This window comes from Streptomyces albiaxialis (assembly GCF_039530985.1).
GTDB classification, from domain to species: Bacteria; Actinomycetota; Actinomycetes; order Streptomycetales; family Streptomycetaceae; genus Streptomyces; species Streptomyces albiaxialis.
This window is the reverse complement of sequence record NZ_BAAAPE010000002.1, coordinates 199,034-652,559: the sequence shown is the minus strand read 5'-3', so window position 1 is coordinate 652,559 and position 453,526 is coordinate 199,034. Positions and strand designations below refer to the sequence as shown.

General features: G+C 72.7%; 412 protein-coding genes, 1 tRNA gene and 11 pseudogenes (2 of these 424 cut by a window edge). 215 read left to right on the top strand and 209 right to left on the bottom strand.

The genetic code is table 11. The features are described 5' to 3' along the window. Positions 1-298 carry the 3' end of an aminomethyl-transferring glycine dehydrogenase gene (gene gcvP / locus ABD343_RS08020; protein WP_344525524.1) on the top strand. 2,600 nt of this gene lie to the left of the window's left edge, so the window shows 298 of its 2,898 coding nt (coding positions 2,601-2,898); its start codon lies off the left edge, out of view; the stop codon is at positions 296-298. Positions 299-406: 108 nt separating this feature from the next. Here the strand turns inward: gcvP and ABD343_RS08015 are convergent, their stop codons facing one another. Both ABD343_RS08015 and ABD343_RS08010 read right to left on the bottom strand, forming a co-directional pair. Then, positions 407-613 carry a DUF5999 family protein gene (locus ABD343_RS08015; protein WP_344525522.1) on the bottom strand — a complete coding sequence of 69 codons (207 nt, stop codon included), beginning with the start codon at positions 611-613 and terminating at the stop codon, positions 407-409. A 285-nt stretch (positions 614-898) separates the two neighbouring features. Next, complete coding sequence (locus tag ABD343_RS08010) at positions 899-1,546, bottom strand: hypothetical protein (protein ID WP_344525520.1); 648 nt, start codon at positions 1,544-1,546, stop codon at positions 899-901. 492 nt (positions 1,547-2,038) lie between these two features. Here ABD343_RS08010 and ABD343_RS08005 point away from each other — a divergent pair, with 492 nt between their 5' ends. Then, positions 2,039-3,535: a glutamate-cysteine ligase family protein gene (locus tag ABD343_RS08005; RefSeq protein ID WP_344525518.1), complete on the top strand. Its 1,497-nt coding sequence runs from the start codon at positions 2,039-2,041 to the stop codon at positions 3,533-3,535. A 21-nt stretch (positions 3,536-3,556) separates the two neighbouring features. On the opposite strand, the gene ABD343_RS08000 is transcribed toward ABD343_RS08005, so the two are convergent. Next, positions 3,557-5,359 carry a substrate-binding domain-containing protein gene (locus ABD343_RS08000; RefSeq protein ID WP_344525516.1) on the bottom strand — a complete coding sequence of 601 codons (1,803 nt, stop codon included), beginning with the start codon at positions 5,357-5,359 and terminating at the stop codon, positions 3,557-3,559. Between the two features lie 279 nt (positions 5,360-5,638). Between ABD343_RS08000 and ABD343_RS07995 the strand changes: the two genes are divergently transcribed. Next, positions 5,639-6,421: a CPBP family intramembrane glutamic endopeptidase gene (locus ABD343_RS07995; protein ID WP_425578123.1), complete on the top strand. Its 783-nt coding sequence runs from the start codon at positions 5,639-5,641 to the stop codon at positions 6,419-6,421. A gap of 21 nt (positions 6,422-6,442) precedes the next feature. Here ABD343_RS07995 and ABD343_RS07990 read toward each other — a convergent pair whose 3' ends face one another. Continuing rightward, complete coding sequence (locus ABD343_RS07990; protein ID WP_344525512.1) at positions 6,443-7,279, bottom strand: PhzF family phenazine biosynthesis protein; 837 nt, start codon at positions 7,277-7,279, stop codon at positions 6,443-6,445. A gap of 175 nt (positions 7,280-7,454) precedes the next feature. Continuing rightward, on the bottom strand, positions 7,455-8,852 hold the full coding sequence (locus ABD343_RS07985) for a pyridoxal phosphate-dependent decarboxylase family protein (RefSeq protein WP_344525510.1): 1,398 nt from the start codon (positions 8,850-8,852) through the stop codon (positions 7,455-7,457). A 226-nt stretch (positions 8,853-9,078) separates the two neighbouring features. Between ABD343_RS07985 and ABD343_RS07980 the strand changes: the two genes are divergently transcribed. Further along, positions 9,079-9,759: a PadR family transcriptional regulator gene (locus tag ABD343_RS07980; protein ID WP_344525508.1), complete on the top strand. Its 681-nt coding sequence runs from the start codon at positions 9,079-9,081 to the stop codon at positions 9,757-9,759. A gap of 98 nt (positions 9,760-9,857) precedes the next feature. On the opposite strand, the gene ABD343_RS07975 is transcribed toward ABD343_RS07980, so the two are convergent. Continuing rightward, positions 9,858-10,559: a DUF4232 domain-containing protein gene (locus tag ABD343_RS07975; RefSeq protein WP_344525506.1), complete on the bottom strand. Its 702-nt coding sequence runs from the start codon at positions 10,557-10,559 to the stop codon at positions 9,858-9,860. 69 nt (positions 10,560-10,628) lie between these two features. Continuing rightward, a complete protein-coding gene (locus tag ABD343_RS07970; RefSeq protein WP_344525504.1) occupies positions 10,629-10,880 on the bottom strand; it encodes a hypothetical protein in 252 nt (83 codons plus the stop codon). Positions 10,881-11,103: 223 nt separating this feature from the next. Here ABD343_RS07970 and ABD343_RS07965 point away from each other — a divergent pair, with 223 nt between their 5' ends. Together ABD343_RS07965 and ABD343_RS07960 are read left to right on the top strand one after the other, a co-directional pair. After that, positions 11,104-11,643, top strand: a complete 540-nt coding sequence (locus tag ABD343_RS07965) for a Clp protease N-terminal domain-containing protein (RefSeq protein ID WP_344525502.1) — start codon at positions 11,104-11,106, stop codon at positions 11,641-11,643. 122 nt (positions 11,644-11,765) lie between these two features. Further along, positions 11,766-12,800 (top strand): EamA family transporter, encoded by a 1,035-nt coding sequence (locus tag ABD343_RS07960; protein ID WP_344525500.1) that lies wholly within the window; start codon positions 11,766-11,768, stop codon positions 12,798-12,800. Here the strand turns inward: ABD343_RS07960 and ABD343_RS07955 are convergent. Further along, a complete protein-coding gene (locus ABD343_RS07955; protein ID WP_344525499.1) occupies positions 12,787-13,482 on the bottom strand; it encodes a pyridoxamine 5'-phosphate oxidase family protein in 696 nt (231 codons plus the stop codon). The genes ABD343_RS07960 and ABD343_RS07955 overlap by 14 nt on opposite strands. Positions 13,483-13,530: 48 nt before the next feature. On the opposite strand from ABD343_RS07955, the gene ABD343_RS07950 reads away from it, so the two are divergent. Further along, positions 13,531-14,862 (top strand): aminotransferase class I/II-fold pyridoxal phosphate-dependent enzyme, encoded by a 1,332-nt coding sequence (locus ABD343_RS07950; RefSeq protein ID WP_344525497.1) that lies wholly within the window; start codon positions 13,531-13,533, stop codon positions 14,860-14,862. A gap of 255 nt (positions 14,863-15,117) precedes the next feature. On the opposite strand, the gene ABD343_RS07945 is transcribed toward ABD343_RS07950, so the two are convergent. Continuing rightward, the gene (locus ABD343_RS07945) at positions 15,118-15,579 is read right to left on the bottom strand and encodes a pyridoxamine 5'-phosphate oxidase family protein (RefSeq protein ID WP_344525496.1); all 462 of its coding nucleotides are present in this window, start codon (positions 15,577-15,579) and stop codon (positions 15,118-15,120) included. Between the two features lie 99 nt (positions 15,580-15,678). On the opposite strand from ABD343_RS07945, the gene ABD343_RS07940 reads away from it, so the two are divergent. Continuing rightward, entirely contained in the window at positions 15,679-16,389 is a 711-nt protein-coding gene (locus ABD343_RS07940; protein WP_344525494.1) for a cysteine hydrolase family protein, read from the top strand. Here the strand turns inward: ABD343_RS07940 and ABD343_RS07935 are convergent. The 5 genes from ABD343_RS07935 to ABD343_RS07915 all read right to left on the bottom strand — a co-directional run bounded on the left by ABD343_RS07935 (position 16,336) and on the right by ABD343_RS07915 (position 20,058). After that, complete coding sequence (locus tag ABD343_RS07935) at positions 16,336-16,851, bottom strand: Rieske (2Fe-2S) protein (RefSeq protein ID WP_344525492.1); 516 nt, start codon at positions 16,849-16,851, stop codon at positions 16,336-16,338. The two genes, ABD343_RS07940 and ABD343_RS07935, sit on opposite strands and share 54 nt — an antisense overlap. 104 nt (positions 16,852-16,955) lie before the next feature. Next, entirely contained in the window at positions 16,956-17,996 is a 1,041-nt protein-coding gene (locus tag ABD343_RS07930; RefSeq protein ID WP_344525491.1) for a hypothetical protein, read from the bottom strand. Beyond that, positions 17,993-18,388 (bottom strand): PadR family transcriptional regulator, encoded by a 396-nt coding sequence (locus ABD343_RS07925; protein ID WP_344525610.1) that lies wholly within the window; start codon positions 18,386-18,388, stop codon positions 17,993-17,995. The genes ABD343_RS07930 and ABD343_RS07925 overlap by 4 nt, the downstream gene beginning before the upstream one ends. Before the next feature lie 88 nt (positions 18,389-18,476). Further along, complete coding sequence (locus ABD343_RS07920; RefSeq protein ID WP_344525489.1) at positions 18,477-19,037, bottom strand: dihydrofolate reductase family protein; 561 nt, start codon at positions 19,035-19,037, stop codon at positions 18,477-18,479. A 145-nt stretch (positions 19,038-19,182) separates the two neighbouring features. Continuing rightward, entirely contained in the window at positions 19,183-20,058 is an 876-nt protein-coding gene (locus ABD343_RS07915; protein ID WP_344525488.1) for a LysR family transcriptional regulator, read from the bottom strand. 107 nt (positions 20,059-20,165) lie between these two features. On the opposite strand from ABD343_RS07915, the gene ABD343_RS07910 reads away from it, so the two are divergent. Both ABD343_RS07910 and ABD343_RS07905 read left to right on the top strand, forming a co-directional pair. Continuing rightward, a complete protein-coding gene (locus tag ABD343_RS07910; protein WP_344525486.1) occupies positions 20,166-20,891 on the top strand; it encodes an SDR family oxidoreductase in 726 nt (241 codons plus the stop codon). A 66-nt stretch (positions 20,892-20,957) separates the two neighbouring features. Continuing rightward, complete coding sequence (locus ABD343_RS07905; protein ID WP_344525484.1) at positions 20,958-21,539, top strand: dihydrofolate reductase family protein; 582 nt, start codon at positions 20,958-20,960, stop codon at positions 21,537-21,539. Here the strand turns inward: ABD343_RS07905 and ABD343_RS07900 are convergent. After that, entirely contained in the window at positions 21,512-22,456 is a 945-nt protein-coding gene (locus ABD343_RS07900) for a glutamate ABC transporter substrate-binding protein (protein WP_344525483.1), read from the bottom strand. The two genes, ABD343_RS07905 and ABD343_RS07900, sit on opposite strands and share 28 nt — an antisense overlap. 321 nt (positions 22,457-22,777) lie before the next feature. Here ABD343_RS07900 and ABD343_RS07895 point away from each other — a divergent pair, with 321 nt between their 5' ends. Then, positions 22,778-24,412 carry a PucR family transcriptional regulator gene (locus ABD343_RS07895; RefSeq protein WP_344525481.1) on the top strand — a complete coding sequence of 545 codons (1,635 nt, stop codon included), beginning with the start codon at positions 22,778-22,780 and terminating at the stop codon, positions 24,410-24,412. A gap of 4 nt (positions 24,413-24,416) precedes the next feature. On the opposite strand, the gene ABD343_RS07890 is transcribed toward ABD343_RS07895, so the two are convergent. Beyond that, on the bottom strand, positions 24,417-25,562 hold the full coding sequence (locus ABD343_RS07890) for a serine hydrolase domain-containing protein (protein ID WP_344525480.1): 1,146 nt from the start codon (positions 25,560-25,562) through the stop codon (positions 24,417-24,419). Between the two features lie 271 nt (positions 25,563-25,833). Here ABD343_RS07890 and ABD343_RS07885 point away from each other — a divergent pair, with 271 nt between their 5' ends. The 4 genes from ABD343_RS07885 (at position 25,834) to menC (ending at position 29,901) form a co-directional block, all read left to right on the top strand. Further along, positions 25,834-26,796, top strand: a complete 963-nt coding sequence (locus ABD343_RS07885; RefSeq protein ID WP_425578122.1) for a dipeptidase — start codon at positions 25,834-25,836, stop codon at positions 26,794-26,796. 80 nt (positions 26,797-26,876) lie between these two features. Then, a complete protein-coding gene (locus tag ABD343_RS07880) occupies positions 26,877-27,995 on the top strand; it encodes a M20 family metallopeptidase (protein ID WP_344525608.1) in 1,119 nt (372 codons plus the stop codon). Then, entirely contained in the window at positions 27,992-28,795 is an 804-nt protein-coding gene (locus tag ABD343_RS07875) for a GNAT family N-acetyltransferase (protein WP_344525476.1), read from the top strand. Before ABD343_RS07880 ends, ABD343_RS07875 begins: the two co-directional genes overlap by 4 nt. Beyond that, entirely contained in the window at positions 28,792-29,901 is a 1,110-nt protein-coding gene (gene menC / locus ABD343_RS07870; RefSeq protein ID WP_344525475.1) for an o-succinylbenzoate synthase, read from the top strand. Before ABD343_RS07875 ends, menC begins: the two co-directional genes overlap by 4 nt. Before the next feature lie 40 nt (positions 29,902-29,941). On the opposite strand, the gene ABD343_RS07865 is transcribed toward menC, so the two are convergent. Together ABD343_RS07865 and ABD343_RS07860 are read right to left on the bottom strand one after the other, a co-directional pair. Continuing rightward, entirely contained in the window at positions 29,942-30,145 is a 204-nt protein-coding gene (locus ABD343_RS07865) for a hypothetical protein (RefSeq protein WP_344525473.1), read from the bottom strand. A 70-nt stretch (positions 30,146-30,215) separates the two neighbouring features. Further along, complete coding sequence (locus ABD343_RS07860) at positions 30,216-31,157, bottom strand: alpha/beta hydrolase fold domain-containing protein (protein ID WP_344525471.1); 942 nt, start codon at positions 31,155-31,157, stop codon at positions 30,216-30,218. 330 nt (positions 31,158-31,487) lie between these two features. On the opposite strand from ABD343_RS07860, the gene ABD343_RS07855 reads away from it, so the two are divergent. From ABD343_RS07855 to ABD343_RS07815, 9 genes are all read left to right on the top strand, one after another. Next, on the top strand, positions 31,488-32,444 hold the full coding sequence (locus ABD343_RS07855; protein WP_344525470.1) for a GlxA family transcriptional regulator: 957 nt from the start codon (positions 31,488-31,490) through the stop codon (positions 32,442-32,444). Positions 32,445-32,585: 141 nt separating this feature from the next. Continuing rightward, positions 32,586-33,584: a type I glyceraldehyde-3-phosphate dehydrogenase gene (gap, locus tag ABD343_RS07850; protein WP_344525468.1), complete on the top strand. Its 999-nt coding sequence runs from the start codon at positions 32,586-32,588 to the stop codon at positions 33,582-33,584. Positions 33,585-33,968: 384 nt separating this feature from the next. Beyond that, positions 33,969-34,787, top strand: a complete 819-nt coding sequence (locus ABD343_RS07845; RefSeq protein ID WP_344525466.1) for a HipA family kinase — start codon at positions 33,969-33,971, stop codon at positions 34,785-34,787. An 11-nt stretch (positions 34,788-34,798) separates the two neighbouring features. Then, entirely contained in the window at positions 34,799-35,200 is a 402-nt protein-coding gene (locus ABD343_RS07840) for a DUF3037 domain-containing protein (RefSeq protein WP_344525465.1), read from the top strand. A gap of 135 nt (positions 35,201-35,335) precedes the next feature. Beyond that, entirely contained in the window at positions 35,336-36,097 is a 762-nt protein-coding gene (fabG, locus tag ABD343_RS07835; RefSeq protein WP_344525463.1) for a 3-oxoacyl-ACP reductase FabG, read from the top strand. 31 nt (positions 36,098-36,128) lie between these two features. After that, on the top strand, positions 36,129-36,896 hold the full coding sequence (locus ABD343_RS07830; RefSeq protein WP_344525461.1) for an SDR family oxidoreductase: 768 nt from the start codon (positions 36,129-36,131) through the stop codon (positions 36,894-36,896). A 445-nt stretch (positions 36,897-37,341) separates the two neighbouring features. After that, positions 37,342-38,928: an ABC transporter substrate-binding protein gene (locus ABD343_RS07825; RefSeq protein WP_344525459.1), complete on the top strand. Its 1,587-nt coding sequence runs from the start codon at positions 37,342-37,344 to the stop codon at positions 38,926-38,928. Between the two features lie 133 nt (positions 38,929-39,061). Further along, on the top strand, positions 39,062-39,730 hold the full coding sequence (locus ABD343_RS07820; RefSeq protein WP_425578121.1) for a uracil-DNA glycosylase: 669 nt from the start codon (positions 39,062-39,064) through the stop codon (positions 39,728-39,730). Positions 39,731-39,848: 118 nt separating this feature from the next. Next, positions 39,849-40,295: a hypothetical protein gene (locus tag ABD343_RS07815; RefSeq protein WP_344525606.1), complete on the top strand. Its 447-nt coding sequence runs from the start codon at positions 39,849-39,851 to the stop codon at positions 40,293-40,295. Here the strand turns inward: ABD343_RS07815 and ABD343_RS07810 are convergent. Both ABD343_RS07810 and ABD343_RS07805 read right to left on the bottom strand, forming a co-directional pair. Beyond that, positions 40,240-40,641, bottom strand: a complete 402-nt coding sequence (locus ABD343_RS07810) for a hypothetical protein (RefSeq protein WP_344525456.1) — start codon at positions 40,639-40,641, stop codon at positions 40,240-40,242. The genes ABD343_RS07815 and ABD343_RS07810 overlap by 56 nt on opposite strands. A 58-nt stretch (positions 40,642-40,699) precedes the next feature. Next, positions 40,700-41,389 carry a TetR/AcrR family transcriptional regulator gene (locus ABD343_RS07805; protein WP_344525454.1) on the bottom strand — a complete coding sequence of 230 codons (690 nt, stop codon included), beginning with the start codon at positions 41,387-41,389 and terminating at the stop codon, positions 40,700-40,702. 75 nt (positions 41,390-41,464) lie between these two features. On the opposite strand from ABD343_RS07805, the gene ABD343_RS07800 reads away from it, so the two are divergent. Beyond that, entirely contained in the window at positions 41,465-42,739 is a 1,275-nt protein-coding gene (locus tag ABD343_RS07800; RefSeq protein ID WP_344525452.1) for an FAD-dependent oxidoreductase, read from the top strand. A gap of 10 nt (positions 42,740-42,749) precedes the next feature. Then, positions 42,750-43,655 (top strand): Gfo/Idh/MocA family protein, encoded by a 906-nt coding sequence (locus tag ABD343_RS07795; protein WP_344525450.1) that lies wholly within the window; start codon positions 42,750-42,752, stop codon positions 43,653-43,655. On the opposite strand, the gene lnt is transcribed toward ABD343_RS07795, so the two are convergent. The 6 genes from lnt to ABD343_RS07765 form a co-directional block, all read right to left on the bottom strand. Beyond that, entirely contained in the window at positions 43,627-45,195 is a 1,569-nt protein-coding gene (gene lnt / locus ABD343_RS07790; RefSeq protein WP_344525448.1) for an apolipoprotein N-acyltransferase, read from the bottom strand. The genes ABD343_RS07795 and lnt overlap by 29 nt on opposite strands. A 165-nt stretch (positions 45,196-45,360) precedes the next feature. Continuing rightward, complete coding sequence (locus ABD343_RS07785; RefSeq protein WP_344525446.1) at positions 45,361-46,533, bottom strand: DMT family transporter; 1,173 nt, start codon at positions 46,531-46,533, stop codon at positions 45,361-45,363. Positions 46,534-46,758: 225 nt separating this feature from the next. Beyond that, positions 46,759-47,025, bottom strand: a complete 267-nt coding sequence (locus ABD343_RS07780) for a hypothetical protein (RefSeq protein ID WP_344525444.1) — start codon at positions 47,023-47,025, stop codon at positions 46,759-46,761. A gap of 28 nt (positions 47,026-47,053) precedes the next feature. Next, positions 47,054-47,446 (bottom strand): YccF domain-containing protein, encoded by a 393-nt coding sequence (locus tag ABD343_RS07775; protein ID WP_344525442.1) that lies wholly within the window; start codon positions 47,444-47,446, stop codon positions 47,054-47,056. A 144-nt stretch (positions 47,447-47,590) separates the two neighbouring features. Further along, positions 47,591-48,463: an undecaprenyl-diphosphate phosphatase gene (locus ABD343_RS07770; protein WP_344525440.1), complete on the bottom strand. Its 873-nt coding sequence runs from the start codon at positions 48,461-48,463 to the stop codon at positions 47,591-47,593. An 85-nt stretch (positions 48,464-48,548) separates the two neighbouring features. Continuing rightward, positions 48,549-49,349, bottom strand: a complete 801-nt coding sequence (locus ABD343_RS07765; protein ID WP_344525438.1) for a TVP38/TMEM64 family protein — start codon at positions 49,347-49,349, stop codon at positions 48,549-48,551. Positions 49,350-49,825: 476 nt separating this feature from the next. Here ABD343_RS07765 and tuf point away from each other — a divergent pair, with 476 nt between their 5' ends. Together tuf and ABD343_RS07755 are read left to right on the top strand one after the other, a co-directional pair. Beyond that, positions 49,826-51,007 carry an elongation factor Tu gene (gene tuf, locus ABD343_RS07760; protein ID WP_344525437.1) on the top strand — a complete coding sequence of 394 codons (1,182 nt, stop codon included), beginning with the start codon at positions 49,826-49,828 and terminating at the stop codon, positions 51,005-51,007. Positions 51,008-51,077: 70 nt separating this feature from the next. Next, positions 51,078-51,953 (top strand): spermidine synthase, encoded by an 876-nt coding sequence (locus ABD343_RS07755; protein WP_344525435.1) that lies wholly within the window; start codon positions 51,078-51,080, stop codon positions 51,951-51,953. 22 nt (positions 51,954-51,975) lie between these two features. Here ABD343_RS07755 and ABD343_RS07750 read toward each other — a convergent pair whose 3' ends face one another. Next, the gene (locus ABD343_RS07750; RefSeq protein ID WP_344525433.1) at positions 51,976-52,929 is read right to left on the bottom strand and encodes a DUF8017 domain-containing protein; all 954 of its coding nucleotides are present in this window, start codon (positions 52,927-52,929) and stop codon (positions 51,976-51,978) included. Positions 52,930-52,960: 31 nt separating this feature from the next. Next, on the bottom strand, positions 52,961-54,034 hold the full coding sequence (locus ABD343_RS07745; protein WP_344525431.1) for a DUF8017 domain-containing protein: 1,074 nt from the start codon (positions 54,032-54,034) through the stop codon (positions 52,961-52,963). A 115-nt stretch (positions 54,035-54,149) separates the two neighbouring features. On the opposite strand from ABD343_RS07745, the gene ABD343_RS07740 reads away from it, so the two are divergent. The 4 genes from ABD343_RS07740 (at position 54,150) to ABD343_RS07725 (ending at position 56,745) form a co-directional block, all read left to right on the top strand. Then, entirely contained in the window at positions 54,150-54,605 is a 456-nt protein-coding gene (locus ABD343_RS07740) for a DUF4442 domain-containing protein (protein ID WP_344525429.1), read from the top strand. 122 nt (positions 54,606-54,727) lie between these two features. Next, the gene (locus ABD343_RS07735; RefSeq protein ID WP_344525427.1) at positions 54,728-55,414 is read left to right on the top strand and encodes a DedA family protein; all 687 of its coding nucleotides are present in this window, start codon (positions 54,728-54,730) and stop codon (positions 55,412-55,414) included. 40 nt (positions 55,415-55,454) lie between these two features. Further along, positions 55,455-55,979, top strand: a complete 525-nt coding sequence (locus ABD343_RS07730; RefSeq protein ID WP_344525425.1) for a gamma carbonic anhydrase family protein — start codon at positions 55,455-55,457, stop codon at positions 55,977-55,979. Between the two features lie 4 nt (positions 55,980-55,983). Next, the gene (locus ABD343_RS07725) at positions 55,984-56,745 is read left to right on the top strand and encodes an acyltransferase (RefSeq protein ID WP_344525423.1); all 762 of its coding nucleotides are present in this window, start codon (positions 55,984-55,986) and stop codon (positions 56,743-56,745) included. A gap of 245 nt (positions 56,746-56,990) precedes the next feature. Here ABD343_RS07725 and ABD343_RS07720 read toward each other — a convergent pair whose 3' ends face one another. Next, positions 56,991-57,863, bottom strand: coding sequence for an EamA family transporter (locus tag ABD343_RS07720; protein WP_344525422.1), 873 nt, complete (start codon positions 57,861-57,863; stop codon positions 56,991-56,993). 116 nt (positions 57,864-57,979) lie between these two features. Between ABD343_RS07720 and ABD343_RS07715 the strand changes: the two genes are divergently transcribed. Both ABD343_RS07715 and ABD343_RS07710 read left to right on the top strand, forming a co-directional pair. After that, the gene (locus ABD343_RS07715) at positions 57,980-58,552 is read left to right on the top strand and encodes a helix-turn-helix domain-containing protein (protein ID WP_344525420.1); all 573 of its coding nucleotides are present in this window, start codon (positions 57,980-57,982) and stop codon (positions 58,550-58,552) included. A gap of 31 nt (positions 58,553-58,583) precedes the next feature. Then, on the top strand, positions 58,584-59,147 hold the full coding sequence (locus tag ABD343_RS07710) for a YbaK/EbsC family protein (protein WP_344525418.1): 564 nt from the start codon (positions 58,584-58,586) through the stop codon (positions 59,145-59,147). A gap of 2 nt (positions 59,148-59,149) precedes the next feature. On the opposite strand, the gene ABD343_RS07705 is transcribed toward ABD343_RS07710, so the two are convergent. Together ABD343_RS07705 and ABD343_RS07700 are read right to left on the bottom strand one after the other, a co-directional pair. Further along, complete coding sequence (locus ABD343_RS07705; RefSeq protein ID WP_344525416.1) at positions 59,150-59,662, bottom strand: GNAT family N-acetyltransferase; 513 nt, start codon at positions 59,660-59,662, stop codon at positions 59,150-59,152. A 25-nt stretch (positions 59,663-59,687) separates the two neighbouring features. After that, a complete protein-coding gene (locus tag ABD343_RS07700) occupies positions 59,688-60,092 on the bottom strand; it encodes a CoA-binding protein (RefSeq protein WP_344525604.1) in 405 nt (134 codons plus the stop codon). 342 nt (positions 60,093-60,434) lie between these two features. On the opposite strand from ABD343_RS07700, the gene ABD343_RS07695 reads away from it, so the two are divergent. Beyond that, the gene (locus tag ABD343_RS07695) at positions 60,435-61,085 is read left to right on the top strand and encodes a YigZ family protein (RefSeq protein WP_344525414.1); all 651 of its coding nucleotides are present in this window, start codon (positions 60,435-60,437) and stop codon (positions 61,083-61,085) included. A 43-nt stretch (positions 61,086-61,128) separates the two neighbouring features. Here ABD343_RS07695 and ABD343_RS07690 read toward each other — a convergent pair whose 3' ends face one another. Continuing rightward, positions 61,129-62,298 carry an epoxide hydrolase family protein gene (locus ABD343_RS07690; RefSeq protein ID WP_344525412.1) on the bottom strand — a complete coding sequence of 390 codons (1,170 nt, stop codon included), beginning with the start codon at positions 62,296-62,298 and terminating at the stop codon, positions 61,129-61,131. 126 nt (positions 62,299-62,424) lie between these two features. Between ABD343_RS07690 and ABD343_RS07685 the strand changes: the two genes are divergently transcribed. The 3 genes and pseudogenes from ABD343_RS07685 to ABD343_RS07675 form a co-directional block, all read left to right on the top strand. Beyond that, positions 62,425-63,615 (top strand): exonuclease SbcCD subunit D, encoded by a 1,191-nt coding sequence (locus ABD343_RS07685; RefSeq protein WP_344525410.1) that lies wholly within the window; start codon positions 62,425-62,427, stop codon positions 63,613-63,615. After that, complete coding sequence (locus ABD343_RS07680; protein WP_344525408.1) at positions 63,612-67,214, top strand: AAA family ATPase; 3,603 nt, start codon at positions 63,612-63,614, stop codon at positions 67,212-67,214. The genes ABD343_RS07685 and ABD343_RS07680 overlap by 4 nt, the downstream gene beginning before the upstream one ends. Positions 67,215-67,228: 14 nt before the next feature. Next, positions 67,229-67,585: pseudogene (locus ABD343_RS07675) on the top strand (SDR family oxidoreductase); the annotation flags it as partial. 342 nt (positions 67,586-67,927) lie between these two features. Here the strand turns inward: ABD343_RS07675 and ABD343_RS07670 are convergent. The 4 genes from ABD343_RS07670 to ABD343_RS07655 all read right to left on the bottom strand — a co-directional run bounded on the left by ABD343_RS07670 (position 67,928) and on the right by ABD343_RS07655 (position 73,308). Next, positions 67,928-69,631 carry a DUF885 domain-containing protein gene (locus ABD343_RS07670; protein ID WP_344525406.1) on the bottom strand — a complete coding sequence of 568 codons (1,704 nt, stop codon included), beginning with the start codon at positions 69,629-69,631 and terminating at the stop codon, positions 67,928-67,930. An 81-nt stretch (positions 69,632-69,712) separates the two neighbouring features. Then, positions 69,713-71,092: a GNAT family N-acetyltransferase gene (locus ABD343_RS07665; protein ID WP_344525404.1), complete on the bottom strand. Its 1,380-nt coding sequence runs from the start codon at positions 71,090-71,092 to the stop codon at positions 69,713-69,715. Between the two features lie 85 nt (positions 71,093-71,177). Beyond that, positions 71,178-71,732: a DUF1990 domain-containing protein gene (locus tag ABD343_RS07660; RefSeq protein ID WP_344525402.1), complete on the bottom strand. Its 555-nt coding sequence runs from the start codon at positions 71,730-71,732 to the stop codon at positions 71,178-71,180. Further along, positions 71,719-73,308 carry an alkaline phosphatase D family protein gene (locus ABD343_RS07655; protein ID WP_344525400.1) on the bottom strand — a complete coding sequence of 530 codons (1,590 nt, stop codon included), beginning with the start codon at positions 73,306-73,308 and terminating at the stop codon, positions 71,719-71,721. The genes ABD343_RS07660 and ABD343_RS07655 overlap by 14 nt, the downstream gene beginning before the upstream one ends. A gap of 164 nt (positions 73,309-73,472) precedes the next feature. Between ABD343_RS07655 and ABD343_RS07650 the strand changes: the two genes are divergently transcribed. Together ABD343_RS07650 and ABD343_RS07645 are read left to right on the top strand one after the other, a co-directional pair. Beyond that, positions 73,473-75,320 carry an HSP90 family protein gene (locus ABD343_RS07650; protein WP_344525398.1) on the top strand — a complete coding sequence of 616 codons (1,848 nt, stop codon included), beginning with the start codon at positions 73,473-73,475 and terminating at the stop codon, positions 75,318-75,320. Further along, complete coding sequence (locus tag ABD343_RS07645; RefSeq protein ID WP_344525396.1) at positions 75,317-78,322, top strand: tetratricopeptide repeat protein; 3,006 nt, start codon at positions 75,317-75,319, stop codon at positions 78,320-78,322. The genes ABD343_RS07650 and ABD343_RS07645 overlap by 4 nt, the downstream gene beginning before the upstream one ends. A gap of 19 nt (positions 78,323-78,341) precedes the next feature. On the opposite strand, the gene ABD343_RS07640 is transcribed toward ABD343_RS07645, so the two are convergent. Next, complete coding sequence (locus tag ABD343_RS07640; protein ID WP_344525394.1) at positions 78,342-79,220, bottom strand: alpha/beta fold hydrolase; 879 nt, start codon at positions 79,218-79,220, stop codon at positions 78,342-78,344. 122 nt (positions 79,221-79,342) lie between these two features. On the opposite strand from ABD343_RS07640, the gene ABD343_RS07635 reads away from it, so the two are divergent. Next, entirely contained in the window at positions 79,343-80,239 is an 897-nt protein-coding gene (locus tag ABD343_RS07635) for an RNA polymerase sigma-70 factor (RefSeq protein ID WP_344525392.1), read from the top strand. Here ABD343_RS07635 and ABD343_RS07630 read toward each other — a convergent pair. Beyond that, positions 80,225-80,995, bottom strand: a complete 771-nt coding sequence (locus ABD343_RS07630) for an SDR family oxidoreductase (RefSeq protein WP_344525390.1) — start codon at positions 80,993-80,995, stop codon at positions 80,225-80,227. The genes ABD343_RS07635 and ABD343_RS07630 overlap by 15 nt on opposite strands. A gap of 192 nt (positions 80,996-81,187) precedes the next feature. On the opposite strand from ABD343_RS07630, the gene ABD343_RS07625 reads away from it, so the two are divergent. Beyond that, positions 81,188-81,952: a GntR family transcriptional regulator gene (locus ABD343_RS07625; protein WP_344525388.1), complete on the top strand. Its 765-nt coding sequence runs from the start codon at positions 81,188-81,190 to the stop codon at positions 81,950-81,952. 192 nt (positions 81,953-82,144) lie between these two features. Here the strand turns inward: ABD343_RS07625 and ABD343_RS07620 are convergent, their stop codons facing one another. Next, positions 82,145-83,314, bottom strand: a complete 1,170-nt coding sequence (locus ABD343_RS07620) for an ROK family transcriptional regulator (RefSeq protein WP_344525386.1) — start codon at positions 83,312-83,314, stop codon at positions 82,145-82,147. Positions 83,315-83,460: 146 nt separating this feature from the next. On the opposite strand from ABD343_RS07620, the gene ABD343_RS07615 reads away from it, so the two are divergent. Then, positions 83,461-83,901 carry a hypothetical protein gene (locus ABD343_RS07615; RefSeq protein WP_344525384.1) on the top strand — a complete coding sequence of 147 codons (441 nt, stop codon included), beginning with the start codon at positions 83,461-83,463 and terminating at the stop codon, positions 83,899-83,901. On the opposite strand, the gene ABD343_RS07610 is transcribed toward ABD343_RS07615, so the two are convergent. Further along, positions 83,858-84,691 carry an alpha/beta fold hydrolase gene (locus ABD343_RS07610; RefSeq protein WP_344525382.1) on the bottom strand — a complete coding sequence of 278 codons (834 nt, stop codon included), beginning with the start codon at positions 84,689-84,691 and terminating at the stop codon, positions 83,858-83,860. The genes ABD343_RS07615 and ABD343_RS07610 overlap by 44 nt on opposite strands. A gap of 77 nt (positions 84,692-84,768) precedes the next feature. Between ABD343_RS07610 and ABD343_RS07605 the strand changes: the two genes are divergently transcribed. Beyond that, positions 84,769-85,656 (top strand): helix-turn-helix domain-containing protein, encoded by an 888-nt coding sequence (locus tag ABD343_RS07605; RefSeq protein ID WP_344525380.1) that lies wholly within the window; start codon positions 84,769-84,771, stop codon positions 85,654-85,656. Positions 85,657-85,944: 288 nt separating this feature from the next. On the opposite strand, the gene mug is transcribed toward ABD343_RS07605, so the two are convergent. The 9 genes from mug to ABD343_RS07560 all read right to left on the bottom strand — a co-directional run bounded on the left by mug (position 85,945) and on the right by ABD343_RS07560 (position 96,558). Continuing rightward, a complete protein-coding gene (mug, locus tag ABD343_RS07600) occupies positions 85,945-86,454 on the bottom strand; it encodes a G/U mismatch-specific DNA glycosylase (protein ID WP_344525378.1) in 510 nt (169 codons plus the stop codon). A 59-nt stretch (positions 86,455-86,513) separates the two neighbouring features. Next, positions 86,514-87,944, bottom strand: a complete 1,431-nt coding sequence (gene purB, locus ABD343_RS07595) for an adenylosuccinate lyase (protein ID WP_344525376.1) — start codon at positions 87,942-87,944, stop codon at positions 86,514-86,516. A 36-nt stretch (positions 87,945-87,980) separates the two neighbouring features. Continuing rightward, on the bottom strand, positions 87,981-88,703 hold the full coding sequence (locus ABD343_RS07590) for an SGNH/GDSL hydrolase family protein (RefSeq protein WP_344525602.1): 723 nt from the start codon (positions 88,701-88,703) through the stop codon (positions 87,981-87,983). A gap of 212 nt (positions 88,704-88,915) precedes the next feature. After that, on the bottom strand, positions 88,916-89,929 hold the full coding sequence (locus tag ABD343_RS07585; protein WP_344525374.1) for a hemolysin family protein: 1,014 nt from the start codon (positions 89,927-89,929) through the stop codon (positions 88,916-88,918). Further along, positions 89,926-91,275: a hemolysin family protein gene (locus ABD343_RS07580; RefSeq protein ID WP_344525372.1), complete on the bottom strand. Its 1,350-nt coding sequence runs from the start codon at positions 91,273-91,275 to the stop codon at positions 89,926-89,928. Before ABD343_RS07580 ends, ABD343_RS07585 begins: the two co-directional genes overlap by 4 nt. A 215-nt stretch (positions 91,276-91,490) precedes the next feature. Further along, positions 91,491-91,982 carry a GNAT family N-acetyltransferase gene (locus tag ABD343_RS07575; protein WP_344525600.1) on the bottom strand — a complete coding sequence of 164 codons (492 nt, stop codon included), beginning with the start codon at positions 91,980-91,982 and terminating at the stop codon, positions 91,491-91,493. A 1-nt stretch (position 91,983) separates the two neighbouring features. Further along, positions 91,984-92,871 (bottom strand): LLM class F420-dependent oxidoreductase, encoded by an 888-nt coding sequence (locus tag ABD343_RS07570; RefSeq protein ID WP_344525370.1) that lies wholly within the window; start codon positions 92,869-92,871, stop codon positions 91,984-91,986. A gap of 358 nt (positions 92,872-93,229) precedes the next feature. After that, a complete protein-coding gene (locus tag ABD343_RS07565; protein ID WP_344525368.1) occupies positions 93,230-95,803 on the bottom strand; it encodes an ABC transporter permease in 2,574 nt (857 codons plus the stop codon). A 17-nt stretch (positions 95,804-95,820) separates the two neighbouring features. Then, a complete protein-coding gene (locus tag ABD343_RS07560) occupies positions 95,821-96,558 on the bottom strand; it encodes an ABC transporter ATP-binding protein (protein WP_344525598.1) in 738 nt (245 codons plus the stop codon). 262 nt (positions 96,559-96,820) lie between these two features. On the opposite strand from ABD343_RS07560, the gene ABD343_RS07555 reads away from it, so the two are divergent. Genes ABD343_RS07555 through ABD343_RS07545 form a run of 3 tightly spaced genes read left to right on the top strand, consistent with a single transcriptional unit; the run spans position 96,821 to position 98,630 of the window. Beyond that, positions 96,821-97,993 (top strand): NAD(P)-binding protein, encoded by a 1,173-nt coding sequence (locus tag ABD343_RS07555; RefSeq protein ID WP_344525366.1) that lies wholly within the window; start codon positions 96,821-96,823, stop codon positions 97,991-97,993. Positions 97,994-98,016: 23 nt separating this feature from the next. Then, positions 98,017-98,262, top strand: coding sequence for a toxin-antitoxin system HicB family antitoxin (locus tag ABD343_RS07550; protein ID WP_344525364.1), 246 nt, complete (start codon positions 98,017-98,019; stop codon positions 98,260-98,262). Further along, positions 98,259-98,630 (top strand): fic family toxin-antitoxin system, toxin component, encoded by a 372-nt coding sequence (locus tag ABD343_RS07545; protein WP_344525362.1) that lies wholly within the window; start codon positions 98,259-98,261, stop codon positions 98,628-98,630. The genes ABD343_RS07550 and ABD343_RS07545 overlap by 4 nt, the downstream gene beginning before the upstream one ends. Before the next feature lie 51 nt (positions 98,631-98,681). On the opposite strand, the gene ABD343_RS07540 is transcribed toward ABD343_RS07545, so the two are convergent. From ABD343_RS07540 to bioB, 4 genes are all read right to left on the bottom strand, one after another. After that, on the bottom strand, positions 98,682-99,350 hold the full coding sequence (locus tag ABD343_RS07540) for a class I SAM-dependent methyltransferase (protein ID WP_344525360.1): 669 nt from the start codon (positions 99,348-99,350) through the stop codon (positions 98,682-98,684). 120 nt (positions 99,351-99,470) lie between these two features. Beyond that, the gene (bioD, locus tag ABD343_RS07535; protein ID WP_344525358.1) at positions 99,471-100,190 is read right to left on the bottom strand and encodes a dethiobiotin synthase; all 720 of its coding nucleotides are present in this window, start codon (positions 100,188-100,190) and stop codon (positions 99,471-99,473) included. After that, positions 100,187-101,497 (bottom strand): adenosylmethionine--8-amino-7-oxononanoate transaminase, encoded by a 1,311-nt coding sequence (locus ABD343_RS07530; RefSeq protein ID WP_344525356.1) that lies wholly within the window; start codon positions 101,495-101,497, stop codon positions 100,187-100,189. Before ABD343_RS07530 ends, bioD begins: the two co-directional genes overlap by 4 nt. Further along, positions 101,490-102,563 carry a biotin synthase BioB gene (bioB, locus tag ABD343_RS07525; RefSeq protein ID WP_344525354.1) on the bottom strand — a complete coding sequence of 358 codons (1,074 nt, stop codon included), beginning with the start codon at positions 102,561-102,563 and terminating at the stop codon, positions 101,490-101,492. The genes ABD343_RS07530 and bioB overlap by 8 nt, the downstream gene beginning before the upstream one ends. A 209-nt stretch (positions 102,564-102,772) precedes the next feature. Here bioB and ABD343_RS07520 point away from each other — a divergent pair, with 209 nt between their 5' ends. After that, complete coding sequence (locus ABD343_RS07520) at positions 102,773-103,936, top strand: 8-amino-7-oxononanoate synthase (protein WP_344525352.1); 1,164 nt, start codon at positions 102,773-102,775, stop codon at positions 103,934-103,936. Between the two features lie 44 nt (positions 103,937-103,980). Here ABD343_RS07520 and ABD343_RS07515 read toward each other — a convergent pair whose 3' ends face one another. Continuing rightward, positions 103,981-104,214, bottom strand: a complete 234-nt coding sequence (locus ABD343_RS07515) for a DUF397 domain-containing protein (RefSeq protein WP_344525350.1) — start codon at positions 104,212-104,214, stop codon at positions 103,981-103,983. A 12-nt stretch (positions 104,215-104,226) separates the two neighbouring features. Beyond that, the gene (locus ABD343_RS07510) at positions 104,227-105,201 is read right to left on the bottom strand and encodes a helix-turn-helix domain-containing protein (RefSeq protein ID WP_344525348.1); all 975 of its coding nucleotides are present in this window, start codon (positions 105,199-105,201) and stop codon (positions 104,227-104,229) included. Between the two features lie 282 nt (positions 105,202-105,483). On the opposite strand from ABD343_RS07510, the gene ABD343_RS07505 reads away from it, so the two are divergent. Beyond that, on the top strand, positions 105,484-105,912 hold the full coding sequence (locus tag ABD343_RS07505) for an ATP-binding protein (RefSeq protein ID WP_344525347.1): 429 nt from the start codon (positions 105,484-105,486) through the stop codon (positions 105,910-105,912). Positions 105,913-105,962: 50 nt separating this feature from the next. On the opposite strand, the gene ABD343_RS07500 is transcribed toward ABD343_RS07505, so the two are convergent. The 4 genes from ABD343_RS07500 to ABD343_RS07485 are packed head-to-tail and all read right to left on the bottom strand — an operon-like array spanning position 105,963 to position 108,224. Next, positions 105,963-106,535 (bottom strand): DUF6328 family protein, encoded by a 573-nt coding sequence (locus ABD343_RS07500; protein ID WP_344525345.1) that lies wholly within the window; start codon positions 106,533-106,535, stop codon positions 105,963-105,965. Between the two features lie 29 nt (positions 106,536-106,564). Next, complete coding sequence (locus ABD343_RS07495; protein WP_344525343.1) at positions 106,565-107,209, bottom strand: GNAT family N-acetyltransferase; 645 nt, start codon at positions 107,207-107,209, stop codon at positions 106,565-106,567. A 53-nt stretch (positions 107,210-107,262) separates the two neighbouring features. Further along, positions 107,263-107,577 carry a hypothetical protein gene (locus ABD343_RS07490; protein ID WP_344525341.1) on the bottom strand — a complete coding sequence of 105 codons (315 nt, stop codon included), beginning with the start codon at positions 107,575-107,577 and terminating at the stop codon, positions 107,263-107,265. A 5-nt stretch (positions 107,578-107,582) separates the two neighbouring features. After that, entirely contained in the window at positions 107,583-108,224 is a 642-nt protein-coding gene (locus tag ABD343_RS07485) for an ATP-dependent Clp protease proteolytic subunit (protein ID WP_344525339.1), read from the bottom strand. A gap of 85 nt (positions 108,225-108,309) precedes the next feature. Between ABD343_RS07485 and ABD343_RS07480 the strand changes: the two genes are divergently transcribed. Then, on the top strand, positions 108,310-108,645 hold the full coding sequence (locus ABD343_RS07480) for a type II toxin-antitoxin system Phd/YefM family antitoxin (protein ID WP_344525337.1): 336 nt from the start codon (positions 108,310-108,312) through the stop codon (positions 108,643-108,645). A gap of 17 nt (positions 108,646-108,662) precedes the next feature. Here the strand turns inward: ABD343_RS07480 and ABD343_RS07475 are convergent, their stop codons facing one another. Further along, a complete protein-coding gene (locus ABD343_RS07475) occupies positions 108,663-109,658 on the bottom strand; it encodes a M28 family metallopeptidase (protein WP_344525335.1) in 996 nt (331 codons plus the stop codon). A gap of 237 nt (positions 109,659-109,895) precedes the next feature. Then, complete coding sequence (locus tag ABD343_RS07470) at positions 109,896-110,912, bottom strand: ABC transporter permease (protein ID WP_344525333.1); 1,017 nt, start codon at positions 110,910-110,912, stop codon at positions 109,896-109,898. 121 nt (positions 110,913-111,033) lie between these two features. On the opposite strand from ABD343_RS07470, the gene ABD343_RS07465 reads away from it, so the two are divergent. Continuing rightward, the gene (locus ABD343_RS07465) at positions 111,034-111,678 is read left to right on the top strand and encodes a TetR/AcrR family transcriptional regulator (RefSeq protein WP_344525331.1); all 645 of its coding nucleotides are present in this window, start codon (positions 111,034-111,036) and stop codon (positions 111,676-111,678) included. 47 nt (positions 111,679-111,725) lie between these two features. Further along, on the top strand, positions 111,726-113,279 hold the full coding sequence (locus ABD343_RS07460) for an alpha/beta hydrolase (protein WP_344525329.1): 1,554 nt from the start codon (positions 111,726-111,728) through the stop codon (positions 113,277-113,279). An 18-nt stretch (positions 113,280-113,297) separates the two neighbouring features. On the opposite strand, the gene ABD343_RS07455 is transcribed toward ABD343_RS07460, so the two are convergent. After that, positions 113,298-113,630, bottom strand: a complete 333-nt coding sequence (locus ABD343_RS07455) for a DoxX family protein (protein WP_425578120.1) — start codon at positions 113,628-113,630, stop codon at positions 113,298-113,300. On the opposite strand from ABD343_RS07455, the gene ABD343_RS40945 reads away from it, so the two are divergent. Next, positions 113,544-113,756 (top strand): DUF4265 domain-containing protein, encoded by a 213-nt coding sequence (locus ABD343_RS40945; RefSeq protein ID WP_425578114.1) that lies wholly within the window; start codon positions 113,544-113,546, stop codon positions 113,754-113,756. The genes ABD343_RS07455 and ABD343_RS40945 overlap by 87 nt on opposite strands. Before the next feature lie 153 nt (positions 113,757-113,909). Beyond that, a complete protein-coding gene (locus tag ABD343_RS07450) occupies positions 113,910-114,341 on the top strand; it encodes a DUF4259 domain-containing protein (RefSeq protein WP_344525594.1) in 432 nt (143 codons plus the stop codon). Here ABD343_RS07450 and ABD343_RS07445 read toward each other — a convergent pair. Continuing rightward, positions 114,331-114,533, bottom strand: a pseudogene (locus tag ABD343_RS07445) (site-specific integrase); the annotation flags it as partial. The gene ABD343_RS07450 and the pseudogene ABD343_RS07445 overlap by 11 nt on opposite strands. A gap of 294 nt (positions 114,534-114,827) precedes the next feature. Between ABD343_RS07445 and ABD343_RS07440 the strand changes: the two are divergent. Then, on the top strand, positions 114,828-115,190 hold the full coding sequence (locus tag ABD343_RS07440) for a hypothetical protein (RefSeq protein ID WP_344525328.1): 363 nt from the start codon (positions 114,828-114,830) through the stop codon (positions 115,188-115,190). A gap of 44 nt (positions 115,191-115,234) precedes the next feature. On the opposite strand, the pseudogene ABD343_RS07435 reads toward ABD343_RS07440, so the two are convergent. Further along, positions 115,235-116,035 (bottom strand): annotated as a pseudogene (locus ABD343_RS07435) (sugar nucleotide-binding protein). Between the two features lie 208 nt (positions 116,036-116,243). On the opposite strand from ABD343_RS07435, the gene ABD343_RS07430 reads away from it, so the two are divergent. The 7 genes from ABD343_RS07430 (at position 116,244) to ABD343_RS07400 (ending at position 122,567) form a co-directional block, all read left to right on the top strand. After that, a complete protein-coding gene (locus tag ABD343_RS07430) occupies positions 116,244-116,546 on the top strand; it encodes an urease subunit gamma (RefSeq protein ID WP_344525326.1) in 303 nt (100 codons plus the stop codon). A 17-nt stretch (positions 116,547-116,563) separates the two neighbouring features. Next, entirely contained in the window at positions 116,564-116,875 is a 312-nt protein-coding gene (locus ABD343_RS07425) for an urease subunit beta (protein ID WP_344525324.1), read from the top strand. Next, a complete protein-coding gene (locus ABD343_RS07420) occupies positions 116,868-118,589 on the top strand; it encodes an urease subunit alpha (protein WP_344525322.1) in 1,722 nt (573 codons plus the stop codon). The genes ABD343_RS07425 and ABD343_RS07420 overlap by 8 nt, the downstream gene beginning before the upstream one ends. After that, on the top strand, positions 118,589-119,257 hold the full coding sequence (locus ABD343_RS07415) for an urease accessory protein UreF (protein WP_344525320.1): 669 nt from the start codon (positions 118,589-118,591) through the stop codon (positions 119,255-119,257). Before ABD343_RS07420 ends, ABD343_RS07415 begins: the two co-directional genes overlap by 1 nt. 26 nt (positions 119,258-119,283) lie before the next feature. Then, positions 119,284-120,015: an urease accessory protein UreG gene (gene ureG / locus ABD343_RS07410; protein ID WP_344525318.1), complete on the top strand. Its 732-nt coding sequence runs from the start codon at positions 119,284-119,286 to the stop codon at positions 120,013-120,015. Then, entirely contained in the window at positions 120,012-120,809 is a 798-nt protein-coding gene (locus ABD343_RS07405) for an urease accessory protein UreD (protein ID WP_344525316.1), read from the top strand. Before ureG ends, ABD343_RS07405 begins: the two co-directional genes overlap by 4 nt. A gap of 84 nt (positions 120,810-120,893) precedes the next feature. Then, a complete protein-coding gene (locus tag ABD343_RS07400) occupies positions 120,894-122,567 on the top strand; it encodes an alpha/beta hydrolase (RefSeq protein ID WP_344525314.1) in 1,674 nt (557 codons plus the stop codon). A gap of 122 nt (positions 122,568-122,689) precedes the next feature. Here ABD343_RS07400 and ABD343_RS07395 read toward each other — a convergent pair whose 3' ends face one another. From ABD343_RS07395 to ABD343_RS07385, 3 genes are all read right to left on the bottom strand, one after another. After that, complete coding sequence (locus ABD343_RS07395) at positions 122,690-123,736, bottom strand: NAD-dependent epimerase/dehydratase family protein (RefSeq protein WP_344525312.1); 1,047 nt, start codon at positions 123,734-123,736, stop codon at positions 122,690-122,692. An 87-nt stretch (positions 123,737-123,823) separates the two neighbouring features. Beyond that, a complete protein-coding gene (locus ABD343_RS07390) occupies positions 123,824-124,567 on the bottom strand; it encodes a lysophospholipid acyltransferase family protein (RefSeq protein ID WP_344525311.1) in 744 nt (247 codons plus the stop codon). A gap of 293 nt (positions 124,568-124,860) precedes the next feature. Next, positions 124,861-125,802, bottom strand: a complete 942-nt coding sequence (locus tag ABD343_RS07385; RefSeq protein ID WP_344525309.1) for a D-alanyl-D-alanine carboxypeptidase family protein — start codon at positions 125,800-125,802, stop codon at positions 124,861-124,863. Positions 125,803-125,971: 169 nt separating this feature from the next. Here ABD343_RS07385 and ABD343_RS07380 point away from each other — a divergent pair, with 169 nt between their 5' ends. Continuing rightward, entirely contained in the window at positions 125,972-127,471 is a 1,500-nt protein-coding gene (locus ABD343_RS07380; RefSeq protein ID WP_344525307.1) for a sulfatase-like hydrolase/transferase, read from the top strand. Here the strand turns inward: ABD343_RS07380 and ABD343_RS07375 are convergent. From ABD343_RS07375 to ABD343_RS07345, 7 genes are all read right to left on the bottom strand, one after another. Then, on the bottom strand, positions 127,383-127,877 hold the full coding sequence (locus ABD343_RS07375; RefSeq protein ID WP_344525305.1) for a hypothetical protein: 495 nt from the start codon (positions 127,875-127,877) through the stop codon (positions 127,383-127,385). The two genes, ABD343_RS07380 and ABD343_RS07375, sit on opposite strands and share 89 nt — an antisense overlap. Further along, complete coding sequence (locus ABD343_RS07370) at positions 127,874-128,191, bottom strand: PadR family transcriptional regulator (RefSeq protein ID WP_344525303.1); 318 nt, start codon at positions 128,189-128,191, stop codon at positions 127,874-127,876. The genes ABD343_RS07375 and ABD343_RS07370 overlap by 4 nt, the downstream gene beginning before the upstream one ends. A 62-nt stretch (positions 128,192-128,253) precedes the next feature. Further along, positions 128,254-128,571 carry a DUF6343 family protein gene (locus tag ABD343_RS07365; RefSeq protein WP_344525301.1) on the bottom strand — a complete coding sequence of 106 codons (318 nt, stop codon included), beginning with the start codon at positions 128,569-128,571 and terminating at the stop codon, positions 128,254-128,256. A 76-nt stretch (positions 128,572-128,647) separates the two neighbouring features. After that, positions 128,648-128,821: a hypothetical protein gene (locus tag ABD343_RS07360; RefSeq protein WP_344525299.1), complete on the bottom strand. Its 174-nt coding sequence runs from the start codon at positions 128,819-128,821 to the stop codon at positions 128,648-128,650. A 126-nt stretch (positions 128,822-128,947) separates the two neighbouring features. Continuing rightward, positions 128,948-129,901 carry a cytochrome c oxidase assembly protein gene (locus tag ABD343_RS07355; RefSeq protein ID WP_344525297.1) on the bottom strand — a complete coding sequence of 318 codons (954 nt, stop codon included), beginning with the start codon at positions 129,899-129,901 and terminating at the stop codon, positions 128,948-128,950. Between the two features lie 130 nt (positions 129,902-130,031). Then, on the bottom strand, positions 130,032-130,760 hold the full coding sequence (locus tag ABD343_RS07350; protein ID WP_344525295.1) for a type 1 glutamine amidotransferase: 729 nt from the start codon (positions 130,758-130,760) through the stop codon (positions 130,032-130,034). 57 nt (positions 130,761-130,817) lie between these two features. After that, positions 130,818-132,056, bottom strand: coding sequence for a MurT ligase domain-containing protein (locus tag ABD343_RS07345; RefSeq protein ID WP_344525293.1), 1,239 nt, complete (start codon positions 132,054-132,056; stop codon positions 130,818-130,820). Positions 132,057-132,175: 119 nt separating this feature from the next. Here ABD343_RS07345 and def point away from each other — a divergent pair, with 119 nt between their 5' ends. Then, a complete protein-coding gene (def, locus tag ABD343_RS07340; RefSeq protein WP_344525291.1) occupies positions 132,176-132,709 on the top strand; it encodes a peptide deformylase in 534 nt (177 codons plus the stop codon). A 105-nt stretch (positions 132,710-132,814) separates the two neighbouring features. On the opposite strand, the gene ABD343_RS07335 is transcribed toward def, so the two are convergent. Then, the gene (locus ABD343_RS07335; protein WP_344525289.1) at positions 132,815-133,459 is read right to left on the bottom strand and encodes a TetR/AcrR family transcriptional regulator; all 645 of its coding nucleotides are present in this window, start codon (positions 133,457-133,459) and stop codon (positions 132,815-132,817) included. A gap of 193 nt (positions 133,460-133,652) precedes the next feature. On the opposite strand from ABD343_RS07335, the gene ABD343_RS07330 reads away from it, so the two are divergent. The 3 genes from ABD343_RS07330 (at position 133,653) to ABD343_RS07320 (ending at position 136,345) form a co-directional block, all read left to right on the top strand. Then, positions 133,653-134,885, top strand: coding sequence for an acyl-CoA dehydrogenase family protein (locus ABD343_RS07330; RefSeq protein ID WP_344525287.1), 1,233 nt, complete (start codon positions 133,653-133,655; stop codon positions 134,883-134,885). A gap of 124 nt (positions 134,886-135,009) precedes the next feature. Further along, positions 135,010-135,351 (top strand): nuclear transport factor 2 family protein, encoded by a 342-nt coding sequence (locus ABD343_RS07325; RefSeq protein ID WP_344525285.1) that lies wholly within the window; start codon positions 135,010-135,012, stop codon positions 135,349-135,351. A gap of 43 nt (positions 135,352-135,394) precedes the next feature. Beyond that, positions 135,395-136,345 (top strand): alpha/beta hydrolase family protein, encoded by a 951-nt coding sequence (locus ABD343_RS07320; protein WP_344525283.1) that lies wholly within the window; start codon positions 135,395-135,397, stop codon positions 136,343-136,345. Here ABD343_RS07320 and ABD343_RS07315 read toward each other — a convergent pair. Continuing rightward, positions 136,282-137,304: a LysR family transcriptional regulator gene (locus tag ABD343_RS07315; protein ID WP_344525281.1), complete on the bottom strand. Its 1,023-nt coding sequence runs from the start codon at positions 137,302-137,304 to the stop codon at positions 136,282-136,284. The genes ABD343_RS07320 and ABD343_RS07315 overlap by 64 nt on opposite strands. Positions 137,305-137,425: 121 nt before the next feature. Between ABD343_RS07315 and ABD343_RS07310 the strand changes: the two genes are divergently transcribed. The 9 genes from ABD343_RS07310 to ABD343_RS07270 all read left to right on the top strand — a co-directional run bounded on the left by ABD343_RS07310 (position 137,426) and on the right by ABD343_RS07270 (position 145,741). Next, positions 137,426-137,821, top strand: coding sequence for a VOC family protein (locus ABD343_RS07310; protein ID WP_344525279.1), 396 nt, complete (start codon positions 137,426-137,428; stop codon positions 137,819-137,821). A gap of 109 nt (positions 137,822-137,930) precedes the next feature. Next, a complete protein-coding gene (locus tag ABD343_RS07305; RefSeq protein WP_344525277.1) occupies positions 137,931-138,461 on the top strand; it encodes an RNA polymerase sigma factor in 531 nt (176 codons plus the stop codon). Then, positions 138,458-139,399: a zf-HC2 domain-containing protein gene (locus tag ABD343_RS07300; RefSeq protein WP_344525275.1), complete on the top strand. Its 942-nt coding sequence runs from the start codon at positions 138,458-138,460 to the stop codon at positions 139,397-139,399. The genes ABD343_RS07305 and ABD343_RS07300 overlap by 4 nt, the downstream gene beginning before the upstream one ends. Beyond that, a complete protein-coding gene (locus ABD343_RS07295) occupies positions 139,396-140,265 on the top strand; it encodes an ABC transporter ATP-binding protein (RefSeq protein ID WP_344525273.1) in 870 nt (289 codons plus the stop codon). Before ABD343_RS07300 ends, ABD343_RS07295 begins: the two co-directional genes overlap by 4 nt. Beyond that, on the top strand, positions 140,262-141,641 hold the full coding sequence (locus ABD343_RS07290) for a hypothetical protein (RefSeq protein ID WP_344525271.1): 1,380 nt from the start codon (positions 140,262-140,264) through the stop codon (positions 141,639-141,641). The genes ABD343_RS07295 and ABD343_RS07290 overlap by 4 nt, the downstream gene beginning before the upstream one ends. Next, positions 141,638-142,210 (top strand): hypothetical protein, encoded by a 573-nt coding sequence (locus ABD343_RS07285; protein WP_344525269.1) that lies wholly within the window; start codon positions 141,638-141,640, stop codon positions 142,208-142,210. The genes ABD343_RS07290 and ABD343_RS07285 overlap by 4 nt, the downstream gene beginning before the upstream one ends. A 121-nt stretch (positions 142,211-142,331) precedes the next feature. After that, positions 142,332-143,054 carry a TetR/AcrR family transcriptional regulator gene (locus ABD343_RS07280; protein WP_344525267.1) on the top strand — a complete coding sequence of 241 codons (723 nt, stop codon included), beginning with the start codon at positions 142,332-142,334 and terminating at the stop codon, positions 143,052-143,054. A gap of 44 nt (positions 143,055-143,098) precedes the next feature. After that, the gene (locus ABD343_RS07275; RefSeq protein WP_344525265.1) at positions 143,099-145,030 is read left to right on the top strand and encodes a S9 family peptidase; all 1,932 of its coding nucleotides are present in this window, start codon (positions 143,099-143,101) and stop codon (positions 145,028-145,030) included. A 57-nt stretch (positions 145,031-145,087) separates the two neighbouring features. After that, positions 145,088-145,741 carry a GOLPH3/VPS74 family protein gene (locus ABD343_RS07270; RefSeq protein WP_344525263.1) on the top strand — a complete coding sequence of 218 codons (654 nt, stop codon included), beginning with the start codon at positions 145,088-145,090 and terminating at the stop codon, positions 145,739-145,741. 8 nt (positions 145,742-145,749) lie between these two features. On the opposite strand, the gene ABD343_RS07265 is transcribed toward ABD343_RS07270, so the two are convergent. Then, positions 145,750-146,640 carry an NAD(P)-dependent oxidoreductase gene (locus tag ABD343_RS07265; protein WP_344525261.1) on the bottom strand — a complete coding sequence of 297 codons (891 nt, stop codon included), beginning with the start codon at positions 146,638-146,640 and terminating at the stop codon, positions 145,750-145,752. A gap of 116 nt (positions 146,641-146,756) precedes the next feature. Here ABD343_RS07265 and ABD343_RS07260 point away from each other — a divergent pair, with 116 nt between their 5' ends. The 6 genes from ABD343_RS07260 (at position 146,757) to ABD343_RS07235 (ending at position 153,279) form a co-directional block, all read left to right on the top strand. Next, complete coding sequence (locus ABD343_RS07260) at positions 146,757-147,086, top strand: winged helix-turn-helix transcriptional regulator (protein WP_344525259.1); 330 nt, start codon at positions 146,757-146,759, stop codon at positions 147,084-147,086. Between the two features lie 337 nt (positions 147,087-147,423). Continuing rightward, on the top strand, positions 147,424-148,962 hold the full coding sequence (locus ABD343_RS07255; protein WP_344525257.1) for an ABC transporter substrate-binding protein: 1,539 nt from the start codon (positions 147,424-147,426) through the stop codon (positions 148,960-148,962). Beyond that, a complete protein-coding gene (locus ABD343_RS07250; protein ID WP_344525255.1) occupies positions 148,963-149,910 on the top strand; it encodes an ABC transporter permease in 948 nt (315 codons plus the stop codon). Continuing rightward, entirely contained in the window at positions 149,907-150,779 is an 873-nt protein-coding gene (locus tag ABD343_RS07245) for an ABC transporter permease (RefSeq protein ID WP_344525253.1), read from the top strand. The genes ABD343_RS07250 and ABD343_RS07245 overlap by 4 nt, the downstream gene beginning before the upstream one ends. Beyond that, positions 150,776-152,458 (top strand): ABC transporter ATP-binding protein, encoded by a 1,683-nt coding sequence (locus ABD343_RS07240; RefSeq protein ID WP_344525252.1) that lies wholly within the window; start codon positions 150,776-150,778, stop codon positions 152,456-152,458. Before ABD343_RS07245 ends, ABD343_RS07240 begins: the two co-directional genes overlap by 4 nt. Continuing rightward, positions 152,455-153,279, top strand: a complete 825-nt coding sequence (locus ABD343_RS07235; RefSeq protein ID WP_344525250.1) for a class I SAM-dependent methyltransferase — start codon at positions 152,455-152,457, stop codon at positions 153,277-153,279. The genes ABD343_RS07240 and ABD343_RS07235 overlap by 4 nt, the downstream gene beginning before the upstream one ends. Before the next feature lie 108 nt (positions 153,280-153,387). Here the strand turns inward: ABD343_RS07235 and ABD343_RS07230 are convergent, their stop codons facing one another. Continuing rightward, on the bottom strand, positions 153,388-153,732 hold the full coding sequence (locus tag ABD343_RS07230) for a hypothetical protein (RefSeq protein ID WP_344525248.1): 345 nt from the start codon (positions 153,730-153,732) through the stop codon (positions 153,388-153,390). A 190-nt stretch (positions 153,733-153,922) separates the two neighbouring features. Continuing rightward, positions 153,923-154,969, bottom strand: a complete 1,047-nt coding sequence (locus ABD343_RS07225; RefSeq protein ID WP_344525246.1) for a flavin-containing monooxygenase — start codon at positions 154,967-154,969, stop codon at positions 153,923-153,925. A 95-nt stretch (positions 154,970-155,064) separates the two neighbouring features. On the opposite strand from ABD343_RS07225, the gene ABD343_RS07220 reads away from it, so the two are divergent. Further along, on the top strand, positions 155,065-155,391 hold the full coding sequence (locus ABD343_RS07220; RefSeq protein WP_344525244.1) for an ArsR/SmtB family transcription factor: 327 nt from the start codon (positions 155,065-155,067) through the stop codon (positions 155,389-155,391). 163 nt (positions 155,392-155,554) lie between these two features. Here ABD343_RS07220 and ABD343_RS07215 read toward each other — a convergent pair whose 3' ends face one another. Further along, the gene (locus tag ABD343_RS07215) at positions 155,555-156,220 is read right to left on the bottom strand and encodes a TetR/AcrR family transcriptional regulator (protein WP_344525242.1); all 666 of its coding nucleotides are present in this window, start codon (positions 156,218-156,220) and stop codon (positions 155,555-155,557) included. A 56-nt stretch (positions 156,221-156,276) separates the two neighbouring features. Here ABD343_RS07215 and ABD343_RS07210 point away from each other — a divergent pair, with 56 nt between their 5' ends. Genes ABD343_RS07210 through ABD343_RS07190 form a run of 5 tightly spaced genes read left to right on the top strand, consistent with a single transcriptional unit; the run spans position 156,277 to position 160,145 of the window. After that, the gene (locus ABD343_RS07210) at positions 156,277-157,776 is read left to right on the top strand and encodes a monooxygenase (RefSeq protein ID WP_344525240.1); all 1,500 of its coding nucleotides are present in this window, start codon (positions 156,277-156,279) and stop codon (positions 157,774-157,776) included. Between the two features lie 12 nt (positions 157,777-157,788). Next, positions 157,789-158,574, top strand: coding sequence for a Rid family hydrolase (locus tag ABD343_RS07205; protein ID WP_344525238.1), 786 nt, complete (start codon positions 157,789-157,791; stop codon positions 158,572-158,574). After that, complete coding sequence (locus ABD343_RS07200; RefSeq protein WP_344525236.1) at positions 158,564-158,920, top strand: hypothetical protein; 357 nt, start codon at positions 158,564-158,566, stop codon at positions 158,918-158,920. The genes ABD343_RS07205 and ABD343_RS07200 overlap by 11 nt, the downstream gene beginning before the upstream one ends. After that, positions 158,920-159,636 carry an alpha/beta fold hydrolase gene (locus ABD343_RS07195; protein WP_344525234.1) on the top strand — a complete coding sequence of 239 codons (717 nt, stop codon included), beginning with the start codon at positions 158,920-158,922 and terminating at the stop codon, positions 159,634-159,636. The genes ABD343_RS07200 and ABD343_RS07195 overlap by 1 nt, the downstream gene beginning before the upstream one ends. Further along, entirely contained in the window at positions 159,633-160,145 is a 513-nt protein-coding gene (locus ABD343_RS07190; RefSeq protein WP_344525232.1) for an SDR family NAD(P)-dependent oxidoreductase, read from the top strand. Before ABD343_RS07195 ends, ABD343_RS07190 begins: the two co-directional genes overlap by 4 nt. 49 nt (positions 160,146-160,194) lie before the next feature. On the opposite strand, the gene ABD343_RS07185 is transcribed toward ABD343_RS07190, so the two are convergent. The 3 genes from ABD343_RS07185 to ABD343_RS07175 form a co-directional block, all read right to left on the bottom strand. Continuing rightward, positions 160,195-161,580, bottom strand: a complete 1,386-nt coding sequence (locus tag ABD343_RS07185; protein ID WP_344525230.1) for a class-II fumarase/aspartase family protein — start codon at positions 161,578-161,580, stop codon at positions 160,195-160,197. Next, on the bottom strand, positions 161,577-163,112 hold the full coding sequence (locus ABD343_RS07180; protein WP_344525228.1) for an NAD-dependent succinate-semialdehyde dehydrogenase: 1,536 nt from the start codon (positions 163,110-163,112) through the stop codon (positions 161,577-161,579). Before ABD343_RS07180 ends, ABD343_RS07185 begins: the two co-directional genes overlap by 4 nt. A gap of 98 nt (positions 163,113-163,210) precedes the next feature. Beyond that, positions 163,211-163,939 (bottom strand): type 1 glutamine amidotransferase domain-containing protein, encoded by a 729-nt coding sequence (locus ABD343_RS07175; protein ID WP_344525226.1) that lies wholly within the window; start codon positions 163,937-163,939, stop codon positions 163,211-163,213. A 230-nt stretch (positions 163,940-164,169) separates the two neighbouring features. Between ABD343_RS07175 and ABD343_RS07170 the strand changes: the two genes are divergently transcribed. Together ABD343_RS07170 and ABD343_RS07165 are read left to right on the top strand one after the other, a co-directional pair. After that, complete coding sequence (locus tag ABD343_RS07170) at positions 164,170-165,054, top strand: helix-turn-helix transcriptional regulator (RefSeq protein WP_344525224.1); 885 nt, start codon at positions 164,170-164,172, stop codon at positions 165,052-165,054. A 43-nt stretch (positions 165,055-165,097) separates the two neighbouring features. Next, entirely contained in the window at positions 165,098-166,537 is a 1,440-nt protein-coding gene (locus tag ABD343_RS07165; RefSeq protein ID WP_344525222.1) for an amidase, read from the top strand. A 74-nt stretch (positions 166,538-166,611) separates the two neighbouring features. On the opposite strand, the gene ABD343_RS07160 is transcribed toward ABD343_RS07165, so the two are convergent. Beyond that, the gene (locus ABD343_RS07160) at positions 166,612-167,256 is read right to left on the bottom strand and encodes an FMN-dependent NADH-azoreductase (RefSeq protein WP_344525220.1); all 645 of its coding nucleotides are present in this window, start codon (positions 167,254-167,256) and stop codon (positions 166,612-166,614) included. Positions 167,257-167,413: 157 nt separating this feature from the next. Here ABD343_RS07160 and ABD343_RS07155 point away from each other — a divergent pair, with 157 nt between their 5' ends. Next, on the top strand, positions 167,414-167,824 hold the full coding sequence (locus tag ABD343_RS07155; RefSeq protein ID WP_344525218.1) for a winged helix-turn-helix transcriptional regulator: 411 nt from the start codon (positions 167,414-167,416) through the stop codon (positions 167,822-167,824). Positions 167,825-167,904: 80 nt separating this feature from the next. Here the strand turns inward: ABD343_RS07155 and ABD343_RS07150 are convergent, their stop codons facing one another. Next, on the bottom strand, positions 167,905-168,372 hold the full coding sequence (locus ABD343_RS07150) for a phospholipase A2 (RefSeq protein WP_344525216.1): 468 nt from the start codon (positions 168,370-168,372) through the stop codon (positions 167,905-167,907). 252 nt (positions 168,373-168,624) lie between these two features. On the opposite strand from ABD343_RS07150, the gene ABD343_RS07145 reads away from it, so the two are divergent. Both ABD343_RS07145 and ABD343_RS07140 read left to right on the top strand, forming a co-directional pair. Beyond that, positions 168,625-169,833: an NAD(P)/FAD-dependent oxidoreductase gene (locus ABD343_RS07145; RefSeq protein ID WP_344525214.1), complete on the top strand. Its 1,209-nt coding sequence runs from the start codon at positions 168,625-168,627 to the stop codon at positions 169,831-169,833. 86 nt (positions 169,834-169,919) lie between these two features. Continuing rightward, positions 169,920-170,840, top strand: coding sequence for an RNA polymerase sigma-70 factor (locus ABD343_RS07140; protein ID WP_344525212.1), 921 nt, complete (start codon positions 169,920-169,922; stop codon positions 170,838-170,840). Between the two features lie 12 nt (positions 170,841-170,852). Here ABD343_RS07140 and ABD343_RS07135 read toward each other — a convergent pair whose 3' ends face one another. The 5 genes from ABD343_RS07135 to ABD343_RS07115 form a co-directional block, all read right to left on the bottom strand. Next, positions 170,853-171,587 (bottom strand): potassium channel family protein, encoded by a 735-nt coding sequence (locus tag ABD343_RS07135; RefSeq protein WP_344525210.1) that lies wholly within the window; start codon positions 171,585-171,587, stop codon positions 170,853-170,855. 20 nt (positions 171,588-171,607) lie between these two features. Continuing rightward, entirely contained in the window at positions 171,608-172,969 is a 1,362-nt protein-coding gene (locus tag ABD343_RS07130) for a TrkH family potassium uptake protein (protein ID WP_344525208.1), read from the bottom strand. 110 nt (positions 172,970-173,079) lie between these two features. Further along, a complete protein-coding gene (locus ABD343_RS07125; RefSeq protein ID WP_344525206.1) occupies positions 173,080-173,814 on the bottom strand; it encodes a response regulator in 735 nt (244 codons plus the stop codon). After that, positions 173,811-175,091, bottom strand: a complete 1,281-nt coding sequence (locus tag ABD343_RS07120) for a cation:proton antiporter (protein ID WP_344525204.1) — start codon at positions 175,089-175,091, stop codon at positions 173,811-173,813. The genes ABD343_RS07125 and ABD343_RS07120 overlap by 4 nt, the downstream gene beginning before the upstream one ends. Before the next feature lie 989 nt (positions 175,092-176,080). Next, positions 176,081-176,671 carry a TetR/AcrR family transcriptional regulator gene (locus ABD343_RS07115; protein WP_344525202.1) on the bottom strand — a complete coding sequence of 197 codons (591 nt, stop codon included), beginning with the start codon at positions 176,669-176,671 and terminating at the stop codon, positions 176,081-176,083. Between the two features lie 173 nt (positions 176,672-176,844). Between ABD343_RS07115 and ABD343_RS07110 the strand changes: the two genes are divergently transcribed. Next, entirely contained in the window at positions 176,845-177,576 is a 732-nt protein-coding gene (locus tag ABD343_RS07110; RefSeq protein WP_344525200.1) for an SDR family oxidoreductase, read from the top strand. A gap of 199 nt (positions 177,577-177,775) precedes the next feature. On the opposite strand, the pseudogene ABD343_RS07105 reads toward ABD343_RS07110, so the two are convergent. After that, positions 177,776-177,997: pseudogene (locus ABD343_RS07105) on the bottom strand (phosphotransferase); the annotation flags it as partial. Positions 177,998-178,139: 142 nt separating this feature from the next. Continuing rightward, positions 178,140-178,712, bottom strand: a complete 573-nt coding sequence (locus tag ABD343_RS07100) for a TetR/AcrR family transcriptional regulator (protein ID WP_425578113.1) — start codon at positions 178,710-178,712, stop codon at positions 178,140-178,142. A 63-nt stretch (positions 178,713-178,775) separates the two neighbouring features. Between ABD343_RS07100 and ABD343_RS07095 the strand changes: the two genes are divergently transcribed. After that, positions 178,776-179,747, top strand: a complete 972-nt coding sequence (locus ABD343_RS07095; protein WP_344525198.1) for an SDR family NAD(P)-dependent oxidoreductase — start codon at positions 178,776-178,778, stop codon at positions 179,745-179,747. Positions 179,748-180,006: 259 nt separating this feature from the next. Here the strand turns inward: ABD343_RS07095 and ppk2 are convergent, their stop codons facing one another. Next, a complete protein-coding gene (gene ppk2, locus ABD343_RS07090) occupies positions 180,007-180,828 on the bottom strand; it encodes a polyphosphate kinase 2 (protein WP_344525196.1) in 822 nt (273 codons plus the stop codon). A 96-nt stretch (positions 180,829-180,924) separates the two neighbouring features. On the opposite strand from ppk2, the gene ABD343_RS07085 reads away from it, so the two are divergent. After that, on the top strand, positions 180,925-182,682 hold the full coding sequence (locus tag ABD343_RS07085; RefSeq protein WP_344525194.1) for a GAF domain-containing sensor histidine kinase: 1,758 nt from the start codon (positions 180,925-180,927) through the stop codon (positions 182,680-182,682). A gap of 11 nt (positions 182,683-182,693) precedes the next feature. Here the strand turns inward: ABD343_RS07085 and ABD343_RS07080 are convergent, their stop codons facing one another. From ABD343_RS07080 to ABD343_RS07065, 4 genes are all read right to left on the bottom strand, one after another. Beyond that, complete coding sequence (locus ABD343_RS07080; protein ID WP_344525192.1) at positions 182,694-183,428, bottom strand: response regulator; 735 nt, start codon at positions 183,426-183,428, stop codon at positions 182,694-182,696. Positions 183,429-183,903: 475 nt separating this feature from the next. Beyond that, positions 183,904-184,542 carry a CBS domain-containing protein gene (locus ABD343_RS07075; protein ID WP_344525190.1) on the bottom strand — a complete coding sequence of 213 codons (639 nt, stop codon included), beginning with the start codon at positions 184,540-184,542 and terminating at the stop codon, positions 183,904-183,906. Between the two features lie 42 nt (positions 184,543-184,584). Further along, positions 184,585-185,067: a Crp/Fnr family transcriptional regulator gene (locus tag ABD343_RS07070; RefSeq protein WP_425578112.1), complete on the bottom strand. Its 483-nt coding sequence runs from the start codon at positions 185,065-185,067 to the stop codon at positions 184,585-184,587. 19 nt (positions 185,068-185,086) lie between these two features. Then, on the bottom strand, positions 185,087-185,839 hold the full coding sequence (locus ABD343_RS07065; protein ID WP_344525188.1) for a CBS domain-containing protein: 753 nt from the start codon (positions 185,837-185,839) through the stop codon (positions 185,087-185,089). Positions 185,840-186,067: 228 nt separating this feature from the next. Between ABD343_RS07065 and ABD343_RS07060 the strand changes: the two genes are divergently transcribed. The 4 genes from ABD343_RS07060 to ABD343_RS07045 all read left to right on the top strand — a co-directional run bounded on the left by ABD343_RS07060 (position 186,068) and on the right by ABD343_RS07045 (position 192,546). After that, a complete protein-coding gene (locus tag ABD343_RS07060; protein ID WP_344525186.1) occupies positions 186,068-186,907 on the top strand; it encodes a universal stress protein in 840 nt (279 codons plus the stop codon). Positions 186,908-186,979: 72 nt separating this feature from the next. Beyond that, positions 186,980-189,352 (top strand): phosphoketolase family protein, encoded by a 2,373-nt coding sequence (locus tag ABD343_RS07055; RefSeq protein WP_344525184.1) that lies wholly within the window; start codon positions 186,980-186,982, stop codon positions 189,350-189,352. After that, positions 189,340-190,143, top strand: coding sequence for an HAD family hydrolase (locus ABD343_RS07050; protein ID WP_425578119.1), 804 nt, complete (start codon positions 189,340-189,342; stop codon positions 190,141-190,143). Before ABD343_RS07055 ends, ABD343_RS07050 begins: the two co-directional genes overlap by 13 nt. Positions 190,144-190,146: 3 nt before the next feature. Next, complete coding sequence (locus ABD343_RS07045; RefSeq protein ID WP_344525180.1) at positions 190,147-192,546, top strand: glycoside hydrolase family 65 protein; 2,400 nt, start codon at positions 190,147-190,149, stop codon at positions 192,544-192,546. Here the strand turns inward: ABD343_RS07045 and ABD343_RS07040 are convergent. The 4 genes from ABD343_RS07040 to ABD343_RS07025 form a co-directional block, all read right to left on the bottom strand. Continuing rightward, positions 192,500-192,784, bottom strand: coding sequence for a universal stress protein (locus ABD343_RS07040; protein WP_344525178.1), 285 nt, complete (start codon positions 192,782-192,784; stop codon positions 192,500-192,502). The two genes, ABD343_RS07045 and ABD343_RS07040, sit on opposite strands and share 47 nt — an antisense overlap. A gap of 42 nt (positions 192,785-192,826) precedes the next feature. Beyond that, positions 192,827-193,438, bottom strand: coding sequence for a universal stress protein (locus ABD343_RS07035; RefSeq protein ID WP_344525176.1), 612 nt, complete (start codon positions 193,436-193,438; stop codon positions 192,827-192,829). A 114-nt stretch (positions 193,439-193,552) separates the two neighbouring features. Further along, positions 193,553-193,825 (bottom strand): cyclic nucleotide-binding domain-containing protein, encoded by a 273-nt coding sequence (locus ABD343_RS07030; protein ID WP_344525174.1) that lies wholly within the window; start codon positions 193,823-193,825, stop codon positions 193,553-193,555. 40 nt (positions 193,826-193,865) lie between these two features. After that, positions 193,866-194,447: an Rv1733c family protein gene (locus tag ABD343_RS07025; protein WP_425578111.1), complete on the bottom strand. Its 582-nt coding sequence runs from the start codon at positions 194,445-194,447 to the stop codon at positions 193,866-193,868. An 869-nt stretch (positions 194,448-195,316) separates the two neighbouring features. Between ABD343_RS07025 and ABD343_RS07020 the strand changes: the two are divergent. Continuing rightward, a pseudogene (locus ABD343_RS07020) lies at positions 195,317-195,516 on the top strand (IS5 family transposase); the annotation flags it as partial. Between the two features lie 18 nt (positions 195,517-195,534). On the opposite strand, the gene ABD343_RS07015 reads toward ABD343_RS07020, so the two are convergent. From ABD343_RS07015 to ABD343_RS06990, 6 genes and pseudogenes are all read right to left on the bottom strand, one after another. After that, on the bottom strand, positions 195,535-196,245 hold the full coding sequence (locus tag ABD343_RS07015; RefSeq protein ID WP_344525170.1) for an MOSC domain-containing protein: 711 nt from the start codon (positions 196,243-196,245) through the stop codon (positions 195,535-195,537). A 587-nt stretch (positions 196,246-196,832) separates the two neighbouring features. Then, a pseudogene (locus ABD343_RS07010) lies at positions 196,833-196,949 on the bottom strand (IS630 family transposase); the annotation flags it as partial. A gap of 1,030 nt (positions 196,950-197,979) precedes the next feature. Further along, positions 197,980-198,213: a hypothetical protein gene (locus ABD343_RS07005; RefSeq protein ID WP_344525168.1), complete on the bottom strand. Its 234-nt coding sequence runs from the start codon at positions 198,211-198,213 to the stop codon at positions 197,980-197,982. Positions 198,214-198,843: 630 nt separating this feature from the next. Then, positions 198,844-199,734, bottom strand: a complete 891-nt coding sequence (locus ABD343_RS07000; RefSeq protein WP_344525166.1) for a hypothetical protein — start codon at positions 199,732-199,734, stop codon at positions 198,844-198,846. 137 nt (positions 199,735-199,871) lie between these two features. Further along, a complete protein-coding gene (locus tag ABD343_RS06995) occupies positions 199,872-200,099 on the bottom strand; it encodes a trypsin-like serine protease (RefSeq protein ID WP_344525163.1) in 228 nt (75 codons plus the stop codon). Positions 200,100-200,412: 313 nt separating this feature from the next. Next, positions 200,413-201,393, bottom strand: coding sequence for a pirin family protein (locus ABD343_RS06990; RefSeq protein ID WP_344525161.1), 981 nt, complete (start codon positions 201,391-201,393; stop codon positions 200,413-200,415). Positions 201,394-201,522: 129 nt separating this feature from the next. On the opposite strand from ABD343_RS06990, the gene ABD343_RS06985 reads away from it, so the two are divergent. From ABD343_RS06985 to ABD343_RS06975, 3 genes are all read left to right on the top strand, one after another. Further along, complete coding sequence (locus ABD343_RS06985; protein WP_344525159.1) at positions 201,523-202,167, top strand: C39 family peptidase; 645 nt, start codon at positions 201,523-201,525, stop codon at positions 202,165-202,167. Positions 202,168-202,177: 10 nt separating this feature from the next. Continuing rightward, positions 202,178-202,708, top strand: coding sequence for an aminoacyl-tRNA deacylase (locus ABD343_RS06980; protein ID WP_344525157.1), 531 nt, complete (start codon positions 202,178-202,180; stop codon positions 202,706-202,708). 202 nt (positions 202,709-202,910) lie between these two features. Next, positions 202,911-203,705, top strand: coding sequence for an SDR family NAD(P)-dependent oxidoreductase (locus ABD343_RS06975; RefSeq protein ID WP_344525155.1), 795 nt, complete (start codon positions 202,911-202,913; stop codon positions 203,703-203,705). 12 nt (positions 203,706-203,717) lie between these two features. Here ABD343_RS06975 and ABD343_RS06970 read toward each other — a convergent pair whose 3' ends face one another. After that, positions 203,718-204,959 carry a helix-turn-helix domain-containing protein gene (locus tag ABD343_RS06970; protein WP_344525153.1) on the bottom strand — a complete coding sequence of 414 codons (1,242 nt, stop codon included), beginning with the start codon at positions 204,957-204,959 and terminating at the stop codon, positions 203,718-203,720. Between the two features lie 286 nt (positions 204,960-205,245). Here ABD343_RS06970 and ABD343_RS06965 point away from each other — a divergent pair, with 286 nt between their 5' ends. Continuing rightward, positions 205,246-206,115, top strand: coding sequence for a DUF4394 domain-containing protein (locus tag ABD343_RS06965; RefSeq protein ID WP_344525588.1), 870 nt, complete (start codon positions 205,246-205,248; stop codon positions 206,113-206,115). A gap of 43 nt (positions 206,116-206,158) precedes the next feature. Here the strand turns inward: ABD343_RS06965 and ABD343_RS06960 are convergent, their stop codons facing one another. Together ABD343_RS06960 and ABD343_RS06955 are read right to left on the bottom strand one after the other, a co-directional pair. Then, on the bottom strand, positions 206,159-206,617 hold the full coding sequence (locus ABD343_RS06960; RefSeq protein WP_344525151.1) for a DUF5707 domain-containing protein: 459 nt from the start codon (positions 206,615-206,617) through the stop codon (positions 206,159-206,161). Between the two features lie 227 nt (positions 206,618-206,844). Beyond that, on the bottom strand, positions 206,845-207,822 hold the full coding sequence (locus ABD343_RS06955; protein ID WP_344525149.1) for a DUF3048 domain-containing protein: 978 nt from the start codon (positions 207,820-207,822) through the stop codon (positions 206,845-206,847). Positions 207,823-207,974: 152 nt separating this feature from the next. On the opposite strand from ABD343_RS06955, the gene ABD343_RS06950 reads away from it, so the two are divergent. Further along, positions 207,975-208,928, top strand: coding sequence for a formylglycine-generating enzyme family protein (locus ABD343_RS06950; protein WP_344525147.1), 954 nt, complete (start codon positions 207,975-207,977; stop codon positions 208,926-208,928). 1 nt (position 208,929) lies between these two features. On the opposite strand, the gene ABD343_RS06945 is transcribed toward ABD343_RS06950, so the two are convergent. Continuing rightward, positions 208,930-211,110 carry a DUF6351 family protein gene (locus ABD343_RS06945; RefSeq protein ID WP_344525146.1) on the bottom strand — a complete coding sequence of 727 codons (2,181 nt, stop codon included), beginning with the start codon at positions 211,108-211,110 and terminating at the stop codon, positions 208,930-208,932. Between the two features lie 310 nt (positions 211,111-211,420). Here ABD343_RS06945 and ABD343_RS06940 point away from each other — a divergent pair, with 310 nt between their 5' ends. The 8 genes and pseudogenes from ABD343_RS06940 to ABD343_RS06900 all read left to right on the top strand — a co-directional run bounded on the left by ABD343_RS06940 (position 211,421) and on the right by ABD343_RS06900 (position 216,352). After that, entirely contained in the window at positions 211,421-211,618 is a 198-nt protein-coding gene (locus tag ABD343_RS06940; protein ID WP_344525144.1) for a hypothetical protein, read from the top strand. Next, positions 211,591-211,920: pseudogene (locus ABD343_RS06935) on the top strand (MMPL family transporter); the annotation flags it as partial. The gene ABD343_RS06940 and the pseudogene ABD343_RS06935, both read left to right, overlap by 28 nt. Before the next feature lie 91 nt (positions 211,921-212,011). Next, positions 212,012-212,284: pseudogene (locus ABD343_RS06930) on the top strand (winged helix-turn-helix domain-containing protein); the annotation flags it as partial. Positions 212,285-212,422: 138 nt separating this feature from the next. Continuing rightward, positions 212,423-212,932 carry a sensor histidine kinase gene (locus ABD343_RS06925; RefSeq protein WP_344525142.1) on the top strand — a complete coding sequence of 170 codons (510 nt, stop codon included), beginning with the start codon at positions 212,423-212,425 and terminating at the stop codon, positions 212,930-212,932. Between the two features lie 71 nt (positions 212,933-213,003). Beyond that, complete coding sequence (locus ABD343_RS06920; RefSeq protein WP_344525140.1) at positions 213,004-214,164, top strand: aromatic ring-hydroxylating oxygenase subunit alpha; 1,161 nt, start codon at positions 213,004-213,006, stop codon at positions 214,162-214,164. A gap of 22 nt (positions 214,165-214,186) precedes the next feature. After that, complete coding sequence (locus ABD343_RS06915; protein WP_344525138.1) at positions 214,187-214,345, top strand: 3-keto-5-aminohexanoate cleavage protein; 159 nt, start codon at positions 214,187-214,189, stop codon at positions 214,343-214,345. Next, on the top strand, positions 214,342-215,217 hold the full coding sequence (locus tag ABD343_RS06905) for a TetR/AcrR family transcriptional regulator (RefSeq protein WP_425578110.1): 876 nt from the start codon (positions 214,342-214,344) through the stop codon (positions 215,215-215,217). Before ABD343_RS06915 ends, ABD343_RS06905 begins: the two co-directional genes overlap by 4 nt. Positions 215,218-215,338: 121 nt before the next feature. Next, entirely contained in the window at positions 215,339-216,352 is a 1,014-nt protein-coding gene (locus ABD343_RS06900) for a LacI family DNA-binding transcriptional regulator (RefSeq protein ID WP_344525136.1), read from the top strand. Positions 216,353-216,360: 8 nt separating this feature from the next. Here the strand turns inward: ABD343_RS06900 and ABD343_RS06895 are convergent, their stop codons facing one another. Next, positions 216,361-218,274 (bottom strand): heparinase II/III domain-containing protein, encoded by a 1,914-nt coding sequence (locus tag ABD343_RS06895; protein ID WP_344525134.1) that lies wholly within the window; start codon positions 218,272-218,274, stop codon positions 216,361-216,363. A 41-nt stretch (positions 218,275-218,315) separates the two neighbouring features. Further along, a complete protein-coding gene (locus ABD343_RS06890) occupies positions 218,316-219,350 on the bottom strand; it encodes a hydroxyacid dehydrogenase (protein WP_344525132.1) in 1,035 nt (344 codons plus the stop codon). 202 nt (positions 219,351-219,552) lie between these two features. Between ABD343_RS06890 and ABD343_RS06885 the strand changes: the two genes are divergently transcribed. The 8 genes from ABD343_RS06885 (at position 219,553) to ABD343_RS06850 (ending at position 234,519) form a co-directional block, all read left to right on the top strand. Next, complete coding sequence (locus tag ABD343_RS06885; RefSeq protein ID WP_344525130.1) at positions 219,553-220,509, top strand: carbohydrate ABC transporter permease; 957 nt, start codon at positions 219,553-219,555, stop codon at positions 220,507-220,509. Continuing rightward, a complete protein-coding gene (locus tag ABD343_RS06880) occupies positions 220,493-221,446 on the top strand; it encodes a carbohydrate ABC transporter permease (RefSeq protein WP_344525128.1) in 954 nt (317 codons plus the stop codon). Before ABD343_RS06885 ends, ABD343_RS06880 begins: the two co-directional genes overlap by 17 nt. 77 nt (positions 221,447-221,523) lie before the next feature. Beyond that, the gene (locus tag ABD343_RS06875; protein WP_344525126.1) at positions 221,524-223,005 is read left to right on the top strand and encodes an ABC transporter substrate-binding protein; all 1,482 of its coding nucleotides are present in this window, start codon (positions 221,524-221,526) and stop codon (positions 223,003-223,005) included. 12 nt (positions 223,006-223,017) lie between these two features. Then, a complete protein-coding gene (locus ABD343_RS06870) occupies positions 223,018-226,317 on the top strand; it encodes a right-handed parallel beta-helix repeat-containing protein (RefSeq protein ID WP_344525124.1) in 3,300 nt (1,099 codons plus the stop codon). Continuing rightward, a complete protein-coding gene (locus ABD343_RS06865; protein WP_344525122.1) occupies positions 226,314-228,020 on the top strand; it encodes a right-handed parallel beta-helix repeat-containing protein in 1,707 nt (568 codons plus the stop codon). The genes ABD343_RS06870 and ABD343_RS06865 overlap by 4 nt, the downstream gene beginning before the upstream one ends. 20 nt (positions 228,021-228,040) lie before the next feature. Then, on the top strand, positions 228,041-230,338 hold the full coding sequence (locus ABD343_RS06860; protein ID WP_344525120.1) for a beta-galactosidase: 2,298 nt from the start codon (positions 228,041-228,043) through the stop codon (positions 230,336-230,338). A gap of 30 nt (positions 230,339-230,368) precedes the next feature. Then, positions 230,369-231,376 carry an acetylxylan esterase gene (locus tag ABD343_RS06855; RefSeq protein WP_344525118.1) on the top strand — a complete coding sequence of 336 codons (1,008 nt, stop codon included), beginning with the start codon at positions 230,369-230,371 and terminating at the stop codon, positions 231,374-231,376. 5 nt (positions 231,377-231,381) lie between these two features. After that, positions 231,382-234,519 carry an alpha-L-rhamnosidase gene (locus ABD343_RS06850; protein WP_425578109.1) on the top strand — a complete coding sequence of 1,046 codons (3,138 nt, stop codon included), beginning with the start codon at positions 231,382-231,384 and terminating at the stop codon, positions 234,517-234,519. A gap of 459 nt (positions 234,520-234,978) precedes the next feature. Here ABD343_RS06850 and ABD343_RS06845 read toward each other — a convergent pair whose 3' ends face one another. After that, positions 234,979-236,466, bottom strand: a complete 1,488-nt coding sequence (locus tag ABD343_RS06845) for an MFS transporter (RefSeq protein WP_344525115.1) — start codon at positions 236,464-236,466, stop codon at positions 234,979-234,981. A 527-nt stretch (positions 236,467-236,993) separates the two neighbouring features. Between ABD343_RS06845 and ABD343_RS06840 the strand changes: the two genes are divergently transcribed. Beyond that, positions 236,994-237,275, top strand: coding sequence for a tyrosine-type recombinase/integrase (locus tag ABD343_RS06840; RefSeq protein ID WP_344525113.1), 282 nt, complete (start codon positions 236,994-236,996; stop codon positions 237,273-237,275). Positions 237,276-237,352: 77 nt separating this feature from the next. On the opposite strand, the gene ABD343_RS06835 is transcribed toward ABD343_RS06840, so the two are convergent. Next, positions 237,353-237,426, bottom strand: a tRNA-Pro gene (locus ABD343_RS06835). Positions 237,427-237,648: 222 nt separating this feature from the next. Between ABD343_RS06835 and ABD343_RS06830 the strand changes: the two genes are divergently transcribed. Both ABD343_RS06830 and ABD343_RS06825 read left to right on the top strand, forming a co-directional pair. Then, a complete protein-coding gene (locus tag ABD343_RS06830) occupies positions 237,649-239,001 on the top strand; it encodes an NAD(P)/FAD-dependent oxidoreductase (RefSeq protein WP_344525111.1) in 1,353 nt (450 codons plus the stop codon). Positions 239,002-239,305: 304 nt separating this feature from the next. Further along, positions 239,306-240,475 (top strand): glycosyltransferase family 2 protein, encoded by a 1,170-nt coding sequence (locus tag ABD343_RS06825; RefSeq protein WP_344525109.1) that lies wholly within the window; start codon positions 239,306-239,308, stop codon positions 240,473-240,475. Between the two features lie 6 nt (positions 240,476-240,481). On the opposite strand, the gene ABD343_RS06820 is transcribed toward ABD343_RS06825, so the two are convergent. Genes ABD343_RS06820 through ABD343_RS06805 form a run of 4 tightly spaced genes read right to left on the bottom strand, consistent with a single transcriptional unit; the run spans position 240,482 to position 242,746 of the window. Then, positions 240,482-240,853, bottom strand: coding sequence for a YybH family protein (locus tag ABD343_RS06820; RefSeq protein ID WP_344525107.1), 372 nt, complete (start codon positions 240,851-240,853; stop codon positions 240,482-240,484). Further along, positions 240,843-241,100: a hypothetical protein gene (locus ABD343_RS06815; protein WP_344525105.1), complete on the bottom strand. Its 258-nt coding sequence runs from the start codon at positions 241,098-241,100 to the stop codon at positions 240,843-240,845. The genes ABD343_RS06820 and ABD343_RS06815 overlap by 11 nt, the downstream gene beginning before the upstream one ends. 24 nt (positions 241,101-241,124) lie before the next feature. Continuing rightward, positions 241,125-241,262 (bottom strand): hypothetical protein, encoded by a 138-nt coding sequence (locus ABD343_RS06810; RefSeq protein ID WP_344525103.1) that lies wholly within the window; start codon positions 241,260-241,262, stop codon positions 241,125-241,127. 5 nt (positions 241,263-241,267) lie between these two features. Next, complete coding sequence (locus tag ABD343_RS06805) at positions 241,268-242,746, bottom strand: lipase maturation factor family protein (RefSeq protein WP_344525101.1); 1,479 nt, start codon at positions 242,744-242,746, stop codon at positions 241,268-241,270. Positions 242,747-242,822: 76 nt separating this feature from the next. On the opposite strand from ABD343_RS06805, the gene ABD343_RS06800 reads away from it, so the two are divergent. From ABD343_RS06800 to ABD343_RS06785, 4 genes are all read left to right on the top strand, one after another. After that, complete coding sequence (locus tag ABD343_RS06800) at positions 242,823-245,429, top strand: excinuclease ABC subunit UvrA (protein ID WP_344525099.1); 2,607 nt, start codon at positions 242,823-242,825, stop codon at positions 245,427-245,429. A 129-nt stretch (positions 245,430-245,558) separates the two neighbouring features. Then, a complete protein-coding gene (locus ABD343_RS06795) occupies positions 245,559-246,803 on the top strand; it encodes an FAD-dependent monooxygenase (RefSeq protein ID WP_344525097.1) in 1,245 nt (414 codons plus the stop codon). 14 nt (positions 246,804-246,817) lie between these two features. Beyond that, the gene (locus ABD343_RS06790) at positions 246,818-247,513 is read left to right on the top strand and encodes a response regulator (RefSeq protein ID WP_344525095.1); all 696 of its coding nucleotides are present in this window, start codon (positions 246,818-246,820) and stop codon (positions 247,511-247,513) included. 24 nt (positions 247,514-247,537) lie between these two features. Beyond that, positions 247,538-248,626: an MsnO8 family LLM class oxidoreductase gene (locus ABD343_RS06785; protein WP_344525093.1), complete on the top strand. Its 1,089-nt coding sequence runs from the start codon at positions 247,538-247,540 to the stop codon at positions 248,624-248,626. Between the two features lie 45 nt (positions 248,627-248,671). On the opposite strand, the gene ABD343_RS06780 is transcribed toward ABD343_RS06785, so the two are convergent. Both ABD343_RS06780 and ABD343_RS06775 read right to left on the bottom strand, forming a co-directional pair. Next, the gene (locus ABD343_RS06780; protein WP_344525091.1) at positions 248,672-249,889 is read right to left on the bottom strand and encodes a lactonase family protein; all 1,218 of its coding nucleotides are present in this window, start codon (positions 249,887-249,889) and stop codon (positions 248,672-248,674) included. A 146-nt stretch (positions 249,890-250,035) separates the two neighbouring features. After that, positions 250,036-251,499, bottom strand: coding sequence for an acyl-CoA synthetase (locus tag ABD343_RS06775; RefSeq protein WP_344525089.1), 1,464 nt, complete (start codon positions 251,497-251,499; stop codon positions 250,036-250,038). A gap of 217 nt (positions 251,500-251,716) precedes the next feature. Between ABD343_RS06775 and ABD343_RS06770 the strand changes: the two genes are divergently transcribed. Together ABD343_RS06770 and ABD343_RS06765 are read left to right on the top strand one after the other, a co-directional pair. Next, positions 251,717-252,565 carry a heparin lyase I family protein gene (locus ABD343_RS06770; RefSeq protein WP_344525087.1) on the top strand — a complete coding sequence of 283 codons (849 nt, stop codon included), beginning with the start codon at positions 251,717-251,719 and terminating at the stop codon, positions 252,563-252,565. Positions 252,566-252,673: 108 nt separating this feature from the next. Then, positions 252,674-253,762, top strand: coding sequence for a glycoside hydrolase family 5 protein (locus ABD343_RS06765; RefSeq protein WP_344525085.1), 1,089 nt, complete (start codon positions 252,674-252,676; stop codon positions 253,760-253,762). Between the two features lie 108 nt (positions 253,763-253,870). Here ABD343_RS06765 and ABD343_RS06760 read toward each other — a convergent pair whose 3' ends face one another. The 7 genes from ABD343_RS06760 to ABD343_RS06730 all read right to left on the bottom strand — a co-directional run bounded on the left by ABD343_RS06760 (position 253,871) and on the right by ABD343_RS06730 (position 264,850). After that, entirely contained in the window at positions 253,871-255,721 is a 1,851-nt protein-coding gene (locus ABD343_RS06760; RefSeq protein WP_344525083.1) for an alpha-L-fucosidase, read from the bottom strand. 100 nt (positions 255,722-255,821) lie between these two features. Beyond that, complete coding sequence (locus ABD343_RS06755; RefSeq protein WP_344525081.1) at positions 255,822-258,170, bottom strand: glycosyl hydrolase family 95 catalytic domain-containing protein; 2,349 nt, start codon at positions 258,168-258,170, stop codon at positions 255,822-255,824. Then, entirely contained in the window at positions 258,167-260,005 is a 1,839-nt protein-coding gene (locus ABD343_RS06750) for a hypothetical protein (protein ID WP_344525079.1), read from the bottom strand. Before ABD343_RS06750 ends, ABD343_RS06755 begins: the two co-directional genes overlap by 4 nt. Continuing rightward, on the bottom strand, positions 260,002-262,368 hold the full coding sequence (locus ABD343_RS06745) for a glycosyl hydrolase family 95 catalytic domain-containing protein (RefSeq protein WP_344525077.1): 2,367 nt from the start codon (positions 262,366-262,368) through the stop codon (positions 260,002-260,004). Before ABD343_RS06745 ends, ABD343_RS06750 begins: the two co-directional genes overlap by 4 nt. 201 nt (positions 262,369-262,569) lie before the next feature. Continuing rightward, complete coding sequence (locus ABD343_RS06740) at positions 262,570-263,334, bottom strand: bestrophin-like domain (protein ID WP_344525076.1); 765 nt, start codon at positions 263,332-263,334, stop codon at positions 262,570-262,572. A gap of 226 nt (positions 263,335-263,560) precedes the next feature. Next, positions 263,561-263,896, bottom strand: coding sequence for a deoxyxylulose-5-phosphate synthase (locus tag ABD343_RS06735; protein ID WP_344525074.1), 336 nt, complete (start codon positions 263,894-263,896; stop codon positions 263,561-263,563). A 9-nt stretch (positions 263,897-263,905) separates the two neighbouring features. Then, positions 263,906-264,850: a LysR family transcriptional regulator gene (locus ABD343_RS06730; RefSeq protein ID WP_344525072.1), complete on the bottom strand. Its 945-nt coding sequence runs from the start codon at positions 264,848-264,850 to the stop codon at positions 263,906-263,908. Positions 264,851-265,029: 179 nt separating this feature from the next. Between ABD343_RS06730 and ABD343_RS06725 the strand changes: the two genes are divergently transcribed. Then, positions 265,030-265,635 (top strand): DUF6817 domain-containing protein, encoded by a 606-nt coding sequence (locus ABD343_RS06725; protein ID WP_344525070.1) that lies wholly within the window; start codon positions 265,030-265,032, stop codon positions 265,633-265,635. Between the two features lie 194 nt (positions 265,636-265,829). Here ABD343_RS06725 and ABD343_RS06720 read toward each other — a convergent pair whose 3' ends face one another. Continuing rightward, a complete protein-coding gene (locus ABD343_RS06720; protein ID WP_344525068.1) occupies positions 265,830-266,597 on the bottom strand; it encodes a class I SAM-dependent methyltransferase in 768 nt (255 codons plus the stop codon). 177 nt (positions 266,598-266,774) lie between these two features. Between ABD343_RS06720 and ABD343_RS06715 the strand changes: the two genes are divergently transcribed. Next, positions 266,775-267,173: a hypothetical protein gene (locus tag ABD343_RS06715; RefSeq protein WP_344525066.1), complete on the top strand. Its 399-nt coding sequence runs from the start codon at positions 266,775-266,777 to the stop codon at positions 267,171-267,173. Positions 267,174-267,719: 546 nt separating this feature from the next. Here ABD343_RS06715 and ABD343_RS06710 read toward each other — a convergent pair. The 6 genes from ABD343_RS06710 to ABD343_RS06685 all read right to left on the bottom strand — a co-directional run bounded on the left by ABD343_RS06710 (position 267,720) and on the right by ABD343_RS06685 (position 273,132). Beyond that, the gene (locus ABD343_RS06710) at positions 267,720-268,400 is read right to left on the bottom strand and encodes an N-acetylmuramoyl-L-alanine amidase (protein WP_344525064.1); all 681 of its coding nucleotides are present in this window, start codon (positions 268,398-268,400) and stop codon (positions 267,720-267,722) included. A gap of 382 nt (positions 268,401-268,782) precedes the next feature. Then, positions 268,783-269,823, bottom strand: a complete 1,041-nt coding sequence (locus ABD343_RS06705) for a sigma-70 family RNA polymerase sigma factor (RefSeq protein ID WP_344525062.1) — start codon at positions 269,821-269,823, stop codon at positions 268,783-268,785. Positions 269,824-270,115: 292 nt separating this feature from the next. Further along, positions 270,116-270,904, bottom strand: a complete 789-nt coding sequence (locus ABD343_RS06700; RefSeq protein ID WP_344525584.1) for an amino acid ABC transporter ATP-binding protein — start codon at positions 270,902-270,904, stop codon at positions 270,116-270,118. 17 nt (positions 270,905-270,921) lie between these two features. Next, positions 270,922-271,701, bottom strand: coding sequence for an amino acid ABC transporter permease (locus tag ABD343_RS06695; RefSeq protein ID WP_344525060.1), 780 nt, complete (start codon positions 271,699-271,701; stop codon positions 270,922-270,924). Further along, on the bottom strand, positions 271,698-272,507 hold the full coding sequence (locus tag ABD343_RS06690; RefSeq protein WP_344525058.1) for a basic amino acid ABC transporter substrate-binding protein: 810 nt from the start codon (positions 272,505-272,507) through the stop codon (positions 271,698-271,700). Before ABD343_RS06690 ends, ABD343_RS06695 begins: the two co-directional genes overlap by 4 nt. A gap of 121 nt (positions 272,508-272,628) precedes the next feature. Then, positions 272,629-273,132 (bottom strand): ATP-binding protein, encoded by a 504-nt coding sequence (locus ABD343_RS06685; protein WP_344525056.1) that lies wholly within the window; start codon positions 273,130-273,132, stop codon positions 272,629-272,631. A 138-nt stretch (positions 273,133-273,270) separates the two neighbouring features. Between ABD343_RS06685 and ABD343_RS06680 the strand changes: the two genes are divergently transcribed. Both ABD343_RS06680 and ABD343_RS06675 read left to right on the top strand, forming a co-directional pair. Then, positions 273,271-274,146, top strand: coding sequence for a helix-turn-helix domain-containing protein (locus ABD343_RS06680; RefSeq protein WP_344525054.1), 876 nt, complete (start codon positions 273,271-273,273; stop codon positions 274,144-274,146). Between the two features lie 3 nt (positions 274,147-274,149). After that, positions 274,150-274,386: a DUF397 domain-containing protein gene (locus tag ABD343_RS06675; protein ID WP_344525052.1), complete on the top strand. Its 237-nt coding sequence runs from the start codon at positions 274,150-274,152 to the stop codon at positions 274,384-274,386. A gap of 87 nt (positions 274,387-274,473) precedes the next feature. On the opposite strand, the gene ABD343_RS06670 is transcribed toward ABD343_RS06675, so the two are convergent. After that, positions 274,474-277,449: a glycoside hydrolase family 2 TIM barrel-domain containing protein gene (locus ABD343_RS06670; RefSeq protein ID WP_344525050.1), complete on the bottom strand. Its 2,976-nt coding sequence runs from the start codon at positions 277,447-277,449 to the stop codon at positions 274,474-274,476. 334 nt (positions 277,450-277,783) lie between these two features. On the opposite strand from ABD343_RS06670, the gene ABD343_RS06665 reads away from it, so the two are divergent. Both ABD343_RS06665 and ABD343_RS06660 read left to right on the top strand, forming a co-directional pair. Further along, entirely contained in the window at positions 277,784-278,404 is a 621-nt protein-coding gene (locus tag ABD343_RS06665; protein ID WP_344525048.1) for a hypothetical protein, read from the top strand. A 254-nt stretch (positions 278,405-278,658) separates the two neighbouring features. Further along, a complete protein-coding gene (locus ABD343_RS06660; RefSeq protein ID WP_344525046.1) occupies positions 278,659-279,453 on the top strand; it encodes an SGNH/GDSL hydrolase family protein in 795 nt (264 codons plus the stop codon). 227 nt (positions 279,454-279,680) lie between these two features. On the opposite strand, the gene ABD343_RS06655 is transcribed toward ABD343_RS06660, so the two are convergent. Next, positions 279,681-281,012 (bottom strand): SWIM zinc finger family protein, encoded by a 1,332-nt coding sequence (locus tag ABD343_RS06655; RefSeq protein ID WP_344525044.1) that lies wholly within the window; start codon positions 281,010-281,012, stop codon positions 279,681-279,683. After that, positions 281,009-283,936 (bottom strand): DEAD/DEAH box helicase, encoded by a 2,928-nt coding sequence (locus ABD343_RS06650; RefSeq protein ID WP_344525042.1) that lies wholly within the window; start codon positions 283,934-283,936, stop codon positions 281,009-281,011. The genes ABD343_RS06655 and ABD343_RS06650 overlap by 4 nt, the downstream gene beginning before the upstream one ends. 156 nt (positions 283,937-284,092) lie before the next feature. On the opposite strand from ABD343_RS06650, the gene ABD343_RS06645 reads away from it, so the two are divergent. Further along, positions 284,093-284,275 (top strand): hypothetical protein, encoded by a 183-nt coding sequence (locus ABD343_RS06645; protein WP_344525040.1) that lies wholly within the window; start codon positions 284,093-284,095, stop codon positions 284,273-284,275. Between the two features lie 84 nt (positions 284,276-284,359). On the opposite strand, the gene ABD343_RS06640 is transcribed toward ABD343_RS06645, so the two are convergent. Then, positions 284,360-285,169, bottom strand: a complete 810-nt coding sequence (locus ABD343_RS06640; protein ID WP_344525038.1) for a hypothetical protein — start codon at positions 285,167-285,169, stop codon at positions 284,360-284,362. Between the two features lie 93 nt (positions 285,170-285,262). On the opposite strand from ABD343_RS06640, the gene ABD343_RS06635 reads away from it, so the two are divergent. Further along, on the top strand, positions 285,263-286,228 hold the full coding sequence (locus ABD343_RS06635) for an oxygenase MpaB family protein (RefSeq protein ID WP_344525036.1): 966 nt from the start codon (positions 285,263-285,265) through the stop codon (positions 286,226-286,228). Here ABD343_RS06635 and ABD343_RS06630 read toward each other — a convergent pair. Then, positions 286,225-286,848 carry a class I SAM-dependent methyltransferase gene (locus tag ABD343_RS06630; RefSeq protein WP_344525034.1) on the bottom strand — a complete coding sequence of 208 codons (624 nt, stop codon included), beginning with the start codon at positions 286,846-286,848 and terminating at the stop codon, positions 286,225-286,227. The genes ABD343_RS06635 and ABD343_RS06630 overlap by 4 nt on opposite strands. A 132-nt stretch (positions 286,849-286,980) precedes the next feature. Here ABD343_RS06630 and ABD343_RS06625 point away from each other — a divergent pair, with 132 nt between their 5' ends. The 4 genes from ABD343_RS06625 (at position 286,981) to ABD343_RS06610 (ending at position 289,647) form a co-directional block, all read left to right on the top strand. Continuing rightward, on the top strand, positions 286,981-287,349 hold the full coding sequence (locus ABD343_RS06625; protein WP_344525032.1) for a DUF742 domain-containing protein: 369 nt from the start codon (positions 286,981-286,983) through the stop codon (positions 287,347-287,349). 19 nt (positions 287,350-287,368) lie between these two features. Beyond that, entirely contained in the window at positions 287,369-288,049 is a 681-nt protein-coding gene (locus ABD343_RS06620) for a GTP-binding protein (protein ID WP_344525030.1), read from the top strand. Between the two features lie 79 nt (positions 288,050-288,128). Beyond that, on the top strand, positions 288,129-288,521 hold the full coding sequence (locus ABD343_RS06615; RefSeq protein WP_344525029.1) for a roadblock/LC7 domain-containing protein: 393 nt from the start codon (positions 288,129-288,131) through the stop codon (positions 288,519-288,521). A gap of 100 nt (positions 288,522-288,621) precedes the next feature. Beyond that, positions 288,622-289,647, top strand: a complete 1,026-nt coding sequence (locus ABD343_RS06610) for a DUF6397 family protein (RefSeq protein ID WP_425578108.1) — start codon at positions 288,622-288,624, stop codon at positions 289,645-289,647. On the opposite strand, the gene tesB is transcribed toward ABD343_RS06610, so the two are convergent. After that, complete coding sequence (gene tesB / locus ABD343_RS06605) at positions 289,628-290,500, bottom strand: acyl-CoA thioesterase II (RefSeq protein WP_344525025.1); 873 nt, start codon at positions 290,498-290,500, stop codon at positions 289,628-289,630. The two genes, ABD343_RS06610 and tesB, sit on opposite strands and share 20 nt — an antisense overlap. A gap of 49 nt (positions 290,501-290,549) precedes the next feature. Beyond that, entirely contained in the window at positions 290,550-293,078 is a 2,529-nt protein-coding gene (locus ABD343_RS06600; RefSeq protein ID WP_344525023.1) for a DEAD/DEAH box helicase, read from the bottom strand. A gap of 160 nt (positions 293,079-293,238) precedes the next feature. On the opposite strand from ABD343_RS06600, the gene ABD343_RS06595 reads away from it, so the two are divergent. After that, entirely contained in the window at positions 293,239-294,036 is a 798-nt protein-coding gene (locus tag ABD343_RS06595; RefSeq protein ID WP_344525021.1) for a metal-dependent hydrolase, read from the top strand. A gap of 179 nt (positions 294,037-294,215) precedes the next feature. Here the strand turns inward: ABD343_RS06595 and ABD343_RS06590 are convergent, their stop codons facing one another. Further along, positions 294,216-296,006: an ABC transporter ATP-binding protein gene (locus ABD343_RS06590; protein WP_344525019.1), complete on the bottom strand. Its 1,791-nt coding sequence runs from the start codon at positions 296,004-296,006 to the stop codon at positions 294,216-294,218. After that, positions 296,003-297,982 (bottom strand): ABC transporter transmembrane domain-containing protein, encoded by a 1,980-nt coding sequence (locus ABD343_RS06585; RefSeq protein WP_344525017.1) that lies wholly within the window; start codon positions 297,980-297,982, stop codon positions 296,003-296,005. The genes ABD343_RS06590 and ABD343_RS06585 overlap by 4 nt, the downstream gene beginning before the upstream one ends. Positions 297,983-298,107: 125 nt before the next feature. On the opposite strand from ABD343_RS06585, the gene ABD343_RS06580 reads away from it, so the two are divergent. Further along, on the top strand, positions 298,108-298,866 hold the full coding sequence (locus ABD343_RS06580) for a L,D-transpeptidase family protein (RefSeq protein WP_425578107.1): 759 nt from the start codon (positions 298,108-298,110) through the stop codon (positions 298,864-298,866). A 141-nt stretch (positions 298,867-299,007) separates the two neighbouring features. On the opposite strand, the gene ABD343_RS06575 is transcribed toward ABD343_RS06580, so the two are convergent. Beyond that, positions 299,008-300,420 (bottom strand): Gfo/Idh/MocA family protein, encoded by a 1,413-nt coding sequence (locus ABD343_RS06575; RefSeq protein WP_344525015.1) that lies wholly within the window; start codon positions 300,418-300,420, stop codon positions 299,008-299,010. Between the two features lie 328 nt (positions 300,421-300,748). On the opposite strand from ABD343_RS06575, the gene ABD343_RS06570 reads away from it, so the two are divergent. Continuing rightward, positions 300,749-302,116, top strand: a complete 1,368-nt coding sequence (locus tag ABD343_RS06570; RefSeq protein WP_344525013.1) for an alpha-amylase — start codon at positions 300,749-300,751, stop codon at positions 302,114-302,116. Positions 302,117-302,226: 110 nt separating this feature from the next. Here the strand turns inward: ABD343_RS06570 and ABD343_RS06565 are convergent, their stop codons facing one another. Both ABD343_RS06565 and ABD343_RS06560 read right to left on the bottom strand, forming a co-directional pair. After that, on the bottom strand, positions 302,227-305,199 hold the full coding sequence (locus ABD343_RS06565; RefSeq protein ID WP_344525011.1) for an FAD-binding and (Fe-S)-binding domain-containing protein: 2,973 nt from the start codon (positions 305,197-305,199) through the stop codon (positions 302,227-302,229). Positions 305,200-305,346: 147 nt separating this feature from the next. After that, positions 305,347-305,829: a MarR family winged helix-turn-helix transcriptional regulator gene (locus tag ABD343_RS06560; protein WP_344525009.1), complete on the bottom strand. Its 483-nt coding sequence runs from the start codon at positions 305,827-305,829 to the stop codon at positions 305,347-305,349. Positions 305,830-305,925: 96 nt separating this feature from the next. Between ABD343_RS06560 and ABD343_RS06555 the strand changes: the two genes are divergently transcribed. Next, positions 305,926-307,779: an ABC transporter ATP-binding protein gene (locus tag ABD343_RS06555; RefSeq protein ID WP_344525007.1), complete on the top strand. Its 1,854-nt coding sequence runs from the start codon at positions 305,926-305,928 to the stop codon at positions 307,777-307,779. Positions 307,780-307,820: 41 nt separating this feature from the next. After that, the gene (locus ABD343_RS06550) at positions 307,821-308,510 is read left to right on the top strand and encodes a nuclease-related domain-containing protein (protein WP_344525005.1); all 690 of its coding nucleotides are present in this window, start codon (positions 307,821-307,823) and stop codon (positions 308,508-308,510) included. A 61-nt stretch (positions 308,511-308,571) separates the two neighbouring features. Here ABD343_RS06550 and ABD343_RS06545 read toward each other — a convergent pair whose 3' ends face one another. Both ABD343_RS06545 and ABD343_RS06540 read right to left on the bottom strand, forming a co-directional pair. After that, the gene (locus ABD343_RS06545; RefSeq protein ID WP_344525003.1) at positions 308,572-308,946 is read right to left on the bottom strand and encodes a VOC family protein; all 375 of its coding nucleotides are present in this window, start codon (positions 308,944-308,946) and stop codon (positions 308,572-308,574) included. A gap of 39 nt (positions 308,947-308,985) precedes the next feature. After that, positions 308,986-310,278, bottom strand: a complete 1,293-nt coding sequence (locus ABD343_RS06540; RefSeq protein WP_344525001.1) for an exo-beta-N-acetylmuramidase NamZ family protein — start codon at positions 310,276-310,278, stop codon at positions 308,986-308,988. A 125-nt stretch (positions 310,279-310,403) separates the two neighbouring features. On the opposite strand from ABD343_RS06540, the gene ABD343_RS06535 reads away from it, so the two are divergent. After that, entirely contained in the window at positions 310,404-310,916 is a 513-nt protein-coding gene (locus ABD343_RS06535; RefSeq protein ID WP_344524999.1) for an O-acetyl-ADP-ribose deacetylase, read from the top strand. 40 nt (positions 310,917-310,956) lie between these two features. Here ABD343_RS06535 and ABD343_RS06530 read toward each other — a convergent pair whose 3' ends face one another. The 3 genes from ABD343_RS06530 to ABD343_RS06520 all read right to left on the bottom strand — a co-directional run bounded on the left by ABD343_RS06530 (position 310,957) and on the right by ABD343_RS06520 (position 313,789). Then, entirely contained in the window at positions 310,957-312,021 is a 1,065-nt protein-coding gene (locus tag ABD343_RS06530; protein WP_344524997.1) for a questin oxidase family protein, read from the bottom strand. A 164-nt stretch (positions 312,022-312,185) separates the two neighbouring features. Next, positions 312,186-312,992 carry an ABC transporter ATP-binding protein gene (locus ABD343_RS06525; protein WP_344524995.1) on the bottom strand — a complete coding sequence of 269 codons (807 nt, stop codon included), beginning with the start codon at positions 312,990-312,992 and terminating at the stop codon, positions 312,186-312,188. Positions 312,993-313,294: 302 nt separating this feature from the next. Continuing rightward, on the bottom strand, positions 313,295-313,789 hold the full coding sequence (locus ABD343_RS06520) for a hypothetical protein (RefSeq protein ID WP_344524993.1): 495 nt from the start codon (positions 313,787-313,789) through the stop codon (positions 313,295-313,297). A 258-nt stretch (positions 313,790-314,047) separates the two neighbouring features. Between ABD343_RS06520 and ABD343_RS06515 the strand changes: the two genes are divergently transcribed. After that, the gene (locus tag ABD343_RS06515) at positions 314,048-315,163 is read left to right on the top strand and encodes a LysR family transcriptional regulator (protein WP_344524991.1); all 1,116 of its coding nucleotides are present in this window, start codon (positions 314,048-314,050) and stop codon (positions 315,161-315,163) included. Between the two features lie 28 nt (positions 315,164-315,191). On the opposite strand, the gene ABD343_RS06510 is transcribed toward ABD343_RS06515, so the two are convergent. The 7 genes from ABD343_RS06510 to ABD343_RS06480 form a co-directional block, all read right to left on the bottom strand. Further along, a complete protein-coding gene (locus ABD343_RS06510) occupies positions 315,192-315,869 on the bottom strand; it encodes a LutC/YkgG family protein (RefSeq protein ID WP_344524989.1) in 678 nt (225 codons plus the stop codon). Further along, positions 315,866-317,353 carry a LutB/LldF family L-lactate oxidation iron-sulfur protein gene (locus ABD343_RS06505; protein WP_344525580.1) on the bottom strand — a complete coding sequence of 496 codons (1,488 nt, stop codon included), beginning with the start codon at positions 317,351-317,353 and terminating at the stop codon, positions 315,866-315,868. The genes ABD343_RS06510 and ABD343_RS06505 overlap by 4 nt, the downstream gene beginning before the upstream one ends. A 35-nt stretch (positions 317,354-317,388) precedes the next feature. Beyond that, a complete protein-coding gene (locus tag ABD343_RS06500) occupies positions 317,389-318,141 on the bottom strand; it encodes a (Fe-S)-binding protein (protein WP_344524987.1) in 753 nt (250 codons plus the stop codon). Continuing rightward, complete coding sequence (locus tag ABD343_RS06495; protein WP_344524985.1) at positions 318,132-319,628, bottom strand: rhamnulokinase; 1,497 nt, start codon at positions 319,626-319,628, stop codon at positions 318,132-318,134. Before ABD343_RS06495 ends, ABD343_RS06500 begins: the two co-directional genes overlap by 10 nt. A 173-nt stretch (positions 319,629-319,801) precedes the next feature. After that, complete coding sequence (locus ABD343_RS06490; protein WP_344524983.1) at positions 319,802-321,880, bottom strand: bifunctional aldolase/short-chain dehydrogenase; 2,079 nt, start codon at positions 321,878-321,880, stop codon at positions 319,802-319,804. Between the two features lie 2 nt (positions 321,881-321,882). Beyond that, a complete protein-coding gene (gene rhaI, locus ABD343_RS06485) occupies positions 321,883-323,055 on the bottom strand; it encodes an L-rhamnose isomerase (protein ID WP_344524981.1) in 1,173 nt (390 codons plus the stop codon). A gap of 218 nt (positions 323,056-323,273) precedes the next feature. Further along, on the bottom strand, positions 323,274-326,540 hold the full coding sequence (locus ABD343_RS06480) for a family 78 glycoside hydrolase catalytic domain (RefSeq protein WP_344524979.1): 3,267 nt from the start codon (positions 326,538-326,540) through the stop codon (positions 323,274-323,276). Between the two features lie 227 nt (positions 326,541-326,767). Here ABD343_RS06480 and ABD343_RS06475 point away from each other — a divergent pair, with 227 nt between their 5' ends. From ABD343_RS06475 to ABD343_RS06455, 5 genes are all read left to right on the top strand, one after another. Further along, positions 326,768-328,303, top strand: a complete 1,536-nt coding sequence (locus tag ABD343_RS06475; RefSeq protein ID WP_344524977.1) for a sugar ABC transporter ATP-binding protein — start codon at positions 326,768-326,770, stop codon at positions 328,301-328,303. Then, a complete protein-coding gene (locus ABD343_RS06470; protein ID WP_425578106.1) occupies positions 328,300-329,349 on the top strand; it encodes an ABC transporter permease in 1,050 nt (349 codons plus the stop codon). Before ABD343_RS06475 ends, ABD343_RS06470 begins: the two co-directional genes overlap by 4 nt. Further along, entirely contained in the window at positions 329,346-330,362 is a 1,017-nt protein-coding gene (locus tag ABD343_RS06465) for an ABC transporter permease (protein WP_344524975.1), read from the top strand. Before ABD343_RS06470 ends, ABD343_RS06465 begins: the two co-directional genes overlap by 4 nt. Before the next feature lie 123 nt (positions 330,363-330,485). Further along, the gene (rhaS, locus tag ABD343_RS06460) at positions 330,486-331,565 is read left to right on the top strand and encodes a rhamnose ABC transporter substrate-binding protein (RefSeq protein ID WP_344524973.1); all 1,080 of its coding nucleotides are present in this window, start codon (positions 330,486-330,488) and stop codon (positions 331,563-331,565) included. A 39-nt stretch (positions 331,566-331,604) separates the two neighbouring features. Then, positions 331,605-332,642, top strand: a complete 1,038-nt coding sequence (locus ABD343_RS06455; protein WP_344524971.1) for a LacI family DNA-binding transcriptional regulator — start codon at positions 331,605-331,607, stop codon at positions 332,640-332,642. A gap of 68 nt (positions 332,643-332,710) precedes the next feature. Here the strand turns inward: ABD343_RS06455 and ABD343_RS06450 are convergent, their stop codons facing one another. Further along, on the bottom strand, positions 332,711-333,889 hold the full coding sequence (locus tag ABD343_RS06450) for an NAD(P)-binding domain-containing protein (RefSeq protein WP_344524969.1): 1,179 nt from the start codon (positions 333,887-333,889) through the stop codon (positions 332,711-332,713). A 73-nt stretch (positions 333,890-333,962) separates the two neighbouring features. Here ABD343_RS06450 and ABD343_RS06445 point away from each other — a divergent pair, with 73 nt between their 5' ends. After that, positions 333,963-334,385: a YjbQ family protein gene (locus ABD343_RS06445; protein ID WP_344524967.1), complete on the top strand. Its 423-nt coding sequence runs from the start codon at positions 333,963-333,965 to the stop codon at positions 334,383-334,385. A gap of 458 nt (positions 334,386-334,843) precedes the next feature. Here ABD343_RS06445 and ABD343_RS06440 read toward each other — a convergent pair whose 3' ends face one another. Both ABD343_RS06440 and ABD343_RS06435 read right to left on the bottom strand, forming a co-directional pair. Next, positions 334,844-335,500, bottom strand: coding sequence for a DUF6221 family protein (locus ABD343_RS06440; RefSeq protein ID WP_344524965.1), 657 nt, complete (start codon positions 335,498-335,500; stop codon positions 334,844-334,846). A 114-nt stretch (positions 335,501-335,614) separates the two neighbouring features. Next, positions 335,615-336,433 (bottom strand): AraC family transcriptional regulator, encoded by an 819-nt coding sequence (locus tag ABD343_RS06435; protein WP_344524963.1) that lies wholly within the window; start codon positions 336,431-336,433, stop codon positions 335,615-335,617. A gap of 125 nt (positions 336,434-336,558) precedes the next feature. On the opposite strand from ABD343_RS06435, the gene ABD343_RS06430 reads away from it, so the two are divergent. Beyond that, complete coding sequence (locus tag ABD343_RS06430) at positions 336,559-336,921, top strand: VOC family protein (RefSeq protein WP_344524961.1); 363 nt, start codon at positions 336,559-336,561, stop codon at positions 336,919-336,921. A 30-nt stretch (positions 336,922-336,951) separates the two neighbouring features. Further along, positions 336,952-337,377 (top strand): SRPBCC family protein, encoded by a 426-nt coding sequence (locus tag ABD343_RS06425; RefSeq protein ID WP_344524960.1) that lies wholly within the window; start codon positions 336,952-336,954, stop codon positions 337,375-337,377. A gap of 252 nt (positions 337,378-337,629) precedes the next feature. Here the strand turns inward: ABD343_RS06425 and ABD343_RS06420 are convergent. From ABD343_RS06420 to ABD343_RS06410, 3 genes and pseudogenes are all read right to left on the bottom strand, one after another. Beyond that, positions 337,630-338,667, bottom strand: a pseudogene (locus ABD343_RS06420) (SCO6880 family protein); the annotation flags it as partial. 700 nt (positions 338,668-339,367) lie between these two features. Next, positions 339,368-340,246 (bottom strand): alpha/beta fold hydrolase, encoded by an 879-nt coding sequence (locus ABD343_RS06415; RefSeq protein ID WP_344524958.1) that lies wholly within the window; start codon positions 340,244-340,246, stop codon positions 339,368-339,370. 77 nt (positions 340,247-340,323) lie between these two features. Beyond that, positions 340,324-340,902, bottom strand: a complete 579-nt coding sequence (locus ABD343_RS06410; RefSeq protein ID WP_344524956.1) for a TetR/AcrR family transcriptional regulator — start codon at positions 340,900-340,902, stop codon at positions 340,324-340,326. 113 nt (positions 340,903-341,015) lie between these two features. On the opposite strand from ABD343_RS06410, the gene ABD343_RS06405 reads away from it, so the two are divergent. Both ABD343_RS06405 and ABD343_RS06400 read left to right on the top strand, forming a co-directional pair. Continuing rightward, positions 341,016-343,784, top strand: coding sequence for an AfsR/SARP family transcriptional regulator (locus tag ABD343_RS06405; RefSeq protein ID WP_344524954.1), 2,769 nt, complete (start codon positions 341,016-341,018; stop codon positions 343,782-343,784). A gap of 67 nt (positions 343,785-343,851) precedes the next feature. Further along, complete coding sequence (locus ABD343_RS06400) at positions 343,852-344,862, top strand: methyltransferase (RefSeq protein ID WP_344524952.1); 1,011 nt, start codon at positions 343,852-343,854, stop codon at positions 344,860-344,862. Between the two features lie 241 nt (positions 344,863-345,103). Here the strand turns inward: ABD343_RS06400 and ABD343_RS06395 are convergent, their stop codons facing one another. The 3 genes from ABD343_RS06395 to ABD343_RS06385 form a co-directional block, all read right to left on the bottom strand. Next, entirely contained in the window at positions 345,104-346,102 is a 999-nt protein-coding gene (locus ABD343_RS06395; protein WP_344524950.1) for a substrate-binding domain-containing protein, read from the bottom strand. Positions 346,103-346,220: 118 nt separating this feature from the next. Beyond that, positions 346,221-347,000, bottom strand: coding sequence for an SDR family NAD(P)-dependent oxidoreductase (locus ABD343_RS06390; RefSeq protein WP_344524948.1), 780 nt, complete (start codon positions 346,998-347,000; stop codon positions 346,221-346,223). Positions 347,001-347,137: 137 nt separating this feature from the next. Next, positions 347,138-348,205, bottom strand: a complete 1,068-nt coding sequence (locus ABD343_RS06385) for an SMP-30/gluconolactonase/LRE family protein (RefSeq protein ID WP_344524946.1) — start codon at positions 348,203-348,205, stop codon at positions 347,138-347,140. A 298-nt stretch (positions 348,206-348,503) separates the two neighbouring features. Here ABD343_RS06385 and ABD343_RS06380 point away from each other — a divergent pair, with 298 nt between their 5' ends. Next, a complete protein-coding gene (locus tag ABD343_RS06380; RefSeq protein WP_344524944.1) occupies positions 348,504-349,145 on the top strand; it encodes a TetR/AcrR family transcriptional regulator in 642 nt (213 codons plus the stop codon). Between the two features lie 765 nt (positions 349,146-349,910). On the opposite strand, the gene ABD343_RS06375 is transcribed toward ABD343_RS06380, so the two are convergent. The 7 genes from ABD343_RS06375 to ABD343_RS06345 all read right to left on the bottom strand — a co-directional run bounded on the left by ABD343_RS06375 (position 349,911) and on the right by ABD343_RS06345 (position 356,961). Further along, positions 349,911-351,644 (bottom strand): multicopper oxidase family protein, encoded by a 1,734-nt coding sequence (locus ABD343_RS06375; RefSeq protein ID WP_344524942.1) that lies wholly within the window; start codon positions 351,642-351,644, stop codon positions 349,911-349,913. 196 nt (positions 351,645-351,840) lie between these two features. Beyond that, on the bottom strand, positions 351,841-352,059 hold the full coding sequence (locus ABD343_RS06370) for an EF-hand domain-containing protein (protein WP_344524940.1): 219 nt from the start codon (positions 352,057-352,059) through the stop codon (positions 351,841-351,843). A gap of 119 nt (positions 352,060-352,178) precedes the next feature. Continuing rightward, the gene (locus tag ABD343_RS06365) at positions 352,179-353,789 is read right to left on the bottom strand and encodes a GMC family oxidoreductase (RefSeq protein ID WP_344524938.1); all 1,611 of its coding nucleotides are present in this window, start codon (positions 353,787-353,789) and stop codon (positions 352,179-352,181) included. A gap of 185 nt (positions 353,790-353,974) precedes the next feature. Beyond that, a complete protein-coding gene (locus tag ABD343_RS06360; RefSeq protein ID WP_344524937.1) occupies positions 353,975-354,673 on the bottom strand; it encodes a type 1 glutamine amidotransferase domain-containing protein in 699 nt (232 codons plus the stop codon). A gap of 127 nt (positions 354,674-354,800) precedes the next feature. Next, positions 354,801-355,388: a TetR/AcrR family transcriptional regulator gene (locus ABD343_RS06355; protein WP_344524935.1), complete on the bottom strand. Its 588-nt coding sequence runs from the start codon at positions 355,386-355,388 to the stop codon at positions 354,801-354,803. Positions 355,389-355,462: 74 nt separating this feature from the next. Beyond that, the gene (locus tag ABD343_RS06350; protein WP_344524933.1) at positions 355,463-356,299 is read right to left on the bottom strand and encodes an alpha/beta fold hydrolase; all 837 of its coding nucleotides are present in this window, start codon (positions 356,297-356,299) and stop codon (positions 355,463-355,465) included. A gap of 113 nt (positions 356,300-356,412) precedes the next feature. Then, on the bottom strand, positions 356,413-356,961 hold the full coding sequence (locus ABD343_RS06345; protein WP_344524931.1) for a TetR/AcrR family transcriptional regulator: 549 nt from the start codon (positions 356,959-356,961) through the stop codon (positions 356,413-356,415). Positions 356,962-357,063: 102 nt separating this feature from the next. On the opposite strand from ABD343_RS06345, the gene ABD343_RS06340 reads away from it, so the two are divergent. Further along, positions 357,064-357,924, top strand: coding sequence for an enoyl-CoA hydratase/isomerase family protein (locus ABD343_RS06340; protein WP_344524929.1), 861 nt, complete (start codon positions 357,064-357,066; stop codon positions 357,922-357,924). A 410-nt stretch (positions 357,925-358,334) separates the two neighbouring features. On the opposite strand, the pseudogene ABD343_RS06335 reads toward ABD343_RS06340, so the two are convergent. Then, positions 358,335-359,229: pseudogene (locus tag ABD343_RS06335) on the bottom strand (RNA polymerase sigma-70 factor). 176 nt (positions 359,230-359,405) lie between these two features. Between ABD343_RS06335 and ABD343_RS06330 the strand changes: the two are divergent. The 23 genes from ABD343_RS06330 to ABD343_RS06220 all read left to right on the top strand — a co-directional run bounded on the left by ABD343_RS06330 (position 359,406) and on the right by ABD343_RS06220 (position 388,020). Beyond that, positions 359,406-359,699 carry an MBL fold metallo-hydrolase gene (locus tag ABD343_RS06330; RefSeq protein WP_344524927.1) on the top strand — a complete coding sequence of 98 codons (294 nt, stop codon included), beginning with the start codon at positions 359,406-359,408 and terminating at the stop codon, positions 359,697-359,699. Positions 359,700-359,716: 17 nt separating this feature from the next. Continuing rightward, the gene (locus tag ABD343_RS06325) at positions 359,717-359,926 is read left to right on the top strand and encodes a hypothetical protein (RefSeq protein ID WP_344524925.1); all 210 of its coding nucleotides are present in this window, start codon (positions 359,717-359,719) and stop codon (positions 359,924-359,926) included. 558 nt (positions 359,927-360,484) lie between these two features. Continuing rightward, the gene (locus tag ABD343_RS06320; protein ID WP_344524923.1) at positions 360,485-361,963 is read left to right on the top strand and encodes a sugar transferase; all 1,479 of its coding nucleotides are present in this window, start codon (positions 360,485-360,487) and stop codon (positions 361,961-361,963) included. Between the two features lie 73 nt (positions 361,964-362,036). Beyond that, on the top strand, positions 362,037-363,359 hold the full coding sequence (locus ABD343_RS06315; RefSeq protein WP_344524921.1) for a nucleotide sugar dehydrogenase: 1,323 nt from the start codon (positions 362,037-362,039) through the stop codon (positions 363,357-363,359). Then, positions 363,352-364,614 (top strand): glycosyltransferase family 4 protein, encoded by a 1,263-nt coding sequence (locus ABD343_RS06310; protein ID WP_344524919.1) that lies wholly within the window; start codon positions 363,352-363,354, stop codon positions 364,612-364,614. The genes ABD343_RS06315 and ABD343_RS06310 overlap by 8 nt, the downstream gene beginning before the upstream one ends. Next, positions 364,611-366,008: a Wzz/FepE/Etk N-terminal domain-containing protein gene (locus tag ABD343_RS06305; protein ID WP_344524917.1), complete on the top strand. Its 1,398-nt coding sequence runs from the start codon at positions 364,611-364,613 to the stop codon at positions 366,006-366,008. The genes ABD343_RS06310 and ABD343_RS06305 overlap by 4 nt, the downstream gene beginning before the upstream one ends. Continuing rightward, positions 366,005-367,528, top strand: a complete 1,524-nt coding sequence (locus tag ABD343_RS06300) for a Wzz/FepE/Etk N-terminal domain-containing protein (protein WP_344524915.1) — start codon at positions 366,005-366,007, stop codon at positions 367,526-367,528. Before ABD343_RS06305 ends, ABD343_RS06300 begins: the two co-directional genes overlap by 4 nt. Positions 367,529-367,531: 3 nt before the next feature. Further along, a complete protein-coding gene (asnB, locus tag ABD343_RS06295) occupies positions 367,532-369,448 on the top strand; it encodes an asparagine synthase (glutamine-hydrolyzing) (protein ID WP_344524913.1) in 1,917 nt (638 codons plus the stop codon). Further along, on the top strand, positions 369,445-371,661 hold the full coding sequence (locus ABD343_RS06290) for a bi-domain-containing oxidoreductase (RefSeq protein ID WP_344524911.1): 2,217 nt from the start codon (positions 369,445-369,447) through the stop codon (positions 371,659-371,661). Before asnB ends, ABD343_RS06290 begins: the two co-directional genes overlap by 4 nt. Continuing rightward, positions 371,658-373,631, top strand: a complete 1,974-nt coding sequence (locus tag ABD343_RS06285; RefSeq protein WP_344524909.1) for a heparinase II/III family protein — start codon at positions 371,658-371,660, stop codon at positions 373,629-373,631. Before ABD343_RS06290 ends, ABD343_RS06285 begins: the two co-directional genes overlap by 4 nt. 8 nt (positions 373,632-373,639) lie before the next feature. Further along, the gene (locus ABD343_RS06280; RefSeq protein ID WP_344524907.1) at positions 373,640-375,172 is read left to right on the top strand and encodes a right-handed parallel beta-helix repeat-containing protein; all 1,533 of its coding nucleotides are present in this window, start codon (positions 373,640-373,642) and stop codon (positions 375,170-375,172) included. After that, the gene (locus tag ABD343_RS06275) at positions 375,165-376,481 is read left to right on the top strand and encodes an O-antigen ligase domain-containing protein (RefSeq protein WP_425578105.1); all 1,317 of its coding nucleotides are present in this window, start codon (positions 375,165-375,167) and stop codon (positions 376,479-376,481) included. Before ABD343_RS06280 ends, ABD343_RS06275 begins: the two co-directional genes overlap by 8 nt. A gap of 17 nt (positions 376,482-376,498) precedes the next feature. Then, the gene (locus ABD343_RS06270) at positions 376,499-377,710 is read left to right on the top strand and encodes a glycosyltransferase (protein ID WP_344525576.1); all 1,212 of its coding nucleotides are present in this window, start codon (positions 376,499-376,501) and stop codon (positions 377,708-377,710) included. Next, entirely contained in the window at positions 377,707-378,942 is a 1,236-nt protein-coding gene (locus tag ABD343_RS06265) for a class I SAM-dependent methyltransferase (RefSeq protein WP_344524904.1), read from the top strand. The genes ABD343_RS06270 and ABD343_RS06265 overlap by 4 nt, the downstream gene beginning before the upstream one ends. Next, positions 378,939-379,733, top strand: coding sequence for a sugar phosphate nucleotidyltransferase (locus ABD343_RS06260; RefSeq protein WP_344524902.1), 795 nt, complete (start codon positions 378,939-378,941; stop codon positions 379,731-379,733). The genes ABD343_RS06265 and ABD343_RS06260 overlap by 4 nt, the downstream gene beginning before the upstream one ends. Continuing rightward, on the top strand, positions 379,730-380,377 hold the full coding sequence (locus ABD343_RS06255) for a PIG-L deacetylase family protein (RefSeq protein ID WP_344524900.1): 648 nt from the start codon (positions 379,730-379,732) through the stop codon (positions 380,375-380,377). The genes ABD343_RS06260 and ABD343_RS06255 overlap by 4 nt, the downstream gene beginning before the upstream one ends. Positions 380,378-380,380: 3 nt before the next feature. Next, positions 380,381-381,406, top strand: a complete 1,026-nt coding sequence (locus tag ABD343_RS06250; RefSeq protein ID WP_344524898.1) for an NAD-dependent epimerase/dehydratase family protein — start codon at positions 380,381-380,383, stop codon at positions 381,404-381,406. Continuing rightward, positions 381,394-382,677, top strand: coding sequence for a DUF4910 domain-containing protein (locus ABD343_RS06245; protein WP_344524896.1), 1,284 nt, complete (start codon positions 381,394-381,396; stop codon positions 382,675-382,677). The genes ABD343_RS06250 and ABD343_RS06245 overlap by 13 nt, the downstream gene beginning before the upstream one ends. Continuing rightward, positions 382,674-383,981: an MATE family efflux transporter gene (locus ABD343_RS06240; RefSeq protein WP_344524894.1), complete on the top strand. Its 1,308-nt coding sequence runs from the start codon at positions 382,674-382,676 to the stop codon at positions 383,979-383,981. The genes ABD343_RS06245 and ABD343_RS06240 overlap by 4 nt, the downstream gene beginning before the upstream one ends. After that, on the top strand, positions 383,978-384,925 hold the full coding sequence (locus ABD343_RS06235; protein ID WP_344524892.1) for a glycosyltransferase family 2 protein: 948 nt from the start codon (positions 383,978-383,980) through the stop codon (positions 384,923-384,925). Before ABD343_RS06240 ends, ABD343_RS06235 begins: the two co-directional genes overlap by 4 nt. Beyond that, a complete protein-coding gene (locus ABD343_RS06230; RefSeq protein ID WP_344524890.1) occupies positions 384,922-386,121 on the top strand; it encodes a polysaccharide pyruvyl transferase family protein in 1,200 nt (399 codons plus the stop codon). Before ABD343_RS06235 ends, ABD343_RS06230 begins: the two co-directional genes overlap by 4 nt. Beyond that, the gene (gene rfbC / locus ABD343_RS06225) at positions 386,118-386,669 is read left to right on the top strand and encodes a dTDP-4-dehydrorhamnose 3,5-epimerase (RefSeq protein WP_344524888.1); all 552 of its coding nucleotides are present in this window, start codon (positions 386,118-386,120) and stop codon (positions 386,667-386,669) included. The genes ABD343_RS06230 and rfbC overlap by 4 nt, the downstream gene beginning before the upstream one ends. Before the next feature lie 7 nt (positions 386,670-386,676). Then, positions 386,677-388,020, top strand: a complete 1,344-nt coding sequence (locus ABD343_RS06220) for a glutamate-1-semialdehyde 2,1-aminomutase (protein ID WP_344524886.1) — start codon at positions 386,677-386,679, stop codon at positions 388,018-388,020. Positions 388,021-388,080: 60 nt separating this feature from the next. Here ABD343_RS06220 and ABD343_RS06215 read toward each other — a convergent pair whose 3' ends face one another. Further along, positions 388,081-388,767: a phosphatase PAP2 family protein gene (locus ABD343_RS06215; protein ID WP_344524884.1), complete on the bottom strand. Its 687-nt coding sequence runs from the start codon at positions 388,765-388,767 to the stop codon at positions 388,081-388,083. Positions 388,768-389,061: 294 nt separating this feature from the next. On the opposite strand from ABD343_RS06215, the gene ABD343_RS06210 reads away from it, so the two are divergent. The 3 genes from ABD343_RS06210 to ABD343_RS06200 all read left to right on the top strand — a co-directional run bounded on the left by ABD343_RS06210 (position 389,062) and on the right by ABD343_RS06200 (position 392,537). After that, positions 389,062-390,351 carry a glycoside hydrolase family 18 protein gene (locus ABD343_RS06210; RefSeq protein WP_344524882.1) on the top strand — a complete coding sequence of 430 codons (1,290 nt, stop codon included), beginning with the start codon at positions 389,062-389,064 and terminating at the stop codon, positions 390,349-390,351. 171 nt (positions 390,352-390,522) lie between these two features. Beyond that, a complete protein-coding gene (locus tag ABD343_RS06205; protein ID WP_344524880.1) occupies positions 390,523-392,133 on the top strand; it encodes an FG-GAP repeat protein in 1,611 nt (536 codons plus the stop codon). Positions 392,134-392,135: 2 nt separating this feature from the next. Beyond that, positions 392,136-392,537, top strand: coding sequence for a dihydrofolate reductase family protein (locus ABD343_RS06200; RefSeq protein ID WP_344524878.1), 402 nt, complete (start codon positions 392,136-392,138; stop codon positions 392,535-392,537). Here the strand turns inward: ABD343_RS06200 and ABD343_RS06195 are convergent. Then, on the bottom strand, positions 392,488-393,513 hold the full coding sequence (locus ABD343_RS06195) for an AfsR/SARP family transcriptional regulator (RefSeq protein ID WP_344524876.1): 1,026 nt from the start codon (positions 393,511-393,513) through the stop codon (positions 392,488-392,490). The genes ABD343_RS06200 and ABD343_RS06195 overlap by 50 nt on opposite strands. Before the next feature lie 199 nt (positions 393,514-393,712). Between ABD343_RS06195 and ABD343_RS06190 the strand changes: the two genes are divergently transcribed. The 7 genes and pseudogenes from ABD343_RS06190 (at position 393,713) to ABD343_RS06160 (ending at position 401,720) form a co-directional block, all read left to right on the top strand. Then, positions 393,713-395,149, top strand: a complete 1,437-nt coding sequence (locus ABD343_RS06190; protein ID WP_344524874.1) for an RICIN domain-containing protein — start codon at positions 393,713-393,715, stop codon at positions 395,147-395,149. 280 nt (positions 395,150-395,429) lie between these two features. Further along, positions 395,430-396,011, top strand: coding sequence for an alpha/beta hydrolase family protein (locus ABD343_RS06185; RefSeq protein WP_344525574.1), 582 nt, complete (start codon positions 395,430-395,432; stop codon positions 396,009-396,011). Positions 396,012-396,064: 53 nt separating this feature from the next. Continuing rightward, positions 396,065-397,690: a glycosyl hydrolase gene (locus ABD343_RS06180; protein WP_344524872.1), complete on the top strand. Its 1,626-nt coding sequence runs from the start codon at positions 396,065-396,067 to the stop codon at positions 397,688-397,690. Between the two features lie 37 nt (positions 397,691-397,727). Next, positions 397,728-398,582 (top strand): annotated as a pseudogene (locus ABD343_RS06175) (AfsR/SARP family transcriptional regulator); the annotation flags it as partial. 189 nt (positions 398,583-398,771) lie between these two features. After that, entirely contained in the window at positions 398,772-400,001 is a 1,230-nt protein-coding gene (locus ABD343_RS06170; RefSeq protein ID WP_344525572.1) for an NB-ARC domain-containing protein, read from the top strand. Positions 400,002-400,055: 54 nt separating this feature from the next. Beyond that, complete coding sequence (locus ABD343_RS06165; RefSeq protein WP_344524870.1) at positions 400,056-400,484, top strand: hypothetical protein; 429 nt, start codon at positions 400,056-400,058, stop codon at positions 400,482-400,484. Between the two features lie 18 nt (positions 400,485-400,502). Next, positions 400,503-401,720, top strand: coding sequence for a hypothetical protein (locus ABD343_RS06160; RefSeq protein WP_344524868.1), 1,218 nt, complete (start codon positions 400,503-400,505; stop codon positions 401,718-401,720). Between the two features lie 100 nt (positions 401,721-401,820). On the opposite strand, the gene ABD343_RS06155 is transcribed toward ABD343_RS06160, so the two are convergent. From ABD343_RS06155 to ABD343_RS06130, 6 genes are read right to left on the bottom strand one after another with little or no spacing between them, the layout of a single operon-like run. Beyond that, entirely contained in the window at positions 401,821-403,299 is a 1,479-nt protein-coding gene (locus ABD343_RS06155; RefSeq protein ID WP_344524866.1) for an ATP/GTP-binding protein, read from the bottom strand. Between the two features lie 31 nt (positions 403,300-403,330). Further along, complete coding sequence (locus ABD343_RS06150; RefSeq protein ID WP_344524864.1) at positions 403,331-404,827, bottom strand: SCO6880 family protein; 1,497 nt, start codon at positions 404,825-404,827, stop codon at positions 403,331-403,333. Further along, positions 404,817-406,247, bottom strand: coding sequence for a hypothetical protein (locus tag ABD343_RS06145; RefSeq protein ID WP_344524862.1), 1,431 nt, complete (start codon positions 406,245-406,247; stop codon positions 404,817-404,819). The genes ABD343_RS06150 and ABD343_RS06145 overlap by 11 nt, the downstream gene beginning before the upstream one ends. Further along, the gene (locus ABD343_RS06140; RefSeq protein WP_344524860.1) at positions 406,247-407,029 is read right to left on the bottom strand and encodes a DUF8175 domain-containg protein; all 783 of its coding nucleotides are present in this window, start codon (positions 407,027-407,029) and stop codon (positions 406,247-406,249) included. The genes ABD343_RS06145 and ABD343_RS06140 overlap by 1 nt, the downstream gene beginning before the upstream one ends. 11 nt (positions 407,030-407,040) lie before the next feature. Beyond that, entirely contained in the window at positions 407,041-407,397 is a 357-nt protein-coding gene (locus ABD343_RS06135) for a hypothetical protein (protein WP_344524856.1), read from the bottom strand. Positions 407,398-407,409: 12 nt separating this feature from the next. Beyond that, a complete protein-coding gene (locus ABD343_RS06130) occupies positions 407,410-407,853 on the bottom strand; it encodes a DUF6668 family protein (RefSeq protein ID WP_344524854.1) in 444 nt (147 codons plus the stop codon). A gap of 309 nt (positions 407,854-408,162) precedes the next feature. Here ABD343_RS06130 and ABD343_RS06125 point away from each other — a divergent pair, with 309 nt between their 5' ends. The 3 genes from ABD343_RS06125 to ABD343_RS06115 are packed head-to-tail and all read left to right on the top strand — an operon-like array spanning position 408,163 to position 410,928. Beyond that, a complete protein-coding gene (locus ABD343_RS06125; RefSeq protein ID WP_344524852.1) occupies positions 408,163-409,218 on the top strand; it encodes a C40 family peptidase in 1,056 nt (351 codons plus the stop codon). After that, positions 409,215-409,916 carry a hypothetical protein gene (locus tag ABD343_RS06120; RefSeq protein WP_344524850.1) on the top strand — a complete coding sequence of 234 codons (702 nt, stop codon included), beginning with the start codon at positions 409,215-409,217 and terminating at the stop codon, positions 409,914-409,916. Before ABD343_RS06125 ends, ABD343_RS06120 begins: the two co-directional genes overlap by 4 nt. A gap of 13 nt (positions 409,917-409,929) precedes the next feature. Then, positions 409,930-410,928: a hypothetical protein gene (locus ABD343_RS06115; protein WP_344524849.1), complete on the top strand. Its 999-nt coding sequence runs from the start codon at positions 409,930-409,932 to the stop codon at positions 410,926-410,928. Between the two features lie 160 nt (positions 410,929-411,088). Here the strand turns inward: ABD343_RS06115 and ABD343_RS06110 are convergent, their stop codons facing one another. From ABD343_RS06110 to ABD343_RS06100, 3 genes are all read right to left on the bottom strand, one after another. Further along, complete coding sequence (locus tag ABD343_RS06110; protein WP_344524847.1) at positions 411,089-411,679, bottom strand: sigma-70 family RNA polymerase sigma factor; 591 nt, start codon at positions 411,677-411,679, stop codon at positions 411,089-411,091. 201 nt (positions 411,680-411,880) lie between these two features. Further along, complete coding sequence (locus ABD343_RS06105; protein WP_344524845.1) at positions 411,881-412,936, bottom strand: hypothetical protein; 1,056 nt, start codon at positions 412,934-412,936, stop codon at positions 411,881-411,883. Between the two features lie 31 nt (positions 412,937-412,967). Then, a complete protein-coding gene (locus ABD343_RS06100) occupies positions 412,968-413,795 on the bottom strand; it encodes a transglycosylase SLT domain-containing protein (RefSeq protein ID WP_344524843.1) in 828 nt (275 codons plus the stop codon). 207 nt (positions 413,796-414,002) lie between these two features. Between ABD343_RS06100 and ABD343_RS06095 the strand changes: the two genes are divergently transcribed. The 8 genes from ABD343_RS06095 to ABD343_RS06060 all read left to right on the top strand — a co-directional run bounded on the left by ABD343_RS06095 (position 414,003) and on the right by ABD343_RS06060 (position 422,639). Continuing rightward, positions 414,003-414,734, top strand: coding sequence for a DUF6668 family protein (locus ABD343_RS06095; RefSeq protein ID WP_344524841.1), 732 nt, complete (start codon positions 414,003-414,005; stop codon positions 414,732-414,734). Next, positions 414,731-415,021 carry a hypothetical protein gene (locus ABD343_RS06090; RefSeq protein ID WP_344524839.1) on the top strand — a complete coding sequence of 97 codons (291 nt, stop codon included), beginning with the start codon at positions 414,731-414,733 and terminating at the stop codon, positions 415,019-415,021. Before ABD343_RS06095 ends, ABD343_RS06090 begins: the two co-directional genes overlap by 4 nt. Positions 415,022-415,033: 12 nt before the next feature. Continuing rightward, entirely contained in the window at positions 415,034-415,330 is a 297-nt protein-coding gene (locus tag ABD343_RS06085) for a hypothetical protein (protein ID WP_344524837.1), read from the top strand. Positions 415,331-415,354: 24 nt separating this feature from the next. Then, complete coding sequence (locus ABD343_RS06080; protein WP_344524835.1) at positions 415,355-416,125, top strand: DUF8175 domain-containg protein; 771 nt, start codon at positions 415,355-415,357, stop codon at positions 416,123-416,125. Beyond that, positions 416,118-417,563 carry a hypothetical protein gene (locus ABD343_RS06075; RefSeq protein WP_344524833.1) on the top strand — a complete coding sequence of 482 codons (1,446 nt, stop codon included), beginning with the start codon at positions 416,118-416,120 and terminating at the stop codon, positions 417,561-417,563. Before ABD343_RS06080 ends, ABD343_RS06075 begins: the two co-directional genes overlap by 8 nt. Positions 417,564-417,643: 80 nt before the next feature. After that, on the top strand, positions 417,644-419,140 hold the full coding sequence (locus tag ABD343_RS06070; RefSeq protein WP_344524831.1) for an SCO6880 family protein: 1,497 nt from the start codon (positions 417,644-417,646) through the stop codon (positions 419,138-419,140). Between the two features lie 113 nt (positions 419,141-419,253). After that, positions 419,254-420,714: an ATP/GTP-binding protein gene (locus ABD343_RS06065; RefSeq protein ID WP_344525570.1), complete on the top strand. Its 1,461-nt coding sequence runs from the start codon at positions 419,254-419,256 to the stop codon at positions 420,712-420,714. Then, on the top strand, positions 420,711-422,639 hold the full coding sequence (locus ABD343_RS06060; RefSeq protein WP_344524829.1) for a type IV secretory system conjugative DNA transfer family protein: 1,929 nt from the start codon (positions 420,711-420,713) through the stop codon (positions 422,637-422,639). Before ABD343_RS06065 ends, ABD343_RS06060 begins: the two co-directional genes overlap by 4 nt. 39 nt (positions 422,640-422,678) lie before the next feature. On the opposite strand, the gene ABD343_RS06055 is transcribed toward ABD343_RS06060, so the two are convergent. After that, entirely contained in the window at positions 422,679-423,842 is a 1,164-nt protein-coding gene (locus tag ABD343_RS06055; protein ID WP_344524827.1) for a DUF418 domain-containing protein, read from the bottom strand. 180 nt (positions 423,843-424,022) lie between these two features. Between ABD343_RS06055 and ABD343_RS06050 the strand changes: the two genes are divergently transcribed. Continuing rightward, entirely contained in the window at positions 424,023-424,529 is a 507-nt protein-coding gene (locus ABD343_RS06050; protein WP_344524825.1) for a DUF4913 domain-containing protein, read from the top strand. A gap of 20 nt (positions 424,530-424,549) precedes the next feature. Here ABD343_RS06050 and ABD343_RS06045 read toward each other — a convergent pair whose 3' ends face one another. The 10 genes from ABD343_RS06045 to pcaH form a co-directional block, all read right to left on the bottom strand. Then, on the bottom strand, positions 424,550-425,149 hold the full coding sequence (locus ABD343_RS06045; protein ID WP_344524823.1) for a SigE family RNA polymerase sigma factor: 600 nt from the start codon (positions 425,147-425,149) through the stop codon (positions 424,550-424,552). Positions 425,150-425,180: 31 nt separating this feature from the next. Further along, positions 425,181-426,590 carry an LCP family protein gene (locus tag ABD343_RS06040; protein WP_486387846.1) on the bottom strand — a complete coding sequence of 470 codons (1,410 nt, stop codon included), beginning with the start codon at positions 426,588-426,590 and terminating at the stop codon, positions 425,181-425,183. Continuing rightward, positions 426,583-427,629, bottom strand: coding sequence for a hypothetical protein (locus ABD343_RS06035; protein WP_344524821.1), 1,047 nt, complete (start codon positions 427,627-427,629; stop codon positions 426,583-426,585). The genes ABD343_RS06040 and ABD343_RS06035 overlap by 8 nt, the downstream gene beginning before the upstream one ends. Next, the gene (locus ABD343_RS06030; RefSeq protein WP_344524819.1) at positions 427,626-428,879 is read right to left on the bottom strand and encodes a glycosyltransferase family 4 protein; all 1,254 of its coding nucleotides are present in this window, start codon (positions 428,877-428,879) and stop codon (positions 427,626-427,628) included. The genes ABD343_RS06035 and ABD343_RS06030 overlap by 4 nt, the downstream gene beginning before the upstream one ends. Before the next feature lie 328 nt (positions 428,880-429,207). Next, positions 429,208-430,464 carry an oxygenase MpaB family protein gene (locus ABD343_RS06025; RefSeq protein ID WP_344524817.1) on the bottom strand — a complete coding sequence of 419 codons (1,257 nt, stop codon included), beginning with the start codon at positions 430,462-430,464 and terminating at the stop codon, positions 429,208-429,210. Between the two features lie 136 nt (positions 430,465-430,600). Next, positions 430,601-431,788: a 4-hydroxybenzoate 3-monooxygenase gene (locus ABD343_RS06020; RefSeq protein ID WP_344524815.1), complete on the bottom strand. Its 1,188-nt coding sequence runs from the start codon at positions 431,786-431,788 to the stop codon at positions 430,601-430,603. Next, positions 431,785-432,570 (bottom strand): 3-oxoadipate enol-lactonase, encoded by a 786-nt coding sequence (gene pcaD, locus ABD343_RS06015; protein WP_344524813.1) that lies wholly within the window; start codon positions 432,568-432,570, stop codon positions 431,785-431,787. Before pcaD ends, ABD343_RS06020 begins: the two co-directional genes overlap by 4 nt. Then, positions 432,570-434,003, bottom strand: a complete 1,434-nt coding sequence (pcaB, locus tag ABD343_RS06010) for a 3-carboxy-cis,cis-muconate cycloisomerase (RefSeq protein WP_425578104.1) — start codon at positions 434,001-434,003, stop codon at positions 432,570-432,572. The genes pcaD and pcaB overlap by 1 nt, the downstream gene beginning before the upstream one ends. Then, on the bottom strand, positions 433,990-434,559 hold the full coding sequence (gene pcaG / locus ABD343_RS06005; RefSeq protein ID WP_344524811.1) for a protocatechuate 3,4-dioxygenase subunit alpha: 570 nt from the start codon (positions 434,557-434,559) through the stop codon (positions 433,990-433,992). The genes pcaB and pcaG overlap by 14 nt, the downstream gene beginning before the upstream one ends. Continuing rightward, positions 434,556-435,287, bottom strand: coding sequence for a protocatechuate 3,4-dioxygenase subunit beta (gene pcaH / locus ABD343_RS06000; protein WP_425578118.1), 732 nt, complete (start codon positions 435,285-435,287; stop codon positions 434,556-434,558). The genes pcaG and pcaH overlap by 4 nt, the downstream gene beginning before the upstream one ends. 302 nt (positions 435,288-435,589) lie before the next feature. Here pcaH and ABD343_RS05995 point away from each other — a divergent pair, with 302 nt between their 5' ends. The 4 genes from ABD343_RS05995 to ABD343_RS05980 all read left to right on the top strand — a co-directional run bounded on the left by ABD343_RS05995 (position 435,590) and on the right by ABD343_RS05980 (position 440,177). Next, on the top strand, positions 435,590-436,102 hold the full coding sequence (locus ABD343_RS05995; RefSeq protein WP_344525563.1) for a DedA family protein: 513 nt from the start codon (positions 435,590-435,592) through the stop codon (positions 436,100-436,102). Between the two features lie 80 nt (positions 436,103-436,182). Continuing rightward, positions 436,183-436,740 carry a PadR family transcriptional regulator gene (locus ABD343_RS05990; protein WP_344524807.1) on the top strand — a complete coding sequence of 186 codons (558 nt, stop codon included), beginning with the start codon at positions 436,183-436,185 and terminating at the stop codon, positions 436,738-436,740. A 34-nt stretch (positions 436,741-436,774) separates the two neighbouring features. After that, positions 436,775-438,535, top strand: coding sequence for an acyl-CoA dehydrogenase family protein (locus tag ABD343_RS05985; protein ID WP_344524805.1), 1,761 nt, complete (start codon positions 436,775-436,777; stop codon positions 438,533-438,535). 58 nt (positions 438,536-438,593) lie between these two features. Continuing rightward, on the top strand, positions 438,594-440,177 hold the full coding sequence (locus tag ABD343_RS05980) for an acyl-CoA synthetase (protein WP_344524803.1): 1,584 nt from the start codon (positions 438,594-438,596) through the stop codon (positions 440,175-440,177). 3 nt (positions 440,178-440,180) lie between these two features. Here ABD343_RS05980 and ABD343_RS05975 read toward each other — a convergent pair whose 3' ends face one another. From ABD343_RS05975 to ABD343_RS05965, 3 genes are all read right to left on the bottom strand, one after another. Continuing rightward, positions 440,181-441,263: a metallophosphoesterase gene (locus tag ABD343_RS05975; RefSeq protein ID WP_344524801.1), complete on the bottom strand. Its 1,083-nt coding sequence runs from the start codon at positions 441,261-441,263 to the stop codon at positions 440,181-440,183. 166 nt (positions 441,264-441,429) lie between these two features. Beyond that, positions 441,430-442,326 carry a geranyl diphosphate 2-C-methyltransferase gene (locus ABD343_RS05970; RefSeq protein WP_344524799.1) on the bottom strand — a complete coding sequence of 299 codons (897 nt, stop codon included), beginning with the start codon at positions 442,324-442,326 and terminating at the stop codon, positions 441,430-441,432. 3 nt (positions 442,327-442,329) lie between these two features. Continuing rightward, a complete protein-coding gene (locus ABD343_RS05965; RefSeq protein WP_344525561.1) occupies positions 442,330-443,586 on the bottom strand; it encodes a family 2 encapsulin nanocompartment cargo protein terpene cyclase in 1,257 nt (418 codons plus the stop codon). Between the two features lie 621 nt (positions 443,587-444,207). On the opposite strand from ABD343_RS05965, the gene ABD343_RS05960 reads away from it, so the two are divergent. Continuing rightward, the gene (locus tag ABD343_RS05960) at positions 444,208-445,050 is read left to right on the top strand and encodes a DUF8017 domain-containing protein (protein WP_344524797.1); all 843 of its coding nucleotides are present in this window, start codon (positions 444,208-444,210) and stop codon (positions 445,048-445,050) included. Between the two features lie 77 nt (positions 445,051-445,127). Here ABD343_RS05960 and ABD343_RS05955 read toward each other — a convergent pair whose 3' ends face one another. After that, positions 445,128-445,517 (bottom strand): DUF5997 family protein, encoded by a 390-nt coding sequence (locus ABD343_RS05955; protein WP_344524796.1) that lies wholly within the window; start codon positions 445,515-445,517, stop codon positions 445,128-445,130. A 57-nt stretch (positions 445,518-445,574) separates the two neighbouring features. Here ABD343_RS05955 and ABD343_RS05950 point away from each other — a divergent pair, with 57 nt between their 5' ends. Genes ABD343_RS05950 through ABD343_RS05940 form a run of 3 tightly spaced genes read left to right on the top strand, consistent with a single transcriptional unit; the run spans position 445,575 to position 448,169 of the window. Continuing rightward, positions 445,575-446,360: a LysR family substrate-binding domain-containing protein gene (locus tag ABD343_RS05950; protein ID WP_344524794.1), complete on the top strand. Its 786-nt coding sequence runs from the start codon at positions 445,575-445,577 to the stop codon at positions 446,358-446,360. 20 nt (positions 446,361-446,380) lie between these two features. After that, a complete protein-coding gene (locus ABD343_RS05945; protein WP_344524792.1) occupies positions 446,381-447,190 on the top strand; it encodes an SDR family NAD(P)-dependent oxidoreductase in 810 nt (269 codons plus the stop codon). A 40-nt stretch (positions 447,191-447,230) separates the two neighbouring features. Beyond that, positions 447,231-448,169 carry a LysR substrate-binding domain-containing protein gene (locus tag ABD343_RS05940; RefSeq protein WP_344524790.1) on the top strand — a complete coding sequence of 313 codons (939 nt, stop codon included), beginning with the start codon at positions 447,231-447,233 and terminating at the stop codon, positions 448,167-448,169. Here ABD343_RS05940 and ABD343_RS05935 read toward each other — a convergent pair. The 7 genes in view from ABD343_RS05935 to ABD343_RS05905 are tightly spaced (at most 2 nt apart) and all read right to left on the bottom strand, a layout consistent with a single transcriptional unit that may run on beyond the window. Further along, positions 448,160-449,176 carry an amidohydrolase family protein gene (locus tag ABD343_RS05935; RefSeq protein WP_344524788.1) on the bottom strand — a complete coding sequence of 339 codons (1,017 nt, stop codon included), beginning with the start codon at positions 449,174-449,176 and terminating at the stop codon, positions 448,160-448,162. The two genes, ABD343_RS05940 and ABD343_RS05935, sit on opposite strands and share 10 nt — an antisense overlap. 2 nt (positions 449,177-449,178) lie before the next feature. Beyond that, entirely contained in the window at positions 449,179-449,700 is a 522-nt protein-coding gene (locus tag ABD343_RS05930; protein ID WP_344524786.1) for a 3-hydroxyanthranilate 3,4-dioxygenase, read from the bottom strand. Further along, on the bottom strand, positions 449,697-450,155 hold the full coding sequence (locus ABD343_RS05925) for a RidA family protein (RefSeq protein ID WP_344524785.1): 459 nt from the start codon (positions 450,153-450,155) through the stop codon (positions 449,697-449,699). Before ABD343_RS05925 ends, ABD343_RS05930 begins: the two co-directional genes overlap by 4 nt. Further along, a complete protein-coding gene (locus ABD343_RS05920; protein ID WP_344524783.1) occupies positions 450,152-450,946 on the bottom strand; it encodes a 2-keto-4-pentenoate hydratase in 795 nt (264 codons plus the stop codon). Before ABD343_RS05920 ends, ABD343_RS05925 begins: the two co-directional genes overlap by 4 nt. Then, positions 450,943-451,962, bottom strand: a complete 1,020-nt coding sequence (gene dmpG / locus ABD343_RS05915) for a 4-hydroxy-2-oxovalerate aldolase (protein WP_344524781.1) — start codon at positions 451,960-451,962, stop codon at positions 450,943-450,945. The genes ABD343_RS05920 and dmpG overlap by 4 nt, the downstream gene beginning before the upstream one ends. After that, on the bottom strand, positions 451,959-452,918 hold the full coding sequence (locus ABD343_RS05910; RefSeq protein WP_344524779.1) for an acetaldehyde dehydrogenase (acetylating): 960 nt from the start codon (positions 452,916-452,918) through the stop codon (positions 451,959-451,961). Before ABD343_RS05910 ends, dmpG begins: the two co-directional genes overlap by 4 nt. Beyond that, positions 452,915-453,526: the 3' portion of a 2-keto-4-pentenoate hydratase gene (locus ABD343_RS05905; RefSeq protein WP_344524777.1), read on the bottom strand. It continues 216 nt past the right edge of the window; 612 of the gene's 828 nt are visible here — the last part of the coding sequence; its start codon lies off the right edge, out of view; the stop codon is at positions 452,915-452,917. Before ABD343_RS05905 ends, ABD343_RS05910 begins: the two co-directional genes overlap by 4 nt.

Genomic DNA, 453,526 nt, shown 5'->3' with positions numbered 1-453,526 from the left:
CGAGGACCTGGCGGAGCTCGACCGGTTCTGCGAGGCGATGATCGCGATCCGCGCGGAGGTCGACCGGGTCGGCTCGGGGGAGTGGGGCGCGGAGGACAACCCGCTGCGCAACGCGCCGCACACCGCCGCCCTGCTCGGCCGCGACTGGGACCACGCGTACAGCCGCGAGGAGGCCGTCTTCCCGGCCGGTGTCGAGGCCGCCGACAAGTACTGGCCGCCGGTGCGCCGGATCGACGGCGCCTACGGCGACCGCAACCTCGTGTGCTCCTGCCCGCCGGTGGCGGAGTACGAGGGCTGACGCGGGCGTACGAGGGCTGACGCGGCGGAAGGCCGCGCACACGTCAGGGCCGGTTCGGCGGGAGCGCCGGGCCGGCCCTGGCTCTTGCTGTGTTGTCAGGCCGCCGCGTCAGGCGGCGGTGGCGATGTGGTGCGTGCCGAGCGGCTTGTGCGGAGCGATGATCTGGCCGTCCGGCAGCAGCTCACCGGTGTCCTCGAAGAGCAGAACTCCATTGCACAGCAGGCTCCAGCCCTGTTCCGGGAAGTGGGCCACGGGTTGGGCGGCCTCCCGGTCGGCGGAGTCTGCTGTCGGGCACGGTGGCTGATGCTTGCACATTGTCGGTGTCGTCTTCCGTCGTGGTGTGGCTTCTGTCCTGCGGCTCGTGGTGTCCATGGCCGTTCCCCCGTATGTTTTCCGGTCCATCCCCAGTGTTCCGCCGCTGGCCCGAATCCGCAGGGATTTCGCGTCAGCACATCTCCAACTGGTCAGACGCGTCACCCTGTTGGGCGGTTGCGTCCAACCAGACGGTCCCTTTGGGTGGTTCGGCGTCCGTAAAGGACTAGTCCATACGGAGGGTGACAGGCGGGCCGGGCGCCACGGGCCCGGACGTGCGCACCACGGTCAGACAGGCGTACGCATCAGCGGCGCCGTCACCAGGCGGCGGGTCAGCATCGGCAGCAGCGCGTCCACCCGGTGCGGCTGGTGCGCGGGGATGCCGGGCGGGGCGGGGGCCAGGGGGATCAGCAGGTCGGACGGCTCGGGGGAGCCGGAGCCCGCGTCGGCCGAGAGGTCGCCGTGCAGCCAGAGCGTGAGCATGTACAGCTCGGGGACGGAGAGCAGCCGGGGCTGGTACGGCGTGGGCAGGAGCTGGGCCTGACGGAGGGCCCGCACGGTGGAGAGGACGTAGGGCCCCTCGCAGAACTGCCCGAAGGTCCAGCCGTCGGCGGTCAGCACGGCCTCGGCGACGCCCGAGTACGCGCCGCCCTCGATGCCCCTGCCCTGGACGCCGCGGGCACCCTTGGCGCCCCTGTCGTCGAGCAGGAAGCGCCAGCCCGTGAGCCGGGTGCGCGGCACGGCGCGGGACGCGGCGGAGGCGTGGGCGAAGCCGTCCATCTCGTGGACGGGGAGGGGGAGTTCGGGGCGCACCGGGCCCTGCGCGGCGCGCAGGGCGGCGGGCGTGCGGGTGCCACGGACCGCGGTGGGCGAACCGAGCGCGGTCAGGACACTGCGCAGGGCTGGGGCGGGGGCCGGGGGAACGTGCAGCGGCATGGTGGGTCGCCTCTCTTCGGAGACATGAGCGCGTCTGGGCTCGGCGGGGGCGCGGACGGCTGTGTCGGCGCGGGGGAACTGGCCGCGGGGGCGGCGGGGCGTCGACGCGGGGGCCGGGGGGCGCCAAGTCTCTGCCTCGTTCGCGGAGTTTATACGAGATGCGTTCGACCGGCGTTTCCACTAACCGGCGCCGGTGTTTCCGGACAGGGGAATTCTGGTCAAATGCGCAGCCCATTGAGCTGCGTTGCGCGGAAAATCATGCGCATGACCTCGGATTCCGCTGGATGCGCGGTCGGCCGGATCCGCTCGTGTGGTGCGGAACACGTGCGTCGAGGCCCGAAGGTGCCGTATGCCGAAGGAATGTGCCGTCCAACGGGCGTCAGCCTAGCCGCTGTTCTCCGCGCGGTCAGCCCCCGTAGGCGTTATCCGTCGTGCTCCCGGGCATCATCGGTGCACGCTCGGGCGGACGAGAAGAAGGCGAGGGAGCCTCCGATGGGAGAGAAGGTCGTGGCCGACAGGTTCGACCTGTCCGATCGGCAACGGTACCGGCAGAAGCTGCGCAAGTGCCTCCAGGGGCTCGCGCAGTTGCTGGAGGAGAAGAGGTTCGACCGGCCCCGGAATCTGATGGGGCTGGAGATCGAGCTGAATCTCGCCGATGCTGCCGGGCAGCCCTTGATGATGAATGCGGAGGTTCTTGAGCACATTGCGAGCCGTGATTTCCAGACGGAGCTGGGACAGTTCAATCTGGAAGTGAATATAGTGCCGCACGCGCTGGAAGGGCGGGTATTCGACCAGCTCGACGAGGAACTTCGCACGGGCCTCGCGTACGCGGACAGACAGGCCCAGGAAGTCGCCGGGCGCATTGTCATGATCGGAATTCTGCCGACGCTCTCGGCGGGCGATCTCACGCTCGCCAATCTGACGGCCGTGGACCGCTACACGCTGCTCAACGACCAGATCATGGCCTCGCGCGGCGAGGAGGTCGTCCTCGACATCGACGGCGTCGAGCATCTGACCCGCACCTCGGCCTCCATAGCCCCGGAGGCGGCCTGCACCTCCGTGCAGCTCCACCTCCAGGTGACCCCGGCGCGCTTCGCGGACGTGTGGAACGCGGCGCAGCTCGCCTGCGGCCCGCAGATCGCGATGGGCGCCAACTCGCCCTTTCTCTTCGGGCACGAGCTGTGGCGCGAGTCCCGCGCCCCGCTCTTCCTCCAGGCCACCGACACCCGGCCGCCGGAGCTGAGCGCCCAGGGCGTACGGCCCCGCACCTGGTTCGGGGAGCGGTGGATCGCCTCGGCATACGAACTGTTCGAGGAGAACCTGCGCTACTTCCCCTCCCTGCTGCCCATCTGCGACGACGAGGACCCTCAGCGCGTGCTCGACGCCGGGGGAACCCCGGCGCTGCCCGAACTGGTGCTGCACAACGGGACCATCTACCGCTGGAACCGCCCCGTCTACGGCGTCGTCGACGGCGTGCCGCATCTGCGCGTCGAGAACCGGGTGCTGCCCGCCGGGCCCACCGTGACCGACGTGCTGGCCAACACCGCGTTCTACTACGGCCTGGTGCGCGCCCTCGCCGACGAGCAGCGCCCCGCGTGGACGCGGATCCCGTTCGCCGACGCGGCACGGAACTTCGACGCGGCCTGCCGGTACGGGATCGACGCCGAGCTGTGGTGGCCCCGGGGCGGGCGTACGCCCGGGCTCGCGCGCGTACCGGCGACGCGGCTCGTGCAGGACCAGCTCCTGCCGCTCGCCGCGGCGGGGCTCGACGCGTGGGGAGTGGAGGCGGCCGACCGCGACCGGTATCTGTCGGTCATCGAGGAGCGGTGCCGCTGGCGGGTCAACGGCGCGTCGTGGCAGGCGACGGCGTACCGGCGCGCCGTGGACTCGGGGCTGGACCGGGAGAAGGCGCTGGCCGCCGTCACCCGCCGCTACTGCGAACTCGTCGCGACGGGCGAGCCGGTGCACACCTGGCCGCACGGCCCGTGACGGCCGCGACCGCTGTGGCGCTCAGCCCCTGCTGCCCGCCGCCATGATGGCCTTGAGGATGACCGAGTGGATCTGCGCCGGGTCGTCGACCTGGTGCGAGGAGCCGTGGGTCGCCTTGGCGATCTCCTTGGCGGCCTTCTCGTCCGCGTCGGGCCCGACGGCCACGGCGATGACCGGCAGCAGGGGCTTGCCCTCGGCCAGCTCGTCCAGCTCGGCGGTGAGTTCGTTGCGGTTGATGCTGCCCTCGTCCTCGTTGGCGCCGTCGGTGAGGAGGACCAGGGCGTTGAACTTGCCCTGCGCGTAGCCGTCGCGGGCCTTCTTGTACGCCGCGAGCGTGGTGTCGTAGAGGCCCGTGGCGCCCTCCGGGATCGGGGCCATCTTGCCGAAGGCGCCGGTGAGCCGGTCGCGCTGCGTCTCGTTGCCGCTCGTACGGCTGCCGAGGCGCTTGGTGGGCACCAGCTCGCGGTAGTCGCGCTTGCCGTCGAGCCGGGTGGAGAACTCCCAGAGCCCGACCTCGTCGTCGGGCGTGAACTGGGAGAGGCCCTGGATCAGCGAGGCCTTGGTGACGTCCATCCGGGACTGGCCGCGCCCGGGCACCTCCTGCGCCATCGACGCCGACGCGTCCACGACGATCATGAAGCGGGCGCTCTGCACGGTGATCGTCCACATGCCCAGGGCGGCGCTGACGTTCTTGGCCTCCGGCGGGTCGCCGGGTATCCCGTCGAAGGGCTGCGGCTCGCGCCCGCCCGCCGCGCGCGCGACGGCCGCGTCGGCCTTGCCGTTGACGGGCCGGAAGCCCGCGCGGGCGAGCACCTGGCGGCCCCGCGCGTCCCCGAGCAGGGTCTGGAAGCGGAGCGCTGCCCGGCCCTTCTCGGTGCTGATCTTCTGGTCGTCGACGAGGGTGTACGGGTAGTCGAGCACCGTGGCCTCGTCCTCGGGATAGAAGAGGCGCAGGTCGGTGGCGTCGCCCTCGCGCTTGTTGTGGGCGTAGGCGGCCTGCTCGGAGAGGATGAGCGCGTGATTGCGCTGCGGATTGCCCAGCTCGGCGTCCGAGGCGTCGTGCGGGAGGGTGGCCAGCACCTGGGAGTCGCCGGGGGCGGTGTGCTCGGCGAGCTGCTTGGCGGCGGCCGCGGTCTTCGTCTCGGCCTTCTTCCCCTCCTCCTTGACCGCCGACGCCTGCATCTGCGTGAGCGCGAGCAGGCCGGTGGCGCTGCGGGCCGGGTCGGCCGTGCCGAGGCGCATCTCGTCGTCGGCGGTCACCGAGGACGCCATCTTCGCCCAGGAGAGCTTCTTCTCCGGCCAGCCCAGCTTCTTGGCGGCCGACGGCACGGCCGCGAGCGTGAGCGGGGTGCTGGCGACATTGCCGAGCGTCTCCAGCGAGGGCGCGCCCGCCGCCGACGAGGCGCGGTCCACCCAGACCTTGGAGTCGGGCACCCACACGTCGCTGTCCAGGTCGTCGCCGCCGCGCGTCAGGGTGTCGGCCACCTCGGTGCCCGTACGCTCGCTGACCCGGACGTCCAGGCAGCGGCCGTCGGACTTGGCCTCGTTCTTCTTCGCCTCGTCCGCGACGGTGCGGAGGGCGGGGGCGATGTCGGGGGAGGCGGCGATGCGGAGTTCCACCGCGTCGCCCTCGCACGAGCCGCCGAAGGGGAGCACGCCCGTCTGCGCGGCCACGGCCCCGCCGGCGGCGATGGCGACGACGACGGCCGTCGCGAGCATCACGGTGCGGCGGCGCTTGCCCGCTCTCCGGGGCGGTTCGAGGGCGGCACGGGCACCCCTCCCGCCGCGGGAACCGGAGTTGTCGGGCAAGCTGTGACGTGGCATGACGTAGGCGCCTCTCCTGAAAGCCGCTCGGGCGGCGACCGGGGAGAGGAGCGGCACACCGTGACGGAGTCCGTCCCCGGGCGGTCGCGCGCGATCTTCGTACCTGCATTCGAGACCCTAGCGTGGCCACGGTGGGGATGAGGCTCGAATGCCGAACTGGTACCGGCAGCGGCGGACGAGGCGGACGGGCGGGACGTGACGGGAGAGAACGGGCGGAATGAGCGCCCTTCGGAACGGGAGGTTTGTGTGCGGTCGCGGGTTCCTGATGAGCCGTCGCCGGTGGTGGCGCTCCCCGAGGACGGCCCTGACCGGCGGACGCTCCGTACGGAGCTGCTGCTCGTGCTCGCCCTCTCGCTCGGGGCGAGCGGGGTCTCCTCGCTGATCCGGTTCATCGGGGCGCTGACCCGGCCGGGCGGCCTGGCCGACCAGTCCGCGCAGCTCAACACCTCGCAGGCGCCCGGGCGTCCGTGGCTCGACCTGGCCTGGCAGCTCTTCGGTATCGCGACGGCGCTGGTGCCCGTCGCGCTGGTCGCGCACTTCCTGGTGCGCGAGGGCGCGGGCGGGCTGCGGGCGCTGGGCTTCGACCGGCTCAGGCCCGCGTTCGACCTGAGCCGAGGCGCGGCCGTCGCCGCGGGCATCGGCGGCTGCGGCATCGCCTTCTACCTCGTCGCCCAGGCGAGCGGCTTCAACCTCACCGTGGAGCCCGAGTCCCTGCCGCCGGTCTGGTGGAAGTACCCGGTGCTGGTCCTCTCCGCCGTGCAGAACTCGGTGCTGGAGGAGGTCATCGTCCTCGGCTATCTGGTGCGCAGGCTGGACCAGTTGGGCTGGGGGCCGATGGCCGTGCTCGCCGGCAGCTCGGTGCTGCGCGGCTCGTACCACCTCTACCAGGGCATCGGCGGCTTCCTCGGCAACATGGCGATGGGCGCCGTCTTCGTGCTGCTCTACCGGCGGTGGGGGCGCGTCGGACCGCTGGTCGCGGCCCACGCGCTGATCGACATCGTGGCCTTCGCCGGATACGCGCTGCTCGCGGGCAAGGTGGGCTGGCTGCCCACGCCCGACTGACGCCCGCGCGTACCCGGGGCCTCACAGTTCCGTGCGCAGCTCCGCGTCGAGGACGGTGAACGCCGTGCCGGTCAGCAGCGTCCGTTCGCCGCGCAGCTCGGTGCGCACATACCCCGAACGGGCCGACGCCTGGAGCCCCGTCAGGCTGTCGCTGCCCAGCCGCGCCGACCACAGCGGGGCGAGGGCGGTGTGCGCGCTGCCCGTGACCGGGTCCTCCGGGATGCCGTGGCGCGGGGCGAACATCCGCGACACGAAGTCGTACGCGCCTCCGTCCGCGGTACGGGCGCCCGCCGCGGGTGCCGTCACGATGACCGCGGGCCAGTCGAGCGCGGCCACGGCGGCCAAGTCCGGGCGCAGCGCGCGCACGGTCGCCTCGTCCGCGACGTCCACCAGCAGATAGTCCAGCGGCGCGGTGTCGTACGCGGCGGTCACCTCGGCGCCGAGCGCCGCCGCGACGCCCTCGGGGATCCCGACGGGCGCGGGTGTGCTGGTGGGGAAGTCGAGCGCGATGTCGCCGCAGGCGCGCGCCGTGGCGCCGAGCACGCCGCTGCGGGTGCGGAACCGGACGGTCTCGCCGGGCTTGGCGTGGCCGTCCTCGGCGAGCAGGTGCGCGGTGGCCACGGTCGCGTGGCCGCACATATCGACCTCGGCGACGGGCGTGAACCAGCGCAGCGCCCAGTCGGCCTCGGGGTCGTCCGGGAGCGGGTGCGCGTACGCGGTCTCGGCGAGGTTCATCTCGGCGGCCAGCGTCTGGAGGCGGCCGTCCTCGGGGAACGGGCCGCTGTCGAAGAGCACGACGGCGGCGGGGTTGCCGGTGTAGGGGCGGTCGGCGAAGGCGTCGACGGTACGGATCCTCATGCTCGCGGAGCGTAGAGAGCCATATCGTCGCTGGATACGGCCAATCCCACGGAAGTGGCTTGATCCGTCGCAACGGATCTGCCCGGAGGCCGGCCGACGCCGTGGCCGCGCCGTGCACCCCGGACCGGCGTGTGGCGGTGGGCGTCGGTCCCGGGGTGCGGGGCGCGGGGCCGGCTCACAACGTGGGCAGTGCGCGCAGTGCGGTGTGCAATGCCGCAGCCACCCGCCGGGCGTCGGCCTCGGTGGTTCGCCAGTTGCTGAAGGCCGCCCGCAGCGCGGGCACGCCGTCGAGGACGGTGGGGGTGAGGAAGGCTTCGGCGGCCAACTGCCCGGCGAGTGCGGCGAGCCGTTCGGTGGTGGGGTTCTCGGCAAGGGTGAAGCAAACGACGTTGAGGCGGACCGGTGCCAGGAGCCGCAGGCCGGGTGCGTTCTCGACGGCGTCGCCCAACGCACGGGCGCAGTCGACGCACCTTTCGGTGATCTCGCGATGGCCGTCCCGGCCGTAGGCCCGCAGGGTGAACCATGCCGCGAGAGCGCGCAGGCGGCGGGAATTCTCCGGGGTGAGGTGGGCCATGTCGGGGGTGTCCCCGAGCGGACCGAGGTAGGCCGCCGCGTTCTGGAAGACGCGCGTCTGCAGGTCGGGGCGGCGAGTGAACTGCACGGCGCTGTCATAGGGAACGTTCAGCCACTTGTGCAGGTCGACGCAGATCGAGTCGGCGAGGTCGAGGCCGTCCACCAAGTGGGCGTGCTCGGGGGACAGGGCGGCGAAGGCGCCGAAGGCCGCGTCCACGTGCAGCCAGAACGAGTAACGCTCGCGCAGCGCGGCGATGGCACGCAGATCGTCGAAGTCGACGGTGTTGACCGTACCTGCGTTGGCCACCACGACGCACCGTCCGTCGCTCTCCCCTTCGGCGAGCGCGTGCTCCAGTTCCGCCAGGTCGACCGCTTCCCGCCCGGGGAGGGTGGGCACGCGCACGAGGGACTTCCGTCCCAGACCGAGCATCGACAACCCCTTGGGCACGCTGGAGTGCGCGGCCCCTGACAGCACCCGTACGGAACCGAGCGCGCCCGCACCATGCTCAGCCGGTGAGATGCCCCGCTGTTCCCCGAGCCATTCGCGGGCGACGGCGAGGCCGACGGTGTTGGACATGGTGGCGCCGCTGACAAAGGTCCCGTGGTGCTCTTCGGAGAGGCCGAACAGGGTCCGCAGCCAGCCGATCGTCTCCCGCTCCAGGTGCTGTCCGGCCCCGTCCAGGGAAGACATCGCGTTCTGGTCCCAGGTCGCGGTCAGCCAGTCGCCGGCCAGCGCGGCGGGCGTCGCGCCCCCGGTGACGAATCCCAGATAGCGCGGTCCGGCGCTCGCCGAGAGGGCCGGCTCCCATCGGGCGGCGAAATCGTCCACCGCTGCCTGGAGCCCTGCCCCCTGTGCGGGCAGAGGGTCCGGATCCGGCAGCGGCGCTGAGGGGACGACCTCTCGTTCGGGGATTTCCTTGAGCAGGCCGACAGCGTGTTGACGAACGGTCTCCAACAGGAGCGGCAGTCCGTCGCGGTCGGCGGCAAGTCGCGGGTGCACGGGATGTCTCCTTCGTCGTGTGGCCACGACTGTATGGAGCCCACCGCTCCGACTACCGGTCCAATCGCGGACAACTGGCCTTGGGCCTACCAGGCGGACCCCGACGTCACCGGCTCGCTCACACCACATGGCTCGCGGGTGCTTGCCATCCGAACAGTCTCGATATATCGTTGAGGCATCGCGACTGATCAAAGATGGATCAGTCATCGACGACAAGGAGAGAACCATGCACCCCTACGAACACATCCACGGTGCGGAACACGGACACGGCGAAGGCCGCGGACGCGGGCGTGGTCCCGGCGGTCCCGGGCGGGGCTGGGGCCGCGGTGAGCGCGGGCGCTCCGCCTTCGGGCCCTTCGGCCCCCCGTTCGGCGACGGCCCGGCCTTCGGCGGCAGGGGCCGCGGAAGGGGCGGCGGTCCCGGGCCGCGCGGCGGCAGGGCCCGGCGCGGTGACGTACGCGCCTCGATCCTGGCGCTGCTCAAGGACCGCCCGATGCACGGGTACGAGATGATCCAGGAGATCGCCGAGCGCAGTGGCGGCGCCTGGAAGCCGAGCCCCGGATCGGTCTATCCCACCCTCCAGCTCCTGGAGGACGAGGGCCTGATCACCAGCGAGAGCGAGGGCGGCAAGAAGCTCTTCGCGCTCACCGAGTCGGGCAGGACCGAGGCCGAGGCGGGCGCCGAGGCCCCCTGGGAGGAGGCCGGGCGCGGCGTCGACTGGGAGGCCGCCCGCGAGATGCGCAACGCGGCGGGCGGCCTGGCCGGGGCGTTCCACCAGGTGTGGACCACCGGCACGCCCGAGCAGCGCGACAAGGCGCTGACCGTGGTCAACGACGCGAAGAAGAAGCTCTATCTCATCCTCGCCGAGGCCGAGGACACGGCCGAGGAAACGGCCGAGGAGAAGTGAGGGCGTGACGGCGCCCGTGCGCCGTCACGATCACGAGCGAGCGTGTGAGCGTGTGACGCGGCCGGGTCCCCTCGGGGCCCGGCCGCGTCCTTTCGGTCTCAGTGCGCCGGGCCCGAGCCCAGGCGCAGGGCGGTGGCGTCGAGTTCGCCCTCGCCGCAGACGGTGCCCAGCTTCCACTCCGTCTGCAGTGCGCGGCGCTGGTCGGGCGGGATGACGCGCAGCGTGCGCGGCTCCGGGCAGGTGCCGTCCGCCGGGTCGCCGGTGCCGGGGACGACGGTCCAGTGCAGCCTGCTCCAGGCGCGGTCGCCGGGCCGCATCGTGAACTGCTCCGAGGCGTTCGACCGGTCCCGTTCGGTGGTCGTCGGGATCTTCACGCCGTCGTCCTTCGCGAGCTGGAGACCGGGCCAGCCGCGCGTACGGCAGGGCGCGTCCGAGGAGTTCGTCAGCACGAGCGCGGCGTAGCGCTGGCCCGCGCCGGACTCCAGCGAGCGGAGGGAGACCTTCAGCCGCTCCGTACCGCACCAGGGAGTGCCCCGGGGTGACGCCGCCTGCTTCTTGGCCGCGGTGTCCTCCGTACGCGCCGCGCCCTCGGCCTCTTTCACGGCGGCGGGCGCCGAGGACTGCGCGGACTGCGGGGAATTCGCGGATTTCGACGGCTTCGCGGACTGCGAGGACTTCGGGGCCTCCGACGAGGAGGCGGGGGAGGAGGAGTGTGCCGTGCAGCCCGCGGCGATCAGCGCGGTGGTCGCGGCGAGGGCGGCGAGTGCCGGACGTGCGTACGGAGCATGGTGTGGGGCCATGGTCTCTCCCGTTGCTGCCGGAGCGGGTGTCGCGGGCTTGGACTGACCTCTCGCTGTGCAGGTTCCCCGTTACCGCGCGCTCATCCCTCGCGAACCGTCCGGCCGGGCGGGAGTGTTGAGCCGCCAGATCTCCGCGGCGTCGAAGGAGTCGTACGCGCGCGGGAGACGGGCGTCGTCCTCATGGCAATGGAACGCGGACCAGAACAGATCGCCGGGCAGCGCGTCGCGCGGGGCGTACACCCGGTACACGTACTGTTTTCCGTCCGTTCCCGGCAGCGCCACCATCCAGCAGCCCGGTACGGGCTCGGCGAGTGCGGCCATAGGGCTCCTGGGCCGGGTGGGGGTGACGGGCGGGAACATGAGGTGAGGTGCGGTGTGACGGCGTAGGTGCCAGGGTCGCGGGTGGGGGACGGGTCGGGGTGGTGTGCGGCACCATATCCTCCCCAGGGAGGAGACGTCGGACGTCTGTGCCCAACCTCTGGGGGATGTGCATATGCCACGGGGTGCCGATGTCCGCTCCGGGTGCGTGTGATGTGGTGTTCGTGTGCAGAGCCCTACACCGTCCAGCGAACCAGCCGACACAGGAGTCGAGGAGCAGGTCAGTGCTGCGCTGGCGGCGATGGTGGTGACCGCGCGGCGGCGCGCGGCGCGGGACGGGGACCGGCAGATCGACACCGCGCACCTGCTGCACAGCCTCCTGGAGTCCGACCGCGAGGTCTGGGAACTGCTCGACGGGGACGAGCCCGGGCCCCAGGTCGGCAAGCTCCTCGGCTATCTCGTGCAGCGCAGCATCGGCTACGGGCTGCGGTGGCAGGGCAGCGTCGAGGACTCGGGCGCCGTGCCCGCGGTCTCCGACCAGCCCGGCGGCGTGCCCGGCTGGTCGCCGAGCGCCGCGGCGGCCCTGGAACTGGCGCGCGAGAGGGCGCGCGAGCGCGGCGCGGAGTACGCGGAGGGGGTCGATCTCTTCGCGGGCGTCGTCGCCGACGAGGAGTGCCGCGGCGTCGAGGTGCTGCGGCGGGCCGGCGTGGACACCGACAAGCTGGCCGCACGCCTGGGGACGACGGGCCGCGGCCCCCGGGGCTGACGGCCACCCAAGCTGACGACCGCCCAACGGCCCGGCACGGGCCCGGCGGCACTGCCCGGCCCAGCAGCGGTGACAGGGCCAACGGGGGTGACACTCCTGTCGCGCGCTGCGATGATTCTCCGATGCGCGACACCTCTCCCGTACCGGGTGCCCCGCGGGCCCGTACGTCCGCCCTCGCCCTGGCCCTGCTCTCGGCCTTCGCCTTCGGCGGCTCGGGCGTCGCGGCCAAACCGCTCATCGAGGCGGGGCTCGAACCGCTCCATGTGACCTGGCTGCGCGTCGCGGGTGCCGCGCTCGTGCTGCTGCCGCTGGCCTGGCGCCACCGGAACCTGCTGCGCGAACGCCCCGGGCTGCTCCTCGGCTTCGGCCTGCTCGCGGTCGCGGGCGTGCAGGCGTTCTACTTCGCGGCGCTCTCCCGTATCCCCGTCGGTGTCGCGCTGCTCATCGAGTATCTGGCGCCCGCGCTCGTCCTGGTCTGGGTGCGGTTCGTGCAGCGGCGGCCCGTGACCCGCGCCGCCGCCGTGGGCGTGGTGCTCGCGGTGGGCGGGCTCGGCTGCGTGGTCGAGGTCTGGTCCGGGCTGCGCTTCGACGCGCTCGGACTGCTGCTGGCGCTCGGCGCGGCCTGCTGCCAGGTCGGGTACTTCGTCCTGTCCGACCACGGCAGCGAGGAGACCGACGGCCGCCCCGCCGCCGATCCGCTCGGCGTCATCGCCTACGGGCTGCTGATCGGCGCCGTCGTGCTCACCGTCGTCGCCCGCCCCTGGGGCATGGACTGGGATGTGCTCGGCGGTACGGCCGAGATGGACGGCACGCCCGTACGCGCGCTCGTGCTGCTCGGCTGGATCGTCCTGGTCGCGACGGTGACCGCGTACCTCACGGGCGTGATCTCCGTGCGGATGCTGTCGCCGCAGGTCGCGGGCGTGGTGGCCTGCCTGGAGGCCGTCATCGCGACCGTACTGGCGTGGGTGCTGCTCGGTGAGCACCTCAGCGCCGTACAGCTCGCGGGCGGCGCGATCGTGCTGCTCGGCGCGTTCATCGCCCAGCGCTCGACGCCCAAGGCGCCGCCCGCGCGGGACGAGGAGGGGCGGGCGGTCGCCGTGGCCTCGGGCGAGCCGCACGGCGACGGCGACCGCCCGTCCGGCGTCAGCGCGCGGTGAGGTAGTCCGGGACCGGGATGCCGGGGGCGAGGTCCTCGGACGGGACCGGCGTGCCGTACGCGGGCGCGACCGGGAGGACGCCGCTCCAGTAGGGGAGGCCGAGGTCCTCGGGCTCGTCGTTGGGCCCGCCCGTGCGGGACTTGGCCGAGACCTCCTCCAGGTCGAGGCGGAGCACGGCGGTGGCCGCCAGCTCCTTCGCGTTGCCCCGGCGCGAGTCGTCGGCGCGGCCGGGGACCACCGAGTCGGTCAGCGCGTCGAGGGCGGTGAGCCGCTCGCCGGGATCGGTCACCTGGCGGGCGAGGCCGTGGACGACCACCGAGCGGTAGTTGATCGAGTGGTGGAAGCCGGAGCGGGCGAGGACGATCCCGTCGACATGGGTGACCGTCAGGCAGACCGGCATGCCGGGGTCGGTCTCGCTCGCCTCGCGCAGCGCCCAGGCGCCCGTCGAGCCGTGCACGTACAGCCGCTCGTCCACGCGCGCGTAGAGCGTGGGCAGGACGACGGGGGCGCCGTCGCGGACGAAGCCGAGATGGCAGAGGTACCCCTCGTCGAGTATCCCGTGCACGAACTCCTTGTCGTACGAGGCGCGTTCGCGGGAGCGGGTGGGGGTGGTGCGGTCGGTTCTCGCGTAGGCCGAAGGGGCGGGGGTGTCGGTTGCGGTGGCGGCGGTATCGGTGGACACGAGGCACTCCCCTTGCGTCGTCATTTGTACTAGTGCACAATTGTCTTTGTGCTAGGAGAATACAGGATCGAGGGGCGCCGCGCAGCGGAGATCGCCGCCAGCGTGGAGCGCGGCGTGGGTGCAGGGGACCTCAGGCCGGGCCAAGTCCTGCCGCCCCTGCGCGAGTTGGCGACGGAGCTGGGCGTGAATCCGAACACGGTGGCGGCGGCGTACCGCACGCTCCGCGAGCGCGGCGTCGTCGAGACCGCCGGGCGGCGCGGCACCCGCGTGCGCTCGCGCCCGGCGAGCACGCCCCGCGAGTCCCTCGGCGTCGAGGCCCCCGAGGGCGCCGTCGACATCTCGGACGGCAATCCGGACCCGGCCCTGCTCCCCTCCCTCACCGAGGCGCTCGCCGTCGCCGCCGACCGCGCGTCCCACGCCCCGGTGCTCTACGGGGGCCCGGCCGTCGACCCCGAACTGGCCTCCCACGCCCGCGCCGAGCTGGCGGCCGACGGCATCCCGGCGGACCACCTCGCCGTGACCTCCGGGTCCCTCGACGCGATCGAGCGGGTGCTCGCCGCCCACCTCCGCCCCGGCGACGCCGTCGCCGTCGAGGACCCGGGCTGGGGCAGCCTCCTCGACCTCGTCCCCGGACTCGGGCTGCGCGCCGTCCCGGTCGCCGTCGACGACGAGGGCCCGCTGGCGGACGCGCTGGAGCGCGCGCTGGGGGAGGGGGCGCGGGCCGTCGTCGTCACCTGCCGCGCGCAGAACCCGACGGGCGCCGCCGTCTCCGCCGCGCGCGCCCGCGAGCTGCGCGCCGTGCTCGCGGCCCGCCCCGGGACGCTGCTCATCGAGGACGACCACGGCCACGGCATCGTCGACCTCCCCCCGCACACCCTCGCGGGCACCACCGAGCACTGGGCCCTGGCCCGCTCGACCGCGAAGGCGTACGGACCGGATCTCCGCCTCGCCGTCCTCGCCGGTGACGCCCTCACCGTCGACCGCGTCCGGGGCCGCCAGCGCCTCGGCCCCGGCTGGGTCAGCCATGTGCTGCAGCACGCTGTCGCGCACCTGTGGGCCTCGGGCTCCGTCGACCCCGCGCACGTGGCCCGCTCGTACGCCGGGCGGCGCGACGCGCTGATCGCCGCGCTCGCCGACCGCGACATCACCGCGTACGGGCGCACGGGCATGAACGTATGGCTGCACGCCCCCGACGAGACCGGGGCCGTCGCCCGCCTCCTCCACGCGGGCTGGGCCGCCGCCCCCGGTGCCCGCTTCCGCCTCGCCTCCCCGCCGGGCCTCCGCCTCACGGTCTCCCGCCTCGCGCCGCGCGAGATCCCCCTCCTCGCCGCGGACCTGGCCTCGGCGATCAGCCCGGGTGAGGCCCGCCGGTACGGGTGAGGGCCGGCGGTACGGGTGAGGGCCGGTGCCCTCGGTGCCGGATGGAAGGATGCCGTGCCATGACCGCACCGATCAGTGAGTCGTGGACGCGCATGGAGACGTGGCTGACCGAGCACGCCCCGGCGACGCACGCCGCGCTGGCGCCGCCCGCGGACCCGGCGGACATCGCCGAGGTCGAACGGGTCATCCCCGCAGCGGTCGTGACCGGGCCCCGCAACGGTCGTGACGGGCGGGGCCCTTGCGCGAGTCCGGGGGTCAGATCTTGTGGAAGTCCCAGGAGACGATGCGGTCCGGGGTGAGGCGGAGCCAGGCGTGGCGGCCGTCGTGGGGCATCTCGTCCAAGCCGAAGTACTTGGCCGCGAAGATCCGTTCCGGCGCTTCCAGTTCGGAGCAGGGCTCGCCCGTGCGGGGGGATTCGCCGACGAAGACGGCGCGGCCGGACAGCTCCACGCCGCGCAGCTCCGCGTACTCGTGGCCGTCGTCGACGACCACCGCGAGGCGGGGGTCGTGCCGGAGCTGGGCCCAGCGCCTGCTGCGCGTCACGGAATACAGCCACAGGGATTCCTCGTGCCAGCAGAACCACAGGGCTCCCACATGCGGGGTGCCGTCGGCGCCCACCGTGGCGACGCGACAGGTGCGTTGCTCCACGAGGAAGGCGTCCCGCTCCTCCGGCGTCATCATGATCCGGCGGCCCCGCCGCTGCTCGGTGACGGTCATGCGTTCCGCGCCTCCCTGCTGACGTCGCGTCAGATTTTTCGGCCCCGACATCATCCGCTGTCTTCCGGGCTCGCGCAATGCCTCCTATCGTGCCGCGGCATGGCTACGGACGAAGCGTATGGCAACGATCGCCGGCTCACCGCCCTGCTGGACCCCGCCACCACCGCGCTGCTCACCGTCGAGTGCCAGCGCGGCGTCGTCGGGGACGACAGCGCGCTGCCCGAACTCGCGGACGCGGCACGCGCGTCCGGGGCACTCGAACGGGTCGCGCGGCTGACGGCGGCGGCCCATGCGGCGGGCGTGCAGGTGGTGCACGCCGTCGCCGAGCGGCGCCCCGACGGGCGGGGCGCCAACCGCAACGCGCGCCTCTTCCGGGCTGCCGAACGGCTGCCCGTCCAGCAGCTCACCGGGTCCGACGCCGTCCGCGTCGCCGACCCCATCGCGGTCGCCGACGCGGATCTCGTCGTCCGCCGCCTGCACGGCCTCTCGCCGCTCGCGGGCACGGACGTCGATCCGCTGCTGCGCAACATGGGCGTACGGACGCTGATCGTCACCGGCGTCTCGGCGAACGTGGCGATACCGAACGCTGTGTTCGACGCGGTGAACCTGGGGTACACCGCCGTGGTGCCGGCCGACGCCATCGCCGGGGTGCCCGCGGACTACACCCCCGCGATAGTCCGGCACACCCTGGCGCTGGTCGCGACCGTCACCACGGCGGATGCCGTCATCGGCTGCTGGAGGACACCGTCGTCGCCGTCAGGCGAGCCGGACGGTGCCGTCCTTCACCGAGACACGCTTCCCGGGCAGTGAGCGGCGGGCGGGGCCCGCCTTCACGCTGCCGTCGGAGATGTCGTACTTGCTGCCGTGGCACGGGCAGTTGATGGTGCCCCCCGACACCTCGTTCACCAGGCAGCCCTTGTGCTGGCAGGTCGCCGAGAACGCCTTGAACTCGCCCGCGCTCGGCTGTGTGACGACCACCTTCCGGTCCTCGAAGACCTTGCCGCCGCCCTCCGGGATCTCCGCGACCCGGCCGAGCGCGCCCCCGCCGTCCCCGTCCCCGCCGTTCCCGGGGTCCCCGCCCTCCTCGTCGTCCGCTTCCCCATCCGACTCCTTCTCGTCGTCCGCGCCGCCCCCGTCTCCGTATCCCCCGCCTTCGCCGTCACCGTCGTCGGAGCCGTCGCCGGAGTCCCCGCAGGAGACGAGCGTGGCGGCGAGACCGGCCATGCCCGCGGCGGCGAGAACGGACCGGCGGGAGGTGAGCTGGTGGTTCATGGTGGCGTTCCTGTCCGTGCGTCCGGCGGTGCTTTCCGCCGTGCAGTACGGAGCGCGGCCGTGCCCCGTTCAAGGGAACGCGGAGGAATTCCCGGAACCTCCTCTCACCGCCCGGCCAGGCGGCGCCGCCCGGCCGCCCCGCGGAAGCCGACCGCGGTCAGGGCGGCGGTCATCAGGGCCAGGGCCACGGCTTGGGCGAGGACGCTGCCGAGGGTGAGGGAGGGCAGCGGCACGGCGAGCCAGAAGTCCAGCATGGACAGCCGCAGAGCCAGCAGCACCAGGCCGAGCGCGGCCAGTGCGAGGGCGGTTCCCCCGTCCTCCTCCGCGTGCCGGTCGGGGCGGCGGGCGCGCAGGAGCAGCCAGCCGAGCGATCCGAGGACGAAGACCGAGGCCGGTGCCCAGACCCCGTCGGCCGCCTCCGGCAGCGTCGTCACCGCCGCGCCCATCGCCACGCAGCACGCCGCGAACACCAGTCCGGGACGGCCGGCCGGGAGCGCCGAGGGGAGCGTCGCCGACGGCGCGTCGTGGTGGTAGGCGGCGCAGAGCGCGAGCGCCGTGAGCCAGGCGAAGAGTGCCGTGGTCCACGTGTACGCCGAGGCGTCCGGCGCCCACGCGTCCCCGAGCGGGGCGAGCAGCGGCCAGAGCGTCGGCAGCGCGGCGAGCAGCACGCACGTACGGGCGAGCCGCCTGCGGTCCCGTACGAGCGCGGCGTACCCCGCGGTCCACAGCAGCGGCAGCACCCACTCGGCGACGGCGGCGGCCGTGCGGACCGGACCCTGGCCGGTGAAGCCGGTGAGGAACATCTGGCGCTCCGCGTGCCCGCCGCCGGTGGCCCAGGTCACCGAGAGCACCCGGTCGGCGAGCGAGGAGGCGGCCAGGAGCAGCAGGGCGAAGAGCGCGAAGTGCCGGGCGGCGCGCCCGAGCACCGCGTACGGCCGCTCCGCGTCGGGCGCGCCCAGCCGCACGCGCACCGCGAGCGCCGCGATGCTGGCGACCTCGCCGACCGTGGGCCGGGCCTGCTCCTGCGCGCCGGTGTCCAGCTCGCCCAGGTAGGTGTCGACCATCTCCTCCTCGCGGACCCGGCGGTAGGAGGCGGGGAGCAGCCGCAGCACCGCGCGGTAACGCGCTTCCAGCAGCGTCGTCATGCGAGACCTCCCGCGAGCCCGGGCCCCGGCCGGGGGCCGGGGGGAGTTTCCGGGGTGCCCTTGTCGGGTTCGCCCCGCTCGTCCCCGCGTCCCGCCGCTATGCGCCGCTGCGCCGCGCTGGCCCCGGCCGCCATCCGCCGGGCCTCGGCGTCCAGCGCCTCGACGCCTTCGTCGGTGAGGCGGTAATAGCGCCGGAGTCTGCCCTGCTGCACCTCCTCGCGGTCGAGCGTGATCAGCCCGTCCGCGGTGAGCCGGTCGAGCACCCCGTAGAGCGTCCCGACCCGGAGCTGCACCTCCTCGCCGGACATCTCCTCGACCTCGCGCAGGATCCCGTACCCGTGCCGTGGCTGGTCCGCCAGGGCGGTCAGCACGAAGAAGGCGGTCCGCGTCATGCTCCTCGATGCCATGACGCCAGGATATTATGGAATCCAGGATATTCAAGCGCGTTGAGAGGGCGTGGCCGACCGGGACCGGGCGAGGTCAGGCCCGGGTGTAGCGGAGCAGGACGACCTTGCCGTCGTACGTCTTGGCCTCGACGAGGTCGAGGTCGAAGCGCGCGGGGTCGAGGAACGTGGGGCGTCCGCCGCCGAGGACGACGGGGTGGACGGAGATCTGGTACTCGTCGATGAGCCCGTGCTCGGTGAGGTGGGCGGCCAGCGTGGAGCCGCCGAAGAGCACGAGGTTGGTGCCCGACTCCTTGAGCCGGGTGATCTGGCCCGCGACGTCGTCCTTGATGATCCGGGTGTTCCAGTCGGCCTTCTCCAGCGTGCGGGAGACGACGTACTTGGGGATCTCCCGCCAGAAGGGGGCGAACCGCAGGTCGTGCGGGTCGTCCGACAGCTCCTCGGCCCGGGGCCAGAAGCCGGACATCATGTCCCACACCTTGCGCCCGTAGAGGAAGGCGTCCGCGAACTTGTTGAGCTCCTGCCCGTGGTCGGACAGCTCGGACTCCATCACCGGCCAGTCGAACTCCCCCTCAGGGCCCTCGATGTAGCCGTCGACGGTCTGGGCGACGAAGTGGATCAGCTTGCCAGTGGCCATGGGGATTCCTCGCGTCGAGCGGTGTATGTGACTGCGGGGCGCCGTGGTCCGGGGATCCGGAGGGCGTCCCGCCGCACAGCATGCTTCCGAGGCGGAACGGCGGGATCAACGCCTGTTCCCGCATGGATGCGATCACCGTGGATTATCAGTCGTGCCGGCCGGTGACCGGAGGCCGCAGGCAGGAGGCCGCGCGGACGAGTGAGGCGAGCGCGGGGGAGTGGCTCTTCGGCGGCCAGGCGAGGACCGTGGTGACGTCCGGCGCGTCCACGACGGGGACCGCGACATGGCCGGGCCACTGCCAGGCCCGGCTGGAGGCGGGGATGACCAGCAGTGTCCTGCCGAGCGCCACGAGCTGGGCGAGCTGTGACTGCGTGTGCACCTCGGGGCCGGGCCCGTCCGGGTAGGTGCCGTCGAGCCGCGGCCACCGGGCGATCGGCAGGTCCGGCACGTCGCTGACCTCCGCGAGCGTGAGCCGCTCGCGGGACGCGAGGGGATGCCCCGCCGGGAGCAGCGCGATCTGGCCCTCGACGTACAGGTCCTCGGTGTCGAACCCGGCGAGGTCGTCGTAGGGGCGGTGCATGAGCGCCACGTCGGCGCGCCCGTCGCGCAGCAGCCCGGCCTGCTCGCCGACCTCGCACAGCAGGACCTCGACCGGCGCCGCGCCGGGCTCTTCCGCGAGCGCGCCGAGCAGCCCCCGCAGCAGCTCGTGCGAGGCCCCGGCCTTCGTCACGAGCACCAGCGGCCGCTTCGGGTCCCCGGCCCGCCGCGTGCGGCGTGCGGCGGCCGCTACCGCGTCGAGCGCGGCACGCGCCTCCCGGAGCAGCACCCCGCCCGCTTCGGTGAGCGCGACCCCGCGCCGGTCCCGGTCGAGGAGCCGGACCCCGAGCCGCCGCTCCAACTGCCGGACGGCGCGGGAGAGGGGCGGCTGCGCGATCCCGAGCCGTTCGGCGGCGCGTCCGAAGTGCAGCTCCTCGGCGACGGCGACGAAGTACCGGAGTTCGCGGGTCTCAAGCTCGTGCACGCACGGAGCCTACGCTCACGGGCTCCGCGGCCCCGCCGTCCTGATACCCGGCGGGTATCACAACGTACCGAGCCGATCTTGGACATCGCGCACCCGGCCCGCCGAGCATGGGACGCGTGAACGGGACAAGGACCGCGCTGGTCACCGGCGCCAACAAGGGAATCGGCCTCGCCGTCGCACGGGGCCTCGGAGCGCTCGGCTTCACCGTCGCGGTGGGAGCGCGCGACGGGGTGAGGCGCGAGAAGGCCGTACGGGAACTCCGCGACGCGGGCCTCGACGCGTTCGGCGTCGCCCTCGACGTCACGTCCGAGCGGAGCGCCGAGGACGCCGCGGCGGCCGTCGAGCGGCGGACGGGCCGCCTCGACGTCCTCGTCAACAACGCGGGCATCTCCGGCCGGACCGACGGCGGCGCCCAGGACCCCACGACGCTCGACCTCGACGTCTTCCGCACCGTCCTGGACACCAACGTCCTCGGGGTCGTCCGGGTGACGAACGCGATGCTGCCGCTGCTCCACCGTGCCGACTCGCCGCGCATCGTCAACATGTCCAGCAACATGGGCTCGCTGACCCTGCGGACCGGGCCCATCATGGCCGCCTACGCCCCGTCGAAGACGCTGCTCAACAGCCTCACGACCCAGTACGCCCGCCGCCTCGCCGATACGCCCGTCATCGTGAACGCCGCGTGCCCCGGCTACGTCGCCACCGACTTCACCGGCTTCGACGGCCCCCGCACCCCCGGGGAGGGCGCCGCCGTCGTCCTCCGCCTCGCCACCCTCCCCGACGACGGCCCCCGCGGCGCCTTCTTCGACGAGGCGGGGCCCGTGGCCTGGTGAGCGATGAGTTCCGGGGGGCACCGAGGTCATATACGCGAGGACGCAGGCCGCACCCGGAGGAGACCCGTGGGAAAGCTCATCTACTCGATGATCACCTCGCTCGACGGCTACGCCGAGGCCGCCGAGGGCGACCTCGGCACCGGCGCCGAGGACCAGGAGGTGCACACGTACATCGGCGACCTCTTCCGCCCCGTCGGCACGTACCTCTACGGCCGGAGGATGTACGAGACGATGGTCTACTGGGAGACCGCGCACACCGAGCCCGGCCTGCCGCCGCACATCCTGGAGTACGCCCGCGACTGGCAGGCCGCCGAGAAGATCGTGTACTCGACGACGCTGGAGTCGGTCTCCAGCACGAGGACCAGGATCGAGCGGACCTTCGACCCGGAGGCCGTACGCGCGCTCAAGGCCGCCTCGGACCACGACCTCACCGTCGACGGTCCGAACCTCGCGGCCCAGGCCATCGCGGCCGGTCTGGTGGACGAGTACCACCTGTTCATCACCACGAGCGTGGTCGGCGGCGGCAAGCGGTTCTTCCCCGACGGCGTGCGCCTCGATCTCGAACTCGTCGGGCAGCGGGCCTTCGCCAGTGGTCTGATCCACGCCCACTACCGGCCCCGTCAGGTGCAGGGGTCGAGGGTCGGGTAACCGACGGCCCCCGAGGTCTTCCAGAGCGTCTTGTTCAGCGCGGCGGTCCACGTGCCGTCGCGGAACGAGCGGGTGAGCGACTGGTTGATGAAGTCGCACATCTCCGAGTCGCCCTTGCGGTAGCCCACGGCGTACCGCTCGCTGCTGATCTGCTCGCCGATCACCTTCAGCTCGTCCGGCCGCTGCGCCGCGTAGCCCAGGAGCATCGCGCCGTCGGTGGTCACGGCGTCGACGGAGCCGCCCAGGAGCTGCCGGACGCACTGGGCGTATGTGTCGCGGGCCACCGGCTGCGCCCGGTACTCCTTGCGGATCCGCGGGATCGAGGTCGCGCCCTTGGCCGAGCACACCTGCTTGCCCGCGATGTCCTTCGGGGTCTTCACGTTCTTGTCGCCCTTGCGCACGAGGAGCTGCTGGCCCGTCTCGTAGTACGGGCCCGCCATGCCGACGAGCTCGCGGCGTTCGGACGTGATCGAGTACGAGGCGAGGACGAGGTCCACGGTCTTGTCGCGCAGGTACTTCTCGCGGTTCTGGGACTGGGTCTCCACCCACTTGATCTTCTCGGGCCTGATGCCGAGCTGGCCCGCGATGATCCGGGCCATCTCGATGTCGAAGCCCTCCGGGGCGTCGGCCCCGGACTCGCGGTAGCCGATGCCGGGCTGGTCGTACTTCACGCCGATCCGGATCGTGCCCGCGTCGTGCAGCTTCTCCATCGTGCTGCCCTGGGGGAAGTCGGTGTCGGAGGCCACCTTCACCGGCTCCGCGTCCTCCTTCTCCTCCTCGCCGAAGAGCCCGCACCCGGTCAGGGCGGGGACGAGGGCCGCGCAGCACAGCAGGGCGCCGAGCGAGGAGCGCCGCGAGGGGCGCCGCCAGGGATGTCGCGAGGAATGCTGCCAGGAACGCTGTTTCGGAACAGCCATGAGCTCTCTCCACCGGGTGAGCGAAGGACGTACCCGCGGGCGCGGAAGCGTCACCCTGCGCCTGATCCGCCCAGCACCGTTCGCGCGCCGCCCGTGACTCCGAGCGAGGCGTTGCGCGGTATCTCAACAGACGCCGGGCGCTTCCGCCAGTGTTCTGGACCACACGCGCCACGATCGTTGTGGAGCGGGACAAGCGGGACGTACGTTCCTGAGGGGATCGGCCAAGCACCCCGGGGCCCGTGGGGTGCAGCCTGGGCGCGGGGCGGCGCCGGGGCGTCCCGGCCCGGCCGGAACCGGGGCCCGACGTGGTGAGGAGTGCCCGTGGACGCCTGGACGCTCGGCGATCTGATGGACGTCATCGGCGGCACGGCCCTGCGCCTGCACACCGCGCCCGCCGGACCGGGCGTTCCGGTCACCGAGGCGCTGCTGTACGACGCGGACGTCCCCCTGCCGTACGCACCCGGCGCCCTGCTGCTCGCCGTCGGCGTACGGGCGGCGGCTGCCGGGCCGCTCGTACGGGCGGCGGCGGGGGCCGGGATGACCGGCGTCGTGGTGCGGGGCACGGACGGGCCGGTCGGCGAGGCCGAGGCCTGCGGCGTGGCGCTGCTGGCGGTCGACGAGGACACGGCCTGGCACCATGTGCACCTCATGCTGGCCTCGGCGATCGGCGCCAGGCCCGAACACGGCGGCGGGCTGGGGGACCTGTTCGCGCTGGCCGACGCGGTCGCGGCGGCGACCGGCGGCGCCACGGCCGTGGAGGACCCGCGCCAGCGGATCCTGGCCTACTCCACCGTGCCCGGCCAGCCGGTCGACGAGGACCGGCGGCAGGGCATCCTCGGCCTCCAGGTGCCGGGCAGCGTGGAGAACTCGGAGCAGGTCCGGCGGGTCTTCGCCGCCGACGGGCCCGTGCGCCTGCCCGCGCTCGGCGAGGGCGTCCTGCCGCGTCTGGCCGTCGCGGTGCGGGCGGGCGGCGAGACGCTCGGCGCGGTCTGGGTCGTCGACAGCGGCACGCTCGCCCCGGACGCCGAGGAGACGCTGGCCCAGGGCGCGTCCACGGCCGCGCTGCTCCTGCTGCGCGCCCGCGCGGCGCAGGAACTGGCCCGCCATCAGAACACCGACCTCGTACGCCGGTTGCTCGACGGCTCAGCCGACGCCTCCACCGCGGCGCACCGACTGGGCTGGAACGCGGTTCGCGTCGCCGCGTTCGTCCTGGACGCGGCGGCGAGCGTGCCCGACGCCGAACGGACCTCGCTGCGGCTGCTGGATGTCGTGCGCCTCCAGTGCGAGGCGCGCTACGGACGGCACGCGTGCGTGCTGCTGGACGGGGTGGTGTACGCGCTGCTGCCCGCGCCCGGCCAGAGCGTGCCCGGCCAGAGCGTGCCCGGCGCGAATGGCGCGCCGCGCGGGCCCGGCCGGGAGCGGGCCGCGGAACCCGACAGGGCCAAGGCCGACGAGCGGCACCGGCGGCTCGCGGAAGACATCGTGCGCCGCGCCGGCCAGTCGCTGCGCGCCCCCGTACGGGCGGCGCTCGGCGAGATCGTCCCGTACCTCGGCGGGGTGGCGGACTCCCGCGCGGACGCGGACCTGGTGCTGCGCCTGCTGGACGGCGAACGGCCCGTGGCCACGGTCGACGACGTGCGCCCCCGGGTGACGCTGCTGCTGCTCTCCGAACTGATGCGGGAGCGGCGGCCGTTGCGCGCCGGGGCCTGGCGCCGGGTGCTGGCGGCGGACGCCGAGCACGGCACCGCCTACGCCCGCACCCTGGTCGCCTGGTTCGACGCGGGCTGCGACGTGGGACGGGCCGCGAAGACGCTGTCCGTGCACCCCAACACGTGCCGCTACCGGCTGCGGCAGGCGGGCCGCCAGCTCGGCATCGACCTCGACGACCCGGACGAACGCCTCGTCCTCTGGCTCCAGTTGCGGACGTTGCCGGAGCAGCCTCCGCGCGGTGGGTGACGCCTCAGCGCAGCTCGCGGACGAGCGTGCCGACGACGGCGTCCACCTTGTCCTCGTCGAACGACTCCGAGCCGATGAGCAGGGTGACGGCCCGCCGTCCGTCCTCGGTGACGGCGTTCCTGACCTTGTGGCCGGTCTCCATGTAGCCGCTGTGCCCCCAGGTGACGAAGCCGGGCGCGGTCTCGTAGCGCTCGACGCCCAGGCCGTAGCGCCCGCCCTCGCCGTCGCCGACGGTCCTCCGCATCTCGGCGAGCTGCGCCGGGGCCAGCAGCCTCCCGCTCCACAGCGCGGTCCAGAAGGCGGTCGTGTCGGCGGCGGTCGAGACCAGGGCGCCCGAGGCGTCGGCGGCGGAGGTGTTCCACTCCGTCTTGTCCACCAGCTTCCCCTTCCGCTCCACGTAACCGCGCAGGTCGGGCCGGGGGAGCGCGACGCGGTCGCCGGGCCAGGACGTGTGGCGCAGCCCGAGGGGCCGGATGATCCGCCGTTCGATCTCGGTGCCGATGGCGCGGCCGGTGACCTCGGAGACGATCAGTCCGGCGAGGTTGTAGTTGGTGTTGGAGTAGGAGAAGCCGGACGGCGCCCGCTCGGGCGGGGGCAGGGTGAGGGCCTGCTCGACCGTCCGCAGCGGCTCGAAGTGGTCCCAGCGGCGGGCCTCCAGGTCCTCCCAGTAGGGCGCCTCCAGATAGTCGGGCAGGCCGCTGGTGTGCTGGAGGAGCTGACGGACCGTGATCTCACGGCCGTCGTAGTGCCGGGTGCGGATGAGGCCCGGCAGGTGGTCCTCGACGGTGTCGTCGAGCCCGAGCCGTCCCTCGCCGACGAGCTGGAGGACGACCGTGGCCGTCCAGGTCTTGGTGTTGCTGGCGAGGCGGCTGTGTTCGTCGCCCACCGCCGGACGGCCCGTACGGATGTCGGCGAGGCCGACCCCGCCGGTGCGCAGGCCGCGACGCGGGCTCTTCACCGCCGCGCTGATCCCCGAGGCACCGGCGTCGGCCAGCTCCCTGAGCGCCTTCTCGAAGGGGCCGGTGTCGTGCCGGGGGGCCGCCGCCGGCGCCGCCCCCGGTGCCGTCGCCGGTGCCGCCGCCGCGGCGGGCGCGGTCACCAGGGAAGCCGTGAACGCCAGCCCTCCGAGCACAGTCGTCCTCCGTCGCATGCTCTCTCCTTTTCCGCGGGTCCTGTGAGGCGAGGTCCTCGCCAGCCTCGGGTCCGCGACGCGGCGCGCGCATGGGACGCCCGGCCAGAGATCTCCCGGACGTTTTGTCCGTATGGCCAACGGGCCGGGGGAGCGCGGTGCCTACGTTGAGGCCATGTCCCCAGCCGCCCGTCCCCCAGCCGCCCGTCCCCCAGCCGCCCGTCCCTCAGCCGCCCGTTCCTCGGCCCCGCACGGCCGCGCCGTCGTCGCCGACGCCCACAACGACCTGCTCATGGCCGTCGCCGCCCGCCCGCCGGAGCGCTGGGGCGCGTTCTTCCGGGAACGGTGGCTGCCGCAACTGCGCGACGGCGGCATCGGCATCCAGGTCCTGCCGGTCTTCATCGACGACCAGTACCGGCCCGAGGGCGCGCTCCGGCAGACCCTGCGCATGATCGAGTGCGCCCACGTTCTCGCCGAGGCCAACGAGGACCATGTCGCCCTGTGCACGGACGGCACGGACATCGAACGGGCCCTCGCCGCCGACCGGATCGCGCTCGTCCTCGCGCTGGAGAGCGCGCCGGGCGTCGACGCGTCCGTCGAGCTGTTCTCCACCCTGTTCCGGCTCGGCGTCCGTATCGCCTCGATCGCCCACTGGGGCCGCACCCCGCTCGCCGACGGCAGCCGGGAGGACGCCACCGGCAGCAGGCTGACCACCTCCGGCGTGCGGGCGCTGCGCGAGATGGAACGCCTGCGCATGCTCTTCGACATCTCCCACCTGGGCGCGAGCGGCGTCGCCCACGTCCTGGAACTCGCCACCCGCCCCCTGATCGCCACCCACTCCTGCGCCCGTGCCCTGCGCGACCACCACCGCAACCTCACCGACGAGCAGATCCGCGGCGTCGCGGCCACCGGCGGCGTGGTCTGCGTGAACTTCGTCCCGGACTTCCTCACGGACGACGAGACGAAGGTCGGCGTCGACCGCGTCGTCGACCACATCGAGCACGTCGCCGCCGTCGCCGGGACCGATCACGTCGGCATCGGCGCCGACTTCCTCCGCGAGGTCGTGGCGGACGTGACCCCGCCCTGCTGCGAGAACGACGCCGAGGACCCGGGCTTCGCCTTCCCCGGCCTGGAGGGCCCGGCCGACATGCCCCGGGTAGTCGAGGCGCTGCGCCGCCGGGGCCTGCCCGAGGAGGACGTCCACAAGATCCTCGGCGGCAACGTACGCCGCCTCATGACCGCGCACCTGGGCTGACGCCCCGTCAATCCCTTTTCCCCGGAGGCCCCCTCGTGCCGTACGACGACGAAACGCACCGTACTCTGTCCCTGGACGCCATGCTCGCGGACCTCGAAGCGCTCGTGACGTGCGAGTCCTTCAGCGACGACCACGCCGCCGTGGCCCGCTGCGCGCAGGTGGTCGCCGACCGGGGCCGCCGCCTGCTCGGCGCCCCGCCACAGACGCTCGTCGTCGCGGGCGTCACGCATCTGCGCTGGACGTTCGGCACGCCGCGCGTCCTGCTGCTCGGCCACCACGACACCGTCTGGCCCACCGGCTCGCTCGCCACGCACCCCTGGTCGGTCGAGGACGGCATCGCCCGGGGCCCCGGCGTCTTCGACATGAAGGCCGGACTGGTCCAGATGTTCCACGCCCTCGCCACGCTGCCGTCCCTCGACGGCCTCTGCGTCCTCGTCACCGGCGACGAGGAGACCGGCTCGGCCACCTCGCGCGCGCTCGTCGAGGACCTCGCGCGCCGCTGTACGGCCACCCTCGTGCTGGAGCCGTCGGCACCCGGGGGAGCGCTGAAGACCGGCCGCAAGGGCGTCTCCCGCTACGACATCACCGCACACGGCCGCGCCGCCCACTCCGGCCTGGACCCCGAGAAGGGCATCGACGCGGCCACCGAGATCGCCCACCAGATCCTCGCCCTGCGCGGCGTCGCCGACGCCGTCACCGCCTCCGCCGGGCCCGGAACGACCGTGACGCCCACGGTCGTACGGGCCGGGACGACGGGCAACACCGTTCCCGCGCGCGCCACGCTGCGCGTGGACGTGCGCGTGCCGGACGCCGCCGCGCAGGAGGAGACGGACCGCCTCGTCAGAGCCCTGGAACCGAGGGTCCCCGGCGCCCGGCTGGAGATCGACGGCGGCCCCGACCGGCCGCCCCTCGACCCCGCAGCCTCCCGCGAACTGTTCGGCCTGGCCGCCGCCGAGGCCGCACGGCTCGGCCTCGCCCCGCCGCGCGGCGCGGCCGTCGGCGGCGCGTCCGACGGCAACTACGCCGCCGGGACCGGATGTCCCACCCTCGACGGCCTCGGCGCGGTCGGCGACGGCGCGCACGCCGACCACGAACACGTCGTCACCGCCGCCATGCCCGGCCGCGCCCGGCTCCTGGCCCGCCTGGCCGAGACCCTGCGCGGGCCACGGGCGCCCCGCGTACCGGGAGCGCCGCGATGAGCCGGACGACGCTCGGCACCACCGTCCGCGAGCTGCGCCGCATGACCGACCTCGACGCCGTCGAACGCCTCCACGCCCGCATCTGGGGCTCCGCGCCCGGCAGTTCGCCCCTCACCGCCGAGGTGATGAGGGCCCTGGCCCACTCCGGGAACTACGTGGCAGGTGCGTACGAGGACGAGCGGCTGGTCGGCGCCTCCGTCGCGTTCTTCGCCGAACCCGTGGGCACCAGCCTCCACTCGCACATCACCGGCGCCGTCATGGGACGGGGCGTCGGCCTCGCCCTCAAGACCCACCAGCGGCGCTGGGCGCTCGACCGCCGCCTCACCCGCATCACCTGGACGTACGACCCGCTCATCCGCCGCAACGCCCACTTCAACCTGGCGAAACTGGGCGCCCGTCCCGAGGCGTATCTGACCCGCTTCTACGGCGCCATGGACGACGCCGTCAACGGCGGCGACGAGTCCGACCGCGTCCTCGCCGTCTGGGACCTCGCCGCGCCCGTCCCGGCCCCGGCCGTGGACGTGCCCGCCGACGCCGCGTACGTCCTGCGTGACCGTGAAGGCCGCCCGCAGTCCGCCGCCACCGACGCGGACACCGTGCTCATCGACCTCCCGGACGACATCGAGGCCCTGCGCCGCACGGACCCCGGCGCCGCCCGGGCCTGGCGGCTGGCCGTACGGGAGACCCTCGGCGGGCTGCTCGCCGAGGGCGCCCGCGTCGTCGGCTTCCACGAACGCCGCCGCTACGTCGTCCGGCGCGCCACCGACCCGTCCCTTCCCAGAAGGAGCCCCCGGCCATGAAGACGAAGATCTCCGGCGTCGAGCTGCGCCGGATCGCGATGCCGCTCGTCGCCCCGTTCCGCACCTCGTTCGGCGTGGAGACCAGCCGCGACGTGCTGCTGGTCCGCGTCGTCGCCGACGGTCACGAGGGGTGGGCCGAGTGCGGGGCCATGGCGGAGCCGCGCTACTGCTCGGAGTACGCGGACGGCGCCCAGGACGTGCTGCGCCGCTTCCTCGTCCCCGCCCTGCCGAAGGACGGCGTGGACGCGCAGGACGTGGCCCGGATCCTGCGGCCCTTCACCGGCCACCGCATGGCGAAGTCCGCGCTGGAGACTGCGGTGCTGGACGCCCGGCTGCGGGCCGCCGGCGAGTCGTTCGGCTCGTACCTGGGCGCGGCCCGCGACCGGGTGCCCTGCGGCGTCTCGGTCGGGATCATGGACTCCGTGCCCGAACTGCTCGACGCCGTGGACGGCTATCTCGCCCAGGGGTACGTCCGTATCAAGCTGAAGATCGAGCCCGGCTGGGATGTCGCGCCCGTACGCGCCGTACGGGAACGCTTCGGCGACGAGCTGCTCCTCCAGGTCGACGCGAACGCCGCCTACACCCTGGCGGACGCCCAGCACCTCGCCGAACTGGACCACTTCGGCCTGCTGATGATCGAACAGCCCCTGGCCAACGACGACATGGTCCAGCACGCCGCGCTCGCCGGGCGGCTGCGCACCCCCGTCTGCCTGGACGAGTCCATCGAGTCCGCCGCCGACGCCGCCGCGGCCCTCTCCCTCGGCGCCTGCTCCGTCATCAACATCAAGCCCGGCCGGGTCGGCGGCTACCTCGAAGCCCGCCGTATCCACGACCTCGCCCGCGCCCACGGCGTCCCCGTCTGGTGCGGCGGCATGCTGGAGACCGGCGTCGGCCGCGCCGCCAACGTCGCCCTCGCCGCCCTGCCGGGATTCACCCTCCCCGGCGACACCTCCGGCTCCGACCGCTACTTCGCCACCGACCTCACGGACCCCTTCACCCTGGCCGACGGCCACCTCGCCGTCCCCTCCGCGCCCGGCCTCGGCGTCACTCCTCTCCCGGACGTCCTCGACGCGGTGACGACCTCCAGCGAATGGCTCGCGCTCTGACCCCGGTTGTGCTGCCTGGTCCTCTCCGACGAACGCTTCGTCAAGGACCCGGCGTACTACGGACGCCGGGGAGGCGGCGGCCACGCATGCCGCACTGCGGGACGCGCTCGCCGAACTGACCGAGAGCGGACGGGCCGAGCCGCGCGACGATCTCACCAGCACCCTGGTGCGGTACCGCGACGAGGACGGGCTCGCCGACTCCGAACTCGTGGACACGCTGCTGCTGATGCTCGTCGCCGGGCACGAGACGACGGTCGGCCTGCTGGTCAACGCCGTCCGCGCCCTCCTCGTACACTCCGCCGAACTGGCGCTGTTCAGGCGGTCGCCCGGCGGACGTGGGCGGCGATGCTGCCGTACACCCTCCGGGTCAGGTCCGGGTCTTTGCCGTGCAGGTCGTAGCCGTGGTCGGCGCCCCGCAGATCGAGGTGACCGGCCAGCGCACCGGCCTCGGCGAGCCTGTCCGCGTAGGCCACCCCTTCCGCGCGGAGCCGGTCGTACTCCGCCGTGATCACGAGTGCCGGTGCGATGCCGGTGAGGCCGTCGCCGTTGGTCCCCCACGCCGGGGAGACCAGGGGATTGCCGCGCTGGGCCGGGTCGGGGACGTAGGCCTTGTCGAACACGGCGGACATCCATGGCCGGAGCATGGGGGTGCGGCCGGTGGGCGCCTCCTTCCTGTACCCGGGAGTGACCAGGTCGAGCGGCGGATACTGCAGCACCTGCAGGGCGACCGCTGGGCCGCCCGCGTCCAGGGCCCGGCGGCACGCGGCGGCCGCGAGCCCGCCCCCGGCGCTCTGCCCGCCGACGCACACCGCGCCGCCCGACCAGGGGCGCTCCGGCGACGAGGCCCAGACCAGCGCGTCGTAGGCCTGGTGGGCGGCGACGGGGAACCGCGCGTGAGGGGCGCGCCGGTAGTCGATGCTCACCACGTGCACCCCCGCCTCGTGGGCGAGGAAACGGCACAGCGCGTCGTCCATCTCCGGCGTGCCCGTGGCGTAGCCGCCGCCGTGGATGTCGATATAGACACCGGTACCCGCGTCGTCGGCGGGCCGGTGGTGGAGGGCTCGCATGTCGCCGTGCCGGGTCGGCAGGGTGATCTCGCCGACACGCCCCGGGATCTCGGGGAACAGCGGGGTGACCCGCATACGAGCCACGAGCACCGCGCACAGGCGGGCGAGCGTATCGGCGACGAAGCCGTTGCCGAGCAGGGACAGGAACGGGGACGGAGTCAGGGGGAAGTGGGGTCGATTCGTCGACATCAGGGTGATCTCTCCGGTCTGCGGGTCTGACGGGATCAGCTCCGTGCCGTCGTGACGGGAGTGACGGGAGCTGCCGAACAGGGGGCGCTCGTGCGGCGAACGTGCCGGAGAGACGCACGCGGCGCTGTCCACGCCCAGGACGGGCGGACCTTCGCGTGCGGTTCAGTCAGGAAGAGATCGTCGTCCACCGGTGCGGGGAGAGCCCGCACGAGTGAACGCCACCGGCAGTTCGGTGGCTATGCCCTGTCCACTTCGATCAGTCCCATGCGGCGAGCCTAACAGCGCCGGTGCCGTCGTCCTCGGGCTTCGGGCAGGCCGTAATCTCTTCCCGTGCCAGCCTCCCGCCTGCATCGCGCCGCCGTCCTCGTGCTCGACGGCGCGAAGCCGCTCGACGTCGGAATCCCCGCGCAGGTGTTCACGACCCGCGCGAGCATGCCGTACGAGGTGCGGGTGTGCGGGGCGGCGCCCGGACTCGTGGCCGGCGGCGACGGTCTCGCGTACGCCGTCACGCACGGCCTCGACGCGCTCGCGTGGGCGGACATCGTCTTCGTCCCCGGCTACCGGTTCCCCGACCGCGACGATCCGCCCCGCGCCGTCGTCGACGCGCTGACCGCCGCTCACGACCGGGGCGCGCGGCTCGCCGCCATCTCGACGGGCGCCTTCGCGCTGGCCGCCACGGGGCTGCTCGACGGCAGGCGCGCGACGACGCACTGGCACTACACGCGGGCACTCGCCGCCCGCCATCCGCGCGTCCAGGTCGACGAGAACGTGCTCTTCGTCGACGAGGGCAGCGTGCTCACCTCGGCCGGCGCCGCCTCCGGCATCGACCTGTGCCTGCACATCCTGCGCGGCGACCTCGGCGTGGCCGCGTCCAACCACGCGGCCCGGCGGCTGGTCGCCGCCCCCTACCGCAGCGGCGGCCAGGCCCAGTATGTGCCGCGCAGCGTCCCCGAGCCGCTCGGCGAACGGTTCGCCGCCACCCGCGAGTGGGCGCTGCACCGGCTCGACGAACCCCTCACCCTGGACACCCTGGCGAGGCACGCCGAGGTCTCGCCGCGCACGTTCTCCCGGCGCTTCGTCGAGGAGACCGGCTGCACGCCGATGCAGTGGGTGATGCGTGCCCGCGTCGACCTCGCCCGCGAGCTGCTCGAACGTTCGCAGCGCGGCGTCGAGCAGATCGCCGCCGACGTCGGGCTCGGCACCGGCGCGAACCTGCGCCTGCACTTCCAACGCATCCTCGGCACGACGCCGGGGGAGTACCGGCGCACATTCACCCGGGGCGAATGACGCGCACGGCATCCCGTCGGCTCCTGCCTCTGGCGTGCTCTGGCGTGCTCTGGCGCGATGCTTTTGAAGCATGGCGATCACGCCACTGTCAGCGGCGCGGGCGGCGGGCGAGCCTGGTGGCGAGAGGAAGGGAGATCACTCATGACCCGCATCGCCATCAACGGATTCGGCCGTATCGGACGGAACGCGCTGCGCGCACTGCTGGAGCGCGACAGCGCCCTGGACGTCGTCGCCGTCAACGACCTCACGGAGCCCGCCGCGCTCGCCCGGCTGCTCGCCTACGACAGCACCGCCGGACGGCTCGGGCGCCCGGTGACCGTCGACGGGGACGCGCTCGTGGTCGACGGCCGCCGGATCACGGTGCTGGCCGAGCGCGAACCGGCGCGACTGCCGTGGGCCGAACTCGGCGTCGACATCGTGCTGGAGGCCACCGGCCGCTTCACCTCGGCCGCGGCGGCGCGTGCCCACCTCGACGCGGGCGCGAGGCGCGTGCTCGTCAGCGCGCCCTCGGACGGCGCCGACGTCACGCTCGCGTACGGGGTCAACACCGACGCCTACGACCCGGCCGCGCACACGATCGTCTCGAACGCCTCCTGCACCACCAACGCGCTCGCGCCGCTGGCCGCCGTCCTCGACGAACTCGCCGGTGTCGAGCACGGATTCATGACGACGGTGCACGCCTACACACAGGAGCAGAACCTCCAGGACGGCCCGCACCGTGACGCCCGGCGCGCCCGTGCCGCGGGCGTCAACATCGTGCCGACCACGACCGGCGCCGCCAAGGCCATCGGCCTGGTCCTGCCCGCCCTCGACGGCAGGCTGTCGGGCGACTCGATCCGCGTACCGGTGCCCGTGGGCTCGCTCGTCGAACTCAACACGACCGTCGCGCGCGACGTGACCCGCGACGACGTGCTGGCGGCGTACCGCGCGGCGGCGGAGGGCCCGCTCGCCGGGATCCTGGAGTACTCGGAGGACCCGCTCGTGTCCTCCGACATCACCGGCAACCCCGCCTCCGCGATCTTCGACTCGGCCCTCACCCGCGTCGAGGGCCGCCACATCAAGGTGGTCGCGTGGTACGACAACGAGTGGGGCTTCTCGAACCGCGTGCTCGACACCCTGGAACTCCTCGCCGCCCGCTGAGCCGGGCGACGGGCCGCAGCCGCGACGACTCACGTCAGCACGGGTCCAGAGGGAAGTTGGAGTGGTCGCGGCCCACGTAGACCTCGCCGCCTTCTCCGCGCTGGGGCAGTCGGAGTGGCCGGTCTGTGACCACCAGGTGTAGCGGAGGCGGTTTTTGAGGTGGAAGCCGGTGGTGGCGCTGTTGCGGCTGACGAGGCCGTCGGATCCCGAGCCCATGGCGGTCCAGTCGGTTCCGCCGATGACGTCCTTCTTCTTCCACCCCGAGTCCCACAGGTCCCGCTCGGCGTCGCCCCACGTCTCGGCGCGGTCGGTGCTGGCCCCGGTGTAGAAGGTGGGGTCGATGCCGTGGATCACAGGGGTGGAGGCGCCGGATAACCTGGGGGAATGCTCCCCGAAGTGATCGCGACCCGCTATGTCACGCCCTTGCGCGAGGGCGGATCGCTCCCCGGGATCGTCGAGGCCGACGATCTGGGGACGTACGTCATGAAGTTCACCGGCGCCGGGCAGGGCCGTAAGACGCTCGTCGCGGAGGTCGTCTGCGGCCAGCTCGCGCGGCGGCTCGGGCTGCGTGTGCCGGAGCTGGTCCGGATGTGGCTCGACCCGGTGATCGGCCGGGGCGAGCCGGACGAGGAGGTCCAGGAGCTGCTCAAGGCCAGCGGCGGGCTGAACCTCGGCATGGACTATCTGCCGGGCTCCCTCGGCTTCGATCCGCTCGCGTACCGGGTGGACGCGGCGGAGGCCGGGCGCGTGGTGTGGTTCGACGCGCTCGTGAGCAACGTCGACCGCTCGTGGCGCAACCCGAACATGCTGGTCTGGCACGGCGACCTGTGGCTCATCGACCACGGCGCCACCCTCATCTGGCACCACAACTGGCGTTCGGCCGCCGCCGCGGCCGAGAAGCCGTACGACGCCTCCGACCACGCCCTGGCCCCCTTCGGCCCCGACCTGGCCACGGCCGCGGCCGAGCTGGCGCCGCAGGTCACCGAGAAGCTGGTCGCCGACTGCGTGGCCGACGTCCCCGACGAGTGGCTGGAGGGCGAGCCGGGCTTCGAGGGCCCGGACGAGGTGCGCGCCGCGTACACGGAGGTGCTCGCGGCCCGGGCCCGTACGGTCCACGAGCTGATCACCATCGGCACGCCCAGCGCCGACCGGCCCTCGCAGGCACCGGGCTGGCTCACGGGGAAGGACGGGGATGCCCAGTGAAGCGGAGTCATATGACGCGCCGGACCACGCACGACGCCCTGGACGTCTTCGAGTACGCGCTGCTGCGCGTCGTCCCGCACGTCGAGCGGGGCGAACTGATGAACGCGGGCGTGATCGTCTACTGCCGCGCCCGTTCCTTCCTCGCCGCCCGCACGCACCTGGACGAGAACCGGCTCTTCGCGCTCGACCCGACGGCCGACGTGACGGGCGTACGGGCGGCGCTCACCGCCATCGAGGGCGTGTGCACCGGGGGCTCGCGGGCCGGGCAGGCGGCGGGCGACGAGGCGGGGCGCAGGTTCCGCTGGCTGGTCGCGCCGCGCAGCACCGTCGTCCAGCCGGGCCCGGTGCACACGGGGCTGACCGCCGACCCCGCGGCGGAGACGGAGCGGCTGCTGGACCTGCTCGTGCGGTGACGGGCGGGGCGACGCGCGGGGTGACGGGCGGGTGACGATTCGTACGTTGACAGGGAGTTGCCCACCTCATAGCGTCACGACTGCCGAAGGTACTAAGCGGTTGCTCACCTATCCCCGGGCCGAGGAGAGACCAGCATGTCCACCACCGAGCAGCGTGTCGCGATCGTGACGGGAGCGGCCCGCGGCATCGGCGCCGCCACCGCCGTCCGCCTGGCGGAGGAGGGCCACGCCGTCGCCGTCCTGGACCTCGACGAGGCGGCCTGCGCCGAGACCGTCGAGAAGATCACGGCCAAGGGCGGCACCGCGCTCGCCGTGGGCGCCGACGTCTCCGACTCCGGCCAGGTCGAGCGCGCCGTGGCCCGCGTCGCCGAGGAGCTGGGCGCTCCCGTCGTCCTCGTGAACAACGCCGGGGTGCTCCGCGACAACCTGCTCTTCAAGATGAGCGACGCGGACTGGGACACGGTGATGAACGTGCATCTGCGCGGCGCCTTCCTGATGTCCCGCGCCTGCCAGAAGCACATGGTCGACGCGGGCTACGGCCGTATCGTGAACCTCTCCTCGTCCTCCGCGCTCGGCAACCGCGGCCAGGTCAACTACGCCGCCGCCAAGGCCGGGATGCAGGGCTTCACCAAGACCCTCGCCAAGGAACTGGGCAAGTTCGGCATCACTGCGAACTCCGTGGCACCGGGCTTCATCGCCACCGACATGACGGCCGCCACCGCGGAGCGCGTCGGCATGGGCTTCGAGGACTTCAAGGCCGCCGCCGCGACCCAGATCCCGGTCCAGCGGGTGGGTGAGCCGGACGACATCGCCAACGCCGTCGCCTTCTTCGCGGGCGAGCGCTCCGGCTTCGTCTCGGGCCAGGTGCTGTACGTCGCCGGCGGACCGCTCAACTGACCTGCGACGGGGCGAGAGAGGAGATGTCGGGATGACGGACAAGGAGACGGGGCGCGGGGACACCGGCCATGTCGCGCTGATCACGGGCGGCAGCCGGGGCATCGGCTACGGCGTCGCGGAGGCCCTCGTGGCGCGCGGCGACCGGGTGTGCGTCACGGGGCGCAACGAGGACGCGCTCAAGGAGGCCGTCGACAAGCTCGGCGCCGACCGTGCCATGGGCGTCGCGGGCAAGGCCCACGACCTGGAGCATCAGGCGGTGGTCGTCGAGCGCGTCATGGAGGCGTACGGCCGGATCGACCACCTGGTCAACAACGCCGGGACGAACCCGGTGTTCGGCCCGATGGCCGACCTCGACCTCGGGGTCGTCCGGAAGATCTACGAGACGAACGTGATCTCGGCGCTGGGCTTCGCGCAGCGCACCTGGGCCGCCTGGCAGAAGGAGAACGGCGGCAGCATCCTCAACATCGCCTCGATCGCGGGCGTCTCGGCCTCACCGTTCGTCGGGGCCTACGGGATGAGCAAGGCCGCGATGATCAACCTCACCCAGCAGCTCGCGCACGAGTTCGCCCCCGGGGTGCGGGTCAACGCGCTGGCACCGGCCGTGGTGAAGACCAAGTTCGCCGCCGCGCTGTACGAGGGGCGCGAGGAGGAGGCCACCGCGCGCTACCCGATGGGGCGGCTCGGCGCTCCGGAGGACATCGGCGGCGCCGCCGCGTTCCTCACCTCCGACGAGGCGCGCTGGATCACGGGCCAGACTCTCGTGGTGGACGGCGGCCTCTTCCTCAACGCGGGCGTCTGACGGCTCTCACGCATCTCTCCGCGCGGGCGGCGGTCCCTCCTCGGGGCCGCCGCCCGTTCTGTGAGAGGGGCAGCTTCCGCTTGCGGGGTCCGTCGGGGGTTCGTTCACTGGACCGTAGCCAGCCATGTACGCTGCGCGAACGCCTGTGACGGGTGGGGCAGTTGAGCGTCAAGGGAGTTGATCTGTCCATGTTCTGCACGCGCTTGCTGGGGTAGTGTCGGGCCCGCCGCGCGGGCAGAGTTCCGCGTGCGGCACTGGTGTGCGGGGGCCGGCGGGAGCGTGCGTACGCGGATCCGGTCCGCGATACCCCTTCCGAGATCCGAAGCCGAAGCCGAAGCCCCAAGCCCAAGCCCAAAGCGAAGCCCTAAGCCGAAGCCCGAAGCCCGTCGCTCTCTCCTCTCCCGCACCCCGCACCGACGGGCACCGCCGACTGAGGAGCGCGTACGTGTCCGATCGGAACGGCCCCCTGCGGATCGCGGCCGCGGTCCTCCCGCTGGCGCTCGTCGCCGCGTGCAGCTCGCTGTCGGGCGACGACGAGGAGGACGAGCGCTCCCTCGTGGTCGGCACCACCAGCGCGCCCACGTCACTGGACCCCGCCGCGGCCTGGGACGGCTCCTGGGAGCTGTACCGGAACGTGTTCCAGACGCTCCTGACCATCCCGAAGACCGGCAGCATGCCCCAGCCCGACGCGGCCAGGAAGTGTGCCTTCACCGACACCAGGAGCCAGGTCTACCGCTGCACGCTCCGGGAGGGGCTGAAGTTCTCCAGCGGCAACGAGCTGGACGCCGAGGCCGTCAAGCACGCGTTCGACCGCACCCGCACGCTCAACGCCAAGTCCGGCCCCTCGTCGCTGCTCTCCTCCCTCGACAAGGTCGAGACGCGGGGCAAGAGGACGGTCGTCTTCCATCTGCGGAAGTCCGACGCCACCTTCCCGTTCGTCCTCTCCACCCCCGCCGCCTCGCTGGTCGATCCCGAGGCGTACCCGGCCGCGCGGCTGCGGACCGAGGGGAGCGTCGTCGGCTCCGGCCCGTACGTCCTGGAGAGCTACGACGAGGGGGAGCGCGCCGTCCTCAACAAGAACGAGGACTACAGGGGCGCCGCCGAACTCAAGAACGACTCCGTCACCATCCGCTACTTCGAGCGGTCCTCGAAGATGGTCGGGGAGTTGAAGGCGGGCCGCGTGGACATCACGTACCGCGGGCTGACGCCCAAGCAGATCACGTCGTTCCAGGACGCCGAGACGGAGGCCGAGAACGACATCGAGCTGAGCGAGATGGCGGGCAGCGAGATCCACTACCTCGTCTTCAACCCCCGGGACCCGCAGGCGCGCAACCCCGCCGTGCGCGAGGCGATCGCGCGGCTCATCGACCGCAAGGCGCTGGTCCGCGCGGTGTACGACCGTACGGCCGACCCCCTCTACTCGATGGTGCCGACCGGGATCGCGGGCCACACCAACGCCTTCTTCAACATGTACGGCGAGCCCGACAAGCGCAAGGCCCGCGCCGTCCTCGCCCGCGCGGGCATCAGGGAGAAGGTGAAGCTCACCCTCTGGTACACCACCGACCGCTACGGGGAGGCCACCGCGCGGGAGTTCGCGGAGATCAAGCGGCAGCTCAACGCGTCCGGACTCTTCGACATCACCGTCAAGGGGCGGAGCTGGGGCACGTTCCAGGAGGGCTATCTCGACGGCGACTACCCGGTCTTCGGGCGCGGCTGGTCCGCCGACTTCCCCGACGCGGACAACTACATCGCGCCGTTCGTCGGCCGGAACAACGCGGTCGGCACGCCCTATGTGAACCCCACGCTGACCGAGCGGCTGCTGCCGCGCTCGCGCAAGCAGAGCGACCGGGCCGTGGCGGGCCGCTCGTTCGCCAGCGCGCAGCGGATCATCGCCGACGACGTACGGCTGCTGCCCCTGTGGCAGGGCCGGGTCTACATCGCCTCCCACAAGGAGATCGCCGGGGTCGAATGGGCGCTGGACCCGTCGGTGATCATGCGAGTGTGGGAGCTGCACAAGAAGTCGAGCTGGTAGCGGGGGCGTTGGGCGGCCCCGGCGCGGACGGACCGGCCGGACGGATCGGCCGGACCCGGGGACCCGTTGTCGGTGCGGGACGGTACGTTCGGGGGAACGCACGAACGCACCGGAGGTAAAGCGCGTGAAAGAGATGCTGCCCGAATCCTGGCAGGGCGTCCTCGGCGAGGAGGCCGAGAAGCCCTACTTCAAGGAGCTGACGAGCTTCGTGGAGGAGGAGCGGGAGCGCGGGCCCGTGTACCCGCCGCGCGAGGAGGTCTTCGCCGCCCTGGACGCGACGCCGTACGAGCGGGTGAAGGTGCTCGTCCTCGGCCAGGACCCGTACCACGGAGAGGGGCAGGGCCACGGACTGTGCTTCTCGGTGCGGCCGGGCGTCAAGACGCCCCCGTCGCTGCGGAACATCTACAAGGAGATGCGCGAGGACCTGGGCCACCCCGTCCCGGACAACGGGTATCTGATGCCCTGGGCCGAGCAGGGCGTCCTGTTGCTCAACGCGGTGCTGACGGTCCGCGCGGGCGAGGCGAACTCGCACAAGGGCAAGGGCTGGGAGAAGTTCACCGACGCGGTGATCCGCGCGGTCGCGGACCGCCCGGACCCGGCCGTCTTCGTCCTGTGGGGGAATTACGCGAAGAAGAAGCTCCCCCTGATCGACACCGGGCGGCACGCCGTGGTCGAGGGCGCGCACCCCTCGCCGCTCTCCGCGAAGAAGTTCTTCGGCTCGCGCCCGTTCTCGCAGATCGACGAGGCGGTGCGCGCGCAGGGCCACACCCCGATCGACTGGCGGATCCCCGACCTCGGCTGAGGCGCGGATGTCAGTGCCTCCCGCTAGCGTCGGAACCGTGTCGGCACACGACGAACGGGAGGAGCCGGCCGTGGCGGAACCTCAGCAGGAAGCGCCCCGGGGAGCCGGGGACGGGACGATGGTCAGGATCGGCCAGGCGATCATGCTGCACCGGGGCGGTGACCGGGAGGAAGCCCGGAACCGGTTCGGGCTGCTGTGGAAGGAGACCGAGCAGACCGGGCACCTCTTCCACCGCTGCGCCATCGCGCACTACATGGCGGAGGCCCAGGACGATCCGGTCGACGGCCTGGAGTGGGACCTGCGCGCGCTCGCCGCGGCCGACGCGCTGACGGAGGAATGGACGCGTTGGGGGGAGCACGCCCGCGCGGTGCGCTCCCTCTATCCCTCGCTCTATCTGAGCCTCGCGTCCGACCACGCCAGGCTCGGCGACAGGACCGCGGCCCGGCACGAGCTGGGCCGGGCCCGCGGCCTCCTCGGCGAGCTGGGGGACGACGCGTACAGCGGCAGGATCAGAGCGGCGGTCGCACGTCTGGAGGAGCGTCTCCAGGACGGGCGGCCCGCCTGAGCGCCTCCCGCGCGGGCGACTCGACGCGGCGCGGAGCCGCGTCCTCGTCCGCGGGCCGGGGCGCCTCCAGCACCACGGGCGCCGGAGCCCCCGGATCCGCGGGAGCCTCCGGATCCGCGTGCCCCGGCGTGCCCAGGGACGGGGCGGCGTGCGGCGGCGCGGGCGCGCCGGCGTGCGGAGGCACCGAGGGGGACGCGAGCGAGGCGGGCGCGGGAGGACGGTTCGGCGAGGGCGCGGCGCCCCGGCCGTCCCCGGCGGTGAGCTGCCCGGTGTCGCACCCGGTCAGGGCCGACGCCGCCGAGAGCGCGACGCCGAGCGCCGCCAGTCCGCGTGTCCTGTATGACATTCCGCAAACCCTGCTCACCGGAGCCCGCCCCGGGAAGCCCCCGCACGGGTGACGTGCGTCAACGGCTCCTCTGTGCGGGCCGGTTCCCCCGCGCGGGCCCGCCGAGCATCCCCGCGAGCAACTCCTCCACGCCCGCGCGCAGTTCGCCCTCGTCCGGCGTCGTCCCCTGGTGCGTCCCCGCCGTGTACGTGAACATCACGCCGTCGCACCAGGACATCATCGAGCGCGCGTGCCGCTCCGGATCCGGCGAACCGGCCGCCGTCAGCATCGCCCGGAGGGGCTCCGCGAACGCGTTGAGCCCGGTCCTGTCGTAGCACTCCCGCAGCTCCGGGCGCCGGGTCGCCTCCAGCGCCAGCTCGTAGCGGGCCACCAGCAGCGCCCTGTGGTCCGTCAGATGGCGGTGCATCGCGCGCGCGACGGCCTCCGCCAGCCCGCCGGGCTCGCTGCCGTCGGGCATCTCCGCCGGGGTGAGCACCCGCCCCTCGCGGACGGCCAGCCGCCGGATCGCCGCCTCCAGCAGGGCCGCACGGGTGCGCGCGTAGTTCGACGTCGAGCCCTGCGGGAGCCCCGCTGCCTCGTCCACGGCGCGGTGGGTGAGACCGCGCATCCCCCGCTCGGCGAGCAGGCCGATCGCCGCGTCCGCGACGCGCTCGTGCCGGGACGCGGGCCCCTCGCCGGAGGGCGCGTCGCCGGACGCGGGCGCGTCGTCGGAGGAGGGCGGGGGAGCGGCGGCGTCGCGAGTGGTCATGACCGCAATCCTCTCGCACTACAGGTGTAGTAAGGTGAGGGGAGTCGGAAAGACGACACGTCCTGGAGGACTGCCATGCGTACACCCCGAGCCCTCGTCATCGGCGCCGGAATCGGCGGGCTCACCGCGGCCGTCGCGCTGGAGCGCCGCGGCTGGGACGTGACCGTGCTGGAGCGGGCCGCCACCCTCGAACCGGTGGGCGCGGGCATCTCCGTGTCCCCCAACGCGCAGCGCGCGCTCGATGTCATAGGCCTCGGCGACGCCGTCCGCGACCTCCGCGCCTGGGACGAGGTCGGCGGGCTGCGCACTCCCTCGGGCCGCTGGCTCGTCCGCACCACCAACGATGTCGCGGCCGAGCGCTTCGGCGGCCCCCTCGTCCTGCTGCACCGCGCCACCCTCGTCGAGCTGCTGCGCGGCGCCCTCGCCGAGCCCGGCCGGGTGCGGACGGGCACCACCGCGGCGCTCGTCGACCCCGGCGGCACCGAGACCCCCGCCGTCGTCCGGGAGCGCACCGCGGGCGGTGCGGAGCGGCGGCACGAGGCGGAGCTAGTCGTCGCCGCCGACGGCATCCACTCGGCCGTCCGCCGCGCCCTCTTCCCGTCCCACGCCGGCCCGCGTTACGCCCGCTTCACCACCTGGCGCACGGTGGTCGACGGCCTGGACGCGCCCTTCGCCGCGCACGAGACCTGGGGCCGGGGCACCTTCTGGGGCACCCAGCCGCTCCCCGACGGCCGGGTCTACGCGTACGCGGCGGCGACCCTCCCCGCCGGTCTCCGCGCGCCCGACGACGAACTGGCCGAGCTGGTCCGCCGCTTCGGCGCCTGGCACGACCCGATCCCGCGCGTCCTGGAGGCCACCACCCCCGACCGCGTGCTGCGCAACGATGTGTACGAGATGGCGGACCCCCTCCCCGCCTACCACCACGGCAGGGTCGCCGTCCTCGGCGACGCCGCCCACGCCATGTCGCCCCGCCTCGGCCAGGGCGGCAACCAGGCCATCGAGGACGCGATCGTCCTCGCCCACCACGCCGACCCGGCCGCGAGGATGGACGTCGCCCTCGCCGCGTACACCCGCGAGCGGCTGCCCCGTGCCACCGCCGTCGGCCGCCGCGCCGCGCGGATGACCCGCGCGACCACCCTCACCAGCGCCCCCGCCTGCGCCCTGCGCGACTGCGCGTTCGGCGCGCTGAGCGCCCTCGTGCCCAAGGTCTCCTCCCTGCTCGCGCTGCGCGCGCTGGACGGGGTGGCCGACTGGAAGCCGCCGGTGGCGACGTATGCTTCCGACTCCCGCGGCACCCGGGGCGCCCGGCGCCGGCCGGAGCAGGAGCCGCACGTGGACCGCACAGAGTAGGGAGACCCCCGTGAAGATCGGCGTGATCGGGCTCGGCGACATCGCGCACAAGGCGTATCTGCCGGTGCTCACCGCGCAGCCCGGCGTGGAGCCGCACCTGGTCACCCGGACCCCGGCGACCCTGGAGCGGTTCGGCGCGGCCCACCGCGTCCCCGAGGCCCACCGGCACGCCGATCTCGACGCGCTCCTCGCCGCCCGCCCCGACGCCGCCTTCGTGCACGCGCCCACCGCCGCGCACCCCGAGATCGTCGGACGGCTCCTGGCGGCCGGGGTCCCCACGTACGTCGACAAGCCGCTGGCCTACGACCTCGCGGAGTCCCGGCGCCTCGTCGAGCTGGCGGAGGAGCGCGGCACCGCGCTCGCCGTGGGCTTCAACCGCCGTCACGCGCCGGGGTACGCCCAGTGCCTGGAGCACCCGCGCGACCTGATCGTGATGCAGAAGCACCGGGTGGGCCTGCCCGAGGAGCCGCGCACGATGGTCTTCGACGACTTCATCCACGTCGTGGACACGCTGCGGTTCCTCGTGCCCGGCACCGTCGACCACATCGACGTCCGGGCACGCGTCCGCGACGGGCTGCTGCACCACGTCGTCCTCCAGCTCTCCGGCGACGGGTTCACCGCGCTCGGCGCCATGAACCGGCTCTCGGGCTCCGCCGAGGAGGTCCTGGAGGTCTCGGGCCAGGACTCCAAGCGCGAGGTCCGCAATCTCGCCGAGATCGTCGACCACAAGGGCCAGCCCAGCCTCCGCCGCCGCGGCGACTGGGTCCCCGTCGCCCGTCAGCGCGGCATCGAGCAGGCCGTGCTCACCTTCCTCGACGCCGTCCGCGAGGGCAGGGTCGTCTCCGCACGCGACGCGCTGCTCACCCACGAGCTGTGCGAACGGGTCGTCACCTGCGCGCGGGAGCAGGCAGCGTGACCGCCTCGCGCGCCCGCCGGGCCCGCAGCGCCCGCGCCCCCTCCAGCGCGCCGAACGCCACCAGGACCGTGAGCGCCGTGCGTACGGGCCAGTCGCCGAACCGCACATAGAGAGTCGTCCCGGAGGCCAGGGGCACGTCCGCGACGGTGGCCGCGCTCGCGTCCGTCCCGAGCCGCTTGCCCACGGGCTCGCCCTCCGCGTCGTGCACCGCGCTCACCCCGGTGAGCGTCGCGTGCACCATCGGACGGCCCGACTCGGCCGCCCGCAGCGCCGCCAGCGAGGCGTGCTGCTGGGGCGCCCAGCTCTCCTGGAAGCTCGACGTCGCCGACTGCGCCACCAGCAGCCGCGCCCCCTCGGACGCCAGATGCCTGCTCATGTCCGGGAACGCCGTCTCGAAGCAGATCAGCGGCCCGAACCGGACGCCGTCGGCCCGCATCATCACCGGCTCCGTCCCGCGCCGCCGGTCCTCGCCCGCCGCGCGCCCCACCGAGGTGGCCCAGCCGAGCATCGAACGCGCCGGGATGTACTCGCCGAAGGGGACCAGCCGCATCTTGTCGTAACGCTGCCCGACGGGTCCGTGCGGCCCCACGAGCACCGAACTCTTGTAGATCCCGGGCGCGTCCGCGCGCCGCGAGTCGACGTTGACCAGTATCGAGGCGCCCGTACGGGAGGCGAGCGCGCTGAGCCTCTTCACCAGGTCGGGCCGGGCCCCCAGGTCGTAGCCGACGCTGCTCTCGCCCCACACCACGAGGTCCGGGTCCTGCCCGGCCAGTTCCCGCGTCAGCCTCTCGCCCCGGTCGAACCGCTCGCTCGGCGAGTCCGTCAGCCCGATCTGCACGAGGGCGACCCGCGTCCCGCCCGTACGCTCCGGGCGCGGCGCCCAGGCGGAGACCGCCGCCGTGCCCACGGTCGTCGCGCCGAGCACCACGGCGGCCGCCGCGCAGGCGGCGGCGCGGGCGCGCGGCGCACGGGCCGCGCCCGCGGCCCCCAGCCCGCCGGCCACGGCGACGACGAGCGCGGTGTTCACCGCGACGAGCAGGAAGCTGACCAGCCACACCCCGCCCACCGAGGCGAGCCGCAGGGCCGGGCCCACCTGCCACTGCGTGGCGCCGTACAGCCCCCAGGGTCCGCCCAGGTACTCCCAGGAGCGGATCAGTTCGACCAGGAGCCAGCCCGACGGCACCACGGCCACGGCCCCGGCGATCCGCCCCGGGCCGGGAGTCCCGCGCAGCATCCGGCGTACGAGCCAGCCCCACGGGGCCCACAGCAGTCCGATCAGCGCGGCGATCAGCAGGATGAACACATGCAGGCTCGGCACCAGCCAGTGGTGCAGCGCCAGCATGAATCCCGTGCCGCCCAGCCAGCCCATGACCGCCGCCTCACGGCCCGACCGGGCCGAACGGGCCAGCAGCATCCACGGCACGAGCGCCCCGTACGCCAGCCACCAGAGCGAGGGCGCGGGGAACGCCAGTGCGGGAACCGAGCCCGCCAGGACCGCGAGCCCCCTCCGCCCCCACCGGGATGCCAGGGCCTTCCGCATGCCGCGCCTCCTGACGTCCGTACGCGTTCCCGGATCATCAGTGTGCGTCAGCCCTCCGCCCCAGGCGAGACCACGTCCCGCACGCGAGTGCCCGGGGCTCCGCCGATTGCGCGCCGTCGGGGGCACCTCGCCGCCCGGCGCCCGGCGCGGGGCACCCGGAACTCACTAGCGGGGGCAGCCCCGATGCCGCGCTTCCGGCGGCGCGAGCGCCGCGAGCAGCGCCTTCGCGTGCCGGGAAGAGGACCCGGCGGGAGCGGGGGCGGGCGGCGCGGGCGCGGCGGTCGACTTGGGGCTCCCCGTGGAGAACGGCGCCGACGGAGGCGCCGGAATCACCACGGGCGAGGACGCCCCGGCCCCGCTGTCCGGCCCCACGGCAGACCGTACGGCTGTGGCCGTGGCCGTGGCCGGGCCCGGGCCCGGGGTCGGAACCGCGGTCGCGGGCGCGGGGACAGGCGCGGGCGTGGCCGGAGGCGCGGACGGCGCACGCCGCTGCCGCGCGCTGTCCGTGGCCAGCAGCACCAGCCCCCAGGCGGCCAGCGCCCCCGCGCCGAGCGCGGCCAGCGCGCCCGTCGTCCCGTACCGGAAGCCCTCTCCCAGCAGCGCGATCCCCGCGGCGGCGGCAACGACCGGGTTCGCCACGGTCGTCGTCGCCAGCGGGGCGGCGAGGCCGCCGCCCCGGTAGGAGGCCTGCGAGGTCGCGAGCCCGGCGGCCGCCAGCACGCCGATCAGCGCGAGCAGCGGAACGGCGGCGAGCAGTGTGGACGCGTCCCACTCCTCGGCGGCCGTCTTCACGAAGACCGAGGCCGCGCCGTACGCGATACCGGCGGCCAGCGCCAGCGAGACGCTCCGCAGCGCCGGGCCCCGCCCGCCGCCGCGCCGCATGCCGAGGACCGCGCGTCCGGCGACGGCGAGCACGCCGACGACGGCCAGCACGGTCGCGCCGAGCGCGAACTGCTGCTCGCTGTCCAGCGAGCCGGAGCCGTCGGAGCCCGTGAGCAGCAGGATCCCGGCCAGCCCGGCCGAGACGAGCGCGATGCCGCGCCAGCTCGCGGCGGAGACGGGCCGCTTGACGAGCAGCGCGGCCATCGGCGCCGCGAGGACCAGCGTCAGTACGCCCAGGGGCTGGACGACGGTGAGAGGGCCGAGGCCGAGCGCGACGACGTGCAGCAGCGCGCCCGCGCCCTGGAGGACGACCGCGAGCCACCAGCGGCCGGACCGGAGCAGCCCCAGCTTGCTCGGCGCCGTCGTGGCGGCGATGCGCTCCTGGACGATGGCCGCGGAGGCGTAGCAGAGCGCCGACACCAGCGAGAGCAGGACCGAGAGGGACAGGGGACTCATGATCCGTCCGTCCCGTTCGTCCGGTGCGGGCAGGGCTTCCCGTTCATGTGTCCACGATGCGCCCGCGACCCCCGCGCTGTCGTCCACTGGCGGGGCCGTCTTGCCGTACCGCGCCCGGAGTACGCGGGCGTGCTCCGTACACCTGGGAGGTGATGCGTCACCGTCACGGAAGTACGAAAGGGCACCGCACTCGGGCCGCGCTCGGGCCGCCCGGGCGGCTCGGGGTCAGGACGGCGCGGGCCCCTCGCCGGAGACCTCGACGGGCCCGAAGCCGCTGCCGAGGACCGTGATCCGCCCCTCCCGCCCGTCGGAGAGCCGCAGGTGCGCGGTGTCGCCCTCCAGCTCCGCCCACAGGGGCTCGGGGCCCTCCGGCCGCATCGTCCCCGACCAGGGGCGCCCGGCCCCGGTGGGCTCGGTGAAGAGCGCGACGTCGACGGGGATCTCGGCCCCGCCGGTCAGCAGCGTCGCCGGACCTCGGTAGAAGTGATCCATAGGCCCAGTGTGTGCGCGTACGGACGGCTCAGCGAGCGGCGAAGGGCTGGTCGGTGGGCACGATCTCGCGGCCCAGCGGCATCAGGGAGATGGGGATCATCTTGAAGTTCGCGATGCCGAACGGGATGCCGATGATGGTCACGCACAGCGCGAGGCCGGTGAAGATGTGCCCGAGGGCGAGCCACCAGCCGGCGAAGATGATCCAGACGACGTTGCCGATGGCCGACCCGGCCCCGGCGTCGCGCCGCTCGACGGTCGTACGTCCGAAGGGCCACAGGGCGTAGCCCGCGATCCTGAACGAGGCGATGCCGAACGGAATGGTGACGATCAGGACGCAGCAGATGAGGCCGGCCAGGACGTAGGCCAGGGCGAGCCAGAGGCCGCTCAGGACCAGCCAGAGCAGGTTGAGGATGAGCTTCATGATCGTCAGCCTTCCATACGTCGGAAGCGGGCAGGCGGTACTGCCCGGGAGGACGCCTCCGCAGGTGAGAAGCGTTCCGCCGAAGCCGGAAGCCGGAAGCCGGAAGCCGGAAGCCGGGCGCCGGAAGCCGAAGCGCCGGGTCCGTCAGCCCGCCGCTTCGCCCGCGTGCGGGCTGAGGGCGCCGGTGGCGACGAGGACGAAGAGCAGGATGCCGAGCGCGATGCGGTAGATCACGAAGGGCATGAAGCTGCGGGTGGAGATCCACTTCATGAACCACGAGATGATCGCGTACGCGACGACGAACGCGAGGACCGTCGCGAAGGCGGTCGGCCCCCAGGAGACATGGCCCTCGCCGATGTCCTTCAGCTCGAAGAGGCCCGAGGCCAGGACGGCGGGGATGGCCAGCAGGAACGAGTAGCGTGCCGCGGCCTCGCGGCGGTAGCCCATGAAGAGCCCGCCGCTGATCGTGGCGCCCGAGCGGGAGACGCCGGGGATGAGCGCGAGGGCCTGGGCGCAGCCGAAGAGCAGGCCGTCCCTGACGTTGAGCTGCTCCAGGGACTTGCGCTCGCGGCGGGCGCGGTGACGGCCGCCCTTGTCGTCGCGGGCGGCGAGGCGGTCGGCGATGCCGAGGACGATGCCGAGGGCGATGAGGGTCGTGGCGATGAGCCGCAGATCGCGGAACGGGCCCTCGATCTGGTCCTTGAACGCCAGGCCCAGCACGCCGATCGGGATCGAGCCGACGATGACCAGCCAGCCCATCTGCGCGTCGTGGTCCCGGCGGGCCTCCTTGTCGAAGAGCGACCGCCACCAGGCCGCCAGGATGCGCCCGATGTCCTTGCGGAAGTAGATCAGCACGGCCGCCTCGGTGCCGATCTGGGTGACGGCCGTGAAGGCGGCACCCGGGTCCTCCCAGCCCGCGAAGGCCGCGGTCAGCCGCAGGTGGGCGCTGGAGGAGATCGGAAGGAACTCGGTCAGTCCCTGGACGAGCCCGAGAACGAAGGATTCAAACCAAGACATGTGCGGCTGCGCTCGTCCCTGTGATGGAGTCGGGGCCCGGTGTGACGGACCGGTCGGTCGATCGGGTGCTGCGGTGCGTCAGATGCTAGAGCCGACGGTCGCCGGCCCCGACGAGAGGGGGGTCCTCCACGGCGGGCTGCCGGCCGCCCCGCGCCCGGTCCGCGGTGGCCTGGTCCTCGGCGGGCGGCGCGCCCCGCAGATGGCGGCGCTTGCACCAGGCGACGACCCCGCCCGCGACGGCCGAGACCGCGATGAAGCCGGAGGAGGCGAGGAAGACCGGCGAGGTGGGGGAGGCCGCGGTGCTGCCCGCGATCACGTACGCCGCCGTGTTGGGCACCGAGCCCAGCGCCGTCGCCGCCAGGAAGGCGAGCCAGCCCATCCGGGAGACGGCCGCACCGTAGTTCGAGGCCGCGAAGGGGATGCCCGGCATCAGCCGGATCACCAGCATCGAGCGGAAGCCGTGCCTGCTCAGCATCTTGTCCGCGGCCGTCAGCACGCGGGCCCGCAGCAGCGGACGCAGCGCGTCCTGCCCGAGCACGCGGCCCAGCCCGAAGGCGATACCGGCCCCGATCACCGTGCCGGCCGTCGCCGAGACCGTGCCCGCCGTGGCGCCGAAGAGGGCGCCCGCCGCGAGGTTGAGGACCGGCCGGGGCACGAAGGCCGCCGTGCACGCCCCGTACGCCACGGCGAACAGGACGACGGCGGCGCCGCCGGAGACCTGGGGCGGCCAGCCGTGCGCGAGCAGCCGCTGCGGCTCGTAGAGCAGCATCGCGGTGGCCGCACCGCTCAACAGGACGAGCAGCAGGGCGAAACGGGACCAGGGCGAAAGGAGCGTCTGCGCGAGACGGCCGGGGAGTCCGTCTGGCTGCGTGGCGGGGACGGGCACGTGGGGGAGCGTAACCGACGAATGTGTCCTTCCGCCGTGCCGGGCCGGACGAAGTGGGCTGCGCTCGCCCTCCGTACGTGCCCCGGACACCGGCCCGTAGCCGTGCGTTCGCCGCCCGGTCGCGCCGCCCGCGCGCGGCGCGTGGGACCGATGGGGCCGCTGTGCGCTGGGCGTACGCCCGGGCGGGTGGCGAAAACCGTTCGACGCGGGGCAGTTGAACGCGAGATCATCGCAGCATGTTCCGGCAGACCTTCCTTCTCACGCCGACCGCCGTCGCGGTCGTGCTGAAGGCTGCCGATGTTCCGTGCTGCTGCGGGGCCGATGGCCCCGGCGGCATGCCCAGCGGCGTTCACACCACGCGAAGCTGACCCTTCCCGGACAGGCCGGAGGACCCCGCAGGGGGAGGGTCGGTCAGGCCTTGGGGTCCCGCTCACTTCGAGCCACCCATCCGTTCCGGGAAGGAACAGGCACAGATCATGGCCAAGCAGGCATACGTGCGCACCAAGCCGCACCTCAACATCGGCACCATGGGCCACGTCGACCACGGCAAGACCACCCTCACCGCCGCCATCACCAAGGTCCTCGCCGACCGCGGCTCCGGCACGTACGTGCCTTTCGACCGCATCGACAAGGCGCCGGAGGAGGCGGCGCGCGGCATCACCATCAGCCTCGCGCACGTCGAGTACGAGACGGACACCCGGCACTACGCGCACGTGGACATGCCCGGGCACGCCGACTTCATCAAGAACATGGTCACCGGCGCGGCCCAGCTCGACGGCGCGATCCTCGTCGTCTCCGCGCTCGACGGCGTGATGCCGCAGACCGCCGAACACGTGCTGCTCGCCCGGCAGGTGGGCGTCGAGCACATCGTCGTCGCGCTCACCAAGGCCGACGCGAGCGAGGAGGAGCTGACCGAACTCGTGGAGCTGGAGGTCCGCGAGCTGCTGACCCGGCACGGGTACGCGGGCGACACCGTCCCCGTCGTCCGCGTCTCCGGACCCGGGGCGCTGGCGGGCGACCCACGCTGGACCGGTGCCGTCGAGGCCTTGCTGGACGCCGTCGACACCTACGTCCCGCTGCCCGAGCGGTACGTCGACGCGCCGTTCCTGCTCCCGGTGGAGAGCGTGCTCACCATCACGGGGCGCGGCACCGTCGTCACCGGCGCCGTCGAGCGCGGCACCGTCCGCGTCGGCGACCGGGTCCGGGTGCACGCGCCGGGCGGGGGCACCGAGACGGTCGTCACGGGCGTCGAGACGTTCGGGAAGCCGATGGAGGAGGCGCAGGCGGGCGACAACGTCGCGCTGCTGCTGCGCGGCGTCCCCCGCGACGCCGTGCGCCGCGGACACATCGTGGCCGCTCCGGGCAGCCTCACGCCCAGTCACCGGTTCACCGCGGACGTCCATCTGCTGCCCACCGGCGAGGGCGGCCGCCGCACGCCGGTGCACAGCGGCTACCGCCCGCAGTTCTACATCCGCACCGCGGACGTCGCGGGCGAGATCACGCTCCCCGGCGGCGGCGTGGCCTTCCCCGGCGACACGGTCACCGCGGCCGTCGCGCTCGACGCCGCCGTGCCGCTGGAGACCGGGCTCGGCTTCGCGGTCCGGGAGGGCGGCAGGACGGTCGCGGCGGGCAGGGTCACCCTGCTCGCCGCCGCCTGAGAACACGGCCCCGGAGGCCCGGCCGTACGCGCCCCTACGCGTACGGCCGGGCCACCCGCACAATGGGACGGTGCATCAGGGAGACGAGCGGAACGCCGACGACGAGCCGATACCCGTGATCCGGGACGTGGGCGGCGGCACGGCCAGGCTGCTGCCCGACATCGACCGGGAGCGGGCCTGGCTGCTGACCGTGGACGGGGCGCCGCAGTCCTACGTCGATCTCGACGACCCCACGCACCTGGAGTTCGAGTACGCCCGCCGCGTCGGCCACGTCCTGGACACGCTGGCCGAGCCCCGGCGCCCGCTGGACGTGCTGCACCTCGGCGGCGGCGCGCTCACCCTGCCCCGCTACGTCGCCGCCACCCGCCCCGGCTCCCGCCAGCACGTGGCGGACGCCGACGGGGCGCTGCTCGCCCTCGTCGAGGAGTTCCTGCCGCTGCTCCGCGGGGCCGAGGGGGTCACTGTCGAGGCGGCCGACGGGCGCGCGGCCCTGGAGGCCGCCCCGCCCGGCGCGTACGACGCGCTGCTCGCCGACGTCTACGGCGGCTCGCGCGTCCCCGCGCACCTGACCACGCTGCCCTACGCGCGTGAGGCGTCCCGCGTGCTGCGCCCCGGCGGGATCTATGTGGCGAACCTCGCGGACGCTGCGCCGTTCCGCTTCCTCGGCTCGCAGCTCGCGACCTTCGGCGCGGTCTTCGACCACCTGGCGCTGCTGGCCGAGCCCGCCGTGCTGCGCGGCAGGCGCTTCGGGAACATCGTGCTGCTCGCCTCGCACGTCCCGGGCCCGCTGCCGGAGCTGGCCCGCCGCTGCGCCGCCGACCCCTTCCCGGCCCGGGTCAGCTACGGGCCCGAGCTGGAGCGGTTCAGCGCGGGAGCGGTCCCGGTCGGGGACGGCGAAGCGGTGCCGTCCCCGGAGCCGCCGGACGGCGCGTTCAGCGTGGGCTGACCGCGCCCCGGCGGAGTGCCGCTCAGCCGCGCGGCTCTTCCTCGCCCTGCGGAGCCTCGTACGGGCGCAGGCTGGAGGCCATCTTCCGGATCACCTTGTCGGGGATCGCGGGCTCCTTCGCCCCCGTGTCGGAGACGGCGGTCCAGGTCGCGATGTCGCCCTGGCCGTTGATCCAGGCGACGGTGACGACCTTGCCGCCGGTCGAGGGGCACGTGGCGCCCTTGTCCTCGGGCACGCCGGTGACGGTCGCGCGGGCGATGTGGCCGCGGACGCCGTGGGCGCTACGGAAGGGCTTGGCGCGGGTCGCCTCGGTGGTGCCCTTGCCCTCGGGATCGTAGTTGTACTTCGCCCACTTCGCCGTCTTCTGGCGGGCGGCCTGCTCGGTGCCGGAGGCGTCCTTCGCCCCGCTGGTCCCGGCGCTCCCGAGCCAGTTGTCCTTGCAGTACTCCTCCTTGTAGTGGGCGGGGGCGTTGAGACCGACGACGGGGTTGCCGTCGGAGTCCTCGACGAAGTCGATCCAGCTCCGCTCCTGGGGCTTCCAGTCCTTGCTCTTCGGCACGTCGAACGCGGCGTACTGCTTGGGGCTCACCACGGTCCGCCAGCCGCGGACGACCGGCTTGGCGGGGTCCTTCGCGGGCCGGGGGTCCCGCTTCTCGCGTGACGCGCCGGGGGAGGGGCCGGCGGAGGCGTCGGCCTTCGTCTCGCGGTCCCCGTCCTTCGCGCTGTCCTTCCCGTCGTCCCCGAGGACGAGGTACCCGGCGACCGAGGCGGCAGCGACCGCCACCACGGCCATCCCGACGGCCACGGCGACGGGCACGCGGCGCCTGCGGGGCGGACCGGGCGGGCCCGGGGGACCGGGCGGGCCGGAGGGGAGGGTCGGGGCTCCGTGCGGCGGACCGTACGCGTCAGAGGGCCCGCCGGGTGCTCCGGCGGACCCCCACTGCCCGTTCGCGGGCTGCTGCTGTTCTGGCCACATGCGGTGACCCTAGGACGCGTGGTCGGACGCGTTAACCGCGGGGCTCGTCACCGCCGTTCGGCGCCTCGTAGTTGCGCAGGCTGCCGACCATCTTCTTGATCTGCGAGGCCGGGACCTCGTCCTTGACGTCCGCGTCGCTGTAGAGGACCCAGATCGCCAGGTCGCCGTTGGTGTTGATCCAGGAGACCGCCGTCGCCTTGCCGCTGGACGTGGCGCACTTGTCTTCCTTGGGGGCGTTGGTGACCTTCGCGGAGGCGATGTGCCCCTTGATGCCGTTCTTGTTCTTGAACGGCTTGGGGGCAGTCTCCTTGAGGGTGCCCTTCTGCTTCTGGTCGTACCCGGCGAGGACGAAGTTGGACGCCGCGATCTTGACGGCCTCCTTGGTGTTCTTCGAGCCCTGCGCGCCCTTGGTGCCGACGGCCGCGCGCGAGCTGTCCTTGCACCAGTCGTCCTTGTAGTACGCGGGCGCCGACATGGCGACGAGGACCTTGCCCTTGTCGTCCTCGAAGCCGGTGATCACGCTGGAGCTCTCGACCGACCAGTCCTTGGTCTGCGGCACGTCGAAGGCCGAGTACCACTTCGGGTTCACGACCGTCTGCCAGCCGGGGATCTGCGGCTTCGACGGGTCCTTGGCGTCGCCGCCCCCGCCGCCCCCGCCGCCCGGGTCGGTCTCCTTCTTCTCCTTCTTGCCGGAGGTGGGCTCGGCGGTCGGCGACTTCTTGTCCTTCGCCTCGTCCTTCTTGTCGTCGTCACCGCCCCCGAGCACGAGGAAACCGGCCACCGCCGCGCCGATGACCGCGACCGCGGCGACGATCGAGATGGCGACGGTCTTGTTGTTGCCGCCTCCTCCGCCCTTCGGTGACTGGGGTGCCTGCGGGCCGCCGGGCACGCTGGCGGGGCCCCACTGCCCCGACTGCCCCGGCTGCTGGTACCCCTGCTGCGGAGCCTGTCCGGGCTGGCCGAAACCGGGCTGCCCGTAGCCGGGCTGCTGCTGGCCCTGGGCGGGCTGCTGGTACGGGTTCGGCTGCTGGTAACCCGGCTGCTGGTACGGATTGGGCTGCTGCGGGTTCTGCTCGCCCCCGGGCTGCTGCTGTCCTGGCCACATGGCGGGTAAGCCTATGGTGCGCGGCGCCCGAGGACCACGCCCGCCCACCGTTCGGTATCGAGCCGGTACATGACAGGGATGCCCCGGCCGGGTTACTCGGTGGTAACGTGCGGGCATGTCAGCACAGTCGACGCCGACCATCGGCGACATGATGACGGCCAGCGTCCCGATGGTCCGCACCCTCAACCTCGAATTCACCGAGGCCACCGCCGAGCGCGCCGTCGTCGTGATGCCCGACCAGGGCGCGTTCCACAACCACGTCGGCGGTCCGCACGCGGGGGCGATGTTCACGCTCGCCGAGTCCGCCAGCGGCGCGATCGTCATGACCGCCTTCGGCGATCAGCTCTCGCGCGCGGTGCCGCTCGCGGTGCGCGCCGAGATCGGCTACAAGAAGCTCGCGATGGGCCCCGTCACCGCCACCGCCGAGCTGGGCCGCCCGGTCGCCGATGTCGTCGCCGAACTGGACGCGGGGGAGCGCCCCGAGTTCCCCGTGCACGTCGCGATCAGCCGCGAAGACGGCGCCGTGACCGGCGAGATGACCATCGTGTGGACCCTGCGCCCCAACGGCTGAGAGGCCCCCGAGCGCGGCCGGAGTGATCGAGTAGGCTGCCCGGACGCGTGCTCGCGGCAGAGGCGCGCGTCCGGGCGCGCGGGGCGCCCGGACCGTACGGGACTGGTGAGGGGAACCGGGCGTTGCACATCCAGGAGTGGCTCGAAAGCGTGCCCGCCGTGAGCGTCTACCTCCTGGTGGGGGCGGTCATCGGGCTGGAGAGCCTGGGCATCCCGCTGCCCGGCGAGATCGTCCTCGTCAGCTCCGCGCTGCTCGCCTCCCAGCACCACGAGATCGACCCTGTGATCCTCGGCACGTGCGCCACGGTGGGCGCGGTCGTCGGCGACTCGATCGGCTACGCGATCGGGCGCAGGGGCGGCCAGCCGCTGCTGACCTGGCTCGGCGGGAAGTTCCCGAAACACTTCGGCCCGCGCCATGTGGCGACCGCCGAGCGCTCGTTCCAGAAGTGGGGCATGTGGGCCGTCTTCTTCGGCCGGTTCATCGCCCTGCTGCGGATCTTCGCCGGGCCGCTCGCGGGCGTACTGAAGATGCCGTACTGGAAGTTCCTCACGGCGAACGTGCTCGGCGGGATCGTCTGGGCGGGCGGCACCACCGCCGTCATCTACTACCTGGGCATCGTCGCCGAGGCGTGGCTCAAGCGCTTCTCCTGGCTGGGCCTGGTCCTCGCGGTGCTGCTGGGACTCACCTCGATGCTGATCGTCCGGCGCCGCGCCGCGAAGGCCGAGGCGGAGTACGAGGCGGAGGAGGCGGCCGCCGGGCGGGGCCCCGCACCGGTGCGGGAGAGGGCTTCCGCGGCCGCCGCGGACTGAGAGACCGAGTACCGAGCGAGTGCCGAGGAGCAGAGGACCGATGGAACAACGTGCGTTGATCGCGGCCGTGGCCGGACACGAGCCCCGGGTGGCCCCCGGCGCCTTCGTCGCGCCCACCGCGGTGGTGGTCGGCGAGGTCAGCCTGGCCGACGGCGCGAGCCTCTGGTACGGCGCCGTGCTGCGCGGCGACGGCGGGCCCATCGCGCTCGGCGCGGGCAGCAACATCCAGGACAACTGCACCGTCCACACCGACGTCGGCTTCCCCGTCACCGTCGGCACCGGCGTCTCCGTCGGCCACAACGCGGTGCTCCACGGCTGCACCGTCGAGGACGACGTCCTGATCGGCATGGGCGCCACCGTCCTCAACGGCGCGCGGATCGGCTCCGGTTCGCTGATCGCCGCGCAGACGCTCGTCCCGCAGGGCATGGAGGTGCCGCCCGGCTCGCTCGTCGCGGGCGTGCCCGGCAAGGTCAAGCGCGAGCTGACGGACGAGGAGCGCGAGGGCATCAAGCTCAACGCCGCCGCCTACGCCGACCTGGCCGAGCGGCACCGGGCGGTACGGTGAGCGCGTGCGCTCCCTCAGGAACACGTTCTCGTCTCTGGCGTCCCGCGCCGTGCACCGCGCCTGGCGCGCGGCGCAGCGCGCGGGCGCGCTGACGGCCGAGCACCCCGGGCCGCACGCCTTCCGCCGTATCGGCACCGGCACCCGGCTCGCCTTCCCGCAGGGCACGATCTTCGGCGCCCCCTGGATCGAGCTGGGCGACCACTGCGTCATCGGCCAGGACGTCACGCTGACCGCCGGGATGATGCCCGACCTCGACCTCGGGCCCGACCCGGTGCTCACGCTCGGGAACGGGGTCGTCCTCGGCCGGGGCAGCCATGTGATCGCCGACACCGATGTGCGCGTGGGCGACGACGTGTTCTGCGGCCCGTACGTCTACATCACCTCGACCAACCACTCCTACGACGACCCCGAGCTTCCCGTCGGCAAGCAGTGGCCGCGCACCGCGCCCGTCTCGATAGGGCGCGGGAGCTGGCTCGGCGCGGGCGCCGTCGTGCTGCCCGGCGCCCGGCTGGGCCGCAATGTCGTGGTCGCCGCCGGCGCGGTCGTCCGGGGAGAGGTGCCGGACCACGCGGTGGTGGCCGGGGCGCCCGCGCGCGTCGTACGCCGCCTCGACCCGGAGGAGGGCTGGCAGCCCCCGCTGCGCACCCCGCCGCCCGTGCCGGTCCCGGAGGGCGTCACCCCCGAGCAACTGCTGGCGCTGGCCGAACTGCCGCATCCGCACGACGGCTCGGGGCCGGGCACACTGGACCCAGCGGCCGACCGCTGACCGACGGACGGAGGTGCGCCGCCGTGAGCAACCGCACCCTGCGCATTCTTCTCGCGCTCGCCGTCGCCATCCAGGGCCTCGCCCTGCTGCTGTACTGGTGGCGGCAGATGTAATGGGCCGGGTTCCGCTGCTGACCAGGGGCCGCCCCTCCAGGGGCGCGGGGAACCGCGCGTGCGGCCACGGCGAAAGCCGCAGCCCGCGACGCACGGGCAGGGGCTGCTTCTGTCCAGCAGCAGAAGCGGTGGCTAGCCGGAGGCCAACAGCACCGTGCCCAGCAGCGCCAGGCCCGCGCCCGCCGTCTGGAGGGCGCGCAGCCGCTCCTGGAGGAGGCCGCGCGCGGCGAGCGCGGTGACGACGGGGTAGAGCGAGGCGAGCACGGCGGCGACGGTGACCGGGCCGTTCTGCGCGGCGACCGCGTACGTCCCGTTCGCCGCGACGTCCGCGAGGCCGATGAACGCGAGCGCGGGCAGCGCCGCCCACACCGCGCGCATCCCGCCCTCGGGCAGCGCGGGGGTGCCGCGCCGCACGGAGACCCACAGGGCGCCGCCGCCGACCACGACGTTGACCACGCGCTGCACGAAGAGGGTCAGGAAGAGCCCCGTCACCGTCGTCGACGCCTCGGCGACCAGGCTGATCGTCGCGCCGAAGCCGACGGCGGCGACGACCGTGAGCAGGATCGTCTGCCGCCGCACCGGCCCGCCCTTGCCCTGGATCCCGCCCGCGAGCACCACGCCCGTGACGGCGACGAGGGTGCCGACGCCCTGCACGACGCCGGGCCGCTCCCCGTGCAGCACCATGCCGACGCCGATCGGCACGGCGACGGTGCCCAGGGTGGCGATGGGGGAGACGACGCCCATGGGGCCCGCGGCCAGCGCGCGGTAGAACGCCAGCATGGCGACCGGGCCGATGGCGCCCGCCGCCGCGGCGCACCAGAACAGCCGCGCGTCGAACGCGTCCCAGGCGCCGGAGGCCACCACGATCACCCCGAGCACGAGCGCCGCCGCGCTCTGCGAGACGACCACGACGGTCAGCTCGCGCATACGTTTGCTGAGCAGCCCGCCGCCGAAGTCGGCCAGCCCCCACATGAGGCTGGTGAGCAGGGCGAAGGCTGCGGTCATGAGGAAGACACCTCGCAGTACAGTGTGGTGAACGGTCGGGTGCAGCACACCGTAGTTCACCGTGCTGCACGATGTCATCCAATATATTCGACGGCTCGGAAGGCTCGGGAACGCCAGTGACGGACCTCGATCACCTCACGCAGGCCCTCGCGCGCAACCTCAGGCACTGGCGCGCGGAACGGGGCTTCACGCTGGACGCGCTCGCCGCGCGGGCCGGGGTCAGCAGGGGGATGCTCATCCAGATCGAGCAGGCCCGCACCAACCCCAGCGTCGGCACCGTCGTCAAGATCGGGGACGCCCTCGGCGTCAGCGTCACCACGCTGCTCGACTTCGACCGGGCGCCCCAGGTCCGCGTCGTCCCCGCCGAGCAGGCCGTGCGGCTGTGGTCCACCGAGCGCGGCAGCCACAGCACGCTCCTCGCCGGAACCGAGGCGCCGGGCCCGCTGGAGCTGTGGAAATGGACGCTGATGCCCGGCGACGGCAGCGAGTCCGACCCGCACCCCCAGGGCACCACCGAACTCGTCCACGTCACCGCGGGCGAGCTGACCCTCACCCTCGACGGCACCGACCACGCCGTACCGGCCGGGGCGTCCGCCTCCTTCGAGTCCCACGTCCCGCACGGGTACCGCAACGACGGCGCGGAGCCCGTCGAGATGACGATGGCGGTCTCGGTTCCCCCGCCGCGCTGAGTGCGGCCGCGGGCGCCGTAAAGTGCCTCATATGCGCGCTCCTGTAGGGAACTTCGACTCCGCCACCCCCGCACCCGAGGTGCTCGACCGGCTCGTCGGACCCGTCGCCGAGGCCGTACGCGACTGGGCCGGGCCGGTCCCCGCCGACCAACTCCTCTACGTCGAGACCGACCCGGAGAAGGCCGACACCGCCGTCTTCGTCGAGACGTACGGCGACGACCTGCGCGACGCCTCGGCCAACTGCGTCGTGGTCGCCGCCAAGCAGGGCGGCGAACGGCGCCTCGCCGCCTGCCTCGTCCTGCCCACCACGCGGGCCGACGTCAACGGCGTCGTCCGCCGCCATCTCGGCGCCCGCAAGGTCTCCTTCGCGCCGATGGACACCGCCGTCAGCGAGACGGGCATGGAGTACGGCGGCATCACCCCGCTCGGCCTCCCGGCGTCCTGGCCCGTCCTGGTGGACGCCGCCGTCGCGGCGCGCCCCTGGGTGCTGATCGGCAGCGGCGCGCGCCGCGGCAAGCTCATCGTCCCCGGCAAGGCCCTCGCCGGACTGCCGGGCGCCGCGGTCCTGGAGGGCCTGGGCGTCCCGCTGGGCTGAGGTCAGGCGCGCTCGGACACGTCCAGCGACAGCGCGATCGAGTGCTCGCGGAAGCCGAGCGACCGGTACAGGTGCTCGGCCTCCTCCGTCGCGTGCAGATCGACGCGGGTGACGCCCTCGGCCGCGAACCAGTCGAGCAGCGCCTCGGTCGTCGCCCGCGCGAGGCCCCGGCCCCGGTAGCGGGCGTCGGTGCAGACGTTGAAGACGAAGCCGAACCGCCCCGCCGGGGCGACCGGCGCCGCGAGCCGCTCCTCCACCCGGCCCACCGCGCAGGCCGCCAGGTGCCCTGCCCCTGCCCCTTCCTCGGTGCCGTCCGCGCCGCCGCCCCCGTCGCCGTCCACCACGAAGGCGCCCAGCCCCGAGCCCGGGTCGGCGAGCTGCGCCTCGGCCTGCCGCACCGCGTCCCGCTCCCAGGGCCCGGACGCGTCCCCGCCCCGCATGGCGGCGAACATGATCCGCCTCAGCCGTACGATCTCCGCCGCGTCCCCGGGCACCGCCCGCCGTATCCCGCTCATGACCACGGACGCTAGCGCGGGACGCTCACCCCAGGCGCGGGATTTCGATCGCCGGACAGCGGTCCATCACCATCGCGAGCCCCGCCGCGCGCGTGCGCGCGAACGCGTCCTCGTCGACCACCCCGAGCTGGAACCAGACGGCCTTCGCGCCGATCCGCACCGCCTCGTCGGCGACGTCACCGGCCAGCGAGGAGTTCACGAAGACGTCCACGACGTCCACCGGGAAGGGGATCTCCGACAGGCTCGCGTACCCGCGCTCGCCGTGCACCGCCTCGGCCTTGGGATGGACGGGCACGATCCGCTTCCCGAAGCGCTGGAGCACCTCGGCGACGCCGTACGCCGCCCGCCCCCGGTTGCCGGACAGCCCGACCACGGCCCAGGTGTCCCCGAGCCCGGTCAGGATGCGCCGGACCTCGGCGTCTGCAGCCATTTCACTCATGCGGCGAGTCTAGAGGGGCGCCCCCTGCGTCCGGGCTGCCCCTTGCTGTCGCGTGGCAGCCCGCGGGTCGGCCGTGGCCGCTCGCGCAGTTCCCCGCGCCCCTGACGGGCACGTCCTGCCCCTGTGCCGCCGTTGCCGGGCGCCGGTCCGCTGTGCTCGCTCGCGCAGTTCCCCGCGCCCCCGGCGGGGCGCTCTCCGAAGCGCCCCGTGAAGCGCCCCGAAGGGGCTGCTTCAGGGGCGCGGGGAACTGCGCGGCGAGCCACCGCGAGAGCCGCGGGCTGCGAGGCACAGGCGGGGCACCCCCTCACCAGTACCACCGCATACGCTGGCGGAATGGCAGAGGAACAGGAACGGCGCACCGCCGGTGAGTACGTCACGGTCGCGGCGGAGGGCACGCACGAGACCGAGATCAACCGCTCCCGCTTCCTGTGCCACCTCGCGCCCGCCGCGACCGAGGCCGAGGCGCAGGCGTTCATCGCGCGGATCCGCGCCGAGCACCCGACCGCCACGCACAACTGCACCGCGTACGTCATCGGCGCCGACGCGGGCGTGCAGAAGGCCAACGACGACGGGGAGCCCGGCGGCACCGCCGGAGTGCCCATGCTCCAGATGCTGCTGCGCCGCGACATCCGCTACGCCGTCGCCGTCGTCACCCGGTACTTCGGCGGCACCAAGCTCGGCGCGGGCGGCCTCATCCGCGCCTACGGGGGCGCCGTCGGCGAGGCCCTCGACGCCCTCGGGACCGTACGGCGCCGCCCGTTCCGGCTCGTCACCGTCACCGTCGGGCACGAGCGCGCGGGCAGGCTGGAGAACGACCTGCGCGCCACGGGCCGTGACGTCCGTGACGTCCGCTACGGCGCCGAGGTCGCCCTCGAACTCGGCCTGCCCGAGGCCGAGCTGGACGCCTTCCGCGGCTGGCTCGCCGACGCGACGGCGGGAACCGCGCGCCTCGAACTGGGCGGCGAGGCGTTCGGCACGGTCTGAGGGCGCCGCACCGACGTAACCGATGTAACCGACGTAACCGCCCTCACCGCAGCGTGCGCGCGAAGTCCCGCAGGTCGGCGGTGAAGAGGGCCGGCTGCTCGAACGCGGCGAAGTGACCGCCGCGCGGCTGCTCCGCCCAGTGCGTCAGGTTCCACTGCCGCTCGCTCCACCGGCGCGGGGCCCGCGTCTTCTCCCGGGGGTAGAGCGCGATGCCCGTGGGCACCTCGACCCTGCGGCCCCACACGCCCGGATCGGAGCCGTACGCCCCGGACTCCGCGTACAGCCGCGCGGCGGAGGTGGCGGTGCCGGTGAGCCAGTAGAGCATCGTGTTGTCCAGCAGCCGGTCGAGCGTGAACGGCAGGCCGTCGCGGGTGTCGGACCACGTGTGGAACTTCTCCAGCAGCCAGGCCGCCAGCCCCGCCGGGGAGTCCTCCAGGGCGGGGCCGAGGCTGTACGGGCGGGTGGCCTGCTGGAGGTAGTAGCCGTTGTCGGCGCCGTAGACCCGCTCGTTGCGCTCCAGCGTCTCGCGCTCCTCCGGCGTCGCCTCGGACAGCGGGTCGGCGAGGCCGGGCGGGGCCACCGCCCAGGGGAAGTTGAGGTGCGCGCCCAGCAGCCGCCCGGGGTGCTCCAGGCCCAGATGCCGGACGACGAAGGCGCCCCAGTCGCCGCCCTGGGCCAGGAAGCGCGGGTGGCCCAGCTCCGTCATGAGCGCGGCGAAGGCCTCGCCGACGGCGGGCACCCCGGCGCCCCGCACCGGGGCCGGTCCCGACAGCCCGAAGCCCGGCATCGAGGGCAGCACCACATGGAAGGCGTCCTCGGCGCGTCCCCCATGGGCCACCGGGTCGGTCAGCGCGGGCAGGCAGTCGAGGAACTCGACCACCGAGCCGGGCCAGCCGTGGCACAGCAGCAGCGGGACGGCGTCCTCGTGCCGGGAGCGGACCACGAAGGCGTGCGTGCGCAGCCCCGCGAACTCGCCGACGACCTGCGGCAGGGCGTTGAGTTCGGCCTCGGTGCGGCGCCAGTCGTAGCGGTGCAGCCAGTGCGCGACGAGCCGCCGCAGCCAGGGCTGCGGCGTGCCCAGCGACCAGTCGTCGCCGTCCGCGCCGTCCTCGCCGGGCCGCTCCTCGCGGAAGCGGGTGCGTGACAGCCGGTCCCGGAGGTCGGCCAGCTCCGCCTCGGGCGTGGAGATCGTGAACGTTCGCATCGGGGCCATCGGGGCATTCTCACCCGTCCGGCGCCCTGTCAGAAACGCCCGCCGCCTGCGGTTACAGTGTCCCCAGCGAACGGGGGACCAGCGAGCGACGACAGAGCACCGGGAGGTGCGGGTGGGGGCCGGGCAGTGAGATTCCTGCACACCTCGGACTGGCACCTGGGCCGCGGCTTCCACCGGGTCAGCCTGCTCGACGCGCAGCGCGCGTTCCTCGACCACCTCGTCGCCACCGTCCGCGACCGCCAGGCCGACGCGGTGCTCGTCGCCGGTGACATCTACGACCGTGCCGTGCCGCCGCTGTCCGCCGTCGAGCTGTTCGACGACGCGCTGCACCGGCTCGCCGAGCTGTCCGTGCCCACCGTGATGATCTCCGGCAACCATGACTCGGCCCGCCGTCTCGGCGTCGGCTCGGGCCTCATGGAGAGCGCCGGGATCCATCTGCGCACCGACCCCGCCACGTGCGGCACGCCCGTCGTACTCAAGGACGAGCACGGCCCCGTCGCCTGCTACGGGCTGCCGTACCTGGAGCCCACACTCACCCGGCACACGCTCGGCGCCGAGGGCGGCGGGCACACCGCCGTGCTGCGCGCCGCCATGGACCGCGTCCGCGCCGACCTCGCCGAACGCCCCGAGGGAACCCGGTCCGTCGTCCTCGCGCACGCGTTCGTCACCGGCGGCGAGCCCTCCGACAGCGAGCGGGACATCACCGTCGGCGGCGTCGCCTCGGTGCCCGCCTCCGTCTTCGACGGTGTGGACTACGCGGCGCTCGGCCACCTCCACGGCTCCCAGCGCCTCACCGACCGCGTCCGCTACTCGGGCTCGCCGCTGGCCTACTCCTTCTCCGAGGCCGACCACCGCAAGTCCATGTGGCTCATCGACCTCGGCGCCGACGGCGCCGTCCACGGCGAGCGGATCGACTGCCCCGTGCCCCGCCCCCTCGCGCGGCTGCGCGGCACCCTCGACGAACTGCTGGAGGACGAGCGGTACGAGCGCCACACCGGCTCCTGGGTCGAGGCCACCCTCACCGACCCGGCCCGCCCCGCCGAGCCGATGGCGCGGCTGGAGAAGCGCTTCCCGCACACCGTCAGCCTCGTCTTCGACCCGCGCCGCGAGGAGGAGGACGGCGCCGTCTCGTACGCCCGCAGGCTGCGCGACCGTACGGACCGGGAGATCGCCGAGGACTTCGTCGGGCACGTACGCCCGGGGCGCGGGGCCGACGCGGAGGAGCGCGCCATGCTCGGCCGCGCCCTCGACGCGGTCCGCGCCTCCGGACAGAGCGAGGGCGAGGAGGCCACGGCCGAGGGGACGGTGACCGGGTGAGGCTCCACCGGCTCACGCTCACCGCGTTCGGCCCCTTCGGCGGCACCCACGAGGTCGACTTCGACACGCTCTCCTCCGCCGGGCTGTTCCTGCTGCACGGCGCGACGGGCGCGGGCAAGACGTCCGTCCTCGACGCCGTCTGCTACGCGCTGTACGGCGGCGTCCCCGGCGCCCGCCAGCAGCCCGGCGGCACCCTGCGCAGCGACCACGCCGAGCCCCGCGTCCTCACCGGCGTCACCCTCGAACTCACCGTCGCGGGCCGCAGGCTGGAGATCAGCCGCAGCCCCGAACAGATGCGCCCCAAGGCCCGCGGCACGGGCCTGACCCGCGAGCGCGCCCACTCCGAGCTGCGCGAGTACGACCCGGGCACGGGGGAGTGGAAGGGGCTCAGCCGCTCCCACCAGGAGATCGGCGAGGAGATCGGGCAGCTCCTCGGCATGAGCCGCGACCAGTTCTGCCAGGTCGTCCTGCTGCCCCAGGGCGACTTCGCGCGGTTCCTGCGCTCCGGGGCCGAGGACCGCGCCCGGCTCCTGGGCCGCCTCTTCGACACGGGCCGCTTCGCGGCCGTCGAGGACGAGCTGACCCGGATGCGCAAGGAGGCCCAGCGCGACGTCGCCGCAGGCGACGAGAAGCTGCTCGCCCTCGCCCACCGGATGCGTCAGGCCGCGGGCGCCGACCCGGAACTCGGCGAGGGCCCCGGGACGGCGCCCGTGTCCGCGCCCGGCCCCCACGGTTCCGCACGCGCACCCGGCTCCCGCGACTCCGGGCCGGGCGCCCGGGGCTCCGCGTCGGGCGCGCGCGATTCCGTGCCGGGTGCGCGGGGCTCCGCGTCCGCGCCCGGCGCTGTGTCCGGGTCCCGCGATTCCGTGCCCGTGTCCGGCTCCCGTGACTCGGCGTCGGGTGCCCGCGACTTGCCCGCGCCCGGCCCCGGGTCCGCGCCCGGCCCCGCGTCCGAGTCTCGCGACTCCGTGTCGGGAGCCCGCGACACCGCGCTCGGCTCCCGTGGCCCCGGGTCCGCGCTCGGCGCCGCGTCCGGGCCTCGCGACTCCGTGTCGGGAGCCCGCGACACCGCGCCCGGCTCACGTGGCTCCGGGCCCGCGCTCGGCGCCGCGTCCGAGTCTCGCGACTCCGTGTCGGGAGCCCGCGACACCGCGCCCGGCTCACGTGGCTCCGCGCCCGGGTCCCGCGATTCCGTGCCCGCGCCCCGTGGCACCGGCACCGGGGGCGGACAGCGCGGTTCCGGTGCCGGACAGCGCGGCACCGGGGCCCGGCAGCGGTCCGGCGAGGGCGCCCTCGTTCCCGGTGACCCCGGGCTCGCCGATGCCGTGCTGGAGTGGGCGGCCCTCGCCCGTACGTCCGCCCGGGAGCGGCTCGACATCGCCGCGCTCGCCGCGGAGGAGGCCGAGCGCGGCAACGCCGCTGCCGCGCACGCCCTCGACGAGGCCCGTGAACTCGCCCGTCGCCAGCACCGGTACGCCGAGGCGCGGCAGCGTGCCGACGCGCTCGCCGAGCGGGCGCCCGAACGCGAGGCCGCCGGTCGGCGGCTCGAACGGGCCCGCGCCGCCGACGCCGTCACCCCCGCCCTCTCCCTGCGCGACGCGGCCCGCACCGAGCACCGGGACGCCGCCGGCGCCGAGCAGCGCAGCCGCGCGGAGCTGCCCCCGGAGCTGGCCGACGCCCCGCCCGCGCGCCTCGCCGAGGTCGAGGGCGCGATGCGCCAGGAGCTGGGCTCCCTCGCCGCCGCACGCGAGGCCGAGCGGCGCCGCGCCGCGCTCGACACCGAACTCGCCGCCCTCGACGGCGAGTCCCGCGAGGACGAGGCACTGCTGCGCGAGGCCGCCGATTGGCTCGACGGCTGGGAGGCCCGGCACGCCGCGCACCGCGCCCGCGTCGACGCCGCACAGGACGCCGCCACCCGCGCCGAGCGCCTCGCCGGACAGCTCCCGCCCGCCCGCGACCGGCTGGAGGCCGCCCGCCGACGCGACCGGCTCGCCGGGCAGCTCGGCGAGGCCGAGCGGCGGCTGCTGGACGCGCGCGAGGCCGCCACCGAGGCCCACGAGAAGTGGCTCGCCCTCAAGGAGGCCCGGCTGCGCGGCATCGCCGCCGAACTCGCCACGCACCTCACCGACGGCGAGCCCTGCGCCGTCTGCGGCTCCACCGCCCACCCCGACCCCGCGCGCCCGGACGCCGGACACATCGACCGGGCCACCGAGGACGCGGCCTTCGCCGCCTCCCAGGAGGCGGGCACGGCCCGCGAGACCGCCGAACGGGACCTCGCCGCGCTGCGCGACAGCCACACCGCCGCCGAGACCGACGCCGGGGGCGAGCCCGCCGACCGGCTCGCCCCCGCCCTCGCCGCGCTGGAGGACGAGCACCGTACGGCGCACGCCGAGGCCGCCCGCGCGCACGAGGCCCGCGAGGCACTGGCCGCCGCCGAGCGCGAGCACGGCGAGCGCCTGGCCCAGCGGCAGGAGGCCGAGCGCCGCGCGGCCGCGCGCACCTCGACCCGCGAGACCCTCCAGCGTGAACGTGCCGCGCTCACCGAGCAGCTCGACCAGGCGCGCGGCGAGGCCGACAGCGTCGCCGCGCGCGCCGCGCTCCTGGAGCGCCGCGTCGCCCTCCTCGCGGCCGCCGCCGAGGACGCCCGCACCGCGCACTCGGCCGCGCGGCGCCTGGAGGACGCCGGGGAACGCCTCGCCGACGCCGCCCGCCGTGCCGGGTTCGGCACCCCCGAGGAGGGCGCCGACGCGGTTCTCGCCGGGCCCGAGCAGCGGGAGCTGTCCGCGTGGCTGGAGCACCGGCAGGCGGAGGAGAGCGCCCTCGCCGCCGAGTTGGACGACCCCGGACTGACCGAGGCCGCCGCGCTGCCGCCCGCGCCCGTCGAGGCGTGCGAGGCGCGCGCGGCGGAGGCCGCGCGGCGGCTGCGCGCCGCCTCCTCCGCGCTCGACGCGGCCCGTACCCGCTGCGCGGACCTCGCCTCGCTCGGCCGGAGCGCCGCCGAGGAGGCCCGCCGCCTCGCCCCGCTGCGCGGCGGGTACGAGCGCGTCGCGCGCCTCGCCGGGCTCGCCGCGGGCACCTCGGCGGAGAACGAGCGCCGCATGCGCCTGGAGTCCTACGTCCTCGCCGCCCGGCTCGAACAGGTCGCCGACGCCGCGAGCGCGCGCCTCGCGCGGATGTCCGGCGGCCGCTACACGCTCGTCCACTCCGACGAACGGGCGGGCGGACGCGGCCGTTCCGGGCTCGGCCTGCACGTGGTGGACGCGTGGACGGGCGCCGAACGCGACACGGCGACGCTCTCGGGCGGCGAGACCTTCTTCGCCTCGCTCGCGCTCGCGCTGGGCCTCGCCGACGTGGTGACGGAGGAGGCGGGCGGCACCCGCCTGGAGACCCTCTTCATCGACGAGGGCTTCGGCAGCCTGGACGAGCAGACGCTCGACGAGGTCCTCGACGTCCTGGACGGGCTGCGGGAACGGGACCGCTGCGTCGGCATCGTCAGTCACGTCGCGGACCTGCGGCAGCGCATCCCGGCCCAGTTGGAGGTCGCCAAGTCCCGTACGGGCTCGACGGTGCGGCTGCGTTCGGCCCTCCCGGCGAGCTGACCCGGCCGCCCGTCGGGTCGGGCCAGGACGTACGGGGAGGCATGCCGGACGAGGTCGCCTACGCGCTGGCGAAGGGCGCCCTCGCGTCGGCCACCCGCACCCTCGCGACGGCGCTCGGCCCGCGCCGGATCACCGTGAACGCGGTCAATCCGGGGCCGGTGGACACGGGATACCTCACCGGGGAGGACCATGGCGCGGTCGCCGCGATGTTCGACGGCGGACGGTGGGCGGAGCCCGACGATCCTGCCCGCCTCATCACGTGGCTCACCACGGACGAGGCGGGCTGGATCACCGGCGAGGTCATCAACTCCGAAGGCGGCTTCGCCCGCTGGCCCCACCCGGCCCACACGTCCGACCCCCCGACCACCTAGCGCCCCGCCAGGGGCGCGGGGAACTGCGCGCCAAGCCACAGCGCTCCCGCACTCCGCGAATCGGGGTGCGGGGCACCCCGCCCCCGGCTCCTGTTCGCGCGCACCCGGCGAAGAGGGCTGCGCTTGCCAGCCCTGCGCCTTCGCGCAGACCTCCCAAGCGCAGCAGGGAGGAGCAGACGTGCCCCGCCAGGGGCGCGGGGAACTGCGCGCCAAGCCACAGCGCTCCCGCACCCCGCGAAGCACGGCACGGGGCACCCCGAACCCGGCTCTTGAACGAGCGCACTCGGCGCAGGCTGCCCGAGCTTTGCGGAGGAGCCGGGGCGGGGAAGGGCCAGCCCCTGGTCACAGGGCCGAGAGCTCCGCTTCCAGGTCGTCGAGGCCCAGGGAGCCCTGCGAAAGCGCGGCCATGTGCCACTTCTTCGCGTCGAACGCGTCACCGTGCGCACGGCGGGCCGCGTCGCGCCCGCGCAGCCACGCCCGCTCGCCCAGCTTGTAGCCGATCGCCTGGCCCGGCATGCCCAGGTAGCGGACCAGTTCGCTCTCCACGAAGTCCGCCGGACGGCCGCTGTGCAGGCCGAAGAACTCCTGCGCCAGCTCCGGCGTCCAGCGCTCGCCGGGGTGGAAGGGCGAGTCGTCCGGGATCGTCAGCTCCAGGTGCATGCCGATGTCGACGATGATCCGGGTGGAGCGCATCATCTGCGCGTCGAGATAGCCCAGCCGCCGCTCGGCGGTCGTCAGATAGCCCAGCTCGTCCATGAGCCGCTCCGCGTAGAGGGCCCAGCCCTCCGCGTTGGCGCTGACCATGCCGATCGTCGTCTGGTACTTCGAGAGCTGGTCCGCGACGTACGTCCACTGCGCGAGCTGGAGGTGATGGCCCGGCACGCCCTCGTGGTACCAGGTGCTGACCAGGTCGTACACGGGGAACCGTGTCTCGCCCATCGTCGGCAGCCAGGTGCGGCCCGGGCGGGAGAAGTCCAGCGAGGGCTGGGTGTAGTACGGCGCGGCGGCGCTGCCCGGCGGGGCGATGCGGGACTCGACGCGCCGCACCTCCTCGGCCAGCTCGAAGTGGGTGCCGTCCAGCTCGTCGATGGCCTGGTCCATCAGGCTCTGGAGCCAGGCGCGGACCTCGTCGACGCCCTCGACGGCCTCGCCGTGCGTGTCGAGGTGGGCCAGCGCCTCCCAGGGGGTCTTCGCGCCGGGCAGGATCTTCTCCGCCTCGACGCGCATCTCGGCCAGCAGCCGGTGGTACTCCGACCAGCCGTACGCGTAGGCCTCCTCCAGGTCCAGGTCGGTGCCGTTCCAGTAGCGGGACCAGAGCGCGTACCGCTCGCGGCCCACGATCTCGGGGGCGCCCGCGACGGCCGGCGCGTACACGTCGCGCAGCCAGTCGCGCAGCTCGGCGACGGCGCGCGTGGCCTCGGCCGCCGCGGCCGTCAGCTCCGCGCGCATGGGCTCGGGCCCGGGGTCCACGAACCCGGCGTACCAGCTCCGCCCGGTGTCGGGCCCCTCCTCGCCGATCCACTCGGTGAGCTGTCCGAGCATCGTGGACACCTGGCGCGGCCCGCCCAGCAGGTTCTTCGCCAGGCCCTCCGCGAGCGAGGCGCGGTAGCCCTCCAGGGCCACGGGCATCGCCCGCAGCCGCCGCGCGACCGCCGCCCAGTCCTCCTCGGTCTCGGTCGGCGTGAGGGTGAAGATCTGGTGGGCCGCGTGGACGGGGGTGTGCATGTTGCTGACGGCACGCAGGCCCTCGTCGGCCTCGTGCACGGCGAGCTCGGCGGTCAGCCGCTCCCGCAGCAGCCGGGCACAGCGGCGCTCCTCGTCGCTGTCGCCCCCGGGCCGGGTCTCGGCCTCGTCGAGGGCCTTGAGCGTGGTGCGCTGCAGCACCGCGAACGCCTCCTGCCCGGCGGGGGAGAAGTCGGGCAGCTTGCCGTGGCTTTCGGGCACCCCGAGGTACGTGCCGGTGATCGGGTCGAGCTCCACGAGTGCGTCGACATAGCCATCGGCGATCTGGCGCGGCAACGGTGCCGCGTTCATTGCATCGGACATGCGCCCATCCTGGTACGGATGGGCGCCGTCGTCATCAGCATTGACGCAGCACCGTCAGCGGTGCCGTCAGCGGTGCCGCCGTCAGCTCCGGCGCGGCGTCGCCTCCGCGTGCGCTGCCGAGGGCGCGTCCTCGGGCACGGGCGCCAGCGTGGCGGTGACCACGAGGGTGCCCTCCTCGACCTGGTAGTCCAGCGGCAGCCCGAGGCCGCGCATCGCGGCGACCATGCCGGTGTTGGAGGCCTGGGTGACCGCGTACACGTTCTCGCACCGGGCCTCGCGGGCCATCGCGGTCAGGCGGCGCAGCAGTTCCGAGCCGATGCCGCGGCGCTGCCACGCGTCCTCGACCAGCAGCGCGGCCTCGGACTCGTCGCCGTCCCACAGCAGGTGGCCCAGCGCGACCAGCTCGCCCGCGTCGCTCTCGACGGCGAGCGTACGGCCGAAGCGGGGCGACAGGAGGTGGTCGAGATAGCGGTCGGCGTCCCGGACGGGGCCGTGGTAGCGCAGCGAGAGGGTGCGCCGCGAGCAGCGCGCGTGCATGGCCCGCGCCGCCTCCAGGTCCCCGGCGTCGGCGCGCCGCACGGTCAGCTTCCGGTCGCCGCCGGGCAGCCGCAGCTCGTCCCGGCCGCGCGGCATCCGCTGCCGGCCGAGCCGCGCGTCCAGCTCGACGAGGGCGCGGGCGCGCGCGAACTCGGTGGGTGTGAACGGGAGCTGGGGCCGCTCCACCACGATCTCACCTCCCGCCGGGTCGGGCAGCCGTAGTACGTGATCCTCCATGATGCCGTCCGACGGTGCGTCACCGGGTACCGAGCGGATGGTGCAGCGGCCCAGCAACTGGCGCAGCGCGAGCGGCAGTTCCGCCGTGTCCAGGGCCGTACGGGTGGCGAGGCCGAGGACGCGCGCGGGCGTGTCCACCAGGTCGTGCGCGTCGGCGCGCTCGGTCCAGGTGTCACGGCCGCCCGCCCCGTCGACCGTTCGGGCCAGCTCGCGGGCGTCCAGCGCGGCGGGCGCGCGCAGCAGGAACTCGTCCACCGTCGCGTCGCCCAGCGGGTGGGTCTGGAGGGTGAGGATGTCCACCCGGGCCCGGGCCAGCGCCGCGCACACCCGCGCGAGGGACCCGGGCTCCTCGCGTACGGTCGTGCGCATCCGCCACAGCGAGGTCTCGCCGCCGTCCGAGGTCCGGCTCTCGCCGCCGTCCGCGGTCCCGGTCGTGGCGCCCGTATCCGGCGGGGGAGCGGGCGGGGCGTGCGTGTGGCGCCGTGCCCACCAGGTGTGGAATCCGGCCGTGGCCGCGAGGGCCACGGCGCACACGCCGAGCGTGACGGGCCCGTCCGGGGCGTTCACGACCGTCTTGGCGACCGTGTCGGCCACGGTGACGGCGGTGAAGAGCGCCGCCAGCTCGACGAGATCGCGGCGCCAGTGGTGCTTGGCGGGTGAGGAATTCCGTACGGAGTGCTCAGTCATGGAACCAGCCTCGCGGACAGGCGTTGCGTGATCACGAACGATGTGTGTCCGGTGAGTTAAGAGCGCATCTGACCGCTACTGAGCACTACTGACCGTTTTGGCCCGCCTCGCTGACGAGGCGTCGCAGCACCCGGCCGCAGCGGCGCGCGTACGCCCGCTGGAACACCGGCACGAGCGGGCCCGCGGCGCGCGTCCACCACGCCGCCGGAACGCTGTACGCGCGCACCGTCAGCCACACGTCCCCGCCCGGGTCCCGGCCCACGAGGAACGCCTCCTCGCCGCGCACCGGATGCCCCGGCAGCGTGCCGTACGCCCAGCCCGCCTCGTCCGGCCCCTCCGCCGTCCACACCACCCGGCAGGGGCCGCCGACCCGCAGCGGCCCCACGCCGAGCGCGACCCCGACCCGTACGCCCTCGGCGGCACGCGGCGCGACCGGCGCGAGCCGTACGCCGCCCATCCGGTGGTGCAGCCGCCACGTCATCAGGGCCCGCGACGCCGTCCGGAAGGCGGCGTCGCCGGAGCCCAGCCGGGTGCGCACGCACAGCCCGTTGAACCCGGGCGGTACCTCGCCGCGCGCGGTCGCGCCGACCGGGCCGTACGTCAGGGGCGGCGACGCCGACGGGGGCTCACTGCCCGACACGGCCCGGCTGCAGGGTCTTCGTGAAGTGGACCTCGCCGCCCTCCTCGCGCAGCCGCACCGTCAGTTCGCCGCTCTCGCCGTCGATGTCGACCTGGCCGAAGTACTGGCCGCCCTCGGTCGGCGGCGTGTTCGCCTTCGTCGGCGCCTTCACGAACGGCTGCTCGGGGCCGAAGGTGCCGTCGAGCTTGAGGGCGCCGAAGCCGCCCGCGTTGAGCGGCCCCGAGACGAACTCCCAGAACGGCGCGAAGTCCTTGAACGCCGCGCGCTCCGGGACGTACCGCTGCGCGCTCGTGTAGTGCACGTCGGTCGTGAACCACACCGTGCCCGTGACCTTGTCCCGCTTGATGTGCCGCAGCAGCTCGGCGATCTGCAGCTCGCGCCCCAGCGGCGCGCCCGGGTCGCCCTGCGCGACGGCCTCGAAGTCCGTCTTGCCGTCCGGGACGACGAGGCCCAGCGGCATGTCCGAGGCGATCACCTTCCACACGGCGCGCGAGCGGGACAGCTCCCGCTTGAGCCACCTGAGCTGGCGCTCGCCGAGGATGCCCTGCTCGTCGTCGGGCTGCTTGCCGGGCGAGTTCTTGTTCCGGAACGAGCGCATGTCCAGCACGAACACGTCGAGCAGCGGCCCGTGGTGGACGACGCGGTAGACGCGCCCGTCCTCGTCCTTCGGGGGCAGGGTGCTCACCGGGAAGTACTCGCTGAAGGCGCGCAGCGAGCGGGCGGCGAGGGTGTTCACGTCCTTCACCGTGTACCGGTCGTCGTCCAGGATCTCGCCCGGGTACCAGTTGTTGAGCACCTCGTGGTCGTCCCACTGGACGATCCACGGCACCTGCGCGTTGAACCGGCGGAGCTTCTCGTCCAGCAGGTTGTAGCGGAAATTGCCGCGGAACTCGCCGAGGGTCTCGGCGACCTTCGACTTCTCCTCCGTCGTGACGTTCCGCCAGACCTTGCCGTCCGGCAGCTCGACCTTCTCGGTGATGGGATTGTCCGCGTAGATCGTGTCGCCGCTGCACAGGAAGAAGTCCGGGTGCAGCCGCCGCATCTCCTCGAAGATCGGATAGCCGCCCCGGTCCGGGTTGATGCCCCAGCCCTGCCCCGCCAGGTCGCCCGACCACAGGAAGCGCACGCTCTCCCGGCGCCGCGCGGGCGCCGTGCGGAACGAGCCGTGCACGGCCTCGCCCGTGCGGCGCGGGTCGTCCGGGTCGGCCAGCGTCACACGGTAGTGCACCGTCTCGCCCGGGGGCAGGCCGCGCAGCGGCGTCCGGCCGGTGAAGTCCGTGTCCGGGCCGACCACCGGGCCGTGCCAGCGTCTCGCGTTCCGGAACGACTCCGTGGCCGAGGTCTCCACGAGCATCCGGGCCCTGCGGTCCGAGCGCACCCACACCAGCCCCGAGGACGACGTCACGTCGCCCGCCTGGACTCCCCACTTGGCGGACGGCCGTCCGCGCAGCGCCTGCGCCGGCGCGGAGCCCGCGCCGAGCAGCGGCACGGAGAGCGCGGCCGACGCGGCCAGCGAGCCGCGCAGCACCGCGCGCCGGGCGGGGGACGGGCCGTTCTGCCGGGAGCTGTCTGCCATGGAGGTGCCTCCTCGAAAGCGTTCAGGGACGTGCGGGAGAAGCTGTATCCCGCCGGCGTGCCGTGCACACGAACCCACAGTGAACACCGACGCCACATCGGACAGAAGGGTTCCGCGACAACCGCGTGGTGCGCTGTCGTACCCCGCCCCTAGGATTCCGCGCGATGACTGCCGAACGCATACCGCACACCTTCCAGGTCGACCTCCGCGGCCTCGTGGACCTCCTCTCCCACCACCTCTACTCCAGCCCGAAGGTTTTCCTGCGCGAGCTGCTCCAGAACGGCGTGGACGCCGTCACGGCCCGTGCGGCCGCCGAGCCCGGAGCGACCGCCACCGTGCGGCTGCTGACCGGGGACAGCACGCTGCGCGTCGAGGACAGCGGCATCGGGCTCACCGAGCCGGAGGTGCACGCGCTGCTCGCCACCATCGGGCGCAGCTCCAAGCGCGACAGCCTGGAGGCGGCCCGCGCCGAGTACCTCGGGCAGTTCGGCATCGGGCTCCTCGCCTGCTTCGTCGTCGCCGAGGAGCTGCGCGTCGTGAGCCGCTCCGCGCGGGACCCGGAGGCCCCGCCCGTCGAATGGCTCGCCCGCGACGACGGCTCGTACACCGTACGGACGCTGCCCCGCGACGCCCGGGAGGAGCCCGGCACCACCGTGCACCTCACCGCCCGGCCCGGCGCCCGCGAGTGGCTGGAGCCCGCGCGCGTCACCGAACTGGCCCGGCACTTCGGCTTCCTGCTGCCCTACGACGTCACGGTGGACGGCGAGTCCGTCACCGAGCGGCCCCCGGTCTGGGAGCGGACCCACCCGGGCCCCGGGGCCCGCGCGGTCGCGCTCGCCGCGCACTGCCAGGAGACCTTCGGCTTCGCGCCGCTGGACTCGATCGAGCTGGACGTGCCGCTGGCGGGCCTGCGCGGCGTGGCGTACGTGCTGCCGACGGCCGTCAGCCCGGCCCAGCGCGGCGCGCACCGCGTCCACCTCAAGGGCATGCTGCTCACCGAGCGCGCCGATGAACTCCTGCCCGACTGGGCGTTCTTCGTCCGCTGCGTCCTCGACACCGACAGCCTCCGCCCCACCGCCTCCCGCGAGAACCTGTACGCGGACGAGACCCTCGCGGCCGTGCGCGAGGCGCTCGGCGACGCGATCAGGGGCTGGCTCGCCGAGCTGGCGGCGGGCGACAGGGAGCGGCTCGGCCAGTTCCTCGCCGTGCACCACCTGGGCGTCAAGTCCCTCGCCCGGCACGACAGGGAGATGCTGAAGCTGATGCTGCCCTGGCTGCCGTTCGAGACCACCGAGGGGCAGCTCTCCCTGGAGGAGTTCGCGCGCCGCCACCCCGTCGTGCACTTCACGCGCGGCGTCGAGGAGTACCGCCAGGTCGCCGCCATCGCCGCGGCCCAGGGCATCGGCGTCGTCAACGGGGGCTACACGTACGACAGCGAGCTGATCGAGCTGCTGCCCCTCGCCCGCCCCGGCACCACCGTCGCCGAGCTGGACACCGACACCGTCACCGCGCACCTCGACCCCGTCGAGCCCGACGAGGAGCTGGCGCTCGCGCCGTTCCTCGCCACGGCACGCGCCACCCTCGAACCCCTCGGCTGCGACGCCGTCCTGCGCGCGTACCACCCGGTGACCGTCCCCGCGCTCCACCTCGACGACCGCGGCACCCGGCACGAGCGGGCCCGCGCCGAGGAGGAGGACGCCGCGAGCGACCTGTGGTCCGGCATCCTCGGCTCGCTGCGCGGCACCGCGCCCCGCGCCCGCCTGGTGCTCAACCACCTCAACCCGCTGATCCGCAGGATGGCCGGGGTCGCCGACCAGAAGCTCGCCGCCACCGCCGTCGAGGCCCTCTACGGGCAGGCGCTGCTGATGGCCCAGCGGCCCCTGCGCCCCGCCGACTCCGCGCTGCTCAACCGCACGTTCCTCGGCCTCCTCGACTGGGCCGTCCATCCCCCGTCCGCCGCCGACGGGCAGCCCGGACGGCAGGCCGACCAGCAGACCGAGGAGGGCCGATGAGCCGCACCCCCGAGGAGATCCGCCGGGCCCTGTGGGAGAACGACGAGGAGCTGGAGAGCCGCGCCCGCAACGCCCGCGCCGAGAGCCTCGTCGCCGAGGCCGAGGAGACGGGCGACGCGCCGCTGCTGATCCAGGCGCTGTTCAACCTCGTGTCCGCGTACACGTTCAGCGTCGAGCGCGACAAGGCGTTCGTGCCCTTCGCGCGGCTGCTGCGGATGTGGGACGAGCGGGCCGAGGACTTCGACGCGTACGCCACCCACCGCTTCCACTGGATGTTCAAGTGGGTCTCCAGCGGCATGCTCGACCAGCCGCACATCCCGCTCGCCTCCATCGAGAAGTGGCAGGCCGAGATGGAGCACCGCTACCGCCTCGCCGGGTACTCCCCGAGGGCCGTGCGCTCCGGCGAGTTCAGCATCGCCTCGCACCTCGGCGACCTGGAGCGCGCCGTCCGCGCCCACGACGCCTGGCTTGCCGCCGACCGCGACGACATGACCGACTGCCGCGCCTGCGAGCTGCGCCAGGAGGGCGCCTGGCAGGTGCGCCTCGGGGACGACGCGGAGGCGCTGCGCCTGTGGCGGCCCGTCCTCGAAGGCGTCCACACCTGCCTCCAGCAGCCGCACGGCGTCCTCGCCGAGTCGCTCCTCCCGCTGGTCCGCCTCGGGCGTACGGACGAGGCGCGCCGCTCCCACCTGCGGGGGTACCGCATGGCGCGGGACATGGAGAGCATGCGGCACGCCGTCGCCGCCCACATCGAGTTCTGCGCCCTGACGGGGAACGAGGCCCGGGGCCTGGAGCTCCTCGCCGAGCAGACCCGCCACTGGGAGCCGGGCGGCGACCCCGACACCTATCTGAGCTGGACCGCGTGCGCCGCCGTGCTGCTGCGCCGGCTGACCGAGCTGGGCCACGGCGACCAGCCCGTGCCGGGCCCGCCGGGGCGCGAGTGGACGGCCAGGGAGCTGTCCGCGCACGCCACCGCCGAGGCCCACGCCACCGCGGGCCGCTTCGACGCGCGCAACGGCACCGGAGCCGTCGGCGACCGGGCCCGCGAGCGCATGGCCCGCGAACCCCTCCTGGACCGGCTCCCCCTGGGCCTGCGCGTCCCCGCCCGGGGCCCGGGCGCCCCCGGAGCACCGGCGGCCCCCGCGCGTACGCCCGCGCCCCGGCCCGGTGGGGAGGACGGGGCAGCGGCCCCCCGCGCGGACGCCCCGCCCCGCGAACTGCTCGACGAGGCCCGGCGCCTCAGCGCCCACGGCCACCCCACGGCGCTCGCCGCCTGGGCCCGGCTCGGCGAGGCCGTCGAGCGGACCGGCGCCCGCCTCGCCGACGACGAGCGCGCCGAACTCCTCGACCACTGCGCCATGGAGCTGGCCCGCACCGACCCCGCGGCGGGGGCCGAGCGGTTCACGGCCGCCGCCGAGCTGTACGCCGGAGCAGGGCGGCCCGGCGAGGAGGCCGCCTGCCGGGCGCGCGCCGTGCTCGCGTCCGCCTTCGCGGGCCGCCCGCACGCCGAGGCGCTGGAGGCCATCGAGCCGCTGTGCGCCCGTGCCTCCGCGCTGCACGCCGAGGGCGCCGCCAGCACGCGGCACGCCACCGCCGTGCTGCTCACCCGCGCCCGGATACGCGCCGGGCTCCTCGCCGAGGCCGCCACCGGCGAGGAGGCCGCCCGGACCGCCGACACGCTCGACGCCGAGCTGGCCGCCCTCGTCGCCTTCGCCGCGCCCGACCGCGACGTGCCCGCCGTGTGCGCCCGTATCGCCGAGGCCACCGAGTCCCGGGGACGGCTCGCCGCGCAGCGCGGCGACGGGGAGCGGGCCGTCGAACTGCTCACCGAGGCGGCCGCCCTGTGCCACGCGGCGGGCAGACCCTGGGACGCCACCGGCGCCGAACTGGCCCTGGCCCGCGTCCTGACCGGCACCGGCGACCCCGCCCGCGCCGCCGCCGTGCTCACCGCCGCGCTGGAGGACCCGGAGCGCGCCCCCGTCGTCGCCGCCGCCGACCAGGCCCGGCTGCACCTCGCGCTGGCCGACGCCCGCGCCGCCGAGGGCCGCGCCGAGGACGAGTCGGCCGCGCTGCTGCACGCCGCGCACTGGGCCGACCAGGCGGGCGAGGGCGACGGTATCGGCGCCTTCGCCCGTCTCCGCCTCGGCGGGAGCCTCCTCGCCCTGGGCCGCTGGGACGAGGCGGCGACCGTGCTGGAGTCCGTACTGCCCGACCTGCGCGAGGGACACGACGAGTCCGACGTCGTCCAGGCCCGCTCCTGGCTCGGCCAGGTCTACTCCCGCCTGGACGAGCACCGCGCCGCTGCCGAGCAGTTCCTGGAGGCCGCCTCGACGGCCCAGGAGTGGGAGAACCAGTACGATCACGCGCTGCTCGCCCACCTCGCCGCCGACGCGCTGAAGAACGCGGGAACGTACGAGCAGTCCCGCCGGGCCTACGCCCGCGCGGAGGAGCTGTGGCGCTCCCTCGGCGACCGCCACGGCACCCTGCGCACCCTCCGCTCCCGCGCCTGGCTGGCCAGCGCCGAGGGCGCGGACACCGACGCGTGCGTGGAGTTCATGCAGGCCGCGCTGCGCGAGATCGAGGAGGGCCTGGGCGAGACCGGCGACGACCCGGAGGAGCGCACCCGCCTCCTGCTGGAGACCGGCCACACCCACCGCCAGATCGCCGAGCTGGCCCTGGCGCCCACCGACGGCCCGCCGGACGAGGAGTACGACGACCCCGAGCAGTACGCGCTCAACACCGGCGGCTACGCCCGCGCACTCCGGCACACCGCCCTCGCCGCTACCTCGTACCTCGACTGCGGCGAACCCGGCCTCCACCTGGCGACCGCCGACCATCTGCGCGCGGCCGCCCTGGAACTGGACCTCGCCCACCACGATGCGGCCCGCTCCTGGCTCGCGCGGGTCCGCGACGCCTACCCGGACGGCACCACCGACCCGGACGGCACCGTCGCCGAACGCCTCAAGGCGGCGGCGGACCTGGAGCAGCGCCTCGCCCGCTGACCTCGCGTACGGTGGCGCGTCACCCCACCGTCGTACGGACCGTGTCCACGACGACCCGGGTGACCGTCGCCGGGTCGTCGTTCATGGGGACGTGGCCGCAGCCGCGCAGGCGGACCAGGCGGGCCGAGGGGATCGCGCGCTTGGCGCGGACGCCCTGACGGCGCAGCAGGATCATGTCCCGGTCGCCCCAGGCCACCGTGACCGGGATCCCGGCGAGCGCGCGGGAGCCCGCGGACTCCAGGTGCTGCTCCTCGGCGAGCACCCGCTCGAAGGCGGCGGCCTCGCGCAGCGCGCGCGTCTCGGCGATCACCGCCTCGGGTGAGCGGCGTCCGGGCCGGGTGTAGATCGTGCTGGTCAGCATCCACCGCCCGGCGGCCGACCGCGCCACCCGCCGCAGCGCGCCGTCCGGCAGGCCCCGGGCGCCCGCGCGCATCCCGCGCAGCAGGGAGACGGCCCACAGCCGCTCGGGCCCGTTCCAGAACCCGCCGGGGGAGAGCGCCGTGACCGAACGCGCGTACCCGTACCGCCCCATCTCCAGCGCCAGCAGGCCGCCCAGCGAGTTGCCCACGACGTGCGGCCGTTCCACGCCCAGCGCCGCGCACACGTCCGCGAGCAGCGGCACCATCGTCTCCAGCCCGTACGGAACGCCGACGGGCAGCGGCGGCGAGGCGCCGAAGCCCGGCAGATCCAGGGCGATCACGTCGTACGAGGCCGACAGCGCGGTCAGCACCGGCTCCCACGCCTGCCAGTGGTGCCCGATCCCGTGCAGCAGCACCACCGGCTCGCCGCTCCCGCGCCGCTCGTACGCCACGTCGAACGGCGGCTTCCCGGCGGGGGAGACCCGCACGACACGGCTGGAGGTGCGGACGGGCGTGTGCGGGGTGTAGACGGTGCGCATGATCCCCTCCTGCGGCGGCTCGGGCAGTGGTTGACAGCCTGTCAGCAAGAGGCCCCGCGGGGAAGTGCGAGGACGGCGGACCTGCACGGAAGCGCTCACCGGGGGATGGCATCATGAACGGCGTGGGAGCAGACGTGACCGAGGTGTTCGAGCAGCACAGGCCGATCCTGGACGGGGTGGCCTACCGGATGCTCGGCCGGGTGGCCGACGCGGAGGACGTGGTCCAGGAGGCGTGGCTGCGCTGGTCCGCCGCCGACCGGGACGAGGTCCGCGAGCCCCGCGCCTTCCTGGTGCGCGTCACGACCCGCCTCGCCATCGACCGGCTGCGCCAGGTCCAGGCCCGCCGCGAGGCGTACGTCGGCCCGTGGCTGCCCGAGCCGCTGGCCACCGACGTGCGGTCCGAGCCCGCGCCGGAGGGCGCCGACCGCGCGATGCTCGCCGAGTCCGTCTCGCTGGCCGTGCTGGTGGTGCTGGAGTCGCTCTCGCCGCTGGAGCGCGCGGTGTTCGTGCTGCGCGAGGCCTTCGGCTTCCCGTACGCCGAGATCGCCACGGCCCTCGACCGCGGCGAGGCCGCCGTGCGCCAGCTCGCCGGGCGCGCCCGGCGGCACGTCGAGGAGCGCAAGCCCCGCTTCGAGGTCGATCCCCGGCAGCAGCGCGTCCTGACCGAGCGCTTCCTGGAGGCGGCCGTCGGCGGCGACCTCGGCGGGCTGCTGAAGGTCCTCGCGCCCGACGTGCGGCTCGTCTCCGACAGCGGCGGCAAGGCGAAGGCGCCCCTGCGCGTCGTCACGAGCGCGGACAAGGTCGGCCGCTTCCTCGCCGCGGTCGGCCCGGAGGCCGGGGAGCGCAGCATGAGCTTCACGTTCCTGGAGGTCAACGGCGGCCTGGGCCTGCTGGCCATGGTCGACGGGCGCCCCTTCGCCGCGTTCGCGGCCGATATCGCGGACGGCCTGATCCGGACCCTCTACCTCATCAACAACCCCGACAAGCTCGCCACGCTCGCCGCCTCACAGTCCTCCTGAGATCCGCAGCACGGCCCCGGAGGCGTACGAGGCCTCGTCGGAGAGCAGCCAGGCCACCGCGTCCGCGATCTCCTCGGGCTCGCCGGGCCGCCGCGCGGGCGTGATCTCCGCCTTCTTCCAGGCCCGGTCCGGGTCGCCCATCGCCGCGTGCATGTCGGTGAGCACGGAGCCGGGCTGCACGGAGTTGATCCGCACGCCCTCGGGCCCGAACTCCTTGGCCAGGCCGACGGTCATCGCGTCCACGGCCGCCTTCGACGCCGCGTAGTGCACGTACTCGCCGGGGGAACCGAGGGTCGCGGCGCACGAGGAGATGTTCACGATCGCGCCGCCCCTGCCGCCGTACGCCGTGGACATCTCGCGCAGGGCCCGCCGGGCGCACAGCAGCGCGCCCGTCACGTTGACGTCCACCACGCGGCGCATCACCTCGGTCGAGGTCTCCGTGAACCGGCCCAGCGGGCCGCTCACCGCCGCGTTGTTCACCAGCCCCGTGACCGGTCCGAGCCGGTCGCGCACGGTGTCGAAGAGCGCGTCGACCTCCGCGTCCACGCTGGTGTCCATCCGGACGGCCACCGCCTCGGAGCCCGCCTCCCGCACGGCCTCGACGGTGCGGGCGGCGGCCTCCTCGTCCCGCGCGTACCCGATGCCGACGCGGTGCCCGGCGCGGGCCAGCCGCACCGCCGTCGCGGCCCCGATGCCGCGGCTGCCGCCGGTGACGACGGTGACGTGCTGCTGGTCGGTGGTGCGCGGACGGGACATGAAGCCTCCTGAGATTCTGATCGATGATCGATCATTACAAGCGGATGAATCCCCGACAACCCCTTGCGACAGGTCGCCTGATTGGTCTTGACCAAGGGTTAAGGCAGCCTTATGGTTCGGGCATACGCAAGGACCTTTAAAAAACAAGCACACATAAACACCGCTGGAATTACGGGGATTGCGGAGGCAAGGGTGGGGACCACGACGCTGGAGACGGTGCCGGAGCCGAAGTACTGGCACCTCAAGACCGTGCTGTCGGACGCACTGGACTCGGAGTTCGCGGTGGGGGAGATCCTGCCGAACGAGCGCGAGCTGGCCGCCCGCTTCGGCGTGGCCCGCGCCACGCTGCGCCAGGCCCTCGAACAGCTCGAACTGGAGGGCAGGCTCCAGCGCCGCAGGGGCGTCGGCACCACCGTCGCGCCGCCCCGCGTCGGCGTGGACGTCGGCCCCGCGCAGGGCGGAGCCCAGGGCTGGCCCGGCAGCGCCGCCGACGTCTGGCACACCGAGGGCCACGAGGACACCGCGCCGCCCGCCGCCGTGGCCCGCCTCCTGGAGACCGCCGAGGACACCCCCGTGCACGCGGTGCGCCGCAGCCGTACGAGCGGGGGGCAGCCCGTCGCCACGGAGGTGCTGTACGTGCCGGGGGCCTCCGTGCCCGGCCTCCCCGCGGACTCCGGCGAGGACACGGAGACGTCCGGCGTCGCCCGCGCCCGCGCCGTCCTGCGCGAGCTGCACCGGCTCGCACTCGACGGGCAGGACCGCAGCGTCGAGCTGGGCTCCGCCCGCGCGGACGACGCCCGCCGCCTCGACCGGCTGCCCGGAGCGCCGGTCCTCGTCGTCACGACGCGTTACGTGGTGGACCGGCGGACGGCGGCGGTCGGTGTCGCCACGTTCCGCGCCGACACCTGCCGGCTGAACTTCGCCGACACAGGAGCCGACCCGGTACTCGCGGGCTGACGCCTCCTCCCTTGCCGCTTGCCCGATTCGCCCCGCCAGGGGCGCGGGGAACTGCGCGAGCGGCCACAGTGTGCGCGCGGGTGGTCTGCGGCGGACAGGGGCTGCCCCTGTCCGCGCATCGCGGGCCGCGGCCGCGTCGTGGCTGGGCGCGCAGTTCCCCGCGCCCCTAAGGGGTCAGGTCCGATGGGGCGGTCAGGCCGAACCGGCGCCCTCTACCGTGAAGAGTTCGCCCTCCACATGGTCCAAGGCCAAACGCAGGGCGCCCGTGGCGACCGCGGCCTCGCCCAGGCGGGAGAGGGCGACGCGCGGCGGCCGCAGACAGTAGCGCTCCAGTTCGGCGCGGAGCGGGTCGAGGACGCCGTCGAGCCCCGAGGCCCAGCCGCCGACCACCAGCAGTTCGGGGTCGAGCGCGAGCACCAGCGCCGCCGCGTCGTGCACGAGCCGCTGGATGAAGCGGTCCATCGCGCGCCCGGCGCGCTCGTCCCCGCTGCGCGCGAGCGCGAACACCTGGGCGACGGCGGACTCGTCGAGCGGATGCAGCGGCTCGTCCGTCGTGGACAGCAGCCGTTCCGGCAGCACCTCGCGGCCCAGCAGGTGCAGCGCGCCGATCTCGCCCGCCGCGCCCCCGTACCCCCGGTGCAGCCGCCCGCCGATGAGCGAGCCCGCGCCGGGGCTGAGCCCGGCCAGCATCATGACCACGTCGTCGCAGCCGCGCGCCGCGCCCTTCCAGTGCTCCGCGAGGACGCCGAGGTTGGCGTCGTTCTCCACCAGCACCGGGCAGCGGAACGAACGCCGCAGCCGCTCGCCCAGCGGCAGTCCCGTCCAGCCCGGCAGCGCCGTGCCGAGCCGTACCGTGCCGTCGGCCTCCACGATGCCCGGCGAGCCGACGCCCACCGCGCGCAGCGTGCCCCGCGAGATGTCGGTCCTGCGCAGCAGTTCGGCGACGGTGCTGCGGGCGCGCTCCAGCCGTTCGTCGGCCGGCGCGGTCTCCGTGACCTCGCGCGCCAGGGTGCCCGCGATGTGTCCCGTCAGGTCGGAGACCACGGCCGCGACCCGGTGCGGGCCGATCTCCAGGCCCAGCAGATGGCCCGCCTCGGCGCGGAACCGGAAGCGGCGGGCCGGGCGGCCCCGGCGCGCGGAACCGCGCCCCTCGCCCGGGTCCTCGGCGGCCTCCTGCACGAGCCCCGCCTCGGTCAGCCCCTCGACGACGCCCTCGACGGTGGGCCGCGACAGGCCGGTGGCGTGGACCAGCTCGGTCAGGGTGAGGGCGTGCGGACCGTCCGGGCCGCGCAGCGCCCGCAGCACGACCGTCGAGTTGATCCGTCGCAGCAATGACGGATCCCGCCCGGTGAGCCTCCCCAACGTCCGCCTCCCTGCTGGCTGTGCGCGTGAGGCGGATCGTAACGGGTCACGGCGATCACGGCGAGTGGCGGTACGGCGGGCTCCGCTCCTCGTCGAGCGCTGGGCCGCCCTGAGCCGCTGTCAGTGGGGGACGGTTGACTGGTCCCATGTCTTCCGTATCCCTTCCCGCCGCCGTCGAGCGGCTGTTGGCGCGCCCGGGCGCGCGCGTCGAGGACTTACGGACGGCGAGCCCGCCGCCGGAGGACCCGGACGCGGCCGACGCGCGCGCGGACGAGGAGGAGATGTACGCGGAGTGCGAGGCGCTGGTCGCCGCGCTCGCCCGCGCGTGGGGCGAGCCGGGGATCCTCGACCTCGCGCCGTTCCTGGAGCGCACGGTGAGCGGGGAGCCGGTGCCGGAGCCGCTCACCGGCCTGTGCGGCCATGTCGCGGAGCTGGCCGTCTGGCCGGTCGGCGGGCGCTGGTTCGGCCTCGGCGTGGTGCCGTACGGGGACATGTTCCCGGCCCGCCTCGTCGCGGTCCTGGGGGCGGAGGGCCCGCCTCCGCTCAGTCCTCCCGACGCTCCTGGCGGGGCGCGTGACGGGCGCTGAAGGCCAGCAGCGGCTCGGCCGTACGCGCGGGGTCCTCCATCATCGGGGAGTGCCCGAGACCGGGCAGCAGCTCCACGCGCGCGCCCGGCACCGCGCGGTAGTCCTCGGCGGAGGCGGAGGACCACCGCCGGTCGTCCGCGCCGAAGAGCACCAGCAGGGGCAGTCCGAGCTCCGCGAGCCGGTCGGGGAGGGGCCGCCGCTCCAGGTAGGCGCTCGACGCCCGCAGGGTCGAGACGAAGGAGTGGTACGTCATCCCGCGTACGTCGTCCACGAGGCCCTGCGGGATCCGGAAGCCCGGCCGGCTGAACGCGGCGGCCATGGCTCCCAGGATCTGTTCGTCGGTCAGGTCCGGCCACTGCTCGGGCGTGAGGGGGACCACGTCGCCGCGGATGAACGCGTCCAGGCGCGGCCCGGAGTTGAGGAGCGCGAGCGCGGTCACCAGGCCGGGCCGCTGCTCGGCGAGGGAGGTCGCGACCGAGCCTCCGGTGGAGTGGCCGACCACGAGGGCGCGCCGGACGCCCAGCCGGTCGAGCACCGCGCCCGCCCTGCGTGCCTGGTCGGGGATCTCGTAGCCCGGCCCGTCCGGCTTGGCCGAGCGGCCGTGCCCGAGCAGATCGAGACGGACGACGTGATGGGCCCGGGCCAGGAACGGGACCAGCGGGTCCCACGTACGGGCCGAGGCGGCGGAGCCGTGGATGAGCAGGAGTGCGGGGGCGTCGCGGGGGCCGTCCTGGCACACATGGACGGCGCCGTCGTCGGTCCCGTCCCTCGCTTCGTCGGAAACAGTCATGGGGCCACTGTCGGTGCCGGTCCGCGGCGGGGGATTGCACAAATGTTCCCGGCCGGGGGCGCTCGTAGCATGGGGACATGCGCTCCCCCGCCCCGGAACGAGAGGGCGACGACACGCTCGTCTGGAACGTCGCGTGCCCGACGCGGCCCAGCAGCGTGCCCGGCGTCGCCATGGCGGGCTTCAGCGACCGGGGCCGCCTCCCCGAGGGCCAGCGGCTCATCCCGCACCCGGCCGTGACGCTCGTCCTCGACTTCGGTCCCGCCCCGCCCGTCGTGGACGCCGCCGACGGGCGGCGGCACCGGGGGAGCCTCGTCGCCGGGCTCGGCCTCGGCGGCGCGCTCTGGGCCCGGGGCGACGACCTCGCGTGTGTCCAGGTACGGCTCTCCCCGGTGACCGCGGGCGCGGCGCTGGGCGTACGGCCGGACGAACTGGAGGGCGCGGTGGTGCCCCTGGACGCGCTGTGGGGCCGGGACGCGGCGCGGATCGGCGAACGGCTCGGCGAGGCCGCCTCCTGGGAGGAGCGCTTCGCGCTCACGGACGCGCTGCTCGCCCGGCGTTGCGCGGCGGCCACCCCGGCGAACGCGGTGGACCCGGAGGTGAACCGGGCCTGGGACCGGCTCGTCGCCAGCCGCGGCCGTGCCCGGGTCGAGCGGCTGGCGGACGAGGTCGGCTGGAGCCGCAAGCGGCTCTGGTCCCGGTTCCGCGCCCAGGTCGGCATGGGCCCCAAGCGCGCCGCGAAGCTCGTCCGCTTCGACCACGCGGCGCACCGCCTGGCGGCGGGCCACGACACGGCCCGCGTCGCCGCTGAGGGCGGCTACACCGACCAGTCCCATCTGCACCGCGACGTCGTCGCGTTCACCGGAGTGACGCCGACGGGCGTCGCCCGCGCGTCGTTCCTCACGGTGGACGAGACGGCATGGCCGACCTTGCCACTGGGCGGCGTGAACGCCGGCAAGACCGTGTAAAGGGTGTCGCTCGTTTCTCCCCCCCCCACTGCGCTTGGGAGGTCTGCACATGGGGGCACTCCCTGCTCGAAGAGCTTGGGGGAGCAGGGCCGGCAAGCGCAGCCCCCTGCGCCGGGTGCGCGCGTACGAGGGCCGGGTTCGGGCTGCTCCGTGCCGTGCTTCGCGGGCCGCGCCCGCGTCGTGGCCGGGTGCGCAGTTCCCCGCACCCCCTGAAGCGCTCCTTCGGAGCCGCTTCAGGGGGTGCGGCGCCCGCTGCCGACGGCACAGGGGCCGCCGGGCACGTCGGACCTAGCCGGCGTCCGGTCGCCACGCCGCCTCGCGGAGGCGGGCGAACTCGGCCGCGAGCGACTTCGGCGTCCAGTGGGCGTTGAGCCCGCTCGGGCTCGGGAGGACCCAGATACGGGTGGGGCCCAGCATGGACTCCTGCGGGCCCACCCGCGCGGCACGGTCGTCGAACGCGGTGCGGTAGGCGCCGATGCCGAGGACCGCGAGCCAGGCCGGACGCAACCGCCCGACCTTGGCGCGCAGGGCCTCGCCGCCCAGGCGGTACTCCTCGTCGTCCAGCTCGTCGGCGCGGGCCGTGGCACGCTCCACGACGTTCGTGATGCCCAGGCCGTACGACGGCAGCTCGCTCTCCTCGTCCGGGCGGAGCTGCCGGGGCGTGAAGCCCGAGGCGTGCAGCGCGGGCCAGAAGCGGTTGCCGGGGCGCGCGAAGTGGTGGCCCGTCGCCGCCGACATCAGGCCCGGGTTGATCCCGCAGAACAGCACGTGAAGCCCCTCGGCCACCACGTCCGGCACGAGCAGGCCGCGCGCGGCCTCCAGCTCCTCCCGGGACAGCCGAGGGGACCAGCCGGTCGTCAGAGGATCGCCCCCGGCGCGTACGCGGCGGCCTCCGGGTGGAGCTTGGTGACCTCCTCGACGCGGGCCACGACCTCGGCGACCTGGCCCTCCGCCGCGCCGGTGAAGGAGAGGCGGTCGGCCATCAGGGCGTCGAGCCGCTCGCGGGTGAGGGGGATGCGGGAGTCGGCGGCGAGCCGGTCCAGCAGCTCGTTGCGCTCCGCGCCCTCGCGCATCGCGAGCGCCGAGGCGACCGCGTGTTCCTTGATGGCCTCGTGCGCGGCCTCGCGGCCCACGCCCTCCCGTACGGCCGCCATCAGCACCTTCGTGGTGGCCAGGAACGGCAGGTAGCGGTCCAGTTCGCGGGAGACCACGGCGGGGAAGACGCCGAACTCGTCCAGCACCGTCAGGAACGTCTCCAGCATCCCGTCGAACGCGAAGAACGCGTCCGGCAGCGCCACGCGGCGCACCACGGAGCAGGAGACGTCGCCCTCGTTCCACTGGTCGCCCGCCAGCTCGCCGGCCATCGAGGCGTAGCCGCGCAGGATGACCATGAGGCCGTTGACGCGCTCGCAGGAGCGGGTGTTCATCTTGTGCGGCATCGCGGAGGAGCCGACCTGGCCCTCCTTGAAGCCCTCGGTCACCAGCTCCTGGCCCGCCATCAGCCGGATCGTCTTGGCGAGCGAGGAGGGGGCGCCGCCCAACTGGACGAGCGCGGAGACCACTTCGTAGTCGAGCGAACGCGGGTAGACCTGGCCGACCGAGGTGAGGGCCTGCTTGAAGCCCAGGTGCTCGGCGACCCGGCGCTCCAGGTCGGCGAGCTTCTCCTGGTCGCCGCCGAGCAGGTCGAGCATGTCCTGCGCGGTGCCGACGGGGCCCTTCACGCCGCGCAGCGGATAGCGGCCCAGCAGGTCCTCCAGCCGCCCGAACGCGGCCAGCAGCTCGTCGGCGCCCGTCGCGAACCGCTTGCCGAGCGTGGTGGCCTGCGCCGCGACGTTGTGCGAACGGCCCGCCATCACCAGCGCCGCGTGCTCGCCCGCGAGCTTCCCGAGCCGCGCCAGCAGCGCCACCGTACGGTCCCGGACCAGCTCCAGGGAGAGGCGGATCTGGAGCTGCTCGACGTTCTCCGTCAGATCCCGCGAGGTCATGCCCTTGTGGATCTGCTCGTGGCCCGCCAGCGCGTTGAACTCCTCGATGCGGGCCTTCACATCGTGCCGCGTCACCTTCTCGCGCGCGGCGATCGAGGCGAGGTCGACGTCCTCCAGCACCCGCTCGTAGTCCGCGACGGCCTCCTCGGGCACCGCGATGCCCAGGTCCCGCTGCGCCTTCAGCACGGCGAGCCACAGCCGCCGCTCCAGGACGATCTTGGCTTCGGGGGACCAGAGGCGGACCAGCTCGGGGGAGGCGTAGCGGGACGCGAGGACGTTCGGGATGCGCGGCTTGTCAGTCACGTCTACGCAGTCTACGGGCAGGTCTACGCGGTCCCGTCAGTGCCCGTCGGCGCAGGCCACGGGCGCCAGCTCGGGGCGCTTGGGCGGTCTGCCGTCGCCCGAGGAGCGGCCCGTCAGGCGGCGGCCCACCCACGGCAGCAGGTGGACGCGGGTGAAGTGCGCGTCCGCGCGGCGGCGTGCCGCCCACGGCACCGGCGCGGGCGGCGGCAGCGGCGCGTTCCAGTCCGACTCGGCGGGGAATCCGAGCCGCTGCCACACGGCCTCGGCGACCCGGCCGTGTCCCTCGTCGTTGAGGTGCAGCCGGTCCTCGGCCCACATCCGGGGGTCGCCGACGGCCTCCGAGGAGTACACGTCGACGACCGTGGCGCCGTGCCGCGCGGCGACCTCGTCGATGAAGTCGAAGAAGCGCTCGACGCGCGGGCGGTACCGGTCCAGCGTGGGGCCGCGGCGGGCCGGGCTGCGGAAGAGCAGCAGCGTGCCGCAGCTCGGCGCCAGCCGCGCCACCGCGTCCTCGAAGGTGGCGCAGACGCGGTCGATGTCGCAGCGGGGGCGCAGGATGTCGTTCGGGCCGCCGACGAGGCTGACCAGGTCGGCCTCCATGGCCACGGCCCGGTCGATCTGCTCGGCCGCGATCTGCCCGATGAGCTTGCCGCGGACGGCGAGGTTCGCGTAACGGAAGCCGTCCTGCCGGGCGGCGAGGCGGGCGGCCAGCAGGTCCGCCCAGCCCCGGTACGTGCCGTCCGGCAGGAGATCCGACATGCCCTCGGTGAACGAGTCGCCGAGGGCCACGAAGCTGCCGATTCCGCCGGTCGGTGAGGCGGTCGGCGAGCCGGTCGGGGAGCCAGCCGGTGAGCCGGTCGGGGAGGGAGAGTCGTCACGAGTCACGAGCACCGATGATATCCCCGTGCCCACTGCACCGATCAGGGGCTCCGCCCGTACGGACCGGGGCCCGGCCCGTACGGACCGGGGGCTCAGTCGGGCGTGCCGACCAGCTCCCGGAGCACGTCCTCCATGGTCACCACGCCCACCGCGCGCCCGTCCTCGCCGGTGACGGCGGCCAGGTGGGTGCCGCTGGAGCGCATCGCGCCGAGCACGTCGTCCAGCGGCATCGAGGAGCGCACGCGCGCGATCGGCCGCATCGCCGTCACGGGGAACGGCTCCTCGCGCGGGGAGGCGTCCAGCGCGTCCTTGACGTGCAGATAGCCCAGCACCCGGCCGTCCTCGTCGACGACGGGGAAGCGCGAGTACCCGGACTCGGCCGACAGCGCCTCCAGGCCCTCCGGGCTGATGCCCCAGCGGGCCGTGACCATCCGGGACAGCGTGCGGGCGACGTCGCCGACCGGGCGGCGGCCCAGCTCCAGCGCGTCCCGCAGCCGCTCCGTCGAACGGTCGTCGAGCAGGCCCGCCTCACTGGAGTCGGCGACCATCTGCGCGAGGTCGTCGTCGGAGAACGCCGACTCGACCTCGTCCTTCGGCTCCACCCGCAGGAGCTTCAGCAGCGAGTTCGCGAACGCGTTCACCGTGAAGATCACCGGGCGCAGCGCCCGCGCCAGCGCCACCAGCGGCGGGCCCAGCGCCAGCGCGGCCCGCTCGGGCTCGGCCAGCGCGATGTTCTTCGGGACCATCTCGCCCAGCAGCATGTGCAGGTACGTCGCCAGTGTCAGCGCGATCACGAACGAGATCACATGCGCGACCCCGTCCGGCACGCCCACCACGTGGAAGACCGGCTCCAGCAGGTGCGCGATGGCGGGCTCGGCGACGACGCCCAGCACCAGGGTGCACAGGGTGATCCCGAGCTGCGCCGCCGCCAGGAGCTGAGAGACGTGCTCCAGGCCCCACAGGACCTTCCGCGCCCGCTTGTCGCCGTTCTCCGCGTGCGGCTCGATCTGCGCGCGGCGCACCGAGATCAGCGCGAACTCGGCGCCGACGAAGAAGGCGTTGACCACCAGCGTCAGCAGTCCGATGAAGAGCTGCACCGCCGTCATCGCCGTACCTCCTCGTCCTCGTCGGCCGCCAGCTCGGCGGGGGTCGGCCCGGTGAGCCGTACGCGCGCCGCGCGGCGGCCCGCCGCGTCGGCGACCTCCAGGCGCCAGCCCGCGACCTCGACCGTGTCGCCCCGCTCGGGGATGCGGCCCAGCTCGGTCGCTACCAGTCCGGCCAGCGTCTCGTACGGGCCCTCCGGGGCGCGCAGCCCGATCGCCTCCAGTTGGTCGGTGCGCGCGGCGCCGTCCGCGTCGAACAGGCGGCGGCCCTCCTCGTCCTCACCGGCCGGGGCCAGGTCGGGCGTCTCCAGCGGGTCGTGCTCGTCGCGGACCTCGCCCACGACCTCCTCGATGATGTCCTCCAGCGTCACGACGCCGGCCGTGCCGCCGTACTCGTCGATGACGACCGCGATCGAGCGGTCCCCGCCCGAGAGCTGGTCCAGAAGCCGGTCCACGGTCAGCGACTCGGGTACGAGCAGCGGCTCGCGCATCAGGTCCGTCACGGGGCGCAGCCGCCGCTCGTCGGCCGGGACCGCCAGCACGTCCTTGATCCGCACGATGCCGACGACCGTGTCGAGGCCGCCCCGGTAGACGGGGAAGCGGGACAGGCCGGTGGCGCGCGTCGCGTTGGCGACGTCCTCGGCGGTGGCCTGCACCTCCAGGGACGTGACCTGCACGCGCGGCGTCATCACGTTCTCCGCGGTCAGCTCCGCCAGGTGCAGCGTCCGTACGAACAGGTCCGCCGTGTCCTCCTCCAGCGCGCCCTCCTTCGCGGAGTGCCGCGCCAGCGCCACCAGTTCCTGCGGCGAACGGGCCGAGGCCAGCTCCTCCGTGGGCTCCAGGCCCATGCGCAGCAGGATGCGGTTGGCGGTGTTGTTCAGATGCCGGATCAGCGGCCGGAACGCGGCGGAGAAGACCCGCTGCGGGGTCGCCACGCGCCGGGCCACCGGCAGCGGCTTGGAGATCGCCCAGTTCTTGGGCACCAGCTCGCCGATCACCATCAGCACGACCGTGGACAGCGCGGTGCCCAGCACCAGCGCCACGGACGAGGAGGCCGAGCGGGGGATGCCCAGCGATTCGAGCGGGCCCGAGATCAGCGCGGCGATGGACGGCTCGGCGAGCATGCCGACGACGAGGTTCGTGACGGTGATGCCGAGCTGGGCGCCGGAGAGCTGGAAGGTCAGCGAGCGCACGGCCTCCAGCGCGCTGCGCGCGCCGCGGTCCCCGCGCTGCTCGGCGCGCTCCAGCTCGCTGCGCTCGACGGTCGTGAGCGAGAACTCCGCCGCGACGAAGGCGCCGCACGCGAGGGCCAGCAGCAGTGCCACCAGCAGCAGAAGCACCTCGGTCATCGAGCCGTCACCTCCCTCCCATGGTCGGGCAGGGCGCGCCGGGGCGCTCGGTGTCCTTCTCCTGAACGGGGTCTGTGACTACTACTGGGAGGGTCGCCCATGGGCGGACGCTCACACCTTTCGATCGCGATGAGGCGCGGTCCGTACCCGTACGGACCGGCGCGGGAGCTGTTCATCGTAAACGGAGCGGTCCCGCACCGGGTTCCCGGAGCACGTCAGCGGCTTGCGGCGGGTGCCGGGCCGCCGCTCAGGGGCTTCACCCAGCGGCTCCACTGAGGCTGCGGAGCGTAACCGGCGGCGGTCCACGCGTGGTGCGCGCGCTCGTTGTCGTCCAGCACCATCGCGTCACCGCGCCGCCCGCCGAGCGCCGCGAAGCGCTCCTCGGCGGCGGCCAGCAGCGCCCGCGAGACGCCGCGGCGGCGCGCGGAGGGGTGGACGGCGAGCCGGTAGAGCGAGCAGCGCCAGCCGTCCCATCCGGCGATGACGGTGCCGACCAGGCGCCCGCCCGCTTCCGCGAGGATCAGCGCCTCGGGGTCGCGGTCGAGGAGCCGCGCCACCCCGTCCCGGTCGTCGCTCACGCTGGTGCCCTCGGCGGCCTCCGCCCAGAAGGCCAGCACGCCGTCGATGTCGGCCGCGTCCGCGGCCCGTATCCGAAGCTCGTCCATGACGGCATCCCAGCACCGGGCCCGGCGCGCGGGCCAGCGGATTTCACCCCCTGAGCTCCTCGATCACCGGCGCGAACGCCTCCATGTACGGGTCGAGGACCGTCCAGTACGAGAAGCCGAAGCGGTCCCGGTGCGCCCTGAGCTGCTCCGCGATCTCCTTGACGGAGCCCAGCAGCAGCGCGGGGTGGCCGAGCATCTGTTCCTCGGTCATCTCGGGCCCGTACGGCGGCAGCCCGCGGAGTTCCGCGCGCCGGTCGGAGGTGAGGGCGACGTACTGGACCAGGTAGTTCAGCTCGTACGGCTCGGTGCGGGCCGCCGCGAAGCCGCGGAACGCGGCGACCCGGTCCTCCAGCTCGTCCGGCGGGGCCAGCCGCAGCGTGCCCAGCGGCTCGCCGCGCACCTGCCGCGCGCCGGTGAACGCCACGACCGACGCCTTGCGCGCCGCCAGCCGCAGCACCCGGTCGCCGTTGCCCCCGATGAGCAGCGGCACCGTCTCCTGGCGGGGCTGCGGCACGTGCTCGGGGTCCGCCAGCAGCCGCGCCAGCTCGGCGACGGTGTGCTCCAGGTGCCCGACCCGTCGGCCGGGCGAGCCCCACGGCAGCCCCGCGCGGTCGTGCTCGGCCTTGACGTACCCGGCGCCGAGGCCCAGCTCCAGCCGCCCGTCCGTGAGCTGGTCGCAGGTGGCCACCTCGCGGGCCAGCAGCGCCGGGTTCCACAGTCCGGCGTTGAGCACGAAGGTGCCGAGCCGCGGCCGCTCGGTGACCGCCGCCGCGGTCGCCAGCGCGCTGAACGGCGCGCACATCCCCAGGTGGTCGGGCACCTGGACGACGTCGTACGCCAGCTCCTCCGCCCGACGGCAGCGCTCCCGGAACGCCTCGCCGGTGTCGAAGGTGATCATATTGACCCCGAACCGGAACGGCCGCACGCCCATGCCGAACTCCTCACTCTCGCCGGTGAGTTGACCGCTGCGCATCCTACGGGTGCGCTGCCCCGCGCCGGAGACGTACGCCCGCGAGCCCCGGCCCGTGGCCGGACCCCGCGCCGAGCGGGCGGCGGCCCGCGGCACCGGCCAGGCCCGTGGCGGGGCTTCGCGCCGGGGAGACACCGGCTACGAGTGACCGGGGAGCGGGAGCGTATGCCTCGCGTACGGGATGCCCCGGCCGCCGGAGGCGGCGGCTGGCCGGGTCGGGCAGGCGCGCCCCCTCCGGCGCGTGGATCCGGTGGGCGACGTACCGGCGGTGGTCGTTCGCGGTGGGTGGGAGCGGGTGTTCGGCCGTGGCAGGTGGCGTTCACTCGTGGGCGATGGCCGCCAGGACGTTCATGCGTGAGGCGCGCAGGGCCGGGAGGAGGGCGGCGATCAGGCCTACCACCGCCGAGCCCACCACGACGGCGACGACCGTCCACCACGGGATGCCGAGCGCCTTCATGCCCTCCAGCGCCAGCACCTCCCGCGCGGCCAGGCCCCACACCAGGCCCAGGCCGAGGCCGAGGACCGCGCCGAAGACCGCGATGACGACCGACTCCAGGCGGATCATCCGGCGGAGCTGCCGTCTCGCCAGGCCGATCGCGCGCAGCAGGCCGATCTCGCGGGTGCGTTCGATGACGGACAGGGCCAGGGTGTTGACCACGCCGAGCACCGCGATCACGATCGCGAGGCCCACCAGCGCGAACAGCAGATAGAGCAGCACCGCGATCTGCTCCCGTACCAGGTCCTTGTAGTCGGCCCGGTCCCGCACCTTGACCTGCGGGTACGGATCCAGGACGCGCTCCAGCTCCCGGCGCAGCTCGCCGGTGTCCTTGCCGGGGCCCGCCGCGACCAGCAGTGCCGCGTCCTGTCCGCCGGGCTGGGCCCTGTTCAGGGTCGGCATGCCGATGACGATGTCGCCGACGCCGCCGCCCCCGCCGGTGTCCTCCGCGGTGATGCCCGCGACGGTGAGGGTCTCGCGGGCGCCGTTGGAGAAGCGGGCCCGCATCCGGTCGCCGACCTCCAGCTCGTGCCGCGCGGCGAACTTCCGCGCCACGCTGGCCCGTCCGGGGCGCAGCGAGGCCTCGATGCCGCCCGCCACGTAGTCGGACGACGTCACCTTCTCCAGCCCCCTGTCGGCGGCCACCGCGACCTTCTCGGCCGTGTCCCCGCCGGGCAGCGTGAGCCGCATCTGCACGAACCGCTGCCGTACGAGCGTTCCTACGCCCCGCGCCGAGCGGACCTTCTCGGTGATCTCCTGGGGGAACGGCAGGAAGCTGTCGTTCTGCACCACGAAGTCCGCGCCGAGCGACTTGTCGATCTGCTCGTCGAAGGACTTGGTGATCGAGGCCGCCGCCACCGACATCCCCACGACCAGCGCGAGGCCCACCATCAGCGCCGAGGCCGTCGCGCCCGTACGGCGCGGGTTGCGCAGCGCGTTGCGCTGGCTCATCCGGCCGACCGCCCCGAAGAACCGGGGGAAGGCCCCGCCCAGCACCCGGATCACCGGGCGTACGAGCAGGGGCCCGGCGACGACCGTCGCGATCAGCGTGCACACGATGCCGACGGCCAGCAGCCCGGCCGCGTCGCCGGTGTCCGTGCTGCGCGCGCAGCCCGCGAGCGCCGCCGCGCCCAGTGCCGCCACCACCAGGCCCACCACGGCCCGTACGCGCAGCGGCCGTCCGACGCCCGCGACCTCCACGTCGGCGAGCGCCGCCATGGGGGAGACCCGCGCCGCGCGGCGCGCGGGCAGATAGGCGGCCACGAAGGTCACTCCGAGGCCCACCGCGTACGCCGCCACCGGGGTCGGCCAGGTGAAGGCGATCTGCGCCGCGTCCAGGTTCATCCCGAACGCGCTCATCAGCCCGATCAGGCCGAGCGCGAGGCCGATCCCGGCGCCCAGCCCCAGCGTCGAGCCGACCAGGCCCAGCAGCAACGCCTCGGTCAGCACCGAGCGCCGCACCTGCCGCCGGTCGGCGCCCAGGGCGCGCAGCAGGCCCAGTTCGCGGGTGCGCTGCGCGATCAGCATCGAGAAGGTGTTGACGATCAGGAAGATCCCGACCAGCACCGCCACCCCGGCGAAGCCGACCATCACATAGGTGAGGATGTCGAGGAACTCGCCGATGTCCGCCGCCTGCGACTCGGCCTGCTCACCGGCGGTCTCCAGCTCGAACGCGCCCGGGTCGTCCAGCGCCGCCGCGATCCGCCGCTTGAGCCGGTCGTCCGACACGCCGGGCTCCGCCTCGGCCGAGACGCCCGTGGCCACGCCGGGCTTCCCCAGCAGCTCGCGCTGCGCCGTGCCGGTCTCCAGGAACACCAGCGTCGCGCCCGGATTGGTGGTGGTGAAGGTCGCGATGCCCACGATCCGCACCGTGAAGCTGCCGGGGGCCGCCATGACCGTGAGCCGGTCGCCGATCTCCAGGTCCCTGCGGTCGGCCGTGTCGGCGTCGAGCAGGGCCTCTCCGGCGCCGCGGGGCGCGTGGCCGCTGGTGAGCTTCACCGGACTGCGGTCGGACACGTACCAGTTGACGGCGAGGGTGGGCGCGCCGGTGGTCGAGCCGATCGCCTCGTTCTTCCGGTCGACGACCGTGAGGTTCTCGGCCGACACGTCGATCCGGCTCCTGGCGACGCCCTCGACCCGTGCGACCTTCTCGCGGGTGGACTCGGGCAGCGTCTCGATCCGGCCCGAGGGGAACTGGCTCTCCTCGTCGAACTCGGACTTCGGCGTGACCGTCACGTCTGCCGCCGTCGACTTGAACAGCTCGTCGAACGTACGGCTCACGGTGCCGGAGAAGATCAGGCTGCCGGAGACGAAGGCCACGGACAGCAGCACGGCCAGACAGGAGAGCAGCATCCGGCCCTTGTGGGCGAGGAAGCTCCGCAGCGTCGCGCGCAGCACGGCGGCGTCCCCCGGCCTCAGCCGTGCCTGATCACATCGAACTGCTTCATGCGCTCCAGGACCGTCTCGGCCGTGGGGTTCTCCATCCGGTCCACGATCTTGCCGTCACCGAGGAAGAGCACGAGGTCCGAGTGGGCCGCGGCGCCCGGGTCGTGCGTGACCATGACGACCGTCTGGCCGAGCTGGTCGACGGCCTCGCGCAGGAAGTCGAGCACCTCGGTGCCGGAGCGCGAGTCGAGGTTGCCCGTCGGCTCGTCGGCGAAGATCAGCTCGGGCCGGGAGGCCAGCGCCCGCGCGCACGCCACGCGCTGCTGCTGCCCGCCGGAGAGCTGCGCGGGGCGGTGCCGCAGCCGGTCGCGCAGGCCGAGCGTCTCGATCACGGTGTCCACCCACGCGCGGTCCGGGGCGCGGCCCGCGATGTCCATGGGCAGCGTGATGTTCTCGGCGGCCGAGAGCGTGGGCAGCAGGTTGAAGGACTGGAACATGAAGCCGACCCGGTCCCGGCGGAGCTGGGTGAGCTGCTTGTCGCCGAGCCCCGTGATCTCCGTGTCGCCCAGCCAGACCCGGCCGCCGGAGACCGTGTCGAGCCCGGCGAGGCAGTGCATCAGCGTCGACTTCCCGGACCCCGAGGGGCCCATCACCGCCGTGAACCGCCCCCGTGCGATGTCCACGTCGACCGCGTCCAGCGCCACGACGGCCGTCGGCCCCGTGCCGTAGGTCTTGGTGAGCTGCTCGGCGCGCGCGGCGAGCGGCATTCCGTCGGTCCGGTCCTGTCGTGCGGCTGGCGATGGTGTGGACACCGTGCCTCCCCCGGGTCCCAACTCCCTTGGAGGGCCCGAGAGTACGGGCACGGGAGCCCCGTGGCCATCCGTCGCGCGGACCGGCCTCGGCCCGCGGGCTCGTACCTGGGGAGGAGCCCGCCCCGGCGCGTGTCACACAGGAGCCCCTCCCGTCCGTCGTGTCACTGGGGGCCCGCAGGCACCGGTTCGGGGAGGGGACCGAGGAAGGGAGAGACCCATGGACAGCCCCACGGCCGCGGAGGTGACCGTGATCGGCGGAGGCCTCGCGGGCCTCGTGGCGGCGAACGCCGTCGCCGAGCGCGGACTGCCCGTCCGGCTGTACGAGGCGCACGGCACGCTCGGCGGACGGGGCCGCGCCGCACCGCCGCCGTACGTCGCGCACGAGGGTGCGCACGTCTTCTACGCCGGGATGCCCTACTGGCCCTGGCTGACGGCACGGGGTCTGGTCCCGCCGCTGTGCCGCCCGCCGCTGGCCGAGTCCCGCCCCGGCTTCGTCCGCGACGGGCGGCTGCGCCTCGCGCCCCCGCCTGGCCTGGTCCGCATGATGCTGCCGGACCGTCCCCGTACGGCCCCCGTCGACCAGGACTTCCGCACCTGGGCCACGCGGCGCTACGGCGTGGCGGCTGCGCGCCATGCCGCCCGTGCCCTGGGCGTCGTCACCTACGACGCGGACACCGGGCGGCTCTCCGCCGCCTTCTGCTGGGAGCTGTTCCGCCGGATCTTCACCTTCCGGCGGCCCGCCGTGCGCTGGGTGCGCGGCGGCTGGCAGGCCGTCATCGGCCGGCTGGAGGCCCGCGCCCGCCGCCTGGGCGTACGGATCGAGCTGAACGCCCGGCTCACCGCGCCGCCCGGCGGCGGACCCGTGATCGTCGCCACCGAACTCGCCTCCGCGCGCGCCCTGCTGGGCGACGCCACGCTGCGCGGCACCAGCGGCCACGCCGCGCTGCTCGACCTCGCCGTACGCCGCGCCCCCGGCGACCGCTTCCTCGCCTTCGACCTCGACGCCGGGGGCTTCCACGAGTCGTACTCGGCCCAGGACCCGACCGTGGCCCCGCCCGGCGAGTCGCTGTACCAGCTCACGATGCCGGTCCGCGCGGACGAGACCCCCGCGCGGGCGCGCGAGCGCCTGGAGGCGCTGGCCGGGCTCACCGTCCCCGGCTGGCGCGAACGCGTCACCTGGCGCCGCGCGGGTACCGCCAAGGGCCGCACCGGCGCCCTCGACCTGCCGGGCCGCACCTGGCGCGACCGGCCCGCGGTCGACCGGGGCGACGGCGTCCTCCTCGCCGGGGACATGGTCGCGGCGCCCGGCATGCGCGGCGAGATCGCCGCCCACAGCGCGCTGTGCGCGGCGGACCTCGCTGTGGCGGCTTCCCGCCCTGGCCGCTGCTAGCGCAATAGTGCTAGCTTGACGGTGTGGCCAAGACCCAGATGAACGTACGCGTGGACGAGGAAACCGCACGGGCGGCCCGGGAGCGGGCCCTCGCGCAGGGGGTGAGCGTGAACCGTTACATCGAAGAGCTGGTCCAGCGGGACGCCGCCGAGGTCGGCCGCTCCTTCGTGGACGCGGCGGCCGACTTCATGAAGAGCTACGAGACGGTCTTCGCCGAGGAACTCGGCGGCGCCGACGCCGGGAGGACCACCGGCGGGCCCCAGGCGTGAGCGTCCGCGTCGACCTCGCCTGGCTGCTCATCCTCGCCGAGGAGAAGACCCCCGGCGATCCCCGCGTCACCGACTACGGCGCGCTCGTCGCCGCCGTCAGCCGACACGAGGCGGCCATATTCGGCCGTCCCGTCTACGCCGAGCCGCACGACCGCGCCGCGGCCCTCCTCCAGCTCCTCCTCCACGTCCCGGCCCTGGAGCGCTCGAACGCCCTCTTCGCCTCCGCCGTGGCCTACGGCTATCTCGTCGCCAGCGGCCTCAAGGTCACCACGTCCCCCGAACAGATCCGCGACCTCGCCCGCCTCATCAAGAGCGGCACCGCCGACCTCCGCACGATCGCCGACGAACTCCGCACCTGGACGCTGTGAACGGGTCCCGAGTCCTGGGTCCCAGGTCCCGCGCCCCGCGCCACGCCCGGCTCACGGGCGCCGGGCGCTGCCCAGGACGTGGAAGGAGTGGGGCATCGCGGGGCCGTCCGGGGGGACGCGGAGGCGTTCGTACGTCAGGTCGGTGAAGCCCGCCGCCCCGATCGCGGCGACCGGGTTGCGGGCGGTGTGGCAGCCGCCGAAGAGCAGGGGCCACACCGTGTGGTCCAGGGCGCGCTGGACGCCCGTCATGCCGGGGCGGCCCTCGGCGATCCCGTGCTCGTAGAAGCGGAGTTCGCCCTCGGGGCGCAGGACGCGGTGGATCTCCGCCAGGGCGCGGGGCACGTGCCGCAGCGAGCACAGCACCAGGGAGACCACCGCCGCGTCGAACGACTCGCTCTTGACCGGCAGCGCCTCCGCCGTCCCCGGCACCACGTCCACCGGCACGTCCGCGCGCAGCGCCGACTCCGCGGCGAGCTGCCGCAGACGGCGCTCGGGCTCGATCGCGACGACCTCGGAGACGGTGTCCGGATAGCGCGCGAAGTTCAGGCCGTTCCCGGCGCCGACCTCGATCACCCGGCCCGAGAGCCCCGCCACCAGCGTCTCCCGGTGCGCGCCGATGCCGAGGCGGTCGTCGGCGGTCACGCTCATGCGTGCGTAGAAGCGTGCGAAGAGCGGATGCCGTACGGCGTCGCGCGGCGGCTTGTTGCTTCTCGCGGGCATCGCGGCTCCTCCCCGTCGTGGTAACGCCAGCGTGCCACGCCTGTGCCGGGGTGTCCGGAGATGAGGCGCGACGGGACGCGATGAGGCGCCCGCCTTTCGCCGCCGCCGCGCCGCGGGGGCCTACCCTCCGGGATCCGCCAGCCGCCACACGCCGCCCAGCTCCGGGGCCAGCCACTCCGGGGCCGACGCCCGGAAGCGGGCGGGGGGAAGGGCGGCCGCGCGTTCGGGGAGCGCTCCGGCGAGGGGCAGGCCGGTGGCCTCCTGCCATTCCGCGAGGTTGCAGCGGGTGGCGAGGTCCGGCGTCGCGGGGAGGCTGCCGACGACCGCGCCCGCGCACGTCAGCCCGCGCGCGCCGAGCGCCTCGGCGGTGAGCGCCGTGGCGTTGAGGGTGCCCAGGCCCGGCGCCGCGACGACCACGACGGGGGCCGCGAGCGCCCGCGCGGCGTCCGCCACGGTGCCGCCCGCCGCGTCGAAGCGGACCAGGAGCCCGCCCGCGCCCTCGACGAGGACGAGGTCGTGCGCCGCGGCCAGCTTCTCCGCCGCCTCCGCGATGTCCGCAGGCCCCACGTACGGCAGTCCCGCCCGCCGGGCCGCAGTCGCGGGGGCCAGCGGCTCGGGATAGCGGGCGATCTCGGCCACCGTCACCCGGGGACCGGCCAGCCGGGCGACCTCCGCGGCGTCGCCGGGCTCGCCCTGTGCGACGCCCGTCTGGACGGCCTTGAGCACCGCCACGGAGCGTCCGTCCCGCACCGCACACGCGGCGAGCGCCGCGGTGGCCACCGTCTTGCCGATCTCCGTCCCGGTGCCCGAGACCACGAGCACGCCTTCCGTCCCGCTCATGCCGCCTCCGCCACGGCGCGCATCGCGGCGCAGATCCGCGCGAGGTCCTCGTCGTCCGTGACGTACGGCGGCATCGCGTACACCATGTCGCGGAACGGCCGGAGCCAGACGCCCGCGCTCACGGCCGTACGGGTCGCCGCCGCCATGTCCACGTCGTGGTCGAGCTGGAGCACGCCGATCGCGCCCAGGACGCGTACGTCCCGCACCCCGGGCAGTGCCGCCGCCGGGGCCAGCCCCGTGCGCAGCGCCGACTCGACGCGGCGGACCTCGCCCGCCCAGTCCTGTCCGAGGAGCAGGTCGAGCGAGGCGCACGCGACCGCGGCCGCCAGCGGATTGCCCATGAACGTCGGGCCGTGCGCCAGCACCGGCACCTCGCCGCGCGAGATCCCGTCGGCCACGCGCGGGGTGCACAGCGTCGCGGCCATCGTCAGATAGCCGCCGGTCAGCGCCTTGCCCAGGCACAGCACATCGGGGGTGATCCCCGCGTGGTCCGCCGCGAAGAGCGCGCCCGTGCGCCCGAATCCGGTGGCGATCTCGTCGAGGACGAGCAGCACGTCGTACTCGTCGCACAGTGCGCGCAGCTCCCGCACGTACGCGGGGGAGTGGAACCGCATGCCGCCCGCGCCCTGCACCACCGGCTCGACCACGACGGCCGCCAGCTCGTCCGCGTGGCGCGCGACCAGCTCGCGCAGCGAGGCGAGATAGGCCTCGTCCGGCTCCGCGCCGAAGCCGGGCGGCGGCGTCTCCGCGAAGACCTGGCGGGGGAGGACGCCCGACCAGAGCTGGTGCATGCCGCCCTCGGGGTCGCACACCGACATGGGATGCCAGGTGTCGCCGTGGTAGCCGCCGCGCCATGTCATGAGCCGCCGCTTCTCGGGCCTGCCGAGCGAACGCCAGTACTGCAGGCACATCTTGGCCGCGACCTCGACGGACACCGAGCCCGAGTCGGCGAGGAAGACGTGCTCCAGGCCCTCGGGCGTGATGTCGACAAGTCGCCTCGCCAGCCGTACGGCGGGCTCGTGCGTGAGGCCGCCGAACATGACGTGGCTCATCCGGCCGAGCTGGTCGGTCGCCGCCGCGTTGAGCACGGGGTGGTTGTAGCCGTGGACGGCGGACCACCACGAGGCCATGCCGTCGACCAGCTCCCGCTGCCCGTACGCCGGTTCGGCCAGCCGCAGCCGTACGCCCGAGGCCGACTCGACGGCGAGCGGTGCCACGGTGCCGGGCATCGGGCCGTACGGGTGCCAGACGTGCTGCCGGTCCAGGGCCAGCAGTTCGTCCGGCCGGAGGGGCTTGTGCTCAGGCATTGGGCGGCAGCTCCGTCCCCGCGCCGCGGCGGCGCACGCCGACCTGTCCGCGCTCCTGCTCGCGCCGGTGCCCCGGCAGGGTGGTGGTGTCCGTGCCCTCCACCTCGAAGCCCGCGTCCGCGATCATGTCGAGGTCGGCCTGGCCCGCCTGCCCCTCGCTCGTGAGGTAGTCGCCGAGGAAGATCGAGTTGACCAGGTGCAGCGCGAGCGGCTGCATCGAGCGCAGATGGACCTCGCGCCCGCCCGCGAGCCGCACCTCGGAGTCGGGGCAGACGAAGCGCGTCATCGCGAGGATCCGCAGGGCCCGCTGCGGGTTGAGGTTCCACTCGCCGGCCAGCGGCGTCCCCTCCATCGGGATGAGGAAGTTGACCGGCACCGAGTCCGGGTCCAGCTCGCGCAGCGCGAACACGACGTCCACCAGGTCCTCGTCCGTCTCGCCCATGCCCGCGATGAGCCCCGAGCACGCGGACAGGCCCGCCGACTGCGCGTGCCGTACGGTCTCCACCCGGTCGGAGAAGTCATGGGTGCTGCAGATGTCGCCGTACGTCGCCTCGGACGTGTTGAGGTTGTGGTTGTAGGCGTCGGCCCCCGCCTCGCGCAGCCGCGCGGCCTGCCCGTCCTTCAGCAGGCCGAGGCAGGCGCAGATCTCGACGTCCTCGTTCTGCTCCTTGATGGCCGCGATCGTCTCGGACACCCGGTCCACGTCGCGGTCGGTGGGCCCGCGCCCGCTCGCGACCAGGCAGACGCGCTTGGCGCCGCCCTTGACCCCGGCCCCGGCGGCCTGCGCGGCCTCGTCGGGCTTGAGCCAGGTGTACTTGAGGATCTCGGCGCTGGAGCCGAGCCGCTGCGAGCAGTACGTGCAGTCCTCGGGGCACAGGCCGGACTTGAGGTTCACCAGGTAGTTGAGTTTCACGCGGCGGCCGAACCACTGGCGCCGCACCTTCCCGGCCGCGGCCACCACGTCGAGCAGTTCGTCGTCGGAGGTCCTCAGTACGGCCAGGGCCTCGTCGCGCGTCGGCAGCTCGCGCCGCAGGCCCTTGTCCACGAGTGTCGTCAGCAGATCCATGGCACAGATCCTGCTCGATATCGCCCCCGGGGGAAATGGAGAACCCCTACAAGACCGCTCGACTCCACTGTGGGCAGAACGACATTCTGACCAGGAGCCCGGCGGGATACGTTCTATGCACTGTCTACAAAGCACCCCCGGGCAGTACCCACGAGTAGCCGTCAGTGTCCGCCAACGGCGACGCCAGTGCCCCGACGAGGAGACCGCGCATGTCCCCGTACCCCCAGGACCCGTTCGCGTGGACCGGCGCCGCGCTGGAGGACCGGCGCGACGCCGGGCTGCTGCGCACCCTGCGCCCGCGCCCGGCCGACTCCCCGCTGCTCGACCTCGCGGGCAACGACTACCTCGGCCTCTCCCGCCACCCCGAGGTCACCGGCGCCGCCGCCGAGGCGGCCCGGCGCTGGGGCGCGGGCTCCGGGGGCTCGCGCCTGGTGACCGGCTCGACGGAGCTGCACGCCGAACTGGAGGCCGAACTCGCCGCGTTCTGCGGCTTCGAGGCGGCCCTGGTCTTCTCCTCCGGCTACGCCGCCAACCTCGCCGCCGTCACCGCGCTCTCCGGGCACGACGGGCTGATCGTCTCCGACGCGGGCAACCACGCCTCCCTCATCGACGGCTGCCGCCTGTCCCGCGCCCGTACGGCCGTCGCCGCGCACGCCGATCCGGAGGCCGTGCGCAAGGAGCTGGCGGCGCGTACGGGGGAGGGGCCCGCGCTCGCCGTGACGGACTCCGTCTTCTCGGTCGACGGCGACGCCGCGCCGCTCGCCGCACTGGCCGCCGCCTGCCGCGCGACGGGCGCGGGCCTGCTGATCGACGACGCGCACGGCCTCGGCGTCCTCGGCGACGGCGGCCGGGGCGCCCCGCACGCGGCCGGGCTCGCCGGGGACCGGGGCACGGTCGTGACCGTCACCCTCTCCAAGGCGCTGGGCTCCCAGGGCGGCGCGGTCCTCGGCCCGGCGCCGGTGATCGCCCATCTGCTCAACACCGCGCGGACGTTCATCTTCGACACCGGCCTCGCCCCGGCCGCCGTGGGCGGCGCGCTCGCCGCGCTGCGGCTGCTGCGCCGCGAGCCGGAGCGCCCGGCGCGCGTGCGCGCGGTCGCCACGGGGCTGTACGAACGGCTCACGGCGGCGGGCCTGGAGGCGGCCCGGCCGGACGCCGCCGTCGTCTCCGTCCGCGCGCCGTCCCCCGAGGCGGCGGTGGGGTGGGCCGCCGACTGCCGCGCGTCCGGCGTCGTCGCCGGGTGCTTCCGTCCGCCGTCGGTCCCGGACGGGATCTCGCGGCTGCGGCTGACCGCGCGGGCCGACCTGACGGAGGACCAGCTCACGAAGGCGGCCGGCACGGTGATCGCCACCGCACCGGCCGCCAGGCCCTGACCGGACCCGTTCCGCTCAGGTCCGTCCGTTCAGGCCCGTTCCGCTCAGGTCACGCCGGACACCTCCCGGCCCCCGTTGCCCGTGCCCGTCGTCTCGCGTAGTGCCGAGACGAAGGACGTCCACGCGTCGCCCGCGAAGAGCAGCACGTGGCCGTCGCCGTCCCTCGTCCTCTTGCTGTCCCGCACGGCGAGCCGCCCGTCGTCGCTCCGAGCGGTCTCCACGCAGTTGTTCGCCCCCGTGCTGTAGCTGCTGCGCCTCCAGCGGAGGTGGTCACACATGGCGAAATCCCCTCAAGTGCCCTCTGCTGCCCCGGCGATGAACGCCAGGGAATCCTCGTAGGACAGGGCGTGCGCCCGCAGCGTGTCGAACGCCGCGGTGTACGCCCGTAGTTCGCTGTGCTCCTCCAGATAGAGGCTACTCGTCAAATGGTCGAGAACAACCACGTCCAGATCAGCAATGTTCGAAAAAGAGAAAATAACGAAAGGACCTGTGATCCCAATGTGCACTCCGCTGGCAAAAGGCAACACTTGGAGGCGAACATGCGGAAGCCGGGCGGCCTGCGCCAGGGTCCGGAGCTGCTCGCGCATCACTCCGCGCCCGCCGATCTCCCGCCGCAGCACCGCCTCGTCCAGCACCGCGTCCAGCCGCAGCGGCGGCCCGCGCCGCAGCACGGCCTGCCGCGCGGCGCGGACCTCGACCAGTGACTCGATACGGCTCTGCGGCGCGTCCGGACCCAGCGCCGCGCGCGTCACCTCCCGCGCGTACGCCTCGGTCTGGAGCAGCCCCGGCACCACCGTCGTCTCCAGCGTCCGCTCCCGCACGGCCTCCGACTCCAGCGAGATGAAGTCCCGGTAGGCGGGCGGCAGCAGGTCCCGGTACGAGTGCCACCAGCCGCGCCGCGCGCCGCCCCGCGACCCGCCGGACGTGCCCGGCCTGCCGTGCGGCGCGGGGACCCGGCCGCCGCCCGCCGCTGCTCCCGGCGGCGCGCCGCCCGGGGGAGCCGTCTCCGGCCCGTCGAACCCGTCGGCCCCGGCCAGCGCGGCGAGCAGCGCCCGCAGATCCGGGTCCTCCACCCGGTACGCGTCCAGCAGCCGCGTCAGATCGGCGGGCTTGATCCCGCTGCGCCCGGTCTCGATCCGGCTCACCTTCGACTGGTGCCAGCCCACCAGCAGCGCCGCGTCGCGGCTCGTCACCCCCGCCTTGTCCCGCAGCCGCCGCAGTTCGGCACCCAGCTTCCGGCGCCGTACGGCAGGCGCGTGTCGCATGGTCCGCTCCCTCCGCCCCTCTGCCTGCCCCGGAATCGTTACCACCCGGGCACCCCGCTCCGGAACCGATACGCCGGGCCGTGGTCCAAATACGTTCTGCCGTCGCAGAGTTCACCGCTTCGAGCGACAGATATATGCACATCCTGGGGGATCAGCCGCATCGCGGGGCCCCGTGATGGCACTCTGGCGCGAAGCAGTTGTCCAAGGGCCGCTCCGTCTCCATCCGCGGCGGCCCCCTCGCGTCACCGCGCACGGACCCGGCGGGAAAGGGACGGCCTCGCCATGGCAGACCTCCAGGAATCGACCATCACCCTGCCGAGCGCCCCTGCCTCGGTCACCGCGGCCCGCAGATACGTCACCACGGTCCTCGCCGAGTGGGGCATGCCGCAGGGCGACGCGGTCGACGCGATCCGCCTCATCGTCTCCGAGCTGGCCACCAACGCCGTCCAGCACACCCGGGGCCAGTCCCCGACCTTCACCGTCGAGGTCCGCCTCGAAGAGGCCGAGCGGCTCCGCGTCGGCGTCACCGACAGTCATCCCCGCAGGCCCAAGCGGCTCCCGGCGGCCGTCCAGCAGGACAACGGCAGGGGTCTGGTCATCATCCGTACGCTCACGGCCGAGTCGGGCGGCGATCTGACCATCACCCCCACGCCGGACGGCGGCAAGACGGTGTGGGTCACCCTGCCGTGGCTCCCCGTCCCCGCGCCCTGACGCGCGCTTCCCGCACTCCGCGTCCGCTGCCCGCCGTCCCCGTCCGGGGCTCAGCCCCTCCCCGTCGTCCCGGGCGTCTCCGTCGTCCCCGCCGGTCCCGTCGTTCCCGTGGGCGTCCGGCCGGGGCCCTGCCTTCCCCCGCACAGCACCCGCCGCAGCCACCACGGCATCGCCGCCCACAGCCCCGCGCACCCCGCGAGCACGCCGACGCCGGTCGCGATCCCGGCCGTACGGCCGAGCACCACGTCGGAGATCAGCAGCACGGACCCGGTGAGCGCCAGCGCGAGGACCGCCATGCCGATCCCGGCCAGCCGCGACGAGACGTCGACGATCGTCCGCTTCACCCCGCGCCGGAAGAGCACCCGGTGCAGCGCCGCCGGGGCCGTGAACAGCATGGCCGCCGACACGGCGAGCAGCAGCGTCACCACGTAGATCCCCCGCTGCGCGGCGTCCAGCGAGGGGAAGCGGGGCGTGAAGGCCAGCGTCAGCAGGAACGCGAAGAGGATCTGAACTCCGGTCTGGAGCACGCGCAGTTCCTGGAGCAGCTCGGCGAAGTTGCGGTCGTCGCGCTCCAGCGGAGTCTCGTTCCTGAGGGGCGCCTCGGCGGGCAGTGACGCGGCCATACGGTGCCGGGTTTCCCGAACGGCGCCGCTCAGTCCCGTTCGTGGCTGAGCAGCACCTCGGCGGCGACGGGGACGAACCCGGCGGCGAGGAAGGCCCGCAGGCTCGCCGCGTTGCCCGGCGCCACCTGCGCCCACAGCGTCTCGTCCGCCGGGACCAGCCCCCGCGCCGCCGCCGCGAGCGCCCGTCCGAGGCCCGCGCCGCGCGCCTCCCCGTCGACCTCCACCGCCGTCTCCCACCGCCCGGCGACGCCCCGCCCCACCAGCACGGTCCCGCCGGGCACGGTCCATACCCGTACGTCGTCGCGGTACAGCAGCGCCCGCGCGACCCGCGGATGCGCACGGTCGGTCGTCTCCGTCAGCCCGGTGGCGGGCGCCACGCGGGGTGCCCGGCCCGGCCGCAGGGCGAGCAGCGCGTCCTGGCTGCCCGCCCTCCTGCCCGTACGGGCGCACAGCGCGGAGAGGAACGGCGGGCCCAGCGGGGCGCCGAGGTCTCCGGGCGGGAGCAGGCCCCGTATCCACTCGGGGTCCGCGTCGGCGAAGACCACCGCGTGCGCGGTGAACGCGAGCACCCCGGCGGCCCGCGGCGACGGCTGCGGCAGCACGGTCAACGAGCCGTCGGCGGCCGGGAATTCACCGTGTGCGGCGGCATCGAGCAACTTGGCGAGATCGTCCATCCCCGCACCCTACGGCTGCGCCGCACCCCGCCGTTCCGCCCCTCAAGGGCCCCTCAGGGCCCGCCCGGTTCCTCCGGCGGGAGGCCCACCAGGCGGGACCTGCGGTCGCCGTCGAGGACGCGCATCGCGCGGGTCAGCGTGACGGCGTGGACCTCGCTCTCGCCCCGGTCGTGCATCAGGGTGAGCGCGTCCCGCAGTGCGGTGGCCCGCCCCACCAGGCTCTGCGCGGCGCGCAGGCCCCGGTAGGTGTCCCCGCCGCGCGCCGGGTTGATCCGGCCGAGCAGGTCGAGGACCTCCAGATACGTGTCGACCAGCTCGCACTCCGCGCGCGTCAGCGCGGGCAGCGGCGGCAGCTCGGGCGGGAGCACCCCGCTCACCTCCCGGCGCGCTGCGCCGCCGACTGCTTGCGGCTGGCCGTGACCCGGTCGATCAGCCCGTACGCGATGGCCTCCTCCGCGCCGAAGACCTTGTCGCGCTCGATGTCCGCGCTGACCCGCTCCGGGGGCTGGCCCGTGTGCTTCACGTACAGCTCCTCCAGCATCTCGCGGGTGCGCTGCATCTCCCTGGCGTGGATCTCCAGGTCCGTCGTCTGCCCCTGCATCGGCTCCTCGACGCGGGGCTGGTGGATGAGGATCCGCGCGCCCGGCAGCGCCATCCGCTTGCCCGGCGCACCGGCCGCCAGCAGCACGGACGCGGCGGAGGCGGCCTGGCCGAGGCAGACGGTCATGAGGTCGCAGGTGACGAACTGCATCGTGTCGTAGATGGCCGTCATCGCGGTGAACGAGCCGCCGGGCGAGTTGATGTAGAGCTGGATGTCCTGGTCGGGGTCGGCGTGCTCCAGGTGCATGAGCTGCGCCATCACATCGTTCGCCGAGATGTCGTCGATCTGGGTGCCGAGGAAGATGATCCGCTCGTCGAGCAGCTTCGAATACGGATCCAGATGGCGGTACCCGTTGCTCGTGCGCTCGGTGAACTCCGGCAGTACGTAGCGTGCTTCGGGTCGCGTCGGCGTCATCGCTCCACACCTCTCGTCATGTTCTCGAATGCGCTCTCGCGTCCGTAAAAAATGTACAGGACGTACAGAACGTATGCTGGGGAGCATGGCTTACGAGATTCCGGTGACGCAAGCCCGCGCAGAGCTCGCCGACCTCATCAATCGCGTCGTGTACGGCGGGGAGCGCGTCGTGGTCACGCGGCACGGAAAGCCCCTCGTGGGGCTCGTATCGGCCGCTGACCTGGAACGACTTGAGGAAGAGAGCGCCGCGGAGCAGGAGGAGGTCATCAGCACCGTCTCCGCCGTGCGGCAGTTCGGCTCCGCTGCGGGCGAACGCGAGGGACGGCGTTTCGGCATCGCCGCCGAGCACCGCGGCCCGGGGGCCGCCGCCGAACACAGGAGCCCGGCCGCCGAACACCGGCGGCCGGGCGAGAGCAGGTGAGACCTCTCAGTTCCTGATCAGGCGCTGAGGGTCCACAGGGCGTGCGCGATGGCGTCGGTGTTGAGGTCCAGCGCCCGCTCGTTGATGTTCGCGGTGGTGTCGCAGGACGCGTGGTAGCAGCGGTCGAACGCCTGGCCCGCCGTGCCGCCCCACTTGCGGGCCTGCGCCGAGGACTTGATCCCCTCGGCGCCGGAGAACGTGCCGCCCACCGTGACGCCCCGGTTGGCGAACGAGGCGTGGTCGCTGCGCCCGCCGACGGAGGTGTACTCGGTCTCGATGCCCTTCGAGCGGTACCAGTCGACGAAGACGCGGGAGATCGACGGGTCGTCCTGGTAGACGAAGTAGCCCGGGTTGGGCGAGCCGATCATGTCGAAGTTGACGTACGCGCTGATCCTGCTCAGCTCGGACTGCGGGAGGCTCGCGACATAGCGCTGCGAGCCGATGAGGCCCAGCTCCTCCGCGTCCCACCAGCCGAACCGCAGATGGTCGGCGGGCTGGAGATCGGCCTTCGCGACGGCGAGGGCCACCTCCAGTATCCCGGCGGAGCCCGAGCCGTTGTCGTTGATGCCGGGGCCGCGGCTGACGGAGTCGAGGTGCGAGCCCGCCATCAGGGTCTGGCCGGAGGAGCCGCCCTTGGGCCAGTCGGCGATCAGGTTGTAGCCGGTCCGGCCGCCGTAGCTGAACTGATGGATCCGTGTCTGGAATCCGGCCTGGTCGAGCCGCCCCTTGATGTAGTTGAGCGAGGCGCGGTAGCCGGTGCGGCCGAAGGCCCGGTTGCCGCCGTTCGCGTTCGCCGCGGCCTGGAGCTCCTTGAGGTGCTGCTGCACGTTGGCCACGGGGATGTCGGGCGCCGCGAGGCGGGCCCGTTCGGCCGTGGCGTCGCTGGCCTGGGCGCCCGCCGTGCCCAGCAGCGTCACGGCGAGCGCCGTGCTGGCCAGGGCCGCGACGACGGCCCGGCGTAAGGATCTGCGGCCGTGGGCGGGTCTGTGTCCGCGGAGGTTTCTGGGTATCACGGTGGGGCTCCGATGCTCGGGAGTGGGGAGTCGCACGCGTCGCGCGGGACACGCGACGGGGATGCACGCGTGAGGGGTGGCCGGCGCGGCTTGAGAGTCCTGCTGTTGCGGAAACCCGTCAAGAGCGCATACCGGACATCCCCCACCGCTCCCCGGTCGCCCCTCCCGGTGCGTTCCCCGGTCGCCCCCAGGGGGCCCCGGAACGCCCCCGGGCCCCACCGTGGCCCATGGGGCGGCTCAGCCCGCGGCGCTCACGGGCGTCGCCGGGACCCGCCGGGGCTCGGGAGTCTCCTCCGCCGGGTTCGCGCGCTCCCTGCGGATGCCGCCGACCGTCACCGCGACCAGGCCCAGGACCGCCCAGACGGTGAGGACGAGGACGGGGGTGTCGGCGGCCCTGCCGTCGAAGAAGGAGACCGAGCGGAGCAGCGAGCCGCCAGCCCCCGGCGGGAGCAACTGGCCGAGCGTGCCCAGCGGTTCGGGCAGCATCTCCGGTGCCGAGGTCATGCCCGAGGTCGGGTTGCCGAGGAGGACGGCGATCAGGGCGCCGAGCCCGATCCCCGCGGTGCCCAGCAGCGCCTCCAGGCCCGCGACCGTCGCGCTGACGGCGAGCGCGGTCAGGCCGATCGCGGCGGCCTCCGCCCACCAGTTGCCGGTGAGCACCCCGAGCCAGGAGTGGGCGATGCCCGCGCCCACGGCGCCCACGAGCGCCGCAGTGCCGAGCAGCACGCCGACCCCGCGCGTCCCGCGCAGCCGCATCAGCGCCACGAGCGCGCCGCCCGCGACCCCGGCGATGGCCATCGGCAGCACGCTCGCGCTCAGCACGGCGCCGCGCGGGTCCTCCGGCGGCGCGGCCACCACGTCGTCCGTACGGACGGCACCGCCGCCGGGCGCCATGTGCGCGGCGGCCTGCTCCAGGGTCTGCGCGACCACGGGCCCGGCCGCGCTCGCGGTCAGCAGCTTCGGGCCCGAGGGCGTCACGGCGACCGCCCCGTAGATCTCGCGGTCCTCGATCGCGTCGCGGGCCTGTGCCTCGTTCGTGTATTCATGCAGCTCGAAGGCGCCCTCGCGCTGCTGCAGCCCCTCGCGCACCTGCTCGGTCGCGGCGGGCGGACCCGCGACGCCGAGCGGCAGATCGCGGGGCTCCGTACGCGCGGCGGGCCAGGCGAACGCCCAGAGCGCGAAGGCGACGATGAGGGGCACGAGGACAAGGGGCGCGAGCAGCGAGCGGCTGTCACGGCTTACGGCGGGGGACACGGCGGGCCTCCTGGGAAGGGACGAAATCTAAAAAGAAGGATCGTTCGTTTTTGAGGATGTGCCCACCGTCCCGCCGTGCGGCCCGCTTGTCAAGAAGGAATGTTCGTTTTACGTTGACGGCATGGCTCGCGTATCCCAGGCACACCTCGACGCACGGCGTCGGCAGATCCTCGACGGCGCCCGCCGCGCCTTCCTCCGGAACGGCTTCCATGCCTCCTCCATGCAGGACGTGCTCAAGGAGACGGGCCTGTCCGCCGGGGCGGTCTACCGGTACTTCGGCAGCAAGGAGGAGATCGTCGCCGCCGTCGCGAGCGAGGCCCTCCAGACCGCCCTCACCTCCTTCGACTTCGTCGGCGCCGCCGACGCGCCGCTCGCCCCCGACGAGCTGTTCGCGGAGGTCTTCGGGCGGCTGGAGAAGGCCATCGGCGCGGGGGAGGACCCCAGGGAGCTGCCCCGGATGCTGGTCCAGGTGTGGGCCGAGGCCCTGCGCAATCCCGAGCTGGCCGAGGTCGTCGCCCAGGCGTACGGGCACCTGAAGGCCCAGTGGTGCAGCCTCGTCGACTCGTACAAGGCGCACGGCTGGGTCGATCCCGAGGTCGACACCGAGCACGTGGCCCGCACCCTGATCGGCGCCGTGCAGGGCTATTTCGTGCAGCAGGCCCTGTTCGGGGGCATGACCAAGGACGACTTCCGGGAGGGTCTGCGGGGCCTGGTCTCCATGGCGCTCCCGCGCGAAGGGGTGGAGGTAAGCCCCCGCGAACAGTGACCAGTTGGTGGATGTGGCGCCCCTCGCGCACCGGCGAGGCTCACCCCATGACGAAGATCAAGCGCCACGCCGCGTTGTGCGTCGCCTCCACCACGGCGGCCGTCTTCACCGGCCTGACCGGTCTCACTCCCGCACCGGCCGCAGCCCAGGCCTCCGCGCGGACGCCTGCGCTGGCCTCCGCGTGGACCGCCGCGCAGGCCCCGGTCGCTCCTCGGGGAACCCTCCGCTGGACCGCGTGCGAGGGCGAGGACGTCGACCCCCGTCAGCAGTGCGCGACCGTCGAGGTGCCCCGCGACCACGCCGACCCCGACGGCCCCACCCTCTCCCTCGCCGTCTCCCGTATCCCGAGCGAGAAGCCCTCGGTACGCAGGGGTGCCCTGCTGCTCATACCGGGCGGGCCCGGCGAGCCCGGGATCGACAACCCCTCCGGCAAGGGGCAGAAACTGCCCCAGAAGGTCCGCGACGCCTACGACCTCATCGGCCTCGACCCCCGGGGCATGGGCCGTTCGACTCCGGTGGACTGCGGCTTCGAGCGCCGCGATATCGCCCCCTCCGCGCTGCGCCCCTGGCCGGGAACCGACGGCTCCGTCACCGGCAACCTCGCCGCGGCGCGGCGGATGTCGGACGCCTGCGCCCGCAACGGCGGCCCGCTGCTGCGGCACCTCACCACCGCCAACATCGCCCGCGACCTCGACCGCGTCCGCGCCGCCCTCGGCGAACCGAGGGTCTCCGCATGGGCCACCTCGTACGGCACCTACGTCGGCGCCGTGTACGCCCAGCTCTTCCCCTCCCGCACCGACCGCGTCGTGCTGGACAGCAACGACGACCCGGACCCCGCGCGCGTCGGCCGCAACTGGATCGCCGCGCACGAACGGGGCGTCGAGGACGCCTTCCCCGACTTCGCCGAGTGGGCCTCGCGGCCCGGCAATCCGGACCGGCTCGCGAGGACCGCGGACGAGGTCCGCCCGCTCTTTCTGCGCCTCGCCGCCCGCCTCGACCGCGAGCCGGTGCCCTGGCCGGGCGCCGACCCCGCGGAGCTGAACGGCAACGTGCTCCGCCACACCCTCCTCACCACGCTCTACGAGCCCGACGGATACCCCGCCCTCGCCCGCCTGATCCGCGCCGCCCGCGAGGGCGCGCCGCTCCCGCCCGCGCCTTGGGCCCCGCCCGAGAAGGCCCTCCAGAACTCCGTCGCCGTCGGCACGGCCACCCTCTGCAACGATGTCGCCTGGCCCCGCTCGGCCGACACCTACCGCAAGGAAGTCGCCGCCAGCCGCGCCGCGTTCCCGCTGACCGCGGGCATGCCGCGCAATGCGATGCCGTGCGCCGCCTGGCCGTACGAGCCCCGCGAGGCCCCCGTACGCGTCACCGGCCGCGGCCCCTCGAACATCCTCCTCATCCAGAACGAACGCGACCCCGCCTCCCCCTTGGCCGGGGCCCGTAGACTCCGCGCGGCCCTCGGCGACCGCGCCCGCATGGTCACCGTGGACGCGACCGGCCACGAGTCCTACCTCGCCAACGGCAACGCCTGCGGCGACCGCACGGTCACCCGCTTCCTGACGACGGGAAAGCGGCCGGCGGGTGATGTGCGCTGCGACTGAGCGCGGCACCGGTCCCGTTTATTCGAGAGCCCGCAGTATCAATGTGCTGACCGCCAGCAGCAGGAACGGGTACTGCGGGCCGAACGTGAAGTCGCGTACGCGCACGTGGGTCACGACGGCGGCGGTGAAGAACAGAACGAGCCCGACCGCCGCGGCCACCGCGAGCGCCGGTACCCAGAATCCGGCCAGGAGACCGATAGCCGCCGCGGTCTTCGGAACGCCCAGCCAGGGCATCCACGAGCGGGGCACGCAGGGCTCTGTCGCTTGGGCAGCATTCCGTTCTACGCGGTCGGAGTGAGCCTGGGGGACGAGATCGGAGTCTCCCTCGAAGAGGGCAGGATCATCTTCAATGGAGTGGTCCGTGACAAGGGGCATGCAAGGGTTCGCGTCATCGTATTCGACCCGAGTGAAAGCGCGACCGTGATTCGCGAGATCGAGGAAGCGGGTGGGCGTTGCGAAGTTGGAGCAGAGGATTGACATCGAAGAATCCAAGATGCGGGGCAATTAATTGACCCGAGAGGTCCGGTTCGAGGCCCTGCCCGGGAGACCCCAGGGCAGGGCCTCCTGAGGTGAGGTGTGGAACTCTCCAAGCGGCGGATACCTGCCGTAAGCCTCTGTCTGGAGTTTGTGATGGGAACATGGGGTTCAGGGCCGTTCGACAGCGACACGGCTGAGGACTTCCTCGACGCACTGGAAGAACAGTCCGCTCATCAGCGGCTAGCGATTGTGGAGCGGACGTTCCGTTCCGCTGTTGAGGGGCACGGGAGTTCGTCCTCCTCGGTGCTGCCAGAGGAGGTGATGACTGCTGCTGCTGCTGTGGTTGCGGCACATGTTCCTGCTGGGCATTCTCTGACTTGGAACGAGGAATACCCGGGAATCACGGAATGGCTGGCGAAACCAATCGCGCCTGCCTTGGCTTCATCTGCTGTCCAAGCGCTGGAAGTGGCATTGCCCTCAGACGGCTGGTTCTGGCGAAGTTGGGTGGATGCCGAGGAGAGGTCTGAAGCTCAGAATGCGATTGACCGCTTGCGGTTTGTGTTGCGTCCCGTGGAGGTGAATTGAGGGCGCCGCCCAGGGTGTCGATGGCTTGACGTTGGAGGCGGAACCGTACGCGGGCATGGGCGGTGGCGGTGACGCCGATGTGGGCGTGGCCGCGGAGTTCCTTGATGACGACGAGTTCGACGCGCTGTTCCAGGAGCAGGGTGGCAGTCGAATGGTGTAGGTCGGGCAGCGGGTGCGGCGGAGGCCGGTCTTGCGGGCGGGCGTGACGATGGCCCGCAAGGTGACGCGGTGCGCCGTCACGGAAAATGACAAGCGCTTCAACGAGTTGCCGGTAGGCAGCCACCGAAGACGGCATCGAGGAACTCAGGGCCACCCATGAACACCCCTTCTGGTCCCACTCGGAGGACGAGCGGGTCGAGGCCCGCTCTCTCAAGCCCGGCATGACCCTCCGCACCCGACGGCGACACCGTCATCGTTACGGCGAACGACGCCTACACGCGTCATGCGCGCACGTATGGGCAGTACGTCACTGGCTTCATCGTCAAAGTGACCTCCCGCAATCGATTACCGCTCGACTACTCGGTCAAGAGCCTGCCCATCGTCGACTTCGTCGTAGAGGGACTGCGTAAGAGCGGCCGTTCTCGTGCGGACGTCGAGCCGACGCTGTTCGGGTTCGGTACCTACGTCGGTGAGGTGCTGGTGCGGCGTGCCGGTGCTGTGTGGATCGACTTCCACGCCGACCAGCGGGCGTACTTCGGTCAGGGCATCGGCATGCGGATGCCCGACGGGCGGGTGTGGAGTCCCCTGGGGAGGGTCGTCAACCGCTTCGAGGGTGGGGGAGTGGAGTCCCTGGAGAGGTTCTGTCTCACCCTGCCGGGGCGGGGACGGCGGAGCGTGGAGGCCGACTAGGGATACGGACGGCTGCCGCTGCTGGCCGTAGCCCGTAGCCCCCGTCACCGGAGGAATTCCCGTGCTCCGCGCAGGCGGGTGCGCAGGAGGGGTTGGGTTGCCCCGGCGTCGAGGCGGACGTCGAGGGCGCCGGGGATTCGGGCGTCGGCCCGGTGGGCCGTGGGGAGGCGGGTGGGGTCCAGGTCGTCGCGGTGGGCGACGAGGGTGCCGAGTTCGTGACGGCTGACCGCGTCCGTTCCCGCGAGGTGGAACACGCCCGCGTGGTCGGACGCCGCGAGTTCGAGCAGGGCGGAGGCCAGGTCCCCGACGTGGACCGGGCAGCGGATGTCGTCCGTGAAGTGGACGTCCGCCGCGTGGGCCCGGCGTTCGTGCACGGAGTCGCCGTTGCCGACGATCAGCGATGTACGGGCGACCGCCGCCGCCGGGGACAGGTGGCGCACGGCGGTCTCGGCGGCGGCCTTCGCCGCGCCGTAGGGGGTGACGGGGTCCGGGAGGCATCGCTCGTCGTAGTGAATCCGCGCCCCCGAGAACACGGCGTCGCTGGAGACGTGCACCAGGCGGCACCCCCGGCGCGTCGCGGCGAGCGCGAGGCGGATCGCGCCGTCGGCGGTGACGGACCAATCGGCCATGCCGCTCGTCGCGTTGATGACGGCGTCGGGCGCGGTCGCGGTGAGCACCTGGTCGATACGGGCGGGGGAGCGGAGGTCGAGCCGGTGCCACGGGGTCCCCGGGGCTCCGCCCCGGCGGGAGCGGTACGTCGCGGACGTCTCTCAGCCCCCGGCCCTCGCCCGGCGCACGAGTTCCGTACCGAGGTAGCCGCTGCCTCCGACGATCAGCACTCTCATGCGCCCCACCGTAGGCCCGGTCCGCCCCCCGTCGCGGCGTTAACTGCCGCGAAACACAAGGGAAGTAATCCCGGAGTAATGCCTGGGTAATGTCCCGGGTCCAGCCCGGACCCCCGTTTCGCTTGTGTGATACATCTACCTTTGAGTGCGTCGCCCCAAGTGACCGGGTCGCTCCAGGCCCCGGCGCGACGACTGTGAGGTGGAGACCATGCAACTGACCCCGCACGAGCAGGAACGGCTGCTCATCCACGTGGCGGCCGACGTCGCCGAGCGGCGCAAGGCCCGTGGGTTGAGGCTCAATCATCCCGAGGCCGTCGCGCTGATCACCTCGCACGTGCTGGAGGGCGCCCGCGACGGACGTACGGTCTCCGAGCTGATGGACTCCGGTCGTTCCGTGCTCGGGCGGGACGACGTGATGGACGGCGTTCCCGAGATGATCCACGACGTGCAGGTCGAGGCGACCTTCCCCGACGGGACCAAGCTCGTCACCGTTCACGAGCCCATCGCCTGACGGGAAGGGACCTGTTCATGATTCCCGGAGAGATCCTCTACGCCGCGACGCCCGTGACCGTCAACGAGGGCGCCGAGGAGACGCGGCTGACCGTGCTCAACACCGCCGACCGGCCCGTCCAGGTCGGCTCCCACTACCACTTCGCCGAGGCGAATCCCGGGCTCGACTTCGACCGGGAGGCGGCACGCGGCAAGCGGCTGAACGTCGCCGCCGGCACGGCCGTCCGTTTCGAGCCCGGCATCCCCGTCGACATCACCCTCGTCCCTCTCCGCGGCAAGCGCGTCGTCGCCGGTCTCCGCGGCACCATCGGAGGCCCCCTCGATGCCTGAGCTCTCCCGTCCCGCCTACGCCGATCTCTTCGGCCCGACCACCGGCGACCGGATACGGCTGGCCGACACCGGGCTGGTCGTCGAGATCGAGGAGGACCGCTCCGGCGGTCCAGGACGCTCCGGCGACGAGGCCGTGTTCGGGGGCGGGAAGGTCATCCGCGAGTCGATGGGCCAGGCCCGTACCACCCGCGCCGAGGGCGCCCCCGACACCGTGATCACCGGCGCGCTCGTCCTCGACCACTGGGGCGTCGTCAAGGCCGACATCGGGATTCGCGACGGCCGTATCGTCGCGCTGGGCAAGGCCGGGAACCCCGATACGATGGACGGGGTCCACCCCGACCTCGTCATCGGCCCCGAGACCGAGATCATCGCGGGCAACGGCAAGATCCTCACCGCCGGGGCCATCGACGCGCACGTCCACTTCATCTGCCCCCAACTGATCGACGAGGCCCTCGCCTCCGGCATCACCACGCTCGTCGGCGGCGGCACCGGGCCCGCCGAGGGCTCCAAGGCCACCACCATCACCCCCGGCGCCTGGCACCTCGCCCGCACCCTGGAGGGCATGGACGGGCTGCCCGTCAACGTCGGCCTGCTCGGCAAGGGCAACACCGTCTCCCGCGACGCGATGCTCGCTCAACTGCGCGGCGGCGCCGTCGGGTTCAAGATCCACGAGGACTGGGGCGCGACCCCCGCGACCATCGACGCCTGCCTGAGCGTCTGCGGCGATACCGGGGCCCAGCTCGCCATCCACACGGACACCCTCAACGAGGCCGGGTTCGTCGGCGACACCCTCGCCGCCATCGCCGGACGCGGCATCCACGCGTACCACACCGAGGGCGCGGGCGGTGGGCACGCGCCGGACATCATCACCGTCGTCGGCGAGCCCAACGTGCTGCCGTCCTCGACCAATCCGACCCGGCCGCACACCGTCAACACCGTCGAGGAGCACCTCGACATGCTGATGGTCTGCCACCACCTCAACCCCGCCGTGCCCGAGGACCTCGCCTTCGCCGAGTCCCGCATCCGGCCCAGCACGATCGCCGCCGAGGACACCCTGCACGACCTCGGCGCCATCTCGATCATCTCCTCCGACTCCCAGGCCATGGGCCGTATCGGCGAGGTCGTGCTGCGCACCTGGCAGACCGCGCACGTGATGAAGAAGCGGTACGGGGCCCTCCCCGGGGACGGCGAGGCCGACAACCGCAGGGCCCGGCGCTACGTCGCCAAGTACACGATCAACCCCGCCGTCGCGCAGGGCATGGACGCCGAGATCGGCTCCGTCGAGCCCGGCAAGCTCGCCGATCTGGTGCTGTGGGACCCGGCGTTCTTCGGGGTCAAGCCGCAGACCGTGATCAAGGGCGGGCAGATCGCCTACGCGCAGGTCGGCGACGCCAACGCGTCCATCCCGACCCCGCAACCGGTGCTGCCCCGCCGGATGTTCGGCGCCACGGGCCGGGCGCCCGGCTCCAACTCCGTCAACTTCGTGACGGAGACGGCCCTCGACGACGGGCTCGCCGAACGCCTCGAACTCGGGAAGCGGTTCGTCGCCATCAGCGACACCCGCCCCGTCACCAAGGCCGACATGCGTGAGAACGACGCCCGCCCGGACGTCAAGGTCAGCCCCGACACCTTCACCGTCACCATCGACGGCACCCCGGTCACGCCCGACCCGGCGCCCGAACTGCCCATGGCCCAACGCTACTTCCTCTTCTGATGTCCCGAGCCGCACTCCTCGTCCTGGCCGACGGCCGCTTCCCGGCGGGCGGCCACGCCCACTCGGGCGGCGCGGAAGCAGCCGTGAAGGCGGGCCGCCTCACGGACGTGCCGTCGCTCGCGGCGTTCTGCCGCGGGCGGCTGCACACCGCCGGGCTGACGGCCGCCGGCCTGGCGGCCGCCGCGGCGAGCGGCGCGTTCGACCCCCTCGTCCTGGACGAGGAGGCCGACGCCCGTACGCCCTCGCCCGCGCTGCGCCGCACCGCCCGCAAGCTGGGCCGGCAGATGATGCGCGCGGCCCGCGCCGCCTGGCCGGGCCCCGAGCTGGACGCGCTCGCCGCGGCCCGGCCCAAGGGCGCGCACCAGCCCGTCGTGCTCGGGCTCGCGGCGCGCTCGGCGGGGCTCGGCCCGCTGGACGCCGCGTACGCCGCCGCGTACGAGAACGCCGGCGGCCCGGCCACCGCCGCCGTACGCCTGCTCAGCCTCGACCCCTTCGACGCGACGGCCGTGCTCGCGCGGCTCGCGCCCGAGATCGACGCGGTGGCGCGGGAGGCCGCCGACGCCGCCGCGACCGGCGACCCCGGCGCGCTGCCCGCCGCCTCGGGACCGCTGCTGGACATCACCGCCGAGGCCCACGCGACCTGGCCCGTACGGCTGTTCGCGTCCTGAGCCCCCCTCGAAAGGAACGTTCACCCATGCACCTCGATCACGAACTCGACGAGATGTTCCCCGAGCGCCACACCCACGGCGCCGCCCACCCCACCCGCGCCGACGGCACGCGCCGCGCGCTGCGCGTCGGGCTCGGCGGGCCCGTGGGCTCCGGCAAGACCGCCACCGTCGCCGCACTCTGCCGCGCCCTGCGCGACACGCTCTCCCTCGCCGTCGTCACCAACGACATCTACACCTGCGAGGACGCCGCCTTCCTGCTGCGCGAGGCCGTGCTGCCGCCCGAGCGGATCACCGCCGTGGAGACCGGCGCCTGCCCGCACACCGCGATCCGCGACGACATCTCCGCCAACCTGGAGGCGGTGGAGGACCTGGAGACAGCATTTTCTTCCGAGGGGGTCGGGCCGCTCGACCTGATCCTCGTCGAGTCCGGCGGCGACAACCTCACCGCGACCTTCTCCAAGGGCCTCATCGACGCGCAGATCTTCGTGATCGACGTCGCGGGCGGCGACGACATCCCCCGCAAGGGCGGGCCCGGCGTCACCACCGCCGACCTGCTCGTCGTCAACAAGACCGACCTCGCGCCCTACGTCGGCTCCGACCTGGAGGGCATGGCGCGCGACGCCAAGGCCCAGCGCGGCGAGCTTCCCGTCATCTTCCAGTCGCTGCGGGGCGAGAGCGGCGTCGGGCCCGTCGCCGACTGGGTCCGCGCTCAGCTCGACGCCTGGCGCGCGGCCTCTCCCGTCTCCTCGGCCGCATGACGACCGCCCTCCCGCCCTCGGGCGTCCGCGCGACCGCCCGTATCGCCGCCGTCGTGGACGCCCGGGGCCGTACCGCGCTGCCCGTGCTCAGCGGCGAGGGCCCCTTCGCGCTGCGGCGTACGCGGTCGGCCGACCCGGCGCGGGCCCGGGTCACGCTCGTCGGGGCGATGAGCGCGCCGCTGACCGGCGACCGGCTCGCCGTCGAGGCCGAGGTGGGGGAGGGCGCGGCGCTGCGTGTGGACGGCAGCGCGGCCACCATCGCGCTGCCGGGCCTCCCGGGCCGTACGGGGGAGGCGCAGGAGCCCGCCCGCTACGACGTACGCCTCGATGTCGCCGACGGCGCCACCGCGCACTGGCTCCCGGAGCCCCTCATCTCGGCGGCGGGCAGCGATCTGCGCCAGCACCTCCGCGTGGACCTGGCCCCTTCCGCGCGGCTCGTGCTCCGCGACGAGCAGGTGCTGGGCCGTACGGGGGAGGGGCCGGGGCGGCTCGGCACCCGGCTCACCGTGCGCCGCGGGGGACGTCCGCTGCTGGACCAGCGGCTCGATCTCGGCCCCGGAGCACCCGGATGGGCGAGCGGCGCGGTGATCGGCCGGGAGCACCGGGCCGTGGGCCAACTCCTCGTCGTGGACCCGGACTTCGGGGCGGAACCGCCCGGTCCGCGGGTCCTGGGGGAGACCGCCGTGGTCACTCCGCTCGCCGCCGGACCGGCGATCCTGGTGACAGCCGTCGCGCCGGACGCGCTCCAGCTCCGACGGCTGCTCGACCGGTCGCACATATTCACGTCTTGGTAAAGATCACAGGTGCGGCCTGTCACTTACCGCCGGTGAGGGAGAAAGATCCTCCTGACACACCACCCACCAGGGGGAGGCAGACACGTGAAGAGACGCAAGGCGGCGATAGCCGCAGCGGGAACCCTCGCCGCGGGAGCGCTGACCGCGGGGCTCATATCCGTTCCGTCCGCCTTCGCGGACGGCACCGCGGACCGGGCCCAGAAGGCCCAGCAGGCAGGGCAGCAGTCCCAGGCCGAGGCCAGGGGCGTGAAGCTGGCCGCCGCGCGCGCCGCCAAGACCGGCATCGACTGGAAGGACTGCCCGAAGGACTGGGGGCTGAAGGCCCCCATCCAGTGCGGGTGGGTCACGGTTCCCGTCGACTACGCCAAGCCGAACGGCAAGAAGATCAAGATCGCCGTCGACCGTGCCGTGAGCACCGGCAGCAAGAAGGAGCGCCAGGGTTCGCTCGTCTACAACCCCGGCGGTCCCGGCGGCTCGGGCCTGCGCTTCCCGGCCCGTATCCCGGACAAGAACCCGCTGTGGGCCAAGGCCGCCACCGCCTACGACTTCGTGGGCTTCGACCCGCGCGGCGTCGGCCACTCGGCGCCGATCTCCTGCGCGGACCCGCAGGAGTGGGTCAAGGCCCCCAAGCCGGACGCCATCCCGCAGGACGAGGCGGACAAGCGGGCCCACCGCAAGACCGCCAAGGAGTACGCGGACGGCTGCGCGGAGCGCAACGACAAGGACCTCGTCGCCTCGCTCACCACGCCCAACGCGGCCCGTGACCTCGACGTCCTCCGCGCGGCGCTCGGCGACAAGAAGCTCAACTTCCTCGGCGTCTCCTACGGCACCTACATGGGCGCCGTCTACGCCGAGCTCTTCCCGAACCACATCCGGCGCATGGTCACGGACAGCATCGTGAACCCGTCGCCGAAGAAGATCTGGTACGACGTCAACCTGGACCAGGACGTCGCGTTCCAGACGCGCTGGGAGGACTGGAAGGAGTGGGCGGCCGAGCACAACGACGTCTACGGGCTGGGCGCCACTCCCGAGAAGATCGAGAAGCGCTGGAACGACCTGCGCGCCACCGCCAAGAAGGACCCCATCGGCGGCGTCGTGGGCACCGAGGAGCTGACCGGCTTCTTCCAGAGCGCGCCCTACTACGACTCCGCCTGGGCCGAGGTCGCCTCGACCTGGTCGGCGTACGTCAAGGGTGACGAGAAGCCGCTGATCGAGGCCGCGGGCCCCGACATGTCGGACGTCGCGGGCAACAAGGCCAGCGAGAACGGCAACGCCGTCTACACCGCCGTCGAGTGCAACGACGCGCAGTGGCCGCGCGACTGGAAGACCTGGGACCGGGACAACACCCGGCTCCACGAGAAGTACCCCTTCCTCACCTGGTCCAACGCGTGGATGAACTACCCCTGCGCGGTCTGGCCGCTCAAGCAGCACAAGGCGCTGGACATCAAGGCCAAGACCTCGCACCCGGTCCTGATGATCCAGGCCACCCGTGACGCGGCCACCCCGTACCCGGGCGGCGTCGAGCTGCACAAGCGGCTCAAGGGCTCCCGCCTGATCACCGAGAAGGACGCGGGCTCGCACGGCATCACCAACCTGAAGAACGAGTGCATCAACAAGCGCGTCGACGCCTACCTGCTCAAGGGCACCGTCGACGCCAAGGACGTGACGTGCGGCCCGCACGCCACGCCCCAGCCGGAGCAGTCCGCGAAGAAGGCGGCGGCCAAGGCCGCTTCCGTCGCGGTCCCGGCCGTGAAGTAACAGCGGGCGTACGGGCGAGGGGCGGCCGGATCACCACCGGCCGCCCCTCGGCATGTCCGCATCCCGGGCCAGGTCCGCTGCCCCGGCGCGTCCGCCGCTCGTCGGCTCGTCGGCTCCTCGGCTCAGCGGCGGTGCTCCGCGAGCCAGCGGTCCTCGGCCTCGTAGTCGAACATCTCGCTCCCCGCCGCCAGGTGCGGGAAGGCCTCGCGCCAGTCGCCCTCCCGCATCCGCGCCGTCAGCCACTCCACCGTCTCCGGCAGCGCCGCCTCGTACGTGGTCACCGCGCGGTAGCCCAGCTCCCGTTCCGCCGCCGTCATGTCGAACACGACCGGCTCCGGGAGCGACCAGGGCGTCGCGCCCACCGTCGGCGCGTCCTCGGGCGGGGCGCCCTGCAGCAGCACCGTCTCGACCTCGGTACCGAGGACGGCGTCCATCAGCTCGGCGATCCGCGCGACCGACGGGGCGTCCGGGTCCGCCGCGTTGAGCACCCGCGGGCCCGGACGGCGGGCCGCCAGGCGCACCAGCTCGGCGACGTTGTCCACGTGGGAGGGGTGGAAGCGGCTGCGGCCCCCGTACGCGAGGATCCGCACCCGCCTGCCGTCCAGCCACCGCTTGACGAACCACAGCTCGCGCGGCATCCGGCTGTGCGTCCCGTGCACCGCGCCCGCGCGCAGCAGCGTCACCGGCATCCGCTCGCCGAGCGCGAGCAGCTCCTGCTCCATCAGCGCCTTGTACGAGCCGTAGTCCTGGTCGCCGGGCGGCACGGTGGGCTGCGTCTCGGGGATCGGGACCGGATAGTGCGGGAAGCCGTCCGGCTCGTCCTGCGTCATGAAGCTGCGGCCCCGCTCGTCCGCGTACACGGCGCCCGTGGAGATCACCACGGCGGAGCCCACCCGGCCCGCCAGCTCCGTCAACTGACGGGTGTGCGCGGGCGCCATCGTCCAGGTGTCCACCAGCAGCGCGTGGTCCTCGCCGACGGCCGCCGCCAGCGCCCCCTCCTCGTCCCGGTCGAGGGCGACCGGGCGCACCCCGTCCGGCCACGAACCGTCCCGCTCCGCTCCGCGCGCGGCGGCGGTCACCTCCCAGCCGTCGGCGACGAGCGCCCGTACGGCCGCCCGTCCTATCTGCCCCGTCGCGCCGAGCACGAAGGCCCGTGATCCCTGAGTCATGTCCGCAGGCTAGGTCTGTACGGAGGGGCCCTTGCGGGGAGTTCGCCGAGCGCGGAAAAAGTTGGTGCCGCGAACCAACCGGGGGGGTCAGGCCGCGCCCCGGCCCCTTCCGCGCAGCGAACGGCCTCGCGCCGCCTTCGCCTTCTCGCGCTCGGCGGCCAGCGCGGCCTTCGCGTCGGGCGCGTACATGTCCACGTACTCCTGGCCGGAGAGCTGCATGATGCCCTGGATGATCTCGTCGGTGATGGCCCGCAGCGCCACCCGCTCGTTCTCCATCCCCGCGAACCGGGAGAAGTCCAGCGGCTCCCCGAAGCGGATCGTCACGCGCCCGATCTTCGGCAGCTTCCGTCCCGGGGGCTGGAGTTCGAACGTCCCGACCATCGCGCAGGGGATCACCTTCACGCCCGCGCCGAGCGCCATCGCGGCCACCCCGACCCGCCCCTTGTAGAGCCGGCCGTCGTGCGAGCGCGTCCCCTCCGGGTAGATGCCGAGCAACTCGCCCTTGCGCAGCACCCCGAGGCCCTCGTCGATCGCCGCCTGCCCGGCGCCCTTGCCCGAGCGGTCCACCGGGATCTGCCCCGCGCTGCGGAAGAACGCCGCCGTCAGCCGTCCCTTGAGGCCCGGACCCGTGAAGTACTCGGCCTTCGCCAGGAACGTGATGCGGCGCCGCAGGATCGCGGGCATCAGGAAATGGTCGGAGAACGACAGATGGTTGCCCGCCACGATCGCCGCGCCCTCGTCGGGCACATGCTCCAGACCCTCGATCCGCGGCCGGAACACCAGCCGCAGTATCGGCCCCAGTACCACATACTTCAGCACGTAGTAGAACACGGGACGTCTCCCTCTCCGCCGCTTCGGCTCACCGGGGCTCTTCCTGAGCCGGCTGACAGCACCTCGGGCCCGCCGTCCACCGTCACCATGAGCGGCGCGGGACGCGGGCCGTGGCGCCCGATCGTATCCGCGCCGCTCGCGGGGCAAGAGCACATACCGCACTATCGCCCGCCGCGCCGGTCCGGTCACTACGTCGAACTACGTCGAACGTCACCGGACGCCGGAGACGTCCCGTTCCGGGGCCCGAGGCCCCGGGATCGCGCGCCCCGGGGCCCCGGGCTCGTGGCGGGTCCTCAGTCCTGCCGTTCCTCCGAGGCGGGCTCGGGGAGCTTCACGTCCTTCGCGTCGTCGGCCCCGAATCCGTGGTCCAGCAGCTTGGCCGCGTCCATGAAACGGTCCTTGCTGTTCAGGACGGTGCCGACGAGGGTCTTGCCGTCGCGCTCGGCGGCGAAGACCAGGCACTCGCCCGCCTTGCTGTTCGTGCCGGTCTTGATACCCACGACCCCGTCGTACTCGCCGAGCAGCAGGTTGGTGCTGTTCCAGGTGTAGTAGCGGGTACGGCCGTTGGCCGCCGGTGCCTCCTCCTTGACCTTCTTGCGCTTCACGATCGCACCGAAGGTCTCGTTCTTCATGGCGTGCCGGGCCAGCCGGGCCAGCTCGGCCGGGGTGCTGACCGCCTTCCTGCTGCCGTCGAAGGTGCCGAACCTCGTCTTCTCGAGGCCGAGTTCGCGGGCCTTGCCGTTCATCTTCCCGATGAACGACCTGACCCGCTCCGCGCGGCTCTCCCCGTGGCCGAAGGTGTCGGCGAGGGCGTACGCGGCGTCCGCGCCGGACGGCAGCAGCGTCGCGTACAGGAGCTGGCGGACCGTCATCTTGTCGCCGGTCTGGAGGTCGGCGGTGCTGGAGTGGTTCTTGGTGACGTAGTCGCGGTACGCCTGGCGGACCGGGACCTGCCGGTTCATGTCGAGATGCGGGGTGTCCAGGACCACGGTCGCGGTCATGATCTTCGCGGTGCTGGCCATCGGGCGAGCGGTGTCGGCGCCCTTGTCGAACAGCTCGTCGCCGCTCTCGGCGTCCAGCAGCACGGCGCCCTTGGCGGCGACCTCGGGCGGCGGGTCCTCGTGCGAGGCGACGGCCCAGCCGACCAAGGGGGTGGCGGTGAGCAGCACGGCGCCGCCGGCGAAGGCGATGACGCCGTTGCGCAGCGTGAGTTTCCTGACAATTCTGGCGTTCATGAGGAAGCGGTGCTCCGTATCGTTGGAACTGCGGCTTGCCTCCTCCGCTACGTGACAGACACCGGAAGGGTTCGCTCCGCTCCGCCCGGCCGCCACGGCCCTGGCAGGTTGCGGCGACCGGTGCTGCACTGTCCCGCGTCCGCACACCGCCGAGCGGAAGGGACATCCCATGAACCCGAGCCCCGGGCGCACCCGCCCCGACATCCTGCTCCTCGTCTCCGACCAGGAGCGCCAGCGCGACTGGCTGCCCGAGGGGTTACGGCTGCCCTGGCGCGAACGGCTCCTCGCGGAGGGGCTGGAGTTCACCGACCACTGGACGCACTCCTCCCCGTGCTCCCCGTCCCGCGCCACGATGATGACGGGCCAGTACGTCCCGCAGCACCACGTCGCCGAGAACATCATCTTTCCCTGGCAGCCCGAACTCCCCGCCGCCGTCCCCACGATCGGCTCCGTCCTGCGCGACGCCGGGTACCGGAGCGCGTACCTCGGCAAATGGCACCTCTCCACCGGCGCCCATCCCGACATGGCCGCCTACGGGTACGCCGACTGGGACGGCAACGACCACCACTGGATGGGCATGGCCGGGACCGGCGTCCACTTCGACCCCGTCATCGCCGAGTCCGCCGCGCGCTGGATCACGCGGAACGCCGAGAGCGGGCCGGAGCCCTGGTTCCTGACGGTCGCGCTCGTCAACCCGCACGACGTCATGTGGTATCCCCTCGACCAGCCGGACTACCAGCGCGCCCACCCCGAACAGCTCGCCATGGTCCGCCGGTTCCTCGGCACGGGGGAGTGGGGCAGGGGCGAGGCCGTGCCCGCGTACGACGAGCCCTACGACGAACTGTTCGACCGGCTCCCCGCCAACTTCGACGACGACCTGCACTCCAAGCCCGCCGTCCAGCGCCAGTGGCGGTACGACCAGCAGCACAGCCTCTGGGGCCACATCGACCCGGGCGACACCAAGGCCTGGCTGCGCCACCTCGACTACTACGCCCGGCTCCACCAGCTCGCCGACGAGAGCCTCGGCACCGTCCTGACCGCCCTGGAGGCCGCCGGGCGCTGGGACGACACCGTCGTCCTCTTCACCTCCGACCACGGCGACATGTGCGGCTCGCACGGCCTGCGCTCCAAGGGGCCGTTCGTCTACAACGAGATCATGAAGGTGCCCTTCTACGCGAAGGTCCCCGGACTCACCCGCCCCGGCACCGTCACGAGCGCGCTCTCCTCCCACGTCGACCTGGCGACCACGGTCTGCGCCCTCGCGGGCGTCACCCCCGACCCCGCGTTCCGCGGCACGGACCTCACCCCGGTGTTCGCCGACCCGTCCGCGTCCGTGCGCGAGCACGTCCTGTTCGCGCAGGAGGCCGTCCACACCCGCCGCGTCCAGCAGAACCGGTACGCGATCCGCGGGGTCTTCGACGGCCGCCACAAGTACGCCCGCTACTACGGCGTGGGCGGCGGCCTCGTCGCCGACCAGCCCACTGTCCCCCCGGCCACCCCCATGCTCTTCGGCCCCGACGCCGCCTTCGACGACAACGACCACGAGCTGTACGACCTCCGCGAGGACCCGCACGAGCGGATCAACCTCGCCCACGACCCGGCCCGCCGCACCGAACTCCGCGACCGCTTCGCCCGGCTGCGCGAGATCGAGCGGGCCGAATTCGCCTGAGAGGGCAGAGGCCGAGGGCCGAGGGGGTCTCGCCGTCCTCGCCCGCCAGGACGGCGGCCCACTCCTCGCGCAGGTGGGGCCTGCCCCGCCCGGCGATGAGGGAGGCCAGGCCCAGCGAGTGCCTGCCCGGCTCCGGGGCCCGGTGCGCCCGGGATGCCCGGTAGGCGGTGACGAACAGGAAACCGAACGCCATCGCGACGGCCGCCACGGTGGTGGCCGAGAAGAACCAGCCCGCGGCGACCAGGTGGTCCGCCATCCGCGGCTCCTGGGGAATCAGCCGGAGGGCGAATCCCGTGACGAGGAAGATGACGGCGGCGACACCGGCGAGGACCGGTGCGAGAACGGCCACGACGGCCGCGGCGTCCGGGCCGTCGGCCTCCCGCCGGTCCGGTCCGGTGGCCGTCATGCCGCGCCTCCCTCGGACGTGGTCCGCAGGCCGAAGAACCGGGGCTTGCGGGTCCGGGCCTCCCGCGTGGCGCGCAGTCCCAGGGCCGTCAGCTCGTAGTAGCGCCGCGCCGGTCGCCCGGGGTGGGGCTCGGTCTCTCTCCGGCTGGTGACCCAGCCGTGCTCGGCGAGCCGGTCGAGGATCGGATACACGGTCCCGGAGCCGAGGTCCGCCTCCTCGCAGATCTTCAGTCCCCAGGCGGGATCGTCCTCGGTCGCCGCCAGGAGCACCTTGAGAACCTCAAGTGTCGGACGGGTAAGGCGAATCGAAGCCATGGCACCCAGGGTTCCACGCTCCCGAGCGTATATCGAGAACGAAGTATGCCTACGGTCCCGCGTCAGCCGCCCCGCTCCCTGCGCTGCCGGGCCCTGACCACGCAGACGTCCACCAGGGCCAGCAGCCCCAGCAGCGCGCATGCCGCGGCGATCCCCCACAGCGGGCCGCTGCCCGGGGAGGTGCCGGGGTCCGAGGCGTCCGCCCAGAGGCCGAAGCCCACGGCGGCGGCCAGGAAGACCGGCGCGAAGCCCGCCGAGAGCAGGAGCCTCAGGCGGAGGGAGCTGCGCGCCGTGGTGGGTTCGGTCCCTGTCCGTTCATGACGGCGCCCGTAGACCCCCGACCGCGACCGGGGAACGGGCTCCCGTGGCCTGTCGTCCATGCCTCCTCCTGGCGCGAGTGCTGCCAGCCCCCCGACCCCCCTCACCTCCCACGGTCCCTCGCGAACCCCCGTACCGCTAGTTACGCGCGGTCACCACGCCCAGCGTGATCAGGCCCAGCACCACCCACAGGAACCAGAGCCAGCCGCTGCTGCCCAGCGCCACCGTGTACGCGGTCACCACCACGAGCCCCACGACGGTGAACACCGTCATCGTCTTCACCGAGCCGGGCATCCCTGTCATCCCAGGCATCACCGCACCTCCTCCCGGCGGCCCCGGGGAGCACGGGTCGCGCACGCACAAGGGCCGCGGCCAGGTTCCATCGTCACCCGGTCGCGGCCCCGCGCGCTACTGGCGCGTCTGTCTACCGCCTCACGTCTACCGCCCCTGGAGCGAGGCGAGGTACGCGTTGTACGCCGCCAGCTCCTTGTCCCCGTCCCGGTCGGCCCGGCGGTCGCGGCGACGGGCCTGGCGCTGCTCGGAGACGTACCACTGGAAGACCAGCGCGATGAGCACGATCACCGACGGGATCTCGCTGAACGCCCAGGCGATGCCGCCCGCCGCCTGCTGGTCCGAGAGCGCGCTGACGCCGAGCGACTCCGGAGGGTGCGCGTACGTGCCGATCATCGGCTCCGTGGCCATCATCAGCGCGATGCCGAAGAACGCGTGGAACGGCATCCCCGCGAACAGCTCCAGCATCCGCATCACGTAACCGGGCCGGTGCGGCCCCGGGTCCACGCCCATGATCGGCCAGAAGAAGACGAGGCCCACGGCGAGGAAGTGCACCATCATCGCGATGTGCCCGGCCTTGGACTCCATGAGGAAGTCGAAGAGCGGGGTGAAGTAGAGCGCGTAGAGGCTCGCGATGAACAGCGGGATCGTGAAGACCGGGTGCGTGATCACCCGCATGTAGCGGCTGTGCAGCAGCGCCACCAGCAGCTCGCGCGGCCCCCTGCGGGCCCCCTGGCTGCGGTTCGCCGAGGGCAGCGCGCGCAGCGTCAGCGTCACCGGGGCGCCCAGGAGCAGCAGGATCGGCGAGAGCATGCTGATCACCATGTGCTGCACCATGTGCACGCTGAAGAGCACCATCCCGTACTCGTTCAGCGCCGTGCACATCACCAGCGCCACCGTCAGCACGCCGACGACGAAGGCGACCGTGCGCCCCACCGGCCACGCGTCTCCGCGTCGCCGCAGCCGCGCCACGCCCCACCCGTACAGGGCCAGCGCCAGCAGGCACCCCACCAGGAAGAACGGCTCGCCGGTGAACTCCAGCCCCCGCGCGAGCGTGAAGGGCGGCAGGTCCATCATCATGCCGTGGCCGCCGTGATCCATCCCTCTCCTGCTTTCTCCAGTTTCGCCCCGTCCGCACCAGACTAGAACCGCCCGTCCGGCCCGTCCCCGGCGGGGTCGGGCCGGACGGGCGGTTCCGGGCGGGGGCCGGCGGTCCGGTCGGGCGGTCCGGTCAGGCGGGCTGTGTCGCCGCCGCGATCCGCTCGTCGCGCAGCGCCTCGTACCAGCGGTCGTCGACCGGCGGCAGCGCGTTCACATCGAGGGACAGCTTGATCAGCAGGTCCGCGATCTGCGGATTGCGCGCGAGGACCGGGCCGTGCATGTACGTCCCGAAGACCGTGTCGTTCCACGCGCCCTCGGTGCCGTCCCCCGTCCCGTTCCCCTTCCCGAGCCGCACCCGCGCCAGCGGGCGCGCGCCCGGGCCCAGGTGCGTGATGCCCTGGTGGTTCTCGAAGCCGGTGAGCTGCGGCAGCCGCAGGTGCTCGTCGATGTCGCCGAGGACGTCGCCCACGCACCGCTCGGCCTCGCCGCGCGTGCTCGTCACGTCGAGAAGCCCCAGACCGGGCGAACGCTCGCCCAGGTCGTTGACGAACTCGTGGCCCATGATCTGGTAGCCCGCGCAGACGGAGAAGATGATCGCGCCGTTCTCCGCGGCGCGGTTCAGCCCGCCGTCGCGCAGCAGCCGCTCGGCCGCCAGCCGCTGCGGCCGGTCCTCGCCGCCGCCGATCAGATAGATGTCCCCGGACGTCGGGATCGGCTGGTCCGAGCGCACGTCCAGCCGCTGCACGTCGAGCCCGCGCTGCCGCGCGCGCCGCTCCACCACCAGCGCGTTCCCCTGGTCGCCGTACGTGCTCAGCAGGTCCGGGTAGACCCACACCAGCCGCAGACTCGCGTTACTCATGCCGCCAGCTCCTTCAGCGGTTCGAAGGGTTCGAAGAGGTCCGGGAGGGCCACGCCGTCAGTTGCCGACGACACGGCGCAGGTCCTGGAACGCGGTGTAGTTCGCGATGGCCTCGATACGGCCCGGAGGGCACCGGTGCACCGCGTCCTGCGCGCTCTCGCACACCTGGAAGTCGACGCCCGCCACCTCCAGCCGCACCGCCAGGTCCAGCTTACGGTCACCGATCACACAGATCGGGTGGCCCGCCAGGCGGCCGTAGTCCACGTCCCACAGCCAGGAGGTGTCCGTGCCGTCCGCGCCGCGCGCGTTCACCGACAGGATCACCGGCGCCGGCGGCCCGTCGATCAGCGAGAACGTCTCCAGCCACCCGGCCGGGTTCTTCGCGAGCAGCAGCCGGATGTCCCGGCCCTCGTACTGCACCACGTCGTAACGGCCCGCGACGGCCTGCACCGTGTACATCCGCTCCAGTGCCGTCTGCGGCGGCACGCCGAAGGCGGCGGCGACGGCGGCGGACGTGGTCGCGTTCGCCTTGTTCGCGCGGCCCGGGAGCTGGAGGTGGATCGGCCAGGCCGAGCCGTGCGGGTCGAGGACGTGGTCGCCCGAGAGGGCCCAGCTCGGCGTGGGGCGGCGGAAGCCGCACTCCGCGCAGAACCAGTCGTCGCCGGGGCGCTGCATCACGCCGCCGCACGCCGGGCACGACCAGGCGTCGTCCTTCCACTCCTGGCCCGCGGCCACCCACACCACGTTCGGCGAGGAGGAGGCCGCCCAGACCACGAGCGGGTCGTCCGCGTTCGCGATGATCACGGCCTTCTGGCCCGAGAGACCCTCGCGCCAGCGCTCGGCCAGCATCCGCGTCTCCGCGGCGCGGTCGAGCTGGTCGCGCGACAGGTTCAGCAGCGCGATGGCCTTGGGCGTCACGTCGCGCGCGACACCCGCGAGATACTTCTCGTCGACCTCGATCACGCCGTACCGCGCGTTCGACCCGCCCGCGAGGGCCGAGGTGATCCCGGCAGGCATGTTGGCGCCCAGCGCGTTCGACACCACCTCGCCGTTGGCGCGCAGGGCCTCGGCGATCAGTCGCGTCGTCGTCGTCTTCCCGTTCGTCGCGGACACCAGGACCACGTCCAGGTGCGTGGCGAGCCGCTGGAGGAGGTCGGGATCGAGCCTGAGCGCGACCTTCCCGCCGATCACCGATCCGCTGCCGCGGCCCGCAGCCCGCGACACCGCCGCCGCGGCCCTGCCCGCCGTCACGGCCAGCCGCGACCGCGCCGACAGCGGCTCCGTGTTGCCTGCCATCGTGTCTGAACCTCCTTGCCCCTCGCGTAGAAGAGAAGCCTACCGAGATCCGGTGGACCCCCTGACCGCGCCACCCCTTCGAAGATCAACTCGGTGGCGTTCCGCGTACGCTGGCACCCATGCGACGTGGCAGCATCCCCGGCGGCTCCGGCACCGTACGCCCCCTGCGGACGTACGGCGACCCCGTGCTGCGTAGCGCGGCACGCGCGGTGACCGTCGAGGACCGGCCCCTGGCCCGGTTGATCGAGGACATGTACGCCACGATGTACGCGGCGCGGGGCGTGGGTCTTGCCGCGTGCCAGGTCGGATTGCCGCTGCGGATCTTCGTCTACGACTGCCCCGACGACGAGGACCGACGCCACCGGGGTCACGTCCTGAACCCCCGGCTCGTGTCGACCGGCGGCGTCACGGTGCGGGGGCCGGAGGGGTGCCTCTCCCTGCCGGGGCTGGAGTACGGGACGCCGCGTGCCGATGAGGCCGTCGTCGAGGGTGAGGATCTGGAGGGGCGTCCTGTGCGTATCGAGGGCACGGGCTTTTTCGCGCGGTGCCTTCAGCATGAGTACGACCACCTGGACGGGGGGCTGTTCGTCGACCGTCTCGCCGGGCTGCGTCGCGCTCGTGCGCTGCGGGCGGCTCGTCAATTCCTCGACTGAGCGATTCCGGGCGGGCGGATCCGGGGGTGTGCCCCTGGGCGTGCTTCGCCGACTGCGGGTGTGCTGTGGCTGGTCGCGCAGTTCCCCGCGCCCCTTCGGGGGCGCTCAGAAGCCCGGGCCGCCCACCCTGTCGCCCGCTGCCGCCAGGCGGCCCCAGAGGAGGTCCGCTAGGTGGCGGACCAGTGTCGCGCGGTCGCAGGGGCGGTCGCGGAGCCACCAGTCGCCCGCCGCGTGCATCATGCCGACGATGCCGTGGCCCCAGACGCGGGCCAGCTCCTCGCTCTCCGGGCCCAGATCGACCCGTTCGGCGATGACCTTGGCCAGCTCCTCGCCGAGCCGGCGCAGCAGCGGGGCCGAGTGCTGGCCGACGTCGAAGCCCCGCTCGCTGGCGGGGGAGTCCTCCGCCGGGTGCATCAGGAAGCGGTAGACCTGCGGGCGCGCCTCGATCGCGGCGAGGTAGGTGTCGAGCGTGGCCTCCACCCGTTCGCGGCGGTCGCGGGGCGCGTCGAGCGCGGCGCGCAGCGCGTCCAGCAGCGCGTCGGTGTGCCGGACGGCGAGGGCGCGGTAGAGCCCGCCCTTGTCGCCGAAGTGCCGGTAGAGGATGGGCTTGGTGATGCCCGCCTCGGCGGCGATCGCGTTCATCGAGGCGCCGGGGCCGTCCCTGAGCACCACCTTGTCGGCGGCCTCCAGCAGTTCCTGCCGCCGCCGCTCGGCGGCGCTCGCCTGCTCGTCCTGCCGCGTGGTCCCCATGCGTGCCTCCCCGCCCCTCCGGTCGCTTGCTCCCCCGCGCAACGTACTGCATTTCCTCCGGGGCCCCTCCGGGCCCCTTCCGGGACCGCGGCCGGGCCGGGGAGTTGACATGCCTTACTGGCGGGTAACAGACTGACCGCCACTCCTATTACTCATGGTAACTACCGGACGAGAACGGCGGAGGGTGACGGCGATGGCCGATTCCCAGTTTGCGCTTGACCTGAACGACGACCAGAAGGAAGTCCGCGACTGGCTCCACGGGTTCGCCGCCGACGTGATCCGCCCCGCCGCCGCCGAGTGGGACGAGCGCGAGGAGACGCCCTGGCCGATCATCCAGGAGGCCGCCAAGATCGGCCTGTACTCCCTCGACTTCTACGCCCAGCAGTTCTTCGACCCGACCGGGCTCGGCATCCCCATGGCCATGGAGGAACTGTTCTGGGGCGACGCGGGGATCGCCCTCTCCATCGTCGGCACCGGCCTGGCGGCGATCGGCGTCGTCGCCAACGGCACCGAGGAGCAGATCGGCACCTGGATACCCCAGATGTACGGCGACGCCAGCGACGTGAAGGTCGCCGCCTTCTGCTCCTCGGAACCCGACGCGGGCTCCGACGTCTCGGCCATGCGCACCCGCGCCGTCTACGACGAGGCCAAGGACGAGTGGACCCTCAACGGCACCAAGACCTGGGCGACGAACGGCGGCATCGCCAACGTCCACGTCGTCGTCGCCGTGGTCGACCCCGAGCTGGGCTCCAAGGGCCACGCCTCCTTCATCATCCCGCCGGACACCCCGGGCCTCTCGCAGGGCCAGAAGTTCAAGAAGCACGGCATCCGCGCCTCGCACACCGCCGAGGTCGTCCTGGAGGACGTCAAGGTGCCCGGGCACTGCCTGCTCGGCGGCAAGGAGAAGCTGGACGAGCGCCTCGCGCGGGCGCGGGAGCGGGCCAAGAAGGGCGGCGAGCGGGTGAAGAACGCGGCGATGGCCACGTTCGAGGCCTCCCGCCCCGCCGTCGGCGCGCAGGCCGTCGGCATCGCCCGCGCCGCGTACGAGGTCGCGCTCGACTACGCCAAGACCCGCGTCCAGTTCGGCCGCCCCATCATCGACAACCAGGGCATCGCCTTCCAGTTGGCCGACATGCGCACCCGCATCGACGCCGCCCGCCTCCTGGTCTGGCGCGCCTCCTGGATGGCCGCCGCGGGCCGCAAGTTCGAGGCGGCCGAGGGTTCGATGTCGAAGCTCTTCGCGGGCGAGACCGCGAAGACGGTCACCGCCCAGGCCATGCAGATCCTCGGGGGCAACGGCTTCACCCGCGAATACCCGGTCGAGCGCATGCACCGCGACGCCGCGATCTACTCCATCTTCGAGGGCACGAGCGAGATCCAGCGCCTCGTCATCGCCCGCACGATCTCGGGTGTCCCGATCCGCTAGAACCCCGCCGCCCGTCCCTCGGCCGCACCGGAATCCCTTCCCTCGCGCTTCCGCCGAGGGGAGCCGGTGTTCGCCGGTGGCGATGTTCCGTGCCGTGCGGCACGGGAGGCGTCAGCATGGGGTCATGGCAGACGAACAGCGGTTCCGGGCGCTCTACGACGCCTTCAACTCCCGTGACACCGACGCGCTCCTGGCCGAGATGACGCCCGACGTGGACTGGCCCAACGGCTGGGAGGGCGGCCGGGTGCAGGGGCGGGACGCGGTGCGGACGTACTGGCGGCGGCAGTGGGCCGAGGCGGACTCGCGGGTCGAGCCGCTGGAGGTCACGACGGAGGCCGACGGGCGCGTGACCGTCGAGGTGCATCAGCGGGCCACCGGCCCGGCGGGCGAGGTGCTGTGGGACGGCCAGGTGCGGCACGTCTACGAGCTGCGCGAGGGGCTGATCGCCCGGATGGAGATCGTCTGACGGGGCGTTGCCCCGCCCGGCGGACTCACAGAAGGGGCATCCGATGTCGTGGACAGGGAGCGAGGCCGCCTTCGCCGGTGGCGCCGGGCGCCTCGCGGGCACCTTGGCGCTGCCCCGCAGGGAGAGCGGGGACGTGCCCGGCGTGGTCCTGATCGGCGGGTCCGGGGACTCGGACCGGGACAACGGCACGTACTTCCCGCTGCTGCGCGCGAGGCTGGCGGAGGCGGGCTTCGCCGTGCTCTCGTACGACAAGAGAGGCGTGGGCGCCTCCTCGGGTGACTGGCGCGCGGGCACTCTGGAGGACCTGGCCGCCGACGCGTCCGCCGCGCGTGAACACCTGTGCAGCACGCCCGGGGTGGACGCGGCACGGGTCGGCTTCTTCGGCCACAGCGAGGGCGGCTGGGCGGCCCTGCTGGCGGCAACCGGCCGGGACGACGTCCCCTGGACCGTCACCAGCGGCTGCCCGGCGGTGACCCCCGCGGAGCAGGGGCGGTACGAGCTGTCGAACCTCGTACGGGACTCCGGGACGGCGCGCGCCGAATCCTCCTCCCCGGCCCTCCGCCTCTACGACAGCCTGATCGAGGCGGGGCGGCGCGGCGCGGACTTCGGCGAGGTCCGAAGGCTCGTCGCCGAGGCCGGGAGCCCGCCGTGGGTGGCGGGGCTGTGGGGTGAACCGGACGCGGGCCTCTGGGCGTTCCTCGCCCGCAAGCAGGACCACGACCCGCTGCCCGGGGTGCGCGCGCTGCGCTGTCCGTATCTGGCCGTCTTCGGCGCCGCCGACCCGCTGGTCCCCGTCGCCGAGAGCGTCCGCCTGCTCGCCGCCGCGCACGGCGAGGCCGGTCGCGATCCGCGCGCGACGCTGACCGTGGAGCTGTTCCCCGACGGCGACCACCGCGTCCAGGTGGACGGCGGGACGCGGTTCGCCCCCGGCTACCCCGACGCGGCGGTCCGCTGGCTGCGCGAGCGCGCGGGCGAACGCCGAGGGGGCGGCTGAGCGTCGGCAGCGGCAGCGGCAGCGGCGTCGGCAGCGGTGGCGTTCGGGAGGGAGGCCGCCGCGTCGTCCGCGGCCCGTACGAACGCGCGTATCCGTTCCGTCGTGTTGCCCTCGGGCCAGATCAGGCCCCGTTCGATCGGCGGCGCGTCGTGCAGCGGCACGTAGACGATGTCCGGCCGGGGGAAGTAGTGCCGGGACTGCTCGCCGACGGGGAGGACGCCCTCGCCCATCGCGACGAGCGTGAGCATCTCCGAATACGACCCGCCGGCGGGCCCCTTCGGCACCGGCCTGCCCGAGGGTGTGCGGTCGGGCGTACGGTCCCGTTTGAACGCCGCCGAGGTCACGCGCGGGTACTGCACCACAGGGTGCTCCGCGAGCACTTCGAGGGACACCGAGTCCTCGTCGGCCAGCGGGTGCCCGGCCGGTACGGCGAGCACGCGACGCTCCGTCAGCAGCGCGGGCCCGCAGGCCATGCCGTCGAACGGGAAGGAGGCGAGCAGCAGGTCCACCGAGCCGTCCAGCAGGCTCGCCCGGGAGTCGGCGAGCTGGACCTCGCGCACCTGGACCCGGCAGTCGGGGTGCCGCTCGCTGAACAGGCTGACCGCCCGGAGCAGCACCGGCGCCGTCCAGACGCCGAGGAACGCGACTCGCAGCTCGCCCGTGACCCCGCGGCTGGCGTCCGACGCCCTGCGCAGCGCCGCGTCCATCGCGGCGACGAGAGGCGTCAGGTCGTCGGCGAGCTGCCGCCCGACGGGGGTCAGGCGGACGGTGCGGCTGGTGCGCTCGAAGAGCTGCCCGCCCACCCGGCGTTCCAGCTTCTTGACGAGCTGGCTGACCCGGCCCGTCGTGACCCTCAGCCGTTCGGCCGTCCGCCCGAAGTGCAGTTCTTCGGCGAGCGTCAGGAAGGTCTCGGTCTCCAACCGGTCCAGCACGGCGGCTCCAGTGTCGGCGTTCCTCACGGGCGATCGTTGAGTCCTGCTCAACGGTCGTCCCGCGATTCTGCCTTGATGAGGCACGCGCCGCGGCCGATCGTAGGAGTCGCTCCCGTGCGGGAGCCGCCGTGACCACTCAGGAGACGACATGACCACTGTGCGCGTGAAGGCGTTCGACCACCTCGTCCTCAACGTCGGGGACGTCGAACGTTCGCTGGAGTTCTACGCCGGGACCCTCGGCCTGGAGCCCGTGCGGGTCGAGGAGTGGCGCGCGGGCAAGGTGCCCTTCCCGTCCGTGCGGGTCACCCCGGAGACCATCATCGACCTGTTCAGCCGTGACCGGGGCGAGTCCAACGTCGACCATCTCTGCCTGACCGTGGACCCGGTGGACTGGGAAGAGGTCATCGAGTCGGGGACGTTCGACGTCGTCGAGGGGCCCGTGGACCGCTTCGGCGCCCGCGGCACGGCCACCTCGCTCTACGTCCGGGACCCGGACGGCAACACGGTGGAGCTGCGCTGGTACCCGCAGGACGCCGAGGGGTGACCGTGCGGCGGGTGTGACGGGAGTCACCCCGAGGGGAAAACCTGCCGCCCGGTGCGGGCGTCTGGCAGGTGTGAGATCAGTCAGGAAGGGATCGGGCGAGGTGGGCACGGTGGACGAGGAACGCCTCGTCCGCCTGGTCGCCAGGGGCGACCGCGCCGCGTTCGAGGAGCTGTACCGCCGCACCGCCCCGTGGATGGCCGTGCGGCTGCGCCGCCGCTGCGCGGACGAGCAGATCGTCGCCGAGGTGATGCAGGAGACGTATCTGGCGGTGTGGCGCGCGGCGGGCGCCTTCGCGGGATCGTCGGTGGGCGGGACCGCCGTCGGCTGGCTGTGGACGATCGCGGCGCGCCGCCTCGTCGACGCCTTCAGGCGCCGGGCCCACCACGCCGAGCCGCCGGCCGCCGCCGCGCCCCCGGACGCGGCCCCCGCCGCCGAGGAGGAGGCGCTCGCGGGGACCGTCGGCGGCGACGTCGGGGACGCCCTGCGGGACCTCGCCCCGGAACTCAGGCACGTACTGCAGGCCCTGGTCCTCGACGGACTGTCCGTCCGGGAGACCGCGGTCCTGCTCGGGCTGCCCGAGGGCACGGTCAAGACGCGCGCCCGCCGGGCGCGGATCGCGATGCGGAAGGCGCTGGCATGAGCGGCACGAGGAGCAGTACGGGCGGGGACCACGCGTCGGCGCGGCTCATCGACGCCTACGCGCGCGGCGGTGACGGTGCCGCGCGTGGCGGTAGTGGTGCCGGGCCGGGCGGCGCGGGCCTCGCGGCCGACGAGGTGTGGGCGCTGGAGTCCCATCTGGAGGCGTGCGCGGAGTGCAGGGAGCGGCTGTCCGCCGCCGTCATGGCACACGCGCCCGGCACGGCCGCGCTCGTCGGCACCGTGTGGTCGGAGCTGGAGCCCCGGGTGGCGGCCGAGGCCGCCGCGGCGGCCGGGAGCCGGTCGCGGACGCGCGCCGCCGCGCGGCTGCCCGGGCGGCTCTCGGGGCGACTCCCGGGGCGGCTTTCGGGGCGGCTTTCGGGATGGCTGACCCCCGCGATGGTGCCGTGGCTCGCCATGGTCGTGAGCGTGACCGTGGCCGCGCTCCTGCTCGACCTGACCGGTGCCGGACTCGGCGAGGCGTCGACGGTGCTGCTCGTCGCGCCGGTCCTGCCCGTGTTCGGCGTCGCGGCGTCGTGGTCGCGCGGCCTGGACCCGGCGTACGAGCTGACGGCCGCGGCGCCCAGGGCCGGGCTCGACCTGGTGCTGCGGCGTACCGCTTCGGTGCTCGCCGTGGTCGTGCCCGCGCTGCTGGCGGGCGGCTGGGCGACGGGCGTGATGGTGGCCCAATGGCTGCTGCCCTGCCTCGCGTTCACCTCGGCGACGCTGGCACTCGGCGGCGTCATCGGGGTCACCCGCGCGGCCGTCGCGCTGGTCGCGGCGTGGGCGGCGCTGATCGCCGCGCCGACCCTGGCCGCGGGCCGCACCGCCCTCGCCCTGAGCCCCGCAGGGCTGCCCGTCTGGGGACTGGTTCTTGCGCTCGGCACCGGCGTCGTCCTCGCCCGCGGGGGCGCGTACGCCGTGCTGGGAGCCCATCGATGACCCACGGAAAGGACCCCCACATGACGCCCGCGGTGACCGCGGCCGACCTCGCCCCGACGACGTACGCCTGGCAGATCCGGGCCACCGGGCTGAAGGTCAGAGCAGGCAGGAGACGGATGGCCGTCGACGGGCTCGATCTGTCGCTGGGCACGGGCGTGCACGGGCTCCTCGGGCCCAACGGCGCGGGCAAGACGACCCTCATCCGCGCGCTGGCCACCGTGGTGCGCCCGGCCGGGGGCGGCCTGGAACTGCTGGGCACGCCGGTGGGCGGCACGGGCGGCACGGGCCGTACGGGTGGCGCGGCCCGTACGGGCGACCAGCGGGCGCTGCGGCGCCGGATCGGCTATCTGCCGCAGGAGTTCGGCTACTACAAGCGCTTCACGGTGCGCGAGTTCGTCGAGTACATGGCCTGGCTCAAGGAGGTGCCCAAGGCGGAGGTGCCCGGCGCCGTGCAGCGGGCCGTGGAGCGCGTCGGGCTCGCCGACCGCGCCGACGCGCGGATGAAGACGCTCTCGGGCGGCATGGTACGGCGCGTCGGCATCGCCCAGGCCCTCGTCAACGACCCCGCCGTCCTGCTCCTGGACGAGCCGACCGTCGGCCTGGACCCCGCGCAGCGGCTGCGCTTCCGCGAACTGCTCCAGGAACTGGGCCTGGACACCTGCGTGGTCGTCTCGACCCACCTGGTCGAGGATGTCGCGGCGGCCTGCACCGACGTGGTGCTCTTCGCCGAGGGCCGCCTCGTCTTCCAGGGCACCCCGGACGAACTCGCGGCGGCGGGCGGCCCCGAGGACGTCGGCGACAGCCCGCTGGAGCGCGGCTACTCGGCGCTCCTCGCCGACGGCGGCCGGGAGAGGGGCACCTGGTGAACGGCCGTGTCCTGCGCATCGAACTGCGGCGTTCCGTCGCCCCGTGGGCAGGCGCCCTGCTCCTCGCCTGCGCGCTCGCGTTCCTGTATCTGATCCCCGGGCCGTGGAGCAGGGGCACCGTGCGGTGGACGGCCCAGTGGACGTCCGTGGCCCTGTGGACCCGGACCCTGCTCATCTATCTGTGGCCGCTGGCCGTGGGGCTCGGCGCGCTCCAGGGGCTGCGCGATCACCGGGCGAGGACGGGCGAGCTGCTGACGAGCACGCCCCGGCCCGCCTGGCACCGCGCGGCCGCGCTCACGGGCACGACGGCGCTCGCCCTCGTCTCGTCCTTCGCGCTGCTCGTTCTCACGGGCGGGGTGCGGGTCCTCGCCGGTTCCGCGTACCCGCACCTGGGCTGGGTTCCGGTCTCGCTGGTGGGCGCGCTCTCCCTCGTCGCGGGCGCCGTCCTGGGCATGGGGCTGGCCCGGGCGCTGCCCTCGGCGCTGACCCCGCCCGCGCTGACGGTGGGCGCCCTCGTGTTCACCACCCTCCTGCGGGTGTCGGCGGAGTCGGCCGTCCCCTCGGCCGCCGTGCCCAACCGGCTCTCGCTGCTGTCCCCGGCGGCCCCCGAGGTGCGCGAGGTGCTGCTCACCCTCTCCGCCTCCGTGCACCTCGGGCAGACGCTCTGGCTGCTCGGCATGGCCGCGACGGGCTTCGCGCTGCTGGCCGCCGCGACCCCGCGCGGCCGGGTCCTCGCCCTCGCGCCCGTACTGGCGGGTGCGGTCCTCGCCCTGCTCGTCCTGCCCGCCGAGCCGCGCCGGACGTACGTCGTGGACAAGGCCGCCGCGGCCCTCGTGTGCGACGGCCCGGTGTGCGTGACGAAGACGCACGAGACGCGCCTCGACGACCTCGCGGGCCCGGGCCGGAAGGCGCTGCGCCTGCTGCGCGGCGCACTCGGCGACGAGGCACCGGAGAGGATCCGCGAGAGCACCGCCCTGCGGGGGCTCGGCGACACGCCGGAACGCTCCCGCGACACCGTGCTCGTCGACTTCGACGACGGGATGATCGCCGCCGCGAAGGGCGGGGAGCTGACCCGTGCGCTGCTCGCCCAGGGCCTTGCCCCGGCCTGCATGCCGCGCAGCCAGAGCGAGAGCGGCACGCTCGGGGACCTCGCCGCGCAGAGCGTCGCGGCGGGCTGGGTCCTCGGCGACCTCAAGCCGTTCCGGGGCACCGCGCACCGGGTCGGCGACCAGAACGAGACCGCCCGTCCCGTCTGGCGCGCGTTCCGGGCGCTGCCCCGAGCCGAACAGCGTGCGCGGATCGAGGACCTGCGCGCCGCCGCCCTCTCCTGCGAGGACGACCCCCTCGCCACGCTGCCGGGCGGTGCCCCCCGATGAGGTGGCTGACGCTCTACGCGCGCTCGCGCCAGGTGCCCGCGGCGCTCGCCGCGATGCTCGTCTGCGCCGTCGCGGTGTGGGCCCTCGGACGGGGCGGCGGGGGCACGGGCGATCCCCAACTGGCCGCGCTCGCCCTCGCCGCGGGCGTCTCGGCGGCCTCGGCCGGTCTCGGCGGCCAGGACCGCGCGCTCGACCGTACGGCCGCGATCCGCTGGGCGCCCCGCAGGGCGGCGCACGTGCTCCTCGCGGGCGCCGCCGCGGGCGCGGCGCTGCTGCTGGCGCAGACGATGGGCGAGGACCTCGGCACCACCGCCTTCGTCGTCCGCGACGGCGCGGGCCTGATGGGCCTCGCGGCGCTCGGCGCGGCCCTGTGCGGCGCCCCGTACGCCTGGACGCCGCCCCTCGCCTGGCTCTCCTGCGCGCTCTTCGCCCCGCCCCCGGACAACGCGCCGGCCCGGATCGCCACCTGGATGCTCCTGCCCCCGGACTCGCCCCAGGGCACCTGGACGGCCCTCGCCCTGCTGCTGCTCGGCACGGGCACGTACGCCCTCGCGGGTCCCCGCCGCTAGGCCGCTTCCCCCGGGGCGGCGGAAGGGGGACCGGCCCCTCTCGCGCCGTGCGTCACTTAATGACATACTGTCGCTTGGCGACGCGCGAAGGTGACGCGAAGGAGAAGGGCGGCGAGGCGGCATGGCGAGTGGCGGGCGCGGTGGGGGAGGGACGGCGGAGCAGCGGCGTGCGCGGGTGCGGCTGGAGATCTCCCGTGAGGCGGCACGGCTGTTCTGGGCGCAGGGGGTGGCCGCCACGAGCGGCGCTCAGATCGCCGGGGCCGCGGGCGTGTCCACGCGCACCGTCTGGCGTCACTTCCGCAGCAAGGAGAGCTGCGCGGAGCCGGTCGTCACACAGGGCGCCCTCGCCCTCGTACGGGTGCTGCGCCGCTGGCCCCGGCACAGCTCCCTCGAAGAGCACCTGGTCACGGAACTCTCGGCGGTCCGCGGCACGTTGCCGCCCGCGGGGCTCGCCGACGAGCTGCTCGGCATGCGGATGATCGTGCTCGCCGGGACCGAACCGGCGCTGCGCACGGCCTGGCTGATGGCCTGCGACCAGACGGAGCGGGAGCTGGGCGTGATCATCGGCGAACGCCTCGGCCGCCCGGTCGGCGACCTGGAGGTACGGACGCACGCCGCTGCCGCCGCCGCGGTCGTACGGGTGCTGGACGAGCACATCGGCGCGGCCGTCCTCGCGGACGCCGACCTCACCGGGTACCGGGACGTGCCGTCCCTCTCCCGGCACTTCGCCCATGCCATCCACACGGCCACCCGCGGCATCGTCGGCGAACCGGTCGGTCCGGTCGGGCCGGTCGGTCCGGGCGGGCCCGGTGAACCCGATGAGCCCGGTGAACCCGCCGCGTGAGCTTCCCGTACGTACCGGGACGACGACCCAGAAGGAGCGCCCGCATGCCCGTCCCCCCGCCCGAGGTTCCGCGGATCGCCGTCGAGGACTTCTTCGGCTCGCCCGTACGCACCAAGGCGACGATCTCGCCGGACGGCGCCAGGATCGCGTATCTGGCGCCGTGGCGGGACCGGTTGAACGTCTGGGTGGAGGCTGTCGAGGACCGGGGAGAGCGCGGCGCGCGCTGCGTCACCGCCGACGGCAACCGCAGCGTGCACACGTACCACTGGACCGACGACCCGCGCTGGCTCCTCTACGAGCAGGACGGCGACGGCGACGAGGGCTGGCATCTGTACCGGGTGGACCTCGACGACCCGGACGCCGGGGCTGTCGACCTCACCCCGTTCCCCGGCGTCACGGCCAAGGGCTTCGAGGCAGCCGTCACCGGACCCGGCACGGCGCTGGTGCGACTGAACCGCAGGAATCCCGCTGAGTTCGACCTCTACGAACTCGACATCGCCACCGGCGGACTGACCGTGCTCGCGCGGAACCCCGGCGAGGTCGGCGGCTGGCTGCGCACCCCCGGCGGGGACCTGTACGTCCAGACGCTCACCGACGCGGGGGACATCGAACTGGCGCAGTGGGACGCGAAGACGGGCGCGCGGCGCCGGGTCACCACGTTCCACGGCGCCGACCACCCGCTGGGCGTCCATCCGTTCCAGCTCACGCCGGACGGCACCGGCGTGTGGATCGGCTCCTACCGCGACACCGACCGCAGCCGGCTCGTCCGGCTCGATCTCGCCGACGGCGAGGAGACCCTGGTCGACAGCCACCCGGAATTCGACCTCGACACCCGGTCGTCGGTCTTCCCCGCGCTGCCCTCGCCCCTGATCCGCGACCGCCGTACCGGCGAGCTGACCGGTGTCCGCTACCTCGGCGAGCGACAGGTGATCCACGCGCTGGACCCGCACTTCGCCGCCGTCCTGGAGAACCTGGAGAAACTGTCCGACGGCGACCTGGCCGCGGTGTCGTCCGACGAGAGCGGACAGCGCTGGGTCGTCAGCTTCACCCACGCCCGCGATCCCGGCGTCACCTGGTTCTACGACCACGCCACCGGGCGCGGCAGGCGGCTGTTCCGCCCGTACCCGCACCTGGACCCCGAGGCGCTCGCCCCGATGACGCCGGTGACGGTCACCGCGCGCGACGGCCTGGAGCTGCCCTCGTACCTCACCCTGCCGCTCGGTGCCGGAACGCCGGGTGCCGAGCCCGGCGGGCTCCCACTGGTGCTGCTGGTGCACGGCGGCCCCTGGTCCCGCGACAGTTGGGGCTATCACCCCGTCGTCCAGATGCTCGCCAACCGGGGCCACGCGGTGCTCCAGGTCAACTTCCGCGGCTCGGCCGGCTTCGGCAAGGCCTTCCTCAAGGCCGGGATCGGCGAGCTGGCCGGGAAGATGCACGACGACCTCGTGGACGCCGTCGACTGGGCCGTGAAGGAGGGGTACGCGGACCGCGGCCGCGTCGCGGTCTTCGGCGGCTCGTACGGCGGCTACGCCGCGCTGGTCGGCGTCGCCTTCACGCCCGGCGTGTTCGCCGCCGCCGTCGACTTCTGCGGGGTCTCGGACCTCGTCGGCTTCCTGCGCACGGTGCCCGATTTCGCCCGCCCCCACCTGGCCAACAACTGGCACCTGTACGCGGGCGATCCGGACGACCCCGAGCAGGCGGAGGAGCTGCGCGCCCGCTCGCCGATCAGCCGGGTCGACGCGATCCGCACGCCGCTGATGGTGGTCCAGGGCGGCAACGACGTCCGCGTCGTCCGGGCCGAGTCCGACCGGATCGTCGACGCGGTGCGCGCCCGCGGCGTCGAGGTCGAATACCTGGTGAAGGAGAACGAGGGCCACGGCTTCGTGAACCCGGAGAACAACATCGACGTGTACCGGGCCGCCGACCGCTTCCTCGCCCGCCACCTGGGCGCACCGCGCCCCGCCGGACCGGCCTGACCGGACGAGGAAGAAGCGAGAAACAAGAGCGAGAAAGAAGAGAAGGAAAGAAGAGAGATGCGCCCGACACTGCCCCAACGCCTCTTCCTGCTCTGCTACACCGTGCGGAAGGAGAAGTTCGAACTCACCAATCTCCAGGGGCGCGGCCAGTTGCTGCGCGCCGCCGCGCTCGCCGAACTGGCCCTCGACGGACGGATCGGCGCCGAGGGCGGGAAGGGCCGCCGTACGGCCACCGAGCCGCCGGAGGACACGTTCCTCGCGGAGGTGTGGCACGAGGTGCCCGCCGACAAACCCAAGAGCTGGCTCTCCCTCGTCCACGGCAAGGCCCATGCGTCCGAGAAGCCCGTCCGCCTCCAGCTCGCCGCCACCGGCGCGGTCACCGTCCAGCACGACAAGTGGATGAAGATGCTCGCCGTCGACCGGGTGACGGTCATGGACCCGGAGGGCGTGCGCGCCGAGCAGGAGACGGTGCGCGAGGCCGTGCTCGGCGGCGCGGACCCGGCGGCGGTCCCGATGGACGCGCTGACGATGGCCGTCCTCGCGGCCGAGACCGAGGTGACCAGCGTGTTCTCCGGCAAGGAGCGCGCCGGGCACAAGGAGGCCCTCAAGGCCCTCGCCGCCCGCTTCGACGCGGCGGTCCCGGGCCTGCGCAAGGCGCTGCGCGACTCGTACCTGTCGAGCCGGGCCGTCGGGGGCGGCTGGGGTACCTGAGCCTGCGGCTATGCCGCCGGTGACGGCTTCTTGAGCACCTCCGTCAGCGCGGAGACGCTGTGCTCGCCGTACCCGGCCGCGACGGCGCGCTCCAGCAGTTCGTGGAGGGGCCTGTGCCAGGCGATGTCGAGACCGGCCTCCTCGCCGAGTTCGGCGTCGTGGGCGGCTCCGGCGAGGAAGAGGTTCACGGACGAGGCGGGGTCGCCGTACTCGCCCCGGTCGATCTCGCGGGCGAAGACCGGCAGCAGCGAGATGATCATCTCGAACCACTTCTCGCTGTACCGCACCAGGGACTCCGCCGTGAGGCCGCGCGCCTGTACCGCCGCCGCGCCCTGGAAGAAGCCGACGAGCGCGGGCAGCAGGGTGCCGCCCACCGCCATCTCGTAGAGGGCCGCGAGATCGGGGTCGTCGCCGAGATGGACGGTGTCGCCGCCCAGCACCCGCAGTACCGGGGCGAATTCGTCGAAGACGGCACGGTCGCCGCCGTAGTACAGCAGGGTGTCCTCGGCGCCCACGGCGGACGGGACGTTCTTGACCGCCCCGTCCAGATGGCGCACGCCGTGCTCCCGTGCCCACGCGGTCATCGCGCGCGCCCCGGACGGCGCGCCGCTGTTGAGCGTCACGAGGGCCCGCCCCCGCAGCGCGGCGGCAGCCGGTGCGAGGGCCGCAAGCGTGTCCTCGTACGTGGTGAGGCAGGCGACCGTCAACGGGCTCGCCCCGACCGCCTCTTCGGCCGTCGGCGCGTGAACGGCCCCCTGGGCCACGAGCGGTGCGGCCTTCGACGCCGTCCTGTTCCATACGGTCGTCCGGTGTCCCGCGGTGAGGAAGGCGGCGGCCAGGGCGCTGCCCATCGACCCCAGGCCGACGACGGTCACGGGAATGCGGTGCTGCCTGGTCATACGTGTCTCCTGATTGCTCTCGGCGGGGAGGAGGCTCCATGCTGCGGCGGGCACCGACAATTCGACAAGTACCTACAATTCTGTTCGGTACTGACATTTCTGTGAGGGGGATTCCGGTGCGGAATCGGAAATACACCTGCGGACTGGACGCCGCCATCGACGTGATGGGCGGGAAATGGAAAGGGCTGATTCTCTTCTGGCTCGACGAGAAGCCGCTGCGCTTCGGGGAGTTGCGGCGGACAGTGGAGGGCATCAGCGAGCGGATGCTGATCCTGCACCTGCGGGAGCTGGAGGCGGGCGGTCTGGTGCACCGCGAGGCCCATCCGGAGGTGCCGCCGAGGGTGGAGTACTCGCTGACCGATTTCGGCCGGTCGCTCGTCGCCGCTCTCGCGCCCCTCGGTCAGTGGGGCGAGGACCACATGGAGCGGCTGGAGGCGATTCCATGAGCGCGGGGCCGGGCCCGGCGGAGAAGTCCGCCGATCCCGGCCCCGGCCGCTTGTCCCGCCCCTGCCGTCAGGACTGGGGGCGGCTGCCGTGGTTCGCGTTGTTCTTGCGGCGAGCCTTCTTCTTGCGGCGGCGCTTGGAGGACATGGCTCTCCCCTTTCGCTCGGTTCTATCGGCCACTTTGCACCCTTTCACAGGGGTATGCGAGGTGGTCAAACCGGCGCCGGATGTCCAGTCGGCAGGGTAGTGGGGACACCTTGCCCCGTCCGGCGGACGGGTGGAATGATCTCGCTTGGCACCTGCACATGATGTGCAACAAGGGAGCGGGCGGGAGGAGCCGTGGCTGCGGACCGGACGCGCCGGGACGTCCTCGGGCTGGCGGCCGGAGGCGGCGCGGCGACGCTGCTCGCGGGGTGCGAGGGGGACGCGCGGCGGGGCACGGGACGGCCGCGGCGCGGCGGGGTCCTGCGCGCGGCGTTCCCGGGAGCGGGCGCCAAGGAGACGCTCGACCCGCACAAGCAGCGGCAGTTCGTGGACATCGCGCGCCACAAGGCGGTCTTCGACAAGCTCGTCGAACTCGGACCCACGCTGCGCCCCGTGCCCCGGCTCGCCGAGAGCTGGGAGTCCGACGCGGACTCCACGGTCTGGCGCTTCCGGCTGCGCGAAGCCGTCTTCCACGACGGGCACCGCCTGGAGGCCGAGGACGTCCTCTACAGCCTGCGCCGCATCCTCGACCCCCGGGCCGCCGACCACCTCGGCGCCAACTCGCTCTCCTCCCTCGACCTCGACCGCTCCCGTGCACTCGGCCGGAACACCGTCGAGCTGCGGCTGAAGCGGCCCGGCGCCGAGTTCCCCTCGCTCCTCGCGGGCACCGGCGTCGTCATCGTCCGAAGCGGCTACCGGAACGCGGACAAGCCGGTCGGCACCGGCCCCTTCCGCTTCGGCTCCTTCCGCGCCGGGCGTTCCTTCACCGCGCACCGCTTCGACGACCACTGGGGCGGCGCCCCGTACCTGGACGAGCTGCGCATCCTCTCGGCGGAGACGGAGGCGCGCGGCAGCGCCGTACAGGCGGGGGAGATCGACTACGCGCACGAGATGAGCCCCACCTTCGCCCGCCTGGCCGAGGGCAACTCCCGGGTGACGCTCGTCGCCACACCGCTCAGCGGCGTCAACGGCTTCGCCCTCAAGACCGACCGGCCGCCCTTCGACGACCCCGACGCCACCATGGCCGTCAAACTGCTCGTGGACCGGCGCAGGCTCGTCGAGGTCGTGGACGGCAACCGCGGACGCGTGGGCAACGACCTGTACGGCAAGGGCTACCGGTACTACCCCGAGGGCCTGCCCCAGCGCGAGCGCGACGTCGCCGAGGCCCGCGCGCTCGCCCGGCGCAGCGGACTGCGCGGGCGGCGGCTCACCTTCTACACGTCCACCGCCGCCGACGGCTTCGTCAACGCGGCGCAGCTCTTCGCCGACATGGCCGACGAGGCGGGCATCGGCGTCGAGGTCGTCTCCGGCCCGCCCGAGACGTACTTCACCGACCAGCTCAGGACCGGCGACATCGGCAACCACCGCTGCGGGGCCATGCCCATACCCACCTACGTCTCCCAGCGGCTCCTCGACGGCTCCCCGCAGAACGCCAGCGCCTGGCGGCGCCCCGCCTTCGACAAGGAGTTCGTACGGGCCGAGGGCGTCAAGGACGAGGAGCGCCGCACCCACGCGTACGACGCGCTCCAGCGGACCGTGCGGGACGAGGGCGGGCTCGTGCTGTGGAGCCATCCCGAGTGGCTCAACGCCGTCTCCACCTCCGTCCACGGGGTGAGGCCCGCAGCGCCCAACACCGTGGACTGGGCGCGCTTCGACACCGTGTGGATCGACTGAATGGCACGCCACGCGCTGCGGAGGACCGGACTGGCCGTGTGCCAGCTCGCGCTGCTGTCCGTCCTGGTCTTCCTGCTGACGGCGCTGCTGCCGGGCGACGCGGCGGACGTGCTGTTCAACGAGAAGGCGGGAACCGCGCAGATCGCCCGGCTGCGCGCGGAGATGGGCCTCGACGAACCGCCGGTGGAACGGTTCCTCGACTGGGCCGGCGGCCTGCTCACCGGCGACCTCGGCACCTCGTTCACCGGCGGCGGGCCCGTCTCCCGGATCGTCGCGGACTCCGTCGGCGCCACCGCCGTCCTCGCGGGGGCCACCGTCCTGATCGCCGTACCGCTGGCGCTCGTCCTCGGGCTGCTGGCCGGCTGCCGCCCCGGCGGACGCTTCGACCGTACGGTCACCGCCGTCACCCTCGCGCTCGACGCGGTACCCGACTTCGTGCTGTCGCTCGCGCTCGTCGCCGTGTTCGCGCTGAAGCTGGGCTGGCTGCCCTCCACCTGGATCGGCGCCACCACCGGCGACCTCGTCGCGCGCCCCGGCCTGCTGGTGCTGCCCGTCGCGGTGCTGCTCGCCCGCACCGTCTGCCAGCTCGCCCGGCAGGTGCGGGCCGGGACCCTGGGGGCGCTGCGCTCCGCATACGCGGTGCAGGCCCGGCGCCTGGGCGTGCCCCGCACCCGGCTCGTGCTGCGCCACGTGCTGCCCAACGCGGCCGTCCCGGCCGTCCAGCAACTGGCCCGCACCGGCGACACGCTGCTCGGCGGCGTCCTCGTCGTCGAGGCCGTCTTCGCCGTCCCCGGCACCGCGACCGCCCTCATCGACGCGGTGCAGAGCCGCGACATCCCCACCGTCCAGGCGCTGACGCTGCTCCTCGCCGCCGTCGCGCTCCTCCTGAACCTCGCCGCCGACCTCGTCTCGCACCGGCTGTCCCCGAAGGCGGAGGTGCTCAGATGACGGCGGAACCGGCCAGGACCCCGGCGCGGAAGCGCGCACGGGGCGCCGTGACCACGGTCCTCGCGGCCGTGCTCTTCGCCGTGCCCGTGGCGCTCGCGGTGTGCGGGCCGCTCCTCGCACCGTGGGCCGAGGAGTCGGGCCCCGGCGCGCCCTACGCGCTGGACGGCCGCCACCCCCTCGGCACCGACGGCCTGGGCCGGGACGTGCTCGCCCTGCTGCTGCGGGGCGGCGCCAGCGCGCTCGGCTCGGCGGCCGGCGCGGTCGCCGTCGCGTACGTCATCGGCGGCGCGCTCGGGCTCGCCGCCGCCGTCAGCCGCCACCGCTGGCTGGACGAGCTGCTGATGCGGCCCGTCGAGGTGCTCCTCCCCGTCCCCTCGCTGCTCGTGATCAGCGTCGTCGGCGTCGGCCACCAGGGCCAGGCCCTGGCCATCGGCGCGGCCGTCGCGCTCGTGAACGTCCCCGCCGCCGCGCGTCTCGTACGGGCCGCCGCGCTCCGCGCCGCGAGCAGCCCCGTGGCGGAGGCGATGCGGCTCCAGGGCGAGTCCCGGGCGCGCGTCCAGCTCGGGTACGTCGGCGGATCGGTGCTGCCTGTCGTCGCCGCCGACATCGGCACCCGCGTCACCGGCGCCGTCTTCACCGTCGCCGCCGCGAACTTCCTCGGCCTGGGCCTCCAGCCGACCTCGCCCGACTGGGGCGTCACGATCGCCGCGAGCCGGGAGGCGCTGCTCGTCCAGCCGTGGTCGGTGTGCGCGCCCGCCGCGATGCTCGTGATGTTCACCGTCGGACTCAACCTGCTCGCCGACCGCTTCCTGACGTACGGCGACACCCGCATCCGCACCCGCCGCCCCCGGAAGGAGGCCCCGGCATGACGGCCCGCCCGCTGATCGAGGCCCGGGGCCTCACCGCCCGTACCGCCGACGGCACGGTGCTCGTGGACGGGGTCGGACTCGCCCTGCTGCCCGGGCGCGTCACCGCGCTCGTCGGCCCCTCGGGCAGCGGCAAGACGACGACGGCCCTCGCGCTGCTGGGCGAGGCGGGGGAGGGCGTACGGCTCTCGGGCCGGGTCCGCGTGGACGGCACCGAGGTCGTGGGCGCCGACGGCGCGACCACCGGCGCCCACCGCGTACGCGGTGGCACCGTCGCCTATCTGCCGCAGGCCCCCGGCAGCGCCCTCAACCCCGCCCGCCGCACCGGCTCCGTCCTCGCCGAACTCGCCGCGCTGCACGCCCTGTCGGCCGACGGGCGGTCCGGACAGCCCGGGCAGTCCGGACCGTCCGGACCGCCCGCGCGGTCCTGGCGGCGGCGCCGCGCCGCTGCCCGCGAGCGCGCGCGGGAGGCCCTGCTCCAGGCCCAACTGCCCGGCGACCGGGCGACGCTGCGGCGCTTCCCGCACCAGTTCTCCGGAGGACAGCAGCAGCGCGTCGCGCTCGCCCAGGCGCTCGCCTGCGGGCCGCGCGCCCTGGTCCTCGACGAGCCGGGCACGGGCCTGGACACCGTGACGAAGGCGGCGCTGACCCGCGAACTGGCCCGGCTCGCCGGTACGGGCCTCGCGCTCCTGCTGCTCAGCCACGACCACGCGATGGTCCGCGCGCTCGCCGACGAGGCGGTGCTCCTGGAGGGCGGACGCGTCACCGCGCGGGGCACGCCCGACGCCGTACTGCCGCCCCTGCCCACGCCCCGCCGACCCGCGAGGCCGGACCCCGCCGAGGGCGAGAGCCCCTCCCGTACGCCGCTGTTCGAGGCGCGCGGCCTCACCGCCTGGCTGCGCAGGCGCGGTCACGACGACGTGCTGCACGACGTCTCGCTCCACCTGCGCCCCGGCGAGTGCCTCGGTGTGGCGGGCCGTTCGGGGAGCGGCAAGACGACCCTCGCCCGGTGCCTCGCCGGGCTCCACGAGCGCCGCCACGGCGACGTCCTCCTCGACGGCGAGCCGCTGCCGGTGCTGCGCCGCCGCGACGCCACGGGCAAGCGGCGGGTGCAGTACGTGTGGCAGGAGGTCCACGGCTCGTTCGACCCCCGCCGCCCCGTCCTCGACCAGGTCGCCCGTACGGCCGTACGGCTGCGCGGCCTCGCGCCCGGACCGGCGCGCGAACGGGCGGCGGCCCTGCTCGGCGAGCTGGGGGTGCAGGAGACGACCGCCGGGCGGCTGCCGGACGGGCTGTCCGGGGGCGAACTGCAGCGCGCCGCCTTCGCGCGTGCCGCGCTCGCCGGGCCCGACGTCCTGGTGTGCGACGAGATCACCAGCGCGCTCGACGCGGAGGTGGCCGAGCGCATCCTGGCGCGGGTGGAGCGGATGCGCCGCGAACAGGGCACGGCCGTCCTGTGGATCGGCCACGACCTGCGGCTGCTGCGCCGGGCGGCGGACCGGATCCTCGTGCTCGACGAGGGCCGGGTCGTCGAGACGGGGGAGTGCGCCGAGGTGCTGGCACGCCCGGACGCGGAGGCGACCCGGCGCCTGCTCGAAGCGGAACGGCCGGGCGGCGAACCGCTCCGAGCGCCCCGCGACGACCGCCCCACCACCGGCACAGCGAGGAGAGGAACGACATGACCGAGACGGAGACGGACACCGGGACGGAGACCGGGACGCCCGTGCAGCACGACTGGCAGGCGTGGCAGCGGAGCTGGGACCGCCAGCAGGAGTGGTACATGCCCGACCGCGAGGAACGGTTCCGGGTGATGCTCGACGTCGTCGAGGCCGTGGCCGGACCCGAGCCCGTCGTGCTCGACCTCGCCTGCGGCACCGGCAGCATCACCGCGCGGCTGCGCGAACGGCTGCCCGGCGCCCGCAGCACGGCCCTCGACCTGGACCCGGTGCTGCTGTCCATCGCGCGCGGCACGTTCGAGGGCGACGAGCGGGTCGAGTTCGTCACCGCCGACCTCACCGACCCCGACTGGCCCGCGGCCCTCCCGCGCCGCCCGTACGACGCGGTGGTCACGGCGACGGCCCTGCACTGGCTCTCGGCCGACGCCCTGCGGACCGTCTACGGCCAGATCGCGGGAGTGCTGCGGGACGGCGGCGTCTTCCTCAACGCCGACCACATGCGCGACGACGAGGCGCCCCGCCTCAACGCCGCCATGGAGTCCTTCCACGCCGCCCGCAAGGAGCGCGACCGCGCCGCCGGGGCCCAGGACTGGCGTGACTGGTGGACCCGGGTCGCCGACGACCCGGTGCTCGCCGGGGCCGCCCGGCGCCGGTTCGAGCTGTTCGACGACCCCCGCCTGCCCAAGCCCGGCGGCGACGCCGGAATCCGCGAGGGCCGCCCCGTCACCACGGCCTGGCACCTGGACGCCCTCACCGGCACGGGCTTCGCCGAGGTCCGCCGCATGTGGTGCTCCTCGACGGACGCGGTCCTGGCCGCGCTGCGCTGAGCGGCCCTCCCGCGAACGGGACGCGGCACGCGGCACGGCCGAGGGCCGGGACGCGTGTCCCGGCCCTCGACGCGGCTCCTGAGGTCCCCGACTACTCCGGGGCGGGGCTCAGCAGGTGACCACCTTGCCGTAGGAACCCAGACGCCAGTGCCAGCTCCACGCCTGCCCGTGCTGGTAGGTCAGGCACCGGGAGTCGGGCCCGTGGTCGATGACGACCTTGAGGTGCATGGTCCGGCCGCAGTCGTTCCCGACGGTCACCTTCTTCTCGTGCTTGATGACGTCCCGGCGGACGCACGAGGGCGCGGTGCCCTTGACGGCCGCCTTCGACGCGACAGCCGCCCCACCGGGCGCGGCCGGTGCCGCCGCGGCGGGCCCCGCCGTCAGGGCGGCACCTCCACCGAGGAGCGTCGCGGCGGCGGCGAGCGCGAGAGAGACGCGCGAGGGCTTCTTCATGGACCGGGGTTCCTCTCCGACGACGACACGGACACACCCGGTACTCCGCCTCCGGACGGGGCGTACCGGGCGAACCAGCCTTACCCGCCGCCGAGTCCGCGCACGCCGCGTTCACCCGCCTTGTGGACCTGCGGGAATGACGTACGAATACGCGGGGGCCCAGGGCCCGGCGTCTGAGGCCCGGACGGCGTCACCGCCGCAGTTTCCTCACCACGTACGCCGCGTCCCGCCCCACCCCGCGTACCGAGGCCGAGGCGTTGTTGCGCTGGTACTCCAGTCCGACGAAGCCGAGACCGGGCACGGTCGTGGAGACGCCGCCCCGCTGCAGCGGCACGCCGCTCGCGTCCAGCGCGCCGGTCCCCTCCAGGTACGCCATGTCGGGCCGGTAGCCGGTGGCCAGGACGAGTGCGTCGATACGCTCGCGCGTCCCGTCCGGCCACTCGACCCCGTCCTCGTGCAGCCGGGAGAAGAGCCGGCGGTGGTCCGGATTGCCCGAGGCGAGTGCCGCGCGGTACCGCCCGTCGTCGATGATCGGCATCGACTTCCCGCCCAGCCACCGTCCGATGGGCGCGCTGTCGATCCCCGTACGCGTCAGCCACCAGTGCAGGTCCCTGCCCGCGATCCGCTGCGCCTGCCACCGCAACGGCGCCCGGCTGGCCAGGCTCACCCGCGCGACCCCCGCGAGGTCGGCGGCGATCTGCATCGCGGAGTTACCGCCCCCGACGACCACCACGCGCTGCCTCTCGAACGCGTCCGGCGCGCGGTACTCGGACGAGTGGAGCACCGTACCCGCGAACTCCGCGAGCCCCGGCAGCTCGGGCAGGTGCGGGCGGCCGAAGTACCCGCTGGCGGCGATCACGGCGGACGCCTCGCGCTCCGTCCCGCCCGCCGTGCGGATCGTGAAGCCGCCGCCGGGCGCGGCCTTCACGGCCTCCACCCGCTGCCCGTAGCGCATCTCTTCCTCGAACCGCCGGGCGTACGCCCGCAGATAGCCCGCCACCTCGTCCCGCCGCGGATACCGCTCCCCGTCCCCGGGGAGCCGGGCGCCCGGCAGCGTGGAGAACCGTGCCGGTGAGAACAGCGCCAGGCTGTCGTAGTAGTACGGCCAGGAGCCGACCGCCTCGTCGGAGGCCTCCAGTACGCGGAACGGCAGACGGGCCGCGCGGAGCGCGTGTGCCGCCGCCAGGCCGGACTGACCACCGCCGATGACGATCACAGGATGCGTTGTGTACGGCATGACCTCAGTGTATTGACGTATCTCAAAATAGCAATACGAGGCGGCGGCTAGGCTCTGACCTGGGAAGACGGCGATGGGGGAGCGGGAGGCGGGCGATGGCCACACGGGATGTGCCGGCGGACTCCGGCGACCGGGCCCCGGAACTGCGCCCGGCCACCCACGACTTCCTCAAGGCGCTCGCCCACCCGACCCGCCAGAAGGTGATGCTCCTCTTCGCCCGGGGCGCCGAACTCTCCGTCGGCGAGGTCGCCGAGCAGGCGGGGATCGGCCAGCCCACCGCGTCCCAGCAGCTCGCCCTCCTCCGCCGGGGCGGCATCCTCACGTCCCGCCGCGAGGGCAAGACTGTCCTCTACCGCAGCGACAAGGAGGGTGTCACGACGGCGCTCGCCGACCTCCAGGCGTACCTGCGCGTCTGCTGCTGACCGAGCGGCACGGCATCGGGCCTGTCCGGTCCTGGCGGGCCGCTCGTCGCGGATGTGCTGGAAGCGGCGCCCGGCATCGGCCCCGCGGACCCGCGGGGGCGGCTGCGCCCTTGTCCGTCTTCGCGGACGTCTCCGCGGTCGTCCCTCCGTCCGGGGCTCGTGCTCACTGCCGTGTGGCGCGCAGCCCGTCCAGGAGCAGGCGTAGGCCGAATTCGAAGTGCGCCGCGAAGTCCGTGCTGGTGAGCACCGGCAGGGTGGCGGCGAGGTGGGGGTAGGCCCCGGCCGTCACCGCCTCGTGCAGGCCCCCCGGGTCGGCGGGCGATTCGTTCTCCGGCTGGAGGGCGGCCTGTTCCTCCAGTGTGTGGCCGACGGTGAAGTTGGCCACCGCGTAGAGCGCCCGCGCCGCTTCGCTGTCGCTGAAGCCCGCCTCCCGCAGTACGCCGACGAGGCTCTCGGAGAAGCCCAGGGTGTTCGGGCCGGTCGCGTGCGTACCGGCGAAGACGCGGGCGCCGTCGCGGTGGGCGAGCAGGGCCGTGCGCAGCGCGCGGGCCAGGCGTGCCACCCCCTCGCTCCAGTCGCCGTCCCCCGTCGGCCCGGCGGCGGTCCCGACGCCTTCGACCATGCGCTCGGCCATCGCGGTGAGCAGGTCCTGTTTGGTCGCGAAGTAGCGGTACAGCGCGCTCGCCCGGGCGCCCACCGCGTCGGCGAGGCGGCGCATGGTCAGCGCGTCGAGACCGGACTCGTTCAGCAGGTCGAGCGCGGTCTGGAGGGTGCGGGTCTGGTCGAGCCGCGGGGGACGGCCTCTGGCCGGGCTTGACGGAGAGTTCATGGGGCTGAGTATAGTAATTAGTGAACGCTGTTCATTAATCAAGGGAGACCACTCCGATGGACACCGATGTGATCGTCGTGGGGGCGGGCCCGACCGGGCTGATGCTCGCCTGCGAGCTGGCACTGGCGGGCGTACGGACCCGGGTTCTGGAGCGCCGCACCGAACCGCAGCGCGACTCACGGGCGCTGAGCCTGCACCCGCGCAGCGTGGAACTCATGGACCAGCGGGGGCTGCTCGACCGGTTCCTCCCGCTCGGCCGCCCCGTGCCGGGCTGGCACTTCGCGGGGCTGCCCACGCAGTTGGACTTCAGCGGCCTCGACTCGCGGCACGGCTACACCCTCTTCCTGGCCCAGGCCCGCACCGAGGCGATCCTCGCGGAGCGGGCGCACGAACTGGGCGTGCCGATCATGCGGGGGCACGAGACCCTCGCCGTGAGCCAGGACGCCGACGGGGTCGGGGTGGAGGTGCGCGGCCCCGACGGCGGCACCGGGACCCTGCGCGCCCGGTACGCGGTCGGCTGCGACGGCGGGCGCAGCGTGGTGCGCCGGGACGCGGGGATCGACTTCCCCGGCACCGACGAGACCATGACGGGCGTGCTCGGGGACTTCGCGGTCGTCGACGCGGAGCCGGGCGCCCTCGACGCGGCGCGGGCAGGCGGCACGATCGTCGCGCCGCTGGAAGGAGGTCTCATCCGGTTCGCCTTCATGGATCCGGAGCGGATGCGGGTGCCGGCCCGCGAGCCGGTGACCCTGGAGGAGTTCCGGGAGTCGCTCATCCGCGTCTGCGGCTCCGACTTCGGGGTCGCCGAGCCCCGCTGGCTGTCGCGCTTCGGCAACGCCACCCGGCTCGCGGAGAGCTACCGTTCGGGACGCGTCCTGCTGGCGGGCGACGCCGCGCACATCCACTTCCCCGCGGGCGGGCAGGGGCTCAACACCGGGCTCCAGGACGCCATGAACCTGGGCTGGAAGCTGGCCGCCGAGGTCAACGGCTGGGCCCCGCCCGGGCTGCTGGACAGCTACGACGGGGAGCGCCGTCCGGTCGGCCGGTCCGTCACCGAGAACACCGAGGTCCAGACCCTGCTGGCGGAACTCACGCTCGTCGGGCAGTACCGGCGCCCGGCCGCCGCCCTGCGCAAGCTCCTCGACGAACTGCTGGGCATGCCCGAGGTCAACCGCCGCCTCGCCGGTCAGGTCTCCGCGCTCGGCACGGCCTATCCGCCCACGACTCCGGACGCCGATCCGCTGGTGGGGCGGCGCATGCCCGACGTCGGGCTGACCGTCGCGGGCTCGGAGGCGACGCGGGTGTACGAACTGCTCCACCAGGGGCGCTTCGTACTCCTCGGCCTGGCCGGGGACGCCGTCGACGCGCACCGGGCCCCGTGGGTCACGGGCGTCACCGTCACCAAGCACGACGAACACGCGGACCTCGACGGGGTGACCGAGGTTCTCGTACGCCCCGACGGCCACGTCGCGTGGGCCACGCGTACCACCGACGGCGGCACGCGCACCGACGACCGGGCCCGGGCGCTGACCGCCTGGGCGGGTACGGCTTCCTGAAAGGAGCGGACCATGTCCGTGAACCGCGTCAATCCACCGTCCGTGCACAATCCCTCCGACCAGATCACCCAGGTCGTCACCGTCGACGGAAGACGTCTCGCGCATCTCTCCGGGCAGGTCGCCCAGGACGCGGAGGGACGGCTCGTGGGGCCCGGCGACCACGAGGCCCAGGCGGAACGGATCGCCCGCAACCTCGACGCCTCACTCGCCGCGCTCGGCGCCACCCGGAACGACATCGTCAAAGAGACCGTCTACGTCGTCGGCTACACCCCGGAGCTGCTGCCCGCGATCTTCGGGCCGCTGCGGGCCGGTGTCAGGGAAGCGCCCGCCAGCACGCTCGTCGGCGTGACCTCGCTCTTCGCCCCGGAATACCTCCTCGAGGTCGAGGTGACCGCCGCGCTCCCCGTGGAAGGACGCGGGACACCCGCCTGGAGGGAGGAACAGGATCTCGAAGCGGCGCTCACCCGCCGCGCCTGGGAGGACCCGGACTTCGCCGAGCGACTGGAGCGCGAGCCCGCGAAGGCCCTGGCGTCGATGGGAGTGCACCTGGCCCCGGGGGTCAACGTGCAGGTCAGGCTGCAGAAACGCGACACGCTGTACTACGTCGTCCCGCCCGCGAAGCGGCCGGACGAACCCGACCGGCGTGAGCCCGTGAACCTGATGGACCTGTGGCGCAGCGGGGACAACTTCGTCTGGATGCTGCCCGAACGGCTCAAGACCCAACTGCTGGCCATGCGCCGGAGCTTCCACGAGGCCCGGACCGGCACCACCGCGACGCGGAGCGACCATGAGGCATGACGCAGGCACCGTCCACACACTCCGGCTCGTCAACGACAGCGCCTACCGGGAACGGCTCGTCGCCGACCCGAAAGCGGTGCTGTGCGAGGAGTCGGGCCACAGCCCGAGCGAGGACTTCGCCGTCGAGGCACCGGAACAGCGGGACGACACCCTCGTCATCCTTCTCCCCGCGAAGCCGGAGGACGACGAGGACTTCGGTGAGCGCCTCACCGAGGTGTCCCAGCGCGTGTACGACGTGCTGTTCTCGTCCGGAGTCGGCGGGTTCCTGATCCCCGATGACCGTCTGAAGTGGGTCCTGCGGGACATCCGCTCCTCCTGGGCGGCCAAGGCCGAGTCGGAGGCGTGATGGCCACCTTCGTTCTCGTGCACGGTTCGTGGCTCGGAGGCTGGGCGTGGGAGCGGGTCGCCCCCCGGCTGCGGGCGTCCGGCCACACCGTCCTGTGCCCCTCACTCGCCCTGGCCGGGCCCGGCGTCGGACTGCACACGCATATCGCCGCGGTCGTCGCGCTGATCGACAGACACCGGCTCGCCGACGTGATCCTCGCGGGCCACAGCTACGGAGGCATGGTCATCGCCGGTGCCGGATACGAGCGACCACGGCGCATCCGGCAACTCGTATATCTGGACGCGTTCTTTCCCACCCCCGGCCGGTCCGCCTTCGACCTCCAGCCCGTCCTGCGCGACGCGTGCGACGCCGCTGCCGCCGCCGCTCCGTGGGAGGAGCGGGAGGCATGGCTGATGCCACCCTTCGGCTTCGAGACGATGGGGCTCGCGGCCGCGGACCTGGAGTGGGTGGCCTCCCGGGCACGGCCCATGAACCGCGCCACCCATGAGGAGCCCCTGCCGGACCCCGCGAGCCCAGGCCCTCACCCGCCGGAGACGTACATACGGTTCGAGGCCTCACCCTTCTTCGCCGACGCGGCGGAGACAGCGCTGCGGCGCGGGGCCCGGCACCTGACAGTCCAGGACGCCGGACATATGGCGCCCGTCACCGGCCCCGAACGCCTGTGCGCGGCGCTCGGCCGGACCGTCCATTTCTCCGATCGAGGTGAATCGGCATGACAGACAGAGAAGTCGCGGTGGTCACGGGGACGTCGAGCGGGATCGGCCTGCACACCGCACTCGGCCTGGCACACAAGGGACTGCGCGTCGTGGCGACGATGCGGGACACCGGCCGGTCCGACGCGCTGCGGGCCGAGGCCGCACGTCAGGGCGTGGACCTGACGGTGCGGGCCCTGGACGTCACGGACCTCGACGGGGCCCGCGTCTGCCTGGACGAGGTGACGGCCGAGTTCGGGCCGATCGACGTCCTGGTCAACAACGCAGGCAGCGCCACCTTCGGCACGCTTGAGCAACTGAGCGACGCCGCCCTGCAGAAGCAGCTCGACGTCAACTTCCTGGGCGTCGCCGCGCTCACGCGGCACGTGCTGCCGACGATGCGCGCGTCCGGCGCCGGGCGGGTCGTCACCGTCACGAGCAACGGAGGGGTCGTCCGGGAGCCGTTCCTGGACGCGTACTGCGACCTGGACGGCAGCAAGGTGCTCGGCGCCATGTCCCCCTTGCTCGGTTGAGCCGACAGGGCGCGGCCGTCCAGGTCCGCGAACGCTCAAGCGAGTCCGCTCACGGCGCCGGTTCCGCCGTGTCCGCCGGGCCGGGGCGGTCGGAGGGGCCGATGACGGACCGCGTCATGGCCCTCGCGCTGCCGAGGTAGGCGGCGGGGTCGCAGAGCTGCCGTATCCGCTGTTCACCGAGGACCGCGACGATGTCCAGGTCCTCCGACAGCGCATCGGCGAGGGGCGCCGAGTCCTCCGCGGCCCGGGCGCATAGCGCGGAGACGAGGTGATGGGCGCGCTGTCGGCCGAGGTGGGGCGCGAGGGCCATCATGACGGCCTCGGCCATGATGAGCCCTCCCGTCAGATCGACGTTGGCGCGCATGCGCGCGGTGTCGATCCGCAGCCCGGACACGGCGTGCGAGGCCTGAGCGAGAGACGAGGACAGGAGGAGGAACGCCTCGGGGACGACGGCCCATTCGATGTGCCAGGGGCCCGTGGCGCGCTCGAAGTCCTGAAGCGCCGCGTCCAGCATGGCGGAGGACTTGTCCCGCAGCAGCCGGGCGGCGGCGATCATCAGCTCGCTGGAGATGGGATTGCGTTTCTGCGGCATGGTGGAGCTCGCACCCCGCCCGGGGGCATAGGGCTCCGCCACCTCCGCGAACTCCGTCGAGCACATGAGGGCGAGGTCCGTGCCGATCTTGCCGACGGACGCGCCGACGGCGGCCAGGAGCCCGACGATCGAGGTGAGGCCGTCGCGTGCGACGTGCCAGGTGATCTCCGGGTCCCGCAGGCCCAGTTCCGCGGCGAGCTCCGCCCGTACGCGCAACGCCTCGGGGCCGGGCCCGAGGGAGGCCAGGGTGCCCGCGGCGCCGCCGAACTGCACCATGAGGTCGCGCCGTCGCACCTCGGCGAGGCGTTCCGCGTGCCGGTCCAGCGCGGAGAGCCAGACCGCCGCCCGGTAGCCGAAGGTGAGGGGCAGGGCGTGCTGGAGGTGGGTCCGCCCGGCGGTGACGGTGTCGATGTGCGCGGCGGCCAGGTGGCGCAGCCGTGCGCGGAGTTCGTCGAGCGCGGCGCCGATCAGGGACAGGCCGTCGGCGCATTGCATCATGGTCGCCGTGTCCATGATGTCCTGGGTGGTGGCGCCCCAGTGCAGGTGTCCACCGTCGTCGCCGCACTGTTCGGAGAGCTGGGAGACGAGGGGAAGGACCGGGTAGCCGACGTTGCCGGTCTCGCGGCGCAGCCGTTCACGGTCGAGCCGCCGCGGGTCGCACGCCGCGGCGATGCCGTCCGCGGCGCTCCGGGGGATGACGCCGACACGGGCCTGTGCCCGCGCCAGGGCGACCTCGACGCGGGTCAGCGTCTCCAGGTACGTGTCGTCGCTGAAGACGGTGCGCATCCCGGGCGTTCCGAACATGTCGCGGAACAGCGCGGAGTCGAAGACGGTGCTGCTCATCGGCCCTGCTCCGGTTCCGCGCGGACCTCGGCGACGACGCCGGTCCCGCGCGGGGCGGGCGTGGTGGGCGTCATGTCGACGGCGAGGTACTTCTGCTCCAGGTACTCGTCGATGCCGGTGCTGCCGCCCTCCCGGCCGATGCCGGACTGCTTCATGCCGCCGAAGGGCGCGCTGGGGTCGGACACGTAGCCACGGTTGAGGCCGACCATGCCGGTCTCCAGCCGTTCGCCCATGCGCAGGGCGCGGTGCACGTCCTGGGTGTAGAGGTAGCTGACGAGACCGAACTCGGTGTCGTTGGCCGCGCGGAGCGCCTCGTCCTCGGTGGTGAAGGTCCGGATCGCCGCGACCGGGCCGAAGATCTCCTCGCGGGTGATCCGCGCACCGGCGGGGACCCCGGTGAGGACGGTGGGGGGATAGAAGTAGCCGGGGCCGTCCGGCAGCACCGCGCCCGTCCGTACGCGGGCGCCCGCGGCGACCGTCTCGTCGACCAGGTCGGCGACGCGGCGACGCTGGCGCTCGTCGATCAGCGGTCCGAGGTCGGTGGCCGGGTCGGTGCCGGGACCGAGGGTGAGCGCCTCCATGCGCGCGGTCAGTCGCTCGGTGAACTCCTCGGCGACACCGGCGTGGACGTGGAAGCGGTTGGCGGCGACGCACGCCTCTCCGATGTTGCGCAGCTTGGCGGTCATCGCGCCGTCGACGGCGGCATCGAGGTCGGCGTCCTCGCACACGACGAACGGCGCGTTGCCGCCGAGTTCCATCGAGGTGCGCAGCACGGTCCCGGCGGCCCGGGCGAGGAGGAGACGCCCGACGGGCGTGGATCCGGTGAAGGACAGTTTGCGCAGCCTGCCGTCCCGGAGGAGGGGCTCGGTGACCTCGGCGGCCCGGGTGGTGGGGACGACGTTGAGCACCCCGTCGGGCAGCCCGGCCTCGGCGAGCACCCCGGCGAGCGCCGCCGTCGTGAGCGGTGTCTGCGGCGCCGGCTTGACGACCATGGTGCACCCGGCGGCCACGGCCGGTCCTATCTTGCGGGCGGGCATCGCCAGCGGCGCGTTCCACGGGGTGATCAGCAGACAGGGGCCCACCGGCTGACGGGTGACCAGGACGCGCGCGGTGCCGTCCTCGCTGACCTTCCAGGTGCCGTCGATCCGCACCGCTTCCTCACCGAACCAGCGCAGGTAGTCGGCGGCGTAGCGGACCTCGGCCCGGGACTCGGCCAGTGACTTGCCCATCTCCGCGGTGATCAGTGGCGCGAACTCCTCGACGCGCTCCAGCAGCAGGTCGTGGGCGCGGCGCAGGATCCCGGCCCGGCGGCGGGGCGGAACCGCGGCCCAGCCGGCCTGGGCCGCGTACGCGGCGTCGAGGGCCGCCGCACCGTCCTCCGGCGCGGCGTCGGCGACCTCGCACAGCGCCCGGCCCATGGCCGGGTCGTACACCGCGAACGCGGCGTCCGCCGTCGCGGGCCGCCACCGGCCGGCGATGAACAGCCCCTTCTCCACACGGCCGATGACCTCGTCCGGCGTGATCGTTTCCATGGAACCCTTCTCTCTGGGGTGTGCCGTACGGGCTGGTCCACCGGTGGCGCACGAAGGGCGGAGGGGGAGGGTCCGCCCTTCGTGCGCCGGGTGGTTCGTCAGCGCAGCGCGGCGATCATGTCCTCGGCCAGCCTGGCGCTGGAGGCGGGGTTCTGGCCGGTGAAGAGGTTGCCGTCGATGATGTTGTGCTGCTGGTACGCCGCCCCTTCGACGTGGACCCCGCCCCGCTCCCGCAGCCGGGAGGCGAGCAGCCACGGAGCGCCCTCGGCCGTACCGAAGAGCCGCTCCTCCTCGTCGGTGAACGCCGTCATCCTGCGCCCGGCGAAGAGCCAGTTGCCGTCCTCGTCCTCGGCGCTCAGCAGCGCGGCCGGACCGTGGCAGACCGCGCCGATGGGCTTGCCGTCCTTGTCCGCCTCCGCCAGCAGACGACCCAAGTCGGCGTCCTGGAAGAGGTCGACGACCGGGCCGTGGCCGCCGGGCAGCACCACCGCGACGTAGTCGTCCGTGTCGATCTCGTCGAGCTTTAGCAGCGGGCCGAACTCCTTGAGCGCCTGCTGGGCGTGTGCCACGTGGCGAGCGCACTCCTCGCCCGCGACCGCCGGGTCGGCGCTGTGCTCGTCCAGCGGCTGGAGCACCCCGCCCGGAGAAGCGAAGTCGACCGTGTAACCGGCCTTCACGAACGCCGCGTGCGGGGCGGCCAGCTCCTCCGCCCAGTAACCCGTCGGGTACTTCGATCCGTCGGTGCGCTCCCACACGTCGGCAGCCGACATGACGATGAGAACCCTGTCCTGGTCCTTGTCCTTGCTCGTGTCCTTGCCCTGGCTCATGAGAATTCCTTTTCCGTGGAAAGGCGTGAAGGTGTGATCGCGAAAAGCGTGAAGTCGGCAGAGGGAATGAATGTGTCCCCTGTCCCTCGCCCCGATGAGGACCTGCATTCAGCATGGCCCGCCGCAGGTCGCCGCGGACGCCCATAGCAGGCCCTGCGCGACAGCGGACCCGGAAGACTAGGACTGAGAGAGCCACGCGGGAATCAGCCGCGTCCGCGATACTGGTTGGTATGGCCAACAACAACCGTGAGCTGGGAAACTTCCTGCGGAAGGCCCGCGGTCAAGTGGACCCCGAGCAGGCCGGTCTTCCGCCGGACAGCCGTCCGCGGCGCGTTCCGGGCCTGCGCCGGGAAGAGGTCGCCCGCCTGGCCGGCGTATCGACCGACTACTACACCCGGCTCGAACAGGGGCGTCCGATCTCCCCTTCGCCCGGTGTCGTGGACGCACTCTGCCGCGCCCTGGGCCTCGACCAGGCGGGACGCACCTACCTGCACACGCTCATCGGGGTCACGGACACGCCGTCACGGCGCCGCGGCCGGAGCGTCCAACGGCTCCGCCCAGGCCTCCGCCAGCTCATCGACGCGTTCGACGGCGAACCGGTGCTGGTCCTCGGCCGCCGCAGCGACGTCCTGGGGGCCAACCGGTTGGCCAAGGCGCTGTTCACCGACTTCGACCGGTTGCCCGCCCGGCACCGCAATTACGCGCGCTGGATGTTCCTCAGCGAGGAATCCCGGTCCTTGTTCGTCGACTGGGAGGACCAGGCACGGGCCGCGGTGGAAAACCTGCGTCTGGAGGCGGGGCGGGACCCGGACGACCAGGCGACGAACGATCTCATCGCGGAGCTGCGCGGAAAGAGCGCGGAATTCGACAACTGGTGGGAAAAGCACCGGGTCCACCAGCGCACCCACGGCTCCAAACGGCTCCACCATGCTTTGGTCGGTGAGCTGACGGTGGAGTACGAGACGCTGATCCCGCCGGGAGACGCCGACACCACCCTCTTCATCTACACCGCGGAACCCGGCTCGTCGTCCAGACAGGCCCTCGACCTCCTGGCCATGTGGACCCTCACCGGCGCCGGAACGCCCGCGCCCGGTTCGGCACCCGAACGCGACTGACACACCGACGGCCGACCCACGACCGGAAGGGGCCCTGGAACCGATGGAGCCGAGGGAGCCGATGGAGCCGAGGGAGCGGACGGAGCCGAAGGAGCCGATGGAGCCGAAGGAGCCGAGCGATCTCGTATGGCAGGACGCCGTCGGCCTCGCGAAGCTGATCTCGGCGGGCACGGTGAGCGCCGTCGAGGTGGTGACCGCCCATCTCGACCGAATCGAGGCGGTCGCGGACCGGGTGAACGCCTTTGTGACCGTGCTCGGTGAGCAGGCTCTGCACGCCGCGGCGCGACCGGCCGACGGCCCGCTCGGCGGAGTCCCCTTCACGGTCAAGGACTCTTTCGACACCGCGGGGGTCCCCACCACCCGGGGATCGAGGCTCTTCGCCGACCGGGTGCCCGGCACCGACGCCACCCCGGTGGCCCGTCTCCGGCAGGCCGGGGGCATCCTGCTGGCCAAGACGAACCTGCCGGAGATGTCCTACTGGACCGAGACGGACAACCGCCTCACCGGCAGATCCCTGAACCCCTACGACCCGCGGCGCACTCCCGGAGGCTCCAGCGGCGGCGAGTCCGCGGCCATCGCGAGCGGGCTCTCGCCGCTCGGCATCGGGAGCGACGTCGCCATCTCCGTACGCGGGCCCGCCGCCGACACCGGGATCGCCGCCATCAAGCCCACCCACGGCAGGGTGCCGATGACCGGCCACTTTCCCGCCGTGCCGCGCCGCTGGTGGCACGCGGGACCCATGGCCCGCAGCGTGCGCGACCTGCGCCTGGCGCTCTCCCTCATGGAGGGGCCCGACGGCCACGACCCCTACGCCGTGGCGCGGCCCTCCGCGGACCGCACCCGCGGCGGGGACCGGCTGCGCATCGGCTGGACCACCGCGGCGTTCGGCACGGTCGACCGGCAGGTCGCCGCCACGGTCGCCGCGGCGGCGACGGCGCTGGCCGAGTTGGGGCACGACGTCCGGGAGAGCGAGCTGCCGTGGCTCGCCGAGCGGGACTGCACCCTGCTCTCGGCGACGCTGTTCCCGCCGGAGGTACGGCCCGCCCTGCGCGCGGTCGCCTCCGGCCGCGAGACGGAGGTGCACCCCGTCATCGCGGCCACGCTGGAGTCCGCCGAGGTTCCGCCGGCCGATTACCTCGCCGCCGAACACGAGGTGGAGCGACTCCGCGCGCGATTCGCCGCGTGGTTCGCCGATCACGACGTCCTGCTCTGCCCCGTAACGCCCTTTCCCGCGCCGCCTCATGGCCGCGGCCGACTCGACGTGGACGGGGTCTCCCTGCCGGCACGCGCGGTGATGCGGGCGACCGTACCGTTCAATCTGACCGGCCTGCCCGCCGTCGCGCTCCCCTTCGGCGTCACGGACGACGGCCTGCCGCTCGGGGTCCAGTTGGTCAGCCGGTGGTGGGCCGACGCCCTCCTCCTCGACGTCGCGGAGGGCCTGGAGAAGGTCAGCCCCGTCCACGGCCGCCGACCCGCCTTCTGAGGGGGCGTCCCCTCCCTGTCCGTAGACCACGGAGCGGGCCGGCGGTCGGTCGTCAGGCAGTTGTCCGGCGATCGTCAGGCGGCAGCCCGTGCGGCGAAGGCCGGGCCGAGAGTGCGGGCGTGGTCATGGGCGGCCGTCATGGATGCCTCGTGCAGGGGGAGGAGCGAGGCGAGGGCCGGGGCGTGGGGAGCCATGGTCAGCTCGGGGGTCACGGTGGTGACGTCCAGGCCGAGGAGATCCTCGTGGCCCAGGACGGTCTCCAGCGTGGGCACCAGGTAGTCCAGGCCCTCTCTCGGAGCGCCGGGGGCATAACTGCCGCCCCGGGCGGACACCAGCAGGGCCGGGCGGCCCGCGGCGGGGGAGGCGCCTTCGTGGCTGAAGGTGCGGTCCCTGACGACGATCTGGTCCAGCCACGCCTTGAACACCGACGGCATGGACAGGTTGTACATCGGTACCGAGAACAGGTACGCGCCCGCGCCGAGGAACTCCTCGATCAGCTCGTCCTGCAGTGCCCGGGCCTTGGCCTGCTCGGGGGTGTGCCGGTCCGGGTCGGTGTCGCGGGCGGTGATGCCCGCCGCCGTCAGGTGCGGCACCGGTGAGGCGGCCAGGTCGCGGTGGACGACCGGGCCCTGCCACCGGCCGCGGAAGGACTGGGCGACCCGGCGGGATACGGAGTCCTCGCCGAGCGAGGAGGAGTCGATGTGCAGCAGGTACGACATGGCGTTGCCTTCCTGGGAGATGAGGGCGCGGGGTCAGGAGCGGCACACCCGTCGGGGCCGGGCCTGACCTCCAATTCCTACGAATTGTTCGTAGCGCCATGATGCGCCAGTATGGAAGCCCGTACAAAAGGCACACGGATGTGCGCGACGGAGAGGAATGGGCGCCATGCAGGACAGCACCGATACGGAGATGGCGGCCGCGGCCGGGCCGTGCGCGAGCATCCCCGCCGAGCACATGGCCTTCATCCGGCAGGTGCTGGACCGGGTCGGCGACAAGTGGAGCATGCTGATCATCGCCGTCCTGGAGAACGGCCCCTTGCGCTACACCGACCTCCAGCGCCGCATCCCCGGCATCTCCCAGCGCATGCTCACGCACACGCTGCGCCAGCTCGTCGAGGACGGCTTGATCACGCGCACCGCCTACGCCGAGGTCCCTCCGCGCGTGGAGTACGCCCTCGCCCCGCTCGGCCGCGGCCTGCACGAGATCGCCATGCGGCTCATCGGCTGGGCCGCGGACCACCACGGAGAGATCCTCGCCCACCGCTCCCGGGCGGCCGAGCGCGACTGACCGGCCCGGAGCGGGAGTTCGCCGTGGGGACCACGGACACCGGCGTGTTCCCCACGACGTGGTCCCCGGCGGTTCTTCGGCTAGGCGTAGAAGGAGCTGTCACCGCCGAGGCGGACAGCGTCGTAGTAGGTCTGGGCGGCCCCGTAGCAGGCGGTGTGCCGGATCGGATCGGGCCTCTTCTTGTCGCACGTACGCTGCATCTCCTCCAGGAACCTGGTGTCGATCGCCTTCTTGCGGCCGGGGGTCGGGTCGAGGCTCAGACCGCGCGCGTGGCTGCCGTAGTTCCGGTAGCCGAAGTCGTGCAGCGCGCACGCCGGGGTGAAGAGCTTCATGTACGGGGCCATTCCGCCCGGCACCGAGCAGCCGTCCGTGGTCCAGTCGAAGGGCGGCGTGTGCTCCGTCGTCGCGAACTCCTCGGCCGGGAGCGCCATGATCCGGTCGGCTTTCCGGACCAGTTCGGGGCTGCTCTCCGCGGTGGCGACCCCCGCTCCGCCGAGGAGCGTGGTCAGGGACAGGGCGGCGGTCGCGAGAGCGAGGCGTGCGCGCATGGGCGGTCCTTCCTGGCGCCGGCCCGGACGTTCCGGGCCGCCAGAAAGTTGTCCGCGCCCCTCGTCGACCAGTCGCGATGCCCTACCCGTTCCCCCGGACGAAGGACGCGCCCCTCTCACGACCTGACCGAGGGATGGGCCCTGAGTGATCCGCCTTGAGTGATCTGCCTTGAGTGATCTGCCTCACGTCCTGTCACAGCCTCCGATGACGCGGTGACGTATGGCCGAACACCCGTGATCGGAGGAGGCACCATGGCGGGGAACACGCAGGTGGTTGTGATCGGTGGCGGATACGCGGGCGTGATGGCCGCGAACCGGCTGACGGGGCGCGACGACGTGACCGTGACGCTGGTCAATCCGCGTCCGGAACTGGTCCACCGGGTCCGCCTGCACCAGTTGGTGGGCGGGACCGACGACGCGGTCGTCGCCTTCCAGGACGTCCTGGCCGGAGGCGTCCGGCTGGTGGTCGACACCGCCACCCGGATCGACGCGGCCGGGCGCGGCGTGACGCTCGCGTCCGGCGGCACGCTCGCCTACGACTACCTGATCTACGCGGCGGGCAGCGTCAGCGCCGCACCGAGCGTGCCCGGGGCGGCCGAGTTCGCCTACCCGGCGGCCACCCTGGAGGAGGCGCGGCGGCTGCGTACGGCCCTCGGCGCCGTGCCCGCGACGGCCGCGGTGACGGTCGTGGGCGCGGGCCCCGCCGGGATCGAGACCGCCGCCGAACTGGCGGAGGAGGGACGCCGGGTGACCCTGGTCTGCGGCGGCGTCCTCGGCCCGTATCTGCACACCCGGGGCAGGCGCTCGGTCGCCAAGTGGCTCGCCCGGCTCGGGGTGACGGTCGTCGACGGCCCGGACACGACGGTGACGGCGGTGTCCCGCGATGCCGTGCGGCTCGCCGACGGCCGCGAGGTGCCGGGCGAGGTGACCGTCTGGACCGCCGGTTTCGGCGTCCCGGACCTGGCCGCGCGCAGCGGACTGAGCGTCGACGCCGCGGGCCGCCTGCTCACGGACGAGACACTGACGAGCGTGGACGACCCGCGTGTCCTCGCGGCCGGGGACTCGGCGGCCCCGTCCGGCGTGCCGCTGCGGATGAGCTGCCTGAACGCGACCCCGCTGGGCGCGCGGGCCGCCGACACGGTGCTCAGCCGGCTCGCCGGTGAGGAGCCGGACCACCTCCACCAGGGCCTCTACGCCCAGTGCGTCAGCGTGGGGCGCGGGGCGGGTATCTACCAGTTCGCCAACCGGTCCGACGTCGCGGTGTGGCTGCACATCGGAGACGGCCTGGGTGCCAGGATCAAGGAACTGGTGTGCGAGGGCATCCCCAAGCACCTCTCCGGAGAGGCACGCAAGCCCGGTTCGTACCGCCTGCACCGGACGCCGGGCGGTATCGCGAAGCGGCGGCAGTCACTGCGCGCCCACCGCGACGAGGCCCCGGCCGCCGCCGACCGGACGGCCTGAGCGCCACCGGCACCGGCACCGGCACCGGCACCGGCTCCGCGCGCGGTGAAGAGGAGAAGGAACGAGAGTTGGGCAGGGGACGAGAAGTGAGCGAGGAACGAGAGTTGAGCAACGACGGCGCCACCGAACCGGCGACCACCGAGGCGTTCCTCGCCCACCGCAACCTCCTCTTCACCGTCGCCTACGAGGTGCTCGGCTCGGCGGCCGACGCCGAGGACGTCCTCCAGGAGAGCTGGCTGCAATGGGTCAAGGCCGATCGGGGGCAGGTGCGCGACCAGCGTGCCTTCCTCGTCCGGATCACCACCCGCCAGGCCCTCAACCGGCTGCGCGCCCTCAAGCGCCACCGCGAGGCCTACGTCGGCCCCTGGCTGCCCGAGCCCCTGCTCACCGCACCCGACGTGGCCGAGGACGTCGAACTCGCCGAGAGCGTGTCGATGGCGCTCATGCTCGTCCTGGAGACGTTGTCACCGACCGAACGAGCCGTCTTCGTGCTGCGCGAGGCCTTCGACGTCGGCTACGACGAGATCGCCGAGGCCGTCGGCAAGAGCCCCGCGGCCGTACGCCAGATCGCCCACCGCGCCCGCCGCCACGTCGACGCCCGCCGCCCGCGCCGGGAGGTCTCCTCGGACGAGGGCCGGGCGGTCCTGGAGTCGTTCCGGCGCGCCGTGGACACCGGGGACCCGCAGATCCTCCTCGACGTGCTCGCCCCCCAGGTCGTCCTGATGGGCGACGGCGGCGGCATCCGGCACGCCACGCTGCGGCCGGTCACGGGCGCCGAACGGGTGGCGCGGATGTTCACCGGCGGCCTCGGCAAGGTCCAGGGCACCCTCACCACCGAACCGACCATGGTCAACGGCCATCCGGCACTCCTCGTCCGCCTCGACGGCGAGATCGACGGCGTCATGGCGATCAGCGTCGAGGACGCCCGCGTCACCGGTCTCTACTACGTCCGCAACCCCGAGAAGCTGTCCCGCATCACCGCCACGACCCCGCTCACCCTGCGCTGACCTCCGTCGCTGTCACGCGAGATTGGCGAAGGCCTCCACGTCCCCTGTGCGGCCGGTCACCACGATCACGTCGCCTTTCTCCACGACGGTGTCGGCCGTCGCGTAGGTGAAGCCCTGGCCGGGCCGCTTGATGCCGACCACGGTCACCCCGTGCTCGGACCGCACCCGGGATTCGCCCAGGGGCAGGCCGGTGGCGACCTCGGGGGCGACGGTCTTGACGAGGGCGTAGTCGTCGTCGAACTGGATGAAGTCCAGCATCCGCCCGGTGACCAGGTGGGCGACCCGCTCGCCCATCTCGTGTTCGGGCAGTACGACGTGGTGGGCGCCGAGGCGTTCGAGGATCTGGCCGTGCTGGCGGCTGATGGCCTTGGCCCAGATGTTGGGGACCTCGGCGTCCAGCAGATTGGAGGTCACCAGGATGCTCGCCTCGATGTCGGTGCCGATGCCGACGACGGCGCTGGAGAACTCGTGGACGCCGAGCTGGCGCAGCGCTTCCATGTCGGTGCAGTCCGCCACGGCGGTGTGGGTGAGGGCGTCGGCCAGTCTCTGCACCAGTTGGGGGCTCTCGTCCAGGCCCAGTACGTCCCAGCCGCGCCGCATCAGCTCCACGGCCACCGAGCTGCCGAACCGGCCGAGCCCGATCACGGCGATCCGCTGATCGGCCGCCTTGCGCCGCCCGCGCCCTCCCGCGGGCGGGGACTGCTGCTTGCGCCGTCGGCGGCTGAGGGAGTGGCGTTGATGGCTCATGCGGTCACCCATGGTCGTGGTCAGCCAATGATCGGTCGTTCTTCGGGAAGCTGATAGCGGCGCGTCCGCTCGCGCAGCGCGAGCGCGGACACCAGGGTCACGGGTCCCAGCCTGCCCACGAACATCAGCAGGATCACGATCAGCTCCCCGCCCGTTCCCAGGTCGGAGGTGATGCCCGCGGAGAGTCCCACGGTGCCGAACGCCGAGACCGCCTCGAACAGTACGTACTCGAACGGTGCCTTGACGACGGTCAGCAGCGCCAGGGTCGCGCTCGTCACCAGCCCGACCCCGAGCAGCACCACGGTCAGCGCCTGCCGCAGCACGTGCGGGGCGAGCTTGCGGCCCAGCACGCCGGAGGTGGGCTCGCCGCGCACCTCCGCCAGGATCGCCACGGCCAGCACCGCGAACGTCGTCACCTTGATGCCGCCCGCCGTGCCCGCGCTGCCGCCGCCGATGAACATCAGCACGCAGGTGCTCAGCAGGGTCGCCGGTTCCATCTTCCCGATGTCCAGCGCGTTGAAGCCGGCCGTGCGGCTCATCGTGGAGTGGAAGAAGCCGTTGAGGAGCTTGTGCCCGGTGTCCAGGGCGCCCAGCGTCGCCGGGTTCCGCCACTCCAGCAGGCACGTCAGCAGCGTGCCCGTGGCCAGCAGCCCCGCCGTGGTGATCAGCGTGAGCTTGGTGTGCAGCGACCAGCGGCGCGGGCCGCGCGAGCGCGAACGGTGGCGCAGCAGCTCCAGCAGCACGGGGAAGCCCAGGCCGCCCAGGATCACGGCCGCCGAGATCGGAAGCTGCACCCACGGATCGGTCACGTACCGCATCAGGTTGTCGGGACGGAGACCGAAACCGGCGTTGTTGAACGCGGAGACGGCGTGGAACACCGCGTGGTGGACGGCTTCGCCGAAGGACATCGCGTACCCGTAGCGGAAGCGCAGCGCGAGCGCGGCGGCCACGGACAGCTCCACGATCAGTGTGGTGCCCGCCACACCGAGCAGCACCCGGCGCACCTGCCCTATGTCCAGCGTCTTGGTCTCCGCCTGCGCCGTGAGCTGCATCCGCAGCCGCAGCCGCCCCGAGACCAGCAGCGCGAGCAGCGAGGCCAGCGTCATGATCCCGAAGCCACCGATCTGGATCAGGGTGAGGATGACGCCCTCGCCGAACCCGGACCAGTACGTGCCGGTGTCCACCGTCACCAGCCCCGTCACGCAGACGGCCGAGACGGCGGTGAACAGCGCGGTCACGAAGCCCGTCGACGTCCCGTCGGCCCGCGCCACCGGCAGCGTCAGCAGGGCCGCGCCGGCCAGTGCGGCGAACGCGAAGGCCAGCACCGTCACCCGGGCGGGATGCGCGCGCAGCAGCGAGAACCGCGCCAGAGGTCCAGCCATCCGCCTGCCGCTTCCCTTACGCCGCCCTGTCGAAGATCCGACGCCACCTTAACCGGACATCTGTTCTCCGCCCCTCCAGTGCGTTCCCCCGCCGGACAGCGCGCCGCGCGTCACGTCTGCTCGAAGCGGTATCCCCTGCGGGGCTCGTTGAGCAGATGACGGGGGTGCCGCGGATCCTGTTCGAGCTTGCGCCGCAGATACGTGATGTGGACCCGCAGGCAGTCGGTCCGGGTGCGGTGGCCGGGCCCCCACACCTCCTGGAGGAGCCGCTCGTACGGCACGGCCCGGCCGGAGCTGCGGATGAGGGTCTCCAGCAGGCGCCACTCGGTGGGGGAGAGCCGGACGGGACGGCCTTCGCGCCGGGCCTTCTTGGCCACCAGGTCGATGGTGACGTCGCCGGCGACGACGAGAGCCGAGGCGCCGGCGACTTCCCAGGCGGCCGCTCCCGGCGTCCGCCTGGCGTCCGCGCGGCGGGCTGCGGCACGGCGGGCCGCGGCGCGCAGCCGGGCGAGCAGCTCGTCCATGCCGAAGGGCTTGGTGACGTAGTCGTCGGCCCCCGCGTCGAGGACCCTGACCTTCTCCTCCGATTCCCGGCGCGCGGAGATCACCAGGACCTCGACCCGGATGCTTCCGGTCCACTCCCGCAGGGCCCTGATCACCTCGACGCCGTCCATGTCGGGCAGCCCTGAGTCGAGCAGGACGACGTCCGGGCGCCGCACGGCCGCCAGCCGCACGGCGCTCGCACCGTCGGGAGCGGCGTCCACTTCGTACTCCCGGTTCCTCAGCGCGAGCACGAGGTCGCGTACGAGCTGCGGTTCCTCCTCCACGACCAGGACCCGGGTCATCGGTTGAGGTCACCCGACCGGTTCTCGAAGGCTTCCGAGGAACCTTGGCGCGGCACTTCGTCCCCGTCGCCGTCCTTGCCGTTGTCGTCGTCGGTGGTCTCGTCGGTGGCCTCGTCGATGTGGAAGATCCGTGCGATCGGTACGTCGGTGCTGCTGTGCGCGACGATGGAGAAGGCGATGCACACCGCGATGAGGGTGAACGCCTCCTCGCCGTGCGGGATCCCGGCCTGGAGGACCAGCAGCCCGTAGACGACCGAGGCGAAGCCCTTGGGCCCGAACCAGGCGGCGACCAGCTTCTCCTTGCGCGGGAAGCGGGTGCCCAGCAGCGAGACCAGCAGCGAGGCCGGGCGGATCAGCACGATGGCCAGGACCACCACGACGTACCCGCCCACCGACAGGTCCGAGAACAGGCCCGGGGTCAGCAGCGCGCCGAAGACCAGCAGCGCGGCGAACTTCGCCAGCTCCGCCAGCGCCTCTCCCAGCGGCCGGAAGGCCTTCTCGGCCTCGGGCGAGCGCGCGGTCAGCACGGCCCCGGCCGAGAACGCGGCGAGGTAGGGGTTGGCGTGGGTCAAGTGGCAGACGGCGTACAGGATGACGCCGATCGCCAGCGGCAGCAGCGGCTGCAACTTCGGCTCGGCGCCCAGCAGCCGGAAGCGCACCAGGCCGATGACCAGCAGTGGCAGCGCGATGCCGAACGCCAGGCCCAGCACCAGCTCCAGCCCGATCATCGCGAGCGAGGACTCGGCGTGCCCGGCCGTCGGCCCGGCCGCGGCGATGAAGATCAGCACGATGGGCAGCGCGAGCCCGTCGTTGATTCCGCTTTCGACGTTGAGGAGCTGGCGCAGCTTCGCCGGAACTTCCTTACGGCCCACGATCGCCGAGGCGAAGACCGGGTCCGTGGGCGCGAGAACGGCTCCCACCAGGAAGGAGGTCGTCCAGTCCAGGCCCACCAGGTAGTGGGTGATCAGGGCCATGCCGACGAACGCCAGCGGCATCCCGAGCCCCAGCGCCCGCGCGGGGTTCTTCCAGTTGGCGCGCAGCGTGGGGAAGGAGACGTGCATCCCGTCCGTGAACAGCACCGCGAACAGCGCCAGATCCGCCGTCGTGGCCACGATCGCGCTGTCCGGCGTGATGTGGATCAGCCCCAGGAACCCGTCACTGACCAGCGCCCCACCCACGAGGAACAGCAGCGACGTCGACAGCACCGTACGGGCCGCGACCCCGGACAACAGCACCGCGACCAGCAACGCCGCCCCGAAAACAGCCACCAGCACCATGAAGGATCCCCCCGATCGGCAGACATACCAGCCCTGACCGCCGACCAGACTTCCCGGCACACCGCGAGGAACCTTACACACCCTTGACGCAACATTGGCAGGTGCATAGCACGAACTTGGGCACAGCCCCAGATTGCCGGAACCCGGCAACAGTACGGAGCGCGCCTCGATGGACGGGCGCCTCAACCGTCGCCTTCCCGGCAACATGAGGCGGAGGGGTCAGCGTTGACCCAACCGAAAGAACCGGAACTTCGGCCTACCCGAAGCTCAGCAGCACCGCCGCGAACATGACCAGTGCGCACGCGGTGGGGCACAGGGTCATCTCCGGGAGGCCGAGTTCGGCGGCCCGGACGGCGAGCGCGTTCCGGCGACGGCTGGGCGGGTCACCACAGCGTGTCCTCTGTCGTGGACGGTGGTGCGATGGAGGGGTGGCCGGGCATGCCCGGTGGGACGGCGGCGGCAGTGAGTGCGGCCCAGGTCGGGTAGTGCTCCGCCAGGTGGAGGAGGAGCAGGGCCGTGGCGCGGGCGTCGAAGGGTGCTCGGTGGCGTTGTCCGGCGACGCGGCTCAGGTCGGGACCGGTGCGGTCGAGCAGCCGGTCGAGGCCGTAGCCCTGTCGGCCGGGGTCCGCGTGTTCGGCCAGGCGCAGGGTGTCGATGACTCCGGCGGGCTGCCATCCGGGCAGGTGCCGCGTGAGGGCCCGGTATTCGACGCTCGCGTTGTGGGCGGCGATCCAGGCGCCCTCCAGCGGCTCGCGTACGTCGTCGGCGATCCGTTGGGCCCGGTAGCCGCAGGTGTACCGCGTGAAGGTGCGCGGTGGTTCGTCCAGGTCCTCGACCGGGATGGTCCGGTCGGTGACTTCAACGGGGGCGGCCCCACCCAGGGCACGCGCGGTGGCCTCCGCCTCAGTCCGGTCGGGTGCCTGACGGGCCGAGGCGTACCGCCCGACTGGGGTGGCGGGCCCGGGCGTCGGGGCGTCCGCCGTCAGTTCTCAGGGTTCAGGGGGCCGCGGCGGCGCGGGTTTCAGGCCGTCCAGGGTGAGGTCGAGGAGGCGTTCGGCCTGCCCTCGCTGCGCGGGCTCGGCCGAGGTGAGGGCGATGCCGGCCAGGGCGGCGAACATGTCGGTCGGGCTGATGTCCGAACGGATCGTTCCGGCAGCGGTATTGGCGTCCATGAGGGAGGAGAGGGCGGCCTGAATCATCTCGTGGCTTTCGGCGTACGGGTTGGTTCCCGAGGCGACGACGGCGCGCAGGGCGTCGGCCATGCCGAGTTTGGCGGTGGCGTAGTCGATGAAGCGCCGGGTCCAGGCCCGCAGCGCTTCAGGCGGTGACATCGACGCGAGGAGGCCGGGGACGGCGTCGCACAGCCGGGCCACTTCGTTCCGGTACGCCGCCTCGATCAGAGCCTCCCGGGTCGGGAAGTTGCGGTAGAGGGTGCCGCTCCCCACGCCCGCTTCCTTGGCGATGCGTTCGAAGTGCGCATCCAGTCCCTCCTCGGTGAACACGTGCACCGCGGCGGCCAGGATCTTCTCCCGGTTCCGCTGTGCGTCAGCCCTCAGTGGGCGTCCTGCGTCCCGGGCCATCAGTGGCTCTCCCTTGTTCCCACGTGTCTCCGCCTGTCTCTGCCTGTCCACGCCCGTCTCCGTTTGCTAAGTGGGGGCGCCGCCACTTAGTGTGCGTTAAGTGGCGGCGCCCCCACTTTCACTGTAGGGCACGGCCGCCGCCCCCCACTCCTCCGCTGGAAGGACCGCCCCTCATGTCGGGAATCGAAGGCAAAGTCGTGATGATCACGGGCGCGGGCAGCGGCATCGGCGAGGCGACCGCGCTCCTGCTCGCGGAGCGCGGCGCGAAGATCGTCCTCGGGGCCCGTCGTCCGGAGCGTCTTGAGGCTCTGGCCGCCCGCATCGAGGAGGCGGGCGGTGAAGCCGTCTGGGCCCGCACGGACGTGACGCGACGCGAGGACGTCTCCGGCCTCGTCGAGCTGGCACGCGAGCGTTACGGCAAGCTCGACGTCCTCGTCAGCAACGCCGGGGTCGGTCTGCTCTCCCGTCTGGACGACCTGCGCGTCGAGGACTGGGAGGAGATGATCGACGTCAACCTCAAAGGGGTCCTGTACGGGATCGCCGAGGCCCTTCCCGTCTTCCGGGAGCAGGGCTTCGGGCACTTCGTCAACACCGTCTCCACCGCCGGACTGCGCATCGTGCCGCTCCAGGCGGTGTACGCCGGCACGAAGAACGCTGTGCGCACCATCTCCGAGGGCCTGCGCCAGGAGGCCGGTGACAGCCTGCGCGTGACCGTCGTCTCGCCCGGCGCCGTCCGTACGGACTTCGCGGAGCGCATGGACCCGGCGGTGAAACCCCGGATCGACAAGATGATGGAGACCGGCCTTACGCCGGACGCGGTGGCCCGCGCCATCGCCTTCGCCATCGAGCAGCCGGACGGTGTCGATGTAGGCGACATCGTGGTTCGCCCCACCGCCCAGGGATAGTCCGCGAAACCGGGCGGCCTCAGTCCATCCCGCGCCTGCTGAACAGGCGTCAGCTCCACTGAACCCTCGGGCCGTCGGGAGGCGGGGGAAGGCGGGGCGGCCGCCCGTCTGGTGTGGTCGCGGCGGCGGGCCGCCGCGCTTCGCCCCCGTCGACCATCGCGAGCGGCACGGCCCCGGCGCACAGCGGCATGGCTCGGTCTTCGTCCAGCACCGCCCGGATCACATGCCGGGCGTTGTGTGCCATCGCGGGGTTCGTCCTGCGGTAGGTCGGCAGCGCGATCAGTGCTTGCGAGAGTGTCCGCCCCCGGCCGCGGATCCAGGTCGCGTCGTCCACGGCGAGCGCCTCGCGGAAGACTTCCCTCGCGTCGGCCGGGAGCAGATTCCACGCCGGGAACATGTCGCACGCCGGGTCTCCCACCCCCCGCGCAGTCGAAATCGATCGCCACTTGCGCAACAGGCCTTGGGGCAGGCCCTCATGGCCCGGATCGCCCACGGGCGGCGGCGGGCGGACCCGGCTGCCCGGCCGGGCGCCGGGCCCCCTCCCGGGGCGTCGGCAGGCGTATTCAGCGCACTAGGAGATCGATGGCGACCTCCAGTCGTTCGAGGTAGAAGTCCCGTGATGCGGCCTGGTGCTTGAGACCGATGGACGTGCTGATCATCGTCTGGGCGACTCGGACGGCCGCCGCGTGTCCCGTCTCGACGGCGATCGCGTCCGTGATCAGTTGCTCGAAACGCTGCGGCGTGGTCTCGACGATCTCCCCCAGGAGGCCGGGGTTGTCCTCGATGACCACCGCCACATCGCGCGCCAGCGGGCCGATGTACCGGCCCGCCCACTGGTCGAAGGCGTCGAGGAGGCGCTCCGCGAGGGGGCGGCCGGTGTCGGCCAGGACGTGCTCGACCGCCGTGATGTCGCGCTCCAACGCCTGGGTGACGGCGGCGCGGAACAGGCTGTCCTTCGAGGAGAAGAGGAAGTAGAGCCCGGGCCGGGAGATGTCGGCCGCCCGGGCCACCTCCTCCATCGAGGTCTTCCGGTAACCGAAGCGCGCGAACGTGACCATGGCGGAGTCCAGAACCATGGTCCGGCGGTCGGTGTCGGCGACTCTCGACGGGGGGTGGCCGGCATCGGGACTGCTCATGGGCGGAGCATACGAGCAGGGGTCTTACTATACAAATCAAGGCTAGCGCGTATAGTCGCCGCCATGGCTGCTCGCGAACCCATCTCCACACCCTTCACCGCCTCCAGCACCGCGGACGAGGTGCTGCGGGGCGTCGACCTCACCGGCGTCCGCGCGATGGTGACGGGCGCTTCCTCCGGGATCGGGGCCGAGACGGCTCGCGCGTTGACCGCTGCCGGAGCGGAGGTGACGCTCGCTGTCCGGAACGCGACGGCGGGGAACGCCGTCGCGGAGACGATCGAGAAAACGACGGGCGGGATACGGCCCCGAGTCGTCCGGCTCGACCTTGCCGACAAGGCCACCGTCACGCGATGCGTCGACGCGTGGGACGGCCCGCTTCACCTGCTGATCAACAACGCGGGCGTGGTCACCGGTGGCCTCGAACGCACACATGAGGGCTGGGAGTTGCAATTCGCGACGAACCACCTCGGCCACTTCGCCCTCGCCACCGGCCTTCATGACGCCCTGGCCCTGGGGGCGGCCGACCGCGACGGAGCACGGATCGTCTCGGTCAGTTCGACGGCGCACATGCGTGCCGGTATCGACTTCGACGACCTCCACTTCGAGCGTCGCGGCTACGACCCGCAGATCGCCTACGCCCAGTCGAAGACGGCGAACTCCCTCTTCGCCGTCGAGGCGACCCGCCGCTGGGCATCCGACGGCATCATTGCCAACGCGGTGAACCCCGGAGGTGTCGCGACGGGACTGCAGCGGAACTTCACCGCGCGACAGAAAGAGTCGCTCGACGCGGCCGAAGCCGCCGGAGTGTTCACGTACAAGACGGTCGAACAGGGCGCCGCTACCGGCATCGTCGCGGCCGTCGCCCCGGAGTTCGCGCGCTCCGGAGGCCACTACCTCGACGATTCACAAGAGGCCTACACCGTGCCGAACCACGCCGACCTCGCGCAGCACCCGCACGGCGTCAAGGAATGGGCACTCGACCCCGCCACCGCCGAGCGCCTCTGGACAGTCTCGACCGCCCTGCTGCGCGTCTGACCTTGGACGAGGCATGGCAGTGTTCAAGGTCTACCGGCATCTGATGCCGGGCTCGATCGGCAAGGCCGCGAAGATGCTGGACGTGGCGCTTGCTGCCTGAACGGTACGTGTGGGCGCCCGGCCGTTCCCGATCGCTCTGTGGGGGCCGAGAGGCCGTCCTTGCAGGTTCGGCAATCGGTGTCAATTCCGTCGCCCACGTTGCGGTTCCTCTATCCGCGGTCTGAGACGGAGATCAATTCACTTCGGTCCGTTCCGAGGGTCACTGGCTGTCGAGCGGTGACGAATGGTCGGGCACGTGTCGTTGTCGGTCCCACGGGGGCCTGGCGTAGCCGGTAGCGGCTGGGCGCGGTGGGAGGCTGAGCACCGGGGGCTCGACCGCGCGGTAGGGGACGGTGGAGAGGAGGTGGGCGATCATGTTGAGGCGGGCCCGGCGTTTGTCGTCGCTGTCAACGACGTACCAGGGTGACTCGTCGGCGTCCGTGTGAGCGAACATCTCGTCCTTCGCGCGGGAGTAGGACTCCCACCGCGTGATCGCCTCCAGGTCCATGGGCGACAGTTTCCAGCGGCGGGTGGGGTCTTCGAGTCTGCTGCGGAAGCGCTGTTGCTGGACGGCGTCGCTCACGGAGAACCAGTACTTGCGCAGCAGGATGCCGTCCTCGATGAGGAGGTGCTCGAAGACGGGGCACTGGCGCAGGAAGCGGCGGTACTCCTCGTCCGTGCAGAAGCCCATGACCCGCTCGACCCCGGCGCGGTTGTACCAGCTCCGGTCGAACAGCACGATCTCGCCCTCCGTGGGGAGGTGCGCGGTGTAGCGCTGGAAGTACCACTGGCCGCGTTCGCGTTCGCTGGGCGCGGGGAGCGCGGCGACACGGGCGAAGCGGGGGTTGAGGTGCTCCGTCACCCGCTTGATGGCGCCTCCCTTGCCCGCTGCGTCACGGCCCTCGAAGACGACCACGAGGCGGGCGCCCTCGACGCGCACCCACTCCTGGAGCTTCACCAGCTCCGTCTGGAGGCGGAAGAGCTCCTTCTCGTAGACCTTTCTGCGCAGTCGGCCGCGCCTCGCGGTGGTGCCATCGTTCATCCCGGTCCCCTTCCGTAGCTGCCTATGCCTCGGCAGCATGGCGTGTATCCGGGGGACTCGGGAATTCGGCTGCCTGGACAGGGGTGGGACGGCACGATGAACGGTGATTCTGCGGATGCCGGGGCAGGGGTGCCGCGGCTGCGGCTCGATGAGCTGCTGGAGGAGCTGGAGCGGCGCATCGGCGAGGTGCGGGGGACGCAGGACCGGCTGCACGGGCTGTTGGAAGCGGTGCTGTCGATCGGGCGGGGGCTGGACGTCGCGCAGGTGCTCAAGCAGATCGTGGAGGCGGCGGTCGTGCTCGTCGACGCGGAGTACGGCGCGCTCGGGGTGGTCGCGAAGGCCGGGGAGGACCGTGGGCTGTCGCAGTTCCTGACGGTTGGGCTGAGCCCCGACCAGGTGGCGGATATCGGTGAGTTGCCGAGCGGACACGGCATCCTGGGCGAGCTGATCCGGCATCCGGAGCCGCTGCGGCTGGAGGAGCTGTCGCAGCACCCGGCGTCGTACGGGTTCCCGCCCGGGCATCCGCCGATGCACTCGTTCCTGGGCGTGCCGGTACGGGTGCGGGAAGAGGTGTTCGGGAACTTCTACCTGACCGAGAAGCGCTCGGCGAAGGAGTTCGACGCGGAGGACGAGGCGGTGCTCTCCACGCTCGCGGCCGCCGCCGGCGTGGCGATCGAGAACGCGCAACTGTATGAGGAGGCGCGGCGCCGCGAGCAGTGGTCGGCGGCCGGGGCCGAGGTCATCGGGACGCTGCTGTCCGGTGCCCCCCGCGGGGAGGTCCTGGAGCTGATCGTGCGGCGCGCGAAGGACGTGGTCGCCGCCGACCTGGCTGCTGTGGTGCTGCCGGTCGAGGGCAGCGAGGGGCTGCGCACGGGACTGGCGGAAGGGCTGGGCGCCGAGGCGTTCCGTGGGGCGTCCGTGCAGCGGCACGACGGCTTCGTGGAGGAGGCGTTCGGCGCCGAGGCGCCGGTGGCGAGTGTGGACGTCCGGCGCGATCCGCGGGTGGGGGAGTCCGGTGCCGCGTGGTCCGGGCTCGGCCCCGCCGTGGCCGTGCCGATGGGCGCGGGCGAGGAGGCGCGGGGCGTGCTCGTGCTGGCACGCGCGGAGCGCGGAGTGCCGTTCGCCGAGGCCGAGATCGCCCCGGCACTCGGGTTCGCGAGCCAGGTCGCGTTGGCGATGGAGGTGGCCGAGCGGCGCCGGGACGCGGAGGCGGTGGCGCTGCTGGAGGAGCGTGACCGTATCGCCAAGGACCTGCACGACCTCGCGATCCAACGGCTGTTCGCCACGGGGATGACGCTGCAGAGCGCGCAGCGGCTCGCCGACCGGCCGGAGATGCGCGAGCGGCTGACGCGGGCGGTACGGGATCTGGACAGCACCATCAAGATCATTCGCTCGACCATCTTCGGCTTGCAGGCACCGGAGACGGACGGCGAACGGGAACGGGCCGGGCTGCGCGCACGGACGGCCGAGACCGTGGAGGACGCGGCGCGGATGCTGGGCTTCACCCCGGCGCTGCGCGTGGAGGGGCTGGTGGACACGTCCGTGCCGCTGCCGTTCGCCGATCAGGTGGTGGCCGTGCTGAAGGAGGCGCTGAGCAACGTCGCCCGGCACGCGGGAGCGAGCGCGGTGGACGTCCATCTGACCGCCGGGGAGGGACGGCTGGCCCTGACCGTCACCGACAACGGGCGCGGCCTGCCCGAACAGTCCCGCCGCAGCGGCCTGCGCAACCTCGCCCAGCGCGCCGAACGGCTCGGCGGCGCCCTGGAGCTGGGGCAGGCCGACGGGGGCGGTGCCCGGCTGTGCTGGCGGGTGCCGCTGCCGGGGCACCCGGCCCCGTCCGGCGCGGGGGCCTGAGCGCCAGCCGCTTACGGCCTCCGGCTGCCCGAGGACCGGGGGCCGGTGGGGTCGTCGTCCTCGGTCGGAGGCTCGAGGCCGCTGGCGAGGACCGCCGCCTGGACCCGGCGCTGGACACCGAGCTTGCCGAGGAGTCGTGAGATGTTGTTCTTGACGGTCTTCTCCGAGAGGTAGAGCCGCTTGCCGATCTCCCGGTTGGTGAGCCCCTCGCCGATCAGCCGGAGGATGTCCTGCTCGCGAGGGGTCAGTCCGGCCACTCGGGAATCCTGCCGGGGCTCCGGCGGTTCGGCCGGGTCGGCGCGCAGAGAGCGCATCAGGACGCCGACGGCCGAGGGGTCGAGCATGGACTTGCCGGAGGCGACGGTGCGGACCGCGTCGACGAGGTCGGCGCCCTCGATCTGCTTGAGGACGTACCCCGAGGCCCCGGCCATGATCGAGTCGAGCAGGGCGTCCTCCTCATCGAAGGAGGTCAGCATCAGACAGGCGATCTGGGGGAGTTGGTCGCGCAGCTCGCGGCAGACCGTGATGCCGTCGCTCTCGGGCAGCCGTACGTCGAGCACCGCGACGTGCGGGCGCAGCGCGGGGACCCGGGTGAGAGCCTGGTCGGCCCTGGCCGCCTCGCCGACGACCTCGATGTCCTCCTCGACTCCCAGCAGGTCGGCGAGCCCGCGCCGCACCACCTCGTGGTCGTCGAGCAGGAAGACGCGGATCGGATTGTTCCGTGAGAATTCCCGTGTGTCGGTCATAGGGCTCCCCTCCCAGTCGCCGTCGCACCAGTGTTCAGCCCGACGAGTCGAACGGTCCACACCCCGCTTCGCCGTGTCTGAGATTGTTCTTCAACCTGAGCGCAGTCGGGCGCGCAGGACTGCCGCACCGTCCCCCTCCATGTCCTCGCAGGCGACTGTGCGGCCTGCCGCAAGCCCGCGATCGCGGTTTTGCTCGCGACGGTGAAATCGCGGCCGGCGAAGAACCGGGCCACGGCAGTCGTTGTGGCCACTGGAGGTGTCCGCTCAAGCCCCAATGGCCGGCGGATGTCCTCGCTGCCAACCGTTCGGCATGGATCGCCTGTTCCAGGGCTCTCCGGGTTTCCGGCACGTGTGGTTCAGCCATGGGGCGGCCTCCAGAGATCGGGTGTCCTCCATCAGACTCCCGCCGCCGCCCGAACTCATCGAGACCGCCCCCTCTCGCCCTGCAACGGCTGAAAGGTCAGGGAGCGGGCTCTCAGCCGAGGAGTCGGCAGTCGACGCCGACGACGCCTTCCACGCCCCGGACGAGGTGGGTGGCCAGCGGCGCGAGCGCGGGGTCACGGACCGTGCCGGTGACCGTGACGACGCCATCGGACGCGGTGACGTGCAGGGGTTCGAGGGGTACGGGGAAGAGCTCGGCGAGCTTGCGGCGTACTTCCTCGGCCAGCTCCTCGTCCGGGCGGAGAAAAACCTTGAGCAGGTCACTGCGGCTCACGACGCCCTCCAGCATGCCGTCCGGGCCGGTCACGGGCAGCCGCTTGACGTGCCTGCGTGCCATGATGCGGGCGGCCTCGGCGAGGGACGCGTCGGCGTGGACGGTGACCGCAGGGGCGCTCATCAGCTCCTCGGCGGTACGGGCCCCGGCCTTGGCCAGCTCCGCGACGCGGCGTACCCGGCCCGCGGGGGCGGGTACGGCGTCGCGGAACTCTTCCTTGGGCAGCAGGTCGGCCTCGGAGACCACGCCGATGACGCGGCCCTCGCCCTCCAGCACGGGAAGGGCGCTGACCTTCCACTGCTCCATGATCTTGATGATCTCCTTGAATCCGGCGTGACGGCCGACGGCGACGACCGTATGAGTCATCACGTCGCTCACGGTGTGCGGTGCGTGGTCCATCTTGTTCTCCTGTGGGGATGCGCGTGGCGCGGTTGGCGTGGTCTAGAGGTCGGCGGCGGCTCGTTCGTCGCGGTCCTCGGCCTTCTCGTGGGACAGCGGCGGGTCCAGGAGCCGGGTGCGGGCGGCCTGGAGTCTGCGGGCGATGATCCGTGCGACGAAGGCGGTGACAGCGCTGCCGAGCACGAGGTCGCGCGCGCACAGTTCCCGTACGGCGGCTGCGTCGAACTCGTAGGCGTGCACCCGTGTCACGGCCCGTGCGCCCAGGTGCCACTGGTAGGGCGCGAACATCCAGGACCAGCCGAGCAGTTCGCCGTTGCTCAAGGTCTCCAGAACCTGAGCGCGGCGGCCCGGGACGTGTGCTTCGAGCGCCACGGTGCCGCTGCGCAGCACCCAGAAGCGGTCGGCGGTGTCGCCCTCCTGGAAGAGCCGGGTGCCGGGCGGGAAAGAGACCTCCCGCGACAGGCGCAGCAGCTCCTCGCCATGGCCGTCGGGGAGCGTGGCCAACAGCCGGGTCTTCGTGATCACGACATGGTCCCTTCCGGTCTCACAGCTTGCGCATCCAGGTGTCGTCCACGTCCCGTAGCCCGGGGCCGGTGGGCGGCAGGTCGGAGTCGTCGATGTGGTACGTGAGTTTGTCGATCACCGAGACCACACCGTCCACGTGCTCGGTCATGCGCAGGGCGATGGGGATCTCGCTGCGGCGTTCGAGCTGCCCTTCGAGGGTCACCACACCGTCCTCGACGGTGATGTCGAGGGCGTTCCGGGCCAGCCACAACGTGCGGACGAGTACCTCGTTGGCGACCTCGGCAGCGATCTCCGGGTCCCGGCGGAGGAAGACACGCAGCAGGTCGTGCCGGGTGACGATCCCGGTCAGCCGCCCGTCCTCGCCGACGACCGGCAGCCGCTTCACGCCGTGCCGTGCCATCGTGCGCGCGGCCTCGGTGACCGTGTCGCCGGGCCGTACGGTCACCGCCGGCGCCGACATCAGCTCGCCCGCGGTCATCGCGCGGGCCTTGACCGCCTCCCGGCGTCCCGCACGGCCCCGGGCCAGTCGGCGCAGCCACGCGGGGGCGCCGTGGCGCCGTATGTCGGCCCGGTGCCGGTCTTCCTGGTCGGCCTGCCGGGCGAGGAGGTCGGCCTCGGAGACCACACCGAGGACGTGCCCCGCCGCGTCCGTGACCGGCAGGCCGCTGATGCGGTACTCGGCGAGCAGCCGCGCCACGCGCTTGAACGAGGCCCACCTCTGCACGTGGACGACCTCGTGTGTCATCACGTTCTCGATCCTGCGGTGCTTCACGGGACTCACCTCACGGGCGTGGGCCGACACGGCGGGGAGCGGTTCTCCCATGTCGAGCGTCCGTCCGCGGGGGGTGCGCGCTCCAGGGCTGGACGGTGCCGTGCGGGGGGCCGACCGGCTCTCGAAGGGAGGCCGAATCGCCCCTCCAGCCCGCCTCCCCGGAGGTGCGACGGTGCCGGAGGAAGGCATGAACGGCGGAGCGCGGCCTGTGGAGAGGTGGTGAGCGCGATGGAGGGACCCAACCGGCTTCCCCTGGTCGTGGGGGTGGACGGCGCCGAACCGAGTCTGCAGGCGCTGGACTGGGCGGCGCACGAGGCGCTGCGCCGGGGCACCACGCTGCGCGTGGTCCACGCGGCGGAGACCGCCGACCGGGAAGAGGCGGAGTCCGTTCTCGCCTCGGCGGCCGAACGCGCCCGTCAGGGGCGCGTCGCGCTCGGCCTGGACACCGTCACCGTCGCCGCTGAACCGGTCGCGGCGCTGCTCGACGAGGCCCGCAACGCCTGCGCCGTGGTGACCGGCTCCCGGGGGCGCGGCGAGATCCGTGGGCTGCTGCTGGGCTCGGTCAGCCTGGAGCTGGCCTCGCGCGCCGACTGCCCGGTGGTCGTGGTGCGCGGCGACGCGCCCCACCGCCAGGGCACCTTCCGCCGGGTCACGCTCGGCGTCGGCGAGGACCGGGACGCGGGGGCCGTGAGGTTCGCCTTCCGCGAGGCCGAGGAACGCGCCTGCGAGTTACGCGCCCTGCGTGCCTGGCGCTGTCCCACGCACGAGCTGGGAGACGTGCCGCTCGTCGCCGCGCATCCCGCCCTCGCCCACCGGGACCAGGCATGGAGCGTGCTGGACACCGCGCTGCGCGCATGGGCGGGCAAACACCCCGCCGTCACGGTCCGGCAGGACGTGGTCGAGGGAACGGCACGCAAGGTGCTGCTCGACGCCGCCGAGGACTCCGACCTCGTGATTGTCGGAGCGCACCGTCGCCAGGGCCACTTCGGGCGCCAGCTCGGCATGGTGGCCCACACCCTGCTCCACCACGCCGCGTGCCCGGTCGCCGTCGTGCCCGAACACATCTGAGTCTTCTTCTCTGACCTTTCGTGGAGGAACCCTGTGCAGGAGACGCCCGGTACGAGCCAAGGCGGTGCTCTCGTGGCCGCCGAGCCCGCCGACGTGAGCGAGGACGAGCTGCGGGCGCTGGACGCGCACTGGCGCGCGGCCAACTACCTGTCGGTCGGCCAGATCTACCTGTTGTCCAATCCGCTGCTGACCGAGCCGCTGCGCCCCGAGCACGTCAAGCCCCGGCTGCTGGGCCACTGGGGCACCTCGCCCGGTCTCAACCTGGTCCACACCCACCTCAACCGCGTCGTCCGCGCCCGCGCGCGGAAAGCTCTGTGCGTATGGGGCCCCGGGCACGGCGGACCGGCGGTGCTGGCCAACTCGTGGCTGGAGGGGACGTACAGCGAGACGTACCCGGACGTGGGCCGGGACGCGGCCGGGATGGAGCGGCTCTTCCGGCAGTTCTCCTTCCCCGGCGGGGTGCCCAGCCATGTGGCGCCCGAGACGCCCGGCTCGATCCACGAGGGCGGTGAACTGGGCTATTCCCTGGCGCACGCCTACGGCGCGGCGTTCGACAACCCGGAGCTGGTGGTGGCCTGCGTCGTCGGCGACGGTGAGGCGGAGACGGGGCCGCTGGCGACGTCCTGGCACTCCACGAAGTTCCTGGACCCGGTGCACGACGGGGCCGTCCTGCCGATCCTCCATCTCAACGGCTACAAGATCGCCAACCCGGCCGTCCTCGCCCGCCTCCCGGAGTCCGAGCTCGACGCGCTGTTGCGCGGATACGGTCACGAGCCCCTGCATGTCACGGGTGACAACCCGCGCGAGGTGCACCGGGCGATGGCCCGCACGATGGACCTGGCGTTCGACCGGATCGCCGCGATCCAGCGCGCGGCCCGCGAGGAGGGGCGCACGGAGCGTGCGGCGTGGCCCGTGATCGTGCTGCGTACGCCCAAGGGCTGGACGGGGCCGGCCGAGGTGGGCGGGGTGCCCGTCGAGGGCACCTGGCGTGCGCACCAGGTGCCGCTCGGGCAGGTCAGGGAGGACCCCGGGCACCTGCGCGAGCTGGAAAGGTGGCTGCGCTCGTACCGCCCGGAGGAGCTGTTCGACACGGACGGCGCGCCCCGGGGCGAGGTCCTCGCGTGCGTCCCCGGCGGCGAACTGCGGCTCGGGGCGAGCCCGCACGCCAACGGTGGGCTGCTCACCCGAGCCCTGCCCGTACCACCGCTGGAACGGTACGCGGTCACCGTGGACAAGCCCGGTGGCACGATGCACGAACCCATGCGGGTGCTCGGCGCGATGCTCGAACAGGTCATGCGGGACACGGCCGAGCGCCGTGACTTCCGTGTCGTGGGCCCGGACGAGACGGCCTCCAACCGCCTTCAGGATCTCTACCGCGCCACCGGCAAGGCGTGGCAGGCCGGGACGCTGCCCGTGGACGAACACCTCGCCCGCGACGGCCGCGTCATGGAGATTCTCTCCGAACACGTATGCCAGGGCTGGCTGGAGGGATATCTGCTCACCGGCCGCCACGGGGTGTTCTCCTGCTACGAGGCGTTCATCCACATCGTCGACTCGATGGTCAACCAGCACATCAAGTGGCTGAAGATCTCCCGGTCCCTCTCCTGGCGACGGCCCGTCCCCTCGCTCAACTACCTGCTGACCTCGCACGTGTGGCGCCAGGACCACAACGGCTTCTCCCATCAGGACCCCGGCTTCCCCGACCACGTCCTCAACAAGAGCCCGGACGTCGTCCGCGTCTACTTCCCGCCGGACGCCAACACCCTCCTCTCGGTGGCCGACCACGCCCTGCGCAGCCGCGACTACGTCAACGTGATCGTCGCGGGCAAGCAGCCGTGCTTCGACTGGTTGACGATGGACGAGGCCCGTGCCCACTGCGCGCGCGGCGCGGGCATCTGGGAGTGGGCGGGCACCGTCGAGGAGGGCCGCGAGCCCGACGTGGTGCTGGCCGCCGCGGGCGACGTACCCACCCAGGAGACACTCGCCGCTGCCCAACTGCTGCGCGAACACCTTCCGGGGCTCGGCGTGCGCGTCGTCAACGTCGTGGACATCGCCCGCCTCCAACCGCGCGAGGAGCACCCGCACGGGATGACGGAGCCGGAATTCGACGCGCTGTTCACCCGCGACAAGCCGGTGATCTTCGCCTATCACGGCTACCCTTGGCTCATCCACCGCCTCGCCTACCGCCGCACCTCCCACCCGCACCTGCACGTGCGCGGCTACAAGGAGTCGGGCACGACCACCACGCCCTTCGACATGGTGGTGCGCAACGACCTGGACCGCTACCGCCTCGTCATGGACGTCATCGACCGTGTCCCCGGCCTGGCCGTACGGGCCGCGGGCGTACGGCAGACGATGGAGGACACCCGCACCCGGCACCAGGCATGGATCCGCGAGCACGGCACCGACCTGCCCGAGGTCGCCGACTGGACCTGGACCCCGTGAAGGGGCCGCTGAGCGAGGCGCGCGCCGTGGTGTTCGACACCGACGGCGTCCTGCTGGACTCGGCGCGGGTGCACGCCGCCGCGTGGAAGGAGGCGTTCGACGCCTTCCTCCGCGTGGCCGCCCGGCAGCCCGGCGACGCCGATTCCGCGAGGCGCTTCAGGCCGTTCGACGCGGAGGACTACCGCCTCCACGTCGACGGCAAGTCGCGCCTCGACGGCGCGGCGGCCTTCCTCGCGTCCCGGAGGATCGCGCTGCCGCCCGGGAAGCCCGACGACCCGCCGGGCGACACGACCGTCGCGGCCCTCGCCGCGCGCAAGGAATCCCTCTTCGTCGAGCGCCTGCACACCCAAGGCGTCGCGACGTGGCCCGGCACCCTGCGGCTGCTGCGCGCTCTGGCCGGGGCGGGAGTGCCGTGCGCGGCGGTCTCCGCCTCCCGCCACGCCCGCGAACTGATCGACCGCGGCGGGCTGACGGACCTGCTGCGCACGGTCGTCGACGGCGGGGAGGCGGCGCGGCTCCGGCTCCCCGGCAAGCCCGATCCCGCACTGTTCCTGGAGGGCGCGGCGCGGCTGGGCGTGGCCCCGGAGCGGGCCGCCGTGGTCGAGGACGCCCTGGCGGGCGTGGCGGCCGGGCGGCGCGGCGGCTTCGGGCTGGTCGTCGGCGTGGACCGGTCGGCCGGCCCCACCAGCGGCGCCGACCTGCGCTCCCACGGCGCCGACCTCGTCGTACGCGATCTCGCCGAGCTGCTCGACAACGCGCGGGAACTCGACGACGCGCAGGAAGAGGAGTGAACGGTGACCGACTGGACCTGGGAGTACGAGGGCTACGACCCCGCCGAGGAGCCCCTGCGCGAGGCACTGTGCACCCTCGGCAACGGCTACTTCGCCACCCGCGGCGCCGCCCCCGAGACCGGCGCGGGACCGCCCCACTACCCGGGCACTTACGCGGCGGGTTGCTACAACCGGCTCGTCTCCACCGTCGCGGGCCGCGAGGTGGAGAACGAGGACATGGTCAATCTGCCCGACTGGCTGCCGCTGCGCTTCCGCGCGCTGCCGCCGGACGACGGACCACCCGGCCCCTGGTGGACGCCGGACGCGCACCCGCCCCTCGAACACCACCAGGTGCTGGACCTCCGGGCCGGCACCCTGACGCGGCGGCTGCGGCTGGACACCCCGCAGGGACCGCTGGCCGTCGAGCAGTGCCGCCTGGTGCACATGGGAGATCCGCACCTGGCGGCGCTGCGCACCACGTTCACCGCCGAAAGCGGCCCGATGCGGCTGGAGGCCGAATCCGCCCTCGACGGCACGGTCGTCAATGCCGGAGTCGCCCGCTACCGGGATCTGGAAGGACGCCACCTGACGGACGTCCGTACGGGCGAGGACTCCGCCGACCCCGGAACCGTCTGGCTGACCTGCCGCACCTCCGCCTCCGGCATCGGCGTGGCGCTCGCGGCGCGCACCCGCGCCGACGCGCCCGGCGGGGCGGCGCGCACCGACCTGTCCGGTGGGCGGGCCGCGCGGCGCCTGTCCTTCGCGCTACGCCCCGGCGTGCCGGTCACCGTGGAGAAGACCGTGGCGCTCTTCACCTCCCGCGACCCGGCGATCGGCGACCCGTGCGGTGCCGCCTGCCAGCGGGCGGGAACGGCCGCCGGATTCGAGGACCTCCTCGCCTCCCACGGCCGGGCCTGGAGGCACCTGTGGGACCGCGCCGAACTCGACGTGCCGGGGAAGGCGGGCCGCATCCTGCGGCTGCACCTCTTCCACGTCCTCCAGACGCTCTCCCCGCACACTGCCGAGCTCGACGCGGGCGTCCCGGCCCGCGGGCTGCACGGCGAGGCGTACCGGGGTCACGTCTTCTGGGACGAGCTGTTCGTCCTGCCCTATCTGAACCTGCACTTTCCGGAGATCTCGCGGGCCCTGCTGACCTACCGGCACCGCCGCCTGCCCGCCGCATGCCGTGCCGCGCGCGAGGCCGGGCGGAAGGGCGCCATGTACCCCTGGCAGAGCGGCAGCGACGGGCGCGAGGAGACCCAGACCCTGCACCTCAACCCGCGCTCCGGGCGCTGGCTCCCCGACAGCTCATGCCTCCAGCGGCACGTCGGCTCGGCCGTCGCCTACAACGTGTGGCGCTACGCGCAGGCCACCGGCGACCTGGGCTTCCTGCACACCAAGGGCGCGGAGACGCTGCTGAACATCGCCCGCTTCTGGGCGGACAGCGCGGAGTACGACCCGGGCGAGGAGCGGTACCGGATCCGGGGCGTGGTGGGCCCCGACGAGTACCACGAGGCGTACCCGGACGCCGCGGCGCCGGGCCTCGACGACAACGCGTACACCAACGTCACCGCCGCCTGGGTGCTGGCCCGCGCCGTGGAGCTGAGCCGCACGCTCCCCGCCCCGCGCAAGGCGCATCTGTTCGAGGACCTGGCCCTGGAGGAGGCGGAGCTGGAGCGGTGGGAGGACGTCTCCCGGCGCCTGCGGGTGCCGTTCCACGACGGCGTCATCAGCCAGTTCGAGGGCTACGGAGCGCTGGCCGAGCTGGACTGGGAGGGCTACCGCGCCCGGTACGGCGACATCCGCCGCCTCGACCGGATCCTGGAGGCCGAGGGGGACACCGTCAACCGCTACCAGGCGTCCAAGCAGGCCGACGTCCTGATGCTCGGTTTCCTCTTCCCGCCCCGCGAACTCGCCGCCCTCTTCGCGCGGTTGGGATACCGGCTCGATGACGGCCTGTGGCGCCGTACCGTCGACCACTACCTGCCGCGCACCAGCCACGGCTCCACCCTCAGCGGCCTGGTCCACGGCTGGCTGCTCGCCCGCGAGCGCCGCCCCGAGGCGTGGACGCACGTCGAGGAGGCCCTCACCGGCGATGTCGCCGACGTGCAGGGCGGCACGACACCCGAGGGCATCCACCTGGGGGCGATGGCGGGCACTCTCGACCTCGTCCAGCGCGGCCTGACCGGGCTGGAGTTCAGGGACGGCACCCTGCACCTGGACCCGGCACCACTGCCGCAGTTGTGCGAGTACGGGTTCTCCGTGCGCTTCCGGGAGTTCTGGGGCATCGGCGTGCGGGTCACGGCCGGCGCGCTCGACGTGTCGTTGCCGTCCACGGCGAACGCGCCGCTGCGTGTCGGTCTCCACGACCGCACGGTCACCGTGGCGCCCGGGGAGACGGCCCGTCTCGCCCTGCCCCGCTGATCGGCCGATGGGCGGACGCGGACGGGACGAAGACGACGGGGCAGCGGGCGTGGTGCGCGAGCGCGTCGACCACCGGGCCCCACGCCGCCTCCCTGCCGAAGCCGGCCACCAGCAGGTCGGCGCGCCGCGACGCCCACACCAGCGCCCTCGCCGGGCTCAGCCGCCGGACGTCCGGAACGACCGTCACCCCGGGGAACTTCTCCCGCCACGGCCGCAGCACCGCGCTCAACGCGCCCATCTCCTCCGCCTCCCAGCAACCGCGGTCCCTCTCGGCGGGTCCCTAGGGCTGCCACGGGTCGTGCCGGGGGACGAGGTCCCAGACGTGGACGACGTGCAGCGGCAGTCCGTGCAGGGCCGCCTCGCCGAAGGCGTACGCGAGCGCCTCGTGGTCCGGTTCGCGTGCGTCGAGCCCCAGCGCGACCTCCGGTCCCAGGGGCCCGCACGACAGCGGCGGCTCCTCGGCCGTCACCTGTGGGACGAGCGCGACGGGGCACGGTGCCCGGCGCAGCACGCCAAGGGCGGTGGAGCCCAGCAGCAGACCGTCGAACCCGCCCTCGCCGCGCGTGCCGAGCACGAGCAGCTCCGCCCAGGCGGCGGCGGACGCCAGACCGCCGGCCACGTCGTCGTCCCTGATGACGTCCCCGGCCGTGTGCAGTCCGGGGTGCTCGGCGTCCAGGCGGGCGCGGACCTCCCGCACCATCCGCTCGCGCGCGGCGTGCCACGGGGGCGGGCCCGCCCCCTCGTCGCCACCCCGCGACCCGCTCGCCGACGGGGGCGCCACATGCGTCACCCGTAACGGGAGCCCGTGGGCGTACGCCGCCCCGGCCGCCCACCGCACCGCCGCCAGGCTCGGTGCGGAACCGTCCGTACCGACAACAACCGTCCGTGTCATGTCAGGTCACCTCCGTACCACGCGTCATCTCGTCATCCCGTCGAACTCGGGCAGCGGCGGCGGCCCGGTCCCGTGCACGTACGGGGACCGGGCCGTCGCCGTATCGCCCGCGCGTCACAGCAGCCAGCGGTGTCGGCGGACGAACGACCAGCCGAGCAGTTCGCCGGGCCCCAGGATCTCCACGGCCCCCGGCCCGAGGCCGGGTACCTGGACATCGAGCGTGACCGAGCCGGTCCGGACGACCCAGAAGCGGTCGGCCGGGGCGCTCTCCTCGAAGAGCGTGGCGTCGGCCGGGAACGAGGTCTCCTTGGCGTACTCCATGAGCAGCGCCCGGTGGGCGGGGGCGAGACAGCCGAGGAATCCTCGCCGGACGAATGTCGTGGTCATCGCTGAAGCCTTTCGTGAGATGTGCGGCCGGGCGCGGGCGTCAGAGCCGTCCGCTGCTCCATCGCGGACCGATCAGTTCCCACTCGTACGCCCACGCCGCCAGCCGGGCCTCGTCCAGCCGGGACCGGAGCCGCCAGCGGACGCCCACCACGAGCGCGGCGGCGAGGGCCGAACCGACCAGGCCGGTGACGAGGGCTGCGCTCCACACCTCGCTCCAGGGCTTGGGCGGGGGAGCGGGCCGGTCCTGCGGGGTGAGCCAGATGCGCACGCGGTCCCCCTTCGACCGGTCCGAGGCCACGCGAGCGGTCCCGGTGTGCGTCCGGCCGTCCGTCGTGCGCCAGCGCGCCCGCGCGGGCACGTTGCCGTAGTCGTCGGCGGTCCGCGACAGAGGGCCGAGGGTGTCCTCCAGGAGGGTCGCGGGCACCGGGTGGCGCGTGGCCAACTGCTCCTGCCGGGCCGCCGACTCCACGCCGTAGACCGCGACCCCGGCCGCCAGTCCCGCCGCCGGAACGAGCAGCACCAGGGCGAGCCCGCAGAACAACCCCAACCAGGCGTCCCTGACGTCCCAGGGCCGGCACAGCGTCCCCCGGTTCCAACGCCAACGCCATCCAGTGGCACGCATGGCTTCCCCTCCTCTCGTCTCCCTGAACCGTGCGTCCCGGGGGCCGGTACGGACAGCGACCGAACGGGCCAACACCGCAGGGCACTTCGGCATCCGATCCGGGCCACTCGGCCCTGCGTCCTGAGCAGCACGGACGGAAGCTCAGCGCTCCTCGGCGTCGAGCCCGTAGCCCTGGAGGATCTCTCCCGGCCACTCCCGGGAGACCGTCACCAGGTCGATGGTCGGTGCCGTCGGCGTCGAGGGCCGTGACGCGAGGGTCGCGCCCGTTCACGTCGAGCGGCCTCGGGACCGCGATGTGCTCGGACACGCGCATCGCCTCTATCTGTCCGATCGAGCTGCTGTATGACGATGTCGAGCGGCATGTCGAGGCGATCCGGTCTCGGCTGGAGCTGGCGGTCACCTCCCGTAAGGCGTTCTCGTACCTGGCGGCGAACAACGTGTACCGGACGGCGTACTACGGGAAGGCGCAAGCGCGGGTGACGGTACGCCGCGGAGGGTGCTGCCGGAGGAGTTGTGGGTGATGGTGCCGCCGGAGCGGGAGAAGTGGGCGCGGTTGCAGCTCGGGCCGGACGTGGACGGGGCAGACCTGGAGCGGCGGTTCCTCCGGCCGTGACAGGTGCGCGCGGTCGCATTTGAGGTCCTGGGCGAGCGGCGGGCAAAGCTGCCCGGCGATCCGCTGAAGGTCACCGTCGGCGGGGTGGTGACGACCGACTGCGCTCAGCACGCCGCCGACGCTCTCGACCAGTCCAACGCGCTCGCGGCGACAGCCGGTCACCACAAGTCCGGTCAGGGCGGGCCGCAGCGCATCGACCGCGCCTACACCGGCGGCGGACTGCATGAGGCGATCGAATCGGTGGATATATCCCCTCCAGACGCGGGGGCGCCAGAAGCTCGGCTCCGCGGTGGCCGACCTCCACATTTCGACCTGGTCGATTGCCGCGAGCGTCATGCGGTCGAGTGCGGGATCAACCGCCTCGAACGCCACCGAGCCGTCGCCACTCGATACGACAAACTCGCGGTCCGTTATGAAGCAGCCGTCCCTGTCGCAGCCATCGACGAGTGGCTATGACGACCTCTCAGAACGCCGCTAGACGAGCGCGACAGCGTCTCCCACCTGCACCGGCCCAGGAGACGCGACCGTAGCCAGCGCGTCCAGCCGGGTCTCGTGCGCATCGGCAATGACTCGCAGCACCGACGACGAGTGAGGCAGATCCTGCTGAGCCTCATTGGTCATCACACATCGCTCGCTCGACCGCACGAACTCCACGCAGAGCACGTTGCCGATCCGCGCCTTGTTCCCGAACCATTCGTCCTCCACGAAAGGAGGGGTGCCGGGCGGGGTGCGGACCAAGAGGTTCGGCCGAAAACGCCGCTCATCGACGGGAACACCCGGCACCGCTGAGCGCACCCAATCGAGGGTGGCAGTGGTCAGAACACTCAGAGGAAGCTGGTCGAAGTGCGAGACGGAGCTCTCACGGGCCACTTCGACGTCGTCACGGCCAAGATAACGACGGACATAGGCAGTCGGATCCACGACGGCCACGCCGTGTGGATCCAGCAGTTCCGGTTCGCCGACGCCGTCCACATATCGGGAGCGCAGTTGCAACAGGCCCGGCATTCTGCGGAAGCGGCGGGTGTTCTTCCCCGAGCCGAACTTTCCCCCGCCATCACGCACCGCGAAGAGACGATCGCCGAGTAGCCCCCTGACGTCGACATCCACCCGCGACAACCGCTCGCCGCCAGTCGACTTGATCGGATAACGCCAGATCCGTTCGACCACGCCCGCCACATCCGTCATCCGGGCAAACTACAGCAGGCCAGGGCTCAGGCGTACGTACTTTCGAAACGCGCTCTGGTAGTGGTGCCCGAGGCGCTCACGCCGCTGGTGTGCGGATGCCGCTCGTCCAGCGCGGTGACGATCGTGCGGATCACGGGCAGCCCGGGACCTCGCCGGGGCTGGCGCGGCAGGTGTCCAGCAGGGCGTGGGCGGTCTGCTCGGGGCGGTTCCAGGCCCACCGGGCCCGTGCTCGGTCCCCATGCGAGCCTCGCGCTCGGCCGTAGGGAACTGCTCCGCCCGCAGCCCCTTCCCGGCTTTCAGCGCGGCGCAGTCCGGTCGCCTCCACGTCGGTGGCTGCCGAGGCCATGACGTGCCGGGCCTCGGCGTGCTGGTCCAGGTGGGGCAGCGCGAGCTCACTCCCGGGCGGCATCGGCTGCTACGAGGGGGAGCCGGGGACCTCTCCGAGCAGGTCGTGAGGTCCGAGGGAGCGTATGGCCCGCTCAAGCACCGGAAGACGGGGGAGTATCGGGACGCCTGGGCCTGCCGGAATTCCCTGGTAAGGGAGGGCCAGTCTCACCCCGATCGCTCTGTGGGGGCCGAGAGGCCGTCCTTGTAGGTTCGGCCTCGTAGTCGGGATCGCGCGACGTCTTCCAGGCCCTCAGTTGCTGAAAGGAGACGCCTTCCTCTCGGAGCGGGATGCGCAGGCACTCGTGGCTGATGTCGTCTCGACTACGACCACGCGCACGACCTCAACGCCGACGATCCCCGCATCGACAACCTCGCCCGCCGGATCGCCAAGGCGGTCCGGGACCGCTACGGACCCAACGAACTGCCTGAGCTGGTGGACGCCGCGTCCGCGATCCCCGCCCTTATCCAGGACACGGTGAACGCCTCGTCGCCGGCATGGCAGCGACTCGACGCGCTCATTCGTGCGCAACTGGGCGCGTGACTTGACGGGTACGGGCACACAGTCCGGCGCTTCGTAGAACACTCAACGCGCGCCGTGATCTCCAGCGCGAACGTCGCCTGACGCGGCACCAGCCAGTCATGCGCTAGTCCGAGAAGCGCATCAAGTTCTCTCACTCGATCCCTGGCCGTCGCCCTCGGCCTTCGCGGTGTCACATCCGGCCGTGCTGTCTCGTCGGAGGGGTGTGGACCAAGGCGTGGCGTCTGCCGCACGGCGCCGCAGCGGGGCCTCGAACACGAGCGAGTCCCAAGCCCCGCCGCCAGGGAGCCACTTCGCGTTCGCCCGGCCATCTGAAGGAGTGGCGTATGAGGAACGCTCGAAGATTACTGGTCCTCGCCCCTGCCCTGGCAGCGGCGCTGACATTTCCCATGACACCCGCTCATGCGGGCGAGTGGGCGCATAGTACCGCTGCGGACAACAGCGATTGCGCTGATCCGGCGGACGGCAGGTTCTGGCCGGTGGGTGAGAAGTTCACTGCTCGCGACCGCTGTATCGACGGCGATTCCGGTGTGCTGCTCGTCGATATCTACCCGTGGGAGAACGGCAACTCCCACGACCGGAAGGTATGGGCTCACCGGGGATCCGGGGATTCGGAGACGTGGAATGCGAGCATTCCGGAAGGACGGCCCGTAGCCATCCTGGCCTGCACAGGGCAGTACTCGTCGAAGTCGTGGGGTGGCTGCGACTCTACGTGGCGGTTCGGCAAAGCGTGACCGGAATCCTGGGCTAAGCGCAACGAGGTCGGGTCTTTCTCCCAGCCGGGAGAACCCGGCCTCGTAGTCTGGGAGCTATTGGTCGGGGTGGGAATTCACGCACAGTCCGTACCGACAGGAGTCCGCCGAGCGGCAGGGCGCGCTTGGCGAGCCGCCCGCGGAGCAGCCCGTGGGAGATCTGGCCTCGACGAGCCAGTAGGCGGCGACGAGCAGCCCGGCGTGCTCGGCGACCTGGCCTGGGGCGAGGGCGCAGGACGCGGCGGTCTTGTCCTGATCGAGGCCGTGGCCGGCCTGGCCCCGGGGCAGCACCGCTCCACCGGCGCCCTCCCCTGCGGTGCCTCGCCGGCGGCCTGTGCGGTCGTCGCGGCGGGCTGGACGGTGCGCTTCTCGGGCATCTCGCGGGTGGTCCGCGCGGCCTTCTCGGCCCGCTCGGCGTCCGGTACGCGCGGTCGGTCAGCGAGTGCCACCATCCGGCGTGGGCGCCGGGGCGGGGCTGGCCGAGACGGTGGACGGTGCGGGGGAGGGCGAGGCCGAGCCCAACGGGCCGGGGCGAACCCGTCGGCGCCCAGGTCCTGCGGTGTGAGCTGGGTGCCGTGGGGCGGTCCGGCGTCGGCCAGTCGGAGGGCGCGTAGTCCTCGGTGCGGAGCACAGGTCTCGACGGCGATCCAGATCGCCGGGAACCACTCCGGAGGACTCGACTCGACCTCCGAGGTCACCCGAACTCCCATAGGCCCCGGACTCCTTCTTCGCCCGGGCCCCGGACGGAGGCTGCGAGCGGCGCGAAAGTACAGGGGGTGGTGGGCTTCCTGTGGCACCGGGCCCGCGTGGACCCGGCGAAGCGCGCGGAGGCGAGGGCGGCCACCGAGGTGCTGGAGGGCCGGGTTCACTTCGCCTGACGACCAAGCGTGGGCTTGCTACCGGTAGCGGCGGTGTCGCGGTTCAGCTCCAGCTCGGCGAGGGCCTGTGCGGTGACTTGTAGGGGACCGGTTTGCCGGTGACGGCGTCCAGGAGCACGCGGTCGCCCACGGGCCGGTCCAGCGTCACCGTCACCTTCTGCAACTTCGCCTGCTTGGTGCAGGGCCCCGTCCTCTGACCCTTGACGGAGGGCGAGAGGACCACGCTGCCGGAGGTCTCCCGTACGTGCACAGCGGCGCCGTCGTCGCAGGCGCCGTGGAGAGCGACCACGCTCACCGCGCGTCCGTCGGGGGAGACGCGGACGAGGCGGTGGAGCGGGAGTCCGGGGACGTCTCCGTCGCGCCCGATGGGGGGCCGGGGGAGTTGCGAGGGGCGGACGGCGGCTCGTTTCAAGGGGGAGTCGTAGCCGTCGAGGCTGAACAGCCAGGCCGGGATCGTCGCGGTTCCGCGGCTGGTGGCCACGCGCATCGTGCCGAGCTTCACCTCGGTCACCGTCAGGGAGGGCTCGGCCTTCTTCCGGGTGTCGGCCAGGGAGTTGTAGGCCTTCTTGGCTCCCTCCAGGGGCCGGGTGAGCGAGCCGCCCCGCTCCCAGGCCACCCGGCCCTCGGCCGGACCCGCGCTGGGCAACTTCGCCCGCAGGGCGAAGCGGTGGTCCCTGAATGCCCGGCGGTCGGCGGCGTCCCGCAGTCCTCCTCGCGGGAGTTGGACCACCTCGTCGATGGGGTGGTAGCCGGAGCGCCACGCGGCGGCTGCCGCCGATCCGTCCCAGGCGGCGGCGACCTGCCGGGCACGGTGCGCCTGGGCCTTTGTGGAGGCGGCGTTGGTGGCGGTGCCGACGTCCCGTGCACCGTCCCCGGGTTCCTGCTGGCTGCCGCAACCGGAGAGGGCTCCCAGGCCGGCGGATAAGGCAACCACGACAAGCAGACTGAGGGGGCGAGAGACCCTTGCCCGCATGTGACCTCCCGGAAGAATGGTGTGGCCGACCGCCCTGTCGCTATGACGGGGCCGGCCGAGGATGTGTTCCATCGGTTGCGGCAGAGCAGACGCGTCTGTCAGTAGACGCGGAGACCGCGTTGCTCCAACACCCTCTGCACCGGCGTGAAGTAGTTCCGGTACGTGCCGCTGGAGGAGGAGGTGCCCTTCGTCTCGTCGCTACCGCCGGAGAGGAGACCCAGGGCCGTCGTTCCGCGGAGTGCCGGTCCTCCGCTGTCGCCCCCGAGTGCGCAGACGTCCGACTCGAACATGTTCTTCAGCTTGGCGCCGTCGATATCGACGGTCACGACCTCTTTGGGGGCCGGTAGAAGTCGGCCGTCGGTCCGCCTCAGCACCTAGGGCGCCGCCGGGCGCGAACCAGCCTGCTCCCCGCAGTTGTCCGGCTGGAGCGAGCGGACCTTGGCCCGCGTGAGCGTGGTGCGTCTGAGCACTTGAGCTCGGATGAGCCGGACCGTGGGTGGGATCGGCTGAGTGACAGGGTGCGGCTCCACCGTAGCCACAGCGCCAGATGGCCAAGCTCGGCGGCCTGGACGAGCTTTTCGGGGGGCCACTCCTTCGTACCCCGATCCACCGAGGCTCTGCTGGCGAAGAAATGCCTGGTCAGCTTGGCCGACTCCGGGGTTTCAGGGTGGCGTTCGGGAGTGGGGGAGCGGGGAGTGGGGCGCCGTCGTAGCCCGTGACCTCGCCGAATCTGCGTCCGGCCATCCAGTCTTCTCGCGCTTGCACGATGTCCTCGTGCGAACCGCCGACGAAGTTCCACCACATGATGATGTCCTCCTCGAACGGTTCGCCGCCGAGGAGGATCACGCGGGCCGGGGCGTCGTCCGTGTTGGTGAGGTGGAGGCGGTCGCGGCCCGGGGGTGTGAAGCCGAGTTCGGCGGGGGCGAGGGCCGTGCCCTCCAGGCCGAGGGTGCCGCTGTCGACGAGGACGCCGTGCTCGAACGCCGGGTCGACGTCGAGGCTCAGCTCGGCCCGTGCGGGGAGGAGGAGTTCGGCGCCGAGCAGCGGGGTGAAGGTCTCCACCGGCGAGGTCTGTCCGCAGAGGCTGCCGAGGAGGACGCGGACCGTCGCGCCCGCGTGCTCGACGGGGGCCGGAACATGGTGCTGGAAGGCGCGGGGCGCGTCGCGGTGGTCGCCGGGGAGGGCGACCCAGAGCTGTACGCCGTGCAGCAGGGCCGTCCGCTCGGTGGAGACCTCGGAGTGGCAGATGCCGTGGCCGCCGGTCATGAGGTTCAGCTCGCCCGGGCGTACGAACGCGTGGGTGCCGAGGCTGTCGCGGTGCTCGATCTCGCCGCTGAAGAGCCAGCTCACCGTCTGGAGGCCGATGTGCGGATGCGGCGGTACGTCCATGCCCGCGCCAGCCCGTACGTCCGTCGGGCCGTAGTGGTCGGCGAAGCACCACGCACCGATCAGCGAGCGGGCGCGCTGGGGGAGGGTGCGGCGCACGGCCATGGCGCGTACGCCGCCGAGGGGGACGTCGCGGGGTTCGAGGATCTGCACGGGCGGATGGCCGTGGGCGTCGTCCGGGGCGGTGCCGCCGGTGCAGCGCACTTCCTGGGGCCGTGCCTCCGTGTTGCTCATCGTGCGCACGCTCGCCTTCTCGAACCGGATACCGGGACAGGTGGCGTCATGCTCGCACAAGACGCCCCTGACCGGCGGGTTCATGCCCCGAGCGGGCGGTGCCGCGCGGGCGTGCGGAAGACTGGGGCCATGCCCGAGACCCCGCACGTCACGTCCGTCCCGTACTACGCCCAATGGGAGTCGCCCGAACTGGTGGGCGAGATCGTGTCCGGGCGGCTCCCGGCGCAGGAGGACCCCCTCTGGCAGAAGTCCGGCGCGGAGACCCCCGACGACTACGCGTACTGGTCGTGGCGGCTGTGCGGCATGGCCTGTCTGCGCATGGCCCTCGACCACTGGCGCGGCACCGCCCCACCGCCGGTCTCCCTCGCCCGCGAGTGCCAGGAGGCCGGGGCGTACGTCCGGCACGAGGACGGGCGTCTGGACGGGCTGATCTACGCGCCGTTCGCCGTCCACGCCCGCGCCCGCTGGGGCCTCGGCGCCGTCTCCCGCCCCGGGCTGAGCCCGCGCGAGGTCCGCGCGCACCTGGACTCCGGAGGGCTCGCGATGCTCTCCGTGCACCCCTCCCTCCGTACGCTCGACCCGGCACCGCCGCACAAGGGCGGCCACCTCGTGCTCGCCGTCGCCGCCGACGAGGAACACCTGTACGTGCACAACCCGTCCGGCTTCCCCGGCGAGTCCCAGCGCGCGTTCGCCGTCCCCTGGCCCGAGCTGGACCGCTTCTTCGCAGGTCGCGGGGTGCTCCTGGCGGACCGGCCGGACGGCCGCACGCTGTAGCCTCGCCCGTATGACAGAGGACGCGTCAACGGCCGCCCCCGCGGAGGTCCTTGAGGCCCGGGGAGCCGTCTTCAAGCTGCACGAGCACCCGGACCGTACGGAGCTGGGCGAGGTATGCGCGGCGCTGGGGATCGGCGTGGAGCGGACCGTGAAGACCCTGGCGTTCGTGACGGGCGACGACCGGCTGCTGCTCGCCGCCGTGCCCGGGCACGCGCGGCTGAGGTACGGGGCGCTGGCCCGGGCCGCCGGGGCGCGGCGCGCGGAGCTGAGGCCCGCGGGGGCCGGGCGGCTGGCGGCCCTCGGGATGGAGCCGGGCGGCGTCTGCCCCGTCTCCGCCGATTCCTCGGCCACGGTCGTCTACGACGGAACGATCGCCACGGCCGGGCACGCCCAGGTCTTCTGCGGCAGCGGCCACCGCGACAGCACGATCGAGATCGCGGCGGCGGACCTCCTCGCGGCCGTCCCGGGCGCGAGGACCGCGGACATCGCCGATATCCCCGATGTCCGCGACAGTCCCGGCACCCCCGGACAGCAGCGCTAGGGGGTGTCCGACGCCGCCGCGAGCTGCGGGCACGCCGGTCCACCGTGCCCGCCCGGCGCTGTCGCAGACTGGGCCTGGGCCCCGGCGCGCTCCTCGGCGCGCCGGGCCCGCCCAGCGCACTCGCCCAGCGCACGCAACGCACCCGGCCACGTCCCGGCGACCTCCCGGCGACGTCGCGACCACGTAAGGAGCACGGCCCAGCATGCGGATCTCCCTCGAAGGCAAGACGGCTCTGGTCACCGGTTCGACCCAGGGCATCGGCGCGGCCATCGCCGCCGGGCTCGCCAGGGCCGGGGCGCGCGTCGCCGTGAACGGGCGCGACCCGGGCCGGACCCAGGCGGCCGTGGACCGGCTGTGCGACGAGGTCGAGGACGCGCGGGCCCTCGCTGTCCCCGGCGATCTCGCCACCGACGAGGGCTGCGCCGAGGTCCTCGAACGGCTGCCGGAGACCGACATCCTCGTCAACAACCTCGGCGTCTTCGGCGCCCGTCCGGCCCTGGAGATCGACGACGCGGAGTGGCGCCGCTACTTCGAGGTCAACGTCCTCACCGCAGTCAAGCTCATCCGCGCCTATCTGCCGGGCATGACGGGCAGGGGCTGGGGGCGGATGCTCAATATCGCCAGCGACTCGGCGGTGGTCGTCCCGGCCGAGATGATCCACTACGGGATGACCAAGACGGCCCTCCTCTCCGTGACACGGGGCTTCGCGAAGGAGGCCGCGGGGACCGGGGTGACCGTCAACTCCGTGATCGCCGGCCCCACGCACACCGGCGGCGTCGAGGACTTCGTCTACGAGCTGGTCGACAAGGACCTGCCCTGGGACCAGGCCCAGCGCGCGTTCATGCGGGAGCACCGGCCGCAGTCGCTGCTCCAGCGCCTCATCGAGCCCGAGGAGATCGCCCACATGGTCGTCTACCTCAGCTCGCCCTTCGCCTCGGCGACCACGGGCGGCGCGCTGCGCGTCGACGGCGGTTACGTGGACTCGATCCTGCCCTGATGACGGGACGGCTCACGCGAGGGCGCGGGCGACGACCGTGCTCAGGACCCGTACGCCGTGCGTCGAGCCCGGGTGCAGGCCGGTGAGGTCCCGGACGCGGCGGAGCCGGTAGTCGAGGGTGCGCGGGTGGACGTTGAGGGCGTCCGCCGCCGCGACGCGGTTCATGTCGTGGCGGTAGTACGCGTCGAGGGTGAGGAGCAGATCGGGGCCGCGGGTGAGGAGCCCGGCCACCGTGCGCAGCCAGGCGTCGACCGACGGGGCGTCCGCGACGGCGAGTTCGACGAAGACGTCCGCCAGCGTGTACGGCCCGGGGTGCCCGGAGTTCCCGGGGCGCAGGGAGTGCCCGGAGCGGCCGGAGGCGGCGGGCCGCGGCGGGGCCGCCGCGCTGATCCGCCGGGCCAGGGCGAGCGCGTCGGCCAGCTCGGGCAGCGGCGCCGTGGCCGTCCCGGCGGCGCAGGGGCGGCCGAGGGCCTGCACGGCGTCCCGTACGAGCGCGGGAGCGGGGTCGGGGACGGCGTGCAGCCGCACGGCCTCGGCGGTGCCGGGGCCGACGGCGATCAGCTCGCCGCCTCCGCCGCCGGTCTCGTCGGGGCACCACACAACCGGGACGCGGTGCGTCCGCGCCAGGGACTCGACGAGGCCCTCCAGCACGGGCCCCGGCGGCGCCGGCGGCAGGCCGGGGACGCGGATCACGGTCACCGCGCCGTGGTCGGGCAGCTCCATGCCCAGCGCGGGAGCCAGTTCCGCCGCGAGGGGGTCGTGGGTGAGCAGCGAGCGGGCCAGCAGGGCGACCCGCTCGGCGTAGGGCAGCCTGCGGCACAGGACCGTGGCGAAGCCCTGGCTGTAGGCGCCGATGCCGCGCTCGCCCTGCGGGGCGAACCAGCCCATCATCCGCATGAGTTCGTCCACCCCGCCGTCGCGCTGGGCCTCCGTGGCCTCGTTGATCTCGCGCAGCATGAGCGCGGTGTGCAGGCGCAGCACCCGCTGCCGGGCGGCCGGTGACATGCCCGCCTCGGCGCGCGCCGCGCCCATCGACGCGATGTGCGCGAGATCGTCCGCGCCGAGCGCGCTGTTGCCCGGGGAGAGGACGAGCGTGCGGCGCCTGAGCCACACGGCGTGCTCCAGCGCCTCGGCCCTGGCCCGGGGATCGCCGTCGAGGAACGCGAACTCCGGGATCTCCCGGACGTACGCCTCGACCTCCCGGCGGGCGTGGTCCGCCACCCGGCGGGCCAGTTCGGCGAAGAGGCTTCCCATGGCGGCGAGCATGCTGATTCCGGGGAAGGTTGGACAGGTGAAAACCGGACGATGTTTATCACTTCGCGTGAACCGCTGAAGCCGCGTCATCGCCGTTCTTTGTCACCGTGCGCACAATTCCACGCGCCCGGCATTCTTCCCGTCCGCCGCGCTTGTCGGGTCCCGGGGGCGAGGGCTTAATGGGGGCCCTGGAATCGGCCTCTTCGTCCGAACGGGAGGGAAAACCCCGATGAAAACCCCGATGAGAACTCGCACCAGAAAGAGAACCGCGGCCGTGTTCGCGGCCATGTCCGCCTCCGCCGCGCTCGTGATGGGCGCGCCGGGCACCGGATCGGCCGCGCCCGCCCCCGCGCCGCCCGGCGCCGCACCGTCCGCCGCGTCCTCCGCCGCCCCCGCCCTGCGCGCGTTCGGCATCACCGGCGACGGCACACTGATGGCCACGTTCACCACCGACCGGCCGACCGTGCTCGACTGGGTCAGGGAGGTCGTCGGCCTCGACGGCGACCAGAAGCTCGTCGGGATCGACCAGCGGGCGCAGGACGGCCTGATGTACGGCGTCGGCGACCAGGGCGGCATCTACACGATCAAGACCCCGCCGGTCACCACCGATGTCGTCGTCACCAAGGTCTCCCAGCTCCAGGTGGCGCTGTACGGAACGAACTTCGGCGTCGACTTCAACCCGGCGGCGGACCGGCTCCGCGTGATCAGCGACAACGGCCAGAACCTGCGGCACAACCTGAACGACCACTCCACGGTCGAGGACACCGTGCTGACCACCCCGCCCGCCACCGGGCCCTCGCGGGGCGTCACCGCCGCCGCGTACACCAACAACGACCTCAACGGGGCGACGGCGACCACGCTCTTCGACATCGACACCAAGAACGACCAGGCAGTCATCCAGGCCCCGGCCAACAACGGCACGCTCTCCGCGACCGGTTCCCTCGGCTTCGACGCCGGGGCCAACGCCGGCCTGGACATCTTCAGCAAGCTGTCGAGCGGGAAGACGGTCACGAACACCGCCTTCGCCGCCCTGACCCCGCCGGGCGCGAGCACCCCGACGCTCTACACCGTCGATCTCCTCACCGGCACGCCCACCGCCGTCGGCAAGTTCCCCCTGAACATCACCGACCTGGCCGTCTCCCTCACCGGGAGCTGAGCCCGGCGCGGGGCCGCGGGGACGTGCCCGTGTCCCCGCCGGTTCAGCGCGTGACCTCGAAGTCGGCGGCCTCCGGCACGAAGCGCGTGCCGCCGTCCTCGGCCTTCGCCAGGACGGAGACGTGCCAGGTGCCCTTCTCCAGGCCGGCGGCCTCCTCCGCGGTGGCCTTCAGGGTGTACGTGCACGTGGACGTCGTGTCCGAGGACGCCTCGCAGGTGGCGCTCTCGGCGTCCGCCATCTCCGCGGCCTTCGGCTTCAGGCCCGAACTCTTCGGCCAGGCGAGGACCTTGAGGTCCGAGATCCCCGAGTCGTGGGGCACCTTCGCGGTGAAGGTGACCGACCCCTCGGTGCCGGACGAGGGCGCGACGTAACGGGCCTCGCTCTCCTCCAACGTCGGCTCGGTGGGGCCGGAGGCCGACGCGCTGCCGAGGGCTACCCCTCCGGCGACGACCCCGCCGACGGCGACGGTGATGAACGACCGGATGACGATGCGCTTGTTCATGAAGAATTCTCCTCGGAACGGAAACCACGCGGACCGGCGTCCGCGAATTCTCAATCACCGCGTGGAACACTCCGCCGGGAATTCCCCGGAGTTCTCCGTGTTCCGCGATGTGATCGAGAATAGGCTCGCCGGTCGGCACGGGGCCTCGGGCCGAAGGATGAACGCATTCTCCAACCAGAGGTAGAGCGTTCGGGGCGTTCGGCCCGCCCTACCGTGCCGGGCGGGCCTCAGTTCTCCTCGTAGGCCAGCCAGACCTGGCCCCGGTCGAACGGCATCCGCTTGCCGTCCGGGAGGGTGAAGGTGGTGTCGCCCGTCGCGCTCCCGCGCTTCCACGTCGTCGTGAAGGCCTTGCCGTCGCGCAGTACGGTCGCCTCGCCGCTGCCGACGGTCTTGATGTACGGCGTCTCGCCGCTGGAGTCCGGCGGCATGTCGGTCTTCTGGACGATCACCGTCTTGCCGCCGAGCCGCTCGCCCGAGGTGCCCTTGGCGGGCTCGCCGTCGAAGGAGGCCAGCCAGCGGCCCTCCTCGGCGGACCAGGTGAAGGTCGTCGTGGACGCGCCGTAGTCCACGGTCAGTTCGTCCGTCGGCTTGCCGCCGTCCGGCTCGTCGCCGAACCGGAAGCCGATGTCGTCGGCCTTGCTCGCCTCCGGCGCCTCGGCGAGGAGCTTGTCGGGGTGGCCGTAGAGGTTGTGCGGGGGCTCGTTGTCGCCGCCGCGCTCGTACGCGCCCGGGTGGTCGTCGTGCGAGACGCCGTACAGCGGCGACTTGTTTATCTTGTCCACGACCGCCTCGCGCGCGCCCGAGTAGGCGAGCGCGGGGCGCTGGAACATGCGCATCTGCTCGACGTTGTACTCCCGGGCGCTGCGCACCGGGCCCAGGGAGTCGGGGTACTTGCTGGAGTAGACCGCGAACAGCCTGCCGAGGCCGCCCTCGACCTTCTCCACGCCGACGATGTCCGCGTCCTCCAGCGCGGTCTGCGGGCGCGCGTCCTTGTGGTTGTCTATCTTCACCGCGAGAACGGGGTTCTGCTTCGCGGGGAGCCCGGTGAACGGCGAGGTGTACGCGGCCTTCCGCCGCTCCGGCGCGGGCGGGGCGTCCTCGGGCGCGGCGAACGACGGCGTGGTCGCGACGACGGCGGTGAGCCCGCCGACGACGGCGAGCGCGGCCACCAGGCGGGTACGGCGTGAGCTGTCTTGCGTGGACAACGGGCCTCCTGTGGGGGGAAGTTGGGGGGAGAGATCGTCGGGGAAAGATCGTGGGGGACATCCGGCTGGGGAAGCCACCCCACCGCCGCCGTCCTCCCACGTCAATACCCCGCCGCAGTCGGGGCAGTTGTCCCGTCCCCTACGCTCGGCGCATGCCCGAGGAGTCCGTGCCCGCCGTCAGCGCCTGCTGCGCCCCCGCGCGCCCCGGGACCGGGACCGGGCCCGAGTCCACGTCCGCCCCGTCGCGTACGGCGGCCGTGCGCGGAGCGCCGGACGACGCGGCCGCGGCGTACCGGACACGCGTCCAACTGCCCGGCGGGACCTACCGGATGGGCGGCGAGGACCGGGACGCGAACCCCGGCGACGGGGAGGGGCCGGTGCGCGAGGTGACCGTGTCCGCGTTCGCGGTGGACGCGTACGCCGTGACCAACGCCCGCTTCGCCGCCTTCGTCGAGGCCACGGGCCACCGCACGGAAGCCGAACGCTTCGGCTGGAGCTACGTCTTCGCGCGCTTCCTGCCCGGCAGGCTGCGCAAGATCTCCCCGCGCCCGGACGCCACCCCCTGGTGGTGCGGGGTGGAAGGCGCGCGCTGGGACGCCCCCGAGGGCCCCGGCAGCGGCCTGGAAGGCCGCTGGGACCACCCGGTCTGCCACGTGGGCTGGACGGACGCCCGCGCCTTCTGCGACTGGGACGGCGGACGGCTGCCGACCGAGGAGGAGTGGGAGTACGCGGCGCGCGGCGGCCTCGACCAGGCCCGCTATCCGTGGGGCGACGAGCTGACGCCGGGCGGCGAGCACCGCTGCAACATATGGCAGGGCTCCTTCCCGACGAGGAACACCGCCGAGGACGGCTGGGCCGGCACCGCCCCGGTGCACGCCTATCCGCCCAACGGCTTCGGCCTGTTCAACGTCTCCGGCAACGTCTGGGAGTGGACCGCCGGCACCTGGGGCCCCGAGACGCCGGGTCTCCGGGCGATGCGCGGGGGCTCGTACCTGTGCCACGCCTCGTACTGCGACCGCTATCGCGTCTCCGCACGCACAGCCAACACCCCGGACAGCACCTCGGGGAACGTCGGCTTCCGCGTCGTCCGGGCCCCTGGAAGGTGAGTCAGCGGGGGCCGAACGACTGCCACGTACCGGCGAGGCCGCGCTGTCCGGCGCCGGGCCTCGACCAGTCGCAGACGCCGTCGCGGAAGACGCGGCGCAGCCTGTCGAACTGCCTGTCCGTGAACTCCACCGCGTAGTCGGCGCGGTTCACCGGGCGCTTGCGGCAGACGACGACGTCGTTCGCCACGCCCGCGCCCGCGACCATGCGGGGCGAGGGCCACACCGGGTACAGGGTGTTGCAGGCCGTCGTGCCGACGCCCGCGATCTGCGGCTCGGCGATCTTCCGTGGCTTCTCGCCGCGCGTCCAGCACGCGTCCGTCAGCTTCTCCGGCCGGTGGCGGACGATCTTCTCGATCGGCGGGTCGCCGCTCTCGTCGCCCTTGATACCGGTCAGCCACCGGTCCATGCCGGTGACGAGCCGGGCGAGGGAGAAGCCCCTGCCTCGTTCGCGGACGAGCATGACCTGGTTGGCGTGCGTGCCGTTCGCCTTGTCCAGGCGTGCCCGCGTCGAGAACGAGTGGAAGCGCATGTGGAGGTCGCCGCGGGGCGCGTCGTCCGTGTACTCCCGGTAGTCGATGACCGGTACGTCCGCGAGCCCACCGCCCCCGTTGAGCATCCGCCCCGTCCGGTAGGCCCGCCTGGTCGCCTCCGGGTCGGCGGCCGTACGGCGCGCCGTGTGCCGCGCGTCGGCGTCGAACCCGCCGACGCGCGCATTGAGGTCGAGGAAGCGGTCGACGTCGATGGTGCCCTTGTTGAGCGCCCGCAGACCGTACTGGACGCCGGTGTTGTCCAGCGGCCTGCGGACGGTGCCGGTCGCCGGGTCGCGGCCGTAGACGTTCACGGCGTGGCTGAACACGTCGCAGCGGGTGCCGTCGGGATTGCCCTTCCGGGCGTAGCGCTGGGCGCGGGGCAGCCGTGCGGGGCAGAAGGCCGTGGGGTCGATACGGCGGCCCTCCCCGGCGAGGCGCGCGATGCTCCGCCACTCGCCGAACCCGGCGACGGCCCGCTGCTGCTCCCTGCTGAACCGCAGCCTCTTGGGCGCGCGTTTCCCGAAGTAGCGGTCGAGGAGGAGCGCGTCGCTGACCGTGCCGACCGTCCCGAAGCCGACGTCGGGGAAGCTGCATCCGGAGAGGATGCCGTCGAGCAGCCCCGGGTAGTTGTCGGCGATCTGATGGGTCTGGTACGAGCCTCCGGAGCAGCCGCTGCCGATGGTGAACGCGGGCGGCCCGTAGGTCTCGACGAAACGCTCTTTGACCATGCTGACGGTCTCGGCGGCCAGCAGGTCGTCGCAGTTGTTGCCGAACACGTTGAGCGAGGACGAGGCGACGGCGTAGCCCTTCCGCAGCAGGTCGTCCTTCATGACACCGTCCGTGCGGCGCCCCTGGACGTACCAGCCCTCCGCGCAGCCGCCGCCGAACCCGTAGACGAGGCGCCCGTTCCAGCCGGGCCCGCGCCGCCGGGGGTCGGGCGCCCCGGACCGAGGGTCGTGGAGCACCGCCGTCTCGTACACGCCGCGATTGCGGGTGCCGGTCTCGACGCGGACGATGTACGGCACCTTCTCGCCCGTACTCGTGGTGGTCGTCGCCAGGTCGCCGGGCCGCGCGTCGCCGCGGGGGAGCGGGACGAACTCTCCGCCGGTCGTGCGGTAGAGGTGGTCGACGCGGGTCCGCACCGAGCAGTCCTTGTCGAGCGGACGGCCCAGCCGTTCCCCGGTCACCGTCCGGAAGGCGGCGGTGTCGCAGACGAACGGCCGCTGGTGCGGTCCCGAGAAGACGGGGCCCGTGGCGGGATGGCCGGTCAGCGCGAGCCTCCCGCCGCGCGCGTCCGGGGCCGAGGCGGTCAGCGTGTTGGCCCCGCGCCTCACCTTCCGTACGAGGCCCAGCAGATCGCCCCCGTCGCCGTACGGGCGGAAACGGGCGGTCACCTCGCGCCCGTTCAGCTCGACCCGTACGTCCCCGGGCGTGACGTACGGCGGCACGTCCACCCGTACGAGCGCGTCGTCCCCGGAGACGACGCCGGGCCGCGAGGACACGGCCGTCACCTTCAGGCGTCCCTTGCCCTCGCCCTTGGCGGGCGGCGCCGACGGGCCCGCGAACAGGCCGGCGACCACGGCGGCGAACAGCGCGCCGACCAGCCACCGCACGGCCGGCCGTGCCGGGCGCGGGCCTCCTGGTGAGACCACCGTGGAACTCTCCTCGCTTCCTGGGCCTGTTCCTGAACCTGGAGCCCTGCCTCGCTGCCCACTGGTCGGGACCGCGCGCCTCAGCGTACGGGCCCCGCAGGGACGCCCTCGCGGGAACTCCCGCTCCTGGGAGTTCCCTGTGAACGCGCGCGCGACCGCCCCGCGACGCGGCCGGAACCCGCCCCGGCCGTGCGGAAATCCCCGGCCGCGCTCTCAGGAACCTCCGAGGAACTCTCCGGGAACGATCAGGTCCGGGTGCCAGTCTCGGCGTTCCCCCGAACCCTGATCCGATCGACCTGGAGCCCTCTCCGTGGCCACTCTTCTCTGCTCGCTGGGCCGGTTCTCCTTCCGGTGGCGTCGGCACGTCCTGGTGCTGTGGGCCGGACTGCTGGCGCTGGCCGCCGTGTTCGCGGCCCGGGCTCCGGCGCCGCTGCCGGACGACTTCTCCATGCCCGGCACCGAGGCGCAGCGTGCTACGACGTGCTCGACGCCCGCTTCCCCGGCCTGAACGCCGACGGCGCCACCGCCCGCGTCGTCTTCCGCGCCGAGCACGGCACGGTGCACGACCCCGGCGTGCGCGCGGCCATCGGGGAGACCGTCGGCGAGCTGGGCCGCGGGCCGCAGGCCGAGCGGGCCACCGACCCGTTCGCCACCCGCACGGTGAGCGAGGACGGCACCACCGCCTACTCCCAGGTCTCCTTCGAGACGCCCGCCGCCGAGCTGGCCGACTCCTCGCGCGGCGCGCTGCGCGAGACCGTGGACCACGCCCGTTCCGCCGGACTCTCCGTCGAGGCCGGGGGCAACGCCGTCGCCGCGAAGCCGACCGGCGGGCACTCCTCGGAGGCCCTCGGGCTCGCGGTCGCGGCAGTGGTCCTGGGTCATCACCTTCGGCTCGCTCGTCACGGAGTTCCGGCTGCTGCACTTCCTGATGGCCAACGCGGGACGGACCATGTCCAAGGCGCAGATCCTGCAGAGCGTGCGGGAGTACGACTTCGGGGGCGACCCGAGCATCGTCGACACATGCATCAGCTATCTGCGCCGCAAGGCCGACCGGCGGGAACCCAAGCTCATCCACACCGTGCGCGGCCTCGGGTACGTCATCCGCGAGCCCCGTGAACCCCGCGAGCCCCGTGAACCCCGCGAGCCCCGTGAACCCCGTGAGTTCCGCCCGTGAGGCGCCCGCGCCTCCGCGAGTACTGCGGCGCACGCCCCTCCGTACGCGCCTGCTGTGTCTGTCCATGGCCCTGGTCGCCGTCGGGCTCCTCGCCGCGGGGACGGTCGCCTCGACCAGCACGGTTATCTGCTGGACCGGGTGGACGACCGGCTCGCCCTCAAGGGGCGGATCGCCGCGCGGGTCTCGCCCCCCGGCCAGGACGACACCCGGCAGCATGTGCGCGCCCTCGACCCGGCGTGCCCCGCCACCCTCACCGGACCGGGCGGCGGGAAGCCCGCCTCGGCCCCGGCGCTCGCGGACGAGGCCCGCCTGTGCCAGGTCGTCACCATCCTCGTCGGCACCGCCGTCACCCACACCCCGCCCGGCACCCCCCTCCGTATCGGCGTGGGTGCCGAGGACGGGTACGCCGTCCTCGAAGTCGCCGACGAGGGCCCGGGCCTGTCGCCCGAGGAGCAGGGACGTGTCTTCGACCGCTTCCACCGGGCGGACACCTCACGCACCCGGACGAAGGGCGCGGGCGCCGGTCTCGGCCTCGCCATCGCCCACTCCCTGACCACGGCGCAGGGCGGCCGTATCACCCTCGACTCGGCCCCGGGCGAGGGCTGCACCTTCCGGCTCCTGCTGCCCCTGCACCGGGGCCCGGCGTGACGGGCCCCGGTCTGGACGACCGTTCACCAAGGGATTGAACGGTCGTCCAAACCGGGTCTATGGTCGGCGCCATGACTCCTGTCACGGCAGACGAGATCGAGGCCGTAGCCGCCGGGTACGACCCGGATCCCGGACGCTCCCTGTCCCTGAACGCCGAGGCGTACACCGAGCAGAAGTGGCACGGCGCGGACCTCCAGGCGATCTTCGCCCGCACCTGGCAGTGGGTCTGCCACACCGAGAAGCTGGCGCGGCCGGGCAGTTACGTCGCGACGACGGTGGCCGGGATGCCGGTGGTCGTCGTCCGTGACCGGACGGAACGGCTCCGCGCGTTCTACAACGTCTGCAAGCACCGGGCGCACGAGCTGCTGCGCGGCTCGGGGACGACGCGCAGCATCGTGTGCCCGTACCACGCGTGGACGTACGACCTGACCGGCGCGCTGATCGGCGCGCGCAAGACGGACCGGATGGAGACCTTCGACAAGTCGGCGGTGTGCCTCGACCGGATCCAGGCCGAGGAGTTCTGCGGCTTTGTCTACGTCAACCTCGACCCGCAGGCGCGGCCCCTCGCGGAGCAGGCCCCCGGCCTCGCCGCCGAGATCGGCCGCCACGCACCGGACATCGGGAAGCTCACGCACGCCAAGAGGCTGCACTACGACATCAGGACCAACTGGAAGAACGTCGTCGACAACTTCCTGGAGTGCTACCACTGCCACGTCGCGCACAAGGAGTTCGTCTCGCTCGTCGACATGAACACCTACGACGTGAAGACGCACGGCATCTGGTCGAGCCACTTCGCCGACGCGGGCACGTCCGAGAACACGGCCTACGACGTGTCCGGCGCGAGTGTCACCGAGCACGCGGTGTGGTGGCTCTGGCCCAACACCTGCCTGCTGCGCTATCCCGGACGCGGCAATTTCATGGTCCTCCAGATCCTCCCGGCCGGACCCGAACGCACGCTGGAGACCTGGGACTTCTTCCTGGAGAGCACGGAGCTGAACCAGGCGGAGGAGGAGTCGGTGCGCTACATCGACGAGGTGCTCCAGGTGCAGGACATCGACCTGGTCGAGAGCGTCCAGCGAGGAATGGGCACGCCCGCCTTCACGCAGGGCCGGATCGTCCATGACCCCGAACGGGCCCCCGGACTCTCCGAGCACGGCGTCCACCACTTCCACGGCCTGGTCCTCGACGCGTACCGCGCGCTGGTGAACGAACGTACGACGTCCCTGTCCTGACGACCGGTGAGGTGAGCCACCCATGCCCGAGCCGGCCATCGTCCATCTGCACGCCCGCGACCCACGGACGGCCGGGCCCGATCCCCGGCCGGAGATCTTCCAGCGGTTCCAGCCGCGGATCGCCGCCGAGACCGACGCCGTCGTCTCGGCTCCGGCGAACTCGCCCCGGTCGGCAAGGTGACGATCGGGGTCGGGCGCGAGGTGCCGGGCCATGTCGCCAACCGCCTCCAGGCGGCGCTGTGGCGCGAGGCCCTCCACCTCGTCAACGAGGGAGTGGCGAGCGTCGAGGACGTGGACACCGCCGTCTCCGCCGGGCCCGGACTGCGCTGGGCGACGATGGGACCGACCCAGCTCTTCCGCCTGGGGCTCACCGGAGTGATCGCCCTCGCCAGGGAGCACCCCGCGCCGTGCGGGACGACCGCGCCGTGCGGAGCGACCCGCGCGCTGACTAGCATCGGCCATGTGAGCGAGACGGTTGCGGAAACGGCTGAGGCCGAGAAGAAGGCAGGCAAGCAGGAGCGGATCCTCGACGCCGTTCTCGCGCTCCTGTCGCGGCACGGCATCTCGGGCGTCAGCATGCGTGCCGTCGCCCGGGAGGCCGGGGTCGCCCTGGGCCTGGTCAACTACTACTACGCCGACAAGGTCAGCCTCATCTGCGCGGCCCTGCGCCGCATCGAGGAGCAGGACGTCGCCCTCGTCGCGCCGGACCCGGACAGGAGCCCCGGGGACAACCTCCACAGGGCGCTGCGCCGTATCGCCGACTCCGAGTTCCTCACCACGGAGTACCTCTCCCACCGCCTCCAGCTCTGGGCCCTCGCGCAGGCCCACCCGGACTTCGAGGCGATCAACACGGCGGCCCAGAAGCGGTACCGGAAGGGCCTCGCCGCACTCATCCGCGCGGCCCGTCCGGACCTCACGAGGGGCGAGGCGGACCGCCGGGCCACCGACATCGACATCGTCCAGAACGGGCTCTGGCTCACCGCCCTCCTCGGCATCGACCGCGCCTCGGTCCGGCGGGGCGTCAGACGGTGCGAGGAGATCGCCTTCGCGTGAACGCCCCCCGGCGTTGACGGACCCGCGTCGATGAAACGTATCATCGGGCGCATCCGCCGGCCCGGGACCGCGGGGGCGTCCTCAGGGGGCGCAGGCACATCCGTCGAGGAGGCGCGCGGCGTTGGTCAGCATCAGGGAGGTCGCCGAGCGGGCCGGGGTTTCCGTGGGCACGGTCTCGAAGCACCTGAACACCCCGCACCGGGTCGCCCCGGACACCGCCGAGCGGATCCGCCGCGCGATCGAGGACCTCGGGTACGTGCGCAACGAGGCGGCCCGGCAGCTCAGGGCGGGACAGAGCAACACGCTGGCGTTCGTCGCGCTCGAACTCAGAAACCCGTTCTTCGGCGAGGTGGCACACGCGGTGGAGCGGCGCGCGGCCGAGAGCGGGCTGTTCCTGGTGCTCGCGAGCAGCGACGGCGACCCGGTGCGGGAGTCCCAGTACATCGACATGTTCGTGCAGCAGCGCGTGCGCGGCCTCATCCTGGCCTCCGGGACGACACGGGACGCGGATCTCGAACTGCTCGCCGCGCGCGACATCCCCACGGTGCTCGTCGACGCGTACGGCGCGTCGGACCTCTTCTCGTCCGTCTCCGTCGACGACGTGGTGGGCACCCGGCGTGCCGTGACGCACCTGATCGAACAGGGATGCCGCTCCATCGCGTTCGTGGGCGGCCCGGACACGGTCCGGCAGATCGCCGAGCGGATCGAGGGGGCCAGGCAGGCGGTCGAGGCCCACCCCGGGGTGCGGCTGGAGGTGCTGCCGACCGAGGAGCGGACTGTCGCGGCCGGACACCACGCCGGCGACGTCATCGTGGCCCGCCGGGCGCGCGAACGGCCCGACGGGATCGTCGCGGCGAACGACTCGGTGGCCGTCGGCCTCGTGCAGTCCTTCGGGGACCGGCCCGGCCTGCGCATCCCCTCCGACATCGCGCTGGTCGGCTACGACGACATGGAGTTCGCGGCGACCACCCTGGTGCCGCTGACGACGGTACGGCGCCCGCGCGACATGTTCGGACGGACCGCGGTGGACCTGGTCAGGGACCAGGCCGAGGCGGAGGGCAGGCTGCCGGTCCGCTCCATCGTGATCCAGCCGGAGCTGGTGGTGCGTGCCAGCTCGCTGCGCCGCCGCGGCTGACGCAGGGCTCACCCGCCGCGTACGGGCCCCGGCTCCGGATCCGGTCCCGGTCCCGGCCTCGCCCCCGGCTCCGGTTCCGGCTCCGCGCGCAGCTCGAACTCGCCCTCGGCGCAGGTGCGGAGCAGATCCAGGCTGTGGACGGTCGCGGTCGTGCCGTCATGGCGTACGTGTGCGTGCTGGAGGACGCGGGCCTCCCAGGCGTACGCGTCGTAGGACAGGCGCAGGGCGGACCGGCGGCCCCGGAGCAGGACGCGGCCCGGCGCCTCCAGGACGAAGGGCTCGAAGGACATGAACCGTTCGGTGATCTCGACGGGGGCGCGGGCGGTGACGCGGTCGCGCAGGACGAGCCGTCCCCGGGAGAAGGCGAACTCGCGGACGAGGGAGGACAGCGCGGGCACGGCATAGGCGCGCGCGAGATCGAGCCGGAACAGGGCGCTCGCCGGTGTGTGTTCGACCGCGAGGACCTCGGCGGCGGCCTCCCGCGAGGCCCGTTGCGGCGTGCCGTCGATCAGGGGAACGCTGTGGCCCTGGGAGCCGGTGCACAGGACGGTGTAGCGGTCGGGGCCGAAGTACCGGCCCGAGTAGAAGCCCCGGCCCAGCTCGGCCAGGAGGGGCTCGCCGTCGACGGCCAGGACGAAGCTGCCGACATCGTTGTGATTGTGCAGCTCGTCGTTGTGGCCGCCCTTCGCGGCGAACGCCACATGCCGCTCGCCGGAGCGGGTACGGGAGATCATCCACTGCACGTCCGGCAGATATCCGCCGGGGCCGTCGAGGGACGGTGACGTGGTGGACGTAGTGGCGGACTCGTGCGCCCAGACCAGGGAGCGCAGGGCCGTGGCCCATGAGCCCATGGAGTTGACGGGCTCCGTCTCCAGACGCTCCGGAGGGGGCGGGGCGATGCCGGGGAAGCGCCGTCCCAGGCGGGCCGCCAGTCCGGGGTCGAGGGTGCTGTGCGGGGGAGTATCGGAGAAGGCGGCGGTGGCCGTACCGGAGAGGAAGACCCGTTCCGGGAACCGGGCGACGCGCTCCAGCTTGCCCGCGGGGTCGTCGAGGTCTTCGAAGAGATCGATACGTCCGGCTGTACGGCGGTGCAGCGCGTCCGCGTAGACGGTGAAGAAGCCGAACCCGTAGCTCCAGTAGGCGAGCCCTTCGGGGCATGCGCCGTCGTCGCCGTACCCGGCGAGGAAGCAGCGCATGGCCTCGGTCATCCGGGAGGTGACCTGCGCGAGCGCGTCGGCGTCCGGACCGTCGCCGCCGCCGTCGCTGTCGCCGTCGCCGTCCAGGAGATGGAGCGCGGCCATGCCCACCGAACAGCCGCACACAGCGGACCAGTTGGTGCGTGCGCTCTCCCACCAGGGCGCGGGGTGCTCCAGGAGGGGGCGCAGGACCCGGCGGAGCACCTCGTCGCGGACGCGCTCGGCGACGAGGGGGCTCAGCCGGTCCGCGAAGAGGTGGCGCAGCTCGGCCAGTGTGAAGGCGGTCTCGGCGGCGAACAGGTCGATCTGTTCGGCGTGCGGACGCGGCGGGTGCGGGTCCGTCAGGCCGTCGAGATGGGCCGGGAGGGCCCAGGCGTACTCGTCGCAGACGGCCCAGACGAGGTCTTCGAGCGGCGCCAGGTCCTCGTCCGGCCGCCAGAGCGCGGTGAGGGCGAGATCGGTGAGCCTGTTGCGCCGGGCGCGGAAGTAGACGTCCTGGAACGGGGCCCGCGCGCCGTCCTCCGCGTAGCGCCGGTAGAGGGAGAACGGCAAGGGTTCGATGGCGGTGCCCGCCCAGGTCGCGGCCCGTGCGGCGATCGCGTCGAGCGCGGGGCCGCCGAGGGGCGAGGCCCGTACGCGCTGCCAGAGGGCGGGGGAGCGGTACCCGGCGATCAGGTCCTCGCGCCGCCCGGCACGCAGGGCCTCCGTGACCGTGACCTCGTGCATCGGTGTTGCTCCTCCTGTCGGACGTCGGTGGTGTGCGGGCCCTATGCCGTACGGGCGAGGTACTCGCGGGTGACCGGGTGGGCGAGCGGTTCGCCGTGCGCGAGGCGCTCGATCTCGCGGACGGCACTGTCGCCGAGGCGGCGCACCTCGTTTCCGGCGGAGCCCGCGGTGTGCGGGGTCAGCACCAGGTTCGGCAGCGTCCACAGCGGTGAGCCGGGTTCCGGGACCTCCGGGTCCGTGACGTCGAGGACGGCGTGGATCCGGCCCGTGGCCAACTCCGCGACGAGCGCGTCCTGGTCGACGAGCGCGCCGCGGGCGGTGTTGACGAACGTGGCCCCGTCGGGCAGCAGGCGCAGCAGCGCGGCCGTGATCATCCCTCGGGTGGCGTCGAGCAGCGGGGCGTGCAGGGACACGACCCGGCAGCTCGCCATCAGCTCGTCCAGCGCGACGGGACGGGCGCCGAGCCGCGCCGCCTCCGGGGCGCTCGTGTACGGGTCGTGGAGCAGTACCTCCACGTCGAAGGGGCGGAGCAGTTCGCACACCCGGCGGCCGGTCCGGGAGGCCCCGATGATGCCGACGCGCAGTCCGTACGTGCCGCGTGCGGCGGGCAGTCCGGACGCTTCCGGCGCGGCGCTGGCGGCGCTGGCGGTGCGGGCCGTGCGGTAGGCGTGCTGAGCGGCGAAGACCGCCTTGCCGCTCAGCAGGATCATCGCCAGCGCGTACTCGGCCACGGGCAGCGCGTTGTTGTCGGCCTGCGAGGAGACGGCGACGCCGGAGGCGAGGACCGCGTCGTCCACCAGGGTGCGGACGCTGCCCGCCGTGTGCACGAGCGCGCCGAGGCGGGGCGCGAGCGCGCGCAGCCCGCGTCCCCGCGTACTGGTGCCCCAGCCGGAGACGAGGACGTCCGCCTCGCGCAGCATCGCCGCGGCGCGTGGGTCCGCGAGCGCGCCACCGGCCGGATTGATGCGTATGTCGGCGCACCTGTGGAGCCGATCCCAGCTCCGTCGGCCGAACAGACGGTCGCGCAGACCGTCCTCGACAGCGACCACGACGGTCCGGCGAGTGAATCGATTCATCCATGTGACGCTAGAGCGGGTGAGAAGGGTCGTCAAGAAGTAGGGAGGAAAGAGGAGTTGGCCGAAGATTTCTCGGCCTCTTTTGTTGACGGCGGCTTCATGTGAGAGCTAGCTTCCGGGAAACCTGAGTGAAACCTTTCACCCTCATGGTGCGGCCGGCCCTCGCGGCCCTGAGCCGCGCCGTGAAGGAAGGAATCGAGCCATGGCGAGTCCCGTCGCGGAGCGGAACGCACCCGCCCCGACGCCGCAGACGAAGGGGGAGGCACGGCGCAGGCGCCGCTTCCCCTGGTTCGTCTATCTCGGCCTGCTGCCCCTGTTCGCACTGCTGGGGCTGCTGGCCTATTATCCGGCGGCCAGCGGCGTCTACCACTCGTTCTTCGACTGGCGGCCCGGCTTCGACTCGCCGTTCGTGGGTCTGGACAACTACCGCACGATGTTCGCGGACGACCTGTGGTGGGACTCGTTCAAGAACCTGGGATACATCTTCCTCGTCAGCGTCACGGTGATGTGGTTCTTCCCGCTGCTCGCCGCCGAGCTGGTGATCAGCCTGAAGAGCGAGCGGCTCCAGTTCGTGTTCCGGACCGTGCTGATCTTCCCGCTCGCCTTCCCCGGCGTGGTCACGGTCCTGGTGTGGTCGTTCATCTTCGATCCCAACGACGGCATGCTCAATCAGGCCCTGCGCGGGATCGGTCTCGACGCGCTCGCGCACAACTGGGTCGGCGACCCCGCCACGGCCCTCCCGTCCCTGCTCGTCATCGGCTTCCCGTGGGTGGCCAGCCTGCCGTTCCTGGTCTTCCTCACCGCGCTGCAGAACATCCCCAAGGAGGTCTACGAGGCGGCCTCCCTCGACGGCTGCGGACGGCTGCGCCGGGTGCTGAGCATCGATCTCCCGCTGATGGCCGCCCAGATGAAGCTGCTGTTCTTCCTCGCGACCATCTCCGTCCTGCAGTTCGGGTTCGCCGCCTATCTGGTGACCGGCGGAGGGCCCGACAACGCGACCCAGGTGCCGGTCCTCCGCATGATCAGCATCGCTTTCGAGGGCAGCGACTGGGGATACGCCGCCACCCTCTCCTCCACCCTCTTCGCCATCACCGCACTGCTCAGCGGCGCTCTCACGCTGATCCGCCGGAAGGAGAACCCCGATGTCCGAGCGCTCTGACGTGCTGACGACGACGGCGACGGCGACGACGTCCCGGGTGTCGGCGCGGGAGTCCCGCACCCCGCGCGGCGAACTCCCGCGCGGCGGCGGGGACGGGCGCCGTTCCCGGTCCCGCGGGAGCAGGGCGGGGCAGGGCGCCGTGATCCTGGTGCTCGGCGCGATCGCCGTGGTGGCGCTGTTCCCGTACCTGTTCATGTTCATGACGTCGTTCAAGACCAACCAGCAGTTCAACGAGAGCTACTGGATGCCGACCTGGCCGCTGCGGCTGGAGAACTACAGCGCGGCGTGGCAGCAGATCCAGCCGTACTTCATTACGTCGATCCTGGTGGCGTTCGCCTCGATCATCGGGACCGTGGCCCTCGCCTCGGTCGCCGGATTCCTCTTCGCCCGCTACGAGTTCGTGGGCCGCAGGGTGCTGTACGGGATGGTCGTGATGCTGATGATGGTGCCGCCGGTGGCGAGCCTCATCCCGATGTTCGTGCTCATGCGCGACCTGGGGCTGCTCAACTCGATGACCGTCCTCATCCTCCCGCACATCGCGAGCAGCGTGGTCCTGGCGACGATCCTGATGAGGACGTTCGTCGGGCAGATTCCCCAGGAGCTGTTCGACGCCGCGCGGATCGACGGGGCGAGCGGCCCCCGGATGTTCCGCTCCCTCGTGCTGCCGCTGTCCCTTCCCGTGATCGGTACGGTCTCGCTCCTCACGGTCATCAACGTCTGGAACGACTTCTTCTGGCCGCTGCTCGTCATCACCGAGGACAAACTACGCACCATTCCGGTCGGCCTCGCCTTCTTCAAGGGACAGAACGCGACCGAATGGGGACCGCTGTTCGCCGGTTACACCCTGGCGAGCCTGCCGCTGCTGCTGCTCTTCACGTTCCTCTCCAAGTACTTCCTCGCCGGGGTGCAGGGCGGGCTGCCCGGCACCGGCAAGTGACCGGATTCCTCCCGCAGATCCCCTCCTCCTTCACCTCCTTCACCTCCTTCACCGTCACGTTCACGGAAGGCACCGTCATGCGCTCAAGACTCCGCCGTACGAGCCGTACGAGCCGTACGAGCCGTACGAAAGGCGTGGCCTCGTGCCTCGCGCTCGGGCTCACCGCCGTGCTCGCGCTCTCCGGCTGTTCCAGCTCCGACAACGGCGTGGGCCCCGACGGCAAGGTGGAGATCACCATCGCCGGGCCCAATCAGTGGAACGACCAGTCCGGCAGCTTCGGCAAGCCCTGGGAAAAGCTCATCGCCGAGTTCGAGAAGGCTGAGCCGAAGATCAAGGTGAAGACGAACGTGCTGCCGCTGGCCGACTACTCCAAGACCCTCGGCACCCAGCTCTCCGCCGGTACGGCCCCTGAGCTCGTCTTCTATTCGGCCCCGCACCAGCCGCACATGGTCCACACCCTGGACGACGAGCTGAAGAAGCCGAACCCCTACGTCGCCGGCAACAAGAAGTGGGCGGACCTCTTCGACCCCAAGTACTACGGCCCCGGGAAGGGCACCAACGCCGAGGGCAAGAAGGAGTACCTTCCCTTCAACGTCGTCTCGACCGGCATCTATTACAACCGGGCCGCCTTCGACAAGGCCGACGTCGAGGCACCGGTGAAGACGTTCTCCGGCCTGATGACCGCGTGCGGAAAGCTCAAGAAGGCCGGATACTCCCCGCTCGCCATGGACAGCTCGCCGAGCGGCGTGGGATGGACGATCAAGACGATCTCCAACATGCTGCTCGACAAGTACTACGACAAGCTCAACGTGTTCGCGCCCGACGGCTCCAAGGGCAAGAGCCCCACCGTCAGCGACAAGGCACGCTACCGGGCGATCCTCAGCGGTGACCTCGACGCCACGAAGACCCCCGAGGTCGCCGAGTCGGTGAAGCTGCTCAAGCGGGTGTTCGACAAGTGCGCCACCAAGAACTGGTCCGGCATCGCCCCGTCCTCGTCCTCCGTCGTGAACGGCCGCGACTTCAGCTCCGGCAAGGCCGCCATGGCCTGGGGCACCCCCTTCGGCTACGGGGCGCTCTCCGAGGTCGAGGGCAAGGTCTCCAGCATGCCCTTCCCGACCGTCACCGAGGACACCAGCGCGCTGTCCACCGGCGCTCCCGCGCAGTTCGGCGCCGACGCGGGCGGCACCAGCTACATGATCCCTTCGCCGGTCGAGGGCCCGAAGTACGACGCCGCGCTGAAGTTCCTCCAGTGGATGAGCGTGCCCGAGCACACCCAGGACTGGCTGGACGCCACCGGCGCGCTGCCCGTCCTCAAGGGCTCCGAGGCCCCCAAGGCCACCAAATCGATGTCCCAGGGCGTGTGGAGCGAGAAGATGCGCATCGGCGGCCAGCCGGACGCCCCCAAGGGCGTCACCGTGGTGAGTCTCTACGACGGCTATCTGCTGGGCTCGAAGTCCCTGGACACGACGCTCAAGGACCTTCAGGCCGCCTGGCGGAAGCTCGCCCAGGAACAGGTCAGGGACCACGGCTGGGACGACGAGCCCTGGGCGAAGGGCTGAGGGGGCGCCGTCATGGGAATGCCTCGCGCCCTCGGGCCCCGCGCACGCAGGACCACCGCCCTCGTCGTCGGCACGCTGCTGCCGCTGGCCGTACTGCAGCCCCAGTCCGCCGGAGCGGCGGAGGGACGCACGTACTACGTGGACAACACACCGGGAAGCGGCTGCGACGACAAGCACCCCGGCACCAGCCCCGAAGCGCCCTGGTGCGGCTTCACCCCCGCCAACGAACGGACGTTCGTCCCCGGCGACCGGCTGCTCCTCGCCCGCGGCGCCGTCTTCGACGAGGGCCTCTCGGTCAAGGGGGCAGGCAGCGCCGAAGCGCCGGTCACGGTCGACGCGTACGGGAAGGGCCCGCGCCCGCGCCTCGTGAAGAACAGCCGCGACACAGGGGTGTTCCTGCACAACCCGTCCTACTGGACCGTCCGCAACCTGGACGTCGGCTCCTCCACCGACGGCAAGGGCGACATGCGGTACGGCATCCGGGCCAACTTCACCTCGCCCGGCCACAAGGGGCTGGTCTTCGAGGGCGTCAAGGTCCACGACTCCCGCGTCGCGGGCCTGCACCTCGTCAACAACGGCCCGTACACCCTCACCGAACCCGTGCTGCGGGGGCTGCGGATCAGCCGGGTCGAGAGCACCCGCAACGCGCACGGCATCGTCACCAGCACCAACAAGAGCGCCACCGACCTGCCGCCCGAACGCGTGCCCGGGAAGAGCGGGGAGAACGCGTTCACCGACGTCGTCGTCGACCGGGTGCACCTGCACGGCGACGACAACAACAACGGCGACCCGTCGAAGGTGCCCTCCCAGATCGACGCGGGCTGCCCGGACGGCCTCGCCCTCGGCAACGTCACGGACGCCGTCGTCACCAACTCCGTACTCCGCGAGGAGGCCGGGTGCCGTACGACGTTCGGCACGGCGGCGGTCTACCTCGGCTCGGCCAGGAACGTCCTGATCGCCAACAACATCGTCACCGACACCCCCAACACCGCGAACCCGGACATGGTCGCCATCGACCACGAGTCCAGGACCAGCGAGGTCACCATCCGGGGGAACTACTTCGCCGACAACTTCGGCGGCGGCATCGAATACCTGGCCATCCATGGCGCGGACGACTTCCACGAGGGCAACAAGGTCGTGGACAACGTCTTCGCCGACAACGGCGTCCGGTCGAACATCCCCTACCCGCCGGACGGCGCCGTCGCCCAGCTCGGCGACGACATCCCCGTCGCGGCCGAACTGACCGGCAATCTCTATCACGAGCCCTTCGGCTTCCTGACCGCCAAGTCCGGCGGCGACGTCTCCCGTTTCACGCGCCGCGACAACGTCCCCGTCGCCGGGCGCGGCGACCTCGACCACGCGGCGGAGGACTTCGGCCCGCCCGGCGACCGAGGGCCCTGGAGCTACGCGGCGGGCGGCGGCGGGAAGTGGGAGCGGCTTCCGTGGGACGCGAAGCGGCGCGCGTACACGTCGCCCGCCGGAACCGTCGACCGGTTCACCTCCTCCGCCGGTACGGCCCGCACCTGGACCGCGCCGCGCGGCGGCACCGTCAACGTCCGCGGCTTCGCCCTGCCCACGGACCCCGAGGGCACGGCGGCCGTCTCCGTCACCCGCAACGGCCGCCCGCTCGCGGGCCCCTGGCGCGGCATCGGCACCAACGGCCGGGCCACCAACGCCGACGACGTACGGGTACGTGCCGGGGACGTCCTCCGCTTCGAGACCGCGCCCGGCAGTACGCCCGTGAGCTGGGCCCCCGCCGTCGGCTACTCGGCGAAGAGCCGGGCCGACGACGCCCCCGGCACCTGGTCGTTCGACGTGAACGGCGACACGCAGGGGTGGACCGGCGACAGGCCGCTCGCGGCGCGGCGCGGCAGGCTCGAAGTGCGGGCCGGCGGTGAGGAGACCGAGCTGCGGACGCGGGGCGACCTCAAGCTCGCGCCGAAGGGCCGCTCCGCGCTCCGTATGCGGCTCGACAACGACACCCGCGCGAAGAGCGGCGAGGTCGCCTTCACCACCGCGCGCGGGCGCACCGGCACGGTTCCCTTCCACCTCAACCCGGAGGAGCCCAAGGGCCTGGCCGCCGCCGATCGCGACGTCCTCGTCCCGCTCGGCGGACACAAGGCGTGGGACGGCACCGTACGGCGGCTGTCCGTGCGCTTCACCGGGGCCGACGGGCGGATCTCCGTGGACCGCGTCGCCTTCGACGACCCGCCCGCGAAGTCCTGGGAGTTCACCGGCGGCGCCGATGGATGGACCTTCGATCCCGATGTGAGCAAGCCCTCCGCGGGCACCCCCGCGACCGGCGTGGTCGCCGACACCGACAACTCCCGAGGCACCTTCACCCGCCACGCCGACGTCGCCTGGACGCACAGCCGGATGCAGACCTTCCGGGCCACCAGGGGCAGCCTCGCCCGGCTCGACCTGTGGGCGTACCGCAAGGGCGAGCCGACCGGGGCGCTGTTCCTGCGCGTCGTCCGGCTCAGGAAGGGCGGCACCGCCACGGCCGACACGCTCTTCACCGGGTCCGTGGCCCCGGACCGGGTCTCCACCGAGGGCGGAATGGTCAGCGTCCATCCGGGCCTCGAGGACCTGGACCCGGACGCGACGTACGCGGTGCAGATCTCCGCTCCGTACCAGGCCCCCGGCGGCGGGACGTACGGCATCGGCTACAACGACGCCGGGCTCCACCCCGATGGGCGTGAGTACTACTCCGTGGACGCCGGCGGCTCCTGGCACGGGCCCGAGGGAGGCGGCAAGCGCAGCCTGCGGTTCCGCACGTTCGCCCTCGCCGAAGGCGCCACCGCCCCGCCGCCCCCGGACGGTTACGGGCCCGCGCCGACGGCCGACGGCGAGCTGACCGGCAAGAGCGGCTACGAGCCCGCGGCGCTCTCGCCGGGCGGCCTGGGCCTCGACGCGGCCGAGCACCGCTACGTCCGTATCCGTATGAGCAACCCCGACAACCGGCTCACCGGCTATCTGCTGTTCACCACCGAGGACGAACCGGAGTTCGACATCCCCAACGGCGGCTATCCGCCCACCAACGAGGCCGGGCTCAAGGGCATCGCCTTCTCCCTCGTCCCCGGGGCCGAACACACCGAGTACGTCCTGGACATGGCGACCGTCCCCGGCTGGAAGGGCACCATCAGCCGGCTCAAGGTGCAGCCCTTCAACCGCTGGAACTACTACTTGGGCAAGCCCACCAGCACCTGGACCGGAGGAATCGACTCCGTCCGCGTCGACCGCACCGAGGCCCGTACCGGGCGCCGTACCGAGGAGCCCACCGAGCACCGCACCGAGGAAGGTCGCCGATGATGACCCGCTCCCCGCGCACCCCCCTCCTGCTCGCCACCGCCCTGGCCGCGCTGATGCCCGCCCTGGTCCTCTCCGGACCGGCCCGGGCGGCGAGCACCACGTACCACGTCGACAACCGCTCCGGCTCCGGCTGCACCGACTCCGGGCCCGGCTCCGCACAGCGGCCGTGGTGCACCTTCGCCCCCGTCAACGCCCGTACGTACGCCGCGGGAGACCGGATCCTGCTCGCGCGCGGCGCGGCGTGGAAGGAGGGCATGAAGCTGCGTGGCTCCGGCACCGCCGCGGCCCCCGTCGAGGTCTCCGCGTACGGCAGCGGGGCCAGACCGCGCATCCTCAAGGGCGCGTCCGACTACGGCGTCAGCCTCTACAACCCCTCGCACTGGGCGGTACGGAACCTGGAGATCGACGGGCGCGGCGCCAAGAAGCTGACCTACGGCGTCGTCGCCTCCTACAAGGGCCCCGAGGGCATCGGCCATGAGGGCCTGACCTTCTCCGACCTCTACGTCCACCACACCCACATGGGCGTCCGCGTCGGCGGCGACGCGGTCCCGGCCACGGACCAGTGGGCGGTCAAGGGCGTACGGATGCGCGGCATCACCGGCAAGCACAACGGGGTGTCGATCGCCTTCGGCGACAGCAAGGGACGTAAGCACTTCATCCAGGACACCGTCCTCACCGACCTCGACCTGAACAACGACGACGGCGCCCCCGCTCCCCTCCCCGAGGAGTGCCCGAACGCCCTCACCCTGCAGTCCATGACCCGGGTGACCGTGATGGACTCGGTCGTCAGCCACGCCGGAGGCTGCCCCGTCCGGACCGGCACCACCGGCATCTACCTCGGCCATGTCGCCGACGTCGACCTCACCAACAACATCGTCGCCTTCACCCAGCAGACCGGCTCGCCCGATCAGAGCGGCGTCAACTACGAGGGCTGGACCGACGACGTGGCCGTCCGCGGCAGTCTCCTCACCGGCAACGTCCGCTGGGGCGTCGGGCTGCAGGGCATCCACGCCGACGGGCCGAACACCAGGGTCACCGTCGAGTCCAACGCGATCGTCGACAACGGCCGGCCCCCGGTCGCCTCGCTCGGCGACGACTCGCGGACCGACGGGGTGATCCGCGGCAACCTGTGGAAGGGTGACAGCCTCACCGACACGGTCTCGGGCGGCAGCTTCGACAAGATCGCCGTCTCCGGCAACGCGGGTCCTACCGGCGAGGGCCGGGTCTGGTACGCGGCCCGCGACTTCGCCACCGGGCAGGGCCTCAACCAGTGGCGCTACCAGCACTCGCCCGACGGCGGCGCCACCTGGAAGGACCTGACCTACCAGAACGGCGACGGCTCCTGGCGGCCCTCCGCCGGAGCGCTGCCCGTGCTCTCCAAGTGGCGCTGGCACCCGGTCGGCGGCAAGGGCCTGGTGGCCCGGACCTGGACCGCGCCGCGCGACGGCACCGTGGCGATCCGGGGCCAGGCCGCCAAGGCCGACCTGGGCGGCGACGGCGTACGCGTCCAGATCCGGCACGGCGACCGCCAGGTGCTCACCCCGCACGGCCTGAGCGGTGGCAACCGGGTGGGGATCGGGACCTCCGTCGACGCGCTGCCCGTCAAGGCGGGCGACACCCTCCGCTTCATCGTCGATCCGGGCGCCGCCGGGGACACCGCGCACGACACCACGAGCTGGGCCCCCGTGGTCGGCTACCTCTGACCGAAGGACACCACCGCAGCATGACGACGCACGACATCGTCCACGACGCGCGCGACGCCGCGCTCACCCTCCGCCGCGAGCACCTCGCGCACTGGGGCGGCACGGACCCCGGGGGGCGGCGGCTCACCGCGAACAACTACCACTTCGAGCTCGACGGAGAGCCGCTGCCCCTGGTGGCGGGGGAGCTGCAGCTCCAGCGCTACCCCGCCGACGAGTGGGAGGCGGGCGTGCTCGCGCTGAAGAGCGCGGGCTGCACCATGGTCTCCTCGTACGTCTTCTGGAACCTGGTCGAACCGCGTCCGGGGGAGTTCGACTTCTCCGGCGGCAACGACGTGCGGCGCTTCGCCGAGCTGTGCCACCGGCACGGCATGCTCTTCTCTCCGCGCATCGGCCCGTACAACAACGCGGAGTTCTCCGTCGGCGGGCTGCCGCCCTGGCTGTACGGCATGCCGCTCACCGAGCGCTCCAACGACCCGCGCTATCTGCGGCTCGTCGCGCGCTACTACGGCAGGCTCGGGCAGGAGCTGTCCGGCCTGTACTGGCAGGACGGCGGCCCTGTCCTCCTCGTCCAACTGGAGAACGAGCTGACCCACGCCCCCAACGACTGGCGCACCCTCTTCGGCTACACGGCCAGCGACCACCGGGGCCCTACGGGCGAGGAGTTCACCGCCCACATGGAGCACCTGCGGCGGCTCGCGCTGGAGGCCGGGATCGCCCCGCCGGTCTTCTCGATGACCGGCTGGGGCACGGGCGGCGGGGAGCCGCCCGCCGACGCCTTCCTGGTGAGCTACGGCGGGTACATGGATCTGCACCCCAGGCCGCGCAACAGCGGACTGACCGTCTTCGGCAGCCAGTCGTACCCGTACCGGGGCCATCTCCCGGTGGCCTTCTGCGAGCTGGGCGGCGGCTCCCCGACGCGCGCCGCCTACCGGCCCGTGACCGCGCCGGACGACGTCCTCGTCGGCGCCCTGACCCGGCTCGGCACCGTGGAGACGATCACGCTCGGCTACTACATGATGCACGGCGGCACCAACCCGGTCCGCGGCGATTTCGGCTGGATGACCAAGGAGCCGGAGTTCTCCCCGCTCTCCTACGACTTCGGCGCCCCGGTCAGCGAGTACGGCGAGCGCCGCGCGCCCTTCTACCGCACGGCGCCCCTCAACCGCTTCGTCACCGAGTTCGGCCCCGAACTCGCCCGGATGCGCGCCGTGCAGGCCGCCGAGCCGGTCACCGACCCCGAGGAGGACCGGCTGCGCACGGCCGTACGCTCGGACGGCACCTCCGCGTTCGTCCTGCTGGCCAACTACGGCAACCGCACGCCCCTCACCGCGCGGGACGACGTGTCGCTCGTCGTCTCCCTCGACAGCGGGGACGTCCGCATACCGCGCCGTACGAAACTGTCCGTCGCGTCCGGAGGATCGGCGATCCTGCCCGTCGAGCTGGGCCTGGGCGACGGGATGACCCTCGTCTCGGCGACCGCCCAGCCGCTGGCCCGGCTGCGCGGCAGCACGGTGTTCTTCCGCCCGGACGAGGGCGACGTCGAGTACACGCTGCGGGGCGTCGAGGACACCCGCGTCAGCGGCGACGAGTCGGTCCTCGGCGAGCCCGGCGGCGTCACCGTCGTCACCCGGGAGGGCTCCTTCACGGTCAACGAGACGCTCGGCATCGTGACCCTGAGCCGCGAGCAGGCCGAGCACGCCCAGGTCGCCGAGGTGGCGGGGGAGCGGCGGCTCGTCACCAGCCCCGACGACCTCACCCTCGACGGCGACACCGTGACCGTCACCCGCCGCGTCCCCCTCGGCACCGACCCCGCGCCGTTCACCTGGTCCGTGCTCCCCGCACCGGCCGGGGTGCGCGCGTACGGCGAGGCCGTGCGCGCGGAGCCGGACGGCCCGCTGTTCCGGTACACGGCGGAGGCGCCGCGCCCCGCGCCCGGCCCTGACGTGATCGAGGTGGAGACGCTCTCGCCGTCCCGCTGGCTGCTGCGCGCCCCGGAGGCGAACCCGGAGGAGCTGGCCGGGCTGTGGGCGGACATCGACTACGCGGGTGACCTGTGCCGGCTGTTCGACGCGGGCACCGGCGCCCTGATCGGCGACGACTTCCACCACGGCGTCCCCTGGCGGGTGAAGCTCGGCCGCTTCCGGCAGGCCCTCGCCGGGGCAGGCCTCCAGCTCCGCGTGGAGCCCCGGGCGACGGCCGAGCGGACCGCCGACGCGGAGGGGATCCTCCTGGACAGCCGGGAGGAGATCGAGGGCCCAGCCGAGATCCACGCGGTACGGCTGTCGGCCGAGATCGGCCGCCGGTTCGTCTGCCGCTGAGATCCCTTTCCGAGAGATGAGAGAGGCTTCATGCCCCAGTTCGACCTGCCGCTCGACCAACTGCGCGACTACCGGCCGGAGATATCCGTGCCCGACGACTTCGACGTGTTCTGGGAGAAGACCCTCGCCGAGACCCGGGCGTACGGACTGGGCGCCACGTTCGACCCGGTGGAGACCGGCCTGACGGGCGCCCGCGTATGGGACGTGACGTTCGCCGGGTTCGGGGGCCACCCGGTCAAGGGCTGGTTCACCGTCCCGGCGCGGGCCGAGGGCCCCCTGCCCCTGGTGGTGCAGTTCCAGGGCTACAACGGCGGCCGGGGCCTGCCGCACTGCTGGTGCCTGTGGCCGCTGGCCGGATACGCGCACTTTGTGATGGACATACGCGGCCAGGGCGGCGGCACCCAGGGCGCGGGCGGCAACGTCGGGGACACCCCGGACCCGGTCGGCTCCGGACCTGCCCACGCCGGGTTCATGACACGAGGCATCGAGGCCCCGGAGACGTACTACTACCGCCGCGTCCTCGCCGACGCGGTCCGGGCCGTCGAGGCCGCACGGGCCCACCCGCTGGCCGACCCGTCCCGCACGGTCGCGCTCGGCGCCAGCCAGGGCGGCGGCATCGCGCTCGCCGTGGCCGGACTCGTCCCCGATCTCGCGGCCGTCTGTGTGGACGTGCCGTTCCTCTGCCACTTCGCCCGCGCCGTCACCCTCACCGACGCACGCCCGTACGGCGAGATCGCGGGCTATCTGCGCATGCACCGGGGCAAGGAGGAGCAGGCGCTGCGCACCCTCTCCTACGTCGACGGGGTGACGTTCGCCGCGCGCGGCCGGGCACCCGCGCTGTTCTCCGTCGGCCTGATGGACCAGGTCTGCCCGCCGTCCACGGTCTTCGCCGCCCACAACGCGTACGGCGGCCCCAGGCAGATCGAGGTGTACCCCTTCAACGGCCACGAGGGCGGCGCCATGTTCCAGCAGGAGGCCCAATTCGACTGGCTCGGACGGCACGTACGGCACGGACGGCACCACCCGGCCGCCGCCTGAAGCCGATGACAGGGCCCGAGAGAAGAGGACACCCCGCCATGCCCGCCACCCCCGCCGTCTCCCCGCTCCGCGTGGTCCGGCCGAGCGTCGAGCACGCCCAGCGCCCGCTCGGCCTCGACGTCCGCCGCCCCCGCCTGAGCTGGCGCCTGGAGTCCCAGGAGCCCGGCAGGCACGGACAGGCCCAGAGCGCCTACCGGATCCGCGTCGCCACCAGCCCCGCGCTCCTCACGGCCCCCGACGTCTGGGACAGCGGCACCGTCGCCTCGGACACCTCCGTACTGGTGCCCTACGCCGGTCCCGGACTCCTGCCCCGCACCCGCTACTACTGGACCGTACGTGTGTGGGACGAGGTGGGCCGTGCCTCCGCGTGGGGCGAGCCCTCCTGGTGGGAGACGGGCCTCCTCGACGCCTCGCGCTGGACCGCCCGGTGGATCGGCGCGCCTCCCGGGCTGCTCGCGGCGCCGCGGCTCGACCACGCGCACTGGATCTGGTCCCCGGACGGCACGCCCGGAGGGACCCGCTGGTTCCGCACCGTCGTCGAGGTGCCGCAGCGCCTGGTCCGCGCCCGTCTTGTCCTGACCACGGGCGGCGGCTGCACGGCGTACGTCAACGGCGCCGGGGTCGATCACACCGACCCCGCGGCCCCCGTGGTCGAGAGCAGGCCCCCGTATGTCACCGACGTCACCGACCGCCTGCGGCCCGGCCGCAATGTCCTCGGGGTCACCGCCGCCACCCCCGGCACCGGCCCCGCGGGCCTTCTGGCGGCCCTGGAACTGACCGCCGCCGACGGCGAGGTGTGCCTGCCCACCGGACCCGGCTGGATGTCCACGGCGCTGGAGCCGCGCGGCGACTGGCACGCGCCCGAGTACGACGACGGGGCGTGGAGCGCGGCCGAGGTGCTGGCACCGTACGGACAGGACGGGCGGCCGGTGACCCCTCCCGCGTACGCGCCCGTGACCCAGATGCGGCACGCGTTCCGTCCGGCCCCCGGGAAGACGGTCGCACGCGCGCGCCTCTATGTGACGGCCCTGGGGCTGTACGAGGCGCACCTCAACGGCCGTCCCGTCGGCGACGACCGGATGGCCCCCGGCTGGACCGACTACCACCGGCGCGTCCAGTACCGGACCCACGACGTCACCGCCCTCCTGCGCGACGGCGACAACGTGCTGGCGGCCGACCTCGCCGCGGGCTGGTACGCGGGCAGCATCGGCTGGGCCGGCCCCCACCAGTACGGCGAACGCCCCGCTCTGCTCGCCCAGTTGGAGCTCACCTACGCCGACGGCACGACCGACCGCGTGGAGTCCGGCCCCGACTGGCGCGCGGCTCCCGGCCCCCGTACGACCGCCGACCTCCTGGCCGGTGAGGAGTACGACGCCCGTCTGGAGACCGGAGGATGGACGGAGCCCGGCTTCGACGACACGGGCTGGGTCCGCGCGGCCGCCCTGGAGGGAGTGACCGCCGAACCGGTGGCCCAGCTCGACGCCCCCGTACGGGTGACACAGGAGCTGACCCCGAGGGAGGTGACAGAGCCCGCCCCCGGCGTCCGGGTGTTCGACCTGGGCCAGAACATGGTCGGCACCGTCCGTCTCACCGTCTCCGGACCGGCCGGTACGCGGATACGGCTGCGCTACGCCGAGGTCCTGAACCCCGACGGGACGCCCTGCACGGCGAACCTCCGGTCGGCGCGCGCCACGGACACGTACACCCTCAAGGGCGTCGGCACCGAGACCTTCGAACCGCGCTTCACCTTCCACGGCTTCCGCTACGTCGAGGTCACCGGCCACCCCGGCGTCCCGGACCGGGAGAACCTCACCGGACTCGTTCTGCACACCGACGCGCCCCTCACGCTCGCGTTCAGCACCGACGCCCCGATGCTCAACCGGCTGCACAGCAACATCACCTGGGGCCTGCGCGGCAATTTCCTCTCCGTCCCGACCGACACCCCGGCACGCGACGAACGCCTCGGCTGGACGGGCGACATCAACGTCTTCGCGCCGACGGCCGCGTACGTCATGGAGTCGGCCCGCTTCCTCACCAAATGGCTCCAGGACCTGCGCGACGCCCAGACCGAGGACGGCGCCTTCCCCGACGTCGCCCCGCACGTACGCCCGCTGGGCAAGGGCGTGGCGGGATGGGGCGACGCGGGAGTCACCGTTCCCTGGGCCCTCTACCAGGCCTACGGCGACACCCGGATCCTGGAGGAGAGCTGGCCGTCCATGGTCCGGTGGCTGGAGTACCTCCGCGAGCACAGCAGCGGCCTCCTGCGCCCCGCCGAGGGCTACGGGGACTGGCTCAACATCGACGAGGAGACGCCCAAGGACGTCATCGGCACCGCCTGCTTCGCCCACAGCGCCGACCTCGTCGCCCGTACCGCGCGAGCCCTCGGCAGGGACCCGGAGCCGTACAGGAGCCTCTTCGAGGACGTCCGCGAGGCGTTCCGCGCGGCCTATGTCTCCGCCGGAGGCCGGGTGAAGGGCGACACCCAGACCGCCTACGTCCTGGCTCTGTCCATGGACCTGTTGACGCGGGACGAGCGCGGCCCGGCCGCCGACCGCCTCGTCGAACTCCTCCGCGCCCGCGACTGGCACCTGTCCACGGGCTTCCTCGGCACGCCCCGGCTCCTCCCGGCACTCACGACGGCGGGCCGTACGGACGTGGCCTACCGCCTGCTGCGGCAGCGGACCTTCCCCTCCTGGGGCTACCAGATCGACAAGGGCGCCACCACGATGTGGGAACGCTGGGACTCCATCCGCCCGGACGGCAGCTTCCAGGACGCCGGAATGAACTCCTTCAACCACTACGCCTACGGCTCGGTCGGCGCCTGGATGTACGCCCACGTGGCCGGCCTCGCCCCGGCCGAACCCGGCTACCGCCGCATCCTCATCCGCCCCCGCCCGGGAGGCGGCCTCCAGGAGGCCAGGGCCCGCCTCGACTCCCCGTACGGCCCGATCACCACCCACTGGACGCTGAGCGACGCTTTCCGCCTCACCGTCTCCCTGCCGGTCAACACCACGGCGGAGATCTGGATCCCCGCACGGAAGGACACAGAAGTCACCCACGACACCTCGGAGTTCCTCCGCACGGAGGACGACTGCACCGTCTTCACGGCGGGCTCCGGCACACACATCTTCACCACCGCCTGAGGAGCCACCCACGGGGCCCGCACAGCAGCGAGGGCCGGTCTCCCTGATCGGAAGACCGGCCCTCGTCCGCTTCACCGGTCGGGACGGCGAGATGTGAACCCACGACCCTTTGCCCCCCCAGCCTGCGTCCTGGTGGCCAACTGGTCAGCAGGTATGCCATGTTGACTGGTCAGAGCGTCGGTATGCATCGTTCTGAGTGAGTGGGGGAGAGTGTGTGAAACAAGATCATCTCCCAGGATTCTCCCAGAGACGGCGCGCTTCCCCGCGTCCCAAGGATCTTCTGCGGACCCCGACGAGGGGCCTGCTGCGCATGAGCCTGCCCGAGTCCGGGATGCTGCGAGGTGAGCCAACAGTGCATCCCCGGACCCTGAAGAGTGGGTGCGGGAGCGAGCGCCGCGACGCGCCGCACCTCCGGATCATCGGTCCCGGAGCGAACCAGCCACCTCGGAGGTCATTTCGTTAGGGTTTCTCGGGCGTCTTGGCCATGGCCGCGACCAATGCCGCAAGGAGCAGGACGCCCGCCGACCACCAGGCCGCGACGGTGAAGCCGTGCACCATGCCCTCCAGCGGGCCCTGGCTCCGGGAGGGGTGGGCGTCGATATAGCGGGTGGCGGCGGCCGACGCGATCGTGTTCAACAGGACGGTGCCCAGGGAGCCGCCGATCTGCTGGAAGGTGGAGACGGTCGCGGACGTCACCCCGGCGTCCTTCGGGGCGACCCCGGCGGTCGCCGTCGCGTACACCGGCATGAACGTCAGTCCCATGCCCAGGCCGAGCAGCACCAGCGCGGGCAACACACCGGTGGTGTAGCCGGAGTTCACGCTCAGGCGGGTCAGGAGCAGCATGCCGACGGCCGCGAGGAGCATGCCGGGGGCCATCAGGTTGCGGGGGGCGGTGCGGGGCAGGAGCCGGGCGGCGATCTGCGTCGCGCCGATGACGATCGTGACGGACATCGGCAGGAACGCCAGTCCGGTCCGTACGGGTGAGTAGTCGAGGACGGCCTGGAGGTAGTAGGTCAGGAACAGGAAGGCGCCGAACATGGCGACGGTGGCCAGGCCCATCGTCGCGAACGCCGCCGCACGGGTGCGGTCCCTGACGATGTGCAGCGGCAGCATCGGATGCTCGGCGCGGGACTGCCACCACACGAAGACGGCGAGCAGGACCACACCGGCCGCGAACAGGGTCAGGACCAACGGGTCGGCCCAGCCTGCGGATTCGGCGTCGCTGGAGCCGTACACGACCGCCACGAGCCCGCCGGAGGCGAGCAGCGCGCCGGGAACGTCGAGGCGCACCCCTCGCTGGCGCGGGCTGTCCTTGAGGAGGGCCAGCGCGCCGCCGAGTGCGGCCAGCGCGATGGGAACGTTGACGTACAGGCACCAGCGCCAGGTCGCGTACTCGGTGAGCAGGCCGCCCACCAGCAGCCCGATGGCGCTGCCGCCCCCGGCGAGCGCGCCGTAGATACCGAACGCTCTGCCGCGCTCGGCGGGGTCGGTGAACGTCGTCGTCAGCAGCGACAGCGCGGAGGGGGCCAGGACGGCCGCGCAGGCCCCTTGCAGGGCCCGCGCCGCGAACAGCGTTCCGGGGCCGTCGGCCGCGCCGCCGAGCGCGGAGGCGGCGGCGAAGCCGACCAGGCCGATCATGAAGGTGCGTTTGCGGCCGACCAGGTCGGCGATCCGGCCGCCGAGGAGCAGCAGGCCGCCGAAGGCCAGGGAGTAGGCGGTGATCACCCATTGCCGGTTCGCATCCGACATGCCCAGTCCGTCCTGGACGGAGGGCAGGGCGATGTTCACGATCGTGCCGTCGAGAATCACCATGAGCTGGGCGCCCGCGATGACGGCGAGGGCCCACCATCGCTTCGGATCGGGCAGCTCGGCCGCGTTCGCGGTGGTGTCGGGGACCGGCGTGGGCGCGGTGTCCCCGGGGGAGGACTGCTTGGTCAAGGCGATCATTTTCTGTGTCGGAGGTGTAGGAGCAGACGCGCGGTCCTACACCCCGGGACGCGACACAAGGGATCGCGAGAGCAGCGGACACCACCATGAGGTGCCGCAAAGGGGGGCGGAGAGTCCTACCGCGCGCCGAACGGGGGCACACGGCCGGGGGCAACTATGGCCGCAACACTCGTTGTCCTGTCCATGTTTCCCACCTCCTCCCGGCCGGGCACGCGGTACGCATCGACGCCGAGCGCGCCGAATGGTGCGGCAGGAGTTTGCCGCACATGACCTCCGACAGGGTAGGTCAACCGGCTGGGGACGCAAACGGATTTACCCGGGCCTGGGTACGGGCTCCCCGCACTTCGACAAGGCCAAGTTCACGCCCCGTCCAGCCGGTGAGGCTGCGGCCACCGTCTGTACCCACCGGCTGCCCATCAACGTCCGGGCGATCGACGTGCTCAGGATCCAGTGGGAGCGCCAGGGGCTGGCAGCGGCTCGCCGCAGGTGACCGGTGGCAGGGCTCAGGTCCTGCCTTCACGTCGGCCGTGGGCACGGGACTGGACGCGGCCAACGTCCGGCGCGCCTTGCGCCAGGCACTCGCCCGAGTGGACGGCATCACGCCCGCCGAGTGGACCCCGAGGGAGCTGCGACACAGCTTCGTCTCGCTGCTCTCGGACCGAGGGCTGAGCACAGAAGAGATCTCAAAGCTGGTCGGTCACTCCAGCACGAGCGTCACGGAGGAGGTCTACCGGAAGCAGATCCGGCCGGTCGTCCAGACCGGAGCGGTCGCGATGGACGCCATCTTCAAGGCCAATCCAGAGGCATAGTCACACAGTTAGACACGCACACGCAGCAGAGGCGGAATCCCCTATCGGGACTCCGCCTCTGACCTGCTCTTGCACCGTCGGGACGGCGGGATTTGAACCCACGACCCCTTGACCCCCAGTCAAGTGCGCTACCAAACTGCGCCACGTCCCGGTGCCCGTTCGGCTTCGGGGCTTTCCCCTCGCCGCTCGCGCACAAAGAACAATACAGCACTTCAGGGGGTGCTCGCGCCCCCCTTCCCCCTCGCGGGGTGATCACGGACGCGGGCGGGGTTTGGCGTACCGGGATCGGGAAACTTCGGGTGGTCCTGTCCTGTATGGGGTGACTCCCGGGGCTCCTGACGCGCCCCCGGGCTTCCGAGAGGGGGAGTCGACCGTGAGCCGGTCCCGCATCGTGATCGTCGGAGCAGGGTTCGCCGGGTACCAGGCGGCCCGTACGCTGTCGCGCCGCTTCCGCGGGGCGGCGGAGATCGTGCTGGTGAACCCCCACGACTACTTCCTGTATCTGCCCCTGCTCCCCGAGGTCGCCGCGGGCGTCCTGGAGCCCCGGCGGGTGTCCGTCTCCCTCGCGGGGACGCTGCCGCGCGTACGGCTGGTGCTCGGGGAGGTGAGCGAGGTCGACCTGGAGAGGCGGCAGCTCCGCTACCGGGACCCGGAGGGGCGCGACGGGGAGCTGCGGTACGACAGGCTGCTGCTCACCGTCGGGAGCGTGAACAAGCTGCTGCCCATCCCCGGCGTCGCCGAGCACGCACACGGCTTCCGGGGCATGCCGGAGGCGCTGTATCTGCGTGATCACGTCACCCGGCAGATCGCGATGGCCGCCACCACGGACGACCCCGCCGAGAGCGCGGCACGGTGCACGTTCGTCGTGGTCGGAGCGGGCTACACGGGCACGGAGGTCGCGGCGCACGGCGCCCTCTTCACGGACGCGCTGGCCAAGCAGCACAGCAGGCCGGGCGGCACCCTCGGCGACGGCGCGAAGGACGGAGGGCTGCGGGGGGACCGGCGCCCGAAGTGGATGCTGCTCGACATCGCGCCCCGCGTGCTGCCCGAGCTGGACCAGCGGCTCTCGAAGACGGCCCACCGGGTGCTCGCGCGACGCGGCGTGGACGTCCGTACGGAAACGTCCGTGAAGGAGGCGACGGCGGACGGGGTGCTGCTGGACGACGGGGAGTTCGTCCGTACGCACTCGCTGATCTGGTGCGTCGGCGTACGGCCGGATCCGCTCGTCGAGCAGATGGGGCTGCCGACGGAGCGCGGGCGGCTCGTGGTGGACGAGTACCTGCGGGTGCCCGGGCAGCCGGACGTGCTCGCGTGCGGGGACGCGGCGGCGGTGCCCGACCTGACGCGGGAGGGCGAGTTCACCCCGATGACGGCGCAGCACGCGGTGCGGCAGGGGAAGGTCGCCGCACACAACCTGGCGGCGTCCTACGGATACGGCGCGGCGCGCCCGTACAAGCACCATGACCTGGGGTTCACGGTCGACCTCGGCGGCCTTCAGGGTGCGGCGAACCCGCTGCACGTGCCGCTCTCCGGGCCGTTCGCCAACGCGGTCACGCGCGGCTACCACCTGGCCGCGATGCCGGGGAACCGCGTCCGGGTCCTCGCGGACTGGATGCTGGACGCGGTGCTGCCCAGGCAGGCCGTGCAACTCGGGCTCGTACGGTCGTGGTCGGTGCCGCTGGAGTCGTCGTCGCCGGAGGTCGCCCGGCTGCCGGAGGGTGCGTGAGTCACGTGTCCCAGGAGGCGCGAGTCGCTCGCGCGGGTGACGGACTTTTCCACAGTCGCCGCTTCATCCACAGAACGTGAGCGGTCGGAACGGGGAGTGAGGGCCCCGGCTACCTTCTGAAGCGCCGCGGCGGAGAGCGCCGGGGGCCGGACGGAAGGTGAAGGGGGACCGGGATGCATGGGGGACTGCCCGTCATCGGGTTCAGCCTGCTCGTGTACGGAGCGGTGGGCGTGGTGGTGCTGGTCAGGGACGGAGTGGGCACCTGGCGCGACAGGCGCCGGGGCCGACGGGGGAGTGGTGGGGCATGCGTGCCGACGGTGAGCTGAGCGCCGGGAACGGAGCGGGTGAGCTGCGCGCCGCGAGCGGGGTGACGGAGCGGAGCGCGGCGAGCGGAGTGACGGTGATCATTCCCGCTCACAACGAGGAAGAGGGCCTGCCCGCCACCCTGGAGTCGCTGCGGGCCCAGACGCTCCCGCCGGACCGCGTGATCGTGGTGGACGACGCCTCCGGCGACCGTACGGGCGAGGTGGCCCGGCGGCACGGGGCGGAGGTGATGCGCCCTCCCGCCAATCTGGGCAGCAAGGCGAAGGCCCAGAACCACGCGCTGCCGCACTGCACGACCGATCTCGTCCTGGCCGTCGATGCGGACACCGTCCTCGCGCCGGACTACATCGAGCGGCTCGTTCCCGCCTTCGCCGACCCGGAGGTGGTGGTCGCGGCGGGGAACGTGCAGACGAGGTTCACGCGGACCGTCTGGGAGCGGGGCCGGTCGGTGGAGTATTTGTTCGGTTTCCACTGGCACCGCCCCATCCAGGCGCGTGCGAACAGCCCGATGGTCTGCTCGGGATGCTGCTCGATGTTCCGGCGGTCGGCGCTGGGCGGGGAGGGCTTTCCGACCAGGACCATCGTGGAGGACATGGACTTCAGTTGGACGTGCCAGGTCGAAGGGCTGCGGGCGCGCTATGTCGGCGAGGCCGTGGCCTGGGCGGCCGATCCGGAGAGCCTGCTCTATCTCCGCAAGCAGGTGTGGCGGTGGATGGCCGGGTTCTGCCAGAACGTCCGCATCCACACGGGCGCCCTGGTCCGGCGGAAGCCGATGCTGGCCCTGTGGGTGGTGGTCGCGATGCTGGAGATCCTGACCGCGCCGCTGTGGTGGGGTGCCCCGCTGGTCCTCACGCTCGGCCTGGACCGGCCGGTGCTGCCCACCGTGGGGTGGTGGCTCGGCGCCGAGACCCTCTTCACCCTGCCCCCGCTGGTCTACGCGGCACGCAGACGAGGGCTGCCCCTGAGGAAGGTGCTGTGGAACGTGCCCTGCGTCTACCCCACCAAGATCGTCAACCTCTGGTACGCGTGGAAGGCCGTGCTGGTCGAGCTGGTCCTCGTCCCGCTGAGGCTGTCGCGGGGACTGACCGTCTACGAGAAGGGGAGGGCGCCGACGGCGGCGGCCGTGGCGGGCACGCCCAGCACGGCCTAGCTCGGTCTAGCCCACCGAGAAGCTCGGGTGGTCGAGGACCCAGAGCCAGGTGCCGTCCGGCTGACGGCGGGCCACCTCGACGGTGGTGGCGCCGCCGGCCAGGCGGGTGGAGGTCAGCGCGAGTTCGTCGGTGCGCAGGGTGGGCTGCTGTTCACCGGGGGAGAAGGCGGGACGGGCGGCCACGATCTGCTCGTACGCCCGCCGGATCTCCGCGCTGCCGGTGGCGACCCGGCCGTCGGGCAGCGCCAGCACGGCATCAGGCTCGTACAGCGCGACCAGCCCGTCGACGTCCCCCGCGTTGAGCCGGTCCAGCACGAAGCGGCTCAAGTCCTCAGGGGCCATGGCCCGCTCGTGCTGCCGTTCGCCGTCAGCACCCATGGTCGTCCTCATCTCCCCTCGGGCCGGGACGGGTTCCCGGCGCGGTCATCCTGGCACGGAGGACTGACGCCGCCGCCGAGCCCGGGGGCGGAGGGGCGGAGGGCGCCGAGGTGGGCTGGTCGGGGTGGAGTCCGAGCCGCCGCAGTGCCTCCGGGTGGATCCGGATGTCGCACCAGCCGTGCCAGTGGCCGTCGGCGCCGATGCCGCAGGCGAGGTCGTAGCGGACCTCGTCCCCGGCGAAGGGCATCCAGTCGATGCCGCGCTCGCGCAGTCAAGCGTGGACGGCGGCAGCGGGACGCGGGGAGCCCGGCAGGTTCTCGTAGGCCACGACGGTGACCCAGGCCGAGGAAGGACCGGAAGCCGAGGAGGAACCGGAGGCCGAGGAAGGACCGGAGGGAGAGGTGTTCATGCCGCTCATGGTGCCTGGCCGTCGCCGGGCGTGTCACGGGAAGAGGGCGGCGCGGGAGCCGCCGCGTGCACGGGAGGGAGGAATTCGCGGATCAGCGTGCGGTGCCACCAGTCGCCGGTCTCCCGGCGCTCGGCGGGGGTGGTGAAGCGGTAGCGGTAGAGCAGGGCGCGTACGTGCCTGGGCGGCGCCTCGGGGAAGGGGTTGGTGCGCAGCAGCCGGACGGTCGGCGGGTCGTTCTCCAGGAGCCGCGTGACGAAGGGCTCGAACCAGCCGCGCGTGTACGCGGGGGAGAGCGCGGCGAACCACATCAGCCAGTCGAGACGGAGGTGGTACGGGGCGAACTGGCGCGGCAGCCGCCGCACGTCGCCGGGCTTGCCGCGGAACTCGTACGCGCGCCACACGGTGTCGGGCGTCACGCGCTCCTCGTCGGTCCCCTCCAGGACGATCTCGCGGCGGACGCGCGTGATGCTGCCGAAGGCGCCGTAGGTGTTGACCAGGTGCAGGGGGTTGAAAGAGCGGTTCATCTGCTGGCGGCGGCTGAGCAGATTGCGCGCGGGCCAGTAACTGAGCACGACGACCAGGGCCGTCACGCAGCACACCAGGACGGCGAACCAGAGCGGAGTGCCGCCGTACGAGGGGGTGCCGGTCAGCGGCGAAGGGTCCACGGCCGAGAGGGCGATGACGATCGTGAGCCAGTTCAGCCAGGAGAAGTTGCCCGACAGCACCAGCCAGAGCTGGGTGACGATCACGAGGCCCGCGGCGACGGTGGCGAAGGGCTGAGGGAGGAACAGGCCGAAGGGAACGACGAGTTGCGCCACGTGGTTGGCCGCGACCTCGACACGGTGCAGGGGCTTCGGGAGGTGATGGAAGTACCAGCTCAGCGGGCCGGGCATCGGCTGGGTCTCGTGGTGGTAGTAGAGGCACGTCAGGTCGCGCCAGCAGGTGTCCCCGCGCCACTTGATCAGGCCCGCGCCGAACTCCACGCGGAAGAGCAGCCAGCGCAGCAGGAACAGCACCAGGACGGGCGGCGCGATGTCGCCGTTGCCCAGGAAGACGGCCAGGAAGCCCGTCTCCAGGAGCAGTGACTCCCAGCCGAAGGAGTACCACGCCTGGCCGACGTTCACGATCGACAGATAGAGGAGCCACAGCAGTGCCCACATCGCCATCGAGACACCCAGCGGCACCGCGTCCGCCGCCCCGGCGGCGACGGCTGCCGACAGTGCGGCACCCGCCCAGGCGCAGCCCGCGAAGAGCCGGTCCGTGCAGCGCCACTGGAAGAGGCTCGGCGCCGCCCTGAACGGCACGCGCCGGACGAAGGCCCGGGCCGGAAGCAGCCCGCGCTCACCCAGCAGCGCGCGGAACTGGAGCGCCGCGGACACGAAGCCGACCAGGTACAGGCAGGCCAGCGCGCGCTGGAGCACCAGCCTGCTGAGCCCGTGCCCGGGAGCCGAGAACCACGGCGTGAACCAGTCCATCGCGGCCATGGGTACCACCCTCGGGCGCCCCTCACGCCCCGGGGGGCGCAGCGCGGTCCGCCCGGGGGTGGCCGATCATGGACGGATGAGCGATGAGGGTTACGTACGGGTGCGGGGCGCCCGCGAGCACAATCTGCGGGGCGCCGATGTGGACATTCCACGGGACGCGCTCGTCGTCTTCACGGGGGTCTCGGGTTCCGGGAAGTCCTCGCTCGCCTTCGGGACGCTGTACGCGGAGGCACAGCGCCGTTACTTCGAGTCGGTGGCCCCCTACGCGCGACGCCTGATCCACCAGGTGGGCGCGCCGAGGGTGGAGGAGGTCACCGGGCTGCCGCCCGCCGTGGCCCTGGAGCAGCGCCGCTCGGCGCCCACGGGACGTTCCTCGGTGGGGACGGTCACCACGCTGTCCAATTCCCTGCGGATGCTCTTCTCCCGCGCCGGGAGCTATCCGGAGGGAGCGGAGAGGCTCGACTCGGACGCGTTCTCGCCGAACACGGCCGCCGGGGCCTGCCGCGAGTGCCACGGGCTGGGCACCGTGCACCGGGTGACCGAGGAGTCGCTCGTCCCCGACCCGTCGCTCACGATCAGGGAGGGCGCCATCGCGGCCTGGCCGGGCGCGTGGCTGGGCAAGAACCTCCGGGACATCACCGCCACGCTCGGCTACGACATCGACAGGCCGTGGCGCGAGCTGCCCCAGGACGCCAGGGACTGGCTGCTCTTCACGGACGAGCAGCCCGTGGTCACCGTGCACCCCGTACGGGAGGCCGGGCGCATCCAGCGGCCGTACCAGGGCACGTACCAGAGCGCGAAGCGCTACGTCCTGCACACGTTCGCGGACACCAAGAGCGCGACCATGCGGCAGCGGGTGCAGCGGTACCTGGTGAGTGCCGACTGCCCGGTGTGCGGCGGGCGGAGGCTGCGCCCCGAGGCGCTGGCGGTGACGTTCGAGGGGCAGGACATCGCCGCGCTGGCGGCCCTGCCCCTCGAACGGCTGGCCGAGCTACTGCGGCCCAGCGCGGAGGCGGGGGACGCCGCCGATGCCGCCGACGCTTCCGCGGGGTCCGCGGGCGCGGCCGGGGAGCGCAGCGTCGAGGAGAACGTGGCCGCGACGCTCGCCCGCGACCTCGTCTCCCGTATCGAGGTGCTCACCGAGCTGGGACTCGGCTATCTGAGCGCCGACCGGCCCACGCCCACGCTCTCGGCGGGCGAGCTGCAGCGGCTGCGCCTGGCGACCCAGCTCAGGTCGGGGCTCTTCGGCGTCGTGTACGTGCTGGACGAGCCCTCCGCCGGGCTGCACCCGGCGGACACCGAGGCGCTCCTGACCGTGCTCGACCGGCTGAAGGCGGCCGGGAACTCGCTCTTCGTCGTCGAGCACGACATGGCGCTGGTCCGGCGGGCCGACTGGATCGTGGACGTCGGCCCCGGCGCCGGGGAGCACGGGGGAGAGGTCCTCTACAGCGGCCCGGTGCCGGGGCTGGCGGGAACGGAGGCCTCCGCGACGCGGCGCTACCTGTTCGACGGGGCCGAGAACGACGGGGCCGGCGACGACGAGGGCGGGGCCGGGGATGGCTCGGCGACGCGGGCGGCGGCGCGCGGCGTCCGGGAGCCCGCGCGCTGGCTCTCCCTGTCCGGCGTGACGCGGCACAACTTGCGAGGCCTGGACGTGGACGTTCCCCTCGGCGTCTTCACGGCCGTCACCGGGGTCTCGGGATCCGGTAAGTCGACGCTGGTCAGCAAGGTGCTCGCCGAGATCGTCGCGGACCGTACCGGCGGAGCGGTCGAGCAGCCCGGGGGCGGGGCCGGTGACGCGGTCGGGAGCGAGGACGGGACCGAGGAAGACGACGCGCAGCGGACGGAGCGGACCGACCCCGAGGCGGGCGTCGCCGTCGCCAAGGGGCTGGAGGCGATCGACCGCCTCGTGCGTGTCGACCAGAAGCCGATCGGGCGGACGCCACGGTCCAATCTGGCGACGTACACGGGACTGTTCGACGCCGTGCGGAAGGTGTTCGCGGCCACCGACGAGGCCAGGGCCCGGGGCTACAACGCCGGGCGGTTCTCCTTCAACGTCACCAGCGGTCGCTGCCCCACGTGCCAGGGAGAGGGATACATCGCCGTCGAGCTGCTCTTCCTGCCCGGCACCTACGCACCTTGCACCGACTGCCACGGAGCCCGCTACAACCCGGAGACGCTGGAGATCACCTACCGGGGCGCCACCATCGCGGACGTCCTGGAGATGACCGTCGACGGTGCCGCCGAGTTCCTGGCCGACGTGCCCGCCGCCGCGCGCGGCCTGGGCGCCCTTCGGCGCGTCGGACTCGGCTATCTGAGGCTGGGCCAGCCGGCGACCGAGCTGTCCGGCGGCGAGGCCCAGCGCATCAAGCTCGCCAGCGAGCTGCAGCGCGTCCGGCGCGGGCACACCCTCTACCTCCTCGACGAACCCACCACAGGGCTGCACCCCGCCGACACCGACGTCCTGATGCGTGAGCTGCACGGACTGGTCGACGCCGGGCACAGCGTCGTCGTGGTCGAGCACGACATGGCCGTGGTGGCGGGCGCCGACTGGGTCGTCGACCTCGGCCCCGGCGGAGGCGAGCGCGGCGGGCGGATCGTCGCCTCGGGCACCCCCGCCGACGTGGCGTACGCGGCGACCGGCGCCACGGCCCCGTACCTGCGCGCGGCCCTGGAAGACTGATCCCCGGTCCGTGCGGAGAAGACTGATCCCCGGTCCGTGCGGACAGGACGACAGGGACGACGGGGACAACAGGACGACGGGGACGGCAGCCGGGGCCGGGGGCGGCCGCATGGCCAGGGGAGGACGCGTATGACCCACGCTCTGATCATCGGAGGCGGCATCGCCGGGGCCGTCACGGCGATGGCGCTGCACAAGGCGGGGATCGGCTCCACCGTGTACGAGGCGTATCCCGCCGAGGCCGAGGACGTCGGCGCATTCCTCGTGCTGTTCCCCAACGGACTGGAGGCGCTGCGCACCATCGACGCCCATGGGCCCGTGCTCGACGCGTCGTTCCCCGCGTCCCGCATCGAGATGCTGTCGGCCTCGGGCGAGCGGATGGGGGCGCGTCCCGCGTCCACGGGCGCTCCGGCGGACGGCGGGGAGGGCGGGGAGGGCGGGGAGCCCCTGGGCACGCGCACGCTCAAGCGCGCGGCCCTGTGGCGCGCGCTGCGCGACGAAGCCGTGCGCCGGGGCGTCGCCGTCGAGTACGGCAAACGGTTCGTGGCGGCGGAGACCGCGCGGGACGGCACGGTGACGGCCCGTTTCGCGGACGGCACCACCGCGCGCGGGGACGTACTGATCGGGGCCGACGGGCTGCACTCGCTCACGCGCCGCCTGATCGACCCCGACGCCCCCGAACCCCGGCACACGGGACAGACCACCGTCTGTGGCTACGCCAGGGACGTGCCCTCCGAGCTGGCCCCCGCGCGGGGCACATACCGGATGATCCGTGGCTCCCGCGCCTTCCTGGGCTGCACCCTCGCACCCGACGGGACGGTCTGGTGGTTCGCCAACACCCCCGGCGAGGAGCTGCCCCGCGAGCGGTTGTCGACCGCGACGCCGGACCGGGCGGAGCGCTGGCGGGAGCACGTCGCCGGGCTCTTCGCCGACGACGCCTCCCCGGCCGCCGCGATCGTCCGTGCCACCGGCGGCGAGATCGTCGCGACCAACGCCTACGACATCGCGCGCACGCCCCACTGGTCGCGCGGCCCCCTGGTCGTCCTGGGCGACGCCGCGCACACGGCCGCACCGAACGCCGCCCAGGGCGCGTCCATGGCCATCGAGGACGGCGTCGTCCTGGCCCGCTGTCTGCGTGACCTTCCGGACGCCGGTGACGCGTTCGCCGCGTACGAACGGCTGCGCCGGGAACGGGTGGAGACCGTCGTCGAGCAGAGCGCACGGATGAACCAGCGGACCGTCCGGAACGGTTCCACCGACCAGGAGCACGCCGAACCGGCCCGTCGTACCCCCGAGGGCGTCGAATGGCTCACCCATTACCGCATCGACTGGAACGAGACCGTACGGGCCGCGGAGCCCGACCGCCGGACCGGGTGACTACGGTGGACCCCATGACCATCCGGGTGCTCCTTGTCGATGACGACGCGCTGGTCCGTGCGGGGCTGCGGCTGATGCTGGACGGGCTGGAGGACGTCGCCGTCGTCGGCGAGGCCGCCGACGGCGACCGCGTTCTCCCGCTCGTGGACGAGCACAGGCCGCACGTCGTGCTCATGGACATCCGGATGCCCGCCATGGACGGCCTGACCGCCACGGAGGCGCTGCGGGCCCGTCCCGACGCACCCGAGGTCGTCGTGCTGACCACCTTCCACGCGGACGCCCAGGTGCTGCGCGCGCTGCGCGCGGGAGCGGCGGGATTCCTCCTCAAGGACACCCCGCCCGCCGAGATCCTGGCGGCCGTACGGAAGGTGGCCTCGGGCGAGCCCGTCCTCTCGCCCGCCGTGACCCGCCAGCTCATCCATCACGTACGGCCCGCTGGTGAGGACAGCCGCAGGTCCCGCGCCCGCGAGGCGCTCGACGGGCTGGGCGAGCGGGAGCGCGAGGTGGCCGTCGCGGTCGGCAAGGGCATGTCGAACGCGGAGATCGCCCGTTCCCTCTACATGAGCATCCCCACGGTCAAGACGCACGTCTCCAGGGTGCTGACCAAACTGGACCTGAACAACCGCGTGCAGATCGCGCTGCTCGCCCATGACGCGGGCCTGCTGGAGGACGCGGGGGAGCACCACGGAGGGCCGGCCGGGGAATCCTGAGCGCCCCACGGTGTTGACAGTGGTGTGACTTCTGCATCGACCGGACCCGAGGCGGCCGTCCCGGCGCGCCTGTCCATCCTCGACCGCTCCCTCGCGCGCGAGGGCGAGCATCCCGGTGCCGCGCTGCGCGACACGGTGAGCTTCGCGCGGCAGGCCGAGGCGCTCGGCTATCACCGCTTCTGGGTGTCCGAGCACCACGGGGTCCCCGGCATCGCCGGTTCGGCACCGACCGTTCTCGCCTCCGCGGTCGCCTCGGCCACGAGCCGCATCCGCGTGGGCACGGGCGGCGTGATGCTGCCCAACCATCAGCCCCTGGTGGTGGCCGAGCAGTTCGGCGTGCTGGAGTCGCTCTTCCCCGGCCGGATCGACATGGGCCTGGGCCGTTCGGTCGGCTTCACGGACGGCATACGCAAGGCTCTGCGCGTCGGCAAGGACGCGGCCGACGGCTTCAGCGAGCAGATCACCGAGCTGCTCGCCTATTTCGACGGCACGGGTCCCGTGCATGCCCGTCCGGCCGACGGGCTGCGCGTGCCCGCGTTCCTCCTCGCGGTCGGCTCCGGCGCGGAGATCGCCGCCGAGCACGGCCTTCCGCTGGTCATCGGAGCGGCACGGGACGAGCAGCGGATGCTGGACGCCATCGAGACCTACCGCGCGACGTTCCGCCCCGGCGGCCAGGCGCCCGCCCCGTACGTGATGGTCGCGGTCAACGTCGCCGTGGCGGGCAGCGCGGAGGAGGCCGCGCGGCTCCAGGTTCCCGAGGCATGGTCCACGGCCGTCTCGCGCACCCAGGGCGCCTTCACGCCACTGGCGGCGCCCGAGGACGTGCTCGCCCGGACGATGACCGCGCGCGAGCGTGCCGCCTATGACGCCGCTCGCGCCTCGCAACTGCACGGCACCGAGGACGAGATGGCGGCGGCGCTCGCCGCGCTGACGGCCCGTACGGGCGCCGGCGAGCTGTTGCTGACCCTCAACACCCACGACCCGGCCGACCGGCTGGACTCCTACCGGCGACTGGCCCACGCGACCGGCCTCGTTCCCGGCGGCGACACCGCCCCGGAGGACTCCTCCGCTCCGCGGGCCTTCGACCCTCCCGCCGTCTCAGCGCCGCGCTGACGGGCGCGGAGAGGCGGGAAGGGGTCCCGGGCCACTCGCGCTCCGTCAGGTCGGCAGAACGCAGCCCAGGGACGGTGTCGAGACAGGTGACCCGGAGGGCGTGAGCGCCCCGGTCTCCTTGTCCACCGTGAAGGCTCCGACGGTGTTCCCGTACTGGTTCCCGGCGAACAGCAGCGAGCCCGACGGCGACAGGCTGATGTGGCGTGGCCAGGAGCCTCCGCTCGGCACCGTGTCCACCAGGCGCAGAGCGGCCCCGCCGTCCTCGACGGCGAACCAGGCGACGCTCTCGTGGCCCCGGTTGGAGAGGTAGACGAAGCGCCCGTCGGCGGAGATCGTCACCTCCGACGGGTAGTTGCGCGTCCCGGGGTCCTCGCCGTCCGGCAGCGTCGGCCAGCTCGTGCCGCGGGTGAGCCTGCCGGTCGCCGGGTCGAGGGCGCAGGCGGTGATGGTGCTGTCCAGCTCGTTCGCCACGTAGGCGTACGGGGCGGTCGGGTGGAAGACCATGTGCCGGGGGCCTGCGCCCGGTACGGACGCCACTTCGGAGACCGCCCGGAGCGCCCCGCTGTCCGCGTCGAGCCCGTAGGTGTAGACCCGGTCCGTGCCCAGGTCCACGGCGAAGACGAACGCGCCGTCCGGGTCGGTGAGGATCTGGTGGGCGTGCGGTCCTTCCTGGCGGTCCGGGTCCGGCCCCGAGCCCGTGTGCTGCGCGAGGGCCGTACGTTCGCCCACGCTTCCGTCCGCGCCGAGGGCGTGTACGGCGACGCTGCCCGCCCCGTAGTTGGCGCTCAGGAGGTGCCGGCCCGAGGGGTGGACCGACAGATGCGTGACGTTGGCGCCTCCCGTGGAACGGGTCTCGCCGAGCGGGGTGAGCGCACCGCCGTCGCCGATGGTGAAGGCCCGTACGCGCCCTTCCGGCGCGCCGTTGTCGAGGGCGTAGAGCACTTCGCCCGAGGGCGCGAGCGCGAGGAAGGAGGGGTCCGTGATGCCGGGGAAGGCGCCGGTACGGGTGAGGGCGCCGGTCGCCGTGTCGTAGGAGCAGGAGACGATACCGCTGCCATAGGTGCCGAGGTACGCGGTGCGCAGCGCGGCGCCCTTGCCGTGCGGCCGTCGGTGGGAGGGGGGCGCGGAGGCCGCCCGTGCGGAGGGCACGGAAGCGACGGCGGCGGCGGTGCCGAGGGCGCCCGCGCCCAGCACGCCGAGGAACGACCGGCGTGCGGGGCCTGCGCCGGATCCGGACAGGGAACCGGGTGAACGCGATGCCATGGGGACGCACCTTTCGGGAGAGGTGGGGGATGAGGCGCGTGGCACGTATCGCCCCCACAGCATGCCGAAGGAACCCCTTCAGGTCCAGACCAATTACCGCCCGGTGGCGGGCACTTCGACCAGTCCGGCTCGGCTAGCCCCGAGGTTCATTGCCCGCCGGACAGCTCCCGCTTCAGCACCTTGCCCATGTCGTTGCGCGGCAGCGCGTCCAGGAACCGGACCACGCGCGGCCGCTTGTGCGGCGCGAGCTGCTCGGCCACGAGCGCCGACAGCGCGTCCCCGTCCGGCGGGCTCTGCGGATCGGCGGGGACGATCCAGGCGACGACGCGCTCCCCGAGGTCCTCGTCGGGCTCGCCGGTGACGGCGGCCTCGGCGACGCCGGAGTGGCTCAGCAGGACGTTCTCGATCTCCCCGGCGCCGATCTTGTAGCCGCCGCTCTTGATGAGGTCGGTGGCCTTGCGTCCGACGAGGCGGATGTAGCCGTCGGGGTCCCGGGTCGCCATGTCGCCCGTACGGAACCAGCCGCCGTCGAAGGCCTCCGTCGTCGCGTCCGGACGGTTGAGGTATTCGGTGAACAGGTTCGGGCCGCGCACCTGGAGTTCGCCCACGCTCTCGGAGTCCCCCTCGGGGACCCGTTCACCGCTCTCGTCCACCAGCCGTACGTCCACGTCCCGCAGGGGCACTCCGACGGTGCCGGGGCGGGGCTCGCCGTCCGCGCGGACGCTGGTGTTCATCAGGGTCTCCGTCATGCCGTACCGCTCGATGACGCGCTGGCCCGTCGCTCTGGTGAGGCGCTCGTGATCGGGCAGCGGCAGCGCGGCGGAACCGGAGACGAGAAGGCGCGCCCCCCTGAGCGCTTCGGCCAGCTCCGGGGCGGTCTCGCAGGCGGCGGCCAGCCGGTGGTACATCGTCGGCACGCCGAACAGCATCGTGCCGCCGCCGGCCAGCTCCCGTGTCACTCCCTCGGGTGTGAAATGGCCCAGATGCCGCAGGGTGCCGCCCCTGCGCAGCGGGCCGAGGACGCCCAGGATGAGCCCGTGCACATGGAACAGCGGCAGGCCGTGCACCAGCACGTCGTCGGCCGTCCACTCCCAGGCGTCCTCCAGTGCGTCCAGATTGCTCGCGATGGCGCGACGGGAGAGCACGACGCCCTTCGGGGGGCCGGTCGTTCCGGAGGTGTACACGATGAGCGCGGCGGAGCCCGGGCTCGGCTCGGGCGGCAGCCCCCAGGAGGCCGTCGCCTCGTCCGAGAGCAGCTCGTCGAGATCGACGCCCGTACGGGGCAGCCCCGACAGCGGTTCGGGGAGATCGGCGTCCGGTCCGGCCAGCACCTGCGCCGGCGTGCTGTCTCCGATGATGTGCGTCAGCTCGCGCTCGCCGCTCTTCGGGTTCACGGGGACGACGGGCACGCCCGCGACCAGCCCGGCGATCACACCAACGGCCGTCTCCAGGGTGGGCGTTGCCCAGACGGCCACGCGCGCGGAGTGATCGAGGCGCGCCGCGAGCCCGCTCGCCGCGCGGGCGAGCTCGTGATAGCTGAGCGCGCGGTCCCCGAAGCGCAGAGCGGTCTGCGAGGACGCCTCCTGGAGGGCGGGGAAGAGCAGGGACACCCGGGGTCTCCTTCGTGATCGCGTCTGGGGCGGCCAGCATCTCACCTGGCGGCCTCCGGGCGGGCCGGTGGGACGCGGCGGTGGGCGAGTGACGCCGAGGATAAAGGTAAGGAAACTTTCCTGTTGCCCTTGACGGCAATAGGAAACAACCCTAACTTTCCCGCCACCCCCACCTCTTCGTGAGGTGTCATGTCCCCCACAAATACGGAGATCCGCCATGCGAATGGCCCGGAGCAGCACCCACCGCGCGCGCCGCCGTCGCGGCAGGCCCGCCCTGGTCGGCGCCGCCGCGGCGGCCACGGCCCTCGCGCTCCTCGGTGCCTGGAACGCCACCGCGACACCCGGAACGGACGCCACGCGCGCTAACGGAGGGCCCGGCGCCGACGCGGTCCGCTGGGAGGCCGATCCCGCGCAGGGCACCAAGGTCTTCGAGGGCGTAGAGAAGAAGCCCGGCGAGATAGGTGTCGTCGACGACCCCACGGGCCGGCACGGCAAGACGTACCGGCTCCACACCTCGGGGGAGAAGACCGACCCCGACGAGCGCGTACGGGTCGAGACCCGCGGCCACAGGACACCGGACGGCGAACGGCTGCGCTTCCAGGAGGGCGACAAGGTCTACATCGGCTGGCGCTCCCTGTGGGACCCGCTGCCCACGGCCGAGAAGAACTGGGTCGCCCTCTGGCAGCTCAAGGACTACGGCAGCGGAGCCGCGACGCCCCCGCTCTCCCTGCGCGCCCGGGGCAACGGCGCCGTCGACCTCGAATACTGCGACCCGGACCTCAAGACCACCGAGCTGTGGCACGCCGACCTCAAGACCGGACAGTGGTACGACTTCGTGGTCGGCCTGACCGTCTCGGACGACCCCGCCAAGGGCAAGGTCGAGTTCTGGGCCAACGGCGAGAAGCAGCAACTCAAGGGCGAGGACGTCTTCAAGGGCGCCACCCTGCGTGCCGACTGGGTCACCGACAAGTGGGGCGTGTACCGCTCCGACGGAGTGAAGGGCCCGGCCACCGCGTACCTCAACAGCGCCAAGGTGGGCACGAGCTACGAAGACGTCGCTCCCTGACGCTGCTTTCGCGCCCCCCCGCTTTGGCCCCCACTTTAGCTTTCCCCCCACCAGATCCGCCCCCCACATCCCCCCACCCGGAAAGACTGAGACAGGAGGCACACCTCCATGGCCCAGCACTCCCTCACGCGAAGGCGGCTCCCCTGGGTCGCCCTCGCCGTGGCGCTCGCGAGCGCGCTTCTGCTCGTCCTCACCCCGCAGTTCAGCGCCAACGCGGGGGAGGGGCAGCAGAGCGGCCCCTCCCGTACGGAAACCAAGGCCGCTTCCTCCGCACCCGCCGGATCCGCCGTCGCGCGGAACGGGCAGCTCAAGGTGTGCGGCGAGAAGCTGTGCAACAAGAACGGCAAGGCCGTCCAGCTCAAGGGCATGAGTTCGCACGGCACCCAGTGGTACGCGCAGTGCCTCACGGACGGCTCCCTGGACGCGCTCGCCGACGACTGGGGCGCGGACGTCCTGCGGGTCTCCACGTACGTCCAGGAGGGCGGCTACGCCTCCGACCCGGAGAAGTTCACCAAGCTCGCCCAGCGCGTGGTCGACCAGGCCATCGCGCGCGGCATGTACGCCGTCATCGACTGGCACCAGCTCGACCCCGGCGACCCGAACGAGAACACCGACCTGGCCAAGAAGTTCTTCACCGACATGGCGAAGAAGTACGCGGACCAGCCGAACGTCTTCTACGAGATCGCCAACGAGCCCAGTGGCGTCTCCTGGGCGGACATCAAGTCCTACGCCGAAGAGGTCATCCCGGTGATCCGGGAGCACGATCCGGACGGTGTCGCCCTGGTCGGCACCCGCGCCTGGTCCTCCCTGGGCGTCTCCGAGGGCGGTGACGAGAAGGAGGTCATCGACAACCCGGTCGACGCCGAGAACATCATGTACACCTTCCACTTCTACGCCGCCGACCACGACGACGAGTACCTCCAGACGCTCTCCAGGGCGGCGGACAAGCTCCCCATGTTCGTCACCGAGTTCGGCACCCAGAACGCGGCGGGCGAGGGCGGCAACGACTTCGGCATGTCCCAGAAGTACATCGACCTGATGGAGGAGAAGGGCATCTCCTGGACCAACTGGAACTACTCCGACGACGACCGTTCGGGCGCGGTGTTCAAGCCGGGCACCTGCGACGGCGACCAGTGGGAGGGCACAGGGGTCCTCAAGGAAGCCGGTGTCTGGATCCGGGAGCGCATCAAGAGCTGAGCGGACGGACGACCGTACGGTCGCCAGGAATCCGGCCCAGGGGGTACGCGCGTGGGGCGCACACCCTGGGCCGGGTGCCGTTCCTTCAGCGAACGGTCTCTCCGCCGGTCAGTCCTTGTAGAGCTGCGAGCCGGGTACGACCTCTTGCTGTTGCTGCGGGCTCGACCACAGGAGCTTCATATGGGCCTCGCCGCCCTGCTCCCGGTGCTCGACCTTGATGTCGTACTTCTCGCCCGCCTTGAGCTTCACCGTGCCCTTGTCGACCCGGGGGTCGTGCGGCACGCCCGCGTCGATGACGAGCTTGCCGTCGATCCAGACCTTCGCGGTGTCGTCGGAGACGGTGCTGAAGGTGTACGTGTCGGTGTAGCGCGGCTGGATCGAACCGGACCAGCGGGTGCTGAAGTTGTCGGCCGGTACGGACGCGTCCGGAGACCCGTCGAACCGCCAGGCGTAGTTGATGCCCCCGTCGGTACGGGTCACCTTGGGCGTGCCCTCGAAGGAGTCGTTGTCCCAGATCTCCGCCTTCAGGCCCTCGCCCTTGCCGCGTACGCCGCCCGGCGACTTCACCGCCAGTTCGATGACCGTGGCGGTGTCGGCGACGGCGTCTCCGGAGGGCGTGATGTCGAAGCCGTCGCCCGACTTCTTCACCGTGACCTTCTGGCCGCTGCCCAGAACGCGCGCTCCTGTGATGTCGAACGGCACCCTGGCCTTCAGATGGAGCGGCCTTCCCTTCCCGGGCCACTCCGTGACGGCCGCGTGCAGCTTCTTGCTGCCCTCGCGCGAGACCTCGCCCCAGGAGGGCTTCTCGACGAGCCCGCTGTACCCGGCGCCGTACACCGCACGGCCCTGGCCGTTCGCGCGCAGCCAGTCGCCCATCGCGCGCAGCCGCCGCACCGACTCGTCCGGGACGCGCCCCTTCTTGTCCGGGCCGATGTTCAGCAGATAGTTGCCGCTTCTGCTGGCCGTCGACAGAAGATTGCGCGTCAGCTCCGCCGCCGACTTCCACTCGTGGTCGTAACGGGCGAAGCCCCAGTGCCCGTTGAGCGTCATACAGCTCTCCCAGGGCTGGCCGTCCACGGGCTGCCCCGGGATCTCCTGCTCCGGAGTGCCGAAGTCGCCGTCGGCCACGCGCCGCTTGCCGACCCGGTTGTTGACCAGCAGGCTCGGCTTGAGCCCCTTGACGTACCGCTCCAGCTCGGCGCCGTCCTTGGGGGACCAGCGGTTGGTCGGGTTCTCCGCGTCCCATTCGCCGTCGAACCACAGGAGCGCGGGGTCGTACTCGCCGACCAGCTCCTTGAGCTGTGCGTACATCCGCTTCTTGTACTTGGGGAACGTGGCCGGGTCGGCGAAGTCCGGGTCGTGCCAGTCCCAGATGGAGTAGTAGAAGCCCAGTTTGATGCCTGCCTTGTCGGCCTCCTTCTTGAGCTCGCGCATGATGTCGCGCCTCTTGTCGAACGAGGAGTGGTCACGCAGATTCCACTTGTTGACCTTCGTGGGCCACATCGCGTAGCCGTCGTGGTGCTTGGACGTGATGACGATGTACCGCTGTCCCGCGTCCTTGGCGGCCTTCACGACCTTCTTTGCGTCGAACCCGGACGGATCGAACGTGGCCGCCTGCTTCTCGTACGCGTCCTTGGGGATGTCGCACTGCCGCATGATCCATTCGGCGTCCTGGCAGACCGTTCCGTCCTGTCTCGTGTACTCGCCCTCCAGGTTGGAGTAGGCGCCGAAATGGATGAACATTCCGAAGCGGTCCTGCCGCCACCATTCGGTGCGGTCGGAGGTGAACGGATCGTCCACCGCGTAGTTCGTGCCGGGCCCGTCCGTCACCCTCGGGGCCTTCGGGGACGGCTGGGCGGGTTCGGCGGCGCCGGAGACGGACGGCAGGGCGGAGGCCAGCAGCCCGGCCCCCAGCAGCACGCCCAGGGTCCGAGCGGGACGTCGTGCCGGATGACGCATCGGAGACTCCTTTGTCCGGGAAAGGAAGGGAGGAAAGGAAGACGAGGGAACGTTCGAGGTCTCCCCGGGCGGGGCTCCCGGGGCGGTGTCCGGGCAGTGGTCACCCGGGGAGGCCCCAGGGCGCGGACGGGCCCAGGGCCGGTACGTCCCGCGGCCCGGCGTCCGGCCCGTGGGCGGGACGGGAGCCGCGCGGGGTGACGACGACGGTGCCGCCGCGGGGCAGATCGAGGGCGATACGGCCGCGGCCGGCCTGCCGCCAGTGAAGTGCCCGGCCCGACGCGTCGCGCACCTCGACCTCTCCGGGCACACCGTGCTCCAGGACGAGCGGCTCCCCGGCCTCGCTGCGGACCCGTACCCACCGCGTACGGCCGTTCGCGCGGTCCGCGTCCACGAGGAAGCCGCCCTGGGCGCGCAGCGAGGCGACGGACGCGTCGGGCCAGCGGCGGGAGACGGACGGGAAGACCTTCACCACCCCGCCGTGGCTCTGCGTCACCATGTCGAGCATCGACTGCGCGCCCGCGAGCGGGCTCTCCAGGGCGAGATTCCTGCCCTCGCGGTACATGGTGTTGACCGTCATCTGGCAGTCGTCCACCACGTTCAAGTCGGTGAAGAACGTCAGGAAGTCGAGGGCCTTCTCCGGTTCGTCCATGACGGAGTACATGGAGGAGCCGACAGCGAAGCTGTAGCCGTGCCATCGCTCGCGCATGCTGACCCAGTGCGCCATGGAACGCCGCATCACCTCCCGGTCGGACGGGCGGTCCCACACCCTCTCGCGCAGGGGATGCAGCCAGAGCAGATGGGAGTGATGCCGGTGGGACCCGGCCAAGGGCACGTCCTTGCCGACCATCACGCCCTGCTCCGGGTGGTGCGCGTACGGGGTCAGCCTGCGCGCGATGTCGCGCCAGCGCTTCTCCTCCGGGTCCTCAAGACGGAGGACGCGCGCGCATTCCAGCAGCGTGGTGGCGCCCCAGCGCAGGAGCGACAGGTCGTAAGTGCAGTCCTCGGCGTCCGCGTACTCGGGCGACCGGGTCCTGGGCAGATGCAGCTTGCCGTCCCGTCCCTCGTGCAGGAACAGGGCGTAGAAATGCACGGCCTTCGCCAGTACGGGCGTCAGAACGTCCCGCAGCACCCGGCTTTCCATGGTGTGCCGGTAGCGCAGCCACACATGGTGCATGGCCCACAGAAGGTTGCCGAAATTGTCGGTGATCCGGTCGCTCCCGGGCACGCCGACGTCATGGGCGCCCGCGCGCAACTGCCAGTCGGAGGGATGGCCGAGGGCATAGCTCGCCCCGTCGCGGTGCTCCTCCGGCACGGACAGCGGAAGGTTCTTCTCGAAGCGGCGGAACGCCTCCGTGACCGAGTCCAGTTCGGCGTGGCCGGAGCCGTGGACCGGGGCCATGCCGATCTGCACGTTCAGGTTCCACCACAGCGCGGGCCAGTTGTTGCCCACCTCGGGGAACCACGCGCCCCACTCCGAAATGGTCGGCCCTTCGGCCCTGGTGGCCGACGCCAGCTTGTAGAGCTGGATCAGATAGAACCGCTGGAGCCGCTTGTCCGGGACCGACAGGAAGCTCTTGAGGTGGAACGCGTGCCACCACTCCCGGTGGTCCTTCACCAGCGCGTCGGGCGGACCCGCCAGGGTGCGCTCCACGGCACGAACGGCCGCGCGCGTGGCCTCCGCCACCTCGCCGGGCCAGCGGTACACGAGATGGGCGGCCAGCAGCCTTCGCGTGCCCTCCCCGCACTCGCGCCAGGCGGTGGCCCAGCCGCCGCCCGCGAGCAGCGGCTGCTCGCAGTAGCCGGTGCCGTCGGCGTCGCCCGTCCTGGGCGGGTCGTTGGGCACGTACTCCGGGGGCTTGCCGCTGGTCCGGGTGGTGCCTGCCTCCAGCCAGGTGAAAGACCACGCGGCCGACTCCTCGCCCCGGCTGGGCTCGGTGGACACCAGGAGCGCGCCGCTGCCGTTGTGCACCAGGGCCCGCAGCGCGACGCTGCCGCGCGTGGTCGTGACGGTGCCGCGCAGTTCGGCGTCCCACAGGTCGAGCGTCCAGTCGAGCCCCGTCACCTCGCCCGCCAGGGTGAGCGTGAAGTACCCGATGGGAAGCCGCGAATAGCCGATACCGGCCCGCCACTGGCCGCGCTGGTCCTGGACGCGCGTGTGGCTGAGCATCACCTTCAGCGTGTCGGCCCGCTCGCCCGCGTACACCTGGCACCCGAGCGAACCGTTCCCCAGGAACGGCGCCTCCTGCCAGCCCCGGGGCATCCGGCGCCAGCGCGGAGACGCGTCCCGTACGTACTCCTCGTGCACCCGCCGGGGCCCACGGGACGGCGCGTCGGCCGGGCCCGCCCAGGCGGTACGGGAGCCCGCCTCCCACAGGGCGCCGGCGCCCACGGTGACCGCAGTCGCCGTCGCCGCTCCGAGCGCCGTACGGCGCGTGAAGGGACGCGTCATCGTGACCGCACCCCCAGCAGCTTCCGGTAGTGGTCCACGGAGGGGCCGATGCCGTGGTCCGGGTCGGCCTCGTACACGCCGTCGGCGTCCTTCTTGCCGAAGCTGTATGGCTGGTAGAGCGTGGCGCACGACTCGTGCCGTTCGGCCAGCCGCGCCCAGGCGCGCCAGGCCGCGTCGTAGGCCCGGACGTGACGGGACATGGTGTCCCGTTCGTACGAACCGGAGCGGTCACCGGCGACTCCGCGCAGCATGACCTGCCAGCCGTGGCCGATGACCGAGTAGAGGCAGTGGCCGTAGCGCGCGGAGACGCGCAGGTAGGCGCGGTCGTCAGGGTCGCGCAGCCGGATCCCGTCGGACAGCTCCACGACCCGCCGCCAGATCCGGGCGGCCCTCGCCTTCTCGGCGAGCACCGGCTCCACCACCCCGTCGTCGACGAACGCGGCGAAGTCCCGGGCGAGGTCCTTGTCGGAGCCGCCGAGGAACTGGTCCCGCGTCCAGGTCAGCGCCCGTACGGGATGCGCGGCCCCGTAGTGCCCCCTCAGGGTGCCTGCGGCGGACAGCAGGGCCAGCTCGCGGAAGCGGGCCGTACCTTCGCCCCGCAGGCCCGCGCGGCGGGCGTACGCGGCGAAGGCGCCCTTCTCGCCGAGGCCCGTGCCGCGGGCCCAGCGGGCGGTCACCCACATGTTCAGGTCGCACCACAGCTCGTTGGAGATGTACGGCCCCCGCCAGCCTCCGCCGCGCGACCAGGTCCACACTCCGGCGAACAGGGGATTGTCCGCGAGGTCCGCGAGGCCCCGGGGCGTGCCGTCCGCGTCGCCGTACTCCTCGAAGCCGTTGATGACGCCGTCGGCGACGTAGTCCGGGCAGGCGCCCTTCGCCTCGTACTCGCGCTGGCACTGCACCTCGACGATCTGGCGGTGGCTGCCGATACCGAGCGTCGGGTTGAACGGGATGGTGCGCCAGAAGTCGGAGGCGGTGTGCTTGATGGAGAACAGCAGCTTCGGGTGCGGCTCGATACGTCCCGTCACCTCGCGGTAGTAGGCCGGATTGTCACGCAGCCCGCCGTCGCCACCGGTGTTCCAGGTGCGGTAGAAGAGCTGTTTGCCCGCCCTGACGCACACCTCGTCGCGCAGCAGCCCGATGAGCAGCTCGTGACTGGCCTTGTCCTCGGTGATGGGGTTGTTGCCCGTGTGGAACGGGACGTTCTGGAGGTAGGTCTCACCGGTGCGGATGACCAGGCCGTCGATTCCGGGGAAGCGCGCGAACAGCTCGCGCAGCATCAGCCGGTGGATCTCCTGCGTACGGGGCTTGTGCAGCGTGATGTCGCCCTTGGGGTCCAGGACCTCGTCGCCGTACAGCTCCACGAGCCGTTTGGGCAGCACGATGATGTCCGTGAAGAAGTAGCAGGCGATTCCCGCCGCGTGCGCCTTCGTGATATGGGCGTCGACGCGCCGTGCGTTGTCCTCGACCCATGCGCGCCCCTCCGAACCGGCCGGGAAGATCCTTTTGTCGACCGTTTCGAAGGCGAGCGCCGTATGGGGCGGGCGGAACTCGTTGATGACCTGCCCGTCGTAGTCGTAGGAGGCCAGCACACGCGGGTCGTTGTAGCGGCTGTCCGTCATGGGCTCACCGGGGTTCGCGTGCACCATGTCGAGCAGGAACGGCAGCCGCCGTCCCGACCGCTCTCCACGCGCCTGTGTGTCCCGTGCGTACGCGGAGCTGGTGGAGGAGGCGGCCCCCATGGCGAACAGGGTGCCCGTTCCCGCGGCGGCTCCCAGGACGGCCCGTCGGGAGGCGTGCGGGGCGGCCGGTATGCCGGTGCGGTCGCCGGTCATGCGGGCAGCCCCCATTTCGGCGCCTCGTCGTTCGGCTCGACGGGCCGTACGGTCATGTCGGGCCGTTCGCCCCGTACGGTCAGCACGGCCTCGCCTCCGGCCTTGAGCTCGATACGGACGGCGCCTTCGCCCTCATTCCGGTGCGGCAGAGGGCGCCCGTGTCGGTCCCGCACCTCCACCGGGCCGGGAAGGGAGTGCCGCACGACGCAGGGGGCACCCGCCTCGCTGCGCAGCCGTACCCAGCGCGTACGGCCGTCCGTCCGGGTGGCGCTCAGCAGGAACGCTCCCTGGGTGCGGAAGTCGTGCACGGTCACGTCCCGCCATGCGTCCGGAACGGCGGGGAAGACCCGGATGGTGTCGCCCCAGCTCTGGCACACCATGTCGTGCAGGGACTGTGCGGCCGACAGGGGCGTCTCGATGACGGGGCCGGACTCCTTGTACATGGTGTTCGGCTGGATGAACCGTTCCATGAGCTGGCCGAGATATTCGAGGGCCTTGTCGCCCCGTCCCATCTGGGCCGACATCGAGGCCGCCCCGGTGAAGGTGTAGCCCTGGAGCGCGCCTTCGAAGCCCACCCAGTGGTCGAGGGAGGTCTCGATGACCTCGCGGTGCTCGGGCTGCTCCCAGGTGACCTCGTACAGGGGATAGACGGCCAGGAGATGCGAGTAGTGGCGGTGGGACTGGGCGAACGGCACCCCGTCGGCGATCATGAACCCGTTCTTGTCCCGCGGATACGGCGTCAGCTTCGCCAGCACCTCGCGCCAGCGCGGTGCCAGCTCGTCGTCGATGTCCAGGGTCCGGGCGGCGTCGAGCAGCGTCCGGCAGCCCCAGCGCAACAGCATCAGGTCGTAGTTGCAGTCCGGGCCCGACTCCGGGTACTCGGGCGAGTACGTCAGCGGCAGGTGCAGCTTGCCGTCCGGTCCGCCCTCCAGGAAGTGCAGGTAGTAGGAGACCGCCCTGCGCAGCAGGGGGAAGAGCACGTCGCGCAGGATCCGCTCGTCCATGGTGTGCCGGTAGCTCAGCCAGACGTTGTGCAGCGCCCAGGTCAGATTGCCCACCTCGGGCGTGGGCTCCTTCTGGCCGGGGATCCCGACGCCGTAGCCGCCGTTCTGCGCGTCCGCGCCGTTCCGCAGCCGCGTGTCGGTCGTGCGGGGGATGCCTGCCGAGTCCTTGCGGTACGGCGGGGGGAGTGCGGCGGAGAGCTGCTCGCGGTGCTCGCCCAGGGCGCGGGTGACGGCGTCGAGTTCGAGATGGTTCGAGCCCTGGATGAGCCAGTACTCAAGCTGGACGTTGAGGTTCCACCAGGTCGCGGGCCAGGGCGTCGGCTCCAGCCATGGCCCGCAGGTGGCCATGACGGGCGCGTCCGCGCGTGCGGCCGACGCGGCCTTGTAGAGCTGGATCCAGTAGAAGCGCTGGAGCTTGGCGTCGGGGAACGACAGGAAGCTCTTGCGATAGTAGCCGTGCCACCAGTCGCGGTGCGAGGCGGAAAGTGCCGCATAGGGCCGTGCGGAGGCGGAGCGCAGGGCTTTGAGCGACCGCTCAACGGCCGTACGTGAAGGGTGCGAGTGCGCGACGGTCGCGTAGAGCGTACGGGCGCTGTCCCCGCGCTTCGTCTCGCGCCAGGCGGTCACATGCTGCCCGCCCGCGTGCAGGGGCTGCACCGTGGCGTGTATGCCCCCCGGGTGATCCTCGGTGCGCGGAGCGGGGTTGGCGGTGTAACCCTCCGGCGGCTCTTTGAAGGCGACGCGAGGGCTGACCGCCTCGGCGGGATGGAACGCCCAGGAGAAGTTCCGCTCGCCCGCGCTGGGACGGACGTCCACGACGAGTACGGAGCGGGAGTTGTGCACCAGGGCGCGCAGAGTCAGCTTGCCGCGCGTCGTCGTGAGCGTTCCCGTCAGCTCCGCGTCGTACAGGCCGAGCCGCCAGTCGAGCCCGGTGATCTCCCCCTCCGGCTCCAGCGTGAAATGGCCGAGGGGAAGCCGGGCGAGTCCGAAGAGAGAGCCGAACTCGGGCCGATGGTCCTGCACTTCGCTGTGCTGAACGGTGAGGCGGACGGCTCGCTTCTCGGCCTTCGGCTCGGCGTAGAGCGTGGCGCCCAGGCGCGCGTTGCCGAGGAACGGCCCCTCGTACCAGGCGGCGGGCATCCGCTGCCAGACGGGATCGGCGTCCCGCAGCACCTGCTCCCACAGCGCGTGCCCGGGACGGGGGGCGGCCGCCGCGGACGGGCGGCCGTCGGCGAGGGCGGGGGAGGGGAGGAGTCCCGCGGCCCCTGCCGCGCCGGTGACGCCGGCCGCCGACGCGGTGGCAACGGCCGTGCCGAGCACGGTTCTTCGGGACGGGGCTCTGTGCGGATGGCTGGGCATGCGACCTCCAGTCACGTACGCGCCGGTGGTTCCTGTCCGTGAACCCACCCCGCATAGTGCAGCCGCCTCAGCCGGAGCGGAAGACCTCGCGCACCACAAACATCGGACGTCAATACGAGGCCGACCCCCGGAAGTCAGACTTCCGGGGGTCGGACGTGCGTATACCTCGGATCTAAGAGGGTGCTCGTTCGGGTCCTCGAATCACCCTGCCGCCTTGGGGAACAAGGAAGTGAACGCCCCGGTCGCATCCGAGAGCCCGCGCGCGAACGGCGAGTCGAAGTGCCAGACGAGGAACAGCAGGAACGCGATCAGCGCGCTGAACAGCCCGGCGAGCACCAGCTCCCGCCCCGAGCGCTGGATCTGGAGCGCGAACAGCATGCCGATCACCACCATGGCCCCGATGATCAGGCCGAACCACACAACCCCCGGCATCGTCGGCTCGGCGCCGGACGCGCGCTGGCTGCGCGCGGCGTCCACCTCCGCGACCTGATCGACCGCCGCCTGGTAGGACTGCGCCTGCTGCGTGGTGGGCGGCTCGTACGCCATCACGTCCTTGCGCAGCTCCCCGAGGAGCCTGGCGCCCTTGTCCGTGAGCTCCCCCGTCTCCTTCATGTGCGGCCACTCGGTCCGCACCGTGTAGCGCACGTACGCCGTCACGTCGTCCCGGACCCGCTCCCGTTCCTCAGCCGGGTACACCTGCACCCGTTCACTCACCTCGTGGAGCGCCTGGGCCTCATCGGTGACGGCCTCGTCGGCCGCGTTCCTGGCCTCCCAGACCCCCGCGATGGCCAGACCGAGGACGATCGCGTAGACCACCCCGACCATCATCGTCATGTACTCGATCACGTCCGGCGTCTCGGACGGATCGTCGTCCTCGCCCGCACGGCGCTGTCTCAGGACGACGACCACCACGACGACCACGCAGGCGGCGAGCATGCCGAGGGCCAGCACGAGCCATTCGGACATAGGGATACCCCAGGTGAATTCAGCGGAAGAGAAGATCTGGGGCACATTCTTGGGAGTTCCGGCCCAAGAGCGAGATCTCTGACAATGCTCTGCCGGAACGGGTGAAAACCTGGGCGCCAAGGTGTCGCCGACTGCCGAGTGGGCAGCACGCGTCACCCATCTGAAAGGTGAACTCGCCCACGCCGTAAGGGATATGGGTCCGCGAAGTGTGCGAGGTTGCGGGCCGTCAGGACCAGGGGTCGGGGTTGGTCAGAAGCTCCGTCAGCGGCCGCCCGGTCCGCTCGGCCAGGGCCACCCGGTCCCGGACCTCGCGCATCGTGCGTGGCCGGTATCCCGGGCCGTCGGCCTCACATCCCACGGCGGGGAAGCGCACACCGGCGGAGAGCACGGCGGCAAGTGCCCGCCACCCGTCCGTGTCGCGCCGGGACGGCACCGCGAGCTGCGGGCCCGCGTCGATCATGTCGCCCCCGCAGCGCACGCACCGGGCGCCCGTCCCGCTGGGCCGCTTGAACGCGGAGCGGCACGGCGGGCAGACGACGTGAGTGTTGAGGATGCCGGGCATGAACGCAGCTTACGCGCGCCCCCGCGTGCGCTGCTCCGCCTTTTTCCCCGCCCTTTTCTCCGCCTTTTCCGCGCAACTGTCGGCGACGGTCTCGGCGAAGACCCGCGCCAACGGCGAGAGGGCGTCCCAGCGCCGCACGGCCCAGCCGACGGGCAGCGGGGGCAGGGCCGGGACCGGAACGAGCCGGAGAGGCCCGTCGTCGCCCGGCACGGGCCATCCCGGCAGCGCGGGCACGACGGCGTGGCCGAGGCCGAGTTCGGCCAGGAGCAGCGCGGTGTCCCAGTCCGCGACGCTGGTGGCCGTCTCGGGGCGGACGCCCAGCTCGGCGAAGGCGGCGTCCAGCCGCGTGCCGGACGTGGAGTCCTGCGGCAGCCGGATGAGCGGCACATCGGCGAGCTCGGCCACCTCGACGCGCGTCCGCGCCGCGAGGGGATCGTCGGCGTGGACGGCCAGCACCCACGGCAGCTCGACCACCGGCCGCTGCTCGATGCCGCCCACAGGGCCGCCGATCGTGACCCAGGCGAGGTCGAGACCGCTCTCGACGAGCGCGTCGAAGCATCCGCTGCTGGAATTCCCGGTACGGAACTCCAGGTTCACCTTGGGGTAGCGGCGGCGGAACGTGACCACGGCCTCGGCCATGAAATGCCGCAGGGTGACCCCGCCCGTCGTGATCCGTACGGAGCCGCTCTCCCCGTTCGCGAGGTCGCCGAGCCGCCGCAGAGCGAGGTCCAGTCCCGAGATCCCCTGGTCGGCGGCGGCCCGCAGGATGTGCCCCGCGGCGGTGGGGGCGACGCCGCGAGGCTGCCGCTCCAGCAGGCTCACCCCGGTCTCCCGTTCCAGCCGCTTCACATGCTGGCTCACCGCGGACTGTGTACAGCCCAGGTCCCGCGCCACCGCGCTGAGGCTTCCGGCCCGGCACACGGCGACGAACACACGCAGGTCATCAAGAGTCACAACCCCAAGCTACAGCTAGGAGACCGCGAGGAATCCCCAGGATTGACTGGGGTTCACAGGCTGCACGAGGATCGCAGCAGGGCCCAGGCGGCAACCCGCCCGGCGACTCCGCGGTGTCCGGACCACAGGCGGAGGCGGCGGCGGGTGCCGACCCTCCGAGGACGGAAAGGACACGCCCCGTGCCAGCTCCTCCTGCCGCTGCCGAACAAGCCCTCGCGTTCCTGCGCCGGTCCGGTGCCGAGAGCATCGCCCATCCGGGAGGAACGCTCCTCGCCCACCTCCAGCGCGTACGGGAACAGCTCTCCGTATGGGGCGCCCGCCCGGCACTCCAACTCGCCGGACTCTGCCACGCGTTCTACGGCACGGACGGCTTCTCCACGGCCCTCCTCGCCCTCGACCGGCGCACCGACCTGGCGGCGGTCATCGGTACCGAGGCCGAGGCGATCGTGTACCTCTACGCGAGCTGCGACAGGAAGGCCACGTACCCCGTCCTCACCCAGAGGGGCAGCGCCTTCCACGACCGCTTCACCGGTCTGCGGCAGATGCCCCAGCCGCGGCACCGGCGGGACTTCGCGGAGCTGACCGTGGCCAACGAGCTCGACCTCGCCCGCGCGGACCCCGTCTTCCGCGAACGCCACGGCCCGGAACTCCTCGCGCTCTTCACCCGGTTCCGCCCCCTGCTGACGCCGGCCGCGTGGCGCGACTGCGGTGAAGTCCTCGCCACGCCCTCTTCCCCGCCTCCGTCCGCGTCGGGGAACTCTCCGGCGGCCGGACCGGCCCACTGAAAAACGGCGTGCGCCCCACCATCTGCCCGTCCTACGGTGGGGCACAGCCCAGGTGCGAAGGCAACGGTTACTTCGATTCGGGATCGGGTTGTTGCGAGTTCAAGTCTCGCCATCGGCTTCGGCCGGTGTAGCTCAATTGGGTAGAGCGCCACGTACCGTCGCCGATTTGGATCTCTGGGCTCCCCGCGACCGCGTCACGCGTCGCGGGGTTTCGTGGTCACCAGGAGGTCGACCACATAGGTCTCTTCCACCATTCCGTCCGGAAAGAGCCCGCGCAGAATGGGGCGCTCCTCGTCGATGAACCGCCGGGTGACGGACCGGTCGAGCACGAGGAACGTCGAACTGCTCGTGACGTTCGCGAGATGCGTGTCCAGAGGGACGCTGCGGCTCCACCGCATCCGACGACGCTCGACGCGCAGGCCGGACAGTCCCGCGAGGGCGATGGCGCGGCTGTCGTCCGGGCGGGCCCCGTGCGGCCTGCTCCCGCAATGGCGCGCGACGCGCTCCTGCTGGGCGGTGATCCACGGCACGTCGGGAGGAGTCGTGTTCCACCACAGGGCGAGGGCGCCGCCGGGACGCAGTACCCGCAGTGCCTCGGGCACCGACCGTTCCGTGTCGGTCCAGTGCCAGGACTGCGCGTAGGTCACCAGGTCGCAGGAAGAGCCGGCCAAGGGCAGCGCGTTCCCGTCGCCCCGGACCACAGGGACGTCCGGCAACGCCTGACGCAACCGTGCGGCCATCCCGTCCCCCGGCTCGACGGCGAGGACATCGGCCCCGCGCTCCCGCAGGAGGGCCGTGGCGATGCCCGTACCGGCGCCCACATCGGCGACACGAGCGCCGGACAGCGGCCTTCCGGCCAGCTCCTCGACGGCGTCGAAGAGGACCGTCGGATACGAGGGGCGGTTCGCGGCATAGAGGTCCGCGGCGGAGTTGAACGACAGAGCGCGCGAGTCCGTAACCATCGGCCCATCCTCGCGCACCGGGCCGTGCGGTTCACAGGGCGAGAGCGGGAGGCCTCAACGGTGCCTCACCCGCCGTTCGAGGTCCCTCCGCCATTCGACCCGCCGCCCCCGCCCCGCGTCTGTCCCGAACCGCCCGTGCGGGGCCGCAGCGCGGCCGCGGCGAGGACCGCGGGCGAGATGAGCAGCAGGGTGCGGGTCACCATCGACATGCTGCCGTCCGGCTGCTGTCGGCTCGTCGCGGCACGCGGCGGCAGCACGACGGGCTCGCTGCGGGACGGCGAGGGCTTCCGGGACGGAGGCTTCCGGGCGGGCTCGGGGGGCCTGGTGGGCGGCGCGGACGTACGAGCGGGCGCGGGGGCCGCGCGCACGGCCCTGGCCGGGGTGGGCGAAGGGCGAGGTGGCGTGGGGCTCGGCGCGGCGGTCCGGGACGCCGGTGGCGACGGCACGGGCGTCCGCCGGGGAGCCGGGGAAGCGGGAGGCGTGGGCGGTGGGGGAGGAGCCCCGGCCGGGGTGGGCGGACGAGGGGGCGGGGCGCACGGTTCGCCCCCGGCCCGGGCCGTCACCGAGGTCCCCTGACCGCTCCGGATGGCCGCCTCGGCGCGTGGCCCCCCGCAGCCGCCCTGATCGGCCTGCGCGTCGACGCGGACCTTGCCCGTACGGATGGAGACCCCGGCGCCGGCGTGAGGGCCTGGCCGGGTGCTCACCGAGACGTTCGGAGGCCAGGTCACGGCGCGGACGGAGCGTCGCTCGGCCGCGTCCGCGTCCGCCTCCGCCGGAAGGCCGGGCCGAACGGGCTGAACGGGCTGACTGAGCGGGCCGGACTGACCGGGCGGCCCGGGCTGGTCGGGCCGACTGGGCTGGCCCGGTTGAACCCTGGCGGCCACTGCCGCCGGATACGGGTTCGGGGCGGGCTCGTCGACGAGTGCCTGCGCGGTGGCGGCGGAGCCCAGCGCGAGCGCTGTGCACGCCACCACCGCGGCTGTTCGCGGATGCCTTCGGAAGCGTCCCTTCACACGGCAGAGGATGTGTCCGTGCGGGTGGCCCGCAGAAGGCTTCCGGTCGGTAGTCACACGATGTGCTGAAGTCCCGGTGCGCGGCCCGGGGGGAGGCGGGCCGCGCCGCTCAGCTCGACTTGACCAGCTTGATGTAGCGGTCCCAGTCCCAGTGCGGTCCGGGGTCGGTGTGGTCCGCTCCGGGCACCTCGTTGTGCCCGATGATGTGCTCGCGGTCCTTGGGGATGGCGTGGTCGTCGCAGATATTGGCCGTCAGGGCCGCCGACGCCGCGTACATCTCGTCGGTGAACCACTTGTCGGGCTCGTCGATCCAGCCCTCGTGCTCGATGCCGATGCTGCGGGTGTTGTAGTCCCAGTTGCCCGCGTGCCAGGCGACGTCCTTCTCCCGCACCAGTTGGGCGACGTGACCGTCCGCGGAACGGACGAGGTAGTGCGAGGAGACGTCCTTGGCGGGGTTCTGGAAGATCGCGACCGTGTCCTTGTACGTCTCCTGCGTGACGTGGATGACGACGAACTCGACCGGGTACTCCGAGGGCCGGTCGGCGGCGGTGTAGTTGGAGGCGTCGGCCGGGATCCACTCGGCCTTCGGGTAGTCCACGCCGCGTGGTCTCCTGCCGCCCCGGGGCTGGGCGTGTGCCGTTGGGCCGGAGGTGAGGAGGGAGGCGGCCGACGCGCCCATGGCGAGGGCGAGTCCGGCGCCGCCGCGCAGCATGGCGCGGCGTGTGGGGCGGGGGAGGTGGAGGGAGGCCGGGGACTGCTCCGGCGAGTGGTGGGGGCGTGCTGGATCCATCGTGTCTCCCGTGGGGGGAATGAGAGAGGTGGGGGCACGTGCATGACAAAGTTGACGCGCGTCGATAGTGACATCCCTGCTCAGAGCTGCCAAGGGCGGCACAAAGGCGCCATTGGATGGACCAATGGGCGCACGGTGCACAAGAGGAGCCCGGCTCTCCGGTGACCAGAGTGCCGGCCTCCCCGCGTGGTTCAGCCGCCCCGGCTCACCGATGCGAGCCGGGGCGCCCGGCAGATCCGGTGCAGTGTCGCTCGCCACCGAAACTGTCGCGCCCGGAGCTGTCGCGTCCGCAATCGTCGCGCCCGGAACAGACCGGGAACCGACCCGGAACCGACCGGGAGCCGTGCGGGACGCCGCTGGGGCGTCCCGCGTTCGGTACCGGTCAATGCCGTTCTGCGAGACGCTCCGGCACCTCGTCCGGACGGACGATCTCGGGTAGGCCGAAGGCGCTGAACAGGGCGTCGCCGAAGAACGCGCTGACGTGTGCGACCTGACCCTTCTGCAGGGTGAGCACCTGGATGTGGAACGGGTGGTAGCTGCCGTCCTCCTGGAGGTTGTAGAGCCCGAAGGCGGGCTGGCCGTTGGCCGACGTGGGGAGCATGAGGCCCTGGTCGGGACCGATGGGGCACTGGGTGCTGACGAGCCGCACGATGTCCTCGCGTCCGCGGAACCACTGCGGGAACGGGGGCATCTCCCAGACGGCGTCTTCCTTGAACAGGTCGACGATGGCCGTGACGTCGGACTTCTCGAACGCCGACGCGTACCGGTCCAGCAGCTCCCGCATCGCCGGGTCGGTGGGCTCCGTGAGCTCCTCCTCCACCGGCGACGCCTGTTCGAGCTGGGCGCGGGCGCGCTGGAGGGCGCTGTTGACGCTCGCCGTTGTCGAGTCCAGCAGCTCGGCCACCTCGGCGGCGCGCCACTTCAGCACGTCGCGCAGCAGGAGCACGGCCCGCTGCCGGGGCGGCAGATGCTGGAGCGCTGCCACGAGCGCGAGGCGCATGCTCGACTTCGACACGACGACGGAAGCCGGGTCGGAGGGCTGGTCGCCGCTGAACATGCTGTCCGGTATCGGCTCCAGCCAGGGCACCTCCGGCGACTCCGTGACGGGACGCTCGGGGTCGCTGGGCGCGCCGATGCCCGAGGGCATGGGGCGGCGGCCGCGCTGCTCGATCGCGGTCAGGCACGCGTTCGTCGCGATGCGGTACAGCCAGGTGCGGAGCGAGGAGCGTCCCTCGAAGCGGTCACTGGCGCGCCAGGCACGCAGATACGTGTCCTGTACCAGGTCCTCGGCGTCGTGGACCGACCCGAGCATGCGGTAGCAGTGTGCCAGCAGCTCGTTGCGGTAAGGGCGTGCCCGCTCCAGCAGGTCGTCGGCTGTGGAGCCGCCTGGGGAGACGGAATCGGTGGGTGGCGTCTCTGCCATCGTCCTTGCCTTTCGTCCTTCTCGTCCTTCGCCGCTGAGCGATGACCGCCCCGGATTGTTCGATGCTCGGAATATAGAAGAAGGGACTGACAACGCCGGTCCGCTGCGGACCGGGGCGGGCGGCGCGACAGGGCCCGCCGACGGTCGCGGGCCCTGATCCGCCCGTATCGGCGCAGCCCAGTCTGCTCTGTCATCGGCGGCGGAGGGGGCGGTTCCACCACGAGACCCGGCGGTTGCGCTCCGTCGCGCCCCGGCGCGCGAGGTTTACGGACGGCGCCCGTTTGTCACCACGCTACTCGGAGCCCTCCTCCAGCACCTCCGCAGCGGCCGGGTCGAGGACCCGCGCGAGGAAGGAGCGGGTACGCGCGTGCCGTGGCTCGCCCACCACCTGCTCCGGCGGGCCCTCCTCGACGACGGCCCCCGCGTCCATGAAGATCACGCGGTCCGCGACCTCCCGCGCGAAGCTCATCTCGTGGGTGACGACGAGCATCGTCACCTCGTCCGCGAGCCTGCGCATGACAGCCAGCACGTCGCCGACCAGCTCGGGGTCGAGGGCCGAGGTCGGCTCGTCGAAGAGCATCAGCTCAGGTCCCATGGACAGCGCACGCGCGATGGCGACCCTCTGCTGCTGGCCGCCCGAGAGCTGCGCCGGGTAGACGTGCTCCTTCTCGGTCAGGCCGACGCGTCGCAGGTTGCGCCGCGCGACCTCCTCCGCCTCCGCTTTGCCGCGTCCCAGTACGCGACGCTGGGCGATCGTGAGGTTGCCCAGAGCGGTCAGATGGGGGAACAGGTTGAAGGCCTGGAAAACCATGCCGATGCGCCGCCGGACGCCGTCGATGTCCACGTCCGGGTCGGTCACCTCGACGCCCGCGACCCTCACGACACCGGACGTCGGCTCCTCCAGCAGGTTCACGCAGCGCAGCAACGTGGACTTGCCCGAGCCCGAGGGGCCGATCACGCACACCACCTCGCCGCGCCGCACCGTGATGTCGATGCCCTTGAGGACCTCCAGATCGCCGAAGGACTTGTGCAGCCCGGTCACCTCGATCGCCGCCCCGGTGGTGTCCGGCGGCGTGCCCATGAACTTCTCCAAACCGGTCACCGCGCCTTCGCCGTACGGGCTTCGAGCCGCCGCACCAGGTGGCCGAGGGGCAGCGTGATCGCCAGGTAGAAGAGTCCGGCGATCAGAATGGGCGTCAGGCTACGGTGCTGGTTGAGCGCGTCGCGCCCGTACTTGGCGAGCTCGTACTGGCCCATCGACAGGCCCAGCAGGTAGACCAGGGAGGAGTCCTTGGTGAGCAGGATCAGCTCGTTGGCCAGCGGGGGCAGCACGATGCGGAAGGCCTGCGGGATCACGATGGAGACCATCGCGCGGGACTGCGACATCCCCAGGGACCGCGCGGCCTCCGTCTGGCCCCTGGGCACCGCCTGGATGCCCGCGCGGATGGTCTCCGCCATATAGGCCGCGCCGACCAGGCCGAGCGCGAGCATCACCGTCACGTACTGGTTGATGGACACCTGGAACGCCAGGGGCACACCGAAGCCCAGGGAGATGAAGACCAGCAGGGCGGGCACGCCCCGGAAGAACTCGATGTAGCCGATCGCCAGCCACCGGTACGGCGGCACTTCCGAGAGGCGCATCAGGGCCAGCAGCAGCCCCAGCGCCAGCCCGAAGCTGAAACCGAGCACCGTATAGACGACGGTGTTGACCAGAGCCGTGGTGACGACCTCGGGGAACTGTGCCTTCGCGACGTCGAGGTCGAAGAACGCGCGCCGCAGCTCGCCCCAGTCGGCGGCCAGCGCGAAGACGAGCACGACGAGGGCGAGGAGCGAGTACTGGCCGGTGCGTATGAGTCGGGTGCGCCGGCGGCGCTTCACCGCGTCGGCTCCTTGCCGAACCACTTCTTGTAGATCTTGTCGTAACGGCCGTCGGCCTTGGCCTTCTTGAGGCTCTTGTTGATCTGCTTGCGCAGCGCGTCGTTGCCGGTGCGGACGCCGATTCCGTACTTCTCGCCGGTGTCGAACTCGGCGGTGACCTCGGTGTCCGGGTTCTTCTTGACGTAGTCGTACAGCACGCCGTTGTCGTTGATGCCGGCGTCTACCTGGCCCGTCTTCACGGCCGTGAGCAGCAGGCCGAGATCCTCGAACTGGACGGTCTCGGCGCCCTTGGCGTGCTTCTTGGCGTACACCTCGCCCGTCGTCGACTGCTGGACGCCGAGCTTCTTGCCCTTGAGGTCGCCCAGCGTGTCGTACCCCTTGCCCTTCTTGACCAGCAGGGCCTGCGTGGCCTCGAAGTACGAGAAGTCCAGGTTCTTGTCGCGCACGGGGGTGATCGTCATCCCCGCCGCGGCGAGGTCGCACTTGCTCGCGTTGAGGTCCTCGCCGGACTGGATGCCCTCGAAGGGCGTATCGACGATCTCCTGCGAGACGTCGAGGTCCTTGGCGACGAGATCGACCAGATCGACGTCGAAGCCGACGATCTCCTTGCCCTTCTTGAACTGGAAGGGCGCGTACGGGAGGTGGGTGCAGGTCTTGAGCTTTCCGGAGGAGACCAGCTCCACGTCGGTGCCGCCTCCGCCCGAGGACTCGGTGCTGGAACAGGCGGCGAGAGAGGTCACCAGGGCGGCGGACGCGACTGCCGCGGAGAGCGGCTTCCAGGGCTTACGCGCGGATCGTACGGACACAGCGCCTCCAGGAGTGGGTGTGCCACCAGGGAGTCCGAACAGACCGGTAAGTGCCGTGCATCCTGCCACCGGATCCGCGCGGGCGGATCCGCCGCGTACATTGCGAGGAGGTAACGGCCCGTCAGTCGAACGTCCTGTCACACTCCAGCTCTGCCCACACCGCGTGCCCTGTCACTCCTTGGCCGTTCTGACCGGCCGGATGACCCGGGCGTATCCCCCAGTCGTCGGCGAGGACGCTGACGAGGAGGAGTCCGCGTCCGCTCTCGCCGTCACCGTCGCCCTCCGGGGTGCCGTCGGCGCAGTCCGGGCATATGTGCTCGCAGCCGCCACCCTCGTCCGTCACCTCCAGACGCAGGCGCACGCCTATGACCCACAGCTCGCAACTTATCTTGTTGCTGTCCGTGTGCTGGACGGCGTTGGTGAACAGCTCGGACATGAGCAACTGGGCATCGGCACACGACTCCTCGTCCACGTGCCATTCGCGCAGCCGGTCGAGCACGCGGGAACGGGCCTCGGACACGGAGCTGTCACGGGCAGGGAGATAGAAGGCATCCCGGTGAGGACGGGCGATGAGGGCACCGTCAGACCGGTGGTCTAAAGGCAGGGCGTCATGGGGGGCAGCCACAGCTCTACTATGCGGTTCGTCACTCGCGTATGGCAAGGATCAGTCTGTGAATTGCAGAACGGTTCCGCACAGGGTGTCTTTGGAGTTGGTCGCCGTGCCAAACTGCCTCCGTAAGAAGACAGTTGGAAGGGAGCGGTAGTGCCGGACTCGCGGACGGGTGGCGGCGGTGGTGCACCCACCGTGCTGCGCATCGTGCTGGGCAAGAGGCTGCAGCAACTGCGCGACAAGGCGGGTCTGTCCTACGAGCAGGCGGCGAGGGCCCTGGATGTCACCCATGCCACCGTGCGGAGGATGGAGAAGGCCGAGGTCGGCCTGAAGGTTCCGTACGTCGAGAAGCTGCTGCGCACGTACGGCGTGAGCGACCCCGCGGAGATCGAGGGGTTCGTCTCGCTGGCCCGGGAGGCGAACCAGCCCGGTTGGTGGCACCGCTACCGGGACGTGCTGCCCGAGTGGTTCAGCGTGTTCGTCAGCCTGGAGACCGAGTCCCACGAGATACGCGCCTATGAGCCGCACTACGTCCCCGGGCTGGTCCAGACGGAGAACTACGCGCGTGCGGTCCTGCGCGCCGGTATGCCGCACGCTCCCGAGGGAGAGATCAAACGGCAGGTGGCCCTGCGCCTGGAACGGCAGGCCCTCCTGAGCCGCGGGAACCCGCCCATGCTGTGGGTGGTCATGGACGAGACGGTGCTGCGCCGCCCGATCGGCGGGGCCGAGGTGATGCGCGAGCAGATCGACCACCTCATCGAGGTGTCCGAGCAGACGCACATCCAGCTCCAGCTCATGCCGTACAGCGCGGGACCGCATCCCGCCATGTACGGGCCCTTCCATCTGTTCCGGTTCCCCCAGGAGGAACTTCCCGACGTCGCCTGCGTGGAGAGCCTGGTGGGTGCGGTCTATTTCGACCAGCTCGATGACGTCTCGGGGTTCCGTGAGGCGCTCGACCGGATGTGCGCCCAGGCCGTGCCTCTGTCGCGGACCCGGGCGACCCTCACTGCACTGCGCAAGGAGATCTGAACCATGGGTCGTATCTACAACGGAATGCCCGCCAAACACCTGGGCAGCGAGGGCTGGCACAAGCCATGGAGCGGCGGCAACGGCGGGAGCTGCGTCGAGGCGCTCATGCTGGCCGACGGCCGCGTCGCGCTGCGCCAGTCCACCGACCCGGACGGCCCCGCGCTGATCTGCAGCCGCAACGACATCACGACCTTCATCCTGGGCGCCAAGGCGGGCAAGGCGGACTTCCTCGTCGGGTGAGGCCCCGATTCATCCCTGCCGCCCTCTTGCGCGGCGCACTCCGGGCGGGCCGTTCCGACGGCCCGCCCGAAGTGCTTTCCCGCTCCCTTACGCCCCGGCCGTTCCCGGGGCGAGCGTCGAGAAGACGAAGGAGAACTCCGCCGGGACGACGTCCAGCCGGTACTCCGGCAGCACGCCCGGGCCGCACGACTGCGAGCCGATGCCCTGCATGCCGTGGTCCAGGTTGACCCAGACGGTGTCACCCGCGACCAGGTCGGTGGTGTGCCGCGCGGCGTCCAGGTACTCGCTCGTCCACCGGCGCGCGGTGAACCAGAACGGTGCCGGGTCCGCCTCCACGCGGAGTCCCTCTCCACCCGGCCGGTCGGTGAGCTCCGCCCAGCGGACATCCATGCGGGCCCCGTTCTCCTGGGGGCGCACGTAATCGGTCTGCATGGCGTCCACCGTGCTGTGCCAGCGGCCGGTCATCGACGCGGCGCATGTGTCCGGATACGCTTCGCCGGGTCCGCCGCCGAACCACCTGGCGTGCCCGTACGCGGCGGGCAGCCCCAGGCGCACGCCGAGGCGTGGCAGCGGGAAGTCCCAGTCGCCCTCCGGCTCCACGGACACCCGCAGGCGCAGCACTCCGGAGGTGGCGGTCCACCGGTACACGGCGCGCAGGGCCAGCGGGCTGGCAGCCGCGGCGACCCGCGTACGGACGACGAGCGCGTCCCCGTCGGCCTCCACGGCGTCGGTGCGGTGCGTCATCCGGTGCAGTCCGTGCGAGCGCCACAGCGGCCCGTAGCGGGTGTCCGGCTGCCAGGGCGCCCCGTCGTCGTTGTCGGTGGTCGCGCGCCAGACGTCGAGCCGCGGGCCCGTCAGCCGGAGGCCGTCGAGACGGCGCAGGACGCCGCTGTCCGGCGCGAAGACGCCCGGACCGAGCCGGAGCACGCCCTCGTCCCGCCGGGGCGCCATGAGGGCGCCTCGCGGCCCCGTGGAGCCCCCGCTCCCGGCCCGGGGGCCGGACACCTGGCCCCAGGCCACCGTGTGGCCCCGCTCGGCCCAGGAGGTGTCCTGGGCGAGCTCGGCGCGGACCGTCCAGCCCGTCTCCCCGGCCCGGTCGGTCGCGGGAGGCGCGGGGAGGGCGACGTCGACCGACTCGCCGGGAGCGAGAGCCGGATCGGGAAGCTCCAGACGTCCGGTCGCGAGGGCCTCGCCGTCGACCTGCCAGGACCAGGTGAACGCGAGGCCGGAGAGGTCTGCGAAGTCGTGCCCATTGGCGATCGTCACGGTGCCGGGTTCGGTGCCCGGTGTGATCCTGACGGGCTCGATGACCTTCTTGAACTCGACCAGGCCGGGGGAGGGCGTGCGGTCGGGCAGGAGGATCCCGTCGCAGACGAAGTTGCCGTCGTGCGGGTCCTCCCCGAAGTCACCCCCGTACGCGAAATACGGCTGCCCGTCCGCCGTGCGCCGGGGCAGACCGTGGTCGATCCACTCCCAGACGAACCCGCCCTGGCAGCGTTCGTAGGTCTCGAACAGCCGCTGGTAGTCCGCGAGTCCGCCCGGCCCGTTGCCCATGGCGTGCGCGTACTCGCACAGGATGAACGGCAGGGCCCGCCGCCGCTCGTCCTGCTCCGGCTTGCCCATCGGCGGCTCCTCGCGCCGGCCGATCAGCTCGACCTCCTCGTGGGGGAGGTACATGCGCGAGTAGAAGTCGCTGTCCGGATAGACGTAGTCGTTCTCGTAGTGCAGCGGCCGTGAGGGGTCGCGTTCGCGGATCCAGCGGGCCATCGCGGAGATGCCGCGGCCTCCGCCGGACTCGTTGCCCAGCGACCAGATGACGACGGACGGATGGTTCTTGTCCCGCTCGACCATCCTGGCGGCACGGTCGAGCAGCGCCGGTGTCCACTCGTCGGTGTCGACCGGATTCGTCACGCCCTTCAGCGCGAGGAAACCGTGCGTCTCCAGGTCGCACTCGTCGACGACCCACAGACCGAGTTCGTCGCACAGGTCGAGGAAGGCGGGATGCGGCGGGTAGTGGCTGGTGCGTACGGCGTTCACGTTGTGCCGCTTCATCAGTTCCAGGTCGTGCCGCATGGTCGCCTCGTCCACGGCGCGGCCCGTGTCCGGATGGAACTCGTGCCGGTTGACGCCCCGGAGCAGGACACGCCTGCCGTTCACCTTGAACAGGCCGTCCTCGACGACCGCCGTACGGAAGCCGACGCGCAGCGGCACCCGCTCACCCGCGGTGGTCAGTTCTCCCTCGTACAGGCGGGGCGTCTCGGCCGTCCAGGGCTCGACCGGGACGTCTGCCGTCTCGCCCGTCGCCAGGTCGAGTCCCAGCTCGGGGATGCTGACCCGGCCCTCCGGCTCGCAGTCGACCCGGAGGGTGCCGCGCCCGGTGGTGTGGTCGTAGCCCGCATGCACATGGAAGTCCGTGACGGCGCCGGGCGGCCGGTGCAGCAGGGTGACGTCCCGGAAGATGCCGGGCAGCCACCACATGTCCTGGTCTTCCAGGTAGCTGCCCGCCGACCACTGGTGGACGCGGACGGCGACGACGTTGCCGCGCGGTCGCAGGAGCGGGCCGACGGCGAACTCGTGGGGCAGCCGGGAGCCCTGGAAGGTGCCCAGTTCCTGCCCGTTCAGCCAGACGCGTGCGCAGGACTCGATCCCGTCGAAACGGAGCAGGGTCTCTCCCTCGGCCCGCGGACCGGCCGGCCAGCCGTCGGGCAGGTCGAAGACGCGGCGGTGGTCGCCCGTCGGGTTCTCGTCCGGAACGCGCGGCGGGTCGACGGGGAAGGGATACGGGACGTTGGTGTAAGCGGGCGAGCCGTGGCCGTGCAGTACCCAGTGGGACGGTACGGGCAGTGCGTCCCACGCGGAGTCGTCGAAGCCGTCCTGGGCGAACGCGTCGTCCTGGCCGTCGGCCGACGGGGACAGACGGAACCGCCAGTCCGACCCGTTCAGGCTCAGGTCTCGCGCGTCCGTACGCGCTGTCCAGGCGCGCGCGGGAAGGCTTCCGGTGCCGGGAGAGACATCCTCGTAGTAGGGGGTCTGACGCTGCCCGGACGGGCGGGAGGTGGTCATACGTCTCCTCGGTGGTTCTCGGTCACCTCTGGATCATCGGTTCCGCACCACCGCCCTGTCACCGGTGCCTCGACGCCGGACACTTCCCCTTCCTCTTCCGTTTCCCTCCCCGTCTCTCGTACCGGCCGGATCCACATCGCCCTCTGTAGGGGGGCCATGACACAGTGACGGGATGACGATGCCGCCGTCGGGTCAGCCGCCGTCGAGCACCTGGCCGCCGGGCTCTCCTCCGCCCGGCGGGTTCGGACCGCCTGGTTCGGGCAGCTTCGGCCCGCCCGGGCAGGGCGGTTGGCCTCCGCCCGCGTCCGGCGACGGGCCGCGCAAGGGGCGGATCGTGGCGGGTGCCGTGGTCTTCGCGGTGCTCGCGCTGTCCCTGGTGACCGCGGGGGCCCTGTTCCTCGCCGGGGGCGACGGCGAGGGGCGCACGGCCAACGAAGGGCCCGCGGTCGGAGGTTCGTCGGCGGAGTCGGCACCGGACGGCCGTGAACCGGACAGTCCCGCACCGGGCGTTCCCGCACCGGACGGTTCCGCGCCGGGGCCAAAGGAGAGTCCTGCCCCGGACGGGACGCCCACCGGCACGCCCGTACCGGATGGCGACGGAGTGAGCGGCATCGTGCTGCCTTCGTTCCTCTTGAGGACGGGCGACTGCTACGACCGTTCGGACAAGGGCGAGGGGCAGGTGGAGACGCGCGACTGCGCGACCGCGCACGACGCCGAAGTGGTCGCGCGGAAGAGGATCAGGGGCAGCTTCGACAAGGACGCCGAGGTGGCCGAGAAGGCCGAAGCCCTCTGCCGTTCCGTGCTGCGGACCAAGGCCGGGCGGCAGCCCGGCGGAACGGTGGGCGGGTCCCTCGTCTCCTATCCCAAGGCCAAGGGTGTGAACGCGGGGCTGGACCGTGTGACCTGCAGCCTGACGGCGGGCAAGGGCAAGAAGCTGCACAAGCCGCTGCGGTGACTCCAGGGACGGCAGGTGGGGTGACTCCCGGGACGGCAGGGCACGTCAGGGGAGGGCGTGTAGGGCGTGTAGGGATCTTCCCGTGGCGGAAGCACCCTTTAGGGCACGTCTGTCCCCATCCCCCTTTGCCATAGGGGACGTTGAGTCCGCCGAGTCCGCTCGTGGGGTTGGCATGGACACGGCTCAACGCGGGTAGATAGGCGTGGCCGGTGTGACAGATGTTCCCTCCATGCCCCACCCATGTGAGAGGTTCCATGAAGCTGCGCAGATGGGCGCCCACGGCCACAGCCGTGATCGCCTTCCTCGGACTGTCCCTGACCGGGGCCGCTCCCGCCAACGCGGAGGAAGCCGCCCCCTCGTACGTCGCTCTGGGCGACTCCTACTCCTCCGGCGTGGGCGCCGGAGACTACGAATCCGGTGACTGCAAACGGAGCGCCAACGCGTACCCGAAGCTCTGGAGCGCCGCCAACTCGCCCGCATCCTTCGACTTCACCGCCTGCTCGGGGGCCCGCACCTCCGACGTGCTGGCGAACCAGCTCGGCCCGTTGAACGACGCGACCGGCCTGGTCAGCATCAGCATCGGCGGCAACGACGCGGGCTTCGCCGACGCCATGCAGACCTGCGTGCTCCAGGGCGAGAGCGCCTGCCTGACGCGGATACAGGAAGCGCGCGACTACATCGCCAACACGCTGCCGGGCAAGCTCGACGAGGTGTACGACGCCATTCGTGCGAAGGCCCCCAACGCGAAGGTGGCCGTGCTCGGTTACCCCCACATCTACAAGCTCCAGGGGGACTGCAGCGTCGGCATCAGCGAGAAGTCCCGCGAGGCCGTGAACGCGGCCTCGGACGACCTCAACGACGTCACCGCCAAGCGCGCCGCGGATCACGGCTTCAGCTTCGGCGACGTCCGTTCGACGTTCGCCGGGCACGAGATCTGCTCGGGCGACGAGTGGCTGCACAGCGTCACCATCCCGGTGGACGAGTCGTACCACCCCACGGCAGCGGGCCAGTCCGGCGGCTACCTGCCCGTGCTGGACGGCATCGCCTGACCCGTACCGCGCTCGACCGGTACCGCCCCTGGCCGGTACCACGCTCGAACCGCCACCTCACCTGCGCACCGCCCCGATCCACACCGGCGAGGGCCGCGCGGTCGAGGTGACCGGCCGTACGGTCCGCATGGACCATGCGGACCGTATGCCTGGCCGCCCCTGCGCCGAACGCAGGGGCGGCCAGGTGCTGTTACGGCCGTCCTGAGCGGTTCATCCCCCTGACGCGCTCAGCCCGACGACTCGGGGCCCTCCAGTACGACGGCGAGGGCCGACGCGGGGCCGTGCTCGGCGTTCCCGGCGGGCCACCAGCGGCCCCGCTCCTTCCGGTACGGCCACCACCGTCCGTCCCGGCCGCACCGTAGCTGCGCGTCCGCACCCACGACGGTCCACCGGCTGCCGGAAGTCCGGAAACGGGGGCGTGCGTCGTCGTCGGCCCACGCGGAGTCCACCTGCGCCCGCGCTCGCGCGAGCACCGCCTCCTCCGGCGAATCGGACGACCAGTCCGTCTCCAGGACCTCCAGTGCCGCCGCTCCTCCGAACTCCCAGGCGCGTACGGCCGGTCCGAGGTCCCGTTCCGGACGGTCGCACCCTTCGGCGAGCCGCGCGGTGACGCTCCGGCCCGGTCGGGACGAGGCCAGCCGTACCGCGTCCTGCCACTGCGACAGGGGCGCGGGGACGGGACGGTGCGCGTGGTCGGGGGACAGTGCCTCCGCGAGCATGCGGCGGGCACGCTCGGCGGTGTCCGCGGCGAGCAGCTCCAGGGCTCCCACGTCCACGCCGGGAGCTTCCGTGCCGCCGTCGTAGACGGCGACGCGGGCATCGTCCGTCACGGGCGGCAACGGCTCCGGCAGGGGCGGCAGAACCGCCCCCAGGGCGTACGCCTCCTGTGCCGGGACGCCCTCCGGCTCGTCGCTCCCTTCCCGCTCCGCCCGGTCCTGTCCCGCAGCCGCCTGTGCCGCCTTCGCCGTGCTGCGCGCCTGGAGGTCGTCCAGCACCTCGCGCTCGCCCCGGCCGCGCATCAGGAGCAGGACGAACGGGTCCTCGTCGAGGAGACGGGCCACCTGATAGCTGAGCGCCGCCGTGTGGTGGCAGTGGTCCCAGGCGTCGCACCCGCACTCCGGCTCCAGGTCGCCGATGCCCGGAAGGAGCTCGATTCCGGCACCGGCCGCGTCCTCCACGAGGGTGGGCGGCATGTCACGGTCCAGGAGGGCCGCGATGTGCCCCGCCTCGTCCGCGATCATCTCCAGAAGCCGGTCCCACTCGTCCTCGTCCAGCTCGCGCAGGAGCACGTCCGCACGGTACGGAACGCGGTCGTTTCCGCGGACCATCGCGGTGATGCGGCCCGGACGCACGGAGACCGCGCCCACCGCTCCCTCGCGGGCGTACTTACGGCCCTGCTTCAACTGCCGACCGTCCAGCGCCGTGTCCTCCAGCGCCTTGAGCCAGGTCTGGCCCCACCACGTACGGGCGAAGCCGCGTCCCCGCGCGGGCGGCATCGCCTCGAAGATCCGCTCCAGCTCCGGAGCGGCGTCCCCGGACATGTGGTCGTACTCGCTCATCGCTCGTCCCTCCGCAGCTCGACGAGCTCGGCCAGCTCGGCGTCGGACAGTTCGGTCAGTGCGCCCTCGCCCGATCCGAGCACCGCGTCGGCCAGGGCCTGCTTACGCCGCAGCATTCCGGCGATACGGTCCTCGATCGTCCCCTCCGTGATGAGCCGGTGCACCTGCACGGGCCGGGTCTGCCCGATGCGGTACGCGCGGTCGGTGGCCTGTGCCTCGACGGCCGGGTTCCACCAGCGGTCGAAATGGATGACGTGTTCGGCCTTGGTCAGATTGAGTCCTGTCCCGGCGGCCTTGAGCGACAGGAGGAACACAGGGACGCTCCCTTCCTGGAAGCGCCGCACCATGTCCTCGCGTTCGGCCACGGGTGTCCCTCCGTGCAGGAACTGCGTCGGGACGCCCCGTGTCGCGAGATGCCGCTCCAGGAGGCGCGCCATCTGGACGTACTGGGTGAACACCAGGACGCCCGCGTCCTCGGCGAGGATCGTGTCCAGGAGTTCGTCCAGCAGCTCCAGCTTCCCCGAGCGGCCGGGCAGACGGGGCCGGTCCTCCTCCTTGAGGTACTGCGCCGGGTGGTTGCAGATCTGCTTGAGCGAGGTGAGCAGCCGGACGACCAGGCCGCGCCGGGTGAAACCTTCCGTCCCCGACAGCTCCGCGAGGGACTCACGGACCACCGCCTCGTACAGTCCGGCCTGTTCGGCGGTGAGGGACACCGCGCGGTCCGTCTCCGTCTTGGGCGGCAGTTCCGGAGCGATGCCCGGGTCCGTCTTGTGCCTCCGCAGCAGGAAGGGACGTACGAGCCGTGCCAGGCGCTCCGTGGCCGCCGGGTCGGCCCCGCCCTCGGCCGCGTCGGCATAGCGCCTGCGGAACGTGCCCAGTCGCCCCAGGAGCGAGGGGGTCGTCCAGTCGAGGATGGACCACAGCTCGGAGAGGTTGTTCTCCACAGGGGTACCGGTGAGGGCGACCCGGGCCCGCGCGGGGATGGTCCGCAGCGCCTTGGCGGTCGCGGAGAGGGAGTTCTTCACGTGCTGGGCCTCGTCCGCCACGACCATGCCCCAGGGGGCCTCAGGAGACGGCGTCCTCAGCCGTTCCGCGTCCAGCCGCATCGTTCCGTAGGTCGTGAGGACGAACTCGCCGTCCGCCAGCGCCTCCAGGCTGCGGGAGGCCCCGTGGTAGCGCCGTACGGGCGTGCCCGGGGCGAACCGTTCGATCTCGCGCTGCCAGTTGCCCATGAGGGAGGTCGGGCAGACGACGAGAGTCGGCCCTGCCGTCCCGGTCCGTTCCTGCCGCTTGAGGTGCAGGGAGATCAGGGTGATGGTCTTGCCCAGCCCCATGTCGTCGGCGAGACAGGCACCCAGGCCGAGCGAGGTCATCCGGTGCAGCCAGTCCAGCCCGCGGAGCTGGTAGTCGCGCAGGGTCGCCTGGAGCGCCGCCGGCGGGGAGACCGGGTCCCGGTCCTGGCCCTCGGGGTCGGCGAGCCGTGCGCGCAGCTCCTCCAGCCAGCCGGTCGCCTGGACCTCGACCTGTTCGCCGTCCTGTTCGGTCGCGCCGGTGAGGACGGAGCCGAGCGCGTCGAGCACGGCGACCTTCTGGTCCTGCCGCTTGTGCGCCTTGCGGACGGCGTCCGGATCCACCAGGACCCATCGGTCGCGCAGCCGTACGACGGGACGCCCGGCCTCGGCGATCTGCTCCAGCTCGGCACGGCTGACCTCCTGGTCGCCGATGGCGAAGCGCCAGTTGAAGCTGAGCAGCGCCTCGGGGGAGAGGAGCGAGGGCGGCCCGGAACCGTCCCCGCCCGCGCCGAACGGGCCGTGAGCCTCTCCATCTGCGTCTTCGGGACTGATCACCGCCCGGGAGGTGAGGCTCTTCGCCAGCTCGCGCGGCCAGAGCACCTGGACACCCGTGGCGGCGAGGGCGGAGGCGACCGAGGAGCCCAGCAGCTCGGCGATCTCCTCATCGGCCAGCTCCAGCGCGTCGGGCACGGCGGCGGACAGCAGCGGGCCGAGCGCCCCCCAGACGCCGGCCGCGCGGCGCAGGGTCAGCAGCGCGTCCGTACGGACACGGGGACCGAAGCGGTCACTGACGGGGGAGGAGCCGGCCCAGACCTCGGCCGCGTCGGCGACCACGGTGGTGTCGGTGAGGCTGTGCACCTGGAGCACTCCCCGGAACCGGGGAGCGGCGTCCCCGCCGCCCTCGGTGAGCCCTTCGACCTCGATCCGGAGCGACAGCCGTACGCCCGCGTCATGGCCCGCCGCGACACCCTCGGCCCAACGGCGCAGCTCCGGCGCGGGACGGGTCTCCCGTTCAGCGAAGGCCGCACCGCCCACCGCCAGGGGCGCGGCGGGAGTACGCGGCAGCGTGTCCGCGACGGCGTCCAGGAACGCCCGGAGCCGCGCTTGCGGAGTGGGCAGCCGCAGGGGCTCACCGTCCGTACGGGAGGGCAGCGGGACGGCGTGTGCGTACGGGGGCATCGCGGCGGCGAGTCCGGCGAGGGTCTCCGTGTCCTCGGAGTCGAGCGGGCCGAGGCGCCAGGCGTCGTGGTCCTCGGGGCTGAGCCCCGGCAGCAGCCTTCCCTGGGCCGTCAACCGCAGGGCGAACAGCGCGACGGCGCCCCAGAACTCCGCCGCCGTACCGGTGCGTGCCGCGCGCGCCCTGGTCAGCACGGGCAGGGCCTCGTCCATGGTCAGCAGGAGGGCGGGCACGGTGACCGCTCCGACCGTGCCGTCCTCACCCGGGAGCGCGACGGCCAGCTCTCCCGCGGCACCGGGCGGGGCCGGTTCCGACGGGACGGGGGCGACGGGGGGACTGCCGTCCGGTCGCCAGAAGGCGAGCTGGGAACGGCGCGGAGGGTCGGCCGTGAGGAGCACGGCCTCGCAGTGCGTGAGCTGGGAAGTCGGGTCGGGCGATGACACGGTCTCTGCCACGGTACTGACGTATTCCTCAAATTTGACTAGTGAAACAGGGCGGCCGAGAGTACCCCAGGTGTGAGCGTCACCGGTAGCGAGGATGGAACCCTTCAGCCCGAAAAGGCGTTCAATGGAATGAGCGGCAGGTGCCGCTGTGCGGGAGGAGGGATCGAGATGACCAACCGGGGAAAGATCGCTGTCGGCGGAGTGGCCGTGGGGCTGCTCCTGTGGTGGCTGACCTCGTTCTGGATCGCGGTGCTGGTGATCGTCGGTGTGCCCACCGTCGCCTACCTGACACTGGATCCCTCGCAGCGGAAGAGGCTCCGCCGGGTCAGCCGCAAGGAGCTGGGCCGCTGAGCGTCCCGCCGGGATCTCGGGCGGGCCCGTGACCGCTGCTCGCAGCCACCCCTCGCGGCCCGCGCCTGTGCCGCCCGGCGCCGTCTACACCGCGGGGCGGGGCGCGAGGGCGTCGAGCGCCTGGAGCAGCCCCGGCAGCTCTGGGCCGCGCCCGACCGGGAGAACCTCGCCGGGCGCCTCGTCCATCAGCACGAACGCGATGTCGTCCGTGCGGGCCACCACGCTCCACCCGGGGCCGTCCGCGCGGAGCGTCCGTGCGTCGCCGGAGGCGAAGGCGGAGCGGATCCGCCCGGGCGGCGGAGGACTCTCCACATAGCCGCGCACCTCGTCGAGCACCCGGCGCACCCCGCTCGGCGGGCCCTCGCCGGGCTCGGTGAACTCGACCTCCGCCTCGACCTGCTCCCGCCACTCCGCCCACTGGAGCGCGATCTCGTCCGCGCCGAGCCGCCGTTGGGCCGGACCCCAGCTCCCGGTGTCGGGCGGAGCGAGGACCGCGGCGACCTCGCCGACGCCGTCCTCGGCGTCGGGTTCGGGATCGTGCGGTGCGGGCACCCCCGGCGCCGCCACCGCCAAGGCGAGCGGCCACCCGGGCAGCACCGCGGCCACCGTCCGGTCGTCGGGGGAGAGGTCGTAGTCCATCCCGCAGTCCCAAGCGGCGACGGCGCAGGCGACCAGCGTCACGTCCTCCGTCGCCACGGTCCAGCGGGCCCCGCGCCCGTCCTGGCCGAGCACGAGCCCGTAGCCCTCGGCGTACGGCTCAAGGCCGAGCGCCGCGCACGCCTCCGGGTAGTCGTCGCCCAGCACGCTCGGGAACTGAGCGGGAGTCAGCAGCACGGCGGTGAGCACGTAGAGCGCGTCCTCGTCCGGCCTCTCCGCAGCCTTCTCGGCACCCACCACGCCTCCTGTCCGGACCCCATTTCCGGGGCACCATAGCTCCTAGAGTGGGACGGACAACAGATGCGGGAACACCGACAGAGGGGGCCCGACGTGCGGCGTTACGACCGGCTCAAGGAGATCCTGAGCCTCGATCCGGAGCGAGACTGGCTGGAGATCTACCGGCTGACGGCGTACTGCGAGTTCCCCTGGGACTTCACCCGCGCCCTGGAGTTCGCCCTCTACCGCACCTATGCCGTCCCCAGCATCGGACGGCTCCTCGCCGAGACGGCGGAACTGACGGACCGCACGCAGAAGCGGTACGACGACACCTCGCTGCTCCTGGACGCGGTCACCGAGCACGGCTTCGAGAACGAGACCGGGCTGACCGCCATCCGCCGGATCAACCAGATGCACCGTTCGTACGACATCTCCAACGACGACATGCGCTACGTGCTGTGCACGTTCGTCGTGATGCCGGAGCGCTGGATCAAACGGTTCGGATGGCGCGCCCTGACCGGACACGAACTCCGCGCCAGCGCGGCCTACTACCGCACGCTCGGCCGGCACATGGGCATCCGGGACATCCCGGAGACGTTCGCCGACTTCGAACGGTGCCTCGACGCGTACGAGGACGCCCATTTCGACTGGGACGAGGGAGGCCGCCGGGTCTCCGACGCCACGATCGACCTGGTCGCCTCCTGGTACCCGCGTCCCCTCGCGCCTCTGGTGCGCGATGCGACCGTCGCGCTGCTGGACGACTCCTTGCTGCGGGCCTTCCGTTACGACGCGCCCCGCCCCGCTGTGCGGAGCCTGGTGCGAAGGGCCGTACGGCTGCGCGGCAGGGCCGTGCGGCTGATGCCGCCGCGCCGCAAGCCGCACTACGGGCGGCAGAACTGGGAGATCCGCAGCTACCCCGGCTACCCGGACGGGTACCACGTCGCCGACCTCGGAACGTTTCCCGGGGCGTCCCGCTCGGAGGGCACGTCTTCGACGGCCCGGCGCGGCGGCCTCTCCGCCTGCCCGGTGCCGCACGCGGCCCCTTCCGAACCGCGCGCGGAGAGGCCGGAGCGCCCCTAGGGCCTCGTCTGCGCCGTGCGCACCGCCAGCGCGAGATAGCGGTCGTCCGCGTCCGTGTACGACACCAGCCGCCACCCCGTCGAGGCGAGCAGGGGACGGAGATTGGCCTCCGCGCGGACATCGTCAGCGGTGAGCTGCTTGCCCTTACGCGCGGCGAGCGCGGCCCTGCCGACGGGGTGGAAGAGGGCCAGCGTGCCCTTCGGCCGTACGACGCGGGCGAGTTCGCGCAGGCCCGTGTCCGGCCCAGGGAGATGAGAGATCAGCCCGGCGCCGAACACCGCGTCCAGACACGCGTCCTTGAGCGGCAGACGGATGACGTCGGCGAGGACGAGCCCGGCGGAGGCGTCGCGGCCCTTGCTGACGGCCTCCTCCAGCATGGCTGGGGTGAGATCGGCGCCGAGCACGGTTCCGGCCGGGCCGACGGCGGTGCGCAGAGCGGGCAGCGCACGGCCGGTGCCACAGCCCGCGTCGAGGACCGCGCCGCCACGGGGGAGCGCCATTTCGGCGACTGCCGCGTCGTAGGCGGGGCCGTCGTCAGGGAAACGTGATTCCCAGGTGGTCGCCCTGGAGGCGAAGAACTCCTGGACGGCGGCCGGATCGTAGGAGGTGTCGTGGGTCATGTGCCCATCATCGCGCGGCATGTGGTCCCCTCCGGCCTCATTCCGGTCGATGTCGATCGCGCCGGTGTCAACTAGGGGAGGCTTCCGGAACATGCCCGAGGCGCATGTCCGCCCGAATTAGCGTCCGGAATCATGGGACGACACCTGATTCACGCACCTTCCCGCACCGAGGGCGCCCCCTCGCGCGCCGCTGACGCGACCGGCGGCGCCCTCGACCTGGCCGCCCTGGTCTCGGTGATGAGCGGCACCGAGGGCCTGGAGCCGGGGGCGGGGCCATGGGTAGGCCCCCGTCACACCACCCTGCTGGACGCGTGCCGCGGCGCCCCGCTCCCCCTCGCGGAACTCGCCGTCATCACCGGCCTCTCCGTGACAGCCGTGCGCGCGCTGATAGGCGACCTCCTCCGGCGGGGCTGCGTCACCGTCGACCCGCCAGGGCCACCGACGGGACGGGACGGAGCGTGTGCGCTGAGCGAGGTGGTCGATGCGCTCCGCGCGCTCTGAGCTGGTCCTGGCAGCTCCTGTGACCGATCAGGACGCGCGAGGGAGCGGGACGCGGAGTTCCGGCGGCAGGGACCGCAGCTCGCAGTCCCTGAAGGTGCCCGTCGCGGGAGGGCCGGGAGCGGGGAAGACGACGCTGATCGGCGCCGTCAGCGAGATCAGCCCCCTGCGCACCGGGAAGAAACGGTCCGGTGCGCAGGAACGATCGAAAGGGGCCGCGGCACGGTCCGGTGCGCCGGAGGGGGAGGCCCGGGAGGCGGTGGGGCCCACCACGGTGGAGTTCGGCCGGATAGCCGTCCGCCCGGGGCTGTCGCTCTGCCTCTTCGGAATGCCCGCGACGGATGCCGACCGCTCCACGTGGAACGAGCTGACGCGAGGCGCCTTGGGAGCCGTCGTCCTCGCGGACGCCGACCGGCTGGAGGACTGCTTCCCTGCCGTGAACTACTTCGAGCGCAACCAGGTGCCGTTCGTCGTCGCCGTCAACTGCTTCCCCGGCGAGAGCCCGTACGTCGCGTACGAGATCGCGCGCGCCCTCGACCTGGACGCGAGGACGCCCGTGATGCTGTGCGACGCGCGGGACCGCGATTCGGCGAAGGAGGTGCTGATCCGTTTGCTCGACCACGCCGGCCGACGGCAGCTCACGGGGCATTTCCCGGGGACAGAAGTGACATCTGTGGCAGAGGAGGGGCTGGAACGGGACTAAGCGTGCGTAGTGGTTGCTGACCGTGCTCTCGTGGGTAAGGGTGGCTCGGCAGATGCCGAGAATAAAAGGGGGCAGCGGAGTGGCACTGAACACGGGACTCGACTGGCTGCTGGACGATCTGACCAAGCGGATCTCCTCCGTCCGGCACGCGCTGGTGCTCTCCAACGACGGACTGGTGACGGGGAGCAGCCAGGAACTCGCGAGGGAGGACGCCGAGCACCTCGCCGCTGTCGCTTCCGGACTGCACAGCTTGGCGAAGGGCTCGGGGCAGCACTTCAAGGCCGGGCGGGTTCGGCAGACGATGATCGAATTCGACGAGGGGGTGCTCTTCGTGACCGCGGCGGGCGACGGCAGTTGCCTGTGTGTGCTGGCGGGAGCCGAAGCCGACATCGGCCAAGTCGCCTACGAGATGACCCTGCTGGTGAACCGGGTGGGGGAACATCTCGGAGTCGCGGTGCGAAACGGGCAGTGACCTGCGGTTTTCTGAGTTGTCCACAGGCCGGGCGAGATGCTGGCGGGCGCGCTACCGTTTTTGACGCACGGTAGTTGAGCGACTGCGGGGGATGAGTGTCATGCCAGTGAAGTCCGCTTGTGGAGACCACGGTTCCGAGCCCGGGACCACGAAGGCCGGACAGGAGAGCACCGCGCCGATGCCGGTGCGTGTGGCGGCGAGGCAGTTGGGGCTGAGGCCCAGGGAGCTCGATCTCGCCATTCAGTTGGACGTGGTGCGCACCGTTCCGGGGGCCAGGGGAGGCCCACGCAGGGTGGCGCACGAGGAGTTGAAGCGCGTCAAGGGAGCCGAAGGGTTCCCGGAGCGGCTGAGGGAGCGGCTGCGTGTGGTGGGGGCGGAGGAGGGGGCCCGGCTGCTGGGCATCAACCCCTCCCGCTTCGCCCGGCTCGCGAGGGCGGGATCCTTCCGCCCCGTCCGGTTCTATGTGAATCGCTATCGCGCCGTGGTGTGGCTCTATCTCGCGGAAGAGCTGCGCGGATTCGCGGATCGCAGCCCCGAGTTGCTCACCGGCAGGCTCCCCGCGTCGGTGCGGGCAATCCTCGCGGAGGGCACCGACCGGCGGGCCCGGCTCTGGCGGCACCGGCGAGTGGGCCAGCTCGCCCGGCAGGCGGGCACCGCCTGGGAGCGCGCGGCAGCGCGGGCAGCCGTCCTTGATGACGATGTGCTGGCCGAAGCCGTCCCCGACCTTGAGGAGCGAGCCCTGCTGCGCGCGCTCCGGCCCCGCCTGGCCGAGATGCCCAGCGGGACACCGGCCACACAGGAGACGGTGGCCGAGCTCTGCCTCGCGGAGGGCGACGAGGAGATCCTCTGGCACCGGGTCACGCTCTCCGCCGAGTTGGAGGAGGCCCGCGAGTCAGCGGCGCACGAGGAGAAGCAGGCCGCCGCCTCCTCGACACGGGCGGCTTCCTCTCCGGCGGGCGCGGCGCGTCCGGCGGACGACGCGGGCCCGCCCGGGACCGAGGGGCGCAGTCCGGAGCTCGTCCCCCGGGAGAGCATCGCCCGGGCGCGGGAGGAGGCCGCCCGCGAGAAGAAGCGCTGGCGCCCCTGGCCGCGCCGGGGGAAGCTCGTCAGCCGCCCAGCTTTCTGAACAGGCCTTCCTGCATCACGGACACGATCAACTTGCCCTCGCGGTCGTAGATCTGGCCGCGGGCGAGTCCACGGGCGCCGGTGGCGATGGGTGACTCCTGCTCGTAGAGGAACCACTCATCGGCACGGAACGGCCGGTGGAACCACATCGCGTGGTCCAGGGAGGCGGTGTCGAACCCCCGCGGGCCCCACAGCGGCTCGACGGGGATGCGCACGGCGTCGAGGAGCGTCATGTCGCTCGCGTACGTCACGGCGCAGGTATGCACGAGCGGGTCGTCCCCGAGTGACCCGATCGCGCGCATCCACACGGCACTGCGCGGTTCCACGTCACGCAGCTCCTCGGGCGTCCAGCGCAGGCGCTGGACATAGCGGATGTCGAAGGCCTGTCGGCGGGCCATCCGCTCCAACGGTTCGGGCAGCGTGCCGAGGTGCTCGCGGATCTCGTCCGCGAGCTTCGGCAGGCTCTCCGGCGCCGGCACGTCGGGCATGGGGACCTGGTGCTCGAACCCGGGCTCCGGCTGGTGGAAGGAGGCGGTGAGATTGAAGATGGTCCGGCCCCGCTGGACGGCGACCACGCGACGGGTGGTGAAGGACCGCCCGTCCCTGACCCGCTCGACCTGGTACACGATGGGCACGCCGGGGATCCCCGGCCGCAGGAAGTACGCGTGCAGGGAGTGCACCGGGCGGTGCTCGTCGAGGGTGCGCCCGGCCGCGACGAGAGCCTGCCCGGCGACCTGCCCGCCGAAGACACGCTGGAGGGACTCGTGGGGACTGCGGCCCCGGAAGATGTTGAGCTCGATCTCTTCCAGGTTCAGCAGGTCGACAAGACGTTCGGCGGGACTGGGGCCGGTCATGTCGTCGGTTCCTCTCTCGTGTTCTTCTGTGCGGGGGAGGCGGGAGCCCTCAGAGCGGCCCCACACCGGTCACCTTGACCACCGCGCGGCCTTCCTCGTCGGAGGCGACGAGATCGACCTCGGCCGAGATGCCCCAGTCATGATCCCCGTTCGGATCGGCGAATGTCTGGCGGACGCGCCAGAGACGGTCCTCCGGGACCTCCTCGATGCGCAGCAGCCGCGGCCCTCGGGCGTCGGGACCGGTGCCCAGGTCGTCGTACTCCTCCCAGTACGCGTCCATGGCCTCGGCCCAGGCGTCCTCGTCCCAGCCCGCCTCGCCGTCCATCTCGCCCAGCTCCGCGACATCGTCCCGGGCGGCCAGCTCCACCCGGCGGAACATCGCGTTGCGGACGAGCACCCGGAAGGCACGGGGATTCGCGGTGACCGGCTTGACCTGGTCGGCGCGCTCCTGAGCCTCCTCGGCGGTCTCGTCCTCCGGGTTGGCGAGCTGCTCCCACTCGTCGAGCAGGCTGGAGTCGACCTGACGGACCATCTCGCCGAGCCACTCGATGATGTCCTGGAAGTCCTCCGACTTCCGGTCGTCCGGGACGGTGTGCTCCAGCGCCTTGAACGCGCTCGCGAGGTACCGGAGCACGATGCCCTCGGTGCGGGCCAGCTCGTAGAACGAGACGAACTCGCTGAAGGTCATCGCCCGCTCGTACATGTCGCGGATGACGGACTTCGGGGAGAGCGGGTGGTCGCCGACCCAGGGGTGGGACTTGCGGTAGAGCCCGTAGGCGTGGAAGAGCAGTTCTTCGAGGGGCTGCGGGTAGCTGATGTCCATCAGCCGCTCCATCCGCTCCTCGTACTCGATGCCGTCGGCCTTCATCTGGGCCACGGCCTCGCCCTTGGCCTTGTTCATCTGGGCGGCCAGGATCTGCCGGGGGTCGTCCAGCGTCGATTCGACCACCGAGACCATGTCCAGGGCGTACGACGGGGATTCGGGATCCAGCAGCTCGAAGGCCGCGAGGGCGAAGGTGGAGAGCGGCTGGTTGAGGGCGAAGTCCTGCTGGAGGTCGACGGTCAGCCGGATCGTGCGGCCCTCGGCGTCCGGCTCGGCCATCCGCTCGACGATGCCGCCGTCCAGCAGGGAGCGGTAGATCGCGATGGCGCGGCGGATGTGCCGGAGCTGGGAGCGCCGGTCCTCGTGGTTGTCCTCCAGGAGATGCCGCATCTGCGCGAAGGCGTCGCCGGGCCGGGCGATGACCGACAGCAGCATCGCGTGGGTGACGCGGAAGCGGGAGGAGAGCGGCTCGGGATCGGAGGCGATCAGCTTCTCGAAGGTCTGCTGGCTCCAGTTGACGAAGCCCTCCGGCGCCTTCTTGCGGACGACCTTGCGGCGCTTCTTGGGGTCGTCGCCAGCCTTGGCGAGCGCCTTCTCGTTCTCGACCACGTGCTCGGGAGCCTGGGCGACAACGAAGCCCGAGGTGTCGAATCCCGCACGCCCGGCTCGGCCCGCGATCTGGTGGAACTCCCGCGCGCGCAGCGTCCGCACACGCGAGCCGTCGTACTTGGTGAGGGCGGTGAACAGGACCGTGCGGATCGGCACGTTGACGCCGACGCCGAGAGTGTCCGTGCCGCAGATGACCTTCAACAGACCCGCCTGGGCGAGCCGTTCCACCAGCCGCCGGTACTTGGGAAGCATCCCGGCGTGGTGCACCCCGATCCCGTGCCGTACGTAACGGGAGAGGTTCTTGCCGAACTTGGTGGTGAAGCGGAAATTGCCGATGACCTTGGCGATCTCGTCCTTCTCGGCACGGGTCGACATGTTGATGCTCATCAGCGCCTGCGCGCGCTCGACGGCCTGTGCCTGGGTGAAGTGGACGATGTAGACCGGGGCCTGGTGGGTGTCCAGCAGCTCGGTCAGCGTCTCCGTGAGGGTGGTGGTGCGGTACTCGTAGGAGAGCGGCACCGGGCGTGTCGCGGAGCGGACGACGGCCGTGGGCTTGCCAGTCCGGCGCGTCAGGTCCTTCTCGAAGCGGGTGACGTCGCCCAGGGTCGCCGACATCAGGATGAACTGGGCCTGGGGGAGTTCCAGCAGCGGGATCTGCCAGGCCCATCCCCGGTCCGGCTCGGCGTAGAAGTGGAACTCGTCCATCACGACCTGGCCGATGTCCGCGTCGGCGCCGTCCCGCAGCGCGATCGAGGCCAGGACCTCGGCAGTGCAGCAGATGACGGGGGCGTCCGCGTTCACGGAGGCGTCGCCGGTGAGCATGCCGACGTTCTCGGTGCCGAAGAGCTTGCACAGGTCGAAGAACTTCTCGGAGACCAGCGCCTTGATCGGCGCCGTGTAGAACGTGACCTTGTCCTGCGCCAGCGCAGTGTAGTGCGCGCCGGCGGCGACGAGGCTCTTGCCGGAGCCGGTGGGGGTGGACAGGATCACGTTCGCCCCGGAGACCACCTCGATCAGCGCCTCTTCCTGGGCGGGATAGAGCGAGATGCCCCGCTCTTCGGCCCAGGTCGAGAAGGACTCGAAGAGGGCATCCGGGTCGGCGTCGCTCGGCATCTGATCGATAAGGGTGGCTGTCACGCCCCCCATACTGCCTGCTGCCGTGACGGATACGGGAACCGGTGGGTCCGTGGTGATCATCTGACGCTACGCTGTGTCGCCGACGGGGCGTCAGTCGGCAAGGGCGGGACACGGCCAAGTCGCGCACGGCGAGCGCAGCGAGCACCACGAGATCGGGGCGGGGATACGCATGATGGGACCGGCGCACTCACTGTCGGGGGCCGCCGCATGGCTCGGGGTGGGCGCCGCGGCCGCGGCGCTGGACCACCCGATGCCCTGGCCCGTGGTGGTGGTCGGCGCGCTGATCTGCGCCGGGGCCGCCCTCGCGCCCGACCTGGACCAGAAGTCCGCGACGATCTCCCGCGCCTTCGGGCCGCTCTCCCACGCGCTGTGCGGAGTGATAGACAAGCTCTCCACCGCTGTCTACAACGGCACGAGGTCCCGGGGCGAGCGACGCCGCTCCGGCGGTCACCGCACGCTCACCCACACCTGGCCCTGGGCGATCTTCATCGGCGTCGGATTCTCGACCGCCGCGGTCGTCTGGGACCGGTGGGCGGTGCTCGTGATCCTCTTCATCCACATGGTGCTCGCTGTCGAAGGCCTGCTGTGGCGGATGGCCCGGGTCTCCAGCGACGTGCTGGTCTGGCTGCTCGGCGCGGCCAGCGCGTGGATCCTCGCGGGAGTCCTGGACAAGCCGGGGAACGGCTCGGACTGGCTGTTCACCGGGGACGGCCAGGAGTACATGTGGCTGGGGCTGCCCATCGTGCTCGGCGCGATGGTGCACAACATCGGCGACGCGCTCACCGTCTCCGGCTGCCCGGTCCTATGGCCCATCCCCATCGCGGGCAAGCGGTGGTACCCGCTGGGGACCCCCCGCTTCATGCGCTTCCGGGCGGGAGCCTGGGTGGAGAACAACGTGCTGATGCCCGCCTTCATGCTGCTCGGCGGCGCGGGGAGCCTGGTGGCGCTCGGCTTCATAGGAGGCTGATGCCCGGCGCACGCCACCCGGCCCGGGACGGCCCCGCGTCGGCTGTGATCACGGCACCCGGGCCGAGGGCGCGACCCGTCGGTGGGACGCTGCCGGACGTACCGGCGTCGATCGTTGGAACGCCGACAGTTGCCACGTCGGCCGTTCCGGCACCGGGTGTCCCGCCGCCTCCGCTCCGGTCACCCGTGCCAGGAGCGCCAGAGCGCCGCGTACGGGCCGTCGGCGGCCACGAGGGCGTCGTGGCTGCCGAGTTCGCTGATCCGCCCGTCCTCCACGACGGCTATGACATCGGCGTCGTGCGCGGTGTGGAGGCGGTGCGCGATGGCGACGACGGTGCGCCCCTCCAGCACCTGGGCGAGCGAGCGTTCCAAGTGCCGGGCCGCCCGCGGGTCGAGCAGCGAGGTCGCCTCGTCCAGCACCAGCGTGTGCGGGTCGGCGAGCACCAGCCGGGCCAGCGCGATCTGCTGGGCCTGCGCGGGGGTGACCACGAGCCCGCCCGAGCCGATCTCGCTGTCGAGCCCGGTGGACAGCTCGCGGGCCCAGGTGTCCGCGTCGACCCCGCCCAGCGCCGCCCACAGCTCGGCGTCCGTGGCGTCCGTACGGGCGAGGAGGAGGTTGTCGCGGAGGGTGCCGACGAAGACGTGGTGCTCCTGGTTGACCAGCGCGACGTGGCGGCGGACCTCCTCCGCGGGCATGGCGGCCAGGGCGGTGCCTCCCAGGGTGACCTCGCCCTTGCGCGGGCCGTAGATCCCGGCGAGGAGCCGTCCGAGGGTGGACTTGCCCGCGCCCGAGGGGCCGACCAGCGCCACGCGGGTGCCGGGCGGGACCTGGAGCGTGACGCCGTGGAGCACGTCGACGTCAGGGTGGTAGCCGAAGCGGACCCGGGCGGCGCGTACGTCACGGCCGTCGGGCGACAGCTCGCCGTCACCGGCGTCCGGCTCGATCTCGCGGACGCCCACCAGGCGGGCGAGGGAGACCTGCGCGACCTGCAGCTCGTCGTACCAGCGCAGGATCAGGCCGATGGGGTCGATCAGCATCTGGGCCAGGAGCGCGCCCGTGGTCAGCTCGCCCACGCCGATCCAGCCCTGGAGGACGAAGACGCCGCCGAGCAGGACGACGGAGCCGAGGACCAGGAGGTTGGTGATGTTGATCGTCGGGAAGATGATCGTCCGCAACCAGAGCGTGTAGCGCTCCCAGGCGGTCCACTCGGAGATACGGCGTTCCGACAGCGCCACGCGCCGGTCCCCGAGCCGGTGGGCCTCGACGGTCCCGCCCGCATCCACGGTCTCGGCGAGGGCGGCCGCGACAGCCGCGTATCCGGCGGCCTCCGCGCGGTAGGCGTGGGGCGCCCGGCGGAAGTACCAGCGGCAGCCGATGAGCAGCACGGGCAGGGCGATGAGCACGGAGAGCGCCAGCGGGGGCGCGGTGACGGCCATCGCGCTCAGGAGCAGGCCCGCCCAGACGACGCCGATCGAGAGCTGTGGCACCGCCTGGCGCATGGCCTCGGCCAAGCGGTCGATGTCGGTGGTGATCCGGGAGAGCAGGTCGCCCGTCCCGGCCCGCTCCAGCACGCTCGGGGGCAGGCCGACGGAGCGGACGAGGAAGTCTTCGCGGAGGTCGGCGAGCATGCGTTCGCCGAGCATCGAGCCGCGCAGCCGCACCTGCCAGACGAAGACGGACTGGATCGCCAGCGCCACGGCGAAGAGGGCCACGGCGCGTCCCAGGTGGAGGTCGCGTTCGCCTTCCGACAGGTCGTTGACGAGCGTGCCGAGGATCTGGGGGCCGGCCATGGAGGCGATGACCGCGACGGCGTTGACCGCCATCAGGACGGCGAAGGCCTTGCGGTGCCTGCGCAGCAGTTCGCGCACGTAGGAGCGGACGGTGGCCGGGGAGCCCACCGGCAGGGTGGTGACGTTCTCCGGGGCGGAGGGGTCGTACGCGGGAGGGGCTACGCCAAGTCTCTGCTTCACGCTGACTCAGCTCCTTCCGTCTGCCCGGCGAGGGCGGCGCGCAGCGGCGGGGCCACCGGTTCGGGCTCCCGGGTGACGACGGCTCGGTACGCCGTGTCGTGGCGGATCAGGTCGCGGTGGGCGCCTGTCGCCACCGCGCTGCCGTCATGGACGAAGACCACGCGGTCGGCGCGGTCCAGGAGCAGTGGGCTGGAGGTGAACACGACAGTGGTGCGTGTCTCGCGGAGCTGTTTGAGGCCGCGGGCGATACGGGCCTCGGTGTGGGAGTCGACGGCCGAGGTCGGCTCGTCCAGGACCAGCACCTCGGGGTCGGTGACCAGCGAGCGTGCCAGGGCGAGGCGCTGGCGCTGGCCGCCGGAGAGGGAGCGCCCTCGTTCCGTGACGCGGGCGCACAGCGGGTCGCCCTCTGCGTCGGGGCTGCCCTGCGCGAGGGCGGTGAGCACATCGGCGCACTGCGCGGACTCCAGAGCGCGCTCGACGGTGACGTTCCCGGACGAGGGCACGTCCATGAGCTCGGCGAGGGTGCCCGACAGCAGGACCGGGTCCTTGTCCTGGACGAGAACCAGGGTGCGGGCTTCATCGAGGGGGAGACCGTCGAGGGCCACCCCGTTGAGAAGAACGGAGCCGGAGCCGTCGGGCGCGGCGGGGTGCCCGCCCAGGCGTGCGGCGAGGCGGCCGGCGGCGTCGGGGTCGCCGCACACCACGGCGGTCAGCTCGCCTTCGCGGGCGCGCAGGCCGGTCACGGGGTCGTGCAGGCCGTCGCCGTGCGGAGCACCGTCGCGCTCGCCTCCGGCCCCGTTTCTGCTCTCCGGGGTCCCCACTGTGTCCGAGGCCTTCACCGTCTCCGAGGTCCCCACCGCCTTCGAGGCCTCTACCGTCCCCTGGGCCTCTACGGTCCCCTGGGCCTTCACCGTCTTCCGGGCCTTCACCTTCTCCGGGGCCTCCACCGACTCCGGCGGCTCCGCTTCCCCGGCGGCGTGCTCGCGGCGGAGGGCGAGGACGCGGGCCGCGCGGGCGGCGGAGGGGCGGGAGAAGGAGTACGCCATGGCGAACTCCTGGAAGAGGCGGAGCGGGAAGAGGAGGAACATCACCGCGCCGTAGACCGTGACCAGCTCACCCACGGCGATGCGGCCGTCGAGAGCCATGTTCGCGCCGAACCACACCACGCAGAGGAGGAGCAGTCCCGGCAGCGCGACCTGCACGGCCTCGATCAGAGCCCACATCCGGGCCGTCCGTACGGCGGCGTGGCGCACTTCCTGGGACACGCGGCGGTAGCGGCCGAGGAACAGCTCCTCGCCACCTATACCGCGCAGTACGCGGAGGCCTGCGACGGTGTCGGCGGCCAGCTCGGTGGCGCGGCCCGCCTTCTCGCGCTGGAAGTCCGCGCGCCCCGTGGCCTTCGGCAGCAGCGGCAGCACGGCCAGCGCCAGGACCACCATGCCGAGTCCGACCAGCAGACCGAGGGCGGGTTGGTAGATCATCAGGCCGCCGCAGACCGCCAGGGTAGTCAGCAGCCCCGCGCTGAAGCGGGAGGCCGACTCGACGCACCAGCCGATCTTCTCGATGTCGCCCGTGGAGACGGCGACGACCTCACCGGCCGCGACCCGGCGGGTCAGGGTGGCGCCCAGTTCGGAAGCGCGGCGGGCGAGGAGCTGCTGGACGCGCGCGGCGGCGGTGATCCAGTTGGTGACCGCCACCCTGTGCAGCATCGTGTCACCGACGGTCACGGTGATCGCGAGCAGTGCCATTACGCCGCCCGCCGCCGCCAGCTTCCCGCCCGATTCGGCCACCACCGCGTCGACGGCGAGACCGGTGACGACGGGGAGTGACGCGGCGGACACCAGATGCAGCAATCCCCAGCCGAGGGACTTTGCCTGGCCGCCGAGCTGGCTGCGGCCGAGCCACAGGAGCAGTCGGAGGCCCGAGCGTGTGTCAGGGACACCCGGATCGGGATACGGAAGATCGCGAATCTGCATGACGTCCCAGGTCAGTTCTGTATTCGGGCGGAGTGGCGCTGTGAAAGGCTGCTGCCAGGGATACCGAAAAAGCAACCGGTTTCCCGCGCGGCGTGGGACATCTGGTCAATGCGACCATGGAGGGCATGCGCATACCTGGGACTGAGCGGACGCGGGGCAGGGCAGGGGTGGCGGCCATGGCGGCGGGCGCGACGGCGCTCGCCGTACTTCTGGCGGGCTGCGGCGGTGACGGTGACTCCGCCGGGCAGCGGGCCGAGGCGCGCGCCAAGCCGTCGGAGAAGCGGACGTCCCCATCCCAGGATCCGACGCGCGTGCCCGGCGTGGGGGACCGCCTCCAGGCGAAGATCCCCGGGAACAGCACTCAGGTCGTGACCGTGCGGGGCGAGGGCGTGAACTCGGCGGACGCGACGGTCCGGCTCTACGAGAAGCACGGCAAGACCTGGTCCCAGACGGCGAGCTGGCGCGCGCACAACGGCAAGAAGGGGTGGACGAAGAACCACAGGGAGGGCGACAAGCGCAGCCCCGTGGGCGTGTTCATGCTGACCGACGCGGGAGGGGTGCTGGCCGACCCGGGGGCCAAGCTGCCGTACACCCACAGCGCGGCCTTCACTCCGCCCACGTATTGGCCGAAAAAGACGCGCCATGACTTCGACTACGTGATCGCGGTCGACTACAACCGCGTCAAGGGCACCTCGCCGCTCGACCCCACCCGGCCCCAGGGCAAGTCCAAGGGCGGCAGCATCTGGCTGCACAGGGACCACGGCAGCGGCACCTCGGGCTGCGTCAGCGTCTCCAAGGCCGGGATGGAGAAGCTGCTGCGCACCCTCGACCCGAAGAAGCACCCCGTCGTGGCGATGGGGGACAGGGCGGCGCTGGAGGGCTGACCTCAGCGCCCGCCCTGCCCCCGTCCCGCCCTGTCCCCTCCCCTCCGCCCCCGCTCTCCTCCGCCCCCGGCTTCCGCCCTCGGCTTCCGGTGGACGTGAGGCCTTGCGGGGCTCCGGCGGCCCCCTCGCGTCGGTCTCGCGTCAGTCCTTCGGCTTCTCCGAGTCCACGCCGCCGCGCTCCTTCTTCCACAGGCCGCGGGTGAAGTCCGGGATCTCCTGTGGCATGCCGTTCGCCTTGATCGAGGCGTGGCTCAGCGGTACGGGCGCCGTCCAGGTCGCCGCGTCGTAGACGTCGAAGTCCGGGACGAGGCCCAGCCGCATGCACTGCATCAGCCGGAACAGCATGATGTAGTCCATGCCGCCGTGCCCGCCGGGCGGGTTGGCGTGCTCCTTCCAGAGCCAGTGGTCGAAGTCCTTGTACTTGTCGAAGTCGCCCCACTCGTGGCCGGACATCTCCGGCTCCAGGTAGATGCGCGGCGGGTAGTCCTCGAAGACGCCCTTGGTGCCCGCGAGGATGTTGAGCCGGTCGTACGGATGCGGGTTGGAGACGTTGTGCTCCAGCCGGATCACGCGGCCCTTGGCGGTCTGCACGAGACTTATCGACATGTCGCTCTCGATGTACGTCTCCTTCCAGCTCTCGTGGCCGGGCGGCATGTGCTCCTTGCGGTAGGCGGCGAGACCGAGTGCGGGAGAGCCGAACGTGGATATCCGTACGGCGCGGTCGCCCCGGTTGACGTCCATGTAGTTCGAGGCGGGCCCGAAGCCGTGGTTGGGGTAGAGGTCGCCCTTGAGGCGGGTGTGCCACTTACGGCGCCACGGGCCCTCGTAGTAGTCGGGGTCGAACATCAGCTCGCGCAGGTCGTGGATGTAGGCCCCCGCGCTGTGCAGCAGATCGCCGAAGAGGCCCTCGTGGGCCATGCGCAGGACGCGCATCTCGTTCTGTCCGTACGCGCAGTTCTCCAACTGCATGCAGTGCTTGCGGTGCCGCTCGGACAGGTCCACCAGTTCCCAGAGCTGCTTGAGCTCCAGTGCGAGCGGGCACTCGACGCCGACGTGCTTGCCGCCCTTCAGCGCGGCCTTGGCCATGGCGTAGTGCCAGTCCCATGGCGTGGCGACGTAGACGAAGTCGAGGTCGCCACGGGTGCAGAGCTTCTCGAAGTCGTGGTCGCCCTTGGCGTAGAGGGTGGGGGCGGGCTGGCCCGCGTCGGTGACCTTCTTCGCGGCCTTCTCCGCCTTCTCGCGCACCGGGTCGCAGAGCGCGACCACGCGCACACCCTTGAGGGCGAGGAAGAGGTCGATCATGCTCCCGCCGCGCTGCCCCAGCCCGATGATGCCGACCCGGACGGTGCTCCGTCCCTCGAAGGGCACGCCGATCATCGTCTCGCCCTGACGCGGGGGAGCGGCGGGTGACTTGTCGTCCGCCGCCAGGGCCGCGGCGGCGTCCTGTCCGGCCGCCGCACCCGTGCCCGTGCCGAGGGCCCCGATGCCCAGTCCCGCGCCTGCCGCGCCCGCAGTTCGAAGGACGGAACGGCGGCTGAATCCTTGGTCGTTCATGGGGCCTCCCGCGGCTCGATGTGAGATTCCTGCATGTCTTATGTCGGAAGTCGTTCGTCTGCGCGCCAGATACGTCAACTCCGTGCAGGACCCTCGTGGTTGAGGCCAGTGGTGCGCAAGAGGGCGGACTTGGACTCTTCGTCGGGAGACTTGGACTCTTGCGTCCGCAAAATCTTGCAGCAAGGCACTGGAAACCATTGCTTCATCTCTTGACGTGTCCACGCGTGCGCGGCAGGCTCGCAGCCGTATCCCCCCACGGCGGCCCAGGCGCGTGGCTGCCTTCCCCCGGGCATCTCCCTGTGCCCGTAAGACGAAGGAGCCGCACACCATGAGAAAGCGCCTGCTCGCGGCGAGCACCGCCGGAGTGCTGGCGGCCGGAGCCCTGACGGCCGTCGCTCCCTGGCAGTCCCAGGCCGCGCCGCCCGGCGAGAAGTCCGTCACCGCCACGCTCTTCGAGAGGCCGTTCGCCTCGGTGGCCAAGGAGTGCACCGATACGCTCGGCCCCGCCGGTTACGGCTACGTCGAGGTCTCCCCGGCCACCGAGCACATCCAGGGCGACCAGTGGTGGACCTCGTACCAGCCCGTCAGCTACAAGATCGACGGCCGGCTGGGCAGCCGGGCCGACTTCGAGAGCATGGTCAAGACCTGCGACGAGGCCGGGGTCAAGGTCGTCGCCGACGCGGTCATCAACCACATGAGTTCCGGGTCGGGCACGGGAACCGGTGGAACCGCGTACTCCAAGTACGACTACCCGGGCACCTACCAGGACAGCGACTTCCACGGCTGCCGCAAGGACATCTCGGACTACGGAAACCGTGAGAACGTCCAGACCTGCGAACTCGTCGGTCTCGCCGACCTGGACACGGGCAGCGAGACGGTCCAGTCGAAGATCGCCAAATACCTCGACGACCTGCGCTCCATGGGCGTCGCGGGCTTCCGTATCGACGCGGCCAAGCACATGGCGGCCAAGGACATCGAGGGCATCAAGTCCAAGATGACCCAGGACCCCGGATTCTGGGTCAGCGAGGTGATCTACGGCGCGGGCGAGGCCGTCCAGCCCGACGAGTACACGGGCATCGGGGACGTCGACGAGTTCCGCTACGGCCACCACGTGAAGAGCGCGTTCCAGGGCGGGGACCTGGGCGGCCTCCAGAACATCGGCGACGGCAAGCTGGGCAGCGGTTCGGCCCGTGCGTTCGTCGACAACTGGGACACCGAGCGGAACGGTTCGACGCTCACCTACAAGGACGGCGCCACCTACACCCTGGCCAACGTCTTCCTGCTGGCCCACCCGTACGGATCGCCCAACGTGTACTCGGGCTACGAGTTCAGCTCCAACGACGCCGGGCCGCCGAGTGGTGACACGGGCTGGACCAACACCCACGCCAAGCCGCAGATCACCGGCATGGTCGGCTTCCGCAACGCCGTCGGCGACGCCGAGCTGGGCGACTGGTGGTCGGAGGGCGCGGCGGTCGCGTTCAGCAGGGGAGACAAGGGCTTCGTCGCCGTCAACAACGGGGAGGGCGAACTCGCGAAGTCCTTCAAGACCTCGCTCCCCGCGGGCTCGTACTGCAACGTCGCGTCCGGTGAGTCCGGCGACTGCGCGGAGAAGGTCGAGGTGTCCGGGGACGGCACGGCCGAGCTGAAGGTGCCCGGGAAGGGCGCTGTGGCGCTCCACGTGGGCGCGAAGGCCTGACGGGCGGGCTCAGGGACCCCCGGGCCCCCGGGGGTCCCTGAGCCGCCTCAGGGCGCTTGCGCGTCCGCGCGCTGCCGCCCGTCCCCGCGTGCGCTACGCGCGGCCGGCGGCTAGCGGGGCCGGGTGGCCCGCTCCAGCTCCAGGACGACCGAACGGTATCCGGGTCCGCCCGTCGCGAAGTCCATGCCGATCTCGCAGGTGCGGTTGGCCGAGAGATACGCGTCGTACGGGCGGGCGTTCACCTCCTCGGCCTCTCTGGCCGTGGCCGAGAGGGTCAGCTCCTTGTGCAGCATCCCCCGGTCACCGGCGAAGGCGCAGCATCCGGCGTCGAGCGGCACCACGACCTCCTCGGCGCAGGCTTCCGCGACCCGCCGCAGATGGTCCTCGTCGCCCAGGTGCCGCATGGAGCACGTGGGGTGGAGCACCGCGGAGTCGATCCGGTGCTCGACGGTCAGACGGGGCAGCAGCTCGTCCGCCGCCCAGACCAGTGAGTCGACCACCGTCAGACGGTCGTGCAGTTTGGCGTTGGCCGGTGTCAGATAGGGCACCACTTCGTGGGCGATGCCGAGCGTGCAGGACGAGGCGTCCACGACGAGGGGCAGCTCCCCGCCGTCCGTCCAGCGCCAGGCGGCCTCCACGATCCTGTTGGCCATCAAGGCGTTGCCCGAGTCGTAGCCCTTGGAGTGCCAGATGGTCGCGCAGCAGGTGCCTGTGACGTCCTCCGGGATCCATACGGGCCGGCCCGCGCGGGCGGAGACGATGACCATGGCCTCCGGGAGCGAGGGGCCCTCGTGGCCGTCCGGGTCGCCGAAGATGCGGTTGACGCAAGCCGGGTAGTAGACGGCCGCCGCGCTCGCCCTGTCCGTCGCGGGCAGCCGTTTGGCGGCCGCCCCGGGGATCTCGGGCAGCCACTCCGGCACGAGGTCCGGCCGCACGGCCCTGCGTACGCCCGCGGTGGCCTTCTCGAGCAGACGGTCGCCCAGGTCGCCGTTCCTGCCGCGCAGCCGCTTGCGCACCTGGTCGGCCGCGGCGACGGCGAGACGCGCGGAACGTTCGACCGCGGCGAAGTTCTTCGCCGCGCGCGCCGCCGCGCGCTCCTCGCGGCCCGAGTGCCGGGCGTGACGGAAGTCCTTCATCATCGCGCCCGTGTCGATGCCGACGGGACAGGCGATCTTGCAGGTGGAGTCGCCCGCGCAGGTGTCGACCGCGTCGTAGCCGTACGAGTCCAGCAGGCTGTCGTTGACCGGGGAGGTGGGAGCCTGGCGCATCATCTCGCGGCGCAGCACGATGCGCTGGCGCGGCGTGGTGGTCAGGTCCTCGCTGGGGCAGGTCGGTTCGCAGAAGCCGCACTCGATGCACGGGTCGGCTACCGCCTCGACCTGGGGGATGGACTTGAGGCCGCGCAGGTGCGCCTTGGGGTCGCGGTCGAGGACCACGCGGGGCGCGAGCACCCCCTCCGGGTCGAACAGCCGCTTGACCCGCCACATCAGTTCGGTGGCCCGCTCGCCCCATTCCAGTTCCAGGAAGGGCGCGATGTTCCGTCCCGTGGCGTGCTCCGCCTTGAGCGAGCCGTCGAATCGCTCGACGGTCAGACGGCAGAACTCGTCCATGAAGGCGGCGTACCGCTCGACGTCCTCGGGCAGGGCCGCGTCGAACGCCAACAGGAAGTGCAGGTTGCCGTGTGCCGCGTGGCCTGCCACGGCCGCGTCGAAGCCGTGCCTCTCCTGGAGTTCGAGCAGCGCCTCGCAGGCCTCTGCCAGCCGGGAGGGCGGCACGGCGAAGTCCTCCGTGATGAGGGTCGTCCCCGACGGACGGGAGCCGCCCACGGCTGTCACGAACGCCTTGCGCGCCTTCCAGTACGAGGCGATGGTCCCGGCGTCCCGGGTGAACTCGTTGGTCACGGAGGGAACGGGCGCTACCAGGTCCAGCCCGGAGACGACCTCGCGGGCGGCGCGTTCGCTCTCCTCACGCGCCTTCTCGTCGGGGGAGCGGAATTCGACCAGGAGGGCCGTCGTCTCCTTGGGCAGCTCCGCCCAGTCCTGCGGGACCCCCTGCACGCTGACGGAGGCGCGCAGCGTATTGCCGTCCATCAGCTCGACGGAGAGCGCGCCCGCCTCGTTGAACAGGGGCACCGCCGCGGCCGCCGCCGAGAGGGTGGGGAAGAAGAGCAGCCCCGTGGAGGTGAGGCGGTTCAGCGGGAGGGTGTCGAAGACGACCTCGGAGAGGAAGCCCAGCGTGCCCTCGGAGCCCACCATGAGGCCCCGCAGGATGCTCACCGGGGAGTCGCCGTCGAGGAACGCGTCCAGCCGGTAGCCGTTGGTGTTCTTCAGCTCGTACTTGGCACGGATACGGGCGACCAGGTCCGGGTCGGACTCGATCTCCTCCTTGAGCGCCATCAGGCCCTCGCAGAGCGCCGGTTCCGCGTGGGCCAGTGTCTCGTCGGCGTCCGGTTCGGCCGTGTCCACCACGGTGCCGCTCGGCAGGACGGCGGTGAGCGAGGCGACCGTACGGTACGAGTTGCGCGTGGTGCCCGCCGTCATGCCGGACGCGTTGTTCGCGACCACGCCGCCGACGGTGCACGCGATGGCGCTGGCCGGGTCGGGGCCGAGCAGCCGTCCGTACGGGGCGAGCGCGGCGTTGGCCCGGAAGACGGTGGTCCCGGGCAGGATGCGCATCCGCTTGCCCTCGTCGTCCAGCACCTCCGTGCCCACCCAGTGCTGCCGGACGTCCACGAGGATGTCCTCGCCCTGGGCCTGCCCGTTGAGCGAGGTGCCCGCCGCGCGGAAGACGACATCGCGTCCGTTCCCGCGCGCGTAGGAGAGCACCGCCGACACGTCGTCGAGGTCCTCGGCCAGGACCACGACCTGGGGCACGAAGCGGTAGGGGCTGGCGTCGGACGCATAGCGCACCAGGTCGGAGACCTTCCAGAGCACCTTCCCGGGGCCGAGGAGCCGCTCCAGGTCGCCGCGGAGGGGCTGCGGCGTGCCGTCGGCGCGGGAGTCCGGGACGCGGTCTCCTGAGGGGGCGTGGCCCGCCGACGGATGGGGACGCAGGGCGCCAGGCTGAGGTTCGAGCAGGGGCATGGCATCTCCTGGGCGCGCGGGAGGCGGGAGTTGATGTGCGCCACATGCTAGTTCCGCACGTGAGGGGGCGCTCTGCCAGGTCCGGGGCCTGAAGTCCGGGACTTCAGGCCCGGATGCTCCAGGTCCGGCGCTTCAGGCCCGGGTGCTTCAGGTCCGGGGCTTCCCGTCGGTGCCGCAACCCTGCCGCTCGCCGTGCCCGCCGGAGTCGAGGAGCGCCAGCAGGGTGCTCAGCTCGCCCCGCTGGTCGTGGGTGAGGGGCGCCAGCAGGTCCTCGGCGGCGGACCGGCGGGCCTGTCGCAGCTCCTGGAGCGCCTTTCTGCCGCCCTCCGTCAGCTCGATCCGGGTCACCCGGCGATTGGCCGTGTCCGGGACGCGGCGCACCAGGGAGCGCTCCTCCAGTGCGTCGACCAGGCTCGTCACCTGCCGGGGCACGACGCCGAGCCGCTCGGCGAGGTCCGCCATGCGCGGGGGCTCCGGGCTGTGTCCCGTGACGCGCAGCAGGCGGGCCTGCGCGGGCGTGACGCCGACGGGGGCGAAGCTCTGCCGGTGCGCGTGGTTGAGCCGCTTGGTGAGCCGCAGGAGCTGGTCAGCGAGGTCTCCGGCCGACTCGCCGGAGGGGCGGTGCGTCATGGCCGAAGGGTACCAGGACCTAGTTCATTGTGAGTATAGGTAACAATGAACTATGCTCTCGATACCGTGAACCCACCCGAACTCCCGAGGAGCCCCTTGCGCCCTGAATCGCCCGGCTGGAAGCCGTCTCCCAAGGACCCGCTGGCTCCCGAGCAGCCCGTGTCGATCCGCCGTATCCTCCGCCTCTTCCGGCCGTACCGTGGCCGGCTCGCCACCGTCGGCCTCCTGGTCGCCGCGTCCTCGCTCGTCTCGGTCGCCTCGCCGTTCCTGCTGCGCGAGATCCTCGACGTCGCCATCCCGAGGCAGCGGACCGGGCTCCTCGGCCTGCTCGCGCTCGGCATGATCGCGACGGCGGTCATGACCAGCGTCTTCGGCGTCCTCCAGACGCTCATCAGCACGACCGTGGGCCAGCGCGTCATGCACGACCTGCGCACCGGCGTCTACGGGAAGCTCCAGCGGATGCCGCTCGCGTTCTTCACCCGTACGCGCACCGGCGAGGTCCAGTCGCGGATCGCCAACGACATCGGGGGCATGCAGGCCACCGTCACCTCCACCGCGACCTCCCTGGTCTCCAACCTCACCAGCGTGATCGCGACCATCGTCGCCATGCTCGCGCTCGACTGGCGGCTCACGATCGCCTCGCTGCTCCTGCTGCCCTTCTTCGTGTGGGTGAGCCGCCGCGTAGGGCGCGAGCGCAAGAGGATCACCACGGAGCGCCAGAAACAGATGGCCTCCATGTCGGCGACCGTCACCGAGTCGCTGTCGGTCAGCGGCATCCTGCTCGGCCGCACCATGGGCCGTGCCGACTCGCTCACCAGGAGCTTCGCCGACGAGTCGGACCGCCTGGCCGACCTGGAGATCCGCTCCAGCATGGCGGGGCGCTGGCGCATGTCGACCATCGGCATCGTGATGGCCGCGATCCCGGCGCTCCTGTACTGGACGGCGGGCATGCTCGTCCATTTCGGCGGCCCCGCCTTCTCCATCGGCACCCTGGTCGCGTTCGTCACCCTCCAGCAGGGGCTGCTGCGTCCGACCGTCTCGCTGCTGAGCACCGGCGTGGAGATGCAGACGTCCCTCGCGCTCTTCCAGCGCATCTTCGAATACCTCGACCTGCCGGTGGACATCACCGAACCCGAGCACCCCGTCACCCTCCCGAAAGCCAAGGGCGAGGTCCGCTTCGAGAAGGTGGACTTCTCCTACGACGGCGACGACCCCCGCGCCACCCTGCGCGACATCGACCTGACCGTCCCTGCGGGCACCAGCCTGGCCGTCGTCGGCGCGACCGGATCGGGCAAGAGCACCCTCAGCTATCTGGTGCCACGGCTGTACGACGTCACCGGAGGACGTGTGACCCTCGACGGCGTGGATGTGCGGGACCTGGATTTCGCGTCACTCGCCCGCGCGGTCGGCGTGGTGTCCCAGGAGACCTACCTCTTCCACGCGACCGTCGCCGACAACCTGCGCTTCGCCAAGCCCGACGCGACCGACGAGGAGCTGCGCGAGGCCGCGCGGGCCGCCCAGATCCACGACCAGATCGCGGCCCTGCCCGACGGCTACGACACCCTCGTCGGCGAACGCGGCTACCGCTTCTCCGGCGGCGAGAAGCAGCGCCTCGCGCTCGCGCGCACCATCCTGCGCGACCCGCCGGTGCTCATCCTCGACGAGGCCACCAGCGCGCTCGACACCCGCACCGAACGGGCCGTGCAGCAGGCCGTGGATGCGCTCTCGGCCGGACGGACCACCCTGACCATCGCGCACCGCCTGTCCACCATCCGCGACGCGGACCAGATCGTCGTCCTCGACAAGGGGCGCGTCGTCGAACGCGGCACCCATGACGAACTGCTCGCCGCCGACGGGCGGTACGCCGCACTCGTCCGCAGGGACGCGCAGACCACAGAAGCCCCCGCCGTCCCAGTCCGCGCCCTCGGCTCGACCTCGTCACCGCTCTGACGGATCCTGGAGGAAGGGACGAGGTTCCAGGGGGTGGCGTCATGGACAAGTACGACAGTGCTCATGAATGGCCGCACGGCGAAGGCCCGTTGTGGCTCCATCCGGACGACGATCTGGCGCCGAACCGTCCCGGCGAGCACCTGCACGCCCGGCTCGCGTCCCACGAGGCGCACGGCGGGCCCCTGGCGGCCCCGCGAGCCCTGGCCGCGCGGCTGGCCGGCCGCACCGATCAGGCCGCCGTATGGCGCGGACAGCTCGCCGGGCACCAGGAGGTGGGCGACGCGCTGGAGTCGAAGACCGCGGGCGGCTGGCGGGTCCTGCACGCGATCCCGCTCCCCTCGCACACGGTCATCTCCCACCTCCTGATCGGACCGGGCGGGGTGTTCACCCTCCGCACGGAGCACCACAGGCGCGCACATGTGCGGGTGGGCCACGACTCGGTACGCGTCGGACGGCGTCGTTACGAGCCGTACGTACGGCTCGCGCGGCGCGAGGCCCGGGCCGCGTCGCTGGCCCTCAGCCGGGGCTGCGACGTCGTGGTGGAGGCACAGCCGGTGCTGGTCCTCGCCGCCGCTTCCCGGATCACCGTCGGACCCGAGGCGGGCAGCGTCCAGGTGATGCGGGAACGTGAGGTGACCCGGCTGGGCGAAGGCATGGCCGTCTGGAAGCCGCCGGAGATCGAGGCGGTCTACGCCGTGGCGCGCGACCGGCGCACCTGGACCGGCCTGTGAGAGGCGGGAGCGCCCGGTCCGGAGGAGATCCGTCAGGAGCCGCCTATCCGTCAGGAGCCGCCTAGCGGTGGACGCTCCGCGGCTTCGGATCGAAGACGCAGAACTCGTTCCCTTCCGGGTCGGACATGATGTCCCAGCCGATCTGGCCGTCCCGTCTGCGCACCAACGTCGCTCCCAGGGCGAGCAGTTCGTCGGTGTTGCCGAAGACGTCCAGGTGCATGCGGTTCTTGACCGTCTTCGGCTCGGTCACCGGGGTGAACCAGATGAGCGGCCCGGCCCCGGCGGGATCGTAGATGGGCACGGGCCACTCCCGGGGCTGTTCGGAGTAGCCCGCCGGGGGCTGGCGCCGTTCGTAGCCCAGCGCGGTGCACCACCAGTCGGCCAGCGACTGGTGGTCGACGGCGTCCATGACGAGGTCCTTGAATCGTGCGGCCATAGCCGGAGCCTAGCCCGGGCGGGCCGTCACGGCCGTACCTCAGCCGTACAGCAGGTAAGGGCGTCGCTTCCGGGTGAACGCGCGCACCTCGGACCGCCACGCGGCCGTGACGGCGGCCGTGTCCTTGCCGTCGTCGATCATCTCCCGCAGCCGGGGGGAGCCCGAGAGCTTGTCGATCCAGTACGGCCGCGGATCCTGGTCCTTGCGCCAGGCGAACCCGTCGTACTTGCGGGCCTCCACCAGCATGGCGACGGCCGTAGGGACCGCCTCGTACCGGGCCGGGTCGGTCACCAGGAGCTGTACGCCCGCACAGGTCTTGCCCGTGTACTTGCTGAACGTCGGGACGAAGTAGCCCTCCCGGAAGCGCACGCCCGGCAGCTTCAGCGCGTTGAGCCGGTCGCTGTAGTGGTAGTCCAGATAGGGGGCGCCGATGAACTGGAACGGCTGGGTGGTGCCGCGTCCCTCGGACAGGTTGGTCCCTTCGAAGTAGCCCGTGCCCGCGTAGGCGGTGGCCGTGTCCGGCGTTGGCATGTTGGGCGAGGGCGGCACCCACGGCAGGCCGGTGCGCTGCGCCGTCGTGGACGGGTCCCAGCCGCGCACCCGGACGACCTCCAGCTCGGCCTTCCCGCCGTCCCCTTCCCGCGGCAGAAGTTCACCGTTGAAGTACCGCGCCAGTTCGCCGACGGTCATGCCGTGCTGCTGGATGATCGGCTTGAGCCCGACGCCCGAGGAGAACTCCGGCGTCAGCAGAGGACCGTCCGCTCTGCGGCCGATGGGGTTCGGTCTGTCCAGCACGAGGAACCGGGCACCCGTGTCCCGCGCGGCGACCATCGCGTGGAACATCGTCCAGATGTACGTGTAGAACCGCACGCCCACGTCCTGGATGTCGAAGACGATGGTGTCGGCCCCCGCCTTGCGGAACAGGGCGGCCATCTTCTTCGCGTCGGCGCCGTACGCGTCGTACACGGTCAGACCCGTGCGCGGGTCCTCGAACTTCGGTTCCGACTCGCCTGCCTGGGCGCTGCCCCGGAAGCCGTGCTCCGGGCCGAAGACCCCGACGATGTTCAGCTCGTCCCGCGCGGCCATCGAGTCGACCACATGGCTCGCGTCGCGCAGGATGCCGGTCGGATTGCTGACGACGCCGACCTTGCGGCCCCGCAGCATGCTCCACCCCCGCGCGGCCGCGACATCGGCCCCGGGGACGACGGAGTGCGCCGATCCGCCCCCTCCCGGCGGTGCCGCACCGGCGGCGCCGGCGGTGAGCAGCGGGGCGGCGAGGGCGGCGGCGGTGCCGCCTGCCACGAGGGAACGGCGGGAGGGAGCGCTGGCCATGACGGACCGTCCTTCCGGAAGAGGGCGGGCTGGGCAAGCTAACCCGAAGGTGACAGTGGCGACCAGGGTGCGTGCACGAGCCAATGCGCATGCGCACCGACACGCGCCGCTGACAGGATGGCCGCATGCCGAATCCGAACATCACCCTGGTCCAGGGCGACATCACCGAGCAGGACGTCGACGCCGTGGTGAACGCGGCCAATTCCTCCCTGCTGGGCGGCGGCGGAGTGGACGGCGCGATCCACCGCAAGGGCGGTTCGGAGATCCTGGCCGAGTGCCGCAGCCTGCGTGCCTCGCGCTACGGCGGCGGACTCCCGGTGGGGCACGCGGCGCCGACGACCGGCGGCAAACTGCTCGCGCGCTGGGTCATCCACACGGTCGGCCCCGTCTGGCAGCCCGACGAGGACCGCTCGGCGCTCCTCGCCTCCTGCCACCGCGAGTCCCTGCGCGTGGCCCGGGAGCTGGGCGCCCGTACCGTCGCGTTCCCCGCCATCTCCACGGGCGTCTTCCGCTGGCCCGTCGAGGACGCCGCCCGGATCGCGGTCGGCACGCTGCGAGAGGAGGGCGAGGGCTTCGAGGAGCTGCGGTTCGTTCTCTTCGACAAGCGCGCCTACGACGCCTTCGCCGCCGCGCTCTGAGCGCTCCGCCGCTCGCAGCCGGACATGGCCCGCCGGGCCGTCAGAACATCGGCTCCGTCAGCTCGACCGCGCGCAGGGCCGCCGCCAGGGCCGTGCCGCGGCTCTCCTCGTCGCCGTCCCGGCCGCTCCGCTCGGCGACGTCCAGCGCGGTGTCCGCCAGCTTGATGACGTGCTCGTCGCCGTGGGCGACAGCGCGCGCGAAAACATCCTCCGGCGTGGCACGCCCCGGGTCCGGGGCCGGAGCGGGCTCAGAGGGGCCGTAGACGGCCGTGACGGCGGCGCTGACGGTCCAGGCTGCGTCCAGGCTCGGCCCCCACAGCCCGGGCGGCAGAGCGGGCAGCGTGCGCAGCACGGCGTTCGGCGCGGTGGCCGCGTGGACGAGCATGACGGGGGAGCCGTGCGCGTGGGTCGCGTACCGGAGCGTCGCCGCGCGCACGACCCCGGCGATCTCGGCCTCGGCGGCGGCCGCGTCGAGGTCCTGCGGGCCGGGGCGTGCGGGCAGCCCGGCGATCCGTTCGAGTCTCGCCACGATGCCGCCGCTCTGGTCCTCGACCAGCGGGACGGCGTCCAGCCCGGCCGCCGCCGAGCGCGGGGCGGGGAGTTCCCGGACGCCGGAGAGCGTGAGGTGCCGTGCGGCCCAGTAGCCGAGCGCGTGGCCCAGCTCGGCCCTGCGGGGCCGGGTCGTGGCCCCGCTCCGTGCCTCCTCCTCGCTCAAGAGGGTCCGCACGGCGTGACCCGTACGGATGACCGGGTGGGTGGCGGCGCCGGAGATGCCCGGCAGCAGACGGGGCCACCATTCGGCGAGCACGTCGCGCCAGGGCCGCTCCTCGACCTGCCGCGTGAAGAACAGCGCCCAGTCCGCCAGTCTGCGGGGGTCGCCCAGGTGCTCCCGCCAGTTGGCCTCGGTGACGGGGCCGGTGGGTGCGGGCATGTCCTCCAGCTTGTCCCGGTAACGGTCGAGCCAGCGGTGCACGGTCCCGGCCTGCCCGTGCCGCACCAGCGCCTCGACGGCCATGGGGGCGTGGTTGGTGAGCCAGCCCTCCCGCTCGGGGCCGGTACGGTGCAGTCGTTCCAGCGCTTCGTCGAGTGTCCCTGTCGTGTCCATGGGCGGCACGCTAGGCGCGGGTGAAGGACGGCCGGAACGGTCCACGGCCCGAGGCGCGCCGGGTCTTCGTGGCCTAGGACCCGCGGCCCAGGAGACCTAGGACCGACCCCTCGCGGGTCTGTCCGTCCGCCCGTTCGGGCTCGCGGGTCTGTCTGTCCGCCCGTTCAGGCCCGGCGGCCGGAACGGGCGAGCCAGCGGCCGTCCTGGTGCGTCACCTCGATGGGACGGCCGAAGCACTGGGTCATGCGCTCTCCGGTCAGCACCTCGCGCACCGGGCCGTGTGCCTGCACCCTGCCCTCTCGCAGCAGCAGGGCGTGGGTGGTGCTCGGCGGGAGCTCCTCCAGATGGTGGGTCACCGTGACCGTCGCCAGTTCCGGACGGTCCACCGCGAGTCTGCGCAGCGCGTCGATGAGGTCCTCGCGCGAGGGCAGGTCCAGGGCGTTGAACGGCTCGTCGAGCAGGAGCAGCGACGGGGAGGGCATCAGGGCGCGGGCGATGAGGACCCGGGCCCGCTGGCCGCCCGAGCAGACGCCGAAGGGGCGGTCGGCCAGCTCCTTGCAGTCGAGTTCGGCCAGCAGCTCGTGGGCCAGCTCGCGCGTCGCGGCGTCGTACTTCTTCCAGAGCGGCTGCACCGTTCCGGTCGCGCCCGTCAGGACGACCGTGTGTGCCGTGGCGTCCTGCGGGACCCGCTGGGAGGTGGAGACATGGCCCAGGACGGCGCGCAGCTCGCGCACATCGACCCGGCCGAGCCGCTTGCCGAGCACCTCGACCGTGCCGGTCGTGGGGTGCATGGTCGCGCCGATGAGGCGCAGGAGGGTGGTCTTGCCCGCGCCGTTCGCCCCCAGGAGCGCCCAGTGCTCACCGGCGCGTACGGACCAGTCGACGTCGTCGAGGATGACCTGGTCGGTCGTGGTCCGGCGGACGCCGACGCCCTCCAGGGCGGTCACGTAGCGGGGCGAAGGGTCTTGCATGCGGTGCCTCCCGGCGCGTCCTGGTGCGGCACGGCCACCGGCGCCCGGGGCGATGTCCCGACGCGGCGGGCCGCTTGGACGGTCAGGCTAGCTGTATGGTGCACCGTCCTGCTGGAGTGTCCGGAACGTGAACGTGCCCCTGCCAGGGGGACCGCAGGGGCACGTTCGTGGAGAAGGAGAGCGCGGGCCGTCCGACCCCCGTGATCAGACGGAGGCGCGGCTCTCCTTGCGGTACCGGTTGACCGGCGGCAGCCAGCACATGACCAGGGCGACGAGCCCGAGGAGGACGGCTGCCGTACTGGTCACCCTGAGGCTGGTGGGGGGCGCGTCGCTGAGGACGAGCAGGTGGGGGAAGGCGGCCGACAGGAACGCCACGATGGTGACATCACGCGGGCCCAGACGGCGGCCTTGCGTACGAACAGGGCGAACAGCAGCAGCCCGACGCCGAACACCATGGCGATGAGGGCGCGGGCCTCCATCGTGCTCTGCCACTCGGTGACGACCGAGTCCCAGAGGGGACCGCCGGCGAGCTCCTTGATGTCGGCCGAGGTCACACCGGCCTGGAGGCCGACGGCCTCGGGGTTGGAGTCGACGGCGTTGCGCACGTTCTCGTCGGCGATGTCCTTGCCGCCCGAGAACACCAGGAAGGAGCCGATCGCGCCCGACAGAGCGGCCAGTGCGGTCACGATCGGCAGGGCGGCCAGAACCCCGGGTTTTCTGATCCGGGACGCCGCCCGGCCCGGCTGGGGGACCGGGTGCGGGGCGCCCTGCATGGGGGCAGCCTGTGGGTAGCTCACGTGCAGGGTCTCCTGGGCGGAAAGCGAGGGGGAGGTGTGGTGGGCATGACCCTTCCACGGGTATTGCGGCGCGAACTACCGTTTCCTGGAAGAAATCTGTAGAACATTCCCAGTGAACGCGCGGACAGCGTACGGGAGTTAGGCTGCGGGGCCCCGGCACACCAAGGAGACAGAGAGTGAGATGGGCCTATGCCCGTGCCCCGCACGATTCAGGAACCCGTAGGTGCCCTATACCCCGCGGGACTGCTTGACACCACCATGGACCAGTTGCGCACACTGCTCGCCGTGCACGAGGAGGGAACGGCGCTCGCCGCCGCTCGTCTTCTCGGACGCGAACAGTCCAGTGTGCAGAAGCAACTGGACACGATGAACCGTAATCTGGGAGAGCACTGCGGCGAGCCGCTCCTGCACAAGCGGGGGAGAGGCGAGCGCGTGATGTTCACGGCCACGGGCGAGGCGCTCGCCCGGCTCGCCCGGAACACGCTCGGCGAGTGGCGTGCCGAACTGGACGCCGCGCGGCTGCGCAGCGGCCGTACGCTCGCCGTCGGCTCCACGCGCTACACGCTGGGCTATCTGCTGGACGCGGTGGAACAGGTCAGGGACCGTTTAACGCAGGAGAGCGTGCAGCTCCGCATGGAACACGTCCGCACCAGAAGCCTGCTGAGCAAGCTCAGATCGCGTGAACTCGATCTGGTCTGCGGAAGCGTGCTCACCTCGGCAGTCGCGGGGGCTGCCGGGGACGCGCGCTTCGAGGGCGTCGAGGTGATGGAGTGGCGCCGCAGTGGATTGGCCCTGGTGACCAACGCCGCCGAGAGCGAGCTGCCCGACATGCCGGTCAGCGTGCGCGCGCTGGCGTCGATGCCGCTGGTCGTCTCGGCCGACGGCATCATCCCGGACGCGCTGCGGGGCTGGTTCGGCCCCGACTTCCGGCGGCGGATGTGGCTCGCGGCCGAGATCGACACGGCGCACTACGGGTTCGAGCTGCTGGCCTCCGGGGTGCTCCGCGCGAGCATGCTGGTGACCCAGGGGCTCGGCGAAGCCGTCGCCGAAGGGCTCCTGCCGGAGGCGAGAGGGCTTCGCACGCTCCGGCTGCTGGAGGACCTCGGGCCGCCGCAGCGCGTCCTCGTAGGGGCCTTCAGGCGCCGTGGCGAGCCCGAGACGCGGGACCCCGGCCACCCGGCCAGCATGCTGTGGAACGCGCTCGCGCGGCGGAATGCCGAGTCGCGCGACGAACGTCCGCACGGCCCGGCCAGGGACGGCCGGGGGAGCGGCGGACGCCCGGACGGCGCGACGGGCACGCTCGCGCCCGCCGCCGGGCGGCGTATCACCAGGACGGCATCCCCCGCGCGGGCGGCGAGTTTCGCCCCCCGCTAGCCGTCGTCAGCCGCCGGTCCAGCCGTCGTCAGTCGTCGGACGGCACGCCGGGTCCGGCCGCCACGGCCGGCCCGGCGAGGACGACGTCGAGGGCGCGCGGACCGTGCACGCCCTCGACGCGGTCGAGTTCGATGTCGCTCGTCGCGGACGGGCCCGAGATCCAGGTCTGGGGCCTGCCCGGGTCGAGCCGTTCGAGCGCCTCCGGGACGGACGCGACCACCTGGTCGGGCACCCGCACCACGCACACATGGTGGTCGGGCACAAGCGTGATACGGCGCCGTCCCTGGTCCGGCGACGCGTCGAGGACGAGGGTGCCGGTCTCCGCGACGGCGACCGCGCACCCCGTCACCACGCTGTCCACCGCGTCCAGATCACGCGCGGTCAGACCGGGGTCGTCCTCGATGCGGTCGATCCCCTCCGGCAGCCAGCCGCCGGGCAGCCCGGGCGGCGCGACCACGCTCCGGGCTCCGCGCGCGGACAGCAGCTCCGCGACCTTCGCGGCCACGCCGTCACCGTCGCAGTGGTGCACCCGGGCCCGGTAGTCCGCCAGATGGACGGCAAGGAGCCGTACCGTCTCCTCGGGCGTACGGGCACCGTGTACTCGCAGATAGTCCCGCGCGACCGGCACCTCGTCGGGACGCTCCTCGCGCGGTACGTCCGCCAGGGCGCGCCGGACGCGCCCGAGGACGAGGTCCCGCTGGCTCATCTTCCGCCTCCCTCAAGGCCGTCACGGCCGTCACGGCCCTCGGTTCCGCCACGCGTACGGCGCCACCAGTCCCGGAACGGCTCCGGCGGCAGCTCCGGGATGTCCCTGGTCTCCGTCCACGCGCTGCCGGGGCCGGGCAGCCGCCGGGGCACGAGACGGCGCGCGCGTGAGGCCAGCCGCTCGCCCGTACGGAGCGCCGCGGGATGGCCGAAGGTCCAGGAAGCGGCGCGTACGGCCGCGCGTTCGGCCGCGTGGCCCCGTGCGGGTCTCAGCACGACCCGTTCGCCCCGTACGGTCGCGGGCCCGCCCTCCACGACCCGTTCGCGCAGGCGCACCAGGATTTCCGGAATGTCGATGGCCACGGGGCACACCTCGTAGCAGGCGCCGCACAGGGACGACGCGTAGGGCAGTGAGGCGTCCAGCTCGCTCGCCATCCCGTCGAGCTGCGGCGTGAGGATGGCACCGATCGGTCCCGGATAGGGCGAGCCGTAGGCGTGCCCGCCCGCGCGCTCGTAGACGGGACAGACGTTCAGGCAGGCGGAGCAGCGGATGCAGCGCAGTGCCTGGCGGCCGACCTGGTCGGCGAGCGTGTCCGTACGGCCGTTGTCGAGCAGCACCAGGTGGAAGTGGCGCGGCCCGTCCTCGTCCGTTGTGCCCGTCCAGGTGGAGGTGTACGGGTTCATCCGCTCGGCCGTGGAGGAACGGGGCAGCAGTTGGAGGAAGACTTCCAGGTCCTGCCAGGAGGGCACGACCTTCTCGATGCCGACGACCGAGATCAGCGTCTCCGGAAGAGTGAGGCACATCCGGCCGTTGCCCTCGGACTCGACCACCACCAGGGTGCCCGTCTCGGCGACCATGAAGTTCGCGCCGGAGACGCCGACCTTGGCACGCAGGAACTTCTCGCGCAGATGCAGCCGCGCCGCCTCCGCCAGCTCCGCCGGACTGTCCGACAGATTGTCAGGGGCCGGACGCCCCCAGCGGCCCATCCGCTCGCGGAAGATCTCGCGGATCTGCTCCCTGTTGCGGTGGATGGCCGGAACGAGGATGTGCGAGGGATGGTCGTCCCCGAGCTGCACGATCAGCTCGGCCAGATCGGTCTCGTAGGCGGAGATCCCGGCGCTCTCCAGCGCCTCGTTGAGCCCGATCTCCTGCGTCGCCATCGACTTGACCTTGACGACCTCCGTCTCGCCGGTCTCGCGCACGAGGGCCGTGACGATACGGTTCGCCTCCGCCGCGTCGGCCGCCCAGTGCACCGTGCCGCCCGCCGCGGTGACGGCCTCCTCCACCTGCTCCAGGTAGTGGTCGAGATGGCGCAGAGTACGGTCCTTGATCTGCGCGCCCGCCGCGCGCAGTGCCGCCCAGTCGCCCAGTTCGGCGACGGCGGCGGCGCGCTTGTCCCGGATGGTGTGGGTGGCGTGCCGCAGGTTCCGGCGCAACTGGCCGTCCTGGGTGGACACCTCGGCCGCCTGCGGGAAGGGCGGCATCCCCAGATAGGTCACTCCGCCCCGAGCGTCACCGGTCACAGGGGCGCCTCCTCCGTGCTCGCCAGGATCTCCGCCAGGTGCACCGGCTCCACGCGGGAGCCCTGACGGGACAGCGTGCCCCCGATGTGCATCAGACAGGAGTTGTCGACCGTGCAGACCGCGTCCGCGCCGGACTCCTCGATGTGCCGCGCCTTGTCGGCGCCCATGGCGGCCGAGACCGCCGCGTTCTTGAGGGCGAAGGTGCCGCCGAATCCGCAGCACTCCTCGGCCCCCTCCAGCTCCCGCAGCTCCAGCCCTTTGACGTGCTCCAGCAGCTTCCGGGGACGGTCGCCCAGGCCGAGCATCCGCAGCCCGTGGCACGTCGGGTGGTAGGTCACCGTGTGCGGGTAGTAGGCGCCGACGTCGGTCACGCCGAGGACGTCCACGAGGAACTCGGACAGCTCGTACGTACGGGGCACGGTCTCCTCCGCCGCCCGGGCGAGCGTGCCGCCCCTGCCCTCCGCCTCGGCACGCGCGCCGATCCGGGGGTAGTTGTCCCGCACCATCGCGGCGCACGAGCCGGAGGGGACCACGATGTGGTCGTAGCCCCGGAACGCCTCCGCGTAGCGGTGCACCAGCGGCTCCGTGGCGTGCCGGTAGCCGGTGTTGAACTGGGGCTGCCCGCAGCACGTCTGGGCCTGCGGGAAGTCCACCTCCACACCCAGCCGCTCCAGCAGCGCCACCACGGCACGGCCCGTGCGGGGATAGAGCGAGTCGTTGACGCAGGTGACGAAGAGCGCTACGCGCACGCCGCCTCCTTCCCGTGCTCGTGGACGCGCGCGGCGGCCCGCGCCCAGGATGCTTGATCACCCGTCGGCTCATAGTGCCGCAGCTCCAGACTGTCGCGCAGCAGGGCACGCAGCTCGGGGAGCCCGCCGGAGACGGCGCCCGCCGTACGGGCCTGCACCAGCACGTTGCCGTACGCCGCGGCCTCCGCCGGCCCCGCGACCACCGGGAGCCCGCAGGCGTCCGCCGTGAGCCGGCACAGCAGCGCGTTGCGCGCCCCGCCGCCCACGACATGCACGGTGTGCACCTCCCGGCCCGACAGCCGCGCCGCGTCCGCGAGGACCGAGCGGTGGGCCAGTGCCAGGGAGTCCAGGACGCAGCGGGTGGTCTCCGCCGGGTCCCGCGGCTCGGGCTGCCCGGTGCGGCGGCAGGCGGCGGCGATACGGTCCGGCATCCCGCCCGGCGCGAGGAACTCCGGGGCGCCCGCGTCCACCACCGAGCGCAGCCCCGGGAGCTTCCCCGCGCGCTCCAGGAGCGGTCCGAGCTCCTGGGGGTCGCCCTGGGCCTCCCAGGCCCGCAGGCACTCCTGGAGCAGCCACAGGCCCATGAGATTGCGCAGATAGCGCACCGTGCCGTCCACGCCCAGCTCGTTGGTGAAGTTGGCCAGCCGGCTCTCCTCGCTCAGCACGGGCGCGTCCAGCTCCACGCCCGCCAGCGACCAGGTGCCGGTACAGATGTACGCGAAGCCCTCGCGCCCGGCGGGGACCCCCGCGACCGCCGAGGCCGTGTCGTGCGCGCCCACGGCCGTCACGGGGACGGGGCCGTCCAGCCCGGTCTCCTCCAGCACCTCGGGCAGCAGGGTGCCCGCCGGGTCCCCGGGCCGCCGCATCGGCGCGAAGAGCGACATGTCGATTCCCAGCGCCTCCGCGACGGGACGCGACCAGGTGCCGTCGCGCGGGTCGACGAGCTGGGTGGTGGACGCGATCGTCAGCTCGGTTCCCTCCACCCCGGTCAGCCAGTACGAGATCAGGTCGGGCGTCAGCAGCAGCCTGCGGGCCGTCTCCAACTGGTGCGTCCCCCGGGCGGCGGTCAACTGGTAGAGCGTGTTGATGGCGATCCTCTGGAGCCCGGTCAGCCCGTACAGCTCCCGTGCCGGGAGGGCCCTCTCGATCTCGGCGTCCATCCCGTCCGTACGGGAGTCCCGGTAGTGCACCGGGTTGCCGAGCAGCACGCCGTCCGCGTCGAGCAGACCGTAGTCCACGCCCCAGGAGTCGATGCCCACGGAGGTGAGGGGCCCCGCCTTCGCGCCCGCCGCGCGCAGCCCGTCCAGGACGCCCCGGTAGAGGCCGAGGATGTCCCAGTGCAGCGTTCCGCGCGTCCGTACGGGGCGGTTGGCGAAACGGTGGGCCTCCTCCAGGACGATCCGCCCGTCGACGGGACGGCCCGCGATGACCCGACCACTGGACGCACCCAGATCGACGGCGGCGAAGACGGAGGAGGAGCGGGACACGGACGGAGGGCCGGACGGGCGGGCGGACGAAGGGGACGACGGGGAGGACGGGGGAGACGGCACGGAGGACCTCACGCTCGGACAGGACGTACGGATGGACCGGTGGCGGGCGCGCCCCCACGGCTCGGCCCGCCACCGGAGACGGTGGGACGGTGCGTCGGCGGTGTGCCGGTTCAGCGGAGGAAGGCCGCCGCGACGCCCGCGTCCACGGGGATGTGCAGCCCCGTCGTATGGCTGAGGTCGCCGCCGGTCAGCGCGAAGACCGCATTGGCCACATGCTCCGGCAGTACCTCGCGCTTGAGAAGGGTCCGTTGCGCGTAGAACTCGCCGAGTTTCTCTTCCGGCACCCCGTACACCGCGGCGCGCCGGGCGCCCCAGCCACCCGCGAAGATGCCCGAACCGCGCACCACGCCGTCGGGGTTGACCCCGTTGACGCGGATGCCGTGCTCGCCGAGTTCGGCCGCCAGGAGACGCACCTGGTGGGCCTGGTCGGCCTTCGCGGCGCCGTAGGCGATGTTGTTGGGGCCCGCGAAGACGCCGTTCTTGGAGGAGATGTAGACCAGGTCGCCGCCCATGCCCTGCGCGGTCATCACCCGGGCCGCCTCCCGGGAGACCAGGAACGAGCCGCGGGCCATGATGGAGTGCTGCCTGTCCCAGTCCTCCGCGGTGGTCTCCGCGAGGGGCTTGGAGACCGAGATGCCCGCGTTGTTGACGACCAGGTCGATGCCGCCGAAGGCCCGTACGGCCTCGTCGAAGGCGGCGGCGATCTGGCCCTCAGCGGTGACGTCCACGGTGACCGGAACGGCCGTGTCCGGGCCGCCCAGCTCGTCGGCGACCTTCCGCGCGCCGTCCGCGTCGCGGTCGGCCACCACCACGCAGGCGCCCTCCGCCGCCAGGCGGTGCGCGATGGCCCGTCCGATGCCGGAGCCCGCGCCGGTCACCAGCGCGACCCGGGAGGCCAGCGGCCTGGGCGGGGGCATCCGCCGCAGCTTGGCCTCCTCCAGCGCCCAGTATTCGATGCGGAACTTCTCGGACTCCTCGATGGGCGCGTACGAGGAGACGGCCTCGGCGCCCCGCATCACGTTGAGCGCGTTGCGGTAGAACTCGCCCGCCACGCGCGCGGTCTGCTTGTCCTTGCCGAAGCTGAACATGCCGACACCGGGGACGAGCACGATCGCCGGATCGGCACCGCGCAGGGGTGGCGAGTCCGGGGTGGCGTGCCGCTCGTAGTAGGCCCGGTACTCCGCGCGGTACTCCTCGTGCAGTTCCCGCAGCCGGACGGTCATCTCCTCCAGGGACGCCGTCGCGGGCAGATCGAGCACCAGGGGACGCACCTTGGTGCGCAGGAAGTGGTCCGGGCAGGACGTGCCGAGCGCCGCCAGCCTGCGGTGCTCCGTGCGGGAGAGGAAGTCGAGGACCGCCTCGCCGTCGTCGTAGTGCCCCACCTGTGCCCTGTCGCGGGAGGCGAGCCCCCGCACGACGGGGGCGAGCGCCGCGGCGCGAGCCCGGCGCTCCTCCTCCGGCAGCGCCTCGTACCCGTCTAGGACGGTACCGAACGGTTCCGTTCTGCCGCGCTCTTCGAGGAAGCGCTCAGCGGTGCGGATGATGTGCAGCGAGTTCTCTTCGCACTCCTCGCTCGTACGGCCCCACGCGGTGATGCCGTGGCCGCCCAGCACGCAGCCGATGGCCTCGGGGTGCGCCTCGTGGAGCGCGGCGATGTCCAGGCCGAGCTGGAAGCCGGGCCGCCGCCAGGGCACCCACAGCACGGTCCCGCCGAAGCACTCGCGGGTCAGGTCCTCGCCGTCCGCCGCGCAGGCCAGCGCGATGCCCGAGTCCGGGTGCAGATGGTCCACGTGCGGGGCGTCCACCAGGCCGTGCATGGCCGTGTCGATGGACGGGGCCGCGCCGCCCTTGCCGTGCAGGCAGTAGTCGAACGCGGCGACCATCTCGTCCTCCCGCTCCACGCCCGGATAGACGCCCGTGAGGGCGCGCAGCCGGTCGAGGCGGAGGGCGGCGAGTCCGCCCGCCGTGAGCGTGCCCAGATCACCGCCCGAACCCTTCACCCACATCAGCTCGACGTCGCCGGCCGTGACGGGATCGGTGGCCGTGCCCTTCGCCGAGGCGTTGCCCCCGGCGTAGTTGGTGTTGCGCGGGTCGGCCCCCAGCCGGTGCGAGCGCGCCAGCAGCGCCTCGACCTCGGGGCGTGCCGCCGTCTCCCCGGGCGTGGCCCCGGAGCGCTGTTCCGCCGCCATCGTCACGCCCCCCAGCCCGCCTGCTCGCCGCCGACGCGCTCGGCGGCGATCCGCTCCGCCCAGCCGGACGCCGCGTAGGCCGCCAGCGGATCGCGGTCGGCGCCCAGCTCCTCCCGTACGTCCGCGACGAGCGGCCGTACGTCCGTCTGGAAGGCGTCCATGAGGATGCCGTTGGCGCCCAGGACGTCGCCCGCGCGCTGCGCGGCCGCCAGGGCCTCGCGGTCGACGAGGAGCGCCTTGGCGGTGGCCTCCTGGACGTTCATGACCGACCGGATCACCGCCGGGACCTTGGGCTCGATGTTGTGGCACTGGTCGAGCATGAACGCGATGCCCGCGTCCGGCTCCAGACCGCCGCCCGCCCGGACCTCGTACATGATCCGGAAGAGCTGGAACGGGTCGGCGGCGCCTGCCATCAGGTCGTCGTCCGCGTAGAAGCGCGAGTTGAGGTCGAAGGCGCCGAGCTTCCCCTCGCGCAGCAGGAACGCCACGATGAACTCGATGTTCGTGCCCGGCGCGTGGTGCCCCGTGTCGACGCACACCTTCGCCCGCTCGCCGAGCTTGAGACAGTGCGCGTACGAGGTGCCCCAGTCCGGCACGTCCGTGGCGTAGAAGGCGGGCTCGAACAGCTTGTACTCCAGGATCAGCCGCTGGTCGTCGCCCAGCCGCTCGTACACCGCCGACAGGGCCTCCTCCAGACGGTCCTGGCGGGCCCGGATGTCGTCCTGCCCGGGGTAGTTGGTGCCGTCGGAGAACCAGAGCTTCAGATCGCGCGAGCCCGTGGCGCCCATGATGGCGACGCACTCCATGAGGTGGTCCAGCGCCTTGCGCCGCACCGCGGGGTCGGGGTGGGTGACGGAGCCGAGCTTGTAGTCGTCCTCCTGGAAGACGTTGGCGTTCACGGCGCCCAGGGTCAGACCGCGCTCCCCGGCGTACGCCGCCAGCGCGGCGTAGTCGTCGACCCGGTCCCAGGGGATGTGCAGGGCGACGACGGGTGCCACACCCGTGTGCGCGTGCACCCGCGCGGCGTCGTCCAGCTTCTCCCAGGGGGCGCGCGGGACCCCCGGCTGCGCGAACACCTTGAAGCGCGTACCCGAGTTCGCGTACGCCCAGGACGGGGTCTCTATCCGCTGGGACGTGAGCGCGGACTTCACCGCCGCGAGTGCCTGCTCCGACATGCGTCTCCTCTGTGCTTTTTCCCTGCTGGGTGGTACGACCAATGGCAGAGGGTGAAACGATTCAACGAGCTGTCCGACGACGCTACGTGCGGCGTGATCGCACGTCAAGAGGAGCCCTCGGGAGCGCAGTTGGGGCGGCCGGGAGGCGGGTGGAACCAGCCACTCCGTGCGGCCGGTCCCTTCCCCGCTCCTTCCCGACCCGTCCCGCACCCGGTCCCTCACCCGCCGGTCGTGAAGCGGCGCCTTCCCGACCCGACGGAGAACACCGCGCACCCGTCCTCCATCCGCCGGAAGCCCGCCCCCGGCGCGTCCTTCAGGGACACGTCCGAGGCGCGCTCCGCCGGGACCCAGACCTCCGCCGTGGTGTTCACCGGGACGGTGACGTCCAGCGTGAAGCGCTCGCCGCCGCTGCCGCCCTCCAGCGACCATCCGGTGGCGACCGTCCCGTAGGGCGTCCGGTGGCGGCCGCTCGCGCGGCGCACACCGCCGCCGGGGCGCGGCCGTACGACGGTCTCGCGGAAGCCGGGACCGCCGGGCGCGATGCCCGCGATGTTCTCGTACATCCAGGAGCCGACCGATCCGTAGGCGTAGTGGTTGAACGAGTTCATGCCGACGTCCTGGAAGCTCCCGTCCGGCTTGATCGAGTCCCAGCGCTCCCACATCGTGGTCGCGCCCTTGTCGATCTGATAGCCCCAGGAGGGGAACGTCCGCTGACGCAGCAGCCGGTACGCCACGTCCGTATGACCCGCCGCCGTGAGTGCCGGAAGGAGCCGGGGCGTGCCGAGGAAGCCCGTCGACAGGTGCCAGTCCTTCGCCTTGACGAGCGCCACCAGCCGGTCGGCCGCGGCGCGGCGGAGCGCCGCAGTGGGCAGCAGGTCCATCGAGAGCGCCAGGACGTACGCGGTCTGTGTGTCGCCCTTGACCCGCCCGTCGCCGCTGACATAGGCCGTCTGGAACGCCTTCTTCACGCGCTCCAGCAGCTCCTCGTAGGGAGCGGCGTTCTCGCCGATCAGCCGCGCGGTGTCCGCGACCAGGTCCGTGGCGTGCGCGAAATACGCGGTGCCGATGACGTCCTTGGGCGTCTCGTCCTCGATGTTGAGCCAGTCCCCGTAGCCCTCGGCGGGGCGGAGCAGGCCGTCGCTGTGCTTCTCCAGATAGGCGATCCAGGCGCGCATGGCGTCCCAGTTCTCCTCCAGTACCCGTTCGTCCCCGTAGGCCCTGTGCAGGCTCCAGGGCACGGTCACTCCGGCGTCGCCCCAGCCGGCGACGCCCTTGCCGACGGGTCCGATGTACGGAGCCACGTCCGGGAACGCGCCCTCGTCGTTCCCCTCGTCCGGCTGCCCGTCGCGCAGGTCCTGGAGCCATTTGGTGAGGAAGCGGGCCGACTCCATGACGTATGCGGCCGTCGGGGCGAAGACGTTGATGTCGCCCGTCCAGCCGAGGCGTTCGTCGCGTGCGGGGGTGTCGGTCGGGACGGAGAGGAAGTTGCCGCGCTGACCCCAGGTGATGTTGCTGTGCAACTGGTTGAGCATCGGCACGTCCGTGGAGAACTCCATCGTGAACGGTGCGGCCGTATGCAGCACCCGCCCCGTGACCGCGTCCTTCTGCGGCCGTCCCGGATAGCCGCTCACCTCGACGTACCGGAAGCCGTGGAAGGTGAAGCGCGGCGTGTACGTCTCGGTGCCGCGCCCTCCGTGCAGGGTGTACGTGTCCACGGGCCGCGCCGTGCGCAGGTTGTCCACATAGAGCGCGCCGTCCTTGTCGAGCACCTCTCCGTGCCGGAGGGTGACGCGCTGTCCCTTCCTGCCGCCGGAAACCTTCAGCCGTACGGTGCCGACCATGTTCTGGCCCAGGTCGAAAAGGTGGGTCCCCGGCCGCACTTCGCGGACGGACACCGGTTCGAGCTCCTTCATCACGCGGGTCGGCGCGTCCGTCATGGCGACGATCTCCGGCATGTCGCCGGAGGGCGCCTCCACGGGCCGCCAGGAGCCGTCGTCGTACCCGGGAGCGTCCCAGCCGGGCGTCTCGGCGCGCGCGTCGTGGTCCTCGCCCATCATCAGGTCGGCGGCCATGAGCGGGCCCCTGGCCGCGCGCCAGCCCTCGTCGCTGACGACGCGTTCGGTACGGCCGTCCTCGTAGGTGACCTCCAACTGGGCCAGCAGGGCGGGGTGCTTCCCGTAGTGGTGCTGACCGAACCAGCCGATGTTCCCCGCGTACCAGCCGGGCGCCAGGGTCACCGCGAGCGCGTTGGCGCCACCCCTCACCGCGCGGGTCACGTCGTACGCCTGGTACGCCACACGGTGGGCGTAGTCCGTCCAGCCGGGCGTCAGCAGGTCCTCGCCGACCCGTTGGCCGTTCAGCCGCGCTTCGTACAGCCCGAGCGCGGTCGCGTACAGCCGGGCGCGGGCCACACGGCCGCGGGGGAGGCGGAACGAGCGGCGCATCTGGGACGGCGTCTGCTGGGCGAGCACCTTGCCCCACGGGCCGTCGCCCCACGCGGCGACCGCGCGGGCCTGCTGCCAGCCGCTGTCGTCGTAGGCCGGGGCGCGCCAGGCGTCCCCCGGGGGCTCGCTGTCGGCGCAGCGCCAGCCGTCGTCGGCCGTCGTGAAGCGGGACGTGCCCCGCGCGGTCGTGACCTCCAGGACGGCGAGCAGTCCCGCCGCGCCCTGTTCGGCGTTGGAGGCCGCGACGGCGAGGACGTTGCCGCCCTCGCGCAGGTGCTCCGTGACGTCCAGGTGGACCGGGTGGCTCCAGGACTTCTGGATGGCCAGCCCCTCGCGTACGGCCACCTCCGCGCCGTTCACGTACGCCGTGAAGCCGTCGTCCGCGGCGAGCACCAGCCGGGCCCCGCGCACCCCGGTATCGGCCGTGAACGTGCCCCGGAACCAGCGCGTGGCGGCCGGGAGCTGCCCGGGGGAGCCCTCGGGGAACCAGACCCAGGAGGCGCCCTCCAGAGGCGGCGGGTCGACCAGCGCGGCGGGCGGCGCGATCCAGCGGGCCTTCCACTCGCCGTCCCCGGCGCTCCCGCCTTTCCCGGCGACGGTCAGTCCGGTCTCCCACCAGGTCGGTTCGCTCCACTCCGAGGCGTGTCCCTCGCCGTCCCAGACGCGGACGGACCAGTGGTAGCGCGTACGGGGACGGAGCGCGGGCCCTCCGTACGGGACGAGGACGGAACGGCCGGACTCCTTGCGGCCGCTGTCCCACACGTCGGGGGAGCCGAGGCGGTCCGGCGAGGTCGCGACCCGTATCCGGTAGGCCGTCTGCTTCCTGTCGTGACCGTCGGCGCCGAGCACCCAGCTCAGCCGGGGACGTGCCGCGTCCAGGCCGAGCGGGCGGTCGGCGTACTCGGTGGTGGTGCTCTCCACGCGCAGCCCGGCGGGGGCGGCGGAGGCCGCCGTACCCGGGAGCGAGGAGACTGCCGTGGCGGTCGTGGCCGCTGCGGCTGTCGTGGTGGCGGTGGCGAGTAAGTGGCGTCTGCTGATCACGTGCGCCTCCCGGACCGAGGTTGGAAAGAAATTGAAAACGATTCAGTTCGTGGGTCCAGGAAAGTAGAGGCGGTGGTTCCGCAGGGTCAAGAGGTCGGTAGAAAACGCCGGTTACCTGCGACGGACCCCCTTGACTGACCTCCGACATGTGACTAGCTTCCCGTCAACTATGTTGAAACATTTCATTTCTGAGCCACGGTCAGCCGCGTGACCAGGGGAGGAGCACGATGACCAGGCCCTCAACGGGCGATGGTTCCCCGCCGGTTCTCGCGCTGGAGGGGGTGAGCAAGTCCTTCGGCAGCGTCCGCGCCCTCCAGGGGGTGTCCCTGGAGCTGCACGCCGGGGAGGCGCACGCCTTGGCGGGGGAGAACGGTGCGGGCAAGTCCACCCTGATCAAGACCCTCGCCGGCGTCCACCGGCCGGACGCGGGCACCGTCCTGCTCGACGGCAGACCCGCGGTCTTCCACGGTCCGGCGGACGCGCGGGACGCGGGCATCGCCGTGATCTACCAGGAGCCCACCCTCTTCTCCGACCTCTCCATCGCCGAGAACATCTTCATGGGCCGCCAGCCCCGCCGCACCCTCGGCCGCATCGACCACGCGGCCGTGCACGAGGCGACGGCGAAGCTGATGGGCCGCCTCGGCGTCGACCTCGACCCGTCGCGCCCCGCCCGGGGGCTCTCCATCGCCGACCAGCAGATCGTCGAGATCGCCAAGGCGCTCTCCTTCGACGCGCGGGTGCTCATCATGGACGAGCCCACCGCCGCGCTCACCGGCAGCGAGACCGCGCGGCTCTTCTCCGTCGTGGAGGCACTGCGCGCCGAGGGCGCCGCCGTGCTCTTCATCTCCCACCGGCTCGCCGAGATCTTCGAGCTGTGCCAGCGCGTCACCACCCTGCGCGACGGCAAGCTCGTCGCCTCCGAGACGCTGGACGGGCTCACCGAGGACGACCTCGTCCGCCGCATGGTCGGCCGCGACCTGGGCGAGCTGTACCCCAAGCAGGACGCGCGTACGGGGGAGAAGGCCCTCACCGTGCGCCGCCTCACCCGCGAGGGTGTCTTCCGCGACGTGTCCTTCGAGGTGCGCAGGGGCGAGATCGTCGCCCTGGCCGGACTCGTCGGCGCCGGGCGCAGCGAGGTCGTCCAGGCGGTCTTCGGCGTGGACAGGCCCGACGCGGGCGAGGTCGAGGTCGACGGGAAGCCGCTGCGCCGCGGCTCGCCCACGGCCGCGATGGACGCCGGGCTCGCGCTCGTCCCCGAGGACCGGCGGCAGCGCGGCCTCGTCATGGAGGCGTCCATCGAGCGCAACATCGGCCTCACCGGGCTCGGGAAGCTCGGGCGCGGCGGCATGGTGCGGCGCACCCTGGAGCGCGCCCGCGCCTCCGACTGGTCCCTGAAGCTCCAGCTCAAGTACGACCGGCTCTCCGACACCGTCGGCGTCCTGTCGGGCGGCAACCAGCAGAAGGTCGTCCTCGCCAAATGGCTGGCCACCGAGCCCGCCGTGCTCATCGTCGACGAGCCCACACGCGGCATCGACGTCGGTACCAAGGCCGAGGTGCACCGGCTGCTCTCCTCCCTGGCCGCCGACGGGCTCGCGGTACTGATGGTCTCCTCCGACCTGCCCGAGGTCCTCGGCATGGCCGACCGCGTCCTCGTGATGCACGAGGGACGCCTCGTCGCCGAAATACCCCGGGACGAGGCTACTGAGGAGAGCGTGATGGCCGCGGCCACCGGACGGGGCCGCGGAGAGGGGGAGGCCGCGTGAGCGCCACCCTCGAACCACTGGACCAGCGGCCCGGGACGCAGAGCGAGGACAAGGGACGCGGCGGACGTTCGCTCGCCGAAACCGTCTCCCGCGTCCGCGAGTTCAGCATCGGCGGCGCGCTCGTCCTGCTGATCCTCGCGACCTGGCTGACCAACCCGTCCTTCCTCGACGACCAGGGCATCAAGGACCTCCTGCTCAACTCGTCCATCCTCGTTCTGCTCGCCACCGGACAGTCCGTCGTCGTCCTCACCCGGAACATCGACCTGTCCGTCGGCTCCGTCGTCGGCCTCACCGCCTTCGCCTGCGGCAGCTTCGCCTCGGGCAGCGACCACAGCGCGTTCACCGTCGTTCTGATCGGCATCGCGCTCGGCGCCTGCTGCGGCCTGGTCAGCGGCGCTCTGGTCAGCTTCGGCCGGGTGCCCGCGCTCGTGGTCACCCTCGGCATGCTCTACGTCATCCAGGGCGTCGACCACGCCTGGGCGCACGGCGACCAGATCAACGCCACCAACGTGCCCGACGGTGTCCTCGACCTCGGCTCCGGCGCGATCCTGGGCATCCCGTACCTGCCGATCATCTCGGCCGTCGTGCTCGCCGGGACCGCGTACTTCCTGCGGACGTACCGCAGCGGCCGCGAGCTGTACGCCATCGGCTCCAACCCCGAGGCCGCGCGCCTCGCGGGCATCCCTATCCGGCGCCGGGTGCTCGCCGCGTACGCCTTCTCCGGCGGCGTCGCGGGCTTCGCCGGGGCGCTGTGGCTCGCCCGCTTCGGCACGGTCGTCGCGGACGCGGCCAACGGCTGGGAACTGACCGTCGTCAGCGCCGTCGTCGTCGGCGGCATCGCCATCACCGGCGGCGTCGGGACCGTCTGGGGCGCGGCGCTCGGCGCGCTGCTGCTCACCACGATGGGCAGCGCCCTCGTCGTCCTCAAGGTCAACCCCTTCTGGGAGCAGGCCATCACGGGCGCGCTGCTGCTCGTCGCCATCAGCACCGACCGCGTCGTGCGCAGCCGCACCACCCAGGCGCTCAGGAAGAGGAGAAGAGAGTGACCGCACCAGCCACCCCCGAACTCAAGGCGGAGCGGCCCGGCTTCGGCCGGTTCCTGCGCTGGGACACGGTGGTCGGCGTGCTCCTCGTCGCCGCCTTCCTCGCCGGTACGGGCACGACCGAGGGCTTCTCCGACTCCGCGAACCTCTCGGCCGCGCTCAACGACACCGCCGAGATCGCCCTGCTCGCCCTCCCGATGACGCTCCTCGTCGTCGCGGGCCAGGTCGACCTCTCCGTCGCCTCCATGCTCGGCCTCTCCAGCGCCCTCGCGGGCTCGCTGTGGGACGCGGGCTGGACGTTCGAGATGATCCTGCCCGTCTGCCTGGTCGTAGGCGTCCTCGGCGGGCTGCTGAACGGCTGGCTCGTCACCCGTGTCGGGCTGCCCTCCCTGGCCGTCACCATCGGCACGCTCACCCTCTACCGGGGCCTCGCCTCCGTCGTCCTCGGCAACAAGGCCGTCGCCGACTTCCCCGAGACCTACGCGCAGTGGGCGGGCAACACCGAGACGGTGCCGGGCACCTTCGTGCCGTACCCGATCGCGCTGTTCGGCGTCCTCGCCGTCGCCGCGGCGGTCGTGCTGCACTGCACCGGTTTCGGACGGTCCCTCTTCGCGATCGGCGCGCAGGAGGACGCCGCGTACTTCGCGGGCGTACGGGTCAAGCGGATCAAGCTGATCCTCTTCGCCTTCAGCGGCTTCATGGCGTCGTTCGCCGGGATCGTCTACACCCTGCGCTACGGCAGCGCCCGCGCCGACAACGGGCTCGGGCTCGAACTGACCGTCGTCGCCTCGGTGCTGCTCGGCGGCGTCGACTTCGACGGCGGCAAGGGCACGCTGGGCGGCGCCGTCGCGGGCGTCCTGCTCATCGGCGTCCTGAACAACCTGCTCACCCTCAACGACGTGTCCCACGAGATCCAGGTCATCGTCACCGGGGTGCTGCTCATCGTCTCCGTGCTCACCCCCCGGGTGATCGCCCTGGTCACGGCCCGCAGACAACGGCGGCTGGCCGCGACCTGACGGACTCCGCACACGCGCAGACGTACGGCCTGCGCACACGCGCAGACGTACGGGCTCCGCACACGCGCGGACGTGCGCCGCACGTCTGCCCCCATCCCCTGTCCACCCTCGAAAGGCAATTCCATGCGAGCGCACCACCGTTCCCGTCTCCTCGCCGCCACAGCCGCGGTCTGCGCGCTGTCCGTCGCACTGGCGGGCTGCTCGGGGACGACCAAGAAGGACTCGAAGGACGACGCGAAGGAGAAGGCCCAGAACGCGAAGGCCGACCCCGACGCGCCCCTCAAGAAGGGGCTCAAGATCGCCTTCCTGCCGAAGCAGATCAACAACCCCTACTTCACGGTCGTCGACAAGGCCGGGATCAAGGGCATCAAGGAGTTCGGCGGCAAGGGCAAGGAGGTCGGCCCCTCGGACCCCAAGGCGTCCTCCCAGGTCAGCTACATCAACACGCTGACCCAGCAGCGCCAGAACGCGATCCTGCTGGCCGCCAACGACCCCAACGCCGTCTGCGGGCCCCTCAAGCAGGCCATGAAGCAGGACGTCAAGGTCGTCTCGTTCGACTCCGACGCGGGCAAGGACTGCCGCCACGTCTTCGTCAACCAGGCGGGTTCCGACCGGCTCGCGCGCCAGATGGTCCAGGACCTCTCCCGGCAGATCGACGACAAGGGCGAGATCGCGATCCTCTCGGCGACGCAGAACGCGACGAACCAGAACACCTGGATCAAGATCATGAAGGACGAGCTGAAGAAGCCGCGTTACAAGGACGTGAAGCTCGTCAAGACCGCCTACGGGGACGACGACGACCAGAAGTCGTTCCAGGAGACCCAGGGTCTGCTCAAGGCGTACCCGAAGCTCAAGGGCATCATCTCGCCCACGACGGTCGGCGGGGCCGCGGCCGCCCGCTATGTCAGTGGCTCCAAGTACAAAGGAAAGGTCGTCCTCGGCGGGCTGGGCACGCCCAACCAGATGCGCAAGTTCGTCAAGGACGGAACGGTGAAGGAGTTCCTGCTCTGGGACGCCCAGCACCTCGGCTATCTTGCGGCGTACGCGGGCGCGGCACTGGCCTCGGGGCAGATCACCGGAAAGCAGGGTGAAACGTTCAAGGCGGGCAAGCTCGGGAAGTACAAGGTCGGCAAGGACGGCGAGGTCGTCCTCGGTCCGCCCACGGTCTTCACGAAGAAGAACATCGACAAGTACGACTTCTGATAACCGCTGGTCGAGCGGCGGAGGCGGAAGGGGCGGGGCGTGAGCCGGACGAGCCGGGCGGGCGGAACCGTGGGCATCAAGGAGGTCGCCCGCGCTGCCGGCGTCTCGGTCGGCACGGTCTCCAACGCCATCAACCGCCCCGAGATGGTGGCCGAGGAGACCCGCGTCCGCGTCCTCGCCGCCATCGACCAGCTCGGCTATGTGCGCAGCGAGTCCGCGCGCCATCTGCGCGCGGGCCGCAGCCGCATCATCGCGCTGCTCGTGATGGACATGGCCAACCCGTTCTTCGTGGACGTGGCCTCCGGCGCGGAGCGCGCCGCGCGGGACGCCGGGCTGGGCGTGATGCTCTGCAACAGCGCCCAGAGCACGGCGGAGGAGGCCGAGTACCTGTCCCTCTTCGCCGAGCAGCGGGTACGCGGCGTGCTGATCACCCCCGCCGACACCACGGGCCGCAACCTCGCGGCGTTCGAACGGCACGGCATCCCGTTCGTCTCCGTCGACCGGGTCGTGCCCAGCGCCCAGGGCTGCTCCGTCTCCGTCGACGACTACGAGGGCGCGGGCCTGGCCGTACGCCACCTGCTCGACAGGGGGCACCGCGACCTCGCCTACGTCAGCGGGCCGCTGCGGCTCAGCCAGTGCCAGGACCGGTACGACGGCGCGAGGGCCGTGCTGCGCGACTCCGGCTCGGACGCGCGGATGCGGCACGTCGAAGCCGAACGGATGGACGTGGCGGCCGGGCGCGACGCGGGCGCCCGGCTGCTGGGCATGTCGCCCCGGCCCACGGCCGTCTTCTGCGCGAACGACCTGATGGCCCTCGGCGTCCTCCAGGCCCTCTACGGCGCCGGGATCCGGGTCCCGGAGGAGGTCGCCCTTGTCGGCTACGACGACATCGAGTTCGCCGCGGCGGCCGCGGTGCCCCTCACCTCCGTACGGCAGCCCGCGTTCCGCATGGGCCATGCCGCCGCCGACCTGCTCATCGAGGAGACGGGCGACGAGGCGACGGCCCACGTCCACCAGCGGATCGTCCTCCAGCCGGAGCTGGTCGTCCGGGCGTCGAGCATGACGGGCCGGGCGTGAGGGGACTGTCCGGCGCCTGAGGGGCCGCCTGTCCGGCGTCCGGGGGGAGCCTCGTCTGCCCGGCGAGGTCAGGCGGCGGCGACCGCCGCGCGTACGCGATCTGCGGACGCGTCGTCCGCGGACACGCCGTCTGCGGGCGCCTGGTCCGCGCGCACGGTCTCCGCCGCCGGGCCCGGGGCGTGGTCCCCGAGCAGCCTGCGGATGTCCCGTACGGCCGCGCGGCCCGCCCGGTTCGCGCCGATCGTGCTGGCCGAAGGCCCGTACCCCACCAGGTGGACGCGCGGGTCCTTGATCGCGTGCGTGCCCTCGACCCGGATGCCGCCGCCCGGCTCGCGCAGCCGCAGCGGCGCTAGGTGGTCGATGGCGGGGCGGAAGCCGGTGGCCCACAGGATCGTGTCCGCCGGGACGCGGCTGCCGTCGGCCCATTCGACGCCGTCCGGCACGATCCGGGCGAACATCGGATGCCGCTCCAGCACCCCGCGCTCCCGGGCCCGGCGCATCGCCTCCGTCATCGGCAGGCCCGTCACCGAGACGACGCTGCGCGGCGGCAGCCCCGCCCGTACGCGCTCCTCCACCATCGCGACGGCGGCCCGGCCCTGGTCCTCGTCGAAGGGCCCCTCCCGGAACACGGGCGGGCGCCTGGTCACCCAGGTCGTGTCCGCCGCGACGTCGGCGATCTCCATCAGATGCTGCACGGCCGAGGTCCCGCCGCCGACCACGACCACGCGCTTCCCGGCGAACGCGTCGGACTCCGGGCCGGGGTACTGGGCGGTGTGGAGCTGCCGCCCCCGGAAGGTCTCCTGCCCGGCGACACGGGGCCAGAAGGGCCGGTCCCAGGTCCCCGTCGCGTTGATCACGGCGCGCGCTGCCCAGACGCCGTCCGAGGTCACGACGAGCAGCCGCCCGCCGTCGCCCTCGGTGCCCTCCCGGACCTCGCGCACGTCCACCGGGCGCCGTACGGGAAGGCCGAAAGCGTGCTCGTAACCGGCGAAGTATTCCCCGATCACCTCGGAGGAGGGCCGCTCCGGATCGGCGCCGGTCAGCTCCTTCCCGGGCAGCGCGTGCATGCCGTGCACCTTGCCGTAGGTGAGGGTCGGCCAGCGGTACTGCCAGGCACCGCCGGGGTGCGGGGAGTGGTCGAGCACGACGAAGTCCCGCCATGGCACGAAGCCCGTACGCCGCAGGTGATACGCGCTGGAGAGCCCGGCCTGCCCGGCCCCGATGACCACGACCTCCACATAGTTCATGCTTCTACGAACCACGGGGCGGCCCGGAGTCTTCCCGCCCGCGCGATCCCGCCGCCACGGGGAGAATGAGGGCATGACCGACGCACTCCAGACCCATGTCCTCCACGTCACGACCGGCTCGTCGGAGACCGTCGCCGACCTCACCCGCGACTGCGAGGAGTTCCTCGCCGGGGCGGCCGGGGGCCGCGACGGGCTGCTCAACATCTTCGTGCCGCACGCGACCGCCGGGATCGCGATCCTCGAAACGGGCGCTGGCAGCGACGAGGACCTCCTCGCGGCCCTCCGCGACCTGCTCCCCGCCGACGACCGCTGGCGCCACCGCCACGGCACCCCCGGCCACGGCCGTGACCACGTCCTCCCCGCCCTGGTCCCGCCGCACGCGACGCTCCCGGTCATCGGCGGCACCCTCGAACTCGGCACGTGGCAGTCGGTCTGCCTGGTCGACACGAACGTCGACAATCCGCGACGTCAGGTCCGTCTGTCGTTCCTCGGGTAGGGCTGCGTCTGCCGTCACCGTAGGAGTGATGTCCGGCCGCACCAAGTGAGGAAGCCCCGGCCTCTGGGTGGGGCCGGGCGAGCGGTGCTGCGCGGCAACGTATGCCTGAGAGGATGTCACCCGCGAGGAACTCGCTGTCAGGCCCGTAGTGCCGGACGGGCACGACGGCACTGGGGAGTGTTCGTCTGTCACTGAAGCTGGCCTTTGCCGCCGGCATCCAGTGGCCCTCCGGTTCGCCTGAGCCGCTGGCGACCTCGAACACGGGCAGCGGCTGGAGCTCACCTGCACGGCAGAGGAACTTGCCCTTCACCTCGCCCTCCGCAGTGCGGGAGCGCTTGACGAGACCTGGCCGAACGCGCCGCTCCGCTGAGGAGCGCCGACCGAGGGCGCCAGGAGAATGTAGGCCCGCTACCGGCTGAAGCAATGACGGGGCTCGATCTCTCTGTGAGTCCTGCGACCTATGCTCGGCCGGAGCGACCGAGCCTCGGGTCCGGCTCGACTTCCTCCTCGTTCCACTCCCACTCAGGCCGGAAGTCGGGGTGTGCGGCGTATGCCGCAACAAGGTGACGGAGTGGGTATGCAGTCGCAGAGAGCGCAACCATGGCGGGACCGTGAACCATGAAGTCGTCGTGTTCTGCGTCCTGCTGCATCCGCTCCACGAAGCGCAGGACACCTCGTTTGGCGGCGACGTCGGCGAGAACCCGGGCCTTCAACCCTGCGGTGTCCTCCGCCGTACCGGGCTTCACGGCCTCTGCTGCAGCTTCGTCCTCGTCAATACGAGCCCGGAGGAAGTTCATCAGGTCCGCGACTTCATCATTTCTCATCGATGGTGCCCCTCGGTGCGTAGCTGAAGGGAGCATCATGCCGGACAGGTCTGACAGGGCTGCTTCTGCAACACCCTTTATGAGCTGTTGCAGGGCGCGGACGAAGGGTTCATAACACTCGGCAGCGGTGGTCATGGCTAGCACAGCCGTCAATCCGGCCCCGTAGGGGAACGTCTCCAGTGTGCTTCGCATAGCATTCAGCCCTTTGCGGGTCTGCGTAAGCTCCGCGCGGATCCCCAGCCTTTCCACGGCGTCGTCGAGTGCTGCCCAATCCGCCGTGCTGGCCTTCACGTTGATCCGTCGCCGCCAGCGTCGGGGGCGGGCCAGGTGAACCAGGACGCGGCGTCGATGGCTTGCGCGTCACGTAATTCCCCACGCGGAAGCGTTGTCGAGCAAGGGAGATCGTCAAGGCGTCCGAGGGGTGAGGAGGCGTCGGAGTGCTGTTGGGGTACGGCCCAGGTACTGGCGCATGGTCCTGCTCAGGTGTGCCTGGTCGGCGAAGCCGAGATCTGCGGCGAGGATGCCGAGGCTGGTCTCGCCCTCCTCCAACCGGTCCAGGGCGCGGCCGACGCGGATGCGATTGCGGTAGCGGGTCACTGACACCCCCAGTTCGCGGGTGAAGGACCGGCTCAAGCGGTACGGCGAGACCTCGAGCAGCTCTGCGAGCGGAAGCAGTCCGTCCGAGGCCGGGTGGCCATCGTTGATGGCCTGGCGGGCTGCCGCGACGAGAGCCGATTCGCTTCTGGGGGGTTGTGTGCCGAGCGGCGTGGGCCCGGAGACGAGCTGGCCGACGGCCGTGGCGAGCAGGTCGAGCAGCTCTTCCGTCAGCGCGTAGTCGATGTCCCCCGTCCGGGCGGTCGCGAGGATCCGGCGATGGGTGAGGTCGAGGCGGGCATCGACGTACACGCACTGCGTGGCCAGTCGCGTGACATCGCCGGCCATGTCCTGCCACAGCGCCGGCGTCAGGCTGATCGATGTGCAGTCGTCGCCTCCGGCGGGATGGGCGAAGTGCTCTTCCTCGCCCGGCACGCCGACGTAGGCCATCGTCGGGTCGATGTCGGCGTGGGTGCCGGCCGCGTGCCTGCGGAACCGGCCACGGCGCACGAGTACCACCCGAAAGTCGTCTCGTATCTCGGCCTCCGACCAGCGTGTGTGGTCGTCCTGGCAGGTCACAGCGGTGACGCTGAAGTCGGGCCGCGTGGCGAGGACGGTGGCTGAGAGCACCCGTGAACGCTACGCCGAGGGTCTGACAGTCACCCCGCAAGGATCTTCAAGACCGGGGTGGGGCGTGGCGGGCAAGCTCAGCAGCGTCGTACTTGACCCCGTACCGCGCTCAAGGAGTCGCCGCCATGTCCGCTCTTGCGAAGATCAGCACCATTGTCATCGACTGTGGTGACCCGGTCCGGCTCGCTGAGTTCTACAGCAAGGTCACCGGTTGGGAGATCACCCATAGCGATGAGGATTACGCCTCTCTGGGCAGCGGGGAACATCCCGGCCTGGCCCTCGTGCGCATCGAGGGCTACCGGGCCCCCGGCTGGCCGGACGACGGCAAGCACGCCCACCTCGACTTCACGGTCACCGACCTGGAGGAGGCCGCCGGCCGGATCCTCGCTCTGGGGGCGTCGAGGCCCGAGTTCCAGCCCGGCGAGGACGAGTGGGTCGTGCTCGCCGATCCCGAGGGGCACCCGTTCTGTCTCATCACCGGCGACTGACCAACCAGCAGAACAGACAGGAGTGACGGAATGGCTCACATCCACAGGGAATTCCTGATCGAAAACGCCCCCGACCACGTCTGGGCGGCAGTCCGCGACTTCACCGCGGTGCACCACCGCCTGGCACCCGGGTTCGTCACCGGCACACGTCTTGAGGCAGAGACAGCGGATACCAGGGTCGTGACCTTCGCCAACGGCGCTGTCGTGCACGAGCTGCTGGTCGACATCGACGACGAAGCCCGCAGGATCGCCTATGCGGTGGTCGGCGGGGCACTGGACCCCAAACACCACCATGCGTCCATGCAGGTCCTCGCCGACGGCACGGAGTACAGCCGGTTCGTCTGGATCACCGATGTGACGCCCGACGACCTCGCGGGCCCCATCGCCGACATGGTCGACCAGGGAGCACGTGTGATCAAGCAGACGCTGGAAACCCGGGCCACGGTGGACAACTGACAGGACGCCTTGGAAGCCCGGCGCGGCTCCGGCAGGGCCCCAGGATCCGACGGAGCCGCGTCCGGAATCTCCATGGGGAAGCTCGTGAACTTCTCCCTGGGGAATATCGCGACCGTTCACATGCCTACCCCAGCGACGTCCACCGCCAGGGCCGACGGCACGAAGTCCGAAGCCGGGGCAGGCAGAGGATCGGTCGGCATAGGGGAGGGACCTTCAGTCGGACGCGGAAGGAGGGGCGCAGCGCGGTGCCTGTCAGGCGGCGAGAGCGAGGGGGAGGGCGGCGGTGGTGAAGGCTTCGGCCTGCTGCCAGGTCAGGCGCCGCAGGTCGGTCATGGAGGCCACGGCGGCGGTCTCGATCGCGGCGCAGGCGGAGTTGAGGTCGTCTGTGGATTCGGCGCTGACGGTCAGCAGTCCGGTGACGGCGACGTCCGCGTGCCCGGCGATGAGTTGGCGCTCGCGTTCCTTGACGTCGGCGTACTCGACGGCGTCCTCCTCGGAGTCGACCTGTCCCTTGCGCTGGCGTTCGGCGGCGTCCGCGATGACGGATGCCTTCTTGCGCTGCGCGTCCTTGAGCGCGGAATCCAGGCCCTTGGGCGTGTAGGTGAGCGAGAGGGTGCGGCGCACGCCTGAGGCGAACAGGAGCTGGTGCAGGAAGCCGGGGGAGGTTTCGGTCCGGGGCCAGTTCTCGATCCAGTACGTGGCGTGGTGCGCGGTGTCGGTCTGGACGTGGTCGCTCTTCTCGACCAGGACCACGGGGCCTGCGGCTGCCGGGTCGGCCTGCGGGCGCCCGCTGGGGGACCACTGGTCGAGCGCGGCGGAGGAGGCGGGGTCGTAGGCGGTACGGATCACGGCTGCGACCTCGTGGGCGGACAGCCAGCCGCCGGGGGTGAGTCCGGCGTGGCGGGCGGCCTGGTCGAAGGTGGAGGTGAGCTGGGTCAGTATGGCGAAGGCGCCGGTGAGCCCGCCCCCGCCCTGGTTGATCAGCCGTCGGGCGGCCTTCATGTCGAGGGCGAGCGCGACGTACGCCTCGTGCGGTGCGGCGGCCGGTCCGGCGGCCTGAAGCAGGTCACGGTAGACGGCCCCGGCGAGCGGGGTCTGTTCGTCGCCGTGCTCGCTCCAGTACCGGTAGAGCGCGTCTCCGGAGTCGGGGACGGTGCGCTCCAGGACCTGGACGCGGGCGACGTGTCCGGTGCGGGCGAGCGCGGCCAGGGTGCGGCCCCAGCCGGTGACGTTCGCGGACTGGGTGGCCGGATCCAGCAGCGCGAACGCGCGGGCGGAGAGCTGGTCCACCGGGCGGGGGAACGGCGACTGCCGGTGAAGGACATCCGGATTGGGTGTGGCTCTTCCTGAGCGAGATCGCGATCAGGAAGAGCCACACCCAATCCGGATTCGGCCCGGCCATTTGGCCCTGCTCCCGGATTCCAGATTCCTGCTGGTCAGCGGTCGTACGTTCCGGACAGAAGCTGAGGGCCTCTGGAGGCCCGATGCAGTGCTGTTCTCCCTCCGTTACTCCTGAAGCGGAGTTCTGCGTGGGCGAGGACATCCCGTCCTGGTCACCGACATCCACGGTGGCATCTGGACGGCTTACGGGGACGAGGGCATCTACGGCGGGCACCCCGAGTGCGGGGCCGGCCTCGCAGGCTGGGACGCCCGGGGCCACGCCGTCCGGGCTCCGGGGGACGCCTGCCCGGCCGCTCGCTGGAGGGACGCACCGCAGCGGGCGAGAACGAACAGGTAGGGCTCGTCCGGTACGACGCTGTCAGCCGTTCGGCACGTACCTGGCGTGGATCACTCCGGCCACCGGCAAGGTGACCAGCCGCCGTCGCCTCCGGGCGCCGGGCCGAGTCAGCCCCGGTGTCCTGTCCCCGACCCACCGTGCAAAGCAGCCGTCGGCCCTCTGACATCCCTCGTTGCTTCGGTATGTCACGGGGGTTTCCCAGGTCGATGAGGCTGTGTGCGGTCACCGTTCCGGCGGCCGGAGGGTCGGCGGCTACCGGTGCGCGGCCAGGAACGGCAGGACGACGGTGGCCATCTCGTCAGGTACTTCCTCGGCGAGGTCGTGGCCCGCGTGGAAGACGTGTCCGGTGACGTTGTGGGCCACGAACCGTGCCTGCTCCGCGTTGCGCTCGCCGATGAAGGCGGAGCCGCCGAGCGCAAGGACGGGGATGTCGAGCTTCTTCCGGGCGGCCTCCCGGTTCTGCTCGGCGTCGGTGAGCATCGCCCGGTAGACGGCGAGCATGGCGCGGATGCCGCCGGGCAGGGAGTAGCAGCGCACGTACTCCTCGATGGCGTCGGGGGTGGCGGTGTCGGGGTGGCTGCGCTCGTTCTTGATCATGTAGGTGATCAGTTCGCGTTCGTGCCCGGAGATCAGCATCTCGGGTATGTCGGGCTGGAAGTAGAAGCCCAGGTGCCACAGGTGCATGCCGGAGACGTTCTCGGGAGTGAGTGCGGTGTGGTCCTCGAAGCCGAAGCCGGGGAAGAGGGCCTCGGCGAAGACGAGGGAGGTGACGTGGTCGCGGTGGCGGGCGGCGAGCTGGTAGCCGATCACCGCGCCCCAGTCCTCGCCGACCACGGCGTAGGTCTCGTGCCCGAGGCGGGCCATCAGCTCGGCGATGTCGTCGCTCATCGTCGCGGAGTCGTAGCCGTCCGCGGGGCGGGCGGAGTCGCCGAGACCGCGCAGGTCGGGCACCACGACGGTGTGGTGGGGCGCCAGCTTCGGGACCAGGTGGCGCCAGTGGTAGCCGGTCTTCGGCACGCCGTGCAGCAGCACCACCGCGGGGCCGGACCCGGCGGTCCGGTAGTGCAGGCTCGTTCCGTTGACGGCGGCACGGCCGGTGCGCAGGGGCGCTCCGTCATGGTCGTACATCATGGGACATCCACTTTCTTGATCGTATGTTACAGAATGAGGCATAGGAAACCGAGCGTCCGACGGGGGTCGGAGGACCGTCAGTCGAGAGTGGTCAGCGCGACGTCGATGAGGGGTTCGAGGGCCCGTGCGTCCGGGGTGATCTTTGAGGAGACCAGCAGGCCGTTGAGGAAGGTGACGAAGAAGGCGGCGACCGCGTGCGGGTCGTGCCGCTCCGCGATCTCGCCCCGCTCCCTCGCCGCCCGCAATACCTCGGCCAGTGCCTCCCGGCTCGCCTCCTGCATGTCGCGCACGGTGCGCCGGGTCGCCGCGTCCGGCGGCAGCCGCTCGCAGACGGCGTTGACGGCCAGGCAGCCCCGGCCGCCGTCACCGACGGCGATGCGGATCCGCTCCGTCAGCAGCGTACGGATCGCCGCACGGGCGTCCGTCTCCTCCTCCAGACTGCGCAGGGCGGCTGCCGCGAGGGTGGTGCGGTAGTGCTCCAGCGCGGCCCGGTACAGGCCATCCTTGTCACCGAACGCGGCGTACAACGATCCCTGCCCGACCCCCAGGTGCTGGGTCAGATCGCGCACCGAGGTCGCCTCGTAGCCACGCGCCCAGAACAGCTCCATGGCGCGGCTCACCGCCGCCTCGGTGTCGAACTCCCGGGTCCTTGCCATGACCCCAACCTATCTGGATCGCTCGCTCAAGAAAAGAGGCTACCGGGCACCGGCGCTCACTCCGTCCTGCAGCCGCGCACACCGACCATCCGGTGGCGAGGGAGAATGTGGCCATGCCGCAGGCCGAGGGAGGTGGCCGGATGATCCGGGTGGTGGTGCTCGGCCCGTTCGCCGTGCGGCGGGACGGGGTCGAGGTGCCGCTCGGGCCACCGCAACAGCGTGCGCTGCTCGCCGCCCTGGTGCTCGCAGAGGGGGTACCCCTGTCGGCGGCGGCGCTGGCCGCCGAGATCTGGGAGGGCGAGGCACCGGCCAGCGCCGTACCGGTCATCCGCAAGTACGTGCACCATCTGCGCCGCCTGCTCGGCGACGAGCTGACCGTCGAATCGTCCCGGCGCGGGGACGCGCTCGCGCTCGCACCGGGCACGCTCGACGCGGACACGTTCGCCGACGCCGTCCGCGCGGCGGAACGGGCGCGCGCCGGGGGTGATCCCGACACCGCCGGGGACCGGCTGCGCGAGGCGCTGGCGCTGTGGCGCGGGCCCGCGCTGAGCGGGGTCACAGGGCCCGGCGTCGACCGGCACCGGACGGTACTGGACGGGCGGCACCTGGCGGCGCGGCGCAGCCTGCTGGAGGTCGACCTCGAACTGGGGCGCGAGCAGCGGATCCTGCCGGAACTGCGGTCGTTCGTGGACACCCATCCGCTGGACGAGCACCTGCGGCTGCTGCTGATGACGGCGCTGTACCGAGATGGCCGCCAGGCGGACGCGATCGCCGCCTACCAGGAGTGCCGGAAGCTGCTCCGCGACGAACTCGGGGTGGATCCGGGCCCCCGGTTGCGGGAGCTGTACGGCCGGATCCTGCACGCCGACGAGACGCTGCTGGCTGCCCCGGCCGCCTCCTCGGTACCGGCGCAACTGCCGGCGCCCAGCGCGGCGTTCGTCGGCCGGGAGGAGGAGCTGCGCCGGATGGACGCGCTGTCGGCCGGCGGCGTCGTGGTGATCTCCGGCATGGCCGGGGTCGGCAAGACCACTCTCGCGCTGCACGGGGCACACCGGATGACCGACCGGTTCGGCGACGGTCACCTCTACGCGGACCTGCACGGATTCGCCCCCGGCGGGGAGCCGACGCCGCCCGGGGAGATCCTCGACGGGTTCCTCCAGGCGCTCGGGGTCGCGCCCGCCGACGTGCCCGGCGATCTCGCGGTGCGCGCCGGACTGTTCCGCACGCTGACCACCGGGCGCAGGCTGCTGATCCTGCTGGACAACGCCGCGGGGGCCGATCAGGTGCGCGACCTGCTCCCCGGCGCCGGCCCCGGCCTGACCGTCATCACCAGCAGGGGGACGCTTCCGACGCTGCTCGCCCGCGTCGGTGCCCGGCCGCTGGTGCTGCGACCGCCGGACGACGAGGAGGCGCTGGCGCTGCTCGTGGCGCGGGTCGGCACGGACCGGACACGCGCCGAGCCGGTCGCGGCGCGCGAGATCGTCGCCCGTACCGGCGGCCTCCCGCTGGCGCTGGCCGTGGTCGCGGCGCGGGCCATGGCGCAGGAGCACCTGCCGCTGTCCGCGATCGCCGCCGAACTGCGCGAGGCGCACGGCACGCTGGACGCCTTCGCGGGCGCCGACGACGAGGTGCGCGCGGTCCTTTCCTGGTCGTACCGCGCGCTCGAACCGGAAGCCGCCCGCGCCCTGCGCGTCCTGGGCGCACACCCCGGCCCGGACGTGAGCGTCGCCGCTGCGGCGAGCATGCTGGCGCTGCCGGAGCCGCACACCCGCACGCTGCTGCGGGCGCTGGTCGCGGCGGCGCTGCTGGTCGAGCACCGGCCGGGCCGGTTCGCCGCGCACGACCTGGTGCGCGCGTTCGCCGCCGGGCTGCCGTGGTCCGGCGACCAGGAGCGCCGGGAGGCCGTGCACCGGCTGCTCGACCACTGTCTGCACACCGCGTGCGAGGCGGTCATGGCCGTCTTCACGGCCCGGCCCAGGATCCCGCTCCCGCCCGCGCTGCCGGGCGTGGTGGTTTCGGCACCGTCGCCGGACGCCGCCACGTGGTTCGCGGACGAGTACCCGGTACTGCTCGCCGCGCACGATCTCGCCCACCGGGACGGGTTCGACGGGCACTCGTGGCGGCTGGCCTGGGCGCTGCGCGACTTCTTGAGCAGGCAGGGCCTCTGGCACCACCTCCAGACGTCGCAGCAGCTCGGACTGGCGGCGGCGCAACGCCTGGGGGACCGGCTCGCCGAGGCACACTCCCGGCGCGGTCTGGCGCTCGTGGAGGCGAACCTGGGCCGGTACTCCGCGGCCCGCGAGCAGCTACGGCAGGCGGCCGAGGGCTTCGAGGCCGCGGGGGCGCGGGAGTTCCTGGCCGAGACGCACCGCTTCGAAATCTGGGTCCTGGACTGCGCCGGTGACCACGAGCCGCAACTTGAGCTGGCCGAACGCCTGCTGGAGATGTGTACGCGCGGCGCCGCGGCGAGCTACCGTGCCTCGGCGCTCAACACGGTGAGCTGGTCGGAGATCCGGCTCGGCCGGTTCGGCCCCGCACTCGCGCACGCGCGGGCGGCGCTCGCGTCCGGCGAAGGGCTCGGGCCCTACTCGCTGGCCGACACCTGGCACACACTCGGCAGCGCGCAGGCCGGGCTCGGCGACCACGAGGCGGCGGAGCTGAGCTTCACCCGCTCCGCGGAGGTCTACCTCCGGGTCGGCGCGCACGCCCACGCGGCGGTCGCGCTGCGCACGCTCGGCGACGTGCACCGCGACGCGGGCCGGCACGACCAGGCCGACGCGGCCTACCGGCGGGCCCTGGTGGCGGCGGGCGGGTCCGACGACCCGAGGGCGGCGGCGATGGCGGCGGCGATCATCGCGGAACTGGCCGTCTATCTCACGTGAACGGCACGGGAACCGGCCGTTTTTAGGGTCGTGCGGAACCGTCCCACTCGGAAAGGACCGACCACCCATGTCCGCACCCACCCCACCGCCCGGCATCGCGATGACGCAGTTGCTCGGCGGCTTCCAGGTCTCGCAGGCGCTCTACGTCGCCGCGAAGCTGGACGTCTGCACCATGCTGGACGACGGTCCGCGTACCGTCGCCGACCTCGCCGAGCGCAGCGGCACGCCGGCGGACCCGCTCGGCCGGTTGATCCGCACGCTGACCATGGTCGGCGTCTTCCGCAGCGAGGGCGACCTGGTGGCCACCACGCCGCTGGGCGCGCTGCTGTCTCGCAACCATCCGGGGTCGCTGGCGGGCATGGCCGAGCTGTGGATGGAGACGCACTACGCGCCGTTCGAGGGTCTGCTGGAGACGGTCCGGACCGGGGTTCCGGGCGCGACGCGGCACTTCGGCAAGCCGTTCTTCGAGTGGCTTGCCGAAGACCCGGCGCGAGCGGAGCTCATGACCCGCGCGATGGCCAACATGACCGGTGCTCGGGAGGGCATGTTCGACGGGTACGAGCTTCCACCCGGCCGGGTCGTGGCGGACATAGGCGGCGCGGACGGTTCGGTGCTGGCGCAACTGCTCGCGGACCGGCCGGAGCGTAAGGGCGTCATCCTTGATCTCCCCGCCGTCGAACCGGCGGCCACCTCGAACCTCGCGGAACAGGGCCTGAGCGACCGGATCACGTTCACGGCCGGCGACTTCTTCGAGTCGGTGCCCGCGGCCGACATCTACGCGCTCGGCTTCGTCCTGCACGACTGGGACGACGACTCCTGTCTGCGCATCCTGGAGTCGATCCGCAAGGCCGCGAACCCGGGCGCCCGCGTGCTGGTGCTGGAGGGCGTGATCCCGCCCGACGACACGCCCCACATGATGAAGATGATCGACCTGACCATGCTCGGCATGCTGCCGGGCCGGGAGCGCACCGAGCCGGAGTTCCGCACCCTGCTGGAACGGGCCGGGCTCACCCTCGACCGCGTGGTGCCCACCCCGACTCCTTTCTCGATCGTCGAAGCGTCCGTGAACGGGAGCTGACCACGGGCCGTGCCCGGCTCCCCACGGATACGCGACGCGGCTGAGGCCGACCGGAGGCAGAGGGGGTGACGACGGGCGGGGGCTCGACAGCGCCCGCCCGTCGGCGAGCAGATGGAGACGCTGCGGGCCCGGAATGGCGGGACTGTGCAGGGTGACGTTGAGGCCGTCGAACGTCACGGTGCCGTCGGACAGGGCCCGCGTGTTGTCGGGCCGGTTACGGCTGTGCCGAGATGCGGCGTGGTCATGTGTCCAGCAATTCCGGGGCGACGATCTCCTCGACGGTCCAGCGGCGCGCGGAGAGCCCCTGCTCGTAGTGGTAGCGCAGGAAAGTGTCGAGCGTGTGCAGGTTCGCCTTCACCCCGTAGGGCCACCAGTCGTGCCCGAACAACTCGTCGTTCCGTTCCATGAGCGCGTTGGCCCAGGGCAGCATCACCGGGGTCTGGTAGAGAGGACGGAACCGCCGGTAGCGATCGGCACCGGCTTCTTTCGCGTCGTAGAAGGCGTTGTAGACGGCGCGGGCGAGTCCGGGGTGGGCGTCCAGCAGCCCGCGGCGGGCCACGACGGCGTGCATGATCGGGAAGTTCCGGGTCCGGCGGTAGTAATCTCGCTCGATCGGCTCGTAGTCCGGGAACAGCCGGGTGATGTTCGGCGAGCCGTCCAGGAACGGCTGTGGTGCGTTGGCGGTGAACAGCGCGTCGATCTCGCCGGTGTCGAGCATGGTGGACAGCGACTTGCCCTCGGGCGTGGTGGTGATGTCGACACCGTCGGGGCGCGGGTGGGTGGTGAACTCGAACGGCGGCGCGGGATGGTTCAGCCCGCCGATCACCCATCGGTTGTCCTCGGGCCGGAATCCGTAGTCCTCGGCGAGGATGCCCTTGATCCAGACGCCGGGGTCCTGGCCGTAGACACCGAACTCGCCGATGTTCTTGCCGACCAGGTCGGTGGGCCCTGTGATGCCGCTGTGGGCGTTCACGAACACGGCCGAGTGCCGGAACATCCGCACGGGGAAAGCCGGGATGACGGCGTACGGGACGCCTTGGTCAAGGGCTCGCAGCAGGAACGTGAGTCCGAACTCTGACACGTCGACGTTCCCTTGCACGAGGTAATCGAAGACCCCGGGCAGGGTTGCCGCGGTCGAGATCGTGGTGCTCCGTACTCCGGCTACTGCTACCGTCCCGTTGAACAGCGCCTCGGTGTTGTCGTACCGGAAACTCCCGATACGCAGGTCCAGATCGGTCATGTGCCGCTCCCGCATCTCTGGTAGTGCTCTGGCTCTCGGCGGCTATGCCTCAGGGGCTCGAATCGGCTGCCCGTGACATGGGCCGGCATGCTGCTCTGTTTCGCAGCCTCTTGCTTCGTCAGTCGGTCTGATAGCGGCTGGCCACGTCCGGGCCTTGGCCGTCGAACGCTGCGAGGTCGGCGGTGAAGACGTCCGTGAGCAGTTGATAGTCCTCGACTCCGGGCGCGATGACGACCTCGCCGAGCTCCAGGCCGCGCAGCGTGCCGGTCACGAGGCCGTCGGCGCTCATGCGGGGCATGGCGCTGAGGTCCATGCCCTGTGAGGAGTGGAACTCGGTGGCCACCACGCCGGGACATACGACGTGGACGTGGACGCCGGTGCCCTCCAACTCGGCGCTGAGGGTCTGGGACATGGCCACGAGGTGCGCGAGGGTGCCTGCGTAGACAGCGCGGCGCGGCATGACGGACTTGTCGGCGGGTCCGCTGAAGGCGATCATGCCGGCCACGTTGATGATCGTGCCCGCGCCGCGGTGCTGCATGCCGCCGACGGCAGCGCGCATGAGCTGGGTAGGAGCGAGGACCTTGACGTAGACCAGTTCGCGGGCCTTGTCGGCGGGCAAGTCGGCCAGTGGCATGTAGTGGGACACACCGGCGTTATTGACCAGTATGTCCAGGGGTTCGTCGGCACAGTACGCGGCGACGGTGTCTATGCCCTCCTCGGTCGACAGGTCTGCGGTGACCGCGCGCACCCTGACGTCGGGGTGATCGGAGACGAACCGATCGAGGCGGTCCCGGCGGCGGCCGACGATGATCAGGTCGTGGCCGTCGGCGGCGAAACGCTCGGCGAAAGCCTTGCCGATACCGGACGTCGCGCCGGTGACGAGTGCGAGCTTATTCATAAGGGAACGTCCTCAGGTACGAGCCGATGTCGAGGCGTTGGATGCTGACAGCGGCGCAGGTGGCAGTGGTGCCCGTGCTGGTCTTCACAGGTGCCGTTCGGCGAACCTGGCCAGGCTCGCTGAACGGCCTTGGCGGGTCAGCTCACCGGCAGGCTTGCGAGGGTGAATACCGATCTGGTCAGCGGATCGTGGTAAAGGAAGGTGTCCATCTGGGAGTTGGTCACCACCAGCCGGTTCCGGACCACGGCGATGCCGGTGGCGGTGTCCGCTCCCGGATAGGTGCGTTCGGAGACGACGGTGCCGCGGGTGCCGTCACCGGACAGGCGCACTGTGGCGATCGTGTTGTCGACCGAGCGGGCGATGTACAGGGTGTTTCCCCGCCGCGCGATGCCGTCCGCGCTGTGCAGGGGCGGTGCGTCGATCTTGCGGATCTCGCCGGTGGCGAGGGTGAGCCGGTAGAGCGCGCCGCTGTACCAATAGCCGATGATCAGCGACTTGCCGTCGGGGCTGGTGACGATGCCGTTGCCGTTGGACTGGTCGGGCACGTAGTCCGGCAGGTGATAGGCGACTTGGAGGGTCCGGTGGGCGCCGGTGGCGGGGGCGTGCACTTCGGCCGCCGGGATCCGGTAGACCACGGCGCGGAAGGAGTCTGTGATGTAGACGTCTCCGTCGGGAGCGACCGCCGCGTCGTTGACGAGGCTCTTCTCGTCCGTGTCCGGCACGGTGTAGGAGGAGACGAGCTTCCCGGTCTTGGTGTAGACGAAGAAGTTCCCTTTGAAGGCGCCCGCCACCAGCAGGCGGTCGCCGGTGGTCTTGATCCCGGTGGCCTGGGCGCGGCCGTCCTGACCACCGGGAAGGAACGGCTCAAGTGTCTTCGCCCCGATCCTCCCGCGGTAGACGGTGCCGTTGCTGATGTTGCCGGTGTAGAGGTAGCCGTTGTCGGCCGCGACGCTTTCGGGGTAGGCGCACGTGTCGTCGACCGTGATCGTGTGGGCGTCGGTGTGCGCGGCGGTCGCAACGGTGTGCGTCACGGCGGTGTGTGCAGCGTCGTCGAGATAGGGGCACTGGTCGACAGCGGTCGCTGCGGCGGCGACAGTCGTGGCGCCGGCGGGGAACGTGAACGCGGCCAGAGCGGCGGACATCGTGGTGAGGGTGACCAGCGCGCGTCGCCGGATCGCGCGCCGTGAGGTGGTGCGAGTGGACATCTTGTCGGAGGACCTTTCCGGATCGTCACGTCAGGGGTGCGTGGGTCTGGGGCGGCGCAGCGCGGCAGCGACCGCGTCGGTGACCAAGGTGGTGGGGCGTCAGGTGATGCGGCCCCAAGTCGCCCGTCGGCATGCGACTCGGCGTACTCGTACCGGCGCATGCCCGCCTTGAACTGCGGAGCAGCCGGGACAGGCCCCTCCCGTTATCAGTGAATGAGCTTTCACTTTTATTCTGGCGATGCCGGATGCTACTGTCAAGATGAATGATCGTTCACTGATGGAAGAGAGTGTGTGGCCGATGCCCCGCATCACCGCCGAACGCCGGGCGGCCAACCGCTCGCGGATCGTGGCGGCGGCCCGTCGCCGCTTCTCGCGCGACGGCTTCGACCAGACCTCGATGCCCGACATCGCCGCCGAAGCAGGCGTGTCGGTCGGCGCCCCCTACCGCTACTTCGCCGGCAAGGAAGAGATCATCCTCGAAATCGCCGGCGACGCGTTCCGGATGATGTTCGCGCCCGTCGAGCGCCTCGCCGACACAGCCGCCGCCGTGACGGTAGCCGACCTGGTCGCGGCGTCGATCGACTCGGTGAGCGGTGAGGACGCCGTCGACGCGGCGGGTCAGGCCGTCACCGTCGAGGAACTGCTGCGCTGCGCCGTCCAGGCCTGGGGACTCCTGCTGCGGCACGAAGCGCTGCAACAGCAGGCCCGAGCGGGCTTCGAGGACGTACGCGGACGCATCGCGGAGGCGCTCCGCAACGGTCAGCGAGCGGGCAGCGTGCCGGCCACACTGGACCCCGACCGAGGCGCACGAGTGGTGATGGCGCTGCTGCACGGTTTCGTCCTCCAGCACACAGCATTCGGACTCGACGACATCACCGCATTCACCCGCGACGTCCGCATCGCACTCAACGACACCGGGCTGCTCCGCGAGGATCACTGAACACGCCCTCCGCCGGGCTGGGTCCGGTGTCCACCGGCCACCGGTCCTGTGCCGACCGGCGATTCGGATCGGTGATGCTCGCTCGACGTCGGCACGGTCGGCGATCTCGCTCATCCAGCCGGCGGAGTCCTACCGCGCTGCGGCGCCGGCTCGGAACTACGATGCCACTGAGTCTTTTCCAACTTGCTCTCGCGTTGGGCGCGTTGGGGTGACAGATGGGCGAAGCCCCTGGTAGACGGGTTTTCGACAGCCCGCGCCGCTTCGCGGAAGGCGTTTAGCCGAAGCCGATGGACGCCACAGAGGCGCGCTCGCCCGCCTGCGGAGTGCCGAGGTCACCGCTCTACCGCCAACCGGTTCCGATGCTTCCCAGGGCCAAGATGCGGCCCCGTACGCGAGCAGACGGGACCCGAGGCGGGGTTCCCTGCAGCGGGAAGCCGGGACCAGACCAAGGCGCCGACCGGATCATGAGGGACACCCCCAGGGGATTTTTCAGGGAGTTTCAGCTCTGTCACAGGGACTTCTGAGGGACATCTCGCCGTACAGAAGGGCAAGCCCGTGACAGAGCTGAAAGAAGCGAATCACCTGGTCAGAGGTGCTGCGCTCAGCACTCGATGGCGTTCACCGCGAGCCCGCCACGGGCCGTCTCCTTGTATTTGACCTTCATGTCCTCGGACCTGCCGCGGGGCGGCTGCCGCCGGTACCGTAACGGTTGTCCTAACCGACAGGAGCGCAGTCCGGCTGTACCGATGGCCCCCGGGGATGCCGTCAGGCGACCACCCGGAAGCGGGCCATCATGCATTCGTCCTCGTGGTCGATGAGATGGCAGTGCCAGACGTAGCCCCGCAGGTCATGGCCCATGGCGCTGGTGAAGACCGTGTCGGGGTCGAAGCCGAGTTCCTCGGCGGTGGGCCAGCGGATCATCACGCGCGTCACGGTGTTGACGGGGCACCGGACGGTGTCCTTGGGCCCGCTCTCCCATGCCGCGGGGCGCTGGGGCCGGCCGATCAGGAAGCGGTCGGGGGCGGGCGCCCAGCGGGTGCCGCGCGCAGGCTTCGGGTTGGCACGGACGTAGGCGTCCGCATCGAGTGCCTGCCGGTTGATGAGGCGCATGTCCACCAGGTGCAGATGCATGGGGTGGTCGTCTTCGGAGGTGTTGACGAACTCCCACATCTCGGTCGTGCCCTGGCGGGGCATCTCGATCGGCTCGTCGTGGAAGCAGAGGTTGTTCAGCGTCATCCCGGTCTGCATCCCGCCCTTCGGCGCGTTCGGACGGTCGTCCATGTTCAGTGTCACGACGCGCCTGCGCCGTGGCGTGCGGACCGGCGGGAGCAACGGGGGCTGCCGCCGCCCGCCACGTAGCTGATCGGGCACCCTGCCGGCCCGGCGCGCGATGCTTCCCACGGTGAACCGCATGACCTGCGGCAGCACCGTTGCCCCGGTCAAGCCCTTGATGATCTCGGACGGATGCTCGTCGTTGGACAGCTCGACGCTGTCGCCCGCGTCCAGGTCGGAGAAGTCCACCAGGATGTCGCAGCGCTCGGCCGGCATCAGTCTGACCGACGAGGTGCGTACGGGTGCGTTCAGGAGTCCGGCGTCGTTGCCGATCACCCAGAACGGCATCCTGCCGCTGAAGAACAGGCGGTAGGTGCGGAAGTTGGAGCCGTTCAGGACCCGGAAGCGGTAGAGCCCCCGCGTCACCGCCAGATGGGGTGTGACCTTGCCGTTGACGGTCGTGGTGTCCCCGATCATCACCCCCTCCCACTGGCCGTCGGGAATCTGCCGCTGGCACCGGTAGTTCAGCGACCCGTCCTCGTGGAAGCGCCGGTCGGCGATCACCAGCGGGATCTCGAACTCTCCGCTCGGCAGTCCCAGGGGGTTGGCGGCCGACCCGGTGTCGTAGTTGTCGCGCAGCCAGTACGAGGCCGCCAGCCCCGCCGCCACATTCAGCCGCGTGATGCCCATGGTGTGGTCGTGGTACCACATACCGGCGGCCGAGATGTGGTGGGCGAACGTGTATGTCTTGGACCGGCCGGGGCGGAAGGTGTCCTCCGGGTGCCCGTCGAACTGCGGCGGGGCCAGCGCGCCGTGCACATGGACATTCGCGCGCGGCCTGCTCCGGTCCTCTTCGGTCGACCCTTCCATGGCCATGTCGACGTACTTGGCGAACAGGTGGCGGCCGAGCCTGTTCTCGAAGGTCAGGCTGATCGGCTGACCGGCGTGCACCTGGAGGGTCGGCCCCAGGACCTCGGCTCCTCCGTAGGACCAAGTGGGCGCCACGTCCAGCTCGCGGTGGAAACGGTGCTCCGATTGTCCGATCGCCATGGTCCGGTCGCCTTCGAGCACCTCGGGGATCGGCAGCTCGTCCACGAACGGTTCGAGGTCCGGCGACGGGGCACCTCCCCTGGGCCCGGGGGCGGCACCCGCCACCCCGCTCTTGGCCGCCGCCAGCGTCGCCAGGCCGGCTCCTACGAAGGTCCGGCGCGACAGGTTCGGTCGCATCACCACTCCTTGCTCCGTTGGTTACGGAAAGTAGTGACACGTTACCCATAGTGAAGTTATTGGGGAGGTGGACACGAGCGTCGACAATCCGCGACGTCAGATGCGGCTGAGCTTCCTGGGCCGATCAGGACCGCGAGCTCGAAACGGAGTGACCTGGAACCGGGTCCGGCACATTCAGGTGCCGGACCCGGTGGTGTCAGCCATTCATGGCCGCCCAGAACTCCTCGAAGGACATCTTGCGGTCGCCGTCGGCGTCGAGGGAGTCGATCAGCCCCTGAGCCTGCGACTCGGTGATCTCCGTGCCCTCCAGCTCCGCGACGACCTTCCGGTACTCCTCCGCGGTGACCTGGCCGTCCCCGTCGATGTCGTAGCGCTCGAAGACCTTCCGCGCCGCCGTCTCCACGATGTCTGCCATGTGTTCCGCCCTTCTGTGATCTTTGCCGACGGCCCCAGATTATCCGCCGGCCGGATGCGACGGAGATGCGCCCACCATGGGGGTGAGGGCCCGTTAGGCGACGGCTGAGCGGGCCTGGTTCAGGCCGTGAGGATCTCGGCTGCCCGCTCGCCGACCACCATGGAAGGGGCCATGGTGTTGGCGACCGTCACATGGGGCAGCACCGAGGCGTCGGCGACGCGGAGCCCCTCGACGCCGTGCACCTTGAGCCGCGCGTCCACAACGGATCCCTCGTCACGTCCCATCCGGCACGTACCGCTCTGGTGCCAGAAGGTCTCGACGGCGTTCCGGACGAACTTTTCCACCGCTTCCGCCGCACCGGACGCCGGGGACACCTCCCGCTCGACGAACGGGCGGAGCGCCGCGGAGTTGCCGATCTCCCGGGCCATGGCGACGGCGGACAGGGCCGAGCGCATGTCGTCCGGGTCGGCGAGGAAGTTCGTCTCGATGAGCGGGCCGGTCAGCGGGTCCGTGCTCGCCAGGCGGACCCGGCCGCGACTGCCGTCACGCAGGCGCATGGCAGGCATCAGGGTGAAGCACCGCTCCGGCGGCGGGTACTGTGCCGCGCTCTCGGGCGAGACGGACGGCGCCGGGGACAGGTACATGACGAACTCCGGTGCGCCCGGCCGTGTTTCGTCCCCCCAGAAGCAGACGGCCTGGCTGCGGGTGGGAACCGGCAGCGGCACGTCCGTCGCCTCCCACATGCAGGGCAGCCGTATGTGGTCGTCGAGGTTGCGGCCGACACCGGGCAGGTGCTGGACCACCGGGATGCCCAGGTTCCGCAGCTCGCCCTCGCCTCCGATCCCGGAGCGCATGAGCGCGGCCGGGGTGCCGAGCGCGCCCAGCGACAGCACCACTTCCTGCGACGCGTTGACGCGCAGGAGCCTGCCGTCGCGTACGAGCTCGACGCCGTGGGCCCGGCCCGCGGAGAGCAGGACACGGGAGACCGTCGTGAGCGGGAGCACCGTGAGGTTCGGCTGCCCCGCACGATCGGCGACGTAGCGGCGGAAGGGCGTCTGGCGCACGCCGTTGTGGATGTTCTCGTCCCGCACGGCGCAACCGGAGTCCGTCTCCATCAGGGCGCCGTTGGCGCTGTCGAAACGGTCGATGCCCGTGGCCTCGGCCCCGTCGAGGAAGGCGGTGAAGAGCGGGTGCACGTCCTGCGACGGGCGTATCAGCATCGGCCCGCCGGTACCCCGGCGACCGGGGTCGGGCGCGCCCTGCCAGTCCTCGATGCCGCGGTAGTGCTCCAGTACGTGTGCGTAGCCCCATGCGGGATCGCCCGTGGCCTCGGCGTAGGAGTCCCAGTCGCTCCGGTGGCCACGGGCCCACACACCCGCGTTGACGGAGCCTCCTCCGCCCAGCCCGCGACCCGTCGCGTACGCGAGCCGACGCCCGTTCAGATGCGGGGTCGCCTCCGTGACGTGGTCCCAGGCCCGCTCGCTGCCGAGGTTGGCCGGCCACAGGTCCGGATCGCGCACACGCTCGTCCTCGTCGTCGCCGCCGCTCTCGACGAGCAGCACCGTGACGGCCGGATCGGCCGCGAGCCTGCCGGCGAGAACGGAACCGGACGAACCGGCGCCGCACACGATGTAGTCGAACGTGGCGCCGTCGTCGATGCGGTGGGCGAGTGCGAGCCGATGCCAGGCCGTGGCCGCTGCGGCACCGGTCTGCCCGGGGTGGGTACTCACGTTCAGCGTCTCCTGTCGCGTCAGCGGTAGTCAGCGGTAGTCAGTGGTGGAGATCAGTCTGGCCGTTGGACGTGGTCAGGTCACCGTGGGCGGGCATTCAAGCGGTGCTACGGACTCACACACCCACCGAGTACGCCCGGCAGAACCCTTGGCCAGGGGTTCTGCCGGGCTGGTCGTGGTGCGGGTTATGCGCGGGACTCGTTGACTTCGGCGAGGAGCGTGAGGAGGGCGTCGGCGGCGGGTCCGGAGGAGGCCGGGCTCTGGCCGGTGACGAGCAGACCGTCGGTGAGGACGTAGGGCTGCCAGTTGCCGGTCTTGGAGTAGTCGGCGCCGAGGCGCTTCAGCTCGTCCTCGACGAGGAAGGGGACGATGTCGGTCAGGCCGACGGCGGCCTCCTCTCCGTTGGTGAAGCCGGTGACCTTCCGCCCGCGGACGAGGGGTGTGCCGTCGGGGTTGGTGGCGTGGCGCATCACGCCGGGGGCATGGCAGACCAGGGCGAGCGGTTTGCCCGCGCGCAGGGTGGTCTCGATGAGCCGTACGGAGACGGGGTCTTCGGCCAGGTCCCATAGAGGGCCGTGTCCGCCGGGGTAGAAGACGGTGTCGAAGTCGTCGGCGGAGACGGAGTCGAGACGGGCGGTGTGGGCGAGGGCGGCCATGGCTTCCGGGTCGGCCTCGAAGCGGCGGGTCTCGTCGGTCTGGAAGCCGGGTTCGTTGCTCTTGGGGTCCAGCGGGGGCCTGCCGCCTTTGGGGGAGGCGAGGACGACTTCGGCGCCGGCGTCCTTGAAGCGGTAGTAGGGGGCGGCGAGTTCCTCCAGCCAGAAGCCGGTCTCGCGGCCGGTGTCGCCGAGCTCGCCGTGAGAGGTGAGAACGATCAGGATCTTCACGGGGTGAACTTCTCCTTCGAGTAGACCGGTCGTCTCGAATCGGGTGCAAGGATCGGATACGAGACACGGTCGGGGTTCGGGGGTTCGGGTGGCGGGCGGCCCCTGGGGGCCGCCCTGTGATCGGGTTCTACAGGTGCAGGAGCTGACGGGTGACCGTCGTCGTGGTGTCCAGTGGGCCGATGTCGCGGTGGATCTTGGCCATGACGCTCGCTCCGAGCCACATGTCGTACAGGACCTGCGCGGTGTCGCGGGGGGCGCCGTCGATGGCTATCGACCCGTCCTTCAGGCCCGCGGTGATCGTCCGTTCCAGGCGGTCGATGATGGCGGTGGTGCCTTCCTTCAGGGCGAGCCGCATGGCCTCCGACAGGTCGGAGACCTCCGCGCCGAGCTTGACGGCCAGGCACTTGCCCTGGCATTCGTCGGTGCTCTGTGTCTCGCGCCAGTTCTGCCAGTAGTTCATCAGCCGTTCTGCCGAGGTCAGGCCCGGCTCGGCGAGGGCCCGGTCCATGTCCGCCAGGTAGTCGGTGAAGTAGGCCCGCATCATGGCCTCGCCGAAGGCGTCCTTGGAGCCGAAGAAGTGATAGAAGGACCCCTTCGGCACCCCGGCTTCGGAGAGGACTTCGCTGATACCCACCGCGGAGAACCCCTTGCGGGACATGATGCGCTGGGCGGCGTCGAGAATGCTGCGGCGGGTATCGCCCTTGATGGCTGGCATGCTCCCCATCCTACGCCCATTAGACCAGTCGTCTAGTCGATCGGTGCGTCGGCCGCGCGGCCGTCACGTGCACGTCACCGGCCGAGGAAGTCCAGGAGGACCTCGTTGACCTCGGTGGTGTGGGTGGTGAGCAGCCCGTGCGGCGCCCCGTCGATCTCGACGTACTTGGCGGTGGGCAGGGCCTTGGCGAAGCGACGCCCGGTGGCGTCGACGGGCAGGGTCCGGTCGCCCGTGCCGTGCACGATCAGGGCGGGCACGTCGATCCGCGGGATGTCGGCCCGGAAGTCGGTGGGCCAGGTCAGCGGGGCGGCGGCCGAGGCGATCGGGCCCGCGCCTGCTGCCACGTTCCACGCGTTGCGCACCGCTTCCTCGCTCACCCGGGTGCCCAGGTTCTCGTCGAGGTTGAAGAAGTCGGCGTAGAAACCCGTGAAGAAGGCGTAGCGGTCCTTCTTCACCGCTTCGGAGACGCCCTCGAAGAAGGAGGGCGGGGCGGCGCCGTCGGGGTTGTCGTCGGTGATGGCCAGGTACGGCTCCAGTGACGCGAGGAACACGGCCTTGGCGACCCGGCCGGAGCCGTAGACGGACAGGTAGCGGGCGACCTCGCCGGTGCCCATCGAGAAGCCGACCAGGACCGCGTCGCGCAGGTCGAGGGTTTCCATGACGGTGTTGAGGTCGGCGGCGAACGTGTCGTAGTCGTAACCGGTGGAGGGCTGGCTGGACTTGCCGAAACCGCGCCGGTCGTAGGTGATGACGCGGTGGCCCGCGGTCAGCAGGGCGGGGACCTGCCCCTCCCAGGAGTTGCCGTCCAGCGGATAGCCGTGGATGAGGACGACCGGCTGTCCCGACCCCTTGTCCTCGTAGTGCAGCTCGATGTCGGTGCTGTTCTCCGTGCCGACCTTGATGCGTCCCATGATGCGTTCCCCTTCCGGGAGTTCGGTGCTTGTCGTGCTCCGACATCCAGAACTATACGACCGGTCTACTCGCACCGCAACCCCTCCGTTGCTCAGGCCTGTCGCGGGAGGCGTTACGCGGGCCAGGTCCGGGCCGCGTGGCGGGCCGCGTCCAGGAGCCGGGCCCGGTCGGCGCCGTCGCGGGCCAGGGCGGCCATGCCGGCCAGCACGGTGTCGACGAACGCGGCGACGCCGTCGGCCTCGGCGGTCGACGCGAGTTCTCCCTCCGTGGCGGCCCGGCGCAGACGCGCTCGGATCATGTCGCGTGTCCTGTCGCGTCGCTCGGCGAGCCGCGGCTCACTCATGACGAGGCAGCCGGGGGGCTGTCCGGATGCCGTGAAGTGCTCGGCCGACGACCTCAGCAGGCGCTCGACCGCCTCCCGTGCCGTGGGCGCCGACAGATCGCGCTCCAGGTCCTCGTCCAGGTGCTCGGTGTAGAGCGCGCACGCCTTCTCGAACAGCGCCTTCTTGTCGCCGAAGGCCGCGTACAGGCTGGGTGCGGCGATCCCCGCCTCCCCGCACACCTGTGCGACGCTCACCCCGTCGTATCCGCGCTCCCAGAACGCGTGCATCGCCGTCCGGAGCACCGCGTCCTTGTCGAACGTCCTCGGTCTGCCTGTCATACGTGAACTGTAACGCACATTAAAGAACCTGCTACGGTGCTTCTGTAACGCACATTAAACAACCTCGGGTGGCGGGCCTCGCCTGCCAGAAGGAGCGCAGTGATGAGCTACAGCGGTTACAAGTCCCTGGTGGTCCGTGTGGAGGACCGGATCGCCTGGGTGACCCTCGACAACCCGCCGGTGAACACCATCGACGCCGTACTGGCCGGTGACCTCAAGGCGTTCGCCGACGAGGCGGCGTCCGACGAGGACATCGCCGTGATCGTCCTCCAGTCGGCCGACCCCGAGTTCTTCTCCGCCCACGCGGACTTCGAGTGGTCCTTCGACCCGAGCACCCTCATGGCCCTGGCCGACCCCGACGCCGACCCGGCCCTCAATCCGCTCCAGCAGCTCAACGAGCGGTTGCGCACGCTGCCGCAGGTGACGATCGCGAAGCTGCGCGGCTACGCCCGCGCGGGCGGCGTCGAGCTGGCGATGGCCGCGGACATGCGGTTCGCCGCCGCGGACCGGACCTGGCTGTCCCAGCCGGAGTCGCTGATGGGCATCTTCCCCGGCGGAGGCGGCACCCAGTACCTCAACCGGCTGGTCGGCCGGGCCCGCGCCCTGGAGATCGTGCTGGGAGCCGAACTGTTCGACACCGCTGTCGCCGAGCGCTACGGGTGGATCAACCGCGCGGTGCCGGACGAACACCTCGACGCGTTCGTCGACGCCCTCGCCCGCCGCATCGCCGGCCTGCCCCAGGGCGTGGCCGCCGCCGCGAAAGAGGCGCTGGACGCCGCAGAGGCGAGCGGCCCCGTGCCGCACCTGGCGGAAGAGGCGTCCGCTCACGCGAAGGTCTACCCCTCCCCGGACGACGTCGTCCACCGGCTCCGCGTGCTGATGGACCACGGCGGCCAGACCCGCGACGGCGAACTGCGCCTGGAGCGCCTGCTCGAATCCATCCCCTGGGCCCACCGGTCCTGAACGCCCGCCGGGCACGAACGCCGGCGATCCGCGACGTCAGGTGCGGTTGCCGTGCCTCGCCTGACGTCGCCCTGGCGCCGGGCCCGGACCCGGACCCAGGCCCGGGCCCGGGGCGATAGGCGGTGGTGTATCGGTGCGGTGCGAAGACGAATCGAGCTGTCGTTGAAGCCGGTGCATGGTGCCGCTGGTCTACTTCAAGGGCGGCGGCAACCACGAACCCGACGGCGGCCTGAAGTACCGCCTGTGACCGAGACTGCGAGCCGCTGGAGGGCCGAGGTGGTCGCTCCGTCGGCGAACGGGCCTTCCTGGCAGTCGCGGCGCAGGGGCGGGTGGGTGTTCAATCCGCTGCTCTGCTGGTCTTCTTCGTGGTGGGCGCGTGACGTCCGGGGCGGTTCCGGCGGGCGCCGGGGTCAGGAGAGCGAGGCCACGTACCGGGCGAGCTTCGCCGGGTTCATGACCCACATGACGCGTTCGATGCCGCGCGCGGACGCGTCGACGCACAGCAGCGCCTTCGCGTGGCCGTCGTGCGAGACCAGGACGGCGGGGCTGCCGTTGGCCTCGGCCCAGCGGACGTCCGCGCCGGGCCAGAAGCGCGGGGCGAAGGCGGCCAGGTAGCGGGAGACGTGTGGCAGCCCGAAGACCGGGATCCTGGACGCTCCGCGCGTTCCGCCGCCGTCGGAGTAGCTCACGACGTCCTCCGTGAGCGCCGCCTCCAGCGCAGGCAGGTCGCCGGCCTGCGCCGCGGCGAGGAACGCCTTGAGCAGACGCCGGTGCTCGGCGCGGCTGACCGGTTCCCGTCGTTCCGCGGCCAGATGTCTGCGGGCACGGGTCACGAGTTGGCGCGAATTGGCCTCGCTGGTCTCCAGGATCTCCGCGAGGCGGCGGTACGGGTGGGCGAAGGCCACGCGCAGCACGTAGGCGGCGCGTTCCACGGGGTTGAGCTTCTCCAGGAGGAAGAGGACCGCCAGGTCGAGGGCCTCCGCCCGCTCGGCGCCCACCTGCGGATCCGCCGTCGTGTCCACGGGCTCGGGGAGCCAGGGCCCCACGTACGCCTCGCGCCGCACCCGGGCGGACCGGGCCACGTTGATCGCCAGCCGGGTGGTGACCGTGGTGAGGAAGGCGGCCGGTTCGCGCACCCCTTCGTGGTCGGTGGCCTGCCAGCGCAGCCACGCCTCCTGCACGATGTCCTCGGCCTCCGCCACGCTGCCGAGCATCCGGTAGGCGATGCCGAAGAGCTGGGGGGCGTGCGGCGACGAAGTCCGTCGTTGCGCGGTCGAGGGAGCCTGGGTGGTCGCCGGTGCCCATATGTCCTCCTGTTTTGAGGCGTAATGCTACAAGCCCGATCAGTGGCTTCTTTTCGATGCCGTGAGTGGTGGGTCCGGCTGTCACAGAGCGAGATGCCGTCCGGTCAGAGGGGGCGACGGGACGGTGTGCAGGGCGCCGTCACCGTCTCCTGTTGACGCTCTGCACGAGGAGGACACATGAGTCTGGACCACATCGCGCGGCACGACGAGCTGGTCCCGTCGCGCTACGCGCTGAAGGTCGGCGCCATCGACGTGATGGTGATCAGCGACGGGGTGCTGCCGATCTCCACCGGCACGCTCGCCACCAACGCCGCCAAGGCCGAACTGTCCGCCTGGCTCGGTGACATGTTTCTTCCGCCGGAGGTGTGCGACTGGCCTCTGAACGTGGCGGTGGTGCGCAGCGGCGGCCGGACCGTCCTCATCGACTCCGGGCTGGGGACGGAGTTCTCCGGCTTCCCGAGGACCGGCTGACGTTCGCCGGTGACGCCGTGTTCCAGCCAGGGTTCGACAAGCCGGACTGGCACAACGGCTTCGACCACGACCCGGAGGAGACGGCCCGGTTCCGGATCCGTCTGCTGACGGAGCTGGCGGCGCGGGGCGAGCAACTGGTGGCCACCCACCTGCCGTTCCCCTCCGTCTGCCATGTGGCGGCCGACGGCAGCGCCTTCCGTTTCGTACCGGCCGTCTGGGACTACTGACCCGGTCGCACGCCGCTCAGCCGGGCCGCGCTGTATACCCGTTCAGCCTCGGTCCGGCTGGGCGCCTCCGTCATGTGGCGTAGCTTCTCTGGGCCCCGCCCGGATGACGAGGTGGGTGACGTTCCGTTCAGCACAGGTCACGCGACGGCGTTTCTCCGCGGGCTCCGATGCTTGAACACAATTTGCACACACCCCTCTCCAGACGGACGTTGATGGTCTACATTGACCGTGCTTCGCAAGTTTGGACACGAGGCGACAAATAACGATCTATAGGTTCGGCGCCATGGGCAGCCAGCGGTATCGTCCCCGCGCCGACCGCAGGGGGGTCGGCTCCCGGAGCCCGCAAGGGGCCCGGGAGAGGGCCCGGGTGCGGGGAGCACCCGGGGTGCCCACGAGTTTCCTGCGGGTTCCCTACGTCAAGTACTGCTGCAACACCGGGGCGTCAATCGCGGGGGCGGGGCTTTCCGGAGCAAGGAACAGCGCGGCACGGGGGGCGGGGTCCTCCCGAGAACAGTGTTGGGCGAGCACCTCGAACCACTGGTGACCTGGGGGGGTCCTGTGCAGCAGGGGGAATTAGTCAACCCGTTTCCGTCGGCGCGCGGGCGTCTGGACAACGGGACACTCAGCCAGCCCGCGAGCGATTGGGAGCAGCGGTACCGCCGTACCGTGATCATCAGCGACACCCTGTCCACCGCCGTCGTGGTGGCGGCGATCGGCATCTTCTTCGGGGCCCGTGACGCGGCCAACTGGCACGAGAAATGGGGCATTCTCGCCTTCGGCACCGAACTTCTGGTGCTGGGCGCGCTCGCGGTGAGCCGGGCGTGGGCACCGGCCGTGCTCGGCCAGGGAGCCGAGGAGTTCCGCCGGCTCGGGCGCTCCCTCTTCGCCGCTGTCGTCGTGCTGGCGCTCGGCGGGATCGCCCTCACCTCGCGCAACATCAAGCTCTGGATCTTCGTCGCGATCCCGGCGATCGCGCTCGTCTCCATGACCGCGCGCTATCTGCTGCGCCTGTGGCTGCACAAGCGGCGCAAGGAAGGCAGATGCCTGAGACCGGTGCTCGCCGCCGGGAGCCCGGACACCGTGCGCGATCTGATCACCCGGGCCCGCAAGCTCCCCCATCTCGGCTGGCGGGTGGAGGCCGTGTGCACGACGGACGGCCTCGGCCCCGACGGCGACCAGTTGGACGGCGTGCCCGTCGTCGGCCTGCTGAGCGACGTCGCCCTCCACGTACGGCGCGACGGCTACCGTGTCGTCGCCGTCACCCCCGACCCGCACTGGTCGCCGGACCGGCTCCAGCGGCTGGCCTGGAACCTGGAGGGCAGCGACGCCGAGATGGTCGTGGCGCCCGTGCTGATGGAGGTGGCCGGCCCCCGGCTGCACGTCGACGCGGTGCTCGGGATCCCGCTGCTGCGGGTCAGCATGCCGATCTTCACCGGGGGCCGCAGGGCGGTCAAAGAGGTCGCCGACCGGCTGGGCGCGTTCGTCCTGCTGCTGCTGTTCGCGCCACTGATGGTGCTCGTCGCGCTGCTCGTGCTGGTGGACAGCCGGGGCGGGGTCCTCTACCGGCAGCGCAGGGTCGGCAAGGAAGGCCGCGAGTTCACGATCGTCAAGTTCCGCACCATGGTCGTCGGGGCCGACCGGGCGCGGGCAGAGCTGGCCGGGCTCAACGAGGGCGCCGGTCTGCTGTTCAAACTCCGCCGGGACCCGAGGGTGACCCGGGTGGGGACGGTGCTGCGCCGGTACTCGCTCGACGAGCTCCCGCAGCTCTTCAACGTGCTGACCGGGTCGATGTCGCTCGTCGGCCCGCGCCCTCCGCTGCCGGAGGAGTCCGCCGCGTACGGCCCGGACATCCGGCGGCGGCTGCTCGTCAAACCCGGGCTCACCGGCCTGTGGCAGATCAGCGGGCGCAGCGACCTGCCGTGGGAGGAGGCGGTCCGGCTGGACCTGCGCTATGTGGAGGACTGGTCGCTCGCCCTGGACGCGGTGATCCTCTGGAAGACGCTGCGCGCGGTCCTCCAGGGGCAGGGGGCCTATTGATGCGCGGGGGCTGTCGTCCGGCCGGCGCACGGAGGGCGGGCCGCAAGGGCCCGTCCGGGGGGAGGAACGGAACATGAGGATCAGCGTCTTAGGGCTCGGCTACGTGGGCTGCGTGTCGGCCGCGTGCCTGGCCGGCCTGGGCCACGAGGTCATCGGCGTGGACGTCAGCCAGGTGAAGGTGGACCTGGTCAACGACGGCAAGGCCCCGGTGGTCGAGGAACGGATCGGTGAACTCGTCGCCGAGGTCGTGGGCAAGGGCGCGCTGCGGGCCACCGCGGACGTCCGCGAGGCGGTCATGAACAGCGAGGTGTCGCTGGTCTGCGTGGGCACGCCGTCCGAGCCCAACGGCAGCCTGTGCACCACGTATCTGGAGCGGGTCACCGAGCAGATCGGCGCCGTGCTCGCGGAGCGCGGCGGTTCCGGCGGGCGGCACACCGTCGTCTTCCGCAGCACCATGCTCCCCGGCACCTGCCTGAACCTGCTGGTGCCGATCCTGGAGAAGTTCACCGGCGGTACGGCGGGGGTGGACGTCGGCGTCGCCGTCAACCCGGAGTTCCTGCGCGAGGGCACCAGCGTGCGGGACTTCTTCGACCCGCCCAAGACCGTCATCGGCGAGCTGGACCCGGCCAGCGGCGACGTGGTCGCGGCGCTCTACGAGGGCCTGCCCGGCGAGGTGTTCCGGGTGCCGGTCCCGACGGCCGAGGCGATCAAGTACGCGGACAACGCGTTCCACGGCCTCAAGATCGGTTTCGCGAACGAGCTGGGTGCCGTGTGCCAGGCCCTCGGGGTGGACTCGCACCAGGTGATGGACGTGTTCCTCGCCGACCGCAAGCTCAACATCAGCCCCGCCTATCTGCGGCCCGGCTTCGCCTTCGGCGGCTCCTGCCTGCCCAAGGACCTGCGCAGCCTGGTCCACGCGGCGCAGCGGGCCGACGTCTCGGTGCCCCTCCTCGCCCATGTGCTGCCCTCCAACTCCGCGCACCTCCAGCGCGCGGTGGAGCTGGTCGAGCGCACCGGGAAGCGCCGGGTGGGTCTGCTGGGGCTCTCCTTCAAGCCCGGCACCGACGACCTCCGCGAGAGCCCGCTCGTGGAGCTGGCCGAGCGGCTCTTCGGCAAGGGGTACGACCTGAAGATCTACGACGCCAACGTGAGCCTCTCCCGGCTGCTCGGCGCGAACCGCGAGTACATCGAGAACCGGCTGCCGCACCTCGCGCAGCTCCTCGCCGAGTCCGTCGACGACGTCCTCGGCCACGCCGAGGTGTGCCTGGTCGGGACCAGGGACCCGGCCGTGCTCTCCGCGCTGCCCCACGGTGCGGGGCCCGTGCTGATCGACCTCGTCCGCCTGCCCGACGCCGCGAAGCGCCGGACCGAACCCGGGTACGTGAGCCTTGTCTGACGACACGACCAGCGGCGGCCGACGGGGCCGCCGCGCGCTGATCCTTGTGGAGAACCTGTCCGTGCCCTTCGACCGGCGGGTGTGGCAGGAGTGCCTGACGCTCCGCGACGCGGGGTGGTCGGTCGATGTCATCTGCCCGCGCGGGAGCAAGCGGGACACGGAGGCGGAGGCCGAGATCGACGGGGTGCGGATCCACCGCTACCCGCTGCGCGCCGCCGCCGGGGGACCGGCCGGATATCTGCGGGAGTACGGGGCGGCGCTGTGGCACACCGCCCGGCTGGCCCGCAAGGTCGGCCCGGTCCACGTCGTCCACGCCTGCAACCCGCCCGACCTGCTCTTCCTGCCCGCACTGTGGCTCAAGCGGCGCGGCGCCCAGTTCGTCTTCGACCAGCACGACCTCGTACCGGAGCTGTACCTCTCGCGGTTCGGCCGGGGCGAGGACCTGCTCTACCGGGGCGTGCGCGCGCTCGAACGGCTGACGTACCGGGCCGCGGACATCGTGCTCGCCACGAACGAGAGCTACAAGGACGTCGCGGTGACGCGCGGCGGCCGGAGCCCTGAGGACGTCTTCGTGGTGCGCAGCGCTCCCGCGACCGACCGGTTCCAGCCCGCGCCCGCCGAGCCGGAGCTGAAGCGCGGCAAGCCCCATCTGCTGTGCTACCTCGGCGTCATGGGCCCCCAGGACGGCGTGGACTACGCCCTGCGGGCCCTCGCGAAGCTCCGCGACGAGCTGGGGCGGACCGACTGGCACGCGGTGTTCGTCGGCGCGGGCGACACCTTCGACGCGATGGTGGAGCTCTCCCGCGAGCTGGGGCTCTCCGATCAGGTGCAGTTCACCGGGCGCGTCCCGGACGCCGACCTGGTGCGTTACCTGTCCACCGCGGACGTGTGCCTCTCGCCCGACCCGCACAACCCGCTCAACGACGTCTCGACCATGAACAAGGTCCTGGAGTACATGGCGATGGGCCGGCCGGTCGTCTCGTTCGACCTGAAGGAGGCGCGCGTCTCCGCCGGTGACGCCGCCGTCTACGCGCCCGCCAACGACGAGGCCGAGTTCGCCAGGCTCGTCGCGCTGCTGCTGGACGACCCGGACCGACGGGCCCGGATGGGGAAGACGGGTCAGGAGCGGATCACCGGGCAGCTCTCCTGGCGGAACTCCCAGAGATCGCTGCTCGCCGCCTACGAAGCCGCCTGCCGCGCGCGTACGGCGCGGACGGGCGGCCGGGGACGGGCAGGGAAGAGGCGCCGCCGTTGAGTGAAGAGACGATACGCCTGGTCACGATCGGGCGGATACTCCGCCGCCGCTGGCGGCTCCTGGCCCTCCTCACCGTGGTGGGCGCCCTCGTCGGCTACGGCACCTCGGCGGTGCTGTTCCCGCCGCGCTACACGGCGTCGGCATCCGTGCTGCTGCCGGGGCAGTGGGAGGAGCGCGAACTGCTCACCCAGGCGGAGATCGCGACCAGTTCGGCCGTGGTCGACCGCGCGGCCGCCACGCTCCGCTGGAGCGGCACGAGCGGGGGAGAGCTGCGGGACCAGGTCAGCGCCAAGGCCGCCGACGGGAACATCATCAAGGTCGCGGGCACGGCCGAGACCCCGGAGCGCGCGCAGCGGCTCGCCGACCGGGTCGCCCAGCAGTTCGTCTCGTTCGCCTCGCGGGTCGCGGGCGACGATGCCGACTCCGAATCCGAGGAGGCCACGGAGCCGGAGGCGCTGCGGAAGAAGGTCGTCCAGACCAACCGCCGCATCAGCGCCCTGGCCAGCGCGGCCGACCCCGGGCAGACCGTGGAGGGCGTGCAGGCGCGCACCGAGCTGGAGAAGCTCCGCACCGCGCTGCAGCAGGCCATGAAGAAGCTGGACGAGGCCGAGACGGCGACCGGCAAGGCCGGCATGGTCGTCATGGGCCCCGCGGACAAGCCGACGGGCGAGGCACCGCCGACACGGACGCAGCTCGTCGCCGCCGGGGCGGTGCTGTTCTTCCTGCTCGCGGTCGTCGGCCACCTCGCCGCCGCCCGGACCGACCGGCGGCTGCGCAAGGAGCCGGAGATCGCCACGGCGCTCCGCTCGACCCTGCTGGGCACCGTCGACGTGCCCGGCGAACGGCCCGCGCACCGGTCACGGGGCCGTGGCGCCGGGGCGTGGCTCCGGCGCGTACTGGGCCTGGACGTCCGGTGGAACATGCCGGCCCCCCTGCTGTCCGGCGACGAGGCCGCCGGACGGATCCGCTACCGGCGGGTGTGGGCCCGCCTCCGCGACCAGGTGCCGTCCCCCGGACGGCTGCTGGCCGTCGTGCCCGAGGGCGACGAGACCGCCCTGCTGGCCGCCGGACAGCTCGCCGCCGAGGCCGGGGGAGACCCCTCAGCGAGCGGGGGAGACCCCGTGCTGCGGGTGGTGGAGGTCCCGGTCGCCCGGCCGTTGGTGCCGGACCGCGGCGCCGAGTCCGGTGCCCTGATCGTGCTCAGCGCCGGGAGCTGGACGGCGGGAGAGCTCACCGGGATCGCCGAGGCGTGCGCGGACGCGGGGCACGAGGTCGTCGGCACCGTCGTCGCCGGAACGGTCCGGGCCCGTCCGGCACGCACGGCCGGACGCCCTCCGCGCACCGCCGCCCCGGCGGCCGCGGGCGGCGACGACGCGACGGGAGGAACAGCGTGACGACGAGCAGGAATTCCGAGTCGTCGGCCCCCGCTCCGCTGCTGGACCTGCAGTCGCTGGTGGTGGCGGTGCGCAGACGCCGGCGGCTCTGGTGCGCCATGGCGCTGCTGGGACTGTTCCTCGGGGCCGCGGTCGCCGTGCTGATGCCGCCGCCGCCCTCGGCGGTGACGAAGGTCCTGGTCACCCACCAGGAGGACCAGCCGAACGACACCGGGACCCTCATCCGCACCGACGTGGAGCTGCTGGGGACCACGAGGATCGCGGGCAAGGCCCTCGACGCCCTCAAATCCGCGGAGGACCCCGAGGAGTTCACCCGGGACTACCGGGGCACCGGCCTGACCAACAACCTGCTGCAGATCGACGTCACGGGCGACACCGACGCGGACGCCGTGGCCAGGGCCGAGGCGCTGGCCGACGCGTTCGTCGCCGACCACGTACGGCGGATGCGGGCGACCGCGAAGGCCGAGTCCAAGGCGCTGCTCGACCAGCGCGACCGCATGCGGGACGAACTCGCCCAGGTCAACAAGGCGATCGGGGGCCGCTCCCCCGAGAGCGACCCGCAGTCCTCGGCGAGCATCGAGTCGCTCTTCGCCCGCCGCGCCGAACTCAACTCGCGGATCGCCGACTTCGACGAGCGCGCGGCGGAGGCCCGCACCGGCACGCCCCGGATCATCGCCGGTACGCAGATCGTGGACGCTCCCCGCGCGGTGGAGCACTCCCTGCCGAAGACCGCGGGCACGCACGCCGGGATCGGGCTCCTCCTCGGACTCGTCCTCGGGCTCGCCGTCGCCGCGGTCGGCGCGGTGGTCGCCGACCGGCCCGTGCTGCGCCGCGAGATCGCGGAGAACCTGGGCGCCTCCGTCATCGCGGAACTGCCCCGCCGCTCGGGCAGGGTGTGGCAGCTCCGGCGGACCAGGGCGGCACGCGAACGGCTCACCACGAGCCTGGCCCGCACCGTGCGCGGCTCGGCGGAACCCGTCTCGCTGCTGGAGCTGGGCTGCCCGCGCAGCGCGAGCGTGATCGCGCTGGCCCTCGCCGGGGAGCTGGCGGAGGAGGGGCCCGTGGTGATCGTCGACGGCCTGCCGGGCCCCCAGCTCGCGAACCACCGCCAGAAGGCGGGCGGCCCCGCCGTGGTCAGCGGCGAACGGGCCGCGGCCCTGTCGTCCCAGGAGCGCCGCCTCGGCGTCGGCTCGGTCGCGCCCGGCACGGCGTGGACCGACCTGCGGTACCTCGGCACCCGCACCGTGCTCGTCGTACGGGCCGGGCACGGCCGCGCCGCGTGGCTGCACACCGTGGCGCGGCAGCTCGCGGACCAGCGCATCCCGGTGATCGGCGTGGTGCTGATCGACCCCGATCCGCGCGACCGGACCGACGGCACGCTCTGGGACGGGCCGCCCCCCGCGCCCCGCGGCCAGAGCGAGCGGCTCGCCCGGCAGAACGGGACGGGCGGCCAGCGGCGGACCGAGCGCCATCCGGCGTGGGCCGCGCGGGGCGGGGACAACGACCAGGAGGCGCGGTAGGACATGTGTGGCATCGCAGGGACGTACCGCTGGCCGGACGGGAAGGCCGTGACCGACCGGCTCACCGGCATCCTCGCCCACCGCGGGCCGGACGGGGCGGGCCGCTACGGCCACTCCGCCGGTGACGGCGAAGTGCAGCTCGGGCACCGCCGGCTGTCCATCATCGACCTGTCCGAGACCGGCGCCCAGCCGATGGTCTCGGACGGCCTCGCCCTGACGTACAACGGCGAGCTGTACAACGCGCCCGAGCTGCGGGCCGAACTGGCGGCCGCCGGGGCGCGGTTCCGGGGGACCTCCGACACGGAGGTGCTGCTGGAGGCCTGGCGGCGCTGGGGCACGGACTGCCTGCCCCGGCTGCGCGGCATGTTCGCGTTCGGGATCTTCGACGAGCGCACCGGCGAGCTGGTGCTCGCGCGCGACCAGCTCGGCATCAAGCCGCTGTTCCTGCTCCGGCGCGGCCAGGGCCTGGTGTTCGCCTCCGAGCTGAAGGCGCTCGCCGCCGCGGCCGGCGGGAAGCTGGAGGTGGACCACGCGGCGCTGGTGGCCTCGCTGCTGTACTACTGGGTGCCGGACTCGCGGTGCGCGTTCCGCGAGGCGGAGAAGCTGCCGCCGGGAAGCTGGCTGAGGTGCCGCCCCGACGGCCGGGTGGAGCGCGGCCGCTACTGGAACCTGAAGGACGTCGCCGCCGAGGGCCAGGAGCGGGCCAGGGCGGGCGAACGGCCGGACCTGGCGGCCCTCGTGGAGGACTCGACCCGGCGCCACATGCTCTCCGACGTGCCGGTGGCGACGTTCCTCTCCGGCGGCCTCGACTCCAGCTACCTGACCGCGCTGGCGGCCCGCCACCAGCCCGGGATCTCCGCCTACACGATCGGATTCCGCGCCGAGGACGCCAAGTTCGAGGCGATGCCGGACGACCTGCGCTACGCCCGGCAGGTGGCTGAGCGGTTCGGCGTCGACCTGCGGGAGATCGAGATCGCCCCGGACGTGCTGGACCTGCTGCCGCGCATGACGTACCACCTGGACGAGCCGATCGGCGATCCCGCCGCGATCAACACGTATCTGATCTGCCAGGCAGCGCGGGAGGCCGGGGTCAAGGTGATGCTCTCGGGGATGGGCGCCGACGAACTGTTCGCCGGATACCGCAAGCACCTGGCCAACCTGCTCGCGCTGCGCTACCAGCGCGTCCCGCGGCCTCTGCGGCGCGGCCTGTCCGCGGCCGTGGACAGGCTGCCGGTCGCCACGTCCCGCCGGGGGTACCGGTCGGTGCGCTTCGCGAAGCGGTTCCTCTCCTTCGCGGACCTGCCGGAGGAGACCGCGTTCCGGCGCAGCTACACGATGTACGACCGGGACGAACTGCTCGGCCTGGTCGACCCGGACCTGGCCGGGACGGTCGACGACGTGCTCACCGAGCACGCGGACGTCTACCGGGACAACGCGCTCGACGACTTCGTCAACCGCATGTGCCTCGGGGACGCCCGGATGTTCCTGCCGGGCCTGAACCTCGCGTACACGGACCGCTCCAGCATGGCCGCCTCGACCGAGGTGCGGGTGCCGTACGTGGACGTCGAGGTGGTCAGGGCGGCGTTCGCCGTGCCCGGCGCGCGCAAGATCGTCGGACGGCAGGGCAAGGCCGTCCTCAAGGAGGCCGCCACCTCGGTCCTGCCCCGGGAGATCGTCTACCGGCCCAAGGGGCTCTTCAGCGCCCCGCTGCGCGCCTGGATGAGCCGGGACCTGGCACCGCTGGTGCGCGAGGTGGTGAACGACGGAGAGCTGGTCAGGTCCGGGTTCCTGCGCCGCGACGCGCTGCGGCGGCTGGTCGCCGAGGACGCCTCCGGGCAGCGGGACAACTCCAAGCATCTGTGGCATGTGCTCACGCTGGAGCACTGGTATCGGGGCGCGACTTCTGGGGAGAACGAGTGAAGCAAGTGGTACAGAACTACAAGAGCGGCGAGCTTGCGGTGCTCGACGTTCCGGTTCCGGGGTGCAAGCCGGGCGGGGTGCTGGTCCGCAGCGCCTTCTCGCTGATATCCACCGGGACCGAGCTGATGAAGGTGTCCGAGGCCGGCATGTCGATGCTGGGCAAGGCCCGCTCCCGCCCCGACCAGGTGGCCAAGGTCATGCAGAGCGTGGCCACCAACGGGGTGCCCGCCACCTACCGCAAGGTGATGGGCAAGCTGGACTCATGGACGCCGCTCGGCTACTCGCTGTGCGGCGTGGTCGAGCAGGTCGGCGCCGGGATAGAGGACGTGGCGGTCGGCGACCTCGTGGCCTGCGCGGGCAACGAGCACGCGCTGCACGCCGAACTGAACTGGGTGCCGAAGAACCTCTACACCCCCGTGCCGGACGGCCTCGCGCCGCGCCACGCCGCCTTCGGCACCGTCGGGTCGATCGCGATGCAGGGCGTCCGCCGCGGCGAGCCGCAGCTCGGCGACGTGGCGCTGGTCATCGGCCTCGGCCTGATCGGGCAGTTGGTGGTGCAGCTCCTCGCCGCCGCCGGAGCCCGCGTCGTCGGCGCCGACCCCGACCCCGAGCGCTGCGCGCTGGCCGAGCGGCTGGGCGCCGAGGCGTGCGGCGACCCCGCGTCCGCCGCCGTCGAGTCCGCCGTCGCCGGCCTCACCGGCGGCCACGGCGTGGACCAGGTGTATCTGGCCGCCGGAGGCAGCAGCAACCAGCCCGTCGAGCTGGCGGCCCGGCTGAGCCGCGACCGGGGCCGCGTCGTGGACATCGGCAAGTGCCGCCTGGACCTGCCGTGGAACGCGTACTACGAGAAGGAGCTGGACGTCCGCTTCTCCCGCTCCTACGGCCCCGGGCGCTACGACCCGGAGTACGAGCTGGAGGGCCGGGACTACCCGATCGGCCAGGTCCGCTGGACCGAGCGCCGCAATCTGGCCTGCTTCCTCGACCTCCTCGCCCGGGGCAGCGTGGACGTGGAGCCGCTGATCTCGCTCGTCGCCGACTTCGAGGACGCCGTCGGGACGTACCAGCGCCTCCAGGACGGCGAACTGAAGGCCGTGGCCGTGCTGTTCCGGTACCCCGGGCAGCAGGCGGAGGACGGGGCTCCACCCGAGGCCGAGGCCGTACCGGCGGAGGCCCCGTCGGTGACCGTGCCCGCCGTGCCCGCCGCACCGGGGGAGCGGAGCCCGGGCGGCCGGGGCACCAGGACGCCGGTGCGCCTCGCGTTCGTCGGCGCCGGGAACTACGCGACATCGATGCTCCTGCCGCACCTGGTGGGCCGCGACGCCGTCGAGCTGTCCACGGTCGTCACCACGACGGCGCTGTCCGCCGCCAACGCGCGGCGGAAGTTCGGCTTCGCCGGGGCCACCACCGACCTCGACGCCGTGCTCGGCGACAAGTCCGTCGACGCGGTGTTCGTGGTCACCCGGCACAGCTCGCACGCCGAACTGACCCGGAAGGCCCTGCTGGCGGGCAAGGCCGTGTTCGTCGAGAAGCCGCTCGCCCTCACCGAGGAGGAGCTGGCCGGAGTGCTCGCGGCCGTCGAGGAGTCCGGCAACGACCGTATCCAGGTCGGCTTCAACCGCCGTTTCGCGCCGCTGCTGCGCCAGGCCAAGGAGCGCTTCGGCGCCCGCACCGGGCCCGCGAGCCTCCGCTATCTGGTCAACGCGGGCCGCCTGGAGCAGGGAAGCTGGTACCTCCGGCAGGGCACCGAGGGCTCCCGGTTCGCCGGTGAGGGCGGGCACTTCATCGACACGGCGAGCTGGCTGCTCGGCGCCGACCCCGTCTCGGTGTACGCGGTATCCACGTCCGGCAACGAGGACCTCCAGGTCCTGCTCCGCTACCCGGACGGCTCCACCGCCACGATCAGCTATGTGACGACGGGGCCCTCCGCCTTCCCCAAGGAGACGCTGGACCTCGTCGCGGACGGCAGGGCGCTGCGCCTCGACGACTTCGTCCGCGCCTCGGTGTACGGCGGCAAGCGGTGGTCCAGCCCGCGGCTGAACAAGGCCCGGGACAAGGGCCAGAACGCCGAACTGGCCGCGTTCGTCAAGGCCGTACGCACCGGCGGGCCGATGCCCGTGCCGCTGGAGTCCTTGGTCGCCACCACGGCGGCCACCCTGGCCGTGCGGACCGGCCTGGCCGCGGGCGCGCCCGTGACGCTGGCGGGGGTGCGATGACCGCGAGCACGACCGGTCCCGGCTGGTACCTGCGGCGGCTGTCCCGGATGGGGCCGCGGGAGATCGGCGGGCGGGCGGCCGACATGGCACGCAGGCGGCTGTGGCGCTCGGCGCGCCCCGACTGCCCGCGCGTGACGGGCGCCCGGTTCACCGCCGTACTGCCCGCCGGGACGCTCGCCGCCGTGCCGCCGGACGCCGCGAAGCGCCTCCTCGCGGAGGCGGACCGGCTGATGGCCGGGCACGCCGAGTTCTTCGGGGTGGAACGCGACGACCTGGCCGACCCCGACTGGTGGTTCGACCCGAAGACCGGCCGCCGTGCCCCCTGGGGCTACGCCTTCGACGTGCCGTACCGGAACGAGGAGCTGGCCGGGGACATCAAGCAGATCTGGGAGCCGTCCCGGCACCAGTACCTCACCGTGCTCGCCGCCGCCTACGCCCTCACCGGGAACGAGCGGTACGCCGAGCGGGTCGCCGCGCACCTGCGGTCGTGGTGGGCGGCGAACGCGCCGCTGCGCGGGGTGCACTGGGTCAGCGGCATCGAGCTGGGCATCCGGCTGCTGTCCTGGGTATGGATCCGCAGGCTGCTCGACGGCTGGCCGGGCGCGGCCGGGCTGTTCGAGGAGAACCCGGTGGCGCGGGACCAGATCTGGCACCACCAGCGCTGGCTGGCCGCGTTCCCCAGCCGGGGGTCCTCGGCCAACAACCATGTCGTCGCCGAGGCCGCCGGGCAGTTCGCCGCGGCCTGCGCGTTCGGCTGGTTCCCCACCTCGGTCCGCTGGCGGACGGGCGCGCTGCGGTCGCTGGAGCGGCACCTGCGCGCCAACACCTTCCCCTCCGGCCTCAACCGCGAGCTGGCCAGCGAGTACCACGGACTCGTGCTGGAGCTGGGCCTGGCCGCGGTCGCCGAGGCGGACGCCGCCGGTGTGACCGTGCCCGCCTCCGTGCGGCTGGTGCTGCTGCGGATGACCGACGCGCTCGCCGCCGTCGTGGACAGCGACCTGCGGCCCCCGCGCCAGGGCGACGGCGACGACGGGCACGGCCTGGTCGTGGACGGCGCGGGCACCGACCGCTGGGCGTCGCTGCTGGCCACCGGCGAGGCCGTGTTCGGCCGCCGCGACTGGTGGCCGACGGTGACCGGCACCGACGTGCGCACCCCGCTGCTGGCCGCGCTCGTCCGGCCGGGCTCCGCGCCTGCCGTGGCGCGCCCGGCGAGCCGCCCCGCCCACTTCGGCGACGCGGGCATGACGATCCTGCGCGGCCCGGGGGAGATCTGGTGCCGCTGCGACGGCGGCCCGCACGGCTTCCTGTCCATCGCCGCGCACGCCCACGCGGACGCCCTGTCCGTGGAGGTCCGGCACGACGGGGTCGAGATCCTCGCCGACCCGGGGACGTACTGCTACCACGGGCAGCCCGAGTGGCGGCGGTACTTCCGCTCGACTCTCGGCCACAACACTCTGGAGCTGGACGGGAGGGACCAGTCCGTCTCCGGCGGCCCGTTCCTGTGGACCCGGCACGCCCGCAGCCGCGTCCTGGCCGTGGACACGGCCGGCGCCGCCGACGGCGGGACGGCCCGCTGGTGCGCCGAGCACGAGGGGTACGAACGGGCCGTGCACCGGCGCCGGGTGGAGCTGACCGCCGCGCGCGGGGAGCTGCGGGTGGCCGACGAGTTACGGGGCGCGCCCGGCCCGCGCCGCGCCGTGCGGCTGGCCTTCCACCTGGGTCCCGCGGTCACCGCCCGCCTGGAGGGGAGCCGCGCCGCGCTGACCTGGAGCAAGGACGGCGAGGACCGCGCCGCGGAGCTGGAGCTGCCCGAGGGGCTGGCCTGGCGGGCGCACCGCGGCGAGACCGGGCCGCCGCTGGGCTGGTACTCCGCCGGATTCGGGCGCAAGGAACCCGCCACGACGCTGGTCGGCAGCGGCTCCGCCGACGGCACCGGCGGGTTCGTCACCGTACTCAGGTTCCGCGGCTAGGAGGACGTGTGGGGATCAAGTGGCGGAACCGGGCGTCGCCGGTGGTGGTGCCGGTGCTGGCCCTGCTGGTGGTGACCGGCTGCGTGAGCACGCCGGACACCCCGGCGGAGCCGGACGCCGGGCCCTCCACGTCCGCGGCCCGGCCCCCGGCCCGGGTGTGCGCCAAGCCCGCGGCCGGACCGGGGAAGGCGCCGTCCGGCGCGGTGACCGTGGACCCCGGGAAGGTCGGCGACCTGGCCGCGAAGACGAAGAAGAGCCCGGCGGGCACGACGTTCTGGCTCCGCCCGGGCAAGCACAGGCTCGACCCGGACCGGCACGCCCAGGTCGTCCCCAAGAAGGGGAACACGTACCTCGGCGCGCCGGGCGCGGTGCTCGACGGCCGGAAGAAGAACCAGTACGCGTTCGGCGGCGGCGCCCGCGACGTCACCATCCGCCATCTGACGGTGCAGCGGTTCGTCGCCCCGCACGACGAGGGTGTGGTCAACCACGACTCCGCCGACGGATGGGTGATCGAGCACGCGAGGATCCAGCGGAACTCCGGCGCCGGGCTGATGGCCGGTGCCCGGCAGCGGGTCCGCGCGAGCTGCCTGCGCGACAACGGGCAGTACGGCATGAACGCGTACAAGGGCGACGGCCCGCTCACCGACCTGGTCGTCACCGGCAACGAGATCACCGGCAACAACACCGGCGACTGGGAGCGGAAGCGGAAGGGCTGCGGCTGCACCGGAGGCATCAAGTTCTGGGCCGTCGACGGGGCCGACGTACGCGGCAACTGGGTGCACGACAACCGCGGAACGGGCCTGTGGGCGGACACCAACAACAACGACTTCCGCATCGAGGACAACGTCCTGGAGGCCAACGACGGCGCCGCGCTGATCTACGAGACCAGCTACAACGCGGTCATCCGGAAGAACACGATCCGGCGGAACAACTGGGTCGAGGGCCGCAGATACGCCGACCGCGACGACCCCTTCCCGCTCGCCACCGTCTACCTCTCCGAATCCGGCGGCGAACCCCGCGTCAAGGCCCGCACGGACAAGATCGAGGTCTCCCGGAACCTCCTGGAGAACAACTGGAACGGCATCACCCTGTGGGAGAACGCCGACCGGTTCTGCAACAGCCCGGCCAACACCTCCTCCGGCGACTGCACGCTGCTGGTGGACAAGACCGACCGCTGCTCCCGGCCGGGCATCGCCGAGCGGCCGCTCTACGCCGACTGCCGGTGGAAGACCCAGCGCGTCTCCATCCACGACAACCGCTTCGTGCTCGACAAGTCCGTCCTCAAGTGCGACGTGAAGTGCGACCGGATGGCGGTGCTGGCCAACTACGGCACCTACCCCAAGTGGTCGCCGTACAAGGGCGAACGCGTCGCCGAGGCGATCACCCGCAAGCAGCACAACCGCTGGCGCGACAACGCCTACGTCGGGCCGTGGAAGTTCGTCGCCCACGACCCGAGCCGCGTCCTCGACTTCGGACAGTGGCAGGGCGCCCCGTACGAGCAGGACGCGGGCAGCACCTTCGAGCCGCGGGACGGTGAGTGAGGTGGGCGGGAACACACCGAGGACCGTCGGGGTGGTCTGGGGGCTGCTGGTCCTCAACACGCTCGGCTCCGCCGGGGCCGAGACCCTCGTGCCGCTGCCCCGGTCCCTCATCCAACTGGTCACCATGGGCGCGCTCGTCGCCGCGTTCGCACTGGCCCTCGTACTCAACCTCCGGCTGCGCATCCGCCCCAGCGCCTACGTGCTGCTGCTCACCCTGCTGCTGGTGCCGAGCGTCCTGTCCAGCCTGCAACTGGAGTCCGGGCTCGGGGCGCTGTTCCGCTGCGGCCGGTTCGCGCTCTTCGTCGCCACGCTGTGGCTGCTCAGCCGCTGGTGGGACGGGAGCGAGACGTTCGTCCGGCACCACATCCGGATGTACTTCGCGGTACTCGGCTCCGTCGCCGCCGGTGCGCTCCTCTCGCCGGGCGCGGCCATGCCCGAGCTGTACGGCGGGCGGCTCGTCGGCGCGCTGTGGCCGCTCACCCCGCCGCAGATCGGCCAGTACGCCGCGGTGATCATCGGGCTCACCGTGCTGCTCGTCCTGGGCCGCAGGACCGACAGGATGAGCGCGGCGGTCATCATCGTGCCCTCGCTCGTCCTGCTCGCGCTGACCCACACCCGGACGGCCACGATCGGCTTGCTCCTCGGGCTGACGTTGGCGATCGGCTCCCTCGTCCTCACCAGCGCCGCGGCGCGCCGGTTCTTCACCTGGACCGTGGTGGTCGCCGTGGTGGCCGGGGTCGGGTTCGCCGCCGCGCTGCGCGCGTGGTTCTTCCGCGGGCAGAGCCAGGAGTACCTCACCAGCCTCACCGGCCGGGCCAAGGTCTGGGACGCCCTGCTCGCGGCTCCCCGCTCGACCGCGGAGAAGGCCTTCGGGGTGGGCCTGGGCGACAAGTCCTTCGGCGGACTGCCGATCGACAACAGTTGGCTGGCCGTCTACCACGAACAGGGCCTGACGGGCGTCGTCCTCGTCGCCACGATCATCATCGTGCTGGGCGGCGTCGCCCTGCTGCGGCCGCCCTCGCTGGCGAGGGCCTGCGCGATCTTCCTGATCAGCTACTGCGCCATCGCCTCGTACACCGAGGCCGGGCTGGGCGACGCCTCGCCGTACCTGCTGCACCTGGCCGTCGCCGCCTCGCTGCTGGCGACACCGGCGGAGGGCACGGCACTCGACAAGGAGCCCGGCACACCCCTCGGCACGGCCCTCGACGAGCCCCTCGCCCCGCCCGCGGCCCCGGCGGCGCCCGCCGCGGCGGCCGGGCCCCGCCGCCGACGCGTCCCGCGATGGGCCAGAGACCGGGAGGTGACCTGAGCATGAGCGACCCGGGCATGCACGTCCTCGTGGTGCACAACCGCTACAACTCGGCGCAGCCCAGCGGCGAGAACAACGTCGTCGACCAGGAGGTCGCGCTGCTGCGCGCGGCCGGACACCGGGTCGAGCTCTTCGAGCGGCGCAGCGACGACATCGCGGCGCGCTCCCTGCCGGGCAAGGCCGCGCTGCCGTTGCTGGTGCCGTGGAACCCGGCCGTGCGCAAGGAGCTGGCCGCCCGGCTCCGCGCCTCGCGCCCCGACGTGGTGCACGTCCACAACGTCTTCCCGCTCCTGTCGCCCGCGGTGCTCGCCGCCTGCGCCGACGCCGGGGTGCCCGCCGTCGCCACGCTGCACAACTACACCCAGGTCTGCCCGCCCGGCACGCTCCAGCGGGACGGCAGGCCGTGCGCCGAGTGCGTCGGGACGACCGTGCCGCTGCCCGCCGTACGGCACGGCTGCTACCGCGGCTCCCGGCTGGCGACGGTCCCGCTCGCGGTCAGCCTCACGGCCAACCGGCGGCGGTGGTGGACCGGCGTGGACCGGTTCTTCTGCATCTCCGCGGCGCAGCGCGACGTCCTCGTGCGCTCCGGCATGCCCGCCGAACGGCTCGCGGTGAAGCACAACTTCGTCCCGGAGCCCGACGTCCGGCGGACGGGCCCCGGCGAGCACCTGCTCTACCTCGGCCGCCTCGCCGAGGCCAAGGGCGTGCGGCTCCTCATGGCCGCGTGGGACCAGCTCGCCGCGGACGGCGGCGTGGACGTGCCGCTCGTCCTCGCGGGCGCCGGGCCGCTGGAGGGGGAGGTGGCCGCCTGGGCGGCGGGCCGGGACGACGTGCGGTACGCGGGCCTGTACGACCCGGCGGAGTGCCGGCGCGCGCTCGCGCGGTCGGTCGCCGTGGTGGCGCCCTCGACGTGGCTGGAGGCGTTCGGCCTGGTCGTCGTGGAGGCGATGGCGGCCGGGGTCCCGGCCGTCGCCGCCGGGCACGGCGCCTTCGCCGAGCTGGTCGAGGACGGGGTGACCGGGCTGCTGCACCGGCCGGGCGAGACCGCCTCGCTCGCCTCGTGCCTGCGCCGGATCACGGCCGGACCGGACCGCAACCGGGAGATGGGGAGGGCGGCCCGGCGCCGTTACGAGCAGGGCTTCAGCCCGGAGGTCGGGCTGGAGCGCCTGGTGGAGGGGTACCGGGCCGCGATCGCGGGCCGGACCGGAATAGTGGGGGGCAGTTCATGACACGATGCCGACTCTGCGGCTCGGAGGCGATGGCGAGCGTCGTCGACCTCGGGGCCACACCGCCGTGCGAGAGCTTCCTCGCCGCGGACCAGCTCGACCGGCCGGAGCCCGCGTACCCGCTGCATCTGCGGGTCTGCACGGAGTGCTGGCTGGCGCAGATACCTCCGCTGATCACGCCGGAGGAGACATTCAAGGAGTACGCGTACTTCTCCTCGTACTCCTCCTCGTGGGTGGAGCACGCGCGGACGTTCGTCGAGGGCGCCGTCACGCGCCTGGGCCTGGGCCCCGGCTCCTTCGTGGCCGAGGTCGCGAGCAACGACGGCTATCTGCTGAGGCACGTGGCGGACCGGGGGATCCGCTGCCTCGGCATCGAGCCGTCCGTCAACGTCGGCGCCGCGGCGCGGGACGCGGGCGTGCCCACGCTCACGGCGTTCCTGGACCCGGACACCGGCGCGGGCGTCCGCGCCGAGCACGGCCCGGCGGACCTGGTCGTGGCCAACAACGTGTACGCGCACATCCCCGACGTCGTCGGATTCACCCGGGGGCTGCGTGCCCTGGTCGCCGACGACGGCTGGGTCTCGATCGAGGTGCAGCACCTGCTGACCCTGATCGAGCAGAACCAGTACGACACGATCTACCACGAGCACTTCCAGTACTACACGGTCGCCTCCGCGATCCAGGCCCTGGCCAGCGGCGGACTCACCCTCGTGGACGTCGAGCTGCTGCCCACCCACGGCGGCTCCATCCGGCTGTGGGCCCGCCCGGACGGGGCGGCGGGGGAGCCCGGCCGCCGGGTCGCCGAGGTGCTGGACCGCGAGAAGGCCGCCGGACTCCAGGAGCTGTCCGGGTACACCGAGTTCTCCGCGCGCGTGTCCAAGGTGCGCCGGGACCTGCTCAAGTTCCTCATCGAGGCGGCCGAGCGCGGCGAGACCGTCGTCGGCTACGGCGCCCCCGGCAAGGGCAACACCCTGCTCAACCACTGCGGCATCCGGCCCGACCTGCTCCCGTACACCGTCGACCGCAACCCGTACAAGCACGGCCGGTTCACCCCCGGCACCCGCGTCCCCGTCCTGCCGCCCGAGCGGATCGCCGCCGACGAGCCGGACTACGTGCTCGTCCTCCCGTGGAACCTGCGCGACGAACTGGTCGAGCAGCTCTCCTATGTGCACGCCTGGGGAGGGCGGCTGGTCTTCCCCATCCCGGAACTGAGCATTGTCGAGGTCAAGCCATGAAGGTCGTACTGTTCTGCGGCGGCTACGGGCTGCGCATGCGCGCCGGAGCCTCCGACGACATGCCCAAGCCCATGGCGATGGTCGGCCCCCGCCCGCTGATCTGGCACGTCATGCGCTACTACGCGCACTACGGGCACACCGAGTTCATCCTCTGCCTCGGCTACGGGGCGCACCACATCAAGGACTTCTTCCTCCACTACGAGGAGACGGTCTCCAACGACTTCGTGCTGCGCAACGGGCGGACCGAGCTGCTGTCCACCGACATCGCCGACTGGACGATCACCTTCGCGCAGACCGGCGTCGAGTCGCCCATCGGGGAGCGGCTGCGCCGGGTGCGGCACCACCTGGACGGCGACGAGATGTTCCTCGCCAACTACGCCGACGTCCTCACCGACGCCCCGCTGCCCGAGATGGTCGACCAGTTCGCCCGGCGCGACGCCGGTGCCTCGATGATGGTCGTGCCGCCGCAGTCCTCGTTCCACTGCGTGGACCTGGGCGAGGACGGCCTGGTGGGAGGCATCACCGCCGTCAGCGAGCTGCCGCTGTGGGAGAACGGCGGATACTTTGTGCTCCGCCAGGAGGTCTTCGACCACATCCCCGAGAACGGGGACCTCGTCGCCGACGGCTGCGCCCAGCTCGCCAAGCGCGGACGGCTGGTGGCCCACCAGCACCGCGGCTTCTGGAAGCCGACCGACACCGTCAAGGAACGGGCCGCGCTCGACGCCGCCTACGCCCGGGGCGAGCGCCCCTGGGCCGTGTGGGAGCGGGACCGCGCCGGGGTGCGCGCGTGATCCGGCTCGGGGCCGCCCGCCTGGACCGGATCGTCGCCGTGGGCGCGCACTGCGACGACCTCGCCATCGGCGCGGGCGGCACGCTGCTCACGATGTGTCTCGCGCGCCCCGGCCTCCGCGTCGACGCGCTCGTGCTCTCCGGCGGCGGCAGCGAACGCGAGGACGAGGAGCGCGCCGCGCTCGCCGCCTTCTGCCCGGGCGCCGAACTGGGCCTGACCGTGCTCAAACTGCCGGACGGCCGGATGTCCGCGCACTGGAACGAGGCCAAGGACGCGGTCGAGGAGCTGCGCGCGGCGACCGACCCCGACCTCGTGCTGGCCCCGCGCACCGCGGACGCGCACCAGGACCACCGCGGCCTGGCCGAGCTGGTGCCCACCGCGTTCCGCGACCACCTCGTCCTCGGCTACGAGATCGTCAAGTGGGACGGCGACCTCGGCCGCATGGCCGCGTACCAGCCGCTGTCGCCGGAGATCGCCGAGCAGAAGGTGCGGCTGCTCCAGGAGCACTACCCCTCCCAGCGGCACCGGCCCTGGTACGACCGGGAGGCCTTCCTCGGGCTCGCGCGGATCCGCGGCATCGAATGCCACGCGCGCTACGCCGAGGCGTTCGACGTCACCAAACTCACTCTGAACCTGGGGGATTGAACCTTGCGCGTACTGCTGACCGGGCACCAGGGCTATCTGGGCACCGTGATGGCCCCCGTCCTCACGGCCGCCGGGCACGAGGTCGTCGGACTGGACGCCGGCCTCTTCGCCGACTGCGTGCTGGGCCCGCCGCCCGAAGACCCCGCGGGGCACCGGGTGGACCTGCGCGACGTCACGGCCGAGCACGTGACGGGGGTGGACGCCGTCATCCACCTCGCCGCGCTCTCCAACGACCCGCTGGGAGCGCTGGCACCCGAACTGACCTACGCCATCAACCACCACGCGTCCGTACGGCTCGCCCGGCTGGCCCGCGACGCCGGGGCACGGCGCTTCCTGTACGCCTCGACGTGCTCGGTCTACGGCGCCGCCGGCGGGGACGAGCTGGTGACCGAGGAGGCCCCGCTGCGCCCGGTCACCCCGTACGCGGAGTCCAAGGTGCGGGTGGAGGACGAGCTGCACGCGCTGGCCGACGGCGACTTCAGCCCGGTGTTCCTGCGCAACGCCACCGCCTTCGGCCACTCGCCCCGGCTGCGCGCCGACATCGTGCTGAACAACCTGGTCGGCCACGCCCTCCTGTCCGGCGAGGTCCTGGTCCTCTCCGACGGCACCCCCTGGCGCCCGCTGGTCCACGCCGCCGACATCGCCCGGGCCTTCACGGCCGCGCTGGACGCCCCGCGCGAGGCCGTGCACGACCGCGCGTTCAACATCGGCAGCGAGGCCAACAACGTCACGGTCGCCGAGATCGCCGGGCAGGTCGCCGAGGCCGTGCCCGGGGCGAAGGTCGTGATCACCGGGGAGACCGGCGCCGACCCGCGCTCGTACCGGGTGGACTTCTCCCGCTTCCGGGAGGCGATACCCGGCTTCGACTGCGAATGGACGGTGAAACAGGGCGCCGCCGAACTCGCCGACGCCTACCGGGAGCACGGGCTGACCAAGGAGGGCTTCGAGCGGCGCTTCACCCGCCTCGCCGTGCTGCGCGCGGCGACCGAGGCCGGATCCGTCGACGACACCCTGCGGTGGCGCCGGTGACCACGCCCGGCGAGGAGATGCACGCGCTGGTGGAGCGGATGTACCCGCTCTGCCGGAGCATCACCGGCGACGGGGTGCGTGCCACCCTGGACATCGTCGGCGAATACGTCCCGCTGCAGGTGCGGGAGGTGCCGACCGGGACGCAGGTGCTCGACTGGACCGTGCCGCAGGAGTGGAACATCCGCGACGCGTACATCGCCGACGCCTCGGGGCGCCGCGTCGTCGACTTCGCCGCGTCCAGCCTCCATGTGCTCGGCTACAGCCTGCCGGTGGCGCGGACCATGCCGCTCTCCGAGCTGCGCGCCCACCTGCACACCCTGCCGGACCACCCCTCCTGGGTGCCGTACCGCACCAGCTACTACGAACCGCGGTGGGGATTCTGCCTGGCCCAGGAGACCCTGGACGCGCTGCCGGAAGGCGAGTACGAGGTCCGTATCGACTCCGCACTCACCGACGGCCACCTCACCTACGCCGAGCACGTGGTGCCCGGCCGGGTGCCCGACGAGGTGCTCGTCTCCTGCCACGTCTGCCACCCGTCGCTGGCCAACGACAACCTGGCCGGGATCGCCGTGGCCACGTTCCTGGCCAGAGAGCTGGCCGGGCGCGAGCCGTACTACACCTACCGGTTCCTCTACGCGCCCGGCACCATCGGCGCGATCACCTGGCTGGCCCGGAACGCGGAGCGGACCGGGAGCGTCGCGCACGGGCTGGTGCTGGCCTGCGCGGGGGACCGGGGGCAGTTGACGTACAAGCGGAGCAGGCGCGGCGACGCCGGGATCGACCGGGCGATGCGGCATGTGCTCACCGCCTCCGGACGGCCGCACCGCATCACCGAGTTCACCCCGTACGGCTACGACGAGCGGCAGTTCTGCTCGCCCGGGTTCGACCTCGGCGTGGGCTCGCTCAGCCGGACCCCGTACGCCGGATATCCCGAATACCACACCTCGGCCGACGACCTGGACTTCGTCACCCCGGAGGCGATGGAGGACACCCTCGCCGTGTGCCGCGAGGCGTTCGGCGTGCTGGAGCGCGACCGGCGGTACGTCAACCTCAGCCCGTACGGCGAACCGCAGTTGGGGCGGCGCGGGCTGTACGACTCGCTCGGCGGGCGCAGCGACGCGAAGCAGGCCCAGATGGCGATGCTCTGGGTGCTCAGCCTCTCCGACGGCGAGCACGGCCTGCTGGACGTCGCCGAGCGGTCCGGGCTGCCGTTCGAGGCAGTCGCCGCCGCGGCCGACGCCCTGCACGGCGCCGGACTGATCAAGGCGTGACGCCCGTGACCACCGAGGAGGAGACGACGACCCCCGCCGGGCACGCGCGCCCCGGCGCCAAGCGGGCCATCGCCGGACGGCTCTCCTGGGGACTGGCCGACCAGGCCGTCTGCAGCCTGAACAACTTCGCGGTGGGGATCTACGTGGCCCGCTCGCTCGGACTGGGCGCGTTCGGCGCGTTCAGCCTGGCCTGGGTGACCTACGGCGTGGTGCTCAACGTCTCCCGCGGGCTGTCCACCGACCCGCTGATGGTCCGCTTCAGCGGCGTGCCCGCCGCGAACTGGCGCGCGGCGGTGGCCCGCTCCTCGGGCACCGCGCTCGTCGTCGGCACCGCCCTCGGCGCGGTGTGCCTGGCGACCGGGCTGGGGATCGGCGGGCGTGTGGGCTCCGCCTTCGCCTGCCTCGGTGCCGTCCTGCCCGCGCTGCTGCTCCAGGACGCCTGGCGATTCGCGTTCTTCGCCGCCGGGACCGGCCGCAAGGCCTTCGTCAACGACCTGGTGTGGGCCGCCGCGCTCGTCCCGGCCATGGTGGTCGCCGCCCGCGTGGACAGCGTGGCCGCCTTCGTGCTCGCCTGGGGTACCTCCGCCGCGCTGCCCGCGGTGTACGGCTGGCTCCAGTCCGGGATCCGGCCCCGCCTCACCGGGGCGCGCGCCTGGCTGCGCGAGCACCGCGACCTCGGCTACCGCTATCTGGCCGAGAACGTCAGCAACAGCGGCGCGAGCCAGCTCCGAGCCTACGGGCTCGGCGCGATCGTCGGCGTCGGCGCCGTCGGCGTGATCCGGGGCGCCGAACTGCTCCTCGGCCCGTTCCTCGCCCTGCTGATGGGGCTCTCGCTCGTCACCGTCGCGGAGGCGGCACGGGTGCTGCGGCGGGCCCCGCACCGGCTGGGCACCTTCTGCCTCCTGCTGGGCGGCGGCCAGGCCGCCGCCGCGGTGCTCTGGGGCGCGGCCCTGCTGCTGGTCCCCGACCGGGCCGGGGAGCTGGTGCTCGGCGGCGTCTGGCACTCGGCCTCCGACCTGATCGTCCCCGTCACGCTCGGCGTCGCGGGCGCCGGGCTCGGCACCGGCGCGGCGGCCGGGCTGCGCGCGCTCGCCGCCGCCCGGCGCAGCCTGCGCTGCCAGCTCTTCGCCTCCGCCTGCTATGTCACCGGCGGGCTCGGCGGCGCCGCCGCGGCCGGTACGGCCGGATCGGCCTGGGGCGTCGCCGCCGCGACCCTCGGGGCCTCGGCCCTGTGGTGGCTGCAGTTGCGGTCCGCCCTCCGCGAGCACCACCGCACCCCCATCCCCGAAGTGAGGACGCCATGACCGCCCTTCCCCGGCTGAGCATCGGCCTGCCCGTCTACAACGGCGAGGAGTACCTGGCGGAGTCCCTCGAAGCGCTGCTGGGCCAGACCTACGAGGACTTCGAGCTGGTCATCTCCGACAACGCCTCGACCGACGGGACCCAGGACATCTGCCGCGCGTACGCCGCCCGCGACCCGCGCATCCGCTACCTGAGGCTCTCCCGGAACATCGGCGCGGCGCCGAACCACAACCACGTGTTCACCAAGTGCCGCGGCGAGCTGTTCAAGTGGGCCTCGCACGACGACCTGTACGCCCGCGACCTGCTGCGGCGCTGCGTGGACGCGCTCGACGCGCGCCCCGACGTGGTCCTCGCCCACGCCGACCAGGCCGTCATCGACGGCGACGGCAAGGTCAAGGTCCCCTACGAGTACGGGCTCGCCACCGCCTCGCCGCACGCGCCGGAGCGCTTCCGCAGCTTCCTGTTCGAGCCCGGCGGCGACGACTTCTACGGCGTGATGCGCTCCGCCATGCTGCGCAAGGTCAAGCCGCACGACAGCTACCACCACGCGGACCGCACCTTCGTCGCCGAGATCGTCCTGCACGGGCCCTTCCACCAGGTGCCGGAGCTGCTCTACTTCCGCCGTGACCACCCCACCCGCGCCGAGCGGGCCAACCCCTCCAAGCGCTCCCGGTGCGTCAACCTGGACCCGCGCCGCGCGGGCCCGCTGCACCCGACGCCCCGGCTGCTCGCCGAGTACGTGTGGGGCTTCGCCGCGGCGATCCGCCGGGCACCCCTGTCCCCGGCCGACCGCCGCGCCTGCTTCCGCCACCTCGCCGCGTGGCTGACCAGCCGCACCCGCCCCGGCGCCGGGGAGCGGGTCGAGGACCGCGCCCCGGTCGACCCGGACCGGCACTCCGTCTCCGTCGACGCCCTCGTGGCCGGGCGCGAGGGGCGGCGGGCGTGACGCCGGTACGAGTGGGGGTGTTCGGCCTGCTCGGCTCCGGCAACCTCGGCAACGACGGCTCGCTGGAGGCCGTGCTCGGCCGCCTCCGCGAGGAGCACCCGGACGCGGCCGTGGGCGCGCTGTGCGGCGGACCCGCGACCGTATCGGCCCGCTACGGGATCCCCGCGACGCGGCTGCACTGGAACCGCGCGGAGTACCGGACCGCGTCCCGGACGGGCGCCGTCGCGGCGAAGGGGCTGGGCAAACTCGTCGACGCCTTCCGCACCGCCGCCTGGGTCCGCCGCCACGACGTGGTGATCGTCCCCGGCATGGGCGTCCTGGAGGCCACGCTTCCGCTGCGGCCGTGGGGCTTCCCGTACTCCCTGTTCCTGCTCTGCGCCTCCGGACGGCTGTTCGGCACCCGGGTCGCGCTCGTCAGCGTCGGGGCCGCCGCTATCGGCAGCCGGCCGACCCGGACCCTGGTGCGCTGGTCGGCGCGGCTGGCCGCGTACCGCTCGTACCGGGACACGCTGTCGCGCGACGCGATGCGCGCGATGGGCGTGGACACCGCGCGCGACGAGGTCTACCCCGACCTCGCCTTCGCCCTGCCCGCGCCGCCGCCGGGCACCCGGGACGGGACGGTCTGCGTCGGCGTCATGGACTTCCACGGCAGCGACGACGACCGCGCCCGCGCCGACGGGATCCACCGCCGCTACCTCGACGGGACGACCCGCTTCGTCCGCGCACTCGCCGAGGACGGCAGGCCCGTCCGGCTGCTCACCGGCGACGCGTGCGACGCGCCGGTGGCCGCCGCGATCCGTGACGCGGCGGGCTCGCCGCTGGTCACCGTCGCCGGGGCGGACTCGCTGGCCGGCCTGATGCGGGAGGCCGCCGCCGCGGACGCCGTGGTCGCGACCCGCTACCACAACCTCGTCTGCGCGCTGCGGGCCGGAACCCCGACGCTCGCGCTCAGCTACGCCGCCAAGAGCGACGCGCTCATGGACCGCATGGGGCTCGGCGCGTACTGCCACCCCGCCCGCGAGGCCGACGCCGACCGGCTGCTGGAGCAGTTCCGGGAGCTGGAGAAGCACGCGCCGGAACTGCGGCGGGCCCTCGCCCAGGCGAACGAGACCGCGGCGCGGCAGCTCGACGACCAGTTCACCGCCTTGACCACGGCCCTCTTCCCCGCCGCCCCCGCCCGTCAGGAGAACCCATGAAGGCGACCGAAGTCACCCGGATCCACGGGGCGTTCCTCTTCGAGCCGACCCCGTACGCCGACGCGCGCGGCTTCTTCTGCCGCACCTTCGACGCCGACGTGATCCGCTCGGTGGGCCTCGACCCGCACGCCTTCGTCCAGGACAGCGTCTCCCGCTCGGTCCGCGGCGTCCTGCGCGGCCTGCACCTGCGCTCCGGCCGGGGCGAGGCCAAGCTCGTGCGGTGCTCGTACGGCCGGATCTTCGACGTCGTCGTGGACCTGCGGCCGGACTCGCCGACGTACCGGAACGTGGCCACCTTCGAGCTGACCGGCGAGACGCAGACGACGCTCTACATCCCGGCGGGGTGCGCGCACGGCTTCCAGGCGCTGACCGGCACGGCCGACACCTCGTACCGGATCGACCGGCCGCACGACCCTGCCGAGGACGTGACGATCGCCTACGACGACCCGGAGCTGGCCATTCCCTGGCCGCTCCCGGCCACGTCGATGTCCCAGCGGGACCGCGAGGCACCCGGCCTCGCCTCGGTCCTCAAGCACATGGAGAGGTGAGACCGGCGTGGAGACCGAACACACCGAGGACCGCGAGGAGTTCGCGCTGCCCAGGTCGCGGCGGGCGAACGAGCGGCTGCACGCCATGATCCCCGGCGGCGCGCACACCTACGCCAAGGGCGACGACCAGTACCCCGAGAACCTGGCCCCCGTCATCAGCCACGGGCGCGGCGCCCACGTGTGGGACATCGACGGCAACCGCTACATCGAGTACGGCTCGGGGCTGCGGTCCGTCAGCCTCGGCCACGTCCACCCGCGCGTGACGGAGGCGGTGCGGCGGGAACTCGACCGCGGCGGCAACTTCGTCCGGCCCTCCATCGTCGAGGCCGAGGCCGCCGAACGCTTCCTGGCCACGGTGCCGACCGCCGAGATGGTGAAGTTCGCCAAGAACGGCTCCGACGCCACCACCGCGGCCGTGCGTCTCGCCCGCGCCGCCACCGGCCGCGCGCGCGTGGCCCTCTGCGCCGACCACCCGTTCTTCTCCGTCGACGACTGGTTCATCGGCACCACGCCGATGAACGCGGGCATCCCGGCGGCCACCGCCGAGCTGACGGTCACGTTCCCGTACGGGGACCTGGCCGCCACGGAGGAGCTGCTCGCCCGGTACCCCGACGAGATCGCCTGCCTGATCCTCGAACCCGCCTCCCACACCGAGCCCCCGCCCGGATACCTCGCCGGGCTGCGCGAACTCGCCGACCGGCACGGCTGCGTCCTCGTCTTCGACGAGATGATCACCGGCTTCCGCTGGTCGGAGGCGGGCGCCCAGGGCCTGTACGGCGTCGTCCCCGACCTCTCCACGTTCGGCAAGGCGCTGGGCAACGGCTTCGCCGTCTCGGCGCTGGCCGGGCGCCGCGCGCTGATGGAACGGGGCGGCCTGCGCCACTCCGGCGAGCGGGTGTTCCTGCTGTCCACCACGCACGGCGCGGAGACGCACGCCCTGGCCGCCGCGACGGCTGTCCTCACCACCTACACCGAGGAGGGCGTCACCGCGCGGCTGCACGCCCTCGGCGAGCGGCTGGCCGCCGGTGTCCGCGAGGCCGCGGCGGGCATGGGCGTCGGCGACCATGTCGTCGTACGGGGACGGGCCAGCAACCTCGTCTTCGCCACCCTCGACGAGCACGGCCGCCCCTCGCAGCGGTACCGCACCCTCTTCCTGCGCAGGCTCCTCGCGGGCGGGGTGCTGGCCCCGTCGTTCGTGGTGAGCGACGCCCTCGACGACGCCGACATCGACCGCACCGTCGAGGTCGTCGCGCAGGCCTGCGCCGTGTACCGGAAGGCGCTGGACGCCGGGGACCCCGGCCCCTGGACGGGCGGGCGCCCGGTGAAGCCCGTCTTCCGCCGCCTGGCGTGACGCAGCCCGGCCTGACGTGACAGCCCGGTCTGGCGTGACGCAGCCCGGCCTGGCGTGGCGTCAGCGGCGGTCCGGCAGGCCCGTATCCGGCACCCGGGCCGCCGTCCGCCGTCCCGCCGTACGGTCGAGCAGCCAGGCGGTCGGCGGGACCACCGCCAGCGCGGTGCACCAGCCGCCGAGGACGTCGGTCGGGTAGTGCGCGCCCAGGGCGACCTGCGCCCAGCCCATCGCGGCACCGGCGGCCAGCGCCGCGCCGAGCACGAGTGACAGCCCGGCCGCCCTGCCGAGGCCGGACCGTCCCGCCGCGAGCAGCCCGGCCACGAGGGCGAGCGCGGTGACGAAGGCGGTGTGCCCGCTCGGGTAGGACAGGTGGCCGCCGTGGATGGTGCGCCCCACCAGATGCTTGAGCAGCGTCGCCGCCGCCACTGCCAGGCCCGCGCCGAGGACGAGGAGGACCGCCGCGGGCAGGCGGCGCAGCAGCAGGCAGCAGGCGACGGCGGCCAGGACCAGCGCCGCCGCTCCGGCGGGCTCGCCCAGGAAGTCGACGGCCAGGGCGGCGTACCGCCAGGGCGGCCGGACGCTGTCGTCCGTCGGGTCGACGAACCACCTGTCCACCGTGCCGTGTTCGCCATGGTCCGCGTACAGCGCCCCGAGCCCGGCGACCACCAGCGCGGCGAGGGCCGCGACCAGCGCGAGCGAGGCGCGCAGCGCGGAGGGCAGCAGCGCCGGATGTGCCGGGCGGTCCAACGCGAGCCCCCTCGTCGTGTCCGGCCCGCCGTCCTGCGACCGCGGGCATCGGAACCGGCCTTCGACCGTCACCCTAGCCAACGACCGGGCCGCGGCCCGCGGCATCGAAGAGAACCGGCCGCGGGACGGGCCGCCGAACCGGCCGGTGAACTGAACCGATCGGCGGGCGGGGCCGTTTCTGGATGCGGTGCCGCAACCGGGGTTGGTCCGAACCATGAGCGGACCGGCCCGGTCCCCTTCCGCTTCCCAGGGGGACGACGGGCGGCAATCCCCGCACCCCTACCAGAGGTGACCATGCTCGGATCGGACAGAAGACAAGGTTTCTCCCCCTCCAGAGGCCCACGGCGCCGCCGCCTCCTCGCCTTCACGGGCGCGCTGGCCGCGGCGGCGGTGGCCGCGACCCTGCTCGTGGTCAACACCACCGGCGGAAGCGGCGAGCGCGACGAGCGCGCGCGACTGGCCGCCGCCGGGAACGAGTCGGCCACGGGCAAGACCGTCGGCTACTTCACCAACTGGGGCGTCTACCAGCGCAATTACCACGTCAAGGACATCGAGACGTCCGGCTCCGCCGACAAGCTCACGCACATCAACTACGCCTTCGGCAACGTCCAGGGCGGCAAGTGCGCCGTCGGCGACAGCTACGCCGACTACGAGAAGGCCTACAAGGCCGAGCAGAGCGTCGACGGCAAGGCCGACAACTGGGAACAGCCCCTGCGCGGCAACTTCAACCAGTTGCTCAAGCTCAAGAAGAAGCACCCGGACCTGAAGATCCTCTGGTCGTTCGGCGGCTGGACCTGGTCCGGCGGCTTCGGCGAGGCCGCCAAGAACCCCGAGGCCTTCGCCGAGTCCTGCTACAACCTCGTCAACGACGAGCGGTGGAAGGGCCTCTTCGACGGCATCGACATCGACTGGGAATACCCCAACGCCTGCGGCCTGAGCTGCGACAAGAGCGGGCCCGACGCCTTCACGAAGGTGATGAAGGCGATGCGCGGCAAGTTCGGCGACAAGCTGGTCACCGCCGCCGTCAGCGCCGACGCCACCAAGGACGGCAAGATGCGCGCCTCGGGCTACTACAAGGACGCGGCGCAGTACGTCAACTGGTACCTGCCGATGACGTACGACTACTTCGGCGCCTTCGACAGAGAGGGCCCGACGGCGCCGCACTCGCCGCTGGAGGACTACGCGGGCATCCCCAAGAAGCTCTTCGACACCAAGTCGACCATCGCCGCGCTCCTCTTCAACGGGGTCCCGCGCGAGAAGGTGCTGATGGGGCTCGGCTTCTACGGGCGCGGCTGGACCGGCGTCACGCAGAAGGAGCCCGGCGGCAAGGCGACGGGCCCGGCGCCCGGCAAGTACGAGCAGGGCATCGAGGACTACGAGCTGCTCAAGAAGCGCTGCCCCGCCAACGGCAAGGTCGCCGGCACCGCCTACGCGCACTGCGGCAACGAGTGGTGGAGCTACGACACCCCGGAGACGCTCGGCGGCAAGACCGACTGGGCGAAGAAGATGAAGCTCGGCGGCACGTTCGTATGGGAGCTGAGCGGTGACACCCCGGAGGGAGAGCTGATCAAGGCCATCAAGTAGGAGGGGAGACGCACGGAGACAGGGGCCCCGCGGCCGTGTACCGCGGGGCCCTTGGCCGTGCGAGAACCGGAGGAGAACGTTCGGACCCACGTTCGCCTCGTGGCTGGCACACTGGCCCATTCCGCCTCCATGACCTCACCCAGCACAGAGACCGGCATTGGGAGAAGCGCCGTGCAAGACCCCCGCGACGCCCGCGACCCCGACCCCCGCGACCCTCGCGATCCCCGCGAGGTGACAGAACCCTCCCCGGGAGGAGCGGCCTCCCGGCGGCGCCTCGGACTCGTGGCGGTGGCCCTGGCGGTCGTCGTGATCGCCGCCGTCCCCCTGCTCTGGTCGTCGGTCGGCGGCGACGGCGCCGGGAGCGGGCCGGAGCGGCGCCCCGGAGCGCTGACGGGCCCCGCGGGCACGGCGCCCGCCGCGGACTTCGACAACGACGGCGCGCAGGACGTCCACACCACGGGCGAGACCGGCGTCGACGCCGTCTTCGTGGCCTACGGCGCACGCGAGAAGGACGAGCGGCGCCGCGTACGCCTGGACCTCGACAGCCCCGGCGTCCCCGGTGAGGAGGGCAAGGGCGTGTCGTTCGGCGAACGGACGGCGGCCCGCGACTTCGACGGCGACAGCTACACGGACCTCGCGGCCTCCGTGGAGGGCGAGGGCGGCAAGGGCGGCCTGCCCGAGGACGCGGACGGCGGCCTGGTCGTCCTGTGGGGCTCCCCGAAGGGCCTCACCAGTGGCGCGTTCATCGAGGACATGCCGGACGACTACCTCCACACCCCGCTCGGACACGACCCCCTCGTCGCGGGCGACATGGACGGCGACGGGCACAGCGACCTCGTCGTACGCGTCGGCAGCGAACACGGCCTGGTCAAGGGCCCGTTCCGGCGCGACGGCAGCATCGGGGGCACGGCCGAGGTCCCCTCGCCCTTCCCCGGCACCGACAGCGACGACGACATCGTCACCTCCTTCGCCGCCGACCTGGACGGCGACGGCAGCGACGACCTGGTCACCTCCCACACGACGGAGGACGACGGGATGGGCAACGGCAAGGTCAGGACCGGCTGGATGCCGGGCGGCGCCGACGGCCTCGGCGCGCCCGAGACGGGACTGCTGCCCGGCATCGAAACCGCCACCACGGGCGACGTCGACAAGGACGGCTACACGGACGTCGTCCTGCGCCGCTACCCGAAGGGCTCCTCGCCCGACTCGGCCGCGTCCGGTCCCGTCGAGGTCTTCCCCGGCTCCGACAAGGGCCCCGACCCCTCCCGGCGCACCGAACTCGACCAGGACTCCCCGGGGGTGCCCGGCCACAAGGAGGAGCACAGCCAGTTCGGCTCCGCGCTCGACGCGGGCGACGCGGACGGCGACGGCTACGCGGACATCGCGGCCGCCGCCCCCGCGAGGGAGGCGGAGAAGGGCAAGGACGACAAGAGCACCAACGCCGTCACGGTGCTGCACGGCGGGCCCGAGGGGCTCACGGGCAAGGGCGCGGACACCGTCGGGGAGCCCGCCTCGTCCGAGAAGGAGGGCAGGGAGAACGACGAGACCACCACCGGTACCCGCTTCGGCTCCGCCTTCCGCCTGGGCGACACCGACGGTGACGGCCACGCGGACCTGACCGTCGGAGCGCCGCGCACGGGCGGCTTCGACGGCGCGCTGTGGACCTTCCCCGCGCGGGGTGGCGGGTGGCCGCAGGACCTGGCCCGCGTACACCGGCCACGCGACTTCGGGGACGCCGGGAAGGCCGCGGACGACGAGACGCTCGGCGCGCAGGTGCGCTAGGCGTGGCTGCTGGGCAGGAGCTGCCCCGCCTGCCCGCCGCAGGCTGCGGGGAACTGCCCGACAAGCCACAACGACGGCCGCAGTCTGTGACCACCGTACGGGGCCAGTCCCTGAGCAGCCCGGAGACAAGGGCGGCCGGGATCCGCCGCGTCACGGCCGTCACCGGGCCGGAGACGGTGGTGCTGGGCAGTGGCGGACCGCTGGAGACCCTGCGGGAGCACGACCTCGTGGACGAGCACCGGCTGCTGGTCTTCCCCCTCGTCCTCGGCGGCGGCAAACGGCTCTTCGCCGACGGCGGGAGCCCGCGCCACCTCACGTTGACCTCCGCCCGGAGCACGCCGTCCGGCGTCATGATCAATACATACCGCCGCTCCACGGCTGGCGAGCGTCGATCCCCGAGTTGACCGCCAGTACGCCGGGAGGGCGGACCTCGCCCTCCCGGCCGTGGGCCGCGCGGGCCTCGGCGAGCGCCGCGGGGGAGGCGTCGCGCCAGTCGGCCAGGTGGTTGCGCGCGTGGAGGAAGCCCCACAGCACGGAGTTGAGACGCCACGCCAGGTCCGCGCGGCCGGACGTCGCGGCGAGGTGCGTGGCGGCGACGAGGTTGGCGCGCTCGGTCTCGCACCACTCGTGGGCCCGGTCGCGGGCCGTGAACGCGAGGGGGACGCAGCCGGACGGCGGCGGATCCAGCCGTACCCGCCTGCGGCGGGGAGCGAGGAGCGACTGCGCCGCGTCCATGGTGTGCAGATGCCAGGAGAGCAGCCGCCCGAGCGCCGCGTCCCGCTCCCGCTCCGGCTCGTCGTCGCGGACGCGCTCGGCGGCGTAGAGGCGCAGCAGGTCGTGCAGGGCGTAGCGGCCGGGCAGATCCTCGATGAGGAGGTGCGCGTCGGCCAGTTCGCAGAGCAGCGCGCGGGTCTCCCTCCCGGGGAGCCCGGCGAGGGCCGCCGCCGCGTGCGCGGAGATGTCCGGCCCCGTGGCCGGCCCCAGGAGCCGGAACAGTCGCGCAGCCGGGGCGGTCAACGCCCGGTACGACCAGGAGAAGACGGCCCTGACGTCGGTGCTCAGATCGCTGCTCGCGAAGGCGTCGAGGCTGTCGTGGCTGTGGCGCAGCTCGTCGGCGATCGCGCTGAGCGGGAAGGCGGGATGGGCCGCGGCGCAGGCGGCGCCGTCGGGGATCTGGGCCAGATAGCCGTCCGCCGCCGAGACCAGCACGCGCGGCGACCCGGCGGCATCGGACCCGGCCCGCAGCACCTTCCGTAATCGTGAGACGTACGTCCGCAGCACCGGGACGGCCCCCGACGGCGGCTCCTCGCCCCAGATGGCGTCGACCAGCTCGGCGGTGGTCACGAGCCGCCCGCGCCGGAGCAGCAGCGCCGCGAGCACGACCCGCTACTGCGGCGAACCGAGGTCCAGCTCCCGTGCGCCGTGCCACGCCCGGAGCGGTCCCAGTACGGCGAAGCGCGGAGATTCCTCTTGGCCCGTGTTCACACTGCCGGACTATACAAAGGAGTTGAACTGATCCTTCCCCGATCCCGTTGCGGTGTACGACGCCATGCGCAGACATCGTGAGAGAGGGAGGAACATGAATCGGGGTGACGATGCAGATGAGTCGACCGGGACCTCCACCCCGTTCGCCGTGATCATCTCCGGCGACGGCTCGGCGTCCATCGACGGGGAGCCGGTGCCGGTGGTCCCGGGCGAGCCGCTGGACGCCGCGGTCCTGGACACGCTGCACGGATACGCGCGCAGCCGCGACGCCGCCGTGACGGCGACCATCACCGACCCGTCCGTGGACCATGTGACGGTCGTGGAGGTCCAGCCCGACGGGTCCAGCACGATGCTGGAACAGGTCCGGGAGGAGGAGCCCCCGGCCGAGGCTCCGGCTCTCCTGCCCGAGCCCCCCTCCGGCAATGCGCCCGGCGCCGGGCTCGGAGCCGGGCTCGGCAGCGTATCCGGCGGAGGGTCCGGCGCGTCCGGCGGCGCGAGCGGCTCCGGTGGCGGGTCCGGCGGCGGTGCCGGGTCCGGCAGTGGTGCCGGGCTCGGCAGGCCGCGGATGCCGTCCCTGAGCCTCCCCGCCGTACGGGTCAGGAATCCGCTGCGGAAGAAGGGCGGGGGCGGGTCGTCGCAGTCGGACGACGAGTACGAGGGGCCCGGCCTGCTCGAACGCCCCATGGTCGTCGGCGGAGTCGCGATCGGCGTCGTGACCCTGGTCATCGGCTCGCTGGTGGCCGTGGCCAGCGCGGGCTCGGGGGACGACGGGCCGAAGAACGGCGCGGCCGACTCGACCGGCGAGAAGGGCGATCACCGTCTGAAGACGCCGAAGCCCGGCACGGTGACCCCGTCGCCCTCGGACCGGTCGTCTCCTCCGGTACGGGGCTCCTCGGACGCGGAGAAGGACCGTTCCGACAAGGACTCCGAGGACTCCAAGGGGCCCAAGGACTCCGGGGACGAGGACGGGCACGGTTCCGGCGACGAGCCGAAGCCGAAGCCGGGCGGCGACAAGCCGAAGCCGCCCCCGGACAAGGGCTCGCCGAAGTCCGTCGACGCCCTCGGTGCGGTGCTCGTCAAGAACGCGAGGTACGGCACCTGTCTGGACCTGCCGGGGCTCGGCAAGGGACAGCCGGACGGCAAGGTGCAGGACGACTACGCCTGCGACGGATCGCCCGGGGGCAACCAGACCTGGGCCGTGAAGAAGAGCGCCGAGGCCAAGGGCAAGGGAGGCAGGAACCTCTACACGATCCGCAACGTCAAGGACGGCCTCTGCCTGGACCTGCCGTACTACGACGCGGCCCCGTCCCATACGCCGGTGACCGAGTTCCACTGCGACTCCACGAACAACGACAACCAGCTCTGGGGGCTCTACAAGCGCCCCGACGGCTCGTACTGGATCCGCAATCACAAGAGCCACGGCATGTGTCTCGACCTCGCGCGGACGAACGAGAAGGCCAAGAACGTCGATCTGCTGATCGTCCCGTGCAAGGTCCGGGACGACCACGAGTGGCAGTTCGTCAAGGGCTGACGCGGCGCCCCTCGCCGAACCGGCGGCGGCCGAGATGAACCGATCCCGGCTCCCGTCCGTGTCACCGGTGCAGAGGTGACAGAGGGGACGCCGTTCTTCGGCGGTCCCGTGCGGAGCCAGGCGCCCGGCGGTCGAGATCCGCCGGCTCCCGCCGGGCGCCCCCGTCCGCTGTCGTCGCGGAGGTCCCGACCAGGCCGGGCGACGGAAGCGGCCCCGGCCCCGTCCTCCACCGTTCCCCCGACGGTGAGGGGCGGGGCCGTCTCCATCCCCCCCCGGAACCCTGCCCCCGAGCCCTGCTCCCGTTCCCGCGGCCGCGCGCTGGGCGGTCGGGCAGGGCTACGCCGGCCCCGCCCGCGTCGCCGTCCTCGGCGGCTCCTACGGGGGCTACGTCGCGCTGGTCGCCGCCGGTTCCGCACCGGACGTCTTCGCCGCGGCCGTCGGCATCGGCGGCATCGTGCGTCCCGCGCACCATCTGCGGAGCCGCGTCGCGTGCTCCAGGGGACGGCTCGCGCACAACTGGCACCGCTTCGTGGGCGACCCGAACGATCCCGCGCAGGAGGCGGGCATGCCGGCTCGCTCGCCGGCCGGCCGCCTGGACCGGCCCCACGTGCCGCTGCTGGTGGTCCAGGGCGCCGACGTACGGGTCGCCAAGGGTGAGTCGGACCGGCTCGTCGAGGTGCTGCGCCTGCGCGGGACGGAGGTCGAGTACCTGGTCAAAGAGGGCGTGGGGCACAGCTTCGTGAACCCCGAGAGCCAGCTCGACGTCCACCACACCGTCAGGCGCTTCCTCGCGCGGCACCTCGGAGGTGAACCGTCCGCCTCGTCCGTCCGTCGTGCAGACGCAGGCTGTTACCGACCCTAGGGACGTGTTCCGTGCGCGCGAGGCCAACGGTTCCTATCCGAGCACTCAGATCATTGCGGCACTTCCGGCCGCTGCTGTTCGCCCTCCTGCTCGTGGTCGCCGGGACAGCGGCCCTCGCCTCGGGCGGGCTGCCGGGCACCTCCGGCGACCGCGAGGAGCGCGTCACCGGCGCCGCGGCCGACGGGCAGAACGGGCAGGCCGGACACACCGTCACCGTGCGGAACGAGACGGAGGAACGGGTCTGGGTGGGCGCCACCGTCAACGCCGACGGCTCGCCCTCGCTCACCGGACTGCCGGTCCTGGACCCGGGTGAGTCCGCGCCCGTCCCGATCCCCGACCGCGCGGGCGCGGGGCACTGGCGCGGCAAGCTCTTCCCCCGCCAGGGCTGCTCGGGGGAGGAGGGCAGCACCTTCCACTGCGACGTGGGGGACTGCGGGCCGTACGCCGACCGCTGCGTCACCGGCGAACAGCCGGTCAGTCTCGCCGAGTTCAACTTCGACACGAAGGACAAGCTGGCGCCCTGGTACAACGTCAGCTACGTCAACGCGGTCTCGGCACCCATCACCATCACCCCCGACGGTGTGACCCCGCCCGAGAACGGCGGGGAGTGCGCCGCGGTGGGCTGCCCCACCGACCTGCTGGCCCACTGCCCGCCGGGGAACCTGACCAAGGACGGGAAGACCGGCAAGCCGCTCGTCTGCGTCAACCCCGACAGGGACGCGAGGACCGCCTACAGCGAGGCCCTCAGCAAGGCGTGCCCGACGGCGTACGCGTGGTCCAAGCACGACACGGTGCAGGGCAACCAGGTCGTACGCCAGTGCGCCGCGTGCGAGAGCCTCACCGTCACCTTCCACGGCAAGGGCAAGGGCGCGGGGAAGCGCGAGGGCGGCGGCGGTGACGGGGGTGGCGGTGACGGCGGTGACGGCGATCGCCCCGGCGGCGGCGGTCACGGCAAGGGCCTGGCCGTCGAGCCGGGCAAGGGCGGCGCGGACGAACTGGCCGACTCCCGCGCCTCCTGGTACCACAACTGGGCCTCCTCCAGCCCGGGGATCAAGGAGCCCGGGGGAGTCGAGTACGTCCCGACGATCTGGGGCCCCGACTCGGTCACCGACGCCGAGCTGAACGCGGCGAAGAAGGAGGGCAGGAACCTCCTCGCCTTCAACGAGCCCGACCTGGAGTCCCAGGCCGACATGACTCCCGAACAGGCCCTGGACCTGTGGCCCAGGCTGGAGAAGACCGGCCTCAGGCTGGGCGCCCCCGCGGTCGCCACCGGCGCGGATCAGGCCGGGAGCTGGCTCGACCGGTTCATGAAGGGCGCGGAGAAGCGCGGCCTGCGCGTCGACTTCATCCCTGTCCACTGGTACGGCTCCGACTTCGGCCCGGGCGCCACCGGCCAGTTGACCGACTACCTCAAGCGCGTGCACGAGCGGTACGACAAGCCCGTATGGCTCACCGAGTACGGACTCATCGACTTCCCCGAGAAGGAGGGGGAGCCCCGCCGGTACCCGAGCGAGAAGGAGCAGTCCGCCTTCCTCAAGGCCTCGCTCGACGCGCTGAAGAAGCAGAAGTACGTGGAGCGTTACGCCTGGTTCGCCCTCTCGACCCGGACCAGCCCGACCGGTCTCTACACGGACGGGAGACCGAACGCGGGCGGGCGGGTCTTCCGGGACGCGGACTGACGCCCGCCGCGTGAGCTGCTTCCTCGTGACATCCGTCATGCGGATGAGTGCAGGTCCGCACTGCCGCCCGCGTCAGCGCGGGGGAATCGTGGAGCACATGAAGACCACTGCTCAGCCCGAAGTCCTGCGAACGGCCCGACCCGAGACCTCCCTGCGTTTTGCGGTGTTGGGCCGGGTGCGGGCGTGGTGTGGGGGGCGGGAGTTGGATTTGGGGTCGCCGCAGCAGCGGGTGGTGTTGGCGGTGTTGTTGCTGCGGCGTGGGCGGCCGGTGTCGGTGGGTGAGTTGGTGGACGCGGTATGGGGCGGGGAGCCTCCGGCCGCGGCGGTGTCGGTGTTGCGGACGTATGTGTCGCGGCTGAGGAAGGTGCTGCGGTCGGGGCCGGAGTCGGGGCCTGGAGGTTCGGGGGGTTCGGGTCAGGTGCTGGTGTCGGTGGCGGACGGCTATCTGGCGCGGGTGCCGGACGGCGCCGTGGACGTGGAGGTGTTCGAGGGCGGGGTCGCCGAGGGGCGGCGGCTGCGCGGAGCGGGGGACCTGGTGGGTGCGGTGGAGGTGTTGCGGGGGGCGTTGGGTGTGTGGGAGGGGGTGCCGTTGGCGGGGTTGTCGGGGTCGTTCGTGGAGGTGGAGCGGGATCGGTTGGGTGAGGTGCGGTTGGGGGCGTGGGAGGTGTGTGCGGAGTGTGAGGTGGAGTTGGGCCGGCATGGGGAGGTGGTTGCGGGGTTGGTGGGGTTGTTGGGGGAGCATCCGTTGCGGGAGGGGTTGTGCCGGTTGTTGATGCTGGCGTTGTACCGGTCGGGTCGGCAGGCGGAGGCGTTGGAGGCGTACCGGGGGATGCGGGCGCGGTTGGTGGGGGAGTTGGGGGTGGAGCCGGGGGTGGCGTTGCGGGAGTTGCACGAACGTATCCTCGCGGCGGACCCCGCCCTCGACCTCCCGCAACGGGACCGGTTCACGGCACCGGCACCGGCGCCCAGGACGGCCGCGAGACTCACGCCGCCCGCGACGACCGTTATCCCCGCGCCGTCCCCGACCGCCCCGACCGCCCCGGCCGCCCCCGCGCCGTCCGCGATGCCCGGAGTATCCGCGATGCCCGGAGTCTCCGCGATGCCCGCGGCCCACTTATCCGCGGAGTCCGCACTCCCGGAGCACGAGGGCTGCCGCCCGGAGCCCACGGGCGCCCGGCCGCCCGCCGCACCGCCCCGTGCGCCGGGGCCCGCGCAACTCCCCGCCGACCTGCCCACGTTCACCGGCCGCGAGAGTGAACTCCGGCAGGTACGGGCGCTCGCGCCGGGCGCCGTCGCACCCCCGTCCCTCATGGTGATCCGGGGCATGGCGGGCATCGGCAAGACCGCCCTGGCCGTGCACTGGGCCCACCGCATCGCGCACCTCTACCCCGACGGACAGCTCCACATCAACCTGCGCGGGTTCGACCCGACCGGCGTGGTCGTCCCGCCCGCGGAGGCCCTCCGCGGCTTCCTCGACGGACTGGGCGTCGCCAGGGACCAGATCCCCGGCCCCGTCGAGGCCCAGTCCGCGCTCTTCCGCAGCCTGCTCGCCCGGCGCCGCATGCTGCTCCTCCTCGACAACGCCCGCGACACCGAGCAGGTACGCCCGCTGCTGCCCGGCTCCGCCGACTGCCTCGTCATCGTCACCAGCCGCAGCCAGCTCACCGGCCTCATCGCCAACGAGGGCGCGCAGCCGCTGACGCTGAACGCGCTGACGACCTCCGAGGCGTACGGCTTCCTGGAGCGCCGCATCGGAGCCGCGCGCCTGAGAGCCGAACCGAGGGCGGCGTACGAGATCATCGCGCGCTGCGGCCGGCTGCCCCTGGCCCTCGCCGTCGTCGCGGCACGGGCCGCCACCCACCCCGGGTTCACGCTCGACACCGTCGCCAGGGAACTGAGGGAGAGCCAGGGCAACCTCGACGCGCTGAGCGGCGGCGACGCCACCACGGACCTGCGCACCGTCTTCTCCTGGTCCTACCAGTCGCTCTCGGCTCCGGCCGCGCGCCTCTTCCGGCTCCTGGGCCTGCACTCCGGCCCGGACATCACCGCGCACGCGGCGGCGGCGCTCGCCGGGCTCCCCTTCCGCGAGACCCGCAGGCTCCTCTCGGAGATCACCTGGGTCCACCTCCTCAACGAGCCCGCGCCCGGCCGCTACACCCTCCACGACCTCCTGCGGGTCTACGCCGCCGAACGCGCCGCCGTGGAGGAGCCGCCCCGGGAGCGGGACCGCGCGGCGGAGCGGCTCCTGCGCTGGTATCAGCACCTCGGGGAGACCGGGGGGAAGGCTCCGCCGATGCCGCCTTCTGTCTGAACCGTCGGCCCCGGAGAGCCGTTGTGAGCGGCAGGAGAAGGGAAGGTGCAGCAGATGGCGGAACAGCCGGAACAGCAGGACGGCCTCGCGCCGGTGGAGCAGCTCAGGGTTCTGGAGGCGCTGAGGGACGTCAACCGCGCCGCTCGCCCGTACAGGTTTCCGCACTCCCCGGGCGAACGGTATCTGCGTGTCCTCTCGGAGGCCGCACGGCGCTACCACATCGACTGCGGCCGCGAGTACCTCCGCGCCGTGTCGGGCAACGACGGGAGCATCCAGGGCCGCAGGCGGCTCGCCGCGGCCGTACGCGCCAAGGAGCAGGCAGAGGAGCAGCGGCTGCGGCACGGCTGGGCGTACGAGAGCATGGTGGCGGACTGGCTGTGCGAGGAGTCGCCGCACCACCGCGACCGGATCGCGGCCCGGATCGCCATGATGACCGCCCCGTCGGCCCAGTTGGTCCAGCCGCTCCGGCAGGTCCGGCTCTGACCGTGAAGGAGGGGAGCCGTGGCCGCCATGGAAACGGAGAGCGCGCCTAGCCTGAGCAAGGAGGCTTTCGAGCTCGCGGAACAGCTCATCAAGCAGGTCCGCGCCCGCCAGTCCCGCGGATACCGCTCCTGGGGCAGGCTGAGGCGCCTCTTCCAGCGGGGCGGCCGTGCCGACCCGTCGCCCGGGCCCGGGCCCGAGGAGGGGGACGCCGCCCAGCAGAACCCCTGGCTGGGCGCCGGGCAGGGCCGGGCACCCGGGGCCGGAACGTCCGGCGGATGGCCGCCGGTCGATCCCTACTCGTACGCCTCCGACCGGGCGCACCGCATGCCGAGCAATCTGTACGCGACCCTCGACGCGGGGCGTCAGCAGCAGGTCCAGCGCGCCATGCGGATCCTTCTCGGCCAGGAGGAGAGCCTCCAGTGGTCGGCCAAGTACAAGAAGCGCTTCGACCGGGGCCGACTGCCGGGCGCCGAGAGCATGCTGGCCGGCCAGCAGGCCCCTCGGGAGCGGGAGCCTGCGCGGGAGCGTGAGCCTGCGCCGGAGCGGCCGGAGCCCCGCCGGGGGATGGACGGCGCGAACGGCCCCGTGGGCTCCGCCGCTCAGGCGTGGTCCGCCCGGCAGTTCGAGCAGAACGATCTGCAGGCCAGGAGCCCGGAATGGGCGGAGGCCCAGCGGCGGGCCAAGGAGCTGATCCAGCACGACGTCAGGAGGGGCCGCTCCGACCCGGCCTCCGCGCCGGGGCAGCCGCGTGACGACCCGCGCGTCGAGGTCGCGAACCTCACCGACGCTCAGAGGGACATGACCGCGCGGGCGATGCGGATGATGCTCTACAACAGGAAGAACGCCAAGCACCTGGACCGCTACCGGGAAGGCGGACTGCCGAGCGCCGACATGCTGCTGGGCGAGCACCCCTCCCGGACGGGGAGGGGGACGGGGGCGGGAGCGGAGAGCAAGGGCCCTCAGAACCAGCAGCAGACGGCCAAAGCGGCCACGCCCGAACCGTCGGGCCTGCCGGCCTTCACGCCGTGGGGCCAGCCGGCCACGATTCCCGGTACTCCCGTGCGTGTGACGCAGCTTCCGCTGACCATCCCCGGAACTCCGGCGCCGGTGAACCCCGTGGAAGGGAAGGCCGCTGGCACCTCCCCCTCCGGCAGGCCGGGAACGCCTCCGTCGGCCAAGAGCCCGGCAGTGACGGAGCCGAAGCCGGAGCAGAAGCACGCCAGGAAGAGGGGATAGCCCGGGAAGGGTGTGGCCCGGGCCGGTCACCCGGCCGGGACGCTCCTCACGGGTGGAGGGCCCGGGTCTCCCAGACCCGGGCCCTCCACCTGCCCTCTCCCTACTTGTTCCAGCGCTTGTTCGTGTTGTTGACCGCCAGTTCCGCCGCCGTCAGGTCCACGCGGAGGGGGATTCCGGGGCGGCTGCCGACCTTGATGAGGAAGTTGCCGAGGCCGGGCGGCGCCGCGCGGCGGCCCGTGGCCGCGTCCCAGGCGGGGGGCGCCGACCAGTCGGACAGGAGCCGCTTCTCCGCCGCCGTCAGCTCGACGACCTGGCCGAGCTGCGGCATCTCCGCGGGCGGCAGGCCCGCCGAGATCACCATGCCCGCGCGTTCCACGAACCCCTTCGCCTTGGTGCGGTCCTCCTCGGCCGGGAGCGCGAGGAGGTCGTCGATGCTGTGCGTGACCATGGCCAGGCCCACGCCGCGCTGACGGTCCAGGCGGGTCAGGGCGTTGACGCGGTCGACCAGGCCGCGGCCGGCCTGGAGGACCCGCCACAGCTCGTCCATGACGAGGAAGTAGTTGCGCTGCGGCTCCAGTCCCGCGTCCGCGAGCGCGTGCGCGGCGGAGACCGCGCCGAAGCCGTAGGACCAGCAGGACAGCAGGGCCGCCGCCTGGAGGAGGGTCTCGCTGTCGTCGATGCCGCTGACGTCGAAGCAGACGGGGCGGTCGAGCCGCATCGGCTCCGTCGTGGGCCGCGCGAAGGTGTCGCCGAGGCGGCCGTCGCTCAGCAGCGCGGTGAGCGAGGCCTCCAGGTTCTCGGTGATGTCCCGGTACCGCGTCATGTCGCCCCGGTCCAGGGCGACCGCGCGTACGGACTCCGGGGCGTCCTTGAGGACCCGGACGAGGTCGCCGAGGACGGGGGCGTGCCGGGGGTCGGCGCCGTGCCGGTCGTCCAGGACGTTCAGCGCGGCCGAGAGGATGGTCTCCTCGCGGTCCGTGGGCGGTGCCGTGCGCAGGATGGTCACCAGCGCGGAGACCATGTGCAGGCGGCGGCCGTGGATCTCGGCCAGCAGCCTGCCCCGGGCCCCGCCGGTGAGCCGGGAGGCGGCCTGGAGGGATTCGCCGGGGTCCAGGACGTTGAGGTTGCCCCGGCCCCGGCCCAAGCTGATGACCTGGCCGCCGATCGCCCTGATGAGGTCGGCGTAGTCGGGCTTGAGGTCGCCGAAGATCAGCGGGTGGACCCCGTATCCGGACAGGCCCAGCGCCATGCGCCGTACGGCCGTCGACTTGCCGAGCCCCGGGCGGCCGAGCACGAACACGGACGGGTTGGCCAGCAGGCCCGTGCGCATGAACCACGAGACGGGGTCGCAGCAGACCGTGGCTCCCGACTGCAGATCGCGGCCGAGAGGCACGCCGACCATGGGGGTGCCGGCCCCCGCGCCGAACGGCCACAGCCCGCACACCTGCGCCGTGGTGCCGCGCCACTCGGGCGCGGGGTCGACGTAGCCGACCATGCCGCCGCCGGGGCCGGGCCTGCCCCGGGGCGTGGGGCGCCGCTGCTGCCGGGCGCCCGGTGCCTTCGTCTTCGTCTTCGCCATCAGGTTCTCCTCCTGTCCGCCGGTGCCGGGGTCACATCACGTCGCGCACGGTCTGGGGCAGCGCCGTGTGCAGCGGCAGCACCAGGCCCAGGGGGAGCGCCGCCGCGAACGCCGCCGCCTGGGAGCCGTACACGGGCCGTACCGCGATACGGGCCGCGGGCGCGAGGTTGTCCACGGCCGCCGCGGCCTCGGGCAGCTCGGCGGCGGAGCCGACGGTCGCGGTGATCAGCATGCCGAAGCGGATCACGCCGTGGCCCTGGGCCTGTTCCTCGGTGGTCCGGCGCGCGGCGACCACCTCCGCGTCGTCGCGGGCGTGGCCGATCTGCGACTGCTGGGCGCTGAACAGCGCGTTCTTGTAGTCCTGCTGGACGACCCTGGCGCCCTCGGCCCGGGTGTGCGGGCGGTACAGGAGCGTGACGCGCTTGCGGGCGATGTCCGTGCTGGGCTGCACCAGTCCGGTCAGGACGTTGGAGAACACCTCGCCCTGCGGGGCCTCGGTCATGGCCCACGTCATGCTGAAGGCCCCGTCGTGCCGGTAGTGGTCCCACGCCTCCCGCGCGGCCATGGGCCCGGCCTGACTCCACGTCAGCCCCGTGCCGCCGGTGGCCCGGGCCTCCTCCACGAGGGGCGCCACGGTCGGGTCGTAGGCGACGCGCACCGCCTCGGTCAGCTCGGTCGCGGTCATCGGCGCCGCCGCGCCCGCGCCGGTCATGGACAGCCCCGCGGTCAGGCCCGGCAGCCGCGTGCCGATGTGCAGCGCCATGTCCTCGGCGCTGCGGCGGGGCGTACCGGCGCGGGCGGCGCCCGAGTACGTCAGCGCGATCCGCGTGGCGATCTGCGCCGAGCCCGCCGGATAGGTGGAGAGCACCTCGCGCAGCATCGACGTGGCCAGGCCGGGGGAGTCCGGGGCGGAGTTGGCGTCGATCTCCTGCTGGAGCCGGACCCCGGTGTCGGGCGCCGTCTCCACGGTGACGCTCGCGGCGACGAGGTCGGGCTCGGAACCCAGCGCGGACAGCCACTGGCCCCAGTGGGCCACCCACGTGTCCACCTGCCGTTCCTCGACGAGGCCCGCCCCGTCGGGGTCGCAGGCGATGACGACGGTGTGGTGGCCCGTCGACGGGATCGTGATCATGGCGAACGGGCGGGAGTAGCCGTCCTGCGCCTCCGTGAGCCTCGATCCGGCCGCCAGGCCCGGCAGTTCGCAGGTGCCGTTCCCGGAGCGGCCCATCGGACCCGAGCGGTACTCGTGGTTGCCCGCTGCGGTGGTGCGCCGCCAGGCCAGCCGCACGGCGCCGCGCTGCATCACCGTACGGCCGTGCCGGTCCTTGAGGGCCAGCGGCGCCACGGCGATCGCCAGGCCCAGGGCCAGGCACAGTGCGGCCCACAGCGAGACGAGCGTGGTGAGGACGACGGCGATCAGCCCGGCGAACAGCAGCAGCGTCGTCCCCAGGGACAGGCCGCGCAGGCCGGAGGTGCGGGGCTTGCGGAAGTTGCCGTAGGTGCGGGGAATGAGTTCTTCAGCGGCCACGGGGCTTCTCCTGCGGGTGGTCGGTGGGGTGGCGCTCCGTCATCGGTGCCGTCGCGGGTGCCGTCGCGCGGGTCGTCGCCGGTGCCGGTGCCGTCGCCGCTTCGGTCCGCGACGCCGGGACCGGCACCGGGGTGTCGGCGGCGCTGTCCCGCGGCTCCGGTCCGCCGGGCTCCGGCCCGCCGGATTCCGGATCGCCGGACTCCGGGCCGCGGGCGTGCGCCGTCCGCGGCGGGCCGCCCGCCTGCTCGCCGCCCGGCACGGCTCCAGGGCCGCTCGTCCGGGCGCCGCTCGCCTCGGGGTTCACGGCGGTACGGGCCCCGGGGCGGGCGGTGCCGGGCCGTGCCCGTGGGGGGCCGCCGGGGTCCGGGCGTACGGCGGCACCGGCCACCGACCGTCCGGTGGCGAGGCTGCGCAGGTGCGGTACGGGAAGCGCCCCGGTGGCCGCTGAGGCGGGGCCGTCCGCCCCCGCCGAGGCCGTGGACCTGGCGGCGCGGCCGGAGCCCGCGGAGACGGCGGCCTGGACGACGGGCGCGGTGAACCGCATCAGCGCGGGGAGCGTGCAGCAGGCCAGGACGAGCAGCACGACTCCGGAGATCATGGAGACGACCTCGTCGCCCTGCTTCCGGCCCGGGATCGCGAAGGCGGCGGCGTACACGACGGCCGCCGCCGGTTTGTAGAGCACGAAGGCCAGCAGCCAGCCCACGGACCTGCGGAACCAGACCCGGCCGCCGGGTGCCGTGCTGGCGGCGGCGGCCAGCGGGAGCGTGCCGGTGAGGATCACCAGCATGGCCATCCGCACGATCATCAGGGCGATCTGCGCCACGCTGCCGACGATCACCAGCACGGCCATCAGCAGCACGAGGAACGACGAGTCGCCGCCGCCGAGCGCCAGCATCGCCGAGGTGCGTTTCTCGAACTCGTCCACGCACTGCGCGACGGGCTCCCCCGCGGCGCTGATCTGACGGCAGCCGGTGGACCTGTCGATGATCCACACGCTGAACTTGTCGCCCGCCGAGGTCAGCAGGCCGACGGTGGCGACGCCCGCGGAGGAGACGACGACCAGCGTGAGCAGCCCCTGGAGCGCCTGCCGGGCCGAGTCGCCGCGCCGCTGCCAGGCGAGCTGCCCGGCGGCGAGCAGCAGGCACAGCACGGCGGTGAACGAGGTCACCCACAGCGTGGAGCCCTGGAGGAACGCCACCGGGCCGCTGTCGCCGCCCAGTTCGGGCGTGCCCAGGTCCATCCAGGCGCCGCCGAGCGACTTGACGGTCGTGGCGGCGCCCTGCGCCGCGCTCTCGGCGATGTCGTCGAAGCCGCTGTCGCCCAGGTCCTTCGGGGACGGGGCCGGGGATTTCCCGGAGCCGTCGCCCACGCAGTATCCGCCGACCGAGGGCGCCACCCAGCCGAAGTCGCAGCCCGCCATCACACGCCTCCCCACTCGGTGTATCCGGCAAGGGAGTCGACGGGCGCGGGGTCCGCGGGGTCGGCCGGGTACTCCAGCCGCCAGTCGCCGTCCCGCCACAGCATCGTCGTGGTGGCGGCCTGCATCCGGCCGTCGGAGAACCGCCACACGGTCTGGAGCACCGCGGTCGAGGAGCTGTACGTGACGAACTTGAACCCCGCGATCTGCCCGTGCGCGCCGCGCTCCGGAACGCCGGAGCCCTTCTTCTCCGCCGCGGTCCGCTGGGCGATGTACGCGTCGCGCCCCGCGCCGACCGTCTGGACCCGGGTCACCTGCCGCCAGTCGTCGGCGGCCAGGTAACGCACGCTGATCTGGCTCGCGGCGAGCAGCGCGCCGACGGGCGTACGGGCGTAGCAGCGCGCGATGTCCGCGTCGGCCACGGCCGGGCCCGCCGCCTTCGAGGAGGGCAGAGCCACGCCCTCGTAGAGGTCCCACTTCACGTGCCGGGGCGCGGAGTCGGGCACGTCGCGCTCGTCGTCGGCGAGTTCGGGGCACGGGCCGTCGCCGTCGGGCGGGGGCGGCGAGGGGTCGCCGGCCCGGGGCGGGGCCGAGGACGGCCGTGCCGCGGCGGGCGCGCCGTCCTTGCCGGATCCGCCGTCCGCGCCGGAGCCGTCCGAGGTGAGGACGACCGCGCCGCCGACGACGGTCACGAAGCCGAGGAACGCGGCGGCCATGACGAAGCCGTTGCGCAGCCACGGGCTGCGGGGCTCGTCGGCCCCCGCCCGGTTGCCGGGATCGGTCATCTCCGCGCCCCCTAGACCAGCGCGCCGACGATGCCGGAGGCGGCGCCTATGAGCAGGCACGCGCCGAGGACGAAGCCCAGCCCGCGGGCGTGTTCGCGCCCGCCGCCCCGGGAGTGGTCGACGGCCATCCGCGCCGCGACGCCGAAGATGCCCGCGACGCACAGGGTCGTGACGGTCCACGCCACCCACCTGAGGACCTTCAGCAGGTCGTCGGAGCCGGGCGGCGCCTCGCCGCCGCCGACGTCGGGCACGCCCGTCGGCTTCGGGGAGTCCGCGAGGAGCTGGGAAGCGGACCCGCCCGAGGGGCGGGGCGCGGAGTGGGCGAGGGTCTGGGAGGCGTCTGTCAGAGCGGCCAAGAGGCTGGACAACGCGGATCCTTTCTAGGCGGGTCGCGTGAGTCGTGTCAGGTCGCGCGCGAGGGCCGCGCACGCCTTGGGCAGGTGCGGCTCACCGAGCCGCCAGGGCTCCACCCACGGGATCTCCCACAGCCGCGGCACGGCCCCGGAGACGAGCCGCACCCGGTCCCGCAGGGCGCGCGGGAGCCGTCCGGGCGCGTCGGCGACGACGACCAGGCCGAGCAGATCGACGCCGGTGACCATGCGCGAGGCCCACTGCCGCGCCGCGTTCTGCGCGGCGTCGAGGCCGCGCGCGCTGGAGCGGGCCACCAGTACCACCGGCTGGGTCTGCGCGGCGGACGGCCAGGCGCGACCGGCGTCCCGGCCGCCGGGCACGGCCTCGTCCAGCGCGCTGACGCCCGCGCCTCCGTGCGCGCCCAGCCACCACCACGCCGGGCCCTGGCCGACGTCCGGCCGGGCGACGGGCAACGCCCGCTCAGGAGGCGGGATTCCCGCGCCCTGAGGTGCGGTCGGACCGGTGAGTCCGTCCGGCGCGAGCTGAACCGATCGCTGGGGTTTCCCGTTGGTGCCCCCCGGACGGTCGGACGGCGCCAACCAGGGATTGACAACCGGCACATCCCCCGACATGGCAACTCCTTCGACCGCTGACAAGACGAGCCGATAGTACACATAAGTCAGCAAAGCGCAATAAACAGCGCGGAGTTGAGCTTGTGACTCCTATAAGAACGAAGCGCGCAAATCACCCATGTCGAACTGCGAGCGTTACAGGGGGTTCAGGTGAGGGGTCATCCCGGCCGGACAAGTCCGAGCCTGCTGGTGGCCGTGGTGGCCGCCCTCGGACTGATCGGCTCGCTGGTCGGCCTGTCGGTGGTGGGTGCGGCGGAGGAGAACCGCGGACACGACGCCGCGACCGCGGGGTTCGCCACCGGGCTGAAGCCCGGGCGCGTGCCGTCCGAGTACCTGCCGTGGCTCAAGCGCGCCGGCAAGGTCTGCCCGGAGGTCAGCGCACCCCTGCTGGCCGTGCAGATCGAGGCCGAGTCCGGCTGGAACCCCGATGCCGAGAGCCCGGTGGGGGCCCAGGGGCTGAGCCAGTTCATGCCCGGGACCTGGAAGACGTGGGGCGTGGACGCGGCGGGGAAGGACGGCGGCGACGAACCGGACGGCACGGCCGACCCGTTCACCCCGGGCGACGCCATCATGACCCAGGCCCGCTACGACTGCTGGCTCGCGGACAAGGTCGAGGACATGGGCGTCGACGGCGACGTCACCCGGCTGCTGCTCGCCGCCTACAACGCGGGCCCCCAGGCGGTCGACGACTACGACGGCGTGCCGCCGTACCCCGAGACCCAGAACTACGTCAACAAGATCATCACGGCGCTGCCCCGGTACACGGACGGCGAAGAGGAGGGATCCGGCGGCCCGTTCGGCGACCGCGTCGTGGCCGCGGCCAAGAAGTGGCTGGGCACCCCGTACTCATGGGGAGGCGGCGGCCCCGAGGGGCCCGGCCGCGGCTTCGCCCAGGGGGCGGGCACGGTGGGCTTCGACTGCTCCAGCCTGGTGCAGTACGCGGTCTACCACGCCAGCGGCGGCGAGACCCTCCTGCCCCGCGTCTCCCAGCTCCAGGTCAAGGAGGGGAAACCGGTGTCCCGGGACGACATGCGGCCCGGCGACGTGGTCGGGTTCCAGCTCGGCGGCAGCTTCGACCACATCGGCATCTACATCGGCGGCGGACAGTTCCTCCACGCGCCCCGCACCGGAGACGTCGTCAAGATCAGCGATCTCGACGAGCCCTCCTACGCCGACAAGCCCCAGGAAGTGAGGCGGTTCGGATGACCACACGCGGATCGCGACGGCGTACGGCCGTCGCGGCGACGGCGCTCACGCTCGTGCTCGCCCTCGCCGCGACCGGCTGCGGCGCGGAGATCGGGGGAGGGGACGGAGGCGGCGGCGAGGGCGGAGAGAAGGCCCGTACCGCGCCGTCGGCACCTCCGGCCACCGGCACCGGCCCGTATCCGACCCCGTCCGACGCGGCCGGGGAGCCCTCCCGGCCCCCGCGTTCCGGCAAGTCCGGGGCCATCAAGGCGCCCAAGGGCGGCATCGTGCGGCCGGACGACGTGGAGCAGGACGACGCCGACGAGGTGAGCCGCGGCGTGCTCAGGTCGCTGTGGACGTTCGACACCGCCGTCGACCGCGGCCCCCAGGACGCCGAGCTGCGGACGGCCGACGTGGGCTGGCTGACCGGGGCGTACGCGAAGCGGCTGCGCGGGCACCGCTCCCGGCCGGTGCCCGGCGCCCAGTGGCAGCGGTGGGACGACCACCGCGCCTACACCACCGTCGGGCTGAAGCAGACGCAGGACGCGGCCAAACCGCCCGACTCCGACGCGGAGGCCTGGCGCCAGTGGACCGTCACCGCCACCCCGAAGGGGCGCGACCGGTGGAAGGGCGACCCCGTCACCGTCACCGCGTACGTCCAGCTCACGCGCACGGCGCCCGGCAAGCCCTGGCGGGTCGCCGGCGTCACCGTCCCCTAGCCCGGAGAACCTCATGCCCTCCACGTCCTCCGCACAGGATCTCGTGTCCGACACCGCGGACGTCCCCACCTGGCCCGTCTACGACCTGACCGTGCACGAGGACGGGCGGATCGTGACGTCCGGCCCGCTGATCCCCCTGACCGGGCATCCCACCCGCGCCGCCGCCGTGGACGCGGTGGCCGCCGCGGCCTCCCGGCTCGGCCGCCCCGTGCGGGCCAGAGCCATCGAACCGGACGGCAACGTATGGCAGTTGATCATCGCGCCCGACGGCGAGGTCCGTGAGGCGCCGGGGGAGGGGCCGCCGTCGCCCCGCGCGGCGGCGCCGAAGAAGGCCAGGGCGAAGCGCCAGGAGCAGGCGGCGGCCCCCGCGCCCACGGCGAGGGCGAGCGAGCCCCCGGTGGCACGCGCCGCCCCTGCCCGGACGCGCGAGGAGCCCGCGTCGTACGAGGGTGAACTGGCCCGGGTCCGGGCCCTGATGGAGGCGGGCCGCGCCGACGAGGCGACGGCGCTCGCCGTGGAGCTGGACGAACGGGCGGCGGGCGTCCTCGGGGTGTCCCACCCCGACGCGCTGCGGATCCGCGAGGTCCTCGCCCGCGCCAGCGCGGCGGCGGGAGACGCGGTCGGCGCGATCCGGCTCTACCGGGACGTGGCCGAGCGCTGGCACTACAAGAGAGAGGCCCGGCGGGCCGAGGAAGTGGCGAGCCGTGCCGAGACGCTGTGGGTGCGGATCACCCGCGTGGACCAGGCGCTGACCGCCGGGGTCGCCATGATCCGTATGCGCAACCAGATCCCGGGGCCCTCGGGCGACGCGCTCACCGCGGTCCTGGAGCACTGGGCGTGGCTGGAGGAGCAGGCGTACGGCGTGAGCAGCGGTCCGTACGAGGGTGCCGTGCGCGGTGTCGCGGAGGCGTCCGCTCCGGCGGAGCGGGAAAGTCAGGTGCGGCGGGACGAAGAGCCGAGGCCGCTGTCTACCTGGGAAAGGCCTGCTGTGCGCGCCCGTTCGGCGGGCTGAGTCCGAGTCCGGCCCGTCGCCGGGCGGGGTTCCGGAAGGGTCTCCGGGCGGGTCTCCGGGTCCCGTTCCGAAAGACGGGTCTCCGGGTCCGGGTCCTGAGCGGGGTGAGGCAGCCGGGCCCCCGGGGCGCCCAAGTCGGGCCGCCCCACGGCTGCGTGTGTCACGCCGCGGACGAATACCTTCTTGCCGGCTTGAGCCCGGCGGCCGCCCCGCCGCCGGGGTCGCCGACACCCAGGACGAGACGCAGTGCGCGTATCGCGTGGTGCACGCGTGACTTGACGGTGCCCGAGGGGACACCGAGGACCTGTCCGGCCTCACGCATCGACCGGCCGGAGTAGAAGGTCTCGTACAGCGCTTCGCGGTGGTTGGCCGACAGATGCTGGAACGCCTCCTTGAGCACCATCGAGGAGAGCAGACCGTCCACCTCGTCCGGGCTCGTCAGCAGGTCGTCCAGCCAGGCGTTGCCGTCGACCTCCTGCGGGCGTGTCATCCGCAGGCGGTAGTCGTCGACGACGAGGTTCCTCGCCACCTTGAACAGCCACGGCCGCAGCGGCCGCCCCGAGTTCAGGTCCTGCGTGCGCCAGCAGCGCAGCAGGGCTTCCTGCACCACGTCCTCGGCCCTGTACCGGTCACCTCCCAGCAGCCGCACGACGTAGGAGTACAGCGGCCCCGCCTGTTCCTCGTAGAGCACGCGTATCGCACGTTCCCGATGGCTCATCGCTCCCGAGGAGCCCATCACGGTCCAGTTCACGATCCGTTCCCTCGTTCCATGACCTCGTGGAGAGTGGTCCGAGACCGGACGGCCTCGGATACGGGGAGTGTGGCGAGAGGGGCTCCACGGGGATTTGACGCGGGATTGACGCAAGGGACCCGGGATTGACGGAGGGGTGCACGGGGCGTCGCCGGGAAGCGGTGCCGAGACGGCGCGGAATCGTGTATTCCGCGCCGTCTCCTATCGCTGACCTGCGATTTCCCTCTCCACGCCGGTGACTTCAGGGTCGGCGTCAATCCTGGTGAGCGCATGTATACGCCGGATGATCCGGTTGACCATTTCGGTGTCCATCGCCCCGCCGCTGCCCTGCTGGGACCACACGGCGAGCAGGGCCCGGCCGTGGTCGACGACCTCGGTGAGGTCCTCGATGGACGACCAGGCGGCCGCCGCGCGCGTCAGGTCCTCGTGCGCCCGGGGGTCCCCCTGGCGGTGGCGCATCCGGGAGAGTTCGAGGCACAGGACCGTCGCGTCGGGGAAGTTCCCGCACCGGTACGCCGCGAACGCCTCCAGTTCGAGCGCTTCGAGCCGGAGGGGGTGCTCGGCGCCGAAGAGGCGCGTGGCGTGCTCCCGCAGCCGGAACGCGAGCGCCGCCGCCCGCTCCGGCGAGCCGGTGTCGAGGGCACGGCCGATGCCGGTGACGAGCGGCGCCAGCTCGTCGGGAACGGGCGGAGAGCCGACCGGCGCGACGGACGGCCTCCTCTCCTCCGGAGGCGCGGGCGCGGGCGCGGGCGCCGGCTCGGGTACGTACGGGGCCACGGGCGCGGGCGTGGGTTCGGGTTCGGGTTCGATCACGGGCAGGACCGCGGTGGCCTCTTCGGGCCGGGGCGAGGGCCGGGGCGCGGCCTGGGGGGCGGGCTGGGGTTCGGGCTCGACCGGGGGCAGGACCTCGGTGGCGTCCCCGTCCGGAGGGCCCTCCTGCAGGAGGCGGCTCGAACCGTCGGGGCCGACCTCGATATGCGTGGCGTACTCCTCCAGTTCGTCGACGATCACCACCTCGACCGGTTCGCCCTGCGTCCGCGCCACGTAGTGCATCGCGTCGAGGACGGCGACGTGGACGGGCTCGCCTGCCGGTACGGGGAAGTCCTCGCCGCCGACCACCACGCGGCCGTCGCGGCCGATCAGTACGTCCCAGACCGCGGGTGCGGGCGAGGGTGCGGGCGAGGGCGCCGGTGCCGCGGCGGGCTCGCCGTCGGGGGCCTGCGCCTTCCAGTGCTGCTCGGGCTTCTTCTTGAACACCTGGGCTCTCCTTCGTTCTCGCTCCTCCGGGTCAGCCGTCGTCGCCGGGCCCGGGGGAGGACGAGGTGGGAAACGGCGAGGGCGTGGGGTACGGCTGGCCGTCGGGCGGCTTGACGGCGCCCGAGTACAGGGAGAAGCCGCTGCGGACGGCGACGATGTAGCCCTTCGCGTCGCGGTCCTTGGGCACGCCGCGGGCCTTCTTGACCGCGTCGAGGCTGCCGAGGCTGTACGCCGCCAGGGTCATGTCCAGGCGGTCCCCGGTGACCTCGTTGTTCTTGGCCATCTCCTCGATGTCCTTGGCCAGCGCGCACATGTAGCGGGCCTGCGCCATGATCGAGTCCTCGGCGTCCAGGGCCGAGGTCTCGTCGTTGTCGTCGTCGTCCTCGCCGTACTCCTCGAACTTGTCCGGCGGGAGCTGCGAGATCCCCTTCTTGCCCTTGGGGCCGATGAGGTCCTTGTTGAAGCCGGACGCCTGCTGGATCTGGGCGGCGATGACGATCGGCCCGATCTGGGGGCACTCCTCCCCGGCGTCCTTGATGGCCTCCAGGTAGTCGGCGGGCACGCTCGCCTCGTTCAGCTCGCCCTTGCCGTCGCTGTAGTACGCCTCGGAGACCTTGTCGCCGGTGTCGTCCCCACCGCCGCCGCCCGAAGGGCAGCCGAAGATCTTGCAGATGAGCACCAGCGGCCAGAAGATCACGCCGAGGGCGCACACGATCACGACCCCGACGAGGAGCAGCAGGACGATCAGCGGCACGAAGCAGCCGAAGAACCCTCCTCCGGCGACGGCGCCGATCATGATCGCGCTGTTTCTCCCCTTCTCCGCGGTGTCCGTCTTCCCTCCGGAGCCGCCTGCTCCCATGACCGGTCACACCCCTTGCGTTCTCCTGCGCGACATGGGGCCCGACGAGTTCTGAACCAGGTCACCCGGTTTCCCGTAGTGGCTGCCCGACGGAGCAGCGCGGGCCCGCTCGCCGTAACGGAATCGGCGGCCGGTCAGTTCAATGCGGGCCCGGGATCCGTCGTTCGAAGTCGGAACCGAGAGTGAAGTGAGAGAAGGGGGACACGCATGGCTGTCCCACCGGCGGCGTCCGCAGGCCCGCAGATGTGGGTGCGCGGGCCGTCCGCTGATCGGACCGCCCCGGCACAGGCCGCACCCCGGGCACCCGCGGCGAGGCCCGCACCGTCCGTACCGCCCGCGCAGCCCGTACCGCCCGCGCAGCCCGTACCGCCCGCGCAGCCCGTACCGCCCGCACAGCCCGTGCCACCCGCGTCGGCCGCGCCACCCCGGACGGCCGCGCCGCTCCGGTCGGCCGCGCCGCCCGCTTCCGCCCCTCCGGCGGCAGCGGCCGTGCCCTCGCCGCACCGGGGAGAGCCGGTCGCGTGGGTCAACGCGCACGGCGGGGGCGGCGCGAGCACGCTCTCCCGCGCGCTGGGCGGCGCGGACCTGGGCCTGCGCTGGCCCGAACCGGCACAGGGCGAACCGGGCGGCGTCCTGCTCGTCGCCCGTACCCACTCGGGAGGCCTGCGTGCCGCGTCCCAGGCGCTCAACGCGCTGCGGACCGGCGACCATCCGCCGGGGGTGCACCTGATCGCCGTCGTGCTGGTCGCCGACGCGCCGGGGCGGCTGCCGGGGACCCTCGGCAAGCGGGTCCGCGTGATGCGGTCAGCGGCGGAGATCCACCGCGTGCCGTGGATCCCGGCCTGGCGCGTCGGGGAGGAGCCCGGCTCGCTGCCGAAGGCGGTACGGGCACTTGCCGGGCTCTTCCCGGCGGTCCCCGGAGGAGGGGTGGTCCCGTGAGACGCCTCGCTGCCGGGAAGTGCCCCCCCTTCGGGCCCTGCAAGGACTTCAACCCGGTCGAACATGGCGCGAACGACCTCCTCGCCAATATCGCCTGGATCGTGACGGCCGCCGCCGTGGCGGGGGTGATCGTCGTCGGCATCCAGATGGCCCTGCAGGTCCACCGCGGCGAACCGGGCGAGGGGGCGACCCATTTCCGGGGACTGCTCGTCGTCCTGTGCTCCTGCATCATCGGCAGCACCGCGGGGCCGCTCGTCAATTTCCTGATCGTTCCCTATCTCACCTGAGCGGAGTTTCCCGTGAAGCACATCGTGCATTCCCTCCATGTCAGTGCCCAGGACATCCTGCTGGCGGCGCCGCCCAAGCCGGGGCGGAAGGCGCCGGGGCCGCTGAAGGAGGCCGTCAACAACGCGCTCTCGCTGGCCAGTTGGGTGGGCACGGCGGCGGGCGTGGCCGGTGTCATCATCACCGGCGCCATGATGGCCGTTTCCATGAAGCAGGGGCAGGGCTCCGACCATCTCCCGCGGCTGGGAATGGTGATGGGCGGGTGCGTGCTCATCGCCACCGCGGGACCCGTCATCGGCTTCTTCTTCTGATGGTCCGCGGGAGGGGTTGTCCGCATGTTCGGCTTGAGGCGCAGGAGAGAACCGCCCTCCGGGCCCTTCTACAAACAGCGCGGATGGGTCTCGGCGGTGATGTTCCTCGGATTCGTCCTCGTCATGTCGCTGATCGCTCTCGTGGCCGGTCCCGAGATCGAGGACGACTCGGAGAAGAGCCGGAAGGAGCTGGACGGCGTCAGCGGCCCGCTGTCGCCCGGCGATCCGCAGCAGGTGCGCGACGGCCGGGACGGCCGGCCGCGCAACTGCCGTACGGACGACGGGGACCAGGAGCAGCCGCGCTCGGCGCCGACCGACGTGACCTGGCGCAAGCGGGTCGCCCTCATGGTGCCCGTCTCACCGAAGGCGGGCCCGCTGCGCACCGACGAGCCGGGCATGTGGTGGTGCTTCGCCCGCACGCCCACCGGGGCCGTGATGGCGGCCCACCTCATTCCCGTCCAGGTCAGTGGCGCGGACTGGCGCACCGCCGCGGAGCAGCAGATCGTGCCCGGAAAGGAACGTGACATGTTCGTCACCGCCAAGGCCAGGGCCGGCGCCTCGCCCCCGACCGAGGTCGGGCGGTTCGTGGGGTTCTCCCTGGACTCCTACTCGCGCGGGGCCGCGACCGTACGGCTGCTGCTGACCCGCCCATCGGGCGGCTACCTGTCGACGTCGGTCTCCCTGCGCTGGCGGGACGGCGACTGGAAGGTGGCCCTCCAGGAGGGCTCCCTCTACTCGCCCGCCAAGCAGGGGCAGCCCGACGGTTTCGCCATGTGGGGAGCGGCACGTGGCTGACCCGGGCGATCTCGAATCCAAGTGCAAGGCCTCACTCGACTTCTTCGGGCTCTTCGACGACCCCATCGGCGAGATGGTCGGTCTGGTGGCCAAGCTCTTCATCAACGCCGCCTTCGGCGTCCTGCAGGCCGTGCTGGACATCGACTCGCAGAACCAGGGCGTCTCCGCCCAGATCAGCGGGCAGGTCCGATGGATCGTCGTCTACCTCTCCGTCGGATCGATCCTCTTCTCCGCCGCCAAGATGGCCCTGGACCGGCGTGCCGAGTCGGGGCAGACCGCGCTGAAGGGCATCATGCGCGTGCTCCTGGTGAGCACGCTGGCGAGCACCCTGGTCAACACGTTCACCATCCTCATGGACAGGTACACCGAGCACCTGCTCGAGGGCGCGTTCGAGGCGCTCAGGGACAAGATCGACTGCGCCGACGCCCTGCCGAACATGCTGATGCTCGTCGTCGGCTGTCTCCTCCTCATCGCGGGGATCATCCACGCGCTGCTGATGTGGATCCGGCTCGGCGTGATGATCCTGCTGATGGGGACGCTCCCGCTCGCGGCCTCCGCGTCCATGACGGACTGGGGCACCACGTGGTGGCGCAAGCACATCGGATGGATGACCGCCTGGCTGCTGTACAAGCCCACGGTCGGCCTCGTCATCTGGTCCGGCGCGACGATGGTCAACGCGACGACCACCGGCGAGGGAGAGGTCAAACAGGTCAACACGCAGATCGCCGGCATGGGCATCCTGCTGCTCTCCGCGGTCTGCCTGCCGGCGCTGATGCGCATCATCGTCCCCGCGACGGAGGCCCTCGGCCAGTCCGACGGCGTCGGCAAGGCGACGACGGGCGTCGTCGGCGGCATCGCCAGCGGGGCGAAGGCGGTCGGCGGCGGAGCCATGACCGTCGCGACCCGCGGCCTCGCCGGGGGCGGGGCGGCGGCCAAGGGCGGCGCGGCCTCGGGCGCGTCCGGATCGGGTTCCGGCGGCTCCTCGGGAGGCGGCGGCGGATCCGGCGTGCGCAGCGGCCAGAGCGCCGGAGGCGGTCAGGGCGGCGGCGGAAGCGGCGCCGGAAGCCAGGGCGGTCAGGGACCCCAGGGCAGCCAGGGCGGCGGCGGCAGCCAGGGGAGCCGCGGCGCCCAGGGCAGCCAGGGCGGCCAGGGGCGGCAGGGCAACCAGGGCGGCGGAGGCCAGGGCCCGCTGAGCGGTGGCGGCGGTGGCGGCTCGCCGGGCGGCGGCTCGTCCGGAGGCGGCGGCACCGCGGCCTCCGGCGCCAGGGCGGCCGCGACCAGGGCCCTGCCCATCGTGGGCGCCGTCGCGGGCGTGGCCGGACACGTGGCCCACAAGACCGTGAAGGGTGCCCTCAACGTGGCCCAGAGCGGCGTCGAGGGCGCCAACGGCACCAACGGCACCGACGGGCCCAGCGGGGCCAGGAACAGAGGCGGCTGACCCCGTCGACGGGGCGCGCGGCACACCGTCGCGCGCCCCGCCTCACGACTCACCCAACGGAAGAGAACCAGGGATTCCCCATGTCTACCGATACCGCTGTCGTCGACCCCACGTACGGGAACTGGCGCAGGCCCCGGCGTCCCGGGCTGGGGCCGCTCGGTCTCGTCGGCACCGTCGGGGTGTTCGGCGGCCTCGTCTTCGACCTCCTCGTGTCGCTGGCCTCGCTGCAGGTCGCGCTGTTCCTGGTCGGGATCCAGATCCTGGCCCTCCTGCCGCTGGCCGCGCGCACGATGGACGGGCGCAACGTCTACCAGCTCCTCGCGCTGCGCGTGAGCTGGTTCCGCCGCAAGGGCAAGGGGTCCACCACGTACGTCTCCGGGCCCCTCGGGCGGCGGTCGGGCGGCCGGTACCGCCCGCCGGGCCTGCTGAGCAAGGTCACGGTCACCGAGGGCAGGGACGCCTACGACCAGCCCTTCGGCGTCCTGCACCACCCCCAGCGGAACCTCTACACCATCGTGCTGGGCTGCGAGCCCGACGGCGGCTCCCTGGTCGACCCCGACCAGGTGGACACCTGGGTCGCGTCCTGGGGCCACTGGCTGGCCCGGCTCTCCGCCGAACCCGGCCTGCGCGGGGCCACCGTGGTCGTCGAGACCGCCCCCGACACCGGAAGCCGGCTGGCCAACGAGGTGCTGCCGCGCATCAGTCCGGACGCGCCGCCCGCGGCGCGCGCCGTGATGGAGGAGGTCGTGGAGCGGTATCCGGCCGCGTCCTCGGAGATGCACACCTACATCGCGCTGACCTACGGCATGCAGGGCGGCCAGAAGCGCTCGCCCGAGGACATCATCAACGAGATGGCCACCCGCATGCCCGGCCTGCTGGAGGGGCTCGTGGGCGCGGGCGGCGGACCCGCCTCGCCGCTGTCGGCCGAGCGGATCGCCGAGGTCGTGCGGGTGGCGTACGACCCGGCCGTCTCCTCCGACGTCCTCGACGCCCGTGTCCAGCACGGCGGCACGGGCCTGGAGTGGGAGGACGCCGGGCCCTCCGCCGCGGTCGAGACCCCCCAGGCCTACCAGCACGACTCCGGCGTGTCCCGCACCTGGATGCTCACGCAGGCGCCGCGCGGCACGGTCCGCGCCAACGTGCTGCGGGGCCTCCTGGAGCCCGCGCCCGGCACGCGCCGCAAGCGCGTCGCCCTGCTCTACCGGCCCATCGACCCGGCGACCTCGGCCCGCATCGTCGAGGCCGACCGGCGCGCCGCACAGTTCATGGCCACCTCGAAGCGCGGCCTGGTGCAGGCCCGCGCCGTCAACGAGGTACGGGCCACCGAGCAGACAGCGGCGGAGGAGGCCACCGGCGCGGGGCTCGTGGAGTTCTCCCTGATGTGCACCGTGACGGTGGACTCCGACGCCGAACTCGACGACGCGAACTCCACGGTGCGCAATCTCATGGCCGGGGCACGGCTCCACATGCGCCCGGCCGACAGAATGCAGGCGGCGGCGTTCAGTTGCACTCTCCCGGCGGGTCTCCTGCCGTGGGAGTACACGCTGGTGCCGCGAGAGCTGAAGGAAGCGCTGTGAGCCCGAAGAAGGCGACGAACCGGTCCGCGTCCAAGGGCGGACCCCCGCGGCCGAAGAGCGGAGGGGCCAACTCGCGCGGCTGGCCGGGCCCCGCGGGCGGGCAGGTGGCCCACATGGACCCGCCCACGATGTGGCGGGCCACCACCGTGCAGGCCTGCGGGCTGTGGCCGTTCGCGGCGGGCTCCGGGGCGCCCATGAGCGGCGTCCCGCTGGGCCGGCACCTCTACACCGGCGCCACCGTGTGCGGCGACCCGCTGTCCTGGTTCACCCGCGCCCACTACATCTCCAACCCCTCGCTGTTCATGCTCGGCATGCCGGGCCTGGGCAAGTCCACCCTCGTCAACCGGATGCTCATCGGGCTCTCCGCGACCGGCGTCGTGCCGCTCGTGCTCGGCGACCTCAAGCCCGACTACGCCGACACCGTGCGCGCCCTCGGCGGCCAGGTCCTCTCCATCGGGCGCGGAGTGGGCGGCATCAACGTCCTCGACCCCGGGGCCATGGGCGCGGCGGCCCGGCGCATCGGCGGCGCCGCCGGACAGGCACTGGTCTCCGAGACCCACGGCCGTGTCCTGAACATGGTGGCCGCGCTCGTCACCATCGTCCGGGACCGCCCCATGGACGACCACGAGCAGTCGGTGCTGTCCGCCGCGCTGCACCACCTGCGCGAACGGACGCCCGAGGGACACACGCCGCGCCTGCCCGACCTCGTGCGGATCCTCGCCGAAGGCCCGGAACGCGTACGGGCGGTGACCCTGGACCGCGGGGACGAGAACCGCTATCAGGAGGCCGTCGACCCGCTGCACCGCTCGCTGCTGGGCATCCTGGACGGGCCGCTCGGCGATACGTTCGCCTCCGAGTCCGTCACCCGCATCGACCTCAACGCGTCGGCGGTGTGCGTGGACATCTCCCGGATCGGGGAGGCCGACACCCAGCTCACCGCGGCGGCGATGCTCGCCGCCTGGTCCGACGGGCTGGGCACGGTCGCCGCCTCGCACGCCCTGGCCGACGCCGGACTCCAGCCCCGGCGCTGGTTCTTCACCGTCCTCGACGAGCTGTGGCGGCCGCTGCGCGCCGCCTCGGGCATCGTCGACCGCATCGACGCGCTGACCCGCCTCAACCGTACGCTCGGCCTGGGCGACGCGAAGATCACGCATACGCTCAAGGACGCCGAGGCGCTGGGCAGCGAGGCCGACCGCTCCAAGGCGCGCGGCTTCGTCGAACGCGCCGGAATGGTGGTGTGCGCGGGCCTGCCGCGCCAGGAGATGGAGGAGCTGGGCCAGGTCGTCGGCCTGACCCGCAGGGAGATCGACCTGGTCTCCACCTGGTCCTCGCCACCGGGCTGGGCCGCGTTCGGGGACCGCGAGGAGCCGCCGGGCCGGGGCCGGTTCCTGATCAAGGTCGGCGGACGCCCCGGCATCCCGATCCAGGTCTCCATCACCGACACCGAGCGCCATCTGCACGACACCAACAAGCGCTGGGCACCCAACGAACAGGCCGCGGCGGCGCGGCCCGAGCAGGTCCTCGACCTCTCCGGGTACGGGCGGAGCCGGGCGGAAGGGAGGCGGGCCGGATGAGCGGCGCGCAGGGCGGCGGTCAGCGGTACAGCGGCAACGAGCTCGCTCCCTGGGCGATCGTCATGGCGGCGGGCGTGGCCCTGGTGCTGTTCGGCGGGGTGTGGCTCGGCGGGACACTGGGCGCCGCCCTCACCGGCTCCGGCTGGCAGCCCCCGCCGTTCGCCATGGAGACCTTCACGGCCCTGCTCCGCGAGGGCCCGGGCGAACTCTGGCCGGACGCCCCGCCGTTCGCCGTGGTCGCCGGGATCGTCCTCGTCTTCGGCTCGGCCGCCTACGGGGGCTGGCGGGCCGTGAAGCGCGTCATGCGCTTCACCTCCCGGAGCAAGGGGCTCGCCGGAGCCAAGGAGCTGGCGGCGATGTGCCCGGCGGGCATCTCCGAACGCGCCCGCGACCTGCGCCCCTCCCTCAAGGGCCGCGATCACCTCCACCCCGACGAGACGGGCAATCTGCTCGGCGACCTCGACCCGAACGGGCCCGAACTGCGCTCCTCCTTCGAGGACGTCGAGCTGGACCTGATGGCCCCGCGTGCCGGAAAGTCCACCGGCATCGCCGTCCCCCGCGTCCTGCGCGCCCAGGGACCCGTGCTGCTGACCTCGAACAAATCCGACGTCTACGCGGTGACCCGCGCCGAACGCGAGAGCGCCGGCACGGTGTGGACGTTCGACCCGCAGGGCATCGCCCACACGCCGCGCGCGATGTGGTGGGACATCCTCTCCGACTGCCACACCATCGAGGGCGCCCGCCGCCTCGCCGGGCACTTCGTCGCCTCCGTCAACGACGACCAGTCGAAGAAGGACTTCTGGATCTCCGCGGGCCAGAACACCCTCACCTCGCTCTTCCTCGCCGCGGCCCGCAACGGGGCCTCCGTGACCGACATGCTGGCCTGGCTCGCCGACCCCGCCGACCGTACGCCCGTCGATCTGCTGCGGGACGCCGGGATGCACGCCATGGCCGAGCAGTTGCAGGGCACGGTGCGGGGCGCGGTGGAGACCCGCGACGGCATCTTCGAGACCGCGCGGCAGTGCGTGGCCTGCCTGCTCGACCCGGAGATCGTGAAGTGGGTGACGCCCGACCCCCGGCTGCCCGAGTTCCGGCCGCACGAGCACGCGCTGGGCACGGACACCCTCTACCTGCTGTCGAAGGACGGCGGCGGCTCCGCCGCGGGCGTGATCGCGGGCCTCGCCGACGCGACGATGCGCGCGGGTGTGATCGCGGCGGAACGGATGGGCGGCAGGCTCGACCCGCCGATGACCGCCGTCCTCGACGAGGCCGCCAACGTCTGCCGCATCTCCGACCTGCCCGACCTCTACAGCCACTTCGGCTCGCGCGGCATCAACGTCGTCACGCTGCTGCAGAGCTACCGCCAGGGGCAGCGGGTGTGGGGCGACGCCGGGATGGACGCCATGTGGAGCGCGGCCACGGTCAAACTGCTGGGCGCGGGCCTGGACGACGCCGACTTCGTGGAGAAGGTCTCCAAGCTCGTCGGCAACCGCGACGTGCGCACCCCCTCGTACTCCAAGAGCAAGGACGGCACGTCCCGTTCGTACTCCTACCGGCTGGACCCGGTGCTGCCCGCCGACCGCATCCGTGCCCTGCCCAAGGGCACGGCCCTGCTGCTGGCGACCGGCGTACGCCCCGCCCTGATCCGGCTGCGCCCCTGGTACAAGGAGCCCGACGCGGGCCGTATCTCCGCCGCCGCGAAGGCCGAGACCGCCGCGATCACCGACCGCGCCGCCCGCTCCTGGGCGGGGATCCCGGTCGAACACGTGGCGGACGCGGAGGACGAGGTGGAGGTCTTCGCGGACGGCGCGGGCGTCGAGGTCTTCGACGACGTCGAGGTGGAGGTCGAGGACGCCGGGCCGGCCCGGGAAGTCCGGGCGGCGAACCGGTGGGTGCGGAACGCGGTGCCCATGGACAAGCCCTGAGGCAGCCGGGCAGGCGGCCGGGCGCCGCTCCGAGCGCGGTCAGGGGCGGCGGGCGAGCGTAGCCGTACGCAGCAGCCACTCGGCGGGCCCGTACCGGTAGCGGCGTATCAGCAGGCGTCCGGCCGCGAGCTGGCCCGCGTACAGCACGAGGCACCCGGCGGTCACCGCCGCCGTGCCGTGACCGCCGTACCGGGCCAGCCCGTACCCGGTGAAGACCAGCGCCAGCACCAGGGACTGCGTGAGGTAGTGGGTCAGCGCCAGGCGGCCCGCCGCGGTCAGGGCACCGGCGATCCGGCGCCCCGGACGTGTGCGCAGCAGGAGCAGCAGGCCGCAGGCGTACGAGGCGGTCAGCGCCGGGGCGGTGAGCACGCCGACGGCGGAGCCCACGTCGTACCAGCGCGCGTCCAGCGGGCCGTTGCGGCAGACAGCCATGAAGACGCCGCCCGCGAGCCCGAGGGGCAGCCAGCGGCGGACGGTCCGCACCATCCGCGCGCGGTGCCGCTCCGTGCCGGCGAGCAGCCCGCACCGTCCGGCGGCGAGTCCCAGCAGGAAGCCCGCGAAGATGTCGGCGCCGTACAGGACGTTCCAGCCGAGGACGGCGCGCAGTTCGCCCAGATTGGCCCGGACGACCGAGCCGGGGCCGCCCGTGTAGGCCGCGGTCGTCTCGCGTGCCGTCGCCGCGGCGGCCGCCGCGTCCCGGGGATCGACGGGCCCGGCCAGCGCGACGGTGAGCAGGCCCCAGGTCAGCAGGCACGCGGCGGTCCCGGCGACGAGCCAGGCCGCGCGGCGGACCGCCGTGCGCGGAGCGAGGCCCCGGGCGGCGAACAGGGGGAGGCTCAGCGCCCCGTAGACCATCAGGATGTCGCCGGGGAAGAGCAGCACCCCGTGGGCGATCCCCAGCGCGAACAGGCAGCTCAGCCGCCGCAGATGCCGGGCGGCGAAGGACGCGCCCGCGCGCCGGGCCGAGCGCTCCTGGAGCGTGAAGCTGTACCCGAACAGGAACGAGAAGAGCAGATAGAACTTGGTGCTGACCAGCGCCGTGATCAGCCAGTCGGCCGCTTCGTCCGCCCACGAGGCCCACGGCCCGCCGCCGGGAACGAGCCCGGGCCCCGCCATGGTCCGGGCGTTGACCAGCAGGATCCCCAGCAGCGCGAACCCGCGCAGGGCGTCGGCCTCGTGTATCCGGGGACTGGGGGACTCCAAGGGGGTTCTCCTTCCGCGCGCGGCGCCAGGGGGCGCTTCTGCCGACAGCCAACGGGGCGGCCGCGCCTTCGGTTCACTTCCGCCCGCGACCTGGTGGGGGCGGAAGTGAACCGGACCCGGCGTGCGCACGTGTCATGCGTGCAGCGGGCGCGCTGCGGCCGTCGAGAGAGCGGGAGAGCCATGTCCACGGAAGCCCCCGAAGCACCCGAAGCCCCCGAAGCACCCGAGGCCTCCGAGGCACCCGAGGCCTCCGGATCGTCCGGGGAGCAGGCGGCGCCGGAGTCGGCGCCGCTGTTCATCCTCTACAAGAAGGGCGCCGAATACGCCAATGAGCTGCGGCAGTTGACGCTCTGGACCCACCATGTGCTGCTGCCTGTCTACGGCAGGGAGATCACCTCCACCGCCCCCTGGTGCTCCCGCTGGTGGGACCACCCGGAGGCCGTCGCCCAGCTCCACGGGCTGTGGCTCGCCTGGGGCGAGCTGACGGGCCCGGACGGCGGGATGTGCGGGCCCGCCAACTGGCACCGCGACTACATGGGTCCCGTGATGGGCGTCCTGCGGGACCCCGCCGGGCCGTTCGCGGGCTGCAAGCCGGGGTCGCACCGCGCGAAGGAGGCGCCGCAGGTCGACGCCATGGACCCGTTCGGCCCGCCACCCCCTCCGCCGCCCCCGCCGCCCTCCCGATGACGGACACGGGGGCGCGCCGGTCAGCCGGCCGCCTCCATGGCTGTACGGAGGGCGGCGATGCCGCGTGAGGCGTACGCCTTCGCGGCGCCCCGCGAGATCCCGAGCGTCTCGGCGACCTCGGACTCCGACATGTCCGCGAAGTAGCGCAGCACCAGCACCTCCCGCTGGCGCCGCTGGAGGTCGCGCAGGGCCTCGACCAGCCGGTCCCGTTCGAGCCGGTCGCAGGCCCCCTCCTCGGCGCTGGCCATGTCCGGCATCGGCTTGGAGAGCAGCTTCAGCCTGCGGATGCGGTGGCGCAGCGCGGCACGGGAGAGGTTCACGACGGTCTGCCGCAGATACGCGGAAACCTTCTCGGGGTCTCTCACGCGCGTGCGGGCCGAGTGGACCCGGATGAACGCCTCCTGGACGACGTCCTCGCACGAGGCGGTGTCGTCGAGCAGCAGCGCCGCGAGCCTGAGCAGCGAGGTGTAGTGCGTGCGGTAGGTCGCGGTCAGATGGTCCACCGTGGTGCCCGTCGTGGTGGCCTCGCGCCGCCCCGGCATCCGCACCGGACGCGTGGCCGGCCACGGCGCGATGACGGGTATCCCTCCGGCCGGGGCGGCCGTACGGGTCTCTCGCATGACGTCAGTCCCCCTGTGTTCCCCGCGCCGGTCAGCGCGGGCTCTTGTAGTCCGGCCCCACGGTGAGCGTCACCGTCCCCGCCCCGGCCTGCTCGCCGCCCCGCTCCGCGGCGTACGGCAGGCGCGCGGCGAGGACCTCGGCGGAACGCCGCAGCGCGTCCGGGTAGCCGACCGTCGTCCGGCGCACCGGCTCGGGCGCGTCGCCGGTCGAGGCCACCGTGAAGCCCAGCTCCCTGAGGTCCTCGGCGGCCTCGGCCGCGCGCCCGCCCGTTCCCGTGCCGTCGAGGACTCGGACACGGACGGAACGGGTGGGCACGGGGTCCTTCGAGGAGGCCTCCAACTGCTCCTTGTCGACCTCCTTGTCGTGCGCGAGCTTGTCGAACAGCCCGGCGGCCTGCGGGTACTGCCACACCACGTTGGCCTTGTCCGACGGGACGTCGGCCTGGCGCGGGTAGTTGGGCACGGTCAGGAAGGTGAGCCGGTCCTTCGGAATGCCCTTCACCTCGTTCGCGAGGTTGTAGAGCGGCTTGAGCCCGGCGAGGTCCTTGTCCGTGGTCAGCGACTTGGTCGTCTCGTCGAGGAACCCGTACAGCTCGTCCGGGCTGGTCACCTTCTTCCGCGCCTTCTCGGCGAGGGCCCGCATGAACTCCTGCTGGCGGCCTATGCGGCCCAGGTCGGAGCCGTCGCCCATGCTGTAGCGCGAACGGACGTAGCCCAGGGCCTTCTCGTCCCGCACGGTCTGGCACCCCGGCTCCATGTCGAGGTGGGCCTTCGCGTCGTGGATCGGCTCCTTCGGACAGACCTCGACGCCGCCGAGGGCGTTGACCATGCCCTTGAAGCCCTGGAAGTCGAGGGACATGAAGTGGTCCATGCGCAGTCCGGTGTTCGCCTCGACGGTCTTGATCGTGCAGGCCGCCGCGCGCGAGATGTCGCCCTTGCTGCCGCCTATCGCGAACGACTCGTTGATCTTGAAGGAGTGCGGCGCCGACGTCGTCCCGTCGCCCCGGTCGCAGGACGGGATACGGACGTAGGAGTCGCGCGGCAGCGACATCACCGTCGCCCACTTCCGGTCGGCGGACAGGTGCACGACCATGAGCGTGTCGGACTGCATGGTCCGCATGCCCTTGCCGTACTTCGCGTTCGCGCCCGCGCGGCTGTCCGACCCCACGACCAGGATGTTCATCGACCGGGAAGCCAGTTTCTGGGGGCGGTTCCCGCCGAGGTGCTGGTCCAGGTCGGCGGAGGTGATGTTCCCGTCGAGGTGCCGGTACACCCACAGCCCCGCGCCCGCGGTCCCGAGCACCAGCGTCGTCAGGAAGCCGCCCGACCAGGCGAACACCCGCTTGCGCCGCGTCCTCGTGCGCCGGTGGGCGCGGCGGCGCGCGCGGCGCCCGCCGTAATCGTCGTCGTACTCGCCGTCGTAGCCGTACTCGTCACGCACCACTGACCCGTCCGTTCCCCGCCCGCGCGGCGCCGGGCTGACGGCCCTCGTCGCTCACGCGGACCGAGAGGTTGTTGTTCACCGTGTAGTACGGCCGCACCGCGTGGACCGCGCCCTCGGGGCCCTCCACGTGCCGTGCCGGATAGGCGAAGATCTGCTTCTTGTCCGGGACGTCGTCCAGGATCCGCCCGACGCGGACCGGCTCCCCCTCCTCTGACGGGCGCAGCCACAGGTCCCGCACCCGGTCTCCCGGACCTCCGGGCAGCAGCGCGTCGAAGAGCAGCGCGGCGCAGAAGCCCCGGTCCGGGGGGCCGGGGGACGCGCGCACCGGCACGCGCACGGGGGGCACGGAGGCGTCCCGGGAACGCGCCTCCAGCCGCGCGGTCGCGGCGAGCCGCGTGCCGTACACCCTGCCGCGCAGCACCAGCGCGCCGTCGTCGAGGAGCAGCGCCCCCGCCTCGGCGTGCGGATACCGGAGCCAGGCACGGATCGAGAGGTTGCCGTGCTTCGTGGTGTACGGGATCCGTACGTTCAGCCTGGAGCGCGGGTCGAGGTCGAGGTCGAGGTCGTCGCCACCGCCGTCGCCGGGTGCGGCGCCCGCGAGAGTGCGCAGGTCGCACACGCCGGGCAGCAGCCGCCGCGGCACGTCGTCCGGCAGCGCGAGGTAGACGTCCCAGCGCCCCTCCCGCAGCCGGGTGGTCCCGGGCAGGACGGCGCGCAGGGCGCCGTCGGCGGTGGCGGTGAGCGGCAGCCGGAGCGAGGCGCCCGCACCGCGGCCATGGCGCTTCCGGAGCAGTACGGCCCCGCCGTCGGCCCCGCAGGCCCCACCGCCCCCGGAACCGCCGGGTCCCGGCACGTCGAGGACGAGCCCTCCGGCACCGTCGGCCGTGCAGTCGGCGTACGGGCCAGGAGTGCCGGGAGCGGGGACGAGCGGGGTGGGTGCCGGAGCCGGGGGAGCGGGGACGAAGGGGGACGCGGCGATCACGCGCGGCGGTCGCGGCGCCCCCGGCGTGCGCGCGTCGAGGGAGATCCTGCTCATGCGGCCACCTTTCGACGCGCGTAGCCCACACCCGACCGCACGGTCTGGCGCGCGGCGTACGTCCCGCTCAGCAGGGCGCCGCGGGCCCGGCGCAGCGAGCCGGCCCGGCGGTTCGTCAGCGAGGTCAGCAGATCCTCGTAACGCGCCGCCACGTGCGCGGGGTCGAAGCGGGCCGAAGAGGCGAGCGCCGCCCGGCTCATCCGCGCGCGCAGCTTCTCGTCGTCGATGAGGCGGAGCAGCGCGCCGGAGATCGCGCGCACGTCACCCGTGGGGGCCAGGAGGCCGTCCTCGCCGTCGCGGATGATCTCTCCGGGGCCGTGCGGGCAGTCCGTGGCCACGACCGGAAGGCCGCACCGCATCGCCTCGACGATCGTCATGCCGAAGGATTCGAGGCTCGATGTGACGGCGCAGACCGCGCCTTTGACCCACTCGGCCTCGATGGGGTTCGCCGGGCCCATCAGGAAGACGTGGTTGTAGAGGCCGAGTTCGTCGACGAGGGCCCGCAGCCTGTGCTGCTCGCGGCCGTGCCCGTAGATGCGCAGGCCCCAGTCGGGCCGTTCGCGGACGACCTCGGCGAAGGCGCGGATCAGCACGTCGTACCGCTTGGCGGGGGCGAGCCTGCCCGCGGCGATCACCCACTTGTTGCCGCCGTCCGAGGGCGCGACGACCGGCGCGGGCACGCTGTTGGGCAGTGCCTCCACGCGTACGCCGGGCAGCCGCAGGGTGGCGCGGTAGTCCCGCGCGTCGGCCTCGGTGACCGTCGTGAGCGCGTCCAGCCGTGGATAGGTGCGGCGCAGCAGGCGCTTCATCCGCGGCGAGTGCGTGGCGAGCGTGAGGTGCTCCTGCCCCATGCGCACCGGGCCGCGGCGCGTCTGCCGGGCCACGTGCACATTGAGCCCGGGCCGGGTGCCGACGACGACGTCGGCGTCCGTACGGGCCAGGTGGGCGCCGATCCGGCGGTCCGTCAGCGCGCTGTGCCGCGCGTACTGGCCGTCCGCGACGGGGAAGACCCGCGCGGGCAGCGCGTGCTCGGGATCGGCCCCGTCGTACGTCGGTCTGTGGCGGCGCATGTCGACCAGGGACGTCAGCCGTACGTCCCGGGACAGCTCGAAGAACGGCTTGTCGCGGTAGCGGAAGACCGACACGATCTCCACCTCGTGCTGCTCGGCGAGCGCCTGAGCCAGATTGAAGGTGGTCCGTACCGTGCCGCCCATGCCGTAGGCGCTGAAGATCAGAAACGAGATGTGCACTGTCCCCCCGCATCCCTGGTCGTCGTTCCCGCAAGCGGCGGCCCTCACGGGAGGGCCGCCGCACGGGAGGTGACAACGGGGCGAAGTGGATCGTGGTTCAATCCCGGGGTGCCGGGGCCCGGCAGGAGTCGAGCGGGGACGCGGCGACGGGGAACGCCCCGCCTTCGTACATCTGTCAGAAGCCGGGACGTCGAACGTGTGACATCCGTCCATGGCCGGGCACGCAGAGGTGCCTCTACTCTCAGCGAACGCGCGTCCCGCGCGGAGCGACCCTCCACGCGGGACGCGCTGGCCATTTCTGCCAGGGGGCCGGTGAGCCCCGGCCGGTTCAGTCCCGGCGCGCCTCCGGCAGGCGGCCCACGGCGGCGGGGCCGCCGTGGAACATCGAGGCGAGCAGCCGCTCCTGCGCCCGTGCGCCGCGCGCCTCCAGCCGCTCCCGGCCACCGGGCAGGACGCCGAGGAGCCGGTACCGGACCGTGTTGCCCGCCAGCGAGAGCAGGAGCGCCCAGGGGAAGCGGCGGCGCAGCCCCAGATCGCGCATGCCCTCCCTGCCCATGAAGGCGCTGAGGAGGCTCGCCTGGCGGGCCCGCTCGTACCGCTGGTGGAGCCGCTCGACGGCGGGCACGCGGTGCCCGAACGAGCGCTCGGCCTGGGCGTCCAGCGTCAGCCGGGCCAGCTCCCGGCCCGCCCGGGTCTGCCCGGCGGCGCTCAGCAGGACGTGGTAGTTCCAGCGGTGCCGGACGTCCTCCACGTCCGTCAGCCACTCCGGCGCGACGCCCATCAGGTGGCCCACGTACCGCCACAGATGCATGAGGTCGTCGCGCTGCGCGCGGGTCAGCCGGACGCCGAGCCCGAGACAGCCGACGATCACGGTCGCGTCGAAGAGCCCGAGTGTGCCCGCCTGGTCGGCCTGGTTGATCGGGTATCCCCAGCGCCCGGTGTCCCAGCGCGGCTCGAAGCGGGCGTTCACCAGGGCGTGCATGGCACGCACATGGACGGTGAGGCGCCAGCCCTCGGCGCCGGGGCGCAGGCCCCCGGCCCGGGTGACGGCGTGCGACCAGGTGCTCGTCTCCCCGAGGCGGCGCAGCGTGGTCCCGCCGGACAGGCCGCCGGTGAGCACGAGCAGATCGGCGGGCCCGCCGAAGCGGTAGCCGCCGATGAGGGAGAGCAGGGTGAGCACGTCGCCGCTGTTGCGGCCGAGGTACCGGTAGGCCGCGGCGCCCCGCTCGATCCGGTCCCGGTCCACCCAGTCGGGCACGGTCAGCGCGTGGCCGACGAACTCCCGCAGCGCGGGCGGCAGGTCGCGGGGCATCTCCGGGGCCGCGCGCAGCGCCCTGCCGAGCTGCGCGTGCGTCACCCGTCCCGGGTCCCCCGCCGGGAGCCGCATGGCTCCGGCGAGCCGCGCGCCCAGCTCGTCGCGCCGCAGGAGCGCGTCCCCCAGCCGCTCCATCAGGGCCTCGTCGACGTCCTTGCCGATGTCGGCGAAGAGGAAGATCCCACGGGCGATCCTGCGCCCGCGCTCCTCGGCCTCCCGGAACCGGCGGGGGAAGCGGGCCGCGCCGCGGACCTCGCTGAGGGATGTCATACGGTCCGTTGTATCGCGGAGATCCGCGCGGTGGAACGGGCCGTCACGGGGCGCTCCTTGAGCACGGCCGGACACCGGCGCCGCTCGCCCGTACCCGTTCGGGGGCGGTGCCGGTCAGGGAGACCATGGGGTGGCATCAGGTCAGCGGCAGGCCCGTGTAGTTCGCCGCCAGCTCCGCCGCCGCGTGCGGGGAGGACGCGAGCCGGTCGAGCCGCGCGAGCTGGAGCCGGGTGTCGAACGGGCTCTGGCCGGGCTCCGTGTGCAGGGCCGTCGTCATGAACCACGAGAAGTGCTGCGCCCTCCACACCCGCTCCAGACACGCGGACGAGTACGCGTCGAGAGCGGCAGCCGTCCCCGTGGCCGCCCGCTCGGCCAGGGCCCGGGCGAGGAGGACGACGTCGGACACGGCCAGGTTGAGACCCTTGGCGCCGGTCGGGGGCACGAGGTGCGCGGCGTCGCCCGCGAGCAGGACCGGTCCCCAGCGCATCGGTTCGGTGACGGAGCCGCGCAGGGGCAGCACGGCCCGCTGGGTGACGGGGCCACGGTTGAGCTTCCGGCCCCCCTCGACGGCGAGGCGCGCCTCCAGCTCGTCCCAGATCTCCTCCTCGCTCCAGGCGGCGGGGTCGGTGCCGTTGGGGACCTGGAGATAGAGCCGGCTCACCGAGGGCGAGCGCATGCTGTGCAGCGCGAAGCCGCGCGGGGAATGGGCGTAGACCAGCTCGTCGCCGGACGGCGGCGCCTCGGCGAGGATCCCGAACCACGAGTACGGGTACACCCGCTCGTACGTCCGCAGCCGCCCGCGCGGGATCGCCCGGCGGACGACACCGTGCGAGCCGTCGCAGCCCGCCACGTAGTCGCAGGCGAGGGTGTGCGGCAGGCCCTCGTGGGTGTAGTGGACGACGGGCCGCCCGGCGTCCGCGCCCGTCACCCCGGTGACCTCGGCGTCGAACAGCAGCGGGGCGCCGTCGGCCAGTTGGAGGGCGACGAGGTCCTTGACGACCTCGGTCTGGGCGTACACCCAGACCCTGCGTCCGCCGGTGAGGGAGGGGAAGTCGAACCGGTGGCCGCGCCGCCCCCAGCGCAGCTCCACGCCGTCGTGGACCAGGCCCTCGCGGTCCAGGCGCTCGGCGGCCCCGCACGCACGCAGCGCGTCGACGGTGCCCTGCTCCAGGATCCCGGCCCGCTGCCGCCGCTCGACGTACGTACGGTCGCGGGACTCCAGGACCACGCAGTCGATGCCGGACCGGTGCAGCAGCCGGGCGAGCAGCAGCCCGGCGGGGCCGCCGCCGACGACTGCGACGGTGGTGCGGGACGGAGCCGTCATGAGGGGTCCTCGGAGGGGATGCCGAAGTGGGCGGTCAGCGCGGCCAGTACGGAGGACGGCCGCTCGGCGGGGGCGAGGTGCCCCGCGCCGTCGATCTCCACGAGCGTGGAGCGGGCGATGCCGTCGGCCAGCTCGCGCGCGTGCGCGGGCGGCGTGGCCGCGTCCTGCCGCCCGGCGATCACGAGGGTGGGCGCGGTGATGTGGCCCAGGCGGCCGCCGAGGTCGTAGGCGGCGAGGGCCTCGCAGCACGCGGCGTAGCCGTCGGGCGCGACCGCCGCCTGATCGGCGATCAGCGCCCGCGCGGTCTTCGTGGCGGCGAAGCCCGGGGCGAACCAGCGGTCCGGCGCGGACGCGGCGAGCCACGCGACCCCCTCCGCGCGGACCTGCGCGGCCCGCTCCTGCCACGCGCCGGGCTCGCCGAACCGGGCCGACGCGCACACCAGGGCGAGCGACGTGACGCGTTCGGGACGGTGCACGGCGAGCCAGGCGCCGACCGCGCCGCCCAGCGACACGCCCGCGTAGGCGAACCGTTCCACGCCGAGCGCGTCCGCCAGCCCGAGGACGAGGTCTCCGAGCGCGGCGACGGTGTGCTCCCGACGCTCCCGCAGCAGCGCCGCCGGGGACCCGCCGTGCCCGGGGAGGTCGTAGCGGATGACGCGAAGGCCGCGCGCCAGCGCGGGCACCTGGGCCTCCCACAGCCGGAGGCTGGTGCCGAGCGACGGGCCGAGGATCAGCGCCGGGGATTCCGTACGGCCGTCCACGACATGGTGCGGGAGGCGCATCAGCCCTCCTCGCGGGCGCGGGCGCGGGCGCGTGCCGTGCGTGCCGTGCGGGTCGTGCGTGCCGCCCGTTCCAGCGCGCGGTCGGTCAGCCCGGGCGCCGCGCCGACGTACGCGGCAGGGTCCAGCAGGTCCCGTACCCGCTCGGGGCCGAGCGCGTCCCGCACCACGGGCAGCCGCGTCAGGACGTCCGCGAGCGGCAGGCCTCCGGCGGCGGCGTCGCGCGCGGCGCCGGTCAGCACGCGCCGGGCCTCGGCCCGGCCGAGCGCCGGTGAGAGGGCCGTCACCAGGCGCTCGGAGACGATCAGGCCGTCCGTCAGGCCGAGATGGGCGCGCATGACGTGCTCGTGGACGCACAGGCCGGCGGTGAGTTCGGCCGCGTCCCGCGCGGCGCCGCCCGCGAGGCGCAGGGCCTCGCGGACCGTCTGCCACTCCGCGTGCCAGGCTCCGGCGGGCCGTTCGTCCTCGGCCGCGAGCGAGGACAGCAGCACGGCGGCGTGCTGCGGAAGGCGGCGCGAGGCGGCGGCGATCAGCGTCGCGCGTACGGGATTGGCCTTGTGCGGCATCGCGCTGGAACCCCCTCCGGAGCCCTCGGTCACCTCGCCGATCTCGGTACGGGAGAGCACGAGCACGTCGGCGGCGAGCTTGCCGAGCGCCCCGCCCGCCAGCGCGAGGGCCGTTCCCAGCTCGGCGACGGGCGTCCGCAGCACGTGCCAGGGCAGCAGCGGCTCGTCCAGCCCGGTCCGCGCCGCGTACGCGGCGAGCAGCTCCGGCCCGCCCCCGGAAGCGGCGAGTGTTCCGGCCGCCCCGCCCGCCTGCGCGGGCAGCGAGAGCGAGGCGAGCCGGTCCCTGGCGTCGAGCAGCAGATGGCGCCATCCGGCGGCCTTGAGGCCGAACGTGGTCGGCACGGCGTGCTGGGTGAGCGTACGGCCCGGCATGGGCGTGCTCCGGTGCGCGGCGGCGAGCCGCGCGAGCGCCGCCCCGGCGGCGTCGAGGTCCGCGAGGAGCAGGGGCCGCGCGCGGCGCGCGACGAGCATGAGCGCGGTGTCCATGATGTCCTGGCTCGTGGCTCCCCGGTGCACCCAGTCCGCCGCCTCCGCACCCACGGCGGCGGTGAGGTCGGCGACGAGGGGGACCACGGGGTTTCCCGCGGCGCGCGCCCGTCCGGCGAGCGCGCGCGGATCGAAGCGGTCGGCGCGGGCCGCCGCGGCGATCTCGCCGCGGACGTCCCCCGGCGCGCCCAGCGCGTGGACGAGCGCCACCTCGGCGTCCAGCAGGGCCTGGAGGAACGCGCGGTCGCCGGTCGCCGCCTCCACGGGCGAGCGCGCGGGGCCGGGGGAGAGGAGACCGACGTCGGCGGCGTCGTCGGAGGCGTATGTGGCGGCGCCATGATCGGGGCCAGGGCCAGGGCCAGGGCCGGGGTCACGGGAATTCAAGGAAGACCGTCTCCTCGGTGTCGTCCCCCTGGAGCCTGATGTCGAAGCGGTGGACCGCGTCCCGTTCCGCCCGGGCGATCAGGGTGGCCCGCCGGTGCTCCGGGAGCGAGGCGAGCAGCGCGTCGTCGGGGTGCCCGGGGAGGTACGCGCGGGTGTGGAGGTGACGCAGCAGCCCGCGCGCGAAGACGATCACGCCGAGGTACGGCGCGCCGGGCCCCGGCGGCAGCGTACGGACCGCGTAGTGGCCGTCGGCGTCCGTGGGCACCCGGCCGAACCCGGTGAACGCGGTGCCGTCGCGCCCGAGGAGCGCGCCGGTGACCGGGTCGCGGCGCAGCGAACCGGGCGCCCCGGCGCGCGAACCGTCCGGCGCCTCCTGCCAGAACTCCAGGAGCGCGTCCGGGACGGGGGCCCCGGCGCCGTCGCGGACGAAGCCGTGCAGGGCGAGGGCGCGCGGATCGCCCACGGGCGCCATCTCGCCGCCGCGCGCGAACGGCAGCGCGTAACCGTAGAAGGGCCCGACGGTCTGGGAGGGGGTCACGCCCCGGGGACCGGTCACGGCCGCCGCTCCTCTCTCCCGGCTCCGTCGGCCGGGGTCGCGGCGGGGCCGTCGAGGACGATGTCCCAGGCGTAGCCGAGGGAGAACTCCGGCTGGGACAGCGCGTGGTCGTACGCCGCCACGAGGCGCTCGCGCGCGGCGGCACCGGTGACCGACCGGAGGACCGGGTCGTGGCGGTGGAGGGGGTCGCCGGGGAAGTACATCTGCGTGACCAGCCGCTGCGCGAAGGCGGTCCCGAAGACGGAGAAGTGGATGTGTGCGGGCCGCCAGGCGTTGCGGTGGTTGCGCCACGGATAGGCGCCCGGCCTGATCGTCGTGAAGCGGTAGCGGCCCTGGTCGTCGGTGAGGCAGCGGCCCACGCCGGTGAAGTTCGGGTCGAGCGGGGCGGGGTGCCGGTCAAGCTGGTGGGCGTACCGCCCCGAGGCATTGGCCTGCCAGATCTCCACCAACTGCCCGCGTACGGGCCGCCCTTCGCGGTCGAGCACCCGCCCGGCGACCGTGATCCGCTCACCCAGCGGCTCGCCCGCGTGCTGCCGGGTGAGATCGGCGTCGAGGGCGTGCACGTCGGTGACGCCGAAGACGGGCCCCGTGAGCTCGACGGCGTCGGGACCGTCGGGACCGTCCGGGACGGGCACGGGGGAGTGCCGGGGGTGTCGCAGCAACGTGCTGCGGTACGGGCGATAGGCACGGTCGGGATGCGCGGAACCGCCGGGGCGGACGGCGGCCATCTCCGCGTCGACGCTCCGCTGGTCCGGGATGCCGGCGTCGGTGCTGTCTGTGCTGCCGGCGTCGCCGACGCTGTCGGCCTGTCGGGGTAAGGGGGTGTCGGTCATGTCGGTCAGCGCTCCAGAACCTTCGGCGGCCGACTGCGGGGTATCCAGCGGGACGGCGGTGAGTGTCCGCCCGCCGCCGCGCGCTTGTCAACGGGCCCTCCGCCGTGCGCCCGGAGGGGGCGCCGGTCGGCGGGCCCGGGGCCAGGTCGCATAACCTGGCCCCGGAAGCAGCGGACGCAGTGAGATACGGAGATGCCGTGGACAAGGTCGCCTTCACGGCCGCCGGTCTCTATGTCATCGTCCTGCTGCGGGCCGGAGGCACGTTCGCCCTCGGGTGGCTCGCCGGATCCGGCGCCCGGCGCAGCAGGCTCGCCGAGCGGTTCTCGCACGAGAGGTTCCAGCGGGTGGAGCGGGCGATCCAGCGCTGGGGCGCGCCGGTGGTGGCCGTCTCCTTCCTGACCGTCGGATTCCAGACCGCCGCGAACTTCCTCGCGGGGAGCATGCGCATGCCGCTGCGGCGCTATCTGCCCGCGCTGTTCCTCGGAGGAGCGGCCTGGGCGCTGATCTACGCGACGGCCGGGATCGGCGTGCTGGAGCTGCTGGGGCGCCTCTTCGCCGAGCGGACGGCCCTCGGCGTGGCCGGGGTCGCGGTGCTGGTCCTCGCGGCGGGCGGCGTGGTGGCGTACCGGCGCAGAGGCGCGCACCGGCGGCGGAACGCCCCGCCGAGCACTCCGCCGAGCACCCACGGCACGGCCCCCGACGAATCCTGATCCCCCTCCCGGGGTGAGCCACGTCTCAGCTCGTCGGCGCCGCTTGTCTATGCAACGAGTTGCATAGCAGGATGCGGGGCATGGCGCTTGAGCACGCGATTCTCGTCTCGCTGTTGGAGAAGCCGGGCTCCGGCTACGAGCTGGCGCGGCGCTTCGACCGTTCCATCGGCTATTTCTGGGCCGCCACGCACCAGCAGATCTACCGGGTCCTCAAACGCATGGAGGGCGACGGCTGGATCGGCGCCCGCGAGGTGGCGCAGCAGGCACGGCCGGACAAGAAGGAGTACTCCGTCGCCGCCCCCGGCCGCGACGCCCTCGCCCGGTGGCTCCACGAGCCCATCGAACCGGAGAGTGTCCGGCACGAGCTGGCCGTGAAGATCCGCGGCGCCGCCTTCGACGACCCGGCCGCGCTGATCCGCGAGGTCGAGCGGCACCGCCAGGCGCACGCGGACCGGCTCGCGCACTACCTCGCGGGGGAGCGGCGCGACTTCACCGGCCCCGAGGCTCCCGGGACGCTCGACGCGGGGCAGGAGCTCCAGCACGTCGTGCTGCGCGGCGGCATCGCGTACGAACGCATGACCCTCGACTGGCTGGACGACGTGCTCGCCACGCTCCACCGGATCGCCGCCGAGCGCTGAACCCTCAACCCGTATCCCCGAAAGGCCGAGTTCCATGGCTGACCCGCTGCTGTTCAACCCGAAGACCTACGACCCGGCGCACTTCGACCCCGAGACCCGCAGGCTGCTGCGCGCGACCGTCGACTGGTTCGAGGCGCGCGGCAAGCGCAAGCTGATCGAGGACTACCGCTCCCGCGCCTGGCTGGCCGACTTCCTGGAGTTCTCCGCTAAGGAGGGCCTGTTCGCGACGTTCCTGACCCCGGAGGCGGACGCCCGGGGGCAAGGGGACAAGCGATGGGACACGGCCCGGATCGCCGCCCTCAACGAGATCTTCGGCTTCTACGGGCTCGACTACTGGTACGCGTGGCAGGTCACGATCCTCGGCCTCGGCCCGGTCTGGCAGAGCGAGAACGCCGCGGCCCGCGCCCGCGCGGCCGAACTCCTCGACCAGGGCGAGGTGTTCGCCTTCGGCCTCTCCGAGAAGAGCCACGGCGCCGACATCTACTCCACCGACATGCTCCTGGAGCCCGACGGCGAAGTGGGGTCTCCCCTGCTCGAGCGGAGCCGAGAGCTTGGGGAAGGCTTCCGGGCCAGCGGCTCCAAGTACTACATCGGCAACGGCAACGCCGCGGGCCTCGTCTCCGTCTTCGGCCGCCGCACCGACATCGAGGGCCCCGAGGGCTACGTCTTCTTCGCCGCCGACAGCCGCCACGAGGCGTACCACCTGGTGAAGAACGTCGTGGACTCGTCGAAGTACGTCAGTGAGTTCCGCCTGGAGAACTATCCGGTACGCGCCGAAGACATCCTGCACACCGGCCGCGCCGCCTTCGACGCCGCGCTCAACACCGTCAACGTCGGCAAGTTCAACCTGTGCACCGCCTCGATCGGCATCTGCGAGCACGCGATGTACGAGGCCGTCACCCACGCCCACCGCCGTGTCCTGTACGGCCGCCCCGTCACCGCCTTCCCGCATGTGCGCCGCGAGCTGACCGACGCGTACGTCCGGCTCGTCGGCATGAAGCTCTTCAGCGACCGCGCCGTCGACTACTTCCGCTCCGCCGGGCCCGACGACCGCCGCTACCTCCTCTTCAACCCCATGACGAAGATGAAGGTGACCACCGAGGGCGAGAAGGTCATCGACCTCATGTGGGACGTCATCGCGGCCAAGGGCTTCGAGAAGGACAACTACTTCGCGCAGGCGGCCGTCGAGATCCGCGGCCTGCCGAAGCTGGAGGGCACGGTCCACGTCAACCTGGCCCTGATCCTCAAGTTCATGGGCAACCACCTCCTGAACCCGGCCGAGTACGCCCCCGTGCCGAGCCGTCAGGACGCGGCCGACGACGACTTCCTCTTCCGCCAGGGCCCGGCCCGCGGCCTGGGCGCCATCCGCTTCCACGACTGGCGCACCGCCTACGACGCGTACGCCGAAGTGCCGAACGTCGCCCGGTTCCGCGAACAGGCGGACGCCCTGTGCGAGTTCGTCACCACCGCCGCCCCCGACGAGGAGCAGAGCCGCGACCTCGACCTCCTGCTCGCCGTCGGCCAGCTCTTCGCCCTGGTCGTGCACGGCCAGCTCATCCTGGAGCAGGCGCGCCTGACCGGCCTCGACCAGGACGTGCTCGACGAACTGTTCGCCGTCCTCGTACGGGACTTCTCCGCGCACGCCGTCGAACTGCACGGCAAGGACTCCGCCACGGAGGCCCAGCAGCACTGGGCCCTGGGCGCGGTCCGCCGCCCGGTCGTCGACGAGGCCCGCGCGTCCCGCGTCTGGTCCCGCGTGGAGGCCCTGGCGGGGACGTACGAGATGGCCCCGTAACGCCGGGGAGGAACGTAACCTCGGGGGATCGCGTCCGCCCGCCCCGGAGGAGCCCCGCATGAACGACGACTCCCTCATCCGCAGCCACGCGCTCGGAGACCTGCTGCGGCGCACGGCCGCCCGTACGCCGGACAGGACCGCGCTCGTATGGCGGGGGAGCCGGGAGACCTTCGCGGAGCTGGACGCGGCCGTGAACCGTACGGCGAACGCGCTCGCCGTACGGGGCGTGGCCAAGGGCGAGCGGATCGCGCTGCTCTCGCACAACTGCCGGGAGTTCGTGGTCCTCTACCTCGCCCTGGCCCGGCTGGGCGCGATCTCCGTGCCGGTCAACTTCATGCTCGGCGGCGAGGAGGTCGGCTACATCCTGCGGCACTCAGGGGCGCGGGGAATCGTGGCCGAGGACGCGCTCGTGCCCGTCGCCGAGGAGGCCCTGGGCACCTTCGGCGACGCGGGCCCGGTGCGGCTCCGCGGCTGGATCGGGCTCGGCGGCGGGCCCCGGCCCGAGGGGTGGGAGGACGTCGCGGAGTGGGAGCGGCACCCGGACGCCACCGCGCCCGGCACCGTCGTGGCCGACGACGATCCGGTGCAGCTCATGTACACCTCCGGGACCGAGTCCCGCCCCAAGGGCGTGACGCTCTCCAGCCGCGCCCTGCTCGCGCAGTACGCGTCGGCCGCCGTCGACGGCGAGATGAGCGCGTCAGACGTGGAGATCCACGCGCTGCCGCTCTACCACTGCGCGCAGCTCCACGTCTTCCTCACGCCGGACATCCAGCTCGGCGCCACCAGCGTCATCCTCCCCGGGCCCGATCCGGCGACCGTGCTGCGCACGGTCGAGGAGGAGCGCGTCACCAAGCTGTTCTGCCCGCCGACGGTGTGGGTGGCGCTGCTGCGCAGCCCGGAGTTCGACCGCCACGACCTCTCGTCCCTCCGCAAGGGCTACTACGGCGCGAGCCCCATGCCCGTGGAGGTGCTCAAGGAGCTGGGCGAGCGGCTGCCCGGCGTCCGGCTCACCAACTTCTACGGGCAGACGGAGATGTCCCCGCTGGCCACCGTCCTGCGCCCGGAGGAGCAGACCGCGAAGCCCGGCTCCGCGGGCCGCCCCGCGCTGAACGTCGAGACGCGGCTCCTCGACGACGAGGGCCGGCCCGTGCCGACGGGCACCGTCGGCGAGATCGTGCACCGCTCGCCGCACGCCATGCTCGGCTACTGGAACGACGAGGAGAAGACCGCCGAGGCGTTCCGCGACGGCTGGTTCCACAGCGGCGACCTGGGCGTCGTCGACGAGGACGGCTTCCTCCACGTCGTGGACCGCAAGATGGACATGATCAAGACGGGCGGCGAGAACGTCGCCGGGCGCGAGGTCGAGGAGGCCCTGCACCGGCACCCGGCGGTGGCCGAGGCCGCGGTCTTCGGCATCCCGCACCCGTACTGGATCGAGGCGGTCACGGCCGCCGTCGTCCTGCGCGACGGCGCCACCGCGACCGGCGACGAGCTGATCGCCCACTGCCGCGCACTGCTGGCCCCCTTCAAGGCGCCCAAGTACGCGGCAGTGGTGACCACGCTGCCGAAGAACCCCAGCGGCAAGATCCTCAAGCGCCGGCTGCGCACGGAGTACGCGCACCTGGCGGAGGACCGGGAGTAGGCGTCAGCCCGCGAGCCGGGTCGTCCGCGTGTGCCGGTAGGCGTGCTCGTACGCGGCCGTCTCCGGGGCGACGGTGTAGGCGTCCGTCACGACGCGGTCGGCGTCGATCGAGAGCATCATGAAGCCGAGCGTGTCGTACGCCTCCCAGAACGCCTTGTTCTCGGGCTCGGCCGCCTTGCCCTTCGACTTCGCGGCCGCGCCGCAGACGATCTGCTGGGTGCCCCGGTAGTCGGCGCCGGTGTCGAGGATCTGCAGCGTGTGGTCGTGCCCGCCGAGCAGGAACTCGGCCTTGCCGCACACCACTTCCTCGTACAGCTTCTTGACGTGCTTGCCGCTCAGGTAGTCCCCGCACTCGATGCCCTCGTACGCGCCCGCGTTGCCGTGCGTGCCGTTGTTGCGCAGCGGGTGGTGGGCGAAGACGAACTTCCAGCGGGCCCGCGAGGCGGCGAGCGAGGACGCCAGCCACTCGCGCTGCTTGCGCGCGAAGGGGCCGTCCCACTGGTACTCGGGGTCGGTCTGCAGGACGTACGAGGAGAGCGGCGTCGTGTCGATGCCGAAGAACTCGGCCACCGGGGCCCGTTCGGGGACCGCCACGGAGTAGTACCGGTCGGGCATGTACCAGCGCGCGGAGTGCCGGTGGTAGGCGACCTCGTGGTCGCCGCGCGAGGGACGGCCGCCGCTGCCGGGGATGATGCCGCTCGTGTCGTGGTTGCCGAGGACCATCAGCCAGGGGACGTCGATGCCCTTGTTGGGCTCCTCGAACTTGGTGGTGAACTCGTCGTCCGTGTCCTCCTCCGGACCGTTCTCGTAGATGTTGTCGCCGAGCCCGATCGCGAGGTCGACACCGCGCTCCTCGCACAGCTTGCGCGCGGCCGCCGCGACGGCGTACTGCTCGGGCTCGCCGGTGCCCGCGTCGCCCGTCACGAGCACCTTCAGCTCGGACTTGTCGGGCAGCGGAAACTTCTCCGGACCGCCGTCGGCTGCCGTCGCCGTCGCCTGCACGCCGAACGCGCCCAGCGCCACGGCCGTACCGACGCCGCCGGCCCCCGCGAGCATCCTGCGTCGGCTTATTCCCTGCGCCTGCATCCTGATCTCCTTGTCGTCCCTCGTCGCTCAGAAGATCTTGGCAAGGGAAACGTGACAGGGACAGGTCACGGACACCAGGTGAATCCTGCGGACACGGCACCGCCCGGCAGCGTGCGCGGCTGCCGGGCGGTGCGCGGACGGTGGTGCGGACCGGTGACGCGGCTGGTCAGACCCGGTCGGCCGCGATCAGGAGGTACTGGAAGGAGCCGTCCTTGTACGCGTTGATGAACGCCTCCTCGATGCCGGTGACCAGCGAGGACGTGGCCCGCAGCTCCCAGTAGGGCAGCGTCGCGGCGGTCAGGTCGACGACGCTCTGCGGCACGAGACGGTTGTCGGCCATGGCGCGCAGGTACTCGCGGCGGGAGTGGATGTTGCACTCGAAATGCGCGTTGATCTGCGAGACCCACTTCGAGGGCTGGCCGTACCTCGGGTTCCAGCAGCCCGTGATGGTCACATAGCGCCCGCCGACCTCCAGGACGCGGGAGTGTTCGGAGAAGAGGTCGTGCAGATCCACGTACATCGTCGACTCGTTGTTCCACGAGGCCGCGATCTGGCCCGTGGTGAACGGCATGTCGAGCATGTTGCACACCCGGGCGCGCACATGGTCGTCGATGCGCAGCTCGCGGGCGCGCCGGTTGGCGAACTCGGCCTGCTTGGCCGACAGGGTGACGCCCTCGACATGGCAGCCGAAGCGCTGATGGGCCATCACCATCGAACCGCCCCGGCCGCAGCCCGCGTCGACGAGCGTGTCGTCGCTCCCGATGGAGCCGAGGTGGTCCATGAGGACCTCGGCCTGCGCCGACTCCAGCCGGTGCAGCTCGGCGATCAGCTTCTTCTCGTACTCGCTGTCGGCGGAGTCGCCGAGCGCGGCACGGTCGATCTCACCGATCCCGTAGTGGTGGTGGTAGAGCCCGTCGACATCGCCGAGGCGCAGGTTCACGGGCCTGGCCTCCTGGTCCCAGTAACGGGCGATGTCCCCCTGGTAGGGCGACGCCGGGGAGGGGATGAAAGCGGTGGCGGCCTGGACGGTGGTGTGCTCGGTGCTGGTCACAGGTGCATCCATTTCTTACCAGAAGTCGGGCAGGCTGTAGCGGTAGGTGTTCGTCTGGTGCCAGTAGTGGTTGCCGTCGACCCAGGCGGCCACCCCCCGGAGGAAGCGCTGGACGCTCGGTACGGGACAGGCGGCGGCCAGCTCGGCGGCCTCGGCCTCGAAGGTGTGCATCAGGTCGTTGTGGACCTCGACCGCCTTCAGGTAGGCGTCCCGTTCGGAGACGCCCTCACGCTCTGCGATCACCACGGGCAGGTTGAGATGCGTGCCCGGGCTCTTCAGCTCCTTGGTGTACGAGTACAGGTCGTTGACGAGGGTGGTCGCGTTGCAGGCGAGCGCGATGACCCGCTGCATGGCCGGTTGAGCGTGCAGGTCCGCCGGCAGTTCGTAGCCGCCGACGGTGTCGGTGATGGTCGGACAGGGGCGGAAGTTGTTGAACTGGCGCATCGCCAGGTACTCCCACACCTCCGGCATGTGCTCCGTCTCGGCCCACGCGGCCTCCGCCAGGTACCCCAGGTGGAGCCGGGCCATGTCGTGCCGGAACCGGTCGGCCTGGGAGGGGGTGGACTGCCGGAGGAGGTAGTCCATGGCGGAGCGGTACGCGCGGCGGGGCGCGTCGGAGCCGAGCGAGTCCAGCCACGCGGGCTCGTACTCCTTCGTCGTGTGCACCGGGTCGAGCGCGGTGTGCGCCAGCAGGAGGCGGCTGCCGAGCCCGACCGGCGAGCCGCCGTGGTCCTCGCAGTAGCAGTCGTCGACCGCGTTCTCGGCGACCATCAGCCGGGTGGCGACCATCAGGTGGTCGACGGTGGGGGCGTCCGGATGGCAGGCGACCATGTACCGGCCGACGGAGAACCCGTCGAACTGGTCCTCCCACTCCGGGGGCACCGCCCGCACCTCGTCGACCGCCCACTCCCTGATCCGGCGGCTCACCTCCTCGACGCGGACCGGGTCGGGCTCCGGGACGGGGTGGTAATAGAGACCCGGCACGGGGTCGCCCGCGGCGGGCGGGCCCGACGCGGCCTCGTTCGTCACGGCCTTGTCTGTGACGGCCCCGTCCGTGACAGCCGCGTCCGTCGCGGCCTCAGCCGCGGCCGGTTCGCACTCCTCGGGCACCGGCGGCGCTCCGCACGGGGCCAGGCGCAGGCCCGCCGTGCCGAGTCCGCTGGGGCCGCCCAGGATCCGCTCCAGGGTGCGCACGGGCGTCGCGGCTCCGGGTGCGGGCGGGTTCGGAGGCAGAGGGGAATCCCCGGGATCAGGCATCCATGGCTCCTTGATGAGACGTGAGGGGAGGGGAGGGGGTGGGCTGTTCCGGAAGCGGGCATGCTCGCCCGGCCCGGGATCCGGGCCGTCGTCGCCGCGCGCGGCGCGCTAGCCGCGTCTGTGGGAGATCCGCCCCCGGCCCGCGCGGCCCCGCGAGCGGCGGCGCCCCGCACCCATGCCCCTGCCTCTGCCCGCGCCCGCGCCCGCGCCCGCGCCCGTGCTCGCGCCGAGCCCGGTCCCGTCGTCGCCGTGACGATTCTGCCGCGCGGCGGACACGCGCTCGTGCTCCCCTGAAGGGCTCGGAAGGGAGGACTGCCGGGGCGGAACCGTCCGCGGTTCCGGGCCGGTCACAGTGGTCATCGGGCGGGGCTCTCCTTCGCCGGGGAGATGGCGATTCGTGCGGATCTCGGGGAACCGTAGCGGCCGTTGAGGCCGTTCCGCCCGGGGAGAGCGGGGGAGTTACCTCGATGCAGTGTTCTTGGCCCGCCCGGTGTTTATCCGAACACCCGACGAGTTCCGGACTCCGGCGACGGCGGGTGCCGCGCTTCATGGCCCGATCACGAACGTGTCCTGGTCTCGTGCCGGGACGGCCACCGGGTGGCTGGTAATCGACCCCGGCCGCTTAGGGTGTCGATCATGTCTTGGTCAAACACTCCCCAGCACGACGCCCGCCCCGGGCGCACGGACGGTTCCGCCCCGTCCCGTCGTAAGAAGACGACACTCGTCGCCGCCGTCGGCGTCGGCATGGTCCTCGCCCTGAGCGGCTGCAACGAGGACACGGACACCGGCGCCGGCGCGTCGGACTCGAAGAAGAAGCCCACGTCGGGCGCGTCGAAGGAGCAGCCCAGCTCCGCGGCCCCGTCGGCCCCCTCGGGCAAGGAGCCCGTCATCAAGGGATGGCAGACACAGACCCGGCAGAAGCACCACTTCCGCTACGACGTGCCGCCCAAGGCCGAGAAGTGGAAGGTCCTCGACCAGGACACCTCCCTCTCCTACACGGACAAGGGCGGCAAGCCGATCGTCGTCATGAACGGCGCCGCCACCTACCGCGAGGGCGGCTGCGCCTCGGCCCCCAACCCCAAGGCGTTCGGCGAGGCGGGCAAGGGCCAGCTCGCCACCGTCGGCACGACCGGCGGCGGCAAGGAGGGCTCGCTCCAGGAGAACGCCCGTAACTGGGCGGGCAACTGGGGCTTCGCCGCGTACGGCGGCGAGGAGAAGAAGCCCAAGGTCACGGTCAGCAAGGCCAAGCCGTGGAAGCAGGGCGGCATCACCGGCTACACGGCGACCGCCAAGGTCAAGGTCACCAACCGCCCCAGCAAGTGCGTCCCGCCGACGGCGGTCGTGCACAGCATCGCGCAGAAGCTGCCGGACGGCACCATGCACGGCTGGGTGATCTACGGCGACCAGGGCGTCCCGAACGCGCTCACGGACGCCGAGATGAAGAAGATCATGAGCACCGTCCGCTCCACGGACGGCTGATTCCCTCCGACGTCCCGTACGACGGACGAGACCCCGGCGGCACGGTGCCGCCGGGGTCTCGTCCGTACCGGATGAGGTCAGGCGCCGTCCGCCTCCGCCTTCCGCTTCTCCTTCAGCCGCGCGGCCTCCTTGCGGACCTCCGCCTGGGTGGCGCGCTCCTTCTGGAGCCACTCGGGGTTCTCCGCCTTGAGCGCGTCGATCTGCTCGGTGGTGAGGGCCTCGGTGACGCCGCCGCGGGCGAGGCCCGCGTGCGAGACGCCCAGCTTCGCCGCGACGACCGGACGCGGGTGGGGGCCGTCGCGCCGCAGGTCGAGGAGCCACTGGGGCGGATCGGCCTGCAGGGCGTTCAGCTCGTCGCGCGAGACGACACCCTCCTGGAACTCGGCGGGGGTGGCCTGGAGGTACACACCCAGCTTCTTCGCCGCGGTCGCGGGCTTCATGGTCTGGGAGGTCTTGTGCGACGTCATGCGTCCAGGGTAACGAGCGGATGAGGTGCCCCTGACCACGGCCGGTAGCCTGGCGTGGTGACAGACGCGGCAGCATCCTCCCCCTCCTCCCCGGCGCCCTCCTCGTTCCGGCTCGCCTACGTGCCCGGGGTGACGCCCGCGAAGTGGGTGCGGATCTGGGAGGAGCGCCTCCCCGGCATCCCCCTCGCCCTCGTCCCCGTCCCCGCCGCCGAGGCCCCCGGCCTGCTGCGCGAGGGGAGCGCGGACGCGGGCTTCGTACGGCTGCCGGTCGACCGTACGTACTTCAGCGCGATCCCCCTGTGGACCGAGACCACCGTGGTTGTCGTCCCGAAGGACCACCTGGTGACGGCGGCCGACGAGGTCACGCTCGACGAGCTGGCCGACGAGATCGTGCTGCACCCCCTGGACGACGTCCTGGGCTGGGAGCGGCCGCCCGGGCGGCCCGCGTTCGAGCGCCCGGCGACCACCGGCGACGCCGTCGAGCTGGTGGCGGCCGGGATCGGCGTCCTCGTCGTCCCGCAGTCCCTCGCCCGCCTCCACCACCGCAAGGACCTCACCTACCGTCCCGTGACGGACGCCCCGCAGTCGCAGGTCGCGCTGGCGTGGCCGGAGGAGGCGACGACGGACATGGTCGAGGACTTCATCGGCATCGTCCGCGGCCGCACGGTCAACAGCACGCGCGGCCGTACGAAGACCACCGAGGACAAGCCCGCGCGCAAGGCCGTCGCCCAGCAGTCCAGGTCGGCGCCCCACAAGAAGGCCGCCCCCCGACGCGGCAGCCCCAAGGGGGGCGGTCCCAAGGGCGGCGGCGGGCGGCGCGGAAAGCCCCGCCGCCGGTCGTAGGGTCCCTCTATTCTCGTGCGATGACCGCACACGGGAACGACAGGGGGAGAGCCGTGGGGATGCTCGACGGGCGCGCGGCGATGATCACGGGCGCTTCCAGCGGGATCGGGGCCGCCGCCGCGCGGCTCTTCGCGGAGGAGGGGGCGGCCGTCGTGCTCATGGCGCGGCGTGCCGACCGGCTGGCGGAGGTGGTCGGGGAGATCACCGGGCAGGGCGGCAGGGCCGTCGCCGTCGAGGGGGACGTGACCGTCGCGGACGACGTCGGGCGGGCCGGCGAGACGGCGGTCGAGCGGTTCGGCGGGCTGGACTGCGCGCTCAACAACGCCGGGTACGCCACCGTGGGGACCGTGCTGCACGAGACCGACGATGCGGTGTACGAACGCACGATGGACGTCAACGTACGAGGCGTGTGGAACTGCATGAAGCGGCAGCTCCCCGTGATGCTGGAGTCGGGCAGGGGCGGCTCCATCGTCAACACCAGCAGTACGGCGGGGCGTTACGCGACCGGCGCCTCCGTGCCCTATGTCGCCTCCAAGCACGCGGTGCTCGGGATCACGCGGGCCGCCGCGGCCGAGTACGGGGAGCGCGGGATCCGGGTGAACGCGCTCGTCGTGGGCACCACGCGCAGCGAGATGATCGAGGAGGCCGTCCGCCAGATGCCCGAGCTGGAGCAGGCGTTCATCGCGCCGCAGATCCAGAAGCGGATGGCCGGTCCCCGGGAGATCGCGGAGGCCGCGGCGTGGCTGTGCAGCGACCGCGCGTCCTTCGTGACCGGCACCGCGATGCCCGTGGACGGCGGGATCTCGGCGACGGCCAAGCCGGGGGACTGAGCGTGCGGGCGCCCCGTGCGCTCTCCGTTAGGGTCGGGGCGTGGAGATCCCCCGCCTGCTCGACGGCCGACTGAAGTTCCGGCACCTGGTGCTCGTGGACGCGCTCGCGCGCCAGGGGACCGTGGTGGGGGCGGCGGCGGAGCTGCACGTCACGCAGCCCGCGGCGACGCGCAGCCTGCACGAGCTGGAGGACATCCTCGGGGTGGCGCTCTTCGAGCGCGGGCCGCGCGGGATCACCGCGACCGTGTTCGGCGAGGCGTTCACGCGGCACGCGCGGGCCGTGCTCGCGCAGCTCACGCAGGCCGGGCGGCACGTGGTGGAGCTGGCCGACGCCGACCGGGGCACGGTCGTCGTCGGCACCCACCTGGCGGGCTCCAACGTGCTGCTGCCGCGCGCCATCGCCGCGCTCAAGAAGGAACGCCCGTATCTGACGGTCGTCGTGCGCGAGGCGTCGCCCGACGCGCTGCTGCTGGAACTGGAGGCGGGGCGGATCGACTTCGTCGTCGGACGGCTGACCTCGCCGCCCGGGGAGCGCGTGGTGCGGCGCAAGCTGTACGACGAGTCGGTCGAGCTGGTCGTCCGCGCCTCGCACGCGCTTGCCGCGCGCGAGGCACGGGAGGACGAGGTGCTCGGCGAGCTGCTGGACTACCCGTGGATCCTGCCGGGCCCGGAGACCGCGCTGCGCCGGGAGGTCGAGGAGTTCTTCGCCCGCAACGGCTTCGCGCTGCCGGAGAACCGGGTGGAGACCACCTCGTTCCTCACCGTCCGTCAGCTCCTGCTGGAGACCGACGTCATCGCCGTACTGCCCAGCCTGATCATCCGGGACGACAGCCGTATCGCGCGGCTGCCGGTCCGGCTGGACCCGGTCGGGCACAGCGTCGGGCTGACCATGTGGGCAGACCGGACGCTGAGCCCTTCCGCCGAGGCTCTCATCCGGAGCCTCGAGGAGACGGCCGCCGGAATGGCGCCTCAGCTCTGACCGGACTCCGGGTCCGTAAGGCCCAGGTAGCGCTCGGCGTTGGCGTGGGTGATCATTTCGCGTACCGCGTCGTCCAGGAAGTGGCTCTTGCGGACCACCTCACCCACGGGGCGTTCGCCGAGCGGATACGGGTAGTCGCTGCCGACCATCACCCGGTCCGCGCCGACCGTGTCCACGAGGAGCCGCAGCGCGCGGTCGTCGAAGACGACCGAGTCGACGTAGAAGCGGCCGAGGTAGTGGGACGGCGGGTAGTCGGACGTGCCGATGATGTCGTTGCGGCCGTGCCAGGCGTTCTCCATCCGGCCCAGCCAGAAGGCGAACGAGCCGCCGCCGTGCGCGAAGCAGATCTTCAGCCGCTCGTCCACGCGGTCGAAGACGCCGCCCAGAATCATCGCCAGGATCGACAGATGGGTCTCGGCGGGCATGGCCGTCAGCCACTGCGCCATCCACCGGTCGAGCCGGGGCGAGCTGGCCATGTCCCACGGGTGCACGAATACCGGCACGTCCAGCGAGGCGCAGTGCTGGAGGAACGTCACCACGCCCTCGCTGTCCAGGTCCCGGTCCCCGACATGGTTGCCGATCTCCACGCCCCGGTGCCCGTTGGCGATGCTCCGCTCCAGCTCGCGGCAGGCCGCGTCCGGGTCCTGCAACGGCACCTGGCAGAAGGGGATCAGCCGGTCGGGGGCCGGCGCGGTGATCTCCAGGGCCAGGTCGTTGAAGATCCGGGAGACCTTCGCGGCCTCGGCACCGCTCCGTCCGTACGTGAAGAACGCGGGGGTCGGCGAGACGACCTGGGTCCGTACGCCGTCGGCGTCCATGTCGCGCAGCCTGGTCTCCGCGTCCCAGGCGTCGGCCTGGATACGGCGGAACTCCTTCGAGCCCATCATGATCATCGCGTCGGACTCGGACTCGATCCGCAGCCAGGGCGCGTCGGGCCCGGCCTCGGCGGTCAGATCCGGCCACCCCCGGGGCACGTAGTGGGTGTGGACGTCGATCATTGGTTCCACTGTCAGCCCTTCCCGGGATGCAGGGCGCCGCACCGCGGGCAGGTGCGGGCCCCCTCGTCGTCGTAGAACGCGGAGAAGACGGGCGGCAGGTCCTCCACGATGTCGCGGACCTGGAGCTCGACCTCGTGGGTGAGGGCCGAGCACTCCTGGCAGTACCAGAGGAACTTCTCCAGCGTGCCCTCCTCGCGGACCCGCTCGATGACCAGGCCGATGGAGTCGGGGTCGGGGCGCTGCGGGGAGTGCGGGACGTTGCCGGGGAGCAGCCAGACCTGGCCCTCCCGGATGTGCACGGTGCGGGGACCGTCCTCGGTCATGAGGTTGACGTGCATGTCGCCCTTGACCTGGTAGAACCACTCCTCGTACGGGTCGAGGTGGAAGTCCGTGCGCTGGTTGGGGCCGCCGACGACCTGGACGATGAAGTCCTGGCCGAGCGCCATGGTCCGGTTGTTGACCGGGGGCTTGAGCAGGTGCTCGTGCTCGGCGATCCAGCCCTGGAAATCGATGGCCTCGGGAATGTCGGTCATGACGCCTCCTGTGCGGTGCGGGGGGTGCGGGCGGTGCGGGGCAGATACGCCGTCGCCTGGATCTCGATCAGCAGATGCGGGTGCGGGAGCTGGTGCACCGCGACCGTCGTCCGGGTCGGGCCGTCCTCGTCGAAGAACTCTCCGTAGACCTCGTTGTAGCCGCCGAAGTCGTTCATGGACACCAGGTACGTGGTGAGCTGCGCGACGTCGGAGAGCCCGGCGCCGACCTCGGCGAGGATGTCGCGGATGTTCTCGATGACCGCGCGGGTCTGGGCGCGGATGTCGAGGTTCGTGGTGCCCATCTCGTCGGTCTCGACGCCGACGAAGGTGTTGTCCGGGCGCCGTGAACTCGTCCCCGACACGAAGACGAGATCGCCGACGACCTTCACATGCGGGAAACGGCCGCGCGGCGTGGCCTTCCCCGCCACGACGCGGGAGCCCTGTGAGCCGGTCATGCCGCCACCCCCTTCACGCAGACGGAGACGGAGCCCAGGCCCGCGACGTCGCACGAGATCACCCCGGGCGCGAGCGGCACGGCGGCCGTGGCGGCGCCCGCGAGCACCACCTGCCCGGCGCGCAGCGGGATGCGGCGGCGACGGCACATGTCGAGCAGCGCGTGCAGCGCCCGTACGGGCGAGCCGAGGATCGCGGCGGTCGAGCCGACGGCCTCCGCCGGACCGGAGAGCAGCCGCACCGCGCGGTTGGACACGTCCCCGGCGTCCGCGAGGGGCCGCCAGGCGCCGAGCGCGTAGGCGGAGGCCGAGGTGTTGTCCGCGACGACGTCCTCGTAGGTGAAGCGGAAGTCCCGGTAGCGGGAGTCGATGAACTCCAGCGCGGGCGCGAGCGCGTCGACGCACGCCTCGATGTCCGTCGCCGGGTCGTCCGGGTCCACGTCGCGGGCGAGCCGGTAGGCGACCTCCGGCTCGGCCTTCGCGTGGATGAACCGGGAGAGGTCCAGGTCGGCTCCGTCGGCGACGCGCATGGCGTCGGTGAGCCGTCCGACGATCACGTCGGAGACGCCCATCTGCGCCATCTTCGCCTTGCTGGTGAAGCCCAGCTTGACGCCCGTGACGTGCTCGCCGCGCGCCTCGCGCCGGGCCACCAGCGCGGCCTGGACCGCGTAGGCGTCGTCGATGTCGAACGTGTGGTCGTCGGCCAGGCTCGGGGTGTCGGTCCGCGAGGTCGCGGCGGCGTCCAGCCGCTCGGCGAGTGCCGCGACGGTGGCGTCCGTGATCGCCGTACTCACTTCCCGCTCCCTTCGGCCAGGTCCAGTGCGATGTCCACGATCATGTCCTCCTGGCCGCCCACCATCTGGCGGCGGCCCGCTTCGAGCAGGATGTCCCGGGTGTCGAGCCCGTAGCGGCGCGCGGCGCGTTCGGCGTGCAGCGCAAAGCTGGAGTAGACACCCGCGTATCCGAGGGTCAGGGTCTCCCGGTCGACCTGGACCGGGCGGTTCCGCAGCGGCCGCACGATGTCGTCGGCGGCGTCCTGGAGCGCGAACAGGTCGCATCCGTGCTCCCAGCCGAGCAGGTCCGCGACGGCGACGAACGCCTCCGCCGGGCAGTTGCCCGCGCCCGCGCCCTGTCCGGCGAGGGCCACGTCCACGCGGTACGCGCCGTGCTCGACGGCGGTCACGCTGTTGGCGACCGACAGCGACAGGTTCTCGTGCGCGTGGATGCCGACCTCGGTCGTGCCGTCCAGCACCTGGCGGTACGCGTCGATGCGTTCGGCCACGTCCCGCATGGTCAGACGCCCGCCCGAGTCGGTGACGTACACGCAGTGCGCCCCGTACGACTCCATCAGCGCCGCCTGCTTCGCCAGCCCCTCGGGGGAGTTGAGGTGGCTCATCATCAGGAAGCCGGACACGTCCATGCCGTGCTCGCGGGCCCAGGCGATGTGCTGGGCGCTGACGTCGGCCTCGGTGCAGTGGGTGGCGACGCGGACGCTGCGGACGCCCAAGGCGTGGGCGCGGCGCAGGTGTTCGATGGTGCCGATGCCGGGGAGGAGCAGCGTCGTGAGCTTGGCGTGCGTCAGGACGTCGGCCGCGGCCTCGATCCACTCCTCGTCGGTGTGCGCGCCGAAGCCGTAGTTGGCGCTGGAGCCGCCGAGCCCGTCGCCGTGCGCGACCTCGACGGCACTGGCCCCGGCCTTGTCGACGGCGGCGACGATGTCCCGCACCTGGTCGACGGTGTACTGGTGGCCCATGGCGTGCATGCCGTCCCGGAGGGTCACGTCCTGGACGTAGAGCTTTGTGGGTGTCATGACTGCTTCCCCCATCCCCGCAGCGCTGCGGTCGTCTCGGCCGTACGGACCGCGGCGGCGGTCATGATGTCGAGGTTCCCGGCGTAGTCGGGCAGGTAGTGGCCCGCGCCGAGCACCTCCAGGAAGACGGAGACGCGCACGCCCGTGACCCGCCGCCCCAGGCCGGGGACGAGGGCGTTCTCGACGGGGTCGAACTGGACGTCCTGCTTGAGGCGGTAGCCCGGCACGTACGCCCGTACGTCCTCGGCCATCCGGCGCACCGAGTCGGCGATCTCCTCCTGGAGGCCCGCGTCCACCGCGCCCTCGACCAGGCAGTAGACGGTGTCGCGCATGACGAGGGGCGGGTCGGCCGGGTTGAGGACGATGATCGCCTTGCCGGCCTCGGCGCCGCCGACCGTGCGGATGGCCTCGCTCGTGGTCTCGGTGAACTCGTCGATGTTGGCGCGCGTGCCGGGGCCCGCCGAGCGGGAGGAGATCGAGGCGACGATCTCCCCGTACGCGACCGGTGCCACGCGGGCGACGGCGGCGACGACGGGGACGGTGGCCTGGCCGCCGCACGTCACCATGTTCACGTCGTCGGCGTCGAGATGGTCGTCCAGGTTGACCGGCGGCACGACGAACGGGCCGAGCGCGGCGGGCGTCAGGTCGATCATCAGCTTGCCGTGCTCCCGCGCGACCTCGGCATTGCGGGTGTGGGCCTTGGCGGAGGTCGCGTCGAAGACGATGCGGACGTCCTCGAACTCCGGCAGCTTCGCGAGCCCCTCGACGCCCTCGTGGGTCGTGGCGACCTTGAGCCGGGCGGCGCGCGCGAGCCCGTCGGAGTCCGGGTCGATCCCGGCCATCGCCGCCATGCGCAGCGTGGGGGAGTGCCGCAGCACCTTGATCATGAGGTCGGTGCCGATGTTGCCCGAGCCGATGACGGCGACGGGGACGGTGCCCTGCTCTTCCGTACTCACGCGCTCTCCTCCGTCGCCTCGATCACGGCCTCGACCTCGCCCATCCCGTCCAGTTCCAGCCGGTAGCGGCCGGGGCCGCCGACCGGGACCATCGGGCCGAGCGCGCCGGACATCACCACGTCGCCCGCGCGCAGCGGCTGTTCGCGGCGCGCCATCTCGCGCGCCAGCCACGCCACGGCGACGACCGGCGAGCCCAGGCACGCGTGGCCCGCGCCGAACGAGACGGGCTCGCCGTCCCGGCGCAGCGTCATCCCGACCCGCGCGAGGTCCAGCCCGGCGAGCGGGTACGGGGTGGTGCCGAGGACGACGGCGCCGCTGGAGGCGTTGTCCGCGACGGTGTCGGTGATGGCCAGGTCCCAGCCCGCGATCCGCGAGTCGACGATCTCGATCGCGGGGAGCGCGAACTCGGTGGCGCGCAGTACGTCCGCCACGGTCGCGCCCGGCAGGTCGAGGTCGCGGCCGAGGACGAACGCGATCTCGCCCTCCGCGCGCGGCTGGAGGAACCGCTCCAGGGCCAGCGGCTCGGTGTGGCCCACGACCATGTCGTCGAAGAGCACGCCGAAGTCCGGCTGGAAGACGCCGAACTGCTGCTGCACGGCGCGCGCAGT

Coding starts and splice junctions, on each gene's coding strand:
- ABD343_RS06020 (WP_344524815.1), bottom strand. CDS start 431,788: ATGACGGCTCCGTCCCGCACCACCGTCGCAGTCGTCGGCGGCGGCCCC.
- ABD343_RS07185 (WP_344525230.1), bottom strand. CDS start 161,580: ATGAGCAGCACCGTCTTCGACTCCGCGCTGTTCCGCGACATGTTCGGA.
- ABD343_RS07640 (WP_344525394.1), bottom strand. CDS start 79,220: ATGCGCACCGTCTACACCCCGCACACGCCCGTCCGCACCTCCAGCCGT.
- ABD343_RS07720 (WP_344525422.1), bottom strand. CDS start 57,863: ATGACCGCAGCCTTCGCCCTGCTCACCAGCCTCATGTGGGGGCTGGCC.
- ABD343_RS06980 (WP_344525157.1), top strand. CDS start 202,178: ATGACAGAGGACGCGTCAACGGCCGCCCCCGCGGAGGTCCTTGAGGCC.
- ABD343_RS06065 (WP_344525570.1), top strand. CDS start 419,254: ATGGACCCGCCCACGATGTGGCGGGCCACCACCGTGCAGGCCTGCGGG.
- ABD343_RS07970 (WP_344525504.1), bottom strand. CDS start 10,880: ATGGCCGCACTCGCCGAGCCCGTACCGGGCTGCTGGATGGTGGCGCTG.
- ABD343_RS06675 (WP_344525052.1), top strand. CDS start 274,150: ATGGGTCGTATCTACAACGGAATGCCCGCCAAACACCTGGGCAGCGAG.
- ABD343_RS07075 (WP_344525190.1), bottom strand. CDS start 184,542: ATGGACCACGCACCGCACACCGTGAGCGACGTGATGACTCATACGGTC.
- ABD343_RS06850 (WP_425578109.1), top strand. CDS start 231,382: ATGACAGGGCCCGAGAGAAGAGGACACCCCGCCATGCCCGCCACCCCC.
- ABD343_RS07775 (WP_344525442.1), bottom strand. CDS start 47,446: ATGAAGCTCATCCTCAACCTGCTCTGGCTGGTCCTGAGCGGCCTCTGG.
- ABD343_RS06315 (WP_344524921.1), top strand. CDS start 362,037: ATGAGGATCAGCGTCTTAGGGCTCGGCTACGTGGGCTGCGTGTCGGCC.
- ABD343_RS06780 (WP_344525091.1), bottom strand. CDS start 249,889: ATGGCATCGCGTTCACCCGGTTCCCTGTCCGGATCCGGCGCAGGCCCC.
- ABD343_RS07295 (WP_344525273.1), top strand. CDS start 139,396: ATGACCCACGGAAAGGACCCCCACATGACGCCCGCGGTGACCGCGGCC.
- ABD343_RS06990 (WP_344525161.1), bottom strand. CDS start 201,393: ATGAGCAACACGGAGGCACGGCCCCAGGAAGTGCGCTGCACCGGCGGC.
- ABD343_RS06145 (WP_344524862.1), bottom strand. CDS start 406,247: ATGGCGGGCTGCGACTTCGGCTGGGTGGCGCCCTCGGTCGGCGGATAC.
- ABD343_RS06095 (WP_344524841.1), top strand. CDS start 414,003: ATGGCTGTCCCACCGGCGGCGTCCGCAGGCCCGCAGATGTGGGTGCGC.
- ABD343_RS06370 (WP_344524940.1), bottom strand. CDS start 352,059: ATGGCAGACATCGTGGAGACGGCGGCGCGGAAGGTCTTCGAGCGCTAC.
- rfbC (WP_344524888.1), top strand. CDS start 386,118: ATGAAGGCGACCGAAGTCACCCGGATCCACGGGGCGTTCCTCTTCGAG.
- ABD343_RS06770 (WP_344525087.1), top strand. CDS start 251,717: ATGCGAATGGCCCGGAGCAGCACCCACCGCGCGCGCCGCCGTCGCGGC.
- ABD343_RS07645 (WP_344525396.1), top strand. CDS start 75,317: ATGAGCCGCACCCCCGAGGAGATCCGCCGGGCCCTGTGGGAGAACGAC.
- ABD343_RS07335 (WP_344525289.1), bottom strand. CDS start 133,459: ATGGGGACCACGCGGCAGGACGAGCAGGCGAGCGCCGCCGAGCGGCGG.
- ABD343_RS06745 (WP_344525077.1), bottom strand. CDS start 262,368: ATGCCCAGCCATCCGCACAGAGCCCCGTCCCGAAGAACCGTGCTCGGC.
- tuf (WP_344525437.1), top strand. CDS start 49,826: ATGGCCAAGCAGGCATACGTGCGCACCAAGCCGCACCTCAACATCGGC.
- ABD343_RS06375 (WP_344524942.1), bottom strand. CDS start 351,644: ATGCGACCGAACCTGTCGCGCCGGACCTTCGTAGGAGCCGGCCTGGCG.
- ABD343_RS07360 (WP_344525299.1), bottom strand. CDS start 128,821: ATGCCTGGGATGACAGGGATGCCCGGCTCGGTGAAGACGATGACGGTG.
- ABD343_RS06795 (WP_344525097.1), top strand. CDS start 245,559: ATGACCCACGCTCTGATCATCGGAGGCGGCATCGCCGGGGCCGTCACG.
- ABD343_RS07785 (WP_344525446.1), bottom strand. CDS start 46,533: ATGAGTCCCCTGTCCCTCTCGGTCCTGCTCTCGCTGGTGTCGGCGCTC.
- ABD343_RS07145 (WP_344525214.1), top strand. CDS start 168,625: ATGGCGGGGAACACGCAGGTGGTTGTGATCGGTGGCGGATACGCGGGC.
- ABD343_RS06790 (WP_344525095.1), top strand. CDS start 246,818: ATGACCATCCGGGTGCTCCTTGTCGATGACGACGCGCTGGTCCGTGCG.
- ABD343_RS06350 (WP_344524933.1), bottom strand. CDS start 356,299: ATGGGACGCATCAAGGTCGGCACGGAGAACAGCACCGACATCGAGCTG.
- ABD343_RS07040 (WP_344525178.1), bottom strand. CDS start 192,784: ATGGGCGCGTTGAGCGCGGTGCTGCGGCCGTGGCGGGAGAAGTTCCCC.
- gap (WP_344525468.1), top strand. CDS start 32,586: ATGACCCGCATCGCCATCAACGGATTCGGCCGTATCGGACGGAACGCG.
- ABD343_RS07230 (WP_344525248.1), bottom strand. CDS start 153,732: ATGAAGAAGCCCTCGCGCGTCTCTCTCGCGCTCGCCGCCGCCGCGACG.
- ABD343_RS07810 (WP_344525456.1), bottom strand. CDS start 40,641: ATGTCATACAGGACACGCGGACTGGCGGCGCTCGGCGTCGCGCTCTCG.
- ABD343_RS06660 (WP_344525046.1), top strand. CDS start 278,659: ATGAAGCTGCGCAGATGGGCGCCCACGGCCACAGCCGTGATCGCCTTC.
- ABD343_RS06560 (WP_344525009.1), bottom strand. CDS start 305,829: ATGACGCACCGCCCCTCCGGCGAGTCGGCCGGAGACCTCGCTGACCAG.
- ABD343_RS05990 (WP_344524807.1), top strand. CDS start 436,183: ATGGCGCTTGAGCACGCGATTCTCGTCTCGCTGTTGGAGAAGCCGGGC.
- ABD343_RS07125 (WP_344525206.1), bottom strand. CDS start 173,814: ATGACCCGGGTCCTGGTCGTGGAGGAGGAACCGCAGCTCGTACGCGAC.
- rhaI (WP_344524981.1), bottom strand. CDS start 323,055: ATGTCGGAGCAGGCACTCGCGGCGGTGAAGTCCGCGCTCACGTCCCAG.
- ABD343_RS07890 (WP_344525480.1), bottom strand. CDS start 25,562: ATGCGACGGAGGACGACTGTGCTCGGAGGGCTGGCGTTCACGGCTTCC.
- ABD343_RS07285 (WP_344525269.1), top strand. CDS start 141,638: ATGAGGTGGCTGACGCTCTACGCGCGCTCGCGCCAGGTGCCCGCGGCG.
- ABD343_RS06070 (WP_344524831.1), top strand. CDS start 417,644: ATGTCTACCGATACCGCTGTCGTCGACCCCACGTACGGGAACTGGCGC.
- ABD343_RS06880 (WP_344525128.1), top strand. CDS start 220,493: ATGTCCGAGCGCTCTGACGTGCTGACGACGACGGCGACGGCGACGACG.
- ABD343_RS06895 (WP_344525134.1), bottom strand. CDS start 218,274: ATGCACGAGGTCACGGTCACGGAGGCCCTGCGTGCCGGGCGGCGCGAG.
- ABD343_RS07350 (WP_344525295.1), bottom strand. CDS start 130,760: ATGAGTAACGCGAGTCTGCGGCTGGTGTGGGTCTACCCGGACCTGCTG.
- ABD343_RS07405 (WP_344525316.1), top strand. CDS start 120,012: ATGACGACCGCCCTCCCGCCCTCGGGCGTCCGCGCGACCGCCCGTATC.
- ABD343_RS07375 (WP_344525305.1), bottom strand. CDS start 127,877: ATGACGGCCACCGGACCGGACCGGCGGGAGGCCGACGGCCCGGACGCC.
- ABD343_RS06115 (WP_344524849.1), top strand. CDS start 409,930: ATGCCCTCCACGTCCTCCGCACAGGATCTCGTGTCCGACACCGCGGAC.
- tesB (WP_344525025.1), bottom strand. CDS start 290,500: ATGACCGGCCCCAGTCCCGCCGAACGTCTTGTCGACCTGCTGAACCTG.
- ABD343_RS06100 (WP_344524843.1), bottom strand. CDS start 413,795: ATGGGAGCAGGCGGCTCCGGAGGGAAGACGGACACCGCGGAGAAGGGG.
- ABD343_RS07655 (WP_344525400.1), bottom strand. CDS start 73,308: ATGGCAGACAGCTCCCGGCAGAACGGCCCGTCCCCCGCCCGGCGCGCG.
- ABD343_RS07845 (WP_344525466.1), top strand. CDS start 33,969: ATGCTCCCCGAAGTGATCGCGACCCGCTATGTCACGCCCTTGCGCGAG.
- ABD343_RS07580 (WP_344525372.1), bottom strand. CDS start 91,275: ATGACCGAGGTGCTTCTGCTGCTGGTGGCACTGCTGCTGGCCCTCGCG.
- ABD343_RS07505 (WP_344525347.1), top strand. CDS start 105,484: ATGGCAGACCTCCAGGAATCGACCATCACCCTGCCGAGCGCCCCTGCC.
- ABD343_RS07485 (WP_344525339.1), bottom strand. CDS start 108,224: ATGACGCCGACGCGACCCGAAGCACGCTACGTACTGCCGGAGTTCACC.
- ABD343_RS07015 (WP_344525170.1), bottom strand. CDS start 196,245: ATGACGGATGTGGCGGGCGTGGTCGAACGGATCTGGCGTTATCCGATC.
- ABD343_RS06190 (WP_344524874.1), top strand. CDS start 393,713: ATGAATCGGGGTGACGATGCAGATGAGTCGACCGGGACCTCCACCCCG.
- ABD343_RS06805 (WP_344525101.1), bottom strand. CDS start 242,746: ATGGCCGCGATGGACTGGTTCACGCCGTGGTTCTCGGCTCCCGGGCAC.
- ABD343_RS06415 (WP_344524958.1), bottom strand. CDS start 340,246: ATGATGTACGACCATGACGGAGCGCCCCTGCGCACCGGCCGTGCCGCC.
- ABD343_RS06810 (WP_344525103.1), bottom strand. CDS start 241,262: ATGAACACCTCTCCCTCCGGTCCTTCCTCGGCCTCCGGTTCCTCCTCG.
- ureG (WP_344525318.1), top strand. CDS start 119,284: ATGCACCTCGATCACGAACTCGACGAGATGTTCCCCGAGCGCCACACC.
- ABD343_RS07695 (WP_344525414.1), top strand. CDS start 60,435: ATGGCAGAGGAACAGGAACGGCGCACCGCCGGTGAGTACGTCACGGTC.
- ABD343_RS05930 (WP_344524786.1), bottom strand. CDS start 449,700: ATGACCGACATTCCCGAGGCCATCGATTTCCAGGGCTGGATCGCCGAG.
- ABD343_RS07195 (WP_344525234.1), top strand. CDS start 158,920: ATGGCCACCTTCGTTCTCGTGCACGGTTCGTGGCTCGGAGGCTGGGCG.
- pcaH (WP_425578118.1), bottom strand. CDS start 435,287: ATGGCCGCCGTCCGCCCCGGCGGTTCCGCGCATCCCGACCGTGCCTAT.
- ABD343_RS07940 (WP_344525494.1), top strand. CDS start 15,679: ATGGCTACGGACGAAGCGTATGGCAACGATCGCCGGCTCACCGCCCTG.
- ABD343_RS06430 (WP_344524961.1), top strand. CDS start 336,559: ATGTCCGCTCTTGCGAAGATCAGCACCATTGTCATCGACTGTGGTGAC.
- ABD343_RS06950 (WP_344525147.1), top strand. CDS start 207,975: ATGCCCGAGGAGTCCGTGCCCGCCGTCAGCGCCTGCTGCGCCCCCGCG.
- ABD343_RS07585 (WP_344525374.1), bottom strand. CDS start 89,929: ATGACGGCGGTGCAGCTCTTCATCGGACTGCTGACGCTGGTGGTCAAC.
- ABD343_RS06540 (WP_344525001.1), bottom strand. CDS start 310,278: ATGGCCAGCGCTCCCTCCCGCCGTTCCCTCGTGGCAGGCGGCACCGCC.
- bioB (WP_344525354.1), bottom strand. CDS start 102,563: ATGGATCTGCTGACGACACTCGTGGACAAGGGCCTGCGGCGCGAGCTG.
- ABD343_RS07880 (WP_344525608.1), top strand. CDS start 26,877: ATGCTCGCGGACCTCGAAGCGCTCGTGACGTGCGAGTCCTTCAGCGAC.
- ABD343_RS06140 (WP_344524860.1), bottom strand. CDS start 407,029: ATGACCGATCCCGGCAACCGGGCGGGGGCCGACGAGCCCCGCAGCCCG.
- ABD343_RS06155 (WP_344524866.1), bottom strand. CDS start 403,299: ATGGCGAAGACGAAGACGAAGGCACCGGGCGCCCGGCAGCAGCGGCGC.
- ABD343_RS06870 (WP_344525124.1), top strand. CDS start 223,018: ATGGGAATGCCTCGCGCCCTCGGGCCCCGCGCACGCAGGACCACCGCC.
- ABD343_RS06750 (WP_344525079.1), bottom strand. CDS start 260,005: ATGACCGGCGACCGCACCGGCATACCGGCCGCCCCGCACGCCTCCCGA.
- ABD343_RS07930 (WP_344525491.1), bottom strand. CDS start 17,996: ATGACGACGCTGCTGGAAGCGCGTTACCGCGCGGTGCTGCGGCTGCTC.
- ABD343_RS07345 (WP_344525293.1), bottom strand. CDS start 132,056: ATGGCAGGCAACACGGAGCCGCTGTCGGCGCGGTCGCGGCTGGCCGTG.
- ABD343_RS07515 (WP_344525350.1), bottom strand. CDS start 104,214: ATGTGTGACCACCTCCGCTGGAGGCGCAGCAGCTACAGCACGGGGGCG.
- ABD343_RS07370 (WP_344525303.1), bottom strand. CDS start 128,191: ATGGCTTCGATTCGCCTTACCCGTCCGACACTTGAGGTTCTCAAGGTG.
- ABD343_RS07740 (WP_344525429.1), top strand. CDS start 54,150: ATGTCAGCACAGTCGACGCCGACCATCGGCGACATGATGACGGCCAGC.
- ABD343_RS08010 (WP_344525520.1), bottom strand. CDS start 1,546: ATGCCGCTGCACGTTCCCCCGGCCCCCGCCCCAGCCCTGCGCAGTGTC.
- ABD343_RS06580 (WP_425578107.1), top strand. CDS start 298,108: ATGCGCATACCTGGGACTGAGCGGACGCGGGGCAGGGCAGGGGTGGCG.
- ABD343_RS06585 (WP_344525017.1), bottom strand. CDS start 297,982: ATGCAGATTCGCGATCTTCCGTATCCCGATCCGGGTGTCCCTGACACA.
- ABD343_RS07925 (WP_344525610.1), bottom strand. CDS start 18,388: ATGACGCGGACCGCCTTCTTCGTGCTGACCGCCCTGGCGGACCAGCCA.
- ABD343_RS06120 (WP_344524850.1), top strand. CDS start 409,215: ATGACCACACGCGGATCGCGACGGCGTACGGCCGTCGCGGCGACGGCG.
- ABD343_RS07705 (WP_344525416.1), bottom strand. CDS start 59,662: ATGAGCGGGATACGGCGGGCGGTGCCCGGGGACGCGGCGGAGATCGTA.
- ABD343_RS06670 (WP_344525050.1), bottom strand. CDS start 277,449: ATGACCACCTCCCGCCCGTCCGGGCAGCGTCAGACCCCCTACTACGAG.
- ABD343_RS07650 (WP_344525398.1), top strand. CDS start 73,473: ATGACTGCCGAACGCATACCGCACACCTTCCAGGTCGACCTCCGCGGC.
- ABD343_RS07160 (WP_344525220.1), bottom strand. CDS start 167,256: ATGTCGTACCTGCTGCACATCGACTCCTCCTCGCTCGGCGAGGACTCC.
- ABD343_RS07100 (WP_425578113.1), bottom strand. CDS start 178,712: ATGAGCAGTCCCGATGCCGGCCACCCCCCGTCGAGAGTCGCCGACACC.
- ABD343_RS07220 (WP_344525244.1), top strand. CDS start 155,065: ATGGCCACACGGGATGTGCCGGCGGACTCCGGCGACCGGGCCCCGGAA.
- ABD343_RS06800 (WP_344525099.1), top strand. CDS start 242,823: ATGAGCGATGAGGGTTACGTACGGGTGCGGGGCGCCCGCGAGCACAAT.
- ABD343_RS07180 (WP_344525228.1), bottom strand. CDS start 163,112: ATGGAAACGATCACGCCGGACGAGGTCATCGGCCGTGTGGAGAAGGGG.
- ABD343_RS06535 (WP_344524999.1), top strand. CDS start 310,404: ATGCCGAATCCGAACATCACCCTGGTCCAGGGCGACATCACCGAGCAG.
- bioD (WP_344525358.1), bottom strand. CDS start 100,190: ATGAGCGGGACGGAAGGCGTGCTCGTGGTCTCGGGCACCGGGACGGAG.
- ppk2 (WP_344525196.1), bottom strand. CDS start 180,828: ATGAACGATGGCACCACCGCGAGGCGCGGCCGACTGCGCAGAAAGGTC.
- ABD343_RS07380 (WP_344525307.1), top strand. CDS start 125,972: ATGAACCCGAGCCCCGGGCGCACCCGCCCCGACATCCTGCTCCTCGTC.
- ABD343_RS07030 (WP_344525174.1), bottom strand. CDS start 193,825: ATGACCACGACATTCGTCCGGCGAGGATTCCTCGGCTGTCTCGCCCCC.
- ABD343_RS06410 (WP_344524956.1), bottom strand. CDS start 340,902: ATGGCAAGGACCCGGGAGTTCGACACCGAGGCGGCGGTGAGCCGCGCC.
- ABD343_RS06700 (WP_344525584.1), bottom strand. CDS start 270,904: ATGGGCACGCCGCCGGACACCACCGGGGCGGCGATCGAGGTGACCGGG.
- ABD343_RS07365 (WP_344525301.1), bottom strand. CDS start 128,571: ATGGACGACAGGCCACGGGAGCCCGTTCCCCGGTCGCGGTCGGGGGTC.
- ABD343_RS07665 (WP_344525404.1), bottom strand. CDS start 71,092: ATGACTGAGCACTCCGTACGGAATTCCTCACCCGCCAAGCACCACTGG.
- ABD343_RS07520 (WP_344525352.1), top strand. CDS start 102,773: ATGTCCCCGTACCCCCAGGACCCGTTCGCGTGGACCGGCGCCGCGCTG.
- ABD343_RS06565 (WP_344525011.1), bottom strand. CDS start 305,199: ATGCCCCTGCTCGAACCTCAGCCTGGCGCCCTGCGTCCCCATCCGTCG.
- ABD343_RS07155 (WP_344525218.1), top strand. CDS start 167,414: ATGGGCGCCATGCAGGACAGCACCGATACGGAGATGGCGGCCGCGGCC.
- ABD343_RS07690 (WP_344525412.1), bottom strand. CDS start 62,298: ATGGCCCCGATGCGAACGTTCACGATCTCCACGCCCGAGGCGGAGCTG.
- ABD343_RS07450 (WP_344525594.1), top strand. CDS start 113,910: ATGGGAACATGGGGTTCAGGGCCGTTCGACAGCGACACGGCTGAGGAC.
- ABD343_RS07150 (WP_344525216.1), bottom strand. CDS start 168,372: ATGCGCGCACGCCTCGCTCTCGCGACCGCCGCCCTGTCCCTGACCACG.
- ABD343_RS07935 (WP_344525492.1), bottom strand. CDS start 16,851: ATGAACCACCAGCTCACCTCCCGCCGGTCCGTTCTCGCCGCCGCGGGC.
- ABD343_RS07780 (WP_344525444.1), bottom strand. CDS start 47,025: ATGGATCACTTCTACCGAGGTCCGGCGACGCTGCTGACCGGCGGGGCC.
- ABD343_RS06765 (WP_344525085.1), top strand. CDS start 252,674: ATGGCCCAGCACTCCCTCACGCGAAGGCGGCTCCCCTGGGTCGCCCTC.
- ABD343_RS06890 (WP_344525132.1), bottom strand. CDS start 219,350: ATGAATCGATTCACTCGCCGGACCGTCGTGGTCGCTGTCGAGGACGGT.
- ABD343_RS08005 (WP_344525518.1), top strand. CDS start 2,039: ATGGGAGAGAAGGTCGTGGCCGACAGGTTCGACCTGTCCGATCGGCAA.
- ABD343_RS06525 (WP_344524995.1), bottom strand. CDS start 312,992: ATGCAAGACCCTTCGCCCCGCTACGTGACCGCCCTGGAGGGCGTCGGC.
- ABD343_RS07395 (WP_344525312.1), bottom strand. CDS start 123,736: ATGACTCAGGGATCACGGGCCTTCGTGCTCGGCGCGACGGGGCAGATA.
- ABD343_RS07165 (WP_344525222.1), top strand. CDS start 165,098: ATGGAGCCGAGGGAGCCGATGGAGCCGAGGGAGCGGACGGAGCCGAAG.
- ABD343_RS07700 (WP_344525604.1), bottom strand. CDS start 60,092: ATGGCTGCAGACGCCGAGGTCCGGCGCATCCTGACCGGGCTCGGGGAC.
- ABD343_RS07745 (WP_344525431.1), bottom strand. CDS start 54,034: ATGTGGCCAGGACAGCAGCAGCCCGGGGGCGAGCAGAACCCGCAGCAG.
- ABD343_RS07555 (WP_344525366.1), top strand. CDS start 96,821: ATGGACAGCCCCACGGCCGCGGAGGTGACCGTGATCGGCGGAGGCCTC.
- ABD343_RS07170 (WP_344525224.1), top strand. CDS start 164,170: ATGGCCAACAACAACCGTGAGCTGGGAAACTTCCTGCGGAAGGCCCGC.
- ABD343_RS07800 (WP_344525452.1), top strand. CDS start 41,465: ATGCGTACACCCCGAGCCCTCGTCATCGGCGCCGGAATCGGCGGGCTC.
- ABD343_RS06475 (WP_344524977.1), top strand. CDS start 326,768: ATGACCAGGCCCTCAACGGGCGATGGTTCCCCGCCGGTTCTCGCGCTG.
- ABD343_RS06035 (WP_344524821.1), bottom strand. CDS start 427,629: ATGAGCAGGATCTCCCTCGACGCGCGCACGCCGGGGGCGCCGCGACCG.
- ABD343_RS06270 (WP_344525576.1), top strand. CDS start 376,499: ATGCACGTCCTCGTGGTGCACAACCGCTACAACTCGGCGCAGCCCAGC.
- ABD343_RS06340 (WP_344524929.1), top strand. CDS start 357,064: ATGAGCTACAGCGGTTACAAGTCCCTGGTGGTCCGTGTGGAGGACCGG.
- ABD343_RS07415 (WP_344525320.1), top strand. CDS start 118,589: ATGTCCCGAGCCGCACTCCTCGTCCTGGCCGACGGCCGCTTCCCGGCG.
- ABD343_RS07325 (WP_344525285.1), top strand. CDS start 135,010: ATGGCAGACGAACAGCGGTTCCGGGCGCTCTACGACGCCTTCAACTCC.
- ABD343_RS05925 (WP_344524785.1), bottom strand. CDS start 450,155: ATGACCGGCTCACAGGGCTCCCGCGTCGTGGCGGGGAAGGCCACGCCG.
- ABD343_RS06385 (WP_344524946.1), bottom strand. CDS start 348,205: ATGTCCACTCGCACCACCTCACGGCGCGCGATCCGGCGACGCGCGCTG.
- ABD343_RS07875 (WP_344525476.1), top strand. CDS start 27,992: ATGAGCCGGACGACGCTCGGCACCACCGTCCGCGAGCTGCGCCGCATG.
- lnt (WP_344525448.1), bottom strand. CDS start 45,195: ATGCGGAAGGCCCTGGCATCCCGGTGGGGGCGGAGGGGGCTCGCGGTC.
- ABD343_RS07920 (WP_344525489.1), bottom strand. CDS start 19,037: ATGGCCACTGGCAAGCTGATCCACTTCGTCGCCCAGACCGTCGACGGC.
- ABD343_RS06885 (WP_344525130.1), top strand. CDS start 219,553: ATGGCGAGTCCCGTCGCGGAGCGGAACGCACCCGCCCCGACGCCGCAG.
- ABD343_RS06965 (WP_344525588.1), top strand. CDS start 205,246: ATGTCCGCCTCCGCCGCGCTCGTGATGGGCGCGCCGGGCACCGGATCG.
- ABD343_RS07670 (WP_344525406.1), bottom strand. CDS start 69,631: ATGTCCGATGCAATGAACGCGGCACCGTTGCCGCGCCAGATCGCCGAT.
- ABD343_RS06855 (WP_344525118.1), top strand. CDS start 230,369: ATGCCCCAGTTCGACCTGCCGCTCGACCAACTGCGCGACTACCGGCCG.
- ABD343_RS06210 (WP_344524882.1), top strand. CDS start 389,062: ATGCTCGGATCGGACAGAAGACAAGGTTTCTCCCCCTCCAGAGGCCCA.
- def (WP_344525291.1), top strand. CDS start 132,176: ATGCGACGTGGCAGCATCCCCGGCGGCTCCGGCACCGTACGCCCCCTG.
- ABD343_RS06755 (WP_344525081.1), bottom strand. CDS start 258,170: ATGACGCGTCCCTTCACGCGCCGTACGGCGCTCGGAGCGGCGACGGCG.
- ABD343_RS07270 (WP_344525263.1), top strand. CDS start 145,088: ATGCGCCCGACACTGCCCCAACGCCTCTTCCTGCTCTGCTACACCGTG.
- ABD343_RS06550 (WP_344525005.1), top strand. CDS start 307,821: ATGGACAAGTACGACAGTGCTCATGAATGGCCGCACGGCGAAGGCCCG.
- ABD343_RS07110 (WP_344525200.1), top strand. CDS start 176,845: ATGTCGGGAATCGAAGGCAAAGTCGTGATGATCACGGGCGCGGGCAGC.
- ABD343_RS05945 (WP_344524792.1), top strand. CDS start 446,381: ATGACCGCACACGGGAACGACAGGGGGAGAGCCGTGGGGATGCTCGAC.
- ABD343_RS07420 (WP_344525322.1), top strand. CDS start 116,868: ATGCCTGAGCTCTCCCGTCCCGCCTACGCCGATCTCTTCGGCCCGACC.
- ABD343_RS07190 (WP_344525232.1), top strand. CDS start 159,633: ATGACAGACAGAGAAGTCGCGGTGGTCACGGGGACGTCGAGCGGGATC.
- ABD343_RS07355 (WP_344525297.1), bottom strand. CDS start 129,901: ATGGATCACGGCGGCCACGGCATGATGATGGACCTGCCGCCCTTCACG.
- ABD343_RS07975 (WP_344525506.1), bottom strand. CDS start 10,559: ATGGCCCCACACCATGCTCCGTACGCACGTCCGGCACTCGCCGCCCTC.
- ABD343_RS07860 (WP_344525471.1), bottom strand. CDS start 31,157: ATGTCGACGAATCGACCCCACTTCCCCCTGACTCCGTCCCCGTTCCTG.
- ABD343_RS06575 (WP_344525015.1), bottom strand. CDS start 300,420: ATGAACGACCAAGGATTCAGCCGCCGTTCCGTCCTTCGAACTGCGGGC.
- ABD343_RS06610 (WP_425578108.1), top strand. CDS start 288,622: ATGCCAGTGAAGTCCGCTTGTGGAGACCACGGTTCCGAGCCCGGGACC.
- ABD343_RS07200 (WP_344525236.1), top strand. CDS start 158,564: ATGAGGCATGACGCAGGCACCGTCCACACACTCCGGCTCGTCAACGAC.
- ABD343_RS07300 (WP_344525275.1), top strand. CDS start 138,458: ATGAGCGGCACGAGGAGCAGTACGGGCGGGGACCACGCGTCGGCGCGG.
- ABD343_RS07250 (WP_344525255.1), top strand. CDS start 148,963: ATGGCACGCCACGCGCTGCGGAGGACCGGACTGGCCGTGTGCCAGCTC.
- ABD343_RS07275 (WP_344525265.1), top strand. CDS start 143,099: ATGCCCGTCCCCCCGCCCGAGGTTCCGCGGATCGCCGTCGAGGACTTC.
- ABD343_RS07610 (WP_344525382.1), bottom strand. CDS start 84,691: ATGACTGTTTCCGACGAAGCGAGGGACGGGACCGACGACGGCGCCGTC.
- ABD343_RS07805 (WP_344525454.1), bottom strand. CDS start 41,389: ATGACCACTCGCGACGCCGCCGCTCCCCCGCCCTCCTCCGACGACGCG.
- ABD343_RS06025 (WP_344524817.1), bottom strand. CDS start 430,464: ATGACATCCCTCAGCGAGGTCCGCGGCGCGGCCCGCTTCCCCCGCCGG.
- ABD343_RS07885 (WP_425578122.1), top strand. CDS start 25,834: ATGGCCGTCGCCGCCCGCCCGCCGGAGCGCTGGGGCGCGTTCTTCCGG.
- ABD343_RS05980 (WP_344524803.1), top strand. CDS start 438,594: ATGAACGACGACTCCCTCATCCGCAGCCACGCGCTCGGAGACCTGCTG.
- ABD343_RS07115 (WP_344525202.1), bottom strand. CDS start 176,671: ATGGCCCGGGACGCAGGACGCCCACTGAGGGCTGACGCACAGCGGAAC.
- ABD343_RS07560 (WP_344525598.1), bottom strand. CDS start 96,558: ATGCCGCTCGCCGCGCGCGCCGAGCAGCTCACCAAGACCTACGGCACG.
- ABD343_RS06970 (WP_344525153.1), bottom strand. CDS start 204,959: ATGGGAAGCCTCTTCGCCGAACTGGCCCGCCGGGTGGCGGACCACGCC.
- ABD343_RS07495 (WP_344525343.1), bottom strand. CDS start 107,209: ATGGACGATCTCGCCAAGTTGCTCGATGCCGCCGCACACGGTGAATTC.
- ABD343_RS06450 (WP_344524969.1), bottom strand. CDS start 333,889: ATGAACTATGTGGAGGTCGTGGTCATCGGGGCCGGGCAGGCCGGGCTC.
- ABD343_RS07060 (WP_344525186.1), top strand. CDS start 186,068: ATGGAGGGACCCAACCGGCTTCCCCTGGTCGTGGGGGTGGACGGCGCC.
- ABD343_RS06165 (WP_344524870.1), top strand. CDS start 400,056: ATGGCGGAACAGCCGGAACAGCAGGACGGCCTCGCGCCGGTGGAGCAG.
- rhaS (WP_344524973.1), top strand. CDS start 330,486: ATGCGAGCGCACCACCGTTCCCGTCTCCTCGCCGCCACAGCCGCGGTC.
- dmpG (WP_344524781.1), bottom strand. CDS start 451,962: ATGACACCCACAAAGCTCTACGTCCAGGACGTGACCCTCCGGGACGGC.
- ABD343_RS06735 (WP_344525074.1), bottom strand. CDS start 263,896: ATGCCCGGCATCCTCAACACTCACGTCGTCTGCCCGCCGTGCCGCTCC.
- ABD343_RS05955 (WP_344524796.1), bottom strand. CDS start 445,517: ATGACGTCGCACAAGACCTCCCAGACCATGAAGCCCGCGACCGCGGCG.
- ABD343_RS06265 (WP_344524904.1), top strand. CDS start 377,707: ATGACACGATGCCGACTCTGCGGCTCGGAGGCGATGGCGAGCGTCGTC.
- ABD343_RS06080 (WP_344524835.1), top strand. CDS start 415,355: ATGTTCGGCTTGAGGCGCAGGAGAGAACCGCCCTCCGGGCCCTTCTAC.
- ABD343_RS07095 (WP_344525198.1), top strand. CDS start 178,776: ATGGCTGCTCGCGAACCCATCTCCACACCCTTCACCGCCTCCAGCACC.
- ABD343_RS07465 (WP_344525331.1), top strand. CDS start 111,034: ATGGCTCGCGTATCCCAGGCACACCTCGACGCACGGCGTCGGCAGATC.
- ABD343_RS06425 (WP_344524960.1), top strand. CDS start 336,952: ATGGCTCACATCCACAGGGAATTCCTGATCGAAAACGCCCCCGACCAC.
- ABD343_RS07615 (WP_344525384.1), top strand. CDS start 83,461: ATGTCTTCCGTATCCCTTCCCGCCGCCGTCGAGCGGCTGTTGGCGCGC.
- ABD343_RS07245 (WP_344525253.1), top strand. CDS start 149,907: ATGACGGCGGAACCGGCCAGGACCCCGGCGCGGAAGCGCGCACGGGGC.
- ABD343_RS06920 (WP_344525140.1), top strand. CDS start 213,004: ATGACTCCTGTCACGGCAGACGAGATCGAGGCCGTAGCCGCCGGGTAC.
- ABD343_RS06625 (WP_344525032.1), top strand. CDS start 286,981: ATGGGACGACACCTGATTCACGCACCTTCCCGCACCGAGGGCGCCCCC.
- ABD343_RS07750 (WP_344525433.1), bottom strand. CDS start 52,929: ATGTGGCCAGAACAGCAGCAGCCCGCGAACGGGCAGTGGGGGTCCGCC.
- ABD343_RS05975 (WP_344524801.1), bottom strand. CDS start 441,263: ATGCAGGCGCAGGGAATAAGCCGACGCAGGATGCTCGCGGGGGCCGGC.
- ABD343_RS07175 (WP_344525226.1), bottom strand. CDS start 163,939: ATGAGCCAGGGCAAGGACACGAGCAAGGACAAGGACCAGGACAGGGTT.
- ABD343_RS06710 (WP_344525064.1), bottom strand. CDS start 268,400: ATGGATCCAGCACGCCCCCACCACTCGCCGGAGCAGTCCCCGGCCTCC.
- ABD343_RS07280 (WP_344525267.1), top strand. CDS start 142,332: ATGGCGAGTGGCGGGCGCGGTGGGGGAGGGACGGCGGAGCAGCGGCGT.
- ABD343_RS06815 (WP_344525105.1), bottom strand. CDS start 241,100: ATGCCCTTCGCCGGGGACGAGGTCCGCTACGACCTCGCCTGCGGCATC.
- ABD343_RS06345 (WP_344524931.1), bottom strand. CDS start 356,961: ATGACAGGCAGACCGAGGACGTTCGACAAGGACGCGGTGCTCCGGACG.
- ABD343_RS06645 (WP_344525040.1), top strand. CDS start 284,093: ATGACCAACCGGGGAAAGATCGCTGTCGGCGGAGTGGCCGTGGGGCTG.
- ABD343_RS08015 (WP_344525522.1), bottom strand. CDS start 613: ATGTGCAAGCATCAGCCACCGTGCCCGACAGCAGACTCCGCCGACCGG.
- ABD343_RS07120 (WP_344525204.1), bottom strand. CDS start 175,091: ATGGTGCTGGTGGCTGTTTTCGGGGCGGCGTTGCTGGTCGCGGTGCTG.
- ABD343_RS06170 (WP_344525572.1), top strand. CDS start 398,772: ATGCCCGGAGTCTCCGCGATGCCCGCGGCCCACTTATCCGCGGAGTCC.
- ABD343_RS07225 (WP_344525246.1), bottom strand. CDS start 154,969: ATGCCGTACACAACGCATCCTGTGATCGTCATCGGCGGTGGTCAGTCC.
- ABD343_RS06530 (WP_344524997.1), bottom strand. CDS start 312,021: ATGGACACGACAGGGACACTCGACGAAGCGCTGGAACGACTGCACCGT.
- ABD343_RS06820 (WP_344525107.1), bottom strand. CDS start 240,853: ATGGGTGCTGACGGCGAACGGCAGCACGAGCGGGCCATGGCCCCTGAG.
- ABD343_RS06545 (WP_344525003.1), bottom strand. CDS start 308,946: ATGGCCGCACGATTCAAGGACCTCGTCATGGACGCCGTCGACCACCAG.
- ABD343_RS05960 (WP_344524797.1), top strand. CDS start 444,208: ATGTCTTGGTCAAACACTCCCCAGCACGACGCCCGCCCCGGGCGCACG.
- ABD343_RS06380 (WP_344524944.1), top strand. CDS start 348,504: ATGCCCCGCATCACCGCCGAACGCCGGGCGGCCAACCGCTCGCGGATC.
- ABD343_RS07035 (WP_344525176.1), bottom strand. CDS start 193,438: ATGACACGGACGGTTGTTGTCGGTACGGACGGTTCCGCACCGAGCCTG.
- ABD343_RS06060 (WP_344524829.1), top strand. CDS start 420,711: ATGAGCGGCGCGCAGGGCGGCGGTCAGCGGTACAGCGGCAACGAGCTC.
- ABD343_RS07990 (WP_344525512.1), bottom strand. CDS start 7,279: ATGAGGATCCGTACCGTCGACGCCTTCGCCGACCGCCCCTACACCGGC.
- ABD343_RS07240 (WP_344525252.1), top strand. CDS start 150,776: ATGACGGCCCGCCCGCTGATCGAGGCCCGGGGCCTCACCGCCCGTACC.
- ABD343_RS07510 (WP_344525348.1), bottom strand. CDS start 105,201: ATGCGACACGCGCCTGCCGTACGGCGCCGGAAGCTGGGTGCCGAACTG.
- ABD343_RS06860 (WP_344525120.1), top strand. CDS start 228,041: ATGACGACGCACGACATCGTCCACGACGCGCGCGACGCCGCGCTCACC.
- ABD343_RS06960 (WP_344525151.1), bottom strand. CDS start 206,617: ATGAACAAGCGCATCGTCATCCGGTCGTTCATCACCGTCGCCGTCGGC.
- ABD343_RS07025 (WP_425578111.1), bottom strand. CDS start 194,447: ATGCGTGCCACTGGATGGCGTTGGCGTTGGAACCGGGGGACGCTGTGC.
- ABD343_RS07500 (WP_344525345.1), bottom strand. CDS start 106,535: ATGGCCGCGTCACTGCCCGCCGAGGCGCCCCTCAGGAACGAGACTCCG.
- ABD343_RS07530 (WP_344525356.1), bottom strand. CDS start 101,497: ATGCCTGAGCACAAGCCCCTCCGGCCGGACGAACTGCTGGCCCTGGAC.
- ABD343_RS07430 (WP_344525326.1), top strand. CDS start 116,244: ATGCAACTGACCCCGCACGAGCAGGAACGGCTGCTCATCCACGTGGCG.
- ABD343_RS07210 (WP_344525240.1), top strand. CDS start 156,277: ATGGACACCGATGTGATCGTCGTGGGGGCGGGCCCGACCGGGCTGATG.
- ABD343_RS07205 (WP_344525238.1), top strand. CDS start 157,789: ATGTCCGTGAACCGCGTCAATCCACCGTCCGTGCACAATCCCTCCGAC.
- ABD343_RS06490 (WP_344524983.1), bottom strand. CDS start 321,880: ATGGCGGCGGAACAGCGCTCCGGGGCCACGCCCGGGGAGACGGCGGCA.
- ABD343_RS05970 (WP_344524799.1), bottom strand. CDS start 442,326: ATGGATGCACCTGTGACCAGCACCGAGCACACCACCGTCCAGGCCGCC.
- ABD343_RS07215 (WP_344525242.1), bottom strand. CDS start 156,220: ATGAACTCTCCGTCAAGCCCGGCCAGAGGCCGTCCCCCGCGGCTCGAC.
- ABD343_RS07605 (WP_344525380.1), top strand. CDS start 84,769: ATGCGCTCCCCCGCCCCGGAACGAGAGGGCGACGACACGCTCGTCTGG.
- ABD343_RS06390 (WP_344524948.1), bottom strand. CDS start 347,000: ATGAATAAGCTCGCACTCGTCACCGGCGCGACGTCCGGTATCGGCAAG.
- ABD343_RS08000 (WP_344525516.1), bottom strand. CDS start 5,359: ATGCCACGTCACAGCTTGCCCGACAACTCCGGTTCCCGCGGCGGGAGG.
- ABD343_RS06505 (WP_344525580.1), bottom strand. CDS start 317,353: ATGCCGCCCTTCCCGCAGGCGGCCGAGGTGTCCACCCAGGACGGCCAG.
- fabG (WP_344525463.1), top strand. CDS start 35,336: ATGTCCACCACCGAGCAGCGTGTCGCGATCGTGACGGGAGCGGCCCGC.
- menC (WP_344525475.1), top strand. CDS start 28,792: ATGAAGACGAAGATCTCCGGCGTCGAGCTGCGCCGGATCGCGATGCCG.
- ABD343_RS07085 (WP_344525194.1), top strand. CDS start 180,925: ATGAACGGTGATTCTGCGGATGCCGGGGCAGGGGTGCCGCGGCTGCGG.
- ABD343_RS06400 (WP_344524952.1), top strand. CDS start 343,852: ATGTCCGCACCCACCCCACCGCCCGGCATCGCGATGACGCAGTTGCTC.
- ABD343_RS06330 (WP_344524927.1), top strand. CDS start 359,406: ATGAGTCTGGACCACATCGCGCGGCACGACGAGCTGGTCCCGTCGCGC.
- ABD343_RS07425 (WP_344525324.1), top strand. CDS start 116,564: ATGATTCCCGGAGAGATCCTCTACGCCGCGACGCCCGTGACCGTCAAC.
- ABD343_RS06975 (WP_344525155.1), top strand. CDS start 202,911: ATGCGGATCTCCCTCGAAGGCAAGACGGCTCTGGTCACCGGTTCGACC.
- pcaD (WP_344524813.1), bottom strand. CDS start 432,570: ATGCGCCTCCCGCACCATGTCGTGGACGGCCGTACGGAATCCCCGGCG.
- ABD343_RS07080 (WP_344525192.1), bottom strand. CDS start 183,428: ATGACCGACACACGGGAATTCTCACGGAACAATCCGATCCGCGTCTTC.
- ABD343_RS06285 (WP_344524909.1), top strand. CDS start 371,658: ATGACCGCGAGCACGACCGGTCCCGGCTGGTACCTGCGGCGGCTGTCC.
- ABD343_RS06235 (WP_344524892.1), top strand. CDS start 383,978: ATGACCGCCCTTCCCCGGCTGAGCATCGGCCTGCCCGTCTACAACGGC.
- ABD343_RS07770 (WP_344525440.1), bottom strand. CDS start 48,463: ATGTCTTGGTTTGAATCCTTCGTTCTCGGGCTCGTCCAGGGACTGACC.
- ABD343_RS06045 (WP_344524823.1), bottom strand. CDS start 425,149: ATGCGAGAGACCCGTACGGCCGCCCCGGCCGGAGGGATACCCGTCATC.
- ABD343_RS07330 (WP_344525287.1), top strand. CDS start 133,653: ATGGCCGATTCCCAGTTTGCGCTTGACCTGAACGACGACCAGAAGGAA.
- ABD343_RS06600 (WP_344525023.1), bottom strand. CDS start 293,078: ATGGGGGGCGTGACAGCCACCCTTATCGATCAGATGCCGAGCGACGCC.
- ABD343_RS06845 (WP_344525115.1), bottom strand. CDS start 236,466: ATGATCGCCTTGACCAAGCAGTCCTCCCCCGGGGACACCGCGCCCACG.
- ABD343_RS07265 (WP_344525261.1), bottom strand. CDS start 146,640: ATGACCAGGCAGCACCGCATTCCCGTGACCGTCGTCGGCCTGGGGTCG.
- ABD343_RS06825 (WP_344525109.1), top strand. CDS start 239,306: ATGCGTGCCGACGGTGAGCTGAGCGCCGGGAACGGAGCGGGTGAGCTG.
- ABD343_RS06740 (WP_344525076.1), bottom strand. CDS start 263,334: ATGTCCGAATGGCTCGTGCTGGCCCTCGGCATGCTCGCCGCCTGCGTG.
- ABD343_RS06760 (WP_344525083.1), bottom strand. CDS start 255,721: ATGCGTCATCCGGCACGACGTCCCGCTCGGACCCTGGGCGTGCTGCTG.
- ABD343_RS07320 (WP_344525283.1), top strand. CDS start 135,395: ATGTCGTGGACAGGGAGCGAGGCCGCCTTCGCCGGTGGCGCCGGGCGC.
- ABD343_RS06915 (WP_344525138.1), top strand. CDS start 214,187: ATGCCCGAGCCGGCCATCGTCCATCTGCACGCCCGCGACCCACGGACG.
- ABD343_RS06595 (WP_344525021.1), top strand. CDS start 293,239: ATGATGGGACCGGCGCACTCACTGTCGGGGGCCGCCGCATGGCTCGGG.
- ABD343_RS07945 (WP_344525496.1), bottom strand. CDS start 15,579: ATGACCGTCACCGAGCAGCGGCGGGGCCGCCGGATCATGATGACGCCG.
- ABD343_RS06985 (WP_344525159.1), top strand. CDS start 201,523: ATGCCCGAGACCCCGCACGTCACGTCCGTCCCGTACTACGCCCAATGG.
- ABD343_RS07460 (WP_344525329.1), top strand. CDS start 111,726: ATGACGAAGATCAAGCGCCACGCCGCGTTGTGCGTCGCCTCCACCACG.
- ABD343_RS07135 (WP_344525210.1), bottom strand. CDS start 171,587: ATGAGCCATCAACGCCACTCCCTCAGCCGCCGACGGCGCAAGCAGCAG.
- ABD343_RS06405 (WP_344524954.1), top strand. CDS start 341,016: ATGCCGCAGGCCGAGGGAGGTGGCCGGATGATCCGGGTGGTGGTGCTC.
- ABD343_RS07960 (WP_344525500.1), top strand. CDS start 11,766: ATGCGCGACACCTCTCCCGTACCGGGTGCCCCGCGGGCCCGTACGTCC.
- ABD343_RS07840 (WP_344525465.1), top strand. CDS start 34,799: ATGACGCGCCGGACCACGCACGACGCCCTGGACGTCTTCGAGTACGCG.
- ABD343_RS07910 (WP_344525486.1), top strand. CDS start 20,166: ATGGGACGCGTGAACGGGACAAGGACCGCGCTGGTCACCGGCGCCAAC.
- ABD343_RS06445 (WP_344524967.1), top strand. CDS start 333,963: ATGACCGACGCACTCCAGACCCATGTCCTCCACGTCACGACCGGCTCG.
- ABD343_RS07590 (WP_344525602.1), bottom strand. CDS start 88,703: ATGTCGGATCTCCTGCCGGACGGCACGTACCGGGGCTGGGCGGACCTG.
- ABD343_RS06260 (WP_344524902.1), top strand. CDS start 378,939: ATGAAGGTCGTACTGTTCTGCGGCGGCTACGGGCTGCGCATGCGCGCC.
- ABD343_RS06050 (WP_344524825.1), top strand. CDS start 424,023: ATGTCCACGGAAGCCCCCGAAGCACCCGAAGCCCCCGAAGCACCCGAG.
- ABD343_RS07480 (WP_344525337.1), top strand. CDS start 108,310: ATGGCTTACGAGATTCCGGTGACGCAAGCCCGCGCAGAGCTCGCCGAC.
- ABD343_RS06705 (WP_344525062.1), bottom strand. CDS start 269,823: ATGGCAGAGACGCCACCCACCGATTCCGTCTCCCCAGGCGGCTCCACA.
- ABD343_RS05985 (WP_344524805.1), top strand. CDS start 436,775: ATGGCTGACCCGCTGCTGTTCAACCCGAAGACCTACGACCCGGCGCAC.
- ABD343_RS07130 (WP_344525208.1), bottom strand. CDS start 172,969: ATGGCTGGACCTCTGGCGCGGTTCTCGCTGCTGCGCGCGCATCCCGCC.
- ABD343_RS06630 (WP_344525034.1), bottom strand. CDS start 286,848: ATGACCCACGACACCTCCTACGATCCGGCCGCCGTCCAGGAGTTCTTC.
- ABD343_RS06570 (WP_344525013.1), top strand. CDS start 300,749: ATGAGAAAGCGCCTGCTCGCGGCGAGCACCGCCGGAGTGCTGGCGGCC.
- ABD343_RS07710 (WP_344525418.1), top strand. CDS start 58,584: ATGCGCGCTCCTGTAGGGAACTTCGACTCCGCCACCCCCGCACCCGAG.
- ABD343_RS07980 (WP_344525508.1), top strand. CDS start 9,079: ATGCACCCCTACGAACACATCCACGGTGCGGAACACGGACACGGCGAA.
- ABD343_RS07310 (WP_344525279.1), top strand. CDS start 137,426: ATGACCACTGTGCGCGTGAAGGCGTTCGACCACCTCGTCCTCAACGTC.
- ABD343_RS06655 (WP_344525044.1), bottom strand. CDS start 281,012: ATGAGCGAGTACGACCACATGTCCGGGGACGCCGCTCCGGAGCTGGAG.
- ABD343_RS07235 (WP_344525250.1), top strand. CDS start 152,455: ATGACCGAGACGGAGACGGACACCGGGACGGAGACCGGGACGCCCGTG.
- ABD343_RS07570 (WP_344525370.1), bottom strand. CDS start 92,871: ATGGGCGTGCGGCCGTTCCGGTTCGGGGTCAATATGATCACCTTCGAC.
- ABD343_RS07730 (WP_344525425.1), top strand. CDS start 55,455: ATGGAACAACGTGCGTTGATCGCGGCCGTGGCCGGACACGAGCCCCGG.
- ABD343_RS07900 (WP_344525483.1), bottom strand. CDS start 22,456: ATGGCTGTTCCGAAACAGCGTTCCTGGCAGCATTCCTCGCGACATCCC.
- asnB (WP_344524913.1), top strand. CDS start 367,532: ATGTGTGGCATCGCAGGGACGTACCGCTGGCCGGACGGGAAGGCCGTG.
- ABD343_RS07630 (WP_344525390.1), bottom strand. CDS start 80,995: ATGTCCCGTCCGCGCACCACCGACCAGCAGCACGTCACCGTCGTCACC.
- ABD343_RS06515 (WP_344524991.1), top strand. CDS start 314,048: ATGGACCAGTTGCGCACACTGCTCGCCGTGCACGAGGAGGGAACGGCG.
- ABD343_RS07820 (WP_425578121.1), top strand. CDS start 39,062: ATGCTGCCCGAATCCTGGCAGGGCGTCCTCGGCGAGGAGGCCGAGAAG.
- ABD343_RS06715 (WP_344525066.1), top strand. CDS start 266,775: ATGAGCAGCAGGGTGCGGGTCACCATCGACATGCTGCCGTCCGGCTGC.
- ABD343_RS07385 (WP_344525309.1), bottom strand. CDS start 125,802: ATGAACGCCAGAATTGTCAGGAAACTCACGCTGCGCAACGGCGTCATC.
- ABD343_RS07815 (WP_344525606.1), top strand. CDS start 39,849: ATGGTCAGGATCGGCCAGGCGATCATGCTGCACCGGGGCGGTGACCGG.
- ABD343_RS06875 (WP_344525126.1), top strand. CDS start 221,524: ATGCGCTCAAGACTCCGCCGTACGAGCCGTACGAGCCGTACGAGCCGT.
- ABD343_RS07540 (WP_344525360.1), bottom strand. CDS start 99,350: ATGCCCGCGAGAAGCAACAAGCCGCCGCGCGACGCCGTACGGCATCCG.
- ABD343_RS06720 (WP_344525068.1), bottom strand. CDS start 266,597: ATGGTTACGGACTCGCGCGCTCTGTCGTTCAACTCCGCCGCGGACCTC.
- ABD343_RS06510 (WP_344524989.1), bottom strand. CDS start 315,869: ATGAGCCAGCGGGACCTCGTCCTCGGGCGCGTCCGGCGCGCCCTGGCG.
- ABD343_RS06355 (WP_344524935.1), bottom strand. CDS start 355,388: ATGCCAGCCATCAAGGGCGATACCCGCCGCAGCATTCTCGACGCCGCC.
- ABD343_RS06865 (WP_344525122.1), top strand. CDS start 226,314: ATGATGACCCGCTCCCCGCGCACCCCCCTCCTGCTCGCCACCGCCCTG.
- ABD343_RS07830 (WP_344525461.1), top strand. CDS start 36,129: ATGACGGACAAGGAGACGGGGCGCGGGGACACCGGCCATGTCGCGCTG.
- ABD343_RS06395 (WP_344524950.1), bottom strand. CDS start 346,102: ATGACCGATCTGGACCTGCGTATCGGGAGTTTCCGGTACGACAACACC.